The sequence below is a fragment of the Acaryochloris sp. 'Moss Beach' genome, assembly GCF_021497025.1.
GTDB lineage: Bacteria > Cyanobacteriota > Cyanobacteriia > Thermosynechococcales > Thermosynechococcaceae > Acaryochloris > Acaryochloris marina_A.
This window is the reverse complement of sequence record NZ_CP071717.1, coordinates 2,647,284-3,108,656: the sequence shown is the minus strand read 5'-3', so window position 1 is coordinate 3,108,656 and position 461,373 is coordinate 2,647,284. Positions and strand designations below refer to the sequence as shown.

Sequence of the window (461,373 nt, the reverse complement as noted above, 5' to 3'; positions counted from 1 at the left end):
TCACTCAAAATTATACTTTGAAATAAAATTGCACACTATTTATGACCTTTGAGCCTCCACAACTAGGAAAGTACTAGTTTGTGATACTCATTTTCGGTAATAAGTTCCCGAGTTGATTCAACTCGGTCAAGAAATACATAGCCCTGTAAATGGTCGCATTCATGCTGAATAATGCGTGCAACAAAGTCATGGAAAATTTCTTGCTGAGCATGACCCTTGCGATCTTGGTATTCAACAGAAATAGTAGATGCACGAGGGACTAATCCCCGAATACCCGGTACACTCAAACAGCCTTCCCAGTCCTTCACCTGCTCTGCACTGATATCGGTGAGTTGAGGATTAATCATTGCAATTGGATCCATATGAGGCGCATGAGGATATCTGAGGGTGGGGCGGGAGGCCACAATCACAACTTGCCAATCAATGCCCACTTGAGGGGCGGCAATGCCGACACCATTGGCCTGCCCCATAGTCCCAATTAAGTCATCAATGAGAGACTGAATCTCCCGAGAGGTAGGATCTTCAACAGGGCGAGCAGTCCGGCGAAGTTTAGGGTTACCGAGTTGAAGAACTTCTAGTTGCATCGCTGACATAAATGGCTATCCCCTCTGCTTAAGAGTGGTTCAATTTTAACGCTGTCGATTTGATTCTGTTGCCGTAAAGCACAACAGTAATGTTCACTTCTTTGGAGTCTTGATCGGATTCGGCTGGCCTTTGACATTGGACTCAATAATCCCTAAGTTTTGCCAAAAATCGGGCGGATATTCCAGGTCTGCTTTGCCAACCCAGCCTCTTTCTAGATTAAGAATGTAACCTTTATCTGCCTTCTGATAACTGACTGACTGAATTGCAAGCTGATCCCAATCTCCGGTATATTTCAAATCCGCCAAGGATTGGGGATAGTCTCCATAACGCACATGATGCAATTCAATTAAAGTAATGGCTGTTTTAAAGTGTTGATCGCCAAACTGGTTATCGGCTTCTTGCGAGAACTGATTAAAGGCTTCTGGTAACCCACAGGCTCCTATACCGACGGTCAGACCCAGCAGTAAGACAATTTGCGACAGTGGGTGGGTGGAAATCTGTCCCATAGGGTTAACGACCTAAATCATGCATGGAATTAATGACATCAGCACATTGCTGAGTGACATCGGCTAGTGCAGTCCGATCTCGGCTAGGAGGGGGTGGAATGGGCTCGCCAATCCGAATGGTTAACGGCACACTGCGCGGCAATTTTTGCCCCTTCGGCAAAATCTTTTCAGTCCCCCATAAAGAGACAGGCAGGATGGGAGCCTGAATTTTACTGGCAATAAGTGCCGCCCCTTGCTTGGGATTGTTAATTCGCCCATCTGCGGTACGGGTGCCTTGTAAGAATAACCCCACGGCCCATCCTTGGTCCAAAGATGCTAACGCAGCTCGAATCGCACTGCGATCTGCGGATCCGCGATTCACAGGATAGGCACCATACCACCGAATCAAAGTGGATAGGACAGGTACCTCAAAGAGTTCCTGTTTGGCCATAAATGCGACAGGGCGGCGCATACAGTTGGACAACAGTGGCGGATCAAAGTCACTCGCATGATTGCTAACCACAATTAAAGGCCCTTGTTGCGGAACCCGTTCAGCATTATGAATCCGCCCCTGGAAATAAACATGCAAAGAGGGACTCACCACCGTCCATTTGAACAGGTGGTAGAGGGCTAAGCTAATTGTGGGCTCACGCTGTTGTGGCATGGAGCGAACCTCGGCAGAGAACTCAATTAGACTGACAATATCAAATTGGTGTGAGATTGGTCGGTTAAACCTGATCTAAACTCAAACGGGTAAGCTCTCCAAGCTATTGATATTCGTTAGGGTCATCTCTTTACAGGTACGCTTGACCAAACCCGTTAAGACTTTACCCGGTCCGACTTCCATAACGGATTCAATCCCTTGATCGGCGAAAACAAGAGCCGTTTCCCGCCAGCGCACAGGACCCGTCATTTGCTGGATCAGGCGAGTTTGGAGGGTAGCTGGATCTGTAGAAGGTGTCGGTTCCACATTAGAGACAACCGGAACCTGTGCCGATTGAAAGTCGATGGAATTTAGAACTGATTCATAGTCAGCCGCAGCATCTGCCATCAAGGGAGAATGGAACGCACCGCTCACATTCAGTTCGACCGCTCGCTTGACTTTAATACTGCCTAAGACGGTATCAACGGCGGCTGGCGTCCCCGAAATGACGACTTGGCCAGCATGGTTATCATTGGCTAAAACAACACCCTCTGTACTTTCAACAGTTTGATTGAGCTGATCACGATCGAACCCCATTAGAGCCGCCATTTTGCCGTCCGAAGATTGAGACATGAGGGTTGAACGTTTTTGCACCAGCTTTAAGCCCGATTCAAAGTCAAAAACCTGGGCTGAGTATAGAGCAACATATTCTCCTAAGCTATGACCAGCAACCAAATCGGGTTTCAGTCCTTTCTCAGTCAGTAGATCGGAAAAAATAGCAGCTACTACATATAAGCAGGGCTGGGTGTAATTGGTTTGGGAAAGGCGGCTTTCATCTTCTCGGCATACCTCGGGGACAGACCATCCCAAGATGCTTTCTGCGGCTGCAAACCGCTGTTTACCGATTTCGGTATCGAGTAGGTCTAGGCCCATTCCAAGCGCCTGGGACCCTTGCCCAGGAAATACCCATGCTGTTTTGGTCATATCTTCTGATTATTGTGTCAGCTCCACCTTCCAGTCTTGCACTGAACGGTAGCGTTCATGACAATTTTTCGGGGCATCAACTCCGTTTGAACCGTTTTTGACGCCAATAGGTTGATCCTGCGACCAGTATTCCAGTCAATGCTAAAGCACCTATTAAAGGAGCAAGGTTGCCGGAATTAAGAGCTTGAACGCTAGAACTACCCAAGAGAACAAAGGGCAAAACGCTAGGAACCGTGCCTAAGATTGTACCGATCAAAAAATCACGAAAGCGGATAGAGGTGAGACCCGCCGCAAAGTTAACCAGGCCGTAGGGCATAATCGGCACTAACCGAATCGCAAACATATAGAAGAGGCCGCCCCATTTGACCTCAGCATCCATTTTTTGCCAGCGTCCTGCCAACCGTTTGGCAATGGGTTCGCGACCGATGGTGCGGCTAAAGTAAAAGGCCACAACGGCGGCAATAATGGCGGCAAGACTTGTCCAAAGGGTTCCTAGCCAAGGGCCGAACAAACCACCTCCTGTAAGGTTTAGAGCAGTAGAAGGAAGAACCAATAGGGTAGCAATCACATAGGCCAAGATGTAATAAATCGGCCCCCAAATCCCTGCACCATGAACCAGTGTTTTAATTTGAGTGGTATCGAGCTTACCCATTACCAATAGAGCAATGCCTGTTGCGATCACACACACTACAGTTAGTAGAAGAAGGCTTTTGCGGGGAGTGAAAGATTTAGCCCGTTTCATAAATCATTCAGGTTAATGGCAGATGGCCAGAGTTATTATCTGGTTTAGGGTTTTGATATGGGTACATTCTGCAAATAACGTGCAGATATGTCGGTTTTTTAGAACTGTAAGCACCTATGAATTCGTTGATTCAGATGCAGGCGGTCGTAGAGTCACCTTATTACGAAGGTGAATTTCTTTGTCCTTGGCCGATTCCAAAATTCAAGCCTTTGTCGATGATCCATTTATGCGGAGAAATGACATATCCAGAAATCGGTTTGGTGTTTGCTCAATTGGCGAAATACAACCAAATAGAACTCGAAAAGAAGAAACAAACTGTTTTGGAACAGATCCTGGAAATAGAAAGTTTAGTGTTACCAGGTGGTATACAAATCGTATCTGAAGATAAAGTTATTCCTCCAAGTTGTTGTTGTGGGCTGGAAACATGGCGCGAATGGATTGATTTTCTACAAACAGGCCATTCTCCTTGGTTAGGGCATGATCCAAGTCCATGGGTTGAGCATCAAGGCAATATTATTCGTATTTGGTCAGATGGTTATACTGAACCAACTCGAGATGCGTTTTATGTTGAGGTTTCACGACCTGATTTTGAGAAAGCATTGATATGTGTGGAGCGAGAGCTGCAAGCGTTTCTATTTTCTATCGAAAGCTGGGCGCAAGACATTAGCTTTGCAGGGTCTAATAAGTTATTTCAGAAATTTGATCATTGCTTCCAGATTTGGAAAGCAGCGTAAAAAGGCTTAAAGTTTGACAGCCATATAATCATTACGACGACTTAAATTTGCATGTAATATCGATGACAATCGCTAACCGCAACCGTTAAGCATGGGTAACTCAATAAGCAGGTTGAGACACTCTCAGAAGATGGCACAATTGTTATCCAGCAGATAGCGCTCGCTTTTGGTGCAGTTTCAGAGTGGTGTATAACTTTCCGTAGAAGATGGCTAGTGATCGATCGTCCTTGGCTATTGCTTAGGAATTAAGTCAGTCCCCCAATGCAATAGATGAATGAACACATGACATCTTCTAAAACCAATGCGTCCCAAAATGGCAGCTTGTACATTGTGGCAACGCCAATTGGGAATTTAGAAGATATGAGTTTTCGAGCGGTACGGATTTTGCAAACCGTGGCTGCGATCGCAGCTGAAGATACGCGCCACACGGGCAAACTGCTCCATCACTTTCAGGTCAAAACCCCGCAAATTAGCTATCACCAACACAACACTCAAACCCGGACTCCTGAACTGATTGAACGATTACAGACCGGACAAGATTTGGCCCTGGTTAGCGATGCCGGGATGCCAGGAATTTCCGATCCGGGAGTGGAGCTTGTACAAGCTTGTGTCGAGGCTGGGATAGAAGTGATACCGATTCCTGGTGCCAACGCTGCGATCGCAGCGTTGGTAGCATCGGGATTACCCTGCGATCGCTTTTGTTTTGAAGGGTTTCTGCCCGCGAAGGGGAAAGCACGTCAACAGCGGTTACAGGATATAGCGACGGAATCGCGCACCGTTGTCCTATATGAAGCCCCTCATCGCTTACGCCAGACCTTACAAGATTTAGCAGAGCAGGTGGAAGATGATCGACAGATTGTATTAGCGCGGGAATTAACAAAACGGTTTGAAGAGTTTTGGCGAGGGTCGGTGCAAGCTGCCATCACCCACTATCAAAGCCATGAACCAAAAGGTGAATTTACGTTGGTATTAGCGGGGGAAGTAGTGAGCAAGACCTTACCAACGGACACAGATTTACGTGCAGAATTGCAAGCGTTATTAGCTCAAGGATGGTCTAAGTCGCGGGCCAGTCGGCAATTGGCAGAGAAACACGACATGTCTCGTCGCCAAATTTACCAGCTCACCCTAGATTTGGAATAACTCGATTACCGCTGTTGAGAGCGGCTGACATATTGACCATGAACACTCACCATATAAGGCACGCAATAGGTGAGCATCGCTGAGATCCAGCGCGTACGGGTCATTTTGTTTTGGGTTAGGGCTGTGCCATGGTTGATGGCAAATAAAATAGACCCCACTATGGCCGCAACTTTTAAGGCATTGGTCCGATAGATGGGATCTATTAAAGCCGCGAGATAGCCTCGCAATACAAACATTGATCGTTATTGAAAAGTCAGCAAAGTATTTGAGAAGAACCGGAACAATCCATGTTCTCTCTCATTATCGCTCTGCGAAACTCCGATCTGCATTTGAGGTTGCAGTGGTATCTGCTTCGAAAAAGACGTTGTAGATGAAACCAGCTGCGATCGCGCCTGCAATCGGCGCGACCCAAAAAAGCCAAACTTGCTGAAATAACTGCATGTTGCCAGCTAAAGCCACAATCAAGGCGGGGCCGGTACTACGAGCAGGGTTAACGGATGTATTGGTAATCGGAATACTGATTAAATGAATCAGAGTGAGGCCTAAACCAATGGCAACGGGAGCAAACCCTTGGGGCGCACGTTTATCTGTTGCACCTAAGATGATCAGCAAGAACATCATAGTTAACAAGAATTCTGCAATCAAGCAAGCAACAAGACTATATTGCCCCGGAGAATGATTGCCATAACCATTTGTGGCTAGGGGATTTAGATTGACTGCGGGATCACCGATTAAATCAGTTCCGTTTCCACTAGCAATCACGAATAACAGTCCAGCTGCAACAATCGCACCCACCACTTGAGCAATGATGTAAGGCAACAATTCTGAGCTAGGAAAACGTTTGCCAGCCCAAAGTCCAAAAGAGACGGCTGGGTTGAAATGCCCGCCAGAAATGTGACCTACGGCATAGGCCATCGTCAAAACGGTTAAACCAAAGGCCAGGGACACCCCGGTAAAGCCAATGCCCAAAGAAAAAGGAAAGGCTTCTTTGGCTTCACCAACTTCTAAGCTGGTGGTGTATACAGCAGCAAAAATAGCACTGCCACAGCCTCCAAAGGTGAGCCAGAACGTGCCAAAAAACTCAGCAAAAACTTTTTTTGTAATTGACATAGATGAACTCCATCTTCAAGAAATGAGGAACGTAACTTTCATACCCCCCTTAGCTCTGCCACTCTTCTCAGGTTCACGAGTGTGTGCAATGAGCAAAGGTCAGTGAATCTCAGGATAGAGATAAATAAAGAGCATCAACAATTCAGAATCGTCATAAACAAACCCATCCTCGCTACCATATTCTGAAGACCAAAATGGTATTTGTAAACACATCTAAAGATTTTGACAATATTTCTAGAAGTAATTTTCTATAGAGTGCCAGTAATTCCCAGAAATATCGATCTACCAGCCCAAACCTATTAGCCCATAAGCATCTACTCTTGGCATTGACGTTCTTTCCTCTCTGCTGGCACAAATGGACTCAGCATGGAGAATGATGGCCAAACTGAAAGGGCTAGGAAGCAAACTGGCAAACGTGTTAGGCAATTACATCCACTACATTAGGATCCACATTCGTATGCCGTAGCCGACCTAACAATTGGATACTTTTTACGATAACCGCAAGGCAATCTAGTCACAGTCCATGATCACGCAAATACCTAGCCATAAAGCAACAGTTCTATGGCTAGGTTTCTAGATGGAAATAAATTTTACTGTGGCAGGTTAAGACACAAAATGTGGCATGACCTGAGCGGAAGTGAGAAGACCACACATCCCTTGTTGGTGGAGTGCAATTCCTGCTTTGAGGTAACCAAAGGCAGGTCCACAAACATTAGCGGCCATGCTAGTTTCATCCCCTAGGGTGAAGGTATGGGTGGAGATTTTACCTTCAAAGGTGCGACCCGTGAGCTGGACATTTGTGCTGAGGGGTTTCTTGGGATTACGAGTATCTACAACACCACCAACAGTGACGCGATCGCGACCACAAATCCCAGCCATTTCTAGGATGATGTCATCGGCATGTTCCATATTTTCCAAGCTGAGGATGCCGTTGGTTGTCTCCAACAGAGTCTCCACCTCAGCATCGGTCATGGCTTTAGCCGTTTCGACGGTATAACCCGGTAAATGGCCAATGTCTTCGCGAATGGTAGCCCGATAGGCTTCCCAGTTGGCAATACCGACCCCAAAGGTGATTTTGACTTGATGAATTTCCGCATAGCTTTGGGCGGCTAGGGCAGCGGCAGCGGTGAGTAAACCGGGGGTCGCGCCACAGCCTGTGACATAGGTAATGCCCGCGTTGGCTAATTCGGCCCGGAGGTCAACGAGCTGCTCCACAGCGCTGGTTCGCTTGATGGCATCGATTAAAACGCCTTTCCAACCTAGGTCAATAAACTGTTTAGCTACCGAGGCCATAAAGGTATTGGGTAAGTTCGGCAGAGCCAGGAAAAAACCGGCAACGTTCTGACTTTGCTGAATCAGATCGGCAATGCTTTGGGTACTGAGGGTGCCACCCGGATCGAGGTAACCGAGAGATCCTTGGGTTTGATAGGTTGCGATCGCACTTTGCAAATCCAAGCCTTCGGGATTGAGGGCAAAGCCTTTTTGGTCTGCAGCTGCGACCAGCTTCATTTGCTGTTTGGGCGCTAAAACCCTAGCTGCGGCCTGTCCGAGCCCGCCAAACCCTAACACACCAACGGGAATCGGCTGGTCTGATGTTTGCAGTGGATTGGCTATATTGGTCACGTGCTTTACCTCGTCTGTCAGACTATCCGTAACAACCTCAAATATTATCGGGCACCGTGGCCCTTTTTAAACTGGATCAGTTCAGCCAAGTTGGAGATAGAAACATATCGCAACTCTGGTTGTAAAACATCTTCAAGTTTGGCTGGCCATTATTCCAGGCAGCCCCTGAACCCAGATCAAAATATCGAACTCGATCGGTTAGCTTTAAAGGAAGACTGCGCGCGATTTAGAATTATGAAAAGAGTTTGGCTCTCTAGCTTATGTGTCCTGAGTCTGGGACTGATTACGGCCTGTTCTCAACTCACCGAAGAACCCGATCTGCCTCCAGAAACGCCAAGTGAATCGGTAAGCCAAAATAGCTCAACCCCCCGCACCTCCCGGAATTCCAGAACTAAATGGGGAGCCGCCTGCCGATACCCCACGACTGGAACAACAGCCTCCAGCAGCGAACCCGAGCCAACCCTTACCCGCTCAACTGCCCCCCGTCGCCAATCCTTCGAGTCAGCCTCCACCCAATCTCGACCCTGAAGACAGCGTAGTTGCCCCAGCACCAACTGTTGCCGCAAACTCCCAAAATCCACGCCAGTTCTGTGGCAATGATCATCTATTTGAGAGCATGAATACCCCTGACTATCAGATTTTTATCTGTTTGAATCAACCCAGCCAGACCGTTAAAAAATATCGCTATGTGGGCATTGAGAAAAAAACGGGGTCGAAAATTGTCTTGCCAGCCAAAACCTCCGGTGAATACTATGCCTTGTCCTATGAAGCCGCCAACGGAGATGTCACCTATAAAATTGAGACGAATCCCCAATCCCTGCGAGATGCCCGTTTAGTGGTGACCCAAGGGAACCAAGAACTACTCAGGCAACAGATTGCTCAAAGAGAGTTGATTCTGGATTAGAACTTAAGATGTTGTTCGCTTAGTCTTCGAGCGATTCCACATACTGTTTAGCGTCTTTCAGGTCATAGCCTAAGTGCAACCGCACCAATTTAACTGCCGAGATTTTGCGGTCTTGAGACAACAGCAGACGAACCTCAGCGTCTAGCTCAGCTCGACTGGGTGATGGGTTGCTTGTTTCTTCTAGTGATTCAATATAGGCTTTTGCCGCTTTGAGGCCATATCCCCATTGCTCAAGAACATAGTTGATAGCATTGATTTTTTGGTCTTTGGCCAGGAATCGCCGGACTTCAGCTTCAACCTGCGCGTAATTCTGCTGTTTGGATGAGTCGTCCACTACATCGATGGGAGGAGGGGTAGGCAAGGTATCAAGATATCGTCGAGCTTCGTCCAGCTCCATGCCCTGTTGTCGCAACTGTTTGACAGCCGTAATCTCACGTCCTTCTGCCACAAGTTGTTGGACCTGCTGGCGGAAATCATCGCTAATGACGATGGGGCCTTGCTCAGAGGAATCGTCTTTGTCGTCGCTTATCACGTTGAGGTCCAAAACAGAGGAATCAACGATAAGAGGTGAGAATTCATCGTCTGGGTGGGTCTTGTCTGCTGGCGAATCAGAGAGATGATCTACATTCGGTGGGTCTGGAGGCAGCTTGGACAAGTCTTCAGAGAAATTCCCGGTCTTTGGTGGAGGAGGGATATAGGGTGGGTCGGGCTGGTCTGGCGAGTTGGCTGCGGTTTCTCCCTGCTTGGGTTGAAAGGCCAACCAGATCACAAGGATGAAGAGTGCACACACCAGAATAATCCCAACACCCATAACGATTGATACTCTCAACTACCATTTGGGCAAGATTATACTTCAGGAGTTGGAATCCGTTGCTGTCATCAGACATTTGTTCTGGACCCAGAGGTTTAATCCATGAAACATCACACTCGGTTGGTTGTATTGCTCAGTCTTTTGATCACGACATCAGGGATGTTGGTGAGCCCCAGGGGATATGCCAACCCTCAAACTTCTGCTCCCCAGACCGCTCCCCAAACGCCGCAAGGCAAAATGCTCACCCGCTTATTTACCAGTTCCGTGGTGTTGGCCAATTGGTTTACGCCCACTTTTTTGTCACAAGTGGCGGCTCCCCAGGTCCAGACCATTATTAACAATATGAAGCAGCAACTCGGTCCTTACCAAGGGGTGCGAGAGAACGGTACTGGGTTTGTAGTGGTGTTTGAAAAAGGCATCGTCCCCACCCGCTTGGTGCTCAATCAGCAAGGGTTGATTTCTGGATTACTGTTTCAAGCACCGCGAGCGCATCCTAAGCCCTCTCAGGATCTAACTTCTGCTTTTAAGGCACTCCCCGGCAAAGTCAGCCTATTGGTGCTTGAGAATGGACAGTCCAAACTGTCCCACAACCCCGATCAGCCCCTCGCTGTTGGCTCTACTTTTAAGCTGGCTGTGCTGAATGTGCTGAAGACGCAAATTGCCGCCAAGCAACAGTCTTGGGATGCTGTGGTGAAGCTACAGCCAAAGCTAAAAAGCTTGCCATCTGGGTTCTTACACACCTGGCCCGACAATTCAGCCTTAACGGTTTATAGTCTGGCGGCTTTGATGATTTCCCAAAGTGATAACACCGCCACGGACCATTTGATTAAACTGGTGGGCAAACCCGCCTTGGAAAAACTTTCTCCTCGCAATACGCCGTTTCTGATGACGCGAGAAGCGTTTGTGCTCAAGAATCCTAGCAATGTATCACTGCGCGATCGCTATCTTGCTACCGACACCAAACAGCGTCAAGCCCTGCTCACTGACTCGGCTCCACTCCCCTCCGTTTCAGATCTAACCTCAGGAGTTCTTTCCCCAGAGATTGAGTGGTTCTATACCACGACAGAACTCTGTCAACTCATGGCAAGCGTTGCCGACTTGCCCGTCACGCAAATTAATCCCGGTTTAGCCCGTCCCCAAGATTGGCAGACCATTTCCTTCAAAGGTGGATCTGAGCCTGGAGTGCTGAATTTCACCACCCAAATGCAAAGCAAGGATGGCAAGACCTACTGTGTCTCTGCCACTTGGAACAACAACCAACCCCTTAAAGAAGCTAAGTTTACGGCGCTATATAGCGGCTTAATCGACAGCCTCAAGTCCAAACCCAAAGAGAAACCAGCAGGGACCCCCAATTAGGGCCTTTGTCCGGGTATGCGGCCTGGGTTAGGTCTACCTGTTCCGCAGGTGAGGAAAGGAATACAACCACCAATGCCAATCCTAGGACCACCGTTAGGTCTCTTGTTCTTCTCTTCCGGTAATTCTGCAACCGGTGCGCACAGTTTAGTCAGTTCAGTGGAAGAGGAGACAGCAGATTGTCTCGCCACAGCCTCCGCTGTTTCCTCCCGAATAACTAACAAGGGGGTTTGCACTTCCGTCGGTTCTAAGGTGACTAGCTGCTCTTGCCCAGGGGCTAAGACTCGACTCATCGGACAGGCTTGATAGAACCCTGGCAGGCTAAAAGATTTGACGGGGCCAACCACGTTATCTTTAATTTCTACCTGCTCACCGGCTTTCAGCCGAATTTGTCCTGCGCCATTATCGTTGGAGACGAAAATAGGCCGACCGGGTTTCTCCGTTAGGGCACTGACTATCGTTGTATTTTGGGTGGAGTCATGGCGAACCGTTAGGGCTGTGCCAAAAGCCACGATTTTGGCCGTCGGTGTAATCACCGTCGTGATTCCCTGTCCCGGCTGAATCATCGATAAGACTAATCCATGCTTGAGCTGAAAGCTCCGAGTATTCGGGACAAAAAAGAACTTGGCGTTGGCATGAATCCTAAATAAGGTGCCTTCATTAAACAGCAGCTTGGCCCAAGCACTAGACCCCGTTTTGAGAATATCCATCGGCACCATCACGTCACCGATTTTGGCAAGACGAGACTTTTGCTTAACTGACTCTAGTTGCACTTGGGAGTCAAAGTCATAGACTTTGGCACTGGTTAAATTCGTTCCTGCTAAGACAGGTTGAATGAACAGCCCACTGAGAATGCTGCCTACTGCAATGCCAGACAACCATCTCTTCCCTTGTAAGCTCATTCTTAATCCTCAAAATTCCAACAACAAATGATGTGCAGCTAAAAATATCAGCCACTGATTGATCTATCAGCCTATTGGTAGACTTCTATGTTGAGGAACCACTCCTCTCGCTGACTTCTAAATAGAGGTCTGAGTTCCAAATCTAGCCTATGCCAACCTTATTCGCTATCTGCTCATGGGCAAGCTGGCCCCTCCTTTCTAGACCGCTCACGCTCATCACCAGTCCTGATCCATCAAAATCTGATCTGATGGCATAAATCTGGAGACTGAACCCTATAAGTTGGAGAAGGCGCTTGTCCGTCCTGGGCTGACTGTAGAACAGAACTACATGCCCCTCAGCCACTCCAGCCAGGGAAAAGCGTAAAATCTACCCATCGTTATGTCACCAGTTAGCGTTAACACGAGTCGATCCACCCGAGCTTTAGAATCGGGAGAAGCCAAGCTATGGGTCGTGTTGGTGGGGGTCAATCATTATGCTGATTCACAACTGTCAAATCTGGCCTATCCGGCTTTAGACTGCCAGGGGTTGGGAGATGCCCTTGCGACTGCGACTGAGGCATTTCCGCAAAAATCCATTGTCTTGCATCACGATCATCCGCAAGCACCAAGCAACTCATCACCAGACTTAGCGAGCGTTCGCACCAGTCTGCAGCAGATTATCAATCAGGCCAAACCTCAAGACACCATTCTTGTTTATTTCTCAGGACATGGCGTCGTTGATCAGCCGACGCAGCAGACCTTTTTATGTCTAGCCAATACCCGTAAAGAACAGCTACTGCAGACGGGGCTTCCCGTGCAAGAATTGCTGGCCACCTTGGCGGATAGCGCAGCTCATCAGCAATTGGTATGGCTAGATGCTTGCCATAGCGGTGGTATGAGCATGCAGTTGGGGAGTAAAGATGAAACCCCAGAAATATTGCCCAATCCTACCCCCCAATTGATGGCTCTGCTGCGGCAGCGGGCGGCCCAGAGCAAGGGGTTTTATGCCCTGCTGTCCTGTGACCAAAACCAACAGTCTTGGGAGTTCCCAGAGCTAGAACATGGGGTGTTTACCTATTACCTGATTCAGGGACTGTTAGGAGAAGCTGCAGATGACGACGGGGTGATTGAAGCTGATGCTCTTTATAAATACGTCTACTACCAGACCCTGCGCTATATCGATAAGGTCAACCAGCAGCTCCGCCTGATCAATCAGCAGAAGCGAGGCCGAGGCGAAACCCAACTGGATGCCGAATATCCCCAACAAACGCCGAAGCGGATTGTAGAAGGGGTAGGGGAATTGGTGTTGGGCTTGCAGCCGGAATTGCCCGTCCATGCCTATCCTCGGCAGGCGCTGATGGTCGCGGGACTAGCAGATAATCCGACGGCTCTGGCATTAGGGAAAGTCTTGCGAGGGGCTGGAGCTTTTGAGCTGACCTACTTCCCCCAATCTGAGCAAACATGGCCGGAAGTGCGAGAAACGATTCAAGCCTGTTTGCAAGTGGCGGATCCAACTCAGCCTGCCCCCACGACTGTGACAACTGCACTCCTCTACTTGCGGGGCAAAACGGAGTTAACGGAAACGGGCGAAGCCAATCTGGTCTTGCCAGAAGGGGTAGCGATTAGTCGGTCCTGGTTGCGTCAAATGCTGCGACGGTCGCCTTTAGCCCAGCAGGTGGTCGTGCTGGACTGTCCTGGAGCAACGGATCTCCCAGATTGGGTTGAAGATTTGCAGACCCATTATCAGGGGCAATGTTTGTTAGCGGCAGCCGCTCCAGCCGATCAGCCAGAACAGTTTGCAGAGATATTGCATGAGACCCTGACCCAGGCCAATGCCCAGGAAGGCATGCCGGTGGCGAGCTGGATTGCTCGGTTACAGACCCAACTTGCAGGGAGTGAGATGCAGTTGCATACCTGGCTGTCCGGGGTACAGGGTGTCATTGAAGTGTTGCCCGGTGGGATGGGGGGCTCGCAGTACTACAGCAGATTTTGACTTAGGAATTTGCCCTTATATGGGTTTGCGGGCTTTTGGAGCCGATGATGCCCCGTTTTTCTTTGGTCGAGAAGTCTTGACTCAGCAACTGATTGAGGCGGTGCGAGAGCAGTCTTTTCTGGCTGTTGTGGGAGCTTCGGGGAGCGGTAAATCTTCAGTGGTGCAGGCGGGGTTGATGGCCCAACTCCAGCAGGGACAGCATATTCCTAGCAGCGACCAATGGTGGATGCGGAGCTTGCGGCCAGGGGCCAAACCAGTACAAGTATTAGTGGAACGGTTAATCGAAAGTGGGACCGCCAAAGAACAGCAGTATCAGCGGCTGCAGCTGGAAGGGATGCTCTATCAGGGCACTGAAGGGTTTGTCTACTGGTTGCGATCGCAACCTCAATCCACCATCGTCCTGGTTATCGATCAGTTTGAGGAATTGTTTACCCTGGCGGCTCCTGAAGATCGTCAGCAATTTTTAGACCTGATTTTTGGAGCCATAGATCATGCAGGTGACCGCTTCAAGCTCATCATCACCCTGCGCAGCGATTTTATTGCGCCTTGTCTGGAATATCCAGCCTTAGCTCAGCGGTTGCCCGAAGCGAATATTCTGGTGCCCCCCGCCCTGACGACGGACAGTTATCGCCACGTCATTTTGAATCCAGCAGAGCAGGTGGGACTCGCGGTTGACCCGGAACTCGTGGAGGTATTGCTGGAAGAACTCAGCAATCTAGCGGGTGATTTACCGCTGCTGGAATTTGTCCTAGAACAGCTTTGGGAACAGCGGCAGCCTGGGGTCTTGACCCTAGCCATTTATCAGCAGCAAATCGGTGGCCTAAAAGGCGCTTTAGAACGGAAAGCCCAAGACATTTACGATGGTTTTGATGCGGAGGGTCAAGCCTGTGCCCAGTGGATTTTCCTGGCTTTGACTCAATTGGGAGATGGAACGGAAGATACCCGCCGCCGAATCAAAAAATCCGATTTGGTGGTGCCTAAATATCCGGCTGCATTAGTAGAGGGCACCTTAAAAGCACTAACGGATGCCAAGTTAGTGATTGTCAGCCTGGAGCAGGACCTAGTCCCAGAAAAAATCTCAAGCAGTAAGGGAGAGGATGCATCCGATAACCCTCCCCCTGAGCCAGAGGATTGGCTGGAATGGATCAAGCAGGATGTGACTGTGGAAGTGGTCCATGAAATTTTGATTCGCCATTGGTCCACCTTGCGCTGGTGGCTAGAAGAAAACCGGGTTCGGCTACAAACGCAGCGTCAAATTGAGCAAGCTGCTGAAGATTGGCAGCAGAGTCAGCAGTCACCAGATTTCCTGTTGCGAGGGGTGCGGCTGGATGCGGCAGCAGAGCTGTATGTGAAGTATACGGACGAGCTATCGGCGGAGGTGCAAGCCTTTGTGCAAGCGGGTTTGTCGGCCCAAGCGCAGGAGCAGAAACAGGCCCAGCAACGACTGCGACGAGCGCGGATTGCAGTCGGCGTTATTAGCTTGTTGGGAGCAGCAGCGACCGGGCTGGCAGGAATGGCTTTTCTTCAACGTCAGCAAACCCAGCTGAGTGAGATTCGGGCCTTAAATGCCTTGTCGGAATCCCAGTTGCGATCGCATCAGCAACTCGAAGCTCTCCTCACCAGTACCCAAGCTGCAAGACAGTTCCAAAGCCTTTGGGGTTGGGGCATTGATGGCAACACCTTAGGAGCGATACGCACCCAAACTGCCCTGACGTTAGGAGATGCGATCGCAAAAACCCAAGAACGAAATCGCCTGGAAGACCATACCCAAAGAGTCACCTCCGTCAGCATTAGCTCATCAGGTCAGTGGATTGCGTCGGGCAGTGATGATCAAACTGTGAGGGTTTGGCAGGCAAACGGCAAGCAACTCCATACTCTGGAAATTAGCGAGAAAGTCAATGATGTTGCTTTTAGTCCTGACGATCAATCCATTGCCGTGATCACCACTCAGGGAATGGTGCAACGCTGGTCTCCCAAAACAGGAAAGCAGCTTTCCAGCTTTACTGCCTCATCTCATGGAACAGGCTTAGCCTTTCATCCCGATGGCCAACAGTTGGCAACCGCAGGGCGAGAATCCGAGATTAAAATCTGGGCTGGCAGTACAGGCAAGCTCGTGAAAACCTTGTCTGGACATCAAGGCTGGGTCAATGCAGTAGCCTTCAACGCGACTGGTACTGTGCTGGTGTCTGCCAGTGAAGATAAAACCGTACGGATTTGGGATGTGGCTCAGGGGCAAACGCTCCACACATTGCCCAAACAGGCCACCGCAGTCACAGATATTGCCATCAGTGCAGATGGTCAAACCATCGCCTCTTCTACGGAAGACGGCACAATTCAGTTATGGACCCTAACAGGCAAGCGACTGCGTACGTTTCAAACAGAGAATGTTGTTGTAACTAGCGTGGCCTTTAGCCCGGATGGCAGCACCTTAGTCTCGACCCATGCCGATCACAGTCTCCGACTTTGGCAAGTGGAAACAGGTAAGCCCTTGTCAGTGCTGCAAGGGCATGGTGCTGCAACCCTAGATGCCGCCTTTTATCCCAACGGCACAACCTTAGTCTCTGCCAGTGTCGATAAACAGGTCCGAGTTTGGTCCATACCCTCTATTTTTGAGGCTGTATCAATCATCCTGGCAATGGCCGTTAGTCCAGACCAGCAGACCTTAGCGATAGCCAGTCTAGACGGCAAGATTCAGCTCTGGCGGTCCGATCCACAAGTGGGTAAGCTACCGTTCAAAAGCTTCAACGGTGATCTAAAGCCCGTTTATGCCCTCCGGTTTAGTGCCGATAGCCAACAGCTGGTATCAGGACATGACAAAGCGATTAGGGTGTGGGATATCCATGAGGGGACGGTGCAACGCACTCTCTCCGGCCATAGGGGCAAAATCAATAGTCTCGATTTCAGTCCGAATGGCAAAACCCTAGTATCGGGCAGTGATGACCAAACCATTCGCCTATGGGATGCGGCAACAGGAAAAACCGTCAAAACGATTCAGGCCCACGATGGCCCCGTGACGAGTGTTGATTTTGGACCTCGCTATCTAGCGTCGGGTAGTGATGACGAGACGGTGAAGCTGTGGCAGCTGGACGGTACTCCAGTCAAAACGTTGACGGGCCATGGCTTGGCGATCGCTCAAGTCCAGTTCAATTCTGAAGGCGATATTTTAGCGTCTGCCAGTTGGGATAATACGATCAAGCTGTGGCAAGACGGGACGTTAGTACAAACCTTGACGGGACATCAAAATGGGGTGATGAGTCTAGCATTTCTCCCTGATCAGCCGATTTTAATCTCGGGCAGTCCGGATCAGTCTGTTAAGGCTTGGCAGGTAGATCAGGGAACGCTGCTCAAGACGCTGGATGGATTGGGTCCTGTGACGCGGGTCAATGTAAAGGATAAGCAAATATGGGTGGGCACAGGAGCGACACTCCAGAAGGCAAATATCGATCTGGACGTTTTATTAGAGAAGGGGTGTCGTCACCTCTCCAGCTATCTCATAACCACTGCTAATCTGCTGCCCTCGCAACGGCAGTGTTCCGAATGATGTTGATTGCTGGCCCAACGTTTAGGTTTAGGCACAGGACGCAACATCAAAATCCTTACAACGGCTATCTGGACAGTGTTCGATCACTACACAGGTGGGATGGGATTATCACATAAGTTAATGCAGAATAAGGCCTCTTCATCCTCTGTTTGAATAGGAAGGCCTTGCTCACTCAACCATCCAGGAACGCTTGAAATCTGATTAGAACTTAAATTCAGGCTGGTGAGTCCCTTGAAGTCCTGAAACACGGAAACATCAGAAAATCGCAAATCTAGACTAAAGAGCCCTGGGATATTTTGCAAAGCTGAGACATCAGCAACCTGGTTGGCCCCTAAATCTAGACTGAACAGTTTTGTAAGCTCCTGCAAAACTGAAATATCAGACAGCTGATTATGACTGACATTCAAACTGGTCAGTCTTGTGAGATCGTGCAGAACTGAAATATCAGAAAGCTGGTTAATACTTAAATTCAGGCTGAAGAGTCCCGTGAGTCTCTTGATAGCTGAAATGTCAGACAGCTGATTGTCACTGACATTCAGCCTATATAGGCCCTCAAGGTCTTGCAACGCTGAGATATCCGTAATCTGATTGCTATGTAAATCTAAACTGATTAGCCCCTTCAGATCTGGCAGGGCGGAAAGGTCGGTAATCTGGGTGAAACTTAAATTCAGGGTGGTGAGGTTCGTGCAGTTTTGCAGAACCGCAATATCTGATATGGGGTTGTAGCTTAAATTCAGATTAGCCAGTTGCTTGAAATCCTTTAGGACTGAAATATCAGACAGCTGGTTATAGCTTAAGTTCAGACTGGTCAGTGCTTGGAGTCCCTGTAAGTCTGAGATCTCAGCCATCTGATTGTCACTGACATCTAGGCTAGTGAGTTCTGTCAGACCTTGTAACACGGCATAATCAATCATCTCGTTTGAACTGATGTTCAGATGAGTGAGTGTCGTGAGATCCTGCAAAGCTGAAATATCAGACACTTCGTTGGAGCTGATATCCAGATGGGTCAACTCTGTGAGGTTTTGTAGGATTGCAATATCAGCAATCTCATTAGCACTAACATCCAGACTTTCAAGTCCTTGGAGGGTTGGTAAGACTGAAATATCTGCAAGCTGATTGCAACTTAAAGACAGATAGGTGAGTTGCTGTAGATCTTGCAAAACTGCAATATCTGAAATCTGGTTAGACCCTAAATCCAGGTGGGTGAGCCCTTGCAGATCTCGTAACACAGAAATATCCGAAATCCAGTGGTTGTAACTGAGATCCAGATGGGTGAGGCCTTTGAGGTTTTGTAGGAAGGAAATCCCCGTTTCCTCGCTAACGCTAATCGCTAGGTGGGTGAGGTCTTGGAGATCTCGCAACACTGAATAATCCGCTGTTGCATTAGAGCGTAAATTTAGGTTGATCAGTTTCGTCAGGTGTTTGAGTTCTGAGATATCAACAATTTTGTTAGACCCTAATCCCAGATGGGTAAGTTGCTTGAGATCCTGGACAAAGGAAATATCAGCAATCAGATTATTGCTTAAGTCGAGTTGGGTCAGGTTCTTGAGTGCCGACAAGCAGGAGTAATCAGAAATATGGGTGGCATTCAAATAAACCGTGGTGAGATTTGCTGCTTTTTGCAGATAGGAGGCAGTCTTCACATCTTGTCCCGAAAGCGCAATGGCTGAGAGTCTTTGAAGACTGTCAAACGGGACGATTGCTGGCGAGACAATATCGAATAAATACAAGGCGGAGAGATGGTGATATTGCTCGATTGATGCTGCCAATAATTCATGGCCATCCACCCCTTGCAAACTCAGCCCAACGATTTGATTTTCATCATTCAGGGCATAAGCATTGGGCTGAATCTGCAAAAGGTTATAGATGTCATCCAGACTTTTACTCAAGTCTTCAACAGAGATTTGCTTGAGTCGTTTCTGGGTTGTTTGTTCTAGGGTATGGATTAAATCTGGTGCAGACATCATGAACCAATAGAGAAACGACCCAACGACTAATCTTATGGCTCCGACCCTAGTCTTGAGTAGTCGGTATAGCCTTGAGCGAGATTTTGATCGCCTTTGCCATAAACAGTAGCAAAGTCGGGCGCATTTAAAGAGGCATCCCTGGCCAGACGGTCCGGCAGATCAGGATTAGCAATAAACAATTGACCAAAGGAGACCAATTCTGCCTGTCCACTCTCTAGAACTTGATTGCCTTTCGATTTGGTATAGCCTCCATTCGTGATCATGACCCCTTGATACGCAGAACGAAAGGTGGGTAGTACTGGATTGATCACGGCCCGCTGGGCTAAATCTTTTTCATTGGGCTCCATCAGATGGATATAGGCCAGGGGGAATGGATTTAGTTGTGCTAACACATAGCTGAAGAGGGCTTTGGGGTTAGAGTCTTGCATGCCATAAAACGTGTTACTCGGAGACAGCTTGATGCCCACGCCCTGGTTGTCTTGCCAAGCCTGACAAACCGCTGCCACCACTTCCAAGAGAAATCGGCTCCGGTTTTCGATGGAACCCCCATATTGATCGGTTCTTTGGTTGGAGCCGTCTTGCAGAAATTGATCGATTAAATAGCCAAAGGCACCATGGAGTTCTACGCCATCAAACCCAGCACGCTTAGCATTCTTGGTCCCCTGGACAAACTGCTCCACAATCACAGGAATTTCGTCTGTCTCTAAGGCACGAGGAGAGTCTAGGGTGACTTTCCCTACAGGAGTATGGAGTGTGCCCGTCGCTGGCAGTGCACTGGGTGCTACGGGTAATTCTCCCTGGAGTAACGCGGGATGGGACACCCGACCGCTATGCCAGAGCTGCAGAAAGATCCGGCCTCCTTGAGCATGAACTGCATCGGTAACCTGTCGCCAAGCGGCTACTTGTTCCTGGGTATAGATGCCTGGGCAGTTGATGTAGCCTTGACTCATGGGGGACACCATGGTGCATTCGGTGACGATTAACCCAGCAGAAGCTCGCTGGGCATAATAGTCTGCCATCAGGGGTGTGGGGATGCCATTCACGGCCCGGAGACGAGTCATGGGAGCCATGACAATGCGATTAGGCAAGGTATGATTGCCTAACTCCAGGGGCGAAAACAAATTGACGGGAGTACTCATAGGGGTTGATCGGAGACGACAAGGGTGATGCGCCTCTACACGCTAAAATAGCTGCTTTGTAAAAACAATTAGGTACCAAAAGGTGCGTGGATGGTACATCAATTTCCAGAGCCAGAAATTTTCACGTTGAATTGTCCCACCCAGCAAATTCTGGATGTGATTTCGGATAAGTGGAGTGTGATTGTGCTGTATTGTTTGGCGTTTCAACCGCGCCGCTATAACGATATTCAGCGGCGCATTGAAGGGATTTCTCAAAAGGTACTCACCCAGTCTCTCCGTCGATTGGAGCGGCATGGTTTGGTGCGGCGGACGGTTTTGTCGGAAATGCCACTGAGTGTGGAGTATTCATTGACGGAGTTAGGAGAAACGTTGATGGATCCGTTGCTTGCGATCGCAACTTGGAGAGTGTTTAGATTTTTGTGTAAGCCGTAACGTATTCAATAGTTGAATCGTGTTGGAAACAGAATAGCAAAATGGGACAGTGCCGCCTTCCAATTCAAAATTGGTCTGGTCCATCTCTTCGAGATATTCCTCATCGCCAGAAACATCAATTTGTAGACAGACTCTTCATTCGGGAAGACAGCTTTGGTCTTAATCACCTTTCGCAGTGAGCGATTGAGCGACTCAATGGCATTAGTGGTGTAGATAACCTTTCGGATGGCCATTGGGTACTTAAACAACGGAGCAATATTATCCCAATGCCGTATCCAGATTTGGCTGATGCCAGGATACGTCTGGTCCCATTTGTTGGCAAACGCATCCAAGGCAGCCTCAGATTCCTCCAAAGTGGCCGCTTGATAAATGGGCTTGAGGTCTGCAGCTACGGCTCGACTTTCCTTCCAAGGCACATGGCGCAAACTATTGCGAATGAGATGAACGATACAAACTTGAACTTGAGTATCGGGATAGACCGATTCAATCGCCTGGGGAAAGCCTTTGAGACCATCACAGCAAGCAATCAAGATATCCTGAGCGCCTCGGTTTTTAAGGTCTGTGAGCACTGAAAGCCAGAATTTTGCTCCCTCCCGCTCGGCAGCCCCTATCCATAATCCCAACAGCTCTTTGTTTCCCTCCACAGTTACCGCTAGCGCGACATAGACGGCTCGCTTGCTGACTTGGCCATTGACTTTGATGTTCACATACAGGGCATCGAGATAGACAATCGGATACACCTCATCCAATGGTCTTGAGCGCCAGTCTTTAACCTCCTCCATGACACTATTGGTGACGTCACTAATCAGACCCTCAGAGATATTGGCCCCATACAGCTCCACCAATTGAGCTCGAATATCACGAGTGGTCATGCCACGAGCATATAAGGCGATGATTTTCTCGTCGAGTCCCGCGATACGTCGCTGGCCTTTGGGCACGAGGACAGGCTCAAACTCACTGCAACGGTCGCGAGGAATCGATAGGTCCATCTCTCCTTGTTCAGTCTGGACGGTCTTTTTCGAGTAACCATTGCGACTGTTTCTAGGGCCATGAGAACGCTCATCGACGGAGGATTGATGCAGGTGATGAGTCAATTCACCTGCCAAGGCTCGTTCCACTAGGCGTTTGCTGAGTTGTTTGAGCAGTCCTGATTCGCCCAGAATATCCTCTGGCTGTGGATTCTCTCCAATGAGTTCATCCAATAGCTCATCAACTCGATTGGGTACTTGTTTCTTTCTAGACATGATGCGGTCTCCTGGTGTGTTTGGATTCTAGACCGCTTACACAAAACTCTGATCAGTCTTCAACTTGGTCTCGCACCCATTTCCCAGAAGTAGTGAATTCTCGTGATCACTATGATCAAATAACTAGTCAAGAACCATAAACTCAATCACCGGAGGTACGATGCGTTCGAGCAACGATAACGGCCATCGTCACGATTCCTGATATCACCCCCAAGCTCCACGTCTGTTGGACTTGCTCTACACTCCAGGCTTGAATATCAAGACCGGGGTAATGCAAAAGCTGTTCAGCACCGCCAGCAGCAAATATCCAATAACTGCCCATCGCAAATACACCAATCAGCGAGGCAAAAAAAGCAATGAGATCAGGGTGCAACGTCGGGGGTTCCAGATAATCATTTAAAGACAATTGATTCCGCATACAACTGATACCCACAACCATCCACGGAACCGTTGCCCAAAACAGTATATAGAGCGTCAGTTTTGCATAACTCAACTTCAGGTCAAGGGTCGCCATATCACTCCATCCTTGGAAATACAGCGTTAATCCGTTGACAACTGTGACAGCGATTAATAACGCCCAAAAGTAGCGCCCAAGCCCATGAGGTTCGCTGTTCTGATGCTCTGTGGAGATTGGTATTGCTTGAATCTGCGGAGAAATGTGACCCTCAGTATTGCTCGTAGAGTCTCTTCTTCCGATGTTGTCCATCGCCATCTTGCTAGAGATAGCGGTCAACACCGTAGACCACAATAGGCCAGACGCCACAAAATATATAGCGTAATTGCCAATAATGGAGGCTACTTCCTAAGCGTTATCAGAGCTATCGTCTCCCAGCTCGGCAATACCCAGGACTGCCACAATACCGATCACAATAGGGACAACAACTGTCACCGTATATATCGGCGCTGATAAAAATGATGTTCTAGCTGTTAGCCGACCATCGATATATTCAACTTTAATAGAGTCTCCTAAAGAGGTGAAGAATCGTTCTCGAATAACCTCTCTTTCCTTAAATTCAACAATGACAAAGCTGTAATCCATGCCGAAGGCATTGAAAGAATTGTCAGGCGTTTGGATTCCATATCCTACTGATTTGTAGTCATTACATTGCACCACTTGATAGCATTCTGGATGATGATGGGCTTGTTGCTTCGCTAATACTTTTCTGATTAGGCCACTCAGCAGTCCAATACCCAGCTCTACAGCCATCACGATCAAAAAATTGACCAGGTTGACATGAAGATCGAGAGGCATAGTGTTTGTTTGAGAGTGTCTAAATGAGTGAGCCGTTTACTTCAGGCTAATGTTCAAGCCCTGTTCCTTCATCATTAATAGCGCTTCTGCATTACCCCGTGCATCATCCACAGGGTGGTGAGTATGGGCAGTTTTCCGTAAATGCTTGAAATTCGTAAACGTGTCCTTTACCAGTCCCTTGTACAAAGAGCCAAGATTGGCAGACGTATGGCCAAACGGATTACTGCCCATGAAATGGTGGAAGTACCAATTGATAAATTGCCAGTCGAACCCATTGTTGTCAGAGATAAAGAACGGACGACCGAGACTGATCAGAGTTTTGTGTAAGCGGTCTAGAATCCAAACACACCAGGAGACCGCATCATGTCTAGAAAGAAACAAGTACCCAATCGAGTTGATGAGCTATTGGATGAACTCATTGGAGAGAATCCACAGCCAGAGGATATTCTGGGCGAATCAGGACTGCTCAAACAACTCAGCAAACGCCTAGTGGAACGAGCCTTGGCAGGTGAATTGACTCATCACCTGCATCAATCCTCCGTCGATGAGCGTTCTCATGGCCCTAGAAACAGTCGCAATGGTTACTCGAAAAAGACCGTCCAGACTGAACAAGGAGAGATGGACCTATCGATTCCTCGCGACCGTTGCAGTGAGTTTGAGCCTGTCCTCGTGCCCAAAGGCCAGCGACGTATCGCGGGACTCGACGAGAAAATCATCGCCTTATATGCTCGTGGCATGACCACTCGTGATATTCGAGTCTCAATTGGTGGAGCTGTATGGGGCCAATATCTCTGAGGGTCTGATTAGTGACGTCACCAATAGTGTCATGGAGGAGGTTAAAGACTGGCGCTCAAGACCATTGGATGAGGTGTATCCGATTGTCTATCTCGATGCCCTGTATGTGAACATCAAAGTCAATGGCCAAGTCAGCAAGCGAGCCGTCTATGTCGCGCTAGCGGTAACTGTGGAGGGAAACAAAGAGCTGTTGGGATTATGGATAGGGGCTGCCGAGCGGGAGGGAGCAAAATTCTGGCTTTCAGTGCTCACAGACCTTAAAAACCGAGGCGCTCAGGATATCTTGATTGCTTGCTGTGATGGTCTCAAAGGCTTTCCCCCAGGCGATTGAATCGGTCTATCCCGATACTCAAGTTCAAGTTTGTATCGTTCATCTCATTCGCAATAGTTTGCGCCATGTGCCTTGGAAGGAAAGTCGAGCCGTAGCTGCAGACCTCAAGCCCATTTATCAAGCGGCCACTTTGGAGGAATCTGAGGCTGCCTTGGATGCGTTTGCCAACAAATGGGACCAGACGTATCCTGGCATCAGCCAAATCTGGATACGGCATTGGGATAATATTGCTCCGTTGTTTAAGTACCCAATGGCCATCCGAAAGGTTATCTACACCACTAATGCCATTGAGTCGCTCAATCGCTCACTGCGAAAGGTGATTAAGACCAAAGCTGTCTTCCCGAATGAAGAGTCTGTCTACAAATTGATGTTTCTGGCGATGAGGAATATCTCGAAGAGATGGACCAGACCGATTTTGAATTGGAAGGCGGCGCTGTCCCATTTTGCTATTCTGTTCCCAACACGATTCAACTATTGAATACGTTACGGCTTACACAAAAATCTAAACACTCTCGACGACCTTTACTATTGGCTGCAATCCAGTCTGCAAACCCCTGCATCACAGTCGTCGGCTCCTCAAATCCAAGGGTATCTTCTCGACTGAAACCACTGACTGCTAACGCTTCTGGAACCCACTGCTCAGAAATTGGCTTTAACTGCCCATAAAACGTCTTTGACAACGTCGGCTCTACAATAATGGCCCCAAAACAAACCATCGAATAGTCACCAGGAATAGAGCCATCAGACTCCACATCGACCATCACAAAACTCATAACCTTTCCAGGATGCACTGCATCCACGCAAACCTGTCCACGATAGCCTAACTCACCTGTTGCATATCAGTCATAGGCAGGATTCAGGAAAATTTAATCTATGATTAATGAATCACAATTGATATCAAGATATATTCAACACAGATAAAAACTAATATAAATAGCAACATCCTAGGTTCTATTAAAACAAGGTGAGCATGAACACATCTCAATCTTGTGCCAACAAGCTCAAAACCTTAGCAGACGCCACTCGGCTCTCGATTCTCAAACTATTGATGAATGGCCCTCAACACGTCAATGAAATCAATGCCGTGTTGAACGTCGAGCAAAGTCTACTGTCCCACCATTTAAAGGTGTTGCGGCAGGCCGGATTTGTACAAGCCACCCGTGATGGCAAAGCCGTGCTCTATGCCCTGGTTCCCGACGTCCAAAGTCAGGCATCACAAGACGGATTAGATTTGGGTTGTTGCGAATTCTCATTTACCTCCTTTTCTATTTAGGGAATGAAAAGTGATCGATACCGAGATTTCTGCCGTCTCTTTTGGCAACATCAGCTTTTGCACTCGCCCCCTAAATCCCCCATTCTGGGGGACTTCGAGCCTATGTCTAGGCTGATAAATCTAGACAGTAAGACCTCTAGAGCTGCTGAGGTTCAACGCTGTCACAGATCCTGTTTGGATCGAGCAGACAAGTCCCCCACTAGTGGGGGATTTAGGGGGCCATCAGTAGCGTTAAGGCTGTAGAGGATAGGAAGTAGAGACGTGTTCAACTATATTTACCGGTGTTATTAAGCTCGTTATCCTAGGTCGTTACCCCACGACCAATTCAAACTTTTAAGCGGCCCTTGAACCCAGGGGTCACCGAATTTTTATGGAGTCATTAGCAGGAACAATTATGTCTGGTCGAGTCATTGCAGGCGTTTTTTTGGGTTTATCTCTGGGATTGCAAGCCTGTAGTACATTACAAGCGTCCAGCTCCGGTAACGCCCCGCAAAAACTAGTGATTACGGGATCCAGTACCGTTGCCCCCGTCGCTTCCGAAATTGCCAAACGCTATGAAGCCCAAAATCCCCAGGTGCGGATTGATGTGCAAACAGGTGGGTCTTCGCGGGGGATTGCTGATGTGCGCCAACAGGTGGCTGATATTGGCATGGTGTCCCGAGCTGCCAAGTCAGAAGACCAGGGCCTAAACTTCCACACCATCGCTAAAGATGGCGTCGTGGTGATTGTCCATCGGGATAACCCGATTCAGCGGCTCACCCGCCAGCAAATTACCGATATCTACACAGACCAGCTCAACAACTGGCAGGACGCTGGGGGGAAATCCCAGGCGATTACCGTCGTCAATAAAGCTGAAGGTCGCTCCACCCTAGAAGTCTTTACCCAGCATTTCCAGCTCAAATCCTCACAAATCAAAGCCGATGTAGTGATTGGCGATAACGAGCAGGGCATTAAAACCGTAGCAGGCAATCCCCTCGCCATTGGCTACGTCTCTGTTGGCGCAGCGAAAGTCAATGTCGAACAGGGCACCCCCATTAAAGTTCTGCCCTTAGAAGGGATTCAGGCGACGGCCCAAACCGTTCGGGATGGGTCTTTTCCCTTATCACGTCCCCTTAACTTGGTAACCCAAGGGTCTCTCAATCCTCAACAGCAAAAATTTATCGACTTTGCCCAATCGTCCCAGGTCAAGGATATTGTCCAAGAGCAGTCCCTTGTTCCGGTTCAAGAGTGAAGGACCAGGGGCCGTCCTCTTGCAACTCCTGGCCTTGGGGTCAGGGGCTATCTTACTGTTGATTTTGGGCTTTCTTGTTTGGGAAACCCTGCCAATTCTACGCACCATTTCCCTCGATCAATTTTGGCGTGATCCAGGCTGGCATCCTAGCGAACAGTCCTACAATCTCACCCCCATGATTATGGGAACCCTGGGAGTCACTGTCGGAGCGGTATCTATAGCCACGCCTCTAGGCATCTTATCGGCTGTGTTTTGCCAATACTATGCTCCGAAGGGATTAGCACAACTCTATCGACGCTTGATCGAGCTGCTGGCTGGCATTCCTTCTGTAGTCTATGGCTTGTGGGGATTGGTCGTCCTTGTGCCTTTGATTGCCAAAGTTCAGCCTCCTGGCCCTAGCCTCCTCGCCGGAATTCTGATTTTGGCCCTGATGATTTTGCCCACCATTGCCCTGGTCACTGATGCCAGCTTGGCGAGTATCCCTCCGACCTACTGGCAAGGATCAGCTGCCTTGGGACTGGGCACTTGGGCAACGGTGCAAGGGGTCTGTTTACCAGCGATTCGTTCCGGTATTTTGACGGCTATCATGCTCGCCACTGCTCGTGCCCTAGGGGAAACTATGGCTGTACTGATGGTCTGTGGCAATGTCGTGCAAGTGCCCAATTCCATCTTCGCCCCTGTCCGCACCCTGCCTGCCAATATTGCCCTAGAAATGGCCTATGCTCTGGACCTTCATCGGTCAGCCCTATTTGCCAGTGGCCTAGTCCTGATGCTGGTGGTGACCGGACTCGTGATGTTCACCGATTGGTGGACGGATGCCCCGGAGGTTTAAAATGGTCCGTCCTTGGTCTAATCGTCATCTCCGCCCTGTTGGCAAGGAGCAAGTCGCAACCCTGATGGTATGGCTCGTAGCCTTGGGCATTACCGCTCTGTTTATCTGGCTGCTCAGTGATGTGATTTGGCAAGGGGGACAAGCCATCAATGGTGCTTTTTTAACCCAAGCACCCGCTAAGGCCGGACGAGAGGGCGGCATTGCTCCCATTTTGGTGTCCACTGGTTTGGTGTTAGGGGTTTGCATGGGAGTCTCCCTACCCTTGGGACTAGGCACGGCTCTGTTCCTGACCGAATTCAGTCCCCAGCACTCCCACCGTGCTATTCGGCTCAGCTTAGATATTTTGGCTGGCGTGCCGTCTATTGTATTTGGACTGTTTGGGAATGCCTTTTTCTCCAAGGTCTTAGGTCTGGGCTTCTCCATCCTATCCGGGGGACTAACCCTCGCCTGTATGGTGTTACCGATCCTAATTCGCTCCATTCAGGTGGGGCTTGTCAATGTGCCTCGTGAGTATCGCCAAGCAGCAGCAGCGTTGGGGGTTATCTCGCTTAGGCACCCTAAAAACGCTGATTTTACCAGCGGCTTTGCCAGGAATTGCCGTGGGGGATTTTGCTGGGGATGGGGCGGGCAATCGCAGAAACTGCAGCCTTAATTTTCACCAGTGGTTATGTAGACCGGATGCCCACGTCACTATTGGATTCCGGGCGGGTCCTATCGATTCATATTTTCGACTTAGCGATGAATATTCCTGGGGGTGAACCAAACGCCTATGCCACCGCTCTAGTCCTCGTCATTCTTTTAATCTTGATCAATACCTTAATCTCTGGGTTAGCTGAACGCTTTCGCCAATCCAAGCTGCAAATTTTATGACCTCTCCCACCTTGAGTTCCCAATCGTTAAATACGGATCATCACCATCCACCCAGCATTCGGGTGGAGCAACTCAGCTTGCGCTACGGTCGCAAGGTGGCCTTTGCCAATGTAGATGCTCAGTTCCGGGCGGGACAAATCACAGCCTTAATTGGTCCCTCGGGCTGTGGCAAAACCAGCTTCTTGAGCTGTTTAAATCGCCTCCATGAACTGACGCCAAAAGCTCAACTTTCAGGCCAGGTCTATTTAAATAATTGCGATACGGCGACGATCCCCTTAACGCCCCTACGTCGCCAAGTTGGGATGCTGTTCCAAAAGCCCAATCCCTTTCCCCTATCGATTTATCGCAATTTGGCATTTCCCTTGAAAGAGCATGGGATTTGCGATCGCAACCATATCCACCACATCATCGAAACCACCCTCACGGATGTGGGCCTGTGGACAGAAGTCAAAGATCGCCTCAAAGCTCCTGCTCTATCTCTGTCTGGAGGACAGCAGCAACGCCTCTGTCTAGCGCGGGCCTTGGCACTCAAACCTCAAGTCTTACTGATGGACGAGCCCTGTAGCGCCCTCGACCCCCTCTCCAGCGAAGTGATTGAAGATTTAATTCTGCGGTTAAAAGGCACCTATACTATTCTGATCGTCACTCACAATCTGGGCCAAGCTTCCCGCATTGCCGACGATGTGGCCTTTTTCTGGGTGCAACATGATGTGGGTCAATTGGTTGAATTTGGCCCAGCCAAAGATATTTTTGCCAACCCTCAAGATCCCCTAACCGCAGCCTATGTTAGTGGTCGCCGGGGCTAAAGATTCTGGCTATTGTCCTGAAGTTCTGATGGTTGGGGGATGAGATCGCAAATCAATCCTCCAAGATCTCTCTCCCGAGAGAGTGGGCATCCTAGCAATGATCTAGATCGCTATAACGGGCTGGGCTGAGACACCCCAATTTCTGCAGCGAGTTTCTAGACTGCCAGTATCTGAAATCCTCACAACCACCATGACTTCCCTCAAACTCATCCTGTTTGCCAGTTTGCTCACCACGTTCGCCAGCCCAGCCTGGGCAGGAACAACCGCCTCTAGCAACCCCAACCCGCAGCGAGAGTCTGCTAAAGCCCTAGGGGGTGAAGTGAAGCCCTCCATTACCCTATTCTCTGAAAACAGCGAGACCTCCTCCAAGACCCCCGACCTAAATCTGCAAATGTCGGGCAAGCGCCCCTTAGAAGCCACAGCCAATCCTGATATTTGGGAATCTGAATTATTAGATGATCAACGGCGTACAGATCCAGGCTTTTTCTGGATTACCGCCGATTAAGGGCTAGCTGTAGCATAAAACCGTCGGTCGGTCGTAAGGGGACAGATCCCGCAGGCTGATGGGATAGACCTCTTCTTCATCACATAGGGTCAACATTTCAGGTTGGCAGCGGCTGACTTTGACCACAATTTCCAAGGCCTGCTCTTGAACTAAATCTTCCACATAACCTGACTGATGGGCTTCCGCCTCTTCAATACTGTCAAACGGACCAAAATAATATTGACAATCAGGAATCGTGGTTTGAATATGCACCCACCACGGTTGATGTTTGGTTGTTAAAGAGAACATAAAAACCTCATTTTTCACAAGTGATTGTAATGTTGTAGGTCTCATCTGGACTAAACGATGTCTCGATCCAATGGAAGACATCATTGAGCTGCTCTAAGGTAATCAAACCGTACTGCCAAAGGATTATGGGCAATGGCCCCTGCTGTTGCTGGCAAGACTTGAGGGCAATATTGATCGACTCCGTCGAAATCCCTACCTCTTGGGTCAAAAAGTTAATCAGTTGTTGATATCGGTTAGTAGGCATCTCCAGCACCCCAGCAGGCTTAATGCTTGGTTAGGTTAAAAAAATCGTATCTATAAACAAAAATAGTCAGGATAGTATTCAGCATTTTATTCTATCTAGAGAAAAAAAAGTATTGTATAACCGCGACTCAAACCTTCTGAGTCTCCCTAAAATCAGCCTTCATGGGACGATAGCAGCAAACTGAATCTATCCCTTGTTTAAGCAGGGTCTCGATTTGGAGACGGTAAGCAGTGGTTTGTCCGCGAGCATTCATCGTCTTGGGTGCCGCTGTAAGCACATAGGTATTGGGAATTCGACTCAGAACATAGGTCATCAGTTCCTGTTTAGCAATGGGATTCCCGAGCACATCCTGGTAAATAGGATTGGGACAATACTCTGCGAGTAACTCCGCCTCTTCATGCACAATGGCAAGGGTGAGATTAATCAGTGTTGTAGTCATTAGTGTTTTGGGGGGTCGAACGCAGTTATTCAGATTAGGACCTACTGCCATGCCAAAGCTGGCTAGTATCCTTTATGTGGAGAATACTCTCTAAACTTGGGGAAACTGTGAGGATAGCTGGGCAAGCCTGGCAATCAGGGATCAGATCGCCTGAACCATAGTCAACTGACGGTTTCCACAGCAGGCTGAGTATTTTGCTCTGCTTCACGTTTGGGGTGCAGATATAAATTCTCGATCAAGACTCCCCCTGCAGCTACCCAAGGTGGAGCAATTAACGCCCCAATAATCCCTAAGACTTGGGTGCCACCCAAGACTGCTAGCAGTTGGTAAAGTGGCGGCACATTCACCGACGGACTCACCACTAACGGATCGAGAACATAGGTTTCCAGATTTTGGATCAACACAAACAGTAAAAACACCCACGCCACTGTCCACCCCCCCTGGGCAACAGCCACCAGTAAGGCAGGAATAGCACCCAGCACCGGTCCAAAAAAGGGAATCAGGTTCGTTAGTCCTGCAATCGCACCTAGTCCCAAAGCCACTTCGGCAATCCCAATCAGCTTCAAGCCAATGCTGACCGTTGTCCCCAAGATCAGCGAGACCAACAATCTTCCTTGGATATAAGCCCCCATGCGTTGACTCACCGGATGCACTTGGTCAGCCAGTCGCTGCTCCCAGGGTTGAGGAAAAAGCGATACGAGGCCATTCAGTAATCGTTGGGAATCTGACAACATATAGGCTGACAAAATCAAGGCCAAGAGTAAATTAAAGACGCCTCCCAATAAACCTTTGGTGATATCTACAGACTGAAGAATCAGCTTTTGACTGGATCGAAAGGTCCAGGCGGTTAGGGCTTGTAGATCGAACAATTGATTGATCATGCCCAAATCTTCTGGCTTACTAATGCCCATCTGCATGATCGATTCCTCAATCAGCGTAGTGAGGGTATCTAGGTATCCGGGTAGGGCAATGAAAATTCGCTGAATTTGCTCTGTAATCGTGGGACCAATCACCAAGGTTGCCGTAATGGCCGCACCAATCAGGCTGACATACACCCCCAAAACTGCCAGCCACCGAGGGGCTCGCAACGATTCTACCTGTTGAATAATGGGAGCGAGGGTGGATGCCAAGACGATAGAAATCATCAACACCACCACTAGATTTTGGAGTTGCCACAGTAACAGCAGCCCTAAACTGATGACTCCCAAACGCAGCAAACTGGCAATCGAAAAAGTGAGAGAAGATTCAGATGGCTTCATGCGGAAAGAGAGTAAGGATCAGGCCTTTAAGAGGCTATAACTGCCAGCCTAATACATCTGCAATCTGAGCGGGAAGCTGTAAAGGATCGAAGGGTTTGGCAATGGTGGAATGCACCCCCATCTCCTGATAACGTTTTTGATCCGCTGTTTGAATTTTAGCGGTCAGTAACAGCACCGGAATGGCTTGAGTCAGGGGATTGGCCTGGAGTTTCTGAAAGGTGGTGGCCCCATCCATATCCGGCATCATCATATCCAGAAGAATGGCATCGGGACGGACTTTCTCCGCCTTCAGCAGACCTTCAGCACCTGAACTGGCGGTGACAACGCGCCAGTTTTTGATGGTCTCTAACGCAATCTGGACCACTTCTTGAATGTATAGCTCGTTATCCACTACGAGGATGCACTTTGCTGTCATGTAACCGGTCTACCTTTGTTTGCAATATCGTCTCGTTGAATGGGTAATGTGAAGGAAAAGGTACTGCCTTTACCCAGTTGACTTTCTACCCAAATGTGGCCGCCATGTTGGTGCACAATACTTTGGCAAATGGCTAGGCCTAACCCCGTACCTTCATGATCACGAGCATCTGAAGAATCAGCTTGTTGAAACCGTTCAAAGATGGTGTCAATTTTATCTGGAGGAATCCCTCTGCCTTGATCCCGGACCCATATACAAACCTGAGGCGCATCTGCCGGGGAAAGAGATAGCTCAGTGGTGGTTGAGGTCAAAGAACAGCTAGGGGGCTGTTGGGGCATGAGGTGTGCACTCATGGCAACGGTGCCCCCTGGACGGGAAAATTTGATGGCGTTGCTCAGGAGATTAGTGAGGGTTTGGACAATCCGATCGCCAGCCACATCTGTCAATACGGCTAAAGGCGTCACCGCCAATTCGACTTTCATCTGAGCAGCCATGCCCTGCATGGTATTGGTAGCTTGGGTCATTAAATCGGCAATATTATACGGGTATGTTGTCATACCGACCTCACCCGACTCAATCCGTTCTACATCTAGAATGTCATTGATCAGGCGTACCAGGCGATCCGTACTATCCACGGCAATTTGGAGGAGTCGTTGACTCTTGTCCGGGTGAGCGGTTAATAGTCCACTGGTGAGCATCCGCAGGGACCCGTGAATCGAGGTGAGGGGAGTGCGCAGTTCATGGCTAACCACGGAAATAAATTCATCCTTCATGCGTTCAACCACCTGACGATCACTCACATCTTTGAAGGTGATCACTGCCCCCATAATGATGTCGTTTTCACGAATGGGGGTACTCACATATTCCACTGGAAACATCGTGCCGTCCCATCGTTGAAATTCATCGGTAATAAACCGATGGATTGTGCCAGAAATCAACGAATCCTCAAAGGGATACAGGGCATCTAGATCCCCATCAAGGTGCTGAGGATTCGTCCCCAAGATGGTCTCTACGGGTTGACCAATCAGCTCAGGAATCGCATAGCCTAGCATGTCAGCCGCAGCGGGATTAACAAAGGTGATGTGATATTGCAGATCCACCCCACAAAGTCCTTCACCCATGGAATTGAGGATTAATTCGTTTTGGCGGGTGAGCTTAGTTAGGGAGGCTTGGGCTTCTAAGCGATCTGTAATATCTCGCAGAATGGCGGTAAAGACCTGTTCATCCCCCAGCTGTAGTTTAGAGATAGAGGCCTCTGCCGTAAAGTAGGTGCCATCTCGGCGCTGCGCTGTAATCGGACGTCGTCGTGCCCCCATCTGGTAGGTTGTCGTTGAAATGCCGTCTGTCGGAGTCTGAGCATAATTCACCAAATCATCAGGCAATAGGAGATTCAAAGGTTGGCCGAGGATATCTTGACGGCGATACCCAAACATTTTCTCTGCCCCTTGATTAAACAGCGTGATGATATGCGATGCATCCACGGAAATGATGGCGTCATCGGCAATTTCCAAAATGCCGGAGATCCGTTTTTGAGAATGTTGTAAGGCAGCTTCTGCCTGCTGGCGTGTCAGCAGTTCAGACCGTAATTGTTGGTTGGCCTGGCGTAGGGCTGCTGTTCGTTCGGCAACCCGCTGTTCTAGATTATGTTTGGCTTCTTGCAGAACGACTTCTACTTGCTCGCGTTCGGTCAATTCCGCCTGCAGCTGGCAGTACAGTTCCGATTGCTGAATTGCGATCGCAAGTTGAATCGCCAGCCGACTCAGCAACTTGATCTCTAGAGATTTCCAATGGCGCGGTTCACGACAATGATGGGCCATCAGCAGTCCCCAGACTCGATTCTCCAAAATAATGGGGACCACTAAATTGGCTTGAATCTGAAATTCCTTCAGTAGCTCTTGATGGCAGGGTGAAAGGTTAGCGGTATAGATATTATCAACAGCGCTGGCACGGATTTGCTCAGGTGCCCCACTATAGATATCGGGAAAACACGGATCGTGAATTTTAACCCCCAGAATGGAAGGCCATTGGTCCGTATCCACGGATTCCACCAAGACAATACCGTCCCAATTTCGTTCAAGGCGGAAGATCAAAACGCGATCCGTCTCTAACACTTGCCGGACTTCATCAACGGTGGTGTTGAGGATAGTGTGGAGATCTAGAGATTGGCGAATCCGAGCTGCGATCCCACTCAAAAGCTGCTCATGCTCAATTTGCTGCTGCAAGGCCAACGCCGACTGCTGCTGCTCGGTAATATCAATCCCTGTCCCAATCACAAATTGGACCGCCTGTCCCTGCTGAATCACTGAATTGGACCAGGCAATCAAATGGCGCTCGCCTGTTTTCGTCTGCCAGTGATTTTGATATTGTTTGGGGCCTTGATGGGAGAGCAATTGTTCAAAAACGGCTTGTACCCCTACTCGTTCCTCTGGCAACAGCAAATCCTGCCAAAGAAATCGCTCTTTCACCTCAGCAAAGGTATACCCAGAAACCTGCTCACAAGCCTGATTGAAGCCGACAATCCGACCTTTCGCATCCAAAATCACCACCAGCGCTGGCAAAGTATTCAACAGCGAAGTCATCCAGCTCTGTTGTTCAGGAAGAAGGTGGACTTGCTCAATCATCATCAGTCTGCCTCACGTTGCCGGCGCTGATCTGCTGCTTTGTATAGCGCAGATAAGGTTTTCCCAGCCTCGGGATATTGTACAACCCCTAAGTCAAGCTGAATCGGAACAGCATCATCCGTCTGTTGGTGAGTCTGGAGATAGTCCTGACATAGATGCTGAATATGATGCTCTGCATCATCGCTCCGGATCCCCTGGAGCCCCATCAAGAATTCATTGCTACTCCAGCGAGCAACCACATCTTCTTGCCCACAGCCTTGACATAGGGCATAGCCCACCTGACGCAAAACAGAGTCTCCGGTTTCCAAGTCAAACTCAGCATTAATGTTCCGCAGATTCGTCACCTTCACTAAACCCAAACTCAAGGGTTGCTGTGACTCTTGGGCCCGTTTCATCATCTGCTCTAGGCGAGGAATAGCGGGTTGCCGCTTATAGGCTTTTGTGAGGGTATCCACCTGCCATAACTGTTGCGATAGCTGCATCCGCTCGAGGCGATTGACCAGGCGAACGACGAGTTCGGGGCCGACGACGGGTTTACTGACAAAATCATCCGCACCCAGGACGAAAATCTGATTCACTATTTCAGCTTCCGTATGGGCCGTTAAAAAGATAATCGGCAGATTCTGCCAGTACGGATCATTGCGAACGATTTGGCAGAGTTCCATGCCGCTGACATGGGGCATTTCGACATCGAGGATTAGTAAATCAGGGGCAGCCGCGACCAAGGTTTGCCAAAACAGCCTGGAATCGGCGAGAGTACTCACTTTAAACCCCCAAGGCTCCAGTAACGGTGGCAGAAATTGCAGTAAATGCGGATCATCATCCACAATCATTACTTTGGCGGTAATGGCTTGGGACTGGTGCAGGACCCGATCAACTTCATGCAACACCTGCTTGGGAACAATGGGCTTTTCTAAATAAGCTTTGCCACCGAGGCGAGCCACTTCTAAACGGGAGTGCAATCCATTCGGGGATCCATAAAAGAGCACCGGAATCGGAGGCGTAAAATGTGTAACCTTTTCTAGGAAAGCAATCGTTTGATTTTTATGGTCAGCCACTGCTGGATCGAGCAAAACCACCTGGGGCAGATCCTGGGTCAGTGCTGTTTGGGCAGCGTCTAAATCCATCACGGCTCGCACCGTCCAGTCCCAATGGCTAGCTTGCTCCGTTAAATCCTTAATCCAGCCTCGATCCGCATCAATCACCAGTAAGGAGGGGGAGGGGAGGCAGCGACTCGCTCACATCGGCGGGGGGTGAAAGGTCCATAGGCCTCAATCGTCTGTCTGAGGGTCTCCACCTGAGCCTGGAATTGCTTGATATGCTCTATCCCTAGGGGTTGAGGCAGCCGCAGTAGCTGCTCAATCTGACGGGCAAGGTCAGTACCGGCATGAATACCAAACATCCCCAGGGCACCAGCCAAGGTATGGGCCTCTTGTTCGGCCCGCTGCTGCTGTTCAGAGTTCAGCTGGCCTTGGTGGGTTTGGAAGGCGGCACTGGCTTGTTCCAAAACCTGCACCTGACGACTAATACGGGCTTGATACCGCTGCCAAATATTAGCAATGGCTGCTTGATTCTCTTCCTGAAACGACGGTGCCTCCTTCTCTAATTCTGCTAAAGGTTTGAGGCGATAGCCAATGCCATAGACGGTTGTGATCATATCGGCGGGAGCATCGGCGTCACGCAGCTTGTGGCGGAGACCTTTAATATGAGTTCTAACGGCCTCTTCCCCTGGCATATCCTCATAGGTCCATAGATGTTCTAGCAACATACCGCAGCTATAGACCCGCCGAGGGTTACGCATGAGCAATTCTAAAAGAGCATATTCTTTGGGGGTAAGGGCTAGGAGTTGCTGACGGTAGCTCACCTGGGTGGAACTGGGATCGAGCTGGATCTGGCCCCATTCTAAGATAGGTGTTGTATAGAGATGACCCCGCCGCAGTAAGGCCCGAATGCGGGCTTCTAATTCTTCCAGGTCAAAGGGTTTGACCACATAATCATCAGCACCCGCATCGAGGCCGACTGCCTTGTCATGGCTATCACCCTTCCCCGTCAGCAGCAAAATCGGCATGGTATGGCCTTGATTGCGCAGCTGCCGACAGAGGGTGACACCGTCTATCTTCGGCAACATGACATCGAGCAAGAGTAAATCATACTCAAAAGCAGCCACCAGATCAGCAGCCGTTTCACCATCAGTCGCAGTTTCCACCGCATAGCTGCACTGGTTGAGGAGTGTAGTTAAGGTTTCAGACGTGGCCTGATCATCCTCAACAACAAGTATTTTCATCATCGGCCTCCTGACGTTGGGTCCGATTGAATCTCTGAAGGAATCGCCACTCCAATTATGGGCAAATTTTTGCGATCGCACCAGGGAGACGTCTATCGAACGGTCAGGAAAACCGGTCTTAACAGTCAATGGACTGACCTCAAGACCGGTTGTTTATTCGACTCTGAGTCAAACCATTGAAAAGCCACAACGTTAAGCAGGAGACCCATAATCAGCAGATAGCCCATCCGGCAAAGCAGATAGCTGGGAACGCCTACCAGGACATCGAAGATCAGATGGCTGCCGTTAATGGCGGTGTATAACAAGGTCAAGCCAAAATGTAGCGTTTTGTATCTTTGTCCATTCACCAAGGCCGTAGTGACGATGGCAGCCATGGCAATACCAAACAGTCCTAACATCAACCCAAAGAGGGTGTTGAGGGGTAAATAATCATGGGTATGAGAGTGGGCAACACTCAAACCGTGAAACAAAGGCATTAAAGCCAATGGGGTATGGAAAAGCATCCCTAAAAGAAATGCGGTCCATAAAGCAATGATTTTCAGACGATAATCCCCACGATACTGTTGTGTTCTCATCCTCAGACTCCTGTTCCATAGCCTCTTCCAATAGCTTATGGATGAATGTTGAGGAACTTGTGAGTCTCTAGCAGAAGAAAAGTCGGAACAGCCGGGGATGGATCCGTCCCTTAAAACTCATATCAACCATAGGTCTAGCGGCTTCGACGATGCTGCTGAAGTTTACGTATCGTTCCTTTAGCCAGAATCGTCAGGGTACAAAGACACACCATTAATGTGAAGGAAATGGCAAACACTAGCGTCAAGAATTGAAACCAGAGTGCACCCGATAGAGGGGAATGAATGAGTTTGATCAGATGGGTACCGATGGCCCGCACTTGCTCCCCCAGAATGGGAAAAACTAATATTCCCATGGGTATGCCATAGACAAACCAACTTGCGATCGCAACCCACCAAGCAACGTTGCCGTGGGATAAATGATCTAATGCTGTCCCTTCAAACTCGATAGAGTCCATGGGCGTCATCCCCGATCGCTGTCTACGGATTTGGCGATAGAGCGGACGACTAGAAATCTCAACCGTCAGGTTCGGTGTAGATCCAGCACCATAGCGATCGAACTGAGAGCTATGCTCAAAGTCTTGGGGATGAGTCATGATTGACCTCTCAACGTCAACAAGGAATACAGAAGTTTGAAGCTCAAGATTTACTCTTTTGATTCAGTGGCGAATTGAGTCAGACCACATTGCCACAAATCAAAGCTTGAATGACCAAATTATTAGTCATTGATCATGCTGATAGCCGTGATGCCGGTCTGCATAAGCAGTGATAGTTGAAGCCAAGGGATGTGATAGTCATCACTGAATAGAAAAGCTTTTCGATAAGAGGCCACTTGGAGAGAGCAATAGATATCGATGCTCTCTCCTTCCTCACACCCCTTAAAGATTGTGCCAAGTCGTATTATTCGTCTCGTTGGCTTCCTTCACAAAATTCGTAGAGTCCACATCAATGCGAAATGTCGTGTCTTTGAGAGCCACTGTTTTGGGCAAAATCTTGGCTGTGTTCAGTCTTACCCATTGGGTTTGCTGGCCTTTAATTACAGGCACTTTGATTCGGATCATCCGCCCCACTGGTGTTCCATCAATTCGACGAACCGTCAGTCGTAAGACCGTGGGCCGTGCAGCCCTTCTCCCTAAATTTGCTACCTGAATTTTGATGCGTTTTGTTCCCATGCGACTGAAACGATACTGCCGAACTTTCAAATCTGCTCTGCGAAAATGACGCAGTTTAGGGGCTTGTTGGGTAAAGCTGCCCGGTTGGCATTCAACTGCAGGACTCGGAGACAGTTCCCAACCATCAGGACATTGATCTTGGGCTGGGAGGGGTGCCGCCACCACGCTGCTTGCCGAGAGAGTGACTAAAGCTCCTAGAGCAAGTAGTCGCTGGGTTGCTAACTGAGCCAATTGAGATGGAGTACGTTGCATAGTGCTGTTCCTTCCTGTGGAATGTTTTCGAGAGAACTAACTCTCTTCATTCACTCAATAGGGTTGAACAGATGAGTTTATGCAGCCCACATCTTTATCTCGTATTTAAGATGTAAGGGATGTAAAAGTCAGCCTCCTAACGTGTTGCCACATCCCGGCCCTTTAAAGGGTTGATTCTAATGCTCAGCAGGGATATCTCGTCGCAAGTAAGTGTCAAGCAGAACACCCTGTAATTCAGACAGTCTATGGCATGATGACGGCAGGCAAAATTGTATATACCATCACTTATGCAGCTCTTTGATTGGATTATTGTCGCGGCTTACTTGGTATTTACGTTTTTCATTGGCATCTATTTATCTCAAAAAGCATCAGATAGCCTAGCTGATTTTTTTATATCAGGTCGTTCTTTCCCTTGGTGGCTAGCTGGAACCAGCATGGCCGCAACAACCTTATCCCTCGACACACCTCTGGCAGTGGCAGGTTTAGTCGCCACAAAAGGCATTGCAGGCAATTGGCTGTGGTGGAGTTTTGGCTTTGCCCATATCATCATGATCTATATTTTTGCGAGATTATGGCGACGCTCAGAAGTCATTACCGACGCAGAGCTTACAGAAATACGGTATGGCGGTAACACTGCAGCAGTACTACGAGGCACGAAAGCCTTTCTCTTTGCAGTTCCAATCAACTGTCTGGGTATTGGGAATGCCATGTTGGCCATGGTGAAAATGGTTGACACCCTAGGGGTTTGGCAGAGTATAGGAATTGAGGCCGATAGCAATCTCAAACTCTGGACAGTCGTCGCTGTCAGCATATTTGTCTTAATTTATGCCGGACTCTCCGGCTTATGGGGCGTAGTCGCCACTGATTTCTTCCAATTTTTCTTAGCTTTAATTGGGGCCTTGATCGTTGCTGTTGCAGCGGTGCGACAAATTGGAGGTATCCAATTATTGGTCGATCAGGCTCAGCAAGCCACAAATCATGATGTCTTGTCTTTCGTGCCCTTGAGCTTCGGTGGAGAAGGAGGCTGGCTGCAATGGAGTGAATCTGCCGGGATTACTATTAACGTCTTTTTCGCCTACATCTTTCTGCAATGGTGGTCTTTCCGACGCAGTGACGGGGGCGGTGAATTTGTCCAACGACTAGCCGCAGCCAAAGATGAACAAGAAGCGGAAAAGGCAGCTTGGTTATTCAACATCATGCATTATGTGGTGCGCACCTGGCCCTGGATTTTAGTGGGCCTAGCGGCAGTAGTGCTGTATCCCGATGCTCAAGATCAGGAATTAGGCTATTTTCTACTGATGAAAGACTATTTACCTCAAGGGTTGCTGGGCCTAGTGTTTGCCTCTCTAGTCGCTGCATTTATGAGTACGGTATCCACGTCAATTAATTGGGGCGCATCTTATTTAACCAATGACGTTTATCTGCGGTTTATGAAGCCCCAGGCATCTCAAGCAGAACTCATCTCGGCAGGACGAGTAGCTTCTGTTTTAGTCACCGTGGTGGGTGCTGTTGTAGCTTTCTACTCTAAAAGCGTGGTAGAGGTCCTTGAGCTGGTAATAGCCATCGGGACAGGACCAGGACTCGTCCTCATCTTGCGATGGTATTGGTGGCGAATCAATGCAACGGCTGAATTAGCCTCCATGCTAGGAGGATTCATCATCGGCCTACTCACTACTACCCTTCCAGTGATCAAAATTAATGATTTTGGTTTGCAATTGCTCGTCACAACCGCAATCACAACCGTGATTTGGGTTGCCGCAATGTTACTTACCCCACCCGAATCTGAGGCGACATTGAACAAGTTTTATGTCAAGATTCGTCCCGGTGGACCAGGGTGGGCGCGGCAGCAATCTCAAACGGGACTAGCTCCCTTACAAGACTTAGGCAAAGATATCCTGCGAGTGTTCGCGTCCAGCTTAATTCTGTTTGGTTCAATGTTTACAGTAGGCGGCTTCCTGCTACTGCAGACCTTGACAGGCTGGATCTCCTTGGTGATAGCAGTTATCGGTTGGATGTGGTTGCGTCAACTCAATAAGTCTACATCTCCACCCATGGCCAGGCCGGGCACTGAGTAACCCCTGTAATAGCAGCCCTCAACAATGGTGCTTTGCGAGTCCATCCCTCAACATGCTACTGCCAGAAGGTTAGTTCTTTGATTGAAGATGGCAATGGAGGTTTACCCAGGAGGGATATGCCATAGCCAAGGATAACGGCTAAAGGAGCCGAGATGGCTGAACGCCAAATGCCTGGGAATTGCAGGAGTTGTAGCTGACTGTCAATAGCCAGCAACGCAGCAGCTAAAAGGACACCAAAAAATGCCCCTGTTGCATTAATACGGGGAATCAGAATGCCCATTAAAAATAGACCTAGCAAAGGCCCTAAAAATAAGGCTGTATATTCAACTAAAAATTCTAATAACGATTCTTTTGTAGAGGCCACATAGAAAGCGGAAAGAATACCCAGAATGCCACAAACAACAATCCACGATTTTGCAGCTTTTAAATAATGGGCATCCGTTCTTTTCACTGTGGAATAACGTTGATAAAAATCTACAACAATGCACGTTGCAAGGGAATGAAGAGCAGAATCAATAGACGACATTGCCGCTGCAAAAATGGATGCGACCAAAAGCCCTGCCGCGACTGGAGGCACTTGATTGACAATAAAGTGAGGCAGAATTTGATCGCCTGCTACTCCTTCTGGAAGCGCCCCTGTGTTGAGGGAGTAGAAGCCAAAGAGCAATACACCTAGGAGTAACGTGACCGCAACACCTATAAACCCAGTAAACCAACCCAGCAGGATAGCCTTTCTGCCGGATGGGACATCTGCACAGGACACGTATCTTTGCACTGATTGTTGATTCGTGCCAGCCACCGCAAAGGCGAGAATACCATAAGCAAAGAGAGCAGTGGGTAGAGATCGGACTGAAGCAGGATCCCAAGACAAATCGATCACCTGCAGCTTTCCCCCTTCTCCCGCCGCTGCCCATAGGGCACCTAAGCCACCAGGGACACTAATGGAAGCAGCCCATAAGCCTGCAATGAGCCCCACAAAAATCATGACAAACTGCAGAAAATCAGTCCAAACAACCGCTGTGATGCCGCCAGTGACAGTATAAATAACGGAAGCTAAACCCACCATGATAATAGCGAGGGGCAGTGGCATCGCCGTGACGGTTGCGACAACAATGGAAGCACCATATAACAAGGCCCCAAGGCGAGCCACGACAAACAAGATGAAGCACAGGGAGCCCAAAGACCGAGTTTTAGCATCAAAACGACGCTCTAGATATTCATAGGCCGTCGTTAAATTCAGTCGAATGAAAAACGGCAAAAACAGCAGAATAACTAGACTAAATCCCAACAGGTCTCCAATCTGAAGCTGAAGGTAGAGAAATCCATGTTTGTATCCTTCACCCGGACCGCCTAGAAGTGATGCAGCCGAGAAGGAAGTAGCAATAATCGAGATACCAATCGCCCACCAAGGCAGTTGCTTTGAGCCTCGAAAATACTCATCAGTATTTTTTTGTTTTCGACTAGCTGAGAGTCCAATCCCAAAAACGATTACGGCATAAGCGACAACGATAACCCAATCGATTGGACTCATAAATCATTATCTGCAAAAACAATTTTCATAGCCTATCATCCTCAGTTCTCTAGAATGTCCCTATATAAGGAAATTTATGTTTCATTGAATAGCCTTTAAAAAATAATTTCCAGATGTAGTGTTGCTGGTAAGCTTACGACCATTGGTTAGTCACCGTTTAGGCCTCAGGCTATGAGTCAAGGACGTCCCGGTATAAGGAATGGTCTCAGTGCTCCAAAACATCGGAGGTTTTCCCCCGTCCGTTACAGAAGAGTGCTTTACCAGACATGGGCAGTCAGGCTTATATTGCTAGGCTTCATAGCCATACTTTGTGGACCGTTACTCTACGGTGCAACCATGATAGGGATAGGTTGTATAGCCATGGGATTACTGCATCGAAACCCGATCAAGATACCGTCTATGCCCAGGCCCGGCTCGAATAACTCTCAGAAATACAAATAGCATCTTGTAGAATTGGGGACGATGGCTAAACTTAAGCGCCTCTACTTCTTTCAAAATACATACGCAGAAACAGGTTCACTCTGTCCACACATTGTTGTTTGAAGACATCCGATCGACTAGAGGTTAAAAATTCTAGCTGGCTGGCGAGATCAGCCCACTCCGCCCGTTGTTGCCAATCTTCTGGTAAAGCCATGCCTCCATGTTCCAACCCGACCTTAATCTGCTGATATTGGTGGCTGGGGGTATGTCGGAGCAGATTGCCAATATCCATATAGGGCGTTCCCGAATGGCAATAGTCCCAGTCTAAAATGCCGCTGACTTGGCCGTTCTGGATCAAAATATTGGTGGGATTGAAGTCTCCATGAACCAGGTAAGTTTCTGCGTCTAATTCTTGGAGGAGGCTGGCATCTTGGCCCTGGAGTTGTTGCAATTGTTTTAGAGTCTTGAGACTCAACCAGCTCTGAACCTCAGAACGATCAAGCTGTCGCGCAATATAGCCTGAGAGTCCTCCAAAACCAAAGGGAGTGATCAAACCATCAGTCTGTAGCTGGCCAGGAGCTTTGAATTGGATCGCAGCAATATGGGCAAGCGCAGTGGCGGCCTTGTCCACATCTTCTGGGCAATCAGACAATAGCTTGCCGGGCAAAAACGATAATATTGCCCATCGTGGCCCTTGGGCCAACAGCTCAGGAACAGGGACCACATCCTTCACTAAATTAAAAATATAGGTGTCTTGCTCAGGCTTGCTTTGTGCGTACAGTCTGAGGATATAAATACTGTCATCACTCAGAGTTAATTTGTAATGGGTATTGCTTCTGCCAGTGGTGCATAGCTCGACAGTATGGATCGTGAGATGAGCACCGACGGACTGCAGAAATGGGCTGATTAATTCAGGATCAAACGATTGATAGGAGTGACGTCTATCTTCCATACTGAGTCCTGCTGCTCAATCATCCTGTCATGGGAGCCTAGGAACTCCTAACAACCCACTCATAACGGCATGATAGCAACGATAAACTTTTTTTTATATTTTGACTGCTTGAATATAGTTTAAACTGAGGTCTTGAGAAGATTACCATTCCAAAACTTGCGTGGACTTAGCCCGATGACATTATTCGCGCAACGTCGTGACGAGGAAGTTCAATCGTGAAAAAGCTAGTTCGTGGTCTACAAGAGTTTAAGCAAAGCTACGTTGCTGAGAATCAAGGCCTCTTAGAAGAACTCTCTCACGGTCAAAAACCTCGCGTCTTATTCATTTCTTGCTCTGATTCACGGGTAGATCCCAACCTCATTACCCAGACAGATGTGGGCGAGCTTTTTGTTATCCGTAATGCCGGTAATATTGTGCCTCCCTACGGCGCAGCCAATGGAGGCGAAGGTGGCACCATTGAATATGCCATTGCCGCACTGGAGATCGATCAAGTGGTGATCTGCGGCCATTCCCACTGTGGAGCCATGAAAGGGCTGATGAAGCTGAATAAGCTGCAAGCAGATATGCCCTTGGTGTACGACTGGCTGCAGCATGCCGAAACCACCCGGCGACTCGTGACCGAAAACTATCCTGAATCCGCGGGGGAAGAGCGGGTTGAAATTTTAGTCGCCGAAAATGTCCTGGTACAGATTGATAATCTGAAGACGTATCCGATTGTGCGATCGCGGATGCTGCAGGGCAAACTCCAGATTTATGGCTGGATCTATCACATCGAAACCGGTGAAGTCCTTGCCTATGATGAGGAAACCCATACTTACATCCCCCCTCAAAGCCAGCTTTTAGACCCTCCTCCCAGCTTGCCTTCTCGACTAGAGCAATACCTGATTAGTACCCATGCGCCGCCTGTGGCCTGTGAAGTGCCTGCACCTCGTCTACAGTCTGCGTCTTCGGCTCCAGCTGCTTCGCCCGTCAATGGCACTCCTGCGGCAGATCGCATTCGTTCTCAGCTCAATGCGCTCTTGAAAGCGTCGCCGGATTCCTGGGTCGACGTAGAAGACCGCATGCGGTCCATGAGCAGACTCCTAGAAGATGCCCGCCATGAAGGCATGAGCGCCAGTGAAGCCCAGAATTACCACCATCAATTCTCAGAACAAATTCCGGTATGGCTCCGGCAAATGGGATAGTTCTTGGCGATTATCTCTACTCATGGCGACCAACAATCATACCGGTGATTTTCAATAATTTGCCTGTAAAGCTTTTTCGCTCATATAACGGGTCTTCCTAGAAACAAGTGTTACACTTGGACTTCTTCTATTTCACCTCAATGTCTCTGCAGTAAGGCATTCAGCGTGGTGTAGTGACATCATTATGAGTTAAATTTCTTGCCCCTATGAGAGACCTCGATACCGCAGGGACTATTGCCCTTCTCAATCGGATTATGGAATTTGAATTGGCAGGGGTTGTTCGCTATACCCACTATGGGTTGATGGTAACGGGGCCGAATCGCTTACCCATTGTGGATTTCTTTAAGTCACAAGCTAGCGAATCCCTGATCCATGCTCAGGAAGCAGGAGAGATCATCACTGGATTAGAAGGGCATCCGAGCCAAAAGATTGCTCCCATTGAAGAGACCAATCAGCATGCGGTCAGAAACTTGCTGCAAGAAAGTTTGAACCATGAGCAAATGGCCTTGAATCTCTACAAACAGCTCTTAGATATCGTAGAAAACGCCAGCATTTACCTGGAAGAATATACCCGCACTAAAATTGGGCAAGAAGAAATGCATAATCTTGAAATCAAGAAGATGCTTCGCGATTTTAGCTGATGGTCTCTTGAGGGTTTAAGTCCCCGCAGAGAGATGTTGTGTTGAAACGTTTCAGGCCAAGCTTTCTCCTGCTGATTTGGGCGAGATTATAGACCGGCTGACGATTTTGATAGGGGCTGCTTGTCGATGGTAAGAGGGAAATGTCCTTCTCCCTTGGATTGCACACCAGGCTGCATTCTTGCCATCGACATAGGTGTAAACGGGCGTAAGCAAAGGATCGGGGATGCATGGCTCAAAGAAAAACGGGTCAAGGACAATAGATCCTGTACCCGAACCAAAAAACTATCATGCCCCTACCATCGCAATTGCTAACCGTGCTAGCCCATGACGAATTTCTAGAACAAACTGAAGCACTCAAAGTATCAACCAGCCTGAGTCAGATGGTTTATATCGTTCTGCAAATGGGCTTGTTTCTAGCTCGCTGTCTTCTGGAGGATGAACTCTCAAGGCGCGCGAAAGCAGTATTTGTATGGCCTGTATGTACTACCTGCGGAACCCGCTTACATTCGAAGGGATGGGAATCTCGTCAGATGCAGACACTGGTAGGCACTATCTCTTGAAAGCGACGGGTGGGCCGTTGTCCCAAAGGATGTCCAGGCAGTCTGTTGACTCCCCTGGATCAAGCCATTGGGATTCCCCCCTATCAGCACAGCAGCGAAGAACTGGTGCGTCTGGGCTGCTTGTTGAGTCTGTTCATGCCCTATGAACTGGCCAGTTGGATGCTGGGTCAGTGGAGTGGTCTATCCGTGAGTCCATCCAGTTTGTGGAACTGGGTGCAATCCGTGGGTAACAAAGCTCAGCAGGAATTAGAAGCTCAACTCAACGCTCAATCATCAGGGACTCAGGCCCCTTGTGAAGCGATTTCAGAGATGTTATCTGCTCTACCTTTGGCCATTGCCGCCGATGGTGTGATGGTCCCCTTTCGCCCCACCCCGAACTCACCCAAGGGAAAAATCCAGTGGCGAGAAGTCAAAGTCGCCATCTTAGCTCGCCTGGGAACACGGGTTACCCGAGCTAAAAAGGAGGTCCCCCAATTACTGCGTCGAAGACTGGTGGCAGTATTGGGCGATATCGACCAGTTCATCCCTTTACTTCAACTCGAAGCTCACAAACAAGACTTTGAATCTGCTCCAAAAGTCATCTGGCTCAGTGATGGGGGACGAGGCTTCTGGCGAGTCTATCGCACCTTGTTCTCTCATTGTGCTGTGGCAGTCCTCGACTTTTTTCATTCAGCAGGCCATCTGGCACGAGCAACTAAAGCGATGTTTGGAGATGCCCGCTCTGCTCAAGCCCAAGCCTGGTTCCGGCACTGGCGACACCAATTGCGACACGGGCAACACCTACTTGTATTACGGTCCTTGACGATATTGATTCACTCACAACTGTTAACGGGAAAGTCTTTTTCAACGTTGCTCCAGGTGCAGGCTTATTTCCAACGCCATCATCACCACATCCGTTATCGGCACTTTGAACAGCAACAGATTCCTCTCGGGTCAGGAATGGTTGAAAGTGCATGCAAGTGGTTGATTCAGCAGCGCTTTAAGGGAGTTGGCATGCGCTGGAGTGAGGATGGTTTCAACCATTTACTGATCTTGAGAATTGCCTGGGTCAATGAACGGTTTGACTCCTTATTCCCAGAGGTGACCATTCCGAAAACTAAGGCATCCCCGATCCGCTAAATACGCCCGGTGTAAACATAACCTCGAAAATCGTGAGATCACTATCTGATGATTCATCTTTGGGCACTATGTGAAAGGGGTCAGCTAGACCGATAGACTGCCTGGGCCCATCCTCCTGCCAAAGCATGGATACAGATACACTATTGCAATATCATTCCTTTACTAATGCCGATGCAAGAAGCCATGGATGCTGTAGCCCTGAAACGACACAGTATCAAGTCCCTGTCCCGGTTAATGCCTCGTTTAGAAGTTCGCTATGCGGACCAAATTGATCAAGGTGCTTGGCAAAGCTATGTTCAGCGCATTAAAACCCACTTTCCCCGTTTATTTGGCTTGCTTTACCAGCTATATGGCCATCAGTATGACTTTTTCTATCATCTAGAACAGATTTTAGACTCCACAACCCAAATGTGGATAAAACGGCCCGATGAACTGAAGGCCTTGGACGTGATGCGAGAAGCAGACCCCCACTGGTATCAGTCCCATCGGATGGTGGGGGCAATGTGTTACGTCGATCTATTTGCAGGTGACTTGAGTGGCATCCGCGATCGCATCCCGTATCTCACGGAACTCGGTATCACCTACTTGCATCTGATGCCTTTATTCAAAACCCTAGAGGGCGACAACGATGGCGGCTATGCCGTGAGTAGTTATCGCGAAGTGGATCTTTCTTTAGGCACCATGGAGGAACTGGCAAATCTCGCCACCGAACTGCGGCAACATGGCATTAGTCTGGTCCTAGACTTCGTGTTTAATCACACGTCTGATGAGCATCAATGGGCGAAGCAAGCGATGGCAGGAGATCGCGAGCATCAGGAATACTACCGGATGTATTGCGATCGCGAGCTACCCGATGAGTTTGAACAAACGGTTAATTCAGTTTTTCCCGATGAGCATCCGGGGTGTTTTACCTACCGCACCAAAATTCGCAAATGGATTTGGACAACCTTTTGTAATTACCAGTGGGATCTGAATTACGAAAACCCCACGGTGTTTAGTCATATGGCTGAGGAAATGCTGTTTCTAGCCAATGTGGGGGTCGAAGTGTTGCGGCTGGATGCCGTAGCCTTTTTATGGAAGCGGCTAGGGAGTTCTTGTGAGAATCTACCGGAAGCCCATCTCCTGATTCAAGCCTTTAATGCAGTGCTACAAATTGCGGCTCCCGCGATGGTCTTTAAATCGGAAGCGATTGTTCATCCCGATGAAGTGAGTCGCTATATCGGTGAAGAAGAATGTCCCCTTTCCTACAATCCACAGTTGATGGCTCTGTTGTGGGAAGCTCTGGCAACTCGGAATACCCAAGTGTTGCGCCACGCGATGCAGAAGCGGTTTGACTTGCCAGAAGGCTGTGCTTGGGTCAACTATATTCGGTGCCATGACGACATCGGCTGGACCTTTTCGGACAATGATGCCTGGGAACTCAATATCAATCCGTTGCACCATCGCCAGTTCTTGACGGCGTTTTACACCAATCGTTTTGAAAATAGTTTTGCCCGTGGCCTACCTTTTCAGGAAAATCCAGACACCCAACTCGCCCGTATTTCAGGGACCACGGCTTCTCTTTGTGGTCTAGAGAAAGGTCTCTATGAACAGGATTCAGCTCAGGTAGAGCTAGCAGTTCGGCGAATTTTGCTGCTGCACGGCATTTTATTAACCATTGGGGGCATTCCCCTTCTGTATTTAGGAGATGAGCTAGGCATCCTCAACGACTATGACTATGGTCAGTCACCGGAGAAGGATGGAGATAGTCGATGGGCCCATCGACTTGCGTTCGATTGGGCAAGGGCTGACTCGCGCCGTAACTCAGAAGAAGTCTGGGGGCAAATCTATTTGGGACTGCTGCGGCTCATTAATATTCGTCAGCAAAACCGGGCTTTTACGGGGTCAGAAACGGTTTTAATGGATCCAGGGAATGATCATGTGTTTGGCTATTTCCGCCATCATGATGATCAAAGTGTGTTGGTGCTCGGCAACTTTACTGAGAATGAGCAGGCCATTGTGGGGAGACGGTTACGTCTACTCGGCATGCGCAAAACCTTTACGGATATTGTGTCAGGCACCACGATTACCGCGACCCAAAAGCTAATGCTGGATCCTTATCAATTTATGATTCTGATTGGTGTTCGATAATGGGTGCCAGGTGTAGCGTCATATCGATGGCCTGTAAATCTTGAGCCTCAATGATCACCATCCGGCCTATCCAAGACCATCAGACCCAAGAAGCCAAGCAAATCGTTAAAACGATTATGCTTGACGTGCTGCAGGATCTGCTGACTGAGGCAGATTTAGACCGCTACGATCCGATGTTGGATATTGAGCAGGTTAGACAGCACTATTTTGATCATTCCGGCCTCTTTCTAGTACTGGTGGATCATGACCAGATTGTCGGTACTGGGGCCATCAGAAAGCTCGATGATCATATCTGTGAACTGAAGCGTATGTGGTTTCTCAACGCCTATCGCGGTCAAGGCTGGGGGCAGAAAATGGTCAACTATCTATTTGAGTTTGCCAGACAAGTCGGGTATCAAGCCGTGCGATTAGACCTGGCCGACGAAGAACGACAAAGGCAAGCTCTCGCCTTTTACCAACGGCTCGACTTTTATCCCATTGCCAAATATAACGACAGTTTATGTCGCATCTTTATGGAAAAGTCACTGCAATAAATGCAGCAGAGCACTCACAGATTTTGGACTATTCTTATCCCATCTATAATCTTCATGTCAATTTGGTGTTTTTTCACAGAGATATTATCTCCTGATTTACGTACCAATTGTCTGCAGTAGAATCCATTCAACAGTGGGAAGTTCATACAGAGAGCAGAAATCTTGCACCTTGATCAGCCATCAACATAAGAGGCACTGAGTATCACTCTGCTAGAAGTTTTATACAAGAGTCATATAAGGTGAAAATTTCTCTCGACCTGTCTCAAACTGAACCTCAAACCACTTGAGAAGTTCTTGCTTTTCAGCCACAAGCTTTTGTCTTTCCTGGCCGATGGGTAGGCTAGATTGCGAGTCATTTAGCATAACGTTTTGCCGACGTAACTGTACCCAATTCCGATAGACAGTATTGAGATATTCAGATATATCTACACCAAAAAGGAAATAACTTTCTCTTGTCTTTTGCAAGAAGATCAATGCATCATCATCGCTTGCTTTCGCTTCTCGCAGAATTACACTTAAGAATTGGATCAGTGCTGTGTAGATTGCGAGTCGGCGCTCATACAAATCGAGTTTGACCTTCAAACGGTTAGTTTGCAATTGTTGCCATGCGATATATGCTGCAATCACAGCAAGAACTGGCGTTGATAATCCTGCAGCTAACTCAACATAATCCATATTGACAAGGACATGAAACACAAAATTTAGGCTTCAACTTTAACAAATCTAGCTCTCCAAATGCTTACAGAGAATGACAGGACTGCTAAGTAGCTGCTCCCCAGCTATGCTTGTGCTCCCCTTTTCTATAGAGTTGCTTGTTACGATGACAGAAGTGGAGAATAACCGGTTCGCATTAAGACATTGTGATTGTTGAAAAAACCCTAGAGCTGCTGGAGTGGGAGCGATTATGCCAGCACCTGTCAACCTTTGCTGCGACCAAGTTAGGGGTTGCAGCAGCGGTCCAATTGACGATTCCTGCAGCGGTTGAGACCAGTCAAACCTTATTACAGCAGACCCAAGAAGTTTACGATTTAGAAACCCAATTGCTCACGTCCCTCACCTTTGAAGGGATTCATGATGTCAGCGCAGCTTTGGCGCGATCGCAACGCCAAGGCATCCTCAGTGGTGAAGAACTTCTGCAAGTCGCCACGACCCTATTCGGTAGCCGTAACTTACGCCGAATCATTAATCGTTATCCAGAATTAGCCAGCCTCAATCAGCTGGTGGCCGACCTGCGGACCTACCCAGAGCTGGAGCAAGAGATTCGCCACTGTATTGATGAACAAGGCGAAGTTGCCGACCGGGCCAGCGAAAAATTGCTGGGCATCCGTCAACGACAGCATCAGGTCCGTAATGAGGTGCAAACCATCTTGCAACGGCTGTTGCAGCGTAAGGGAGCAGCCTTACAAGAACGGCTGATTACCCAACGCAGCGATCGATTTGTGGTGCCCGTCAAGGCCCCCCAGAAAGATGCCGTACCAGGGATTGTCCACGATACCTCCACCAGTGGTGCCACCCTCTACATTGAACCTAGAGCGACAGTGGAGTTGAATAATCGTCTGCGGCAACTGACCCGCCAAGAGCAGGTCGAAGCCGAAGCCATTCGCCAAGCCCTAACGGCAAAAATTGCAGAGGTTCATGTCGATCTAGAAACCCTAATTCTCATTGTCACTGCCGTTGATTTAGCCACGGCTCGGGCGCGATATAGCTATTGGCTAGGGGCAAATCGACCTCGGTTTGTAGACCGCAATAATAGCGAAACCTTGACCCTACGTCGGTTGCGTCACCCCCTGTTGATCTGGCAACAGCAACATGAACAAGGGCCAGAGGTGGTGGCCATTGATGTCACCATTCAACCCCATATTCAGGTCGTGGCGATCACTGGCCCCAATACAGGGGGCAAAACCGTCACTTTAAAGACTCTAGGGTTAGCCACGATCATGGCCAAGGTGGGGTTATTTGTCCCGGCCCAAGAGCCTGTAGAACTCCCCTGGTTCGATCAGGTCTTGGCGGATATTGGGGATGAACAATCCTTGCAACAGAGCCTATCCACCTTCTCCGGTCATATTCGCCGAATTCAGGATATTATTTCGGCCTTAAGCGATCAATCTTTGGTCCTATTAGATGAAGTAGGAGCGGGCACAGATCCACTAGAAGGGAGTGCCCTAGCCATTTCCCTCCTCCGCTATTTGGCAGATCATGCTCAGCTCACCATAGCGACCACCCATTTTGGTGAACTCAAAGCGCTCAAATATACCGATGCCCGGTTTGAAAATGCTTCCGTAGAATTTGATGATGCCACCTTGCAGCCTACCTATCGGTTGCTCTGGGGGATTCCGGGGCGCTCGAATGCCTTAATTATTGCCCAACGATTGGGATTGAACGAGCAGGTAATTGCTCAAGCCCAAGCCCAGATGGATGGCGAGACGGATGATGTCAATCAGGTGATTGCAGGTTTAGAAACCGAACGTCGCCAACAGGAAACCAAAGCTCAAGCGGCTGCCAAGCTATTGCAAAGTACCGAACAGCTGCATCAACAAGTGTCTAAAAAAGCATCTGACTTGAAAGTCCGTGAACAAAAACTGCGGCAACAGCAGGAACAGGCGGTGCAAGAAGAAATTCGGCGAGCTAAGCAAGCGATCGCACAAGTGATTCGCGACCTCCAACAACAGCCCAAATCAGCCCCCGCTGCCCAGGACGCCACCCAACGCCTAGAGAAAATCGCTAACCAGCGGCTCCCCTCTCGCACCCAACCCAAAGCGCCACCCCCCCCAAAGGGTTTCACCCCCAGGTGGGGGATCGGGTTCGCATTCCCAGTATTGGCCAGAAGGCAGACGTAATTAAGGTGACGCCTACCCAGGAACTGATAGTCCAGTTTGGGATGATGAAAATGACCGTCAAGCCCACTGAGGTGGAGTCCTTAACGGGCGAGAAGGTCGCGCCACCACCCAAGCAAACTGATAGTGCACCTAAAAAAGAAGACAATACACCTAAAAATTCTGCCCCCATGGTTCGCACCTCCCAGAACACCTTAGATATCAGGGGGTCTAGAGTGGCCGATGCGGAAGTGGTGATTGAAGATGCGATCGCAAAAGCTCAAGGCCCCCTATGGATCATTCACGGGCATGGAACCGGTAAACTTCGTCTAGGTGTGCAAGCTTATCTTAAGCAACATCCCCTGGTTTCTCGTTACGAATTCGCGGAACAAGCCGATGGGGGGAAAGGTGTAACTATTGCCCATTGTGGTGTTTAAGAGGGCTGCTCTCTAGCGACTCAAACAAGAGGCTGTCATCTTTTGTAATAAGATGTTAGACCTCACAAGGATTTAGGGCAACCTAGGAAAGCATTTTCTGGGTGTTTTGTGTGAAAATTAAGCCTTTAACCTGATTCCCGGACTTGATTGGCCCCTGCTGAGGATTGCTATCTATGACCAGCCAACCTAGCACCCAGGTGAAACAACCATGGTTGAACCCTACTGCTGTGCAAGCCAGTATGGATCACCATCCTCTGGTTGTTCCCCCTCAAGCCAGTCTCAAGGAAGTGGTCTTGCTGATGAGTCTGGGGCGGGAAGGTCAAGCCAAAGGCGATAACCGCCAACGCTTCAGCTATGTCTTAGTCCAACAGCAGCAGAAATTAGTGGGCATTTTGACGGAGCGAGATATCGTTAAGCTCAGTACAACAGAGACAGACTTTAGCCAGATCAGCGCCTCAAAGGTCATGAGTCCGGAGCCATTGACCCTCCTGGACACTGAGCTACAGGATATTCTGACCCCTCTTTCTATACTCCAAACCCAAAATATCCGTCATTTACCGATCCTGAACGCAACGGGTGGATTGGTAGGGGTTATCACCACAGAGAGCATTCGTAAAGTCTTAGAACCAACCATGTTGCTGAAGTTGCGGCATGTGAGTGAGGTGATGACGCCAACCGTAGTGACGGCCCCTCCCACAGCCAGCATCCAGCAAGTGGCCCAAAGAATGGCGATGTACAAAATGAGTTGTGTGGTGATTGTCCAACAGCAGTCTCAAGGCAGCAGAATTAAGCCCTTGGGCATTGTCACCGAGCGAGATATCGTTAAATTCCAAGCCCTCAGCCTCGACCTCCGCACAACCCTGGCGGAAACGGTTATGAGTCAGCCCTTAGTTTGCCTCAACTTAGATGACAAGCTTTGGGATGCCCATCAAACCATGCAGAAAATACAGGTTCGCCGCCTCGTGGTGATGGGACAGCAGGGAGACTTAGCCGGCGTTTTAACTCAAGCCAGCATTTTGGCTGCCCTCAATGTACCCGAAGCGCATCACACCGCCGAGGTTTTGCATCAGCAGGTAGAACAAATTCAAGATGAGCGGATCTTATCGTTACAACATCAAAAAACAAATCTCGAAAAACAAGTCGAGGCCGATGCTGCCACCTTATATTTCTGCCAAGAACGCTTTCGAGTCATGTTCGAGCAAGCCGTGATTGGCATTGCCCATGTCAATCTGCAAGGGCAAGTGATGTTGGCCAACCAAAAATTCTGCGAGATATTACACCAAATACAAACCCAAGTCTGCCATCATCTCGTACATGATGTGCTTCAGATGCCCCAGGGAGCAGAGAACTGGCAGGAGAAACTACAATCCCAACAGCAAGACTCTATTCAGCTGGAACATCACTATCGGCATCCTCAAGGACATTCAGCCTGGCTGGATTTGACCATATCCTTAGCCATAACTGCCACAGGGGCTCCCGATTACTTCATTGTGATGGTGCAAGATATTAGCGATCGCAAACAGGCTGAACTGGAACGTCAACAGCTCAATCGAGAACTAGAAGCCCGGGTTTCCCTGGGTATATCTGCCTTCCGAGCGAGTGAGAAACGCTTTCGAATGTTGTTTAATGCTGCCCCTGATGCGTTATTTGTGGTTGATTTCCATGGTGTGATTCGCCGAGTCAATCAAGCGGCTATCCAACAATCAGGGTATAAAGTCTCGGAACTATTAGGTAGTTTAATCAAGACCTACTTTAACGACAGCAGCCAAGTCGAGTATGAGACCTATTTAGCTCAGTTGATTGATCAGGGTAGTTATCGTCAAACCCTTGAATTTATCTGTAAAAACGATACGACTTTAGTCATTGATTGCTCCTGTACTGTGGTAACGGATCCCACCAGTCAAGATCCCTATATCCTGATGGTCCAGCGGGACGTTAGCGATCGTGTCCAGGCAGCAACTGCCTTGCGGGAAAGTGAGCAACGGTTTCAACAAATGGCGGACTGTGCTCCTGTGCTGTTATGGATATCAGGGATAGACAAACAGTGCACGTTTTTTAATCAACAATGGCTTGAATTTACAGGACAGACCATGGCCCACGAGCTGGGCAAGGGTTGGGCTGAAGGGATACATCCTGAGGATCGACAAACATCTCTAGACATCTGTACGGCTTCCTTTGATGCCCGTGAACCCTTTTGTATGGAATATCGGCTCCGGCGGCATGATGGAGCCTATCGATGGCTGATCGATATGGGTACCCCTCGCTTTTTACCCAATGGTGACTTTGTCGGCTATATCGGTTCCTGTGTAGACATCACCGAACGAAAAGTCTTAGAGGATAAGGTCCGCTCCAGCGAAGCTCAGATTCGGGCCGTCTTTGATGGCATGACGGATATTGTGTTCGTGTTTGATACCGAGACTCAGCAAATTAATGCGATTCCCCCCTCCCTCGTCTCGCCAGATATGGTAGAGATGATCAATCAAACGGCAGAAGTATTGCTGCTCGAAAATGAGCAAGCTCAAGCCTTTCACGACCATATTCAGCAAGCGATCAACGACCAAGAAACCGTTACCTTCGAGTATCAATTGCCCTCGACCTCAGTACCGACTTGGTATGTGGCCAGTATTACGCCCCTGTCTCCCACGTCTGTCATTTGGGTGGCCCATAACATCACAGACCGCAAGTATATGGAACAAGAACTGTTCCAAGAGAAAGAACTTGCCCAAGTGACCCTGCAATCGATTGGTGATGCGGTGATTACGACGGATGCCCAGGGCCAAATTCGTCACCTCAACGCCGTGGCTGAAAAACTAACGGGGTGGTCCTGTTTTGAGGCTCAAGGACATCCTATTCATGATGTCTTTCAGGTGGTCGATGAAACGACACGCCGCCCTGATATTCAGCTGATTGATTCCGTATTGATGACGGGAGAAATTGCCATCTCTGAGCATCAAGCCCTCTTGATTGCCCAGGATGACCAAGAATATGCCATCGATCATTCGGCGGCACCGATTCGCGATCGCAACACCCATATTCTCGGTATCGTCGTAGTCTTTCGAGATGTCAGTCAATCTCGTCAGCTCTCCCAGCAAATGACCTGGCAAGCCAGCCATGACTCCCTCACCGGGTTAGTCAATCGCTATCAATTTGAACAGCTGCTCCAGAAAGCCCTACACTCTGCCCATCGCGATCAGCTACAGCATGTCCTTTGCTATCTCGATCTAGATCAGTTCAAGATTGTCAACGATACCTGTGGTCATGCCGCAGGGGATGAACTCCTCCAGCAGGTGGCAGAACTCTTCAAACACACCATTCGCAGCACCGATGTTATCGCTCGTTTAGGAGGGGATGAATTTGGGTTGCTGCTGCACCAATGCTCAATGGAACGGGCCCAAGTGATTGCAGAACAGCTCCGGCAGCGCTTACAAGCGTTCCGCTTTAGCTGGAATGAACAAACCTTTAGCATTGGCCTCAGCATTGGTCTAGTGGCCATTAATTACGATAGCCACAATCTGTCTAGCCTCATTAGCGCAGCCGATGCCGCCTGCTATGCGGCCAAGGCCCGAGGCCGTAATCGCATTCACGTCTATCAGCTCGATGATTTAGAACTCGTCCAACAGCGGGGAACCCAGCGGTGGAGTCGTCGCATCAAGCAGGCTTTAGAAGAAAATCGGTTTCGCCTCTATGGTCAGGCCATTGTCCCCACCGATCCCAATCAATCTGAGATCCACCAGTGCTGTGAGGTACTCCTCCGCATGGTGGATGAGCAAGATCAGGTAGTCAGTGCCGCCACCTTTATTCCTGCTGCTGAACGCTACAATCTCATGCCGGAAATTGATCGCTGGGTAATTAGCCAGTTTTTAGTGGATCACTTTAACCCTCCCCAAATGGCCAAAACCGGAGCGGATCAGCCTTTACCCTATATGATCAACCTCTCTGGAGCCAGTATTGGGGATGAGCAATTTTTGCAGTTTCTACAAGAGCAGTTCCAGCGTTATCCCCATGCTGCCCCTCAAATTTGTTTCGAAATTACGGAAACAGCAGCTATTTCTAATCTCAATCAAGCCATTACGTTTATTAATGAACTCAAACAGTTGGGCTGCAAATTTGCCCTGGATGATTTTGGCAGTGGATTATCGTCGTTTGCCTATTTGAAGACCTTACCGGTAGATTATCTGAAAATCGATGGTCACTTTATTGAAGATATGGCCAACGATCCTGCCACTCAGGCCATTGTGGAATCGATCAACCACATTGGCCATGTGATGGGCTTACAAACGATTGCAGAATCTGTCGGCGATCTCTCAACCCGGAAAAAGCTACAGACCATGGGCATAGACTATGTCCAGGGATATGGCATTGCCTTGCCCTGTTCCCTTACCTATGCCTCATAGCTCAGGCCAGACTCAGGGTTTAAGAGTCTCCTTCCGTTTGCACCAATTGGTCTAGCCAACCCTCAACTTTGTCTTCCCAATTCTCTCCGACGCGAAAACTGCGATTGGCTTGTTCCATCAAAATCCCTTGATCCACCAAGCGGCTGAGGGATTGCTTGAGCCGCTCATTGCTATGGGGCAGGCGACCATCTTTCTTAGCCAACCGAACATAAAAGAACAAGGACATAAAACGACCATAGGAATTATGCTCTGGATCAGTTTCCTTAAAAGCACTTTGCACCTGATCGAGGATAATTTTCCACTGTTCACGGGTGAGAGGGCCAGAATCTTGAGAGCTAAATTCAGACTCCGCTTCCGGATCTTCTTCCGGCAAAAACAGTTCTTTAAATCCTGCTAGGGTTTTAATTTGGACTTGTCCAGCCGTAGCTGCCGCATCAACAAAGGCACTGAAGTTGGTAAACGAAGCAGCATCCGGACGGGTAATCGACGCCACCCCGGCATAGGCGTATTTGACATTAGCCCGCATCAATCGATCAACCGCCCCAAACCGGGTACTTTTACCTTGATCCCGTGCCAGGTTAATGGCTGCGAGTAAGCAGGCGACGGCATCCTCATAGCTAATAGATTGGGTGAGTCGTTTGGTGGGAGTGGTCTCTTCGGTCTCTTCAGTATCCAGCTTCTCTAAATCAATAAATTCATCGGCACTGAGTAACAGCTGATTACTAGCCACTTCAGCTCGTCCAATCAGGGTCACCCGTTTTTTTAGGGTTTTTAAGGCATTCACCAAGGGTACAAAATCACGATCGCCTGTAACGATAATAAAATGTCCAACATCGGGATATTGATAAGCCGTATTTAAACAATCAACGGTCAATTTGACATCAACTGCATTTTCTTTGCCCGTTGAAACATGGATGGGCTCAAACCCTAAGCTATACAGGGCCTGAACTAAAGATTCTTTTTCCCGTCGCCAGTTGGAGTAGACGATTTTCAGCCGCGTATGGCCTTGGGATTGAGAATAATCCACTAAAGATTCAGCCAGGGGAGCCTGAATCCCTTGGGCAGCAATTTTGACATTTTCATAATCCCAAAAAACAGCGACCTCACTGGGTGCCGATTTGGACACAGGGGTTGAGGGTACAGGCGGTGAACTCGTCTGAAGCGGCATCTGAATCTGAAGGTGGCTAGCACTTGCCAGGGCTGCACGGCGGCGATCTTCAGTGGCGATCAGTCCTGTGGCATAGGTTGCAGAAAGGGCTGCCAACCCTGTAACGGAGGCCCGCCGAGTATCACGGTCTGATAGATAGGTAACCCCAAATGCGATCGCAAAGGCCAAAGGACCTAATCCTAGAATCAATCCTTGTTTACTAAGTTGAACCATTGATATCTAGATTCCATGACTTTTACCAATCACCCAGTGCCGACGGAAAAACCGAGATAAGTCCGCTTCTTCCATCGATAAATAAATCGGTCGTCCATGGGGGCAAGTACGTGGATGGCGGGTTTGTTGCCATTGATCCAACAAGTTTTGCATCTCCAACAGATTGAGGGCCATGCCATTGCGAATGGCACTCCGGCAAGCGGTGGCAGCTAAGGCTGCTTCAATACTCTCACATTGACTGAGTTCAATCAGTGCCGCTTCGCAATCAGAGCGTTCTACCAGACGTTGAGGAGCCGAGCGAATGACCCATAGCTGATGGCCAAACTCAGCAATATCAATGCCGATATCCGTGAGTTGCTCCACCTGTCCCTCGGTTAAATCCCGCAGCATCAGGGGTGGAGTCAAGGGCACTAAATGCCAGTCCTGTCCCAGCTGTTCGTAGAGCACCCGCTCATGGGCGATATGCTGCTCCACCAGCCAAACCCCCGTCGGATGTTCAGCCACAATATAGGTACAGTGCAATTGGGCAATGGCCTTGAGGATATTAAAGCCGGAGTCGCTCGCCGCTTGTTCAGGCTGGGGAGACAGTATCGATGGCTGCTGTAAGTGGTAGACCCCTTTGGCCTCCGCCACTTTCATCAACTGGCGAATTTTCTGGGTATGGCCCGAATCCCTCATATCAGCAGGAATTTGCAGCGCCTCCTGAATCGTCGTCGTAATAGCAGGTCGCCACTGGTCTAAGTGCTGAAGATAAATCTCTGTTTTAGCGGGATGTCGATGCCAATCCACATGCTGGGGGTCGGCATGGAGGTGAATAAAGCATAGGGGATGGCGATGGCGGGGTAGGGTTTGGCGAAACGCCGCTAGAATAGTTTGCTCCAAGGGATGAGACTGGCCCGCATCTTCACCACTGACTTGGACACAGCGACCATTGACCGCCACCTTCACCCAATCCGGGCGATGGCGATGGCAGCGATCGGGCAAGCCCAACACAACTTCTACAGCATTGTCTCCCGGTAGATCGGGAATTTGGAAGCGATGATGGCATAAATCCCCGGGTCGCAGGGTCGCTAGTAACTGGGGAAGAATATCCTGAGCCACCTCGGCTGGGGGCAATACTAAACCACAAGCGATTATTTTGCTGAACCTGCCAGGTGACCTGGGGGGTGGCAGAGGGCATGGTTATGGATGATGGTTTGCACCCCCCCCGCATTTGTCGCGCTGGATCGGGGAGGGCTTGTTTGCGGGTGGGCCAGTCCTGAAATAAATCGGCAACGGTGACGACGGTACCGGTTGCGATCGCAACCGTCTCTTGGGCCACCACATGGCCCTGGTGATCATACCGAACTCGGCATCCCTGGGCCGTTCCCATCGGTCGGCTGCAAATCTCTAACCGCCCCATTTGAGCCAAACTATGGAGGGCTTCACCTCGAAAACCGAGGGTATGGATATCCCACAGATCTTCTTCTCGCTGCAGTTTACTGGTGGTGTGGGGAGTGGCAGCTTGCGCTAAATCTGCAGCAGTCAAGCCTTGGCCATTATCAACCACCTGAACCCGCCAGTCTTGGGGCCAAAGGGAAATGCTGATACGATCGGCTCCAGCATCCAGGGCATTATCCAACAGCTCTCGCACCACAGCCCCCAGAGAATCAATCACCTCTCCTGCCGCAATCCGGTGAACTAAATCAGTTCCCAGGGGTTGAATCTGAAGATCGGGGGCGCACTCTACCATCTCAACAGGGTACTGGCGTTAGAAAGTGGTGGATATGCTGTAGATAGGTGGCGGTGTCTTCCAGCATGGGAAAATGCCCTGTTTGGGCCATCCTCACATAGTCAATATTAGGATTCAAAGCTGCAGCCTCTTCCCCCGAGTCAGCTGGGACAATCTGATCCTTATCCCCTGACACAATTAAGGTTCGTATTTGGAGCTGGGCAAACTCTGTAGCCATCGCCATTGCCACCGCCTCACTCACAGCAGACAATAAGGTGCCCAAAGCAGCAACCGCATCTGCACTGACATAGTCTGATACAAACCCTCGACGTTGGTCAGCAGCGATGGACCGATGGAGGAAGCGAGCCATAAATAGTCGATCTAACAGGGGCACTTGGGCCAGCCAGCGAGGCCGTAACCGCACCACCCACTCGCCCACCTGATGAAACTGACGGAATTCTTCCTCATCATATTCAAACAACCCACTACAGGCGAGAATCGCTTGCTGAACTCGCTGAGGATATTGGTTAAGGAACAAGGCACCAATCGTCGATCCCATGGAATGAGCTTGGAGAAACACCTGTGGAACATCCAAAGCATCCAACAGGGCTGCTAAATCCTCAACATAGGATTGAATCGTATAAGTCTCAACTGCTCTAGAAGCCCGAATCAAATCTTGAGACTGCCCAAATCCACGAAGGTCATAGAGTAAACAATCAAAATTGGTAGCCAGTGCTTGAGCAACTGGCCGCCAATAGCGACTTGAGCCTCCCCAGCCATGCAGAAAAACCATTACAGGCTTCTCAGATCCCAACTGACGAGGTTCCTGACTCACCCACTCATAGTAGTGATCATGACCGCGAATGAGAACCTGAGGCATGGAGTTTGACCGAAACGAACTTATGCAGATTCTGGGGTCGAAATTGCGGCAGGATGCACTAACAGCTCAGCCGTCGACCGCTGTTCCACCATAGAACGGGTGATCAAACACTGGGTTAGCTCTTTGCGAGATTGAGACGGCAGCTCATACATCACGTCCAGCATAATCTCTTCGACAATGGCTCGCAGCGCTCGAGCTCCCGTTTTGCGTCGATAGGCCTCTTGGGCGATGGCACGAATCGCATCGGGCTGAAATTCCAGCTCTACACGATCCATCCGCAATAGTTTTTGATATTGCTTTACCAAGGCATTGCGCGGCTCAGTCAAAATCTGACACAGCACATCTTCATCTAGGGCTTCAATTACAGACATCACCGGGATTCGACCTGTAAATTCAGGAATCATCCCAAACTTGACCAAGTCTTCAGCTTCTAAATCCCGCAGCATATCGGCAGTGCGCTGCTCTTTTGCTTTTGGTTCACCTTGGATGAACCCCATGGCTTTTTTACCAGTCCGCTGCTCAATAATTTTGTCAAGACCTACAAACGCCCCACCGCAGATGAACAGAATATTGGTGGTATCAATTTGAATGCAATCTTGGTATGGGTGCTTCCGCCCCCCTTGGGGAGGAACATTGGCTACCGTTCCTTCCAACATTTTTAATAGAGCTTGCTGAACCCCTTCACCGGAAACATCTCGGGTAATAGAAGGATTCTCGCTCTTGCGCGCCACCTTATCAATTTCATCGATGTAGATGATCCCTCTTTGGGCTTCATCTACATCCAGATCAGCGACCTGCAAAAGCCGTAACAAAATATTTTCAACGTCTTCGCCGACATAGCCAGCTTCCGTCAAAGTCGTGGCATCTGCCACCGCAAACGGAACATCGAGCATTTGGGCCAAGGTCTGAGCCAACAGAGTTTTGCCACATCCTGTGGGGCCAATCAACAGAATGTTAGATTTTTGTAATTCAATCGCATCATCCAACTCAGCAACAGAGTCTGCCGATGCCTGGCTAATGCTCAAACGCTTGTAATGGTTATATACGGCAACGGACAAGACTTTCTTAGCTTCGTCTTGTCCGATGACATGTTCGTCTAAATATGATTTAATATCTCGTGGCTTAGGGAGCTGGTTGAGCGACAGTGGAGCAGATTGAGACCGTTTACGCTCTGCCACAGGTGCTCTACTCGCAGCAGGCATGGTGCTTGCAGTATCAAATAGCTCTTCATCTAGAATTTCGTTGCATAAATCCACGCATTCGTCGCAGATATAGACCCCCGGCCCAGCAATTAACTTACGAACCTGTTCTTGAGATTTACCACAAAATGAACATTTGAGATGGGAGTCATATTTAGACATGGCTTTCTCTTAGTGGACTTCACTGACGGCTTCAGAGTGGTTAGGAAGATTTTGTCTAGTGAGGACTTGATCAATCAAACCATATTTTTGTGCTTCTTCTGCGGACATAAAGAAATCTCTCTCTGTATCTGCCTCAATCCGCTCAAAAGGCTGACCTGTATGGCCTGCCATGAGATGGTTGAGGTTGCTCTTAAGATACAAAATTTCTTTAGCTCGAATTTCAATATCTACAGCTTGACCTTGAGCACCGCCCAAAGGCTGATGAATCATAATTCGTGCATTTGGTAACGCCATGCGTTTGCCAGCAGTACCTGCACATAAAAGGAACGCACCCATACTAGCTGCTAAACCAAAACAAATGGTACAAACATCGGGGCGAATATGCTGAATTGTGTCGTAAATAGCCATTCCTGCCGTGATCGAACCGCCAGGTGAATTAATGTAAAGGTAAATATCTTGCTCAGGATTTTCTGATTCCAGGAAGAGGAGTTGGGCCACAATTGCATCGGCAACAGCATCATCAATGCCGCCTCCGTTGGCAGAGCCTCCTCCACCCAAAAAGACAATCCGCTCACGCAATAAGCGAGAGTAAATATCAAAAGCCCGCTCCCCTCTGCCAGACTGCTCAACAACCATCGGTACAATATTGCGAGGCGGCATATAGGTAGGACTGGACTCACCAGACAGACCAGGATAGAAGTGATCAGAAGAATGAGACAAGTTCATGGACCTCAACGTTAATCGTATCAATGGGTAGTGTTAGGGATATCTAGGTGTCGGGCTCTACAGTAACTACCCGCTCACCATATCAACCAGTTATATTATGCCTTAACTCTTTTGGAAAAAGCTGCCCTCGTAGTTAAACTGCCTGGCAACCCGTTATTCAGCATCAGAGTTTGAATCATCTTCTTTGGGCTTGGCAGATGTTTTTTTCGCCTTAGTAGACGTTTTTTTAGTTGTTTTTGCAGTTGAACGCTTAGCTTTTGTACTTGTCTTCTTGGCGGCTGATTCATCCTTGGTCTCATCGACCGCTTCCTCAGCTTCTTTAGCTGACTTAGCTTTTTTTGTAGATGTCTTTTTTGCTACCGATTTAGCAGTTTTTTTAGCTTCAGATGATTCTTCTTCAGCAATAGGAGCGTCTTCCTCTACTTTAGCTGCTGACTCCTCAGCATCCTCCTCAGGTTTTGGCTCAACCAATTCCACATCAGAATGCTCAGTTAACCAGGAAACCACCTGCTTATGTAGCAACTCATCTTCAACAACAGCTTCCAAGCGATCCCGATCAATCTCTTGTCCTTGCAGATCTTTTAAAATCTCTTGACATCGCTGTTCAATAGCATCCGCTTCAATCTTTATCGATTCCGCTTTAGCCACTTCAGCCAAAGCCAATGTTCGCTTCAAGCGAGGAATCGTATCAGACCGCATTCGCTCCTTCATCTCCCCCAACATCTCTTTAGTCACCAGCTTATTGATGTCTAAACCATTAGACTGCAAGCGACTGAGGGTCTCTCGAATCATGACATTCAGCTCATCATCGATCATGCTTTCAGGCAGATCAACATCTAGCTCTTCAATCAAGGCTTCTAGCAGGGCTGCTTCTACATTGGCATCCGTACTGTCTTGGGCCTCTTGCTGATATTGATCCTCTAAAAACTGACGCAATTCTGCTAAAGTCGCAAACTCGCTCACATCTTGGGCAAAATCATCGTCTAAAGGTGGCAACTCTTTCGCCTTGATATCCTTGAGATTGACGGTAAATTCGGCTGAGCGACCGGCCAATTCATCTTGGAAATATTCTGGAGGGAGCGTAACTGCAATATCCTTGGTTTCCCCAATTTGCATGCCGATGATGCCGTCAATCAAATCGTCGATAAACTTCCCTTTCACGAGTTCCAGTTGAAAATCTTGGACAGACTCCCCTTCGGGAGTCTCACCTTCTTCATCAGCGTCTGACTCACTAGGCAAAAAGCGGCTTTCAAAATCGACGAGGGTGACATCGTTAGCAGCTGCAGCTCGATCCTCGATGGGAACCAAGGTCGCATTGGACGATCGATGCTCTTCTAGCACTTCATCAACCTTAGCGGCCTCATACTCTATCTTTTCAGCCGTAACTTTAAAGTCTTGATACGTCTTGAGGGTGACTTCAGGAGGAACATCAACACTAACGGCAAACACAATCGACTTGCCCGGCTCAAACTGAGCGGCGAGTTCATCAAAGGACGAGCGGAACTGAACGTTACCTAACGCTTCAATATCTTCTTGCTTGACCGCAGCTTCAAAATTCTTTTGTACTAAATCTTCCAACGCAGAAGCTTTTAATTGATCTGTGCCAAACCGCTGGAGAATAACCTGCTTAGGTACTTTACCTTTGCGAAAACCAGGGATATTAGCAGATCGCATGAACTTCGTAATCACTTGTTCATACGCTTGACGCGATTGCTCAGGAGAAATTTCTATTTCCAGACTGATTTGACTGCCAGGGAGCTTTTCCTGTGTTACTTTAAGTAGCTCTTTAGTTTTAGACAAATCGATTCCCTCTCCCAGCGGACCAAAAATAATGTGTGAATAATATAACTAATCAAACAGGGTTGTTTGATATTGGTAGAGCTATTCTAATTCAAGTTGTGAGTGCAGCTAAACCTAGATTAACCAATTTTGCCTCAGTTCATGTTCTTAATGCGTTGCTAGCAAACGATATAATTAGTTCTAACTGGGAACCCTAGTGAAGTATAAGCGTCTGACCTTTCCTCACACGATCTTCTAACCACTTCGTCCAAAGTGACTCACCTAAGGGCATAAAATACATCAAAAATTTCAAAGACCGGAGGTTGATGCCCTAAACTAGAGGGAAAGGTTACTTAAGGCAAGACGCAACATCAACAGTAGCCCTTCGATTTCCCACAAGCTTCGAGCCATACTTCAAAGCGGCCCAGCTAGCATTTGTGCAACCAAGACTTTCCAAACTGAACTTTCTTTGATAACTATCCTGAACTTACACATTGAACTATTTATTTAGCCCTTTAATTACAGACGCTGGAGGAATCAAATTTGGGTCAAGCATATAGAGTAGCCATATTAGGGGCAACTGGAGCAGTAGGTGCAGAGCTTATTACCCTACTAGAAGAACGGGATTTTCCGCTATCTTCTCTCAAACTACTAGCGTCTCCTCGTTCAGCTGGGCAAACCCTTACGTTTAAAGGAGAAACCATTAAGGTTGAGGAGGTTAGTGAAGCAGCCTTTCAGAATATAGATTTAGTTCTAGCATCAGCAGGTGGTAGCGTTTCCAAAACCTGGGCGCCTAAAGCAGTGAAGGCTGGAGCAGTCGTGGTTGATAACTCTAGCGCCTATCGGATGGATCCTCAGGTTCCCTTGATTGTGCCTGAAGTCAATCCTGATGCCGTGACTCAACATCAAGGAATTATTGCCAATCCCAATTGCACCACTATTCTGATGAATGTCGTGGTGTGGCCATTACACCAGTTACAGCCTGTACAACGAATTATTGCTTCAACCTACCAGTCTGCGAGTGGTGCAGGAGCGCGAGCAATGGAAGAGGTGAAAGTTCAAGCCCAAGCAATGTTGAATGGTGATGCGCCGCCCACAGAGATCTTTCCTTATCCCTTAGCATTCAACTTATTCCCCCATAATTCTGACTTGAATGCGAATGGCTATTGCACTGAAGAGATGAAAATGGTGCAAGAAACCCGCAAGATTTTTAATGTTTCTGATTTAAGAGTATCTGTCACATGTATCCGTGTTCCAGTCCTTAGAGCCCATTCAGAAGCCATTAATCTAGAGTTTTCTCAGCCTTTTTCAGTTGAGAAAGCCCGGTCGATCCTACAGGATTCCCCAGGGGTAAAGTTGGTAGAAGATTGGCAAGCGAATTATTTTCCTATGCCGATTGATGCAAGTGGACGTGATGAAGTTCTCGTGGGTCGCATCCGTCAAGATATTTCCCATGCCAACGGCCTAGAGTTGTGGTTAAGCGGCGACCAAATCCGGAAAGGCGCAGCGTTAAATGCGGTGCAAATTGCAGAATTGCTGGTAGAACGACAACTGTTGAAACCAGCTGCTGTGGCATCTGCCTAAGCGTACCCGTGCTAGACCACTGTGTTGTGCAGAGGTAAACGCCAATTCATAGTCAAACTATACCTGCACACCATCTCTGTGGAAGGAGCAAGAGTGAGGATCATCTCACCCAGCATTCTAAAAGCATCAATACAGCTTGTTAAGCTTAATCAACCATGAAAACTGGAGTTTGCCATTTTTCGCATGAGCACATTGAACATTAATATCGGAGCGGACAGCGCGTGACCTTCTTCGGACAGATTCTGACAGCCATGGTCACCCCTTTTACTGATACTGGGGAGATGAATTTTTCTGTGGCCGAAGCGCTAGCCATACATCTTGCCGATCACGGCACAGACACCCTTTTAGTCTGCGGCACAACAGGTGAGTCACCCACCTTAACGTGGCAAGAAGAATATGAACTGTTTCAAGTGGTTCATAAAGCAGTTGCCCATAAAGCTAAAGTTATGGCGGGAACTGGTTCTAATTCCACCCAAGAGGCCATTGAAGCAACAAAACAAGCTGCAAAATTAGGACTAGATGGTGCATTGCTGGTTGTGCCATACTATAACAAGCCACCACAAGACGGCTTATACCAACATTTTCGTGCCATCGCGGAGGCGGTTCCTGATTTCCCGTTGATGTTATACAACATTCCGGGCCGTACAGGACAGAATTTGGAAGCTGAGACAGTCGCTCGATTGGCAGAAATTGGCAATATTGTGGCTATTAAAGAAGCCAGTGGCAACCTTGATCAAGTCAGTCAAATTCGTCGTTTAACACCACCTGAGTTTTCAATTTACTCTGGAGATGACTCTCTGACCTTACCTTATCTATCCGTTGGTGCTACAGGCGTAGTCAGCGTAGCCAGTCATTTGGTGGGGGAATTGCTTAAAAAGATGGTTATTGCTTTTGCGGCAGGGGAACCGCAAGTCGCAAAAGAGATTCACCTTAAATTACTCCCTCTATGTAAAGCATTGTTCGCAACCACTAATCCCATTCCAGTCAAAGCGGCGCTTCAATTACAAGGATGGCAAGTTGGGTCCACACGCTTGCCTCTCCCTAAAGCTCCTGATCAAATCATTCAAAAATTGCAAGAAACCTTAACGGATTTGGCATTGCTGTAGGAATAGAGCACCTCCACACCCAAATGCTCCACAACAAGATCAATCGCAATTAAATGCAGGCATTACAGCGTCTGCCCATTACATAACAAAAGACTTTATAGCTAAGGAACCATATGACGGAAACTGAAACGCAACAAGCCCTCAAGATTATTCCTTTGGGTGGCCTTCATGAAATTGGCAAAAATACCTGTGTTTTTGAATTTGAAGACGAAATTATCCTAGTAGATGCTGGGCTAGCATTTCCCACTGATGGCATGCACGGTGTCAATATTGTGCTGCCAGATATGACCTATTTGCGTGAAAATCGCCACAAAATCAAGGGCATGATTGTGACCCATGGTCATGAGGATCATATTGGAGGCATTGCTTTTCACTTAAAGCAAATTGACATTCCAGTCATTCATGGCCCCCGACTGGCAATGGCCTTGTTGCAACGGAAGCTAGAAGAAGCAGGTGTTGCTGGCAAGACAGAGCTAAAAACAGTTGCCCCCCGAGATATTGTGCGCTTAGGCTCTCACTTCTTTGTGGAGTTTATTCGCAATACTCACTCCATGGCGGATAGTTTCACCGTCGCTATTCATACCCCTATTGGGGTAGTGATTTTTACAGGGGATTTCAAAATCGATCACACCCCAGTAGATGGCGAGAACTTCGACTTACAAAAGTTAGCGGAACATGGAGAGCAAGGCGTATTATGCCTGATTAGTGATTCAACCAATTCAGAAGTGCCAGGTTTTACGCCCTCTGAACGCTCAGTGTATCCCAATTTGGAGCGGGTGTTTTCCCAGGCAAAAGGGCGCTTGTTGGTGACAACCTTTGCTTCGTCCGTACATCGCATCAACATGATTTTAGACATTGCCCAAAAACAGGGTAGAACAGTGTCTGTTGTCGGCCGCTCTATGTTGAATGTGATTGCCCATGCTCGAAATCTGGGTTACATCAAATGCCCCGATAGTCTGTTTGAGCCCTTAAAAGCAATTCGGAATCTTCCAGATCATAAGATTTTAATCTTAACCACAGGTTCCCAAGGGGAATCAATGGCGGCCCTATCTCGGATTGCTCGTAAGGAGCACCGTCAAATTCAAATTCGCAAAGGCGATACCGTGGTCTTTTCGGCAAACCCCATTCCAGGGAATACCATTTCGGTCGTCAACACCATTGATCAATTGATGATGCAGGGTGCCAACGTTATTTATGGTCGACATCATGGCATTCATGTCTCGGGGCATGGTTGCCAAGAGGATCAAAAGCTGATGTTGAACTTAACTCGCCCCAAATTCTTCTTGCCAGTCCATGGTGAGCATCGCATGTTAATTAAGCATTCCCAAACCGCCCAGAGTATGGGGATTCCTGAAGAAAACATGGTGATCATCAATAATGGAGATATGGTGGCGTTGACTCCAGACTCCATTCAGATTGATGGGAAGGTTCCTTCTGGGATTGAGCTCATGGACCGAGCAGGTATCTTGAAAGCTCATGTGCTGGAAGAACGTCAACGCCTAGCAGAAGATGGGCTGGTGACGGTCGCTGCCACAATCGGGCTGGATGGTCAACTCTTGACAGCACCTGAAGTTCATTTGCGAGGGGTAGTCACTACCATCGCCATTGATAAATGGCAGGCATGGGTACAAAGTGCTGTTGAATTAGCGTTGAGAAACCGCTGGGACCAGTATAATCAGGCAGATGATCATTCAATAGACTGGGATGGTCTTAAAAGCTATATTGAACGGGAGCTACAAGGCTTATTAAGGCGGGAACTCCAAACCAATGCTACTTTGCTAATGCTTTTACAACATCCACAACAGCCAGCCGGCTTGAAAGCAGATTATGCAGAGAGACGTAAAGTAACGGTTGCACGTTAAGTTTCAGATAGCCTGGCCTAGGCTGAGTCATATATATACTTTGCCTAGGCCAGTTATTTATAACGATACAGACGTTGTAACCTCTGGGTTGAGAACGGAATTTTCAATTAGGCCATTAAGGGCAACTTTTAAGTCGCTGCTAAGGCTTGCTGCCGCTTTTTTAGTTGGCCCTGGGTAGTCAGTAGCATTGAGGGGAAAGCCAATTTTGACATGGACCTCGCAGCCTTGTTTAGGAATTGAACATCCGTAGTCAAGGGCTACAGGCAAGATTTTAATAACTGGGCCAGTTTTTTGTTTTTTTTGAGCTTGAATGGCCAGGCGAGCAAACCCAGGCTTGAGGTATTGGACGTAGCGATCCCGCATGACGTCTCCCTCAGGGAAAATGACGAGCACTTGATGGGATTGTAATAAGTCAATCCCATGCCGCAGTGCAGCAATGGAAGGTTGATCTGGATCAATGGGAAATCCACCAAACTGACGAATAAACCACCCCTGAAAACCGTTCATTTCATTGACTGTGACCATGAAGCGGGGGTCTCGGCCAATCACGGGTCGACCAAAAGTATAACCAACCATGATGCCATCCCATCGAGAACGATGCGTAGGTGCAATGACAACAGGTCCTTCTTGAGGAAAATTTTCTAAACCCGAGACTTTGACGCTGCTGAAATAAGCAGGCAAAACAACCGAACGGCCAAAGAAATAGATAAATGAAGTAAAGGGATGCGAAATGGAAGATGTTATGGATGCAATATTTGCTGATGGTGACACAGCAGTATCTCAGGCCAGAATCTAACTAAAAAACGCTAAATACTTAGCAAGAAAACTCATTTGACCACAAAACGGATTTTCTTGGTATTTCATAACTGTATATAGAGATTGTAGGCCTGTGACGATAGGCAAGGACAGTTAAAGAATCGTCACAATTTTTGAAAGCATAAATAACCCCTTTCCTCACAATATCTACATTGCAATGGAAAGGGGAGAGAGATAGCTCAGCTAGGTTAACTAATACCTGAAATTAATTGCGATAAATAGAGATAATCCAGGTACCCACTGGCTTCATTAAACCGACATCTCCAGGGGAGGAAATCCGGCAGTTGAAAAAGTAGGTTCCACCGGATTTAGGATTCCTGACATTTGAAGCGACAACTTCTATGGCAGTATCAGCTGGAATGACTTCCGTAGGAATGATTTCAATGACACCACTATCTGGATCGACAGTGACAGAATCCACAGGAATATTTTTGCCCTTCTTGAGGTTAAACAATCGACTCTTAGGGGCATGGCGAAGTTCAATCTTTTTTTCTTTGAATTTGCCATCAAAGTAGTCTGGATAGGTAATGTTGATTCGATCAATCGCCACACTCTGGCGCTTGATTTTGAGCCGCCATCGATCGCTCAAATGTTTTGGGGTGCCATAGCTCAAAACATAGCCCAACTGCTGTTTTTGGGAAGGGCCATCACCCCATACAAAACTAAATCCAGGGTTTGTTTGTGCCTCACTGATTAAAGGAACTCCAACTGCTAGAGAACCTGCACAAAGGGCGATACTGGCGAAACGCCTAATGGAGTTTTTTAGGTTTGACATGGGTAGTTTAAACCAAGACTTGAGGGTGAACAAAAAGAAGACTAGTAAATAATACTTAACAAAATCTTGTCTTTTAGCATATCGTAACAGCCAACATCATGTGGCTTGGTTGAAATTGTGACAATTTAAGAGCTGGGTTAATGCAGGGGCGATACACAAGTAGTATTGCAGCCTGGATGTAAAACTGAAGACGTAGAGAATTGATCTAAAGTGCCCAAGGCAGCCCAAAGCTATGTCCAATGTTGATCAACGACAATACGCTGCTGCTTTCCAGCGCAACTGTCAGCCCATCTTGACCGTTCTTAAACAAGAGTTACCCCAACAAGGGATTGTTCTAGAAATTGCGAGTGGAACAGGGGAACATGCTGCTTTTTTTGCCTTACAGTTGCCCCATCTAGGATGGTTGCCTAGCGATCAGACTCATCCCCAACTCACCAGTATTTCGGCTTGGCGACACCAAACTGATGCTGCCAATCTTTATCAGCCGATTGCCGTAGACATCTGCCAACCCAATTGGTCTGAGATAGTCGTCCAGGCGTTGGATCACTATGGGTTAGAGCGGTCTGAGATAGTAGCCATCATCAATATCAATATGATTCATATTGCTCCTTGGCAAGCCACAGAGGGATTAATGGCAGGATCTGCTCGCCTCCTTTCTCCCCAAGGACTGTTGTATCTCTATGGACCATTTATCCAAGCAGACCAGCCTACAGCTCCCAGCAATCTAGCCTTTGATCAGTCTCTGAGAAACCGTAATCCCAAGTGGGGGATTCGGACACTGGAAGAGGTCAACCATCTTGCAGCTCAAAATGGTCTGAGCCTGAAAAAAACTGTGGCGATGCCCGCCAATAATTTATCGGTGATTTGGCAACCGCCTGCCTCAACATCTTTATCTAAACAACCCATCGGGCAAGATAAAGACTAGACAGACTAGGTGGGGGTGTAGCCTGCAGCGGAAATCGCCTGCCGAATTTCTGCATCTGAATGCTGGGATGTTACTTGAACTTGCTTATTATCCAGGTTAGTTTTAATCGTAGCTTGTGTATCTAACGCTGCGATCGCAGCTTCGATTCTCTCAACGCAAGCCCCACAGGCCATATCAGAAATAGTCAGCTGAATCATCTATCTAGACTCCAACTTGAGATTGAACGATGAGCAGATGTTAGGCACTCCTCATCATTCAAATCCTACGTGAGTTAAGCGGCTTTGTGTCGTTTCGGCAAGGCACGAATCTGCTCCACTTCTGCAACAGCCGTAAGAGGCTGCCATTGACAAACGAGCTGCCCATCAACAAGGGTCCACTCTGCCTGAACTTGAGGTTGCTCTGGGTCTTCCTGAAAACGGGCACGTTGCATCCACATAGTCTGCTCCCTGACATTTGTGATTACTGAACTTAGTTTCCAGTCAACATAGTCATAATTCAGTGATCTCAGATCATGAGGAGAGTGATGCGGATCACGCAAGTTGAATCATTGGAGCAGAGGCCTATACTAAGCCATTGGCATGGCTGCATAGTCAATTAATTCCAACACTTTCTGTCGGAGCGTATTCAAGCCCAAACGTTCCTGTGCCGAAATAAAGACCGCCTGTGGAAACTGATCTCGGGCCAGGGCCAGGGCTTCACTACTAACTTGATCCATTTTGTTAAAGGCAATCACTCCTGGCCCCGGTGTAATGGGCATGGTTGCTAGCAGATCTATCACCGAACGCAGATGATTTTCCCAATCGGGATGGGACAGATCAACGACATGCAGTAAAGCATCGGCATCCGTCACCTCTTCCAAAGTCGCTCGAAAAGCATCCATCAACGGTGGAGGTAGATTATGGATAAATCCCACAGTATCCGTTAAGACCAGACTGCGAATCTGGTGAGTTTCAGGATCTGGAATGCTGAGGCGACGGGTCGTGGGATCTAAGGTGGCGAACAGTTGATCTGCTGTATAGGCTTCGGCATTGGTCAACACGTTCAGTAAGGTCGATTTACCTGCATTGGTATAGCCCACCACCGCCACCGAGGGTACCCGCTGATGCTGACGACGTTGACGCAGACGAGAGCGATGGGCCTGTAACTGATTAACTGCCTGTTGCAACGTATTGATTCGGCGCTGAATCGCTCGGCGTTCCGTTTCTAGCTTGGTTTCTCCCGGTCCTCGGGTACCAATTCCGCCTCCCAGGCGAGACATGGCCTGCCCTCGCCCCGCCAATCGAGGCAGCATATACTCCAACTGCGCAAGTTCCACCTGCAATTTTCCAGCCTGGGACTGAGCCCGCTGAGCAAAAATATCTAAAATAACTTCAGTACGATCGACGACACGAATGCCAATTTGGGTCTCTAGATTGCGCACCTGGGAAGGAGAGAGATCCCGATTGAAGACAATCAGGGTTATACCTAAAGTCTGGGCCCTGAGAGCTATTTCCTTGACTTTACCTGCACCCACTACGGTTTGAGGATGGGGATGCGATCGCTTCTGGTGAATCGTCTCTACCACCACGCCTCCAGCACTTTCGACCAATAGTGCTACTTCTGCCAAATTCGCCTTCATCTCTTGCTGAGAGATATTTTGAGGCGTCACCCCAACCATCAAAACCTGTTCAGATGTTGCTGATGAATCGGAGGAACCTGTGGGAAGAGACCGCCCAAACTCAGACTCTAAGGCTTCAACCAGATCCATCAAATCCTGTTGAGCCAGTTGTTCAAGACTCAAGGGAGAAGAAATGGTCCAAGGAGTCGTTGGATCGGGAACCAAATGGGCAAGGTAGGTCGATCTCACATATCCCGTAGCCCCACCGCCTCGACGCTCAAAGCCCGATCCAGTCATCGTGAGCACCGCCAACGCATCTAAGCGCTGTAAGGCCATCGCTGTTAACGCAGATTCCTTGGGAACATCTTGCTTGAGAGTCGTAGCGACACAGCGTATACCACTCAAGCGGTCTGCACCATATCGAGGCAATTCTAAGGGGGGGATTTGGGTTTGACGGGGCGACCCGACCCCCACCCGAATCACCTGGCCACGACGGTTGAGATAAGTGCTAATGGGTTGATGAATATCCGTACTGATGGCAGCCAATCGCTGGGCAAAGTCAGACGTCGTGATCCGATCACTTGGAAGCCGCTGGTGGTAGAGGCGCCGCAGCTGCTTGATTTGACTAGACTTTAAGCCTTTGAGATTGCCGTAAATCGTTTCGATAAGCCCTACCTGCCTTGCGAAAGCAAGGCGACATCATTGCTCCTCAATTGTAGAGTTGCCGAAAAAAAACTGGCAATGGCCGTCAACGATCCTTAATGAGGATTATTTTTTTCTGGGACTTAAAGTAGGCTTCTAGAACTTTTAAGGCAATGGGACCTGCCGTGGATCCCCCCGCCCCCCGCCTGTATTTTCGCCAAATGCAACCACCACAATTTCTGGGTTATTAAAGGGAGCATAGGCTCCAAACCAGGTGTGAGATGAGCGAGGTGGATCTTCAGCGGTCCCACTTTTACCTGCAGCAGGAGGGATACTAGGCACATTCAACGCCTGTCCTGTACCGCTGGTGACCACTGCTCGTAAACCCGATCTGATGATGTTTAAAGTCTTAGGTTGTAAATTCAGCGAGGTCTGCCATTTGTCATCGGGTTGATCGGACTGAAATAAGTGAGGTTTGACTTTATATCCCCCATTAGCAATGGCAGCAAAAATGAGGGAGACCTGGAGGGGACTGAGTTGCACAGCACCCTGACCGATGGAGACCATAACGGTATCGGCTGGATACCAGGCGTCTTTAAACACCTCTTTTTTCCAAGCCGGATCTGGAATAAACCCAGAAGATTCTCCTGGGATATCAATGCCAGTTTTCTCACCAACCCCTAAACGTTTAGCCCATTCAATCAAAATTTTGGGACTGGTCCCTACTCCTACGCGACCAAAAAAGGTATTGCTACTCCACTGCAGTGCCGTTTGGAAACCGATGACGCCAAATCCTGCTCCATTCCAATCCCCCACACCATGCACGGATGCTGAGGTTGCCACTAGAGCATTAGGTGAATATTTTCCGGATTCTATCCCTGCGATCGCAGTTGCAATCTTGAAGGTACTAGCAGGTGGAAAGGCCTGCATAGCCCGATTGACAAAGGGGAATTTACGATTTTGTAGTTCCTGCCATTGCTTTTCCGTCACCCGTTTAGCAAACCAGTTGGGATTAAATCCCGGATAGCTCACCATGGCAATAATGGAGCCATTCTTAGGGTTGATGGCAACCACAGCGCCTTGCCGTTTCCCTAAGGCTTTTTCTGCTGCCTTTTGCACATCTAGATCCAGGGTGAGCTTCACATCCTCCCCAGCGATGGGCAATTTTTGGCCCAGAATTTGGACAATCCGGCCAGCACCATCTACCTCAATTTGGTTACCGCCCCAGGTTCCCCGTAACTTTTGTTCGTAGGAGGATTCAATCCCTAATTGACCCACCACATCTCCTAGGCGGTACGGCTGGTCCTGTTTGCGGGCTAGTTCTTCTTCGTTAATCTCACCGATATAGCCAATCACCTGGGAAGCCAATTCACCATGCGGGTAGTAGCGAATGGCTTCCTTGTCGATTTCGACCCCCACAATATCGCTCATCCGCTCGGACAACGCTACCACTTGCGGAAAGCTCAGTCCTTGAGCAACACGGACTAAGGAGGTGGAGTTATGGCCTTCTACTTCAACTCGTTCTTGAATCTCCGTTTCTGGAATTTTGAGAATAGAAGATAGAACATCTACCGTTTGAGACCACTTCTCATCTTTTTGAGCAATCGGCCAGACGAAGACGGAATAGGTATAGGTGCTGTTCGCGAGAATCCGACCTTTGCGGTCTAATATTTTTCCCCGTTCAGGGCGCTTGGGAATCAAACGAACCCGATTTTCCTCCGCTCGCTGCAGATTCAGAGACCCTTCCGTAATTTGTAAAAAACTGAGACGAGGAACAATGGCTCCAAACAATAAAAGACTGATGAAGCCACCAAAAACAAACTTACGAGGCCCCGATCCGACGCTGCGCTGAGAACGCTGACGTCGTGGTAAAGAAAAGGATTGGTTAGAAAGCGACATTGATCCTGCAGGATAGGGCATACTCGCATCAACCGCATTGAATCGGTAAGAAGCGCCTAATCTTCAAAAAAAGCTCTAGCTAAGGCTACCGCGACATTCTAGCCCATTAAACCCCAGAAGCGTACAGCGACTCTTTCCGTCAACATGCTATTTTCTATCCTAAGTGTTAAGCTTACGAACGTCCAAGCAGGCCATACCAGTGCAGCCCCATCAAGAACGGTAATGCATGACTCTGCTGGATCGCCTATGGACTCGTACAGCCTCGGTGTGGAGTGTATTGTCCAATGTCTTTTATATCTGAATTTAAACATAAAAAGCGTCACTAAAAGCGATCGCATCATTCAACCTGACAAATTGGCGCGAAAAGTGGCAGATGCAGCGAAAGATATCAACTTATTTGGGACCGATGGGATTCGGGGCCAAGTCGGGCAGCACCTAACTCCTCAGTTAGCGCTCCAGGTTGGATTTTGTGCAGGATTAGAGTTGGGAAAAAGCTCCGCTCCTCATCAGCCATTTATTTTGGGACAAGACTCTCGCAATTCCAGCGATATGCTGGCCATGGCTCTCTCTGCAGGTCTGACCGCAGCGGGTTTGGATGTTTGGTACTTAGGTTTATGCCCAACCCCCACCGTTGCTTACTTAACCCATCAAACCGATGCAGTCGGAGGGGTAATGGTTTCTGCTAGCCATAATCCACCTGCAGATAACGGCATTAAATTTTTTCAAACGGATGGTACCAAGCTACCTCCATCCGTTCAAAGCAATATTGAAAGACGTATTAAAGCCTCTAGTCCATCACCAACCAGTGCTGCATGGGGACGTCACTATTACCGACCTGAACTTGCACAAGCTTATACGGATGCGATTCAAGGTCCACTTCAGTCTCAAGTAAGTTTTCAAGGATTAAAAGTTGTCTTAGATTTAGCCTGGGGGGCTGCCACTCAGCTCGCTCCCAAGGTCTTTCAAGCTTTAGGTGCAGAGGTCATTTGTCTGCACGATCAGCCTGATGGTGATCGAATCAATGTCAATTGTGGTTCAACTCATTTAGAACCTTTGAAAGCCGCCGTTGACTTGCATGATGCCGATGTAGGATTTGCCTTTGATGGTGATGCCGATCGCGTGTTGGCGATTGACTGCCAGGGCCGAACGGTAGATGGCGACTATATTCTTTACCTTTGGGGTAAGGCACTGCAGGAGCAAAAACAGCTGCCCAATGATCTGATTGTGGCAACCGTGATGTCCAACCTAGGGTTTGAACTCGCTTGGCAACAGCAAGGGGGAACCTTAATTCGTGCAGATGTCGGCGACCAAAATGTCCATGCCGAGATGCTGAATCATGGCTCCATGCTAGGGGGCGAACAGTCCGGTCATATTTTGTGCCCTCACTATGGTGTCAGTGGCGATGGTCTGTTAACAGCCTTGCATCTAGCAACGATTATTTGCCAAAACAAAACGCGTCTATCTTGCTTGGTGGATGATAGCTTTCAAACTTACCCCCAGATCCTCAAAAATGTGCGGGTAGAAGATAGGGATCGCAGGCGGAATTGGCAGGAGTGCCAACCACTCCAAACCCTGATTGATCAAGCCACAGATGATATGGGTGATCAAGGTCGAATTTTAGTCCGAGCCTCCGGCACAGAACCCCTGATTCGCGTCATGGTGGAAGCCCGTGATATGGGAATGGTCACCCATTGGACGGACCGATTAGTCGGCGCAGTTGAAACTCATCTAGCCTAGACTATGGCCTAAAGCATCACCAGTTCGCCATTGACTTCTAGGCGTTTATAGTTGCTCAGGCATAAATAGCGGTCGGCCAAGGTATCGGCATGACTCGGTTCCAGCCAGCCTAGCTCTCGTAGCAAATGGATGGCGACGGCATATTTGGCACGCTTAGCACCATCCTTGACTTTGATGGCCAAGCCCAAGCCTTCACCGATGCGGCCCACACATTGCACACCTTCAGCCCCAGACTTACTCACCAATTCTCCAGCGGATAAGGTCATTAAGTCCGTATCAAATTGACCTTGCCCTGCCACCAAAGTAGGGTGATGAATCATTGCCCGCATGACCCGCTCAATATTTAAATTATTGCCAGCACTGAGATGGGCGTAGAGGGTTGCGATTTGCTCTAACTGCATATAGTAAGTCGGCACACCGCAGTCATCATGGGTTCGCATAAATTCTGCCGCTGGCATTTTCAACAATTCAGCCATTTGGTTGAGAATCAGTTGCTGAACCTGATGCCGGGCATCCATATAGGTGTGTAAAGACCACTGGCATTGCTGGCAAACAGCCAACATACCTGCATGTTTGCCCGAACAATTATGTTCTAAGGGGCTCTCTAGATCCTGGGGAATTGGACATTGCAATGCCGTCGGATCGATATCACAATGCCAGAGAATATTGAAGACTTGTCGAACTTGCTCAACGGTATGGTGGTGGGACCCACACATGACTGCGAGATCCCGATCGTTGAGATCGAAATGCTCCATTGCTCCACTCGTCACCACCGACAGAGCCTGTACAGGTTTTAAGGCGGAGCGAATAAAGCAAGAGGTATCTGTCTGCCCAGCGATAGAGAGCATTCTGCCCCTAGCATCACAGACAACGGCTTCAGCTTGGTGCTTGGATTCAATAATCCCTTCCCGCAGTAGATGGATCTCAAGTGCAGGGCTATGATTGCGTTTTCCCATGGTCATGCGTAAGACTCTAGCATCAGATGCCTATTGGGTAAATATATTTGTAACTGGGGGGGTTAAGCGTGGGAAAGGATCAGCCACCAAAGGCTAAATTCTCCTGCCAAAGTAAGGCCTAGTCGTAAGAGACTTCGACGCAAACGCTCTAGGATGGGCTGGACTTCATAGGTGCCAATTAACCGTTCTCGATCCAGCACATCTGCAGGCTTGGTCCAATATTGACCGTCGTACCAGCCAGTTTCTTCATAAAAGATTTTTTCGCGCAGGAGGCGATCGCAAACATAAGACCATCCCAGATAGAGCCGTAAGACCAGCAATATGAGTAAGCCTGTGGCGACAACCGTAAGGGTCAAAATAAACTGGCTCAGGGACTCGGCTAAGGCAAAGCTACTCGCAGCAAAGGGAGCCGCCATAACACTCGCAATACTGCCTAACTGAAAGCCTCTGTTGAGATATGCTGAGTCTTCTAAAGTTGCCCATCGAAAAAAACAGGATTCTTGTAGACTTTGGTACTCATTAAGAGGCTGCTGCTCAAGGGGTACAGGGCAATTAGAAATGGGAGCGTTCATCATTCACTCAACTCAAATGGGGGAAGTGTGAACCTGAGACCACTAAAATCTATATCTCGCTAAGGATCCATCCTTCAAGTCACCTATTCATCCTAGATCAACTTCCTAGAGAAACTCACAAGAGCTATCCAGAGCTTGCAAACATGGGCACATACGATAGGCTGCCCATGTCTCTTATGGGGAATGAGAAGTTAGCCTAGTCATTTCAACACTCGAAGGGATTGAAGTGATTAGGAGATTGATACCAACTTTACTAACTGAAATATTAGGTGTAAAGACACAAAAAATAGGTGCAATGTGAAATTCAGATCTCTATACCTACCTTGGTTAGTTTCCCATTAGGCTGCAGGCTTAAGCATGGCTAAACTGCTGTACAGGTGGAAGGCCTGATCCCATTTGCTATCTTCTCGGCGTAATAAATTGATGTAGGACTCAAACGCACCCAATAGCTCAAGCTGTTCAACCGCAGTATCGGCAAAAGAGGTGAAGTCTGCCCAAGTGTTTGCATGGGGCAAGTTTTGGGTCAGCAAGGTGGTCAAGCCACGCCAATTAGCCCAAGAGGTTTCCTGATCCACTTCTGTGAGTTTGATGCCTTGATTGAATTGATAGGCCGCATCATAGAATCGCAAAATACAACCTTTTTTAGGCAAGTGCAGATCGCAGAATTGGGCATGATCCTGCGTCTTTTCTTTGCGCTGTAATTTACCCCGAGGATCTCGATCCACGACTTTTTCAAAAATAGGGACTAAGCCTTCAACCCGTTGGGTCACATCAGACCACTGAAATCGAAACGAACTCGTTTGTTGCGAGTGGTGATCTGAAACCCATACTTCAGGTGAAGGTTGTGCAGCTTCAAAATAGCAGACCTGATGAACTTTGAGCTGTTGCACCTGGGCCATGGTGACCGCAAAATTAGGAATTCCTGCTGCTTGCAAGTCTTGGCCATACATCTGTAGCTCTCCAATCGGGCCAATTCGATAGAGACGCCACCCTCGGCTAGGGATTAGCATACGGGCTGTATAGGGTTCAACCTGCATGATTTTGGCAAATTTAAGGGCTGCCTCGGTTTTGGCATCAGCCGGTAAGGCTTCTAAAATCAATGCCCCTGTTTGGGTTTGTTCTGGATTGACTGTGGCTTGGCTCAGTTTTTCCTGCCGAACAGCCTGAGCATGATCTTGCAGTTGTTTGAGGCCTTCACGAGCCGCTCGGGCAATTTTGGGGCCGTAATCTTCCTGTAGTAAAGCGCGAAAGGTATGCTCTGCCTGTTCATGGTCAGATTGAGCCGCTTGCAATTGCCCCAAATAGAGCTTGCCCCATGGATCGCTCGTAGGGATGGCTTGAATCAATTGAGACGCCATCTGATAATCTTGACGGTCCAACGCTATAGCGATGTCTTGGTGCATACTTTTCCCCCTGGGTACGCAGTGTGTAGTTCTATTTGTGCGATCGCAATGGATACCGCCATATAATTTGCGGTGACCGCTCTTAAGGTTCTTTGGCCTAAAGATACCGCCTGGCATCCAGCCATTTGGGCCTGCTGCGTTTCGGTATGGGTCCATCCACCTTCGGGACCTACCATAACAGCGATACCCGTTTGATTCTCCCTCCCTAAAGTTTGGCTGAGACAGTGCAAGAAATTAGGTGCTGATGGCTCAATGGTACAAATATATCGTTGCCAGCCATCATTATTATCTTGCGTAACCCCTTCCTGAAAGGAGACCGGATCCAACACTTTAGGAATGATCTGTCGATGGGACTGCTCTGCTGCTTCTGTGGCAATTCGCCGCCAACGTTGAATCCGATTAGGGCTCGGTTTCAGCAGAGTTCGCTGACTGATGAGGGGCACAATGTGGCTGACGCCCAATTCCGTCACACTTCGAACCACTTGGTCAAAATGATTGCCTTTTGGAGGGGCCGCCAATAGCATCATTGGCATCGCCAACTCAGTCTGTTCACTTAAAGCTTTCAGCATCATTGCTTCTGTAGCATTGGGTAGCAACTCAGCCAACCACAGTTGTCCCTGTCCATTCATGGCAATAAAGCGATCGCCATGACCAAGCCGCAACACATCGTAAAGATAATGTTGTTGATCACCCGTCAAATGAATCTGATGATCTTGGAGTTGTTCAGGGGCTATTGCTAACCGCTGTAATTGGGCCGCGCTATGGTCCACAAGTTTAGGTTTGCCTAAGATATGAGAGATATCGCTATGGCAGCTATCGCTACGGGTATATAAAAACTATTAAACCCAAAAAAAGGGAGGTAGCGATCTTGCTCAATCCCAACACTGACATTCTAGTCAACTCAAAGCTACAAATTTCTAAGTCAGAACAAGGGGACCAACAGCCTTAAGAATGAAAAGATCTGGAGTCACTCGTACATTCAGCAAAGTCCCGACAAAAAGCCATGTGGGACCTCAAGAGTTGTGCTATTTTGTAAAAGCTGTATAACACTTCACACATCTGGGAATTCGGGTGTTTCTCGTCAGCAATTGCTAGCTAGAAATGCACTCAGATGGAGGTTGAAACCCGAATAGGAGAAAAATATGCCCGTTATTAGTTTGGCTCAAATGCTTGAGTCAGGAGTTCACTTCGGCCACCAAGCCCGCCGTTGGAACCCCAAAATGGACCCTTATATCTTTACAGAGCGCAACGGGGTTCACATCATTGACTTGGTGCAAACTGCCCAGTTGATGGATGAAGCTTACCACTACGTTCGGTCTGCATCTGAATCTGGCAAGAAGTTTTTGTTTGTAGGCACCAAGCGACAAGCAGCTGGAATTATTGCTCAAGAAGCAGCTCGCTGCGGCGGCTACTATGTCAACCAGCGCTGGTTGGGGGGGATGCTCACCAACTGGACCACCATTAAAACTCGAATTGAGCGTCTCAAGGATCTAGAAAGACGATACGAGAGCGGTATTTTTGACCTCTTGCCCAAGCAAGAAGCCTCAATGCTGCGCCGTGAACTGGATAAATTGCAGAAGTATCTCGGTGGTCTTAAGCAAATGCATAAGATCCCCGATGTGGTGGTGATTATCGATATCCGCCGAGAATACAACGCAGTGCAAGAGTGCCAGAAGCTGGGCTTACCCATTGTCTCCTTGTTAGACACCAACTGCGACCCAGATTGGGTGGATATTCCCATTCCCGCCAATGATGATGCAATTCGTTCCATTAAGCTCATCATCGGGAAGCTTGCCGATGCTATCTATGAAGGCAAGCATGGTCAAGTCAGTGCTGAAACCTTTGAAGATGCAGACATTCCATCTGCCATTGACTTTGAAGATGAGGCACCAGCAGAACCCGTTGCTGAAGTAGCAGACACTGAAGTCGCGGCAGCAGAGCCTGAGGTTGAAGCCGTTCCAACAGCTGAAGTTGAAGCGCCCGCTGAAGAAGCTCCTGCTGAAGCTCCTACTGCTGAAGAAGCTCCTGCTGAAGCTCCTACTGCTGAGGCAGAAGAGCCTGCAGCTGAATAGAGCCTTGCTGAACATCTAAGGGGAGCCTACTGTGTTCCCTTAGATGTCCCTTAACGTTTTAGCTTCAAGATAAACACCATCATAGATACACCGAGAAAAGACCATGGCAGCAATATCAGCAAAAGATGTTAAAGAACTGCGTGATAAAACTGGCGCAGGGATGATGGACTGCAAGAAAGCCTTGCAAGAAAACGATGGCGATCAGGAAAAGGCCATTGCCTATCTGCGGAAAAAAGGCCTCTCCCAAGCTGGCAAGAAGTCCGGTCGCGTGACAGCAGAAGGGCTAGTGGATAGTTATATTCACTTTGGTGGTCAAATTGGTGTATTGGTCGAAGTCAACTGTGAAACAGATTTTGTAGCCCGCAATGAAGCTTTCAAAGAGCTCGTACAAGACATTGCCAAGCAAATCGCAGCTTGCCCGAATGTCCAGTATGTTGATACCGATGAAATTCCTCAGGATTTTGTGGAAAAAGAGAAAGCAGTGGCCATGGGATCTGATGCCCTCAAGGGTAAGCCAGACAATATTAAAGAAAAAATTGTCCAAGGCAAGTTAGACAAGACCTTAAGAGAACTTTGTCTCTTGCATCAACCCTATATCAAAGACCAAAGCATTACGGTCCAAGAGCTACTTCAGCAAGCGATTTCTAAGCTGGGCGAGAACATGAAGGTTCGTCGCTTTACTCGCTTTGTCCTAGGCGAAGGCATTGACAAAGTGGAGTCCAACTTAGCCGAAGAAGTGGCAGCCCAAACCAAGCCACAGGCTGAGGCTAAACCTGCGGAAGAAAAACCTACGGAGAAAAAGACTTCTTCTAAGAAGAAAAAAGGCAAGAAAAAGTAAACAGCTAAAAAGGTAGACCAGTGTCTACCTTTTTAGTTTTATCAACTGTAGTGTTCAGCTCACCGCCTCATGTTTCAGGCTGCTACCGTTGTAAAAATGGTGTTATCTGGCTCCTAAACTTGAAATAATCCAGCGATTGATATCTGGTCCAAATTGAAGCTGGGTACAATTGCATAACGATGCGATCGCAACCTGCGATTCTCGTTATCTTAGTGGCTACGCGCCGATTGGTAATGATGGTCCCAGAAATTACACAAATTCAGCAAAGCCTTGATCAGCTGGCTCAAAAAACCGTTGAACTCACTCAAAAAGTTCATGAGCAGTATGGACAGTATTTGGCACTACTTGGCCCTGCAGTCTCTCAGAAACTGGTTCAAGCTAGCTATCATCTCTGTACACAGGTGAATCCAGATAGCTTTTTGAAGTTGTCTTTGAATCAACAACAAACCCTGCAACAAGAGGTACAACGACTAGGCACCCAGTTGCAGGAAGCTCTAAAAGCCGTCACTCAGCCCTTAGCAGAGTTAACTCAGGAAGAGAGCGTGGATCCTGAGCACTTATCCAACCTCTTGCAAGATATGGAGCAGGCAATTCTAGATGCCTTGCGTCAAATTTCTCAGCAGGCCAATGAATGCTTGCAAGAATATGACATTGTCAACATCAGCTCCATGGATCTACTGTTTGATATTGCCAGCAAAGCAGCTGAGCAAGGGCGACCGATCACAAGTGCCCCCCATTTAATCAAAGCGCTGATGGATGATCAAAACGACGACTCATCTGAGGACAGTTCAGATCCAGTGGTCGCGATTTTCCTGCAATTATCCGATTTAGAATTTACCGATATAGAAGTCATGAATGAGCGGCATCAACTCCGCCAGCTTTGGCAACAGCTCAAAACCATACGAGAGTCTTTTCACAAAAAACAGCGAGAAAAGACAGTCGCTGAGGCCACAGCAGCCTGGCGAGCCAGTTGGTTCCCAGCAGAAGTCAACGAATAAGCGGGGCACCTTTAGTTTCAACAAAATCGATCAGAAAGATAAATAGTTCTAGTGCTTCTCTAGCAACTCTCCCAAAAGTTTGACAGACTGGCTTTTGTGTCAGGTTTGCAAGCGTAAGGAGCGGCTCTGATGATGCGTTTCAAATCGGTGTCCATCGCACTGTTAAGTGGAACAGTAATAGTTCTAGCGGGAATACTTCCCCACAGACATAGCCAAGCTGAAACCCTGACCTATCCCAAGACGGTCCAAGTGAAACCGGGGGGTGCCAGCATTTTTGCCCAGCCCAAAAACTCTGGTGAAGTCATTGGCGAATACAAAGCCGGTGTGATTCTAAATCCAACCCTGCGCGTTTTCAGTAATGAAGGGCAAATTTGGTTAAAAGTAGGCGACCATTGGATTCCTGAAGCCTCATTACGTGTGGTAGAAGGTGCTGTTCCATCCCCTTCCCCAGCAAAGTCTCCTGCTCCAACCGCATCTCCTGCCCCACCCACGTCTTCACCTCCACCTACCGCTAAGTCACCATCTGCGCCCCCTAAACCATCAACGCCAAAAGGGAAACCCCTCGCTGCTCCGGCCATTAAAACCCCACGAACTGCAGAGGTGATTGCGAAGGACGCAGACGTTGCAATTAATGTCCGTGAGGAACCTAATACTGACTCTAAATCTTTGCTAGCTGTTAAGTCGGGGGAACAAGCTGAGATTTTAAAGCAGACCTTAGGAGAAGATTCTTATACCTGGTACAAACTGAAATTCACCCAATTGGGGGCAGAAGGATGGATGCGAGGTGACTTTGTCAAAGTCCATGCTCAAAAGAAGCCTCAGCCTCAAAGCTCTGCAGCTCCCCTTAAGAATCCAGGAGCCATCACATCACCCCCTGGTGTGTTTGTCGCCCTCCAAACGACCCCAGCTCAACAAACTGCAACTCAATATCGGGCCAGTTCTGGCCAGAACGTCGAACTTCTTAAAATGGTCAAGGGCGAAGATGGGTTTGCCTGGTACAACGTCCAGTTTATAGATAATGCCGAGGCCAAAGGGTGGGTCCGTGGTGATCAGGTGAGATGGCTTGTGAGCTATACCCAGCCCAAACTGGCTAAGCTGAGTGCCTCCCCAGGGCAAATCATTCCCTTTTATGCCAAGCCCACCGAGGAGACAGCGTTGCCCATTCGCGGTGTCTCAGGCCAAGCCGTAGAGGTGCTGAAGCAGGCCAAAGGAAACAATGGCTATGCCTGGTATTCACTCAAAGTGCAGGATAAACCGACCGCTCAAGGTTGGGTCAAAGGTGAGAATGTTCGGTTGCAGCTATAAGCGGTTTACTGTGATCGTTATAGCAAAAGGGCAGCGAGAAGAACAGCAGCCTCTAATCGTTGATCGATAACAGAACCTTTTGCGTACCCCGCTGTTGTGCCACTTCAAATGCCTTAATCCCTTGAGAGAGGGGAAAGGTGGTTTGGATCAAGGAGGTTACGTCCACCGCCGACTGGTCTAATAGATCTAAAGCCTTCGCAAAGGGACCACAGCGAGACCCCAACACCGTCAACTCATCGACCACAATAGCAGCAGCGTCAATAGTTAAATGCTCGGCATAGGTACTTTTGAGCACTAACGTTCCTCGGGGGCGCAGGGCCTTACGCGCCAAGTCAAATCCTTGAGGGTTACCTGTACATTCAACGGCGATATCAAAAGAACGAAGCTGTTGATTGAGATCGGGTTCAAATCCAGTTGCAATGTTGCGGACCGAGAGATTGTCTAATTTCTCGGCATGGCGACCCACTACAAAAAGTTGACATCCTGTAAGAGCAAGGGTTTGAGCAACCAGCTGACCCAGCTTGCCATCACCGACCACCAGCACCCGGTGGGAGGGGGAGATGGCTATTTGCTCCTGAATCTCTAAGGCCGCCGCTAGGGGTTCGGTAAACGTGACCACTTGATCCGGGAGATGATCGGGAACGGGATGGAGATTCGCAATGGGTAAGGTTAAATATTCTGCAAATGCCCCATGACGGTTGACGATACCTAAAACAGACCGTTGTTCGCAGTGGGTCGATAAATGACGACGGCAATAGTCGCAGTTGCCACAAGCTGCATTGATTTCACCAACCACCCGCTTGCCTTGCAAATGGGCCGGTCCTTGGTCAACCTGCCCCACAAATTCATGCCCCAGAATACCGGTATAGGGGTAATAGCCCTTAATTAACTCCAGATCGGTATTGCAAATGCCTGCTTGTCGAACCCGGACCAAGACTTCATCAGCTTGAGGTTGAGGCAGCGGCAGGTCAGTGCGATGCTGAAGCTGATTGTCTTCTAACCAAAGCCCTTGCATAGTCTTCTCCACAGTTATCTAATCCAGAAATGACAAGCCGTTTTCTTTGAGGGTGGTTAAAGCAATGTATCAGGCATTGTTTTAACGGATTGGGTTTGAATTTGATAGTTCTATAACTTATTTAAAGGTTTGGCGTAGTAAATTAAAGGGCAGAGAGCGGTTGGCATAAGCCTTGAAACCAGACGGTGTGATCTCAGAGGGAAGTCAGCTGTGATCTAGGTTTTGCCATACTAAGGATAGGAGTGATATACCTGAATTGTAACTCTTACGTTCAATGAGGCTTTGAAGGCATTATGAAGCGCCACCAGATCACATCTATGATTGCGTTGTCCGTCGTGGCTGGTGCAACCTTGGTTATGGGAACTCAACCTGCACAAGCCGGTGAGGCACGATTCAGTTGCGCCCTAGGCAGTGGCACCCCAACGACCATGGCCAAAACCAAGCGAGGTTATGTGCCCGTCATTCGCTGGACCTCTGAATATTTTGGCGCTTCCGGCTGGTCTCCAGAAGCTCGTTGTGCTGAGGTTTCGGATCGCTTCGACTCCTTTTATCAAAAGGACACCCTCAACTTCCTGACCACAGGGCGAATGAATCGCCAATCTGTCGTTTGTGTCGCCAACTATAAGGGCGGTCCTTGCAGTGGTTTATTATTTACCCTTAAGCCTGGCAGCAATCCTGGACGAACCTTGCAACAGCTTCTCAGTGTTCGAGTCGGTGCATCAGGCCCTCTCAATGAGTCTACGGCTCGGGTGTATATTGACATGGAAGATTTCTTGAGTAAGGCACCTGTGGAGAAAGAAGCGGGGGCAACGAAGAGCACCCCTCAACCCAAGATTGAATCAACGACTCCAAAATCTACAACCACCCCTGCTGCGACTAAGCCTTTGGGATTGTGGTAAATCCTTAAGTTCGTGACCCATGCTGGTTGGCCACGAATAGTTTAGATAACAACAAATCTGGGAACTTTGGGCTATAAATGCAGGTGAATCTGGGCAAGAGAGCTTCTCTCGCTGAGCGTTAACCTGCATTTTCCCTTATCCAGTTCCGTTAATGCTAAAGCGCACCTCTGGTGAGAGAAGTTATAAATCAGAGCCACCAGACTGTTACGAGCGATTTTTCTGAGGCTAAATCTTGATGCATCCGATGTTACGACATCGTCTTAAACCATCAACCCCTGGACGATGGCAGCTAGCCCCTGATGGCTGTCAATCTGGGTTTATGGATCAAGACGTCAAGTAACAGATGGTATGGTCCCCACGTTAAGCCTGTATTCCCTATGCACCATAGCGCTATGGTTGCCAGGCATACCGCCTAGTGCGGAACTCTGTGCTCCAGTTCTTGGGGGGCCTTTGCTCGCAGCCCCAGCGAAGACTGATCCAGCGAAGACTGATCCAGACCCCGTCTCGGTTGAACGGGTACGCCGTTATGCCCGAACCATTACGGTGACGGTGTGGGTTGATGATCGATGGAGTTCTGGGATTTTAGTGCATCGTCAAGGGCAGACCTACACGGTGATCACTAATCAGCATGTCGTTGCCTTTGGTAAACGCTATCAAGTGGAGCTGGCGGATGGGCAGCGTTATGATGCCGATCTGAGATCTTCTACGGACAAGGAGCAGAACGATTTGGCGGTACTTGAATTTCAAAGTCCTGACGTTTCCTATGCCGTCGCTAGGTTCGCCTCCTCTCTATCCCTAGTACCCGGTGTCCCTGTCTTTGCTGCCGGATTTCCTATTGCTAAAACCAGCCAACCTCAATTTCACTTTACGTCAGGACAAGTTTCTTTGATCTCTGATCGGGTATTGCAGGGTGGCTATCAGATCGGCTATACCAATCCGATTCAGAAAGGAATGAGTGGTGGCCCTGTCTTAAATCGTTGGGGGCAGGTGATTGCGATTAATGGGATGCATGCCTATCCCCTTTGGGGTGATCCTTATATTTTTGTAGATGGTTCCAAACCCCATCCCGTCGACCATCAAATCATGCGACAGTCTAGTTGGGCTATTCCTGCAGAACGATTTTTGCAGTTTATCCCCACAGCCCGCAAGGTAAAGCGAGAGCAGTTGTAGATGAGGGCTTGCCCCTAGAATAAGGCGTTGGACAAACGATGCAAGACGGCAATCCACATATCGGCTGGGTCACTGTAATACTCAATGTCATCGACTTGGTAGGTTGCACATTGATCAGGCTGCGTAATTTCAATATAGTCACCGGGTTGAATATGAGAGCCTTGAGCGGTCATAGAGTAGTAGTCCGTTCTATGCTCAATCGCGTTAATCACAAAGTTCTGGTGACTGTCATACAAGTGATAGTGATAGGTTTTGTAGGGGCATTGGAAAAACTGGAGAATTGACATACGGAATGAACAGTTGGGCGTCAAAGCACAGATTCAAGAATGATGCAAAGACTGGGATAAGCAAACTGCTGGCCAGGACGGTTATAGAGGCTCAAGATTCGTCAGACTTTTATTCAACCCAGGGCTTTGCCCATAGCAGTGGACGATAAAATGAGCCGTTGCTTAGGAAGTCGGATCAACTGTCCCTCTCGTTCTAATTCGTTCAGTAAGCGCGTGGCCGTAATTCGATTAATCCCGGTGAGCTCAGCAATCAGTTGATGGGTTAGTCCAATATCCAGGAGTTGCCCTTGCTCCACGGGTTGCCCAAACCGATGGCTCAACCAACTTAAAAAATGGAGCAGTCGCTGGGGAGCGGGTTTATAGCTATTGATGCGGAAGAGATCTTCCATGAAGCGAATATGCGATCGCAACACTAATCCCAAGTCTTGGCTTGCAACTGGAACGGCTCGAACTTGCACATCGTTCACACTTTCCATTTGAAAGGGGGCCATGCTGGTAAACCGTTGTCCAAGACAATCTCCGACCCCCCACAGTCCTAAGGTGACTAGATCACCTTCATCATCCCAGGTGACCGTACGAACAACTCCCTGCTCAATGCACCATAAATATCCTGCTGATTCATCCGGAATCACTTGTCTGGGCTTGAATTGTAAAAAATCTGGTGAAGGGCTGGGCGAAGTAGCATGCAAAGCAGTCATAGGCTTATATCTAATAAACTAACTGAGATAAGCAAGCCTTTTGGGGCTTTAGCAGTCATATTCAGGCAAATTAGACCTGCAATTCCCCCAAGGCTAGTGTTCAACATGATGATAAGCATGTCAGTCTAATACCAGCCTCAAACAAGGTCGACTTAAGGAGAATTTTGCCCCCTATAAAGTAGAAAAAAAATGGAATAATCTACCCTCAATCACTGCAATAGCAATCCTTTCGGCCTGTCCAGGTATCACATCGCCCCTATCGCTTTCTTAGCCAAACTCTCCTAGCCGAGAAAGCAGCCTAAACAAGTAGCTCTCAAGCATGGATCACGCTTGAGAGCTAGAGATGGATTAAACGGGCCTAGAGAGATTGCAAAAAGGCAATCAGTTCGGTCCGCTCAGTTTCAGATAGCTGGAGGACAGCCTCCTTCGAGGCTTGGGCTTCCCCTCCATGCCAGAGGACAGCCTCCATCAAGTCGCGAGCCCGGCCATCATGGAGGAAAAATGTATGCTTATTCACATTTTTAACTAAGCCAACTCCCCATAAAGGTGGTGTACGCCATTCTTGCCCCTCAGCTTCGAAATCTGGGCGATTATCTGCCAGACCTGCTCCCATATCATGGAGCAGCAAGTCCGTATAAGGGTGAATGACTTGATTATTGAATTCTGGATGCTCAGAGGTCTTGCCCGTCACCATCTTAGGTGTATGACAACTGGCACATTGCGCTTGGTAGAAAAGCTTTTCGCCCCGCTTCTCTGCAACACCCTCAATATTGCGTCTGGCTGGAACCGCCAGCAAACTCATATAGGTGGTGATTTTATCCAAGAATTCGTCACTGACCTCGGGCTGCTCGCCAAATTTAATTTCTTTCAAGCAATCCGGTTGGCCATCATTACAGCTGGGCTTAGGAAACAGAGAGGTGGTGAGACCAATATCACCATTAAAAGCCCCAGCAATTTGCTGTTTTAAATTGGGTTGATTGGCTTTCCAGCCTAAAATCCCCAATTGTTTGTCTTTTTTGGCAAAATCCCAAACATAGTTGGGGCGGCCGGAGATACCGTCTCCGTCTCGATCTTCAGGATCAGCTTGTTTCACAATATCTGCTTGGGGAACCGTCTCTAGCAAGCCTAGTCCGAATACTGCCGGAGCGACCCGTGGCGAGAACAAGACCTCATCTCCTAGGGGTCCATAGGCCAAATCCGTGAACCTATAGCTAGGCTGTCGCACACTAAATGGCTTGCCATCTGCGAAGGTGCCAGGTTCTTCTTCCCAGGATACCTGAGTGCGGCCTTCGGATGGGACTCCTAGTATTCCTTGTTCTTGGAGTTGTCCCCCATACAAAGGATGGGGAAGAGGACCACCTTCTTCTGTTTGCCCCGGGATACTCAGCCGAATGAGTTTGGATAACATTCGATCTTCATGGGGCAAGGGCGGCCGACCTCTGCCATCCCGTACATGGCACCCTGCACAAGAATTACGGTTAAACAGGGGTCCTAAACCATCCAAGGTCGCGACGGAACTAGGGGCCTGAACCCATTGGGTATTGAACAGGTGATCCCCAAATACAAACACCCGCCTGCGCTTCCGATCTAGATTTTTAATCGGTTGGGCAAAGGCTGTTTTGGTGGCTTTACTCACCGTTGCAGCCGAGCCACCGGAGAGTTCAGTGCGATTGTCAGGGGAGAAGGCTTCTAGAGAAGTGACTCCTCCCTGAATCATCAAAACCATCAGGGCTGTGAAGACAGCCCAGAGGATCAGGAATAGGCGTTTAAACTTCATTCTGCCAATATTTCTACAGAGGTACCGAGTACAGGCCCTAGTTCCTTAAATGCTTCTCCCTGGTTCTCTAAAGCAGTAACCACTGCTTCAACTTCAGCTCTTGGAGGGCTGCCTTGAGCTGATGCCAGAACTTGATCAAAGGGCTGATCGATTTGAGACGCGGACTCTTGGGTTGTGGTGAGGGCTGCAGTTATTTTTTGGTTCAGATCAGGATTCATTTGAGCAAGCAGCTCATCAAATCCTTTACCTTGATACCCTGCATAATCACCAAAATAGACATTACTAATGCCTTTAGCATTAAAGACAAAGTCTTGGTGGGTGGTGTCACTAAAACAAGAGTGTTCGTCTTCTTGATTACCACTATCTAAAGCAACCGTCATCCGTTCTGAAGCCATTTCAAAAGCGCTTAAGGTGGCCAGTGCCGTGAAAATTTTGCCGACGGTAGCTTTGGGATCGCTCTGCAAAAACTTAGCCCGATAATTCTCAGTATTGGGCTTCCATTCTGCTTCCAGGAAGGTTAAATCACTCACCAACTGTTGAGTCACTAGGGTTAAATATTGGCGGCGACGATCATTGTTGTTTTGGTTGGGGATAAAGTCTTCAAAGTTGCGTTGTCCTGGCCCCTCATTATTAAAGTCTTGCCCCCAGAGTAAGAACTCGATGGCATGCCATCCTGTACTGACATCTGCTTCATCGGTCACTTGATCACTTTCCAAAATTGAGGCAATCGAAATCTCAAATTTGGGGTTGTTGATCAGGCCACTGTCAGGCTTTTCTTTGACGTAATCAATAAAAGCTTCGTTCATAGGCCAAGCGTTAATCCGGCCTTCGGGGCCTTCTTCCCCAGTTTTGGCATCCACGAAGTCAATGGGGCCTTCATAGAAGCGAAAAGCCTCGGTTTGTAAATAGCTTTTGCGAGCTTGCACCCAAGCGTCTTGAGCGGCTTTGTGAGAGGTTTCATTGGGATTATTCAAAAAGGCTGTGATCGCCACTTTCATCATGGCAGCCTGAGTATGAGCGTCTTGATAATTCCGATAGACGACCTCTGCATAGTTCTCTACATAAGGCTTAAGGTCAACATCTTTAACGGCGATTTGCTGACGGCGAGTCGTGGCGTGGTGGTGAGCATTCGCGACAGCAACCGTCGAACAAGTAACGGCACAAAGCAGTACACAACTCAATGTTTTAGACAGTCTTGGAGAAATCATCATGGGCTCTGTAATGGGTACGACAATACAAATTGGATTGCAGGAAATAGGCAAAACAACTCTATATACTTGCAACAGCTCAGTATATATAAGTGAAATTCTTTTAAGATAGCTAAGAAGAAATTAAATCAAACTTACCTGTTACATCCCCCCAGAGTGTTTGATCTTGAAAGACCTAGGTGGTTATAAATTTCGATCGATACCATATCATTTATTGAGAAATAAAATCAATAAACTGCAATAAGTTTCCATGAAAACAGGCCTTGGATAGAGGCATTAATGGAACAGATAGTGGGCCAGATCGAGGTGCGATCTCATCTCTCAATACGCCCCTAAACAGGCACTGCAGCTTTTCTTCATTGCAAAACCTGTTGAAGTTGCGTACATGCCGCTTCAATTTTGCTAATACTGCCTGGGTTAACAAGACCGTAATAATCAAAGGCATAAACCCGCTTATTTTGAGTCGCCTTGAGCTTGCTCCAAAAGGGTTCTGATTCAAAAGCCACCACGGGATCTTGCTCCGGGTCTACCACTAGCACAATGTCTGGATCCGCCTCCAACACCTTTTCGGCAGAGAGGGTTACATAGCCTTCCACCGGGCTTTGGCCTTGGAGATCTGCTGCTAAATTTCGAGCCTTGAATTGTTGGAGCAGATCACCCGCCCAACTATTTTTATTGGGAGCTAAGATGGGCTGTCGACTGACTAAAACTAACGTTGAGGCCGAGTCAGTCGGAAGTTTACTGAGGCATTTTTGATAGCGGGCCAATAAAGGGGCTGGATCCGCTCCAATTTTCTCCGCAATCTCTTGGGTCAAATCAATTAAATTCTGCCAGCCCTTGACCTCTGTCGTCAGGGTGGCAATCCCCAAGTCCTTCACTTTACTGAGGGATTGATCATGAAAGCCTTGAGCACCAATGACCAAGGTTGGCTTGAGGGCGACGACTTTTTCTAAATCAGGCTGCGTGCGTCCTTGACTTACTTGGGGCAGCTCTTGAAATCGCGGATCCTGACTGATTAATCGACTCCCAGGAATGCCCACCAGTTTAGACGAATCCAGATGATGAATGATATCAGCAGTCAGGGAGGTTAAGGCCACCACCTTCACAGGCTCATCCGTTGGAGTAGCGTCTGTAACTGGCGTCTCACTCGTGGACGATGGGGGTGGGTTGGAACAGGCAAACAGTTGACTGCTCAGAAGCAGCGCTGCAATCAGCAGCCGAGAGCGGTTAAGCAAGATCATGGGCAGAAACGGTTGAAGGAATAGGAGGATCGAGGGTGTCAGTGCTGGCAGCAATGGCACAGATTTGCAGGCCCACGGGACTATCAATCAAGGCAGCGGTGATGCCAAAGACATGAGCCAGATTATGGGGGGTGAGCACTTGTTGGGGAGGCCCTAAATCAAACAGTTGTCCCTGCTTGAGAAGCGCTAAGCGAGCACTATAGCGAACTGCGAGATTGACATCATGGAGAACCGTCAGAATGGTCAGGCCCCGGTCTCGATTTAGGGATTTTAGTAGCTCCAGTAGTTCTAATTGATGGTGCAAATCTAAAAACGTGGTGGGCTCATCTAACAGCAAAACTTTAGGGTTTTGGGCCAAGGCCAGGGCTAAAAATGCCCGCTGGCGTTCACCCCCTGACAAGTGTTCCAAAGGCCGATTACGAAATGGCAGCATCCCCGTCTGGGCCAGAGCCCGCTTAATATGCTGGTGATCCGCTGGTGTCAGAGACCATTGCCACCAAGACTGATAAGGTGTCCGGCCTAAGCAAACCAGTTGGTGAACCGTAATGCCTGTCGGTAGAGTTTGGTGCTGGGGCAATACGGCCATCTGTTGGGCAACGGCCTGGGTCGATTGGTGGTGAATCGCTTTGCCATCCAGGAGAATCGTGCCCGCTTGTAAGGGCAACATCCGACTGATGAGTTTTAATAAGGTCGATTTACCTGAGCCATTGGCTCCCAGTAAACTTAGCCACTCTCCCTCCTGCAGGGTAAAAGCAACCTCTTTAACAATGCTGGTTTGGTCATAGCCACCACTAATCTGCTGGAGGTCTAGGAGCATAGTCATACCCCTAATGGAGACACGCGACGATACAGTAGCCAAATAAATAGCGGAGATCCTAAGAGGGCAGTGACAGCACCAACCGGCAGTTCAACAGATCCCAACCGAGCTAGTAGATCGGCCAAGATCAAGACCCAGGCTCCGCCTAGAGCAGACAAGGGCACCACCCAGCGATAGTCGGTGCCTACTAAGAGGCGAACACCGTGGGGCACCACTAGGCCAACAAAGCCAATTAAGCCTGCCATGCTGACGGCGCTGGCAGCTAAAAGGGTGGCGACTCCCCCGATTAAGAGGCGCGATCGCGTCAGGGATACCCCCAGTCCCACCGCTAGATCGTCTCCCAAATTGAGGATGTTGATATTGCGAGACAACAAGCAGCCCGCAATCAGCGCAGCAGTAATATAAGGCCCCGCATTGATGACTTCTGTCCAGCCCCGTCCATTCAAACTGCCAATCAGCCAATTGAGGGCCGCTTGGATACGGCCATCATCGGACAGCAATAGTAAGGTGGTCTGGACTGCTCCCAATAAAGAGCTAACGGCTACTCCACCTAAAATTAGATGTTCCACTGCAATACCGTTGGCGGTATGGCCCAAACGATAAACCAACGCCGATGTGAGAACGGCCCCCACCCAGGCGGCTACGGGTAACCAACTGAGGAAGATATTCAGTGTCAGAAGTGCGATCGCAACCAAACCAGCCCCTGCCGAAATTCCCAGAATAAACGGATCGGCCAGACCATTTCGTAGCATTCCTTGCAATAAGGCTCCCGACATACCCAAAGCAGATCCAACAAAAAGTGCGGCAGCAATCCGGGGTAGTCTCAGATCCCATAGAATCGTTTGATTCAGTTCTGGCCCTTGATGCCAAAGAGCTTGCCAGACTTCTTGCAGACTCATAGCCACAGAGCCCTGTGCTAAGGACAGCAAAATTGTAATGACGAGTCCAGCACCTAAGATGCCGATCATTGAAGCACGTTGCACAGCTTTTGATTCCACCTAAGACGCTAAGGGGTTAAGGGTGAGTTGAACATAAGGTTTCCCCTTACTCTAAAGTAGGCGGAGCAGCCGGAGCCGGGGCTGGAGCGGGCGGCGGTACGTAAGCTGGAGCGGGTGGCGGTACGTAAGCCGGGGGCCGGAGCTGGAGCAGGTGGCGGTACATAAGCCGGGACTGGAGCTGGAGCAGGTGGCGGTACATAAGCCGGGGCCGGAGCCACTGGAGCCGGAGCTGAAACTGTGGCCGGAGCGGGTGGCGGGGCTGAAACTGGGGCTGAAGCTGGGGGCTGAAACTGGGGCCGGAGCTGGAGCTGAAACTGCTGCTGGAATCGGGGCTGAAACTGATGCTGGAGCTGGAGTCGGAGCTGGAGCTGAAACTGCTGCTGGAGCCGGAGCACTCGGGGCAGTTACCGGCGTATCTGTTTGCCTAACAGGGGCCGGAGCCGACACTGGAGCTGGCGCTGTTGCCGGAACTGGAGCTTGCTGCCTCGCTCGGCGAGCCTTCGCTGCTGCCCGTTCCTGAGCTCGCTGCTGGGATAAAGCTCGATTTCTACGAGCTTGTTCTCGCTCTTTTGCCGTCAAATCATTCGATTCAAACCGAATTTTAATTGGTTTACTCCGTCTCCCTTCAGGCACAGACTTCAGCTGCTTCTTTACCTGTTTGAAGAATTTCTTCTTATCCTTATGAATGGCTTTATCTAGAGCCGGATCTCCGGTCGAGCGCTCTAGCTTCAAATCAACCAGCTTGCCATTTTCATACACGGGGAGAAACCGTTCAGCTAGGCCCGCAGTCGTTTTTGACTTCGCATCCTTCTTATATCCGATTCCTAACTTAAATCGCCCTTTTTTCTTCGCCTTTTTGGGCTTGATAGGGGCTTTCTGTTGAGTATTCGCTGCCGTTTTTTTCGGTCCCTTAGACGGTTTTGCTTTGCCCCGTCTAGGCTTAGATCGAGAAGGTTTACCCTTAGATGTCTTGCCTGTCGAAGTTCCTGATTTTTTAGAGGTCGACTTTGCCGCTGTTTTCTGCGTTGATGAGCTAGGCTCAGTTGGTTTATCTTGCCCGGTCTTTACAGGGGATGGAGCCTCTTCTTCTGAACTAGAGGACGTTGGCTCGGACTGCTCAGTTGTTTCGGCAGTCGCAGGTGATTCCTCTGTTGTTTTACTCGTTTCAGGTTCTTCAGTCGGCGTTTCAGATGGCTCAGTTTCTTCAGACGTCTCTGGTTCTTCCAGAGGCTCTGGGAGTTCTTCTGGCTGCGGAATGGGCGGCTCAGGCACTGAATTCAAGGCCATGGGTTCCGGCAGATCTGCGACTAACTCTGCAGCATCTGGGTCTTCCAACTCTTCTAACGATTCTGGTTCTTCGAGTTCCTCCAGAATTGGATCTTCTTCTTCAATTTCTTCTTCTAGAGCATCTACGACTGCAATTTCAATTGCATCTTCCTCAGCTAGATCAATCTCGTCAGAGGAAGGTAAACCGACACTAATTCCGAAGAACAAAGAGTGCAATACCAAGGATCCTGGCAGGGTAAATGCCAGAATGGTTCGTACTAAGCGCTCTTCGCTCTCTCTGTTAGTGCTAGAGAGCGGATTGAGACTCATTTAGATAACTGAGAATAGATTGTTTTAAACGATACACAATATTTTCAATAAATGAAAGTTACCTGTGAACATCCTGGGAGTAAGGGGACATTCACAAAATCTTCTACAACCTTTTCATACAAAGCTTTTTACAAATTTATATCTTGGTTTTTTATCATCGAGAAATTTTCATATTTCGACAGTATATCCATTATTACTTGACAGTATATCCATTATTACTTGACAATAGATATCATTAACTCTACAGTCTCATCTATGGCCGATTGTGCCGAAACATCAACATCATTTAGATGACTCAAAGCCCAGCAAGGGTGATTGCTGTAGCAGTGCCTCTATTGATGTACATTCGCGGTTTGATGTTTTCAGTGCCAGTGCAGTTTGCTGCGGTTTCGGTCAGAGCAATCGGTCTTCTCTATCGCAGTAGTGTGTGGAACGGTATAAATAAATGCAGTTTGGTCAAGTGATAACTGCGGGGGGAGTGGTGATGCTCCCTCTCATGGTATTTTCGTTAATTGCGATTGCCCTGATCATCGAGCGCCTCACCTTCTGGACGAGGCTAAATCGCAACCAAGTACGGATTGTCAAACAGGCTCTGAGACTCTATCGTCAGGACAATATTTACGATGCATTGGGGTATTTGCAAGAGCAGGCAAAGTTCCCGATTGCTCGCATCTTTTTGGCAGCTCTGTCCTTAGAAGATCCCACGCCAGAAGAATTTCGACTAGCACTGGAAAGTGAGGCGCAAGCTGAGTTGCCGACGTTGAAGCGATTTACGACGGTTTTCGACACGATTATCAGTATTTCACCGTTGCTCGGACTATTAGGAACGGTGTTGGGATTAATCAACTCCTTCTCATCCCTAGATATGGGCAATATCGGCGGGAGTGAAACCGCAGGAGTGACGGGAGGCATTAGTACGGCTTTAATCTCAACAGCTGCAGGATTAATTGTGGCGATCTCAACCCTCATTTTTGCCAATGCGTTTCGCAGTTTATATCAGCGCCAGTTGGCTTTTATTCAAGAGTATGGAGGCCAGTTGGAGTTGCTCTATCGCCATCGCTATGAACGAGGAGGGGTAACCCATGCGCTTACCCGATGATCCAAATCCACCGGCTCAAATCAATATTGTGCCGATGATTGATGTCATCTTTGCAATCTTGTCTTTTTTCATCATTGCCACCCTATTTCTAAATCGCAGCGATGCCCTGCCGGTCAACTTGCCCCAGGCAAAGACGGTAAAACCGCAGCTCTCAACGAAGGTGACGGTGACGATTAACGCCAAGGGAGATTTGGCCCTCAATCGAGAACCGATTCAGCTCAATGCTTTGGAGGCAGAAGTCAAAGACTTAACAGACACCACTGAAAAGGTTGTCGTGGTGATCCATGCCGATGAGCAAGTAGGCCATGGCCGCGTCGTGACGGTGATGGATCGCATCCGAGATATTGAAGGCGCGAAACTGGCCATTGCCGCCACGAAGAAACCATGAGCGTTACGACACCACCAGCGTGTCTGAGGCCAAGAAATGTGCCAAATGGTAAGCTCGCTCTTCTGTCTCTAACAGCATTTGCTCGTAGAGATAGCGGGTACCCCGATCACCCAAACTCTCTGCCTGAGAAGCTTGGCTACGGAGCAATTTAATGACAGATTGTTCGGCAACTAGGTCATGCTCAAGCATCGTTCGACCATTGTAAATACCGTCTGCTTCAGGTTCAAAGCAGCATAACTCAGCCAGCTTGCTAAAACTAGCGACTGGCACACCTCCCAAGCCATTGAGACGTTCGCCTAGATCATGGACATGGCTTTTGGTGGCATCTCCACATTCTTGGAAAAAGTTGTGGAGTTGATAAAACTCTGCGCCTTCAACGACAAAATGATGTTTCTGATATTGCAAATACAACGCCTGAAAGCTAGCCAGGGCAGTATTCATGCCTTCGCAGATAGGTTCGGTGGCGGACCGATCAATCAATACAGGGTTATCAGATATCTGGCCAAAAGTTTGCACAACAGCAGTAGACATAAAGATCCTCTCTCAGAAAATGGCAAGTTTGGGCGGACATCTTAGTTCCAGGGGGATTGGCAGGAAGATGTCTGTGTTCTTTCGGTTTCAAGTGTTGACTTAAAGGTAACTTTTTCCGTTTTCAAAAGGTTTAAATCTGCTATCTCTTAACCTCCTTGGATGACTATGACTCGAATTAATTCCCCGGCTTTTTCTCTAGCCGTAATCATTACGGGGGTAGGCATGCTCAATGCTCAGCCTGCCTTCTCCCAAGTTCAAGATAAACGTTCAGACATTACAAAACTGTCAAATAAAGAACGCTGTTTGTTGGAAGCCAATAACTGTACCCCGGATATCACTCAAACAGACTCAGAACAGAGGGTCTTATCCATCATTACTTCTGAGAAAATTCCTGATATTACAGAAATAGATCTGCCGATATCGGATGCCCAACTCTTAACTCAAGAGGTACTGGATGAGACCGATATACCTCTCAAAGAAGAGGATACTGCCCCTAGTAAAACCATCGATGAAGAGGTAGAGCTGGAAATCACCGTTACTGGAACTCGGACACCGCGAGCTATTCAACTCTCTCCAACCAACGTCACGGTGATTAAAGCGGAAGAGTTACAACGTCAGTTAGGGCAAGACATCCGAGATTTAATCCGTTATGAGCCTGGGGTGAGTGTCAATGAAGATGGGACCTATGGGGCGACGGACTACAATATCCGCGGTTTAGAACGCAACCGGATTTTGCTGCAAGTGGATGGGATTCGGCTCCCCACCTTTTTTGAATTTGGCAGCTCGATTTTGGGGCGCGATTTTGTGGATGTGGGCTCGGTGCAGACCACGGAAATTATTCGTGGACCTGCTTCTGCTCTCTATGGAAGTGATGCATTGGGGGGGGTGGTTAGCTACTTTACCCCAGACCCCAGTGACCTATTGGCATTGACGGATCGCGATTACTACATTAGCGGGTCTACTCAATTCCGAAGCTCGAATTCAGGTTTCTCCGGGACAGGGACAGTCGCCTTTCGGGCAACGGATAATCTGTCTGGTTTAGTCCGCTTTACCCATCGAGAAAATACAGAGCGGGATAACAAAGCAGAGGATCGATTCGAAGATCCTTTTTTCGGGGTGACCAACAATGTTTTGGGCAAGCTGGAATTTCAGATCGATGACTATAATTCTGTTCTGCTCACCGGCGAATATTTTAACGAGGCCGGTGACTTTAATACGGCGGTGGATAACCTTAACCTGGTCTTAGCCTTCCCGGGCACGACGATTTTGAGAGATGATACCGATACGGAAACGACGCGATCGCGCTTCAGTATCGCCTATAAATTTGATAATCCTGAAAGCGAGAGTTTTCTTCAATTTGGCCGAGTTCAGTTTTACTATCAGGAATCCGATTATCAAGAAACTCGCACTAGAAATGATATCTTCGCCAATCCCTTTGTTCCACCGCCTTTTGCCCCTCCTCCAGCCCGCCGCTTTCGGGAGTTAAATAACCTCTTCGTTGAAGATATTATCGGTGGCGATATTCAGTTGCGCAGCGATTTTCGCACTGGTAGTGTTGCCCACAAACTCACCTATGGCTTAGATATTTCTAGCACCTTCAACCAGCGGATTCGCGATGGACAGCGCATCAACTTAGACACGGGCGTTGTCTCCAATCGCGTTGGACCCGATGCTTTTCCAGTCAAAGATTTCCCGGACTCCGATACATTACGCATCGGAGTCTATCTGCAAGATGAGATTGAATTTGGAGAAGGGCGATTTACCATCATTCCGGGGCTGCGCTTTGACTATTACAGCCTGAAAACTCAGCCAGATGCCCTCTTCTTTAATAATCCCGGTGCTCAAGCGGCTGATTTGAATGACTCGGCCCTGTCTCCCAGCTTAGGCTTGGTCTACAAGGTGAGCCCTGAAATTGCCTTGGTCGGTCGATATGCCCGTGGATTCCGAGGGCCAAACTATATTGAAATCAATAGCGGTTTTTCCAATCCTGGAGGTGGGTATCGCACCATTGCCAACCCCAATTTGGATCCGGAAAAGAGCCATACCTTTGAGTTGGGGGTTAAGGGGGCTTTCCCGCGAGGAACTTTTGGGGTCACCGGGTTCTACAGCATTTATGACAACTTTATTTTTGGGGCTTCTGACGGTAGCACCGCAGGCACAGAACCCGCGGGCTGTTTCCCACCGTTTACCCCAGGCTGTGTGCAGGTATTTCAGTCTCAAAACCTTGATCAGGTCCGCATCTACGGACTGGAGGCCCAAGGTGAATATCGGTTTAGCTCTGAACCTCACGGGTTCCGTGTTTTTGGGGGTCTAGCCTGGATTATTGGCGATGATGATCAAAATAATCAGCCCTTAGCCACCGTTAATCCCTTTGAAGCCGTCGTAGGTTTAGGGTACCGTGCCCCAGAAGACCGTTGGGGAGCTGAGTTGATAGGTACCTTTGTCGGCACTGCTCGGGTAGATGAAGAACCGAATGATTTTATTCCTGGGGGCTTTGCCTTTGTAGATATGACAGGCTTTGTCAAAATCGGCTCCAATCTCAGCCTTAGAGGGGGGAATCTACAATATTTTCGATGCGGAATATGTTCGCTATGCGGATGCTCGACGCCTCAATGATTCAACGAACAACACGACCGCCGATCCTAGATTTGGTCAACGGCGGGCTCGCATTACCCAACCTGGGATTAATTTCGGACTTGGCTTGACGTTTGAATTTTAGGGATATGGCACTTTTTCTGAAGGCAGCAGAGTTCACCCAGCTTTGTCAGCAAGGTCAAATGGAGTCCTCGTCTGATCAGACTGGATTAGATCGTTCAACCCTGCTGCCCAAAAGTTTAGGCCAAGGCACCTATCGCCAGTTGCACCTGCGCGGTGGATTAACCATTGAAATCCGGGAGGGAGTTTTGCAACAAACCCTCCGGATTGAACAAATTCATGAGTCTATATTTCCGTTAACCTCTAAATTTTTTTCTGTCTGGATCTGCAAGGGTGGAGACACCAGGGATTAGAGGAATTCAACCAGACTATATTGAGCGAAAAGGGTTTAACTACCTGTATCACCTGCCAGACTTGGAAGAGATTGAAGAATGGCATGGGGGAGAAGTGATCCATCTGGTCATGATTTATGCCAACACAGATTACTTTCACTTTCTACGCGATGACCCGGCACTACCCAACCCTTTGCGCAGCATTTTTCAAGGTACAAAGTCACAGCAACGCTTTCACCAATCCTTAGGCCCTATCTCTCCCAATATGGAGCAGCTGCTGCAACAGCTCGTGGACTGTCCTTATACAGGGGCAACCCAGGCCTTATATGTCGAGAGTAAAGCATTGGAGTTGCTGACGCTGCAGCTAGAAACTTGGAAACAGCAGTATCTACAGGCACCTACCCTACGAAAAGATGACATTGAACGTTTGCATCACGCGCGGGATCTGTTGATTCAACAATCGGAGAATCCACCTCTCTTAATTGAGTTGGCCCATCAAGTGGGGTTGAACGACCGCAAATTAAAACAGGGGTTTCGCCAACTATTTGGCACTACTGTTTTTGGTTATTTACAGGACTATCGGCTGGGACAAGCTAAGCAACTTTTGGCAGATGCCAGTCTCTCCATTGCTGCAGTGGCCATGTCTGTGGGCTACCGCAATCCTGAAGCTTTTAGCACAGCATTTCGTCGTAAATTTTCTGTTAGTCCCAAAGCATATCAACTAAATATTCGAGGCTAGAACATTATTGATAAATCGTATCTTCTATTGGCAAAAAACCGTCTGTTTACTCTCTAAAATTCAGCATCAAGCTGTTCTAGGACTTGATGAGTAGAAAGTACAGAGATGCGGGCTAATCGGAAGTCTTTGGGATTGCGAGTAATGATCGCGTCTAAATTCTGTGCTGAAGTACAGAATTTAGACGGCATCTTCAAAATCAGCTAAACCAGATTTGAGAGCTGTTTCAAGAATAGAGAAATCAACTGGGCAAATATCTAAAAGAGAAAGGGTGGTGATGAGGATTTGTCTAGCTTCTTCAAGATTCTGCGTTTGTCGTCTACAGATGTAGAAAATGTCGGTAATGCTAGATGCTGTAACGAAACCTTCAACTTTTTGATCGGCAATCGCATCAAATAGCTTGAATACATCCTCAAAAAATGGCTTTCGCTCCAGAAAGAAGTCGAGAATGATGTTTGTATCCAATAACACTCTCACGCAAGATATTTCTCCACCAGTCGTTCTTCTCGCATTGACTCAAGCTCAGTATCTGAAAGTATCGACTGACCAGGCCGATTGAGACAACCTTGTAGCTGGTTAACTAGTGCATGACGGTCAATGGGAGATTTTTGTTTTACTTTCAGAGTTTGAATGAGATTTTCTAGCAATACAAATTGCTCTTCAGCCGACAATTGGTCAATGGCTTGCTGTATTTCCTTTAATGTCATGGGAGTTATATGACCAGAAGTATAAATCACAATTTTAGTCTATGCCCATAAAGCAATTTCTGCCTTCCAGGCATTCTCGAGAACTGAGTTAGCCAAGAGTGATTGTGTCATTCATCTTTATGAAACGGTTCCGATTTTAAAAAGTCCGTATCGCAAAGAAAAAAGTCCGTATCACAAAGATGTTGAGAGGACAGCTCCCCTATTATTCCTAGTTAATAATGACTCTGTGGGCGAAGCAATGATGTCGAAGTGGTGTAAAAGATTGATTCAGAAAGCGATATATTCTGAGTTTCCAGGGTCAATAGCCTATGGTCTACCGTCTGTGATCGCGACCTTTGGCCTTTTAGTTTCGCTTCCTGTTCGAGCTGAGACTGCTGCCGCAGTACCTTCATCACCAGACATAGATCTAGCAACACTATCCATACCTGAGTCATCTTCCCCTCAACCCGCCACGAGCGTGAAAGAATGGCAGGCCCAGATTGAGGCATCCATCATTGAGATTACGGCTGTGCGAGTAGAACCCAGCCCAGAAGGTCTCAATATCATTCTGGAAACGGCGACTGGACAGCTCAGTATTCCCACCCCCCACCACAGAGAGCAATCGTCTCAGTGCGGTTATTCCCAATGCGGTCTTAGCACTGCCGGAAGGTCCTAGCTTTGAACAAGCCAACCCAACGCCTGAGATTACGCAAATTAGCATCACAAACCAGACCGATGATCAGGTGCAAGTCGTGATTACGGGGGCCAAGGCTGCTCCCACCGCTACGGTGAGCAATGCCGCCCAAAGACTAACCTTCTCTATTGTCTCGGAAGCGGCACCTGATACCCTGGCCGATGATGCAGAGGTAGAAATTACGGTGACGGCCAATCCGGAAGAAGGCTATGCCCCATCCACTGCCAGCATCGGTACACGTACCGATTCACCCATTCGGGATGTTCCCCAATCCATTCAGGTCATCCCCAAGCAGATCATTGAAGATCAGCAGGCTATTGGTGTCGAAGAGGTGGTGGAAAATGTTGGCGGTGTCACCTTTTTAGGCAATAACGATGGTCGGGGACTCAATTTTTCCATTCGTGGTTTTGATAATGTGCCTGTCTTGCAAAATGGGTTTCGACTGTTTGGCGAAAATGCCGTTGAACCTGAAATTGCCAATTTAGAACGGGTAGAAGTTTTGAAAGGGCCTGCCTCGGTTTTATTTGGACAGTCAGAACCCGGTGGACTGATTAATTTGGTCCGGAAAAAACCTTTATCGGAACCGTACTATAAGCTGCAAATTCAAGGAGGGAATCGAGGTTTTGTGAGTCCAAGTGTCGATCTATCAGGTCCCTTGGATAAAGAAGGCAACTTGTTGTACCGTCTCAATGCGCTGTATCGCCGCGAAGATAGTTTTCGGGACTATACGACCAGTTTTGATCGTTTTTTCGTAGGACCTTCTTTAACCTGGAAAATTAGTGATCAAACGGATGTGACCTTTAGCCTGGAATACATCAAGGAAGACAATCCAGCGGACTTTGGAACGTTGGCTTCTGGCAATGGTATTGCGAATATCCCGGCATCGCGGGTCACGAATAACCCTGATGATACGGTGGATAACACCTTTTTGAAGGTGGGGTATAACCTGGAGCATCGGTTTAATGACAAATGGAAACTCCGCAATGAGTTTAGCTATATCTACGATAAATATGACTATGGAGTGTTGGCGCTACCTTTTGACCTAGATGAACCCACTGGAACATTGACACGGGTTTTTGCAGCTCAGTTTAATGAGAATACCTTTTTCAATCTGAATACCAGCCTGCAAGGTGAATTTGAGACAGGCTCCATTAAGCACAATGTCGTCGCCGGGGTCGATCTATCCCGTGCAGACAATAATGGGGCAACCCGGTTTTCCCCCACCCCTGATTTCCTCAGTTTTCTGGATATTTTTAATCCTGTATACGATCCAAAACCTGCATTTGATACTGTGCCAATTGCCTTTGGCAATGACAATTCGGTCAATCGGTTGGGAGTGTACCTACAAGATCAAATCTACCTGCTGGATAACCTGATCCTAGTGGGAGGTATTCGCTACGATATCGTCGACCGCTCGAATATCGGTATTGTCACAGGAATTGAAGATACACAGGTAGACGAAGCATTGAGCCCTCGGGTGGGTCTGGTCTTTCAGCCGACGGATTATCTGGCCCTTTATGCCAACTATTCCCGATCCTTTAATCCCACCTTTGAAACGGATGACTTGGGAGCACTCTTGGATGCAGAGCGAGGAGAGGGGTTTGAAGTCGGTATTAAGGCGGAGTTGATCAAAGACCGATTGTCAGCCACCCTGGCCTTCTTTGATATCACCAAATCAAACGTAGCCACCGCCGATCCGATTAACCCTTTTGCTTTCGTTACTTCAGGTGAGCAAAACAGCCGGGGGATTGATTTTGATATCTCAGGTGAAATTGTGCCGGGTTGGAATGTGATTGCATCCTATGCCTATATTGATGCCAAAATCACCCAAGACAATACCTTTCCCGTCGGCAACGACTTAATCGGCATCCCGGAGCATAGTGCCAGTCTCTGGACTACTTACGAAATCCAATCTGGGGATGTTAAAGGCTTGGGGTTTGGCTTGGGCTTTAACTTTGTAGGGGATCGGGCTGGCGATCTGGATAACAGCTTTAGGGCTGATAGCTATTTCCTTACGAATGCCGCTATTTTCTATCGGCGTGATCGCTGGAAATTTGCCGTCAATGTTGACAATCTATTCGATGTTGATTTTATCCGTTCGGTGGGGGGTACGAGAGCCAGAGGTATCTACCCAGGGGAGCCATTCACCATTCGTGGCTCTATTTCTGTGGAGTTGTAATGGCTACCGTTGTTCAGTCTCTATGGCTTGGATTACTAGTCGGTACTTTAACCTTAGCCTGCGGCTCGGCAGGTAACCGCCCCGATGTATCTGCTCCACCTGGAGACTGTGAAATGGTGGACTATGAAGGTGGTAAAACCGAGATTTGTGGTCAGCCCCAAACCATCGTCGCCATCGGCCCCAATGTCCTGGAGTTGTTATTAGCCCTAGAGGTACAGCCGATTGGCTATGCAGATTACTATACTCTGCCGTTTACAGATTTTGACCAACCGCAATCCCAAATTCCTTACCTGGGAGAACGGCTAACAGGCCCAGTCAAAAAAGTGGGTTCTTGGAATACTCCTTCCTTGGAAGCTATTTTGAAACTGAAGCCAGACCTGATTGTGGGCAGCACTCTGGCGAATCAGGGGCAGTATTCACTTTTATCCCAGGCCGCTCCCACATTGCTGTTCTCCTATGGGGTCAAAGAGAACTGGCAGACTCAGCTTCGCAGGCTGGCTAAAGTATTAGGCCGTGGTGAGAAGGCGGAGCAGGTGATTGCTGCCCATACCCAATTGGTGGCTGAGGCTCGTAAAAACTTACAGCCTGCTGTCCTGAAATATCCGCAAGTCTTGTTGTTGGCTTCTGAGCAACTCGAGCAGGAGCTAGCGGTTGAAAATAGTGACAGTCGCTGTGGTGGACTTCTAGAAAATCTGGGATTTCAGTTGCTAGCCCCTAAAAATATCGGTACAGAAGGACCAGGGCGTAACAATATTTCTCTAGAGCTATTGCCAGAGCTGAAATCTGACTGGATCTTTTTTCTAGCCTGGAATACCGATTTTAGTGATGCGGGGCCGGATCTAGAACAGCAGCAGATCTCAGCCGTTCAACAGCAGTGGCAGGAAAATGCGATCGCACAATCGTTACCGGCCAGCAAATCGAACCAAGTGTACTTCCACAGTGCCTATGTTTGTCGCGCCCTACCGGGTCCCATTGGCACAGAGCTATTGCTCAAACAATTACAAGCTGATTTACTGCCTCCAGTGTCTGATCCCACTCCATAAGCCTCATCTGTCTCATCCCCTTTAGGAAAGCTAGCGTATGGCACGACTAAGACTGAAAACGATGGGCCTGGTGATGGCCTTGGCGATAGCGGGTGGAGCCTGTAATCGTCCCTCTCCTCCCACCTCAACGGACCCTGACTGTCGAGCCATTGCCCATGATCTGGGTAAAACAGAGGTTTGTGGCCAACCGCAAAAAGTAGTAACCATTGGTCCTAATCTATTAGAACTCTTACTAGCTCTTGAGGTACAGCCGATTGCCCATGCGGAGTATTTCCCATTTCCTACACCTCAATTCGATCACCCTGAGCAGCAAATTCCCTATTTGGGAAAGTTGCTGACGGGACAGCCGAAAAATGTGGGGACCGCCGAGAGCCCGTCTTTAGAAGCGATCGCAAAATTGAAACCAGACCTGATCTTGGCAGACAGCATTAAAAATAAAGACGAGTATAAGTTGTTGTCCAAAATTGCTCCCACCTTACTGTTCGACTACAGTGGTGCAGGTTCTGCCTGGCAGCCTGATCTGCAAGCTCTCGGCCAAGCGCTGCAGAAAGCTGACAAAGCCACCGCAGTGGTAGCGGACGCTCAGCAACAGGTTGCCAAACTGAAGGCTAAGTTTCAGCCCATTGTGGCTAAAGATCCCAAAGTCTTGCTGCTGTTGTCTGAGCAACTGAGCCAGGGCGTGCGCCTAGAAACCGCGAACAGTGCCTGTGGTACCTTGCTGGAAGACGTTGGGTTTCAAGTGGTGGTCCCTGCTGCTTTGAACCAATCCCCAGAACCGAGCCATGTGATTTCGTTGGAATCTTTGACCAATCTGGATATGGATTGGATTCTGATTGAAGGCTTCTCTAGTCAAAACATTGCGAAGACCCCAAACCCGGAAGCACAGCAGGTCAAAGCCATTAAGAAAGAGTGGAATGAGAATGCGATCGCACAATCACTACCTGCGAGCAAAGCAGGCAAGGTCTATTTCACCCCTGTATACCTATGCCATGCCCTACTGGGGCCTATTGGCACTGAAATCTTCCTCAGTGACCTCTACCAACAGCTGTCACCCTCAGAAATCAAAACCAGCCATATGCCTACGCGCTTTAAGTATTGAATTTGATCTGCGAGACATCAACGAATATTTTATGTCCGACCATCTTCAACGCTTAAAGAACGATTCCCAATACTTCTGACCTCTTTTTAAGACCCTTAACTTCAATCCTGACTCCACCTGAGGGGGTCTGGCTGATCGGTTTACCTTGATATATCTCTCACCTCCCTGAAGGTTAGTCCGATCCAAATTCTGATCTACTCGTCGTTCCTATTTTTGAATGCCAGGACCTATGCGCACCTTTCTTATTATCTGGATCGGGCAATTTGCATCACTGTTGGGTTCAGAGCTGACGAACTTTGCGATTACTCTATGGGCCTGGGAAATCACCGGACAAGCTACCCCCTTGTCTTTGATTATGGTGTTTACTCAGATTCCTAAGCTACTGGTTTCCCCCTTTGCCGGACTCTGGGTAGATCGCTACTCTCGCAAGCATTTGATGCTGCTGGGGGATTTGGTTGCCGGACTGTCCACCATTGCCCTGCTAATGCTATTTCTCACTGACCAATTGCAGGTGTGGCATCTCTATATTTCTGGGGCCATTAACGGCTTATTCGGCTACATCCAAGGGTTAGCGTATTCGGCTTCTCTGACCCTAATGGTGACTGAAGAACATTATGCTCGCGCTACGGCTTTGGGTTCTGTCCAAATGTCAGGGAGCTATGTGCTCGCTCCGGCTTTAGCGGGTGCTCTCTATGCTGCCACCGGGTTAACGGGGGTTCTCAGTGTCGATCTTGCTACCTTCGCCATGGCGATGACCAGTCTAGCTCTGGTCAAAATCCCTCAGCCTCCAGAACAGCCGACTGCACAACAGATGTCTTGGTCGACCTTGACCTTTGGTCTGCAGTATCTCTGGGTTCGGCCTAGCCTGATGGCTTTACTGAGTTTTTGGATGGTGAATAGCCTGATTGGCAGTACGATATTCGCAATTTTGCCAGCTATGGTTTTAGCTCGGAGCAATAATAACCCGCTGATTTGGGGAACGCTCCTAGCCTTCTTTGGCATGGGCGGTCTCTTAGGCGGACTGACCATTAGTATTAGCGGCGGACCGAAGCGCCGTATTCATGGTGTTTTACTGGCTAGTGCCCTGTGGAAGTTCGGCATCATTGTGTTGGCTCTCGCCCAGCAAACAGTGACCAAAATTGGCACAGCGCTGGTTTGTGGGTTTTGTTCTCCTTTTCCCGAGAGTGCGAGTCAAGCGATTTGGATGTCGAAGGTGGAGCCGGAAGTGCAAGGGCGAGTGTTTGCAACGCAATTTTTCTTGACCCAGTTGAGTAGTCCGATCGGATATGCGATCGCAGGTCCGTTAGCCGATCAATTCTTTGAGCCAGCCATGCAACCCGGTGGGGCATTAGCAGGCTTCTTTGGCCCAATTTTTGGTACAGGATTAGGAGCGGGTATGGCACTACAGATTTCTATCTTTTCCACCTGTGGGATGTTGCTTGCTGTGGGTGGATATAGTGTTCGGCAACTGCGATCGGTAGAGGTACCTTCAATGGACCAGAACTGCTAATTGAGCAGTCAAAAATGAGACTACCGACAAGCTCTCACTTATCTAAGCCTGGCAACAACGGGCCAATCCTCGATATATGCTTGCTACAAAATTATTGAGAATATTTATCAATTATGTAACAATATGATTCTAGTGACTTCATCGTAAATTTAATAATCAACAGCACTCCATATGAAACTCTTTATACAAAGCGATCTAGCTAGATTCTTTTACCCGTGAATTGAAGACTGCTGTTCCAGCGCTGGCTTACGGATAAGTACCATCAATCATATTTGGATTCAGAATCTAGTGAATATACATTCAATTGATAATATTTCTGATTATTGATGAACCACTAACTTATTACAGCTCAAGACCATCCTTTGAAACAATGACCTACGATTCTCAGACCTATTCATCCTATGAACTGGGCTGGCAGCTACATAGCAAAGCTGGCAATCAAAGTTTTCAGGCGGGCATGTATGCAGAAGCTCGGCAAGCTTATCGGAAAGCCATTTCCCTAGCAGAACTAATGTTGATGACGGCTAAAAAAGAACATCATCATCCTGAGGCGATTCATGCCTATGTTATTTCTTGTCATAATTTAGCCGATAATTTGCTGAAGTCTGATGAGGTCCAAGCGGCAGAAACCACCATGCAACAGGCGTTGGATCAAGTAATTGACTTGATGTATGCCACCCAATATTCTAAGTGTCTACGATTTGAAGCGGCGAAAGCCTTAAAGATGGTCAGCCTGAAAGCCTATGAGCTTTATCAGAATTTAGGACAATCTGATAAAGCCCAGGCTGTTTTTGAGCTGGCCGCAGAACAGGCCCAAACGTTTTTCAGTCAGATGCAACCTCACTCATTAAGTACTTAAAGGCTGATGGTTTCTCACTGCTCTACTGCAGTTCTCTTGTTCTAGCCATCTTATTGGCAGGATGCAAGGCAGGGTTGTCCATTCTGTATTTAGACCATCCAGATTTCATTTCTCTTTTTCAAAAAAGGCTCAAGTAGGTTCACTCAATACACAGGAGTAAATCTCATGCATATCTTTATTGACTTACTATTAGATCCCCGTTTTTCAGTTGTTTTAGCACCGCTGGCGTTAGCGACCTATTCTACATTGTTCTTTTTAGAGTATTTTGATCGGCAATTTGATCAGTGATCAGTGTGAGTAAGAATCAGGAATTCACACCTGATTCTTGCTGGTGGCAGGCTTAATCTATAGTTGCTGCCTATGTAGATGGTCTGAAGTTACGTATTGCTGGTGCGATCGCACCATAAATGCCCCATCCCAACGATACTTGCTCCATTCTTGGCAGAGGATCAATGAGCTTTGAGCATCTTTATCTGCCACGGTTGTTCATGCATCAATAACCTATTGGTCTAACCTCACAGCCAGACCTTGTGGATGATCTGAAAAGCTATCCAGAGCGTGGGAACAATGCCCACAACAATAGCGAATAAACCTAGTAATTGTTTCTCTTGGGTTTGCGCTTGTCGCCAAATGTCAGCATACGGGACGTCAGCATCCCCCATTTGAAAAAGAGCATATCCCTTAAACCACTTGGGCAATAGCTTATGCATCAGCATGAGTGTCGATACTTTAGCCATAAATAGGGAATTCGATGCGCGTTTATTGCCGCCAAACCCAATTTCAGATAGCCTAGCCACGGCATCCGTATCGGGTTTACGGACCCTAGTGTAAGCCGGTAAAGCCAAAGATAAGTCTCCTTGTGCTTGTGCCAGCCTCTCAGCAAAAATGCGACAACTCTCAAGGGCTGCATTACACCCTTGTCCTAAGGATGGCCAAATTGAGTGGGCTGCATCTCCCAACAGCACAACGCTATCTCCGTCTTCAAACCGATTACACAGAGTGGTAAACCCTCCATGGGCGGCTTTTTGTGATAGCAGATCTTGAGCGAAGTCAGGGGGAAGCCCGGTCTGTTCTAAATTAGGAAATACAACCGGAAGCTTTGCTTTAAACAAGGCAGATATGTCTGCTTCGGTTTGAATGGTATCGAACGTTATCTCTCCTTCTTGGGGCAAAATCAACACGGCTCTGATGAAGCCATCAGCACTCGGTGGAGCGGCCATCGTTACAGGTTCAGCACCAGGCCATACATGAAAAGCATCTGCCCATCCTGCCGTTGCACCAGGCAAATTTTTGGCTAATCCTAAGTTACATATTTTGTACATCATGTTGTCAGCATGCTGTCGGACTTCAAATCCTTCCAGCTGGGAACTTATGGAATGCCTGACTGTGCTAGAGATACCATCTGCTCCAACCAATAAATCAAATTTCTCTTCATGTTGTCCGGATGCTTTCTGAAACAATGCAGACTTATCTTGAATATTGAGCTGCAATAAAGTTTGATCAAAATAATATTGAATGTTGTCAGGAAAGCGATTCTTTCCTTCCGTAATTAATGACTGAGCTAGGGTATGTCGATCTACTGAAACCGAATTTCTAGATCCTTTTCTCAAGATTGAATCTTTCTCGGTGTGCCGAATATTACCTTTGATACATACGTGCTGTTCTGGTGGTAGCTGAACACCAGCATCTTCCAGCGCTTTGAGTCCACGCCTGTTCAGTACAATATTGAATGAACGACGATTGCTAGACGCTTTAGCATCAACACTTCTCCGTTCATAGACCGATACATTCCAGTCTGCCTGAGCCAGATACAAAGCAATCAGCGTTCCGGTTGGCCCACCCCCCCACTACTACTGCTTTCCTTTTCTTGTCAGAGGGGAGAGGCTGTGCCGATGGAGAATTTACCATACTTTTATCTCAACTCTCACTCTTTTTTGTTTTACAGCATATTATTTAGTCAAACTGTCAATAGTTTATGGCAAAAACCTTATTTTTAAATATCAAAAAAATATGTTTCTCATTCAGTAAGATTAAATAATTAAGATTTATAAAAAATAGAAAAAAATACTGAACATCATGATGCTAAAAAGTGCTGTTGTGGCAGATCTCATTTGTCGTGATACATGCGAATTAAACCTAGCCTAGTTTTGAACTGGCTTGTTTTCTCGAGGGGAGTTAGGTTCAAAATTATGAGTCAGTAAGGCTGACCACAACCTATCTCCAGCAAAATAGTGCTTGTTCGGATATCTCTAACCAACCTTGATCGACAACTCAGTTCCCCCCTTTAACGCCAAGGTTGAAGAACGATAGCCATTGATGGGAGCTTGTAAAAACTCGACATAGGGGTTTAGAGCCGTTTTGAAAGTCCCCACATTATCGGAAATAACCAGGCCGCCTTGACGAATCTGAGGGTGCAACAACCTTAAAATATCCAAAGCCAGATGTGGATACCCATCCATCAACACCAAATCTATGGGGCCGTCGATATCCTGCAAGGTTTTTAATGCATCCCCTTCCCGCAAATCTACAAACTCTGCAAGACCCGCCTCTGCAATATACTTTCGGGCTTGGATCACTTTCTCCGGGATGATTTCAGTACCAATCACTTTGCCCTGGCCATTATCTCGGATCGCTGCAGCTAAATAGAGGGTGGAAACACCATAAGAGGTGCCAAATTCCACAATTGTTTGGGCATTGATGGCCCGAGCTAACAAATAGAGTAATTGGCCTTGATCACGCTCTATCGGAATGTATTTATCTCGATAAAAATGGGTCCGAGCAGGATTCCAGTGAATGCCTTGCCCCAGTAATAGTCTGGGGAGCTGAGGCAGATAATGCAGAACCAGCTGCAGGATTTGTCGATCGGCTGCATGGTGTAGGCGTTCCAGGACCGCTTCAACTTTTGGGTCACCTAGGACGATATTCTGATCACTCATTAGATATGGATAAATGGAGTGTGCAGTTGAAAACCTGAATGCCTTGGAGCATTGTCTTCCTAATGCCCTTTAGCGATCTCCTTTCGATACCGCTACTTCGGCAATATCAATAGATTCAGATCCCATAGCCTCCAATTTAGGCAAGAACGGAAGCATAAACATATACACGCCACTAACGGCCAACACCACCATCAATAACAGGCCCGGTACTTCCAAAATGGCATGGGCCCAGGGACTCCACCAGCCGAGCAGGGTTTGCTCCTCCAGGTATGGCGTCAGCTTGAAACCATACTTGAGCAAGTCTCCGGTATGGCTATCGAGATACCACTCAAAGTAGCGATCGCTATTGGCCAACCGATAAAGATCTGCCTGGGGTAAGTAGGTAATTTCGTTGATATCTTCCAGGGAGTGAATGCCTGGAGGATGTTGTTCTGCTAATCGCTGACGGGCTTCTTGTTGTGAGAGTAACGGTGCTGTACTAGTTACGGCATAAGTCGGAGGGCTACCATCGACCTTCGGTAAGCCTTCGCTATAGATGGCTGGCAACGCCACTGCTTCAGCGATGTACAGGACAACAATCAGGGCAAAGTACAGACCCACCCAGCGGTGGATTTTGCGAGACCCAGTGGCAAACCATTGTTTTAGCTTCATTGTTTTTCCCTATCCCTTACAAATGAAATCAATCTCAGGTTCAAAATCGAGTGGTCACTTGAACTCCAAAAGTTGCGGGCGCACCAGGAGTAACCAGAAAGCCGATGGGGGCAAAATCAAAGCCTTGGGCAAAGTACCCCGTATCAAAAATATTGTTGGCAAATACATAAATACCGGTTTGATCAAACTCATACCCCAGTCGCAGATTGACCGTTGCATAGGGATTTTGTTTGAGGGTGTTATCCTCAGTGAAATTGGTTGTTCCTAAACCTTGTAACGCTATACGGGCAAAGAGGCCCATAGGTGCCCGATATTGGAGGGCGATATTGTAGGTGAAACTCGGTGCAAAGGGCACGCGATTGCCATCAAAATTGCCAAATTCGGTGAATTTCGCATCCGAAATACCCAAGCCCGCAATAATATCCAAGCCATCCATAGGCGTAGCTCTCAGTTCTAGCTCACCGCCTGTGATATTCACTTCTGCATTGTCGATCCGGCCTACCGCCAAATTATCGGTTACCAGCACTTGATAGTCATTCACGTCATTATGGAAGAGCGCTAAATTCACCTTTAAGCGATCGTCCAGCCAAGATGATTTCAGTCCGATTTCATAATTCCAGGATTTTTCAGCATTAAAGGTTAGGGTTGTGGCATCGCCGCGAAAGTTGACGCCCCCCGGTCGGTATCCTCGGGTAATGCTGCCATAGATCATCAGATCAGGATTGAAACGATATTCGGCCACAAGGCGAGGGAGCAAGATATCGGTATCTTGCTGGACATCACGGGCGGAAAACGTGGTGAAGCTAGGACCGCCGGGAGGGGTGAAAACGGTGTCTAGGTTTTGGAGGGTGCTGTTAAAGGATTCAAATCGTAATCCTGCAGTCAGGGTTAACGGTGGAGCGGGACGATAGCTGACTTGGGCAAAGGCCGCTAAGATAGTTTCATCTAATTCTCCGCTCCTGAGGTTTGTCCCCACTGGAAACCCAACCGCACCTGCATCGGCACCAAAGGTAAAACCATCATTTTGATTGGAGAACTGGCTGGCTTCAAAATATCCCCCCACCAACCATTCAAATGTCTCAGCTTCTTCAGGGGATTGGAAACGAATTTCCTGACTCCAAACCGTTGCTGCAAAGTCATTGGTATTCACAATCAAGTTGAGTGGGCTACCATCTGCATCCGATCGTTGTTGGCTCTTAGAAAATCGACGGCTGGTGATGGAAGTGGCCCTGAACTGAGGATGGGTATAGGCAATTTTGAGGGCTTGGGTATTGGTGTTCCGTTTAAAGGAATTATTGACATCTGATTCAATCTCAAAGGCATTGGCAGGATTGAAGTCATTAATGGCAACTAAGTTTGTGCCGCTATCGAGATCTTCAATCGAGGCATTGAATGAGATCTCCCATTCATCTGCAGGTGTCCACAGCAGTTTGGCCCGACCATTGAGATTTCTTTGCTCATCGACATCATTATCTAGAAAAGTGTTTTTGATATATCCGTCTCGTGACAGAAAGTTACCTGATAGGCGAAAGAACAGTTCATCTTTGACGAGAGGGCCACTGACACCTGCTCGGAGGTTGACGGCATCAAAATTCCCGTAACTGGCAGTCCCATTCACTTCAACCTCGTTCGTCGGTTGGCGAGTTTTGATATTGACTACACCAGAGAGGGAATTCCGGCCATAGAGGGTGCTTTGCGGTCCTCGTAGCACTTCAACCTGGGCAATATCCGGTAGATCGGTGGTAATAAAGCCAATGCGATCATAAGGGACATCGTCAATATAAAAGGCGACTGCATCCCGAGAGAGAAAGTTAGAGTTGCCTAAGCCTCGGATGGAATAGAAGGGGCTATTGGCACCATCGCCACTAAAAAGACTGAAGTTGGGGGTATTGTCGGCAATGTCTTCAAAGGAGGTAATGTCCGCATCTTCAATTTCTTTTTCGGTCAATACCGTTAGGCTTAGGGGCACGTTTTGAACATTTTCGGGGGTCTTTTCCGCCGTGACCACAATTTCTAGCTCGTCCTCTTCAGCGCTAGCTGCTGGTTCACGGGCTGGTGCAGAATCTGTCGGTTGCTCGGCTACCGTATTAACCAACACGGTTAAACCGTCAGGATTGGTAGAAACTTGGGCTGTTTCAGCCGTGGTGACAATGGTGAGTTGGACGCGATTATTATCTAGGGATTGCAGGGTAATCTCATCCATCCCCTCGGCAGGATTTGCTTGCAGGGTGTTCTCTACCAACTGTGCATTATCAATGGTGATGATCAGGCTATCGCTAGACCGAGTGGTTGAAACCTCAGCAAGGTCAGCATTCGTGGCGACTAAAACCAGTTCAATCTCCTCTACTGTTTCGTTAATCTGAAGGTCCGTAATTTGAGCGAGGGCCTGGGCCAGCCAGTCTTTAACGGTCGTGCTGGGTTGCGATGGTCTCCGACCGGCCTTTGGCCATCGCAAAGTAGAAACGGACTTTGCACTGTCCATTCTTCCTTCTGGCTCTGCTGCTGGCACAGCCCAAACAGACGGCCCCATAAGCAGTACGACCAAACTGCTCCCCATCAGAGATCTTTGATAGCTTCTGCCTTGCATTCAATACCCTCACACCGTCATCTCAGTCAGTATTTATTAAGAACTGATCTTAATAAATGAGTCTGTGGGCATGATATGAGCGGATCGTCAGCTTTTTCTCTTCAAACAGGATTCTTTTCTCTTCAAACAGGATTTTTTCCCCGACAGGCCATTTGGAAGGCTTTGGGACTCAGGCCAAAGCGTCGTTTAAAAGCTGCCGTAAAGGAGGTGGGGCTAGCATATCCCACAGATTGAGCCACTCCCGGAATGCTTAGATCCTGTGCGGCCAGCAGTTGCCGAGCATGTTGGAGTCGTTTGGCTTGAGAATACCCAAAAACAGTGGTGCCAAACTGTTGTCTAAACCCCAGTTTGAGCTTGTAATCATTGAGTCCCACCTGCCGGGCTAAAGCCATCAGTGAAGGGGGTGCATTCAGGTTCTGGTTCAGTACATGGGAGGCCTGTTGAATCCGCTCTAGATCATCTGGCAGCAGGTGATTTATTTTGGTTTGATGCTGGTTTTCACTCCACATTGTCAACTGCAAGGTTAATAGTTCTAATGCCTTACTCTCCAGATACATTTTCTTGACCATGCCCTGATAGGGACAGCTCAAGACTTGCTGAATAATCTGGGCCATAGCGGGCGTTGTTTTGCCCAGGGGCTGGTGGAACCTGTGTAGGGTTTGCTGCTCAGCCAGCATCTGGAAGGGTTGAGGCAGGTAGTCTGAGGTGGAGGCAAAAGACCGTACATAGTCTTGACTCCATTCGAATGCCACAACCTGAAATCGTTCTTCTCCCTGGAAGGTTTCAAACTCAACAACATCAGATAGAGAACATAAATAGTGATGCCCTGCTGATTCTGTATAGTCTTCTGGGATGTCACTGGCACCGGGGGTCTGCACTCGAAAGCGGCTGGACAAACAAAATTTAGAGACTAGGGGTTCGTCAGGTCCTCTGTGGCTTTCTATGGTCGTGGTTTGGTGGAAACGTCCATCTGCAATTTTTAGGGTTACCCCGTCTCGGAGGGTGATGAGCTGATGCCGTCCACTGCCGACCTGACTCGGCGGGCAGATCAGCAGATCAGAGCCTGTTTGCTCAAAGATAGATTCCCCGTTATGTTGGGCTTCTGCAAATAGGGTTTGTAGCTCTATGTCCCTGATGGTGGTTAGCATGGCGTCAGTGATCGGCTGGGAGAATGGGCCTATAATAATTGATATTCATTCTCACTTATCTAAACTATTATTTCCGTCTGATACGCCACTAAACTTGATACAGTCTATCTTCCCTATTTCAAGGCGGATGGGCTTGTAAAACCGAGAGAGTCAGAGGTTGAGACTTAAGGTGTCGCATAGCTGGGGGTGAGGGAAAAATGAAGCGAAGATTGGGCATCCATACCCCCATCAGATTGAGCGTAATCCGATACTGATACCAATTTGCGTTTTAAATCGTAATTCTCATATGAGGAAAATTGGTCATAGAAGTCAGCCTATCGGGTAAATCCATGAGTTCTTTGAGTCCCTTGCACAAGGTATCGGATACCTCATCTAAAGAATCAAAAACCTGATTGTAGAAGTGCTTTTCTTTCACCTCCTCCCAGATATGCTCTACAGCATTGAGTTGTGGACTTCGAGGAGGCTGAACAATCAAGCGTATATTGTCTGGAATGACGAGCTTCTTTCCGGTATGGTAAGACGCTCCATCGACCTGCATCACCACAAAATAGTCTGAAAATTCATCCGCCACTTGTGCTAGGAATAAGTTCATCATCTGAGTATTGGAAAAGGGTAAGACTAAAGCACTCATCTTTCCTAACGCAGGAGCAACAGCAACATAGCCATAGAGATATTCACGGACAAGCTGCTGCCCACTTTCGGGTCGAATTCCAGGCGCACACCAAGCTCTTCTTACTTGCCCTAGACGACCAAAGCGCCCTTCGTCTGCTGCCATGATCACAATGGGACGTTGGTCTTCGGCTGAGCGATCTGCTACAGCGGTTTGGACCAGCCCCCGAAAGTTTTTTTAAAAGCCTCTCGTGCCGCTTTGTTCCCATTGGGATGGGACGGACGAGGCATGAGTTTGCGCCATCCGTGTCGGTCTAGCAAACGATAGATAGTACTGGGTGCCACTGACGTCTCCACTTGAGTCTCAAAGGCCGTTTGGATCTCTTGAACCGTTGTTAAATGACCTTGTTGAGCACGTTCAATAAACGATTCTAAAAATTCAATCTCTTCTTCGATACTCAGATAAGCACCGGGATTCTTCTTCCGTTTAGCCCTAGGAGCAATTGCTGCTGCTCCTAGGCGATTGTAAGCGGCAATCACCTGATGGACCGTTCGAAGACTAGTTGCAGTATGCGTGGCTATTTCGATAGCTGGGCGAGGATCTACCAGGGCGTTATAAATAATCATCCATTTTTGCTGACAGCGGGCAGTCGGAGCCGTGGCAATTTTGTCTTTCACCTCATCCACTGTTAGATGCGGTTTAACTGTACTAACTCGACTCATATACTTGCGGAATGAACATAGGATTAGATCCTATCTAAATTACATCTCAAAACACAAATTGGTATGAGGGGCGAGACATTTGTGCGATCGCATATCCAGTAACCCGTGAGAACCACCATCGTCCCTAAAAACAGTGGTCCTCATACCGATGGGTTTAGAGTTTTGCCCACTCATCAGGTAATAGGTTGGCTTGTAGCGTAAAACCGCCATTCCCATCTGGCGTCAACACATAGGCCATACCCTGCGGATCAGGATAAATGCCCGTCGCAGCCTCAAAAATATCATCATGGCCGACAAGCACCGTATTTTTTGCCGCTTGCTGGAGCAACCGTCAGTAACGGCATCACATTGGCCTTCATTTCCTCAACTTGCTCATCCGTATAATCTTCAAAGGGCAAGAAGTTCAGCTTAGGGTTCTTCTCATGCTGTCCAAATGCCAGATCTGCCGTTTTCCAGGCTCGGCAATACTCGCTCGTAATAACCTTATCCACTGGAATCTTCTTCTCAGTAAAGGCAGCACCAATATCTTTGGACTGTTGAATGCCCACGTCATTGAGCTTCCGCTGGGTTTCACAGTCATCAAGCTTCATCTTCGGATCCGCTTGGTCAGCATAGTCTTTCTCAGTCTGGGCATGGCGGAAGTAGATCACATGTCCCCCCTCTTGCAACGCACTCAAGAGTTCAGGGCCGCTCAATTTATCCTTAAAATCTGCATTCGCTTGTTCGCCTTCGCTATACTCTTTCCCCTCTTCCCCTCCCTCTGGAGATTCTATGGTCGGTGAATTCTCGGCGTTAGGGCTGGTAGTATCTCCATTCGTTGCAGTCTCACCTCCACAGGCAGCCAACGTAGCAGTTAGCCCAAGGGCCATCATTAGCTTAATGGCTTGGTTTGGTTGTGTCATAGGTTTGGTTATTTTTACAAGAAATTCTTATCTCCACTTAATGAGAGATATTATCATTTAAATTAAAAAAAACTGATGAATGAAGACCGCTTATAAGTTTCAAGGTACGAAAAATGCTTAAGCTCAGCGGCCAACGCCAGGATATTTGCTGCAGTGATTTGTTCTGCTACCTTCTCTTCTTCAGTTTGAACGCCACAGAATAAGGCCGGTGCTTGCCATTGTTCAGTTGCCTCTGATTTTTGGCCAGATGGTATCGCTCCTCTGATAACCTAGGCTCTTCGAAATCCACGACTTCAAACCCCGCTTTACGGAATGCTTTCCAGTAATCGGAAAGTGGCCGATGAAACCAGATGAATTCTGACGTGAAGTGCCCCCAAGGCGGTTCAATACACTTCTGCTGCTGGAAATATGGAAAATTCCACTGGTAGGTAACGGCGACGTCATTATCTGTCGCTGTGACGTACTCTTGAGGAAAGCAGGGATGGGAGAAAACAACCACCACATGCCCTCCGGGCTGCAGCACTCGGAAAAAAGCTTCCACAGTTTCGGTAAGGTCCGGGGTATCCATCAAGACATAGTTCGAAATGACGATATCAAACGATCCATCAGCCACTGTATGTAGTGTCGAACAGGAGTCCATGCGGAAGTCGATGTGGGCCGCCTTCGAACGGGCAATCCGGATCATCTCTTCTGAAAAGTCGATACCCACAACACGGGCACCACATTCATGCAGTTTGCGTGAAAGATAACCCGTTCCACAACCCGCGTCGAGGATCGAGGCACCAGACACATCGCCTGCAAACTGCCAGAGAACAGGGTCGGAATTGAGGATGCGATTGCTATCTCCATCATCACCGACTTGCTTGTCCCAGTCGGCGGCAACACGATTCCAAAACAACTGTGTTTCGTCAGAATTCTTGTTCATGCATTCTGCCCACAGAACTATTAATAAGACGGATAGTGGATTATAAACCCATTTATTGGAGTATTATCCGCTAAAAATCTGATAAATCCGAAATAATGACATGGGTAATGTCTGATGGTTTCATCATTAACTTAACGTTTGCTATCAACAGGTCTTAGTAGTCTTCAGCACCTTTCCCTTGACGGAAAGGTGCTGAAGAAACTGAGTGAGTTAACTCACCCATAAATGAGAGGTTGCTTATATCAGTTCAAAGTTGTCTGTGGACAGAGATGGAGTACCACTAAGAGTGGCAAACGCATCACCAGAACCGAGACCTTCAGCATTACCGTTCTCGTTATAGAACAAGCTCCCAGACTGAGAACTATAAACGATGATGGCAGCGCTTAAGGCAGCATCACTATCGCTGTCAACAATCTCAAATTCAGTACCCACACTAAAGCCTGCTCCTGCTTCACTAGTTAACGCTGTAAAAGTGCTAAGCCCCAGTGCAAGCTTGTCTGAGCCTGAGAAATCCATAATGGTATCAGTCCCTAGGTCTTCAATCGCAAATGCATCACCTGTATCGAAAACAAAGGTATCAGGCCCACGCCCACCAACCAAAATGTCATCTCCTGCTTGTCCTGTGAGGATATCGCTGCCTCGACCACCATTCAGGGAGTCGTCTCCAATGCCACCCAAAATGGTGTCATCTCCTCGACCGCCAAAAATTGTGTCAGCTCCATCTTCGCCACCTTCACCACCGTTGACGAAGTCATTGCCAGTACCTGCGAAGACCAAATCACCTTGATGACCTGCATCAATAATGTCATTGCCACTACCGCCATAAATGGTATTGGCCCCTTCACCAGCATCAATCACATCATCACCGGCTCCAGCATCAATGATGTCAGCAAAGCCTACTTCACCACCTTCGCCAGACTCGCCCGATTCGCCAGACTCACCAGATTCGCCAGACTCACCGGATTCGCCAGACTCACCAGCTGAGCTACTTTCACCAGGTATTCCACCCACAATGGTGTCATTCCCTGCACCACCGTAGATTTCATCAATTCCATTACCGCCAATGATGAAGTCATCACCAGAACCGCCTTTTAGGGTGTCATCTCCATCACCACCCGAAATAGTGTCGTTCCCAGAACCACCATCAATGAAGTCATTTCCATCAGCAGTACCTTCTCCAGACTCACCGGACTCGCCAGACTCACCGGACTCACCAGACTCACCGGACTCACCAGACTCACCGGACTCTCCAGATTCACCGGACTCTCCAGATTCACCGGACTCGCCAGATTCGCCAGACTCACCAGATTCGCCAGATTCGCCAGATTCTCCGCCTGTCAGAACATCATTACCACTACCACCACGAATGACATCATCGTCTTGACCACCGAAAACAGTGTCATCTCCTTGACCACCAGAAATCGTATCAGCACCATCTTCGCCGCCTTCGCCACCATTGACGAAGTCATTGCCACTGCCTGCGAAGACTAAATCACCTTGATGACCTGCATCAATAATGTCATCGCCACTACCACCATCGATGGTATAGCAAGCGCCATTTTATTCAGGACATAATAAACTAGAGATACTGTTATGTCTTTCAATGGAGGCCTAAAATCTACAGCTACGATTTACGTTGCAAAGTGATCGATGCTATTGAACTTGATGGCATGCCTCCCTCAGAAGCGAGTGACACCTTTCATATCAGTCGTAACACCATTAATCTATGGCAACGTCTCAAAGCAGAAACAGGTGATCTTCATCCCATCCCTAGACAACACCTTGGCCATAGCCACAAAATCACAGACTGGGACAAGTTTCGAGCTTTTGCTCAAGAACATCGCTATAAAACCCAAGCTCAGATGGCCGAGTTGTGGGAGGGGGCAAATCAGTGAGCGTACTATTTCAAGAGCGCTGAAGAATATTGGATTTACTCGAAAAAAAAGACCTATGGCTACCGCCAACGTGATGAGCACAAACGGGCTGAGTTCGTCCAAAAGTTAACAACAGTAGACCCAGACGATATCGTCTATGCTGACGAGTCAGGGATGGACAATCGAGATGAGTATGACTATGGCTATGGTCCCAAAGGTGAGCGGGTCTATGCTTTAAAGTCTGGTAGCAGAAGTGGACGAGTCAATATGATTGCAGCTTTGAGAGGAAAGCAGCTCATGGCCCCGTTCACGATTGAAGGGGCTTGCAATCGCACCGTATTTGAAATTTGGCTTGAGACTTGTTTGATACCGATGCTCAAACCGGGGCAGAAGTTAGTCATTGATAATGCCACCTTCCATAAGGGAGGGCGAATTGAGCAACTGGTAGAAGCCGCAGGATGTGAAGTGTGGTACTTGCCACCCTATTCTCCTGATTTGAATAAGATTGAACGGTCGTGGGCTTGGATTAAAAGTCGAATTAGACACCAATTAGAGCACTTCGGTTCACTTAGAGAAGCAATGGAACATGTGTTGTACCTAGCGTCCTAATTAGAGTGGCGAATGCTATATTAGCTCCTTCTCCGGCATCAATCACATCATCACCAGCTCCAGCATCAATGATGTCAGCAAAGCCTATTTCTCCAGACTCTCCAGATTCACCGGACTCGCCAGATTCACCGGACTCGCCAGATTCACCGGACTCGCCAGATTCGCCAGACTCGCCAGATTCGCCAGATTCTCCGGCTGAGCTACTTTCACCAGGTATTCCACCCACAATGGTGTCGTTCCCTGCACCACCGTAGATTTCATCAATGCCATTCCCTCCAATGATGAAGTCATCACCAGAACCGCCTTTTAGGGTGTCATCTCCATCTCCACCCAAAATAGTGTCGTTCCCAGAACCACCATCAATGAAGTCATTTCCATCAGCAGTACCTTCTCCAGACTCACCGGACTCGCCAGACTCACCGGACTCTCCAGATTCTCCAGATTCGCCGGACTCGCCAGATTCGCCAGACTCACCAGACTCGCCAGATTCTCCAGACTCACCAGACTCGCCAGACTCACCGGACTCTCCAGATTCTCCAGATTCGCCAGATTCTCCGCCTGTCAGAACATCATTACCACTACCACCACGAATGACATCATCGTCTTGACCACCGAAAACGGTGTCATCTCCTTGACCACCAGAAATCGTATCAGCACCATCTTCACCGCCTTCGCCACCATTAACGAAGTCATTGCCACTGCCTGCGAAGACTAAATCACCCTGATGACCTGCATCAATAATGTCATCGCCACTACCACCATCGATGGTATTAGCTCCTTCTCCGGCATCAATCACATCGTCTCCGGCTCCAGCATCAATGATGTCAGCAAAGCCTATTTCTCCAGACTCTCCAGATTCACCGGACTCGCCAGATTCTCCGGACTCGCCAGATTCTCCGGACTCGCCAGATTCGCCAGATTCTCCAGATTCTCCAGATTCTCCAGATTCTCCGGCTGAGCTACTTTCACCAGGGATTCCACCCACAATGGTGTCGTTCCCTGCACCACCGTAGATTTCATCAATGCCATTCCCTCCAATGATGAAGTCATCACCAGAACCGCCTTTTAGGGTGTCATCTCCATCTCCACCCAAAATAGTGTCGTTCCCAGAACCACCATCGATAAAGTCGTTAGTAGTACCTTCACCAGATTCTCCAGACTCACCAGATTCACCGGATTCGCCAGATTCGCCAGATTCACTAGACTCGCCGGATTCACCAGGTGGTTTATCCCCAATTAGAAGGTCATTACCTGCACGGCCAAGGATCCTATCATCACCACTCAATCCGACAATGATGTCATCACCAAATGAACCCGGCAAAATATCATCATCAGAGGTGCCTTCAATCAAATTCTCTAGATTTAGGCTGGAAACAAGTTCCTCAAAAAGTTTTTCAGCGATTTCTGCAGGGTTCTGGGTAGACATCGTTATAACACTCCAAATTTAATATTCAATAGCCAATCGATAATGCTGAAATACCAATGAAATCGCATAAGCCATTCAAGCTTATTGAGAATAATATTCAGCTGGAGTCTTTATATATATCTTTAAAGAACCTTCTTCTCAAATAAAATAGAGCATATATTTAGGCCTAATAGCTTGTAATTCATATTTAACAATAGTTTCAGGGTGCAGACTTATATTGAGCTGGAGTTAAGCTAAGTTTGAATAAATAATAATATTCTCATTAATCAAAAATAATACTTATATCAGGTATATCAAGAGTATTTTCTTCACCCTTACGCAAAAATGATGCTGTCCATGATTGCTTAACGTACTGATCTAAGTAGTTTTCAAGGGTTACTACCTGCACTTTAAATTTATTGAAAGTGATTTTCATCTAGGTCAGATTTCTGTATATAATTTTCTGCAGGTCTACAGATATAAAGTCATGTGCCCACAAGCTCTATGGCGAATGAGTAGTGCTAAAGCGCTCATCAGCAATAAAGCTATTTAGACAACCCATCATTTTTGAATCCTTGAATGCTCTTATCTATTCCCAACCTGCTCTCATCAGAGGAGTTAGATACAATCGTCTCCCCCTTGAAGCCAGAAGATTTTATCGACGGCAAGAAGACGGCTGGCTGGGCGGCAAAGCACGTTAAGCAAAACACGCAGCTCAGTACAAAAGCAGAGTATGCGCAGGACATTAAAGAGAAGATCAAAGTAACGTTAAAAGATAACCTGACCTTTCAGTCAGCAGTTAAGCCTAAAGCGATACATTCCATTCTGATTAGCCGATATGAGGCTGGTATGTCTTATGGGGCCCATGTAGATAACGCGTTAATGAGTGGGAATTCTCTCCGTTCTGATGTCTCTTTAACCCTATTTTTAAACTCACCTTCAGACTACGAAGGGGGTGAACTGGTGATTGAAGAGGTTAGTCAAAACCGTTTAATCAAATTGGAAGCGGGTTCAGTCATCATCTATCCTTCCTCTACGCTGCATCGAATTAATCCAGTCAAAAGCGGAGTCAGGTTGGTTGCTGTGGCCTGGGTTCAAAGTTTAGTGCGTGATCCCGCAAAACGAGAAATATTGTTTGACCTGGATCAAGCTCGACGATCTATTTTCGCGAAGGATAGTAAAAACACAGAATTTAACTGGATTACCAAAAGCTACACCAACTTATTACGGCGATGGACTGATTGATACTCCATTGTGCTCTTGTTCCTTCAAAAGAACTCTGGGCCGTAGTGCTGTGTGATCACTGCAGGACGGATGCCAAAAATATTGAAGTCTTGGGACAGTATGTTGTTGCCCGTCTAATGGGGTTCCTAAAGCCCAACTTGGAGACCGACTATTCGTCCTGAATTCTTGAACAGCATGATTGGCAATGATGGCAATATTTGGCTAATCAATCGCCAAACCGTTGGCAATCGCTGTAGATCATCCAAAAAGTGCTGCAGATAAAACTCTTCCCGCTTGAGGATAAAGCCTGGACCCCAACGTTCTAGATCTAGGGATTGGTTGATTCCCCATTTAAATCCAGCACTGGTTTTGGACACTGTGTCATGGGTTGAAGTACTGCGGGCAACCCGTTGACTAATGACATCGAATAAAACTTCAATGGAGCCGAATCGGGTTTGAATGTGCTGTAAGAGAGCTTGATTTTCCGCTGCTGTGAGATACATGGCTACCCCTTCATAAATAATCATCATCGGCTGTTTAGACTCACGATCAACCTCATCCATCCAGGAACAGTCCAAGATTGATTTAGCGATTAAATAGTTGTTATCACTTCCGTCTTGGCTACAGCTATCACAAGCTTCAAATACCTGTCGTCGCAGATCAATAACATCGGGAAAATCAACGTCATACCAATGGACATGGGCCGTTTGCAACCGTGAGAACCGGGTGCATAAGCCAGCCCCCAGATTGACAATCACTGCATAGGGATGAGTCTTGATAAAATTCTGAACCATTCGATCCATCTGTCCTGCTCGGATCACACATGCTAACTGCGAAGACCATCCTTGCTTAAACTTGGAAAAGTCGTAATCGAGCTGCTGGATAATTTCTACTGCCTTGGCATCGTGAAGGATAGAGTTTGTCTGCTGATTTTCAATAGCGCGAGCATAAAGAGTAATCATTAAAGTCTCAGGAACGCCTCTGAGTTGTGTTGCTCTAATAGACTGGGTAGATGGCATATGAACCTCCAGTTTGGGTGCCTCTAGTCCATGGAAAGAAACGAGAAAAGGTATTGAAGAAAGTAGTAGACGGCTGACCTATACCCTGATGGGCAATGCTCTAAAGCTGCTAAATTCGTGATGAAAAACTGTTGATTTTTCCGCTTCTATGACCGCTTTTCAAATAAATGCTCAGACATTTGAAGCTGAATTCGGAATGTATGGACACTGATTCTGACTTATTTCTCCATGCTTCACCTGACTGAAGATGATGATGCCAAAAAGTGCGGTTGCGATCGCACTCACGTATCTCTACATCAGAGAAATTCCAGAAGCCTGATTCTGCCGACACATGACTTTAGGGGTGTGTAGACTAAACTGCGATGGTCTCCGACCGGCCTTCGGCCATCGCAACTGCAGAACCTTTCCCACTACATTCTCGGACCAAGGCCACCTTGCCATAACGAGGGTCAATTTCAATGCCTTGAATTTCGAGGGTACGACAGGCCGTACTATACTCTACTGGCAGATTGTACCGAGCAGTTTCTAACGGGGCCAAAGGCAAACAGAGTTTAAAAATAGCCGATCGATAGTCCAGTGGAATAAACACATCTGCCCCCAAGGTTAGGGCTTGTTCATTATGAAATGGAATTTGGCTGACATTCGTCAAAATCCCGGCTGGAGTTGACCATTTGTCACACCACTGAAGTGCCAAAAACCATTTCGCATCTGCAAGGCGACCAAAGATTCTTGCAGATGCCGTTTGGGGCAATACTTTATAGCCACCTTCAACCGCTAAAATGGTGCCCCCCAGAAATCCAAAAATCGTATTGATAATATGGGTCATGGTAACTTCTCAACATAAAAGGTGAAACGGTGTATTGAGTCTTTCGCAGGTCATTGATATAGAAGAAAATCCCTGGGAAATGCGGTAACTCCCCAGGGAACGTAGACTGTGTTCAGAATCTGATCTGCGCAAAAAGAGGACGATTTAGACGAGAGCCAGCTCTCGCTCAACTTCAGAGCTATATTCACCCAATCGGGCAGCACTATTACATTTGGCACGATGCAACAGCCGCTGTTGAGCTTCGGTTACGCGCTGACTCTCACCTCGCCAATGTTCCAATGCCGGCTGCTGGATCGCTCTCGCATAGGAAAACGTGACCGGCCATGGACAAATCTCTGCATACCGGGCATTCATAACATTGAGATGGGCAGCAGATCGTTCAGCACTTTGGCCACCCGACAAAAAGGCCACTCCTGCAACCGAAGCAGGCACATTTTTACGAAGACAATTAATCGTTGCCTCTGCAACCTCGTCCACACTGGGCTGTTGGGGACAATCTTTGCCCACAACCACCATGCTGGGCTTCAGAATCATTTGATCAAAAGCAATCCCTTGATCATAGAGCTGACCAAACACGGTATGGAGGGTGCGATCGGTGACCTGATAACACTGTTCTAAGGTATGGTCACCGTCAATTAAGACTTCTGGCTCGACGATGGGAACTAAACCCCCTTCTTGACAGAGGGCAGCATATCGGGCCAAAGCCTGCGCATTCACATCAATGCAGGCTTGACTGGGAATGCCATTACCAATAGTGATCACACCCCGCCATTTAGCAAAACGAGCCCCCATACCGTAGTACTCAGCAATGCGATCTCGCAGGCCATCTAATCCTTCCGTTACTTTTTCACCAGGGCGAGCTGCTAAATCTTTGGCCCCGGTATCTACTTTAATCCCAGGAATCATGCCAGCTTCAGTAATCACTTGTACAAATGATTTACCGTTTCTAGTCGTCTGTCGAATGGTCTCATCAAACAGAATGGGACCACTGATGTAAGTAGAAAGTCGAGGTGTTGTTAGGATTAACTCCCGATAAGCTCTCCGATTTTCTTCGGTCGTAGGAATGCTTAGCTGAGCAAATCGCTTATTACAAGTGCCATTACTCTCATCAATTGCCAAAATGCCCTTACCTCTTGCCACCAAAGCTTTTGCAGTGGCCCTTAATTCTTGGGTATAGGTACTCATATCGAACCTCCTAGATTGGGCTGAGATGAAATAAAAAAATCTCTTTCTTATTGATATATAATGTCAATAATAATTTGAATTGTCAAGGGTTCTTTTCAGGCATTGAGTCCATCAGGAAGTAGTCTAAAGCCTTGATATATTGCTGAAATATCTGTAAAAACACGAAAAATATAAATCTAACAGTATGAAATTGAAGTGAAAATTGTCGGCAAAGATCTTTATTTCTTGAGAATTAATCTCATAAATTAGTTGGCTGGAGAAATGAGCTGTGAATGCTACTGACCATACAGAGACCTATGAGATGCTCAGCAAAATCTCTCGCATTGTCTCCCTATTCAAAGAGCAATTTCTGGATGCCCACCCAGATTTGAGTCCCTGGATCCATGACCCTGCCCTCCGATACTTGATCGATCCTCACTCGATTGATCTGTGCTTTCATTTTCCAGGTTGGCATCCCACTTGCCATAGTCACTGTGTCCTGACCCAAATCCGCTTTTCTGAGAGTCCTAAATCTGCCGACGCTCGCATCATTGGTATTGAATCAATGGGCTATACCCATACCGAACCCTATTGGCGATGCTGTTCTACAACGAATGATTGGGACTTTGATGGTAAATCGCCTCCGACATTACTGGCTAGAAAAAAGCTAGAGCAGTTTTTTCAAGATGTTTACGCCTTATTTGGACAGTCAGATAACGCTCATGAGTCGCCCTGATCGTTGGCTCAAATTATGCCTGCTGACAGCCCCTTCACCACAAGACAATGGAATGTTCATCAGCCCTTCTATGCCAGACCCAGGCTGACTTTGCCAACCAGTGGCCTGCTCCTCGCCCGCATTGGAGGCACCCAGGTTAAAAAATTCAGGCCTATATCAGGCATTCGATCACTATTTTCTACTCCAGCCATTTAAGTAATTAAGACTAATTCTCAATTATCTGCAGCAATGGTATTGTGAAGTATGACAACTTGTCGTACTTGTTTATTTCAGCTTTGGAGAAAACCAATGCGCTACCTTAACCCCTTACGTCTGGGTCTAACGACCACCTTAATGGCAGTACTGCTGGTAATCGGTGGGTTTTGGCCAGGCTCAACTGCTCTTGCTGCAACATCCACGATTCAAATGGGTTCTTCTACAGGCATGCTAGTGTTTGAACCGACTGAAGTGACGATTGCTCCAGGAGATACGGTGCATTACGAAGTGGCAGGTGTACCTCCCCATAATGTGGTGTTTGATCCGGGTAATTCTGCTGGTGATGTCGGTCCTTTGTCTCATCAGGCCTTTGCTATGTCCGGTGGATTTGATGTAACTTTCCCTGCCGATGCCACTCCAGGCAGCTATTCTTTCTACTGTGAACCCCACAGGGGCGCAGGAATGACTGGCACTATTACAGTTCAAGGCTAAATTCACATCCGTGCAGGTGATTATTGAATCATTTCAACGGTTTCAAAGCTCTTTCCCTATTCAAAAGCTTGTACCCGCAGAATCTTCTCAGTAAGATTCTGCGGGTATTCTTTTCAACCGCGAATTCGATGATTTATAGCTAAATTTGCGACTGCTGCAGAACGATAGCAACTGGAGGGTATCAATTGTGCGATGGCCAAAGGCAAGTCGGAGACCCTCGCAACCCACCACAGATCTCCCATACTCTCAACCCGTTGACTAGAACTTAATCAGCAGATTTTTAGATATAAAAAGAGAAAAAACGATACAATAGAGCTTTCAAAAGCAAATATCATCACTTAAACAAAACTATCGGTCGATTTTATCTAAATTCAAGGCTATGAGAACCCACAAACAGTCATTCTTAGGCTGGACTGGTGTTTTAATCTCGACAGTATTTATGCTGCTTGCATCAGGTTTGGCCCTTTATCCCAAGATAACCAGCGAAAACATTCTCACTGCTCTAAGGTTGAGTTCATTAACAACCGCTATTCCATTTTTGCTAGTGTTTGTAACCCAGCCCCTCACAGCCACAACGGATGAACTAGGGAAATGGCTCAAAAGCAATCGCAGCTATCTATGGCTAGCCCTGACCCTATCCCACCTCATCCATCTCTACCAAATTGTTCTGTACTACCAACTAGGGGAAACTTGCTCTTGGACAACATGGCTAGTGACCGCTCCACTCTGGGTCATTATGGTGCTGTTCTCAGTCACAGAATTGGTAAAACCCGAAATTTTTGATTATCTATATCAAGCCCATGTTCCTAAAAGACTGAGCATTTTGTATACCCTAGGGCTCTGGTATATTTGGCTCATTTTTACCTTGGCATTTGGCTTTGGGACTGCAGCACAGCACATCCCTTTCTACAATATTCCGGCATTTATGCTCTTTATCGCTGGAGCAATGTTCAATGGCATCCTGTGGTGGCGCAAAAACAGCCCTGCATAATCTTCTTCTTCAGGTACCTCTTGGAGAGTTGCTTTTATGTCTAAAGCAGCGTCAATCGTTGGAGCCGCTCCCGTAATGATTGACGGATGTTGGACAAAGGTGAGAGCGCACGCCTCAGGGATCTTTTCAAACTTTACGCCCATCGCTCGTAAGCTATGGAATAAGTGCCCTTATAGGCAGTAAAAGCCCAAATAGTAAGTAATATTGGCTAACCAAGCACGAGAACTAAATACACCATCGGCCAAGTCAGCCGTGTCCTTAAAATAAGGGGTATCGAGTTGCATTGTTCTATTCAAAAAAATGATTAATAACGATTCAACGGAAACTTTGTAGCAGGAACTGACTGAGTCACAGCACTCCTTGCTACAAATAAAAGTGGAAATCTATAGATCTTCTCTCGTTCGCACAGATTGTGAGTAAGGCTGCACGAACGAGAGAAAAGAGTCACTGACAAAATGCATAGACCAGCATCAGATATGGTTATTCCTTACTCGAACAACGCCACATCTCAATGCTGGCCCATAGGACTATTTATTCTTAAGGGCATGAAGCCTTTCGCCACGCAGGCTATGCCATAGCCCCCCGACGACCATCCAGTTCACTCCCAGAATGAGCTGGATGGAAGCGGCCCCAGACCGATCAACGCCGTAGAACTCAGGAGCAAAAGCGATATCGCAATACTGGGTAAAAATGGCAGAACTGATGGCAATAAAACCCACTGAAGCCACACTATAAGACAGAATAGCTTCGCTATTGCAAATACCAGCGCGCACCAAACCTCCATTAGGGAAGGAAAAGATTAGCCGATTTTTGAAAAAAGCCGTAGGTTTCTTATTAATGATATGAAAGGCAGCCCCTGCAATATCAACAATGGCAACCAGGAAATGTCCCCCGACTAGGTCTTCCATATTGTTAACCGCCGCCATTCCCAAAATCGTCCATTCTCCATTCGCAAATCCGAATAAGTAACCGAGCAAGGTAATCGGATTCAGGTTGGGAGTAATCTGACGAACTTCACCGACCAAGGGATCATATAAGCCATTCCCATAAGCAGCATTGCCTGCAAACAATAGACAAGCAACCCCTAAGCAAAGCAGGTGATGGCCCAAAATAGAGGAGGTGGACTCAAAATCGTCCCAATCATAATCGAATTGAGCGGCCCAGCTACCTTCAGGGTAATCTCCTAGATTCGCCTCTCCAGCAATGGTGTGAAATAGCCCACCCGCACAACAGAATGCCGCCACAAAGAAGTGCAGAACGCCAATCACAAAATAGGGATACGTACTCAGAACCTCTCCACCTGAGCCCACGGCTATACCTAAACCCGCCAGGTGAGGCATAAAGACCATACCTTGCTCCGACAATGGAATGCCGGGTTGAAAGCGAGCAGCCTCTTGAATAATAAAAGCGCCGGGAACACAGCTCATTAGAGCTGCATGGCATAAATGAGCACCCAGAAGCGTACCAGAAAAATCAGTGTTGCGGACATTGCCTGCCCACCATTCCGCTTCATAACCGCTCAGGCTTGCCGTCCCCGCAGTGAGCTGGGACCTGTCCATTTTGTCGCGTCTTGTTAAAGATGCTGTCATAAATAAAATCCTCGATAGGGAATAGTTACTAAAAATCAAAACCTTGGTGTGTTTCGAACAATTTGTCCTAAAAGTTCCAGCCAATATCGCTCACCCGGCAATGAAAGCAATAGATAGCCTAAGATCTCCATCAAGCAAGGGATCTATCCACCTCAAAAATTCGCCAGGATGGATAAGCTGGAACGACTGACTAACGCTGAACCAACGATGAGTCCAGCAAAGACGGACTCCTATAGCAGCACTAGCTAGGTGTTGGGAAATATTCCCCCGCGCCTAAACTTCGGAAGCGAATTGCTCAAAATATTTGGGGACATCTCGGAAATCGAAGCCCATCCCACGCAAGGCGTGAAAGAGATGGCCTTGAAGGCAAAAGAAAGCCCAATAGAAATGGAAATTGCAAATCCAGAAACGGGAGGTATGCATACCGTTTGCTGTATCAATGATGTCAGCAAAATACGGGGCAAATACAAACCTTAGCTCTAGGACAGGACCAAAGAACTCCGGCGGAAATGTGATTTCGTTAACAGCAGTAAAGTAACAGGCAATAAAGCCTAAAAAGGCGAGTCCACCCAAGGCATAGGCCAAGATAGCATCAGCATTTTTGCGATATAGCCGATCCGTATAGGGCCAGGGTTTGACCAAAATGTGGAAAACACCGCCCAGAGTATAGAGAAAGCCAACAAAGAGGTGGCCCATCTGCACATCTTCTAGGTTATCGACAAAGAACGGATTGAAACCCGGAACAGCCCATCCATATTTGAACAGTCTGACGATATTAAATTCAGGTACGACTGCTCTGACCTCTCCAATACTGGGATCATAGAAGCCATGAGTGGCTCCCCAACCCGTAAACAAAAAGGTTCCTAACCCCAAGAAAATGAGATGATGCCCCAGAATTCTGCCCTGGGTTTCAAAATCATCCCACTCGAAATGAAACCGTTTGACCCCAGGAAACTCGCTATCCGCAAAGTTCTTAGGTCCGGTCACAATATGGTACAAAGCCCCTGACGCAAACACGGCCGCTGCAAACAGGTGAATCATGCCAATGGCGAAGTAGATGTAAGTGTCTACGATTACCCCGCCAGCCCCTACCCCAAACCCTTCGCGAGCTAATTGTGGTAGACAAACAAAGTTTTGGCTATATAACGGCAAATCGGGATCGTAGCGAGACAGTTCATAGATAGTAAAAGTCCCAGCGAAGAAACACATCGACGCAATTTGGCCGATATGCGCAGCTAGGAACTGGGCACTAAACCCTGTATAACGAGCATTTCCCGCATACCAAGGATAGTTAACTGTGGGCTGTCCATAGGTTTGCATAAAGATTATTCTCCAGACTAATCTTGCATATTCTATTGAGACTAATTCTCAATTTATCAGGACTTGCGTTTTGTGGAAATATGAGTTGTGAAAGTCAAAGAAAAACTGCAACATCTCAATATTTATTTATATTTTCATGCAAATAAATACTGGACTAAACATATTCGTCGTACAGTTCATCAAAGATCAAAAGCAGCCTTCAAACGCCTAAAAGTCTTTAAATTAGGCTATCTCAGACAATCTATTGATAGATAACTACATCCCGCAGTAACTGGCAAATGTATGGATCAGTGATGGGTGAAAAAAATTGATCGAGAATAGAAATATCAAACTCTACTTTGCCTCAGTTCAATATCTTTCGTTAAAAAAATCAGTCGAATTTTTCTAAAAAGATTCTCAATATAGAAATCATATATCGCCTTAAACTGAGATTATTGAGAATAGATATCGTTTTTCTCTGCTAGACAATACTTCTATGGATCAACCACTCATGAACTGTCGCTATTGTGCGGATATTGCTAAAGCGAATGGTGTAGATCCTCTGGGTACAGCAGCAAAAACGGATCATTGGCTGATTACTGAGATGAAACAGCCCTGGTCCGGTTCTTTAGTTGAGAATCCTCAAGTTAAACCCTTGATTCCCCTATTCAAGAAACTGATTTTCCGTAGAGGAATTTTGATCAGACCGATTGCGATCGCAACTGATCACGACTATTCCCAAACAGGCTGGACACGGGTGCTCTACTACCATCGTCCTAGTTCTCAGTTTGCCCAGTATGCCAAGCAGGAATTTTTAATCCCAGAAACCGAAGGGCTCAACTTCACGATGGCGTTGCTGAAGTCCTTATTGAAACAACCTAATAACTTGAAGCACTATCACCAATATCAGCAGGACACTACCGATATTCGGGAGCTATTGGTCTGTACCCATACCCAAGTAGACTTGGCTTGTGGCCGGTATGGAACCCCTATTTATCGCCAACTTAAGCGAGACTATGGTCATCATCCTCAGTCTCTCAGAGTCTGGCAAGCCACTCATTTTGGCGGCCATCAGTTTGCACCGACCTTGCTAGATTTGCCAACAGGACAATTTTGGGGACATCTTGATCCAGCAATTTTGCCCTCTCTCATTGAGCGCCAAGGAGACGTGTCTAGTCTGCGCCCTTATTATCGGGGTTGGTCTGGCTTACAGAAATTTGAACAGATGGCAGAAGGAGAAATCTGGAAGCGAGAAGGATGGGCTTGGTTGGACTACCCCAAATCAGGACGGACCACCCAAAAAGGCTTGAAAGGGATAAAGCAGTTTTTATATCCTTTACTGCGGTTGATTCCGTTTCAACTGTTGCAGATGTGGTTAGAACAATGGCCCCAAGAAGCCGATTGGGTCGAGGTGCACCTCCAATTTGCCTTGCCCAAGACCACACAAATCAGTCGCTATCAGGTCCGATTGGCAGCCAAAGGCAGGGTCAAAACGGCAGTGAAATCAGCAGCAAAAGCGAATGAATCCATGCCCCTCCAAGAGCAATGGCAATACGAAGTCACACAAGTCGTGCAGTGCGACCCTTAACGCCTCCATTTGCAGCACTACCTTCTAAATTTATTTTGATAGATAGGAATTATTCTTATTAGATTAGACTGGAGGGTAGACCTAGTGATGGATGTCGCCACCATGGGTATGCCTAAAACCCTCACCAACGCAGATATTATTGCTTTTCTACAGAGCAATCGTGACTCCGATACCCTGCCCCATATCACTCAGGATGAACAATGTATTGCACTTCCGGTCCAGTTTGGCAGTGGATATATACGGCGACACCTCTTACAGCCAGGCCTAATCTTAGATATTGCTGATGTTGAACTGAACTATAACCATGTCAATCGCATTCAGGTCCATTCTCCCCAGATGCCTCTGACCGCTAGTTTTTATCTATCAGGGCAGGCAGTTGTAACCAATGAAGCTTTACCCACTCCTCAAACAGAACAGGCTGGCAACAACTATTTATACCATTTACCTCAAACTGCTGAAATTGAGGAATATCATGCAAATCAGCGGATCTATTGCTTAAAGCTCTATTTTGAGTTGGACCATTTTCCACAACTCAATCTCCAACACCTCGCTGCCCAATCATCGAATTTAAGCCAGCCCATTCACACCCCCTATCCCCTGTATTGCAAAAATCCAACGACACCTAGAATGCACTTAGTGCTTGAACAACTGGTGACTTGTCCCTTTCAAGGAATGGCCAGAAATGTTTATCTTGCAGGCAAAGCCCTTGAGCTTCTGGGGTTGCAATTGGAAGCCCTCAGCACGTCTGCACTTCCTAGCTCTCTTCATCCCACCGATGTTGAACAGATCCACAAAGCCCGTCACATCTTAATTCAGAACTACTTGCATCCTCCATCTCTGCTCGAATTAGCCCGTCAAGTGGGTATCAACGATCGCAAACTCAAGCAGGGGTTTCGCTACGTCTTTGGCACCTCTGTCTTTAACTACTTGTACCAGTACCGCATGGATAAAGCCCGCCAACTGCTCACCTCCGGTCAATGGACTGTGACGGAAACGGCCCATGCTGTGGGTTATGCCAGTCGAACCGCCTTTGTAGCCGCCTTTACGAAGCAGTTTAAGGTGAACCCCAACACCTATCGCCCTTAGGGAAAATTGCTGGCCACCTCAGCTGGAGGGGGCCGATACCAACGCCTGCTGCAACGCTCTTATTTTCTGCTTTCTACAAAATAGTCCTGCTATAAGACAGAAAAAGTCCGTTTACAAGACAGCATCCTGCCAAAAGTGGCATCCCACTCTAGTAATTTATATTGAGAAGTATTCTTAATAACTGCCCAGTAGAACCCAACCTTGAACGTGGGGCCTGGATCACCTTTGTCATCTGTCGTCTGCAGCCGTGTGGGGGAATGAGTATTAAACCATCTTTGAATATCATTTATATTTTTGTGGGTGTTATAGGGACATCTCTAGGGACTCTGGCTACTACTACCCATGCATCTCAGTCTCCATCAACTACCCTTGACTCATCCCAATTAAACTCGGGTCAATGGACAAGCAGGAGCTATAAGGTTGAACAAATAGCTCCGTCCCCAAATAAGTCTGATCACCATATCGCCCAAACTGAGTCCGTACCCATTTCCGTGATTACGCAGATTACCCTCGTCCCAACTGAAGGTGGGGTCAATATTGTGTTAAATGTTGCCAACGGTGATGCCTTGCAGGTGACGCCTTCTGGGAGCGGGTCAACATTTATCGCAGATATTGAAGCGGCCCAGCTCAATTTATCCACTGGGCAAACCTTCGAAGAAAACAACCCTATTGCAGGCATACGCTCAGTGTCTGTTATGCCCATAGACGTCAATCGTGTACGGGTGACCGTTATTGGTGATCAGACAGAATTAAGTCACCAAATTCAACCAGACTCTCAGACTCTCATATTGAGTATCAACACCCAGGAAACAGCCGAGACTTCAAACTCTACCGAAACTTCACCTGCGGAGAATCCCTCCAGCGAAGAGGATGATTTAGAAATTGTCGTCACAGCTACTCGAACGGAGGAGGCCCTGGCAGATGTTCCCCGTGCCGTCACCATCATTAGCCGTGAACAGTTAGAGCAAGAAGCCCTGTTGAGCAATGACCTGACTTCAACCCTGGGCAAGTTTGTACCTGGCTTTGGACCGCCAACAGCGGATGGTCGGACTCGGGTACAGGATTTAAGAGGTCGCCCTGCTCAAATCCTGATTGATGGCATCCCCCAAACAGGGAATGCGTCCTTTGACACAGAGTTATCCGCGATTGATCCATCCGTCATTGAGCGGATTGAAGTGGTTAGAGGACCCAGCGCTGTTTTTGGCGATGGTGCAACGGGTGGGGTCATCAATATTCTGACTCGCGCCCCAGTAGAGGAAGGCATTCAGGGACAATTAGGACTCACACTTCGCCCTGATTTTGAACACTTATCGGAGAATGGGTTTGGCTTCAAAGTGGATACTAGCCTGTCAGGTAAGCAAGGAAAATTCGATTTTCTAGTCGGGGCGGCATTTGATTTAGATGGCGCTATCTTTGATGGTGAAGGCGATCGTATTCCACCCGACGGCTTAACCTCGGATAACAACACTATTAACGTGTTCACAAAAGCAGGTATTGATATTACAGATGATCAACGCCTGCAAGTCTCCTACAACTTCTTTCAGAACGATTTTGCCAGCGATTTTATTTCCAATCCAATTGTTCTGGCAACCCCAGGAGAGCAAGATGCTGAGGCATTGCGAGTAGGGCCGATCACGTTTGATGATAGCCCGTCCCAAACTATTCAAAATCTCAATTTGACCTACCGCCATCAAAATTTATTTGGAGCTGAATTACGGACCCAGGCTTACCTTCGCAAAACTGATTTGACCCAAATCCCAGGTGATATTCGCAATCTCTTTCCCGTTGGTACACCCCCGTTCTTGCCTGCCATTACGCAAACCAATTTAGATTCCCTAGAAGTAGGGGGACGGTTTCAGCTCGATACACCCATTACAGATCGCTTCAAAATCCTCTGGGGTGCTGATCTGTCCTATGAAGAGAATGAGCAGTTTTTCAATTCTCTAGATCCAGTAGATTTTGACCTCAATCGCCGGGCCCGAGTGATCGGTACGGCAACCCAATCCCCGTTTTATACCGTACGCAGTATCGGTGCTTTTAGCCAACTAACCTGGGATGTTGTGGATCAGCTATCCCTCACTGGCGGAATTCGATACGAAAATATTCGCTTGTCCGTCGATGACTATGCTGCCAGCCCCTTTGCAAATTTTGGAGTTGCTCCACCTGCCCAAATCCAAGGAGGAGTGATCAATACCGATGATGTGGTCTTCAATGCGGGGGCGGTATTTAAAGCAACGGAGGAAGTGAACATCTATGCAAACTTTGCCCAAGGATTTTCGATTCCTGGTGTTGGGGTAACGCTAGGGCTCGCCCGATTTGGCAATAGTGTGGCTAACAGCCTCAATCTAGAACCTCAAAAAGTTAACAGCTATGAGCTGGGTGTTAAAGCCAACTTTGATACGGTTAAGCTTAGTCTGGCTGGCTTTTTGAGTACCTCTTCTCTAGGTTCTTCGCTAGTGGTTGACAATGTAGGGCTGACTTCTATTGTGCGGGCACCTCAACGGAACTATGGCATTGAATTCACCGCAGATTGGCAGCCCAGCGACACATGGACCCTAGGGACCGTTTTTACCTGGAATGAGGGCGAATCAGATCCAGACGATGATGGTATCTTTACAGCCCTTAGCTCCCTGGACGTCCAGCCCATTCACGCAACGGTCTATGTTGAGAATGAGACCCTACCCGGCTGGCGCAACCGGATTCAAGCTTTATTTGTGGGGGGACGAGATCGAGCCTTTAATGACACGATCGATCAGTTTCAAGTAGAGGGTTACACGGTTTTCGATGTCTTCAGTACTGTGAACTTAGGACCTGGAAAGCTACAGCTCGCCATCCAAAACTTATTTGATACCCAATATGTGCCCGTGAGTTCCCAAGAACGTCTGGGTATTCAGGAATTAAGACGCTTTCCCGGCCAAGGTCGGACTTATAGCATTCGCTATAGTTTTGAGTTTTAGGTAAAGGTGAGCCCGCACCCCGTTTTTTAGATCTTCAGTGTATTGGGAGTTCATGATCATGTTGCTGATATGGCTAGTGCTAGCGGCAAGTCTTGCCATAGAAATTCGTCGGTTACGCTTACCCAAACCCCAACGGATGCTATGGATCAGTGTTACTGCCTGCTTGCTCCTCAGTCTGTTAATGAGCTGTGCCTCCGATCCGTTATCCAATCTTCCCCAACAGCGCTCTCCCCTGACTACAAGCACCTCTCTATCTGTAGAACATGCCATGGGAATCAGCCAAGTTCCCCAACAAGCTCAGCGCGTGATTACAGTGGATACGGCGGCCTTAGATGCCGCTTTAGCACTCGGGATCAAACCGATTGGTTCAGTGATTTACAATCAATTCCCCACCTATTTGGGAGACCAAACCCAAGGCATTACATCCGTGGGAGAAGGCACTCAACCAAACTTAGAAACGATTCTCAGCCTGAAACCTGATTTGATATTAGGAAGTAAGATCAGCTCTGGAAAAATATACCAACACTTAGATCGGATCGCCCCAACGGTTTTAACCCAAGGGAGCGGCCGAGACGGAGAATGGCAAGACAATTTCCGTTTGTTTGCTCAAGCCCTCAATAAAGAGGCGGAAGGGCAGCAGGTCCTGGCAGGTTATCAGCGGCGGGTCAAAGCCCTCCGACAGCAGGTAGAGGACATTGACCAAACCCTTGTTTCAATCGTTGCCACAGGTCAAGGTCGAATTGGCCTATATACTTCAAACAGCTTTTCAGGATCTGTAATGAAAGATATAGGGTTTGGTCGGCCCTCAAAACAAAAGAACGCGAATGGGTATGTCGTACAAATTGCTCGGGAAGATTTGGCTAGTATGAATGGCGATCTACTCTTTTTAATCCATAATCCTCAGATATCAGGCAGCTTTGACTATCAAAGCTTTGTGACTGATCCACTATGGTCAAAGTTGAAGGCTGTGAGGAACAAGAGCATCTATGAAGTCAACAGCGAAGTGTGGACAGCAGGCCGTAATGTTCTGGCGGCAAACCAGATCTTAGACGACATTGCTCAAATATTTTCTATAGACATTGCCCAATAGTCATCTGTGATTAATGCTATTTTTCAGGTTGATTAACTCATACTTTGAGCAATGATGATAGCGACCCGCTTGGAATCTAAAACATTTTTCACCTTAAAGCCAACGGGGAGAGAGGGAGAGTTTTTCTCCGTATATTTCTGAAGAACGGTAGGAAATTCTTGAACGTCGGTACCAGGATCGCCGGCTTGGACGACGTGCCCAATATCAACCCATTGAAAGCCATGATCAGTGAACGCGGCCCATCTTTCTCCATCAGAACCAATAGAACAGACTTTGCTCATCTGTCGGGATTGGGGGAATAGCTTAGTGTCGTAGTCATAGGGTTCACAGTGGGTAATGCCTTGTTGTAGCAGTTCATAGGCATCCTTCACAGTTCCCAGGTAAAAGCCGTGTTTGGTTTTAGTAAAGGTCCTGAGCTGGACGAGTTTAAGTTTTTCATCTTCATCGACATCAGGATAATCACCCGTCCATGAAGAAGGGTCAGTGAGGGCACTGCCATCTTGGCAACAATACTGGTAGGTATAGACGGGATAGAACTGATTCACCCAGTCCACAACATCAATTTGGTATTGTCGCCCCTGAAGCCAATGGGGATAGTAAACCCGAAGTCCAAATTCTCGTTGTCCCCATCGGAAATAAGTTTGCAAAGATTCAAAGCACCATTGGCTAGAACATCCAGCAAGGCCCGTCTCCCCAGGAATAACAATTCCACGATAGATATTTGACATCGTTGTTGTTTTACATTATTTCGAATCGTTAGCGAGTGGATTACTAATTTGGTATTCCCCTACATTGAGTCTTCAACAATGAGGGAAGAGTATCGGCAATATTCAGCATATTTTGTAGATATAGTCTCTTGAAGCAAGATTTTGCCCCAAAAGTGCTTATATATAGCCACTAATCTCTATCATAAGCCAGTCTACTCTAATAAAACTGAGCTATATCTTTCAAAGTAGTCGATTCATCGCTAAAACATTGTTGAAACAATTCAAAGACAATCTGTGACTGTGGAGAGCTAGAGCAGTCAAATTTGAATCCTCCTAATGTTGGTCTTAGCATCGCCACCTGTATAAGTATGGCCAGGGCGTGCAGGAGGTATTAAAACTCATTCTCTTGCTAAATTAATTACAATTTTTTCTTATATTACGTTGAAATTAGACATAAGTTATTGATTTTGTAATATACAGATATGAAGCCATAGGCAAGCCTAAAATTCTTTTGCAACAAGCTTTTCTCTTAATTCGTAGATAGAAATCATAAGCACATCTATGCATTATTACTAATAATCGTTATCAATAATTTTAATATCGGTTGTTCCTGCTGGGCATCAGTTGCTCTAGTCCCCTGTGCCACTGAGATGGATTGATGTTGGCTGTAGGATTGTTCGCCAGTGTGAGTCTTCAGACGGTATATCAAGCCCTGAAAACATTCAATCAGTCTACGGATCAATGAATCATTCACAACTGCTTTCGTTTTTTTACAGCCGAACTAAAACTTGACCCCTAAAACCAGGTCGAGCAATCTTCCAAGCAAACTACTCAATTCTGCTTCTCCTACCTGTGAGTGCTCTCCATAATTCTGTCTTCGGCCTGAAGGAAACCACCCAGCTAACATGAATACCTTAGAAAGACTGGAGATCAGCAGACGTTAGTCACTTCAAACTTATGTGAATCTGGAAGGCGGTCATTTTTCATCCGCAAAGCTGCTAGACCCCATTTTGGTTGAGGGACATTTTAGCTGCTGGCAAAGATAATTAACCACCTATGTTGGAGGTAGTAGGTGTGGTTCTCATGGAGCCTACTCTACAAGGGCAAGGTCAGCTTACTTATGGAATATCACTCAAAGCCAGCTGGGCATGACTGAATGCTGGAATATTGCCTATGGTGACTTTCATTGCTTAGACGATCTAGATCCTGCATTCATCCGTCCATCCAAACTTTGGTGCAAAATATCCTTCACAGCCGAAATGTTGTACTGTAGTTGAGAATATTAATCAATAACCTTTGTTCATCAGCGTAAAAGCTAAACTCTAGACTACCTTTTTTATAAACGCTGACAATACTCTAGATCTCAGATAGGTGCAGGTGTGACAGGCATTATTACTGACATCAGAATGCTTTTGTTGATTTAAGTCTATGGACCCCGAGCTTGTGAGTACTTTTGATGCACTCTGGTTATGTGTTAACCCCCGCCTCAAAAAATTTGACTGGAGTTTATGCCAACAGCTCAAGCAATATGCCCATGTGAAATTTTGGAGCTACCATCAAACGGCGGATGAACCTTGCTCTATACAAACTGCCTTAGCATTACTCCACCAGGATATCCAACATCAATCACAGCCCATTCATCTGTTAGGGCATGGGCTCAGCGGTACATTGGGGTTGCTGTATGCTCGCTACAATCCCCAAGCTGTCAAATCGTTAACTTTACTATCCGTTGGGGCGAATCCATCTGTAGGTTGGCATGCCCACTACTACAAGATGAGGGAGCTTTTACCCTGTAGTCGAGAGGCAATTTTATTCCAAATGGTGACCATGCTATTCGGCGCTATGAGTACTGACCGAACGATGGCATTGGCATCACTCTTAGCCACCATCCTAGATACTGAATTGGCTCCGCACTCCTTGGCCCATCGCAATGAGTTAGCACCTGGAGGAGTAGAGCCTTCATTACTCGTGTGTCATGGCGAACATGATGCTGTGGTTGACCCGCACGCTCATGCACAATGGCAAACCTGGCTTAAAACTGGCGATCGTTTATGGAGCTGCCCCCAAGGACGGCATTTTTTCCATTATGATCATCCCAGTCGGACGAGCCAAATCATTTTAGAATTTTGGCAACAGGTCGCATCAATGCCCTCTGCATTCCTACCCTCCGACAAGGAACAGCTCATAACGACGCTGTTATGTAAGGGAATGAACAATTCTGTCCTACTGCCTGGAGACTAAAGACCTTGGATACCTACGAGTTTGATGTTGTAATTATTGGTGGTGGCCCTGCAGGCTGTACCTGTGCTCTCTATACATCGCGAGCAAATTTCAAGACCGTTATTTTAGACAAAAACCCTGCAGTTGGCGCTCTGGCAATTACCCACAAAATTGCCAATTACCCTGGCGTTGCTGGTGATGTCAGTGGTGAAGAACTACTGGCTGTAATGAGAGAGCAAGCGATTGAATTCGGCACTCACTATCAACAAGCCCAAGTTTTTGGTCTTGACATTAGTGGTGCCCAGAAAAAGGTTTACACCCCAGAAGGGACATTTGTGGGGCGATCAATTGTCCTAGCCACAGGAGCAATGGGACGTAAGGCATCTTTTGACGGAGAGGCTGACTTTTTAGGTCGGGGGGTGAGCTACTGCGCCACCTGTGATGCTGCTTTTTATCAAGATCGCCCTGTTGCAGTGGTAGGACTGAACCGAGAAGCCATAGAAGAAGCCCAAGTGCTCACTAAATTTTCATCTATGGTTCACTGGCTGACCGTGAAGACTCCTCCGGCTGAGGATGCACATGCTCAGGATTTGCTGAGTTTACCCAATGTGAAACATTGGAGCCGATCCAGACTGCTGTCCATTCAGGGGAGCGATATGGGGGTCACAGGGGTTCAAGTCAAAGTCAGAGATCAAGAAGATCCGCTGTCTTTAGAAGTTGATGGGGTGTTTGTCTATCAGAATGGGTCCAAACCCGTCACTGATTTTGTCGGCGATCAGGTTGAGTTCAATGAAGACGGCGGGGTAAAGGTTGATGAACTGATGGCAACCAGTACGGATGGTGTATGGGCGATTGGAGATATCCGTAATACCCCTTTTAAGCAAGCGGTTGTGGCAGCTGGCGATGGATGTGTGGCAGCCATGTCTATTGATCGTTATCTCAATAGTCGTAAGCTGTTTAAGCCAGATTGGGATCATTCCTAACACTGCTCACCTATAGCAGTTCACCTCCGTTTGCTCACAGAAGAGTGGCGTACTATTCTGTCAAATTAAGAGACAGAGTAATGCGCCAGATTGTGTCGCAAATAGTGGTCACACAACTCCTCTGGGTGTCCTCCAAGACTATGCAGATAATCCGAAACTTTGATTGAGGAAAGAGATCTGTCCCAAAAGTCAACGGCTCGATATTAAGTACCGCCTCGGATTTTGACGTAGGGTTCGTCTACTCTCCAAGCATCATTGGTTGATTTGAGATGCCAACGCCAGCATGTGTCTAGTGCTTGGCCACAGCGATCATAACAGGTTGCATGAGCCCAAGATTCTTTCCTAGCAAGTGTTCTATTTGCAACAAAGCTTTCGAAATCGCTGTGGGCAAGCACTAGTTTAGGAGAATATTTCAGAATCCACCGATTAATGGTGCTGTGATCTACCTCCAAACTACGCTCTAACATCATCTCCTCCAAATCGCGATAGCTGAGGGGATAGCGGCAGTACCAAGGAACATTGAGCAGGATAATCTCAGATTAAAAATGACGCCATTTGCAAAGATCAGCAGTTTTCATCTACAGGAAAGAAATAGAGCACAGCCTCTCGATTGCCCCCTGACTTTCAGCCATGACCCTATTTTTGCAACACAACCCAAATAAGTATGAAACACAGCTGGAGGGACTCTGACAACAAATTCTCTCTTTAGCTTAATTAGAATTATTCCTATAGTATGTTGAAGATAGATCCAAATTATTGCTTTTGTAATATACAGCTATGAAGTCACAGATAAACCTATAGGTCATGTAAGGCAAGCTTTTCTCATGATTTATAGATAGAAATCCTAGGCATATCCATGTAGTATTATTAAGAAGTATTATCAATAAGTATTGAAGTGTCTACTGTTCCTGCTCGGCGTCAGTTGATCCAGTCCCCTCTTCCACTAGGATTGGGCTTGGTGCTGGGCATCGGACTGCTAGGGGTTTGTTTGATGGCCAGTATAGGGCTGGGGGTCGCTGATATCAGCCCCAAAACCGTGTATCAAGCCCTAACGGCTTTTGATGGGTCGACGGATCAACTGATTATTCGAACGGTTCGAATTCCTCGCTCAATTACTGCATTACTGGTAGGCAGTTCCATTGCTGTAGCGGGGGGCCATGATGCAAGGGCTTACGCGCAATCCCCTCGCTGATCCGGGCATTTTAGGGATTAATTCCGGAGCGGCATTGGCTGTCGTCGGATCAGTGTTTTGGTTAGGCACGACTTCCCTTAAGGTTTATGCGGGATTTGCCCTGCTGGGGGCTGCAATCGCAGCCATCACAGTTTATGCTCTGGGTTCCCTAGGACGAGGTGGATTGACCCCTCTAAATCTAACGATTGCTGGGGCTGCGTTTACGGCCTTGGTGTCATCCATAACCACTGGTGTTCTCATTCTGAGTCAGCGAACCTTGGAAGAGATCCGGTTTTGGTTAGCAGGGTCGATCGCAGGCCGCGATTTAAACTTAGTGGTCCAAGTTTTACCCTATCTAGCCGTGGGAATGGTGATTGCCCTATCCCTGGGGAAACAGCTCACGACCCTAAGCTTGGGTGAGGATATTGCCCAAGGCTTAGGTCAGAACACTGCCTGGATCAAAGTGACTGCGGCGGTGAGCATTATTTTGTTGGCAGGTGGCTCCGTTGCGATCGCAGGTCCGATCGGGTTTGTGGGCCTGATTGTTCCCCATATTGTGCGGTTTTGGGTAGGGGTCGATTATCGCTGGATTTTGCCCTATGCCGCCATTGTCGGAGCTATCTTATTATTAATCGCTGATATTGGGGCACGGTTAGTGATTCAGCCTCAAGAGCTGCCAGTAGGATTAGTCATGCCCCTGTTGGGAGCACCCTTCTTTATCTACCTCACCCGCTGGCAGGTGCGGCGATGAAGCAGTGGCTAGTGGTTCGTCCTCCGCAGATCCCGATCTCGTTTCATCTCGACCGTCGGGTTCCCAGTATTTTATTGGGACTGATTCTATCAACTCTGGTCGCTATGGTCTTGAGTGTGGGACAAGGGGAATATCCGGTCCCTCCCCTAGATGTAATCAAAACCGTCTTAGGGTTGGAAACGGGTAACCCAGACTTTGGCTTTATCATTATGACCCTGCGTCTGCCACGAACGCTAGTGGCCTGGGGGGTTGGGATGGGACTTGCGATCGCAGGCACAATCACCCAAGGCATCACCCGCAATCCCTTAGCATCCCCTGGCATTATTGGCGTCAACGCTGGGGCCTCTTTAGCTGCCGTAACCTTAATTGTTCTCTATCCTGAATTACCCATTGCCCTCATTCCTCTGGCAGCTTTTGGTGGAGCGCTCCTGGTGGCTCTGCTGATTTACCTGCTGGCTTGGAAGGACGGCAGTTCTCCCGTGCGGCTGATTTTAGTGGGAGTAGGATTCAGCCTGATTGCTGGATCTTTAACCAGTTTGATGGTGACCTTTGGCAATATCTACAACGTCAGCCAAGCCCTAGTTTGGCTAGCTGGTAGTGTCTATGGCTGCAGTTGGGAGCAGTTGACGGTATTTCTACCCTGGCTCACTGGGTTTGGATTACTGAGCCTGTTAATGAGTCGGGAATTGAATGCACTCCAACTCGGCGATGAAGTAGCTCGCAGTTTAGGCAGTCGTTTAGAACTCCAGCGCAGTCTACTATTACTGAGCAGCGTAGCCCTAGCTGGCTCTGCAGTTGCGACCGCAGGCAGCATTGGTTTTGTCGGTTTAATGGCCCCTCACTTGGGACGACAAATGGTAGGCCCCTCCCATGAGGGATTACTCCCCGTGGCCGCCTTAACCGGAGGATTGGTGGTAGTGGTGGCTGATCTACTGGGTCGATTACTATTTGCTCCCATTGAACTGCCCTGTGGAATTATTACGGCTATCGTGGGAGCGCCTTATTTTCTGTATGTATTGATTCGCGATCGCAACTCATGATCCCTGCAACACCTGCCTACGCCCTCACAACCCGCAAACTCACCCTAGCCTATGAAGGCAAAGTGGTGATTGAGTCCCTCGATCTAGCGATTCCCACAGGCAAAATCACGATTTTAGTGGGACCGAACGGCTGTGGTAAATCTACCTTGCTGAAGGGCTTAGGGCGTTTACTCAAACCCAAACAGGGCATCGTCTATCTAGGGAGTGAATCCATTGCCAAACTCTCCACCAAAGCCATTGCCAAACGATTAGGGTTGCTCCCCCAAGGACCAACGGCCCCAGAAGGGTTAACCGTCAGAGATCTAGTGGCTCAAGGTCGCTACCCCCACCAAGGCTGGTTACAACAATGGTCTCAAGAAGATGAGAAGCAGGTGAACTGGGCCTTATCGATTACGCAAATGCTCGACTTTGCCCATTGTGCTCTGGATAACTTGTCCGGTGGACAGCGCCAGCGGGCCTGGATTGCTATGACTTTGGCTCAAGATACAGACATTGTGTTGCTGGATGAACCCACCACCTATCTTGATCTAGCCCACCAGATCGAAGTCTTAGATTTATTGCATGATCTCAACGAGCAGCAAGGCAAAACGATTGTGATGGTGTTGCACGATCTCAACCAAGCCTGTCGTTTCGGTGATTATTTAGTAGCCATCAAGGGGGGAGCCGTCTACGATCAGGGCCATCCAGAACAGGTAATGACTGAAACAATGGTTCAAAACGTGTTTGGCTTAGAAAGTCGAATTATCAATGATCCAGTCGCCAATACGCCTCTTTGTATCCCCATCAGTCGTAAGTCATCGGGGAAAGTCAAGGCAGGGCATGAGTCCTAGCTCGTACCTCTAACGGGGGTCTACCTTAAATTCATGTGAGTTAGTTTTCAAGGTTCTTTAGTCTGACTATTCTTTACCCCAAACAGCGGGGAACAACAATAGCCGCCAATACTCACTGTAATCAGCCCCAAAGAAGTTAAGACATACAGCAACGCCGTACCGGCACCAGATTGAGTGCCAAATATCGGTCCCATCAACCCAGCGACTCTACTGGAACGTACAAAGGGTTCAAAAATACCCTCGGCAAGGGGACCGGCCAGCAAAGTCGCTAATGTACTCACCCCCTGTAGTACCAGTGAGTTGGCAGCAAATACTCGACATTGAAGCTCTGGAGCAACGTTTTCCATCCACAGTGCTGTTTCTGAGCTATCTAACAGAGGAAAATTGAGAGAGGAACAAAATTGAGCTGGCATCCAGACCTTAAGATTTTGGCCAAATCCAAACAACGTTTTAGCGATTCCGGCCCCCATAAATCCCATAAGCAGTCCATGAATGCGCTTTTTAGGGCCACCCCAAACCGTTAATAGAATCGCTCCGGTGATGCCCCCAATACCAGCAGCAGCTCCAATCAGCCCTAAGGTCTGAGTGTTGCCGCCAGAGCGTGCCAGAATCATCGGATCGTCAATGGCACTGCCAAGATCATGAAAAAACCAAAACAACGCAGTAATCATCAGCAATCGCAGAAGGTGAGGGCTTTTCCAGATATAACGTAGACCAAAAGTGGCCTCTTGTCGCCAACGCGAAAATTTCCCTGCTTGCTGCCAAGATTCTGATTTAATTTCTGGCGGGGGCTGAGGAATATGGGAGGGTAAAAGAGTCAAGATCGCCACTCCAAAAGTGACCAAATCAATCCCCAAAATACCTTTTAGACCAATGATGGGATAGAGCAGACCTGCCACAGCGGGGGCAATGATAATCGAACCATAATGAATCATAGAGTTCATACTGTTGGCACGAGTATAGTGTTGGGCTGGAACCAAGGTCGTAATGGAAGTGGAATAGGCCAACCCTTGAATTTGACCAAAGCCCCCCATGACGGCAGAAGCCAGGTATAGATGCCAGAGCAGAAGCTGGTGAGAGAAGAGGAGCACCAGCAAAATCAGAGTGGAGAATGCTGCGATCGCATCTCCATACATCATCAAATATTTTCGATTGAAGCGATCGACAATAATGCCCGCAACCAAAGCAACCGGAATCTGGGGAAAATCATAAAAGAAATCGACTAAAACAAGAGCGGTTGTAGATTCTGTTAACTGCCATGCCCAGATTGTCAGGGCAAAACCAGTCATATAGCTACCGATATTGGAAACCAGTTGGCCCAACCAAATGATGGTGAATGTACGCACAAGAAAAAGAACGATGTGATTCGTTTCAATACAGCCAATCGTGACTGACGATTCCCTCTCAGAAATCAATAGACATCAGACGTCAGCCCAGATGAATGCCATCCAGGCAGCAACGATACGTCAATACTCTGGATTACCTAAGACTTTTTAAGTGCAAGGGTTAAGCCATCGGCAATCCCTAACATACTCAAGTCAATACGTTCATCTTGGCAGAGGGCTAGATTCAAAGCCCTCAGAGCATTTGTCTCCGGATCATCTGCGGTGGGATCTGCGACTTCACCAGACCATAGAACATTATCAATTGCCATCAATCCTCCTGGCCGAAGGAGTGCGAGGGACTTTTCATAATAGTGGTGATAGTTGACTTTATCAGCGTCAATAAACGCAAAATCAAAGGTGCCAGCCGCTCCTGTACTCAACAGATCATTTAAGGTATCCAGTGCTGGGGCAAGGTGAAGATCCACTTTGTTTTCCATGCCTGCTGCCTGCCAATACCGTTGTGCGATCGCGGTATCCTCTTTACTGATATCGCAGGTCAAGATCAAACCATCAGCAGGGAGTGATAAGGCCATCCATAGGCTGCTATAGCCTGTGAACGTGCCAATTTCGAGAATCCTTTTAACCCCCATGAGCTTAATCAGCAACGCCATAAACTGCCCTTGGTCCGGTGCAATCTGCATTTCACCATCGGGTAACTGAGCAGTTTCTTCCCGTAGTTGCGTTAACACCTGGGGTTCACGCAAGGAAACCGAGAGCAGGTAATCATAAAGATTAGATTCTATAAATCCACTCGCGTCAGTGAGTTCCGAAATTTTACTGGCCATGGAAACAGCAATTCTCATTTTGGAATTCAAGTAGAGTTAGCCCCTTCGGTGAGCATGAAATCAAACAACGCATCCCAACTAGCGAACCAAAAATAGCGAGTCAGGGTAAATAAGTCACGGAAAAAGTCCTTTCTAGTTACCAGCAGTTCTCGCAGTTGCCCATAGGTGCCGCCAAGCAACTCTAAAATTGTATGCATCAAAAATGCTAGCAAGTTGAGCGTCACCAGTAATTCAGCCAGATGCTCTTGGCCATGGCCAAAGTTGTGTTCCAAATGATAGCCCTTGGTTTTGAGCACATTATTGTTTTCATTCTCGACCTTCCACCGTGACCGTCCTGCCTCGACAATGGCCTCAATCGTCTCATGAGTGATGAGATGTTGAGTAACAAAAGTATTGAAATACACCTGCTTATTCTTGCGTTTGTCAATCACCGTAACCTCACACCAATTGACTTCTAGAGCAGGCTGCTGGGCGTTGAGGGGCACCCGATTGACATAGCGAAATTGGTAGAGCAGCGGTTTAGCCCCTTGATAGCGACAGACCTGATGGCGGTTCATTTCTCCAGCTTTTTCAAGATACTCAAGCCACTCATAGAGTTCTTCATGAGAGGTCGGAAGACACACAAAGATAAAGCCATAGCCATGTTCAAGGGCTGTTTGACACATCGGTTGACGACTGTAGAGGTCATCGCCCAGGAGAGTGACACCAACGTCAGTGTCTGCAATCGGATGGGCTTCAATCCAGCGCTTGGCTGCTGTTGTTTCACAGTCCTGTTTATCATGACCATCCTGGGGACGGATAAATTCTGGGGCTAGGTTCAGCACTTGGTTACACCCTGGCTTGACCATTACAGGGGTAACGACTTGGTGAAAATAACTCACCCGACCATTACGATGGTGGCGCTGACTACACTGAGGGCAATGAACCTCCTGCGATGAAAAGTATTCCGTGCCATCTAAGGCCACCAAATAGCCCTGTTCAAAGCATTTATAGGGGTGACGCTTGCCATTGGACTCCAGGCACTGATGGAGAGACTCAAACCCCGAACATACTGCAGATGCAGCGACTGGATCTAACAGGCTTCGGATTTGATTGTCACAGGGAATCTGCTCAATCCCAAACAGACTTTTGGCGTTGCTGCGGCCCTTTTTGGTAGCCATCTGGCGCTGATATTGCAAAAAAGAGCTTGATTGCATAAAAAACAAGCTGAAGGCGCTCATCAAGGCATCTTCAACTCGATACTGTTTATTCCTTCCCTTACGCAGGTCTCGCAGATCTGAAAAGCCCGCCAGCATTGCACTGATGAGGGCTTGAGGTCCGATGGTGGCTGATACGGTCATAGATAGCACAATGACGAAGATTACAGTTACCCTATCAAGACTCAGAATCCTTATATGAAAAGCTTTTTCTTAAAATGAGAATTGCTGCCATGGAAATGTTCTCCTAACAATAAGGGCATGTGTGCATAGTTCAAATGTCGTAAGGCAGGATGATGACCGACATTTGAACAAAAAAACTAGGTTCAAAACTGAATTTTTTAAGCTGAAGGACGATTAACTAAATATTTAAAAAGATCATCAATCATAAGATTGGCAGCGATTGGATTACCACCTCGCCAAAAATTTGCATCAACGACGTAGACTTGTCCTGATTGAACTGCCTTCAGTTGTTTCCAAAGTGGCTTCTTCTGCCATTCATCTAGCAGATGTTTGGACTCAGCATCATAGATATTCACGAATAAAATATCAGCGTCAATTTCAGGAATTCTTTCTTCTGACAAAACGAGAACACCATTCGTATTAGGACTATGATTGCGAGGTTGCTGAATGCCAATATCAGAAAAAATGCTGCCAGCAAATGAATTCCTGACGTCAACCGTCATTTGGTCACCATAGGCATAGATCGTTGATATTTCTAGATTGTCCAACCGGTCACCTAGGGCCTGCTGCAACGCATCAATCCGTTGGTAGTAATGACTCCAAGTCGATTTGGCTTCCGGTTCTTTCCCTAAGGTCTGGGCCACAAAATCAAAGTGCTCTCGCCAGGACGGAGATCCCTGCCACTCACCCATTGCCGTCGGTGCAATTTCGGCAAGCTGCTTATAAATCGGTTCACCAAAGGGAACGACTCCCAGAATTAAGTCAGGCTTCAGCATTAAAATTTTCTCAACATTAGGCTGAGTACTTTGACCCAGGGATTCAGTCCCATAGCCTTTCTTCTCCATATACTGATTCAAATAATCTAGGGGGGCTGCATCCGGTAGAGCACAGCCAACAGAAGGCACGCCAAGGATCAACGCATTAGCTAATGTTGAATCATCTAGACTAATCAACCGTTTCGGAGGTTGAGGGACGCAGGTCTTCCCCAAACCATGCTGGATAGGGTGGCAGCTTGTAGGAGCTTTAGAGTTAGAAGGCGGACGATTGGGATCACTCTGGCAGGCGACAACTAATAAGGGTTCTTCCCAGCTTTTGGTGATTCGGTTTAAACCCTTACTCAGAAAGAGATTTGCTTCTTTCTCATGAAGCCATAATTAGTCGCTTGGCGAGTAGTGTTAATCCTGCCCTGCCAAACATCTGACGCTTAAGCATTTTTAGTTTGTTGTTGAGTCCCTCCACCGGACCATTACTGACCTCCATCATCATGCTGGCTTTGACTGCAGCATAGTCATCCATGAGACCCGCAGCAAACTTTTTCAACGGTTGAATTGGACAGGTCAATGCCTTCATCAACCAACAATCAAAAGCATCGGCCTGTCGTTGTCTGAGCAACTCAAGGAACGTATGAGCTAAATCAACAAGGGTTGCTAAGTCCGGGTGTTGTTTGACCAGGTATTCCAACAACTCTTTATTTTCGGGTTCTCGATTCTCTTCTTTGAGCACAATTAGATAGGCTGCTTGACGAGGTGTAAAAGGAGGAGCTTGAGGATCAATGACAGTGGGTAAGGACTTTGTCACTGGAGCACGATATGAAGGAAGGCTCTGAGCTTCGCGGAACCCACGAAGGTAACGCTGGAGAGTGCGTTGGGAGCCTTCATAGCCATTCTGTCGGAGCAATACCATCAAGACTTTGGAGTTCGTTATTCCAGAATTCCACCAAGCCACAACCTCCTGTTTGTAGGGGTCGAGTAGGCTCCTACCCAAGGTCGGACGTCGGTTATAAGTTTCTGGAAAATCAGGTCGGGTACCATATTTGCGAACAGTACATTCACTCACTCCGACTTTGTCTGCAATAGCTGCAGTCGACCATTGTTGTTCGCGGAGAGCTTTAATTTCTTGCTGCTGTTGTACCCGAATTTGATGGTTTGCCTGTGCCCGTTCTTGAAAGGTTGCAGTGGCAGTCGATTGAGGAATTACAACAACCGTTGCAGTATGCCCTAGATTTGAGCTAGTGACTGGGTATTGCTCCCGTGAAGCGGCTTTAAGCTCAGCATGGTAGTTTTCCAATGAAAGCTCAAGCGCTTCACTCAAATTTTTGACTAGATGAAAGCGATCTGCAACTTGTCTGGCGTCTGGCGCAGCCTTATCCATGGCACTTTTGTAGGTCTTGGAACGGTCACGGGATAATACTTCTATACCTGGATGCTCTCGTAGCCAATCGACCAATGTGTCTGCTTTGCGATCTGCTAGCAGGGCAATAGGTTGATGAGTCTCTAAGTTGACTAAAATTGTGCCGTAATTATGGCCTTTTCGGAACGCAAAGTCGTCTACCCCTAACACTTTTGGAACCTCGAACTCAGGGAGGGGAAGGCGCTCTAAGTGGTTGAGTAGTGTACTGCCACAGCTAAAATAGCCCAGACACTTGCCTAGACGAGAACCAGCAGCACCGCCTAAGGCTAACCCAATCTCCTGGAGATGCTGAACCTGGCGTACGGTTTTCCTGGCCCAAGGTGCCGCCACCTCTGGAATGCGTTCGGTAAAAAATACGACGGCGACACTCTGAATTCGGACAAAAGAATTTGCAGACTAGCACGAGCAAGCTTAAGCTGAAGTGCAAGCAGGGTAAGTCGGCAAGGGTTCGTTGATATCGACTGTGCACTCGATGAGCCACGCTACCGCACAAGGGGGCATGGAGCCACCGTTTGGGTGGACATAACACTCAATTCCAAATGCTGGTGTTCTACATCCATTTCATAGTCGTTCAATTGGAGCCCGTTGGGGCTAGGTAATAAAGCTTGGAGTAATTCCATGGCCAGAATATTGCAAAGACTCTAGCTTCAATGGTTTCACAGATTTTTCATCGCATCACCAAAAGCTGGGAAGAGCCCTAATAAGACGGTTAGCAGCCCAACAAGAATTCTGTTAATTCTAGTGTTGAACATTATTTCTTCATAACCTATATTGATTTTCTAATATGTGTATTCAGACTAGATATATAGCTAGATCCTAGAGAAAACCGAGATTTCTAAACACAGCTCATCTCCGTTTGACGGATAGAACTAGAGTTCAAAGGATATTGATCCAATGACGGTAAAAGGTGCACCAAATCTCACTCGCAAATCACTTTCAACATTCTCAAAGTAATTCACATCAAATAAATTTTTGAAATTCAGGGCTGCACGAAATTTACCCCGGTTATAGAAGATTGACGCATCCGTTCTGGTATAGCTAGGAACTTCAAAGCGGGCGCTTTCGGCAGTCGTGGGAGACCTGAATTTACCTCGTTGGGACATGGGGGAATAAGGTATCAAAGCGTTGATTCACCCAATCCAATCTCAGGTGAAGGAGATGATTGAATCCATCCTCACTCCATCGCATCCTCACTCCCTTAAAGCGCTGTTGAATCAGCCACTTGCAAGCACTCTCAATCATGCCACTGCCAAGTGGACATTGGTCCTTCTCAAAATCCTGATAGCGGATATGTCGATGATGGGTTTGGAAATAAGTGTGCACCTGGATAAGTGTCTCTAAATCTTTGCCCTGCGGAATATCTGTAGTGACCAGGGCAGTCAAGGATTTAAGTACAGCGTGATGTTGCCCATGTCTGAGTAGAGACCGCCAGTTCTTGAACCAATTTTTTAGCCTCAGGGGACCGACAATCGAATAAGGCTGCAGTCGCTCGCCACAGATGTCCAGCGGCATGATAGAAATCGAGAATACCCATCGCACAATGGGCAAAGCACTGACGGTAGACCCGCCAGAATCCCCCGTCCGCCATCACTCAACCAAATGACTTGGGGAGCAGTGTCAATGGATTGTCGTTGAGCCTCCATCTGCATGAGAGGAATAAAGGTATCAATATCCCCCAAAACAGCTACTAATCGACGATGACATAATCGAGTCACTTGTTTTCCAGACCGGGTTAGATGCTGTCCTAAGCGAGCAAATAGACCGACCTTCACTTCCCGCCATCGAGTTTTACCTTTAGCGGTTTTAGGCTTCGGTCGAAAAGGCACCATCACCCCATCAGCAGCAATAGCAAGACGGAGCATGGCGGTCATCTCCTCCAAGGTGTCTGGTGACAGACATACTCCTCGGAGGAACTGCTCTAGTTGTTGCCTTAATCGGGATTGAGACTGTTGTCCATAATGCGCAACCCAAGACCACAAGGTACTCGCACTCACCGCTATTCCGGTACATTGATGCAGCATCCAACTCGATAGTTCATAGGGCATGACAATACTCATCAAGCATCCCAAACGTATCAGTTCTTCACTACTCGATTGATAAGGAGCAATACCCAACGCTTGATCTAAGGGCACACTGAGACTCACCTTACAGGTTTGATTGGGGCAACGCCCGACTCTTCGCTTTCAGGCGATCTGACCCACCAGCGTCTTCATCTGGCGAGACCGAAATCCTTTGGAGCGAATATGTCGTCCACAGACTGAACAATCTGGCCAAATCGTGGGAAATTGCGCACGAGTATTGAGTGCTTTCTCTAAGGTCAGGCGGGCAAACAGGAGTCCTAATTGCAGAGCAATGAGAACCATCGCAGACAGATTACTGGCTTGGTGCAATTGCTGGCAGTAGGATGACCAGTCTGCATGTTCTGGATATAGAGCCTCTAATTGGGGTAAAGTCATGGTGCTTTTTTGAATGGGGTCGGGATCATTATCTCGTCCCTTTTTCTTGAAGAGTACCCCTCCTACATCCTTCAAAAGCGCCCCTTCAAAGCTGTTGTCAAAATCACCCTGCCGCTTGCCCACAAAGAAAATGCCTAAGCCAAAACCTAAACCTTTCAAGTCTCCTTTTTGGAGTTCATATGTCGTTGACAGACTCAAGGCATGTTTAGGATTATTGGGGATACGATTTCCTACTGGAATATCATTGTCTTGGGTAATTTTGGCATCATTGTAGGTATAGCCACCAATCAGATTCCATCCTGGCAAAATTTCCCCTGAAGCAAATAACTCAATCCCCTTACTGCTCTGCTCTCCAGTAATGATAGAGAATGCAGGATTATCTAGATCTGAGGTGGGTACATTGGCAATTGAAATATCAAAATAGGCGACATTGACTGAGAATTTATCAGTGAGTGCCACTTTAGTACCCACCTCAAATTGAGTGCCTCTTTGAGGTGGAAAGATCTCTCCATCAATGTTCCTATCGAAAAAGTTGGGAATAAATGATCGACTATAGCTGGCATATAGAGACAGATCAGAGATGGGCTTATAGACTATCCCTAAACGCGGACTAAATTCACTTTCTGTTTGAGAATCAGATGTCCCGAATGTTATATCTTCAAACTGGGTGCCAGCGATATCAAACCTGCCGCCTAGCAGGAGAATCAAATTATCTAATACTTCAATCTTATCTTGCAGATAAATGCCTAAATTCTTATTCGTTGTTTTATCTTCCAGAGAATCTTCTTCTTCAAGAATGAGGGTATTGTTATCAGGGGTAAATAAGTCGATGGAATTGGCTATTCCAAATGAGAATGGACCTCCCCCATCTCCTTGAAATAATTCGACCCCCACTAGCATTTCATGTTTAACAGGCCCGGTATTGAAGTTACCAATAAGATACGTATCCAGAAGATAGGCATTACTATCAAACCTGGGCACATCCACATAATCTCGTTCTAAAGTGCGCTGATCATCCAGTAAATTGATGCCAGATACTGTGAATTCTGGCGCTGAACGGCGCGCAAACTGAAAGGAATTGCGAATGCGCCAATTATCACTAAAACGATGTTCAAAGTTATAACCCACTGTAATGGTGTCAATCTCCCGTTTTTCTCGGCCGGGAGCCCCAATATTTAGACTGCGATCGATGTCACCATTGATATTCTCCAGAACAGTACCTCGGGCGGGTAACCCAAAATTATTGTCAGCCGTCAGATTCGTATATTCCAGCTCAAAGGTAATATCGGTATTTTGATCAATTTCCCATGACAGGACTGGAGCGACTAATAATCGCTTTCGCCCCACTGCATCAATAAAGCTCCCTTCCGTTTCTCCTGCCACGTTCAAGCGATATTTAACGGTGCCACTTTTATTAATCGGCCCCGACAAATCAACAGCCCCACGGTAAAGATCAAAATTGCCAATCGCAGCATCAAATCGATACAGTGGCTCGTCAGTGGGTTGTTTCGTGAGGATATTCACGGTACCCCCGAATGACCCTGAACCATAAAGCACCGATGCAGGCCCTTTAAGGACTTCAATTCGCTCAATATTAGCAGTTTGTATTGCAGAACTACCCACTGTGGAATCTCTCAATCCATTGCGTCGAAAATCTGCTGAAAATCCCCGAATATTAACATTGTTGAATAGAGAAGTAGACAAGGAAGAATTAATTCCAGGAATGACCCTTAACGCATCAGTCAGGTCATTGACCTGACGCTTTTTAATCACTTCTTGGGGAATCACTTGAATGGCTTGGGGAACATCTTGGGCAGCGGTCTCAGTGCGGGTGGCCGTGACCGTAATTTCCAGCGCTTCTTCCAGGTCTTCAGAACTGGTCTTTTCTGGAGTAACCCTAACAACCACACTCCCTTTTTCAGTTTGAATATCAGCCATAGGTGGGGCCTCGGTACCTGTGATCACAATCTGCACCTGATCCCCAGGCATATTGGTGACCTGCACCTGTGCAATCCCGCTGGCTGGATCAGCTACTTCAAAAGCTTCACTGTCCGGCAAGGCTAACACTGCGTTAGGAATCTGGGCTGTCAAAACAGTTCCTTCTACCGTTGTTATGGGTGTTGCCAGGGTCTGACCATTTGTCTCTAGGATCACTTGTAAGCCTGACGCAGTCTCTTCCCACTGCACACCAGTAATTTGCACCTGTACTGCCTCTATTTGCGCCATCCAGTCTTTGACGGTGGTTGCAGGGAGTGGTTCGGGGGCCAGCTGTTTCTCTACCTCTTCAGTCTGAGGAGCAATGTCAATCCATGGGGCGGTTATTTCGGTTGGGTTAGCCCAGGCATTGGGTGCGATCGCCCATCCACCCAAAACCAATAATCCTAGCTTCCAAGTTCTGATAACATTCATTGACCACACCACTTTGCTCGAACAGATGCATAACTCACCAGGTACTGAGACCCTCTAGATAAGAGTTGTTAGCAACTAAGTCCTTATTAAGTTACAAAGTGGAGGCGATCCTTTTCTCTTCCAGTCGGACTTTTTTTCTCTTCCAGCCGGACTATTTGCTGCAGACCGCACCTCAAGGCCGCTTCCCTAACTGATATCCCTTGGGAGAGACTCCAAATTGCCGTCGAAATGAACCGCTAAATGCGGTGAACGGCGGCAGCCACTGCGGCAACGGACTGCTGTTGCTGCAACAATTGACAGGCTGTCTCCATCCGATGCTGACTCAAATAGCCAAAGACAGTGGTTCCAAACACCTGCCGAAACCCTTCTTTGAGTTTGCGATCGTTCAGTCCCACTAACCGCGCCAGTTCAAATAATGAGGGTGGATCAACGTAGCGCTGGCGCATGATGTCGCTGGCGTAATAAATGCGATCTAAATCTTCAACCGGTAACCCTGGTACAGAACATGACCGAGATTGACTGATCTGGTCTAAACCCAGAGCAATCAGTTCAGTGATTCGACTTTCCCAGTAAAGCCACCGAGTTAATCCCTCGTAGGGACAATGTAAGAGCTGGTGAATCGCGGATTGCATCGGTGCAGTGATGGTATAAACCTGCCAAAACTGTTCAGAGATAGGCTGTGAACTTTGGAGAATTTGCTGTAAAGATTGTGGAAAAGTTTGTATCTGCTCACCCACCAGTGTTTGAAATAGAGTCTTCTCAATATGAAAATCAAATTTGAAGACTCGATCCCCCGCCTGCCACAACGCGAGTTCTTCTGCAGTATCCTCTTCCCAACCGGCATCAAAAAAACTATGGTGGGCCTGGACCCCTTCGCTACGGTTGTGTCCTGAGAGCATAAAGCTCATTTCTAGCCATGCCAGTTCATCTGGGACATCTGCCCCAATCTCAACAGTCAAATCTTCTTGCAGCGTGTAATCATCAATCAAAATATCAAGACCGGGACGGAGGTTAACGCCCCAGCGAGAGCCAAAACTACGCCCAGTTGGATCTTCTAAGGGAATGATCCATGGCTGTCGTATCTCTTCAAAAAGGTCCTGATTGTCTTGCTGACTGATAAAGTCTGGAACGGAGAGCAATAGTGACATGGAAAAGGAACAAACCTTTTACGGCTAGGATCTAAAAACTTATTGAGAAATACTATCATTAAGGAGAGAAAAATTACTAGCCGAGTGATTGCCGCCTTTGTTGGTTGACATGGGAAATCACCCTTGCAAAGCCGTGTGTTTCTAAAACTTCGAAGAGTTGGTTCTCAATATTTCTAATTATTGAAATCATGGGAGCCCTGTCTGGCCTCACAGTTCTAGCTGTTCAAGCAATATTGCCTAAGTGCCGTGTTCTACAGTCAAGCAGCGAACAAGTCCAGGTCTATACATGGCGTTGCATATAGCAGCTTTTTCACACATGCTAATGAACGATCTAGATGATCTAAGGCATGACTCTCTAAAGAATGCCTGCTAATGATAAGCACAAGTTTGGCAAGACGGTTTCTCCACTTAAAAATTCTGGAGTTTGTAGAACTTCAACCTCTTGCTCTGGCCGATAAATTTCAACCTGCTGGTCTTGGGGGTTAATCAACTAGCCTAATTGCAACCCCTGAGCAAGATATTCTTGCATCTTGATTTGCAAACTACTGAGAGAGTCATTAGCAGAACGCAGTTCAATCACGAAATCAGGACAGAGGGGCAAGAACTGATTGGGATCAGGATTGAGTGCTGTTAACCGAGCTTGGCGCACCCAAGCCACATCCGGCGAGCGAATCGCACCGTTAGGCAACCGAAACCCGGTTGAGGAGTCAAACACCATTCCGGTTCCGTCTTCATCTGCCCAGTTGCCCAGCCGTTGCCCGAGCCTTAAATTCCGGTTTCCAGTCCCCCACCCCGTGGGTGGCATAATGATTAACTTTCCTGTTGCGGTTCGTTCTAGGCGCAGATCTCGATTGCCTTGGCAAAGGTGGTAAAACTGTTCATCACTGAGTTCTAAATCAGCCGGTTGCAAGTCTAATTCAATGGCCAGCATGATACCGCCCGTAGTGGATGTCTCTAGTTTATCGTCTGGCTCGAATCGCAAGAGGTCTCCACGTCTGCACCAAAGACTCTAAACTTCCGTGCCTACTCAGGCGATAAACCGAATAAACTTCTTTTTGCCCACCTGTAAAACAGTCCCGATCAGATCGTCTGGCTGGTCGTAGGTTTGATCAACCACGGTGATTTTAGTGCCATCTAATTTCACAGCTCCACCCTTAATTTGGCGACGGGCATCACTACTGCTGGAACACAAGCCGCTGGCACTCAGCAAATAGAACAGCTTGGCAGGAAAGGTAACCTCTGCCAATGAATATTCAGGAATAACATCGGTTTGGCTCATATCTCCCTGGGTCACCATCGCCGCTAGGGATTGTTGTGTTTCATTTGCGATCGCAACACTGTGATACTGGCTCACCAAGGTATGGGCCAACAGCTTCTGCTGCTCCCGAGGATTCTCGGGTAGCTCTTTGAGGGGCAAGTCTGTTAGGTGCTCGAAATACTCGGACAGCAAAGCATCAGGGGTCTTCTCCAACTTGGAGTACATACTGACCGCATCTTCGGCCAAACCTACATAGTTATTCAAAGACTTAGACATTTTTTGCCCCCCATCCGTCCCCAACAAAATGGGAGTGAGTAAACCAAACTGCGGGCGCAAACCAAAATGCCGCTGTAAATCACGACCAATGGCAATATTGAACTTCTGATCCGTTCCCCCGAGTTCCACATCCGCTTCAACAGCCACCGAGTCATAGCCCTGGAGTAGAGGATATAAAAATTCATGCAAATAAACCGGGGTACCCTGCTGATAGCGTTCGGCGAATCCTTCCTTCGCCAGCATTTGCCCCACGGTCATGGTGGTTAGTAGTTCTAAGGTCTTCGCCAAATCAATTTTGGACAACCACTCAGAGTTATAGCGAACCTCTAACCGATCGGGAGTATCAAAATCTAAAATCGGTTTAATTTGATCTAGATACGTCTGAATATTGTGCTGCACCTCTGCTTCTGTGAGCTGACGGCGGACCTCTGACTTACCCGTCGGATCACCCACACGAGCGGTAAAATCCCCAATAATCAAAACGGCTTTATGGCCTAAATCCTGAAACGCTCGCAGTTTACGAATAGGAAGGCTATGGCCTAAATGGAGATCAGTGCCTGTGGGGTCAATCCCCAACTTGATGCGCAACGGTTGATCCGCTGTTTTCAAGCGATAGACTAAATTATCATCCGCCTGCTGTGAGCCATCATTATTAGGGAAAATATCGCTAACGCCCCGCTGGAGCAACGAAGACACTGCATCTGCCATAGGTTAGGGAAAAGTAAGGATGAACAAAAGGCAATAGCCGCACATCGATCCAGCGACTCAAAAGCAACTTCTAGTATGCCATTGCAGCGTAACTCATCTTCAGAAATGCCTAGGAACCATCTTTCCTTCGCAAAATGCAAAATAACATTAATTTTTTTGCATCGAAGGAAATGGTAGTCGGTCCTTAAATAGGGATGGTAAGCTATGCTCTAACTCAAGTTTAAGCGTTTATTCCCTTAACGTCGTCTGATTGCTTTTGCACTAGCTATTCCCATGGACTGTCTAGTCTTCAGGGTCAAAATTGCTAGTATGATCCCTGAGTGGTCATTGTTTCAAACTTTCCAAAAGAGGATGTGAATCTGCTGTGTCTTTATCGCAAACTGCCAGCCCCAACAACCCCAACCGCTTTTCCAAAGGCACCAGTTTTATTGGGGGAATTGGCAAAGCAGCGGGTTCCACTATTCTGATCACGACTATGCTGGCCAGTGCTGCCGTGGCTGGTAGCTTAATGGGGGTCGCGATTAGCTTTCGCAATTTACCGGATGTACGGTCCTTAAAGGGGTATATTCCCAACGAAACCACCCATATTTACGATATTAACGGCAAAATTCTAGCGAGCCTTCACGATGAAGAAAACCGTGAAGTCGTTCCCTTAGACAATATTTCTCCCCATCTGAAGTTAGCCGTGTTAGCCATTGAAGACAGCAACTTCTATAAACATGATGGGATTAATCCCTACGGTATCCTCCGGGCTACGGTCACTAACATCCAGGCCGGAGAAACCGTCCAGGGTGCCTCCACCTTAACCATGCAGCTCGTCAAAAACTTGTTTTTGACCCCTAGGCGAGAGCTAGGTCGGAAAGTCGCAGAGGCCGTTCTGGCCATGCGGTTGGAGAAGCTGTTCAAAAAAGATGAAATTTTAGAAATGTACCTCAATCAGGTGTATTGGGGACATAACACCTACGGCGTTGAAACCGCAGCCCGCAGCTATTTCAATAAATCGTCATCCGATCTGAACTTAGCAGAATCGTCCATGATGGCGGGCATTATTCAGGCCCCTGAAAGCTTTAGCCCCTTCGATTTTGACTCCGTAACCGATGAAACCTTAGAAATTGCCAAGCAGCGGCAGGCAGTTGTTCTCAATCGGATGAAAAAGCTGACCTGGATTACCGAAGAAGAAGAGCAAGCTGCGTTAGACACCCCTCTGAAGTTTGGTAAGGTAACGTCCTTCCAAGTCAGCCGCTCTCCCTACATCACCAATACAGTGATTAAGGAATTGACCCGTCGGTTTGGCCGAGATGCCCTGAGTAAAGGGGGAATGCGGATTCAAACCACCATCGATATCAAGATGCAGGAAATTGCTGAAGATTCGGTGAAATGGGGACAACAGCGAATCTCCTATGCAGCCGATCAGATGGCTTTGGTGGCGGTTGATCCACGCACCCACTTTATCAAGGCAATTGTCGGGGGGGTCGATAGCAAAAAAAGTGAATTTAATCGAGCGACCCAATCCATTCGCCAACCGGGATCTGCCTTTAAGCCTTTTGTCTTCTATGCCGCCTTTGCATCCGGAAAATTTACCCCCAGCAGCATCATCAATGACAAAAAGGTCACCTTTAATGACGGGACCGCACGAGGCTATACGCCCCTGAACTACGACAAAACCTACGGAGGGTCCATGTCTCTACGACAAGCCCTAGCCACATCCCGGAATATTCCGGCCGTTGTTCTGGGCCAAAAGGTCGGGGTGGAGAAAGTCATTGATATTTGTCGGGTATTGGGCATTAAAAGCCCCATCCCCCCGGTGATTTCACTCCCCTTAGGATCTGTAGACTTAACCCCTCTAGAAATGGCTTCAGCCTATGCGACGTTTGCCAATAACGGCTGGCAATCCGAAACCACCGCCATTGCCCAAGTCACCGATAGCAGTGGGCGGTTGCTGTTGGATAATACCCCCCAGCCCAAATTAGTCCTAGATCCATGGGCATCTGCCTCTTTAACCCAGTCCCTCCAGGCCGTTATTAATGGCGGCACAGGAACCTCTGCCCAAATTGGCCGACCAGCGGCAGGTAAAACGGGAACCACATCTTCTGAACGAGATGTTTGGTTTGTGGGATATGTACCCCAATTAGCCACAGCAGTATGGGCCGGAAATGATAACTATTCTCCCATGGGAAGAGGGGCCTCGGGAGGCAGCTATGCGGCACCGGTCTGGCGAGATTTCATGAGTAAAGCTCTTGCGGATAAACGAGTGGAATACTTTAAGTCACCCAGCAAGTTTCCCAAGCCTGGCGGTTAATTCAAACCAGATGTCATGGGGGACAGAAGGCTGGATGGTCTGCTCTATAGTTCTATCGATTGAACGAGAAACCTGCGATGACATCCTATCAGCCCAATTTATTAGTTCCACCTGAGGTATTGTCCGTTAAAGGGTTAACGGATTATATTCAAGCACTACTCGAAGAAGATCAAACCTTAGTCCAGGTTTGGGTGGAAGGAGAGGTATCCAGCGCCGTCCGACATCGCAGTGGCTTCTTTTTTACCCTCCAGGATCAGCAGGAATCCGTCTCCATTCACTGTGTGATTTGGAATAGCTACTGTGAGCAACTCGTCATTGAACCGGAGGTGGGTGAGCAGATTCTGGCCTTAGGCCGTATTCGCTTGTACCCCCAACGGGGCCAGTATCAGCTGATGGCCTGGCAATTATTTCCCGCTGGAGAAGGGTTACGTTCCCTGCGGTACCAGCAACTCCGGGAACGCTTAACCCTTGAAGGCCTATTTGATCCGCTTCAAAAGCAAGCCCTCCCTGCTTATCCCCAAACGGTCGGGGTGGTAACCTCCCATCAAGCTGCGGCTTGGGGTGATATCAAACGCACTCTGAAGGCCCAGCATCCCGGGTTGAAGGTGCTGTTCTCACCAACTAAAGTCCAGGGCAAACAAGCACCAGAAGCGATCGTGCTGGCCATTGAACGGGTAATTAAGGACGGTAGAGCCGATGTCTTGATTGTGGCCAGAGGTGGAGGCGCAACAGAAGACTTAGTCTGTTTTAATGATGAGCGGGTGGTGCGGGCGATTGCAGAATGCCCCATTCCCGTTATTTCTGGCATTGGCCATCAGCGAGATGAGACCCTGGCCGACCTGGTGGCAGATGTTTGCGCCCATACTCCGACAGCAGCAGCTGAGTGTATTCCGCGCTTAACGGACTGGCAAAAGGACTATCGCAATTCTATTGCTCGCCTATATATCACTCTCACTCGCCAGCTCGATGTGGCCCATGAGCACTTGCTGTATCAAAAAACGCGCTTACGGCGTCTGCAGATGGATCGTCAGCTGGAACGGGAACAGGTATTGCGATCGCGATTACAAAACCATCTCCTCCACACCATCAAACAGCGGTTGGGACAGGCTCAGCAACATCAACAGCTGTTACAGCAACAGCTCACTTCTCTAGACCCAACCCAAGTTCTTAAACGGGGATATGCCCTCGTCCAAACCACGAACCATCAAATTGTCCGGAGTACAGAACATTTACAGGTCGATCAAGAACTCAAGGTAGAGTTAGCAGAAGGCCACTTTACTGCTCGTGTCACGGCGTTGCAGTCCTCACCCCAGGAATCGGATGATGCAAGGTAACAGCGATACATCGACTACTCCAAGCGGGGCTGAACTCCCCGCTGACTGGCGGTATGAAGAGACCATCCGCGAAGTCGAAACGATTATCACTGAAATTGAGACGGGGCAGTTGGATTTGGCCGATGTCTTTGAGCGCTTTGCAGCTGCCATTACTTATCTACGCCAATGTGAGGCCTTCTTAGCCGATCGACAAGGCCAAATGGAACTCCTAATCGAAGAACTGGGAGATGAAACAGAGTTTTAAGGCTTAACACTCCTGCCAATAGGTACAGTAGGCCACTCTCCAGAAGAGCTTGGATGAGATTTTGATGAGAAGTTATGGCAATGGACAAGGAGTAGGGCACAATTGGAGGTCATAGATGATCTTGCAACGCCATGAATGACCCCATATCTCCCGATTCTGGAAAATTAAGTTTCAAGACCAAGTTGGCCTATGGTGCAGGAGATATGGGGCCAGGAATTACGGCTACACTCCTGGTTTTTTCGCTACTCATCTTTCTCACCAATGTGGCTGGTCTCAATCCAGGCTTAGCAGGCACCGTCCTCTTAATTGGCAAAATCAGTGATGCCATTAACGATCCCATCATTGGGGTCTTAAGCGATCGGACAAAATCTCGGTGGGGACGCCGTCATTCTTGGATGCTATTTGGATCCATTCCCTTCGGTTTATTTTTTGTCTTGCAGTGGGTTGTGCCTCACTTTTCCGCCAATGCGGAGATCAATCAATGGGGTTTATTTATTTACTACACGCTGATTGCTGTGTTTTTTAACATCGCATTCACTGCGGTGAATTTACCCTATACAGCCCTCACACCTGAATTAACCCAGGATTATAACGAACGGACCAGTCTAAACAGCTTTCGATTTGCCTTCTCCATCGGTGGGAGTATCCTAGCTTTGGTACTAGGTATACTCATCTCTCAATGGGTCGAAGATCCCAGCCAGCAATATTTTGTCATTGGTCTAGGATGTGCAATTTTATCGGTCTTACCCATCTATTGGTGCGTGTGGGGAACGGAAGAACGCTATACCGCTGAAATACCTGAAGCCATGCCCGTTCTGGAACAGGTAAAAATAGCGTTATCTAACCGCCCATTTTTATTCGTCATTGGCATTTATATGTGTTCCTGGCTAGCCTTTCAACTTACGGCTGCCATTATTCCTTATTACGTCACGAGTTGGATGAAGCAGGATGCCTATTTTCAGGTCGCCCTGCTCGTTCAAGTCGTCGCCATCGTCATGTTGTTTGTATGGAGCAATGTCAGTGAGAGAATCGGCAAGCGAATGGTTTATTTCATGGGCATGTCCCTGTGGATTATTGCCCAAAGCGGGTTATTCTTTCTCCAACCCGGCCAGATTGTCGGTCTATATTTACTGAGTATGATGGCCGGTGTAGGGGTAGCCACCGCCTATCTGATTCCTTGGTCCATGCTGCCTGATGTGATTGAGCTAGATGAGCTGAAAACAGGCGAGCGCCGGGAAGGCATCTTTTATGCGTTTATGGTGCTACTCCAAAAAATGGGTCTGGCATTGGGCCTATTTGTCGTCGGAATCGCCTTGGAAAATACCGGATTTATTTCCTCAACGCCGGGGCAAGCACTGCCGGTACAGCCCGATTCAGCCCTACTAGCGATTCGGATTGCCATTGGCCCCCTCCCCACTTTAATTTTATTGATTGGCTTGCTGCTGGCCTATTTCTATCCCATTTCACGGGAAGTGCATGCCGAGATCTTGTTGAAATTACGAGAAAAACGCTTGGGATTAGAGACTTCTGCCGATCATGCTCCACCTCAAATGGATGTCATGGATGAGCAGTAGCTCTTGAAGCAAAATCTGATCAAAACAACCGTATATATACGGAGATTACGCAAGGCCTCTAATCGCGGACCATTGACACAGTTTTGAACTCTATTTTTTCCCCGTAGACTTCGGTATTTTTACGATGCCAAGCCTGAGTCAGAACTGCGACATTAGACCCATGGCTATCTTAAGTGATTAAACCTCACTTGCACTCAGAGATAGTCTCACTTGCACTCAGGGATAGTTGTTCTTCACTGGGGATAACTATCCTTCCCTAATTTTGCTTCAAATCAATAAGCCCTAATGATCACCTGCACCCTTGAGGAGGCTTCCGTGCTTGATACCCAGACACCATCCTGCTCAACCATTCGGAATCGCTACGTTGAACTCGCCCATGCAGCACATCAAGATCTTGGGTGTCTTTGCCTAGGGTCTACCTATGACGAGTATTATTCCATTGTGTCTTTGTATCCAGATATGGGAGAAACTCTCGACAGGGGTGTCTTAGCAGAAGCTTTAATTCAAGGCGAGTCTCCTGAACGAGCCTGTGCCCTCATTGCCCAAAGTCCCTATGTGCAGTCTCAACTCTATACGCACAATCAGGCCTTTCATGTAGTGTCTGCTTACGGCATGCCTTTAATTAATACCTACTCACAGGTCTATCGCGCTCAACACCAGCAGGCCGCTTAAATCAAGGACTACAAATTAGCGGCAATGGATCTGGGGTGTCGCGTTACCATTACAGTAGTAACCTGCATGAGACACGTAGATGTTTTTGGACGAATTAACGCCCCTATTTCAAGAATTTGTGAGTAAACCCGTCGCCTTTATGGGAGGGTTTGCTTCAGGTCTCTTCCGTCTAGACCTCAATGACGATCCCGTCAAAAGTTGGTTAGATAAAAAGGGCGGACCCCACGATTATTCTTCATCTACCGACCACTCTTCCAATCAAAATGGTGGCGGACCTCAGTCCATCACGATTGAGTAAGGGACCCTGAATGTCCCGGTCAGACCTGCGGATTATTTCTTTAATTCCGAGTGCGACGGAAATCGTGGCAGCTTTGGGATGCGGTGACTATTTGGTGGGCCGCTCCCATGAATGTGACTATCCAGAGCGGGTGCAAGATCTACCGGTTTGCACCGCAGCCAATCTGAATTCCAATCGGCCCAGTCGCGTTATCCATGATCAGGTGACGGAGCTGCTGCAGTCGGCACTAGGTATCTATCGTCTGGATTTAGATCAGCTCAAAGATCTACAACCCACGCATATTGTCACCCAAGCCCAATGTGAAGTCTGTGCGGTGAGCCTAGCCGATGTTGAGCAGGCTCTCACTCAGATCACGGATCAAACGACTCAAGTGATTTCACTGCAACCCAGCCTGTTGGCCCATGTTTGGCAAGATATGGAACGCGTTGCGATCGCACTCGGATACGACAGCCAATCCATCGTTCAGCAGCTCCAAACCCGCATCAAAAACTGTCAGCAGCAGCTTCAAGACCTTGAGCATCGACCCATCGTAGCCTGCATTGAATGGACCGATCCACTGATGATTGCGGGCAATTGGGTGCCAGAGCTGGTGGATCTAGCGGGAGGAGTCCCGTGTTTAGGAACCGTTGGTCAACATTCCAGTTGGTTAACCTGGGAGCAACTGCTCGTAGCCAATCCAGACATCATTGTTTGTATGCCCTGTGGTTTTAATCTGGAGCAAACGGCCCAGGCCACCCAAGAACTGGCCCAAAAGCCCCAATGGCAACAGTTGAAAGCCGTGCAGAACCAGCAAGTGTATCTCACGGATGGCAACCAATATTTCAATCGCCCTGGCCCCCGTTTAGTGGATTCCATGGAACTTTTAGCCGAGATATTTCATCCCCATATCTTTCCTCCCCGCTATGCTGGGCATGGATGGCTAAAGTTTTACTAACAACATGATTGGGCAAACGTTGGATGGGCGTTATCGCATCGTACAGTCTCTCGGGGAAGGAGGCTTTGGACAAACCTATATTGCTGAGGATACAAGACGCCCCGGCAATCCGTCTTGTGTCGTTAAGTTGCTACAGCCCGCTAGCAGCGATCCAGAGTTTTTGGAAGTGGCTCGTCGCCTATTCCGCAGTGAAGCGGAAACCTTAGAACAGTTAGGCCACCACCATCAAATTCCCCGGCTACTCGCCTTCTTTGAGCAAGATCAAGACTTTTTCCTCGTCCAAGAACTGATTGATGGGGCTCCCCTCACGGATGAACTGGCGGCGGGAGAACAATGGCCAGAGTCGCAGGTGCAATCGCTGCTGTCCGAAGTGCTCGAAGTCTTGGAATTTATCCATAGCCAAGGGGTGATTCATCGCGATATTAAACCTGAGAATATTATCCGTCGCCGAGCCGATCAGAAGCTGGTCTTGGTTGACTTTGGATCGGTTAAACAGGTGCGCAACCAAGGCCTAGTCACCAATCCACAAACCAATATCACCGTGGTCGTGGGTACTCCCGGATATATGGCTAGCGAACAAAGCCAAGGGAAGCCGCGTCCCAGTAGCGACCTGTATTCTCTCGGGATTATCGGTATTCAGGCCCTGACGGGCAGACCTCCCTCCCAATTTCAAGAAGATGTAGACGGCGAGCTGATTTGGCGAGATCAGGCGGTGGTGAGTGATGCATTAGCCCAGGTCCTCACCCAAATGGTGCGCCCCTATTTTAAGTTGCGCTACCAAACTGCAACGGATGCTTTACAAGCCCTTCCTCAGACCCCCCGGTCAAACCTCTGTCCAGCCCTCTCCCCAACCCTTTACACCTCCCGTAGAGCCAGCTATATCGGCCATAGAACCCACCCAAGTCGTTGCCTCACCTGCTCCAGCTCCAGCCCGACCACAGCAGCGCCCCCTCCCCCCTATCTCCAAATCTTCAGGCTGTGCCCCTTGGGTGTTTGGCTTTGGCGCGATGGCCCTGGTCATGGGTTTAGGCATAGTCGGCCTCACCTACTGGGGAGTGACGGACGAACTCTTCCCATTTCTCCAGCCGGTCGCTAATGTAGACAATGGCACAACGCTCCTAGAGCAGGCTCAGCAAGAAGCTCGGCAGTCTGGAGATCTGGATGCAGCGATTGCGATCGCAAACCAGATTCCCAGCAACAGCGACAGTGCTGAAGCCGCCCAAATCCAAGTCCAGACCTGGCAAACGACCTGGCAACAACAACAAGACCTATTCAATCGTGCCAAAACAGCCTTTGATGGTAAACGCTGGTATGTTGCCCGAGACTTAGCGTTTAAATTGCCCCAAAATCCTTACTGGGATAGGCGAGCCGATCCCATCTACTTCGCAGCCAAACGCAAAATTGCAGACTTGGAGCGCCCTGCACCCACTCCCACCCCCCACCCCCCACGGAACCACCTGAACCCACATTAGAGCCGGCCCCCCAGTCCCAGCCCAGACCCCACACAGCCAGAAGAACCAACTCTCAGCCCTAGTCCAGAGCCATCGCCGATACAATCTCCCGTTGTGATTCCGGTGCCGCCGCCTACCCCTACCGCCCCGACTCCTAGCGACGATAGTCCATAGAAATAGCATTTTTTGGGTCGTCCTAGTCCTGTACTCCATCCAACGCTATGAGTCTGGTACTAATACAATCCGATAACGTGGCTTCCCGTGACGGAGCCGGTCTATGGCTTCATTGACTTGGCTAAAGGGAAACGTTTCAATAACGGGTTCAATGCTGTGGCGTTGAGAAAAATTGAGCATTTTCTTCACGGTTGCCGGACTGCCTAACGGCGATCCTGACACCGACCGCTGTGCATCAATAATCGAAAATAAGGAGGTACTCAAAGGGGAGGGTGGAATGCCAACAAAGTGGATCTTGCCTTGAGGACGCAGGGCCTCGATATAAATGCTCCAGTCTAAATCGGCACTGACGGTAGAAAGAATCACATCAAAGGAATTGGCGACCGCTTTCAGTGCGTCAGGCTCACGTGAGTTAACAACATAATGCGCCCCCATCGCTTTTGCTTCAGCCGTTTTTTCAGGACTCGATGAAAAAGCGGTGACTTCACAGCCCCAAGCACGCAAGAACTTTAGTGCCATATGCCCCAATCCACCAATGCCAATGACCCCAACTTTGTCTGTTGGCTGTATTCCCAACTGAATAAGGGGATTAAAAACAGTAATGCCGCCACAGAATAGGGGACCTGCTTTGACCGCATCAATCCCTTCAGGGAGAGGAACAGTCCATACTTCATGGGCGCGCACCTTATCCGCAAAACCGCCATGTCGATTAACGATGGTTTCTTCTCGACTGGGGCAAAGATTGTGATTCCCAGAGAGACACCATTCACACGTCATACAAGAACTGGAAAACCATCCCAAGCCCACTTGCTGGCCAACTTGAAGAGATTTCACCGCAGAACCAATCTTAGCCACTCGTCCAATCACTTCATGTCCAGGAACAAAGGGATATTGGGTAATTCCCCATTCGTTGTCCAACATACTCAGATCGCTGTGGCAAAGGCCACAATACTCAACATCGATCTCAACATCTGTATCCTTTAGTGGATCTGGCTTGTACTCAAATGGCGTGAGATTACCGCCGACTTCGGCAGCCGCATAAGCTCTAATCATGGATGCTGTCGTCATGGGTTCTCCTATTAGAAATAGTCTTAGTTTTGGGCGTGAAAATCGTAGGCCTTACCGCTGATTTCTCGCTGGCTGCTGTGCTTGTAGAGGACAAAGAAGTCTATGAAGTGGACGCTACCCCAGTTAGTTTTTTTAGGTCGGCTTTTGAGAAAGCACATACTAAGCCGACCTGCAGATGTAGATAAATTCGCTAAAAAATGCAAACTGTCATCTACTTCTAGTTCTCAAACTAGAACCGGTTTAGAAATCTTGTACTGTTGGCCGTAAGACAAGCTCATTGATATCTACATCTGCAGGTTGTTCAATGGCATAGGCAATAGCACGTGCAACAGAGTCAGCAGGAATTGCAATTTGATAAAAATCTTTTACAAAGTCCGAGCTTTCCTGATGTGAACTACCGTGTTTTAGATCAGAATCTACAGCGCCTGGCTCAATAGTGGTTGTTCTGATCTTGCCGCCCACCTCATGCCTTAATCCTTCAGAAATTGCTCTCACAGCAAATTTGGTGCCACTGTAGACCGTACCACCGGGACTAAATACCTTCACTCCGGCAACAGAAGAAATATTGATAAAGTGTCCACTGCCCTGTCTTTCAAAGATGGGTAAGGCCGCTGCGATACCGTATAGAACGCCCTTAATGTTGATATCAATCATGCGATCCCATTCGTCAATTTTCGTCTCTGACATGGGAGCGATCGCCATCAATCCAGCATTGTTGATAATGACATCGACTTGACCGAAAGCTGCGATCGCTTTCTCAACGAGTGCGTTTAAATCGCTAGCAACCGTTACATCTGTAGTCAAAAACTCAGCCTTGCCACCCTGGTCACGAATATCTTGGGTGATGCGTTCTAATTTCTCTGTGCGCCGTGCTCCCAATACGACCTTCGCGCCTAACGAGGCTAAATGACGAGCTGTTGATTCTCCTAGGCCACTGCTGGCACCAGTAATAACAACGACTTTCCCATCAATATTTTGAGACATGATCATTCTCCAATTACATCTTCTATTCGATTGAAATTTATTGTTCGATGAATGCCTTGCTAGCGATCTTCCATTTGCCATCGTGCTTTAGCAACGTAAAGGCATCATAAAATTCATCTGTGTAGCGAAAGAGGGCAGTTGCGATCCGTCCATCGACTGTTTGAATGTGCAGAACTTCGCCGTCTCGTCCCGCACCAGGAGGATTCTCGACCGCTGCCCATGCATCTAGCAGAGCAGGCATATCGTGCCAGGCACGACGTTCGAGAGTTCCATTCTCTGATTTAATGATGCCTACCATTACGGCGAGGTCTTCATGGAAGGCAGCGCCAAGCCGATCTCGATCGGCTGTACCGTTTCCTTCAAAATAATCGAAAATTACTGTTTCAATCGCTACAGCGTCGCGATCTTTCAACCTCTTTACAGTATGGGCATTGCTCGCAGTGATGGGCAAAAGCATAGCTGCAAACAATAGGCCTGCTAGGACGAGTAGCCTGATTTTCATAGCTTTTGTACCTTCCATTTTGACCAATATAGAAAATGCCGTGCTCGTATAAGTTCAGGCAGGGTTGCAGCAGGCATTGTTAAGCTAATCATTATCCGCAAAATCCAGCACAATCTTTCCTGTTGTTCCGCCTTGTTCTAATCCTTGGATTGCTTGACTCACCTGTTGCCACGGCATGACAGAGTCAATAACCGGTTTTAGCTGTTCGCGTTCAATAAGCTGCCTTAGGGCATCTAGCTTCGCTGAATTAACTGGGTTAAAAACAAAATGGACAGATAGATTTCGGTCCCAAGCGGCGAGCAAAGATTGGGGCGTTTCAATGTCGACGATGCTAACAAGGCGACCAAAAGGGCGAAGAATATCTAAACTTCGTTGAATCGTCTTGCCGCCAATCGTATCAAACACGACATCAACGCCTTGATTGTCTGTTTCTCGCTGAATGACTTCTACATAGTCTTCAGTTGCATAGTCAATCACGCAGTCTGCGCCTAGCTTCTTAACCAAATCATGATTTCTAGGGCTGCAGGTTGTGAACACATAGGCACCCATCGCTTTCGCTAATTGGATGGCTAAAGACCCAACGCCACCTGCACCCGCATGAATTAAAACAGATTCACCCACCTGGAGATTTGCTCTAGTAAACAGGGACTCCCAAGCGGTTCCACCTGCTATGGGAAAACACGCTGCTTCAGTATGGGATAGATTTTTGGGCTTAATCGCAACCAGGCTCTCATCAACAACATTGTATTGAGCATAGCTACCCGCATCTTCAAAAATTCTAGGCGCGTAATAGACTTCATCCCCTGGCTTAAAGGCGGTTACGGTTTCTCCCACGGCCTCAACAACCCCAGACACATCCAGACCAATAACTGCTGGGAGTTGCACATAGTCTTGATAGTCACCCCGACGGGTTTGATAATCAACAGGATTGATAGACGTTGCATAGACGCGGACTAAGATCTGATTGGCTTTTGGTACAGGTTTGGGGATCTGCTGGATCTCAAACCCTTCGGGACCACCCAATGCCGTCAACACAGCTGCTTGCATATTTGCCATTGCTAATCTCTTTATTTCAGAATTAATCACGTTAGGTAGAAGGGCTACCCAACACGTTGCTAAAGCACATCCAAAAAATGCTATGGCTCAAGTCAAACAACCTGAGAGACTTGATAGGTCGGGAAGTCGGTATATCCTTCAGCCTCAAAGGAGTACCAGCCAGATGGATCGGAGTCAGCATTCAGCTCCCAGTTATGGGCAAAACGATCCACCAGATCTGGATTGCTGATATAAGAGCGGCCAAAGGCAATCAGAGCCGCATCGCCAGATACAATTGCAGACTCTGCTGAATTGCGATCGTACCCACAGTTCCCCATCAGCGTATTGCTGTAAACCTTTCTAATTTCAGCCAGTGTCATTGGCTCCCCAAGCTCATGAAAGCCAAACGCTAAACCGTCAAGGATATGCAAATAGCCTAGGTTGTAAGTATTAAGCTGCTCAGCAACATAAGTAAAGGTCTCCCGATAATCGGGTGATCCCATATCGTTGAAGACGCCATTGGGCGAGAGCCTGACTCCGACACGACTAGCAGGCCAAACGGTCAGAACCGCTTCAGTGATCTCTTTTAAGAACCGAAAGCGATTCTCTAAACTACCGCCATACAGATCTGTGCGGTGATTGGTTTTAGACTGTAGAAATTCGTCAATCAAATAGCCATTGGCCCCATGGATCTCTACGCCATCAAAGCCCGCTTGCTTAGCGTTAGCAGCTGCTTGTCGGTAGTCCTCGATCACGTTAGGGATTTCGGCAGTCTCTAATGCCCTCGGGGTCTCATAGGGTTTTGTCCCCTTGGGAGTATGTACCTCTGAGCCTTCTAATCCGATTGCTGATGGCCCAACTGGAAGTTGATTATTCTCCTGAAAGTCACGATGAGACGCTCGACCAGTATGCCAAAGCTGCAAAAAGATCAACCCATTTTGGGCATGTACCGCATCTACAACCTGTTTCCAGGCTTGGGTTTGTGCTTCTGTATAGATACCGGGAGAATTGAGCCAACCATTTGCCTGGGGTGAGATGGTAGTGCCTTCTGTAATGATGAGGCCCGCTCTAGCACGCTGAGCATAGTACTCAGCCATCAGCACGTTTGGCACTCTTTCAGCGCCAGATCGAGAACGAGTCAGTGGGGCCATCACAACCCGATTTCGAAATGTTAGATCTTTTGTTTCTAGAGAACTAAGAAGATTAGGAACGTTAGTTTGAGTCATGGGAGTCCGTGGGGTAAATAAAGGAACAAGTGATTGATTCGAGCTTGAGGTTAGAGTCAAAGCTCTAAAAGGATTAGGGGTGTCATCCGATGATTGATTAGAGCGAATTTACAGCGTGCTCAATCAGTTCGTTGTTAATTGAGTTACGGCTAGTCCACGAACCGCCGCGGGCCGTTGCCGACAGCGCTCATACCAGGTCATAACATTCGGAAAGTCTTGGTGGAGCTGCAACGATTCAGCTGCTTTGTAAGCCCAATCCAATGTGCCGACCCAAGGAAATGTCGCCATATCTGCAATGGAATACGCGTCTCCTATGAGAAAAGATTTTTCTGATAGTTGCTTATCCAGGACGGTTAACAACCGTCGAGCTTCGTTGCGATAGCGCTCAATAGCATAGGGGACTTTTTCCTTGGCAAACGTGTGGAAATGTCCAAACTGTCCAAACATGGGGCCGATACCTCCCATTTGGAAAAACAACCATTGCAAACACTCACTGCGGGCTGCCGGATCGGTGGGGAGAAATTTCCCTGACTTCTCTGCGAGATACATCAAAATGGCACCGGACTCGAAGACAGCAAAAGGTTCATTGTTGGGCCCATTCGGATCGATGATGGCTGGGATTTTGGAATTGGGGTTAATGGCAATGAACTCATCGGTGAACTGGTCATCTTTCATAATCTCAATGCGATGGACCTCATAGGGCAGGGCCATTTCTTCTAGCGCAATGGAAACTTTTTGACCGTTGGGCGTTCCAAGAGAATACAGCTGAATTCTTTCAGGGTGCTGTGCAGGCCATTTTTTAAATACGTTGTCGTAAGTCATCTTTTTTTCCTGGTTAGGTTGTTGTCGCGAGTGCGCTTGACTATTCGGAATGCTCATTTACGCGTCTGGTACCAATGCAAAGTCAATGTTATCTACGGTTTAGACTGCGCGACTTAGAGGCAGTGGATGGAGAAAACTTAGTTTTGGGTATGAGCATCGAAGACCTGGCCGCTGATTTTCCATTCTCCGTTGTGCTTGTAGAGGACAGAGAAGTCTGTAAAGCGGAAGCCGCTCCAGTTAATAAATTCAACCTTTGCAACAGCGGCAGGTCCAGAAATTTCAAAATTAATCACATGGGGTAGAAGCGCTACCCCATACTTTGCGATCGCACATCCTTAAGCGTGCGGTCTAGGATTTTTCTTTACTTTTGGGAGCCTGTTGGCGTTTGAGTTCTTGGATGATGTCAGGTGTCAGTGTGACCCCTCCGATATTCCAGTCCTCAGGCTCGGTCTCCTCAATCATGATCCAGACCTTGTCTTTGAATGTTGGGTCACCACCCCCTTCAATCTCAACCATTAAGGCGTTCAGACGCTCTTGAAGCTCTTGTTTCTGATCCTTAGTCAGCATTCCTTTAGTTGTGCGAACATTTACAAAAGGCATGATTTTTCTCCGTTGTATTGTTGGAATAGGGGAAGAGCTTTCTTTCTTTTAGACTTCAGTACCACGCACGGGGTAGTTGTTGTTCAAGACAAAGTCCATACCGCCGAGCAGTGCATCTAGGTCAGTACGACCATAGGGCGCGTTATTGACACTAGCGAAGAAGAGCACACCGTCAGGGCCAATCAAAAAGAGTCCTGGCTCATTGAAATAGGCTGGCTCATAGTCAAATGCACCCTTGGAGACATAAAGCCCCCACTGCTGCATTGCTTCACGGGTGAGGCCATAGCCCAGTGTCAAATCTTTTACGCCCCAGGTTTCAGCTGAATTCGCAGCTTTCTCACGAGTGTCACCACTAATGGCAATCACTTCAATACCGAGATCGTTAAACTGACTGAGCTTACTGTTTAGCTGCTTTAAGTACTCAGCACAGAGGGGGCAGTGCAATCCCCGATAGAAGACCACCATCGTGTAGTTGCGAGGGGTTTGAGCCGCAAGATTCCAAGCATTGCCGGATAGGGTATCAACGGTCAACGCAGGGACGTTGTTGCCAGGAACTAAACGAATAGCGGAAGTTGTTGCTGGTGTAGTTGTCGTTACAGTCATTGTGATGTCTCCAAATTGATAAATAGTGTGGTCAAGTGCTGATAAAAAATCAGCGCAGTAAATTGAAAAAGGGAATCGAACAATTGATGGTTGTCTACCCCTGCTTCGAGAATGGGGCAGTTTGAGGTCGCGGCTTGACAACAGCCTTGACTGACCTATATGTATGTCAGCAACTAAATCAAAAAAAAGTTAGCTGGCGTGAGAGGTCTCTCCACCGTTCAGCAGTACGCTTTCTTATCTGAGTAGAGACATTGCTAACGTGTTAGCTGCCGAGTCAACAATCCCTTCAGCGATAAAAGTAACGCTGTTTACCCATGCATACTCACTGGACTGAGTCACTAGCTTTACAGACATACGTACTCCTTCAGTCCCGTCAGATTTATGAACCGATACCCCATGGCCTTCAAATGAAATCAGTGCACCATCTGTGGTGGTGATTTGCCCGAACATGTTGAGTTCAAAGCGGCCGTCAGCACGCACATTAATATAGTCCGTAGCCAGCATCTTGCCTGTAATCGGGCCTGTAAGTTGCCCCTCAAGGCTTAAGTCAAAACGGGCACCCTGCGGCGGAGGCGTTGTGCCGGAAGCCAGCTCTGGCAATGTAATGCCGTAATCGACCATATTCGTAAAACCGAGTTGTCCAGATGCCACTGATTCAAAGGCTGCAGCAGTCACTGTTCTGGTCAAAGAAGTCATGTTCTTTTTCCTCTTTAGATTGGGTAATTTTTATCTTTTGAATGGTTGAAAATCTGGGTAAAAGTCAAGCCGTTTGCATGAGTTCAATGCGGTAACCATCGGGGTCAGCAATAAATGCTAACGTGTGCTTCTCACCTGTTTCGGTTGAAACCATTGGTACTTCTCCTGCGGGGCGCAAGACCTTTACACCGTTCTCTTCGAGATAAGCTGTCAATGCATAGACATCGTCTACGGCAAGAGAGAGATTTCCGTAGGCTGTACCATGCTCATAGCTACGCTTGTCCCAGTTATAGGTTATCTCTATGACCGCATCGGTTTTTCGATTTCCGTATCCCATAAAGACAGCGGTAAAGTCGGCATCGGGAAAGGTTTCACGCCCAAGCTCGGACATACCTAACATATTGTGATAGAACGCAATCGATCTATCCAGATCGCTGACCCGAAGCATTGTATAGAGAATTCTTTTGGGTGCAATTGAGGACGGTACAGACGCTGACATATTTTCCTCCTGTTTTTGAAATTCTATTTAAGACGAAACCTATACAGGCAAAGCTTGCAGTCACTTACCAGTGCCTGTATATCATGATTAATTTTGGGCGTGAGAGTCGTAGACCTTGCCGCTGATTTTCCACTGACCATCCTGCTTATAGAGGACGAAGAAATCGGTATAACGGAAACCAGCCCAATTGATAAATTCAACCTTTGCTGATGCGGCAGGTCCAGAAATATCAATCCAGGAAATGTGGGACTGAACGTCTGGGGATGCGCCTGTTTCATTGACCGCACCTTTGAACGTATCAGCATCCAAATTATAAAAAGTGCCGTTCACAGAACCCACGATATGAGCATGGTCATAAAAGGCTGTCCGGCAAAGCTCGCCATCGCCTGTTTTAGCTGACTCAATATAAGGCTGTAAAGCAGCTTCAATAGCTTTGTATTCCGCAAAGCTGTGCGCTTCGTCAGCAGCTGTTTTGGGGGTTACGTGAAGTGTAGTTTCAGTTGACATTGTTTTAGTCTCCTTGAGTTTGGGTAGGGGGTCAAAATCACGGTCTAATAAAGTATACGCCAAAACTGACCTATATGTATGTAGATAAACAAATCAAAAAAAATGTAACTCTAAAATTTGTCAGCTATTGAACCCTTTGGCTTGGGTCAAGCGCTCCAATACATCTAAGATCTTTGTTTTTGTGTCGCTTACTGTGTTGTTCGCAACACCTTCATGGCTTATCTACATGTATGTAGCCTAAGGCAAGTTTCCAAAAAATGCAAGCCAATGATTTGAAAAGTGATCCAAAAGGGAAGATTGTTAGTATCTCGGCAACTACCACTTTTCCCCAAACGGTCGAATTTCCACATCAAAAGACCAAGCTGATCTTGGTTGATGGGCCACATGAAACACCTCTTCTGCAATATCAATGGGTTGACAGAAAAAATCTTCGGGTCGCTCTTGTTGATTCAATAGTCCAATGTTGAGCCCTTCAATGGGCAAGTTTTTGGACCAGGGAGTAGCGATCGCGGCATCAATGGTCACATAGGCGACATGAACACCCCTTAGCCCCAAATCACGGGCAAGCGCTTGCGATAGTACCCGCTGTGCAGCCTTGGTCGGTGCGAATAGGGCATAGCTGGGAATGCCTCTGAAGGCAGCGGTATTTCCCGTGACCACAATTGCACCATTGCCGGCTGCAATCATAGATGGTGAGAGTTCCCGAGCCAGGTAAAGCAATGATGTTGTATTCACTCGAAAGTTGCGTTCTAAATCTTCAGGATCGGCTTCTAGAAACCTTCCGAAGGTAGCGCTAACAGCATTATGGATCAAGACAGAAGGATGTCCCATCTCTGAGCAAATTTTCTTTAGGGTGGAGAGTAATGCTTCTAAATCGCCAATATCACAAGCATAAGCTTTGGATTGCGGCAGTTCTCGTTCGAGCGCTTGGAGGCGATCGCGATTACGGGCTATCATTGCTACCCGGTATCCTTCTTGGGAAAATTTGCGAGCGATCTCACTTCCCGTCCCGTCTCCTACCCCAGTAATCAAACAAATGGGTTTTGTCACAGCGCACCTCCTCGATTTTGCCAAACACTGCCTTCAATTCCATTTAGGCCGCGACAGTTTTGCCGTTGTACTTTGGATTCGGCAGGCCAGTCTTCACAACGTTATGAATGCGTTCATTTACTTCGTAAACCCGCACCCACTCCAAATCTCCGCGCTGTTTAAGCCGGCCAGAGTGGGGGGATCTCGCCTTTTTTGTGTAAGCCACCTGGGTCATCCGGCAGGCTTGACCACCGTATCGATAAGTATATTCGGCGATCCCTTCTACAACCCAGCGCCCCTGATATAGCTTCCAGAACTGACCATCATGTTCGTAGATATCGAATGTCATCTCATAGCTACTTTCAACTTGAAAATGCCAAGCGCTACTTTCAATCTTTTTCCAGTCCGCCATCTTGCTACCATCCTCAAATTCATCACCGTGAATTCGCCATTGCAGTGTATTTTTCATGTGCAACTCCTAAATAAACAAAAATACGACTGGTCGTCTTAAAATGAAGTCAAATGTTCCCAGTATTGGCATAACTAGACTTGAGGAAATCATCCTTGTTGCTTAAACCCAGTCGCCTTGAAAAATGTTTGTGACACAACTGTCAGAGCCAAAAGTCCTAGAGTAAACCATGAAAAGACTTCTTGCTTCTGGACTCATCAACAACCTGCTGTTTGCGAATTAGGGCTTAAGCGCAACTTTGATGGTACCGGCCGGCCGTCCATCATTATGAGAATTGCCAGTATATCAAGTTGCATATTGAATTCGCTAACCCAGTCATTTACTTACTGGAAAGTAAGTAAATGACTGGGTTAGCGCCTGATGGAGCAATCCAGGTTCTGATAATGTTCCAGTTAATGGTTTCCGACTCTGGTTAATGGCTTTTGAGTGAGTGCTGTACTTAGCGCCGTGCCGCGACCCTAGTCTCTTCCCGCGCCTTCTCCAAGGCTGCACTCGCCTCGTCGTCACTGACCATCTTGTAGCGTTGATACCATACCGTAGCAACATCATCGATGCCAGCGAAGTTTAACCAGTCGGTGAAATGGGTTGATACGTGGTCAGTCCCAAATTGCTTTGATGCGTCAGAACTGTAAATGGCTGCCGAATACACTGCAGTTGCACGCTTATTCTTAAGCAGCCCGCTATAGCCAACTGCTGGATCGAAGCCGAAAAGGGTGCCGGGCATGCTCAACAGGTCGATGTAGAGCTTCAACTTCCAGGGCACACCAAAGTTCCACATTGGAACGCTGAACAAATAATCGTCAGCGGAGTTGAACTGGTTGAAAAGCCGAACCAATTCATCGTAGAGAGTCTGCTGCTTGCTGTCCATATCAGGTCCACCGAAGAAAGACATCTTCGCAGCAGCGGCATCACCGTCAAATTCAGGCAGCTTGACCTTAAAAAGGTCGATTTCCTCAATCTCTGCGTCGGGATACTTCTCTTTGTAAGCAGGTAAAAATGCCTCAGCAATTTGGGCTGTCTTGGAGCGAGTGCCTCGCGGTGAACACTTGATGTAAAGCAGTTTCTTCATGATGTAACCTCAAGTCTAAGTAAATAGGTGCGAATCCGGTTTCTGTCTGGTTTCTGCTCTCTTGCAGAGAAGTGGTGATGAAAACTGTGAGCTGACTTTTCAGAAAATTCACCTCACAGAAAAACCTGCAACGAGTAGCTCAAAACTGATCTACATATATGTAAATAGCTGACCCAAAAGTTATGTCAGCTTTCGATAATTGTTGGTTGCGAATTAGGGCTTAAGCGCAACTTTGACGGTACCAGCCGTCCGACTCATCATTAAGTCATAGCCTTTCTTAGCCTCCGCCAGTGGCAAGGTATCGGTAAAGATAACACTCGGATCAATCTGCTCACTTTCAACGAGCGGAAGTAGCGTCCGCATATAGGCGGCGACATTCACGACACCGGTATGGATGGTCAGGTTTCTAAATAGAGCATCAGAGTAGGGTGCATCTACAGGTTCATAAAGGTGCCCAAACCCAAGCACACTCAATTTACCGCCTGCATGGGCCATCGCCATGGCTTGCCCGATAGATCCCTTATTACCAACGGTGTCAATAATCGACATCGCGCCGTAACCATTAGTCACGCTCTTCACATACTCGATGGGGTCTTGGGTCTTGCCATTGACAGTATGGGTCGCACCACTTTTTTTGTTTGGAAAACGCCAGTCGGCTATCGTAACGGCCCACATGGATAACCTGCTCAGGATTAAAGAGCTTTGCGGCTGCCATCACAGCACTCTGGCCCACCGCTCCGTCACCGATAACAACAACGGTTTCGCCAGGGAGAATATTTGAGTTAAGGGCGCCATGATATCCAGTTGCAAAATTATCTGCCAGCGGTAGCGCTTTGTGGTCTTCTGAACCCGACGTAAAGCTGTCAGGCAGTTTGAATAGGGTTCCATTGGCATAGGGCACGCGCACAAATTCGGATTGGCCACCTTGAATATCACTGCCGCCGTGCTGTACGAAGAGGGGAGAACCAAACAGACCGCCATGTTCGCAGGCTGAGGGGAGATCGCGTTTGCAATGGTGGCATACACCGTCAACAAACATGGCTGAGGCAACTACACGGTCTCCGACTTTAACGGTATGAACGGCCTTCCCGACGGCTTCCACGATTCCGACAAACTCATGCCCCATCCGCATGCCCTGTGGAACACCCATTTCGGGACCGTTGTTAATAAAGTCGAAGTCGGCACCACAAATCCCTGCGAGGGTAACGCGAACGATGGCGTCTGTATCCGAGAGTATTGTTGGGTCGGGTAGATTGCCAACGCGAATGTCTGAACGCTCGTGATAGTAAGTTGCTAGCATAATTTTTTTGGGTAAAGAACCTTTTGGAACGTCGACTTGAGCAACAACTTCCTTGGTGCCAGTGCCGTGATAGCCTTGACCAGACAACAACTGAAGCCCTTTTTACAGAAGTTTTTCTCAGATGTTTTCGCTACGCTTTGGTCTTGTCATAAAACAACTATATGACCGGTCGTCTAGAATTATATGACCAGTCATCTTTAAACGTCAAATGTCTTGATTGATATGTTTATAGGGGTTAAATAAGCATCAGAATATAAAACAGCGTTAGTGCTATAACCCTCGCGGCGAATGGAATACAGACTCTAACTTTCTCTATTTTAGGTTCACTCAATGGGAGCGTAATCAAAAAGTTTCTTTAAGCAGTGATAGTTGGACTCTTGATCACGGGGCCTTTCCATCTACTTTTCCATTCATCACTGATTCTATTCATCACTGATCATGGCTGCCCTAATTCTGTAAGACATTATGAGCGCCTTCTCTTGTCTATTGCCTTTTTCCTTTTTTATCGACAATCTCACGATGATGGCGATCGATAAATTGAATATTTTCTGGTCGATAGTACATTTCTGCCAACGCTTCAAAACTCCGTTTACCTTTCTCTTGGATCGGAATATATCCACCATCGACCTGAACCGTTAATTCTGTCGTTGAAGCAGTACATTAATCAGAGGTGGGAGGATGATAATTTCCCTCTGATACAAAAATCCCTGTCTGGTTGGTGACAGCCTTTAACGGGTTAAAATTATTAACCCGACGGTGTTTGGTATTGATTCTCTCTAGCATAGTTTAGGTTCCTCAATAGCTATGTAGCGTTCCTGGTCATATACTGTCTACATGGCCAGGCCAAGACGCAATGACAACACCCGTGAAAGACTTCTAGATGAAGGACTAAAATTGTTTATTAGTCAGGGTTATCACGGTACTGGGATCAAAGAAGTTGTCGATCAGGTCAACGTTCCTAAAGGGTCTTTCTATAACTACTTTGAAAGCAAGGAGCATTTTGCAGCTGAGGTGATTCGGCACTACTCTCGGCAGTTGATTGCCTGTATGTCTGATCAGCTTAAGGAACCTGAAGACAACGCATTCATGGCGCTCAAGGATTTTTTTGAGAGAGAAGTGCAGCGGCATCAGGACTCGAAAACTGGATGCCTCATAGGCAACTTGGGGGCAGAGCTGGGAGGGAGTAGTGAGCTGTGTCGGCAGGCCATGATTGAAGGCCTAGAAGGTATGAAACAGCAGTTTTCCCAAACCCTTAAACGCGGGCAGAGTCGAAACGTCATTCGTGATGATATCTCTGCCGAGGAACTAGCTGATTTCCTGGTTAATGCCTATGAAGGCGCTTTGTTAAGAATGCAGTTAGAACAATCCGTCAAGCCAATCGAGAAGATGAGTTCATTCTTGAGTAGTTATTTGGTTTGTTCTTAAGGTATTTATCAATACTAGTTCAAGGCAACTGTAAAGACAGGAACAATGTATTTAAATTTCGGTAATGTAAGATTAAGTTGACAATCTCCCTCCATCTACCTCAGGGACTTAGGGTAGCAGGGGCATATCATTTTTCAAGCTTTTAGTTGCGGGCTAAGGTAAAGGGTATTGTCCTATGCACAGATCAATACCCCTGCTTGCTATGCAGCCTCAGACATATCTGCAGACCATTTATTTGACTGGAATGCGTCATCAATAGGGGATTGGGCAACGTGATTCGTGTAATTGGACAGGACCTTTAAGCCCGTTCCCACAATAACTTCGAGGACATTGGCCTTGCTGTAACCTGCCACAATGAACGCAGCGATATCAGCATCACTGACAACACCACGATTCTCATTGACTTTAGCCGAGAATACGCGCAGCGCTTCAAGCTTCGGATCGGTAAATGATGTGCCTTTACGTAATGTCTCAATGACATCAGCTGGAACTTTCTGCATTTTGGCAATGGTTGAATGTGCGGCCATGCAGTACGTGCAACCGTTCAGGCGGTTGTTGGTCATCAAAACAACTTGACGCTCTGCTGAGGTAAAGTCGCTTTTGTCAAAGATTCCAGAAAGCGTACCGTATGCTTCCACTGCCGCAGGGGATTCCGCCAAAGTAGCCATCAGGTTCGGCACAAATCCGTAGGCTTTCTTAGCGCCTTGCAGAATCGCTTTGCTTCCTTCGGGCGCAGTTTCTTCAGTGTGCAAAATAAAGTTCGTCATCGTGTTTCTCCTTTTTTTAGCGTTGTTTTTTTAGCGTTAGGGTTGAAGATTAGTTTTGGGCGTGAGAGTCGTAGACCTTGCCGCTGATTTTCCACTGACCATCTTGCTTATAGAGAACAAAGAAATCGGTGTAGCGGAAACCAGCCCAGTTGATAAATTCAACCTTTGCGCCGGCGGCAGGTCCAGAAATATCAATCCAGGCAATGTGGGACTGAACGTCTGGAGATGCACCAGCTTCATTGACCGCGCCTTTGAACGTGTCAGCATCCAAGTCATAGAAAGTGCCGTGTACTGAGCCAACAATATGAGCATGGTCATAAAAGGCCGTCCGGCAAAGTGCGCCGTCACCTGTTTTGGCGGACTCAATATAAGGCTGCAAAGCAGCTTCAACAGCTTTGTATTCTGCAAAGCTCTGTGCTTCGTCAGCGGCTGTTTTAGGGGTTACGTTTAGTGTGGTTGTAGTTGACATTGTTTTAGTCTCCTTTGGGGTTGGATTAGATTTTGAGTTCAACGTTTAACAGAAGAAGGATTAAAACTGACCTACATGTATGTAAATAGCTGAGTCAAAAAAATATGACCCAAAAGTTATGTCAGCTTTCGATAATTGTTGGTTGCGAATTAGGGCTTAAGCGCAACTTTGACGGTACCAGCCGTCCGACTCATCATTAAGTCATAGCCTTTCTTAGCCTCCGCCAGTGGCAAGGTATCGGTAAAGATAACACTCGGATCAATCTGCTCACTTTCAACGAGCGGAAGTAGCGTCCGCATATAGGCGGCGACATTCACGACACCGGTATGGATGGTCAGGTTTCTAAATAGAGCATCAGAGTAGGGTGCATCTACAGGTTCATAAAGGTGCCCAAACCCAAGCACACTCAATTTACCGCCTGCATGGGCCATCGCCATGGCTTGCCCGATAGATCCCTTATTACCAACGGTGTCAATAATCGACATCGCGCCGTAACCATTAGTCACGCTCTTCACATACTCGATGGGGTCTTGGGTCTTGCCATTGACAGTATGGGTCGCACCACTTTTTTGTTTGGAAAACGCCAGTCGGCTATCGTAACGGCCCACATGGATAACCTGCTCAGGATTAAAGAGCTTTGCGGCTGCCATCACAGCACTCTGGCCCACCGCTCCGTCACCGATAACAACAACGGTTTCGCCAGGGAGAATATTTGAGTTAAGGGCGCCATGATATCCAGTTGCAAAATTATCTGCCAGCGGTAGCGCTTTGTGGTCTTCTGAACCCGACGTAAAGCTGTCAGGCAGTTTGAATAGGGTTCCATTGGCATAGGGCACGCGCACAAATTCGGATTGGCCACCTTGAATATCACTGCCGCCGTGCTGTACGAAGAGGGGAGAACCAAACAGACCGCCATGTTCGCAGGCTGAGGGGAGATCGCGTTTGCAATGGTGGCATACACCGTCAACAAACATGGCTGAGGCAACTACACGGTCTCCGACTTTAACGGTATGAACGGCCTTCCCGACGGCTTCCACGATTCCGACAAACTCATGCCCCATCCGCATGCCCTGTGGAACACCCATTTCGGGACCGTTGTTAATAAAGTCGAAGTCGGCACCACAAATCCCTGCGAGGGTAACGCGAACGATGGCGTCTGTATCCGAGAGTATTGTTGGGTCGGGTAGATTGCCAACGCGAATGTCTGAACGCTCGTGATAGTAAGTTGCTAGCATAATTTTTTCGTTGAGTTGAGTACTATTGTTTTCCAGTGAAATGCGTTATCTCGTAGTTAATCAACGAGTTGCGAGCCAGAAATATTAATCCCAGCGATGTGATGTTACGTCGAGTGTAGCTACGTGTGACATTGTTCTAATCTCCTTGGGTTTTGGTAGGGGTTGAGATCACGTCTTAACAAAATATACATCAAAACTGACCTATATATATGTAGATAAATAAGCGAAAAAAAATATGGTCCAAAAAATATGTCAGCTGTGGATAAACGTTTTCAATGCTTGGCCAACAATTTTAGGATCATTCTCAAGTCTCGCCAGCAACAATGAACCTTCTGCTGTACTGACAAACCTGAGTGCTTTGTTTTGGGCATCGGGTTCTCCCATTGCCGCAAACTGCTCAGTAAGCCAGATTTGAAGGTCCTTAAAGTACGCAATCAGACGACTTCTCACTGCTGGACTAACCGATTGCAACTCTGCCGCCATCATTCCACACATACAAAACTTCTCGTCTTGGATGTAGGTTTGAAAATAGTCGACCACTGCTTGCAACCGTTGTTGTGGTGTATCGAGGTTTTTATTGAGATCTTCAAAGACAGCACTATGGCCTTCATGCAGGCGTTCTACCAAAGCCAAAGCTAGGTCGGCCTTAGCTTTGAAGTGGTAGTGTATGCTTGAGTTTTTAATGCCAATTTCATCAGCTAAATCAAGATAACTAAAGCCATTGAACCCTTTTGTTTGGGTCAAGCGCTCCGCCACATCTAAGATTTTTGTCCTCGTATTGCCCACAACGCTTTTACAACTTGTCTACATGTATGTAGTTTACGGCAGGCATCTGAAAAATGCAAGGGAATATTTTGGCAAATAATCCAATGCATCATAAAACTAAAGTCACGAGCTTACCGCTGCAAATACCCTCGCGGAGCATATTTGCCGGTTGCCACGTAGTTAAGAATACTTGCATTGATAGGGGTGCCAGCCAGATCGATCACTATTGGAAGTTCTTTTGCAATACTGTGACTGGGGTTAACCTCGATAGCTCTGATGAGTCAGATGAGAGGAGAGTCGAGTTCTATACTGAATTTACATTGCAGTCGTCAGACTACGTTCCATGTCAGATTTCCAGGTCATGTTGAGCATTTGTTGATACTGACGTAGCTCAGTCACGGTGTCAGGCCGTAATTCATTTTCGCCATGTCCAACCCCGCCTTTTCTGAGTTCTTGGGATTGAGTCACCGGCTTTAGCTTACAGATCGATTGGTTCTCAATGATCTGATCTAGATCAATATTGCTGCGGGGAATACTGCAAAAATCCAAAATATTGGCCAGCATCTGATGAGGATGCTGAAATAAGTTTTCGTATTCCACTAACAAGATGTCCTTATAGTGACGAGTCTGTTGAATATGTTTGGCCCAGCCCTCTACTGCATTCAAGCAAAACTCATCGATGGAAAGATCGGACACCCAAGGAAATTGTTGTAAGAGGCTTGGAGAATTGGCGACGAAGTGATGCCAAGAGACCAATGTATCTACAGGGTTACGAAATGCATAAACCGTCTTATGTTTCTTTGCATCCCTATGCTCATGGCTTTTAACAATGCGGTGACAGATATCATCATAATGATGCAGACAGGGTGGTTTGATACTTTGCGTATAAATTGATGGGACAACGGTTTCAAAAGGGATATCGGATTGGATAGAAGATGGGTATTGTTGAGCTTCTAAAATCGAGTTAGCCAGCAGCCGCCTCAGCCATGTATTCCCAGATCTTGGATAAGACAAAAGAACAATATCATTGGCTTCTCTATAGGGTCGATTCTCTCTCAGAAGATCATGATCTGGCTGAAGTGCATAGATATGAGAGGGATGAAAATTTCGATCAATTGTATTCAGTATATGTTTGATTTTCATGGCGTTTGAATCGAAAAAAATAATTTATTAGCTGCTTGGCTAAGATTTCATTGAAACAAAATTGCTATAAAACTCAAGATTAGCTATTCAATTAAACTAAATATAGTTAACTAATTTTCATGCAAAAAATATTTCCTAAAAACAGGATCAAAAATACGTTAATCTCCAGTTTTACAAGATTATGCAGGCCAGCATTGAATTACAGTTAGCGAGAAAACTATGCCTTTGAATATAGTAAGACTAACAGCTCAAAAAGTTTGTAACTCTAATTACTATTTTTTTTGTATCTATTAATACTTTTAAAAGTATCTGGTTAATTTAATAAACATTATTTTATATTTTTTTTATGAGTTAAATTATTGACTTAGTTTGCTAGAGTAGCCTAATCCATTGAATTTTTGGGATCATAGAGTGCAAGATTCAGTTTTTTTATATTTAAGAATAAAAAATATTCTAAAAATATAAATCATTCAAGATTGATATCCATCATGTAAGGCATAGTAGTGCGATCGCATAAGTAATCTACACACACTATTCCTACTCTCCCTCTTAATCAGGGTGAAATCGAAGATAGCCAATATCCAAATCAGGCTGTAAACAATCTAAGAATTTTAGCAATGGCGACTGCCAAGCTCTACTCCCGATGATCATTATTCTCTTAGCGTCTACTAGACTTATTACTCAATAGTCGTAGGGTTTAACGAATAAGACAACACTATTCTTTGTACATCAGGATAACGATCTATCTCAACATTCACTGGAAAATCAGAAAAAATATTTGCGATTTCTGTATCTGAGAAGAAATGCTTGATCACGGTATAGGATGCATCATTCTTCAAATGGCGTGATTGTAAATGATTTCCTTCAGAATCAAATTTTCCTGTCCAAGATTTGGATCCAGGGAGCTGATCACAAAACACCACTTGTCCCTTCATATGCAGATGCAGGTCATGCAGAAAATCACGCATTCTTGACATTGGAACATGAGCCAACCAATCTATCGCTAGGACAACATCAAAATCGTGAGGAAGATCGGAGAGCTGATAGGCATTAGCCTGCTGGAGCTGGACTTTGTGAGCGGGGAGTTGCTTAAGGGCTGCCTGCTCTAAGGTACTTTGGTTGTAATCGGTTGCTAGAAAAGAATGAGTGCAATCATAAATTTGTTCCGTCCAGAAACAAGGGCCACAGGCTATCTCTAACACCCGTTTACCCGTTACCAACTGTCTGAGATGCTCAATGACATCGGCTAGTTGAGCAACCACTTCAGGCTGGTCATAGCCCATTGAGACATCATAATCAGCAGCACGATGGTGATAGTACGTCTGCATCTCTTGAATGAGTTCAGAGGCGTTAGACATACGTTCACCCCGCGCACAGATATCAGTCCACTACTCTCGTCAGTTGAGCAGCTGAGATTAGCGATCGACGGATCCCATAATCACATCAATGCTCCCTAGAATCGCCACAATATCGGCGACCTTCATGCCTTTGAGTAACTGGGGTAAGACCTGCAAATTATTGAAATCAGGGGCGCGAATCTTCCATCGCCAAGGGAAGACATTCTCATCACCAATCAGATAGATGCCTAGCTCACCTTTACCTGTTTCGACTCTGGCATAAAGTTCACCTTCAGGAATTTTGAAGGTGGGGGCGAGCTTCTTACCCAAGAACTGATATTCAAAGGAATTCCACTCCGATTTGCGGCCTTCCATCATCCGCTTGGCTTCTAAGTTTTCGTAAGGGCCACCGGGTAGATGTTCTAGAGCTTGCTTAATAATTTTGACGGACTCCCGCATTTCACGAATCCGCAGATAATAGCGGGCGAGGCAGTCTCCTTTGGTTTCCCACTGCACTTCCCAATCGAAGTCGTCATAGCATTCATAGTGATCCACTCGACGGAGATCCCATTGAACGCCAGATCCTCGCAGCATGGGACCCGACAAGCCCCAATTAATCGCATCCTCGCGGCTAATGGTACCCACACCATCTAGGCGTCGAATAAAGATGGGGTTATTGGTGATCAGACGCTCATACTCATCGACTTTGGGGAGAAAGTAATCACAAAAGTCTAAGCACTTGGAGACCCAACCATAGGTGAGGTCAGCTGCGACCCCGCCCATCCGGAAGTAGTTGTTATTAATGAAGCGCATGCCACTCACGGCTTCAAACAAATCGTAAATCATTTCCCGTTCCCGGAAAATGTAGAAGAAGGGGGTTTGGGCTCCCACATCTGCGAGGAAGGGGCCAAGCCAAAGCAGGTGATTTGCAATTCGATTCAGCTCCAGCATAATCACTCGGATATAGCTGGCCCGCTTCGGCACCTTGATATCTGCTAAGCGTTCTGGTGCGTTGACCGTGATGGCTTCGTTGAACATGCCTGCCGCATAATCCCAGCGGCTGACATAGGGGACGAACATGATGTTGGACCGACTCTCGGCAATTTTTTCCATGCCGCGATGCAGGTAGCCAATCACCGGCTCACAATCGACGACATTCTCACCATCTAGGGTCACCATGAGTCTCAGCACCCCGTGCATAGAAGGGTGTTGAGGTCCCATGTTAAGGACCATGGGTTCGGTGCGGGTTTCAATGGTTGGCATATTGCGTAACGGTTCCTTCCGAGAAAACGACTACAACCCAAGAATGGTGGAGCCTGCTAGTTTATCACCGACATCACTCACTAGACATGGTCTAGGAGAAGTATGTCCTTACCTATGGTACAGATCTCTAATCCAGGAATTCAAATATTTTTATAGGAGAGAGCAACAACTCTGGGTTAACCCGCTGCTCAATCAACTTTCACCCATGATTTTGGGCACTTTGAAATACTCATCTTCCTGGTCCGGCGCACAAGCCACAATGGCCTCTCGATCATCATAGGGCGTTAGATCATCGGTACGAGTGACATTGCTAACGTCAATGGCTCGGGTGGTGGGCTCTACCTCTGCAACATCAAGCTCGCTCAATTGCTCAAAATAGTCGAGGATATCCCCCAACTGAGTGGTGAACTGTTCTGATTCAGTATCCGTGAGGGATAGGCGGGCCAGATGGGCAACTTTATCGACTTCTGCACGCTCCAGCATGAGAGCATCTCCTATGTAATGCTAGCTGTGACTTTTCTAGAGTGTCCCACAGCAAATGGCAGTTCACTCACTTAATCTTAGCTTGACGTGAATATAGGTGATATCAAACCCCATCCACGTCCACTGCATATACAGATACATCTGCAGGGTTCAAAAGCAGCCCTATTGTCTCAATCCTTCAGAGCGCACAGTGAATCGCCCCTCAAGATCACATCTTTTTTAGCAACGATTAGGACATTATTATATTATTTCAAGACATCTAAATTTATCGTTTTAACAGCAGTCCTCCTATAAAATCCAAACTTTTTGTCTGGTCAATTAAGGCTTAGTTAGAGCTAGCCCAGCAGTAATTAGCTTATTTATTTTAGTTTTGGGAATTAAATTATTTTTCTATGTTCGAATAGAAAGCTAAAGTGTCTACCCTAAGGATAAGACAGGCTTTTATCGACCAATTTTTGAGTATAGCAATTGCTTACTGATCACTTCTCGAATCAGGGCGCCATTTGCTATGGAGATTTATCCATTTTTCGTAGTCAGAATTACCGAGTTCTTCACTTCTCTGTGCCAAAGTTATACGCATGTTGGACAAAGGGCTTGCTTACAAAGACGCGATCGCAAACATGGACTTGCCATACTCATTTCATTAGCCAGATCGTTGCCTGTTTTTGTCTATTCCGGGGGGAATCAATTCATGCACATCAGTCAGGAGCATCAGGCGTCTCATTTATCTATTTTTAGACGTTGGGGCTGGCCTCTAAGTTTGGCCTTGGGCCTTAGCCTCGTCGCAACGCCGAGTTTATCCCAATCTCTGCAACCGTCCTCTCTAGGGACAAGTACTTTTACCTTACCGGTTCAATCCAGCAACATCGCTCAGATGGAAGCAGATGTTTTGCGACGGATTAATCTCAAACGTCAAGGCCGTGGCCTACCGGACCTACGCCTCAATCCCACTCTGTCTCTAGCGGCCCGCTCCCATAGCCAGCAGATGGCACACCATAATTTTTACAGCCATATTGATCATCAGGGCCGCAACCACCGCCGCCGAGTCGAGGCGTTGGGCCTCAGGGCATATCTTATTGGGGAAAACCTGATGAAATGTAATCGTTCGCCTGATCCCGTGAGTCTATCCGTTACCAGCTGGATGAGAAGCCCCGGCCATCGTAAAAATATTCTGCTACCAGAGATGCAAGAGACAGGCGTCGGAATTTGGCGCGATGGACAAACCTACTATGTCACTCAAATCTATATGGAACCTAAATAAAGGCGAGCGGTCACTCTTTTCATACCTATTTATTCAGCGATATCCTACCTATTATTTGATAGGTTGAAGATGATGTTTTGCGATCGCACCCTTGTCTCTCCAAGCTCTAATATTTGATGTAGACGGCACTTTGGCGGACACAGAGCGTGATGGTCACCGAGTCGCCTTTAACCAAGCCTTTACGGATGCTGGATTAGAGTGGCACTGGTCCGTCGAACAATATGGGCAGCTCCTCCAGGTCGCAGGGGGCAAGGAGCGAATTCGCCATTATATCCAGCAGTATTGTCCCCAGTGGCAGCCCCCCCAAGATTTGCAGGGCTTTATTGCAGACCTGCATGGGGCTAAAAACACACATTACCAAGCATTACTCAGGCAGGGTACGATTCCGCTGCGGCCTGGGGTGGAGCGCTTGCTACAAGAAGCGAGGGATGAAGGGATACGACTTGCGATCGCAACCACCAGCGATCTTCCCAATGTGATCGTCCTCCTAGAGCACACCTTAGGTACAGACAGCCTGCATTGGTTCGAGACCATTGCCGCCGGAGACATAGTCCCGGCCAAAAAGCCTGCTCCCGACATTTACCGCTATGCACTGAACCAACTGGCCTTAGCACCCTCTGACTGTCTGGTGTTTGAAGATTCCCAGGCGGGCTGTCAAGCCGCCTGTACCGCTGGCTGTCAGCCCATCATCACAGTCAACGACTATACCCAAACCCAAGACTTTACTGGGGCATTACTCGTCATCAATGGTTTGGGGGATCCAGACCACCCCTTGTCTCGATTAGCTGGGGCAACTGCAAACATTGAATATATAGATATGGCGTTCCTGACATCCCTGGGGGGAAAATCGGTCAGCTAACCATTAATTGAGTGACCGCTAACGGCTCTGGCTTACCAATGCCATAGCCTTGGGCATAGTCCACACCAATAATCCGTAACTGCTCTAGAATCTGCTCATTTTCCACAAATTCAGCAATCGTTTTCATCCCTCGCTTATGGGCTAACTCATTAATGAGGTAGATGATTTCGCGATCGCTCTCTACAACAGCAATATTCTTCACCAAACTGCCATCGATCTTGAGGTAGTCCACTGGTAAGCTCTTCAAATAGCTCAGGGAAGACACACCACTGCCAAAATCATCCAAAGCAAACTTTACCCCAATCTTCTTGAGGGATTCAATAAACCGCAGGGCCTGATCCAATTGAGCAATGGTGGCCGTTTCAGTAATCTCGATACAAATATTGCTGGGGGGCACATTGGACTGGGTGATCAAGGCAATGACGTCCGCCATCGCTCGCTCATCATTAATGCTGGCCCCTGACAGATTAATGGAAACAACCACATCTTTTAAGCCACATTGATAGTACTGGCGGAGGGTATTTTCTAACACCCACTTGTCAATCAGACCAATCACGCCATAGCGTTCTGCCGCCGGAATAAACAATCCAGGCCCAATAATATTGTTTTTGCCATCTCTCAACCGTAAAAGAATTTCATAATGGCGAAATAGAGCAGAAGGCTGATTAATATTCAGGATAGGCTGTTTCACTAAGAATAATCGGTCTTCTTCAATGGCTTGGGGAATATCCGCAATATGAGCCATTTGCAATTGATAATGGTCTAGCTCACGATCATTTTGATTGGCAACGTAGACTCGTCCCCGGCCAGCATCCTTGGCTTTATAGCAAGCCAGGTCTGCCCGACTTAAAAGTTCTTCTGAGGTATAGCTGGCATCTGCGAAGGCCACAATACCAACACTCACCCCCACTCTAAATTGACTGTCTTGCCACTGAAAGCGGAAGGTCTGGACTGTAGTCACCAACATTTCACAACAGGCTTGGGCTTCTGACAAAGAGCAGTCTTGCATCAGCAATCCAAATTCATCCCCCCCCAAACGTCCCAGAACATCATCGGGGCGAATCTTTTGTTTGAGGAGTTGTGCTAATTCGGTGAGCAACTGATCGCCAACCATATGGCCAGCGGTATCGTTGACCAACTTGAATTGGTCCAAATCGAGATAGCACAATACAAACTTAGTCTTGTCTTCTCTAGCCTGATCGACGGATTCTTGTAACCGATTATCAAACTCTGAACGATTCAACAGATTCGTTAAACTATCGTAGGCCGCCTGATAGGCAATCTTTTTGGTTAAGAAATACTCTTCGGTAATATCTCGCTGAATCCCTCGATACCCCTGAAATAGCTGGGCATCATCAACAATAGGCTTACCATTCAGCTTAAAGATTCGCATCTCTTGATTATCTTCTTTGGCAAAAAAGATAAAGTCTTGAATCGGTCGACGCCAATGCAGAATAGTGTCTAGACGTTTGGTATTAAACTCAAACATCTCTTCATCTGCAAACACATCCGTTAAAGACAAACCAATGGCCTGAGAAGAAATGGCTGATGTTTGATACCCCTTCCGATCAGAGACATAGGACAAATTCAGATTTATATCCAATTCCCAGAAGGTATTGGCACCCACTTCTGCCAGGTCTTTATAGCGTTTTTCATTGTCTCGCAAGGTTTTCTCAACCTGTGCTCGCCGACGCAATACCTCTATCAGCAAAGCAATCATCACTAAAGAACTGGAAAAAGCGCCGAAGACGACCCATACCAAACCCTGATGCTGGTCATAAAAGGAGGGCTCACTATAGAGCACCATGCTACCTACGGGTAAATCTCGAGGATTGATCCGAAAACGCTTTAGCTCTCTAGCATCGAACATCCACAGATTTTTGGACTCAGCAATCGGCTCCAGATCAGTCGGATTAGCCCCATCCAAAATTTGTTCAACCAAACGGACTGCCTGGTCAGCATGAACCCCCCCTTCAAGAACTTTGCCGCCTACGGCTCCTGGCCCTACCCGCATCACTGTGGCAGTAAACAGGGGATTCGGCAACTTGTCTCTGAGGATTTGGGTATCCATCTCAAAGTTAATCAACTTGCCTTTGGCATGACCTTGACGGAGCTGCCCCATAGGCAATACCGGCCATGTCGAAGGAAAGGCAGATAACCTTTGAGGTAAATCTTCAGGTGTCACATCATGGATAATCGCAATGGATTGAGGCACGTTAGGGAGCTGTTTGATCTCATTGATCCGTTTGATATTGGCTTGTCCCGTTTCCGTGGAATCATTAATCACAATCAAGCCATCTGCCCCCGTCAGTTGCTTAGCAACTTGAACAGTCTGAGCGACGCTATGTTTTTCAAATACTCCTGTTAATCCAGGAACATTGTAGAGTTCGGGTTGAACATGATTAATGCCCAAAAACACAATGGGCACTTTGGGAAAATACTGATCGCGAACTTGCAAGATTAACTGTAAACCCGGATCATCCGAAACCATTAAGGCATCCAGGGGTATCTTTTGATATTTTTCCTGAATCAACTCTAGAAAACTTTGAGAATGTTCTAGGGCAGGTAGACGTTTGCCATCTAGATATTCATGGAAAATTTTGGCCTCGGGCCGACGTTTTTGAAAAGATTGGTCAATGCCCTGTTTAACTTGGTCAGTCCAAGACAGTTCTGGATGGTAAGAATGAATAACTAGAATATTCTCTTCTGCTTTAACATCCGGTGTCCCCGTGACTAATCCAATGGCAAGGGATGGCAAAATTGCTATCTTCCACAGCCAGCCATATCTCTTCTGGCTCATCTTTCTTAGCTGATCTGCATTGGACTGGTTAAAACTGGCAACTGAGATGTCTAACGTTCTCAGGTTTAGATCAGTTCTCACCATAGGCTTAAACTTATTTTCAGCACGGGGATCATTTTTTTATTTTAACAAATATATTTATATTTACGTTGCCGATATAGCATTAGTCTCACTGAGGTGAATAAATCTATGGTGACAGCTCAGGCATTGACCTCAAGGGCGTAGGTATCAGTGTATTGTTAACTATCAACTAGAAAACTTTTTCGTTTGTTTTTGATTCATAAATATATTAAAAACCTATGAGAATCTTATTAGATATTAGCCCCATAACTTCTTAGTGTTCCCTCCTTTATCGATAGATGAACAGTGCCAGACTTGAGAAACGCTTGACCGCACTGGTCACCCAGTCAACCTTGATTTATCCTGAATTCTGAATCAACCAGTCCATGGCTCACAGCCATCCTCTGCTGTGGTAGGAGAGAGGTTTACCCGCTGCTATCGGTATGGGGGTTAGACAAGAATATCAATCCATTCGTTATGTTTGCGCTAGTTTTTGTCCATAATTAGCTCGGAGTACATCACAACATCCAACAATGCCAAAAACTGCCAATGAATATGCGGTCCACCTGTTTATCGAAGGGGGCCACAAAGAAGAGGTTCGGTTTGCAACTATTCAAGAATTTCAGCAGTGGTACAGCAACGAGCTGGTACCCAAGTCAGACTCCAAGGAATTCATTAACGTCCCCATTAAAAATATCCAGGGCGAGTATATGGTGATCCGTCCTTCTAGCATTACTGCCATTCGAGTGGAACCTGTTTTCTTATCTAGCGTCGACCGTTATTAAGTTCTAATCGTTTGACTGCATGTTTTTTCTAACTCTGCCTTTGCTTTTGGGGTGTACTGCTGCCACCACTTCTCTGACGGCTGCAACACCCCCCATGGAACCTCTTCCCTTACAGGTCATTTCTACAGACCAACTGCCCAGGGGTTTAGCAAAGGATAAACAGCTATGGAAAAAAATAAATGGCCAGAAAGGAGACTATAAAGCGCTGCTGACGGCGATTGATCACAGCTTGGAGTATTTAGGAACTGAAAAAGCCCAAAAAGATTACCAAGACTATAAAGTTCCGGGTATCACCCGCGATCGTGTCTCCCGTAGCCTCCGCCGTTTTCGGCAGTTGGTGGTGCAGGCCAAGTCGCCAAAAGCCCTAGAAAAGGCGGTCAAGCGTGAATTTCAGTTTTACCAATCTATTGGCAATGACCAAAAGGGCAATGTCGATTTTACGGGATATTACGAGGCGACCTATCCCGCTAGCCGCAAACCCACCGCAGAGTTTCGCTACCCCCTGTATCAGGCTCCCGCAGATTTGAAGGAATGGCCGAAGCCCCATCCCACCCGAGCAGAGCTAGAGGGCGCAGATGGCTTGCAAGGATCTCAAGGTCAATTGCAGGGATTAGAGTTGGTATGGCTGCGCGATCGCATCCAGGCATTCCTAGTCCAAGTGCAAGGATCGGCCCGTCTGGGTATCACTGATGGCACAGAAATGACAGTCGGTTATGCCGGAAAGACCGCACATCCCTATACCAGTATCGGTAAAGCTTTAATTGCCGATGGCAAATTCACCCTTGAGGAATTGAGTCTACCTCTTGTACTGCAGTACTTTGACGAGAATCCTCAAGATTTAGATTTATACATTCCCAAAAACAAAAGCTTTGTCTTTTTTCAAGAAACCTTTGGTTCGCCTCCCATGGGGAATCTGAATGTCCCCGTCACCGATGAGCGCTCCATTGCAACCGATAAATCGCTCATGCCCCCTGGTGCATTAGCGCTGATCCAAACCAACTTACCCTACTACAATGCCAGCCAAAAGCTAGAATTCAAAGATGTCAGTCGGTTTGTGCTAGATCACGATACGGGCAGTGCAATCAAAGGCCCAGGTCGGGTGGATGTTTTTATGGGGACTGGGGCAAAAGCGAAGGAACGAGCAGGGGTGATGACGGGATCCGGGCAGCTCTATTATTTGCTGCTCAAAGACAACTGATACCGTTAACCCAAAGACCCAGGGGTTGGCAACGTTAACCAAGTGAAGGCCACTGCCAATCCCAACCACAGCAAAAAGCAGTTGCGGGTGAGGCGAATCGCTACTTCGATATGCTTCGCTGTAATCCGTTGTAGGGGATTGCCCAGCAGCGGCTTTAGTTTAGCAACGCCACGATACCAATTTTGTCCTCCCAACTGCACGCCCAAGATGGCAGCATAAGCGCATTCACTCCAGCCCGAGTTAGGGCTAGGATCCTTGCGGGCATCTCGCCAACCAATCACCCAGACAGATTTGAGTTTGCCCGATAACAATCCAACGGTGAGTACTATCAATCGGCAGGGCAACCAGGTCAGCGCATCATCCAGACGAGCACTAAACCAACCCAGATCCGTGTAAGGGGCCGTACGATACCCAATCATCGAATCTAATGTACTGACCGCCTTATAGAACAACGCCATCGGTACGGGGCCTACCCCAGGAATGGCCAGACCCACTAAAGCATAAAACAAAGGAGCCATCACACCGTCCGTGGTATTCTCGGCAACGGTCTCTAGTAACGCCCTTAAGATATCTTGCTCTGCCAAGGTATCGGTGTCTCTACCGACATAGCGACGAAGCCGAGATCTCGCCACGGTTAGATCCGCTTTCGCTAGAGGTTTAAGAACGTCAACCGTTGCATCACGTAAACTACGACCGGCAAAACAACTGGCGAGCAAAACAACTTCTACTCCCAAGCTAATCGGCCAAGCCCACCGGTCCAACCCATAGAACAGCAGCCAGCTCCCCAAACTCACGCTACAAACCAGTGCGATCGTCAGATGTATACCCGCTATCCGCAGTTGCCAGGGTTCATTCCACCACCGAAGTGCTCCCTTGGTATAGCGTTGAATGATCCAACCCATCATTTGAACAGGATGGGGGCACCCCCAAGGGTCACCAATCGCAAAATCAAGGATTGCAGCACTGATCAGGACCACAATAGGTAAGAGCCGGTCGAAGGCCAGTGCAGAATCAGAAGTGATCACTGACTACAAACACACATAAGTATTGAGATAAATCGATAAGTGACGACAAGAGTAGCCATATTGAATCTGGCTTGAGGACTTGCTGTCCTAAGGGGTAGACAGTAGGTATGGAAAACATAGCCATAGTCTAAACTAACTGATCCTACTCCTTTGATGGAGAGCTATCAGGTGACTCGGGAGTTGATCAGGCTGTTTTCAGCCCACTGCCCATAGTACAAAAACAGGAGCCAAGCTTAGCTCCTGTTTTTGTACTATGGGATTTCAAGCGTCAAATCGACTTCCGTCTAATAGGTTACAGAGAAAAATTGGGCTGAATGGAAGGAAGAATAGGTGCAGAAGCAAACAACTGCACGGATCGACTTGAGTTGCGGTCAAAATCACGCTGGAACAATTCCTGACGCAAATAAACCGTTCGGGGCGTGAGTGGGGGTAAGTCACCCGCATCATTAAACCGCTGATCGAAATCCCAATTTCTGATCGGAGGGCTGTAAATATTGCAAGTAGTTTCATTTCTACTGCCACAAAAATCAGAATTGATCCGCCGAGGTTCACTGAGGCTTACCAAAGACCCTCGATAATTCAAAGGAATACCAGACCAATTTTCATGAAATCGCGGGAAGTTGTTGACCCCACCACTTTGGATAGTATTTAGCTGCGTTGCTGAACCGTTGGCCCCCCCAGTAATTTCAGTTCCTGAGAGAAAGGCAGCATTGATAGTAGTTTCAGTAGAATTGCGAGGACCGGCATTCCAGTTAATCGTTCCTCGATTATCTCCTCGAGGATATTGGATGTTGTTGGGATGCCCATTGCCACCAGTAGTATCAAATATCCGGCGATCAGAGTCATCGAGCAAAGATGAATTCGATAAAACATTGATGGAGTCAGCCATAATAGCTGCTGGTCTCCAAGTATCAACAGCTGGATCAGGATCTGTGTGAAGGTTATAGTCACCACGAACGTAGACTGCTTCATCAGAGATAACCGTTAATCCCTCAATGGTCGGCGCACCAGTAACTGCAGCACTAGTATTGAGAGAAGCGCCATTATAAAGACGCACGCCATAGATACTGCCAACTTGAGAGTTATTATCGCTATCAGCATCTGGATCATCACTGAGATTGGGTTTAGGGTCAGGGGTATCTACTGTGACAAACCACACTAAACCCCCATCAGTACGATCATTCAGCTGTGTGGCTCCCATTAATTGCTGATCATGAGAACAATCGAGCAGTGCCTGCACATCAACATCTACCATTCGAATAAAACGACCCTCATCACCACCCGCTACACCATGTTTTTCCCGATAGTTGTAGAAGGTGTTGGAAGTAGAGACAACAGCCTTGCGTACTGTTATTGTCCCTGGAAGGGCAGGTAGGTTAAGAGGGTTCGCAGGGTCAAAGTTAATTTCTTGGTTTAGTCTCTTCCTAAGGCGCACATCAGTGGCAGGTCGACTACTAATGACATTACTATCAACATCGACGTTGACTGAATCAGTAACATGATCACCAATCGTCACAATTCTGTTGGAATCATTTGTACCTAAATTGCTGTTATCGAGTAATTGCAGACGTGTTTTCCCTTGTTGGTATTGAGTTGGACTTGCATCTGAATCAGGCTGTAATACTGCTTCTGGCACTGGGCAACTTCTCAACAGTCGTTCAGATAAATTGTCGTTAGGGGTGCCATCCTGATTGCGAACTTCGAGTACATAACCATTACCGTTGCGATCGCTAGGGTTGCCATTCGTATCAACTTCCAGAACAATCCGCAGATCTGCTGCATCCCAATAACTACTACCAGGAGTGGGGTTATAGGCATCTGGTGATGGTACTTCTAATACATCAATCCCAGTATCAATAGCAGTTCCCCAAGTACTGATATTAGAGGGGGTCGCTGTGGTGTTGGTATAGGATGTAATGGCGTTGCCCTGGCACAGTAAATCTTGAGGATTACCATCTTGTCTACGAATCGTGACGTTGCCGCTGCACTGTTGTCCACCTCTAGCATCTTTGTTCCCTCTGTAAAGGGTGCCGGCAGTTGTCACATCACCGTTGATAGTCAGTCTCAGAGGATTAAAAGCTGAATTTAAATATAGATCGCCATTGGTATGCACCCGACCATTAATGGTCATATCAGGCGGAATACTAAAATCAGCATCATTTTCATAAAATACAGCAAATTGAAATAAGGGAATTACCCGACTCTTGAAGGTCATACCCAATACAGCAGAAGGGAGATCATTTCGTTGGGCAACAGACCATAAATCATACCGATATTCTTGAGCACTTAAGCCTGCAAACCTCTCTCCAGGTGGCACCACAATAGAGATTGGATCGGCCACACCATCCCCATCCACATCATCGGGGACACCATCCAAATTGTCATCTTGCCCTACCTCTTGAATGTAGGTAAAGACATCTTGGCCTTGAAACGTAAATGGACGACAATCAAAATCACCCGTGCCAACACTGCTACCATCTGCGCAGTTATCCCACACTTCGCCGTCATTATTGTCATCTAGGGGAGCCGTGCCTGTAGGGCGCTGAAACCCTCGAAACTGGGTTTGGATTTGTGAAGCACGCAAGTTCAGCCCAGCTTCTGCAGCATAAAAGCCATTACTACTTCTAGCAGAAGCATTGGTACTCGCTGTATCCACTTTGCTGACTACCGCAGCACTAATGAGCAGGGTAGACAAAATCAACAGCATCGCCACTGTAACGACTAAGCTATATCCTCCCTCTTTTTGCCGAGTCTGCTGAAGACGTACCAACAGTTGAAATAAGGAGTGGTGAAAGCGGCTGGAATTGTACTTCATAGCTGTAATAAGTCTCTAAGTAAGGCAAAGAATCTTGTATAGGAAGGCAAAAAAGCTACAGACCGTTAATCGTCGGACTTAGCATTACGTGGATAGAATCTAGAAGAAATCTGGCGCTGATCGGCATCCAATGCAGTTAAATCAGATTCAGATGGATCGACAGACTGCAAATCTACCTGTAGAAATTGCAAGGATGTAAAGGGGTTAGTCTGCTGGTAAGTTTGTGGATCACCACCTGGCGTAGAATTAAATGCATCTAGAGGGTTGGGATTGGTCGTCAACTGTGCTTGTACCTGAAAATCTGCAACCTGGTTGACTATCGATACGAAATTACCCCGATTCACACTTAGCTGTAATACATTGTTATTCAGCCGGTAGTGTCGCTGCTCAAGGAGATAAATCACGGGTCTATTGGCCACTTGATAGGTATTGGCGAAAGCAGCACCATCCCCAACAAATATCCGATTCAGGGTCGGATTAGGCGTCGCATCAGGTGCCTCAAATGAGTAACTAAAAAATTCACCCTCACGGTCTACAGGGTCATATATATAGGCCGTTACGCATTCGTCATCACAAGTAGTTGAGGCAAGGGCAGCTACTCGATCACATCCCGCAACATTGTCTTGTTCACAGCGTTCTCTGCTTGCCAGGGTCAGTGGATCGTTCAAATCATCATTATTACCATCCGAATAGATCGGACAGTCACCAGCACCAGGTCTCACAGCAACGGTTATGGTTGCTTGGACACCAGCATTAACATCTTCACAAACGGTCAATGTGTCAGAGATGAGTTTGCGCTGCAGAATAACTTCGTCTGGTGCTCCTGCTGCACCATCTATAACAGACACCACAGGCAAATTAATATCCGTCTCTAAAAAGTCTCCCGTATTTTTAATATCAGCACCTATGAGATCCAAACCCACCCGCAAGGTTTGATTAGATTCTGCACGAACCTGATCGGAGACAAAGCGCCTACGTTGGTTGGTAATCAGTCCCAGAGAAGAGACCAGCACTACCGAAGCAATAAGGGTTGTAACCAATAATTCAACCAGCGTAAAACCTTTATTGGAGGTTGGTGAAAACAGTTTCAGCTTGGTAAATTTCGTCGCCATTGTGGAATACCTGAAGTGTGATGTGCCGGGAGTCTGGGTTGGTGCAGAATGCTGGATTCTGGCAGTAAGTAACGATAGGGGTATAAGTCTTACCCAAGTAAGAAACATCTGTTAGGGTGTCGGAGCCAGTAGCTTGTAGAGTCGTGGTATCTACCTGGCGCAGTCCATCTAGCACTTGCTGAGCAACAGCAATACCTCCAGTGCGTCTTTCGTTGTTAATCGTAGAAATTGTGTAGTTCAAAAAAACCGGCACAATAGATGCTGCAGCCACAAAAAAGATCAGCAATGAAACCAGCGCTTCTACCAGGGTGAGACCTTTGTCGTCAGTATGTGAAGTCCGCAACATTCTGAGCAACAATGGATTGGGGGAGTGAGGTCTATGAGTTTTCATGAATTTCTCGATCTACGATACATTTCTCATTTCTAGGGAGTTACCGTTAACTGATATCAGTAAGATCAACTGTGCCTCCGCGAAAAATAGTCATGGTTCGTTGGTCACTATTTCCCGTATGCTGCATCGTTAGAGCCAGGGTTTTATCCGCTATTCCTCGAGTGTTAAAACAGATATCCCAAGTTGTAGGCGTCGCAGCCACTCCATCTTCCGTAACGGTAGTCAACTGTGCCGGTGTATCTAGACTTAAATCTTCGTAGACCATTTGCCCATCTTTTTCGACTTGGTCACTAATAATGGTCCAATTAGCAGCATTCGGTTCAGTACACCTATTCGCTCGCTCCATCACAAATTGTGTATTTGAGATCGGGCGAATCCGCACTGCAGAAGTCGAAGCCATTGCTTGAGCCCTAGCCCACTTCATACTCGCGGCAATTCGGTTAGATGAATCTCGCAGTGGATTGTTACCAAAAGTGATCGCAGGTACGGCAAAAGCAGCTAGAAATGCCGTAAGTGCAATAACAACCATGACTTCGATAAGTGAGAATCCTGCATCAGGATCTGATGGTTGCAAATATTTAATTAAGTGGTTGTAAAGTACCAAAGACAACTTGTACTGACCCATGAGATAAACTCTATTCTTAATTCCTAGGATGGACTCAACTTAAACAAAACTGATCACCATCTAATTGAGGCGTCGATCGATATTTTGCACGTCAAGAAAATCGCCATGCAAAAGCACACCAAGATCTCACAAACAAGTGACTCTTGATTAGTCTCCATGCTGGTTTCAGTAGCTCCCAAGCACCAATTCCAGAAATAGGTTCGGTAGATATTGCCTTACGATTTCGCAATCCCTGACAATAACTTTATATAAAATCTTCCTTCGTCACCTCAGTGATATCCCGGAAATCCTATAAGTCATACTTTTCAGACACTTAAATATACAATCAAGAAATATATTATCTCAGTGAAAACAATGATCTCGACTAAGAGATATGAAACAACAGAATAAGTAAACTAAAGACCAATATCAGAAAAAAATATTGCTAGATTTCTTACCCTAGCAATAGATCATTCATGAACTATAGAATCGAGCAATCTTTATAAACTGCTGATTGATATTGGTTAATTAGTAGATAGAGAAACTTATATTGGTGTGTAGAATGTGGCTGAATCAGGTATTTACAGAATCAGGCACAACCCTTTCAACCTAGACATATCAAGGTGAATGAATTATTTTCCTGAGAGTCTAGTTTAGAAATCGAAATCACTAGCTTGTGTGATTCTAGATCACTGAAAGTTATTTTTATTTGAGTGTTGACAAAATATTTTGTTATCTCAAAAAACTACAGCTAAGGCCTGATCTAAATCACATTATTGTCTGCCAGTACTGAAGCCAACTGCTAGAATGGCTATACTCGAAATCATTGATTGACGTGAGGAGAAATACTTAATTTTTTATAGAGATATTCGGTATAGTTTGTATAACAATCTGCAAGATCTGTATTAGATAGAATGCTGTACATCTGTGTTGGCGAAAACTCTCAACCATGAATAAATGGATTGTATACTCTCTGAAATACCGAAAGGGACAAGCAGGCTTTGCTTTGCCTGTCGCCATTGGGATGGGACTGATTATCCTGTTAGTCGGGTTGACGATGCTTTTGCGATCGCAAGATAGTCAGGTGAGTGCGATCGCACAAAAAGATACCGCAAAAAGCCTCAACGCCGCAGAAACCGGGGTCAACGAAATCCGTAACCTCATCAATGATTATCGTGAACTTGCTGCATTTCCTGCTTGTGAAGGGAGCTGGGACAGCAATAACCTCTGCCTTGATAACAGCTCAATCAAAAGCTGGAAAAATCCTAATAATATCGCTAATCCTTTTTTAGGATGTGCTCTGGATGATAATACTAAAATCACCAATATCGCTAAACGAACTGTTTGGCACAATGTAGGCTCTAGTGTTTCTTCTCAAGGCGAGTATCGACTATTGGATTACAACGTTTCAAATTTTGCATATAATCCAGCAACAAATGCCTTAACTGCTACTGGTACCTTGACAGTGCAAGGAAGAGTCAATACAGGTGAGCCAAGCGAGTCCATGTCGCAGTTAGAAGTAAGATTTCCAGTCCATAAACCTACTGAACCTTCTGCTACTCCAGGCTTATGGGTACAAACTTCTGCTAACACAGATGAGATTAAGGCTGATATTTTAGCTGAATGTAATAATTCAATCACAACACAAAGAATCACGGCTGTACCCACCCCCGGTTATCAAGCTAGACAGCTAGATCTTAGTGCTGCAGGTATCAGTATGCCATCAGTTCCATCCGAACCCGATGGAGTAAAGGATCTACCTCCTCCTCCAACTGGATATGATTTCACAACTTTACCTCTTAATCCGCTTGAGCTACCTGATGATGATGGTGTTTATCGGTATCGTATCAACAATCTCAACCATGGACTGAGAATCTACAACAATGACAGCAGCAAATCTCTAGTTCGTGTCGAATTATGGATTGATGGAGATATCAACCTCCAAGGACAAAGAATCCAAAATTTGTGTGGTACTCGCTCTGACTGTAATGCATTAACAGTCAAAATATATGGCCTCGGTACCAGCAAAACGATAACTCTAGATAAAGGTACAGTTGTCTGTGATACTTTCATCCTTGCTCCAGCATATCAAGTCAGCAATACCGACACAGGTTCCATAAATTCTAATGAGTGTAGTAGTGGCATAAAGAATACAGGTATTTTTTGGGTTGATAGTTGGGCTAACTCTGGCTCCATCAGAACTCCTGTCCTAGATCCTCCTAGAGAGACTTGGGCAGCTGTACTGAATGATTCTAATCTGAATGTTGCGTGGGATAATCCTAATCAACCCTATCCTCCCCAACTTGGTCCTATTCAATCTTGGACTACTCAATCTATTCAACCTTGAAACTCCTACAAAGAATGACTGCATTTCACAAAGATTATCTAAGTACGATTAGCTTGATAAATACATGACTATTGCTGACATTACCTCAAAAAACTTTTGGGATAATATCTGTAAAAGAATAAAAACTGAATTGTGACCTCTAGTGACAGTGAGTCTATTTCATGCCTATGCAGCCGAAAGTTTATAGCACCAAAGAAGCTGGCTTTACTCTTGTTGAAGTATTGGTTGGTTTAGTAGTGATCACAGGCTTTATTACTACCGCCATGCAAGCTTTTGTAGCAGCAACTGCGTTTAAAGTGAAAGGTCAAGAACTAAGTGAAGCAACCACATGGATTCAAGAAGACCTTGAAAGAGTAAAATATGAAGCCAATAAATTAGATTTTGACGGTTCTAGCTATATTTTAGGTCTTATTGCTCTCAAGAGCTGTCAGGCAACTTCCAAAGAGGAAGGCTATGCTGCCCGGCTGCAAGATAGAATTAATAGCAATGCTCCAGTAGATACAAACAAAACCAGTACCATTGGCAATCGTCCGTACATCTTTACTCGCACATCTAGTCTCCCTAGTACAGCCCCTTTCAATTTTCTAGCAGTAAAGTACGAGGTCGAATCTGCTGATGCCCTCGCTGCCGCTCTTGCTGCGAATGAGCCTCCCCCTCCTCCTATCGCTATTACTCAAGCTAAAGTTATTCCAGATGCTTCCTTGGCATGTCCATAGTTGAAGTTTCTATCAACTACTTAATGACATGCAACGACTAAAATCTATCAGAAGACATCAAGGTTTTTCTTTACCTGAAGTCTTAGCTATTGTTTTAATCATAGGAATTTTTGCCGCTCTAGGAACTCCTAGTTTTTTAAGTTGGGTCAATAAAAAAAGGGTAGAAGATGTTCTTGCGCAAGTTGAAGGTGCTTTAAAAGAAGGTCAAGCTTCAGCAATTCGAACAAGCCAACGCTGCAGTTTGACCATCACATCTTCATCGGTTGCAGCTAACCCCTCTAATTGCTTACCAACAGGGAGCCGAGATCTAACTCAAGTCAGCGGCAGAAACCAAATATCAGGAGTAACACTAGTTGCTCAAAACCCAGACACAATAGAGTTTTCTCCCAAAGGATCTACTTCTTCGAGTAACGTCTTTGTGTTTTACCATCCTGACCAATCAGGAGGAATGCGCTGCTTAGCCATTTCTGCAGGTATTGGCATCATTCGAGTAGGAGAATTTAAAGGCTCATTTCCTCCTTCTTCAGGGCAAGCAACACCCACTAACTGCCATACGTCATCTTAAGTGTGTTGCAGACCGCTTTGTCGAAATTAAAAAAACTGATTGTAAATTGGCAAGCTAATTTACTGAAATGTAATGTCTAAAGTTGATAAAATAAACTAATATTTTTCCTCTAAACTAATATATACAACTCTCTCACTATCCAGAAATCAAAGTTTCTAGCTAAATCAACTCAATTTATTAGACATTTTACTTTCAAGCACTATAAAACGTTCATTTTTTGCTATTTACACTGAACATATGTATAGACTTCCTCGCTTTCATACAACTGTGAAACCTTCAGCACAAATACAAGGATTTACTCTCCCTGAATTGCTAGTTGCTGCTGCTATTAGCTTGGGAGTTGTTTCGTTAGGTGGATTCGGCCTAGTTGCGATTTTGACATCTAGTCAAACGGCCAATGCTCAGAATGAAAGGCGCACAGAGCTGGATCGTTCTTTAGACTTCATTGCCACAGAAGTCCGCCAGGCTGAAAAATTAGAGAAAAACGTAGCGACTGCCACTAAGCCGAGTGACTTTAATACGGGGCTACCAACAGGAGCCGCACCTGTACTCATGTTGTACCCCAAAATAGGTGGAGTACCAGTCATTTATTACCTGGCTTCCTCAACAAATAACACTTGGCGAGGTCCTAAAGTTGTTTACCGTTGGGGTCCTAGCATAGATAGTGATGGAGAGTATATTGATGCAAATGTCCCCGCCAATTGGGAACATGAACCACTCATCGATCGCATAGAAGACACAGGAACATTACCCAGTTGTCCTCCAGGCTGGACAGGTACGGGCACATCTAGTTTTTTGTCATGTGTTAACGACACAGGCAGCCTTGCCAAACTTTACAAGCAAGGCAGCGTGGTTAAAGCCTTGGGTCCCAATGAAATTTATGCAGCTGATGCGACCGTTGCTACCCGACCAACCTATGCAACGGTCCCTGCTCCTTCAACATCTTCCGGCGCAACTTCCGACCGAATTTTTAGTGTTACTGATGGGACAGTAACCTTTACAAACGATGCTAATATCAGCATCAATGTTGTTGGAGGTCAGGTCACTTGTGGAGTGAGCGGTCCTGCTATTCCCACAAACGCCACAGTTAATTTTGTCTTTCCTAGCAGCACACCTGAGAGCATGACCATTAATCCAGGTGATCCAACCTATACTCGCTCAGTACCTCGAAATACAACTCTTACCATTACAGGAAATCTGTTGGATAATGCATCGGACAGTTGTGGTGACACAACACTCAGCTATTTTTCTAACTTAAATGAGTGGAATAGTGCTGCATTGAAACAGGTGATTACACTTTTCAATGGTGATACTTCACCCTCTTTCCAGCCTTACGGAGGACAAGCGTCTATTACATCATTCTTAGAAGACGCTGAAGTATTAGAAGGCCCTGACGACACAACCTTACAACTCAATGACAATCAGGTCGTCTTCTTGTATGAATTAGGAGTTGAGTATGACTCCAATTACACCAATAACTCTGCCTTTGATATGCAAGATGTCGTTGTAGAAGCTGAAATTAGTCCTATCTAATAGGGATTAGCCACATCATCAAAATCTAAACAACAAAGCTAGTCTCTGCCCCTTGTGCTGCCTGCCAACTGCGAGCATCAAAATAAAGATCTTCTAGAGAAATACTGTAGAGAGATTCCTTAAGTTTTTGGTGCAGGCGTTTCCAGAGAGTGAGGGTCACCCAATCTTCTGCTTGCTGGGTTGCTGCTGATTGTTCTGTAAACGGTTCAACCGTTTCTCCCACCGCCTCCAAAATATGCCCCAGAGAAATTTGCACTGGAGGACGGGCTAACTGATAGCCTCCCTTAGAACCCCGAACAGACCGAACCAGCCCCGCTTGTCGTAACTCCATCAGCAACTTCTCCAAATAGGGAGCCGGGAGAGACTGGCGTTTTGCAATCGCATTCACCGATGCCGGTCCGAAATTGGGCTGCAGACTCAAATCCAGCAACGCCTTCACACTATAGTGTCCCCGTGTGGTTAACTTCACCCTAGTCTCCGTTTCTTAGATCTATCTGTAGGAATTTCGCCAAAAATTCGCTTGGGGTAACGTCTCAGCCTAAACTGTTAAGTTGATGGACAACCCTGTTGATTGTTCATTCTACTGCCTAAACTTTTTTGAAATCATACATGTCCTTGCCTGAGTCCGACCGTCGTACCAAAATTGTGGCCACCGTAGGGCCAGCCATCTCCAAGCCAGATATGCTGCGGGCGGTCATAGAAGCAGGAGCCACCACTCTCCGACTCAACTTTTCCCACGGCACCCATGACGATCATCTGCGCTCCATTCGCCTGATTCGGCAACTCTCTTATGAGATGAACCAGCCCGTTGCCATCTTGCAAGACCTGCAAGGGCCCAAAATCCGCCTCGGTAAGTTCGCTGACGGCCCCATCACCCTCAAGAATGGGGATCCTTTTGCTCTCACCAGCCAGACCGTTCCAGGTACTCAAACCAGCAGCATGGTTACTTATTCCAAGCTGGCGGATGAAGTATCTGTGGGAGCCACCATTCTCCTCGACGATGGCCGAGTCGAGATGGTCGTTGAGTCCGTAGATACTTCTTCCAGAACCCTGCATTGCCGTGTGGTTGTGGGAGGAAAGCTGTCTGACTCCAAAGGCGTTAATTTCCCAGGGGTTTATTTATCCGTCAAAGCTCTGACCGATAAAGATCGAGAGGATCTACAATTTGGCCTGACTCATGGCGTTGATTGGATTGCCCTCAGCTTTGTCCGCAACCCAGCAGACGTCATCGAAATCAAAGAAATCATCGCCAATGCGGGTAAATCCATCCCCATCATTGCCAAAATCGAAAAACATGAAGCCATCACCCAAATGGAAGAGATTCTCAGTCTCTGTGATGGGGTGATGATTGCTCGGGGCGACTTGGGAGTTGAGCTGCCTGCAGAGGATGTCCCAATTCTGCAAAAGCGGTTAATTGCTACGGCTAACCGTTTGGGTATCCCTGTGATTACGGCCACGCAAATGTTGGACAGCATGGTCAACTCTCCCAGGCCGACGCGGGCAGAAGTCTCTGATGTGGCCAACGCCATTCTAGATGGCACTGATGCAGTCATGCTCTCCAATGAGGCCGCTGTTGGCAACTATCCTGTGGAAGCTGTGGCCACTATGGCCAAAATCGCAGAGCGGATTGATCACGAGAAAAACATTCACACTAGCACTGCTCTAGACACATCCGTAACAGCCATCCCTAGTGCGATTAGCCAAGCTGTGGGCCATATCGCTGCTCAGCTCAAAGCCAAAGCTATTCTCACCTTTACAAAAACTGGATCAACTGGACGCAATGTCTCCAAATATCGGCCAAATATCCCCATTTTAGCCGTGACGCCCCACGTAGAGGTTGCTCGCCAATTACAAATGGTCTGGGGCGTACAGCCGTTGCTGGTCCTCAATTTGCCCTCTATTGATGAAACGCTACAAGCTTCTCTCAATGTGGCCCAGGAAAAAGGCTTAGTGGAAGAAGGCGACTTAGTGGTGGTGACTGCAGGCACCTTACAGGGGGTCGCGGGGTCCACGGACTTTATCAAAGTCGAGATTGTCACTGCCGTTATGGGCCAGGGCATTGGCATTGGCAATGGCTCTGTCAGTGGCTTAGCCCGCGTCATTACCACTCCCAACGGTATTAAAGGCTTCCACCGGGGCGACATTTTAGTGGCGAAGGCAACCGATGCTAGCCATGTCGATGCCATTCGCAAAGCTGCCGGTATCATCACTGAAGTGGGAGGAATGGACAGTCACGCCGCCGTATTGGGTCTGCGCTTGAGAATTCCGGTGATCGTTGGCGTCGAGAATGCTACCCGCATGATTCGGGACGGCACCCACCTCACCTTAGATATGAAAAAAGGGTTGGTCTATTCTGGCACGATGGCCCCAAGTGCCAACAGCTAGGCACACCGTTACACCTAATGGGAGTTCACGTACTAGACTGGATCTTGGAGTCGCATCCTACCCATTCGGCATTTTTAGTTCATGAACACCATTGTTAGCGATCAAGCTGCCATTAATAACCAGTTATCCCAACGCTTTATTGCTTTAGATCCGGGTGGCTACTTTTTGATCTATCTCGATCGGCAAGCCCCAGCCATTTGTGCGGATCACTATGCCAATGACATTAACGACAAAGGCTTAGCCGTCGACCCTGATACGGGGGAACCCTTATCTTGCCGAGGAAAAGTGGAACGCAAACCCGATGCTAAGTTCCGCGCTAAAACGGCTAAAGAACTCTGTATTGCTATCTTTGAAGAGCCACAAACTTGCCTGGTGACCCAGCTGGATCACGCTGCTTATTTAGGTCGCGAGTTTATCCGGGCCGAAATTGCCCTGGCCCAAGACCAAGAATATATCCAAGACTAACCTCCCATGAATGACTGAGCCACTCTCTACTTCTCTCGCTAGTTCTCCATCCATCAAAATTGCTGTGATTGGGGATATTCACGACGCTTGGGATGAAGAGGATCCAAAGGCATTGGCACAACTCGGCGTCGATTTAGTCCTGTTTGTAGGGGATTTTGGCAATGAGGCGGTGGAAGTGGTGCAGGCCGTCTCCACTCTAGAACTGCCCTATGCCGCATCCTTTGGCAACCATGATGCCTGGTATACCGCCACGCCCTGGGGCACTAAAAATTGTCCCTACGATCGCAGCAAGGAAGACTGGGTCCAGCAGCAATTAGATCTATTAGCAGAGGCCCATGTGGGCTATGCCCACCGGACTTTTCCCCAACTCGACCTCAGCGTAGTGGGGGGGCGACCTTTTAGCTGGGGTGGACCCGACTGGCGCTGTGCCGGATTTTATCGAGATCGCTTTGGCGTCAAGAATTTTGAAGACTCCACCGCTCAAATTGCGAACGCTGCCGCCACAGCTCCTTCGGAAACGATTATTTTTTTGGGACATAATGGTCCCTCTGGGTTAGGGGATCAGGCGGAAGATCCCTGTGGAAAGGACTGGAAGCAGTTGGGTGGAGATTTTGGCGACCCGGATTTGCGAGATGCGATCGCAAACACCAGAACCACCGGCAAACGAGTCCCCCTCGTTACCTTCGGCCATATGCACCACAACTTGCGCCATACCAAAGCCGTCCAGCGCAAGCGACTCTGTGTGGATGAAGCCGGCACCGTCTATCTCAATGCCGCCTGTGTGCCGCGAATTATCAAAACGGAGCAAGGGCTTCAGCGCAATTTCTCTCTAGTGACGTTGCAAGATCACCAAGTCACGGATGTACAGCTCGTCTGGGTGGATGCCGCCTATGACATTGCTTCCTCAGAAACCCTATACTCCAACACCGCTCCCCCCGCTGATATCATCCCTACATTGGTACCGTCTTCTTCCGAATAGACCGGGTCGTATCGTTCTGAAATAGACAGTCATGGCAGAGTCTCAGAATAGTTCCGAACGCAATCGACGCTGGCGGCTAATCCTCGGGGGCGGCGAGGCCGATGGTATCGGTGCAGAGGGTGGGTTAACCCTCGACTCCCAGGATACGGCGATGGATCAGACCTTAGCTACCCTATACGAGGCCCAAGACAAACGATCAGGCGGATTAGGGGGCTCATCCCCCAAAGTCGCTCGCTGGCTGGGGGATATTCGCAGCTACTTTCCCAGTTCTATTGTCCGGGTGATGCAGCAAGATGCCCTCGAACGGTTGAACTTGCAGCAGATGCTGTTAGAGCCAGAAATGCTCGCCGCTGTGGAGCCGGATGTTCATCTGGTGGCCAATCTGCTGTCCCTCAGTCAGGTGATGCCCAGTAAGACCAAAGAGACAGCTCGGCTAGTAGTGCAGCGAGTGGTCGAAGACTTACTACACCAGCTTTCTAACCCCATGCAGCAGGCTGTTCAGGGCAGTCTAAATCGGTCGATTCGCAATCGCCGCCCTCGACACCACGAGATTGACTGGCACCGGACCATTCGGGCTAACCTGCGCCATTACCAACCGGAGTATCGCACGATTATTCCTGAAACTCGGATTGGCTTTGGTCGCAAGCGCTCAGCCCTCCGCGATATTGTCCTCTGTGTCGATCAAAGCGGCTCGATGGCCACTTCTGTGGTCTATGCCAGTATTTTTGCAGCGGTCCTGGCTTCCCTCCCCGCAGTCAAAACCCAGCTCGTAGTGTTCGACACCGCCATTGTCGACTTAACCGATCTGCTGCAAGATCCGGTGGATGTGTTGTTTGGCACCCAACTGGGCGGCGGCACAGATATCAACCGAGCCTTAAGCTACTGCCAGGGGTTAATTCGCAAACCAGAAGAAACGATTTTGGTGCTGATTAGCGACCTATATGAAGGGGGGAATCGCGAAGCCATGCTCAAGCGGGTTGCCTCCCTGGTCAACTCAGGGGTGCAGATGGTGACGCTATTGGCTCTCAGTGATGACGGTGCCCCTTATTTTGACCATAGCAATGCCGCTAAGTTTGCCAGTCTAGGCATTCCTGCATTTGCCTGTACACCTGATAAATTTGCCGATTTAATGGCCGCCGCAATCCAACGCCAAGATATTGGTCAATGGGCTGCGAAGGAAGAAATTGTCACCGCTTCCCAATGACCTCTGCATCTCTCTTAAGCTGCTTTCGGAGCCAGTTCGGACCTATACCGTTTGGAATTGTTCATCAAACCATACTCTGCGCCAGCGCCGCTCTAGTAAACACACCCCTAATTCTTGCTCTAGCTTTTTAATTCCCACCAACAGGGAGGGTTAGGTCACATAAAGGGTTTCCGCAGCCTTCGTGAAACTGCCATAGTTTGCGATCGCAACAAAATACTTGAGCTGAGAAAGTTCCATCTTGCCATAAACACTACCTATAGGATACAGACCAAAACCACATTGCAGGCTAATTGTAAGGCCCAGTAGGATGCTCCTAAATCTACCCGCCTTACGTTTCACAAGCTACCTGTTGCTGCCCCCATCCACACTCCTGATATGAAAACATCATTATCTTTGTTTATCTATCAAAGCAATGATGTGGGGATAGCAAGACTCAGCATACGTTCAGGCAAATCTTTCTCACTTCATCACCTGGCTTCAGCGAATTATCATCTAGGTGCGACACCAGGCGTTCATACTCAGGCTGAAGCAGATGAGCAACCATCAGTTTTGTTAGGAAAAGGGCTGACCCCACCATCGGCTCTAGTCCAGCCATGATGAATCACTCTCTACCCAAATTCGATCACTATTGAGGGCAGCATGAACGGGATCGGTCTACTCTTAGCCATAGGTTTAGCGTTTATTCATGCCTTTGTCTCCAAGCTGAATGTCTCCAAAATCATTCCTGAACATCGATGGATCTCTTTTGCCGGAGGTGTTTCCATTGGCTATGTCTTTCTAGAAATATTCCCAGAACTGAGCCATGCCCAAAAAGAATTAGAGCATTCGGCTATTCCCTTGGTCGCCTATCTAGAAAATCACGTCTATATCTTGGCGCTTTTAGGACTGCTTGTTTTCTATGGACTGGATATCTGGGCCTCCACATCTAGAACCTTAAATCAGGCTACGAACAATATTGATCGGGCCACTCCGGTTGTATTTTGGATTCATGTAGCAGCATTTGCTGTCTTGAATATCATTTTTGGCTATCTGCTCCAGGAGTTGAAAGACCACACCCTTATGGAGTGCATCTTATTTTTTATCGCCGTAGCTCTGCACTTTTTCATCATCGATCACAACTTAAGAGAGCATCATAAACACCCCTATGACCGCTATGGACGCTGGTTTTTAACAGCTGCGATTATGGGGGGTGCGGTCGCAGGTCAAGCCATCCATTTAGACAAAGCCGCCCTTTCGACGGTCTGGGCATTTTTGGCTGGGAGCATCATCCTCAATATATTGAAACGGGAATTACCGGATGAGAACAAAAGCTGTTTCTGGTCGTTTATTGGGGGAAGCACCCTCTATGCTGGGCTGCTGTTATGGAAGTGAATACTCAATCAAGGAGCAAAGACTATGCCTGAGATAATCACTGAGTGGTTTCGGGTCTTAGACCTAGACGAACTACCCGAAGGTCGCGTCAAAACCGTAGTTGCAGGTCATAAAAGTCTGGCCTTAACCCATCACCAAGGCCAATATGGTGCCCTTGATAATCGCTGTCCCCATCAAGGCGGTCCCCTAGGCGAAGGTTCTATTGAGAATGGCCTACTCCGCTGTCCCTGGCATGGGTGGGATTATTGCCCCCTAACGGGCAAGCCTCCAGGGGAGTTAGAAGTGGATGATTCCCTCGACACTTTTACGGTAGAAGTGCGAACCGATGGAGTTTATGTTGGCTTACCTGTTGAGGCACCTCACACTCGCACAGTCAGCGATGTGATGGCTGAAACCATGGTGAATTGGGGCGTCACCCATGTATTTGGCATGGTGGGTCATTCTAATTTAGGGCTGGCAGATGCCCTGCGCCGCCAGGAAGAACAGGGCAAGCTCACCTATGTTGGCATTCGCCATGAGGGAGCCGCTGCCTTTGCCGCCTCCGCCTATGCCAAGCTCACGGGCAAACCGGCTGCCTGTTTAACCATTGCTGGCCCCGGTGCCACAAATCTTCTGACCGGGATGTGGGACGCCAAAGTCGATCGCGCTCCTATTTTGGCCTTAACGGGACAGGTCAATTCTCAAGTTTTGGGCACCGGCAACTTTCAAGAATGTGATTTATCAGCCGCCTTTAGTGGGGTCGTCGCATGGAGTCAAACGGTCCTCAGTCACAGCAAACATGCTGAGTTGATGACCTTGGCCGTTAAACATGCTCTTTTAGAGCGCAATGTCTCTCACCTGATTTTTCCCGATGAAATTCAAGTTCAGTCTGCCATTGATGTGCCTGCTGCAACGCCCACCGGACGCATCACCCCACTGCAAATCGCTCCCCCTCCTGAGTCCTTACAGCAGGCAATTGAAAAACTCAAACCGTCTCGCCGTCCCGTCATCATCGTCGGCCATGGGGCCCGTTTTCATATGTCTGCCATTACGGAATTGGCTGAACTGCTGAACGCCCCCATCCTGACGACATTTAAAGGGAAAGGGCAGATTCCTGACGATCATCCCCTGGGATGCGGCGTATTGGGACGCAGCGGTACACCGATTGCCAGCTGGTTTATGAATGAAGCGGATGTGCTGCTGGTGCTGGGGGCCTCCTTCTCCAACCATACCGGTATCTATCCGGGTAAACCGATCATTCAAGTGGATTTTGATCCGCTGGCGTTAGGTAAATTTCATCCCATAGAGGTGCCCGTTTGGGGTGAAATTAGCATTGTGGTGGAGCAGCTCAAGAGCGCACTAGTAGGGCAGGTGAATACAGAAAATGTCAGATCTGAGATCTCAGAACGTTGGGGGATCTGGCGGGCTGAAAAAGCCCGTCGAGAATTAGATGACCGCGGGCAAGGACTCAACTCTGCTACTATTTTTGCCGCCATGACCCGACAAGTATCCGCCAATGCAGTCATAGCAGTGGATGTGGGCAACAACACCTATTCCTTTGGTCGCTATTTTGAATGTCAGGCCCAGTCCGTTTTAATGTCGGGGTATCTCGGGTCCATCGGGTTTGCCTTCCCGGCTGCTATGGGAGCCTGGGCTGCAGCAGGCCAGGAGCGCCCGATTGTTTCCGTTTCAGGCGATGGTGGGTTTGGCCAATATTTGGCGGAATTTACAACCGCCGTGAAATACCAGATGAATATCACCCATATCCTGCTCCATAACGATCAGTTAGGCAAAATCTCTAAAGAGCAGAGAGCAGGGGAATGGGATGTCTGGCAAACTTCATTACACAATCCTGATTTTTCTAAATACGCTCAGAATTGCGGTGGGTTCGGCATCCGCGTCACCCAACAGGAGGAACTGGATGACGCCATCGCTCAAGCCTTGGCTTACGATGGTCCTGCCCTAGTAGAAATCATGTCTGATCCAGAGTTGATTTAAACGCTTCACCTTTGCCACTCCTCCTGATCTAATCAAACATTTATCCATCAATCCAGAGGAATTATGTCTGAACAACTGACTAAACTCACTCAGCACCAATGCGAGAATGCCCCTGCTAAATATGACGATCTCAAGGCCCTATTCCTGAACTGTACTCTCAACCGAACCCCTATTTTGTCTCATACGGAAGGGGTCATTCAGATCGCCAAAAACATTTTTGAAGCCAATGGCATCCAAACCAAGGTCATTCGCCCCGTGGATTACGATATCCCGGCTGGCTTGGGCTTGGACATGTCCCAAACGGATGAATGGGATAAGGATGATTGGCCCCAGATTCAAAAAGAGGTGGATGCTACCGACATTTTGGTTCTATGTACCTCTGTGTGGCTGGGGGAGAAAAGCTCCGTTTGTAACCGAGTCCTAGAGCGCATGTATGGTTATACCCATTTACTCAACGACAAAGGTCAATATCGAGATTACGGAAAAGTAGGCGCGACCTTAATTACGGGCAATGAAGATGGCGTCAAACATTGTGCCATGAATATTTTGTTCTCCCTCTCTCATATTGGCTATACGATTCCACCCCAAGTGGATGCCGGGTGGTTAGGGGAAGTGGGTCCTGGCCCCTCTTATCTAGATCCAGGCTCGGGTGGACCCGAGAATGATTTTACGAACCGCAATACCACCTTCTTAGCTTGGAACTGTATGCATATGGCTCGGCTATTGAAGGACAGTGGCGGGATTCCAGCCCACGGGAATTTACCGGATGCTTGGGAAGCTGGGTGTAAAACGGACTTTAAGAATCCCGAGCATAAACGCTAGATATGACAATGCTTCGGAGGCAAAGATTTTGCGGTAATCAGTGGGACGCAATCTTCTTTTGCATTTCATCCAGGACTCAGTGGTCAAGCTTGTCGTGATGAAATAGATCAATCCCCTTACGGTGGTCAAGCATAGCAAGGTTTTTGGGCTTGACTACCCAAAATTTTGAGACCCTATAGACCTATTACTGGTTGTAGGAAGAGTTACGGGATTGCGATCGCTTTGCCCGTATCTTTTGATTCGCTTGCTGAGTGTCTGTGGGGGGCTGAACCTGGGAAGCAGCCCAGTTATAGGACGACACGATCATCCCCGGTCCAAGATTGGGGGCAGGAACCAAATCAGCAATCACAACTACACTTGCAAAGACAGCAGCCAGGATTTTTGGATTAATTTTAAGCGTGTCCATGAACTGGCGTCCTTATCAATGCAAACGAGGGATTATTTTTCTATCGTCACCATTAATTCAGAGAGGAGCTGTGATAAATTGCAGTTTTCGATATGACACAGATCACAGCTCCCAGATTAGAAGAGCTTAGTTGAGTAATCTAGTAGTTTTATAGAGCAAAATCCACAAAAGAGAGCGCACAATCAAGAATTTCTTAATTTAGTTCGATAATACTATCTCTCAAATTTAATTTATGTGTCTGAGAAGACCATGAATCTAGCCTAAATTCTTCGCTTTCGGCTTCAAGCATCCCTCCAAACGATGCGACTAAAATGCCGCTACCTCTATCAATCCCGCAATACTTTCCTGTCTTTCTGCCAATTCCGGTAGGTTGAAAGAGACCCTATCGAACTTCGGATCATGGCAAAGGTTGTCATTGTCGGCGCAGGCCCCACGGGTGCCTCTTTAGCACTGTTACTAGTTCAGCGTGGAATTGATGTCACATTGGTTGAAGCAGCCCATAGCTTTCGGCGAACGTTTCGGGGTGAAGGGCTGATGCCTAGCGGCTTAGCAGCTTTAGACCAAATGGGATTATTGGGGCTGATTGAAACAGTGCCCCACCAAGCCCTAACAGCTTGGGAATATATCCTAGAAGGGCGCAGGATGTTCCAAGCCCCCGAACCATTCCAGGCCAATGCCCTGGCCTGTACCTTAGTATCACAACCCGCTTTACTAGAAGCGTTAGTCGAAAAAGCTCAGCAGCATCCTTCATTTGAATGGATTCCAGGAACTGCTGTCAAAGCATTGCTGCACGAGGAGCATCGCATTAGTGGAGTCCAGCTAGGGGATGGTCGCACCTTAGAAGCGGATTTGGTGATCGGAGCAGATGGACGCAATTCCCTCGTCCGCCAGCAGGCCAACTTAGAGATGGAGCCTCTGTCCCATTCCATTGATTTACTGTGGTTCAAACTGGCAGATAGCTCCTGCCTTCCTCCCGAGAATATCTTTTATGCCATCGTTCATGGCCACCAGACGATGGGCTTATTTCGCAGTGCGGAAGGCAGCTTACAGTTGGCCTGGGCCTTGTATGACGATAATCCAACGGACTGGAAGAACACGGACTGGCCAAAAAAGATTGCCGCCGCCTCACCCACCTGGCTGGCCCAGCACCTGCAAAAACATGCCCAAGATCTAGAACGCCCGCTTTTGCTGTCTGTGGTTGTGGGTCGCTGTCCCCAGTGGTCGGTTCCAGGATTGCTGATTTTAGGAGATGCAGCTCATCCCATGTCGCCCATTCGGGCCCAGGGGATTAATATGGCCCTCCGGGATGTGATTGTAGCGGCTAATCATCTTGTACCCCTGCTCCAAGATGCTGTGAATATTGAAATTCTGGATCAAGTCTTACCCCAAATCCAAACGGAGCGAGAACCGGAAATTATCCGGGCTCAGACCTTGCAAAATGAAGAACTCGCCCAAGGCGATCGCCTCCGCCATAGCCCCTTCTTACGAACCCTCGTTAAATCGACGTTACCCTTTAGTAGTCCGATTATTCGGGCTTCCTGGCTACGACGACAACAACAGCTGCGACAGGGCGTGACCGAGGTTCGCCTCCAGGTTTAAGCAGACCTGGCACAATAGAATGACATGTCCCCCGAAGGAAATCCTATGCAGCTTCATCTCTGTACCTGGTTAGAAGTTGAAACCTATCTGCAAAGTTCCAAAGGCATTATTATGCCGATTGGATCGACAGAACAACATGGTCCCACGGGGTTGATTGGTACGGATGCTATTTGTGCTGAGGTGATTGCCAAAGGGGTGGGAGAAGCAACCCAAGCACTAGTGGGTCCGACCATCAATGTTGGCATGGCCCTGCACCACACAGAATTCCCTGGCAGCATGAGCCTGCGTCCCTCTACTCTACTTCTGGTGATTCGGGACTATTTGATTAGTTTGTCGCGAGCAGGATTTCGCCAGTTTTTCTTTATCAATGGTCATGGCGGTAATGTCGCCACATTAAAGGCTGCCTTTTCAGAAACCTACGCGACGATTGCGGACTTAAACCTACCGGAAGCGGATCAAACCCGCTGTCGCCTCAATAATTGGTATATGAATTCCCAGGTCTATCAGTTGGCGAAAGAACTCTATGGCAGTCGCGAAGGTTCCCACGCTACTCCCAGCGAAGTAGCGGTTACCCAGTTTGTCTATCCTGAAGCGATTAAAGATGCTCCCCTTAGTCCTGAAGTCGCCTCTGGACATCCCATTTATAGCGCTGCGAACTTCCGCCAACATTATCCCGATGGACGCATGGGTTCTGATCCGTCTTTAGCCACACCAGAGCATGGTCAGCGTCTCTATGAAGCAGCGGTGGAGTCGATTGCAAAGGATTACCACAAGTTTCTAGAAGCTCAATAAGACACTGGACCTGTTATTCAAGCCATAGGTTTGCTCAGACCGGTGCTGTGAGAGGAGCCCCAAACAGGTCGATACCATCCAGATTGGCATTGTACAGGTTGGCATCTAAAAGATCCGCATCGATCAGATTGGCATTGCTGAGATTCGCATCACTGAGGTTAGTCCCTCGGAAATTGGCATTGCTCAGATCGGCACCATCTAGGTTGGCATTGTTGAGGTTGGCATTGTTGAAGTTAGAGCCACGAAGGTTGGCGTTGCTAAGATTCACATGACTGAGATCGGCACCGATCAGGTTGGCATTGCTGAGGTTAGCACTGCAGAGATTGGCGCTATCCAAGTTAGTGTTGCTGAGGTTGGCACCATTGAGATCTGCACTAATTAGGGTGGCACTGCTCAGATTAGCCACAAACAGATCAGCACCGAAGAGGTCAGCGCTGCTGAGATTGGCATTGCTGAGGTTGGCACTGCGAAGATTGGCATTACTCAGGTCGGCACCATTGAGGTTGGTACTTTCCAGGATTGACAGGATAAGATTTGCATCCCTAAGAATGGCATCACTGAGGTTAGCATGGCGCAGGTCAGCCCAACTCAGATTGGCACCGCTCAGGTCAGCACCGTTGAGAGGGGACTCACTCAGGTTGGCAGCGCGGAGGTTAGCATTGCGCAGATCTTTCCGTTCTCCACCTTCCGTCACCAATTCGTGAACCAGTCTCCATTTCGGATCGATCTGCGTTTCATCCGAAAGAATGGCACCTCTGAAGTTGGCACGGGGGAGGTTGGCATTATTGAGGTTGGCCTCACTGAGATCCGTACCCCTTAGATCAGCCCCACTGAGATCAGCATCTTCCAGGATGGCAAAGATGAGGTTGATATTGCTGAGATTGGCCTTGCTAAGGCTGGCATTGCTGAGATCAGCCAGAGGTAGGTTGATCGCCTCATGGGAATTTTCATGGCGCCACTGATTCCAAACGTCAGTACCACCCAATAAAAGCTGCAGTAAATCACCATGGCTTAAACTAATCTCGATCTGAGTTTTACTCATAAATTCTCTTTTTCAGAAGAAATACATCGATATATAAGCTTATTTCCCAATTTAATTCCAACTTTATACAAGTTTGCCCTCTATTTCACTCAATAACAACCTCCTCAACCCAGCCAGCTTGAATCGCTGACCTGCTCTTTCCCATCGGATAGGTCTTCGGTGAGGTATGGCAGTCTATTTTTTGCTTTAATGCGCTTTAACCTGTAGCCACCGTTTTTTCCAAGCTTTGGTGGGCTCTAAAGGTGATGTTTTTTGCTCTTGCTGGCGTCGAGCCTGAATGGTGGTGGCAGGATCGATCAACTGAGGATCACGATAGGGTATCGCAGCCACCGTTTGCAGATGTTCTTGCTCTTGAGGGGTCAAGGTAAGAACATCTGTCAGGGTGAGTCCGGCAATTGTTCCCGTCGTTCGCCGACCGACAGGGGGACTCGCTGCGATCGCAAATCCTGCTTCAATCAATCCCGTCCGCACCGCCGCCGCGCAAGAGTAGGTGGCTAAGTGCCCTTGAGGGTGAAGACATTGACTTAACACCTGAAAAAACTCTACGGTCCACAGCTGTGGACAGTTCGGTGGAGAAAACGGATCAAGGAAAATCGCATCCGCAAGAAACTGCTGTTTCTGTACCGCCTGCAGGGTTTGCCGAGCATCACCAATCAGCAATTGTGCCTGACAATCAGGGGATTGAAGCTCTAGATCGTGAGCCAAGGTGTTTAAATAGGTCTGAACTTGAGGCGACCCGATTTGCAATACAGCATTTGCGATCGCAGCTCTCGGCACAACCGGATTGAGTTCCAAGGCATAGACTTGCACTTGGCAGTCCGGGTTAATCTGCCAAATCGTCTCCAAAGCCGCCGCAGTGTTATACCCCAACCCATAGCAAACATCTAAAAGCTTGACCTGTCCCTGCTTCGCTTTTTCCGGCAGCAAGGTGGGATAAACAAATTTCCCCATGGCTTCCTGATGTGCCCCGTGATGGCTATGGAAGGTTTCTCCAAACTCAGTTGAATAAAAGGTAAAGGACCCATCCCCTGTCAGTTTAGGGGTGAGCTGTTCTGCACTATCCATTATGCAAAAACCACTACCAATCTAGTTGTAGCGACTATTTCAAGAGGCTGGAACGAGTAAATTAGCTGTTTGCGTTTGGGTATAGACCGCATTACTTTTAGTAGTTTGTTCAATGTCTACTTGATATTGAACTTCATAACTCGGTTTTAACCAAGCACTGAAAAAAGGTTGCACATTCAAAGTGTAGACATTGTTATCTACTCTCACGCCATCACTAGACCGACCTATTGGAGGTACTCGCAACTCAATGCTATGACGGACTTGATAGTCATCCGCTTTAAGGCCACTGGCAGATTGTTTACTCAGACAGGTTACTTTCAGCTTCGTGTTTTGGAGAAGCGATCGCACATCCCCATCATCCACCAATACCAATTGCCCAACCTGCTGTTGACTGGCACTCTCATCGATACGGAAGGACTGGACTCGATTGGGTGAGAACCCGCCCGTAATGGTCATTACCGTCAGTTGATCCTGTTGCTTGAGCTGATATTCCAGGGTTCCCGGCAGATCGAAATCGAGTTGACCTTGGTTCTTTTGCACCTGAATGTTTGCACCTATTTTAGTATCGTTCACCTCTAGTTCAGTAGGTGACTTAGGTGCGTTCCAATCGATGCGGTAGTTAAGTCGAGCTGTGGAATCCAGATAGGTATAGGTATCGGGGACTTTGGAATTGGGATGGAGTTGCGATCTCAATCCACTTTTCTCAGTCCAAATATTTTTCACTAAATCCACCTGCTGCCCCATCAATTGTTCCAGTGGGGCATAGTACTGCACCTTTTCCTGGGGGATATCCTGGCGCTGAACCATCACCACCTGGCCATAGCGTCCCTCTTTACCCAACTGACCATCCTGGCCGTCCGTACCCGCTGTCCCTCCCGTACAGTGGAAATGTTCAGTCTTATAAACACCGCCATATTCCCAGCGATAGGCCCATTGAGAATTGCCCTTGTCTAAAGTCGGGTGATGATGTTTGTGATCGGTCCTCTGACTCCCCGTACAGGGATAGGTCTTGGTTTTATCTTTAATCCAGGCAGCATCGGCTACATTACGCTGTTTGCGATAGCGCTGCCACTCGCAATAGTTCACCTGCCAAGATGTATCGATACAGCGACACCCATACCCTCCAGGTGCCCCTAGTCCTGCTTGCCCCCCTTGACCACCCGAATTATTGAGGGTTAAGGCGTTGAGTTGAGCAGGTTGCGTGTAGTAAATCCAGGCTTTGCCGCCATCGCCACCCCGACCGCCATCACCACCCCGGCCACCCCGACCACCATCCGCCCCCCTTGAGATCATGGGTCGGCTGGGAAGAATGGTCACAACCATAGGCATTCTCCCCTAATCGGCCATCCTGTCCTGATATGCCCGAACTTCCAGCCACATCCACCGTCATCGGTGAACCTGTTAGGCGAATTTGGGTTGCTTGCCCAGAAGTCCCTGACTGACCGTTCGCTCCATTGCGGCCATGACGTCCATCCCCCCCCAAAGACTTGAGTCCCCCCACGCAATCAGGGGTTGCAAAGTCAGCGAAGTCGGCGAAGCAGGTGAGGAAGAATAGGCAGCACTAACCGGAGAAAAGTGACCCCATAGAAGAGCCAAGGTACAGGCACACAGACCCAGCACCCAATAGAGTTTCCGCTTCAAAAACCGCATGCTGATATTAGGAATAAAGAGGACAGATTGAGGGGAACTGGCCAACTTAAAACCCAAGGCTGCTGGTTCATTTAAAAAATCAAGGCGGGTTGGCGTTGCCGTAATTTCCTACGACTGCTGATGATACATTTAGGTTCCAGGCCAATAGCCCTAGGCCACAGCAATACAGTCGATTTCTACCAAGACATCCTTAGGTAACCGAGCCACTTCCACGCAAGCGCGAGCAGGGGCGGTGGCTTCGTCAAAATAGCGGGCATAAATGCCATTGACCGTAGCGAAATCATTCATGTCTGCCAGGAAAACCGTTGTTTTAACCACCTGAGACCAGCCCACTCCTGCTGCAGTCAGTACGGCCTCCAAATTTTTCATCACTTGCTCCGTCTGCTGGGCCACATCATCGCCACCCACCAAGGCACCAGAAGCAGGATCTAAGGCAATTTGTCCCGATGCAAATACCATCGCTCCCTGGGCACGAATGGCTTGGTTATAAGGACCGACGGGGGCAGGAGCATGGTCGGTACGAATCACATCATGGGACATAGGGCACAGCCAAATAAACACTTGCGACGATCCTGCCTGGTTGTGGAATCGTCGTCAACTGATAGCTAATGGTCTTGAATTCAGTTTCAATGAAGCAGCCCATCTTTTTGGCCGCCCCATCACCACTCATGACGGTTACGGCTCAAACGATTGAACAGGGCCACTCCAGATAATGGACAAACCCTCTCAATTTTCTGGTATCCGCCCCAATTTTTAGAAACGGTTCATGCGAGGCTGCCACTCACAACCATTTACCGATAGGACTCACTCGCCCTCGATCACATAGTCAAAATTACCTTCACCCACATTTTCGGTGAGGGTTTTCAAAATTTTCTTCGGATCATCGTAGGGGCCACAGAAATAACAGGGTTTGCCATCACGGCCACAGTCCAGTTTGCCTTGGCCACTCCATTCTCCTAAATGAACTTTAGAATTCTGAAAATCTCTATGGGGCTTAAACCCTAGCCCCTCTGCATAGTCAATCACGCTATAAACCATGGCTTGCGCTTGATCTAAGGAGATCTTTTGAGGCGGTTCATCAAATCCTTGATAAGCCTGGTCAATAAAATATTCATAGTCTTGGGTGCTGAACTTGCGAGGCCCTATCGTATCTTTGAGACCTAAGCACCAATAGTCCAGCAGGTAAGTACAAATCACAAAACGGTTGTGGCCCGCTTTCCGGGTAACCGTCACAATCGCCATTCCCTGGGATTCATCTTCTACTGTTGCAGTCGAGGGCGTTGGGGCATTGAAAAAGTGTTCTACTGCGTCTCCATTGGCCCAGCACTCGAACAATGGATCAAGGGTAGTCGTTTTGCCATGAGCAAGAGCATTTTCTTCTGCCTGAGCCCGGATCACGGCTGAGACTTCAGACACCCGCAATCCTAACTTGCGCGCAATCTGCTTTGGCGTCAAATTCAAAGCCCGCAAATTCGCAATTTCTTGTTCTCTTTCAGGTTCCATCGCTCTTCTCCAACTGAGATCAAGATCTTCTTAAGCAAGACAAAATCAAGCCGTAACAGCCTGACTTAAAACTCCCCCAAGTATGTCGTGATCTGAATATGAAATTCAGGAATCTTATGCCAAGCCCTACGGCCGTTTAATAGGGTCTCTCCAGAAGACATAGAGACCTCAAACTTAGCACCCTCTGGATCTATATAACGTCCATAATGAGGAGACACTCCACCTTTTGCAGGGCTAACTTCCCAACCACAACAGAGGAAGCGGAGGGGAGTCATGCCAAATTGTCTTTGCAGAAATTTCTCTATTTCTATAGCGTCAGCTCCCTGGACGGTATAAGAAGATGTGAGAGTACTAACCTGTGCACGTTCCCATGTTTCACATTGAATAAACTTCAATGCTGATGGTTTCTTATTCCACCTGGCTAGAAAATCACCACAACCTTGAGTCGAATAACGATCTTTATTGGGCTGCAGAGCATCTGCCTGATCAGCTACAAGACCTAGCAGCATTAAAAGCAGGAGGAGACTCGACTGCCAATATTGCCGACTGAGTCTTTTAGGCTGCATCAAAAGCATAGCCACTGGTTTATCTTTCCTAGTGAAGCGAACGATAGATCCAGCCAATGATCGGATGGATTGACTCGATGCTAGCCTAGCACTCTCGTTTCAGCAAATCTTGAGTGGGTGAGGGTTTGCGACTTTTAATAGAGACTGATCAGAGTTTTGTGTAAGCGGTCTAGAATCCAAACACACCAGGAGACCGCATCATGTCTAGAAAGAAACAAGTACCCAATCGAGTTGATGAGCTATTGGATGAACTCATTGGAGAGAATCCACAGCCAGAGGATATTCTGGGCGAATCAGGACTGCTCAAACAACTCAGCAAACGCCTAGTGGAACGAGCCTTGGCAGGTGAATTGACTCATCACCTGCATCAATCCTCCGTCGATGAGCGTTCTCATGGCCCTAGAAACAGTCGCAATGGTTACTCGAAAAAGACCGTCCAGACTGAACAAGGAGAGATGGACCTATCGATTCCTCGCGACCGTTGCAGTGAGTTTGAGCCTGTCCTCGTGCCCAAAGGCCAGCGACGTATCGCGGGACTCGACGAGAAAATCATCGCCTTATATGCTCGTGGCATGACCACTCGTGATATTCGAGTCTCAATTGGTGGAGCTGTATGGGGCCAATATCTCTGAGGGTCTGATTAGTGACGTCACCAATAGTGTCATGGAGGAGGTTAAAGACTGGCGCTCAAGACCATTGGATGAGGTGTATCCGATTGTCTATCTCGATGCCCTGTATGTGAACATCAAAGTCAATGGCCAAGTCAGCAAGCGAGCCGTCTATGTCGCGCTAGCGGTAACTGTGGAGGGAAACAAAGAGCTGTTGGGATTATGGATAGGGGCTGCCGAGCGGGAGGGAGCAAAATTCTGGCTTTCAGTGCTCACAGACCTTAAAAACCGAGGCGCTCAGGATATCTTGATTGCTTGCTGTGATGGTCTCAAAGGCTTTCCCCAGGCGATTGAATCGGTCTATCCCGATACTCAAGTTCAAGTTTGTATCGTTCATCTCATTCGCAATAGTTTGCGCCATGTGCCTTGGAAGGAAAGTCGAGCCGTAGCTGCAGACCTCAAGCCCATTTATCAAGCGGCCACTTTGGAGGAATCTGAGGCTGCCTTGGATGCGTTTGCCAACAAATGGGACCAGACGTATCCTGGCATCAGCCAAATCTGGATACGGCATTGGGATAATATTGCTCCGTTGTTTAAGTACCCAATGGCCATCCGAAAGGTTATCTACACCACTAATGCCATTGAGTCGCTCAATCGCTCACTGCGAAAGGTGATTAAGACCAAAGCTGTCTTCCCGAATGAAGAGTCTGTCTACAAATTGATGTTTCTGGCGATGAGGAATATCTCGAAGAGATGGACCAGACCGATTTTGAATTGGAAGGCGGCGCTGTCCCATTTTGCTATTCTGTTCCCAACACGATTCAACTATTGAATACGTTACGGCTTACACAAAAATCTAAACACTCTCTTTAATATTACGCAGCTGCTAGCCAAACTCGGGCTAAATCAATTTGCGATCGCTCAAACGCTTTAATTTCCGCTGGAAAAATTGCGCTGACCGCTTCTGCAACTGTTCGCATCCATTGGGCATCGGCCACCAAGGCCACATGGGTAATATCTTTGACCATATAGGCCTGCTGCAAATCTTTCCATAAGGCCATGGGGTCCATGCCTTCAAAGCTACGAATCTCTTCTAGAACTTTCACTTTTCCATGCTTGGCCAGATCCGCTTTAACTTGAGGCACAATTCGATCAAAGTCGGCAGCGGTAATGGTGCCCTCGATAATGATTTCAACGACATTGCTCTCACTGCTGCTGCGGTAGGTCATACCGGAGGCTTGGCTCGGCTCAGGGGCTGTCAGTAACCAGGTTCGGGCTGCTTCATGTTGAGAAGGAGAAAAAGCTTTGACCTGAGCCGACAGAATATTATCAGACGCCGCAGCAATGGTCCGCACCCATTCTGCTTCTGCCACAACGGCAACGTGGGAAAAGTCGTTGACATGGCTGAGGCCAAACTGAGCATCTTTCCACAAGGCAATAGGATCTATGCCCTCAAAGCTCCGAATTTCTTCCAGGAGTTTGAGCTTGCCATGCCTGGAAATATCGAGTTTCATCCGAGATATAGTTTGATCTAAGTCAGCCTCGGTAATCTTGCCTTCAACAATAAGTTCAACAACGTTACTCGTGGGGTTATTACGATACTCAATCACGGAAGAATCTCCTTTATTTGAGTGGCATTGCTTACAGGCTATCGTAGGAAGCGATGGAATGGCATGCTCTTGTCTGCTCTGCTTGCAAGTCTCTGTTAGACCCACATCAGTTTATTCTCTATTGCGATGGCAAACAGCTCAGTACATTAATACCCTGCCATTCAAGATAGCTTTCGACAGCCAGCAGACAGCTATTGCCCGTTTTCACTCGACCTGCCTCAACGTAGTGTCAGGTTCTTTTACAAGCCACTAGATATAGCGTAAGGCTTTTCATTAAAGCGATCTTATTAACGGAAAAGTATAATTTTCGATAATATAGCACAATAATTGATTCAGTATTATCGAAACCGATAACAATGATTGAAGCTTCCAGAGCAGGGCAATATATTAGACAATTGGAGGGTTATAGAGCATTCATACCCAATCCTCTGCCACCCGTGCCTGAAATTATGATGGATCAGGATATGTGGAATTTGCTATCTCAGGCAGATCGCGCGCTGGGTCGCTTAGACGGAGCAACTGATGCGCTCCCAAACCCAGATTTATTCGTATTTATGTACGTTCGTAAAGAAGCCGTTTTGTCGAGTCAAATTGAGGGTACCCAGGCATCACTGATCGATGTTTTAGAATTTGAATCTCAGGCTCTAGAGCCCGATAATCCTCAAGAGGTAGAAGAGGTCGTAAATTATATCTCTGCAATTAATTATGGTCTTGCGAGACTTCAAGAACTACCCATCTCTTTGCGATTAGTTCGAGAAATTCACCAAGAGTTAATGAAAGGAGTGAGAGGTGCTGAACGGAACCCTGGAGAGTTTCGCCGTAGTCAGAACTGGATTGGTGCAGGAGGATGTTCTTTAGCTGAAGCAACCTATGTCCCTCCACCACCCTATGAAATGCTCCAGTCTCTAAATAATTTAGAGAAATTTTTACATAGCACACTGCCCATGCCTACCTTAATCAAGGTTGGATTGGCCCACGCTCAGTTTGAAACGATTCATCCTTTTCTTGACGGTAATGGCAGAACAGGGCGACTACTCATTACCTTATTGCTATGTGAGCAGGATATCCTACAACGTCCTTTGCTTTATATTTCATACTATTTCAAGAAATATCGTGCCGAATATTATGATTGTCTCCAGGCTGTTCGAGATAATGGCAGCTGGGAAAATTGGCTCAAATTCTTTTTACAAGGTGTGTATGAGGCCGCCCAGGAAGCGACCAAGACTGCTCGCACAATAGTCAGCTTAAAAGAAGAACATCGCCAATTAGTGCTGAGCGAGATGGGACGTAGATCAGGGAATGCGATTGCCTTGCTTGAGAGCCTTTATTTTAGACCGATTTTTACTGTAGAACATGCCACGACAGTTACCAATCTTTCATATCCTAATGCCAATACTTTAGTTAAAGATCTTAGTAATATAGGTCTTTTGCAAGAAATTACTGGACAAAAACGCAATCGAGCATTTTCTTATGCACCATACTTAGCTGTCTTTCAAGATTCCTAACGGTAACCTTCATCTAACTCTTGATATTGCGGTAAACAGTTGATCCGGGAGATTTACCAATATACGGCTTGGAAGGTTAAGAACATGAGGCCTTTGTTGAGGGTGTCAAATTCTAACCGGCGCAGAACCGGCGCACAAAAGAACACATTAGGTGCCCCTTCTTTGATGGCACGCAATGCTTTTTCACGCTGATATCCATCGCCACTGCAACAGTCTAACCAAGGGAGCAAACGGCGGCTATTCAACGAGAACCGTTGTGAGTAGGATGCTAGCTCAATTTCATAACGGAAGGTTCTTTCCCAATACTCTAGTTTGGCAACAGGCAAGCCTGAGGTTACCCCGGTATATTCCGCTAGCGCTGGAGCGAATGCACGATTGCGTAAGATATTGCGTACTACTTCTAGAACCTGCTCTTCATGGACTGGCGGGTTGATGATGATCGAGACACATAATCTTGAAGGTAAGTTTTGGCGATACCCCCAACAAGGGTGTCGATGGTTGAGGGGATGTCTGGCTTAAATCGTCAACACTGCTGATGCCGTATAGCATCCTATTTAGAGTTCAATGTCAGTGACATTGAACTCTAAATAGAAACTCAACTTAATATTCTTTAGTATTCTAGAAACTAATGTAGAAATCGCAATGATTACCCATTTGATCCACTGATTCTCGGATTTTCCCATTAGCTTGTTTGTGTTGGGTAACTATAGCGTTCTGTTTCTGCTTCTGTTGCCGTTCTGTATAGTAGCTCAATGTTCCATCTTCATCAGAATATTGTGCAAGCTTACGGTTTGCTTCTGCTACTTCATCAAAAGCAGTAGCTGTGCTTTTGACTAATTTCTTAAGTTTGCTGTCTCTTATATCAAGAGTCCTTAATTTTGCAGATAACTTTACAGAATTCTCAGCTTCATCTAGTATTTCTGTTCGATTTTTATCCATTAATCGGCGTTTATTTATTGTTTCCCAAAGTGTCTCGCTGACCGTGTTACATTGACTTTTGAAGTCAGGGCCACAGCCTGTTATCAGCACTGACAACAGCAATATTAGACTCATCCATTGAACTGGTTGTGTCCCATTTCTTTTGTTGTTTGGTTTAGTCATACAGCTTTTGCAATATATCTTTCGGACAAATTGATGCTTTATCAGTTTTTACAGTACAAGTGAATATCCTGAGAGAGTCGATCCATCTGTCCTATGGAGCCGCGGCGAAACTTTTCGATTTGGTTACTCAAGACTTCATCAACTTGATTATTGGTAGGGATAAGAGCAGCAGCTTGGCTTGTTTGTTCTCCTGCATGCTGATAGGCAGCTATAAGCTCTCCCTGGATTTTTTTGAGTTTTGTATCTGAAATTTCAAGTTTAGCTATGTTTTGGGCTGAACTTATCCAACTTGATGCCATCTGTTTTTCAATGCTGTGATCATAGGTCAAGATTCCAAAAGGTCTAATGAAAATTGCTTTATCAAAACCTTTTTGGTGAGCCTCACGTAGTACTTGACACTCGATTGCTTTTAGATCAGGCCCACATCCGATAGTCAAAAGGGTAAGTGAACTTATCCCAATCAATGAAAAGAAATTCTTCCATCTATTTATTTTAAATTTCATTGTCTATATTTCAGGGAATATCTGCTTTATCTTGCCCATTTCACTACAGCAATATCAACAATTGCTACATAATGATTTCAAAGTTTTCAAGTTTGTTAGGTATTGTTTCAGTTCAAACATCAATACCTTCCAATAAATATCAGACTGTTAATCTATATTCTCGTGTTATTGAAATAGTGTAAGAAAGTTTAATTCACTTATCAGAATAGGAACTATGCTGCTATCCCAGCTTGCTTTGTTTCTAAGTTAAGGATTCATTTGTGACAATTGTTTAGCACGGTCAGACTTTTCTCAGAAAGCAAGCCTACTGGGATGACAAAATCAGGCAGAATAGCAAAGGCTAGTAAGCTGGCCTTGTGACCTGAACCCTAAGGATAGGTATGACCTCCGATCAGCAGCATTCTCTAGAAGTACATCGACAGCAATTTCCCGCTTTAGCGAACAAGCTGTACTTCAACCACGGTGGTCAAGGCCCCCTACCAACTCCTGCCTTCACTGCCATTCAGTCTGCCTATACCCAAATGCAAGAGCTTGGCCCGTTTACCGGGGGGGCACTAACTTGGATGACCGAGAAAGTTGAGGGTACTAGATGTGCGATCGCATCTCAACTCAATGTCTCTCCCAGCACGATTACCCTGACGGAATCTGTTTCCAGCGGCTGCAATATCGCCATGTGGGGGTTTAACTGGCAGCCTGGCGATCACATTTTATTGTCCGACTGTGAACATCCTGGTATCATCGCTACCGCCCAACAGCTCAAGCATCGCTATGGCGTTGAAGTGTCAACGTTCCCCTTGATGGCGACCTTGAATGAGGGTGATCCAATTGCGGTGATGGTGAAGCATTTGCGGCCCAATACCCGTTTAGCTGTGGTGAGCCATATTCTTTGGAATACGGGTCAGGTCTTACCCCTCCAAGCAATGGCAGCCGCCTGTCGACAAGCCGTACCCACCGTGGCCATTTTAGTGGACGCCGCCCAATCTGTCGGGGTGTTGCCCTTGAGTGTGGATGAGTTAGATGTAGATTTCTATGCCTTTACCGGTCATAAGTGGTTCTGCGGTCCCGATGGTTTAGGGGGGCTGTATGTTCGACCTGCCTCATTAGCACAGTTGGAACCCACTTTTATCGGCTGGCGCGGGATTGATATGGATGCCCAGGGTAAGCCCACGGGCTGGAAACCCGATGGCCGTCGGTATGAAGTGGCAACGTCTGCCTTTCCGCTATTTCCGGGATTGACCGCCGCCATTGCACTACAAGAACAGTGGGGAACACCGACAGATCGCTATCAACGCATTGTGCATCTCAGTCGAATTTTATGGGAGATGCTCAGCACCCTGCCGAAAATTACTTGTTTACGCACTACAGCACCGGAGTCCGGTTTAGTCGCTTTCCAAATTGAAGGCTTCAATAATAATCATCGTCCTTTTGTCCAACAGCTTGAAAGCCAAAAAATTATGGTGCGTCTGATTGCAGATCCTAACTGCGTCAGAGCTTGTGTCCATTATTTGACTTTGGAATCCGAATTAGAGCAGCTCGTACAGGCGATTGACCAAGCCCTAACCTAACAGCACCGATTCCAAAGCGACAGGGATAGATTACCAATCCCACATTTTGCTAGAACACTACTCCCTAGGCCAACTGAGTAATCGAGTAACAGTTTCTATCCTGAATCGTAAAATGCAGAGGCAGTAAGGATGACTCCAAAACAAACCCATAACCGAAGAGTTGCTCTGGTGACGGGTTCTACGTCAGGTATTGGTAAAGCGATCGCAACTCGTCTCGCCCAAGACAACTTCGCCGTCGCATTCCATTCCAAGTCTTCCGTGACGGTGGGCCGAGCATTAGCAGCAGAACATTCAGGTGCGACCTATGTTCAAGCCGATCTCTCGGATCAAGATCAAACTCGTCAGTTAATTACTGAGGTGCTGTCCCATTACGGTCGGCTAGATGTCTTAGTGAACAACGCTGGTATAACCGCTACGATTCCCCATGCTGACTTAAAACAAGCCTCCCCAGACATCTGGCGGGAGCTGAACGAGGTCAACGTGATTGCTCCCTGGATCTTAATTACAGAAGCTGAAGCAGCATTGCGCCAGTCTGCCAGTCAGGACTGTCCGAGCTGCATTGTCAATATTAGCTCCCATGCAGGGATTCGCCCCAAGGGAGCCTCCATTCCCTATGCCACCAGTAAAGCCGCCTTGAGTCACATGACCAAGCTGTTAGCAGTGAGCTTGGCACCATTGATTCGGGTCAATGCCATTGCCCCCGGTCTTGTCAACACGCCCATGAGCCAGCAATGGACGGCAGCCAGGGAACTGTGGCAAGAAAGAGCGCCAATGGGTCGCGGTGCAGAACCCGAAGAGATCGCCCAAGTCACTTCGATGCTGATTGCCAGTCACTACATCACAGGCGAGATTTTGCTAGCCGATGGCGGGCTCAATCTAACGTAGGGGTAATACAGGATACTGGTTCTGCCTTGCAGTGGCGAGTTAATACCTTGGACAACCAGGGTAGAATACTGAATCTCTCTGAATGGGCCATGCTCAACGTTTTAGACTAAGCATGTCTGCCTTTTCCATACCCTCCGCGAGTTACGTTAAATGTCATAAGTTGCAATGGCCAATAGCGCTCGGAGAACAGCACACCCTGCTGTGGAGTAATGAATGAGTCTACTTTCAGCCACAGTAAAAACAACCGTTCATGCAAATCTAACGTCGACTTTTGAGCATATCGTCCCTATCGACCTGACCTCCATTTTCACTGGCTATGGACCATTACCTGCAGTTGTCAGCATTCAGAAACAACTGGGCGACTGGAATACAGCAGGTGAAACACGTACCGTTTATTTATCAGATCACAGCTCTGTTCAAGAACAGCTGACGACCTATGAATATCCGTCTTACTTCAGCTACACCGTTAGCCAATTTACGAGTTCCCTAAGATTTTTGATCCATTCTGCCGAGGGGGAATGGTGGTTTAGCCCAACCCCATCAGCAGGCACGGATATCCAATGGCGCTACACTTTCATCGCTCGCTCTCCCTTGGCTTATCCTCTGCTGTGGATCATTGCGAAATTCTTGTGGCGCAACTACATGAACCAGGTCTTACAGCGCTCAAAAATACAGATTGATCAAAGCCGATAACGCCCCAACAATAGACCATTCAGCCTTGTATTCAGTGGGGCCTTGAAATTATTTCGAGCACTCCTATTAGCATTTTCGTTAGGCTAAAAACGGTTTCACCAACCCATCAGTTCACAGGATCAATTGGGAGGGAGCACGCTTTGCCAAATCAGACGATAGATTCAATTCAGACCATCTTTCAAAGCCGCTTAGCAACGCTCGAACATCTTTTGAAGACGGCGCAAACGCATTTCAGTGATGACGAATCATTCCTGCAGAAGCAGATTGCGGCTGATATGCTGCCCTTCGGCACCCAGATTGCCTTCACCTGCAATCAACCCCGCAACTTTGTCCTGTGGAGTGAAGGGAAACCTGCCAATAATCTCGATCCAGAGGTTACCGCTCTCACCCAGGCTTACGAGCACATCGCCAAGACTCAAACCATGCTGGTGGACATTAGCGTTGAAGATCAAAAACTAGCTGAAATCACGCGCATTGACCTAGGCGACAGTCTCTATCTCGAACTGTCGGGAATTGACTATATCAACGAATTTCTCATGCCAAACTTCTACTTCCATCTGGTTACGGCTTACGACATTCTCCGCATGGCGGGGGTACCCATTGGCAAACGAGATTACATGATGCACTTGGCCCCCTTCGTCAAAAAAGACTAAACCCTAACTGTATTCAAGACAGCGTAAGGGCTAGAAAAACTCATGTTAGATTCAAGGACAATATTGCTGATTGAGGCTGTAGGGCCATAATCAACCCATTGACTAGGAGAAGTAGACAATGACCTATTCAATCCAATGTAAGTGTGGGAACGTTCAAGGCAGTATCAATAAACCTGAATCGATCAATCGGTTGATTTGTTATTGTCGGGATTGTCAGGCTTTTGCTCACTTCTTAGGCAGAAGCCATGAAATCCTCGATCATCAGGGGGGTACAGAGATCGTGCAGATGCTCCCGAAGCATATCTCTTTTGCGCAAGGAACTGAGTATTTAGGCTGTATGCGCCTGACGGAAGCAGGTCTACTTCGCTGGTATACGACTTGTTGCAACACGCCCATTGGCAATACATTACCGAGCCATACGCTGTCTTTTCTGGGTATGGTTCATAATTGCTTGGAATCTGCTGATGTCAAGCTGGATGAGATCTGCGACACCAAACCCGCCTACGTGAATACAAAGGGTGCCAAAGAAGACCCTAAACCTAAACCCACTGGGCAGCTAAAAGCGATTCTGCGTAATCTGCTGATGATCCTGAAGGCGCGCCTGGATGGCAGCTATAAACAGACCCCCTTCTTTAGGGTTGACTCTGGCCTACCCATCGTTACTCCCAAAATACTGAGTTCTCAAGAATATGATGATCTGATGAATGCTGTTTAGGCCATAGGAAACAGATTAGACCTACTTATCCTATTTTGTTGAGCAAGTTCTCCCGTTAGATGCCCACAACACCCATGACGAAACGGCCCACCAACACATACGATCACTACCACGCCCATGTCTACTTCGATCAAGACTCGGTGGCGGTGGCATCGTCCATTTGTCATAAAGCAGGCGAGCTATGGGGAATCCAAGTGGGGCGCGTTCATCAAAAGTTGGTGGGGCCACATCCTCGATGGAGCTGTCAGCTTTCCTTTACCAAAGATCAGTTTGATCAACTCATCCCCTGGCTGGAAGCCAATCAGAATGAGTTGACGGTCTTTGTCCATGCCCTCACGGGGAATGATCTAGCAGATCACACCATCCATGCATCTTGGCTAGGGGAGGCTGTTCCGCTAAATCTATCGATCTTTGGTGTCGAAGAGTAGATTACAGACTTGGGAATTACGGTGAGATGGTTCACGTATATTCTGGTTTCTGGGGTTACTCAGTTGCGATCGCACCTAACTCACGATACGGCTGATCCACTAAAAATGCTTCTGCCTGCAGGACAGTCATGGGACGCGTAAATAAGAAGCCTTGAATATAGCAGCATCCCAGCTCTGTAATCACATGCAATTGCTCTAGGGTTTCTACCCCTTCAGTCACCACTTGCAGATTCAAGGCATCGGCCATAGCGATCATCGAGCGAATCAACTCTTTGCTCTCCGGGCTGTCTGCCAAATCTTTGACAAAACTCTGATCGATTTTAATGCCGTGGATGGGATACTTAGCGAGATAGCTCAGGGACGAATAGCCTGTCCCAAAATCATCAACAAAAATGCGGAATCCTAGCTTGTTCATATCATTCAGATTCTTCATCACCAGCCCCGAGTCTGCGAGCAAGTAACTCTCAGTAATTTCCAACACAATGTCATGGGGACTGAGATCGGATATATCAATGGTGCTCAGGAGAAAGGGGATGAGATCGGATCGTTCTAGCTGACCACAGGCAAGGTTCACATTAAACTTTTGATGGGGGCTGGCAATGCCATTCTCTCGCCACTGGTGAAACTGCTGACAGGTTTGCTCAAACACAATTCGGTCAATGTCTATGACCAGCCCCAACTCTTCTGCAAGGGGAATAAAGCGACCGGGCGCAATCATGCCTTTTTCAGGATGAATCCATCGCACCAAAGACTCCATCGAGAAAATGCCGGACTTGGTGGTGTCCACAATCGGCTCAAAATTGATGCAGAACTGTTGCTCACGCACAGCGATTTCTAATTCTCGTTCTAGCTCAAGTCGTTCCAAGTACTCTGTTCGCATCTCTTCGTCAAAGAGTTGATAGCAATTACCGGTTGCCTTCGCGCGATACATGGCAATATCGGCATCACGAACGACGTCGTCCGCAGACTGGTAAGATGCATCCGCTAAGACGATACCCACGCTCGCAGACAGAGGAATCTCGGTATCGCGAATTCGAATGGGTTGAGCAAACGCAGCGGTCATTTTCTGGGCGAGTTTAATCGCTTCAGCTTCCTGAAGTTGCCCCATCAGCAACACAAATTCGTCACCCCCCAAACGAGCAAAGCAGGCTGTATCGCCCACCAATGTTGATAAACGATTGGCCACCTGAATCAACACTTTGTCACCCATCAGGTGGCCGAACCGGTCATTAATTTGCTTGAAACGGTCGAAGTCGATAAAGAAAAAGCACAGCCCCAGATCTGCATCCGTAGCAAGCTTAGCCACATACCGATTCAATTCCCGCATGAGTTGGTTGCGATTGGCCAACCCCGTTAAGTCGTCGTGGGTGGCATCATACTCCAGTCTCTGATTGATTTGTTCTAGGTGGAGCTGGGCTGTTTGTAGCTCAGCAGTTCTTTCCTGCACCAAATGCTCTAGTTCCCGCTGGTGTAAGTCTGCTTGGGCCAGCCGTAAGCTGGATTCAGTTTTTAGATCTTCGTAGGCTTGCTTGAGCTTGAGTGACGTTGACTGCACCGACTGTTCTAAAAGTTCGCGATTGGCACTGAACTCTTTGATGGTTTGATCGACCGCTAAGACAAAATTGGTCCAGCCGGCAAAATCAGGAATTTTATCAACCGCTACACCTTGACGACGCATTAGTCGCTGAAGCATACGGTTGAGTAGGTTAGAGCTTTTATCAGATAAGGGTTGGGTTGGCATGGTCAGTCCCTAATACTCTCGTATTAGCCCCATGGTCAGGGTCTCATTGTGAACCTGGGGCGGCCCCGATGATGTCGTTGAGATTTCTCCGAAGGCATACATGCCGATTTGATGAATCCCATGCCCCAAACCATCGTAGGCAAGGGCCGCTTCTTCCCTTGTTTTATCTAGCAGTACCGTGCGTCGGCCCGCACAGCTCACACAAATGGCGAGAGCGTTGTTGTGGGGCAGGATTGTTTTGCTCCGCATGCGCTCGATCGCTTCGTCGACACCATCCAGAATTTCGTCTGCCGTCGTGGTCATCACTTGCACAGTCACACCTTCCGGAATATCACCTGCCAATTCAATCGCACCAGAGACTTCATCCACGGTGTTGACGTCGCGAACAATCTGCATTTCCAGGTTCGGTAGCCGAAGGGTTAAAGGGTAGCGCGTAGACGACTCGTGCAACCCGAACCCCATTTCCCTGCCCACCTGTCGCTGGTAAACATCATGGGCGGGTTCACCATCTAGTTCGAATAAGGTCCGACCTGCGGTCCGCGTCGCCTGACATTCTGTGCCGATCAAGCGCCACCCCCCTCCGGTTGCTCGCGTCAGTTCCACCCTGTTGCCAATAAAGCCCACGGCACAGGCATGAAAGCGTTTGAGTTCTCCGTCACAAAGCATCCAGGTATCGTCAAGGGTATGACCGCTGGCCAAACCGCCAGCAATAGTCACATCTGGCGGCAATCGTTCCTGCAAACCTCGCACTAACTCTGTTGCTTCTGTAGTAACGCCATCGGCAAACATCAGAACGCCTTTCAGGTCAGGATCCGTCAATTGTTCGCCAAGCTGTTGGCCCGCTGCATGAGACTCCTCAAAAGCATTGACTGATGCAGAAAAAAGTCGGATTTGGGTGTTCTCAAAACGGATGATACCGACTGCGATCGCACCTTCGAGCAACAAGCCATCACAGATCACAACTGGCGAACTACAGCCGATAATCTTCGATTCTGGAAAATAATTGCAGATTTCTAATAATGGTTCTGGTGCATCACAGTATTCATGGGCAGCGAACACAACAACCAGCGTATTTTTAGAATCTAAGCTTGGGAAAGGTTTCGACCAGCCATTAATCCGGTCATAGCTCAATGTTCCGGTAGTCTGTTCTTCATTTTCTAAGGGCGAAAAGGTTCTCATTACTGAGCATTTCTGACGTTAGCCGATCCTATAAACCAGCTTACTCCAATGACAGAGGCCATTCATCAATCTGACAAACTATTGTCATAGGAAAAGCCTCAACTATTTCTATCGTTCTTATTCTGTCAGCCACAATCGTTAAGTGTTAGGTGATTCCTGACCTTTATTTTTCCCTTGCGATTTGACTTGCTAAAGTTTGATAGATTTGTGGTAACTCAGCTATGAGTCATAACAGTCGTAGACTTCACCTATAGTGGTGGCAAATTGTTGGGCAAAGAGGGTTTGCTTAGGGTTAACTACATGGCTAACCAAGACGAGAAAATAGAAGTCGAAAATATCAATGTTCCAGGACAAGTGACTCGGGTCAATGCCGCCAAGTATGGGGCGATGAAAGGGGCATTTCTAAAAATCCTCCCCAATCAGTCACCGGGGCTGACCCAAAAAGAAATTCAGCAGCAGGTGAAACCGCATCTCCCTGATGATCTGTTTCCCCAGGGTCAAACGTCAGGATGGTGGGCTAAAACGGTGCAGTTGGATCTGGAGGCGAAAGGCAGTGTCGTTCGCGAACAGACGAAGCCCTTACGCTGGTACAAGGTATAGCTTGCATGCAATTCTGATGACCCCAAAGCTTCATGGATAAAGAAATCGTCGTGAACAATATAAAGCTTGCATTTGCTGAAGTGATGCTTGGTGCTGGTATTGGCCTCTGGGAAGCCCAAGCCATCGATGATTACGCGACAGAGGAAGAGCAGAAGAGAAATCGCGATAAGGACGAAAAGGAAGCGTGGAATCGACTGAACTGCGAGGATTTGCAGAGATGTCACAGCAGCCTTTCATTCTTTGATGCGGAGGGGATGAAATTTCATTTGCCAGCCTATATCGTGGCCAGTCTTGAAAATAATGTAGATGATCCACTGTTTCATTTAACGCAGCTAGATGAGTACGCAAAATCTAAGTTAACGGCACTCAATACTGTGCAAAGGCAAGCCATTGTTATGTATCTGGAATGGTGTCTTGAGCAAGAAGAATATGAATTTGAATACCCAGTGATTCGTAGGGCACTAGGTGAATATTGGAAGGTCTAATCGAACAAAAATCCATACTCAAGACATCTGTTGCTTCTCTTAGTCAGTAATGAACCACAACCCTATTTAGGGCACTGAGAGTACTCCGATGATTCGCGCAATGAGGCGATTCAATAATGAATCCAGATTTTGAATTTGTCATAGAGAGTCTCGGTTTACTGAACATTCTGCATGACTTTAATCCTTGCATTATTGGAACACCGCCTTTAGGTATCGACATTTCTACTAGTGATATTGATATCGCTTGCTCGGCCAAGGATCTATCTCACTTCCGCTGCTGTTCTCACCAGAATTTTGGCAAACTGAAGGACTATCGATGCTACGACTCTATCGCTCAAAATTTACCTGCAGTGATTGTCCAATTCCATTCCATGGGATGGGAACTCGAATTATTCTGTCAAACCATCCCGACCGAACAGCAGTGGGGCGTCCGCCATTTCAGAATAGAGCAACGCCTGCTTGAACTGGAGCCAAGACTTAGAATTGCAGTACAGCAGCTCAAACAAAAGGGCATCAAAACGGAACCTGCTTTTGCCCAAATCCTTGGCTTAGAGGGCGATCCCTATATCGCCATGCTGGAACTGGAACAGAGTTGCGATGGTTTCCAACCGGCCTGTGGCCATCGCAACTTAAAACATCTCATCAGCACCAAACTCCAATGATGCATCATGCAAAAGGCATTCTAGGCACCATAGCGCAAGGGCACGGGGCCGACGTTCAGAATCCCCCCAATCAACCTCGTCATATATGGCAAACTAAGCTTTCTCACCCGAAGTATCAGCCACCATCCGTATAATTATCCCTAGGTAGCAACCGAGCATAACGGGACAGCCCCTATGAATATTAAGCAGGTACTTCTTGGCAACTGGTTCGGCGACCTGGCAATGTTCTCCAGGGAGAAAATCGATTTATTACGGGCAGCGATTTCCCAGTCAGAAGCGGTAGGCACCATTGCCAATGATCAGCTGGCCGGGCGGTTGGTTTGCTCAATCTGCGACCCCAACAAAACATTTCTCGATATTGGTGCCCATATTGGCAGCGTCACCTCAGCCGTTCAAAGATACGATGCAACGGTAAATATCATTGCCGTAGAAGCCATCCCAGAGAAAGCAGAAAAGCTTCGACACAAGTTCCCACACATCCCGATATATGCCTGTGCAGTGGGAGAAGAAGAAGGTGAAATTGCGTTTTTTATCGACCTGCAGCAAACAGGCTATAGCTCTATCAACCGCCCTACCAACCTATCCCAGATCCGAGAAATCCAGGTGCCGATCCAGCGACTAGATAATCTAATCTCCAGGGATACTGAAGTTGACGTGATCAAGATCGACATCGAAGGGGCCGAGCTGGGAGCGCTTCGTGGAGCCGTGGACATTCTATCGAGAAGCAGGCCGACGGTCATGTTTGAAAGTGCCCCATCGGATGCCAGTGATGCCAAGAAAGACCTTTTTGACTATTTCGATCAGCGCCACTACGCTATCCTTGTGCCCAACCGTCTAGCCCACAACGACAATGGACTGACTAAAACGGGCTTCCTTGAGAGTCATCTCTACCCACGCCGCACAACCAACTATTTTGCGGTACATAAAGATCGCCGCCAAAAGATAAGAGATAAGGCCCGTCGAGTCTTGAGGATTAGGGTCGAATAAATCATCCGATATGCTGTACGCCATCCGCCCTGCACGAGAAGGGACTGAATATTGTGAAGTCCAAATGGAACCTGCTCTTGCTTAGACGCTGGAGCTGGAGGGTGATCCATAGCTCGTCAAGATTAAACTGGAGCATAGTTGCGATGGTTTCCAACCGGCCTGTGGCCATCGCAACCTAACACCTCTCCATCCAACACCTTGATCATGCACAACGAGCTGAAGCTCAGATACCGAAACGCACTACCGGATAAACCACGATGGGTCGAAACTCGGGACCTTTTGGCCTGGTCCGATTCTTCATGTATTGGCGACGATTGCAGGAACTTCGTCGTCTGGAGTGGAGAAGATGACTTGGGTGCTATCGTCGGTGAACCTGCCCCCACAGCGATACATGCAGCTGCCAAAGCGTGTGAGGAACTGCTAGCATTTCCAGAGCATATTCATTATGCGAGAAAACATCTACAACATTTTGACGCAGAATTAGCAACGCTTTTCAAAGCACCAACTGGATCTATACCCGAGCCTGGTCACCCTTGTCGTGTATTAACCAGAGGAGAAGTGGTTGCCTTATCGCACCTACAGTCTGAATTAAGAGATGAGCTAGCTGATGTAGAAACAGAGGGTCAGGAAATTTTGGCAGCTCTCGACGGTGACCTCCCAGTTTCTTTTGCCTATGTTGCCTCAGAAACTGAGACACTCTGGGATATATCCATTGATACAGTCGCAACTCATCGTCGCCGGGGGTTTGCATCAGCAGCAGTCTTAAGCATGATGCAAATCATGGCTCAACGTTCCCAGACAGCAGTTTGGGGGGCAGTCCAAAGTAATACCGCATCGCAGAACTTAGCTCGCAAGCTAGGCTTTATTGAAGTCGACCAGTTGTGGGTTCTCAATCGCAAGATTTCAACAATTTTGCCAAGGAATTAGAAGACAGGTAGATTTGAGGTCTGTTACATTACGAGCGCCTCGCTACTTCTGAATCAAATTCACATTAAGGAGTGGCACTCTTGAAACTTTTTAGTTTGTGGAAGAGAAATGATGTCATCCCCCATTAAAATTCTGGCTTTTGCCGGTAGTGCCCGTCTTGAATCTTTCAATAAAAAACTGGTCAAGATTGCTGCTGCGGGGGCGACGGGTGCTGGCGTTGAGGTCACCCTGATCGATCTGCTGGATTATCCCATGCCCTTATTTAATGAGGATTTGGAAGCCAAAGACGGTCTTCCAGAGTCAGTGCTGCAGTTTAAGGCACTCCTCAAAAGTCACCAGGGTTTTCTAATCTCCTGTCCTGAATACAACGGTTCCATCACACCCCTGCTCAAAAATGCCATCGATTGGGCTTCCCGCCCTGAGCCGAAGGATACACCCATGGGCCTCAATTGCTTTAAGGGTAAAGTCGCCGCACTTTTAGCAACCTCACCGGGAGCCTTAGGAGGTATGCGGGGGCTAGTCCATGTGCGTGCCATTTTAGAAGGGATTGGAGTGCTAGTGATTCCTGAACAAAAGGCGATTCCGCGTGCGTATCAAGCCTTTGATGATCAGGGCAATTTAGTCGATGAGAAACAAGTAGATGCCGTAGGTGCGATCGCAACTAAGCTTGCCACCGTAACTGCAAAACTATCCCCGTAATCCCTGCATCATCGTCACCTACATGCCCCCCTAAGGCTTTATACCTCGGGGCCTGCGGAAACTCCAGCTAGAACCAAACGCACCACTTCTTCCGTCTGCCGCTCCACCATTTCGGGACTTAACAGCTGTTGTTGGGAGTCCAGATATTTCAAGTTCTCGTGGGCGTCAAAATAAAACGAACAGACTCCCAAGATATTGATCGCCGTCAAAAACGGATCGAGCGGGCGAAACTGACCTATTGCCATCCCTTGTTCTAAGACACTCACCATCGATTGAAAGCCTGCCTGCCACCCCGTCTCTTCTCCATACCGACCTTGATTCTGGATCGCTTCCTGAAACCACAACATGCCATGCCATCGGTTTTGAGCCTCAAAGGCAATGTAGGCCCGGATCATCGACGCCAATGCTTGTGCTGGGGTTTGCATATCCCAATCTGTGGGTTGAAAGGCTGCATTAATGTCACTGACTAGCCGCTGTAATACTGACCGATAGAGGGTTTCCTTATTGGTGAAGTAGTAGCATAGCAGGGCTTTTGTGACTTGGCTTTGGGTTGCGATCGCAGCCGTGCGCGCCCCTGCTAATCCATACTTAGCAAACTCTTCCGTTGCCGCTTCCAAAATCCGAGCTTTTGTGGCTGCAGCATCCCGTTTCTGCTTCCCCTTTTGAGCAGAGTTCGGCTTTGGATCAAGACGCGCCATTCACATATCCTTCGTCACAGTCATGAGCACTAGCGTAAAACTTGACAGCTCCATTCAGCAGCGATAGCCTAACTAAACAAGTGTTTAATTAAGTCATCATCTTCTTGCTAAGGAGTTAGAGCATGTCTCACTTCGATCCTAGTCGCTTGCAAAAGCAGCCCGACCTATTTCAGCGTTTTGAGGTCATTGATGCAGGGATATCCATTGCATCCACCCGACTACCGGACACTGCTGAGCTAATTGTATTTGAACGGCAAGGTCAACGACGCGCTCTGTTATTGCAAGAAATGGCGTATCACCATCTGGCTCAAGGAACGTTGGCGGATCAGCCTTACATCGTTTCATTTTGTGGGGTTTGTCATAGCGGTGTTGGGCTAACGCCTGTAGTGGAGGGGCAACGCTATCATTTCCAGGTGGGGGGACTGTACAACGGGGTTGCTATTCTCACGGATGATGAGACGGGCACCTACTGGGACCACATTACCGGGCAAGCGGTCTATGGTCCCTTAGAAGGGACTCAGCTGGATGCTTGGAGTCTGGAAATGACCACTGTGGCGGCGGCCCGTCGGCAAGAACCCGAGTTACGGATTTTGCGATCGCATCAGCGTCCCATTTTTCGACGAGTGATGCGCTTCGGCCAGTGGACCTTCGGGCAAACAGGCTATTTACCGAAGCTGTTTACCCAAACTATGGCTGCCGAAGATCCACGATTACCCAGAATGACGATGGGTTTGGGGGTTGTAGTAGATGGGATAGCTCGTTTCTATCCCCACGTCGGGATTGAACAGCAGGTCACCGATGAATGGAATGGGCAAACGTTACAGGTATCGCTCAACCCAATAGATCGCGTTCCCCGTGCAGCCTGGACAGACGGAACTCGCCCCCTACAATACTTCCTCCGCTGGTATGGTTTTGCGCTGACATTCCCTCAATGCAGTATTTACGGTTTAGAGCAGAAGCCAGTGATCTAATGCCTTAAATTTTTCTTACTAGAAGGCCCAGACTAATATTCATGGCAGTGCCCCATTGAGTATGACCTGATGCAATGCCTTAAATGCACTGATGCTTTATCAGGCTATTGCTCTCTACTTAGAAGATCCTAAATGGATTCTATAAAAACCATGTTTGTTCAACACATGGTCCGCGTTTAGAGTAAATCACTTTCCCGATTCTTGCGGTTTTTGTATTCTTAATGATGATCCCTATATTCTTGAGAAATACGAATCGTATTTGTTGATTGATCAATAGTTTTCTCCGCGCCATGTCTTTCTAAGAGGCGATTCAGCAATCCTAGAACGGTTTTTATATCTCTCTGATATTCGAGGATCAAGGTCTTTTGATTGAGGGTGTACTCTCCTGTACGGCTTCCTTTACGACTATGAGAAGCTTTGATGCACGTCTGGTAGTTTGCACAGAATACCTGAACTTTCCACGGTAATTCTCCCCTCACAGATTTTTGTGCATACACAAATTGGTCTAACTTTGCGAGTGGCACCATATCGTTTCTTCTGTCTACTTTGCAGATTTTTTGAGATTGCAAGGACTACACAACAACTGCAGGTTATCAAGCTCGATGGCGCACTTTGGATGAGTACTAATTGGCTTGATGTGATCAATCTGAAAATACTCAATACTAGGTAGCTTCAGTCCACATTCTGGGCACTGACTATTAATCAGTTGTTCATACTGCTGCTGCTTCCAGGCTTGCCCTTCGTCAGAATCGCGCCATCGATTAAATTGAGCCCTAGGGCTATAGTATTTTTTGATGCGAGCAGCTTTTTTTCGGTGAGGACGTAGCCTTCTGGGATTGAGATCTTGAATCAGCTTTGCGGCCTGTCTCTCGATTTCACTGGACATGAGAAAGCCTCTTCCCTTTTAGCTCAGCTGCCTTCAGTTTGTGCTGAGTTGTTTTGGAATTGGTTGCTGATTTCAGTAAATGCTTTACCGCTTTCGATGTGCTGGTCTTCGATGTACCAAAAGGGATTGAAACAACATTCAAGGAGAAGGTTTGCAGAGATTGCAACAATTTTGCGAGCGTAGCCTTCGTCTTTTTGCGAGTTCTAGGTTGCTTCTGCTTAGTCTGAATCGATTTAATCACATCAACCATTTGATAAAGGTATGAACATTTTTCTTTACCGACTGGTTGTAATTCTCGGGTAAGCAAAATGGTTAAATAACGAGTTGCGCCTAAGCCAATGAGCTGATGACGAGTAATATTCATGCGGCTTCGTCCTGCCCATTTTTAGTGTATTGGGCATAAGTTGCTAGAAGGCTGTCTATCCAGTTATCTTGGTATCCAAATCTTTGAGCAATACCGTAAAGCGTTTTGAGTAACGTTACGAAGGCACTACGGTCATCTTGAATTTGTGCTTCATAATCATCAACCATATGTTCAAACTGCTGAGATAGATCCTTCACCATTTTGGCTTTTTTAGTTACTAGAGCCTTCTGGGCTGCTTGCTTTCTCTGTCTTTCTAGTAATTCTGGTCCAGCAAATCGAACTAATGCATTTAGAATAGCAATTTCATCTATAGGAAATGGAAGGTTATCAACAGCTCTTTTTGCATCAGCCTTCGTCCATCCAAGGTTGGCAGTATATTCAATGGCCTGTCCTTTATTAAAAGACTTCATAGCAGTAGGGATTTATCCAGCACTCTCTACTATTAAGGATGCCCTGAAAGGCACCTGAACGTTAATAATACTAGTTGTTTCAGGGTATTTATATGCCACCAGTCAAGATTGGTGATTTGCATAATAATCTCGAGTCCCTTTAGCTGTGACGGCTTCACCAATTCGGTTTAGGGCATGCACATAGGCTGCTGTTCTTACTGAAATCTCTTTAGTTTGGGAAACTTGCCAAATCGTCTCTGTTTCCTCCACCATCTTTTGCTGCAGCTGCTTCTGCACATCTGGCTCCGTCCAGTACAGGCCACTCCGATTTTGTACCCATTCAAAATAGCTGACCGTGACTCCCCCCGCATTCACCAAAATATCTGGGAAAACCGTCGTACCCGCCTCCACCAAAATTGCATCTGCGGCTGAAGTGACGGGACCATTGGCCACCTCGAAAATATATTTCGCCTTGATCTGCTTGGCATTATCAGCCGTAATTTGATTCTCCAACGCTGCGGGAATCAGCACATCTACCTCTAAAGCCAGCAGCTCTTCATTGGTGATCGTGTCATGCTCAATAATGCTGCAGACACTGCCATCACAATAGACCGCCTTCATGGAGCGGCTGGCTTCTTTATGCTTGCGGATACTGGCAATATCCAAACCTTGAGGCGCATAAATCCCCCCTTGTGAATCGCTAACAGCAACGACTTTATAACCCACTTGATTTAGCAGTTCAGCCACAACAGCACCAGCATTTCCAAACCCTTGGACTGCGACTGTGGTTTGCCCAGGAATCAAGCCCAACTTGGGTCCCATCGCCTCAATCACGAAAAAGGCTCCCATTCCCGTGGCCGTATTTCTGCCGACGCTGCCACCAATCGCCAGGGGTTTCCCCGTCACTACCCCTCGGCAAATCTGGCGTTTGATAATGCTGTACTGATCCATCATCCAGCCCATTATCATCGGGTTGGTATAGACATCAGGCGCCAGAATATCAACATCAGGCCCAATAAAATCGGCAATGGCATCAATATAGCCCCGGCTTAAACGCTCTAGTTCCATCCGCGAGAGAGCTTTGGGATCTACCGTAATGCCCCCCTTGCCACCTCCAAAGGGTAAGTTTAGGGCAGCACATTTAAAGGTCATCCAAAAAGCTAGGGACTGGACTTCATCAATGGAAACACCTGGATGATACCTAACTCCACCCTTAGCTGGACCGCGAGTATCGTCATAGCGGACGCGATAGCCTTGAAAGATTTTCAGTTCGCCATTATCCATGCGCACCGGAATAGAAACCCCGAGTTGAGCCTTGGGATATTTCAAAGTTTCTAAAACATCTTCGGGCAAGTCCACATGCTCTAAGGCAGTGGTTAAACGGTGAGTGGCATCGCTAAAGAGTTGATTGTCCGTACCCACGAGAACATCCTGCTGTGAAAGGCTAATTCCAGCCTACTCCCGACGTTGGGTTTGCGATTGCGATCGCAGTGTTGATTCAACAAACATAACGAAACGCAAAAATTAGCTGCTTCGAGGCCAAGGGCCAGGAGAGAGAATAAAACACGCTATTATTCTCTAAAACCAATGGAAGGGGGACGAATGCAATCACTCCGATTTGTGGCAATGGGACTGCTGAGTTTATGGCTATGGTTTGGTTGGGGCAATCCAGTCTGGGCCGTAGACAACTTAGAAGAGCAGGTTTTACAGATCCTTCGTAATCATCCTGAAGTCATTATTGAATCGGTACGAGACTGATCAGAGTTTTGTGTAAGCGGTCTAGAATCCAAACACACCAGGAGACCGCATCATGTCTAGAAAGAAACAAGTACCCAATCGAGTTGATGAGCTATTGGATGAACTCATTGGAGAGAATCCACAGCCAGAGGATATTCTGGGCGAATCAGGACTGCTCAAACAACTCAGCAAACGCCTAGTGGAACGAGCCTTGGCAGGTGAATTGACTCATCACCTGCATCAATCCTCCGTCGATGAGCGTTCTCATGGCCCTAGAAACAGTCGCAATGGTTACTCGAAAAAGACCGTCCAGACTGAACAAGGAGAGATGGACCTATCGATTCCTCGCGACCGTTGCAGTGAGTTTGAGCCTGTCCTCGTGCCCAAAGGCCAGCGACGTATCGCGGGACTCGACGAGAAAATCATCGCCTTATATGCTCGTGGCATGACCACTCGTGATATTCGAGCTCAATTGGTGGAGCTGTATGGGGCCAATATCTCTGAGGGTCTGATTAGTGACGTCACCAATAGTGTCATGGAGGAGGTTAAAGACTGGCGCTCAAGACCATTGGATGAGGTGTATCCGATTGTCTATCTCGATGCCCTGTATGTGAACATCAAAGTCAATGGCCAAGTCAGCAAGCGAGCCGTCTATGTCGCGCTAGCGGTAACTGTGGAGGGAAACAAAGAGCTGTTGGGATTATGGATAGGGGCTGCCGAGCGGGAGGGAGCAAAATTCTGGCTTTCAGTGCTCACAGACCTTAAAAACCGAGGCGCTCAGGATATCTTGATTGCTTGCTGTGATGGTCTCAAAGGCTTTCCCCAGGCGATTGAATCGGTCTATCCCGATACTCAAGTTCAAGTTTGTATCGTTCATCTCATTCGCAATAGTTTGCGCCATGTGCCTTGGAAGGAAAGTCGAGCCGTAGCTGCAGACCTCAAGCCCATTTATCAAGCGGCCACTTTGGAGGAATCTGAGGCTGCCTTGGATGCGTTTGCCAACAAATGGGACCAGACGTATCCTGGCATCAGCCAAATCTGGATACGGCATTGGGATAATATTGCTCCGTTGTTTAAGTACCCAATGGCCATCCGAAAGGTTATCTACACCACTAATGCCATTGAGTCGCTCAATCGCTCACTGCGAAAGGTGATTAAGACCAAAGCTGTCTTCCCGAATGAAGAGTCTGTCTACAAATTGATGTTTCTGGCGATGAGGAATATCTCGAAGAGATGGACCAGACCGATTTTGAATTGGAAGGCGGCGCTGTCCCATTTTGCTATTCTGTTCCCAACACGATTCAACTATTGAATACGTTACGGCTTACACAAAAATCTAAACACTCTCTCGGTACAGACCTATCAACAGAACCAAAAACAGGCCCAGCAACAAGCCCAGCAAGCAGCGCTCCAAAAGCTTAAGCCCAATGCTTTAGTGGGGACTTCACCCACCACGGGTGCTCAGAATAGCTCGAACTTTCTAGTAGAATTCTCCGATTTTCAATGCCCGTTTTGTGCCCAAGCGGCAAGTGATGTTCAGGCCTTTTTGCAACAAAATCCTGACCAGTTCACCTTTACTTATAAATTCCTTCCCCTTCAGGCCATTCATGATCAAGCCTTGCCTGCCGCTCAGGCTGCTTGGGCTGCTCAGCAACAGGGAAAGTTTTGGCCTTATCATGATGCCCTCTTTGCTCGCCAAGACGAATTGGGGGAAAAACTCTACACCGACATTGCTCAGCAGCTGCAGTTGGATCTGGTGCAGTTTGATCGCGATCGCAACAGTGTTGCCGCCACAAAAGCAATCGATGCTGACTTAGCCCTTGCCCAACAACTTGGTATCACCGGGACACCTTTCTTTGCCCTCAATGGTCAAATTCTTCAGCTCCCCTTCAATGCAGCTGCAGTCGATGCCATTTTAGCTAGAACTTGAGCAGCTCAAGCGCAAAAAAAATGCCCTCTGCTGTGCAGAGGGCAATCAAAGGAATTTATCAGTGGAACGTTTTAGACAGCTAGAGGCTCTTCAGTCTCTTGAACATGCTGCTCAGACTGCACATGGGTTTCAGGATGCACCTTAGCCAGCATTTCTCTGAGACCATCTCCCTCAATCACTTCCTTCTCCAGCAACTGCTCAGAAATCATCTCCAACAGCTCCTTATTTCCCTTCAGGATAGTAAGAGCTTCCTGATGAGCCGTCTCCACAATACCCTTAACCTCCTTATCTATCTCCTTAGCCGTCTCATCACTGACTGCACGACGAGCATTCATTCCCCCACCGAGGAAATTATTCTGCTGACCCTTGTCATAAGCTAGGGGACCTAACACCTCGCTCATGCCGTAAGAGGTCACCATCTGTTCTGCAAGATCCGTCGCTCTCTGCAAGTCATTAGAAGCACCCGTCGTGATACTACCGAAGATGACTTCCTCAGCCGCTCGTCCACCCAGTAGAGTCGCAATCTGACCTCGAAGTTCAGCCTCATTCAACAAGAACCGGTCTTCAGTAGGCACTTGCAACGTGTAACCCAAGGCAGCCATACCGCGAGGAACAATGGAAATCTTCTCCACTTGATCCGAACCTGACATCTTGGCTCCGACAAGGGCATGACCGACCTCGTGGTAAGCCACAATCTTCTTCTCTTTCTCGTTGAGCACGCGGCTCTTCTTCTCTAGACCCGCTACTACTCGCTCAATTGCTTCCGCAAAGTCTTGGGTCTCCACTACCTTGTTCCCTCGTCGGGCAGCGAGTAGTGCCGCTTCATTAACCAAGTTGGCTAAGTCAGCGCCTGCAAATCCAGGAGTACGTGTGGCCATGGCTTTGAGGTCAACATTCTCACCGAGCTTCACTTTCTTGGCGTAGATTTCCAAGATAGCTAGACGACCGGTCAGGTCAGGACGGTCTACAAGAACTTGGCGGTCAAATCGACCGGGACGTAACAGGGCTGGGTCTAAAGTCTCAGGACGGTTGGTGGCTGCTAGGACGATAACCGTGGCATCTCCTGCACCAAAGCCATCCATTTCAGTCAATAGCTGGTTAAGGGTTTGTTCCCGTTCGTCATTACCACCGACGAAACCATTTCCACCTGAACGAGATTTACCAATGGCATCCAATTCGTCAATAAAGATAATGCAAGGAGCTTTCTTTTTAGCTTGTTCAAACAAGTCACGAACCCGAGCCGCACCCGTCCCGACAAACAGTTCAACAAATTCTGAACCCGAGATACTAAAGAACGCAACCCCAGCTTCACCAGCGACAGCCTTAGCCATCAATGTTTTACCCGTTCCCGGAGGACCCACTAGAAGAACACCCTTGGGAATCTTGGCACCAATATCAGTAAAGCGCTTGGGAGACTGGAGGAACTCAACAATTTCTTCGAGTTCGGCTTTAGATTCTTCCACACCAGCGACATCATCAAAGGTGACTTTATTGTCATCGCCTTCGACATAGACCTTGGCTTTGTTCTTAGTCACAGACAGAGCACCTTGGGGACCACCGCCACCCATGCCACCACGACTAAAGAATTGGAAGATGGCGACGAAGATGACGGGAGGAATGACCCAGCTCAGTAGAGTTGTGAACCAGCGATTGCCAGCAGGAGGGGTAGCGGCGAATTCCACGCCTTTCGATTCGAGGAGTTTGGGGAGTTCTAAGTCGAAGATAGGAGTAGTTTCTTGAACTTGCCCGGAGTTTCCATCCATATCTTTCATCTGATAACGAATGATGTCTTGGCCAACGGAGACCCGAGCCACCTGCTCATCCTGAACTTGCTCGATGAAAAAGCTGTAGGGCACTTTAGAGACGCGCGGACCATTACCAAAGGTCAAGACTAAATTGACCACTATTAACACCAAAGGCAGCACCAGCAAGATCGAGCTGAGAAGGCTTGGCCGTGGGCGTCGAGGTTTATCGTTTACAGGCATGAGAATGTCCTTAGTTAAAGAATGAGCAGGATGGTTCAAGCAAGTGAGAAATCTTGAATTACCCGGAAGATGAGCCACCCAAAAGTAGAAGTTTGAACGGTTGTAGAGCTGAGTTACAGAAAGGGATGCAGCTCTTTGCAAGAATGAAGCCAGTCTGGTGATTGCGCCTCTGCTCTAGGAGGGAGATGGGCATCACGCTGACTCATCCTTTAGGCCAGCAAGCCAAGACGTTTACCGTTATCGCGTGCTAGTCGAATCCAACCCTGACGACGACTCCGATCAATACCAATCTGATTACAGACATTGGTAATCGCTTTTGAATGCAGGGCAATGGCTTTCCCCCGGAGTTTGATAAATCTGGGTTGACCGACAATGTTGCGGGCTAGCACGACGAGGGGAGCAAACATGGTGAATTCTTTTGCGTAACGTTATGTTAACCATATTAATTGTTTTGTAACAGAATGTCAACAAAAGTTGCGAGTATTTAAAACTGGTGGTACTGAATTCACCCAGGCTTAATAGATCTCAAAAAAGAAATTAAATAGGCTTATAAAGCTGTAAATCTAATCTATTTCGAGATAAAGACATATTTATATGGAAAAAAATCAATAAAAGGATGAATCAGCATAATATAGTCGGCTCTGTTTAACACTCAATCTCCCTGGTAAAACCAAAAACCTAAGGTTCCCGACTAACACCATAGACTGCCGATATGTAAATTTCTGTTACATAACCGGTCACAAAAAAAAGCTACTCTTTTAGACCGAAGAGTAGCTGATGCACAGATTGAGACTGGAACAAGGGGTTTAGCAAGCCATATATTCTTGCAGCATCACTTTTTGCGATCGCAAAACCTTAAAGGCTTCTCGCTCCACTCGGCGGACCCATTCCCGGCTGACGTTTAGACGCTCTCCCACCTTCGCTAAGGTCAAGGGGTTCTGGTCAATCAGGCCGTATCGCAACGTAATCACTTCTCGCTGCTGAGGGCTGAGATCCTGGAGTAGTTTTGCCAAATCGGACCGTAAAGAAGATGCCGTGGCATAGGTATCGGGGGATTCGTTGGGGTCTTCTAGTAACTCCCACAGTTCCGTATTTTTCTGGTCACCAATCTGCATATCCAAAGAAATGGAGCGACGAGCATAGTTGAGATAATCTTCAATTTTTTTAGGGGTAAGCTCCATCTCTGCTGCCAGCTCCGCCACGGTAGGGTCGCGGTGCAGGGTCTGAGACAGTTGGCGCTTCACTTTGCGCATCTTACTAAGCTTTTCATTGATATGGATGGGGAGGCGAATCGTTCGTTCTTGTTCTGCGATCGCACGGGTCATGGCTTGGCGAATCCACCAGTACGCATAGGTAGAGAAGCGATAGCCTTTCATAGGGTCAAATTTCTCGACACCCCGCTGCAGGCCAATCGTGCCTTCTTGGATCAAATCTAAAAATTCAACTTTGGCTTTGTTGTACTTCTTGGCAATTGAGACGACCAGACGCAAATTGGATTCCACCATCTTGCGATTGGCTTTGTTGCCGACTTTCAGTTCTTTCTGCAGTTGTGCGACAGACACCTGAGCCTTCTTCGCCCACTCTTTCTGGGTCGGCTCTCGATCGAGGTGGTCCTGCAGTTCTTGCTTCAACTCCTGCAAAGTTGTTAACCGCTGTACCTGCTTGCCAAAGATGACTTCTTGTTCGTGATTCAACAGAGGAAAGCGGCTAATCTCACGCAGATAGGTCGTGATTGAATCTTTACTAACAAATGAATTTTTCATAATGGCGATGTTTGGGTAAACACAGATAACTGAGGAATAAAGCTCCCCGGCCTAGGCCGGGGAAAAAATATTAAAGATGAAATAGAGTCGTTCTAAACCCGAAACACCGGTTTAGAAGTTTAGTAATGTAGCAACCTGACCAACAATTCCTTGACCAGTCAAAACTTCAGTCACAAGGGCGAGAAAGAATCCCATCATTGCCAAGCGACCACCAAAGGTTTCTGCAAAATCGGTGAAACCCCAAATTGGATTTTGTGTACTCATAGCGTTGGACTCCGTAAACGAGGAATGAATCTTATGTAAATAAATGTAACTTACTGTGTAACGTTTTGTCAAGAATATGAAAGGATAGCACCTTACATATGTCTCAAAAGCCTGTTTTATAAGGGTTTCGACTTCTCATATTCAGCTAACTATTTGTTACATAACCGCCAAAAGAAAACCTCAGCCATGCAGCTGAGGTCAATTTGATAATGATTTAGTAGGATTTTTGACTGGGTAAACGGCAAGCCCGTATCTGGCGAGGACTAAAGACTTTTTTGCAGTTCGTTTAACTGGCCACCCCCAGAGGAGTATTAAGCTTTTCGATGCTGAACCCGTCAGATGTCCCAAGCTTCAGGCTTCACGAGCATTGCTAGATGGCTATTCTAGATCTCTATCAATGAATTGAAGCCTGGGAATGAGGGTTGAATATTTTTAGCCATTTCATCTCTTTCAGGGTGAGCTTGGGATGATTAGCCCATCCCATCAACCATTAGGAGCGCTTACATCAAGCCCCAGAAATGCAATACACCTTTGCCAGTCACCAATTCAATAACGATGGCGGCGTAGAAACCCACCATAGCCAGGCGACCACTCCAAGCTTCAGCAAAGGGGTTGAATCCAAAAAAGTTGTTAGAGGTGTTCATGGGATTAGACTCCGATTAATTCATGTGTGTTGTTGCCTTATGTAAATAAATGTAACGCAAATGTAACAGCATGTCAAGCAATTAATAATTTGTTGTCCAAACTATGGAGTATCTAGGGTTTTGTAGGATTTAACCGTGTCGATATCCAGACCGATATTTGTCCAACCCACTGTAATCATTGAGTGGACAGCACCTATCCCATGCCAAAGGAAAGGGGGTCGTCGTCTGCCTCAAGTGGGGTCTCTTGCCCCGAAAGCTCAAACTTTGGCACAACAATGCGAATGAACCGACTACCAACTGCTAAACTCAAGTTCTAGAAGCCTCTGAGAATATGTAAAAAAAACTTCATATTCATACTTTTTTTGGGCTTGTTATTTAAGGTTCAAAGAGTACTTATCTCTTAAACGTTGTCTGTCTCTGGAATACTAAAGCAGTTTGAAAGATCAGCAGCAAACAATCCTAGTCGCTGATGATGAAGCTAGCATTCGTCGGATCCTAGAAACCCGTCTCTCCATGATGGGGTTTGTCGTCATCACTGCCGCTGATGGCGAGGAAGCCCTGCAAGTTTTTCAGCATCAAGAACCCGATTTGATTATTTTGGACGTGATGATGCCCAAACTAAACGGGTATCAGGTCTGTCAATCTCTTCGGCAAGAATCAGATGTCCCCATCATTATGTTGACTGCCCTCTCAGACGTGGCCGATCGGATTACGGGCCTGGAAATGGGGGCGGATGACTATATGGTCAAGCCTTTTTCACCCAAAGAGCTAGAGTCGCGCATTCGCTGTATTCTGCGGCGAATCACCAAATCCCACGCTTCCCACCAAACATCAGCCGGTGTCATTCAAGTGGGCCATCTCGAGATTGATACCAATAAACGGCAAGTCTACAAAGATCAAGAGCGAATTCAGCTCACTCATCTCGAATTTAATTTACTAGAGCTGCTGGTTAGCCGCCCTGGAGAACCCATCTCTAGAGTTGAATTTTTACAAAAGGTTTGGGGCTATAGTCCCGACGGCAAAATTGATACCCGTGTCGTCGATGTTCATATGTCTCGCCTACGAAACAAGCTCAAAGAGGATACTGAGGAACCCGACTTGATTCTTTCAGTACGGGGCGTAGGCTATGCCATCCAACGGGGTGAATAAGGCAAGATATAGCCCGACATTTTAAAAGCAAAAAGCTGAGGTACTGCCTCAGCTTTTTATTAATACTGTTGTTGGCAACTATGCGCCGGTCACAATCTGCACAAAGGTGAGATTGGTGGCGAGTTCAATCAACAAAATTCCGAAGAAGCCGATCATGGCTAGACGGCCACTATATCTTTCAGCATCTTTGTTGAAACCAAATACTGGCTCTGCTTTAGCTGTAGTTTTAGGCTCTACTGCAAAACGGTTGATGCGACCGCGATCGTCAGAGGTATATCCGCTAGATGTCATGTGTGTTAGTTCCGTAATTGACTATGTAAATAAATGTAACACAAGTAAATGGGTTTGTAAAGAAACATTGCGATACTCTGATCGCCCTTGAAGGTCACGGGCCATTATCCGGTTGAGCCAGCTCATACATCCGCTATATTCTGGGGACTAAGACCTGCCCCAGCTTTCTTGCTTAAAAACGTCTTACTTCCCGCTTGTGAACACCCGATCCTCCTTCCCTAAACAACCTCACTATGGGCGCTTAGCACTTATCCTCGTCAGCGTCATAGCCGGTACAGGCGTGATCGCCTCCCAATTTTTGCAGTGGCCTTTAGGGTCTTCTTCGGCCGCCCAAGTCTGTGCTCAGATCCCGGCCACTGATGTCACCCAGCGCCTAGAAAATTTGGGCTCACCTTTTACCACAGGCCAGTATGCCAAGGCTCAACCCTATGCCCGCAATGTGTGGGTAATGGTGCCATTTGAGAACCAGATCTATCTGGGCCATGGTGATAGCAATGCCAATCAAGGACCGATTCCCTTATGGTTTTTCGACCCCAGCTCCCAACAGTTTCAGTTCAACTTCGTCGCTCCAGAAGAAGAAATTCGCAGCTTTCACACCATTGACTCGGCTTTGTATACACCTGGAATTGATGCCCGAGAAAGCTGGGACTTGGGCAATATCTACCGTCTCCAGCAGGATTGGCAAAAAATTCGCACTTTGCCAGGGGGAGTGCATGTCTGGTCCATTGAAGGATTCGCAGGCCAATTATGGTCGGTGATTCGCAGACCCGATAACCAGGGCTATTTAATCGCCTCTGGGGATAAAGGACAAACCTGGCAGGATATCCAAACCCTAAACACGAGTCCTGCCCATCTGGCACGGTTTGAAGATTCCCTCTACATCTTTGCAGGCGGGCGTCCTTGGCAGCTTGGGAAAACCCTCCAACCGATTCAGCGGCAAGATTTAGATCGAACCACCCTATTCCCCAATCACCCTCAAGCCACCCAGGTAAAAAAAACGGCGGTTTTCCAATCCCAGCTGGCCTATGTGAGTCAAGGATCACGCTATATCTCTCACACCGCTCAAGGAACCAAAGTTCTCAACAGTGAAGATCCCCATATCCAACCCCCTGGATTATTTGTCGCCAACTCCTTAGCCCCCAACAACACCCAGGTGCAGCGCATCCAGCTCAAGCCCCAGGAAGTTCCTTGGGATGTGTTGACTACCCCCAAAGGTCTGTTTATCCTGACCAGTGAGCGCCAGTGGATCGCTGGCAAACTCCGGTTTATTAATCGCGTTAGACAAGCGACGAACCCACGGCACTGGTGTGAAATTCTCCGGTTTGAATCCGATACGTTTGCGCGATCCCTCACCCAATACCAAGGACAGTGGTATTTCGGCTTAGGCACCGATTACGGCGCTGAGTATGGCCTTAAGTCCTATACCCCCACAGCCCATCCCCTCTCAGGCACCATCCTGCGAACGCAGTTATAGAGCTATCCCATTTCCAGGGTGGTCACCCCATAAATTTCATTTAACGGCAGCTCAGGAAATACCCCTTTATACATGCGGCAATTACTAAACAGGGGAATAGCCTGAAATTGCTTCATCAGCTGATTTGCCTGTTCATTACTATGGGGCACATCCATATAAACGGGCTGATCGGCAGGCGGAACCTGTAACAAAGCGCCCAAGAGATGCTGAGCGACATCAGCCGTATCGGCAAAGAGTGGTCCGATGCGATACCCTATATCCGCAGGACGAATCAGACCATATCCCAGGAGTTGATCTCCCTGAACAACTGCCCAGCCCTTCATTTCAGGGCTTGCTAGCCAATGATGCAGGAAATGCGATCGCATCCCCACAAAATGACGCGTATCGTAGTCCAGCACCTGCTCAAACGGGACGGAATGAATCGCCTGCAGCGACGCTGATACCGGATCACCCGTGCCAGACTGAAGTTGATGGCGAACATGCAAACAGGATTTGATAAACCCATGACGGAGATAGGTATCCTGCAGCGCCACCGCCCCTTCTAAGCCAATACAGCGGGCTGGAAGTGAAGAAATCGCCTTTTCCCACAGGAATCGACCATAACCATGGCCTCGATGACGATGATCCACCAAATAACAGCCTAAAAATCCAAAGTCTGCATCATACGAGGCCGCAGAAATACAGCCAACGGGTTGATCCGCCAACCACCCCACCAGCAAACTATTTTGTTGCCAATACACCTCCAAGTCATACCGGCCAGGATTCCAGGACTCTTGTGCAGCCCAAGCCCAAATATTAGAGAGATCTGTTTTTTGAGCCGGTCGGATTTGGAAGTCCATTCATTGCCTCAGAGATGATTAGGGGTAGGCTTCCCGATCATAAAAGTGAATATGCAATAGATCCCTGACATCCCCACATCTTTTACAATTTGATCACAGTAACTGAAGGTCTATCCATGACCGAGTTAAATAATGCCGTTGTGCTCTTAACCGGAGCAACCGGAGGATTTGGCCATGAACTCACTCAGCTTTTATTGGAGGCAGGCAGTCGAGTAATCCGCACGGACATCAATGCCGCCTTGCTGGAACAACAGGCCGAGCAACTCAACCCAGACAGCCACCCAGGAGAACTACTGCCTAGCTTTGTCACCAACTTGGGCACCGTGGACGGGTGTGAGTCTCTCTATCAGAACGTTCAAGCCCTCAATCATCCCGTCGACATTTTAATCAACAATGCTGGCATTGCCCTCTATGGGCGCATGGATGAGACCCCCACTGAACGGTGGGAGTTAATGATGCAGCTCAATCTCCTTGCCCCCATGCGCTTGAGTAACCGGTTTGTGGCAGATATGATTACCCGTCGCCAGGGCCATATCGTTAATATTTCGTCCGTTGCTGGCTGGATCGCCCCAACCGGGTTAACCGGCTACGCCGCCAGTAAATTTGGGTTACGGGGGTATAGTGATGGCGTTCGCAACGAGGTCAAGGACTTCAACGTCCAGGTCACCACTGTCTATCCCTTTTTTAGTCGGACACCGATTCTCAACTCAGATAGCTTTGGATCCCTCGCTGAAGGGAAAGCGGATCTGCCTCACTGGATGACCACGGATCCCCATAAAATCATGCAAGCCACCCTTCAGGGCATTCAGCAGAACAAACCAGAGGTCTTTCCTGATCTGCCCTCCCGAGTCCTGACCCGAATCAAACGGTATTTTCCTGGCCTACTCCAATGGACCACGACTCAAATCAAACAGCAATACCAAAAACCGTCTTAACGCAGTTCATTCACTAGGCAAGTCGTGCAAAAAACCTCTGAGAAATATCTGATTATTGGTGCTGGCTACGCAGGCTTGGGAATGGCTCAAGCCCTCAAAGAGGCAGGGATTCCCTACGACCAGGTGGATGCCAGCGATAATATTGGCGGAAATTGGTATCATGGCGTTTACGAAACCGCACATATTATTTCTTCCCGCAGAATTACTCAGTTTACAAACTTCCCCATGCCGGAAACGTATCCTGATTTTCCCAGCGCCCAAAACATGCGGGATTACATTAACGCGTTTACCGATCATTTCGACTTACGAGACGCCATTGAGCTGAACCGCGAAATCACATTTGTCCGCCCCGTCGAAGATAATCTCTGGGAAGTCAGCTTCGCCAATCAAGAACAGCGACTGTATCAAGGGGTACTACTCTGCAATGGCCATCACTGGTGCAAGCGGATGCCTCAATTTGAGGGAAGCTTTAACGGAGAAATCATTCACTCCAAAGACTACAAGCGTCCTCAACAGCTCATTGGCAAACGCGTTTTAGTCATCGGTTCTGGCAATTCAGCCTGTGATTTAGCTGCCGAAGCCGCTCGTGTGGGAGCTAAATGTGTTTTGAGTATGCGGGATACGCCTTGGTTTATTCCCAAAACCTTTGCAGGCATTCCGGTTGCTGACCTCAGCAAGAACAGCACAAGCCCCAGCCCCCTCTGGTATCAACGGCTGATGGTTTACCTGTTGATCCGGCTGACATTTGGCAAACATGAAAGTTATGGTCTGCCTAAACCAAAGCATCGAATTTTTGAGAAACATCCCACCATCAATAGTGAAGTCCCTTACTACATCAAGCATGGCCGTATTATTTCCAAACCCGGCGTTCAAGCTTTAGATGGAGAGTCAGTCATCTTTGAGGATGGTAGCCGAGAAGACTTCGACCTCATCGTTTGTGCCACGGGCTTCTATGTGGCGTACCCGTTCTTAGCACCAGAGCTTCAGCGCGTGCAAGGTTCAGTTGTCAAATGCTATGACGGTGCTTTTCTAGAAGACTATAAGGGTCTCTATTTTATAGGGTGGTATCAACCTCGGGGAGGGATTGGGTCGGTCATTAGTGCATTTGCCCCAGTCTTGGCTCGCTATCTCAAGCTGCAAGCAGATATCAATGTGCCTGTAGGTTTAGTGCTCAAAGAACTGGGTAAAAAACTCCCAAATACCCATTTGGTCGATCCACAGCAGATGTTTAAGGAATTAGAATCGACGGACCGTCACTTTGACTCGATTAGCCAAAAAGCACATCAAGTTGACGCTCAGCATCCTAATTTCAGAAATCAACCCCTTCCTGCAAGAGAACGAGAAAGCCTTGAACCCACCGTCTCAACTTAGGGCGACAGGCTAGCGGGGAATGGGTGATGCCCCATAGCTCGTAAAGATAAGGTTATAGTCAAAAAAAAGCCTTTCTCATCCATAGACATGACCTCTAACGCCACAACACCTACCGCCAACACGTCGAATTTAAACGCATCCTCGTCGGCTTCATCCTGGCAAATAAAGCTGCTCTACGATGGCGCTTGCCCCCTCTGTCTCAGAGAAGTGAATTTTTTACAGAAACGGGATGCAGGCCAGGGCTTAGTGGCGTTTGTGGATATTGCAGCATTGGATTATGCACCGGAAGATAATGGCAATATCGACTTTGAAACCGCTATGGGAAGCATTCATGCTGTATTACCCGATGGCACAGCGATGGTTGGTGTGCGCGTGTTTCGGAAAGTGTATGAAGTTTTGGGAATGGGATGGGTTTATGCCATCACGAAACTGCCGATTGTCGGCCCCATTGCCGATTTTATCTATGACCTTTGGGCCGATTGGCGGTTGAAATTAACCGGAAGAGCGGATTTAGCGACCATCCTGGCGGAAAGGCAACAGCAAATCGAAACCTGCACAACGGATCGGTGCCAAGTGCCTGCTGAAGAGCATTAATCCTGTGGCGAAGCATCCGGTTCTGGAGACTTCGCTGACAGAAGTTCCTGAGCGTATTGATAGAGTTCGGGTTCAGTCTGTTGTTTAAGCAGGCGATCTTTTAAATCCATTAGCCCCGAGGAGAGTGATTCTGCTTGATCACGGTAATGGGCATTGGCGGCCAAAAGATCGGTAAAGACTAGCCGCTCAATGTCATGGCGAGAAGGCAGTTCTTCTTGGTCGCTGATATAGCTGTGGTACTCGACACCAGTGACTTCATATTTAATCAGCATGATTAAGGCTTTGCTGAGGGTATGGAGTTGCGATCGCAACTCCTTCACATTCAAGTCAGAACGCTCAAACCCAATCGTGCCCTGAATTTTTAGCTCTACAATAGCGTCTTCCGTTTTACCTTTTTTATAGGCCATTTTAATCGTAGTAATCGCCGCCTCTTCCAACTCTGCAGCCGTTTGTTTTGGATCCGCTTTGAGGTTCAACCGCTCAATATGGCGTTGATCGTAATCAGATTTAAGTTCGGCTTTGATGCCTTGGTTAGTGAGATTAACCAGGAAAACCCCCCGAGGATTCTGATCCTGGTTTTCAATCACGCTATTGGCTTCGGTAGAGCCGGGGTTAAAAATCCAGCTTTCGGCGGTGTAGCTGCGGTGAATATGGCCGAGGGCTAGATAATCTACGCCTGCCGTTAGCAAGGGGGCAAAATCTTGATAGCGCAAGGCACCACTGTAGCGAGAGACATGACCTTCTAAACCATGGTGGAACATCATCACCGTATGGTCAGGGCCAGGGGGGAGTTGTTCTATGAGAGGGGCTAAGGACTGAATCGCTTGCGGTGCAGCAGCGCCATACCAACGAGACCCAATCACCCGCACACCACAGTCGAGATCGATATAGCCTCCCCGTCTGACTTCAGGATCCCATGGTTCTAATTCTTCTTCGGCATTGGGTTCCAATAGCATCAGGCGTCCCCAATCAGATAGATACCGCAACCAGCTCGTACTGGTGCCATAGAGTCTATAGTCGTGATTCCCTTCAATCGCTAACACAGGAATACCCGCTGCTTGCAGCCGATCCAAACAGAGTTGAGCTTGATTGAGGACCGCAGGCAGTACCTGGCGATGCTCAAATAAATCCCCGACAATCAGCACAAAATCGACTTGGGGTTCGATAGCATAGCGTTCTAAGGCATCGCTAAAAGCTCGATAAAAATCTTTGGTGCGCTCAGGTGAATCGTATTTGGTATAGCCCAAATGCACATCAGCAACATGAAGAAAGCGGGGCATCGTGCTCTAACTCATAACGGCAAATTCTAGCGGGTCAGCTTAGACTTCTCTTCAGACTATAACGGACATTCACAAACCAGCTTCAACCCGAACAGACAAGCTCAAAGATCACGAGTGGGAAGTGATCCAAGTCTTAGTCCCGTAAAATTAAGTCGCTAAGATTAAAACAGATGCTTGTTTTTATTCATCAGAATAAAACCTTGTCTAACCCAAATCCGGGTTGGGGTATCCTCGATTCAGAGTCATACGCCAACTGAGTACACCCTTCAAGCATCGATTTATATGCCATTGGCATATTTATAGGACACTGCATGAACATTCCCCAAAAATTTTCCACCCTGCTCTTGGGAACGGTTGCCGCCATCGTTTTGGCACCACAAATTGCCCTCGCCCTCAGTCCCGCCGAAATCAACAAAGTGGCCAAACAGATCACCGTGCGGGTCGACAGCCAAGCCCCCGGATCCGGCGTGATCATCAAACGCAATGGCAATCGTTACACGGTGTTGACTGCCGCTCATGTTGTCGCCACCGTCGATGAATATATCGTCATTACCGATGATGGCCAAGAATATCCGGTCAATGTACAGACAATCACCAAATTTCCGGGTGTTGATTTAGCCATGCTGGAGTTCACCAGTGACCGTGCCTATACCGTGGTCAAAATTGGTAACTCTCAAAAACTCTCAGAAGGGAGTGAGAGCTACGTTGCTGGTTTTCCCAGTCGAACTCAAGCCCTCACAGATATTATCTATAACTTCACGACCGGAACAATTACGGCCAATGCCACCCGTCCCCTGACAGATGGCTATGCTCTGGTCTATACCAACAACACCCTACCCGGCATGAGCGGTGGCCCGGTGCTAGACAAAGACGGCAAACTGCTCGGCATTCATGGCCGCGCCGACACCACCACCACCGTTCAGAATCAAAATATCAACCCCGATATCTTTATCAAAACGGGGTTTAACCTCGGGATTCCGATTCATACTTTCCTGAAAATGGCCCCAGCCAATACCGTCACCACTCCAATTAAACCCATTGCCTCTGTTCCTTCAGCGCCGTCTAGTGCTTCTGATTTTTACCTGCAAGCCTTAGATCAATATCGTCTGGGGAATATGGCAGGAGCATTGCGCAATACCACCCAAGCCATCGGCCAAAATTCAAAATTTGCCCCAGCTTATGCCTTACGAGGCAGTATCCGCCTTGTCAAACAGGATCAGACTGGCGCCTTACAGGATTTCAATCAGGCGATTCAGTTGGACCAAAACCTGCTGCAAGCCTATATTGGTCGGGCTTTGGTGCAATCGTCTTTGGGTGATGCCGGTGGTGCGATCGCAGATTACTCCCAAGCCATCCAGCTCCAAGGAGACCATGCCATTCTCTACTACAATCGGGGGATTGTTTACCTCAACCAAGGTCAACAAGGAGAAGCCCTCACTGATTTACGCACCGCCGCCGATCTCGCTCTCAAGAACAACAACCAAGCCGACTACCAACGGGCTTTAGAAGCGATCAATATTGCCTCTAAAAATTGTCGACAGTCTATTCGGACCATCTGCGATCGCTAAACTTTTTTCTTCGTTTAGATTCTATCTAGCAAGATCAGGAAACTGAATCTTCCTCACTACCGTCACAACCTTTAAGGATTTACTGGACGCTACTTTCATGAAACACACCGTTTTACCTATTGCTAAACTTTCTATTGCCCTCACAGTCCTCACGGCTTTTTGCGTTCCGGGTTCCGTCTATGCCAACCCCTCAGCAACACCAGGCATTGGTGTCGAGACCATTAAACCTAAAGAAAGCCGACGTATTGCTGTTTTAGACTTCGACATGGCCAGCGTTAGCAAAACAGGTCTCAGTTACGGGTTATATGGCAACAATGGGGCATCTAAAGGCATCAGCAACTTGCTCACTAATGAACTAGTGAAAGATGGCACCTATGTCATGGTTGAGCGCAGCAAAATTGAGGCTATCCTAGCAGAGCAGAATTTTGGACAGTCTGGTCGTATTGAACCCACAACTGCAGTTCAAATTGGCCGAGTATTAGGTGTAGATGCAGTGCTCGTCGGTTCAATTACCCAGTTCAATGTTGAAGAGCAATCCAAAGGTGGCTCTGTTGGCGGCTTTTTCGGCATCGGCGGAAAGAAAAAGAAACAGTTGGCCACTGTTCAACTTTCTACCCGGTTAGTGAGCACCGCTACCGGAGAAATTCTCACGGCAGCAGAAGGGAAAGGCCAAGCCGATAAAAGTGAAGGAACGGGTCGTGTTTTTGGTATTGGCGTCGATACTGACTCTGATAGCAGTGACAGACTCCTGGGTGAAGCGTCTAGTCAAGCCGTCAATAATATCGTGACCCAACTCACCGCTGTTGCCCCCCAATTATCTGCACTACCATCGGTACTACCCGTAGAAGAGATGGTGGTCGCCGACATCACTGGTAACCAAATTACTCTGAATAAAGGGGGTGCCCATGGATTTCGACCCGGCATGGTGATGTCTGTGGAACGCGTGATCAAAGATATTAAGGACCCCACCACTGGCAAACTACTTAAACGCCAAACGGAATCCATGGGCCGCATTCAGTTGACAGAAGTCGATGCTCAATCCTCTGTCGGCAAGATTCTGACCGGCACAGGTTTTAAGGTTGGAGACGTAGCTAAAGCCGTTGAATAGATCTACAGCTTTCTACCATCTAGGGCAGTTTTAGCAATTACTTCTCAGGCGCATTACAGATCCAGTCACCCATCCCCCCAAAAGGCCAGCCTTTTGGGGGGATATTTAATGGAGCTGATCAATCTGTTTTATAAGCCCTAAGACCATATAGATAGTGAATAAATATCCCGAAGCAATCGTCAGAATAAGCAGCGAAGGATTGAGGGTAATCATGGAAAACGCAAATGCGAATTTTGCCAGATTAGACCATAAAAAAAGTGATTGAACAAGCCTCAAATCTTATAGAAACCCATACAAATATGTGGTTTTGTGCCTTTTATGTAACATCCCCCACCTTTATTGTTCCTGCAGATCGCTTCTAGGCAAAGGATTGGAGTACGTATCATGTCTCTGGGTAACAGGTTAAGTTTCACCATAGACAGCCAAAATAGCCTGAAAGAGCTATAAAATTTCTGTATCAAAAGATACGGATTTTAGCTTAGTGATGAATATTCCTACGAAAAAGCCTCAACAACCCATAGCAGCATCACCCTCATCAGAGGTTTTCGTTCCTAAGGCACATCAATGGGTACAGCTCCGCAATTCCCTGTCTGAATACAGCGAAGATACCGCTTTACTGCTTTGCCCTGGTGTTCAAGACCGCTGGATTGCATGGATTCCTGGCTTTGGGCAAGCGACCTTAGAGCGTTCACAATTATTGAAAGCGATAGATTAGATTAGCCTGATTAGCGTCAGTCCCCCATAAGCCATTAGTTTGCTTGAGGATCTGTTCAGAGGATTATATTTTGTTCGCTAATGTCTGCTAGCCTATCAATCACAAAAATGCCCTCGATTAGCTCAATCGAGGGCATTGCTTTTAGTAACTTGTACTAGCGGATCAGCGTTAATTCAACTGATGCTGCTCTTGCTCTAGCATTTGAACTAACCCCTGATCACCCTTGCGTTTGGCAACAGCAAGACGATGCTCTAAGGTCTGGCGAATAAAGGTGTTATGAACCTTCTCTAAGTCAGAGACATCCCGAAGACCCAGACGTCCTGATGGTCTGGCATAATTCATGGCTGCACCCACAGCAATGGATTGAGGGACAACATCGGGGATTTGGGGTGTTGGAGAAAAGACGGGCTCTCGACGGGTCGTAGAGTTGTTCACTTCTTGACCATACTCAACACCACGATAAGTCATAACGTGAGTGGGTTGATGAAGATCCGTAGTTGCATACTGCCGGCGGCGGCAGGGAGTGCCACGATAGTGGCCGATAATTTCAGTTTCTGTGACTTCTACTGAGGGAGAAACACGGGTGTACTCGACACCACGATAGGAATATTTCACGGTTGGCCTCCGACCGAATATATGGGATGAGGCGCGTTCCTTCAGGTAAATGCCTTACTTCCGTCTTGCTGACTTACCCTTGATCAGGAATCAAACAGATCAGTAATGCAAGATGAACGATTCATTTCTGTATCTAATAATACCCTTTTCAAATTAAAGATCCACTAACGAAACCCTATTAAAAGCTTAAAATTTACTTAAGTACAACTTTTCTGTAGTGTTTGATACTTTTTTGGCCTAGGAATATAAAAAACCTTTGCACTCTTCATTGTGCATGACCCGACTCATGACTGTTGCCCCAAAGCGACCTGATCGTATATATCCTTCGCCCCAGGCTCTCTGGGAATCCAACATCAACACATCAAAAAAACAGCCTGCATCACTACAGGCTGTTTTGGAAGACTTAGACCGGTATTAGGTCGGCAAGATTCTACATCATGCCCATGCCGCCCATGCCGCCCATGCCACCCATGCCACCCATGCCACCCATGCCGCCCATGCCGCCCATGTCGGGCGCAGCAGCACCTGCAGGCTCAGGCTTATCAACCACTAGGGCTTCGGTCGTGAGCACCATACCGGCAATCGAACCCGCATTCTGGAGGCCCGAACGGACTACCTTGGCAGGATCAATTACTCCAGCAGCAATCATATCTTCGTAGGTATCAGTCATGGCGTTATAGCCATAGCTGAAGTCTGCATCACGGACTTTCTCCACGACGACAGCACCTTCCTTACCTGCATTATCTGCAATTTGAGTAAGGGGGGCTTCTAAAGCAATGCGGACGATGTCAGCACCGACTTTTTCTTCATTCTTAAGTTGAGCTTTGACACTCTCAATGGTTTTGGTGAGATGAATCAGAGTAGTGCCACCACCAGGAACAATGCCCTCGGCCACGGCTGCTTTAGTCGCATTCAGAGCGTCTTCGATGCGCAATTTACGATCCTTAAGCTCGGTCTCTGTTGCAGCACCCACTTTGATGACGGCAACGCCACCTGCAAGCTTAGCGATCCGCTCTTGGAGCTTTTCTTTGTCGTATTCAGAATCAGTTTCATCTAGCTGACGACGAAGTTGATCTACTCGCTTGCCAACATCACCTGCATTTGCAGCTTCCGACACAATCGTGGTGTTGTCTTTGCTGATGGTGACCTTGCGGGCAGTCCCCAGCATGTCTAAATCAACTTTGTCGAGGGTTAGGCCCACATCTTCAGAGATCACCTGTCCACCTGTGAGGACGGCAATGTCTTGAAGCATGGATTGACGACGCTCTCCAAAACCAGGGGCTTTGATGGCGACCACATTGAGGACACCCCGAAGCTTATTCACCACCAATGTGGCTAGGGCTTCACCTTCAAGATCTTCAGCAATAATCAGGAGAGGCTGTCCAGCTCGGGCAACTTGCTCAAGGATACCGACGAGGTCCTGAAGAGAATTGATTTTTTTGTTGACAATCAACAAGCGGGCATTTTCGATCTCAGCAACCATGCGCTCAGCATCGGTTACAAAGTAGGGGGAAATATAACCCCGATCGATTTGCATCCCTTCCACAGTTTCCATTTCCGTGGCGAGGGACTTGGATTCTTCTACGGTGATGACGCCATCTTTGCCCACTTTGTCCATGGCTTGGGCAATCATTTGGCCGACTTCTGTATCGTTCCCTGCAGAGATGGTTGCGACTTGTGCGATCGCATCTCCGGTAACAGGCTTCGACTTGGCTTCAATTTCTTTGACCAAGGCATCAATCGTCTTATCAATACCCTTGCGAATCGCAACTGGGTTGGCCCCAGCAGCCACATTCTTCAAACCTTCGCGAATCAACGCTTGGGCCAAAACCGTGGCGGTCGTGGTCCCGTCACCAGCCACATCATTGGTTTTGGAAGCCACTTCACGCATAAGCTGGGCACCCGCATTTTCTAACGGATCTTCCAGCTCAACTTCCTTCGCAATGGTCACCCCATCATTAACAATTTGAGGTGCTCCGAATTTCTTTTCTAGAACCACATTGCGACCTTTAGGCCCCAAGGTGATGCGTACGGCATCTGCCAGAGAATTCACACCGCGCTCAAGAGCGCGCCGAGATTCTTCATCAAATACTACATGTTTGGCCATTACAAGCGTCCTCTCGTTTGCGCTTTCTCAGTGAATTACAGACAACGTTTCATGTTTGTCAGTAAACTAGCACTCTCAAGAGGAGAGTGCCAAAGCTAATCTATTGTAGCCCCAAGGCCCGAACTAAAATATCGGGTTATTGTCCAGATAACCGAACTTCTCTAGATAGGCAAATCCAACCCTGAAGATCAATAACTCACAATGGATTTTGACCTGCAATGATGTCTGGAGCCATGCAAATTAATAGTTCAATCGAGGGAATCAGTCACTCCTCCAAATCTAGAGCAATATTCTTTCGGGAAGTGTATATCATAAAATCAGTCCTGAAAATTATCGACCAACCCTTTTAATACTTGAAAATGCTCGATTAAGCTTACATTTCAGCCATAATCAGACACATTTTTTGATTTCAGGACCAGCGATTAGCCGCACACGTCTGTTTCCATGAAAATGGGGCAATCTCCTGGAAGCGCTTAGAAGATTACCCCATCTAGGTACAAGAGACTCGGGCGAACACTATTCACATGAAAAGGATTGAGAAAGAATTTGGGATAAGCTGTTGCAGTCCAGATTTTTAGAACAGTCATCCCCCATCCTGTCATTAACTGAGGGGAGCATACCCAAAAGTGACGTTAAACTGTTTGCACCATAGAGCAACTGATGCATAATCCGCTAAATCAATGTCGCTAGGAATTTCATAGAGTTGCTTACCCTGAAACTGTTGTAGAGGAGCCAGGGTTATATAAGTTCCTTCCTCAATGGAGCCGGGAACCTGGGATTGGCGGGACAAGACTACTTTTACATCAGGGCCTTTACCCGTACTAAAATCAGTGCTCAATTCCAAATAGCGCTTACCGCCTTTAGAAATAATTTGAGCAGAACCCGTGGACTGTTTTTTAACGGTGACAAACTGTCCAGATGAGATGACCGATTTCTTAGCAACGAGAAAAGACGATCCATTCGCATTACCTTGAACAACAGACTCTAAGGCTAAGCTGGGTTGAATGACGCTAGTAGCTAGCAGAAAAGCGGATAAGGTTCCAAAAGCAAGACGTTTCATAACTATTTCCCTGTAAGACTGAACTTATCTCTAATAATGCCTGGACATTTTGAGAGGGATTTGATCTGCTCCTGAGAGGTTCATAAATAAACTTGAGGATTTGCTGAGAGCAGAACGCCAGCCCAACCGATGGGTCACCATCTAGGTCTAAGAATCCATGACTAATTAAAGATCGTCGCCAGAATCACTACCAAAAACAGCATATATAGGACAAATACTCCTGTGAGAATCAGACCAGCGGTTGACCGGGGTTCCTGATTCGGCGTTCCTATGGGCTTTAAGAGGCGGTTGAGGATGTAGCGAAATTTGACATAGTAGATAAATCCCCATAGAGGCGTCTTTGTGATCAGATAGGCTTGTCCGTCCTGATCTGAGGCAGCGGGCACATAAAACTGGGCAAAGCGAATTTTAGTTTTTCGCTGACACAGTTGGCGGGCTTCCAAATCCACTTGGTCGGCAATGTAGGCCACTAAAACCGCATTGCCGGATTGAAATCCTCTAGGCAAGGGCGACTGATTGGCCTGCTGAGCCTTCTGCATTAAGGTCTGTTGATCGGCTTCCATGACCTGAGCATTGAGGAGGGGAACACGACGAACAAAGACGGTGTAGTTGACCCACGTCAACAGGCATTCCCAATTAAAGGTCCGCCGAGCCGCAATGATCGAGTCTGGCGTCACTTCCAGAATACGAAAGTCGAGGCAGCTTAGCTCTTGTTGTTGAGCTGATAAAGGATGGTCAGCAGTCATGAATTTGGTTACCAAGGATTTACTCAGACCGCAAGACATCAGGGAATAAAGATGTTGCTGGTCTTGATGCTGGTTATCTTAGAACAGCCTGGTATCGTCTACCAGCTATCAGTCATGCAGTATCCCCCTAACCCAGATTCTTGCACTGCAACCATATAGTGTTAGCGAAACTAAAGTGAATCTCCTGCTCAAGCAGGGAAAACTGATGATAGAGAGGGGGTATATCACTTCACCCTAAAGTCTGAGTAGGTAATTGATTTATAGGCTTTTTGATGTACAAAATTATCCGATTTACACCTGCCTCACAACGGTATTATCCAAAATCCTTGAACTGTAGTAGTTACATGAAGGAAGACGATATAGATCACACCTCTGTTGATTTTGCTCTGGGTGCCTCTCGTATTGGTGGCCCAATTGTGGACCTACCAGAATCATTGGATTATCCAAAGAATATGTTTTTCACGGCTCAATTAGACCTGAAGAAATTTTCTGCTTTTGATCCCTTAGATTTTCTACCCAAAACAGGATTCTTATATTTTTTTTATCAGTAACAGTGGCGATCATGGAAAGGTTCTGTATGCAAATGTTGAAGCGAACCAATTGACTCGCATTATTCAGGAACATGGCCGCTGGTTTTTTTATGGTTGTCTAGTAAACGATATTTTTAATGAAAAAGAAGATTTCAGTTCTAGATATCGTTACTGTGAGGCAGGGGAAGACTTAGATGGATATGACGAAGGAGACATGCTGTGGGATCCCTATGCTGGAAATAAGAAATCCAAAATCTATGGCATCTACACCCATTGCCAAAAGCATGAAGAAACTATTAGAGCTATCACTCAGGAAGCAGATGTTCTGTTACTCCAAATTGGCGAGGATTTTACAGGAGCAGGAGTTTGGAGTGTTCAGATTGATCTTGTGTCTTTGATCCATAGACGGTTTCAAAATTGCAGATTCGAATTTGGAGTGTCTTAATACCAATTGCTTGCCCTAATCAGGTTACTGCTGCTGCAGTTTTTGGTTTACCAATGTTCGAAAATTTTGTTCAGCCTCAATCTCATCCTGCTGGGCTTGTTCTAGAAACTGGTATAGGTCTTCTTTTTTGACCCAATCGAAGGTGGGGCTGCGATCTAATTCCTGATACGCTTCACCCTGCAATTGAAAGATGCGCCACACTTGACCGTTGTAGCGCCAAAACTCTGGTACTCCCATTGATGCATACAGCCGATCTTTGGCAATATCCGTATGGGTGATATCTACTTCTACTACTAGATCGGGGGGTGGATCTTGGGATAAATCGACTTTTCGGCCAGCTACTTGGGCTTGGTGTTGAATGTAATAGGCATTGTCAGGTTCAGCACTGCGATCTAAATCAGGACGGTCCAAAGTCGTTGACCGCAAAGATTTTAGCTTTAGCCCCATTGCCCCCACCAGAATTCGGATGAATAAACCAATTAATTCACTAGCATATTCATGTTCTTCCAGAGGCATAGTAATTTCGAGGGTGCCGTGGTCATAGGTTAAGCGAGTCGAGCGCCCTTCGGGTAAAGCATGCAAAATCTGCTGATAAGCTGCCCACGTCAAGCCGCTAACACTGACGCGTTTTTCTCCAAGGGCTTGATGCTCAACTGGTACGACTGTTCTAACCATCCTGGTGACCCATGAGTCTTAACTCATTTTAGCCGACGGTTTTAGCAAGCTTGAGAGAGTTAGCCTAGAATTCCTTGCCAAATATTGGATAGATAAATGCAAACGGTTACATTGACCGAGCCGTCGCCACGTATTGATGAGACTCCAAACGATCAGTTGTAACGGCTCCGATTCAATGCATAGTTATGCATCTTCTTGAGCACCCTAGACTACGCGAAAACTGTGAAAGTAAAACCAATAAACATCGTCATTGACATATTCAGGACGTTCGTACAGCGACCAGGTTTCCACACACGCGTTGATGTCGGCCACAATGGATTCATAGTTACCGGGAAATACGCTGCGCGCTGGTAATTCGCTAGAGACAGCATCGGATATGTCTTCAATTCTGTTGATATCTGCGGCAATAATGATCGAAGTACATACCTCACCGTCTGGGCATTCGCGTACGGTTACCTGCGGAGTGACACTTTGCTGAATGCGAAGACAATCACCATGCACATATTCGTCGATTTCACAGATGAGGCCGTTTATTTCAGTGTAGTAGCAGCTTTTGGACTCATCCCACCACGATGTTCTGCGTTTGAAGCCTGGAACCGAGAAAATACGTTCCGTGACTTTTGCTGCATTGATGTAGCAGTCAATTTCAGCAATTTTGTCTCGGTACCAGCGTTTGTTGGCAAAAGAAAAAAATGACGTTTGTTTCAGGCTTTGCTTCTGCTCATCACGGTAGCAGACCATCGTGTTGATTTCGTCAGGTGTGGCAGCAACTATTTTCATCGATTGATGCATGATTAGGCTGAGGAGGAAATTGCTTCCTAACACGAAAAAACTTGTAGCTTTTCTACCTCTCAACACTAATCTAGGGCTACATTAGCATCTCTGAATTCTAGAGCAGCTTTACGGAGATTTTTCGATATACACACATGCCGTTGATCATCTGGAAACAATCCAGCACGACGCCTACAATAATCCCCGATACCGTATAAATACTAAGATGACGGCCCACGAACCCAAGGCAACCTTAATCGCTACCAACACATTGAGAATAGGAATCACACCCCCACTAACCAAAGCACCGAGTTCACCATGAGGTAATTCAAAACCGGCTAATGTTATCGCGGCCAAAACCAAAAACACCAGAACTGAGATTTTCTCCCACATGGCTGCTCGCCAGCGCTGATAGATACCCTGCATCCACTTAGACGAAGAGGTAATCGCGATTAGGCCAATCGCTGTACCGCCTGCCACACCTGCCGCAAACCCACCGCCCGGACTCAAATGGCCGCGAATCGCTAACTCGATACTCACCAACGAGGCAATGGTTGCCCCTAGTCTGGCTAGGACAATAGAAGGTTTGTCCGTAAATCGATGTACCTTTTTTGAGGGCTGCTCATCCGAGAGTAGAAACCGGACACCCATAATTGCGATGGTAAACACCACCACCTCGAAAATGGTGTCGTAGAGACGATTTCTGAAAATAATGCCCGCTAAGGCATTGGGAACACCGCTATCATCAACGACAGCCTGGACGATGGACAAATCAGCCACATCCAATTCTGGATTGGGCATGACCAAAATTTTGACATACAGGGCAAGGCCCGCAATGATATAAAGCCACTTCATACCTTTGCCTCCGCTAAATCAGCCACCGCCACATAGGTGAGGGTTGTTTCCGGTGACGTTAATTCTGCCTGCATGATTTCATATAGTCGGGGGATACGGATCAGAGCCTGATCCTGCACTGTTTCTGCGGCATGGTGCTGGGGTCAGGTAAATCGCATGCACTTCTTTTTCATTCAGAGCTTGATGGAGATCTTGGTCATTAGGATAATCAACCAGTTCTAAGCGCATATAGTGCTTAGAAAATATGGCCCGACAGCCTTCGACCCAAGCTTGAAACCCCTGAGGTTCTGCTGCCTGGAGCACACCCAAGCGCACCACCAGGGAGGATCGGACCGCTACTGCATAGAGGGTAATCGCCAGCATAGTGCCCACCAGTGCTTCAGTTAAGGCCACGTCTGCCGCTCCCAAAACGGCATAGACAAGGGCCGCCACTGCCCCCAAAATTCCGCGAATAATCAGGGCATGGTAAGGATTGACCTGAAACACCACCATCGCTGCGGTTAAGGGCAGCAGGGCAGTAATGATATACACATAGCTATCAGTCATCACGTCCCCGTTTCCTTAGTATCACTAGAACAATAGGCCAACACATATCCCAGCACGGTATTCCAGATCGCTAGGGAGAGAATGGCCAGAACCAGCAGGGGCCATTCCCGTGGAATTTTCAGAAGCAAACCAACAACAATTAACATCGACCCCAAAGTATCGGCCACAGAGAGGCTATGAAGTTTGTAGAGCACCGAGCGGTGACCAACTAAGGGCCAAGTCCCCCAAAACCAAAAGAAAATCCCAATGCCCATCAAGACATAACTAATCGCGTTAATCATCCGTCACTGATCCGTTTAATAATCTGGGCCAAAAGCATTAAGGCCGCATTGCCAACACTGAGGATTAGCACCCCCACGACGCCAATCATCCAGTCATCCCGTAGGACAGAAATCACCAGAATCATAATCGATGTTTTGCTGGCGATACTGGCAAAGGCCAGCATTTTCTGCCACACATCCTCATCCTGGCAGGCTTCATAAATGGGAATCGCCAGGGCCAAAATCATGGCAATTAGGATGATATTCATGACTTTTTCCTTCGTTCGATACGGTGGACTTCGTACAACCCTTCCTCGTGGTACTTCAGCACAATGGTTTTGGGGGTAAAGGTAATCACAAAAATATCGAGAAAAATCAGACCAGGGGTGCGTTGCGGTTTGACATGTTCCATCGTGATCGCTTCATAGCGGTGAGGACGGACCATAATTTCAATCGCCTCAAAAAAGGCCTGGGGAATGGCAATGATAATTTCCCCGATCGCATGCAGCCAATCTTTTAAGGACCCCAGACTGGCGCGGCGCGGCAAGAGCAAGGCCACACAGACGCCAATAATGATATTGGCAATGCCAAAATCAGCGGTCAGCAAAAACCAGATGGCTAAGCGCAGCAGAATATTCAGATATCCAGTCATGCCAACACCATCCAGAACAATAGAACCAACATTAAGCTCATGCCCCCAATTAAATGTTCGAGTTGCTCTTGGACCCGAGGCAATTTCAGCACCACGCGGCGGATGACCAGCCAATAGACCAACCAGCCCAACCCTACCTTGGCCAAGGCTTTGCCGATATTGGCAACGGTATAGGCCTGGTAATAAATACCATTGGCCGCTAGCAAGACCCCTAAAAGTAAGAGAACAGCTACCCAAAACCCAGTTCGAACTGGCTTCGCTTCGCTCTGATGAGGTACAAAGATAAATTTGGCAAAGGTAGCAATGGTACCCACTGTGGCGATATTGAGGGCAATCATTTGCCAGGGCAATACACTTTTCAGCGTTAACGCTTTGGACGCAAACCCAGACCATAGAGGAATACCGGAGATGGAGCAACTGGCCATCACCAATACCAGCCATAAAGACCGCGGTATAGGCTGCTTATGCAGCTCCTGAAAATCTCGGCTAGGCAATGTCCCAGCGGTTAAAAATAGGGTGGCTTTGACTAGACCATGGGTCAAGGCATAGAACCCACCGACGGCAGGGGCAGCCAAGATAAACCCAAGCTGTGAAATGGTACTCTGGGCCAAAAGCCGCTTTGTATCTTGCTCGAAGAGGGCCAGACTAATACCCAAAAAGGCTGTACCCACCCCAAATAGGGTGATGATGGGAGCGACTTCCTCCACCATTAAGGCCATGCGAGCCAGGGGGAAAACTCCCGTTTTGACAACAACGCCTGAGAGTAAGGCCGAAACCGGAGTCTCAGACTCAGAGTGGGTTAAGGGTAACCACAAACCGGAAACAAAGACGCCTCCTTTGGTCAGCAGACCCATAAAAATCAAGGCGAGGGCTTCTGGCGGTGCTCCTTTTAAGCCGGTATAGGCAAAGGAGTGGTTGGCCTGATACACCAACACAGCGCCCACCAAATAAAACAGCATGGCCGTGTTGCTGATAAATAAGTAGCGCAAGGCCACCCAAATCGCCCGATTCGTACGCGGGTAAGACACCAGCAAGAAAGCGGCAATCCCAATGACCTCTAAGGCCACATATAAGCTAATGAAGTCAGCACAGATAAAGACAGCATTGACGCTGCCATGCAAAATGATGGTTTGGGTATAGAAAAAAAGCGGATTTTCCCGTACCCCAGCAATAGCAAATGACGGCAGCTGTCACCAAGGCATTGGTCAAGATAAAGTAGCCACTGAGACTATCAATCCTGAGGGTGACCCCAAAGCTGTCCATCAGCTGAATGGTCAGCGGGTCTGGCTCCATCAACACCCGAGCCGCATAACTGGCAGACACCAAGGTCATAGCCAATGCTAAGTATCGATCCAGTTTAGGGATCAGATATCCTACAAACCCGACAAAAAACGGCAGGGCAATCCAAACGATCGTAAGGGTATTCATGGTGTGTAAGTCTTTTCAATCTCGCGGCTTTCCAAGGTGGGATTGTCGCGCGAGAGCTTCATCACTCCCACCAACATCAAGGCCTGCACTGAAAAGCCAATCACAATTGCTGTCAAAATCACGGCTTGGGGAACGGGATCGGCATAGGCTCCCTGATGGGTATCTGTGATGATCGGGGTGAATAACCCTTGACGAGCGGAGATCTTGACGTAATAGGCGATCACGCCTGTACTCATCACATCCATGGCAATAATTTTCATCATCAGATTTTCTTTGAGGATGATGCCAAAAAAGCCACAGAGAATCGTCGCAAATATAAACGCTTCTAACATGGTGATTTAAAAAGGATTAGTAAAAAAGAGGGTCCGAGGATTTATGAGAGAGAGTTGCGATGGCCACAGGCCGGTCGGAGACCATCGCAGCCATCCTCATCAATTAGTTGTTCGTTGCCGGAGACTCAATGGCAATGGCACCGCTTTTAAACGCCACCCGTAACAACGGTGGGGCCACAAAGGTGGTCAGAATTACCATGGTAATAATCGCAGCTTCCAAGGGCTTATCCAAAACACCACTCGCTGAACCAATGCCAGCAAAGACCAAGCCCACTTCTCCTCGGGGAATCATGCCGACGCCAATTGCAAATCGATTAATGCCAGGTTGCCCCACAACGGTCCAGCCAGTGATGAGCTTACCGATCATTGCCACCACAATTAAGAAGGCGGCAATCACGAGACCTTCTCGATTCTCAGGAATGGCAGGATTCAAAACGCTTAAGTCTGCTTTTGCCCCCACGGTGACAAAGAAAATCGGGACGAAAATATCGGCAATGGGAATCACCTGTTGATCTAGCTCTTTGCGCTTATCGGTTTCATCTAGCACCAAGCCAGCGGCAAAGGCACCCAGAATCGCTTCTAGATGAATCGCATTGGCAAGGAAAGCCATGATAAAAGCAAAACTCAGGGCAGGAATCACTAGCTTTCCGCGGGTCTGCAGCTGATCGGCAATGGTCACAAAGGCTTGATTGAAGAATCGGCCTAAGAAGATGGAACCCACGAGAAACAGGGTGGCACTACCAATCAAATACAGAACATTAACAACATCCACTTCGCCTGTTTTAGCCAAGCTGGCGACCACAGCCAGGACGATAATGCCTAACACATCATCAATAATGGCAGCCCCAACAATGATTTGGCCTTCCTTAGACTTGAGATAACCTAATTCAGACAAGACTTTAGAGGTAATCCCAATGCTGGTTGCCGTTAACGCTGCCCCGGCAAAGATCGCTGGAATCGTCGGCATATGAAACAGGAAAATCAATCCGGCTGTCCCGGCAGTAAAGGGGGCAACAACGCCCACAATCGCCACCAAAACGGCCTGATACCCTACTTCTGTTAACTCTCTAAGATCAGACTCCAAGCCAATCTCAAATAATAGAATAATCACCCCCAGCTCAGATAAAATCTCAATGATTTCGCTCTGGCTTTCAAAAATTGAGGTAATCGATTCAGCACTGAGATTGCCACCGATAAACTGCAGAATGGGCATCAAGGCCGAATCAGCGGCAACGGTTCCATTTTCAGCAAAGACCAACAGGTGAAGAGCCGAGGCCCCAATGGCCACGCCTCCGACTAGTTCTCCTAAAACAGGAGGTAGATTTAAAAGCTGAGATAGCTCACCGCCCAGCTTACTGGCCAGATAAATGACCACCAGAGTGAGCAGGACACCTGAGAGAATCAGGGGAGCTTCATCTGCATTAGCCGTTGCGATTAGCCAGGGCTGAGAGATGCCCCCTTGGAGGAGCGGTGACATTGATAAAGCATCGATGAATGTATTCATAGCCAAAATTGAGTTAGAACTAATCTGTCAAATTCGAAAGACATCCTTGATAAAGCACCCAGATATTAAGGGTGAACTACCCTCAACTAGAGGTGGCATAGTGATCAAGACCCGCTACGCTTTTGCGCAACGCTTCAACTCGATCTGCCAATAAATTCTCAGGGGGGATGCGTTCCCAAATCCCTAATTTGCCTAGACGGCGTTTAGTTTGGCCAGCAGCCCCAACCACAAACACAGAACAGCCTTTGTCGAGGGCCTCTTCAATGGCATTTTCAATGGTCAAGGAAGAGGTCACCCCCATATGAGGTACATCACTCAAGTCTAGAACCAAAGCCTCACAGTATTTCAGCGCTTTTTGTTCACGAGAGATGGCTTTAGCTACACCGAAAATCATGGGACCACTTAAATGAAAGAGCAACATACGTCCTTGTCCTTGATCTAAGAGCTGCTTTTCTTCCGCCGTTAGCTGGATTTCATCATCAGCATCGGTAATGGCTTTCACTGACTTAGATTGCAGGGTACTTAAGCGATCAATCGTGACGATGTTAGCAATAAACACCCCAATACCAACGGCCACCATCAGGTCAACAAAGACCGTCAGAGCAATGACGCCATACATAATGGCAGTGCCTTTCCAAGACACTTGATGGGCCCGCTTTAGGAAATCCCAGTCAATAATGTCAATTCCGACCTTGAGGGCAATCCCCGCCAATACGGCTAGGGGAATATTTTGGGTTAAAGGTGCAGCCCAGAGGACAACAATCAACAAGATAAAAGCGCGAGTCAAACCAGAGAGGGCTGTGCGACCCCCTGCTTGAATATTGACCACGGTGCCCATCGTCGCTCCAGCTCCGGCAATACCCCCACATAATCCAGAAACTAGGTTGCCAATTCCTTGACCAATCAGTTCCTTATTAGAGTTATGCTCCGTGCGGGTCAAACTATCGGCAACAACAGAGGTTAGCAAAGCATCAATACAACCCAAAACAGCCAATATGATTGCATCAACAACCATCAGTTGTAATTCACTTTGGGTAAAAACAGGCATTCGTAGGGTTGGCAACCCGGCCTCAAACGGTGCAATCCGATCAACGATGGCACCTGGGAACAACCACATGGCAACGAAGGTACCCACTAATAATGCAACCAATTGAGGGGGGAACCACTTCTTGAGTTGAGTCGGCACAATGATGGGAATCAAGACAATGGTGGCAACAGTTAACAGACTCAGAAACAACGCTGAGCTATTAATCCCAGATAAAAGATTCGGTAACTCTCCGAGAGTACCGAGAACGCCACCCTTCGGTGCTTTTTCACCTAAAAAGGGTCCCAACTGCAGGATCACCAAAATGATGCCAATCCCTGACATAAAACCCGACACAACGGTATAGGGCATCAGGGTGACATATTTCCCTAAGCGCAGAAGACCAAACAGAATTTGAAAAATCCCCGCCATCATCACCACTGTAAAGGCCATGGCTAAGCCTTTTTCGGGATCATCCGTTGCTGCAGTGAGGTTCGTAATCACCGCTGTCATAATCACGGTCATGGGACCCGTGGGTTCAGAGATGAGGGTAGGGGTACCACCGAACAAAGCCGCAAAGAAGCCCACCAGTATGGCACCGTAGAGGCCCGCCGCAGGACCTGCGCCAGACGCAACACCAAAGGTAAGGGCCATGGGTAAGGCAATAACAGCAGCGGTGATCCCCCCAAACAGGTCACCGCTTAAATTTCGGAAGTTAATTCGGTTCGTTATCTGCATAGCTCAGAATTTATAGTTGATTTTAATCAATGCTAATTAAATAGTGCATTGTATTAAGTCTATACTAAAACGTCTGCAGAACATCTCAGTTTTTGATGCCTAATGGAAACTAAAACTCCAGCTTATGAATAGGGAGCATACTGGGGATCATTTCTGAATAAGGCATCACTCCCTTGCAGATTGTTGAGAAACGCAGCAATTCATCGGTGAAGGGATGGTTGTAGGCTATGCTTTGTATGAAAATTTGTTGATTTTTTTTGCAAATTTTGGAAATGTTCTTGCTAAGTGTTACTTAGTTCTGCACAGGGCCATGAGTTCACCCCATCCAACTTCAACCCATGGACAGTCAACTAGAGTTGCACTGATTTCTGTCCATGGTGATCCTGCAGTTGAGATCGGTGCTGAAGAAGCAGGAGGCCAAAACGTTTATGTCCGCCAAGTGGGTGAAGCGCTAGCCCACTTAGGCTGGCAGGTGGATATGTTCACCCGGAAAGCACATGCCCAACAAGCTGAGCAGGTCCAACATTGTTCCGGTTGTCGCACCATTCGCCTAACTGCAGGTCCTACGGAATTTGTCAGTCGAGATGACATCTTTGGCTATTTACCCCAATTTGTTGATGAGGTTTTAGGATTCCAACGGCAAGAAGCCATTCAATATCCTTTGGTACACACCAATTATTGGCTTTCTAGCTGGGTCGGTATGGAGCTGAAAAAGCACCAACCACTAGCCCAAATGCATACTTACCATTCCTTGGGAGCCATCAAGTATGCCAATGTTCCCAATATTCCTGCCATCGCGACAACTCGGCTCGACATTGAAAAGAAGTGCTTAGAAGCAGCGGACTGTATTGTGGCTACCAGTCCCCAGGAAAAAGCGCATATGCGATCGCATCTTTCATCCCTGGGCAATATCCAGGTTATTCCCTGCGGCACCGACATTGATCGCTATGGAGCGATGACGCGAGCAGAAGCACGCCAGAAGTTGGGTATTCCTCCCGATGCGAAAGTCGTGTTCTACATTGGTCGTTTTGACCCCCGCAAAGGCATTGAAACCCTCGTCCGAGCCGTGGCGCAATCCCAATTTAGAGAGAATGACACCTTACACCTGATTATTGGGGGCGGGAGTCGACCCGGAGAAAAAGATGGTTTAGAACGCGATCGCATCGAGGGTATCGCTCAGGACCTCGATCTGGCAAACCATACACAATTCCCTGGGCGAATTAGCAATGACGAATTGCCCTACTACTATGCTGCAGCCGATGTCAGCGTAGTGCCGAGTCACTATGAACCCTTTGGCCTAGTAGCCATTGAATCAATGGCGAGTCGAACACCTGTCATTGCCAGTGATGTAGGCGGGCTCCAGTTCACCGTTCTACCTAATGAAACCGGCTTACTAGTCCCCGCCAAAGATAATGCTGGATTTGCCCAAGCCATTGACCAAATTTTGGCAGATCCAGCCCTGAGTAAACAATGGGGACTAGACGCCCGCAAACGCGTAGAAACGACCTTTAGCTGGCAAGGTGTGGCACAACAGTTAAGTCAACTCTACCAACAGCATATTTTATCAATCACAACCTAAACCGATTGCGGTTGAAGCGATAAACACCCGTTTTTTTGCCTCTTAGCAATTGTTATACAAAAGTTATACCTATTTTTATCTGACGAAAACATGTTTGCAAACATGGGACTGCCATAGTAGATGAGTTGGCCTACAGTAAGTATTTTTTACTGAGCGCCAAATACGATTCACTGGACCGATTAGCCATGTCTTACGCCACATTACTCAAAGAACATGTTTCCACTTCTATTAAAACTAGTTCTGTTGCTCGCCAAAGCTATCAGCCTTACATATTAGTGATGCCTGAGTATGTGACACAAAGCCAACAACAATACATGGAAAATTTGTTTCAAGTTATTTGTGAAGCGATCACTTCCAATAAATATATTGTTCTAGATTTTAAGAACACTCGCTTGATCGATAGCTATGGCGCACAAGTGCTTGCAGAACTCTTTCAAACAGCCTACAACTTCACAGTTGGACTAGGTTACATCCATTTGTCAACTCAACTGGAGTGCCGTCATTCTATTACTGGCTATTCTCCATTAGCTTCATTTTAAACTAATAGATTCAATCTGAACTTAATCTATTTTCTAATTTTATAGATCCAAAAATTTAAGCTTCAGAATCAATGAGTTGCATAAAATTTTATGCAACTCATTTCTATTAAAAAACATAAGAAATACTAATCAATTAATCTCTTGACATTACAACTAAGCAGAGAGAATAAGCTAGGAGAATAAGACACAAAAGTACATCTTTCAAGACACATAGAACACACAAAAGGTATTTGTTAATGAGAACTATAAAATCGTTTTTTTTGAGTGATGGAGATGATATTTGGGGTGGCTGGGAAGATCTAGTCGACTATATTGTTTACGGCAAAAAAGGTAACGATAAACTCTACGGTTATAACGGCAACGATACCCTCTTTGGTGACGAAGGTAATGATGAGATATACGGCAGCTTAGGAGACGATTCCCTGGATGGTGGCGATGGCGATGACACCCTAAATGGCGGTGCTGGAGACGATACCATCAGCGGCCAAGGCGGCAATGACCTCATCTTTGGAGACGTCAGTGACGATTTCCTCTATGGCAATGACGGTAATGACCTCATCTACGGGTTCGAAGGCATCGATTTCCTAGATGGCGGCGCAGGCAAAGACTCTCTCTATGGCGAAAACGATAACGATACCCTCTATGGCCGGGGGGGAGCCGACCTTCTGGATGGCGGTGCAGGAGATGATGTTCTCTACGGTAATGGCGGTAAAGATGTTCTCTATGGATACACGGGTGAGGACACCCTAGAAGGAGGCAATGGCCATGACACCCTCGATGGCGGCATTAGCAACGACAAACTTTGGGGTGGAAAAGGCAACGACTCCCTGAATGGAGGTGCTCAAGATGATGTGCTCGACGGTGTGCGATCATCCAACAACAGCCACACAGGCGTCAACACCATCGATACCTTATTAGGCGGTGAAGGAGCCGACACCTTTGTCCTCGGAGATTCCATCTCGGCCTATTACGATGATGGGAATGCCACCACAGCTGGCGACAGCGATTATGCCGTTATTCAAGACCTCAATCGTCTTCAAGACAGCATTCAACTCCATGGCAGTGCCAGTGACTATGTAGTCTCCGATATTCCCACCAGCCTGCAATCTCAATTTTCTGGCGACAATGCCGGCATCTATCTAGACACCAATAGCAACGGCACCTGGGATAACACCGACGAACTGATCGCCGTCGTCGAAAACGTCAAAGCCGACAGCCTCGTACTCTCTGCCAACTACTTTGACTATACCGATAACCCTAATGCCACTGACTGGCATCCGGCTAATGATTCCAATTGGGAACTGGTCTTTCAAGATGAGTTTGATGGTACATCCTTAGATGATTCTTTCTGGAATACTCGCTATACCCACCATAATCACTACAATGGTCGGACCAACCTCTGGAACAACGAAGCCCAATACTATGTAGGGGACAACGAAGTCATTGATGGCGTCACCTATGACGGTATGGACATCGAGAACGGTACTCTCAAACTCCTCGGCCAAAAACTGGACCAAGGCATTGCCGCTGACATCATCGACCCCCTCGCCGGTTACGCCAATACTCAAACCTTCGACTACACCTCCGGGATGATCTCCAGCCACAACAAGCAAGCCTTTACCCACGGCTATATGGAGATTCGGGCTCAAGTTCCCAGTGGTGAAGCTTTATGGCCCGCCTTTTGGATGCTGCCCACCGATGGCGGCTGGCCTCCTGAAATTGATGTGATGGAAGTCCTCGGTGACCAAACGGATCGCATCTTCACCTCCCTGCACTACGTCGATGGTCAGTCCAATATTTCCTCGGAAAGTGGGGAGCAGGTATTTAGCAATATTGACTTCAGTGCTGACTTTCACACCTTTGGTGCCCAGTGGGATGCCGATAAGATCACCTGGTTTGTAGATGGGCAAGCCCTGTATGAAATCACCCATGATATTCCCGATGTGCCCATGTACCTGATATCCAATCTGGCGATTGGTGGAGATTGGCCTGGGCAACCCACTGCCAACACCCCCGACCAAAGTGCTCTCAATATTGACTATGTGCGGGTCTACCAAGATGCCTCTGGCATTCTCCATGGTGGAGTAGCCGATGATATTTTGAGTAAGGATTTAGGCGACCTGGCCGGAGAAGCAGGAGATGACATCTTGACCGGTGGAACGGGGGACAATCACCTAGATGGTGGCATCGGGGACGATACGCTCTGGGGCAGTGAAGGTCTAGACACCATGATGGGTGGTCTCGGTCTGGATCAATTCATCTTGGGAGATGCCAGCAGTTTGTTCTATGACGATGGCGATGTCAACATCAGCGGTATGGCGGACTATGCCAATATCCTCGATTTTGCCCTCAGTGATGATGTAATCCAATTGCAAGGGAATGCCACAGATTATGTGCTGGGAATGGCTCAAGATGGAGTCTCCACAGAAATCTGGCATAAGCAATCAACAGATGAGTTGGTTGCAGTGGTTGCCGATGTTACTCTCAGTGACTTTAGTCAAGGATTTGCCTTTGTCTAATGAACAGGCATCTACTTGAATGATCCTAAAAAAGACCCCAGCAATGCTGGGGTCTTAAAGCGCGAACTATTCTACTCAAACTATGGGGCTTAGTCAGCAGCCTCAGACTAGAAGCTCATCAAAGCTGCAATTTGACCTACAATCCCTTGTCCAGTTAGGACTTCAGTGACCACGGCCAAGGAAAAACCAACCATTGCAAGACGACCACTTAGGGTCTCTGCAAAGCTGGTGAATCCAAAAGTTTCATTCTGTGTGCTCATGACATGTGACTCCGTAATTGCTAGGCGTTTTGCCTGATGGATACGATTGTAACGACAATACAAAGAAATAACAATGTTTATTTGACAATGTTGATCATTTATATTCTCTATGTATCGATAGCTACGAAATCAGACATAAGTGTGCTCAAATCCTTTCTCTAAGGAAAGTATGAGTTTCAATCTAAACTTCAGATCTCAAGCCTCACCGTCTCCATCAGAAATCCATCCTTCTGCTATCCATCCCCAAGTAGCTTTATATTGAGATGTTTGTAACGGCATATGTAAATTTGCTTTTACACATACCTGATTCCCAGTTTGATCAAATTCTTGGAGCAACGATTCTGTCGCAATGCGGTTCCCAATGCGGTATCTAAACCTCAGTCAGTCGTTCAGCCTCAGCAGGCTGTGTCCCCACGTCACTCGACTGAGCCAAGTAGACCCCCAATAAGACAACGAAAAAGGCTGTCCATTTAAATAGCGTCAAGCTCTCTGCAAACAGCACCCAAGCCGTCAGGGCTGCTAAGACTGGATCAAGGAGCAGCAAGATGCCAACAAGTCCTGATGACAGCCGCTTCAAACTAAAGGCTTGTAGTCCTTGACCTAACACTTGGCAAACAATGGCGAGACCAATCACTGATAGCCAACCCGAAGCTGAGATCGGAAATAAGCGGTCTTCGGTGAGTAACACCACCGGTAAGGTCCAGATTGCCCCCAACAGACAGCACCACTGGAGGATGGTATTGACCGAAAACTTAGTCCTCAGTCGCTCAATAATCATCAAATTGGCGGCAGAAAAGACTGCTGATAAGAGGGAGGCCAGATCGCCTGTTAAATGGGAGGTGGAAACCTGGAGATCGCCCACTCCCAAAGCAACAGCCCCTGTCATAGCCACCACTAGCCCTAAAACAAAGCGGCGATCGAACCGCTGCTGTAACAGTAACCATCCGCCCAGGGTGGTGAATAAAGGGGTGAGATTATGCAGCAGCGTTGAGTTGGCCACTTCTGTACGAGTCAGAGACCAAGCCCACAAGGCAATGCACCCCCAAAACATCAGGGCAGCAGCGACGAGTAATCCTTGATCCCGTCGGGTATATTCGATCTCTTCTATGGCGTCTGTAGGTCCTCGGAGACTCTCCCATTCATGCCAAACCCAAAGGACAATATAGGCCACCCAAAAGCGATTAAAGATGGTCGCGAAGGGTCCCAGTTCTCGTTCGCTTAATTTGATAAAAATAGCGGCCAAGGATAAGGCCACAATCGCCCCTAGCATGGCTAACAACGGGAACAGTTCTGCTGAGAATCTCCAAGGCTGCTTGATCTGCAATAGTTTGGGTGTCATAGGGTGCACCTTTGCTTCAACGCACAAACTGAGACTCCCTAAATTGTTTTAGGGATATTTTTGATGAGAAGCGAGTTAAAACGCTAACGAATCTAAAAAATACTTTGGCTAGAGCATTAATCGCCCTATTTGCTTACAATTGTCTCACCCTCTTGCAGCCTTAAAAATTTCGATTTGAGCATTCAAGGTAAGATGCAGCCAGCGTCAGGGGAGATCACGCCAGGTTATAAGGCAGGTGGTTAGGGATAAAGCTTGCCAATCAAGGGTTTAGAGGTTTACGGCACCCTACACTAAAATGATGTAAACCGATAAAAAAACTATTCAACAAACACTTTAATTTCATTGATTTTTGCTACATCTAAACGCAGAAGCCATATAAATGCGATATCTACATAGAAGCTTGTAAATCCATCATCCACCTACTCCCCTTCGGTTGCTTATATGTGTTTGTTACCGGTCAGCTCAATATGAACATCTCTGTAGATGCCCAAATCCCATTCCCCAGATCCCTTGTATTTGCAACTTACCGGGACAAGCTACAAGAACTCTTGCCCTATATGGACAATGTGCATCATATTGAGCCCAAGACCTATCGCCAGGAAGATCAACGGGTGATTTGTACTAATGAGTGGCATGGGGGCGGTGATATTCCCACCATTGCTAAGGCGTTTATCGACGAGCAAATGCTGTCTTGGACCGAACATAATATTTGGAATGAAGCAGATTTTTCATTGGAGTGGCGGATTACCACCCATGCTTTCACCGAGGCGGTGTCTTGTTCCGGCAAAAATCTGTTTCGAGAGCAGGGAGACACCACCATTGTCGAAAACAGGGGAGAGCTAATCATCTACCCCCAGAAAATTGATGGCATTCCCGACTTTTTACGGAGTCAAGTAGCGGGGTTTGTGGAAGAGTTGCTGAGTCAGAAGATTGGCCCTAATCTCACCCAAATGGGGATAGGGGTTCGCCGATATCTAGAAAAAACGACCCCTTAGCTAGACTGGATAACGCGATCGCTGCAAAGGTTCAGCAGAATTTTGCAGTCGGTACCACCAAAGCTAGAACACTGCTTGCGAGCTTCTTGCTCAGCCACCTGAATGTCTTCACTCCACGCCCAACCATAGGCTCCAGATGTGGCGCGAACTACGCTCCCACAGGCATTTTTAAACCAAAACAAGGCTTGGCAATCTTTGGCAGGGGCACGCTGGTTACATTCTTGTAAGGCCCGTTTTTCAGCTTCAGCTTGTGATGGATAACGCAACCCATATCCATAGGTACCTGTGGGGATGGAATAGGCGATGGCAGCAAATTGCGACTCAACAGGTGGAGAAGTTTCTGGCGTCGGACTAGGTGTGATGTCTGGCGTCGGCGATATCTCAGGCGTTTCACTAGGCGATACGCCAGGGCTAATTTCGGTGGGATCAGGCTCCTCAGTACGACCCGCCAAAAGTCCAGCCATTACTGGCCATAGCTGTTGAACTGCTACAAAACTCACCACAGCAGACGCGAGTGCGATCGCACTCAGTATCCCTACTTTTTTCGGGGTAAATCCGGGCGATGGCTCTAGAAGAGACTGAGTTGGAGCTGCGATATCCGTCGGCTGCACATCCGGCGGAGGAGTAGGTTGAGGTGTGGAATAGACGGGCGCGGGTGGAGGAGGCGGAACGGCCGCATCAGCCACCGTCTTCATACTGCTATCTCGCAGTGCTTGTAAAAAGTCAGGCGCTGAGGCGTAACGATCACGGGCAGCCAAGTTGATGGAGCGATCAAGAACTGTGGCAAGCCCCGGTGACACGTTCAGCACCGATTGATGCCAGCGTAACTGGCTGGTCTGGGGATCGATATTCAGCTCATGGGGAAATTTACCCGTGAGCAAATAAATCGCAGTCAACCCCAAACTATAGAGATCGCTCGCATAGGTGGGAAATCCTCGGGATTGCTCCGTAGACATAAATCCAGGAGTACCAATTACCACCGAACTTGTCGGCTGCCCCTGGGCATTTACCACTGTCCCGAGGGTTTCTTTCACCGCCCCAAAGTCAATCAAGACGGGTTTACCATCCTGGCTGCGCAAAATAATATTTTCTGGCTTAATATCCCGATGAATAATGCCCCGCTGATGAATGAGATCAATAATCGGCAGCAACCGCATCAAAATATCGAGTACAGTCGCCTCACTCAGGGCACTTTGGGTCTGAATCACTTCTGCTAGCGTGCGGCCTTCAATCAGCTCTTGGACTAAATAGTATTGATGGGCTTCCGTAAAGTAGGCATACAGCCGGGGAATTTGATCTGACACATCTCCCAAAGTTTCCAGGATGGCTGCTTCTCGCTGAAACCGCTCTTGAACCAGGGTTTGAATCGATGGGTCAACACTCACGGGCTTGAGCTGCTTCAAGACACAACGACGCCGGGAAGGCATATGGGTGTCTTCCACCAAAAATGTGGTGCTAAAACCACCGCCCCCCAAAACATCCAGAACTTGATAACGGTTATTTAAGAGTTTGGTCATAACAGCTCAGTCTCAACCCGTCTCTCAGTCATAACTTGAGTCTGACCTCAAGCGCCATTTGTATATGTGTCAGTCTGCCCCCATCACCGCAAAAACTTGCGAGTTCGTGGCTTGCCCAGAGAATCACCCGTTGCCAAAACGGTAACCCTCCTTTTATTGTGATTGAGCTTACTTATTGTGTAAATAACTCAGACGACACCCAGGGCAGGAGCCGACCCAAAACTCACCCATTATTGGGAGTTCTTGAATTTAGACATTAATATAGTGTTTAACTTCCCCTTATTTAGCGATTGGCAACCGTTAAACTATCTCTAAAGTTGTGATCAAGACTCGTTACCCACGACAGGAGTGCATGTGCCGTACTTAGTGGCTCCCCCTAATGCACCAAATCCCAAATCCTACACTTTGGTTACAGGATCCAATTCGATTGGCCGGGGATTAGATAATCATATTGTGTTGATGCACCCGAGCTTATCGCGTCACCATGCTGAGCTCAAGGTCCAAGAAAATGGTCAAGCCGTTCTCAAGGATCTAGATAGCCTCAACCATACCTATGTCAACGATCAGCCGATTCAGCAATGCCAGCTCAAAGATGGTGATCGGGTCCGGTTTGGGACCATTGATATGCAAATCACCTGGAACTTGACGGCTACCATTCCTGAGCCGACTTCCCCCAATCCACCACCGGATCAGTCCCTGTCCATCATTAGTCGCTTTGCCCCTGAAAATACTCGAATTGAACTGCAAGATTTACTAGAACCCGAAGCCCCCGGCGAATCCGGCGTGGGTTTGAAGCTCAAACAACAGGACGATCAAACCCGCTCGGTTGATAAGCTCAAAATTTTGCTAGAAGTCAGTCAACAGCTATCGTCTCCCAAAGAGCTGGAAGAACTGCTCGATAAAATTCTGGATTTGCTGTTCGAGATTATGACCGTCGATCGCGGTTTAATTCTCTTGGTCAATCCTCAAACCCAAGAGCTAGAACAAAAAGCGATCAAATTCCGCAGTGGCATTCCCACCGGACTCCGCTTTTACAGCACTACCATCACGAATTTTGTCTATGAGTCGGGAGAAGGGATCCTAACGGATGATGCCGCCCGCGATCGCAGGTTCCATGAATCGCGATCCATCGTCCAGCAGGCGATTCATGCCGCCATGTGCGTCCCCCTCAAACCCAGAGATGAAGTGATTGGAGTCTTATACACGGACAATCTCTCCGTCCGTGCCCTCTACTCTGGAGAGGATTTGGAATTTTTGGCTGGATTAGCGAATCAGGCTGCGATCGCAATCGACAATGCCCATCTCTACAAAAAAATTCAAACGGAAGCCGTTCTACGCACCAAACTAGAACGCTTTTTCCCGCAAAACGTCTGGCGAAAATTGAGTGAGGAAAGCCAATTAGAGGTGATTGACACCAAAGTCACCGTCGTCTTTGCTGACATCAGTCGGTTTACAGAGCTATCCTCTCGCCTCGAACCCCGCCAAGTCATCACCATGCTAAATGAATACTTTAGCGTCATGGTTGAGGGCATCGTCTTTCGATTCGAAGGCACCTTAGAACAATATATCGGAGATGCCCTCTTGGCCGTCTGGGGAGCCCCCTATCAACATCCCAACGACGCGGAGCGGGCAGTCAAAGCCGCCATCGCCATGCAAAACGCCGTCTCCAAACTCAATCAACGTTGGGCTAAACGGTGGAACTTTAACATTCAGATTCATATTGGTGTTAACACCGGCGTCGTTGCTGCCGGCAATATTGGTTCTGAACAACTCTTCCAGTACGGCACCATTGGCAATACCACCAACATCAGTAGCCGTATTTGTGACGTGGCCCGCGCCGGTGAAATCCTGATCTCCCAAAGCACTTTAAATGAGCTGCATCAATGTGACGCACCTCTCCAACAGTTGACTCCAGTTCAAGTTAAAGGCATCCAAGACCCCATTCAACTGTATCGTCTGCTCTGGAACCAGAAAAACCCTCCTGCCCAAGGGCAAGCTGTAATGGCTAGCAAGCCTTAAAATCTTCTGGTGCAGTCCTAGCACTAGCCATCCCACGGCTACCAGTACGACTCCCACTTATCTATTAAGCATTCACAAACATCGTTTGAGATGTATATCTTTCTGTCTAATTTGTATAGGCAAAAAAAACATATTGCTTGAGTTTTATATATCTCCGATAGAAATTAAATCCAACTATCAGCTTATGACATAAATACTCCATGATTTTCAAGTTAGATAGCATTCCTTTTTGGGCAATATTGGAATATCCAATCTGAATGAAGAGTCATTCTTTTTCTGCTTTCGTACTCACGACAAATAGAAAACTTACTCTTTCTTAGCAAAGATATTCTATAAAAGAATACTCCGCAAACACCAGATTGAGCACATCAAATTGACCAATGTCTAGGAGTCTGTCATGAGAATGGAATTCAAAGGTTTTCATCCCAAAGATGCAAACAGTGATGTCACTATAACCCTTACAGAAAGCGGAATTGAATACTCTAACCCCAGCACTCGGGCTTTTCAATTTATCGCCTATACACAGGTGGCTGGCTTCTCAGGCTGGTTACCCACCTATGGCTCATTACACATCTATAGCAGCAATCCTAATCTCACCATCCATCTCAACTTTCCTCAAGAAGTTGCCGAAGATTATCTGCGTCAAATCCAAGATATCCTCAAAGAAAAGGTTGGACCAAAAACTACGAATCATTTAGTTGCTGCTATGGCTTAATTAATAGTCAAATCTAAACTATTTTCAATAAACCTTACATCTATCTGAGGCAATTTTTGCTGGAGTTTGTCGTCTTTACTCCGCTCAATTGCCTTTTTATTTGGGCATCCTAAGAATAACTGATAAAAAAGCTGGATTTTCAATCCCTGATAACAAAATGACGACTGGACTGCTCATTGGCCAATTAGCCAGTAAATTTGGTGTCTCTCCCCAAGCGATTCGCTATTATGAGCAACTCGGGCTACTCAAACAACCTGAACGGAATCGATCCGGTTATCGACTCTACACCATAGCAGCCCAAGAGAGATTACAAATTATTCGCAGTGCCCAAAACTTTGGCCTTTCCCTCCATGAAATTAAAGAACTGCTGGACATCGGCGAACAGTCCAAAGATGCTCAACAGCGCATGCAGCAGATGGTGGCCTGCCATATCGAAGACTTAGATCAACAACTCACAGAACTCAACCAAACCCGACAGCAGCTCGGACGCCGGTTTGAACAATTACAGCAGCTTAGCACCGTCGGCCCCCAATCCCAATCTCTCTTAAAACTGCTGCAAACGATTGAAGACCAAAGTCTGACAGTCCTTGAGGGAGACGAAGATATCAGCAGAGGCATGCTGGCAAAATATGCCGCAGGCGAACGCCATTTTGCGGGCCTGAAGTTGATTGGTGCTAAATTAAGCGGCACCCTACTCAGCCATGCCAATTTCAATCGGGCTGAGCTGATGCTAGCGAGTTTGAATGAAGCCGCCCTAGAGCAATGCACATTTCGAGAAGCCTATCTCAGCGGAGCCGATATGATCGGAGCCTATCTCAAACAAGCTGACTTATCCCATGCAGTTCTCATTGGCACAGATTTAAGTGAAGCCACCCTCACCGAAACCAGTTTAATTGGCAGCAACTTGGGTGGTGCCTGTCTATGTGAAGCCGACCTGCGAGGTGCCAACCTCAGCGAAGCCATTCTCATGGGAGCCAATTTGCAGGGAGCAGATTTACGAGGGGTTAACCTCTTTGGCAGCAATTTAATCGATGCCAATCTTGAAGACGTAATTGTGGATGAACCCATCGTGGTTGATAACTCAACCGTTAGCTATCCACAACCTGTTCCTTAATCCATATCTCAACCATCGTTTCTGATCTACCGGACTTCACCTATTCATGGAGTCCACAAACTGTCCTATCTATTCGTGTCAATTACATAAGTTTTTTTTATAGCTTGATCTATTGACACTCCAGTTAACTTGAACAATTAGCGTTAAGAAGAATTACAAACCAGGGGGAAACCATGCAAGTATTTGGTACTGAAAACAGCGAAGCACTATTTGGCTCAGAAGCAGATGACATCGTCGTCGGCAATGAAGGCGACGATACCATTATCGGTGGCGAAGGCGATGATATGTGGCTTTCGGGTAACGAAGGTGATGATGTCGTTAAAGGTGGCACGGGCAACGATACGCTCTCTGGCAGCCAAGGCAACGACTGGATGCATGGTGATGAAGGCGGTACCCAAAACTGGCAACAAGATGCCAATGGCAACTATATCTATAGCGGTCCAGTAGATGAGAGTGGTGCGGGTTTCGCTGATCCCAATGCTATTAGCGGCACCCAAAACGACGACCTCTTACTAGGTGGCGTTGGTAATGATGTCCTCATCGGTGGCTTAGGTAAAGACGCCATCATGGGCGATCAAGGCGCAGACATGATCATTGGTGGTCAAGGAGATGACTACTGGCTAGCCGGTGAAGCTGGCGACGACACCCTGCATGGAGACGCAGGCAACGATATTCTCAGTGGCGGCGAAGGCAATGATTTTGTCACCGGTGGCACAGGCAATGACAACCTCCTTGGCAATGAAGGCCAAGATACTTTATTAGCGGGTTCTGGTACAGATTATATCGACGGCGGTACTGGCGCTGACTTACTAGATGGCGGTGCGGGTGCCGACACCCTTAAGGGCGGTCTGGGAGATGACAAAATCCTAGGGCAATCCGGCAACGACATCCTCATGGGAGAAGCCGGCAACGATGAGCTGATAGGGGGTGCGGGTGACGACTATTGGATGTCTGGCGGCGAAGGCAACGATGCCCTCTACGGCGAGGAAGGTAACGACATCATGGATGGGGGTGAAGGCAACGATACCCTCTATGGCGGTGCCAATGATGACACCCTCACCGGGGGAGCAGGCGACGATGCCCTGTTCGGCGGCGAACAGGTGGACCATATGGATGGGGGTACTGGTACAGATACCTTATCCGGGGGTCAAGGCGATGACAATATTCACGGTGGCGAAGGCGACGACCTTATTACTGGCGAAGGTGACCAAGACGTTCTTTACGGAGATGCGGGACAAGACACCATCAGCGGTGGTGCTGGTCATGACTTTGTTAGTGGTGGATTAGGCGATGACCTGCTCTCTGGAGATGAGGGTATGGATGCCATCGAAGGTGGCCAGGGCAATGACACCATAGACGGTGGCGCGGGTAACGATGGTTGGCTCTCCGGTGGCGAAGGCGCTGATTTAATCGATGGCGGGGCTGGCGAAGATGTGATGTCCGGTGGTGAAGGTGCAGATATCCTCCTCGGCAACACGGGTAATGATGTCCTAATGGGCGATGCGGGTAATGATTACCTGAATGCTGGAGAAGGCAACGACTACTGGGTTGACGGTGGTGCAGGCAATGACCTCGTTGAAGGCGGCCTCGGCAATGATGTCGTTGCGGGTGGGGCAGACCAAGATACTGTTAGTGGTGGCGACGGCAATGACACCGTCCTCGGTAATGCAGGCGATGACGTTCTCACAGGTGATGCCGGCAATGACATCGTCGATGGGGGCGAAGGCCAGGACCAGCTCAGTGGTGGTCTCGGCAGTGACACTCTCAGCGGTGGTCTCGGCAATGATGTCTTAGAAGGAGATGCCGGAAACGATGTCCTCAAAGGCGATGCTGGCGATGACATTCTTAAAGGGGGCGAAGGAGATGACTTTTGGGTCGACGGTGGTGCTGGCAATGACCTCGTAGAAGGCGGTCTCGGCAGCGACATCGTTTCTGGGGGCGAAGGAAATGATACCGTTTCTGGGGGTGAAGCCGATGATACAGTCCTCGGCGGTGCCGGTGATGACCTACTGACCGGTGACGCTGGCAATGACATTCTCCAAGGCGATGCTGGACTTGATACGCTATACGGCGGTGCTGGCAACGACTCCTTGGGTGGCGGCGATAATGCCGATCTCCTGAAAGGAGAAGCTGGCTTAGACATTCTGGAAGGGGGCGCTGGCAACGATACCCTCTTCGGTGGAGAAGAAAAAGACGTCCTTATGGGTGATGCCGGAGATGATGTCCTCTCAGGTGATGCAGGCAACGACTACTTGAGCGGCGGTGAAGGCGCTGACCAACTCAGTGGTGGCGACGGCCAAGATGTCATTGAAGGGGGCGAAGGCGCTGACGTCATTTCGGGTAATGCAGGTAATGACGAATGGCTCTCCGGTAATGCTGGAGATGATTTTATCGATGGGGGCAGCGGCAATGATGCCATTAGTGGCGGTGCAGGCGCAGATACTCTCTTAGGTGGCGATGGCAATGACGTTGTGTTCATTGATGCTGCTGACACCCAAATCCTGGGTGGTGAAGGCTATGACATCGCCATGGTGGAATCGGCTGAAGGTGTCGTCTTTGATGCAGGTGCTAACAGCTTTAATGAAGCCCACGGCAATAGTGGGGATGATATTTTCACTAATACGAATGGTGCTGGTACTCCAGCTTCTACGACGGTTGCTTTGTTCGGTAACGGTGGTAATGACCAGTTATCCGGTGGCTCAGCTAATGACTATCTAGAAGGCGGCACTGGCGACGATACCCTAGCTGGTGGAGCGGGTGAAGATGCTGCGATCGCAGGTGAAGGCAACGACCTGATTTCCGGTGGGGCAGGCCATGACTACCTTGAAGGTAATGCTGGGGATGACATCCTCGAAGGTGGCACTGAGAATGACATGTTGGTCGGTGGCGACGGAGCAGATGAACTGTATGGGGGCGAAGGCTCTGACACATTGCTGTTCGATGCGGATGATACCGTAGTCGATGGTGGCGACGGTTACGACATCGCTCGTGCTCAAGGCAATCAGCCCGTCACCCTAGATCTAGGCGCTAGCCAAATTGAATTGGCCTACGGTTCTGGCGGCGATGATGTCTTTACCAATTCCGGGACCGAGAATGTTGAAATTCATGGTGAAGCTGGAGATGACAGCATCACTGGAGGCACCGGCCATGACAATCTCGATGGGGGAATCGGTAATGACACCATTCTTGCTGGGGCAGGCAATGACATTCTCTCGGGTGGTACGGGAGATGACCTCCTAGAAGGTCAAGAGGGCAACGATGTTCTCTCAGGCAATGCTGGGGCCGATACTTTATTGGGCGGCGCAGGTAACGATACCATTAACTTCGATGGTGACGATACCTTTGACGGTGGCGACGGTACAGATGTTGCCAAACTCCAAAGTAGCGATGGTCTAACTCTCAATATTGATGATGTCAGCATTGAAGAAATTCACGGTAATGCTGGGAACGACCAGTTCACCTCTAGCAATGGCACCAACATTAAAATGTATGGTCTGGCTGGCGATGACACCCTCACTAGCAGCAGCGGCAACGATCGTTTAGACGGTGGCAGTGGTAACGATGTCTTATCTTCTAGCGGTGGTAACAATGCCCTATTCGGTGGCGACGGCAACGATAGCTTGACTACCGCCGGGGGCAAAGACACCTTAGACGGTGGGTCTGGAAATGATACCCTCAGCGCTGATAGTGGAAACGACAGTCTGCTTGGCGGCAGTGGCGATGACCTCTTAGATGCCGGGTCTGGAAACGACATCCTGAAAGGGGATGCAGGTGCAGACCAACTCATCGGGGGCGCGGGCAACGATAAACTCTACTTCGATGTTGACGATACCGTTGTTGAAGGTGGTACAGGTACAGATACGGCTTACTTCCAAAGCACCTCTGACCTGAACATGAATATCGATGCCGTTGGTATCGAAACCCTTTCTGCCAACAGTGGTAATGACCAAATTACATCCACTAATGGTGCCAAAGTGAAGCTCTATGGCCAGGGTGGAAATGACACCCTCTCTAGTGGCAGCGGCAGTGACCGTTTAGATGGAGGTGCCGGGGATGATGTCTTGACCACGACGGGTGGCAACAACAACCTCAAAGGTGGATCAGGCAATGACACCCTCACCAGTGGCGACGGTAAAGACACCCTAGACGGCGGCAGTAATGACGATATCCTTAGTGCGGGTGCGGGTGCAGACCACCTCAAAGGTGGTAGCGGTAATGATGTGCTCGAAGGGGGCAGTGGCAATGACCAGCTCTTCGGTGGGTCTGGTATTGACACACTTCTAGGAGGAGAAGGAAATGATTCCCTTTATGCCGATACGGGCAATGACTTATTAGATGGTGGCGTTGGCAATGATGTTCTGTTTGGCAGCACTGGAAATAACCAACTGCTAGGTGGTGACGGGACCGATGCCCTCTATGCTGGCGCTGGCAACGATATGCTGGAAGGCGGTGCTAACAACGACACCTTAATCGGCCACGAAGGTAATGACACCCTTCTGGGTGGGAGTGGTGCTGATGTCTTAGTCGGTGCCAACAGCGACACCCTCAAAGGCAGTGGTTCCATTGACTATCTGACTGGAGATGAAGGTGCAGACTATTTCGTCCTCGGTGGTGATGTTGCCTACTACAACGACGGCGATGATACATCTGCAGGTCTGAATGACTTTGCTGTCATTACCGACTTCAATGGAGGTGAGGATATGATCCAACTCAGTGGCTCCGCATCCGACTATGTCTTAGGCGCTTCAGCACCTGGCATGGGCGGCACCGGAATCTATTTGGATTCTAATGGTGGTGCTGATGAGCTGATTGCTAATGTTATGAGTGACTCTGTTTTCAGCTTGGAAGACAGCTCTTTCATCTATATCTAGGGGCTCCTAATTCTGAAGTCGTAAAGCGGCCAAGACCCCGTAAAACTCCTTAGACTTTAAAGCGAAAACTGCTCTGGTGCTGCCAGAGCAGTTTTTTTGAGACTGATCAGAGTTTTGTGTAAGCGGTCTAGAATCCAAACACACCAGGAGACCGCATCATGTCTAGAAAGAAACAAGTACCCAATCGAGTTGATGAGCTATTGGATGAACTCATTGGAGAGAATCCACAGCCAGAGGATATTCTGGGCGAATCAGGACTGCTCAAACAACTCAGCAAACGCCTAGTGGAACGAGCCTTGGCAGGTGAATTGACTCATCACCTGCATCAATCCTCCGTCGATGAGCGTTCTCATGGCCCTAGAAACAGTCGCAATGGTTACTCGAAAAAGACCGTCCAGACTGAACAAGGAGAGATGGACCTATCGATTCCTCGCGACCGTTGCAGTGAGTTTGAGCCTGTCCTCGTGCCCAAAGGCCAGCGACGTATCGCGGGACTCGACGAGAAAATCATCGCCTTATATGCTCGTGGCATGACCACTCGTGATATTCGAGTCTCAATTGGTGGAGCTGTATGGGGCCAATATCTCTGAGGGTCTGATTAGTGACGTCACCAATAGTGTCATGGAGGAGGTTAAAGACTGGCGCTCAAGACCATTGGATGAGGTGTATCCGATTGTCTATCTCGATGCCCTGTATGTGAACATCAAAGTCAATGGCCAAGTCAGCAAGCGAGCCGTCTATGTCGCGCTAGCGGTAACTGTGGAGGGAAACAAAGAGCTGTTGGGATTATGGATAGGGGCTGCCGAGCGGGAGGGAGCAAAATTCTGGCTTTCAGTGCTCACAGACCTTAAAAACCGAGGCGCTCAGGATATCTTGATTGCTTGCTGTGATGGTCTCAAAGGCTTTCCCCAGGCGATTGAATCGGTCTATCCCGATACTCAAGTTCAAGTTTGTATCGTTCATCTCATTCGCAATAGTTTGCGCCATGTGCCTTGGAAGGAAAGTCGAGCCGTAGCTGCAGACCTCAAGCCCATTTATCAAGCGGCCACTTTGGAGGAATCTGAGGCTGCCTTGGATGCGTTTGCCAACAAATGGGACCAGACGTATCCTGGCATCAGCCAAATCTGGATACGGCATTGGGATAATATTGCTCCGTTGTTTAAGTACCCAATGGCCATCCGAAAGGTTATCTACACCACTAATGCCATTGAGTCGCTCAATCGCTCACTGCGAAAGGTGATTAAGACCAAAGCTGTCTTCCCGAATGAAGAGTCTGTCTACAAATTGATGTTTCTGGCGATGAGGAATATCTCGAAGAGATGGACCAGACCAATTTTGAATTGGAAGGCGGCGCTGTCCCATTTTGCTATTCTGTTCCCAACACGATTCAACTATTGAATACGTTACGGCTTACACAAAAATCTAAACACTCTCGTTTTTTTGTCTGCAAAATGTATATCCACAAAAAAACATTAGTCATACGTAAAGTCTTTCTATATATGGCTTTTAAGCCATCAGGTATATGGAAGAAACGCCAAGTATAATTTATTCTTATACAAATTTCTCTTGACTCTCAAGCTTACTGTAATGGTTAGTCTATATCTATAAGCAACCAACCCCGACTACCCCAATGACTCAGACCTCTCAGATAGCACTTCTCCAAAACATTCAAACCATGACTCTTCTCAACACCTTAAGCACAACTGCCTCCTATACTGAGCAGTCTCTCTTTTTATCTGACGCAGAAATTAAAAGTTTCATGCTGATCGATTTAGATGTAGAAAGTATGAATGAAGGGCTTGGAATTGAAGGAGAGTTGGCACATCTCTAGGCGAATGACCTAGCCTTACACCACATATCCAATATTGATCCCTTTGCCTTTCAGACAGCACTCCCCCAGACGCTTACAACCATGACTCTCCACAACACTTTAAGCACAACTATCTCCCCTATTGAGCAGTCTCTCTTTTTATCTGATACAGAGATTAAAAGTTTTATGCTGCTCGATTTAGATGTAGAAAGTATGAACGAGTCAGAGTGATTCCGAAGAAATAGCACATCTCTAGGCGAATGATCCAGCGCTCATGTCACATACCTGATGATGCTGCCCTGACGACATTTCGTCAGGGCTTTTTTGAACCAAGCTGCTGAGCTGAAAGCACATGCCACTAAGTCAGGGCTTTTACGACTTAGCGTAAATGCTTAATGCCATCGGCTTCCTTGGAAAAGCGATCGGTAATCAAACTAATGATAGGTCGCTTGCGTACTTTGATATTGACACTGACAGACATCCCAGACTGCAAATCTAGATTACGCCCCTTAGCCTCTAATGTTTGTGAATCTAACTGCACCATGGCTGGAAAGCTGTAAAACTGGCGCACCTCCGTTGGCGGTAAAGCATCAGAGCCAATGGACTCAATGGTTCCTTCAATATCGCCAAATTCACTAAAGTTAAACGAATCGACTCGTACATCGACAGGCATTCCTGTTTGAATAAAGCCAATATCTTTATTGGTGATGTAGACTTTGGCCTTTAGACTATCAGACGGCACAATTTTCAAAATCGGCTCACTCGCATTCACCACAAAGCCAGGTCCACTAGGCTGGAGATCAAACACCAACCCATCCACAGGTGCTTTCAACACTTGATACTCGCGAGTTAGTTGGGCTTGTGTCAAACGACTGTTTAAATCTGCAATTGCTCTTTTATTATCAACGACCGCTTTGGTGAGCTGGCTATCGATTTCCGTGATCTGTTTTTCATTTGCGGCAATCCGATCCAACAAATCTCGCTGGTTGGTGGCTACTGTATTGAGAGCTTGTGCTTGAGACTGTACCTTCTCTTGACCAATTTGCTCCATTTGACGTAACAAGCGAATTTGCTCTTGCTGCAGACGAGAGACTTCTGCTTGACCAGACTGCACTTCATCTTCTTGACGTTTAAATTGGACCCGGGCAATTGCCCCTTTCTTGTGGGCCTCTTCAATATCTTTAACAATCTCTTGATTCAGAGACAAGGTCTGTTGAGCACTAGCTAATTGAATTTTGGTCTGCTCTAGCTGCACTTCAATTTGGCGCAGCTGTTTTTCACCTTGCATCACTCGGGCTTGAGCAGCCGCTACACTAGACGAGCCTTGCAACAACCCAGACTTCAAGCGCTGTTGCTCTTCCGGTGAAAAGGCTTTAGCGTTTTTCGCTCCATTCAGTTGGGCTCTGAATAGTTTATTCTCAGCGACGAGGGCCCGCCGATCACGCGTCGCATTAATCAACTCGACATTAATCACATCTGGAAGCGGGGCAGCACTATTTCCTTCTAGCTGCTGGCGGTAATATTTGTTGACTTCACGGAGTTGGTCAAGTTGATCTTCTAGGGACTTGATCTCAGAGTTCGTGCCTTTTGCGTTCAGAAAAATCAATGGATCGCCGGCTTTAACCAACTGTCCTTCGTCAACTTTGATCTCTGTCACAACACCTGTAACCGGAGATTGGATGGGTTTGACTGCTCCCTGGGGTTCTAGCTGGCCAGTTGCAGGAATCGCTTCTTCAATTTGAAACAAACAGGCCCATGCCAATGCTGCCGAAGCAGCGCCCACAATCCCCCAAATGATCGCTCTAGACCAAATCGGAGATTGCTGGAGAATGACTGGCCGATCAAACGGCTTCTCTTTTGTGGGACGGCCCTTTGTTAGAGGTAATACATTTTGCTCTGGTTCAGTCGAAGGTCTTTGGGGGTCGCCAGCGAAATCTTGAGTAATGGTCATGATTGAGTCTCCTGTTGCTGGTAAAGCCAGTAATATCGACCTTTTTGCTGCATCAATTCTGCATGGGTGCCTTGTTCTACTAGATTGCCCTGATCCATCATCAGAATCATATCTGCTGATTCCAAAGTTTTGAGGCGGTGGGTAACAAAGAAAACGGTGCGATCACCAAAGGCTTCTGCCAGATTAAGACAGACTTGCCGTTCGGCGTTGTAATCTAGTGCACTCGTGGCTTCATCGAGAATGATGAGCTGGGGATTTTGCAGTACCATTCTTGCGATCGCAATCCGTTGCCGTTGTCCCCCAGACAAAGACGAGCCCCGCTCACCGACTCGGGAGTTATAGCCTTGGGGCAGCTCCATAATGAAATCATGGGCATAGGCTATTCTGGCGGCCTCCACAATTTCTTCCGCCGTTGCATCTGGTGCCGAAAGAGCAATATTCTCTTGCACCGTGCCATCAAACAGCAAACTGTCCTGCAGCACCATGCCAATTTGACGCCGGAGAGAGTATAGCTCGACCTTGCTAATGTCGTACTGGTCGACTACGATTCGTCCTCCATTCGCGTTGTAAAGTCGCATCAGCAGCTTCATCAAGGTACTCTTACCGGAACCACTCTGACCGACAATCCCCACAAAGGTTTGAGCTGGCACTTCGAGAGACACCTGCTGAAGCTGCATCGGTCCACTATCCTTAAACCGGAAAGACAGATCCTCAAACTTGACGGCCCCCTCCATTAGCGGCATGGGGATTAAATCTCGATCTGCTTCAGTCACTTCTTGGGGATAGTCGAGAATATCGCTCAATCGTTCTAGGGACAGTGCTGTTTCTTGGAAGTTCTGCCATAGCTGCACTAACCGGAGCAAGGGGCCAGTGGTATAACCAGCAATAATACGAAAGGCAATCAATTCACCCACGGTCAACTGCCCTTCAATAAATAGATAGGCTCCCACCCACAGCAAGAGCAGACTAGATAACTTATTCAAAAAGCCACTCATGGAGCCAGCTGTTGTAGATGCCACAACCGCCTTAAATCCAGCGCTGACATACCGGGCATAGCGATCTTGCCATTGCCATCGGGATTTCAGCTCAATATTTTGAGCTTTGACCGTTTGTATTCCCGATACCACCTCCACCAAGTACGACTGGGTCTTGGCGTTCTCCTCAGCCTTAGTCCGGGCAAGGCGGCGAATAATCGGCGCAAAAATAAAGGTTAGCAAGGCAAATAACGGTACCGTACCCAGGGCAATAATCGTCAGCAGCCAGCTGTAGAACACCATGACGACGATGTACACCACGGAGAAAACCGCATCCAACACCACCGTCAAAGCCGTTCCCGTCAAAAACTTACGGATGTTTTCGAGTTCATTCACTCGGGTGGCGAGTTCACCCACAGGCCGCTTATCAAAATAGCGTAGGGGTAATCGGACTAAGTGATCGATCACCTCCGCTCCTAGGGACATATCAATCCGATTCGTGGTATCCACAAACAGATAGGTCCGAAAACTGGTGAGCAAGGCTTCAAAAACAGCCACACCAACCAACAACATACCGAGGACATTCAGGGTCCCCAAAGCCCCTTGGGATAAAACTTTATCAATAATGACCTGGGTAATAAGCGGATTCGCTAAACCAAATAACTGCACAAAGAAAGAGGCAATCAGCACCTCAATCAAAACCTTACGGTGCTTCTTAATCGAAGGCCAAAACCAGCTCAGGTTAAATCGACTTTGGGGCGTATCATGGGTGCGCTCTAGCAGCAGCACTTGCACCTTGTCATCAAAGGCTTCCAAAAATTCATCGGGGTGCTGACGCAGCAAGGTTTGCTCAGGCACCGCAAATACGATTTCTTTAGCACTGGTTTCATACACCAGTGCAATACGATCTTGCCAATTGATTAAGGCAGGAGCAGGAAGACGAGAAAACGCAGAAGCAGGGGTTTCCACTAACTGGGCTCGTAATCCCATCGACTCTGAGATCGCACCATACACCGGCAGGGAAATTCCTGGACCATTGCGCTCCGCTTGGTTTTTGAGAATGCGCCGCAGAACATCCTTGCGAAACGGCAAATTGAGATACAGCGCCAGCATTTGGAAACAAGCCAGCGGGGCATCAATAGGGCCCCGACCAGACTTAAAGGGATATTTGCCATGTTTCACCGGGGCATCATCGACCGCAGGCAGCAAAGTTGGTGCTTCGGGGATATCCTCCCAAGTATCTGCTTGGGGAATAGAAGCCACTGGCTCAATCGATAGCTGCTGGGCCTTGATCGGTGATAACCCAATCAACCGGAGTGTTTCTGAACGAGAGACCGTGCCATTGAGCTGCTCTAGACAGGTTTCCAAGGGTTGACCAATTTCCAAGTCAGGAATGGACCCTCCACTCACAAACCATTCCAAATTGGGCTGTAATTGATCAATAGAGATATCTCGGATGGGGCACTTTTGAATCAGACTTGCTGGTAAAGCTCTTTCTGCCAAAAATTTCAGGTCAGTCGAGCCATCTGCCCGGATCAATAACTGTTGGCCCAGAACATCAAACGCTTCGAGAATATTAGCCTGCTGCTCATACACTTGAGCCAGGCTCGATTCATGTTCCAGCAGCTCTAAAAAAGTCGCAGCAGGCAACTTTAATCCCACTGTTTCCACCGAAGCAATGGCCGTCTCACAGGGAATTTGGCGCACCAGGCTAATCCACCCGACTGCAGCACCCGGTCCCAACAGACTGAGGGTCACTGGAGTATCGGTGCGAGGATCGTAACCTAATAGGCGCACCTGCCCTTGATAGATCAGGGTAAAGTCTTGGGGCATGGCCCGATTAGACACAAGGGGGCGGCCCATGGGATAGCGCAATGGTTGAAATTCTTTCGCCACCGAAGATAAAACCGCTTCTGAAAGCTGGTTAAAACCGGGTAGATCCTTCAAAAAGGATTCCAGGGCAAGGATGGCTGAAGTCATGGTGTTCGCGCCGAAACAGCAATAGAGTCATCAGAAATTGCAGCCGATTTCAGCTGCAATTGAAGCCACTCATTAAAACGCTGCTCCAGCAATTGTTGTCGCAGCGGGGCATCGAGTTGAGCCGAGATCAATTTTTGCAAACTGACAATCACAAACCATTCACCTAAGCGAATAGGAGGGCGTACTTGCCCAGGTTGAGCACTCGTCAGAATTTGCACTAACGTGGGATGTAGATTGGCTGCAGTAACAGGACCAATCAATCCCCCTGTTTGTGCTTCAGGACCTTGAGAATATTTGGTTGCCAAATCTGCAAACGCTTGTTCACCGGCCTGCAGTCGGAAATATAATTCTTGAGCCACTTCGGCACTGGCCACTCGGATCAAAGAATAAACATATTGATCAAACTGCCCTTTTTGCTGGAGAAAATCAGACTCTACCTGGTTATTCCAGGTTTGGAGTTTAAATTTATGCAGTTTCAACTGCCGTTGGGCTTGCGCAGCCAACTGCTGAGGCGTCATCCGATAATGCTTTAGCCAAGCCTCACGTCTAGCTTCCTCACCGATTTGATGCTGACGATAGAACTGCTCTACTGCTTGTACAACTTCTTCTGGGCCTAATTGAACGTCTTGAATAGCTTGGTCAATAATCAGTTCTTTCAGCAACTGAGGAAGCAGCTGATATTGCCCAAGCAAAGGAATTAAATCAGAGGGTTGAACAGTTTTATCCACAATCGGTAGGGCAGAGATCATATCAAAAATACTCTTAATAGAGAGGGTTATTCAAGTCTAAAGATCAATTTAGAGACAACATGAATAAAACAGATGAAGGTAAGGGTGAAAGGAAAGTATTGTTACCATACCCTGCTGACTAGGAAGATGTAACTCTCATGGCGTCGTTTCAGTCAGCAATAGGATCTCGCTGTGTCATCATCCCTCGGAATCTTAACCCATATATTTACAACTGATAGATCAGCACCAACTAGAAACGTTAACATCTAGTAAAATTATTTTTCCAAGGCAAATAATTCTTTCATGTTTTGCAATCTACGTAAAATTGTATTATCAATGACCATCAGTTTTAGACTGCTATAGCTATATTCCTGACTCTTCATAATAAGCAACTGAAAGAAACCACAGCCTTCTCGTTATTCTTTCTAGAATTATTACTATCTTGGCTAAATAATTTAAGTGATATTAGTTATCCAAGATTTACACTCAGTCATAAACTACCTTTTCTAATCAGAACTAATGTTGCTTGATACCAGTGGTTGAGGCAGCCAACTATTTATCAGTTAGTGAGTGAATATTTATGCATCCACTTCCCAGGCCATAAAGGCAGAATCGTTAGCTCATTAGCTAGGCAAGCTCGGCGAGTAGATATAGCGGAATAGGGCTGGGAATTTTGCTTTGCTACAGCTATCCAATTAGCAGTGACCGACCTATTAGCAAATGGGTTGAGTCATAGCCTTGCTGTTGAATGGGAACCCATCAGAGTAATCCTGCCCAAACCGATGGCAATTTGACGCAACCACGGACGACCAAAGCGGCAGGCTTGGAGCCTGCCGCTATCTGGCTTAAACGATAAAGTTATCCACTGTTAGGTCATTCACACTGACATTTGATAGGAGTACCGAATCATCATTTCCTAAATCAATCAAGGTATTAGCGCCCACCTGAGTGGCAGCACCGTCAACACCCAAAATCTCACTGATATCACTAAAGACAGCACTGACATCAAGCACATCAATCTCGCCAGACGTTGCAAAGTCTGTGACGACATCAATCCCTGAATTTGCTGCAAATACAAATGTATCCTGGCCCAAACCGCCGGTTAGGAAATCGTCTTGACGGCTCCCAATCAAACGGTCGTTGCCTCCACCGCCATTAATTGCCCCATTCACCGTGCCTTCAGCACCGTTAAAGATATCGTCAAAATTGCTCAGGATGACATCGCCATTGATCTCCCCTTGGTTATTAACGGTAACGCCAGCAGTGGCTGCACTCGCATCAATAGCAGCGACTCCACCGGTAATGGTGCCTTGGTTATTCAATTCACCATTAAGCGCTCCACTAATATTGACCCCAATCTCATCTGCGGCAATCAAACCTGAGTTATTAATGTCGCCATCTAGCGTTACCCCGGTTTGAATATCGATGCCATCATCCGTACCAAAGATTTGACCTCGATTATCCAAATCCCCCGCAAAGGTTGTGGATCCAGCCACACTCGTAAACAGACGAACACCGTCGCCAGCCTGATTACCTACGCCATCTCCACGGCCTCGGATTAAACCGTCATTGCGGAGTGAGGCTTCGACGATATCACCATCTTCATCGCCTGTCTGCAAGGAAACACCAGCACCGTTATTGCCTTCACCGGCGTCAATCAACCCTGAACGTCCATTGAAAATGAAGTAGTCTTCTGCAGTTGAGTCGGCATAAACTGTACCGTTACGTTGATCATCTGTCCCCAAAATTTGACCAAAGTTACGCAAATCAACACCAGAACCATCAATGTTGACAGCTCGGCTGCCGCTTTGAATGGTGCCACGATTAATCACCGTTGCATCATGGTCAGCATCGCCAAAATACAAGCCATTTTGAGCACCATCAATGAGTCCTCCTCTGGCGTTGGTCAATGTCCCTTCATAGGCCAGGCCATTGGAAAATCGAACTGCAGCAGTCGGACCTTGCAAACTTTCGGAAAGAATTCGACCCTGGTTAAAAATGTTGCCACGATAGACGGTTCCTCCACCATCGACACCAGAAAAAATTCGTAGACCATCACCTGCTAAACCTAAGTTAGCAGCAGCCTGACCTCGACCCTGTATCGTGCCAAAGTTAGTTAACGTCGAATTAACAACATCTCCTGCAATATCACCCGTCTGCAGGGCAATTCCTGCTCCTTGGTTACCAACTCCTGCATCAATGACGCCCGAACGGCCATTAAAAATTCGGTAGTTATCTGCTGTGGCATCTGAGTAAACAGTGCCATTACGCTGATTGCCGGTACCCGTGATGGTGCCATAGTTCAGTAAATCTACACCTGTGCCGTCGATATTGACCGCCCGACTCCCAGACTCGATGCGACCAAAGTTGCGAATCGTTAGATCATGGTCTGCATTACCAATATAAAGACCATTCCGAGGCCCTTCAATCAGACCATTACGGCCATTGACAATCTGCCCATCAAAACCCACGCCATCTTCCACGACCAAGCCGCCGAGAAAGCCCACATTCACTTCGGCGGTAATCGTACCGTTATTAATCACAGATCCACTGACAGCAGTCTCGGGCTGACCTGAGCCATTAAAGAATCGAAGGCCGCTTGACCCATTAGGGGCGACTCGGGCACCGTTGGCAAAAACCTCTGGGCCATCGCCCCGGCCTTGGAATAAACCATTGTTGACAATATTGATACCCTCGCTGGTGGGATCATCTGTAGCACCCACCTGTACCGAAACGGCATCTCCAAGATTGCCATCTCCCGCATCAATAACGCCCGAGCGTTGATTGAGAAGCCGGAAGTTATCGACGGTGCCATCGACATATAAAGTCCCGTTTCGCTGATCGTCTGTGCCAATAATCGAACCAGAATTGATGACAATGCTGCCATCCCCATCGCTGATATCCACCGCTCGGCTGTCAGACGCAATAGTGCCCCGGTTAAACAAGCGGAAACGATTGCCCGTCGCACTGACACCATTCACACCTCCAGCAATGGTGCCCTGGTTAAAGATGATGCTGGCTAAACCATTGGCTTCCACAGCCGTGTCATTGCTCTCAATCGCAGCATTGTCTTCTACTACAACTGTGTTGAGGACGTCTTCCGTCACCACGCTATTTTGATCGCCCGTTTGTAAGTTTTGACCCGAGCGGACGCGCAAAGATTCGCGGAATTCATCTAGCACAACAGGACCATTTTCTAGATCGCCATCATTGAGTGAATTGAAATTAGGCATAGTTGCATCTCCAGATTTTTTCTAGACAAATTGTTTGCATGTGGTCGTAACTCGGGCTATTGCCCATCGTCAACAGGGGAAGCAAGATCAACAGATGAACTGCACAAACAGCACGATTCACCGGCCGCAAGGCAAGAAATGCCTGCGGTACGTGTCAAAGCTATTTTGGAGAACTCAACAAATAGGAGGAGCACTCCCCAGATTTGAGAAAGATGTCAACTCACAAGCCATGAGGTCAGACTTGGAGCGTTATGCAAACCCAATTGATTTCAATGACCTTACTGTTTTGACAATAAAAGATCTGCACAGCAAAAAAGCCTCACTTTTTGCCTCACTTTTTCTCCAGCAATCAAAGAGTAGATGTCCTGAAAAATTCTTCTCATATAGCTTTCAGCTTTCTCAGATTTCTTTCATGCCAGCTTTAGGTTTCCTTCAGCCCTATTCAGAAATGAATCAGCTAAAATTTTATTTGTTTAAATTAAAATACTAACGGACACTTATTTAGATGTTTTTACTCCAAACCTAAAGTGAAAATGCCTCACTTTTTGCCTCAGTTGTTCCAGAAATCTAAGTCGCTGATTTGATATCGAGAAGACATTCTTATACAATCCTTTCCCTGAGAATATTTCAGCCTTCTGCGCTACCTTTACTCTCCTCAAAAATGCCCTTATTCGTCAGTATCTGAGGGCAAGGCTATAGTGGTAAGCATGTGTTCTCTCCCCTGAACAGCGCCCTTAACCATGGTCTTCCAGACCTCCAGGTGCGCTGGCCAAGCCAGATTTCTTATACCTATAAATAGAACTATGAGTACACAGCTAAAGATAAAAGATTCAGATGACAGAACCGTTGAGCAAATTACCGAGCATTACCACATCGAAAAACAGCTCGCTGATCAGCTCCGGCACTCCACCCAATCCGAGCGCATAGAAGGGTCACTTTACACCCAACTCTACGATGCCCTATTCACGAAAGTGACTCATCATTCCCATCACTCTCGCCCAGCCGATACCAGTGCTAACAAACTCATTCAGCAACGCATCGACTTTTTGCAGCACTTTATGTCAGACGACTCAACATTTCTGGAAATCGGACCTGGCAACTGTCACCTCTGCCGCGAAATTGCCCCCCATGTCCAGCAAGTCTATGCCGTGGATGTCGCCACCGAAATTACCAAAGACTTGGCCTTACCCAAAAACGTTGACTTAATTATTTCCGATGGCTGTAGTATTCCCACGGAACCTAGCAGTATCGATTTAGCCTATAGCCACCAGCTGATGGAGCATTTGCATCCCGAAGATGCCTACGACCAGCTTAAGAATATTTGCACTGCCCTCAAACCAGGCGGCACTTATGTCTGCGTCACGCCCCATCGATTATCTGGCCCCCACGACATCTCCAAGTATTTTGATGAAGTTGCCACAGGGTTCCATCTCAAGGAATATTCGATTGTTGAACTAGCCCAGCTCTTTAAACGGGCAGGGTTCTCCAAAATTCGGATGTATAAGGTCTTCAAAAATCGAATACTGTCTTTACCCATTGTTTTCCCGATCTCTCTGTTCATCCTTGCCCTTGAAAAGGGAGTGGGACTCCTCCCCTTTGCTCTAAGACGCACCTGCGCTGAAAAGTCTCTGATTTTCAGGACGATCACCATCGCTGGGGTCAAATAATCGGGCCTGCCATCTATAACTGCTGCTGGATCCAGCGATGCAGCTCAGCATTGATGACTTCTGGACGCTCATCATGGGGACAGTGTCCTGCATCGACTAAGACTAAATCAGCCGCAGGGTAGAACTGTTGAAATTTCTCTGCTTTCTGGGGCGTCATCCATGGATCTGCTGATCCCCAGAGTAGGAAAAGAGGGCAGCCCAAGCTTTGTAGCAAGTCATCGAGCTTGCGGCCAGGCGGTGACTTAAACACACCTGCAAAAACGCCCCGCGCTCCCTTATCTAGGGAGGGCTGATAGATTTCTTCAACTAAGCGATCCGTTACGGCCGATTGATCTTTATACACCTGGGACAAAGCTTTGCGGATATTTTCTGGCTTCCGCATGCGGTTAAACAAGAAGTAGCTCATGACGTTGATCACAGGACGCGATCGCATCACGGTTTTGCGCCGCTCTTGCAACTGTTGTCGCCAAGCCGACAGCTCAGGTTTAGGCTCAACTTCTGCAAAAGATCCAGCACAGTTGAGCAATATGACCCCTCGCGTCCATCGTGGACAATCTACCGCGAAACAGAGACTGGCATAGCCACCCAGAGAATTTCCAGCAATAAACACAGGCTCTTGAATCACCTCTTCACAAAAAGCCTGCATTTGAGTCCGCCATAAATCCCCGGTATAGTCCATATCCGGTTTCTCAGAGCGGCCAAATCCCAACATATCGACTGCCCATACCCGGTAATACTGGGAGAGCTCTTCAATATTTTTGCGCCAGTGGTCTGTAGAAGCACCAAAGCCATGGAGCAGGACCACACAGGGACCTTGCTCACCTTTCTGTACATAATGAATCCGCCATCCCTGCCACTGCCAATACTGGGCGGTTGGAGTCTGTTCTAATGCAACTGTCACAATTAGGTCCTTGAAAAATGCTGAGTGAATAGGGGATTCGCTATTGCACAAGCAGACCGAACATTTTGGACATAGCGGTCCATGATCGTAGCAATATTGATATGAATCCCCCTTTTTTTATGAATACACTAAATTTTTAGTCTTGTGGTTTTATAGACCTCAAAAAATAAGTGATCTCGTCCTTGGTATCAGAGGCTGCATCTTTGATCCCCGAACTGATCCCATACGGAAAGTCAAGTTGCCATTTAAGCTGGGAATGATTAGATTATTAAAAACCAATCCTTGAGAATCCATTTAAGTACAACTCTGAGATTCCTCATTTTTGTACAATAGAAGTGTTTAAGAGAATGTTAGCGCTCAAGTTCGAACCATCATCATGCTGTCTCCAGACGAATTAATTGGCCAAAAAGTATGGGTGAAGGTTGAGCGGGATCCTAATTATCCTGATCTTGATCCCTATCGTGTTCAAGCTGAAATCACTCAACCCACCACTCCACCCTGGTTCTTCGCCCGCTATCAGAATCCTCCCAGACGGATCCATGAAGCAGGAAAATGGTTAACCCTATATGAAGTCCAACAAGCTGTTCTTACAGATCCTGTAATCGAATACGATGACTGGGATGATGAAGACGATCTAGATGAACTGTCGCCAGACAGATTTGAGCGTCTTTAGCCAGCTGACAACCATCCATCACCACTCTTGAGAAGAAGGCATGCGTTTGCGAATCTGGCCAACGATGCCTGTCAATATGGAACCTGCCATCACCAACCCAATTGCAGGTTGGATAACGTTGGGCCAAAGGGAATACCACACATCAAATCCCAGAGGGATTCCTAGCTGTCGTCCTAGGAGCCCTACTAAAAACCAGATAAAACAGAAGATTACGAAAAATACGTCGAGCATCAGGACAGTGTTAATGCCATTGATGAGTTTTTCAAACATAACTCTCTCCTACTTTTCTGGCTTCAACTACAAAAGACATCAGTTGGCGAACTGATGTCTTTCTCATTTTTTCATATTGAGAGCAACTATCCCTCAAAAACCCAAGCCTGCACCCGCTCTAAGCTGGCCCAATCTGGCTTGCGCTTCAAGCCATCGTCAAAACTTTCTTGCAGCTCATCTCGCAATTCAGGCACTGCCATTGCAATTTGCTGAACAATTTCGATATGCTTGCGAACGCCTTTTTGTCCTGTTTCCAGCATGGCAACCACTAGATTAACTCGCGCTTGCGGATCTTGAGGATTCAGCTTGACCGCTTTTTGGGCTGCTTTATAAGCTGAGTTATGCTTGTCCGCTAGCAAATAGAGCCAGGCTAAGCAAGTCCAAGCGGGACTGCTCTTACGGGCATGATCGCAAATGTCTTTAAATACTGGAATCAAATCTTCAGCAGGCTCACCTGCTTGATAGCGATCTAAAGCTTCCTTAAAGACATCGTCAAGGGTAGTGTCAGTCATTCCCAAATAATCCTAGGCAGAGAAAGACGTTCCACAACCGCAGGTCTGCGTCGCATTAGGGTTAGTGAATTGAAACCCACCCCCAATCAAGGCATCGCTGTAGTCGAGAACCAAACCATAAATATACAGCATACTCTTGGGATCGGACACGACTTTAAAACTGTCATAATCAAATACTTCATCCGAGCCCTGAATATTCTTAGGATCCTCAAAGTCCATGGTGTAAGACATACCAGAACAGCCACCGCCCCGAACACCTACTCGTAAGCACAGATCTGTTCCCTGCTTCTCTCGCAATTCCAGAACGTGCTTCAGGGCATTGTCAGTCATCATAATGCCACGTTGTTGAGACTGAGTTGCTTGTACCATGGGTTCACCTATTCCTTCTGCAAATCAATATAAACAACTGCTTCTAACGTTTATTCTATCTCAGGGCTTTTACATAAGCTGCCTTCACGCCGGGCGACGGCGCAAATATAGCAATAATCCCCATAACAAACTCAGACCTGCAACATACTTAACAGGCGCAGGGACTCCCGGAGAAGGTGAGAAAAATCCTTCAATGCCCCCAGCAATAATCAGCATCGGCACTACTCCAAACATCAGCTGTATCGCTTGGGCACCGTACAACTTTAAGGCGACTAGCCGTTTGTATCGTCCTGGGAAAACCACTGCCCTCGCCAGTAACAACCCAGCTCCTCCGGCCAAAAAAATCGCGGGCAGTTCCAAAGCACCGTGGGGAAAAACAAAAGCCCAAAAAGGATAGGCTAATTTATTCTGACCGACTAGAGTTGCGATCGCAGCAATGCTTAGCCCATTAATCCACAGAATATAGAGGGTCCCCAACCCCGCCAGCATCCCTCCGGCAAACGTCGAGAAGGTGACACTGATATTATTTTGCATAATATCGCTCGAAGCTAGGGGTTCACTACCCACAATCGACCCCATCCATAGTTGCCCGTCTTCTTGGACAATATCGATAATCCGTTGAGGAATCACCAAATTCATAAACACTGGATCACGCCAGGTAAACCACCAGCCAATCAAGCCTCCCACTAAAAATACCGCCGTAGCCAGCACCGTAAACACCCAGGTTTCTTGCACCACAGCCGGAAAGTCCCAACAAACAAACTCCCACACCGAGCGCCAAGCCGACCGGCGCCCCCCTTGATAAATTTGGGAATACCCACGCAAGGTCAGTTGCTTCAGCTTATCCGTTACCCCTGTTCCTAATTGTCGAGCTCGTGCCCGTGCTAAATCTGCAGCCACCATCCGGTAAAGCCCACTCAGATCTTGCACTTCTCGACCAGTCAATTTCTTCAGGCCTCTTTTTTCAGCCTTTTGTAGCAAGCTTTCATATCGCCGCCACTGGGGTTCTTGACGTGCCAGCCACCGCTGTCCATCCATAATTGTTTAAACTTTCTACAACTTCCAGTTTTCCAGCTTTAACCGTCATCTTGACATAGGTCTCCTATATCTCAATCCATGATGCTGTGGCTTTTGTCTCTAACCACAAGACAATAGCCTTCTCCATTGAGAGCATCATAGACAGGGATAAGGGTGGCCCATATATTGCCCTCATTCAACCCCAATCTATGGCATCCCTCAAAAAGTTGGTCATTCGTGGCACCCTCTGGACTCTAATCGGGTATGGCGGCAGTCAAGGTCTGCGATTCGGTGGCAATCTTATTCTGACCCGGTTGCTATACCCAGAACTATTTGGGTTGATGGCCCTCACCAATATTTTTATTATTGGTCTCCAACTCTTTTCAGATCTGGGAACCAGCTGGAGTGTAGTCCAAAATAAGCGAGGCGACGATCCGGTCTTTCTCAATACAGCCTGGACCGTTGACGTCATTCGTGGGTTCGTTCTCTGGTTCGGCTGCCTGGTGATTGCCTGGCCCATTGCCACCCTGTACCAGCATCCTGAGTTGCTCTGGCTGATTCCTATAGTCGGCATCACCACGATTTTTTCGGGGTTTGAATCCACCGCAATTGCCCAGCTTGAACGACATCTTGATGTGCAGAAACAAGTGGTGTTCGAGTTATCGACTCAAGCTGTAGGCATAATCATCATGATTATATGGGCAGCAATTGCGCCTAGCATCTGGGCCTTAGTCGCTGGGGGGTTGGCCTCTACATTTTTGAAAATGGTTTGGAGTCACTTTCTTTTTCCCGGTTCCAGCAACCAATTTGCTTGGGAAAAGGATGCTTTAAAAGACTTGCTTACCCTAGGCCAATGGATTTTTATCAATACAGCTCTAACCTTTTTAGCAGAACAAGCTGATCGGCTGATACTTGGGGACCTTTTTTCACTCAGTTTATTGGGTGTGTACGGAATTGCCTTTACCCTCAGCGATATGCCCTACAAAGTGGTGATGAGCATCAGCAATAAAGTGATTTTTCCTGCCATCAGCAAAAGCATTGACCAGCCCCGAGACATCCTTGTCCCCAAGATTCTCAAAAACCGTCGCCCGTTCCTCTTGGCCTCTCTGCTCTTAGTGGTCGTTTTAGCAGGGTTTGGTGATTTGCTGATCACAACTCTGTATGACCCCCGCTACCTCGATGCCTCCTGGATGCTCCCCATATTGGCTTTAGGCATTTGGCCTCGCTTACTCTCCCAAACGAATGAACCCTATTTATTCGCCATGGGCAAATTTCAATACACCACCTGCGGCAACATCTTGCGCCTTGCCTGCACCATCATTGGTATTTGGATGGGCTTCCAATATTTTGGCAATGCAGGAGCAATTATGGGAGTCGCCCTCAATGATCTGTTTTATTATCTGGCTGTCAATTACGGTCTGCTGAGAGAAGGCCTGAATGGCTTGATGCAAGATTTACTAGCAACATTCCTGTTACTAGGGTGTTTAGCGCTGATTATTGCAGTTCGTCTTTATTTTAATCTCGACCTACCGATTCATTCACTCTTATCACAGCCAGCCTAATGCTAATTATCAAGCCCGACAAAGTTATGTTTTTTTGGAATTGGCCTATTTTAGGGCGTCCTGATTCGCGTATTGGTAGGTACCATGTGGGGACAGTAAGTAGCATCCCCATCACTGGCTCGGCAATAGTCTGCGATCAGCGTTCGGCGATTACGTAATTGATATCCAGCCATCCCTCATCTCACTCACTATCGCTGCACTGAGCGGTTGTGGGACGAAACTCAAAAACTCGGCATCAAAAATGGGGTTGATTTTTTTAGGACGATTCCCCCACAGCCACGTCATAGTTAAGCAATACCCAAAACTTAGGAGCAATGCCATAATCGTCTTCGCTAAAATAAAAATTCGACGAACCTAGCTCACCATCGGTGACGGAGCCTGGGCATCTTGACGGGCATCCGTAATGAGCCAATCCAAAGATGCAGCTCGGACATCCAACGAAGCACCGGTTTTATCCACACAATAGCGTCCAAAAACCAGCTTATCGACAAGGCGCACTTCAGACCCTAAGCGTGAATATTCAAAAATAACGCTGTTATCTACGGTTGCGCCAGTACAAATATGACAGTTGGGACCAATCATAGTGGGGCCAATAATCTTAACCCCTTCATCAATGCGTGTCATACCACCGATATAAACGGGACCTTGAACATCAACCTTATCCCAGTCGATATCAACGTTCAGCCCAGTATAGACACCGGGTTTCACTTCATGACCTGGAATCGCCACATTTTTGACATCGCCCATCAATACACTACGAATGGCATGCCAATAATCAGGGACTTTACCAATGTCTACCCATTGGAAATCCATGGCAATGCCATAAAAAGGCATGTTCATCGACACCAGTTTGGGAAAGAGGTCACCACCAATATCAAACTCTTGACCCGAGGGAATCAGATCGAGAACTTCAGGTTCAAAAATATAGATGCCAGTATTAATAGTGTTGCTAAGTGCTTCATCGACACTGGGTTTTTCTTGGAAAGACTTTACTCGCCCTTCTTCATCCGTAACAACAACACCATAGCTAGAGACATCGTTCGGATCGACTGTTTTCATGACAATAGTGGCAATCGAGCCTTTTTGCCGATGCCATTCCACTGCTGCCGTCAGGTCCAGGTCAATCAGAGCATCCCCACATAAGACAATAAACGTATCGTCAAAGAAAGGTGAAAAATCTTGAATGCGGCGCATGCCACCTGCAGAACCTACTGCATCTCCAATCAGGTTGCCATCTTCAATCCGACCTTCAAAAGAGTAAGCAATATCTACACCAAAACGCTGCCCATCTCGGAAGTAGTTCTCGATCTCGTCTGCTAAATGACTGACATTCACCATAATTTCGTCAAAGCCATGCTGACGAAGGAGCTCCACTAAGAACTCCATCACAGGCTTCTGCATGATAGGAATCATGGGCTTAGGGATAGTGAATGTTATTGGGCGAACGCGGGTGCCTTTACCCGCCGCCAAAATCATCGCTTTCATATCAAATTTCTTGCTTATAAAGAATTAGCAACTAACTGTAGTACTTATATTCTGACTCTCAGAGTTTATGTAGGTGTATATCACGCTACCTGTCTAGGCATCATAGCTCATAACTTAGATTGCCCTAGGCCTTAAAAAAAGCGTCATAGAGAATAAACATGGCCATTGATTAGCAAGCGTGTGATTCCTTTCGCTAGTAATTGAGGGCATGTCTTTTTCAAGACATTACTGTTGGGAACTTTCACAATTCTTTGGGTGCGATGGGAAAAACGACGCGCAATCCGATGATTGTCAAAAATGGGTAAGGTTTTTGCGTCCACTTCTTGTTCTGGAATCGTGCCTAATTCTCCAAACGCTTGTAGCGGACGCGTAATCAGTTCCGACGACCGATCCACCACTAAGTAACAGGTTTTGGGAAACTTTGCTTCTGAAAAGGGCAACACTTGAATGAGTTCAACGGCTTCTAGGTTGATCCCCAACCCATCATCTGCATCTAAGCCATCTTCTAGATCAGCATCATCTGTATCAAAATCATCTATATCGGTATCTTCCTCTGCATCAACTGCAGGTAGATCATGCAGATCATGCTCAATGTCAGCAATGATTTCGGCAAGATCTTCCTGGCCATCGAGCTGTGCAACGGCCAACTTCGACGGTGTTTCTACCTCTGCTACAACAGCTGATTCTTCTGTTTGCTTACGCTTTTTAATAGGCGCTGGCCGTACTGGTGCGTCGATGACCTTCACAGGCTTAGGCTCTTCAGCTACCTCTGCCTTTGCAGCAAGGACAGGAGACTGCTTTCGAGAAGATTTAGGGCCTCGCTTCTCTTGCTTCGTAGCAATTAGCGCATCGTATTCTTGATCAGGTAGCTGATTTTTAATAATGCGCCGAATCGTTGAACTACTGACCTCAAAGCGAGTTGCCAGTTGGGCAATGGTCTCTTCAGACTCGCGAAAGAGTTGAGTAATGGTTTGCTTATCGGAATCTGAGAGCTTGCTACGCGTCATAAAATTGGTTCTAGGGCGAGGTCATCAACACTATGAGTGAGAAATAATGGAGAAGCGTTTCCCCCCCATATCCTAGTATGTTGTGGGTTGAACATTGATCGTGCTCTGCCAGAGTGATCTCCAATCTAATGGGTGTAGGCAGCAAACATCGTCCTTAAGGTAACAAACTCAAGTCAGATATGTTGGTCTATTCTAGGATGGGAGCGCATTAGATCATTTCTATACGATATGCAATCGAGATTTTGAGGCACCCTATTTGTAAGCACTTGGCCACTGCATCATTACTATTGATGCCCTTTTCATGAAATCACACCTTACTCGCAGCCAAAATACCGTTCTCAAACTTTTAAAAAAGTTGAACCGGGAGATTTCTGCTCAAGAACTCTATCTTGAGTTACGTAAAGCTCAATTAACCCTGGGGCTAGCCACGGTCTATCGGGCATTAGATACCCTCAAACTCAGTGGTATTATTCAGGCCAGACTGCTGAACAATGGCGAAACCCTTTATACCGCTGCTCAACAAGATAAACATCATGTCACTTGTCTACAATGTGGCGTTTCTATTCCCATCCAAGAGGAAGAATGCCCTGTTCATGAATTGGAAAATCAGCTCAGAAAATCATCAAAGTTCGAGATTTTCTACCATACGCTAGAATTTTTCGGTATTTGCACACCATGTCAGCTTGAACAGTCTCATTCAAAGTCTTAGACATCTAAATCAGCTAATTCACGACCTAAATTTGATATTTCAGCCTATTGAACCGCATAAGAGTTAAGATTTTTGTGGGTTTATTAAGGATTTGATGTCATAGTGATATGAACCTTCACGTTTACTGCTACCTCCAAAGATTGCAGCCCTAAAGTCTGCGATTTCGGCATCTCCATCACCTATGGTCATTGACGTTTTTCCATTTCAGTTTCAGATCGAAGCTCTACCCATTGCCGGGGGGAGTCTATGGGCCACAGGTCTATACATCGGATTTAATCCATTGAGTCAGTGGATCACAACTCAGCTCTGCCGATGGCTTAACTTCGTTGACCGCTCCTTATATCTATCGGCAGAAGAATTTGAGAAATCTCGCCCTGCTCGTGAAGCCCGCAATTTAGTCTGTGCATCCCTTATTAGTATTTTGCCGTTTTTAATAGTAGGTAGCCTCTGTTATTGCGCGAGTACCTGGGGTTTTGGAGGCCGTAGCTGGGGTGTCAGTTTAGGAATGATTTGCTTGCTGATCGGTGGCGTCTACGAATTGGGCCGTCGCGATAGCCAATCCCAAGATTATTAAGGTGAATTCTAGGTCATACGATCTTCAGAAAGCATCTCTTTTGCCAAGGTTGCTGATACTAGTTGGGCAAAGCGAGAAACAGCACCCACTTCACCCCGAACAGCTCTCAGAGACAATTGGATGGCTTGCAGACGGGATGGAGAAGCTAATACAGTTTGCAAGTATTGAGCAACGGATTTAGGAGATAAAGGCCCAACCCACTCCGGCACAATCTCTTGATCTGCCCAAATATTAGGCCAAGCCTTAAACCCTGGCAGCAGAATATAGCGGTTAATCACTTCTCCGACAAATGGTAGGCGAGCCATTAGACCCAGCAAACCATCCCCAATAGGTGCCCCAGCCAGATGCTGGGTTGGCAGAATCACCATCATCGGCACCATTAAAGCCGTTAGTTCAGCTGTGTTGGCACCCACAGTGGTCAGGCAAATTTGGCAATGCACTAGCAAATCATAGGCAGGATTGGGCAGCCACAGCCAGACTTTAGTGCCCTGAGGCGTGGAGAGATAGGGAAGCCCCTGGTCTGGTTGAACGAAGGTGGCAGAGTTTCCTAAATAGTTCGAAATCCAAGGGTTATCGCTGGAGTCGGCATAGCGAGCTAGAGTCGCCAAGGAAAGACCGGGAGCAACGGGAATAATGAATTGTGCTTGGGGTCGATGTTGCTGAAGATGATCTGCAACTCCCAGGCAGAAAGGCACCCCTACCCGTAATTTGGCAGGCTTTGAGCCTGGCAATAGCCCGACTATTTCCGTTCCTAGAGACCACCCTAACTGATCTAAAAAAGAGGCAGAATCGGCCCTCGGTTGAATATCGGTCATCAAATTACCCACCACCGTTACCTTGGAGCAATACCGACGCGGGACCTTTTTTAGAATTTGAGACTGAGCCACCCCACAGTGGTCAATCCAAGGTAACCAGCGAGGAGTCCATTCAGCATAGGTAACGATTCGATAGCCTAACCGCTTGCCAATCGCCACGGCATAGAACTGATCGCCTCCCAAGAAAACCACCACTCCTTGTCGATGCCACTTCCATGCATCGGGCGTTTTTCCCCAGAGTAGAAAAGGAAAGAACTGTTCTGGTCCTAACACCCGATCAACCCCTGGGAAAGTTGCTGCAACAATCTGCTCATTGCCTCCAGCATGAGGACAGGGAGAGAGCAAGATAGACACTCGACTAAACTGAGGTCGCATCATTAACCCTTGCAGTACGGGTCGAACCCAAGTAGAAAGTTCACCAGGGCCATTGGTGAGAATGACAAGATCGGCCAAGACTTCGGCCATCAGATAAACCTGCGGAAGTGCAGTAGAAATGTCACAATAAAGGAATGATTAAGCAATATTAAAAAAAATTTACGAATTGGCATGGCGGCGTCTTCTGAGCAACCGATCTTATTAGTAGACGGTTACAACATCCTTGGTGTTTGGTCACAACACCAGAACGGTCACGCTTCTGCTGAGATCTTTGAAAATATCCCAGAACTGGAAACCGCCAGACTTCACCTTGCGGATGCCCTTGCCAACTACAGCGCGTTTCAAGGATATCAGGCACGACTGGTTTTTGATGCCCAGAATCGGCAAGAGAAAGGAATCTGCGAACCTTTTACGGAATCCCTGGATCTCTACTACACCGACTATGGCCAAACAGCAGATACCTATATTGAGATGTACTGTGCCAAAGCTCGCTCTCGACTGGCTCGGATCATTGTGGCAACATCTGATCGAGCGCAACAGCTGACGGTGATGGGATATGGTGCGGAGTGGATGTCAGCCCTACAGCTCGTCAAGGAAATGGCGGCCACCACCACCAAAATTCGCTCTAAGCAAAATGCGAAGAAACGCTCACCCAGCCGCTTACTCGCTCACTCTCTGGACCCAGAAGCCAAACGTAAATTAGAACAATTGCGCTGGAGCTGAGTCAGTTGTAACCCTCCACTTCTCATTAACCCTTCATGTTCTACGAGAGGAGTTGTGAAAAAAGCGACCAAAATGTAAACGAGCCTCGTAGACTAGGTAACTGACACCCATCTACAAACAGGTCAAGCGCTGTGAATTTTCAATCCGTTATTGCCAAACTCCACGAATTTTGGAGCGATCGCGGTTGTCTAATCGTCCAGCCCTATGACATAGAAAAAGGGGCAGGCACCAAAAGCCCCCATACTTTTTTGCGATCCTTGGGGCCAGAACCCTGGGCCGTGGCCTACGTCGAACCCTGCCGTCGCCCCGCCGATGGTCGCTATGGCGAAAACCCCAATCGCTATCAGTACTACTATCAATACCAAGTCCTGGTCAAACCCTCCCCCGATGATATCCAAGATATTTATCTCGACTCCCTGCGAGTCCTAGGCATTCAGCCCGAAGATCACGACATTCGCTTTGTTGAAGATAACTGGGAAGATGCCGCCGTTGGTGCTTGGGGTGTCGGCTGGGAAGTCTGGCTCGACGGAATGGAAGTCACCCAGTTTACCTACTTCCAACAGTGCGGCGGGCTAGATTGCCGTCCCGTTTCCATTGAGCTGACCTATGGCCTCGAACGACTGACCATGTATTTGCAGGAAACCGATGCCATTGCCAAAATTGATTGGAACGGCACCCTCACCTATGGTGATGTCCATCTGCAAGGGGAAATTGAGCAATCCACCTATAACTTCGAAGCCTCTAACCCAGAACTACTGTTTCAGCTCTTTAGTTTGTACGAGCAAGAAGCCTTGCAACTTATAGAGAGAAAATTGGTATTACCAGGGTTAGACTACGTACTCAAATGCTCCCATACCTTTAACCTTTTAGATGCCAGGGGCGTTATTTCCGTGACGGAGCGGACCCGTTATATTGGCCGCATTCGGCAAATGGCCCGCCAAGTCGCCCAACTCTACCTCCAGCAACGTGAAGAATTAGGATTCCCTTTACTGAAAACGCAATCCGTCTCCTAAAATTCGGTAAGCGTGAGGGGAGTCTTCCCTGCCAATTAGTGATATCGATATTGGAGGCAGATTTTGAGTCTAGGGAAATGGATTGGCTTAGTCGTCTTCTTGGTGTCTCTCTACATTCTGTGGGAAATTCGCCAAGTCTTGCTGTTAGGGTTTACGGCGGTAGTGCTCGCCTCTGCTCTGAATGGCCTAGTTCGCCAGCTGACAAAGCGGGGACTAAGCCGGGGGCTAGCCGTCGCCTTAGCGATTTTTTCCATTATGGGTGTGGCCGGTTTGATTGGCCTTTTAGTGATCCCACCTTTTGTGACCCAAGCCCAAGAATTACTGGACCGCGTACCCGATAGCCTCACCCGAATCGAAGAACTGATTGGGGAAGCGCAAGAAACCGGCTTAGCCTTTGGCATGCCCAGCGCTGGCATAGAAATTCCGATTGATTCACTGATCGACAATCTCCGGGAAAAGATTCCTGCCGTTGCCGAAAGCGTCGTCAATAACTTTTTTGCCTTATTTTCCAACTCTCTTTTGGTAGCCCTGAATATTCTGCTGGTTCTGGTGTTAACCATTATGTTCTTGGTCGATCCCGACCAATATCGCCGCATTTTTATCCGTTTGTTTCCTTCCTTTTATCGGCGACGCGTCGATTACATTCTGGGGTTATGTGATTCTGCCCTAGATAGCTGGATTGTAGGCATTTTGTTCAATATGACGGTGATTGCCGTCTTTAGCGGTCTGGGGCTGTGGGTGTTAGGGGTTGATCTAGTGCTGGCCAATGCCCTGATTGCCGGACTGCTAGAAGCGATTCCCAACATTGGTCCGACCCTAAGTTTGATGCCACCCATGGCCATTGCTCTGCTAGATGCCCCCTGGAAAGCCGTTGCAGTACTACTCCTTTATATTCTGATTCAGCAGTTGGAGCAATATTTGCTGGTGCCTGCAGTGATGGCCAAACAGCTCTCCCTAGCGCCCGCTGTCACCTTACTGTCTCAAATTGTGTTTGCCATTTTCTTTGGCTTTTTGGGGCTGCTTTTGGCCCTGCCGCTCATGGTGATCGGCCAAATTTGGGTGAAAGAAGTACTGGTCAAAGATATTTTGGATCGCTGGGGAGAAGACAATCGCTCCGATCCCTATCCAAGCTTTACACCAGATATCGTCGCCTTGGCTGATGGCCCCTCTGATTTACCAACTGTAATGCGGGATGAGGAAGAATCCAGCTAGAATCGATCAGCATTATGGCCATCTTGGCTAAGTTACGTCTAGGAAATCCAACCATGAGTTTAAATTTAGTTAGCCTAGTGGGTCGTGCAGGCATGGACCCAGACGTTAAATATTTTGAGTCCGGCAGCGTTGTCTGCAATGTCACCCTAGCTGTCAATCGACGCTCTCGGGATGATCAGCCTGACTGGTTTAGTTTAGAAATTTGGGGCAAAACAGCAGAAATCGCTGCAAGTTATGTCCGTAAAGGCAGTCTAATTGGTGTCTCTGGAGCGCTCAAATTTGACCGTTGGCAGGACCGCAATACAGGTGCGGAGCGCTCACGCCCCGTCATTCGCGTCGATCGCTTAGACCTATTGGGATCAAAGCGAGATAGTGACCCCAGTGCAGTCAACACCTATGAAGATGAATTTTAAGGCGCAAGCCTGTGACCGATTCATCCCCATCTGAGCCATGATCCCTAAAGTTGGGATCACGAATTGTAATATTTCTATTTAAAAAATCGGCTTTTTCGCGATTTTATGCGACCTTGCTCGGCTCTACAGTATGATGATTTACTGCAGGGCCGAGTACATTTATGTTGGGAACCACATTAGCCGACCGCTACAAAGTGATCAAAGCGCTCGGAAGTGGTGGATTTAGTAAAACCTATTTAGCGACGGATACACAGCGCTCTGATAAACGTCGCTGTATCGTCAAAAAACTGCAGACCGAGTCCGATGACTTATTCACGGTAAAAACGTCTCGCCGCCTATTTGCGACTGAGGTTAAAGTTCTGAAGCGCCTGGGTGACTATGACCAAATTCCTCAGTTTTTTGATGACTTTGAAGAAGATGAAGACTTTTTTCTAATCGAGCAATACATCGAAGGGAAAAACCTTAAGCAAGAGTTTGGCTGGCGACGCTGGTCAGAAGCGAAGGTGATTGATTTCCTGCAAGATGTACTGACGACCCTTACCTATGTCCATCAGCGCCGAGTCATTCATCGGGATATCAAGCCTGCCAATCTCATTCGGCGCAAGAAAGATAAGAAAATTGTCTTAATTGATTTTGGCTCCGTTAAAAATAAGCGCCGGATTGCTCAAACCGTCGTCATCGGCACTGATGGCTATATGCCTAGCGAACAGTCTATTGGTCGCCCCAACTTTAGTAGTGATGTCTATGCCGTCGGTATTATTGCCATTCAAGCTTTAACAGGCATGGATCCGACCAAAGGCAAGATCACATTTGATCCGAAAACCGGTGAGATTGCTTGGCGACGATATATCTCCATTAACCCTGTACTAGGGGACATTATCGATAAGATGGTCCGGTATGATTTCCGCCAACGCTATCCCTCTGCCATTGAAGCTTTAGCAGAGGTCAACGAGCTGATTACAGAAGTGCCCTCTATTGAACGGCGTCAAATGCTGCAAACCGCAGCATCCTGGGGAGTTGGCATGTTAGGGGTTGGGTTAGCCTATGGTGCCTTTACCCAAAAATGGCTGTTCCCCAGTGCCAATACGTTTATCAAGCAGCTATTTGGGCAGGCTGACTTGAATTCTGAAGAAAAATCCTAAGGTTTTGAGGCACCACCGATAAGCTGACTGAAGTGCCAATGGGTAAAGCATCTACAAAATTTGAGCGGGCATGTAGCTCTCGGCCCGACTGGGTTTTAAGGCAATACCGATATTCCCGACCTAAAAATTGGCGATCGCGAATGATGGTTGAGGCGGCCTGATCGGGCTGAAGAATTAAGTCTTCCTGGCGAATCATTACCACGGCTTGATTATCTTCAGCAGTCAGATCACCCCCCTCGCTCGGTGTAAAAGCCCCGACTTCTGTTTGCCACGCATTGCCGTATCGTTGAGCTTCCAAAAAGTTGGCTTGGGTGACAAATTCCGCCACAAATTGAGACTGGGGACGTTGGTAAATCTCTTCTGGGGTACCGATTTGCTCCAAACAACCCTGACGCATCACCGCTACTTGATCTGCGATCGCAAGGGCTTCTTCCTGGTCATGGGTCACAAACACCGCCGTCATACCAGCCGTTTTGAGAATATCTCGCAGCTCCTGTCTTAAGCGCAGTCTAACTTGTACGTCTAAATTACTCAGGGGTTCATCCAAAAGCACCAATTGAGGTTGGGGGGCTAGAGCACGAGCCAAGGCCACCCGTTGCTGCTGACCTCCAGACAGTTCATGGGGGTATCGGTTTTCCATGCCCAACAATCCCACTAATCGCAATACATCCGTCTGGCGCTGTTGTTGCACCTCAGTCGAGATCTTCTTTGTTTGCTTCAAGCCAAAGGTGACATTATCCGCAACCGTTAGATGAGGGAACAAGGCAAAATCTTGAAACACCATACCAATCATGCGCTGTTCAGGAGACGTCCATTGCCGGACCCCAGCAACCACTTGACCATTCAATAACAATTGCCCGGCGTCTGCCTGCTCAAATCCAGCAATTAATCGCAATAACGTTGTTTTTCCACAACCCGATGGTCCTAACAACCCTAAGATCTCTCCTTGCTTCAGTTGTAGAGAAATTTGATTGACTGCAGCAGGCGCGTGAGCGGTATAACACTTGATGATGTTATCTAGCTGCAAAATAACGGGATTAACCATGAAAGACACAACACGGGAAAAGGTATGGACACAGACCCTAATGATCAATCCAAAAATGGAAGAATGGTTCAGCTCACCTTCACAGCTTCTAGGAAAGATAGGTCATGTTAATTCTTTTCATTGTCTCTGCAGTGGGATAGTTTCTGCAACATATTCTTATTAAGTGGCCGATAGAAACCCAAAATCTAAATCGCTAAAGCTAGTCACAGAATGACATAGACGTTCATGGGGTAACTTTAACCATTGTCATCATATGTCTACTGATTTGACAGTATTTGCCAGAAATCTATTCGCCTTTGATCTCGCCTGCACAAACCTGCCGCCAAGGAAAATTGCCGGATCGGTCATCAGCATTCTAAAATTTCAAGCATCATCCTACTGGCCATACTGTGCACAGTTCAGGCCCCAGGCTTCTGGGAGCCATAATTTACTTTAGTAGCCTGGCATACAAATTTTCTTTTGTGAAAATGATGATATTTCCATAAAGTTCGTTCGTTAATCTCAGATTATTCATTACATTAATCTTGTGCTAACAGTTTGGAGCAAAGACGTTGAAAAAAGTTGAAGCCATTATTCGCCCATTTAAACTCGATGAAGTCAAAATTGCATTGGTCAATGCAGGCGTAGTCGGCATGACCGTCTCCGAAGTCCGAGGCTTTGGTCGACAGAAGGGACAAACTGAGCGCTATCGGGGGTCTGAATACACCGTTGAGTTTCTCCAAAAGCTGAAAGTAGAAATCGTGGTCGAAGATCACCAAGCAGACATGGTAGTCGACAAGATTGTCAATGCTGCCCGCACGGGTGAAATTGGCGACGGCAAAATCTTTATCAGCCCTGTAGATCAGATTGTACGAATTCGTACTGGCGAAAAGGATTTCGAAGCCGTCTAGCCTCCTAGAAGCGCCCTTAAAGCGCCTTCAATTCAAGATCCAATTCATAGCGGTTGCCAAGACATGGTTCAGATTACGGGTGCCACAAAATTGCTGGGCGTCATGGGTCATCCCGTGGAACATTCTTTATCCCCAGTGATTCACAATGCTGCTCTCAAAGCATTAGCGACCCAGCATCACCATTTTCTGGAGTATGTCTACATCCCTTTTCCGGTTACCGCCAATGCCCTCCCTGCTGTGGTCTCAAGCTTAAGGGAGCTGGGATGCTGTGGTTTTAATATCACCATCCCCCACAAGCAAGCGATTATGCCCTTGCTGACGGAAACAACAGCCATCGCCAAAGCCGTAGGTGCCGTCAATACCGTTTGGCCCACCGATACAGGTTGGGCAGGCACCAACACGGATGTGGAAGGATTCTTATCACCTTTACAGCCGCTAGATCGAGATTGGTCTACTGTCACCCCCTGCATCCTAGGGTGTGGTGGCGCTGCCCGAGCGGTGTTAGCGGGTTGTGCTCAGCTGGGCTGCCCACAAGTTCATATCATTGGTCGCCAAAGTGCCAAATTAGAACAACTGCGGACCACCTGTGCCGCGACCCTGTCTATTGATATTCAAATTCATCTTTGGGAGAATCTGCCCCGTCTATTGCCCCTAGCAGCTTTGCTGATCAACACCACCCCTGTAGGGATGTCTCCCCATACCCAAGCATCTCCCCTCTCCACAGCAGATATAGATCAGCTGCCCCAGGATGCCATTGTCTATGATTTGATTTACACCCCCAATCCCACTTTATTGCTGGAAAAGACTCAATCCAGTGGCCGCATCGCCATTACAGGCGTAGAAATGCTGGTTCAGCAGGGAGCTGCCGCCCTATCCCTGTGGATCGACCAACCGGCTCCCGTAGACATTATGCGAGAGGCACTGCTGGCCTGTTTTACTTAAGCCTGGTTGAAGACTCAAGGCTGTCTATTTAATTCTCTAAGCAGAAAAATAGGCTAATTTAGCCTTTATTCACGAAAAAATAAGCGAATTCTTTAATTAAAGTTGCTCAATCTCGACGATAGATGGGCAAACTAACCTAAATAGTTAGTTATGACAACCTCATGCAGACTGCATGAGGTTATTTCCTATGCTTGCTAATTAAGAGTTTGTTGGGGGATTCAAAATTGATGAAAGCATTGTTAACATTAGGACTCTTCGCCTTACCGACATTGGCGTTAATACCGACGGGGGCAATTGCTCAATTTGGCTTACCTGTAGAGGTTCCTAAGGCACCAGAGGCCAATCAGTTCAAGCCTCGCGGCTTACCCGTTCCCACTGCTGACGATTTAATTAACCCATCCCCCCCGATTACAACATCCTTAGCCAAAGCCTATCCTGAAGTCGTGCTGTTCGATGATTGGCAGCCTAAGGACATGCAGCCCCTGACAGATCTTTCGCAAGATGCCAACGGTAATTTCCAGCTCAAGCCCGGCCTTTATACCCTAGAAGTCGAAAGTTACAGCCTCCAGGTGGGCTCCTATAGCCCTGGTAAACGCAATGGGTATCTATCGGCCTCCTTGGTGGAGAATAATCAAGCACTCATTGGTCGCATGCTACAACAGGCTGCAACGTTGCCCGATATCCCTCAATCCCAAATCCAGACGTTAATTTGGGCCATCCTCTCGCGTGCAGAAATCAAAGGCCTGTCTAAAGAATTGCAGGCCACTGCAAAACAACTCCTTACTGCTGAAGAGATTAAAACCCTGAATCAGCAAGCCTTGGGCCTGATTCCAGCCGATCAAAAAGAAGCGATTTTTACCAATGTGCCCGCAGACGCCCTCACCACTGTAGAGGCCGAAGCTAGCATGCGAGCAGCCCTCGCCCAAAAGAAAAGCTATGGCGATCTAGCAAAAATTGCGGTTCAATCCGGCAACCCTAAGGCGGATGCCAAAGATCGAAAAGTGCCCCAAGGGCGATGGTCCTATCACCCCAATGGATTTTTTATTCGGTATTTACCCTCCGGCTATAGCCGCACCGAGATCCAGATTGCCGTCCCAGAAAAATATCAGGTGAAGCGCGATACCATGGGTCGCATTGTTGCGATCGCAGATACCGCAGGCAACCGTATTGAAACGGATTACGACGATACCGCCACCCCCTTAGCCATTCCCGATGATCCCACTCTCGTTGGCTATGCGTTTTCAGAAATTCGCTTTATCCGGACGACCTCCAAAACATCCCCTCCAGAAAAGGTCACCCTCGCCAAAATGGGCTGGACCTTAATGCAGAAGACCAGCAGTCAAAGTTTCTCGCTACCCACCCAGCCCACGCAGATGGCCAGCCTTGGCCAACCTTTTATGACTCAAACGTCTCCAACAGAAGAAACCGATCCCAAAAAAGCAATAGACCTCACAGAGACCGCCCAAAACTTCAAGGGGTGGAAAAAACGGTATAAGCAAACAGAAGACTATCAGAACGTGATCGCCGAGTATCTAAAGCGCTGGCAAACAGCCAATTCACAAGCCCAACCCAAAGTTCAGCAGCTGGCAGATCTATATCATTACGCAGATGCTATTGCCGCCGCCACGGACGACAAGGAGTGGAGTCAATATAAATGGCTGAAAGAGCATCAAACCGCCATCTTAAAAGCATTGCAGTCAGAAACGGCCTTACTAGAAGCCAGGGGTCAATCACCAACCCTCACCTTCAACCCCGTTCAGACCACCGCAGTAGCTGCCCAGAAGGATAGACAAATCCTCGGTTTATCCAATCGTCCTTACAAACCCTAGCTGTTTAGACAGAGAACTCTAGGCAAAGCTCTGGCCGAGCATCACCGGATCGTGAACCGTGATCTTTTTCTTGTGAATGGAAATTTTTTCCTGATCTCGAAGATCCCCTAATAAGCGGGTCACCGTCACTCGGGTGGAGCCAATCGCTTCTGCGATCGCTTGGTGAGACAATTTTAGGTCTACTGTAATCCCACTACCATTGGGAATTCCAAAATCACGGCAGAGAATCAGCAGAAAACTGATTAACCGAGATTCCATATCCCGGTGGGCCAAGGTTTCAATCATCATCTCAGTTTGAATAATCCGAGAGGACAAACCCCGCAGCAACACCATGGGTAAATCGGGATCACTTTGCAGCGCTTTTTCCACCTGCTCAATAGGAACAGAGAGGAGTTCAACGGGGGTAAAGGCAACTGCATGGTAGAAGCGATCAGAACGCTGCTTCGTCAGTAGCGATAACACGCCAAAAACACTATTTTCTCGGAGCAGCGCTACGGTGATTTCTTCACCAGCTTCATACACGCGGGAAAGCTTAACCGCTCCTTTAATTAAAAAATAAACGCGCTCGGCTGGATCACCTGGGAAAAAAATCGTTTTCCCTCGATCAAAGGTTTCAGTGACGGGGGGGAATAGTCCACTTCCCATCTGCCGAAAAACGGCTGCAAGGGGATTTTCGGGAGTTAATCGATTAGCTGGAGGCGAGGCCATTAACATACTCATACCCTGACTAGATACAAAAGATGTTTAGGAAGAGACAAGCAAAAAAAATCAATGTTTGATTTTGAAATAAAATGATGAAATTAAAGTCACTCCTACAACCTTAGGATTTTTTATCAAAGTCAGATTTATCAAAAAGTGTGGTTTACATAAATTAAGCGGACTGATGGGTTTCTTTATGTATCAAAATATACATATATAAAAACTGCCTTCATAAAAAGCCCTCAATTGCAAAGATATCAGTTTTGCTCACAACTCGTTCTAAGCTAGAACTGGAGTCAAGGTTCAGGCTTTTGTTGACCGCATCCTTCCCCTGGCTTGTCATACTTCTATTCAACTGATCTTCATGCTTGATTTAACTGGAAAAAACGCCCTGGTCACTGGAATTGCCAATAACCGGTCCATTGCTTGGGGCATTGCCCAACAACTCCACAGTGCGGGGGCCAATCTGGGGATTACTTATCTACCCGATGAGAAGGGACGGAACGAGTCAAAAGTTAAAAAACTGGTTGCCCCCCTTTCCCCTAGCTTGTTTTTACCTTGTAATGTCCAAGATCAAGCTCAAGTAGACGCCACGTTTAATTCCATTCAGCAACAGTGGGGCAAGTTAGATATCCTGATTCACTGTTTGGCCTTTGCCAACCGAGACGATTTAGGAGGTGATTTTAGTGCTGTCCAACAAGACAATTTCAATCTGGCATTGGATGTCAGCGCCTACTCTCTTGTGCAATTGAGCGCAGCCGCCAAACCTCTAATGACAGACGGCGGCAGCATTGTCACGTTGACTTACTTGGGAGGAGCTAGAGTCGTTCCCAATTACAACGTTATGGGAATTGCCAAAGCAGCGTTAGAAATGAATGTTCGCTATTTAGCTGCAGAAATGGGCCCCCAAAATATCCGCGTCAATGGGATTTCAGCAGGACCGATCAGAACCTTAGCCTCCTCTGCTGTGGGTGGAATTTTAGATATGATTCACCATGTGGAAGAAATCGCCCCCCTCAAGCGAACCGTTACCCAAACAGAAGTCGGCAACACTGCGGCCTTCCTCTGTAGTGATTTATCGACGGGCATGACCGGACAGATTCTCTACGTCGATTCAGGCTATTCGATCATGGGCATGTAAGGTCTGGGGCATCCATTTGATACGTCACTTCTTACAAGCCTGGACTAGACTAGAACTCTACCCAGAGCTGGCTAGCCGTCTGATCTCAACCCTATGAAGCACCGGCCTCACCCCCTTGATCGTGTTGCCATTGCCGTGATGGTAATTCTCACAGCCCTAATCAGTTTCATCATCCTGGGGGGTGACCATACTGTGCCAATGGTTCGAGACTTTAATTGGCAAGATAAACAGGTTGGTATTGAAGATACAGCCTTTATCTTGTCGTTTAATCGCACCATGGATTGGTCGAGTGTTGAAGAACACCTCACCTTAACGCCCAATCTACCGGGAAAAGTGAGCTGGTCCGGTCGACGACTCGCCTATACCCTGACCGAGCCCATCCCCTATGGCACTAAATTCCAAGTGCAGCTGAACCAAGTGGAAGAAGCTCGCCGGAGCCCCAATGCCCAACCCAAAGTGATGCAGCCGTTTTCGGGGACGTTTCGAAGTCGAGATCGCGCCTATGTATACATCGGTGTTAATGGGGAAGAGTCAGGGCGGTTGATTCTCAATAATTTAACCCAAGACCAAAAAGCTATTCTTACGCCTGCCGACCTAGTCGTCACAGAATTTAAGCCGTATCCCTATGGCGATCGCATTTTATTCTCCGCCACTGCCAAAAGTATTGCATCCGGAGGAGAGTTTGACCCCAAACTCTACACTGTCACTACAGGGTTATATGCCAATCCTCCCGATCTAGACAGCGGTCCTCAAAAACCTGCAGGCGAAATTGAACAAGTCTTGGACAACCAGCAATATCAAATCCTCAAATTTGACCTTGCTGCAGACGGCAGTCGAATTGTTGTCCAACGAGTTCCAAAAAATGGAGCAACTCCAGGCCAGGTCAGTCTTTGGCAGCTTCCCACAGGCAAATCAATCCAACTATTAGAGAATGTCCAAGGGGGCGATTTCATGATTGCCCCTGATAGTCGCTCGCTAGTGATTGCCCAAGGACAAGGACTGGCAATTTTACCCCTAGAGGGCAGTGTAAATGATCAGCCCTTGGAGTTTCTGCCTAAATTTGGGATGGTTTTAAGTTTTGCTAGCGACGGATCAGCCGCTACGATGCTCAAATTCAACCCCGATTTCACGAAGTCTTTGTTTTTAGTCACGACTCAGGGCCAGCAAACCGAACTGCTCAAGACAACCGGCTCAGTTATTAGAGCCATCTTTAGCCCTAAAAAACAGTTGCTTTACTGCTTGCTCACTCAGGTTGGCAATGGCGAGGAGTATGTAGAAACCCCATATCTTGCAACGATCGACTTAGCCACCCAAAAAGAAACTAGGCTTTTAAATCTACCCAAGCGTGATACCAGTATGGATCTTGCTCCAGATAGTTCAGCATTGCTATTCGACCAAGCCATTGAAGCCAGCCCTGACAGTGCCAAGATTGATCAGACCAATTCAGTCAACACAAGTAATCTCTGGATTTTACCGTTAATGACTGGTGGCAGTCAGCAGCCCTACTCCGTTGGATCTGGCATCAATCCACAATGGTTGCCATAAATCAAACGTTCTTTTCAGCCAAACCATGAATAATCTCGAAAACTTAGAACAGAAGTTTCAAGAGTATGCTGGTGATGATCTTAGACTCACGATTGAAGAGTTCCAAATCGCGTTTGAGTTGACAAATAAGTATTTATGCGAGCGTCTCTTTCATATTTTTGACATTGATCAAACTCAAGGTATTACTTTTCAAGAATTCCAGAAAGGCATCCATAAAGCTCAGGAAAACCCACTCGAATTTGCCTTTCAACTCCATGATGGAAATGATGATGGCTGCATCGATAAGCCAGAACTCACAAAATTTATTCGAAGTAGCTTGAGAGAGGGAAACTTTGATCTCTCAACTGCGAAATTGCAGCAAGTCAGAGATATTCTATTTGAGAAAGCAGATACTAATCAAAACCAAGAAATATCGTTACCAGAATTTCAGGACTTACTAAGTCAATCTCCGCGACTGAAAGACATTTTATCTGTGAGTCCAGCACAATGGTTACAGCCCACTTCTGACAGCTCCAATCCACAAAGTCATCCAGAATATTGGCTACAACGATGGCATTATATTCAAAATAATTGGATTAAGATTCTATTTCTAACGCTGTATTTTGGTATCAATATTGCTCTATTTTTTCACGCCTACCATTTGACCCAGTATAGGCTCAATACTGTTTGGTATCGAATTGCTCGGGGCTGTGGATTAGCACTTAATTTTAATGGTGCATTGATCCTAGTCCCCATCATGCGGCGTTGGATGACATGGCTCAGAAAAACTAAGCTTAATGACTATTTGCCTATTGATGAACATCTGGCCTTCCATAAGCTGGTTGGCCAAATGATTTTTGCTTTAGGTCTTGTCCATACCGTGGCTCATCTCAATAATCACTCTATAGACACAGCAGCCTTTCAGATTGATTATCCTGTTCATCTCTTCTTATTCTACGGTTCAGGATGGACCGGCTTATTGCTGATGCTATTGCTGTTGTTAATGTGGTTTACTGCCCTACCCTTCATTCGAGAGAAAGGAAAATTTAATCTCTTTTTCACCATGCATTTAGCGTATATCCCTTGGATAGTGCTGATGTTCCTACATGGCCCTCATTTTTATAAGTGGGCGGCTGTATCCATTGGCGCTTTTCTGGTTGAGCAAGTTATTCGGTATCGTCGGAGCACACAACAAACCCATGTCGTGAATGCTCAAGTTTTACCTAGTCAAGTCTTAGGGTTAGAAATTGCCCGCCCCCACGACTTCACGTTCAAAGCGTCTGACTATCTCTATTTACGATGTCCCCAGATTTCAACCGATGAATGGCATCCTTTTACGATTAGCAGTCCACCTGAACGAGAAGACGCATTATCTTTACATATACGAGCCCTAGGGAGCTGGACAGGTACTCTATATATACTGCCAACGGCTGAGGGTTTAACATTTTAGATTGAGCTACAACTCTTTCTAACAAGGGATTTGAAGCTCATGAAAAAAGTAAACTTTCAACTCGTTCGGAGTATAGTCAATTTCGAGATTTCACAGAAAAACGGAATGGCCAGACTACTTTGCCAAAAATCCCAGTCTATTTAGATGGCCCTTATCACAGTCCTAGTAGCCATATCTATCAATCAGAATATGCTGTTTTAATTGCTGGAGGTATTGGAGTGACTCCCTATGCCTCTTTACTACAAAGTATCTTGCATCAGCGTCAGGCTGAGTCATCTCTTCTTCAGCTCAAGAAGGTCCACTTCTATTGGTTTAATCGCACTCAAGATTCGTTTGAATGGTTATTGGAGATGCTGCAAAGACTGGAAGCCGAAGATAGTTTTGATTTATTTGATCTCAATTTGTATTTAACCGGTGCACCCAAAGACACCAATATGCAGTTTATAACTGCATACGCCGCCTTTGACTTACTCCATCAAGAGCATCAGGTTGATTTAATTACGGGTTTAAAGAATCAAACTCAAGCGGGTCGACCCAATTGGGATCAAATTTTTACCCAATTAAAGGAGAAATATCCAACCGAACCTGTCGATGTTTACTATTGCGGCCCCAGAGGATTATCTGGGACCTTAAGACGCAAATGCTATCACCATAAATTTTCTTACCGAAAAGAGAATTTCTAGGGTGGCACTTTGACTGCTACTTCCTAATGCGTATAGCTATTGACCCATCAAAGTCGCTTATTTAGACGAGTCATTAAAATTGAACAGGAATGGTGCATTCGCTTGTTCAGCACTACCTGTTACTAGAACTTCTGGCATTTGAGACCCTCCTTCTTGCCAAGCTGAGATTGCTTCTTTTTGCAGGACTAGATTGCCACCTTGGGCTTTGAGGGTTTCGGCTAATAATCTTTGGGCTTCAGCCTTGCCTTTGGCGCGATTAATATCTGCCTGGGCTTGTTGCTCAGCTTCTTGGGCAACGAAAACTGCTCTTTTCGACCGTTGTTCTGCGACCTGCTTATCTTCCACAGACTTGGCAAATTCAGGTGAAAATTCTAAGTCAATGACGCTGGTATCGAGCACCATAATGCCGTATTTCTCTAAACGCTTCTCCAATACATCATCAAAATCTCGCTTGAGTTCTGCTCTTTGGGTAATGGATTCTTCAACTGTTCTTCTTGCAGCTGTGATCTTAAAGGATTCTTGAGTTTGAGGGGCAATGATTTTAGAGACGATGTTCGCGAGGGTGCCTTGAGTACGGCGAATTTCAACGACTTGCATCGGGTCAAGACGGAAATTAATGGCAAAGCGAGCATTGAGATCTTGCAGATCTTTGGTCGAACTTTGAGCTGGAACTTCAAATTTCTGAACTGTGAGGTCATAGACATCGACAGCTGAAATGACAGGGGGCTTGAGGTGAATTCCTTCTAAGAAAGCAGTATCTCTAGCTTTTCCTAAAATGCTGACGACCCCCGCTTGGCCAGGGTTAATCACAAAAAAACTACTGAAGACGACGACGACTAAAATTAAGGCAACGCTAGCAAACGTGATCAAATTATTATTGCGACTATCTTGCATATGGAATTTGTGCCTTACCGCTTGTTCAACCAACCGTTTATCAGTATACCGATCTTGCTGGAGGAGGGTGGGATAGCTGAAGTCGATTTGCCAAGGCTTACGAGGATTTTGCCGATGAGCTTATGTTATTTGAGAGGGTCTTTAGGCTTGTTGGATGGCTTCCTGTACAGTTAAGCCGACTTCCTGACCATAGGATAATTCTAAGGTGTGACCATCGGGATCCTGTAGAAAGGCCCAATAACCAACGGGATAGCCGGCATCTTGGGGACCATCTAAAAGAATTCCTTTTTGTTTAGCTTGATCACAGAGTTGATCCAATTCTTCTCGACTTGAGCAACCAACTCCCAAATGGGCCAATGGAGACAACACCGGATGCACCACTTCTTTTTGAATTAACACAATTACAAAAGGTCGGATACCATCCGATAACCACACCACTGGAATACCTGATGCTCCGTCTAGGCGTTTGTGAACCACCTGCATCTGAGCATAGGTGGCATAAAACTCAATACTGCGATGAATATCTGCCACCGGGAGGGCAATATGGGTGAGTCCGATGTCTTTCATGATGTTTGAAGACGAATAGTCCGATGAGGGTTGCTTCAACAACTTGAGTGGACTACAACCCTTTCCTTTGAAATGCTCATGTGACTCACCATACAACATCAACTGGGACAGATCGCACATGATGGGCACATGCAAAGGGTTAAGTCTTTTGTCTACACTACAGACCCACCGTTGAACTGGGTACCTTATGGGCAGAGCCGGGGGCAGTTAGGAATAGGTTCATGCATCGGTACTTCAAATTTTTTATTCGCTGGGGAATATTAGGGGCAACCCTCATTTTTTTGACTAAGACTCTGCTGAGTCATTGGCAGGATGTCAAAGCCCTGGAATTACAGCAACAGGCTTGGTTATATGGGGGTATGGCATTTGCGATCGCATTCCTAGCACAACTCTGGTTAGGCATATTATGGTGCTGGATTTTAGCCGCCTTTAAGCATCCACTCCCCAAACGATGGGCCATCATCACCTTCTTAAGACATACACCCGCTAAATATATTCCAGGCAGTGTATGGCACTTATACGGTCAGGTCAAAGCCGCTCAGAAAAAAGGATTAGGGCTAGAGTTAGCAACCTTGAGTGTTTTACTGGAGCCACTCTTCGTCATTGCTGCTGCCATAGGGCTGGCGTTATGGAACACGTCCTATGGTCTTTTGCTTGGGGCATTGCTAGGCGTTATTTTGCTAGTCCTCCATCCCCGAGTTCTCAATTTTTTGTGGCAGCACGTCCGTAAGCTCAAAGGCAAGCAAGCGAGTAGCGTCAAGATGCAATACTACCCGCTGCGAGTTTTACTAGGCGCAATCTTTTTCATGGTGTTACGAGGGCTCATGTTTATCCTGATTGTCTTAGCCTTCACACCTATTAATTGGTCAGCCCTCAGTCCATTGATGAGTGGTTTTAGTATGGCTTGGCTACTGAGTTTAGTCATTCCCACTCCAGCAGGTATGGGAGTATTTGAAGCGTCAGCCATTGATATCTTGCATCCATATCTGTCTCCTGGGCTGTTGTTAGCAGCAGTCGCCATTTATCGATTTGTCAATGTTGGGGCTGAGATGATGGGTGCAGGGTGTGCCTATTTGTTGAAGGAAGGCTAATGTCGAATTTCTCTCTTTCAGCAAAAAAACATTGACTGATCGAGAAGGGACCATCTGTGTCTATCCTCTTAATATTCAGTTTTATACAGTGGCCCATGTACACACGTACCGTTCGTCTCCAAGATACCGATGCTGCGGGGGTAGTCTATTTCACCAGTGCACTTGATATCTGCCATGAGGCCTTTGAAGATTCACTCATGGGATCAGGAGTTGATATCCGCACATTCTTTAGCAACCCGGATACGGCAACACCGATCATCCATGCAGATATTGATTTCCTTAAACCCAGTTTTTGTGGCGATCAGTTAACGCTTCAATTGAGTACTCATCAAATAGCAGAGGATGAATTTGAGGTTCGCTACAACATTACGGCAGTGAATAAAGGGGAACGCCTGATTGCCAAGGCTACGATTCGGCATGTGTGCATTAATCCTATTAATCGCCAGCGCCAACCCCTACCCGAAGAATTGGTGACCTGGATTCAGCGGTGGAGTTTAGCGATGAGCTAAGGGCAGAGCAGTAGAGAAGGTCAGCGTCGCAGGCTGAAAACTCGTCAATACTGCGGGTGTACTGGCTCTATTGTTTGCACCAACAGGGGTCTGGTAACCACACACATATTCACGGAGATAAGGCAAAAGTCGAAAACCATCCTCCTGGTTACAGAGTAAGGAGCGACTCTGAAGAGATTGCAATGCAGGTAAAAGATCGGTAGTTGAAACGAGATCTTTTAGAACTAATGCTTCATGCAGTTGATCTAAGGTGATGCTGCCTGTTTCTGAAGCAATAAAGTTAACAATCTGCTGCTCGGTAGGTGCTAGCCGTTGGAGCTGCTGTTTTAAGAGTTGCTGAATGGTTCCAAATACAAAGTTGCCTTGTTTTATCCATTCAGCAACTTGGCAGTGAAACAAAGATGTGACATTAGTTGCTGCAACTTTAAGTGCATAGGGATTGCCCCCATAGTAGGCATATAAGGTTTCAGCATCGGTTTGGGTTGCCTCTACCTCCTGATGGTTTAAGAGAGTATAGGTTTCTGACAATGACAGTCCTTGTAAATACAGGGTTTGAACGGTGGGTTGATTACGCAAGTTAACGCCAACAGGTTGTTCTCGACTAGTGAGTAGAACACAACTTTGGTGAGGGGAATCCATCATGTGGCGAAGGAGTTGACCATATGCTTGATGATTCAGTCGATAGCTTCCTCCCATTTGCCCTGGTTGCAAGATGGTTTCAAAGTTATCTAAAACCAATAAGCACCGATGCTGAAGGAAATAGTGCATCAAAATTTCAATTTGGGCATCGATGGATGTGGGCCATTGTGAGGTTGCTTGCTCATCAGTATTAACTATATTGGCAAAGGTTTCAGTGAAGGTTGGAGCATTGCGAAGGGAACACCAAATGATCCTTTGAAATCGATCTTGTACCTGGTGAATAACTTTTTGAACTAGGGAGGTTTTGCCAATTCCTGCCATGCCTAGAAGACTAATGAGTTGAACAGGACGCGTTTGGTCTTGTCCCGAACGAGTTAGCCACTGACATAGAGTTTGCTGTTCTTGTTGGCGGCCTACAAAAAGCTGACTATGGTTGGGATAGAGACGGTTGGGTGAATCAGACCATAGAAGTGGGTAGATTGTTTGATCTGAGACGAGTTCAACTTTAGTGGGATATGCATTGATATTGCTTTTAGCATATTGAGGAGTGAGAACAAGACTGGCAATCTCTTTTACGTCATTACTTAAGATTCGGCTTTGTTGTTCTAAGCGACGGAAGACAACTTGTAAGTTCCTTTTAGTCACTTTTTGTGCCAAGGCTTGAGAGAGGTTTTGCCAAAGTTGATAGCCAACATGTCTGACGTAATCGGTATCATAGCCACAGGTTTCAGCTATTTCTTGATAGGATTTGCCTTGCCAGGATAAGCGAAAGATATCTTGGTGGAGGTTCTTGAAGCAAGAAGGATCAAGGGCTGTATCTATTAAGGCTAAGGCATCCTCAATGGTCATTATGATTATCTGCACTCAGTAGAGTATTCCAACAAAACAGAATGTAATGTAAATCACATCCTTCTGTACTAACTGTCAGTTTTTCGGGTATGAATTATGCAAGCTTGACAGTATTTTTGATGGTCAATTGAAATTTCAACCTCACAGTTGATAGCTAGGCTTGCAAAGCATTCAGCCATTTTTCAGAAAAGCACTTCTAAATAATTCTTCATATTAGAAGAGTCACTATTGAGCACCTTTTAACCTGACTGCCTGACATAAGTACCTCAAAGCCTTTAGATACGTAGCTTTTGGATGCTGAATAGCAGGGTGTATAAGGCTAGCTTTTGGCATTGTTCACACGTCAAACGCAACCTAAACGTATTACCAACTCTCTTGCCTTAGGGGCAGCGTTGCTATTCTTACAGTGCAAACCCTTACGAAGAAAAGGCTTTCAGAGATGTGTCAGGCAGTCAGCCTTTTAACACTGACTTAAATACAAAGCTATCTATATAGTCACAACATACGATACTTCAAAAGCACTACCGATAGTGTGAATCTCTACTACTAGATACTTTTGAAAGTAAAAAATGTTTAGAAATTTTATGATGAGTTGTATATCTACTGATTTTGAATTTATTAGAATAACTATTTTTTGCATTAGGCAATCTCCCACAATCAGCTACTTAAGTTAAAAAATTCTTGGCTAAGCAAACTTATTAATCGGTGATTAAGATAAAAAAGTCAAGTAATTAGAATGACACTATAGGGCTGTTTCGAGTTTGTAAGAGGTAATTCAAAAGAACTTAAAGTTTCTAAATCTCTAAAGCATTATGTAGGATCTAATGATGTAATAATCTAATTTCAATATTTTCTCTTAAAAATTTTTAACAGCTCTGCACCAAAAACAATATATATTCTCACTTTAGACTTATTGATCAACTAATTCATGTAATCGAAATGAAAAAATCGTCTCAGAAAAAAAAATACTAAAAGAAAAAATATATCCCTCATTTTTTTCTTGTCACTTAATTTAATGTTTTTCTTGATACTATTTGTATGTCCAAATGGATTGCTTGCACAGAGCAACGAAGAGTTAAAGCAGCAAGAAGAGGAACTGAAAGTTGAAAAGAGTAGACTAGACAATGAGAAATTAAAAAATTGATATTGAAAAATTAAAAGTAGATATTGAAAAAGGAAAGATTGACAACGATAGTGGTAGAATTACTAATAGAAGTGATGAATTAAAAACAATAAGAGAAAATCTTTTGGATTTAGATAAAATAAAAAAATCCAACGATTACAATACCAGAAGACAGCAAATTTGAGATTGAAGGACAAACTCTTGCAGCTGAAGCATTAGGTGAATTAGTCACTGATTTATATCAATCACTCAAGTCTAGTCAATCTTTAACGACTATTGACTACCTCATCATGGCAGGCCAAGATGATATATCCATCCAATCACTTAAGTATTACAATGATTTTAATGGGCAAATTGCTTTGTTTGAGCAAGCATATAACTTTGTTTTAGGTCCTGACCAAACAGATACCCCTAATCCTCAAAACCTTGAACCCGAAGTCTTCACTGCAGCAGCAGCTCCCCTAGTATTACAGGGTGTTCTTCAAGCTATTTCAGCATTTAGAACTGACGTTACGTTACGAAGTATAGATGTCGAATTAGATGATTCTATACTTGTTGCACAACTAGCAGCTTTATTTGAAAAGGATCAAAATAAGATGGTAACCATTGATCCTGGAATACCCAATCCTGAGACCTCTAATCGTACAATTTCTAATCCTGGAATATCGAATCCTGAGACCTCTGATCGTACAGCATCTAATCCTAGTTGTATACCCCCTAAAACAGGTAAAACTCGTATCTTCTACCCAAACTTATTCCCTATCTATTTATCTCAGGGCGAGGGGCAAGATCAATGTGAAAAAATCATTACCAAAAAGCTTGAAAATATATCTAACAGAGCTTTACAAGGAAAATTAATTATTCAAGAACTTGAGTCTAAGCAAAAAGAACTCAAAAAAGATGGTTCTGATTTAGATGAAGAAGATAAAAAAAAAGCTAACCAATTTATCTATGCTAGATGAAAAGTTTAATGAATTACTGAGTAGTATTTATGTATTAAATTCTCAAGGAACAAGTAATCTATCTTTATTGAAAACTGGTCTTAAGATTAAGCAGATGCTTGCTACTTCAGGGGGTTATCTAATGCTTTTTTCAGATGACAACGGGAGGATCTGTTCGTACGACAAGCAATATATTCGGAACCAAAGTACGTTATTCGGGAGGAGCATCTGTTAGTTTCTTCTTTTTTGATGACGACTCGTCAATCATATTTTCTGATGCTCCACAACATCATACTGGATTTAAAAAGCTAGATAGGGGAAGAACGACTTCAGTACGTTCTCCAGAAAGTTAGATTCATCGTACTACTAACGATAGTAAGTCTCTAATCAAAATTGATGAAGGTTGCTGTTTTTGAAAAAATCTTCAAGATCCTATCTCGCAAACAAAATTATATAGGGGATAAATACTGATGTCAGAAACTATTTGTAATCCAAATCCAGCGATTCCCTCTTCTCTTCATGAGCTAGATATTCCAAGCATTACTGCAAACCCTGGAAGTGTTAGTTCACAGCCTTATTTATCTTCTGAAAAGCTACTTGTTCCTAATCAGAGTCAACTTCCTGACCTAATCAATAATTCACGAAGTTTCACAGGGATCAGGCCTGAATATGCTGATAGCCTTTTACCAGAAAGTGTAATCGGGAATGATGATAGAGTTCGCATACTTGATACCCACAATTATCCTTGGAGAGCAATATGCTCACTAGAGATCCAAGGTCCCCGAGGTTTTGGGATGGGAACTGGTTGGTTTATTGCTCCAAATTTAGTTGTAACTGCAGGTCATAATATCTATCATGAGAGACGCTTAGGAGGGTGGGCGGAAACAATTACAGTTTATCCTGGGCGTGATGGAAGTCACATACCATACCCTCAAGGTACTAGCTTTAATAAACCTATAAGGTCTAGCCAATTCCGGGTTGTCAGGCCTTGGGTAGATAGTAAAGGTGAAAATCCTGATTTCGATTATGGCGGCATCGTATTAGATCAGAACGCTGGGAATGAAACGGGTTGGTTTGCCGTAGCAGCAGAAACCAATGACAATATTGCAGGTTCCATTGTGCATATGTCTGGGTATCCAGGAGACACAAAAGGGGGGAGTGGGAAATATCAGCTATTTGGTAAGGACAGAGTAGAAAATAGCAGCATTACACCAACACGTTTCTTTTATAGTGCAGATACATACAGAGGTACCAGTGGTGCACCAGTATGGCTAGAAACCTCTTCTGGTAGGTTTGTCGTAGGTATACACACTTATGGGATCAGGGGAGGTTTTACACTAAATTCAGCGACCCGCATAAACAGAGAGGTTTTACAAGATTTACGTAGTTGGATGTAAAACTTTCTCATTGTCCACCACATGGAGGGACAGAGGTGTTTGAGTCAATCAGAATCTACAATGCCAACCCCTCCCTGCCCTAGCTGTGGTTCCCTGACAGTTGTCAAAAATGGTCGCATTTAGAATGGTAAGCAAAGCCATAAGTGCTAAGACTGTGGTCGCCAGTTGTTTGAAGACCCTCAGCAAAAGCTGATTGACCAAAACACTCAAGCCCTCATTGATAAGCTGTTGCTGAAGAAAATACCTTTGGCATGTATTGCCAGAGTATGTGATGTTTCAGAAAGCTGGCTATGAGAATACATGAACTACAAATATGCAACAGTGCTTCAAACCGTGACGGTCTCTTCAAACACAAGGCCGATTCACCCTTCAATGTGATGAAATGTGGTCGTTTGTGAATGGTAAAGGAAATAAACAGTGGATCTGGCTAGCACTGGATGTCGCCACGCGTGAGATTGTCGGAGTATGCGTTGAAGCACGCTCTAAGTACGGAGCCTGCCAGTTATGGCAATCATTACCCGGGATATGCCAGCTTATACCGATTTCTGGGGTCTTATGGCTGTGTATTGCCTAAGAAGCATCACGGACCAGTGGAGAAGGAAACAGGTAAAACCTCACATATTGAGCGGTTCAACTGTACTCTGTGTCAGAGAGTGTCTTGTCTAGTCCGTAAGGCGTTGCCGTTTTCCAAAAAGCTCGATAACCATATCGAGAGTGTTTAGATTTTTGTGTAAGCCGTAACGTATTCAATAGTTGAATCGTGTTGGGAACAGAATAGCAAAATGGGACAGCGCCGCCTTCCAATTCAAAATCGGTCTGGTCCATCTCTTCGAGATATTCCTCATCGCCAGAAACATCAATTTGTAGACAGACTCTTCATTCGGGAAGACAGCTTTGGTCTTAATCACCTTTCGCAGTGAGCGATTGAGCGACTCAATGGCATTAGTGGTGTAGATAACCTTTCGGATGGCCATTGGGTACTTAAACAACGGAGCAATATTATCCCAATGCCGTATCCAGATTTGGCTGATGCCAGGATACGTCTGGTCCCATTTGTTGGCAAACGCATCCAAGGCAGCCTCAGATTCCTCCAAAGTGGCCGCTTGATAAATGGGCTTGAGGTCTGCAGCTACGGCTCGACTTTCCTTCCAAGGCACATGGCGCAAACTATTGCGAATGAGATGAACGATACAAACTTGAACTTGAGTATCGGGATAGACCGATTCAATCGCCTGGGGAAAGCCTTTGAGACCATCACAGCAAGCAATCAAGATATCCTGAGCGCCTCGGTTTTTAAGGTCTGTGAGCACTGAAAGCCAGAATTTTGCTCCCTCCCGCTCGGCAGCCCCTATCCATAATCCCAACAGCTCTTTGTTTCCCTCCACAGTTACCGCTAGCGCGACATAGACGGCTCGCTTGCTGACTTGGCCATTGACTTTGATGTTCACATACAGGGCATCGAGATAGACAATCGGATACACCTCATCCAATGGTCTTGAGCGCCAGTCTTTAACCTCCTCCATGACACTATTGGTGACGTCACTAATCAGACCCTCAGAGATATTGGCCCCATACAGCTCCACCAATTGAGAACTCGAATATCACGAGTGGTCATGCCACGAGCATATAAGGCGATGATTTTCTCGTCGAGTCCCGCGATACGTCGCTGGCCTTTGGGCACGAGGACAGGCTCAAACTCACTGCAACGGTCGCGAGGAATCGATAGGTCCATCTCTCCTTGTTCAGTCTGGACGGTCTTTTTCGAGTAACCATTGCGACTGTTTCTAGGGCCATGAGAACGCTCATCGACGGAGGATTGATGCAGGTGATGAGTCAATTCACCTGCCAAGGCTCGTTCCACTAGGCGTTTGCTGAGTTGTTTGAGCAGTCCTGATTCGCCCAGAATATCCTCTGGCTGTGGATTCTCTCCAATGAGTTCATCCAATAGCTCATCAACTCGATTGGGTACTTGTTTCTTTCTAGACATGATGCGGTCTCCTGGTGTGTTTGGATTCTAGACCGCTTACACAAAACTCTGATCAGTCTCATCTTCTCGATTGGGTACTTGTTTCTTTCTAGACATGATGCGGTCTCCTGGTGTGTTTGGATTCTAGACCGCTTACACAAAACTCTGATCAGTCTCCCATATCGGAACGATTTGGATGTTTGTTCACCACTACAATTCATTTTCATTGAACTAGGACGACCAGATAGATTAACATTCAAACTCAACTCTAATCAGTCACAGCTCCAACGCTACTAGAAGAAACTAACTTGGCATACTTCGCCAATACCCCTTTGGCATATCTGGGCTTCGGTTTTTCCCACTGGGCTTTCCGTGCCTGTAATTCTTGATCTGACACATGTACCTCTAACTTCCGAGCGTGGGCATCAATCGTAATCTGATCGCCCTCTTGCACTAGAGCAATCGTGCCACCCACGGCAGCTTCCGGGGCTACATGTCCCACCACCATGCCGTAAGTCCCCCCCGAAAATCGACCATCCGTAATTAACCCTACTGAGTCACCCAAACCTGCCCCAATAATTGCAGACGTGGGAGCCAACATCTCTCGCATCCCAGGTCCACCTTTCGGGCCTTCATAGCGAACTACAATCACATCATTCGGCTGAATCTTGCCCGCTAAAATTGCCTTTAAGCAAGCTTCTTCCGATTCGAACACCCGAGCTGGACCCGTAATTTGAGGATTTTTAATTCCCGTTATTTTGGCAACCGCTCCTTCAGTCGCCAGGTTGCCTCGGAGGATGGCGAGATGGCCTTGTTTATACATAGGATTATCCCAAGGCCGGATTACATCTTGATCGGGGGAAGGTTCAGACGGGATATCGGCCAACTGCTCAGCAATGGTTTTACCCGTAATAGTCAGAGCATCACCATGGAGCAGACCATGTTCCAACAGCATTTTCATCACCAATGGGATTCCACCTGCTTTGTGGAGATCCGTGGCAACGTAGCGACCCGAGGGTTTGAGATCGCAGATTACGGGAACTTTGGCTCGGATGGTTTCAAAGTCATCTAGGGTGAGGGGATCTCCGGCTGCGCGGGAAATAGCCAACAGATGCAGAACAGCATTAGTGGATCCACCGACAGCCATAATCACAGAAATGGCATTTTCAAAGGCTTTGCGGGTCAGAATATCACGAGGCAAGATTTGCTGGCGAATCGCTTCCACTAAAACTGCAGCAGACTGTTCCGCACTGACGGCTTTTTCCTCATCTTCCGCCGCCATCGTCGAGGAATACATCAGGCTCATGCCCATGGCTTCAAAGGCAGATGACATCGTGTTGGCTGTAAACATGCCCCCACAGGATCCAGCACCAGGACAAGCATGTTTCTCTACTTCGGTTAACTCGGCTTCACTAATCCGTCCGGCACTATGCTGGCCCACGGCTTCAAAGGCACTGACAACGGTTAAGTCTTCACCATTTAGATGACCGGGTTTAATCGTACCGCCGTAAACAAAGATGGCAGGAATATTCATCCGGGCCATGGCTAGCATGGCCCCGGGCATATTTTTATCACAACCGCCAATGGCTAATACCCCATCCATGCTTTGGCCCATGCAAGCCGTTTCGATGGAGTCAGCAATCACTTCGCGGGAAACCAAGGAATATTTCATCCCTTCGGTGCCCATGGAAATGCCGTCACTGATGGTGATGGTGCCAAATTTTTGGGGCATGGCTCCTGCAGTTTTCAGACTGGCCTCTGCCCGTGTGGCTAGAGAGTCTATGCCCATATTGCAGGGGGTAATCGTGCTGAAGCCATTCGCTAACCCGACAATCGGCTTCTTAAAATCGTCATCTCCAAAGCCCACAGCCCTTAACATGGCTCGGTTAGGGGCTCGTTGAACACCTTGAGTGACGACTTGGCTATTTCGATTGTCAGACATACGACTTTTTTCTGTTCACGACGCAAAGGCAAAAGCAGGCTAGGGTTACAACCCATGAGTGGCAGAACTCAGTTTGGAACCAATGACCTTACTCAACTGTCTATTGTCCCAGAATCAATGACCGAGTGGGAAGCTGAACGGCAACTCAATTGGTGCTTTTCTAAACAGGTGCTAACCTATCCATTCTCATTCCTCCTTGGGAACGATAGGGTAAGTGCTAAGCCTGAGTCATGCCAATGCCCACGCCTCCAGCTATGCCGAAAAAGTCATTTTTTTTCTCTATACAAGTGGGATGGCGAGAAGCAGCCAAAACGGTGGGACTCAGCTTGTTGTTGGCATTTGGCATTCGGTCCTTTGTGGCAGAAGCCCGCTTCATCCCTTCAGGGTCGATGGAGCCAACCTTACAGATTCACGATCGCTTGATTATCGATAAGGTCACTTACCAATTTAATCCCCCTCAACGAGGAGATATTATTGTCTTCCATCCTCCCCAATCCTTGCGACAGCAAGTAGATCAACAGAATGACCCACTGCCCATGGATACGATTATTAAACGATTGATTGGTATACCGGGAGATCAATTAGAGCTTAAAGATGGGGCTGTTTATCGCAATCAGGTCAAAATTCAGGAACAATACGTCGCTCATAAGGCCAAAACATCTGTTCAAGTCTGTCCAGCTTCCCTATCTCAATCCTTCCTTGCCTTACCCCAGGTGGTGCCTGCAGATCACTATCTTGTCTTAGGTGATAATCGTCTCAACAGCTACGATGGCCGCTGTTGGGGATTGGTGTCTCGATCGGATTTGTTGGGTCGAGCGGTTTTTCGCTATTGGCCGGTTCACCGAATCGGAAATTTAGAGTAGGACGGCTGTGATCAGGCACAAACGCTGACCAGACAGGATTGTGTTATAAATCAACTTACTGGGAAAACTGATTTGTAAGGTGTAACCCATCCCTATCGTTCACAGCCTGTACCGTTCAATTTATATATGACGCAACCCCAACCCCCTGATCTGAAACCAACGGAACAACCAGAAGAATCTTGGTGGGTGGAAGCAGCCAAGACGGTCGGGTTAAGTTTACTTTTGGCCTTTGGAATTCGCACTTTTGTGGCGGAAGCCCGCTTTATTCCATCCGGGTCGATGGAGCCAACGTTGCAAATTCATGATCGTTTGATTATTGATAAAGTGACATTCCGCTTTCGCGATCCCGAGCAGGGCGATGTGGTGGTGTTTAATCCCACCGAATCTTTAAAGCGCGCCAATTTCAAAGAAGCGTTTATTAAACGGGTGGTTGGGGTGCCGGGTGACCGCATTGAGATCAAAAATGGGGTTGTTTGGGTCAACAATCAGCCGATTAAAGAAAATTACACCGCCGAAGGCGTCACTACTGGGCCGAGTGCGGATCATTGTCGCAATAATTATGTCACTTCAGATATAGATAGCCAGCCCATCGAACCTCCCGTTCCCATCTTTTTAGAAAAGCCTCAAACCATCCCAGACAAGCATTACCTCGTTTTGGGCGATAACCGAGGCAATAGCTACGATGGCCGCTGTTGGGGATTAGTTGCCCATGCGGATCTCGTGGGACGAGCTGTTTTTCGTTTTCTCCCCTTTGATCGCATTGGCACTTTACCTCCGGCTGAAGTGACCGCTGCTGAATAAGAGTTAGGACACAAGCTGACTATCTTGGCGTAGGCGAAACAGTAAGAACTGAGTCGATTCATCCGGCTCAAAATTGTTGTCGCTAACGACGACGAGAGATTGGCTGCCATCGGCCAATAGAGGTCCCCACATCATGCCTTCTAAATTTCTGCCGGGAATTTTGAGCTGTTTCAAATCCAGCAGAGGCTGTTTTTGAATTGGCGTAATGCCTGTGAGGTCGCTCGGTAAAGAATCGATTTTGGAGGTATCCCGAGCGACGGCAGTCGTGATTTGAAAGATTTCGGCACTGAACCCTGTAAATGGACTGTAGGATCGCTCAAGGCTGAGAAAATGTCCGGCGCTGTCCACGGTCAAGAGTTCTGTAAGACCGTTTAGCCCTTTGAGTAGATCAGCTGACTTCAGGGGGTAGAGATAGTTGGCTAAGAATTCGGGCTGAGGTTCGCCAATCCAGTAGTGGAGGAGGCGATTGTAATGCTGGGTTTCTCCTTCAGCATCGGCGTCTGGATAATCTTGCTGTAAGGGGGCTTCAATGGCTACGAAGATGCGATCGCCTTCTGGATTCAGAGTCAACGCTTCAAATCCGCGATTATCGTCAATACCGTGGGGCGGTGGGTCAGGATTCTCGTCCGTGGCGGGGATAGGAAAAAACTGTTGAGGCAAGGTTAGCTGTTGTTGCCACTGACCTTGCAGATCAAATTCGATCAGGGCAGGGGGACTCTGCAAACGGGATACGCCTTCACTACTCACCCACAACGTATCTTGAGGGGTCAGGGCTATTCCTTCTGGATCAATCCGATCGATTTTATAGGGTTGTGCTTCTTCGTTTTGGAAGAAGGTGACATCTTCTATTTCCAAAGTTTTAATCTGGGGGCGATTGGGTTTCTCTTGATCCAATTGCAAGTTCAGGGTGTAGAAGCGAGGTTGCGCCCGATCATCGGACAAAGCATAGAAGCGATTGCGATTGCGATCATAAGTAATCGCAGAAATTCCACCCACACGAGTCCCGTCAAACTCCGTGTCAGCGAGCTGATACCCATCCAAATAATCCACAGATAGATTTAAAAAGATGCGGGCCTCTGCGGTCACCTGGGGCAGATCACAGCCCGTCAGCAGCAACACACAGCACAACAGCGGCAAGCAATACCGCAGGAATTTGGTCACGTCTACACACCTAAGTCCTGGAGAGCGAGGCGAATTTGCTCCATCCGTCGGCGGTTAACGCTGAGATCCGACTCGCCAACCCGGGAGGCGGAACGCATCTGAATAATGTTGTCTTCGGCGGGAAAATAAAATTCACCATCATCGACAAATCCCAACAACCGACTGCTGGATTCAAATCGAATGTACTCGTTGGTCTGCTCCACCACTCGGGTGCGAGGCACAACCGTCAACACTTTCAACAGGGTTTCGCGAGCCGTGTTGCGATCACTGGTGTAAGACAGGGGTGGAATTTCATGATCCGCATCTGCGTTTTGACTGACCACGCAATTGGGTGAATCAGGACAGGGCGAAAGTTGCCCCTCACGCACTCCCAGCTCAGGAGCGTTGCCTGCAAGCAAGCTCGAAGCCCCAGGCAAAGCCCCTAAGGTCGTAGCATGAGCAGAAGCCGAAGGACCAATGAGAAGGGCAATAGAAACCAAGCTTGCCCAAGCTAAGGCAGTCAATCGATGCAGCATATTTTTTAGGAAGTTCCTCAAAACTTGAAAAGGGGGTGAGCCCGTCCTTTAAGTAAGACCACCCATAAGCATTGTAGACAGCCACAAGAAAACAGGGTAGGACAGGATCCGTTTATTTTGATGGATCGAGAGTGTTTAGATTTTTGTGTAAGCCGTAACGTATTCAATAGTTGAATCGTGTTGGAAACAGAATAGCAAAATGGGACAGCGCCGCCTTCCAATTCAAAATCGGTCTGGTCCATCTCTTCGAGATATTCCTCATCGCCAGAAACATCAATTTGTAGACAGACTCTTCATTCGGGAAGACAGCTTTGGTCTTAATCACCTTTCGCAGTGAGCGATTGAGCGACTCAATGGCATTAGTGGTGTAGATAACCTTTCGGATGGCCATTGGGTACTTAAACAACGGAGCAATATTATCCCAATGCCGTATCCAGATTTGGCTGATGCCAGGATACGTCTGGTCCCATTTGTTGGCAAACGCATCCAAGGCAGCCTCAGATTCCTCCAAAGTGGCCGCTTGATAAATGGGCTTGAGGTCTGCAGCTACGGCTCGACTTTCCTTCCAAGGCACATGGCGCAAACTATTGCGAATGAGATGAACGATACAAACTTGAACTTGAGTATCGGGATAGACCGATTCAATCGCCTGGGGAAAGCCTTTGAGACCATCACAGCAAGCAATCAAGATATCCTGAGCGCCTCGGTTTTTAAGGTCTGTGAGCACTGAAAGCCAGAATTTTGCTCCCTCCCGCTCGGCAGCCCCTATCCATAATCCCAACAGCTCTTTGTTTCCCTCCACAGTTACCGCTAGCGCGACATAGACGGCTCGCTTGCTGACTTGGCCATTGACTTTGATGTTCACATACAGGGCATCGAGATAGACAATCGGATACACCTCATCCAATGGTCTTGAGCGCCAGTCTTTAACCTCCTCCATGGCACTATTGGTGACGTCACTAATCAGACCCTCAGAGATATTGGCCCCATACAGCTCCACCAATTGAGCTCGAATATCACGAGTGGTCATGCCACGAGCATATAAGGCGATGATTTTCTCGTCGAGTCCCGCGATACGTCGCTGGCCTTTGGGCACGAGGACAGGCTCAAACTCACTGCAACGGTCGCGAGGAATCGATAGGTCCATCTCTCCTTGTTCAGTCTGGACGGTCTTTTTCGAGTAACCATTGCGACTGTTTCTAGGGCCATGAGAACGCTCATCGACGGAGGATTGATGCAGGTGATGAGTCAATTCACCTGCCAAGGCTCGTTCCACTAGGCGTTTGCTGAGTTGTTTGAGCAGTCCTGATTCGCCCAGAATATCCTCTGGCTGTGGATTCTCTCCAATGAGTTCATCCAATAGCTCATCAACTCGATTGGGTACTTGTTTCTTTCTAGACATGATGCGGTCTCCTGGTGTGTTTGGATTCTAGACCGCTTACACAAAACTCTGATCAGTCTCATGGATGGGGGAGCACAGGCGCACCAGCCTTCTCCCTTAGACAATCTGTAAATGTATTCCCATTTAAATGACCGGCTTTGCGACGCCCCCCCCAATGATAGTTAGCATCAAAACAAGACTGAAAATGCTGTTCAACCGCGCCTATACATTGACTCTCTTCGGCACAGGCTGATAGAAAGATTGCTCTGACAGTTGCCGCCGTACTGAACTTGTTATAGAACTTCCAACCCACAACCAACCCCACTGCTACGGCAATACCGCCAATGGCTCTAACCCACTTCATACCTTAAAATCCTCACCACAAAATCTCTACATGGCGAGGAAACCCACCACAATAATCATAGCCTTCTTCATCAGGATCCCCCATGCGACTCAATCTCTCTCAAATTCCCATCCGCACTGGCTCTAACTACCCTTCAATTTTTAAGGCTCAAGTGGCGGGTCGCAGTAAACAGCGGCTGGGCGATGCAGCAAATCTCAAGAACTTTGGCGTCAACTTAGTCCGGCTAGCACCCGGCAGTCGTTCTGCACTCCGCCATTGGCATAGCTGCCAAGATGAATTGATCTATGTAGTCGAAGGTGAACTCGTTCTGGAAACCAATGCAGGCAAGGAAAATCTCACAGTAGGGATGGCAGCAGGTTTTCCCGCTGGGGAAGCGGATGGTCACCATTTATGCAATGAGTCTGATGCGGATGCAGTGTATCTAGAAATTGGCGATCGCATCCCTGATGATCGGGTGGAATATCCCGATGAGGATTTAGTCGCTCAATGGGTTGACACGGGCTGGCAATTCACCCATAAGGACGGTAGACCTTACCCCAATCAAGGCAGTTGAGGTCTCGCCAAGCGGTAAACCACCCCCATATTCACATCATGACTACCACCATAGAATGGGCTCAAGCTCATGGCGTATGCATCGAAGCAACCGTTCCCTTCAAGAAGCAGGTGGGGGAGCCATGCCCACGTTCAGTCGAAGAAATTGCAATTCGATCCATCATTCTGCATACCGTTGCAGCTGTTGGATACAGCGTGGATTCTAAATGCTTAGTGGACTGGCTCAAAGATCAGCAGATCTGGGATGATGTCTCACCCCTAGAAAAAACTTGGTTCACCACCACGGAAATAACCAATGAAGAACGCAGGCGTTTATGTTGGCGCGTAGAAGCAGAATGGACCTTGCTGTGGGCTATCTCTAAAGTCCAATCTCTGGGATTGCCTACCCAAACCTGTCATACAGCAACCCTAGTAGATGACATTATGCCCAAACTGGGTGATCCGATTGCCACCTTTATCGCTTCAGCTAAGCTAAGGTCATCGGGTGCCCTATGGGTCGAAGATAATCGGGTCTACAATTTGCACTGCTACGCTCGGCAAGCGTTCAAAAGCAACACTGTTCCAGACGACTTAATCTATGACGTGCTAGTCCAACGTCATTATGCTTTTGAGTGGCTGCATAGTCGTGATGAATGGGACGATATCCGCCTTGATACCTAAGGATCCAACTTTTATGTCAGTTGCCAGCTAATGTTCAGGTTTGTTGACTACACTGAGAGCATTAAGCTCCATAACAGTCTTGCTTGTCGATGGACCTGTTGCCTCTTCCTTCCGAATTAGTTGAAGTCTTTACGGAAAACGCATCGCTTATTAGGGTCACAAACGATAAAATTGCCCAATTTATTTCCACAGCTGAGGATTTTGATCCAGATCGGTCAGAATTACTCCGGCGTCTAGCAATCTCTCTCGAACACAAGAGGTTTGAAGATGGCTGGTCCGGATTAAAACGAATTTATACGGCTGCTGAACAGGCAGATCCTAACAACATCGAGGTCTTGATATCTTTAGCCATATCTGCCTTGGATTGGGTTGAAGAATGGCACACTCCCAAACATCAAACACGGCTTCAGATTGCACTTGATGCGGAACAAGCTTTGAACAGGGCAGCAGTCATAGCCCCTGATGATGCAGACATTTTCTTCAGGCAAGGGCTACTGTACTACAACCACCCTGCTCGGCATGAGCCTCAATCTCCATACCAAAGGAAAGCATTAAGATGCTTTGAACATGCCCATGCTCTACAACCTGAACATCAGATGGCAATTCTATATCAAGCCCATTGCTATCATGACCTGGGGGTTTGGCAATCGGCCTATCAGGCTTATCTCGCCGTTGATATGGACAGCCTCTTGTCACAACACCCTGCATGGTTATGGCGAAAGCTCAAACGCGATGAACAATTAGCCCTTTGCGCTGCCAAACTGGGTAACACGCAAGAATCAACTCAGCGGCTTGAAAACTTGTTTGATGAAATCGAGGCTTTGGACAATGAGCAGGCAACCTATGATGTCGTTAATCTTGACGAAGCGGTTGAGATACTTGGCACCTGCATCGATAATTCTCAACTCACGCAGCGACTGATGCAGCTATTAAAGCGGTTGGATTTTACAACAAGGTACGAGCAAAAAATCCACGAAATGACCCGAAAGATGTCTCATTCAGGCTTGTGAGACTATTTAGACTGCAAATTCAGCCAATTTAGATTGGCTCGGTCAATATTACCAGCGGTGTCTTCTTGCCACTGTTTTTGAATAGCGATACTGTAATTCAAATAAAGCTTGCCATCAACAATAGACCAAGCATCTGGCATCGTCGACACCAACGCACCATAACTCAATCCATAAGCACAAAACCCTCCATATTGAGGCGCATAGGCTGTTGGATCATTGGCAAACAAGTCTCGATGTTCAGCACTGGCAAATAGCCACGTTGCGCCTTTCCATTCATAAGCAAACTCTTGACGTCCTGGGACTGGCTTGCCTACCGTAAAATATGCCACTGGATCCGTACCTCGAATCGCAACACCATCTTCCGTAAAAATAGTGGTCGAGGTAGAAGTGTTGGAAATTGGCTGAGCATTTGCCATCACCCTCCAATTCCTCAGAATCAGTGAGGCTGTTGTTCCCATTAGCGTAGCCGTCAGCATAGCCATGAATGAGGAGAGAGTCTTAGTTTGAGACTTCATAAGCTGTTATTAAAAGCGGCTAAATTAAAAAGCGTAACTTTAAACTCCAGAATACAGAGAGTACTTGACTGCATCATTCTAGATCTCTATCTAAGCCAATATTTTTTATTCTGAAAAATACTTAAGCACCTGATCAACAATCTCATACTATTTTGAGTTAACAAATCTAATTTTATACAATCATACAAAAATATTTTTTATAGTGGATGATGGCTCGCCTAAAAAGCAGAGAAATATTCATCCTACTCTGACTCGATCACTAGAGCATATGATGTGGAAGAATTGCCAATTGCATGTATATCTCACCATGCCCTCTATCAAAACTACCGTTTCTATTCCTATTGCTCTCAGCCTGTTCTTCAGCGGGTGCAGCAACTCAGACGTCAAGCCATCTGCAACACCTTTACCCAAGCCAACCACCAGTACCCCTGCAGCACTTCCACCTCTGAAGCTAGGACTTGCGGATCCGACAACTATTGCTAATCCTCAGATCGAGGAATACTTATCCCAATTAGGAGCACCTATTGTTAGTCAAGGAGTATGGATTCAAACTCAAGATACCTTACTCGCCAATCATCAAGGCACCATTCCTTTACCAGCTGCTTCTGTGACTAAAGTTGCTACTTCCTTAGCAGTGTTAAAGAAACTAGGACCTGACCATCGATTTGAAACCAAAATTGGCTATGTTGGCACGATTCAGAACGGTGAACTGCAAGGAGATTTAGTCATTGAGGGAGGGGCTGATCCGTTTTTTGTGTGGGAAGATGCGATCGCACTCGGTAACCTCCTCAACCAAAACGGTATTCGCAGCGTCAGCGGCAATTTAATCGTGGTCGGTCCGTTTTATATGAACTATGAGTCCGACCCTGTTACGTCAGGAACGCTATTACAGCAGGGACTCGATCACACCCGCTGGCCTGCAGAAGCCCAAACGCAATACCAAACTTTGCCAGGTGATACGCCAAAGCCTGAAGTTGCGATCGCAGGGAGTATTCAAACCACAGCCACACGCCCAGATCTAGTCAAGCCAATCATTCAGCACCGCTCCCTCCCCGTAGCTGAACTGCTCAAAAAAATGAACCAATACAGCAATAACGCCATGTCCGAGATGCTGGCAGAGTACGTGGGTGGCGCTCCACAGGTGGCCCAAATTGCCGCCCAGGAAGCCGGGGTTCCTGCTCAAGAAATTCAATTGATCAATGGTTCGGGGTTAGGGGTCGATAACCGCATTTCACCCCGAGCAGCCTGTGGCATGTTTCAAGCCATTGCTCGCCTACTGCATCCAAAAGAAATGACGATTGCAGATATTTTTGCCGTCATCGGGACTGACCCAGGGGTCCATAACGAGCGACCCCTCCCGCAAAAATCAGTGATTAAGTCAGGAACTTTGAACAGTGTCAGTTCCTTAGCAGGAGCCTTACCAACCGAAAATCAAGGAATAATCTGGTTTGCAGTTATTAACAGTGAAGACGATGTGAATCACTTTAGAGCTAGACAAGAAACTTTACTGCAAACCTTGATGCAATTCTGGGGTACCACCACTAAAAGGTTTGTTCTAATTACCGCCAACCCATCTCGGCAAGACTTGAGTGCTATTAGTCAGGCTATACCCTTCGATTAAGCTTGGATATAGATACATTTATTTTTTCATCTTGTTGAAACTCACTGAAGTTTAATAAATGCTTTAAATTCTTGACTAGAGAAAAGCTTCTTAGCAATTAACTTTGCTCCGCTTTTTGTTAGATGAACTGTATCAAAACTAATTAAGTCTCCGCGATCATCAGTGTAAGGAATTCTACCTTGATTATCACGGAGAAGTCCTGTAATATTTAAGAACATATAATTATTATTTTTTCATTTTAATTGTCTTTTCTGAAGCTAGTTTATTATCTATATCAGTAAAAAACTGATAGTATTTTTTTTGCTCTTTTAGAGTCATCTTTTATATGCATTATTGGCGTTAAGTTATAACCAAGTCGTGGACGTGGTGTTAACCATATAAAAGATGATTCAATAGTGAGACCAATATTTTTCTCTAACTCTTTTTTTTCTTTGCATGCTAATAACGATATTAGCATCTTTAATTATTTTTTCTTGCAAGGCTTACTTCTGTTTCGATTTTCTCAAGATAAGAAATTTCTAAATTATCTAAATAGCCTGATTCATGAATTATGTTAATAAAGTCTCTAGCTTGACTATTACCAATTACTACAACTCGATTTTTTATTTGTCTTAAAAAATATATTTTTTGTATAGACTTCTTGCTCGATCTACGTACTTACTTCCACCTTGTATTCCTTCTTGAGGTTTTCCATTAATGAGTAAATGTGGAAAGCGAAATTCATACCAACCACCCTGTTGTGAAGCATAGAGAGAAAAGCTAAAAAAGACATGCAGAACTGACTGTTATAAGAGTAGTTGCCATCATAGGATAAATTTTTTATTATTGAAGAAGTAAGTCTTTTTTTCTATCATCTCATACGAGATTATTCCTATTAAAAAATGAAATAGCTATAAGAAACAAATACTTATTGGTACTAATTTCATATTCAGAAGTACTTCTATAAAAAAGCCAATATTGGTTGATGATATAGATATATAGAATAGCTAGCTAATCCAATATATGCAATAATTTTATTCTCCAGAATATATGCAGATATACCTCTAGATTTAGATAAACAAATAACTGATACTGCTAATAAAGGTATTAGCATTATAGGCGCAGGCGAAAACTGAGACTTGATACTTACAATCCCTAATAAAAAAACTATAATCAGAAAAAAAACTAAGATCAAAAATAATTGTTTTGATCTTAGTTTTTTTTCTGATTAAATATTTTTTCTCTGATAGAAGTGCAGCTATTATGCCAATAACAAACTCCCAAGCTCTTGAGAAAGGCAATAAATAGTTACCGCCAAATTCTTTGTAATACCAAAATATAGACAATGAATAACTGACTATAAAAAATACTTATCAAAACTAAAAAAAAACTGCCATGTATTTCTATTGAAATCAGTGATTGATCTATTTGCAACAATTAACAAACTGAAAATAAGAGGATAAAAAAGATAAAATTGTCCATCTACACCTAAATACCAAGTATGAAATAGAGGTTTTAAATCATTTGCAAAATTCCAATAGCCTCCAGTAATGTAAAGCAAAATATTATTTAGCCCTACTAAACTAGCTACAGAAGACTGGAAAAAGTTTTCTAAATGATCGGGTTGAAAAATACACACAGCAGCTATGCTGCAAAGTGAAATACATATTATCAAAGGAGGATATATTCTAAGTATTCTCTTAACAAAGAAGCTTCGTATACTAAATAATCCTTTTTTATAACGATTTAAGCAACTAAGCGTTACAGAAAAACCACTGACAACAAAAAAATATATCAACACCTAAGAAACCATTTGAGAATTTCTCAGGAAATGCATGGAAAAGAATAACAAAAAATAACTGAAATTCCTCTTAAGCCATCAATCGACTTAATTCTTTTTGTATTCATAAATAATTAAGATTTCAATACTTTTTCAAGCATTACCGTATCTCAAAAAAACTAAGATAATCAAGAACTTAAGCGTTGACCAGGGCAAACGCGTACTCATTCAAAAAAGGCTATGATGCTTGTCTCATATTGATTACAGACTGTAGTTTCAATAAATAATCGTTAAATTCTTTATGATTAGTTTTTCTAGCACATCTCTCAAACCGTTATCAATAAATCTGTAATGCTGAAAGCTCTGTCAGATATTTGATTAAACAATTTAGTTGTGTATGCGTTTGCCCTGGCGTTGATAGAGGTGGCACCCTACCCTTTATCGGTAAGTCTCCACAATATTTTGCCAATTTTTAGCTCCCTTAAAAATTGGTTGAAGTCAATTTCCCACATAGCCTATGCTGTTTGGAACTTTCATGATTTCGTAGAGCACTCACGTTTGTACTCAGCTATTGGAAAAAAAGCGCTACAAACAAGTCTTTAATTATTTGCTATAAGTACTAATGCTGCAAACATATTCTAGCAATCGCTTTTTAAGTGAGCAGCGATCAAAAGACTAAGTCAATTTGAAACAGCATGATATTCCACAGCCAATTGAATCAGCCGATCCACTAATTCGGGGAATTCCACCCCGGAAGCTCCCCAGAGCATGGGATACATACTAGTTGACGTAAACCCAGGTAAGGTATTGATTTCATTGATCAATACTTCTCTCGTAGATTCCACATAAAAGAAATCTACCCGCGATAAGCCCGCTGCATCAACCGCAATAAAAGCGTTAATCGCCATCTCTTGAATTTTTTCGGTGATGTCCACTGGCAAGGGGGCCGGAATTTGGAGACTCGCCCGTCCTTCCGTATATTTCGTTTCGTAGTCGTAGAAATCGCTATCGAAGCTAATTTCTCCTACCACCGATGCCCGAGGTTTGCCATTGCCGAGAACAGCACATTCCACTTCCCGAGCTACCACACCTGCCTCTACAACAATACGGCGATCAAAGGAAGCGGCACTATCTAACGCTGCTTCTAGTTCCAGCCGAGATCTGACCTTAGAAATACCGACGGAAGATCCTAGATTGGCGGGTTTGACAAAGTTGGGATAGCCAATGGTTTCATCAATGCGATCGCACACCTGCTTAAACACACAAGGATCGGACCAAACCTGTTCTCGGGTTACGGGCACATACTTCACTTGAGGCAATCCCGCCGCTGCAAACACAGTTTTCATGGCGATCTTGTCCATGCCAGCCGCCGAGCCCAACACTCCAGAACCGACATAAGGCACTTGCATCAACTGTAACAGCCCTTGAATGGTCCCATCTTCTCCATTCGGGCCATGCAGGATTGGAAACCATACATCAACAGAGGCTGCGGCATCGGGAAACTGCCATCGATTGCCTTCTTCTGCTTGATCTTGAGGTTTTCCCGTTTCTAAAACGTGATTCGCCACTTCACCGGCTTGCCAACACCCATTTTTATGGATGTAAAAAGGAACAACCTCATATTTATCAGGGTTAGGTGCCGTTAGGAGCGCACCGCGAACGGCTTTCGCTGAGGTGATTGATACTTCATGTTCTCCCGAACATCCCCCAAACACTAAACCGACTCGCAATTTCTCCACAGTTAACTCCCAGGCACACGTCAATCCAGATAGACTATCACAACAGCATCGAGATTACGGCACCGTCAGTTCAGTAGACACCGCTACTGCTCTAGCAATCATCAGTTCTGATGACGAGGGGGAAATTGTTCAGAATACAAGCCGCTTAGGTTGGCAAACAATCAGCCCGAAATTGATTCCACTCCGTAATAGAATTCACGCCTTCGGTCGAAGGCGCATAGGTAGACCGTACCTGAGAGCGATCAAAAAAGAGGCCCTGCATTCCTAATTCTTGAGGTGCCAACACATCATTCAGTAGATGATCACCCACAAACAAAATCTTGTGGCGATCCGCCTGAGTGACTTTTGCTACATCGCAGGCCAGTTCATAGATATGTGGTCCCGGTTTTCGCCAACCACAGGCTGCACTATCCACCACAAAATCAAAATAAGACCGTAACCCAAAACTCTCTAATAGCTCTGTGGGCCAACCTTGAATATAAAAATTGGAAACCACACCCAACCGCACCCGTCCATGCCAAAACTGCAGCATTTCTTGGACGCCATCCGGTAAACGCAAAGACTGTTGATACCCCACCCGAAACCGATCCACCATTTCTGATGCCATCTTTTCCAGCTCTGGCACGGGTATAGATGGAAATTTTTCTTGCAGAACAGCCTGATAACGATCGCCCATCTCAATTTCACGATGTTCAGACTGCCATTGGCGATTTCGCCAAGCATGATAATCTCGCCGAAATTCAGCTGCAGAAGCATATAAACCGACCTCAGCAGGCAATGAATAGACTGGAAGCAGTGCTAACTCTTCCCCCGTTTGATCAAAATCATCAATGAGGGTATTAAAGCAATCAAAAAAGATCCAATCAAAGGTCACAGCTGCGCGAATCCCTATCCCTGCCGAGCCAGTGTATCAGAAGACCCATTGTGAATAAAGCGTATTTGTCAACTATCTGAATCCAATCAATCTACAAATTTGAATTCCCCAAGATTCCCTCTATTTGTGAGGAATGACTCATATCCAGATCATAGGGATTCAAACTTCTTGAAAAGCCATCCAAAACTCAGTTTTTCTAGCTAGTTTCTAAGGCATCCAGCAATTGCATCACGTTATCCGTTTCTAATTGATCACCCACCAGTCGTCGGACTGGCTCGGGCCAAACTTTTACCAACGTCGGAGTCGCTGCAATTTGATCTGCTTCTGCGCGCTCAGGATGTTTCGCCACATCAATCACCTTTAACGTATAAGGCACATCTAACACTTGATCGAGCAGCTGATGTAGGTTTTCTAAAATACTTTTCGTACGGATATTATGGCTAGCGACAAACAGACGCAATACATAACCTTGAGACATATCCGCATCAGAGCCATGGGCTTGAGCCTCCACCGGATTCGGCTCGACTTTATCTGCTGGTAAAGCATCCAGAGAATCAGGGGTAGGGCTAGAACTCATAGACACTTGATCTAAACGAATCACTAAATTGTGATTTTTCCACAGCTGTGGAAACTGCTGTTTATAGCTATTGAGGACCACTGCATCACAAGTGTCGACTGGGGTAGACATCATGCGCCAATGCTCTGCCGACAACCCAAATAGCACATTCAGCAAACTGCGATACCGCCAGACACGAGGATAAGCTTCAGCTGAAATTTGCAGCTGTTGGGTCTGAGGATGTAACCACCGATCTAAGGTTGCCGTATAGCAAGGGACGAGAAAAAGGGGCGGTTCTGGCAAATGCAGCAACGTTTGCAGTGCTTGACAGAGCTGGAAGTGCCAGTGGTCTTGCTTGCTTGGATCGACACAATAAATAAGGTCTCCCCCCGGTGTAAATAGGGCGAGACCTTTATATAAGAAGGGAAGAGGTTGCGATCGCAAGGTAGTCACAAAGTTGATTCAGCAGTCAATGTTAGACCAGAGACCTATCAGATACCTTATAACAGACCTCTCCAGGGCTGACTAGATCCGTCCCCTTAGGATTTGAGCCATTTCATTGGGCTTGGGAGACATTTCTAGAGCCGTTTCTTCATCAATGCGGCCTTCCTCGTAGAGGTTATGCAGACACTGGTTCATCGTCACCATGCCGTCATAACTACATTGTGGAATCATCGCCTCGACTTCTTCGATCGCCCCTCGGAGAATGTAGTCCTTAATGGCGTCGGTGTTAATCATGATTTCATGAATCGCAGCTCGCTTGCCATCGGTGGTTCGCACGAGAGACTGTGCAATCACAGCCACCAAGGATTCTGCCACCTGAACCCGCATGGGTTCTTGTTCTTCCGGCTTATACAGGTTGAGAATTCTCTCAATCGTTTTGACAGCACTGTTGGTGTGTAGGGTTCCAAAGACCAAGTGACCGGTCTGGGCGGCTTTGAGGGCTGTATTCACCGTTTCGCGATCCCGCATTTCCCCAATTAGAATCACATCAGGGTCTTCTCGCAAGGACGCTTTCAGGGCGTTATCAAATTTTTGGGTGTGAATCCCTACTTCTCGCTGGCGAATCATCGCCTTGCGACTTTGGTGCACAAATTCAATTGGATCTTCAATCGAGATAATATGTTTCGGCATTTCTGTGTTGATGTAATCAACCATTGCCGCCATCGTTGTCGATTTACCAGATCCGGTGGGTCCTGTTACCAAAACCAAGCCCTTGTGGTAGTGACACAAATCCTGAAAGACAAGAGGTAGATTGAGATCTTCTAAAGTCAGAATTTTTAAGGGGATCAGTCGCATGACCATCGATGGCCCTTTCAGACTGACAAAAATATTGATTCGAACCCGGGCCATGCCGTCATATTGGGTGGCGCCATCATATTCTTGATTGGCATGAAACCGCTGAATTTCTTCAGGGGTCAAAATTTCTTCTAACCAATATTCAAAGGTCGTATCATCCGTCACAGGATGACGAGACAGTTCTAGGCGACCGCGATCTCGGAAACGAGGCGCTTCACCTACACCCAGGTGAATATCCGAAAAATTATTCTCAAAGGCTTCACGAACCAGTTGCTCCAAGGTAACGCCAGTTCCAGGCGGTCGACCTCGCATCTGTAAGGTCGATTGAGTCGGCTCACCATTATCAACTGCTGTCTGCCCATACCCAGCATAGGGCTGCGTTTGAGGAAAAGCTGTGGGTTCCTCAGGAGCTGGAGGCGGTGTACTCACCACTTGTGTCGGCACCACTTTTGTGGGGGGTGGCAATCATTTCTGTATCCATCGCGTCTCCTTCCGAGCGGTGATCGCGATGAGGGGGAGGTGGAACTGCGGGCAATGGTGCGGGTGGGGGGTGGAAAGGGTGGACGCTGATAATCTGTCATAGCAATACTTATCTCAAGCGATGGACATACTGGTTTAAATACTCTTCAGTGCTCAACGATGAAGCCAAAAAGGGCGATCTTGCTTGATTTGCAACTGATGGTTTGTTAAAGAGTGTTCACCATCAACGCCAAAAATTTAACGTTTTGTCTGGAATTGCCAAGACGTAGGTCTCAATCACTGACTGAATATCATGGGTAATGGGAGGAAAAATCAGACTCCATCATCATAGAGCAGCTCATATAAATGCTCCCACCTGATGGATGGAGTCTGATTTTTCACATCTACATAGCACATAGAATCAGCTACCGAGTAGCCCTCTCATCCTTCAATGCAGGGCCGTTCAGAGTCGTTCAATGCTGTTGTCCGTGACTTATAGCGTTGGCGAATAAACGATAGCTATCCAAACAACCCATCAGAATGTTCAAAAATTCTTGATGGGTTAGTAGTTATTTATACGCATGTATTTATACTCATCTAATCTTTCTTCTACTTCAAAATAGACATCACCGATTACCAAGGGTTTGAGGTCTTTGAAGCAAAAACTCAGCATTCATCACCATTCAGAAGGATAAAAAATCTTGTTGCTTGAAGCCAGCTATACCAAGAATTCATAGGAGAAAACTGAGAGAAAGAGAGGGATATATAAACTAAGTTAATGATGGGGATCAATGGGGCAGTTTTCATACATCAACTTATCTTGTCTTAATTCGAACCTGCATATTCACCTGAGACCTTTTATTCAAAAGGATTTCACAGATTCAAAAACACGCTAATCAGCATCAGATTTCAGGATATTAGAGATTAATATTGTCTTAACATTTTCGCTTTAATGTAAATAATGTTGAACAATCAACCAGTTTTGCTACTTTCATTCTTTATACTAAGAAAACTTGAATTAAGACTTTGACGACAATATATTTTTTTAGTCGCTGTTGGTTGGCGGGAGGAATTAAAAATGACATTGGCTGAAGCTTCTCACTTAAAGCAACCTAGCTTTGTGTTTATCGCTAAGAGTTTTTTGATCTGGACTTTTACATTGACCGTTTGTTGGCTCGTGGTGGGTTTCCCCCTGGTAGTCTTGATGGCTACTGGCGGAGCATTAGCTGCCGTTGCACTCCAGGCAGTATTGCCCATGAGCGCTGTTGCTTTGGTAGCAGGCGGTATTTTGGCTGCTAACGCCTTGGCAATTATAGTGGGCGCTGCAATGCTGACCTTCAAAGGCATTCACCCCCATGAAGTGCGTTGGTTACGTTGGCTCAATGGCAAAGCCAATCCCATCAGCAGCACCATCTATGCTGCTTGTCCTTTGACTTGCGATCGCAACTAGTTGCCTCATCAATACTAAAAAACAAAATATAAAAAAAGAGGTGCAGTGATTGATTACTGCGCCTCTCTTTTGCGGTAAACATGAGTTATCTTGAAGCTTGAGCCCGGTTATGAACCGGGTTTTTCAACCGGGTTTTTCAGTAGTATGGTCTTTATGCATTTCTAGCGCCAGCATGCCAAATTCTCCCCATCCGATCTGTATCGTCTTAGGGACGCGTCCAGAAGCCATTAAACTTGCACCTGTGATTCAAGCCTTCCGGTCTGATGCTCGATTCGCCACCCAAGTCTTACTGACAGGGCAACATAAAGAAATGGTCGACCAAGTGATGCAGATCTTCGATCTCGAAGCTGACCATAACTTAGACATCATGAAGGCCAAACAAACTCTGGCTGACATCACTTGCCGGAGTTTGCAAGGATTACAGACACTCTTGCAAGAACTGCAGCCCAAAGCCGTTCTGGTACAAGGAGATACAACCACAGCCTTTGCTGCAGCCCTAGCCGCGTTTTACCAGCAAATTCCTGTAGGACATGTCGAAGCAGGCTTACGCACCGATAATATCTACAACCCTTATCCAGAAGAAGCCAACCGTCGATTGATCTCCCAAATCACCCAACTCCACTTTGCACCGACTACTAAAGCAGTAGAAAATCTAGAAGCTTCTGGAGTCACGGGAACGATCCACCACACCGGCAACACCGTTATTGATGCCCTCCTGACCGTCGCCGACAAAAAACCATCCTGCAATATTCCCAACCTAGATTGGAGCCAATACCGAACCATTCTGGCAACCGTTCACCGCCGGGAAAATTGGGGAGAACCCTTACAAGATATTGCTCAGGGTTTCCTTCAAGTTTTAGACAAATTTCCCGATACCGCATTAATCCTGCCGCTGCACCGCAACCCTACAGTCAGAGAGCCCTTAACCGCAATCTTGGGTCAACATCCTCGCATTTTCTTGACGGAGCCCCTAGACTATACCGATTTAGTTGGAGCGATTCAACGCTGTCATCTTTTACTGACAGACTCTGGAGGATTACAAGAAGAAGCCCCCAGTCTTGGCAAACCTGTATTGGTGTTAAGAGAAACCACCGAAAGACCTGAAGCCGTAACAGCCGGTACCGCCAAACTAATTGGCACCAGTACCCAAAAGATCTTGGCCGAAGCCAGCCTTCTCTTAGAAAATAAAGAAGCCTACAACACTATGGCCAAAGCGATTAACCCCTTTGGAGATGGACAAGCTTCCGAACGAATCGTGGCTGCTATTCAAGATTTTTTGCAGCTTTAATTTCAGGAATTCTAGATTTCAATACGTTCTTCATCAATGCATTTAGGTAAAGAGCCCTCCAACCCTAGAGAGATAACCACCCCAAATGCCATAATGATGACAATGGTTGAGCAAAAGATTAGTCTAGACTGAAAAAAGTCTAACGCGCGAAACAAGTTAAGGAGACTTCATGTATGGCCGCTCAGACCCAAGCTCGTGATTTATTTCGTGCAGCTTATGAGAATCGCTATACCTGGGATAGTGATTTCCCCGGCTATGTCGCTGACGTTGAACTGAGACAAGGGGATGAAGTTCACACCGGTAAAATCCGAGTCGCTTCCGACCTGAAAGTCGAGATTATGGATATTGCAGACGAAACGATCCAGGAATCTCTATATACACAAATGCGAGATGTGATTACCCATCGCAAACACACTCCTTTTGACAAAGCCCACGGTTCTAGCACCTTTACCCTAGGAAAACTCGATCCATCTGGCTCCCAAGAAATCATTGTTGAAGGGGATGCAATGGGGTCTAACTACAGCGTTCGCAACAAGCAGATCGCTTTGGTTAGCCGAGTAATGGGGCGCATGGCTTTTATCATTCATCATAAACAAAGCCTTGAGACTGGAGCAGGTTATATCTCTTCTGACTATTCAGCCGTTTTCCGTAATCCCAAAACCAACGAGATCATTCGGCAAATGGAATTCGTGGATACCTATGAGCCTGTGGGTAGCTACTACGTAATGACACGACAAATCGTCCGTACCCATGAACAAGGCGAAACATCCCTCACAGATATCCAGTTCTCCAATGTCAAGCTGTTACAACCTGCAGCCGTTTAGAAGTTCATATCTTCAGGACTATCAAAATTACTCTGACAAAACGGAAGATAGTCTTTCAGAAAGCCAGCAGCATTCCTAAAAAGGATGTAACCCTTGCAGCAGAAGTCTGTGCATGACAGTATTGCATGCCCAAATCTAGTAATTCAGAGTCAGATAATACAGCCTTCAGAGATCGATCAGATTAAAGGGATACATTCGTTAGACCACACAGATAAGCCCTCAAAGTATGGCTTCCAGATAGGCTTCAGCACAATTCCCCATATGTGCTTTGAGGTTATCTAACAGCACTGGTTCAGTTTGCAGGTAGATTGTGGCCTCATCAGCTACCAACCGGAGCGGAAAGTCTGCAAACTTAGACTGCTGCTTGCAAGTAATGTAGAGCTTTCCTAATTGCTGAAAATGAAATCGCGCATGAAATGCTCCGCCAGCATACTCTGGACCAAACTCTCCAAGACAGACATCGAAGACACCTTAAACTCTCGGCTGATGAGCTGTCTCACATCACATTCTTTATCAACCCCAATATCTCCATATGGATATGGGGGCAAACCAGGCAATCGCTGATCGATGGTGAGAACAGGGTCCGTCACTCAATACTGGTCATAATTCACCGCAAAATCTGAAAAAAGATTATTTTTTCTATAACGATGTCATTACTCTACCTAGCCTCAAAAAAATAGTTGTAGTTAGCAAAATCTACAGACAAGACCATTCAGTATTTACAGATTTCTAGTAAATTACTTTATTTGTCAGAATTGATTATGGCAGCGATCTTTGAAAGCGTGACTAGGAGCAAACTTTATGAACTATCGCCAACGCTGCGAATACAGCCGTCAAGCATCAAAATATGATAGAATAACTGCTGTAATCGGGGGGTAAATAGCTTAATTTTTTAATGATATTAATTGTAAGTCGTTATTGATCAAGCTATTTCTCAACTAAGCATCTTTTTAGGAGTTTTTCAAACCATATGACCTTCTCCTCTGATCCAGCACAGGAACGCATTATTCTCACAGATCTACGGGATGAGATGTCGCGCTCCTACCTGGAATACGCCATGAGCGTCATTGTTGGTCGGGCCTTGCCAGATGCTAGAGATGGCCTCAAACCCGTGCATCGACGCATCTTATACGCCATGTATGAGTTGGGTTTAACCCCCGATCGCCCCTTTCGAAAATGTGCTCGTGTGGTTGGGGAAGTATTAGGTAAATATCATCCCCACGGTGATACAGCGGTATATGACGCCTTAGTGCGGATGGCGCAGGACTTCTCCATGCGCATGCCTCTCATCAACGGCCATGGCAACTTTGGGTCGATTGATAACGATCCACCTGCTGCGATGCGATATACAGAATGTCGCTTACAAGCACTCAGTACGGATTCGCTTCTACCCGATATTGAGCAAGAAACCGTTGATTTTGGCGATAACTTTGATGGGTCACAGCAAGAACCCCTCGTTCTGCCTGCTCGCGTTCCCCAGCTATTGATCAATGGCTCCTCAGGGATTGCAGTGGGGATGGCGACCAATATTCCTCCCCATAATCTGGGGGAAGTGATTGATGGTCTAGTTGCCCTTATTCATAATCCTGAGATTACCGATCTGGAGTTGATGAAGTTAATTCCAGGTCCCGATTTTCCCACAGGGGGACGGATTTTGGGAACGGCTGGCATTCGTGAAGCTTTTACAACGGGCCGTGGCTCTATTACTATGCGCGGGGTTGCCGAGATCGAAACCCTAGAACAATCAGGGCGTCCTGATCGTGAAGCCATTATCATCACAGAGTTGCCGTTCCAAACCAATAAAGCTGCCCTGATTGAGCGCATTGCTGAAAACGTCAATGACAAGCGCCTAGAAGGTATTTCTGATATTCGCGATGAGAGTGATCGCGACGGGATGCGGATTGTAATCGAACTCAAGCGGGATGCCTATCCTCAGGTCGTTCTCAACAATCTCTACAAACAAACCCCCATCCAAACCAATTTTGGGGCCAATATGTTGGCGTTAGTGGGAGGCGATCCTCAACTTCTCACCCTGAGACAGTTCCTGAGCGTCTTTTTGGAATTCCGGGAAGACGCGATCTTGCGTCGCACCCGCTTCCAGCTCCGAAAAGCCCAAGAGCGTGATCATCTCTTGCAGGGATTACTGATTGCTTTAGAAAATCTGGACGCGGTGATTCAGCTGATTCGCCAAGCTGCGGATGCTGCTATTGCTCGCCAAGAGTTAATGGATGGCTATGGATTATCCGACACCCAAGCCGATGCCATTCTACAGATGCAGCTGCGCCGACTCACCGCTTTAGAAGCTGAAAAGATTGAGCGAGAGCACCAGGATTTACAAGAGCGAATTGCAGATCTAGAGGATATTCTGGCCCGTCGTGAACGGGTGCTAGAAATTATCGAAACGGAAGTGGCTGAACTTAAAGCCAAATTTGCTAGTCCTCGTCGGACCTTGATTGAAGCTAATCTCGCAGATCTAGACGATATTGATCTGATTGCCAATGATCAAGCCGTGATTTTGGTGACAGAGCAGGGCTACGTGAAGCGAATGCCTGTTGATACTTTCAACGCCCAAAGCCGAGCCACCCGGGGCAGAGCAGGAGCAAAAATAAAAGAAAATGATGCAGTTGAGCATTTCTTTGGCTGCTGTGACCATGACAGCGTGTTATTTTTTAGCGATCGCGGCGTCGTATACTGCCTGCGTGCCTATCAAATCCCCGTCAGTTCCCGCACAGCTCGGGGCGTGCCTTTAGTCCAGCTCTTACCAATTCCCCGAGAAGAAAAAATCACTTCTGTCATTCCCGTCAGCGAGTTTAGCGAAGACGAATACCTGGTGATGATGACCGTGGGTGGATTCATCAAAAAAACGGCCTTAGCTGCTTTCAGCAGTATCCGTGCTAATGGCTTAATTGCCATCTCTCTAGAAGAAGGCGATCTGCTGCGGTGGGTGAGATTGACTCGGGCCGAAGACAGTATTGTGATTGGATCTCGCCGCGGCATGTCCATTCATTTTCGGGCCAATCATAAACAGCTGCGTCCTTTGGGTCGAGCCACACGGGGTGTGCGGGCTATGCGCTTACGAGAAGGGGATGAATTTATCGGTATGGATATCTTACCCAGCAGCGTTGTTGAAACCTTAGGGAATGCAACGGACATGGAAGAAGATGAAACGGATGATCCAGATGTTTTAGTTGAAGATGATGGTAACGAAGAAGAGTCCGAAACCATTGAACAGCCAGGTCCTTGGGTCTTAGTGATCACGACCTATGGGTATGGTAAGCGAGTTCCTGTAGCCCAATTTAGACTCCAAAATCGAGCAGGTAAAGGGGTAACCGCAACTAAGTTCAAAAAGCTCAAGACTCCCGATCAGTTAGCCGCACTGCGAATCGTCAATGTCGAAGATGAGTTGATGTTGGTGACTAGCCGAGGCATTGTTATCCGACAATCAGTGACAGATATTTCATCCCAATCACGGGCAGCAACAGGAGTCAGAGTCCAAAGATTGGATGAAGATGACTATATCGCTGCAGTAGCTTTAGTGCCGCCAGAGGATCTTTCTGATGATGATGAAGCTGAAACTGAGTTAGAGTAGCTAGCTCTCAATGAAAAAATCATTGCAGTCTACAGACTTGCAACTCATACTTGTCGATCCCATTCCTGACCTATGTGAGCAATGGCAGCTCAAATTTGAAGGGCAATCCAATATTGAAATCGTCAATGGTCAGTTTGAGGATTTACCAAATTATGATTGCATGGTCAGCGCTGGCAACTCATTTGGCCTGATGGATGGTGGTGTCGATGGAGCGATTACTCGTTACTTTGGGTTGGATCTAATGGACCGGGTACAAACCCATATCCTTCAGCAGTTTCGGGGTGAGCAGCCCGTCGGTACTTCGGTTATTATCGAGACTCATCATCCCCAGCATCCGTTCCTGGCCCATACACCGACGATGCGTGTACCCATGTCATTGCCACCACGGATAACGTGTACCAAGCCATGTGGGCAATGCTGTTAGCAATCTGGCATCACAATCAATCACACCTTCAACCTATTCGCAGTGTTGCCTGTCCAGGCTTAGGAACTGCAACGGGGCAAGTGCCTTTTGAACGGGCTGCCAAACAAATGGCTCTTGCCTATAAAAATTTCTGGCATCCTCCAGACTTGATTAGCTGGCCCTATGCCATTACTCGCCAAAACGCGATTGGGGCTGGGGGAGATTAGATTAACTAATGGCCTAACCCGTCACAATCCGCTTAATTTGATTTAAGCCTTTGATCGTATAGGGCGCATAACGCCAACCTAGATCTAACCAGAAGGCCCGTTTTAAAACGCTTTTCTGGTGGGAAAACGTGTCGAAGCTGGCTTTGCCATGATAGCTACCCATACCACTTGGACCTACTCCTCCAAACGGTAAGGTGCCTACCCCGACATGCAAAACCGTTTCATTGATACAAACCCCTCCTGATGAAGTTGAGGTCAGCACTTTCTGCTGTTTTTCCTCATTTTTTGAGAAGAAATAGAGAGCCAAGGGTTTAGGGCGGGCATTCACTTGAGCAATCGCTTCATCTAAGTTGTTGTAGGCCAAAATCGGCAAAATAGGACCGAAAATCTCTTCTTGCATAATCGGATCTTCCCAAGTGATCTGATCGATCAGCGTCGGTGCGATATAGCGAGCTTCTGGGTCGGTTTGGCCGCCAACAATGATTTCACCGTTGTCCAAAAACTGAGTGAGTCGATTGAAATGACGCTGATGGATTAACCGGCCAAAGTCAGGGCTATTGGCCGGATTTTCACCATAGAAGTTGTGCACCGCTTGCTTAAGATAGGTGACAAACTCATCTTTGATGGTGCGGTCAATTAGCAAATAATCGGGGGCTACACAGGTTTGACCCGCGTTAATAAACTTGCCCCAGATGATCCGCTTCGCGGCATGCTCAAAGTGAATCTCTGAGTCGACAATACAAGGGCTTTTACCCCCTAGTTCTAAGGTAACTGGGGTGAGGTTTTCCGCCGCTGCTTTCATGACTTCTCGACCAATGGCGGTGCCTCCGGTGAAGAAAATATGGTCAAACTTCTCGGCTAATAACTGTTTGCTGGTTTCTGCTTCCCCTTCTACAACCGCGATATAGTTCTCAGGAAAGGTGTCGCCAATTAAGTTAGACACGACCTGAGCTGTATGAGGAGCATGTTCTGAGGGTTTGAGAATAGAGCAGTTCCCGGCTGCGATCGCACCCACTAACGGATTAATCAGTAGAGAAAAGGGATAGTTCCACGGCGCAATCACCAGCACCACACCTAGAGGGTCAGGCTGAATCCAAGCTGACCCAGGAAAGACATCCATCCCTGTTGCAACGCGCTGCGGCTTCATCCAAGTTTTCAGCTTTTTGATGGCGATCTTGATTTCTCCTAAGGCCGCAATTTCAAAGTAAGCCTCAAAAGCTGGTCGTCCCAAATCAGCTTTCGCAGCAGCAACAATGTCATCTTGGCGCTCGATGATTACCTGCCTCAGCTTTTGGAGTTGGGCTAACCGAAATTCATAGGATTGAGTCTGCCCACTCTCAAAATAGACTCTTTGAGCTGCAACCAGTTTCTGGATGGGAGAGGTGGTGAGTTGAGCAGTCATGGATTGGGTCTCCAATGAAGGGCGTCCATCTTCAGGATAATCAGTTTTATTACTCTTTACTGAGGTTTTTCAGTTAAGCCGTCCATGCAGGTGCTGTGCCTTGGCCCCAAAATCCATCAAATTTGGTAACGGTTATATCGCCTAAAACTTTGGTTTGACAAGCCAGTCGCAGATCACGCTGGGGAACATGAGGGGGTAATGATCGACGGATGAGATCGCGTCGGTTCACTTCTGACACTTCTCCAGAAATTGCCACGGCACAAGTTCCGCAGGTACCAATACCATGACAGTTGATCAACCGAGCTTGACCATTGTAGAGATCCACGCCGTTCTCCAGTAGAACCTGGCGCAAATTCGCACCAACTGGGCAAGAAAACGTTTTCCCTTGAGCTATAACTTGAGGCATAGGTGGAGATTAGTTTTGAGACACTACTCTTAACTGTACTGAGAAGTCAATTTCTAGACTGCAAGCAAGACCAAAAACTTTTGACCTGTAATAGAACGGACTTCTGTAGGAAACGCGCTCTAATCTTTAGTCTGTATGAGTACTGATTATTCTTGGCTTATATGCCATCCATCCAAACGAGATGAGAAAATTTTGCAACCCTTATTTGAGGAAGCTGTAAAATCAGCGATTCTACTTCCTCAATCACAAGCTGTTCTCCAACAGTGGCAACAGAATCCCGATCACCTTTTCCAAGACTGGAAAACAGAAACAGGTTGTGACACTTACAATCACTTCGTCTTAGCCTTCGTGATCGAGAGTATCCAAAAATTATGGCATTCTCTGGCTACCCCAGAAGGTAAAAATGGCTTCCACTTTAGTCCTGACAACTGTACTGACATTCTCAGTGTCAACAGATGCTCAATTGGCGCAATTCTTGCCTATGGCTTAGGTCCCCAAGGCTTTGCCCAACTTCCGGGCTTTATGGGAAACATCTTTTAACCCATGATGAGATAACTGCAAGCATCCAGACCGTTAATCGAACGCTGGAGACTGTTAATGTTTCAGTTTTATCTGAACGGCTTCAACAATTTTGCCCAAGTGATAGCACATACAGCCAAGCCTTAGACATCTTCCAAGCTCTCCCTAGAGAATTACAGAGAGCACAGGAATCGCACAGAGGTTTTATGACGATTGGCATGCTGATGTCTCAGGAAAAAATAAGATGTTAATTTTCGACACTTCCATAACGTGTCGAAAAACACTTGGCTGATATGTCAGCAGCAATGACATAAGAACAATCAAAAGTCAGTATCTGAAAGTCTTTTTTCTCTTCAACCCATCCTCTATGACTGTCATACCATTGTGGTAAGGCAGAGACGTAAGTAGAGTAGCCTATCTCCATTTCATCCAAAATTGTTTGATAGTCCAAGATCAGAGTTTCTGAAGCTTGGGTAATGACATCACCACCTCTCAACAACTCATATCTACTGATATTGAAAGGCATCCAAGTCCCTACTCGTTCTTGATGGATGCAATACCAACGACCAAGCAGGCCGTTTACTTCAGCCTCTTCTAGAGGATTAGGAATCACCACAGACTTTATGGGTTGCTGATAACGCCACAAAAGACAATGCTCTTGCGAAAGATGGATCTTTCGTGAATATCCCAATGAGATTGAATTAGCTTGAACTTGTTCTAAATCCAAGCGCCAATACTCAGTCATTTCTACCCCTGGCTCTGACAGAATAGCCATTTGTAGCCTCAGCACTATGCTCAGATGCCCTCGATTTTTTCGCTGTTTCACAGACAAGATCTCTATAAATCCTGTTTCATCAAAGTCTTGCGTATTGATGGTGTCGACAAACGTTTCTAGCATTTCCACTCACATTGCAGACTAACCTTTACGGTCATAAGAAATGTTATTCAAGCTGAAGGATAGGAATTTCAAGGGACTCTCTAACTAACTGTTCCACTTTGTTGTTTAGAACTATCCTTTCGCTCATGAAGCTTGTAACTTTGATATCAAATGCTTTTTAACAAGATTGCTCATCCATCTCACAAGATATAGGCTGTAACGATATGCGAAACAGGCAAGTATTGATCACAGGTGGTACAGGCGGATTAGGACTAGGCGTGACGCCCAAAGTTTTAGCCACAGGGGCAGAAGTGACGCTACCTTACATTGCTGAATCAGAAGTAGAGCGCTTGAAACATATCCTCTCTCCCGCAGAATTAGTCAGAACTCATTTTGTGCCCACAGATCTAGGACAAGAAGCCTCGGTCGCAGAACTTGTGGAAGGCATGGATCGAGTGGATGCCCTCATTCACCTAGTTGGGGGATTTTCCATGGGTAAAACCCATGAATATGCCTTTGAAGACTGGCAGCGAGATTTGAATCTGAACCTGAATACCACATTTTTGGTTTGCAAACATAGCCTTAAACGGATGTTGCAGCATAGCTATGGCCGGATTGTTACTGTGGGATCCAGAGGAGCAGTAGATCCGGGAGGACAATTAGCCGCCTACTGTGCTGCTAAAGCAGGGGTGGTGGCATTGACGAAAGCGATCGCAGATGAAACCAAAGGCACCAACATCACTGCCAACACCGTATTGCCTAGCATTATTGATACCCCCACAAATCGAGAAGCCATGGGTGAAGCCAACGCCGACCAATGGGTTAAACCCAAATCCTTGGCAGACGTGATCTGCTTTCTAGCCTCCGATGCTGCACAGGATCTTCGCGGCGCTGCGATTCCCGTATATGGAAATGCTTAATCTCATTGCCAGCCATCGAAAAGGTTATTACACCTATAAATTCTCTTTTCATACCTATAAAAAGTGGAGCGTATTGCTAACCGCGCTCTTAGTATCCGGCTGCGGCAGCAGTCCGACATCTGCGAATACCCCAGAAGAAATGTTTGCTGCAGTTCTCCAAAAGCCCATTCCAGCCAGCATCACCCAATTACAAGGTGTAGGAGATACCTGGCAAGGCTATCAGTTATTTTTACGGTTTCAGGCTGCGGAGGCTAATATCCAATCTCTTCTGCAGTCAGGATATAAATCGGTGGATTGTGATGCGATCGCATCCAATTTTCGCCTCCCTGATCCAAGCTATGACCGATTCGATCCACCCTGGCAACCTCAAGTAAGTTCTAAAAACGAATGCTGGACTGCAAACCCAGTCAGTAACTCATGGACTGGTTTTGGCACTCACTATTTACTCATAGATCGCCAAAACAATCAGATCTATTTCACAGGCACAGGAGCTTAATGCGATCCCAACCATAAGTCATAGTGGCTGTTGGATAAAACCAGCTTGAGAAAAATGTTTATCAAACGTGAACGCAATGCTTAGATCAAGCTGCTCCATCACAATAAAGGAGATACAGTCGGTTAATGAGTAAGCTTTATCCTGGAACTGTTGAAAATATTGCCATCCCTGCTCAAATAACTCTTGATCAACATGGATAAACTGAACAAGCGAACTGTGTAAGAGACTATTACCAATTTTCTTGGCTCTTGCATGGTATCCCCGACTATTGAAAAAAGTGACTGTTTCATCAAAGACGTATGAAGTTGTCACTAATCGAGGTACATTGGGCTGCAGTTCTTTCCAGTGGCGAGACGCAATCAAATGGTTTTGGTCTTTTGTCAATTCTAGAGCCAGCAAATAGCTCGTATCGATAAATACAGTTGTCATCAACGATGAAGATATCGATCATGATTGATGGAAGCGTCACTAATATCATCATCAATTGGATGTTGCCCCAGCTCTAGAATGGGGTCTGTTGAACTGACTGGCGCAACGACTATGTGATTTTGTTCTTTGCGAATTTCAACTTCATCAACATCTCCTAACAACTGCTTAGGAATAAGAACACCTTGCTGAGTAACTTTGGCTTTCATCATGCTTTTCGGTTGTGATTCACTTATACCCTAACGTAGCGGAGTCAACACATTGTCATACTGATAGCTTCTGGCAAATTTTTTCTCAGCTACAAACGCAACACTCAGTAACGTAATTACGAAATTAGTTATGAGTCACGCAGGCCCACTGTTCATCCGCTTTTCTAAACCCATAGAACTTTGTCGATTTTTGGTCTGCTTGAGAGGGTTTACCCGGCACCCATAAAGTATGCACTGCAGCTTGTAGATGTCTTTTGGTTCGCGTAGGCAGAGCAGCCCTGAATAAAAATCTTCGCTTTTCTTGAAATTTTTCTGCAGGTAACCAAATTCGTTGTTCCACCTTCCACAACATCAAGATAGACCAATCAAACTCTGGTAACCCTAACCTTGAATATCCACTGCTTCCATAACCGGTTGGCCTAGCAAATCCTCCAGCAGCTTTCCAGCGTGTTTGGTGAGGGCGTAACCAGTGAGAACAAGCACCCAGCTGAGCATAAACAGGTCTCTTAGTCAGACAAGAGTCTAACTCTGCTTCCAAGTCTTGCAATAGGGTTGCGATCTCAATCTTCCAAAATTCAGGATCATCGTCTGACTGCAAACCATTCAGCAACTGCTCTGGATAGCCCACTACTGTTGTCATTAATACCAAAAGTGCAGAATACTCTTTCCTCAATCTGGCACATCAAGTCAGCACCATCAACATAAAGTCCCACAAAATTGAAGCAAGCTTTTTGAGTGACTTGATTCAACCTAGTTGAGAATTACCAAAGATCCTGACAGAGGAATCAACCTAGGAAATCAGGGTATGATACAAACATTGATATTTGTAAATTATTATCAATGTTTGTATCTCAGTCGAGACTCGACTCAGTGCGCGATTTCCTAAAAGAAAACGTCTTTTACGGTCAAGATCCCACACCTGAGCTGCTGGCCATATTGATGGTCTATTTTGTTCAGGGAATTTTGGGATTAGCTCGGTTAGCCGTCAGTTTTTTCCTGAAGGATGACCTCGGTTTAACCCCGGCTCAAGTAGCCGCCATGATGGGAATTGCCGCTCTCCCTTGGGTGATTAAGCCAGTCTTTGGGTTTATTTCCGATAGCGTGCCTATCTTTGGCTATCGTCGCCGGTCTTATCTCGTCTTATCAGGGATACTAGGATGTCTAGCCTGGGTGGGAATGGCCAGCATCGTCCACACTTCCCTAGCAGCTACCATTGCCATTGTTCTCAGTTCCTTTTCCGTGGCCATCAGCGATGTAATCGTTGATTCCCTCGTCGTTGAGCGCGTTCGGCAAGAATCTCAAAGTGATGCGGGTTCCCTCCAATCTCTCTGCTGGTCTGCCACCGCTCTGGGCGGGATTATGACTGCCTACTTTAGCGGTTGGCTGTTGTCCCACATGAGTACCCAAAGGGTTTTCCTGATTACGGCCACCTTCCCGTTGCTCGTTTCTGCCGTTGCCGGACTGATTGCCGACCCTAAAGTTAAGACCCAAATCAACTTAGATTCAACCAAGCATCAGGTGAGGCAACTCTGGCAAGCCATCACCCAAAAACAAATTTTGCTGCCCGTTATCTTCGTCTTTCTCTGGCAAGCTACCCCCAGCTCTGAAGCCGCCTTTTTCTTCTTTACCACTAATGATTTAGGCTTTGACCCGGAATTCCTAGGTCGGGTGCGCCTGGTGACTAGTCTGGCCGCATTGCTAGGCATCTGGGTATTTCAGCGCTATCTCAAAGCCGTTCCTGTACGCCGCATCTTTTTATGGAGCACTTTAATTGCTGCAGCCCTCGGCATGACCACCTTACTTTTAGTGACCCATGCCAATCGAGCCTTAGGCATCAATGACCAATGGTTTAGCTTGGGCGACAGTCTGATTCTGACGGTGATGGGACAAATTGCCTATATGCCCGTGTTGGTATTGGCCGCTCGCCTCTGTCCTCCTGGCATCGAGGCCACCATGTTTGCCCTGTTGATGTCTGTAAGTAACCTAGCAGGCCTGCTCTCCCACGAATCAGGAGCGCTGATCATGCATTGGCTGGGCATTACTGAAACGAATTTCCAGCAATTGTGGCTGCTGGTCACGATCGCCAATCTCAGCACTCTCTTACCCCTGCCACTCCTCAACTGGCTGCCTGCCCAAGGTACCGATGTCCTGCATCAAGACCTGGCTTTAGATATCACTCCATCCGTCGAGCCTCTTTTATCTGAGTCTCTCGCTGTTGAACTTATTACCGAACCTCGTAATTGAATCCCTATGACCGTTTCTGCCTCCACCCGCAACACCTACCTCGACCATAACTGGCAGGGAGGTCACCAATCTCTCAAGGATGAATACGACTATGAGATCGCAGACATAGACGGTGAAATACCTGCCGACTTAAGGGGCACCCTATTTCGCAACGGTCCGGGACTATTGGATGTCAACGGTACGCCACTCCAACATCCTTTTGACGGGGACGGGATGATTTGTTCGATTCAGTTCGATCAAGGTAAAGCCCATTTCCGCAATCGCTTCGTCCGCACGGAAGGCTACCTGGCAGAACAAAAAGCGGGCAAGATTCTTTACCGTGGAGTATTTGGCACCCCTAAACCTGGCGGTCTACTGGCCAATGCCTTTGATATCAACTTCAAAAATATTGCCAACACTCACATCATCTATTGGGCAGGTAAACTCTTAGCCCTCTGGGAAGCCGATCAGCCCTATCGTCTCGATCCAGCTACCTTAGACACTCTAGGTTTAGAAGACTTTTCCGGTCTCCTCAATCCGGGGGATCCATTTTCTGCCCATCCCCGAATTTTGCCCCATGCTGACGACGATCGTCTCGTCAACTTTGCCATTAAGCCTGGTCTATCTAGCCAAGTAAAACTCTTCGAATTTGACCAGGCAGGCGAAGTGGTTCATCAGCAGCAGTTTGTCATTCCAGGATTTGCCTTTATCCACGATTTTGCCGTTACCCCCAACTACTACATCTTTTTCCAAAATCCCGTTATCCTCAACCCCATTCCCTTCCTATTTGGCCTCAAGGGAGCCGGGGAATGCATCTCCTTTAAGCCTGGCAATCCCACTAAAATCTGGCTCGTGCGGCGCGGCGATAATAATACAATCCCCCAGCAGTTAGACACCGAGGCCTGCTTTGTCTTCCATCATGCCAACGCCTATGAGGCAGATGGTCAGGTGATTGTGGACTCCATCTGCTACGACACTTTTCCTGGCTTAGAATCGGGGATTGATTTCCGCAATATTGATTTTGACTCGGTTCCTCCCGGCACCCTCTGGCGATTCCAGATGAACCCTGAGACCGCCACCGTCGAGAAAACACCGTTAATCAAACGGAGCTGCGAGTTTCCCACCCTGAACCCAGCTAATGCAGGCCATGACTATCGTTATGTTTATATTGGCGCTACCGATGCCAGCACTGGCAATGCTCCCCTGCAAGCCATTCTCAAACAGGACGTCAAAACGGGAGACGAACAAGTCTGGAGTGCGGCCCCCCAAGGCTTTATGGGTGAACCCGTATTTATCCCCAAACCCAACGCCACTCAAGAAGATCAAGGCTGGTTAGTGGCCCTCGTCTACGATGGTGTTCAGGATCGATCCGATGTGGTGATTCTAGATGCTGAGCAGGTGAAGCAGGGACCCATTGCCCGCTTGCACTTAAAGCACCATATCCCCTACGGTTTACATGGCAGTTTTACGTCAACGCTGTTCTAACCCACCATCCGCACCCCAACCCCAATGCCCCAAAAGCTATTATTTGTGTGCCTAGGCAATATTTGCCGTTCACCTTCCGCAGAAGGGATTATGAATCACCTGCTGCAACAAGAACAGCTCACCCATGCCTATCAATGTGACTCGGCGGGTACCAGTAGCTATCATATTGGTGCTTCCCCAGACCGGAGAATGGCAGCGGCTGGCTTGCGGCAAAACATTGTGCTGACCGGCAACAGTCGGCAAGTACAGCTCGAAGATTTTGCCGACTTTGACATCATTCTGGCTATGGATCGCCAAAATTATCGCGATTTGATGGAGATGAATCCAGACGAGCAATATGCCAGCAAAATCCACATGATGTGTGATTTTTGTACTAACTTTGCCGATAAAGAAGTACCCGATCCCTATTACGGGGGACCTTCAGGATTTGATTATGTAATTGATCTACTGCTAGATGCCTGCAGTGGTTTATTAGAGGATCTGCAAAAGACCGGTTAGTGATCGTCGTCGATGGCTCCTAGCAAATGATGTTCCATCGCAAACCGCACGATCTCTGCTCGGTTACTCGTTTCTGTTTTTTGCAGCAGTTTACTGACATACTTTTCCACAGTGCGAGGGCTGAGATGGAGTTGTTCGCCAATTTGGGCATTGGATAGCCCCTCCGTCAGCAATAGCAAAACTTGCTGTTCTCGCTGGGTCAGATTTAGAGCATTAACAAACGCGGTATCCACCGAATCACGGCTGGGAGTAGCCTGAGAAACCGCCTGGATCTCCGTTTGTACAATTTGCACTCGGTCTAAAAGGCTACGAATCACGACTGCCAATTCTTCCAAGTTAAACGGCTTGGCCAAGAAGGCATCACAGCCCAATTTATACCCTCGAATCCGCTCTTGAGTTTGGAAGCATTCCGTTAAATAGATGACGGGGAGCAATCGAAATGCGGGTTGTTGCCGCACCAGTTTCACTAACTCATAGCCATCCATCTGTGGCATTCTAATATCAGTCACTAGCAGATGGGGGCGGTACTGTTGGACTAGCTGCCACGCTTGTTTGCCCGTTGCGGCTGCAATTACGGTATATCCCACTGCTTCCAGATAGTCAGTGACCGCTAATCGAATACCCGGTTCATCATCCACGATCAACACGGTTAAAGGCATAGAATATCGAGTGCGCTTTGCAGGTATAGTCTCTTTTGTTTAGTTATAACAATCCCTTGACGCCATTCAGTCTCCCTTCATCAATTGCAAGCAATTCGGATCAAACAGGTAATGTAACGTATTCTTTCGTTATTCCGATTTACAACGAAGAAGACAATATTGCTGAACTGTATCGACGCTTGCAGGCCTTAATCACAACCCTGGATGGTCCTTCAGAACTGATTTTGGTGGATGATGGCAGTTGCGATCGCACCCTCGCTTTACTACGCCAACTGCACCAAGATGATCCGTCCGTTCGTTATATCAGCTTAGCCCGCAACTTCGGCCATCAAATCGCCTTGACTGCCGGTCTACAGTTTGCCGCTGGCCAAGCCATTATCGTCATGGATGCCGACCTCCAAGATCCACCCGAAGTCGTTCCGGATCTGATTCAACAATGGCAGCAAGGCTACCAGGTCGTTTACGCTCAGCGAATCTCACGACAGCGAGAAGGCCTCATCAAACGCTGTACCGCCTACCTGTTTTATCGATTTCTCCAGCAGCTCTCCAATATCCACATTCCCACCGACACCGGTGACTTTTGCCTCATGGATCGGCAAGTCGTGGATTTACTCAATAAAATGCCCGAGCGCAACCGCTATATCCGAGGTCTTCGAGCTTGGGTGGGCTTCCGGCAAACTGCCATTACCCTCCATCGCCCCCCTCGATTTGCTGGAGACGTCAAATATACCTTCCGCAAATCTCTCACCCTGGCCCTCAGCAGCATTATGGCTTTCTCCAAAGTGCCTTTACGCTTAGCCACATACCTGGGGTTATTTGCATCCGCCCTCGCTGTCTTTATGATGTTCTTAACCCTCTACTGGCGATTTTTCAATCCTTCCAGCCAGTTGATCGGCTACACCATGATTACCATGGCGATCTTTTTCCTCGGGGCTGTCCAGCTCATTTGCCTCGGTATTTTAGGGGAGTATGTCGGCCAAATTTACGAAGAAATTAAAGGTCGTCCCCTCTATACAGTCAAAGAAATAGGCAACATCCCCACCCCGCAAACCGCCTACTCTCAGTCATCATCAATACCTCACGCCCACTGAGTTTGCTCCTACATATTCGCGCCCCATGGCTCTTCAATCTCCACACAAGAGCATTTCTTGGATTTGATAGGCTTGGACAAGAAGACCAATCGTATTCCTGCGTTGGGAGCCGAGCCATATGTCTGTTCAATCATCCTCTAAGGTTCAAAAAAATCTGGTTATGGGGGAAAAAATTTTCCCCCCATCCACTACGGCAGTTTTTAGGCTTATTATGCTTGTCTTTCTTGCTGTCCTTAGCCTGCACACCAGCAGCATCTAATCGGTCTGCACCACCGGACAATCCAAATGTCGCAGCCCCCCCTCCGACCCTAGCGGCCACTCCCATCAATCGCCCAGCAATTGTTTTCCCTAACGATGCAGGCATTATTAATATCACCGGCTTTGGGGCTATTCCTAACGATGGCCAAGATGATACCGCTGCCATCCAAGCTGCCATTTCAGCTCATCCGACTAAAAATCATATTTTTTACTTTCCCAACGGAACCTACGACATCAGCGACATGCTGACTTTGGCAGGCAGCCAAAAGCGGAATATTTTTCAAGGGGAGAGTGAGCAAGGGACCGTTCTGCGCCTGATGGACAATGTACCTTCCACCTATGCCAAAGCAATTCTCAATTTTGGCCCAGCCCCAGCCCAGCGCTTTCGGAACGCCATCCGTGACATGACTGTCAATGTCGGTCGCAATCATCCCACAAGTATTGGCGTTCAATTTAATGCCAGCAATCAGGGCACAGCTCAGAATGTGACCATCCTCTCTGAAGACAGAAAAGGAAATATTGGTCTCGACATGAGCTATACGGACGAAATTGGCCCGTTATTGATCAAAACAGTCACCGTTAACGGCTTTGACTATGGCATAAAAACCCGTTGGCCCACCGCTAGCCAAACCTTTGAAAATATTACTTTGCTCAACCAAAACATCTGTGGATGGCGGAACACCAATTCTCAGAAAGTGTTTGCCCGGAAAGTTCGCAGCCAAAATACAGTATCGGCCATTATCAACGATGGAGAAGCAGGCTTTGTTCTACTGGATTCCACCTTAACCGGATCTGGCGCTGCAGCCTCTGAGCCTGCCATTAGCAATCAGAAATCCATGTATATTGATCGGACCCAGACCACAGGATATAAGCTAGCGGTCAAAAGTAACGTCAATTGGGGCCGTGGCAATGGCAATATTCCTAACGGCAAAATTACAAATTATCTAGCCAATGGCTTTGGTAAAAACAGAAAAGGAGGACCTGTCACTCTTTTTCCCTCTGCCAACCAAATGTTAGGACTTCCGATTAAAGAAACACCAGACATTCCTTGGGAAACCGATCTGAGCAAATGGGATGGTCCCCATAAACATCTTCTCGGCACCAGCGGTCTTCCAGATGATGATTTAGATGACACACCTTCTATTCAGGCAGCCATCGACTCTGGGGCAACGACCGTTTACCTCCCTAGAGGCACATGGACCATCAATCAATCTCTAGAACTTCGGAATAATGTCCGCCGGTTGATGGGCACAGAAGCCAAAGTCAAAATGGCGAAGAATGCGGTGATTCGAGTGGGCCCCGGTAAGGCTCCCAGTATCACGATTGAGCGACTAGAGAAGGTAGAAACCATTGAACATACCTCTCAGCGCACGTTGGTGCTGAACAATTTACTAGGATTCCACTATGTCCCTAAAACCCCAACACCTGGAGATGTTTTTATTAATGACTGTGTAGGCTCTTCAGTCATCTTTAAAAATCAAAATGTCTGGGCGCGACAGCTCAATCTAGAAAGTAATACCCAATCTCAACCCAACATTACCGCCAAAGTGCTGAATGACAATGCCCGGGTGTGGATTCTGGGCTATAAAACAGAAGATGAGGGCACAACCATCAAAACGATCAACGGTGGCAAAACGGAATTGTTTGGTGCGGCTCATGTAGGGAGTGGTGTCTCGAATCCTGATAATCCCCGGTTCATCACGGAAGACTCATCTTTTTCAGTAGCCGGTATTTACGGTAAAGGCTTCTCCATCATCGCCAGGGAAACCCGCAAGGGGAAAACCCAGACGACTGATGATTTAAAGAATGCCGATGCCTATATTGCCTATCCCCAATAAGGTATCCACAAAATTTCCCCCTGAACAGTCGTGTTCAGGGGGAATTGATTAAGAGGTAATTTTTGAGCTTAATCGCGGCAACCAGGCCAATGTTCTTCATCTTCGGGAGGCTGGTCAGCAACGATGGGTGTTAACGCACAATCATTTTCTGAATCGATCAGAGCAGGCTCAGCCGTATCTGTAGCAGCGAGAAATGAACGCATAGCGTTGGCAGTGCTGGCAAAGACACTCACCAAGCTCACGGACAACACCAAAATTACGATTTCTTTCATTCTCTTAACCCTTTAGACAGTTGGCTGAAGGATGGGCTTGTATGGTCTGGATACTCAAATTCTGAAGATCTTCTCTTAAAGAATTCAATCTATCTACAAACTTAACCCAGATTCTCCATCAGCAATATTAACAGTTGATAGTCTACTCACTAATGCTGTAGACCGTAGGTCAATTTAAATAGTTCCCCATATTACTTAAGATACCCGTTATTGATCGGCTATGCTAACCCCGAATTTGAATGGGCATAATTAAATATGTGATTTGACGTCCCGAGATGGGAGATAAAACTGCTGGCATCGTCGCTGAATTCATTTGCAGCTGAACTTCCTGACTATCAAGGGCTTTTAATCCGTCACTCAAATATTTCACATTAAACGCGATGTCTAAATCCTCACCTGAGATTTGTGCTGGCAAACGTTCTTCTCCCATACCCAACTCAGGAGCTTCTGCAGACAGAGCCACTTGCTGCTCAGTGCTATCTACCTTCAAGCGAATAATATTGTTTTTACGAGCAGCTAACACCGCAATGCGCTCAACACTACTGAGCAGCAGTTGCCGCTCAACCGTCACTTGCCGCTCAAATTGCTTAGGAACGAGTTGAGGATAGGCTGGATATTGACCTTCCAGCAATCGGCAGCTGAGCTGCTCTGTTCCTTGCTCTCCAGTTAGCTCAAAAATAGCCTGATTGGTATCAAACCTGAGAGCGACATCGGCATTCACCCGACCTAACATCCGCTCTAGTTCCCGCAAGGCTTTAGCAGGCATGGTCATGGTCATGGGTTCAGGGGTTACTAGATCGGGGAAATTTGCGATCGCAAGTCGATGCCCATCCGTTGTGGCAAATTCAAACCCTGACTCTGAGGTGTTGAGATGCAGCCCCGTTAGAATTTGTTTACTTTCATCGGTACTGGCTGCAAACAGCGTGGCTTGCAATCCCTCTAAAAAAACATCTGTAGGGAGATCTAGTGCTGGTATATCATCCAAGCTGGGAAGTCCAGGAAATTCCTCTGCCACTAACCCCTGCATTTGGTAATGACCCGAATCACAGGTCAACGTCACAGCTGTGTCATCGGTTTCAACTTCAATATCGCAATTGGGTAAGCGAGACACAATATCGTTGAGAAACCTTGCTGGCAAAGTCAAAGCGCCTGTTTCTTCTACTTCTGCAGCAATCCAAACTTGAATTCCTAAACTCAAGTCAAACACGGTCAAGCCAAGGCGTTCAGTTTGAGCTGTTAATAAAACATTAGCCAGAACTGGGTGCGTCGGATTCGAGGGTACGACTCGGCTGAGGAGTGACAGTTTGGAATTTAGATCACTTTGCTGACAGACCAACTTCATAACGCTTCTAAGGACTTCAACACTTTCTAAACTCTGGGAGCAACATCGTAACATCATTGCCCTGTCCCACAAAGTTGAAAGGAATATTGCTCAAAAATTGAGCCTATCTATATTCTCCTCTTTTTAAATTTAAATAATAGTAGTAATAGTAGGGCCTGTGGAAAATGTGGAAAAAGTAGAAAACTTTATTGATAACAAGGCTTTAGTGGATCACTTACCTGTGGAAAACTTGTGGAAAAGATCGGGGGGTTTTCCACAGGGTGTGAATTAATATTTTTTTCTCCACAAGATACCCTAGTTTTCCACAAAAGTTTCACCAGTGTTTTCCACAGAAAAATGGCAGTTTTCCACAGGGGTGAATTGGAGGTTTAGAATTCTTAATAAAAGATTTAATATTTTGTGTTTATTTTTTCTATAATCCTTATTCAGTAAAGCTTTGATGGAATGATTGGGGGGCACTGAAGAAAATTGGATATCAAGGGGTTAGGAGTACGTTAATAATCCATAGATATTGTGCAAAATCTATAGTGCGGTTTTCTTACACATAACAAGATGTTGCCAGAGTTCAACATATCTGGATCGACGCACTCTGACCTTTCCCTATGGCAGAAGCCATCATCTTGATGGGCTAGCCTTAGGGTTGATTGGCAAGCTTAATCCGATCGCCTAACTGCCGTAGTGACTGTGAGAGTTCTGGATTCTTTTTTTGTAGGTCTGAAATTTTGTCACAGCTATACATGACGGTGGTGTGGTCTTTGCCACCGAATTCATCGCCAATTTTAGGCAGGCTGAGGTCTGTATGTTGACGCATTAAGTACATCCCAATTTGTCGAGCCAGGCTAATTTCTCGGCGGCGGGAATTGCCTTTGAGATCATCAATAGAGATCCCATAAGTATCAGCGACAGCATTAATGATGCTTTCTGGCGAAGCTGAGATTTTTGCAGTGGGTGGGTTTAGAACTGGAGCGATGTTTTCCACATTCATGGGAAGTCCAGAAATAGAAATGTAGGCTACCGCTCTGATCAGAGCACCTTCTAATTCTCGAATGTTGGAAGTGTAGCTAGAGGCAATATATTCAATGACTTCTCTAGGGAGGCGGATATTTTCATATTCTGCTTTCTTCTGCAGAATTGCCATTCGAGTTTCTAAGTCAGGGGGCTGAATATCCGCAATCAAGCCCATCGAAAATCGTGAGCAGAGTCGCTCTTGTAATCTTGGAATTTGACTTGGGGGACGATCAGAGGCCAAAACGACTTGTTTACCCGCTTCATGCAGGGTATTGAAGGTATGAAAAAACTCTTCTTGGGTGTATTCTTTGCCTTCAATAAATTGAATGTCATCGACTAACATCACATCCACAGCACGGTAATGTTCTCGAAACTTTTGCATGCCATCTTTGCGAATGGCGGCAATCAAGTCATTCGTAAATTGTTCAGTGGAGATGTAGAAAATGCGTGAGTTGGGAGAAATCTCCAGTCGGTAGTGGCCGATCGCTTGCATCAGGTGAGTTTTTCCCAAGCCAACGCCACCACAGAGAAACAGGGGGTTAAATTCTCGCCCTGGAGATTCGGCAACTGCTAAACAGGCCGCATGGGCCATGCGATTATTGGGGCCTACCACATAGCGAGAAAACACATATTTTGGATTGAGACTGGCTTGTTTTCGTTGGGAGCTGTTGGTTTTTTCAGCAGGGCTAGAGGCGGGGAGTGGAGAGGCAACCTCAGGAGCAGAAATCGTGGCGCTGGAATCCCCCTGGGCAATTTCAATTTGAATTTCGACGGGATGACCTAAAATCTCATGGACTACATCTCGAATGGTTTTGACATAGTACTTTTGCAACCAATTCCGGGCAAACGGGTTGGGAGTGCGAATCACCAGGCGATGCTCGTCTAGCTGTTCAGCACTGGCGGTTTTAATCCAGGTTTCGAAAGTGGGGCGGCTGAGCTGCAGCTGCAAACGCTCCAAAACTTGGCTCCAAAGAGTTTCAAGAGAAGTTTCCATGGATTACCTCGACAGCAAGCTGAGCAACATTGAGCGTAAGGGGTTTCATCGGGTCTGGCAAGAGTGGGTGATAAGATTGTAAACTATGGATTCTGGGTCAAACGCTCGACCTAAATGCCTTGACCTTGTAAAATCTTTTGACTGAATAAATTATGACTAAACGAACCTTGGGCGGAACCTGCCGCAAGCGCAAAAGAACGTCTGGATTTAGAGCTCGGATGCGCTCTCAGAGTGGCCAAAATGTAATTGGATCTCGACGACGCAAAGGCCGTAAGCGTTTATCCGTGTAGAGCAAAGTCAGTGAGTTTAAGGCCGCCTAAACGTTTTAAACCCATGCTGATGACTCAGGCTGAATGTTAGCAACCCCGCATCGCTTGAAAAAAAACCGAGATTTTGGTGCTGTGTACCGTAAAGGTAGCCGCCAAAGCACTAAATACTTGGTTTTAAGAACCCATCGATCTGGAGTGAATGCAACAAAAATCCCGATTCGAATTGGGTTTTCGATTAGCCAAAAAGTGAGTAAACGAGCCGTTGTTCGTAATCGAATCAAGCGGCAGCTAAGAGCGGCGTGTCACCAGCTTCTGCCTGAATTACAGCCAGGTTGGGATGTGGTAATCGTTGTTCGGACAGCTGCCGTTCAGTGCGATTACTTTCAATTTCTGCAACAATTAAGACAGTTATTTGCAGACGCGGAGATCCTAAATGGGTATTAAAGAAGAGGTCTACTACGAAGGAGGACCTCATATTGGTGATTTACTTTTAAATTCTGTTTTAGCTTTAACTATATTTTTTTATTCCGCTGACAATTGGTGCTCTGGTCAGAGCGCTTTGGCTACGATTTCGGATTACCAGTCGGCGTGTAACAGTCAATGGTGGCTGGTTTGGTCGTACCCGGACAGATGTGGTCTATTCAGAAATTTCTGAAGTGTCTGTGATCCCCAGAGGGTTAGGCTTTTGGGGAGACATGCTGATTATTTTAAACGATGGTAGCCGCATCGAGTTGAAATCTTTGCCGAAATTCAGAGATATTGCTGCTTATATTGAAGAAAAAGTGGAAGCGAAGTCTCAGGCAAAATCCACTGTTGTGAGTGGTTCTGCATCTTAAGAATTTGGGTTGGGCAACCTGAGAATTCAACATTTGTTGCTCAGATGAGTATGATGGAAAGGATTGTCTCAGTTTGTGTTCAATCTTAAAATAATGTTGGGATTGGCTGGCTATTTGCTCACAGTATGCGTTACCCGTAAAATCATGCTTGTTAAAGAGTAGATGCTCTTCAATGTTCTGAAAACAGTGAGAGGCTCAGTCAACTCTGTATTTTGCTAATTTCCGCCCTTAGGTCAGCTATACACGAATGAACTTTATTGGATTTATCTCGGACAACATTATGTTGCCGATCCTGGATTTTTTCTACGGGGTCGTGCCTAGTTATGGATTAGCCATCGTTGCCCTAACGTTGGTGATTCGTTCTGTTTTGTATCCGGTAAGTGCGGGCCAAATTCGCAACATGCGGCGAATGAAGGTCTCACAGCCTGTGATGCAAAAGCGCCAAAAAGAGCTACAAGAACGATACAAAGACGATCCAGCTAAGCTGCAAGAGGAGCAAACCAAGCTGTTTAAAGAGTTTGGTAATCCCCTGGCCGGATGTTTTCCGCTGTTAATCCAAATGCCGATTCTATTTGCGTTGTTTGCAACCCTGAGAGGATCGCCCTTTGCCAACGTTAACTACACTGCGAACTTAAAAATTCTCCCCCAAGATAAGATTGCAGAAGTTCAGCCTGAGACGTTCACCACAAAGTCGCAGAATATTTTTGTCGCTGAGCAAACTCACTATCCAGTGGTTGGTATTCTGCCTTCCGGTAAAGAGTTAGGGGTTGGGCAGTCCACTGATTTTCAATTTCAGACGATTGGCGGTAAGCCGCTTCAAGATATTATTCCTGAGTCTGAAGCTGGCAATATCGTTCCCACCTGGACCGTGACAAAGGGTGAGGATCGAGTAAGTATTGACGAAAACGGCCATATTATTGCCCTACAGCCTGGTGATGTCACTATTCAAGGTACCTTGACCGGCATTGCTGCAGAAAAAGGATTCTTATTTATTAAAGCTCTAGGCCGCGTGGGTGCAGTCGAAGGCGAAATCTTTACCACTACAGACGACGGGGCTCAGTTTAATGCGAATGCGATCCATTGGGATATTTTACTGATGGTGATCGGCTTTGGCGTGTCTTTATACGTCAACCAGTTATTGTCAGGACAGGGAGGGAATGATGATTCTGGGTCCCAGCAACAGGCGATGACTAAGTACATGCCGGTGATGTTTTCGGGCATGTTTTTATTCTTTCCCCTGCCCGCAGGTGTACTGTTGTACATGCTGCTAGCCAACATTTTTCAGACCGTTCAAAGCTATTTCTTGTCAAAAGAGCCTTTGCCTGAGAACCTCCAAAAAATTGTGGATGAGCAGGAGAGAAAAAAGGCTAAAGAAGAGCGAGCATCGAAAGTGGTGGCTGAAGATGGTGAGCGGGGTGCACTTCCCTTTGAACCTGAGTATTCTAAAAAGAAAGCATCGAGTTAATGCCCATGAGTGAGTCGAATGTTCAGCAAGGACAAGAATGGTTGTCCCATTTGCTAGGCCATTTGGGAATTGAGACCCCTGTCAGTAGTGATAAGCCGGATATTGCCCAAACCAAATTTAAGGATTTTGGTGGTTTCTGGCTCACCATTGATGATAGTGGCTTGTCCCCTGAACAGGTTGACTTACTGATTGGTCATGATGGTCGGATGTTAGATGCGATTCAATATTTGATCAACTCCACGCTCAATCTGGGTAAGGATAAGGAAGATCGGACTGCCTATACGATTGAGATGGCGGATGTTCGGGTTAAGCGCTATGAAGAGTTGAGTCAATTAGCTATTCAGGCTGCTCAATCTGTTCGAGAAACAGAGCAAGAGTACGTTCTGCCTCCCATTAATTCAGCGGAACGGCGATTAGTCCATACGATGTTGTTTGATGAGTCAGACTTAGAGACGGTTAGTCGTGGTCAAGAGCCAGATCGCCGTTTGGTGGTGATGTTGGCGACAGGTGAGTCTGCTGAAGAAGATTAAGTAGACAAGGGATGGAGAAAGGTTTCTCGCGATGGACAAGGTTTACATCCCAGATATAGAAAATGCTCTCCGGCAGACGATTGTTTTAGAGGTTGATGAGTTTTTATCAGAACTCACTTCCTTAACGGCTGTGCAGGGGCATGTCACCTTAGTTCACCAGGGAAATTACCTGCAGGTGAGCACGCAAGCGAAAACGATTGTGACCCTGAACTGCGATCGCTGTTTGCAGCAATATAATCATCGGTTGGCTGTGGATGCCTCAGAGATGATTTGGCTTTCAGCAGAAGTGCCAGAAGCTGAGCCTGGCTTAGAAATTGAAGTTACCCTCGATGACCCCGTGGAAATTCTATTTCCCCAGGGAGATTTTAGTCCTGAAGACTGGCTGTATCAGCAGCTCAGTCTGCAACTTCCCCATCGACAGCTTTGCGATCAGAATTGTGAAGGCTTGCTAGAAGAGGCAGAGAAAATTGAGCAGCCTATTGACCGACGTTGGGCTGCATTAGAGTCTTTAAAAGAGCAAATGCAAGGGAACTAAGGCTTTTCTTGTTCACAGGCCCCAATATTGACCCAACTGCTAGAGCCATCGGCCCAGTGTTCTTTTTTCCAAATGGGAGCATTGTGTTTGAGGGTATCAATGGCGTACTGACAGGCGGAAAAGGCTTCAGATCGGTGAGGACAGCCAATTGCTACGAGGACACTAATCTCGCTAATTTTTAGATGGCCAGTGCGGTGGTGGATGGCAATCCGGTTGACCTCTGGCCAGCGCTGGCGAATCTCAGTAGCGATGGTTTGGAAGACTTTGAGAGCCATGGGTTCATAGGCTTGATACTCAAGGGAGAGAACCTCTTGGCCGTCTGTTTGATCACGGACAGTACCGCTCATCACTACAATGGCTCCGTTATGAGGGTGATCGGCGTGGCGATAGAGGTCTTCGAGGCTGAGAGGGGCAAAGGTAATCAAAAAGTGATCGTCAGTTTGAGAAGTGGAGCTAGGGGCCATAGATAAGGGCATTGCTGGAGAAGGAAGCTGCCTTTCTATCATGACTGATTAATTGGAGGATGGAGCATGACTAGAGAAGGGCACAGGACCCTCTGGTACTAGAGCAAGATCAAACACTTGGGCAAACTGATGGAGTAAGGTTGCAGTAACCTCTACACTGTCGAGATTGGGAATAAATTGAGTTAAGCTGCCGACGGCCCGATTTTGGATGCCGCAAGGAACAATTTGGTCAAAGCCAGACAAATCAGGGTTGATATTGAGGGAAAAGCCATGCATGGTAATCCAGCGACTGACTTTAATGCCGATGGCTGCGACTTTGCAATTGTTTAGCCACACCCCAGTCAACCCAGGAATTCGCTCTGCTGCCAATCCATAGATATCTAGAGTGCGGATAATCACTTCTTCTAGCTGCCGCAGATACCAATGCAAATCGGGTTGATGGTGCTTGAGGTTGAGGATGGGATAGCCCACAAGCTGTCCGGGACAATGGTAGGTCACTTCTCCGCCCCGTTCGATGCGGTGGAGAGCATGATCCGATTGATCAGGATTGAATTTGAGAAAGTCTAGGCTGGCTCCTTGCCCGAGAGTATAGACGGGGGGATGCTCTAGCAGGATCAGTGTATCGGGAAGTTGAGGATTGTGAATGCGATCGCACACCAGTTGCCGCTGCCAATCCCAAGCTTGTTGGTAGTCCACCAGACCCAGTTGGTACAGCCAACAAGGACGGAGAGATGAGTCAGACGCCATAACCGATGGATGTGATGAAATCAAGGGTGTTTTCCAGTAATCCTAGGTTGGCAGCATTTAAGAATTATCACGGGATGCGAAGCAAGTTGAAGACAGAGCAGAACAGTCCCCCCTTGCAGAATACAAAATGTTAGGGTGAGGTTAACACTGACCATTAGGGGAGGCAACCCTATGAAGCTTGTTATTCATGGCAAGAATATTGAGATCACCGATGCAATTCGTGAGTACGTCCACCAAAAGATCGAAAAGGCTGCCAGTCATTATCAGAATTTAACTACAGAAATCGATGTACATTTGTCGGTTGCTCGTAATCCTAGAATAACGACCAAGCAAACAGCGGAAGTTACCCTATTTGTAAATGGTTCTGTCATTCGGGCAGAAGAGAGTTCAGAAAATCTATACGCCAGCATTGACCTGGTCGCTGACAAAATTGCTCGCCAGCTCCGTAAGTACAAAGAGAAGCGGCAGACGAAAGGGCCTAATAAAGGTTCTAATCGTTCAAAAGCTGTTGCTCTCCAAATTACAGAAGAGCAGCCACTGATTGGGGATTTGACCAGCGATCGCGCTCCGGAATTACCCGAAGAAGTGGTGCGGTGCAAATACTTTGCTATTGCGCCCATGTCGATTCATGACGCCCTTGAACAGTTGGACTTGGTTGACCATGATTTCTACGTGTTTGAAAATGCAGACACGGGTCAGCTGAATGTAATTTACGAACGGAATCATGGTGGATATGGGGTGATTCAGCCTCGCCAGGGTAATCCCAGCACCAACGGTCAAGCGAAACAAACTGATTTTCAAACCGTATAACGTTTGCTAAGTCTGACAATATAAACCCCTGCTTTGTCAGGGGTTTAGTGCTATTTATGGACTATCTTGAGGGCCTTGATTGAGAGGATAATTTCGGCAAAGCCCCCTAGTTGAGTACAATATTGCGGTTGCTTGAGTTGTGTCTTGCCCTGGGACTGGGCAGTCTATGAGTACCTTCCCTCGCAGTCCAACCGATTACATCACCATGCGGATTTATGCAGACTTCTGACCCCCAACCCTCTAACGGTGGATTTCGTTCCCTGATGGATAATCGGGCCTTTGTGGTCCTGTGGGCGGGACAGATTATTTCACAGTTAGCGGACAAGTTTTTTTTTGTACTGCTAATTACCTTGGTAGGCGACTACCAACCCCCAGAAAATATTGAGAACTCCATGCGGTCATCGGTGATGATTGCCAATACATTGCCAGCAGTGTTCTTTGGATCTGCAGCGGGCATTTTTGTCGATCGATGGTCGAAGAAGCAGATTTTATGGACCACAACCTTGATGCGGGGCTTGTTGACCTTAGTCATTATCGTGTTGCCCAAGTCTCTACCTTTCTTTCCACTGCTGCTAACGGTCGCGTTTTTGGAATCGATCTTGACCCAGTTCTTTGCTCCAGCTGAGCAGGCGGCCATCCCCGTGTTGGTTAAGCCCCGTAACCTAATGCCCGCGAATGCGCTATTTACGACGACGATGATGGGCTCTTTAGTCGTTGGCTTTGCCGTCGGAGATCCCCTGCTAAGCTGGTCACAAAATTGGGGCGGTGTGAATGGTCGAGAATTGTTGGTGGGCGGATTGTACGTGCTGTCGGCGATTGTCCTGGGGATCATGCTGCCCTTGCGCGAGAAAAAGCATAACGAAGCGGTGGCCTTACATCCCTTTAGCGACTTGAAATTAGGTTTCGCCTACCTGCGTAAAAATCGGTTGATTAGTAATGCAATGGTGCAGCTGACGATGCTGTATTGCGTTTTTGCAGCTCTGTCGGTTCTATCGATTGGTTTAGCAGAAAAAGTGGGCTTTGAAAAACCCAGCCAGTTTGGCTTCTTGCTAGCAGCGGCTGGGGTGGGCCTGGTGATTGGAGCGGGTGTCTTGGGCCAATGGGGAGACCGATTTCACCATTTACCCTTGCCCCTATTTGGGTTTATCAGCATGGGCGTGGTGCTGATGCTGTTTTCGTTTATCCATAAAGACTGGTTGGGGGTTGACCTCAGTATTGCGTTGAGCCTGAGCTTGAGCATGTTCTTAGGGATAGGGGCCGCGATGATTGGGGTGCCAATGCAGACTCTGATTCAGGTCAAGACACCGCCAGATATGCGGGGTAAAGTGTTTGGATTCCAGAACAATGTGGTCAATATTGCTTTAAGCGTGCCTTTGGCAGTTGCCGGTATTTTGGCAGATGTTTTAGGGCTGCGGCGAGTGTTGATTGCTATGGGGATCACCGTCGTAGTGGCGGGTTTCTTGGTTTGGCGTAGTACCCGGAAAGTCTTGCAGGACGTGATTTAACGTCTCTTGTTGTAAACTCTTCTGCAATTTCTCTCGACAGGTTGAAGTCACTCCGCTTAAACTATATAGATCTATACAATTGTCACTTCTCAACGGACGATAAATACTCTTTTTGCAATTGGATCTGAATGTGAGGTTCTCCTGTGCGTGCGACCGGAGCTTTTGCTTTACTCGATAGTCTAAAAAATCACGGCGTCAAACATATTTTTGGCTATCCTGGTGGTGCGATTTTGCCAATTTATGATGAGGTCTATAAGGCCGAACAGCGTGGCGATCTGAAGCATATTTTGGTTCGCCATGAGCAAGGGGCATCCCATGCTGCCGATGGTTATGCCAGAGCAACGGGACAGGTTGGCGTGTGTTTTGGCACCTCCGGTCCGGGGGCGACCAACTTGGTCACTGGAATTGCTACGGCCCATATGGATTCAATTCCGATGGTGGTGATTACGGGACAGGTGAATCGACCCGCGATTGGCAGTGATGCCTTTCAAGAGACCGATATCTTCGGGATTACCCTCCCCATCGTTAAGCATTCTTATGTGGTCCGGGATCCTGCTGATATGGCTCGGATTGTGGCGGAAGCCTTCCATATTGCCGGAACTGGCAGACCGGGACCCGTCTTGATTGATGTGCCCAAAGATGTGGGTCAGCAGGAATTTGACTATACCCCTGTGCAGCCCGGGACGGTTAGCTTGAAAGGCTATCGCCCTACGGTCAAAGGTAACCCTCGCCAAATTAAACAAGCCCTTGAACTGATTCGAGCAGCTAAATCACCTCTCTTATACGTGGGGGGTGGGGCTATTTCGTCAGGTGCCCATGGGGAGCTGAAAGAGCTAGCAGAGTGGTTCCAAATTCCAGTGACGACTACTTTGATGGGGAAAGGCTCCTTTGATGAGACCCACCCATTGTCTGTCGGCATGTTGGGAATGCATGGCACGGCCTATGCCAATTTTGCCGTGAGTGAATGCGACTTGCTGATTGCAGTGGGTGCCCGCTTTGATGATCGGGTGACAGGCAAACTGGATGAATTTGCCTCTAGGGCGAAGGTGGTTCATATCGATATTGACCCAGCAGAAGTGGGCAAAAATCGTCCCCCTACTGTCCCGATTGTGGGAAGTGTGAAGCCAGTCTTAATAGAAATGCTGAAGTTGGCAAAACAGGCTTCGCCTGCTGATCCAGTCCAGACTCAAGAATGGCGATCGCGAGTAGAGCGTTGGCAGCGAGATTATCCGCTCACCGTACCCAGACCGGCAGAGAAGTTATCTCCGCAAGAAGTGATTTTTGAGCTGAGGAAGCAAGCTCCCCATGCCTACTACACGACAGATGTGGGCCAACATCAAATGTGGGCGGCTCAGTTTTTGCAAAATGGTCCTCGACAGTGGGCTACTAGTGGTGGCTTAGGAACGATGGGCTATGGTTTGCCTGCGGCAATGGGGGTGCAGGTAGCCTTACCCAATGATCAAGTCATCTGTATTAGTGGCGATGCCAGTTTCCAGATGAATTTGCAGGAATTGGCTACCCTGGCCCAGTATGGCATCAAGGTGAAAACGGTCATTATCAACAATTTCTGGCAGGGAATGGTGCGCCAGTGGCAGCAAGCCTTTTTTGGCGAGCGCTATTCCAATTCCAATATGGAAGCGGGGATGCCCAATTTTGAAAAATTGGCAGAGGCGTTTGGTGTTAAAGGTGGAATCCTGAGAGAACGCGACGATTTGGAAAGTGCAATTGCTGAGATGTTGGCGTTCGATGGTCCCTACCTGTTAGATGCTCAGGTAACACGGGATGAAAACTGCTATCCGATGGTGGCTCCAGGTAAGAGCAATGCTCAAATGCTAGGATTACCGGATCAAAAGAAGTTGGAAAAGGCGGCAGAGCTAATTTATTGCAGTAGCTGTGGAGCCAAAAACACGTCATCGAATAGCTTTTGCCCTGAATGTGGGACGAAGTTATAAGCATGGATTTGCAGCCCCAGGTGCAAACACTGATTGATGAGGCTCCACAAGAGGGAGGGATGCCTGCTGCGATTCGGATTATTGCCCCGTTGCTTAAAGAGTTGGCGGAGCAGCATTTGAAGTTTGAGCAGTACTATATTCTGCAAAATTTGCAGGGGAATTGGCAGTTAACGACGTTGCAGCATCGGCAAAAGCCAGGGCTGGAGAAAACGGTGGTGTATGGGTTTGCTAATTTGCAAGATGCGACTCGGTCGAGTCGGTCAGCGGATTTGGTAGCATTGCCAGTGCCGGTGATTCCGTTGCTGTTTCAGCTGTTGGCGTTGGAGCCTGTGGATAGCATTCTCTTTTTGGAGACGGCGGGTGATTTGGATACAGGAGAAGAAATTACTCGTCAAGAATTACAACAGTTGGTTCAGAAGGCACTCAAACAACAACAGCCTTCTCCACCCATAGATATTGCTTAAACTGTGATGAATGGAGCTTGATCAGCATTCACTACAGTTACCCTATTTCACCAAAAAGCTCTTTGAGAACCGATTCTTGTGCTAAAGGCATTTGCCCATAACTAAACCCATAGGGAATTTCAGCAGAAAGCTGTGCTTGAAATTGAGTTAAGGCATAGGGACTGCCGTAAACGGCTAAGGCCTGTAACTGCCCAGATTTCAGCAAGAACTCAAACCAAGCTTCGGCCTTACGACTTAACTGGGCGCTGCCTCTAAACGGATTACCCCGGATAAACAGTTGCAAAAACGTCGGCTGAGCCTCTTTATCTAAAAGTATCTCAGGCGTATTACCATCCACAATCTGTACCTGATAGCTCAACTTACGAGGCAGATCAATTGCTGGAGCCTTACGACTCAGAAACTCACAATCCAACAAATCATCCACAATAATCAACGTGCGAGCATGAGCAGGCACCGAAGTGATCCGCCCCTGCACCACCTTTGAACCTTGCAGAATTGTGGCAGTCGCCTCTATCGCCTCAGTTGTTCCCAATCGGTCTAAGTCGATCTGCAGAGGCGTATGGGTTTCCCAAGCATGTTGATAGCTCGTATCCTCCACTTCATAGCTCGTAATTTTCTGCTTCGCCCGCCAAATCCGCTCCACTGATGCTTCAATTTGCTCTAACGGAATGCGCCCCTGCTCCACTGCTGCACACACCGCAGAAATGGCACCCGGTGGATCCGCAGGCATCATTAAAATATCGGCTCCAGCAGCCACTGCTAACACTGCTGCTTCATTGTCTCCATATTGATTGGCAATTGCTCCCATCACCAAAGCATCCGTGACAATCAGACCATCAAATCCCAGAGCTTGCCGAAGTTCCCCCGTTAGAATTTTGGGAGAAAGGGTAGCGGGATATTCCGGGTCTAAAGCGGGTATCAATAAATGAGCGCTCATTACCCCATCCACGTTCGCTGCGATCGCAGCCTGAAACGGAGGGTATTCGAGACTGCGAATCCGATTTAAATCATGGGGGATGACCGGTAAATCCAAATGAGAATCTGTAGCTGTATCGCCATGGCCAGGGAAATGCTTAGCTGTTGTCAAAACGGGATAGGGTTGAGCGCCCTGAATAAATGCTGTTGCCAATTGGCTGACCAGCTCTGGTGTTTCGCCAAAGGCTCGCACATTAATGACTGGATTTTGGGGATTGTTATTGACATCCACTACTGGCGCTAAAACCCAATTTAAGCCAATGGCTAAAGCTTCTTGTGCTGTCCATGCCCCCATGGCCTGGGCAGACTGCTGAACTTGCTCTATAGCAGTTCCAGATTGAACCATGCCTGCTAGGGCTAAAGGTGGGGGAAACCAGGCTGCTCCAGAAAATCGTTGTCCGACGCCTTCTTCAATATCGGCCGCTATAAATAGGGGAATTGCGGCCCATTCTTGCAGTTGCTGACAGCGACAGGCAATCTCTCCTGCACTGCCTCCCAGCAAAATCACCCCACCCATTCCCAGGTCCGTCAGCCAATGGCGGAGTACGTCCGCTTTGGGCTCCCAACTGGGGTATTGAATTTGATGATCGAATAGGTAGCCGGAGGCTCGGACGACCAACATTTGAGCAACCTGCTCTGGCAAAGACAGGGAATCTGGCTCTGGTAATAAATGAGTCAAAAGTTCATCCCATTAGAAATCAGCTTCGACGGATCCCACAGGGGGCTTTTCAGTTGGGTCAGCAGGTTTACTCTGGCGCTCATGATCGAGTTTATGGAGCAATGACAACACCTGATTGCCGTCTTCAAAGGAACGATCTTCGCAAAAAATGACTTCTGGCGTGCGGCGAAGGTGGATGCGATGCCCCAGTTGTTTGCGAACATAACCCGTGGCTGATTCTAAACCAGCCATCGTTTCTGCTCTGGCCTCTTCTGTGCCGTAAATACTGACAAAAATCTTGGCATGCTGAAGATCACCCGATAGATCTACCGCCGTAACGCTAATCATGCCGGACCCAACTCGATCATCCTTGATGCCATGTAACAGCATGAGGCTGACTTCGCGTTTGATCAGTTCGGCAACGCGAGAAACCCGTCGTCCTGTAGCCATCAGATTTTACTCCTCCATCTTCAATGAGATGAAACCGCTAATAGATTAATATTGTCTCCCCAACGCCTAGTTTAATGGAGTCAGCCCCATCATGGCACTGAGAGTGAAGCTGAGGAAAGCAAAGCCACCGACGATGATTCCCAGGGCAGCGATGCCAGTGACTGGATTCTTGGTAAACCCTTGCAGAGGCTTGATGAAAGTCCAAAATACCCCAACGACAATCGCCAAAAAGAGTTTGGGATACGAGGAGAGTTTCTTAAAAAAGTCACCCATAGTTATTGAGTCGATCTATATTATTGATTTCTCGGATTCATAGGACTGATCTTAACCCAAAGCTTTAACCTTCTATATTGTGAGGTTGCCTGTTCATGTCTAGCCCATTGCCGACTCAAGCGCGATCTTCCGCCCGTCCGTTTCTCAAATGGGCAGGGGGAAAAGGTCGATTAATCGCTCAGTACACTCCTCATTTCCCTCAATACTTTGGCTCTTACTATGAGCCTTTCTTGGGAGGGGGCGCCATCTTTTTCCATTTACAGCCGGAGCAGGCGGTCCTATCCGATGTGAATCCTGAATTGGTCAATGTCTATACTTGCGTTCGTGATCAGATTGATGACGTACTGAAGTCTCTAGAAACCCATGCTTGCCAGCATGGCCACGACTACTACTACCGAATTCGTGCCCTTAGTCCACCCACGCCAGCTGAGCGTGCTGCTCGATTTATTTATCTCAATCGCACCTGTTTCAATGGCCTGTATCGGGAGAATTCCAAAGGGCAATTCAATGTGCCGATGGGACGATATAAAAAACCGAAAATTTGTGACACTGTTCTGCTTAAGGCTGTTTCAGAAGTTCTCCAAGCTGTTCAGATCCGTCAACAGCCCTTTGAATCGATTTTGAAGGTTGCTCAGTCGGCCCAAGATTTTGTCTATTTTGATCCGCCTTATCACCCCATCAGTGCTACGAGCGATTTCACGGCCTATTCAAAAGGTGCGTTTACGGCGGAGGATCAAACAAAATTGGCTCAGGTATTTACTGAATTAGTGAATCGAGGGGTGCAGGTGATGCTATCTAATTCGGATTGCCCTTTTATCCGCGATCTTTACCAGGGGTTCAACATTTACTCGATTCAAGCGTCTCGGGCTATCAACTCCAATCCCCAAAAGCGCGGCAAGATTACTGAGATATTAGTGACATCCTGGTGAAGTGATTCAGGACTATGGGAGATTGAGTAGACCACTCAGATTTCTCATAAATCCCTTATCGCCTCTTCAGCAAATTACAGGAACTCACCCAGACAATCATCATTCCAGCTTCAGATACTCCCCGTACATTGAAGTCATTGAAGTTGGAGAGACAAATATGACACGCAATAATCAAGTCGCTATCTTAGCTGGTTTAACCGTCTTGGGTCTGGGCTTTATTTCCCCTGCTACTGCTGAAACGATTACTGTTACCCGTGGCCCTCATGGTGCAGCCCGCCAAGTCAAAGTAGATCGCATTCCTCAAGATGCTCAAGTTCGACCTAGCAGCTCTGCCAAAGGATTCCCAAATATTGTCACTCGTGGTTCTCATGGTGCGGCTCAGATTGCTCAACCTAGGGAAATTCGCCAAAATACTGCTCAATCTCCAAAAAATCTACAGGTGATTAAGCGGGGGCCTAATGGTGCCCCCCATATTCGCTAACTGAGATAACAAAACGCTAAACACACATACCTCACACACTTTAGAGCTGATTGTCAGGGCATCTTTTCCTGCAGTCAGCTCTTTTTTTTGTTGATCACCCGTTTCCTGCGGATCTTGATTGATTTCGAGTGTTTACTGCATACGACTAATGGATGAGTTGGAGTATTTATGCGGTAGCCCCTTTAAGACTCTCTCGAAGTGCGTTTCTAGAGACATTGTTCCGTGATTGACAACTCGAAACTCTCTACCTATGCTGAATTGGAATGAGTATCATTATCATTTTAATTTCATGGTTCATCCCAAGATCACTTCTTTCAAATGGCCTATTTACTTAGTGGTAATGGCTTTGGTGAGTAACAGTTGTGGTTCTTCTGCCCCTGACTCCAAAGACTCTTCAAATCTCCCTAAAGTTGTCGCCACTAGTTCCGTACTGTGTGATCTAACCCAACAAATTGCTGAGCAAACGATTGACCTCACCTGTCTGATCAAACCAGGAGTAGACCCCCATGCCTATGCGCTTTCATCACGCGATCGCAAAGCCATAGAACAGGCTCAACTTGTTCTCTATAACGGGTATGGTCTAGAGCCCAATCTGGAAAAAGCGATCCAAGCGACTTCAGCGGACATGATTAAAGTGGCAGTGGCTGAAGAAGCAGTTCCGCAGCCACTATTGGGTGCCAGCCATGATCATGGTGCTGAAGAAGATGACCATGCAGGAGAAGATGATCACGGGCATGCAGAGGAAGATCATGATGATGAAAAACATGAAGAAAATGCCCAAAAAGATGATCTAACGCCTGACCCTCATGTGTGGCATAGCCCTAAGCAAGGTGTTGAGATAGTGACAGTGTTGGAAGAAAGTTTAACTCAGCTTGTCCCTGATCAAGCGGATACCTATGCTCAAAACTCAAAAGCAATGGTCACTGAATTAGGGGAAATAGACACTTGGATTCAGGCACAAATTCAGACTATCCCGGAGCAGCAGCGCAAACTGTTTACCACCCATGAAGCCTTAGCTTACTTCGCCAACGCCTATGGACTCACTTTGGAAGGAGCATTACAGGGATTCAGTACAGAAGAAAAACCGGCTGCGGCCCGAGTTAAGGATGTAGTGGAAGATATCAAAACGGCCAAAGTTCCGGTCATTTTTGTAGAATCCGGTGAAACCCCCAAACTCATGCAAACGGTTGCTAAAGAAGCGGGTGTTCAAATCGCATCCGCTGAGTTATTTGCGGATTCGTTGGGAGAAGAAAACAGCCGGGGCAGCACCTATCAAACCATGTTGATCGCCAACACCGAAACCATCGTCAAAGGCTTGGGAGGACAATATACTGCCTATCGTAATTGAACGGTCCCTGTAAACAGGTGAGAAACCGAGGTCAAATCCCCTAGGACTATCTCGTTATCCCTCTCCTCTCATGGCTCTGATTAATCAGCAAGATAGGAATTATCGCCGCTGTGTAGAAACAATCTCAGATTTAGAACAGCCCTTGCTTTGTTTTACCGAAGCCATTGACTGGCTTGGAGAGTGGGCTGGCATCGTTCAGCAAGCCTTTGGATGTTCTGCCAGCGGAGAGTGCTGGTTCTATATCCCTTCAATGCTCAATAGTTGAATTAGGTTGAAGCTCTCATGACCCAATATAGAGATGTACCGATGAACTTTGGCGATGCTTCCTTAGTCGTTGCTGCTAGAAACCCTCAACATTTTCATAACTCACAATCTAACTTCTGTGAAGCGCAATTGAGCGCTGTATCACTCCCTCCTCTCACCCCATCTCTTAGGGGTATTTAAAATTCAGGAATACTGATTGGTAAAGTCCTCAACTCAAGGATGTAGAGATTCAATGCATATTCAAACCCTTGATCATTGGCAACATTCTCACGACTTCTCGGTTAATCAGAATCAAGCGGAGAAAAATACCAAGATCGTGATGCTTATAACTGCAGCCACGATGATTGCAGAGATTGTAGCGGGTACTATTTTGGGTTCTATGGCCCTGTTGGCAGATGGCTGGCATATGGCTACTCACCTAGCAGCATTCGGTATCACAGTGTTTGCGTATCGCTATGCTCGCCAACATGCAAATGATGACAGATATACCTTCGGTACCGGCAAAGTCAGTGTACTAGGTGGGTTTGCCAGTGCTGTTGCTCTGGCGGTCATTGCGTTTGTTATGGCATTTGAATCAGTCGGTCGGTTTTTTCAACCCCAAGCTATTCAGTTTAATGGAGAGTGTTTAGATTTTTGTGTAAGCCGTAACGTATTCAATAGTTGAATCGTGTTGGGAACAGAATAGCAAAATGGGACAGCGCCGCCTTCCAATTCAAAATTGGTCTGGTCCATCTCTTCGAGATATTCCTCATCGCCAGAAACATCAATTTGTAGACAGACTCTTCATTCGGGAAGACAGCTTTGGTCTTAATCACCTTTCGCAGTGAGCGATTGAGCGACTCAATGGCATTAGTGGTGTAGATAACCTTTCGGATGGCCATTGGGTACTTAAACAACGGAGCAATATTATCCCAATGCCGTATCCAGATTTGGCTGATGCCAGGATACGTCTGGTCCCATTTGTTGGCAAACGCATCCAAGGCAGCCTCAGATTCCTCCAAAGTGGCCGCTTGATAAATGGGCTTGAGGTCTGCAGCTACGGCTCGACTTTCCTTCCAAGGCACATGGCGCAAACTATTGCGAATGAGATGAACGATACAAACTTGAACTTGAGTATCGGGATAGACCGATTCAATCGCCTGGGGAAAGCCTTTGAGACCATCACAGCAAGCAATCAAGATATCCTGAGCGCCTCGGTTTTTAAGGTCTGTGAGCACTGAAAGCCAGAATTTTGCTCCCTCCCGCTCGGCAGCCCCTATCCATAATCCCAACAGCTCTTTGTTTCCCTCCACAGTTACCGCTAGCGCGACATAGACGGCTCGCTTGCTGACTTGGCCATTGACTTTGATGTTCACATACAGGGCATCGAGATAGACAATCGGATACACCTCATCCAATGGTCTTGAGCGCCAGTCTTTAACCTCCTCCATGACACTATTGGTGACGTCACTAATCAGACCCTCAGAGATATTGGCCCCATACAGCTCCACCAATTGAGCTCGAATATCACGAGTGGTCATGCCACGAGCATATAAGGCGATGATTTTCTCGTCGAGTCCCGCGATACGTCGCTGGCCTTTGGGCACGAGGACAGGCTCAAACTCACTGCAACGGTCGCGAGGAATCGATAGGTCCATCTCTCCTTGTTCAGTCTGGACGGTCTTTTTCGAGTAACCATTGCGACTGTTTCTAGGGCCATGAGAACGCTCATCGACGGAGGATTGATGCAGGTGATGAGTCAATTCACCTGCCAAGGCTCGTTCCACTAGGCGTTTGCTGAGTTGTTTGAGCAGTCCTGATTCGCCCAGAATATCCTCTGGCTGTGGATTCTCTCCAATGAGTTCATCCAATAGCTCATCAACTCGATTGGGTACTTGTTTCTTTCTAGACATGATGCGGTCTCCTGGTGTGTTTGGATTCTAGACCGCTTACACAAAACTCTGATCAGTCTCGTTTAATGAGGCCATTGGAGTGGCCATTCTTGGATTAATCGTCAATTTAGTGAGTGCTTGGTTACTCCAAGGTGAGCACGGCCACAGCCATGATCATCATCATGGGACTCATGGTCATTCTCATCATGCGGATCACAATCTGCGGGCTGCCTATGTTCACGTTTTAGCAGATGCCCTCACCTCTGTTTTGGCCATCATTGCCTTATTTGCTGGGAAGTTTCTAGGTTGGATCTGGCTAGATGCTGCAATGGGGTTAGTCGGTGCCGGAGTCATCACTAAATGGGCCTACCATTTGGTGAGTGACACAGGCTCAATCTTGCTAGATGGCGGCATTGATCAACATATCAAGCTGGATATTTTGCACATCATTGAAGACGATGCGGATAATTGTGTGGTCGATCTGCATGTCTGGCGTGTCAGCCAACAGCATCTGTCTGCAACTGTTTCCCTAGTAACCCACTATCCACAAGCACCGGAGTATTACAAGAACCTCCTCAGTCATATTCCCTCTCTCTCGCATGTACTCATTGAAGTTAATCCCTGTCATGGTGAGCCTTGTTTGGACATCGACCATAGACACAACCCAGTCTCGGTCCCACTAGGGTGATCCAGGAGAGATGAAGGGCCAGCGGGGCAACTGAACTGCACTAAGCCACGGCTTTATAGAGTTGAGGGTAAATCATCGCCCCCATAAAAATTCCTAATTGGGCCATGACAATGCTGGGTCCCGACGGTAAATTTAACGCTGCTGACAACAGCATTCCCATGACCGCACTGATCGCTCCCAAGCAGGCCGAGAGGATCGCATGATGGCTAAATTGGCGACAGAGTAATCGCGATGCACAGGCTGGAATCACGACAAAAGCGCTAATCAAGAGTACTCCGATAGCTTTAATGGAAATTCCCACGACTAGAGCCAGGAGAACAATAAAGGTTGTTCGATGGAATGAGATGGATACACCGCGTGCGATCGCAAGGGGTTCATTCAGGGTGATCAGCATCTGTGTCCGAAACGTCAACCCTATATACAGAGCACAGGCCAGCAGTAATGCCCCACAAAAAATTAAATCAGCCGTGTGCACCGCTAAAATATCACCAAACAACAGTTGATGAATCCCTCCCTTATAGGTCCCCGTTAAGCTGAGAACAATAACAGCGAGGGCCAAGGAGGACGAGTAGACAATATTTAGTAGTGCATCGGTCCATAGGTGTGTTCGTTCGAGTAGATAGGTCACGCCCAAGGCAAACAAGACCGCAAACGGGAGGACAATTGCCGTAGGGTTCCAGCCCAATAGCACTCCAAAGCTGAGACCCAACAGGGTAGAGTGCCCTAGAGCATCGCTAAAAAATGAGAGTTGTCGCAGAATCGTGAAGCTGCCAAGCATCCCGCCTGCTAGTCCAGTCAGGACGCCGCTGATGACCGCCCGCTGCATAAACGGAAACTGAAACAGGTCGATAATTCGAGTGATTTCGCTGGTCAAAGACATGGGATGGGGCCGCTAAACTTACAACGCACAGGAATGATGATAGCGGGCAAATTCGGGGCCATAGACCGTGCTTAAGCTTTCTTTGGAGAGGGCTATCTCAGGAACCCCTTCGCAGAGTAACTGGCGGTTAATACACAACACATGATCACACTGGCGCTGCACCATATTCAGATCATGGGAAACTTGTAAAATGGCCCATCCTTGCTGTTGTTTGAGCTGGTTCAGCAATTGGTAGAATTCTGCTTCTGCCCGCAGATCTAGGCCCGCAGGAGCCTCATCTAAGATCAACAGACGACGCGGCCTGACCAGACAATAGGCCAGCAGAACTCGTTTGGTTTCGCCCCCTGATAGATCGCTAATTCGTTTCCGTTTCAAATGGAGTGCTTCTACCTGGGCGAGGGCTTGACGAACCGCAAGTTGCCTCGCTCTGTGCCCGGCCCAAGGCCATTGGAGGCCGAGGGTATGCCAGCCTAAGCCCACTACTTCTTCGACGGTCATGGGAATCCGGCGATCGAAGCTAAAATTTTGCGGCAGATATGCGATCGCATCCCGAATCTTCGCAGGCAATCGTCCTTGGGGACTGAGGTGATGACCCAATACCTCCACCTGTCCCACTTGACGTGGCAGTACCCCCAAGATTGCCTGGATCAGGCTACTCTTCCCCGCGCCATTAGGACCAACGATGGCGACATTGGTCCCTGCCTGCACGACAAACGATACCTCTTCTACCGCAACATGTTTGTCGCGGACAACCGTTAGTCCTGAAACCTGCAGAATGGACTCTCGCAAGCTTAACCCTCCTAAAATTTAACCTGAACCCACTGAGGCAAGGTCGCGACGGTCCGTTGTTTGGGCTGCGCTGGCATCCATGTCTGGGGCTGACTGCCAAAGGCGGTGGTCAAACTTTTAAGATTGGCCCGCATGGCTGATAAGTAATAGTCTGCCTCTAATGCATCTGTTCCGCCAGTTTCTAAGGGATCAAATGTACCCACCTGCACCTTTAGATCTTGAGCCAGTGCTGTAAATGGGTTACTTGAAGCTTGGGGCTCTGACAATAGAGTCTTTAGATTCGAGGATTTCGCTGCATTAATGACTCGCTTTACATCTTCGGGTGATGCATTCTCGTCGGGAATGCCCACTAGATACTCCACCTTTAAGTCATAACTGCGGGCAAAGTAGTCTGCAAAATCGTGATAGGTGACGAAGGTTTTGCCCGCATAGGGTTTTAGTTGCTCCGTAAATTCCGTATCGAGTTGTTTTAGTTGATCAATATAGGCAGCGGCATTGGCTTCATAGGTAGACTTCCCGTCTGGGTCCGCTTTAATCAAACCATCGCGAATGTTTTCAACCTGCTGAATGGCTCGCTTCGGATCTAGCCAAATGTGGGGGTTATTTTCGCCATGGTCATGGCCACCTTCAGCATGGTCTTTCTTCTCGTCATGGTCCTCGTCTTCAGCATGGTCCTCGTCTCCATGGTCATCCCCCTCAGCATGCTCTTCACCTTCATGGTCTTCGTCTTCATGATCCTCGTGATCATGGTCATCCCCCTCCTTTTCGCCTTTATGTTCATCCCCATGCTCTTCTTCGTTGGGGATAACGGCAACGCCTTCGCTGGAGTCAACCATGGCTAACTCACTGTTGCCCGCATTTTTGACCATGTCCTCTAGAAAGGCTTCCATTTCTAGACCATTCATGACTAGAATGTCGGCCTTGGCCAGCTTCTGGATATCCTCGGGTTTCGCTTGGTAGTCATGGGGACCAATATTGTTGGGTAAAAGCTGCGTCACTTGGGCACGATCGCCTGCTACAGCTTTTGTAAAGTTGGTGATTGGCAAAAAGGTCGTTGTTACCTGGAGCTTCGAGTCATCTTGGGTAGAATTGGTTTCTCCTGAGGGAGACGAGGCACAGCTACCAAGAGCCAGTGCCGAAAGCAAAGCGATGGAGAGTTGGCACTGTTGTAACCGGGAGAGACGAGAAGGGTTAGGGGTCATGTCAACATTCCTATTGATTGAGAAAAAGACAAAGGCAGGGCAATTATGACTGCCAGGCCAAGGCAAGCTGCTTGGCAAAATAGGTCAAAATTAAATCGGCTCCCGCTCGTTTCATGCTGGTCAACGTTTCCAGCACCATGGATGACTCATCAATCCAACCTCGTTCTGCGGCGGCTTTAATCATGGCGTATTCACCACTGACGTTGTAGGCGACCACAGGCAGCGTGGTGGTTTGCTTAATCTGGCTAATAATATCCAGGTAGGCGAGGGCGGGTTTTACCATCACTAGATCTGCGCCTTCCCTCACGTCTAAAGCCACTTCCTTGAGAGCTTCGCGGGTATTAGCGGGGTCCATTTGATAGGTTTTCTTGTCCCCAAACTGGGGGGCGGAGTCCAGGGCATCGCGAAAGGGACCATAATAGGCCGAGGCATACTTAGCGGAATAGGCTAAAATTCCCACCTGGTCCCACCCGGCAGCATCCAAAGCTTGGCGCATCGCGCCCACTCGACCATCCATCATGTCTGAAGGGCAGACAAAATCAGCACCCGCTTCTGCCTGACAGAGGGCTTGTTGAACCAGTACGTCTACGGTTTCATCGTTGAGAATGATGCCATCTTGCACAATCCCGTCATGGCCGGCGCTGCTGTAGGGGTCAAGGGCCACGTCAGTCAAAACCAGCAGCTCAGGGAATTGGGTCTTGATCGCTTTCACGGTGCGCGGCACTAAACCATCGGGGTTATAACTTTCTGTGCCAGCATTATCTTTCTGCTCAGGAGGAATGAGGGGGAATAGGGCAATGGCTTTAATCCCTAGCTGTGACACCTCTGCCAATTCCTTGAGCAACACATCCAGGGAGTATCGATAAATCCCGGGCATGGATGGAATTTCCTCTTCAAGCTCCGTTCCCTCTCGTACAAACACCGGATAGATCAGATCGTCGAGGGTTAGCTGAGTTTCGCGCACCAATCGCCGCATGGCTTCAGTGCGCCGTAACCGCCGAGGTCGAAAGCGGATAGCAGTGGAGCTAACGGACGAATCGCCTGTAGGCTCCTGAGACTTAGGTTGAGAAAGGACCATGAGCATCCAACAGAATGATAATCATTATCATATCTCAGGAAAGTGGACAACGGAGAGACTTCAGAAAATATTTTTCTTTGGTGAGGCTATTTTGGCACTGAGAGCTGGGTCGTTCTTGGGTTCTGACGATGCTCAACTGTCTGGCCTCTTTGGCTGCAGTTGTTTTGAGCCTAAGCTCTCCTTGGGCTATAGATGTGAACGAGATCGGCTAGGACGTTAAACAGCCTCGAAGCTGGTGCTGTAGTTTTGGGGCATCTAACTCGCGACCAATCAGGACGAGCTGTGTCTTGGGTGCTGCAGGCCACTGGTCCGTGTCTAAGGTGTAGCGTTTGCCGCTGAGCTGGAAGATATAGCGTGGCGCAACTGTACCAAACCATAGGAATCCCTTTGCTCGGAAGACGTTTTCTGAAAGATCATCGGCGAGCCAATCTTGAAATTTGTCCAAATCAAACGGACGATCACTCTCAAATGCCACCGATATAAACCCATCATTGACGAGATGGTTGGAGTGATGGTGGTGATCATGCGTCGCCTTAGTCATTGTCTTGGCTTCTGCGGCATAGCGCTCTGGCTGAAAGAGATTTGTATCTAAAATCAAGGGGAGGGGGATGTTGCTGTTTTGCGATCGCAAAATCCGTGCCCCCCATTTTTGCTCTCGAACCCATGCCTCCAAGGCGTCTACCTGTTGAGGGGCGGCTAAGTCCGTTTTATTGAGCATAATGATGTCGGCATAGGACACTTGGTTGAGGGCGGCTTCACTCTCAAAATGCTGGGGAGAAAAGGCTTCTGCATCCACTAGCGTGACGATGGAATCCAGTTGGGTTAAATTCCGCAGGGGCGGCATCGCAAAGGTGAGTGCGATGGGCAATGGATCGGCCACCCCCGTTGTTTCGATCACCAAGTGATCCACCTTCTCATTCCGCTCTAAAATGCTGTAGACCGCTTCCACCAAATCGTCGTTGATCGTGCAGCAGATACAGCCATTGCTGAGCTGCACCATATCTTCTTCAACAGAAACCAAGAGCTGACTATCAATATCGATATCGCCAAACTCATTGACCAACACCGCCACTTTCAGATCCTGGCAGTCTTGGAGAATATGATTGAGCAATGTGGTCTTCCCACTACCGAGAAAGCCCGTAATGATCGTCACGGGCAACCCCCGTTTGGGGAGTTTTAGTCCGGTTTGAGGTACGGCTTGTTGAACAGGGGATTGAATCATGAGTGAACTCCGGCTGAGGTGAGTTGGCTCTGGCGTCACCGTCGACATAGGTGCATAGGGAGAGAAGGATCGTAATTAGAATGATAATCATTATCATTGGCTACATCAAGCGGTGTCATCATAACGATCTCCAGAATCAGTTATTGATGCATAAACTTAAAGCAAGACTATTAATAATGAAGAGATATGCTGCAAACACTTTGGGCTACGATTCGCGAAGGAAAAATTGAACTTCTGGAATCAACAGAGCTTCCCGAAGGAACCAAGGTGCTAGTCATGCTGCTTCCTGATGATGAAACTGGGTTTTGGCTACAAGCCAGTCAAACGTCATTAGATGCTGTGTGGGATAACACTGAGAATGATGTGTATGCCCAGCTACTCTAAGTCTGACATGGTGGAGTTATCCAGTGCTGACTTGATAATGTCCCTATCTCGGATTTATATGGTAGTTGGCTGATAATACCCTCAACGTCGGAATTATCAGCCAACTATCATATAGCTAATAGTTATGTGTCTTTCTGAGGAGATGGCTTGGCGAAAAAGAGAGCATATCACTTTGACCATGTACTCGTAATCGGTAACGGATTTGATCTCGACTTGGGACTTGCCACGGACTACGGCAGCTTTCTTGAATCGGAGAGTGTTTAGATTTTTGTGTAAGCCGTAACGTATTCAATAGTTGAATCGTGTTGGGAACAGAATAGCAAAATGGGACAGCGCCGCCTTCCAATTCAAAATCGGTCTGGTCCATCTCTTCGAGATATTCCTCATCGCCAGAAACATCAATTTGTAGACAGACTCTTCATTCGGGAAGACAGCTTTGGTCTTAATCACCTTTCGCAGTGAGCGATTGAGCGACTCAATGGCATTAGTGGTGTAGATAACCTTTCGGATGGCCATTGGGTACTTAAACAACGGAGCAATATTATCCCAATGCCGTATCCAGATTTGGCTGATGCCAGGATACGTCTGGTCCCATTTGTTGGCAAACGCATCCAAGGCAGCCTCAGATTCCTCCAAAGTGGCCGCTTGATAAATGGGCTTGAGGTCTGCAGCTACGGCTCGACTTTCCTTCCAAGGCACATGGCGCAAACTATTGCGAATGAGATGAACGATACAAACTTGAACTTGAGTATCGGGATAGACCGATTCAATCGCCTGGGGAAAGCCTTTGAGACCATCACAGCAAGCAATCAAGATATCCTGAGCGCCTCGGTTTTTAAGGTCTGTGAGCACTGAAAGCCAGAATTTTGCTCCCTCCCGCTCGGCAGCCCCTATCCATAATCCCAACAGCTCTTTGTTTCCCTCCACAGTTACCGCTAGCGCGACATAGACGGCTCGCTTGCTGACTTGGCCATTGACTTTGATGTTCACATACAGGGCATCGAGATAGACAATCGGATACACCTCATCCAATGGTCTTGAGCGCCAGTCTTTAACCTCCTCCATGACACTATTGGTGACGTCACTAATCAGACCCTCAGAGATATTGGCCCCATACAGCTCCACCAATTGAGCTCGAATATCACGAGTGGTCATGCCACGAGCATATAAGGCGATGATTTTCTCGTCGAGTCCCGCGATACGTCGCTGGCCTTTGGGCACGAGGACAGGCTCAAACTCACTGCAACGGTCGCGAGGAATCGATAGGTCCATCTCTCCTTGTTCAGTCTGGACGGTCTTTTTCGAGTAACCATTGCGACTGTTTCTAGGGCCATGAGAACGCTCATCGACGGAGGATTGATGCAGGTGATGAGTCAATTCACCTGCCAAGGCTCGTTCCACTAGGCGTTTGCTGAGTTGTTTGAGCAGTCCTGATTCGCCCAGAATATCCTCTGGCTGTGGATTCTCTCCAATGAGTTCATCCAATAGCTCATCAACTCGATTGGGTACTTGTTTCTTTCTAGACATGATGCGGTCTCCTGGTGTGTTTGGATTCTAGACCGCTTACACAAAACTCTGATCAGTCTCTGAATCGGCCTTTTTTCGTGACCTAGACGACAGCAATCAACTCGCTGCACATCTCATAACTACACAAAACAAAAACAGATGGGTTGATATAGAACAAGAAATGGCGAGTTGGTCACAAAAAGTGACTGGTAAATCAAACGAGTTTCGGGGTGAGTACTTTGCCCTTTGTAATGCGTTAACAAATTACATAAATCAACTCGACTATTCTGATTTGAGCCATTCTAGCAGAACAGCAAAACTGCTCAGACGGTTAGCAAAAACAAACAATCTCTGCGTTGTAAATTTCAACTACTCTGAAACAATCTCTCATTTGCTTGCGTCGGAAGATTACGATGTTAAACATATTCAAGTTCACGGGTCAGCAATCAGCAAAAAACGGAAATATAGTTTTCGGCGTCCAGGATAGCGCCAAAATCCGCTCTGAACATGTATTTCTCCGCAAGGCTGTGGCAAAAGGATTTTTCGTTGATTGTCTAGTTGGGACAATAATGAACAATGCAAGAAAGACTGTCACAATTTTCGGCCACTCGCTTGGGGAATCCGATCACACGCAGTTTTTACCATTTTTTGGTCCCGAAGGCGCTCAGAAGTCATCGAACATCGATATCTACTACAATTCAGAGAACGGCTACTACAATTTGTATCAACAGATTGAAACAATGACTCACCGCCGCCTCCAAGCATTTCGTACAATACATAACCTGCGAATGCTAGGACCAGATGACCCCGAGTAGCGATACATAACTCGGTTATCGCACACTTTATCTGTAAGCGTTCAAAGCAGTAAGCAATCGTACATACATTGCTTTCCCATAACGCTTTTAGGGGTGCTGCAAAGCAAAACCCTTAGCTTTGCTATATTTCACGGTTTTGAAGGTGATTTAATTGTTGGCAGGACTATAAAGGGTATAGGTCGCCTGTCCGGGCTGACGTCCAACATTGCCTACACCGATGATGCGTCGGGGCGTGTAACTTTGCGTTGGGGTCGTCTGAGTGCTATCCAGGGTCATGATCGTGGAGCGTAGATCTCCTGGCTCAACCCAACATTCAAACGCTAGTCCTGAGCGACCACAGAAGAGATGGTTGGCATCGGCTCGAATGATGCGATGCACTCAGATTCTCGGTCAATACTTCGGCGTAATCATTTTTATCTCTACTCGCGCCTGTGACTGCAACCAATTGGGCCTCCTACAAATACTGAAAATTTAATATCGCGTAGTTCAGTTATATGTCTCTTGCCGTTTAACGTGGTGCGTCATAAAATAAATGCACAGCATGGGCCTGTTAGTGGATGATCCAAACCTTTAAGGAGAAGGAAACTCAAAAAGTCTTTGAACGTAAGCGTTCTCGCAAATTACCTTCAGACATTCAGCAAGTGGCATTACGGAAACTTCGGATGCTAAATCGAGCAGAAACCCTTCAAGATCTTCGTGTCCCACCAGCTAATCGATTGGAGCGCCTCGTCGGTGATAGAAAAGGTCAGTACAGCATTCGGATTAATGATCAATGGCGAATTTGCTTTGTATGGCAAGACGGTGATGCTTTAGACGTAGAGATCGTTGATTATCATTGAGGTGGAAGTATGAATGAAGATAGGCTGATGCCAGTGCATCCTGGTGAGGTTCTTTTAGAAGAGTTTCTAAAGCCAATGAATCTCAGTCAAAATCAGATGGCTTTGGCACTTCGAGTTCCTGCACGACGGATTAACGAAATTGTTCATGGAAAGCGACGTATTACAGCGGATACAGCCCTTCGTTTAGCCCGTTATTTCAATATGTCGCCACGGTTTTGGTTGGGGTTGCAAATGGATTACGACTTGGATGTGGCTGAGGATGAAGTAGGGGAGCGACTGAATAAGGAAGTAGTTGTCCTAGTGAGTGAATGTCCACCGCAATAAGAGCACATACATCAATTGCCCATAGCGCCCCTATGGACGTTGCAAGGCAAAGCCTTTGGCCTTGCTGTATTTCACAGTTTTGAAGGTGATTTGATTGTTGGCGGGATTATAAAGGGTATAGGTCGCCTGTCCGGGCTGGCGTCCAACATTGCCCACACCGATGATGCGCCGAGGCGTGTAGCTTGGCGCTGTGGTCGTCTGAGTGTCATCCAGGGTCATGACCGTGGAGCGTAGTTCTTTTGGTTCAATCCAACATTCAAACGCGAGTCCTGAGCGACCGCAGAAGAGATGGTTGGCATCTGCTTGAATCATGCGATCGCACAGTTGTATCGCGGGCGTATCCGGTGTGAGTTCATCCGCATAGCCCACTGAACTCCCGTGGATCAGCAGGCAGTCCAATTCGTGAAACCCGAAGTGGAGGGATCGCATCCACTGCGCTGACTTCCGAGATACCGATTCCCAGAGATGCTGCACAGCATCGGCCCCTTCTTGTTCTATTAACTCTGGGGCATCAGGCAAGCCGCCCCAGCCATATAGATTAAAGCACTGCTCCTCCCACCAGCCGATACAAATTTGGGGCTCTAATTCCCCAGTACTAGGAGACTGTAGCCGCCGGATCACAGCTTCATTGTCTCCCTTGAGTCCAACAAAATCGCCTAAGACATACAGATCTGACACCGGAAAGCGCTGTCGGCGGATATCTGCCAGTACCGCTTCATAAGCACTGAGATTACCTTCTATTCCGCTTAAAATAGCCCACTGTTCCATTCTTCACCTCCTAAATCGAGGCCAGCTACCGCTGACATACATGACTGGGATCATCGGCTCGCTCTGCAAATTCCATCCCCCGGGCCAAGCGCCAGGCAAAAATGGGCGGCAAACCCTTATCAATAATGGCTGTACAAGTCTTCTCGTAGTCATAGGGCACCTCCTGGAGCGTCACCTGGGCCGTATCCGTGTCATAGAGAACGTAGGTTGCATGGGGACGTCCGTGGCGGGGTTCTCCCACGGATCCGGCATTGATAATTCGCTTCAGGGACGCCGTGAACTGGTGCTGCTGGTCGTCTTGTCCCGTTTGGTGAACGCGCACGGAGAGTTTGCCATCTTCTAACTCCCGCACATAGGGAACATGGGTATGGCCACAGAATAAAACATCTGCTCCGGTGGAGACCACTCGCTCTAGGGCGGCAAATCCATCCATGCTGGGCAGTAGATATTCATGCTGACTGTTGGGGCTACCGTGGACAAAGGCCAGATTCTCAGTCTGTAGGGTCATGGGGAGTTGGGCCAGATAGTCCCTCACCTCTGGATGGATGACTTGGTTTGTCCATTCATGGGCCTGTTTGCCCCGTTTCTCTGCTATCAGAGAAGGATAGCTACATTCACAGGCATTGAGACCTTCGACAATATCTTCATCCCAGCAGCCCTGACAGGTCGGAATATCGAGGGAACGAATCATCTCGACCACAGCATTAGGATGGGGACCGTAACCCACCAGATCACCCAAACAGTAAATCTGGTCGGCTTTATGGCGATCAATATCAGAGAGCACGGCATTCAGGGCCTCATAATTGCCATGAATACAGGAAATCACCGCAAGTTTCATACTGAACTAACCTTTTAAACGGGGCTTAAGGCTTGGTATTGCTGCTGATAATAGGCAATGACTTCATCGGCTAGGCATCCATCCAATAGGGTTTGGGAGATGATTTTGGGCTGGAGGTTGTTGCCCATCACTTCCATGCCACTCCAGCGATCGGGGCGTCCCTCTAGCCAACGGGGAATACTAAGTTCGGTATATTCAACCCCCTCCAGCCCTGCCACAAAATCAATGTAAAGGGCTTGGCCATCGGGCATCTCAAAGATGCCCTTTACTCGATGGATATCACCATAGGCGCCTTCCATCAGTTCCGTCAGCACCACTTCTAAGCTGGCAGGATCAAAGACTTGACCTTGCAAAGGGGCGTGCCATCGCTCAGGTGGCTTGGCCGCATCTGGAATGGCAATATCGTTCCCCGGAATAATCTGATCTGCCCATTGATGCCAGGCAGAATCTTGCAGATGAGGCGGAATTACAGCCACTTGATGACAGAAACGCACCTTCGGTAGAAGAGGTTTGAAGAGTTCAGGAAAGTCTAGCTCCACATAGATAATTGCTCCATCTGGTAGAGAGGAGAACACCTGGGGAGCCGGGAGATCAGACATGACCTGTACCGAGGGGAAACAATAACCAATCCGCATTAGGTCAACGGGGTTCCTGCCTAGTCCCGAATAGAAATACGAGAGTGGAGCCGTTGCATCTTTTAAAGACTGGTTGATCCAGGTGGTTTTACCACTGCCACAGGGGCCAGCGACGGCAATAACAGCAGGACTACTCATGGGGCAAGACACTGATGGAGCTGATGTTGTAATTGTTCTGAATCTAAGTTGCGGCCAATGCACACCAGTTGGTTCTTAGGGGAGTCCAACCACGACTCATCCTGCAGTTGGCTCCGTTTACCACTCAGTTGAAACAGATGCCTGCGGGGACTTTCGTCAAACCAGAGAACCCCTTTGGCCCGAAAGACTTCTGAGGGCAGATGATAGTCCAGAAATTGCTGGAATTTTCTCAGATTAAAGGGGCGATCACTTTCAAAGGGTACCGCTACAAACCCATCATCCTTGAGATGCTGGGTTTCTGAGGGTAGGCCGGTTGCCATTTCCTCGGCATAGAGATCCACATCTAAAACGCTGGATAGAGGAACTTGGCCATAGGTCATCGGTAGGATCTTGGCCTGGGGCTTGAGGCGCTGAATCTCAGTCTCAACGGACTTGAGCTGTTCTTGATTGATTAGATCGGTTTTATTCAGCAGGATAATGTCGCCATGTTGAATTTGGGCAAGGGCGGTCTGACTTTGGAAATGTTCAGCGGTAAAGGTCTCAGCATCCACAACGGTCAGGATTGCATCCAAACGGGTCAGGCTCCAGAGTTCGGTGGCTCTAAAGGTGAGCATTAGAGGATAGGGATCGGCTACTCCGGATGTTTCCAAGAAAATGGCATCTAGCCCCCGTTTCCCGGCGGACGTTTGCATTTGGTTATAGGCCAAGACCCGTCGGAAGGCCATGAGAAAATCATCCCTGATTTGGCAACAGATACAGCCGTTAGACAAAGCCACTAGATCTTCATCCACGGTCACTAGAATTTGGCTATCAATGTCAATCGCTCCAAATTCATTGACAAAAACGGCCGCTCGTCGATCCCCCAGATTGCGCATGAGATGGTTCAGCAGAGTGGTTTTACCACTTCCCAAAAAGCCCGTAATCAGAGTAACAGGCAAGCGATATTCAAATAGTCCAGGGACAGGGAGCATAGTGCAAATCGACCTCAACCGTAACTATCCTTCTTAAGCCTCCGGTTTTACCGGAGGTGTTTGTCTAGCGCATTGCTGGTGAATGGGCGATCAGGTTAAAAAATTCTTGGCGGGTGCGAGCATCACTGGAAAATACGCCTCGCATGGCGCTGGTTGAGGTCCAGGATCCAGGTTTTTGTACCCCACGCATCACCATGCACATATGGCTTGCCTCTACCACCACAGCCACGCCTTGAGGCTTAAGGAGGCCCTGCAATGCATCAGCAATTTGAGCTGTTAACCGTTCTTGTACCTGGAGTCGGCGAGCATACATATTGCAGATGCGGGCAATTTTCGATAGGCCAATCACTTTGCCGTTGGGAACATAGGCCACATGGGCTTTGCCAATGATGGGGAGGATGTGATGTTCGCAGGAACTAAAGAGGTCAATATCGCGCACCAAGACCATTTCATCCAGGTCTTCAGAAAAGATGGCCCCATTTAGCAATTCATCGAGGGACTGTTGATAACCCGAGGACAGAAATTTCAAGGATTTCACCACTCGCTTAGGGGTATCTCGGAGTCCTTCTCGATCGGGATCTTCACCCATACCCAGCAACAACGTACGGACGGCAGCCTGCATTTCGGCCTCCGAGACAATGGGCTGAGATTCGGTGACGATCTCTTCAGGATTGAAGGTCGTTATGGAAGGCAAGGTCATAGAAACTCCTAACGCGGAAAGGGATAAGGGTCACTTCGAGATCCAGTCGGCTTCAATCCAAAAGCAAACTAGGTCTTAACAAATATAATGATAATCATTATCATATGGTTAAGCAACCCTTCGCCCTTCTCTGCAAGCCTCTATGTCTACTGCTTCTTCTACGCTATCAGCGCCCAATTCCGCCGAACAATTGCAGCGACTCCGCCACACCTGTGCCCATGTGATGGCCATGGCGGTGCAGCATCTGTTTCCTGAAACAAAGGTGACGATTGGTCCCACGACTGAGACAGGTTTCTACTATGACTTTGACCGTGCCCAGGCATTTACACCAGACGATTTAGATGCCATATCCACTCAGATGCGGCGGATTATCAAAGCCAAGTTGCCCATCATCTGCGAACAAGTGGATCGCGATCAGATGCAGGCCGAACTGGAGCAGTTGCAAGAACCCTACAAATTAGAAATATTGGCCCAGATCCCTATGGGGGAAACCATTACCCGTTATTTTATTGGCAGTCCTGACACGGGGCGCACTCAACATCCCGAAGCGGAAGCCTCACTGATTGAGCCCTTGCCAGTGGCCCCCAATGAATTTTGGTGGGATCTGTGCTCGGGTCCCCATCTCAACAGTACGGGTGAGCTAAACCCCAAAGCCTTTAGGCTCGAAAGCGTCGCTGGAGCCTACTGGCGCGGCGATGAAACCCAAGCGCAACTGCAGCGGATCTATGGAACCGCCTGGGAAACACCGAAGCAGTTAAAAGTGTACCTGCACCAAAAAGAAGAAGCCCAACGTCGAGACCACCGCCTGTTGGGAAAAAAACTAAAGCTTTTTAGCATTGAAGACAATGCGGGGGGAGGACTGGTCTTTTGGCATCCACGGGGGGCTCGAATTCGCCAGGTCATTGAAGCGTACTGGCGACAAGCGCACATACAGGGGGGATATGAGTTACTCTACACCCCCCATATGGCCAATCTGGAGCTGTGGAAAACCTCGGGTCATTTCGAATTTTATCGGGACAGCATGTTTGATCAAATGGAGGTGGAGACCCAGGCCTATCAGATCAAACCCATGAACTGTCCCTTTCATGTGCTCACCTATCAGCACGATCTTCATTCCTATCGAGAGTTTCCTCTGCGGTGGGCTGAGCTGGGGACAGTCTATCGGTACGAACGCTCTGGGACCCTGCATGGACTGATGCGGGTTCGGGGCTTTACCCAAGACGATGCCCATATTTTCTGTCTACCGGATCAGGTGGCCGACGAGATTTTGGCGGTTCTGGATTTGACCGAGACGATTTTGTCAGACTTTGGCTTTCGAGAGTATGAAGTGAATCTCTCAACCCGGCCTGGTAAATCAGTGGGCAGCGATGATATTTGGGATTTGGCTACCCAGGCCTTGCGCACAGCCCTAGAACGTAAAGGTTGGGATTACCTCACGGATGAAGGTGGTGGTGCCTTTTATGGACCCAAGATCGATCTGAAGATACGGGATGCCATTGGACGGCTGTGGCAATGCTCCACGATTCAGGTGGACTTTAATTTGCCTGAGCGCTTCAAGATGGAATATGTCGCCGCAGATGGATCGCGGCAGCGCCCGATTATGATTCATCGGGCCATTTTCGGGTCTTTGGAGCGATTCTTCGGCATTTTGATCGAGAATTATGCGGGGGATTTCCCCCTGTGGCTAGCCCCTGTACAGATGCGGCTACTCGTCGTCAGTGATGCCCAACGACCCTATGCTCTTGAAGTCTTAGAGCAGCTTCAGCAGAGAGGTTTTCGGGCTGAAGTCGATCAGACGGGAGAGCGTTTAGGAAAACAAATTCGTCAGTCCGCCCTGGACAAAATTCCGGTGGTTGCTGTGGTGGGAAAAAAAGAAGTTGAAACCCAGACCCTCACTATTCGCACTCGGCATTCAGAAGAGCAGGAGCTATTGAAGCTCCCCGAACTGTGCGACAAAATGCAGACCGCCATTGATGCCAAACAACAAATTTAGATTAGGAAAAATGATGAACGCTGCCTATCAACCCGCTCAGCCCTGCAGCTCAGATCAGCCTCAGCAGAGAACGTTTCTCAGAATCAAGAATGCGATGGGAATGCTTTTGGGCTGCTGCTTACTATTGAGTCTTGTTTGTACACCCGTTCTCGCTGAAACTCGCTGCCCAACCGTGGCCCCCGCAGAGATTGCCGATTTGTTTGAGCAATGGGATCAATCCCTGCAAACGGGTCAACCCAGTGAAGTCGTCAAAACCTATGCCCCTGATGCCATTCTGGTGCCCACGGTTTCCAACCGAGTTCGACATACCCCTGCTGAAATTGAAGATTACTTCCAAGGCTTCCTGGCCTTGAAGCCGGATGGTCGTATCGTCGAGCAAAATATCCAGGTTTTTTGTGATCTGGCTGTTAATTCTGGCCTCTATGCCTTTGCAGTGGTCAAAGAGGGGCGACCTTCAGAGCTGATGGCGAGATTTACCTTTGTCTATCGCAAAATTGGCGATCGCTGGCTGATTGTCGATCACCACTCTTCGGGTATGCCCGAACAAAACATCTAGGAATAGCTATTAGCTGTTTTACCCATCGTTGTCTCTGAGGTTTACCATGACCCTCTCATTCGCTCAGCGTACCTCTGTCGAAGCAGTCGAAGAAGGATCGTTGCTTTCCCCCAAGTTTGATCAAGACGGTTTAATGCCTGTGGTAACCACTGATGCCCAGACAGGCGAACTGCTTATGCATGCCTATATGAATCAGACAGCTTTGATGAAAACAATTGAAACTGGAGAGGCCCATTATTACAGTCGTAGCCGTCAGACCCTCTGGCACAAAGGTGCAACCAGTGGCTTGATCCAATATGTCCAACAATTACTGATTGATGATGATCAAGACTGCCTGTGGATGCGGGTGACCGTTGCGGGGTCTGGAGCCAGTTGCCATGTGGGCTATCGTTCATGTTTTTATCGTCAAATTCCCTTGGGGACGGAAGCAGTGGACGGCCCCTCTCCCATTGCCTTGACTTTCACCGAAGCGGCCAAAACCTTTGACCCTCAACGGGTCTATGGGGATTACCCCAATCCGACGCAGCTTTGATGGGCTCAGTCGACTTTAAACCAATGGAGTATTAAAGATGCCTCTACGTCAGCAACCTTCACCTCCGACCCCTTGGGATCAAGGGTTGGATCAACCTCAAATTAGCGAGTCGGCCTATGTGCATTCCTCAACGAGCTTGATCGGAGATGTTCGTCTGGGACACCAGGTCTTAATCGCACCTGGCACGTCCATTCGAGCAGATGAGGGTATGCCCTTTTACATTGGTGCAAATACTAATATTCAGGATGGTGTGGTCATACATGGCTTAGAACGAGGCCGAGTCACCGGAGATGATGGTGAGTCTTACTCGGTCTGGATTGGTGAACATACCTGCATTACCCATATGGCTTTGATTCACGGACCTGCTTATATTGGCGATGATTGTTTCATCGGCTTTCGATCAACGGTGTTTAATTCCAAGGTAGGGCACCGCTGTATTGTGATGATGCATGCGCTGATCCAGGATGTGGAAATTCCACCTGGAAAATATGTTGGATCAGGGGTTGTGATTACCCACCAAAGCGAGGCCGACCGACTACCGGATGCCAAGACAACTGATCATCGTTTTTCTCATCATGTGGTGGAGATCAATCGAGCTTTACTGGCGGGCTATCGCTGTGCAGACGATATTGCCTGTGCTGCACCGTTGAACAATGGCCATCGCTCTGAGATAGCTCGACCTCAGAATGAAAAGCTTCAAGAACAGCTGAGCGCTGAAGTGCTGGAACAGATTCTGGGGCAACTTCGGTTGGGGAATCAAATTGGCATTGAACAGGCCGATGCCAGACATTTCAAAGTGGGGTCTTGGCAAAGCTGTCCACCCCTTGAGGGGACAAACCCACAGCAAGTTCTGAACAGTCTCAATCGCAGAATGACGGAATATCAAGGTAACGCAGTGCGAGTCTTCAGCATCGACTCCCATAAGCAACGGGTGATGGAGTGGCTCTTGCAAAGGCCTATGCCTTCTTAGTGCGTTTCTCAGTAGAAGAGCCAAGCTAAGCGCGATGGCCGAAGGCCGGTCGGAGACCATCGCAAATCTCAAACTCTTGCATCTTCAATGAGGAGACAAGCTGGGTACCCGCTTCGCTTTCAAACTTAGAGACCAATCCTTTTGCCATCAAGTTACGAAAGCCAGAATGTCAGGTTGCACAAAGCAATGATAATGATTATCATTCTTACTATTGTCTTATGCAAGCCGTTCAATCTATTCTGGGTAGCTCATCTCACTAACGATTACTCATGACGTTTTGGTATGGCATCGCCCATCATGACTCAACATGCTCTATTCGTCTGTCGGTCCTGTGCCTTCTCGCCGACCCAACGGGATTACAGGGGTCAACGCGGCGGCCATCACCTACTTAGCCATTTATCGCGGCTTCAGGAGCAATCGCCCCTCCCTCCTGAGTTCAAGATCGAAGCGGTGGACTGTTTTAGCGCCTGCAATCGTCCCTGCACCATTGCCTTAGCAGCGGCAGGGAAAAACACACTAATGTTTGGTGACCAATTGCCCCTAGATAGTGCCGCCGCAGTTTTTCAATTGGCCCGCCAATATTATTCCAGTTCAGATGGCATCGTTCCCCGTCAGCGTCGTCCAAAGTCGCTACAAAAAGGGATTCTAGCAAGGATTCCCTACCCTAGCCTGTAACCGCATCCGAACTATGTTCCATGACTCAATGGGTTGACCCTCTACCTTGCATCCCACAGGAGATTATTTTATGTAGATATGTCAAGTTAACTTGCTCTGCGCAGATCCCTCGTCTGAACTAATCATTCTGGAAATGACATTGAGAAAGCTCTGTTTCCGGTCGATTTTCTAATATTGAGCGCCGATCCAGACACCTATCTAGAGATTGATACCCCCGAAATAGCGCATTGTTAGCTGAGCGAATCTGGTGTCCTCAGCTCCGAGTTGTTTCTTCAGCACAGCCTTAAATCTAGGTCTTTATGCATCATGCTCATGTCCTCACTGATTACACCCACATACGCCACGACTCATCAACAAGAGACTAGCCCTGTCGTTCGGACGTTTAAGCGGCGGGAATGTTTGCCCATGATTCAAAACCAAAACCTTCTCTGGAAAATTGAGACGGGTATGGTTCGCAGCATTACTCTACATGAAGACGGTGATATTACTACCCTGGGACTTTGGGGAGCGGGAGATATTATTGGGCATCCGTTCGCTGGCATTGAACCTTTCCATGCTGAATGCCTGAGCAATGTTCGAGTCCATCGACTACAGATCGATGACTACCAGGCATTGGAGGAGGCCATGTGGTGTCACATTCAACAAAGTCAAGCCTTGCTCACCATGCATCATGGTTCAGTTCAAACGCGCTTTAGTACGTTTCTCAACTGGCTAGCTGACAGATTTGGCCAACGGTCTGGAGACGAATACTTTATTCCGCTTCCCCTCACCCATCAAGATATTGCTGAGGTGATTGGTTCCAGCCGAGTCACGGTTACGCGATTAATCGGGGAATTTGAGAGAGAAAATACGCTGTCCTGGTCTAGGAAGGGCTGCGTCTTACGTCATCATTCTGGCTCCAAAACAAAGCTTGCCGAGCATCACTTTAGAAGTCGTCGTCACTGACGATGGAATGTTTTATGCAGTTACCGCTGTCCACCCATTCACCCTCACTACTTAGCCATCTTCGATGCCCCTTCTTAAGCCCCTGGCAGAACTGAGTCGCCATCATCAGCTATCGGATTACATTACTGCGATCTCCTGGTCGCCCGTTGGCAATACTCTGGCCGTAACTTCGGGGGCAGGAGAGGTTCTTTTGCTGCACAACGATAGTGATCTATTGCTTCAAGATGGCAGTAGTTCATCCATCGATAGCATTGCCTTCTCCGCTGATGGCCAGTGGTTAGCAGCCGGTGGTCAAGCAGGGCAGATCCACCTCTGGCTCATGGCGACAGAGAAAGCCCTAGCTCCAAAGACCCTAATGGGCGACTCTGCCTGGATTGACCGGCTCCAGTGGCATCCCCACCGCAACTTACTCGCCTTCAACCGAGGGAAGAAGGTGCAAATCTGGGATGTTGATAGGGCCGAAATGCTGACCTCTCTTGAACTTGGGCATCAAGTTCAAGATATTGGCTGGTCGCCCGATGGGCAACATATTGCGGTGGTAGCCAATACCCTAATCCACATCTGGCAGATCCCCCAGTGGCATCAATCCCTCTATCAATGGGAACTGATAGCTCCAGCAATGTCTCTATCCTGGTCGCCGGGCGGGGCTTATCTAGCTACAGCAAATCAAGACCAAAGCGTCAGTATTCTAACGTGGTCAAAAGTATCTCTTGTCAATCAGGTGCCCACTGCAGAAGATGACTTACCGACCCTCATCCGAGGTTTTCCTGGTAAGATTCGCCAACTGGCTTGGGCCGATGTACCCGATTCGGAGCGCTCCCCCATATTAGCGGCTGCAACCCGTGAATATGTGGCGATGTCGACGCTATTACCCAACGCAGACTGGCAAAGTTGGATTTTAGAGAGTCACACTGCAAGTGTTTTAGATATTGCGTTTCAGCACCAAACGGGTTTGCTCGCCTCTCTATCTGAAGATGGTTGGGTCATTTTGTGGCAGGCAGCTATTGAAGCTGCTCAGATGCTCAATGGCGCGAAGGACGGATTTTCGTGTTTGGCTTGGCACTCCACTGGAAAGTATCTAGCTGCAGGTGGTCAACAGGGTGAAGTTTTAGTTTGGTCTGTTGGTTTAGAGAATGAAAACGACGAAGGGGGGCATGACTGAGCGTGACCCTCTCTGTGTTAGATTGGCCCATTTTTGGCATCAATATTCGCTGTCCGATTTGTTGCCAACAGAGTCCGGCCCTTTTGCTAACCGAGGCGTATCTTTGCCCTCGTCATGGGGTCTTTGAAGCTGATCCCGTAACGGGCGGTCTCGTCCACCCAGCTTCGGAGCGATGTTGGCATCACTGGCAGGGCAACTGGTATCAGCAGCATCGCGACCCGGAAGGGCTAAAGATAGAAGTTAGCCAAGCACTTGATCACTTGCATTACCAGGGCCGTCGAGCGATTAGACTTACCCTTGCTCACCGATATGAAGCGCTAGTCCAGCCCCATTTAGAATCCCAATCTGACTGGTGGCGACAGATTTACTATGCCAAACCCCGGCTCTATGGACTGCCCTTAGAATTTAGCTTCGCCATCGATGCTGACTCTCGCTGGCAGGTCATCAATTTTGAATTCTCTACAGAATTTGGCCCACCAGCTTATGCTTACCCGTTCTGCACCCGATGGGATGAGGGCGTTGGCAAGTCAATATAAGGGGCGGTGGGACGGGTATCGAGTCCGTTGATGCAGCGTTGGCTGATTCTAAAAACTATGACCATCATTCTATTAAAATCCTGCTGGCAGCAAGTCTATCCATGAAACAGACAAATTCTTCCTATGACGTAGTGATAGTCGGTGCTGGCCCTGCTGGGGTGGGTTGTGCGGTCGCGCTTCAGGAGCTAGGCATGGAAAACTTTATCCTGCTGGATCGGCTGCAGGTGGGGGCGTCTTTTCTCCGCTGGCCAGCAGAGATGAACTTGATTACCCCCTCGTTTCCGAGTCATGGTTTTGGCCTACTCGATCTCAATGCCATTACCTTGAAAACGTCTCCAGCGATCGCCTTTCGACGAGAACATATCAATGGCCAGCAGTATGCACTCTATTTGAAAACGGTGGTCGATCACTTCCATTTGCCTGTGAAGACAGAAACGGATGTTTTGGCAATTGAGCCCCTTTCTCAGTGTCGTGGCTTTATCCTCAAGACGTCTGGCGGAGACGTCAAAACCCAGTTTGTGATCTGGGCTGCTGGAGAATTCCAATACCCAAGGTTAAATCCATTTTTGGGGGCAGACCATTGCATTCACAATTCTCAGATTCGCTCGTGGAACAATTTGCCAGGGGATGAATTTACGATCATCGGCGGCTATGAAAGTGGTATGGATGCCGCCACCCACTTAGTCGCCTTAGGGAAGAGCGTCAGGGTTTTAGATCGGACTGGGGTGTGGGGGAACCAGGAGACGGATCCGAGTATTTCCTTGTCACCCTATACGCTTCAGCGCGTGATGTTGGCCCATCAAACGGGTCGTCTCGAACTGATCGGCAATGTCTCCATTGAGGAAGTCAAAAAAGTGTCGGGGGGCTATGCCGTCTTCAGCGAATACCAGAAATGGCTGACGGTTCATCCCCCGATTCTCTGTACTGGTTTTGAGACCAGCTTGCAGCAGATTGCGTCGTTGTTCTTTTGGACAGAGGGGCATGCCATTTTGAATGATCAAGATGAGTCTACTCTGACGCCAGGGCTGTTTGTGGTTGGCCCCTCCGTCCGTCATCACGGTCTTATTTTTTGCTTTATCTATAAATTTCGGCAGCGGTTTGCAGTTGTGGCTGATGCGATCGCACGCCGTTTAGACCTTGACCCTGCGCCTTTAGAAACCTACCGCCAGCAAGGCATGTTTCTAGATGACCTGTCTTGTTGCGACAACGACTGTATCTGTTAGCCACTAGACCTCTTGCATGAATCTTACCTGAAGCTGCTCTTACCCTTTATGGATTGCACTAGCCCCTCTCAGTCCCCTAATTCTGATACTGCTGGCGAAATTCACGTCCAGTTATATGGGGCGATTATGTCGATGGATTTCACCCTTGCACTCGCCCCCTAAATCCCCCACCAGTGGGGGACTTTACCTATTTCTGCAAATCAGATTGGAGAGAACAATGCTTGAGATTTTCGGTCCTATTATCCAGCTTAGCTATAGGCTTAAAGTCCCCCAGAATGGGGGATTTAGGGGGCTGCAAAAAGCTTTGTCATGTAAACAAATGCTGATTTCGCCAGTGGCTCTACTACTGGGGAGAGAGCAACGTTATCTTGTCCGATTCTGTTAATGATCCGCTATGCCCCTACTTATCCCACCAGCCCAGCGCTCTATCGTCGTGATCGGTAAAGAAAATACGGGCAAATCTCAACTGGTTGCTTCGCTCACGGGATGTTTGCCTTACAGCATTAACTTCCGTGGCTCTACGATTGCCTGTGACACCTATGTCGGAGACGGACTGACTGTTGTGGATATCCCCGGTATTTTGTACCGATCGGATCGGGTCACCACGCAAGCTGCACTGGCGCAATTAAAAACCCATGACACTGTGTTGTTGGTGATCAAAGCAACCCATGTTGATGAAGATCTAGCGGATTTATGGCCCTTGGTAGTGGGGAAGCGGGGTATTGTTGTGGTCACGTTTTGGGACAAAGTGTCTCACGCTGGGTTTACCCAGCAGATTGTCCAATGCTGGGAACAAACCTCTAATCTGGCGTTTATCCCCATTGATGCGAGACATCTGACCCTAGGACAGCATCACGAAATTCGGGCAGCTTTGCAAGATCCGGCTGTATTTCCACAACGGCAACCCATTCCGGCTGGATGGCGGATTGAACCTCGACCAACGGTGTTAGAACATCCACAGTTTGGATGGCTGGTGGCGCTCATTCTCCTACTACTGCCTACCCTACTTGCGGTTTGGTTTGCCAATAGCTTTGCGGCCGTTGCTGATCCCCTTGTGCAAACGCTGATCAAACCCCTGATAGATGTTCTGGCTGATATACCCCTGTCTCTGCCCAAAGCAATGCTGATTGGGCGTTATGGCTTGCTGACGATGGGACCCTTGCTATGGGTCTGGGCTGTGCCAACCGTTATTCTCTATGCTCTATGTCTGGGAACTTACAAGGCTAGCGGTTTGGTAGAGCGGATCACGGTTGCCCTACATCCACTGTTGCGTCCTTTTGGTTTATCTGGACGGGATCTGGTGCGGGTCGTGATGGGATTTGGCTGTAATGTGCCAGCAGTGATCAGTACCCGTGCCTGTTCTAGTTGCGCTCGAAAAACTTGTATTTCGGCGATTGCCTTTGGTTCCGCCTGTTCATACCAATTCGGTGCCACGCTGGCGGTGTTTAGTGCAGCCCATTGGCCTAGCTTGGTGATTCCCTACTTGGGTTATCTAACTTTAACAACGCTGATCTACACTCGCTTGATTGCCCCTAAGTCGGCTCGTTCTCTCCACAACCCGTTGATGATTGAACACCGCACGTTTTTGGAAAGACCCCGCTTGGCTACCATCTGGCGAGAAACTCAGGGTACGCTTCATCAGTTTTTGACCAATGCCATTCCCATTTTTGTGGCTATTACCTTGATCGCATCGATTTTAGACGAGCTGAGTCTTCTGACTGCTGCTGCATCCATTATTCATCCCCTGATGCGGATCTTTCGCCTCCCTCCAGAAGCAGCTTTGCCCATGATCCTGGCTTCTATTCGCAAAGATGGTTTGCTGCTCTTTGCTGAAACTGAGACTCTCTCCACTCTCACACCGCTGCAGATTCTCACAGGGGTCTACCTGGCAGGTGTCTTGTTGCCTTGTTTGGTCACGGCACTGACGATTGCCCAAGAACAGTCTCTCCGATTTGCGCTGGCGTTAATGGGTCGTCAGGCAATAGCGGCAACTTGCTTCTCCTTGATCTTGGCCTGGGGAGGGTACTGGTGCTCGGGTGCATTCGCCAGTGAGGTGTTCCCTTCAACAGCATCCTCTGACCTGAGTCAACTCCATGCCAGGACTGAACTGTCTCGTCTACGAGGTAGAACGGAAACTGACGCAAATACAGAAATTGCAAGTTTTTTACCGCACAAATTCTTGGGTCTGCGCCAGAACTGCATTGCAGTGGGTTGGTCGGCCTGAAGGCAGGTGATTAAGCGGTTTCTGCCTGGTCTGAAAATGCCCCTAACCACCCAAACGACATGTTTTTGAAGCCTTAATTGTCAGCGTTTCCATATACAGCCCTATGAAGCACCGGATTTACCCCCTGGATCGTATTGCCATCACGATGATGGCCGCTCTCACATTCCTGATCGGCTTTATCATCATGGGGGGAGACCATACGGTGCCGATTGTCCGCAACTTTAATTGGCAAGAGAAACGAGTTGGCATGGAAGATACGGCCTTTATCTTGTCGTTCAATCGGACGATGGATTGGCCCAAGGTTGAAGAAAACCTGACTTTAACCCCTGAGTTGCCGGGAAAACTGAGTTGGTCAGGCCGACGACTGGCCTATACGTTGACTGAGCCTATCCCTTACGGGACTGAATTCAAAGTCCAGCTGAGCCAAGTGGAGGAAGTTGGCCTGAGTCCCAATGTCCAACCCAAGGTGATGCAGCCGTTTTCGGGGACGTTTCGGAGTCGCGATCGCGCTTATGTATACATAGGTGTAAATGGGGAAGAATCAGGGCGGTTAATTCTCAATAACTTAACCCAAGACCAAAAAACTGTTCTTACACCTGCCGACCTAGTTGTCACTGAATTTAAGCTGTATCCCTATGGCGATCGCATTTTATTCTCTGCCACAGAACGTAAAAGTGTCTCTGCAGGAAATTTTGACCCCAAACTCTACACCGTCACGACAGGGTTACAGGCCAATCCTCCTGATCAAGATAGCGGCTCTCAAAAACTCGCAGGCGAAATGGAACAGGTCTTGGATAACCGGCAATATCAAATTCTCAAATTCGACCTCGCTGCGGACGGCAGTCGAATAGTTGTCCAACGGGCACTTAAAGAAGGAACAGGCCTAGGTCAGGTCAGTCTTTGGCAACTCCCCCCAGGCAAATCGATCCAATTACTAGAGAAGGTCGAAGGAGGGAATTTCTTGATTGCCCCTGATAGTCGATCGTTAGTGATTGCCCAAGGACAAGGATTGGCAATCTTACCCCTAGAAGGCAGTGAGAATGATCAGCCCTTGGAGTTTCTCCCTAAATTTGGGATGGTTTTAAGCTTCGCACGAGATGGATCAGCCGCTACGATGCTCAAGTTCAATCCCGATTTCACCAAGTCTTTGTTTTTAGTCACGACTCAGGGCCAGCAAACTGAACTGCTCAAAACAAGCGGCTCAATTCTCAGAGCGACCTTTGACCCCAAAAAACAGTTACTTTACTGTTTGCTCACTCAGGTAGGCTCTGGCGAAGAATATGTAGAAATTCCTTACTTTGCAACGATTGACTTAGCCACCCAAACAGAAACGAGGCTCTTGAATCTAACCAATCAGCGTGATACGAATATGGCCCTCGCTCCAGATGGTTCAGCGTTGCTATTTGACCAAGCGATTGAAGCGAGTCCTGACAATCCAGAGATTGTGCAGACGGATCAGGGCGGTTCAGTAACCACCAGTAATCTCTGGATTTTACCCTTAGAAAGTAGTAAGCAGCAGCCTTATTCCGTTGGCTCTGGTATCGATCCACAATGGTTACCGTAAATCACGCTTACTCGTTCAACACCGTATCAAGATCTATCTGCTGGTTCCCCCAAAGGCAACATCTCTCTACCCCTCTTTTGTCACGTTTGATAGATGAAAAATCAGGATGCTTGAGCAATGTATGCACTAGAAGAGAGTAAACATACTCCATCCTATTTTCTCTGGGAAGAAGCTGGAGGATGCGATCACATCACGTTTGGGTCACCATTGATCCTCTGTCATCGCCTGTAGTAAATGCGTTCCCAAGGTTGTTAACCCGAAGAGACTTCCCAGAGGTTAGGGTTGAATCGTAATATTGACGGTCTATTAGGCAGGGCTGTTATCATAAAATGAGAATGATAATCATGTCCGATAGTCTTTTGATTTGTCAAAAAAAGGTTCTCGTTCCAGGTGCAGTAAGGAGTTGAGTATGCCAGAGAAACTAACCCCTCATCAGCGGCGCGTGTTGGAAGTCCTCTTTTCCACTCCCCAAGAATTTTCTGCTCAAGATCTGCATCAAGAATTTAAAAAGCAGCAACAAAGAGTGGGGTTGGCAACGATTTACCGTGCCCTTAAGGTTCTCCAGCAGCGTGGCAAAGTGCAAACACGTTCTTTACCCAATGGTGAAGCGGTTTATAGTATTGCCTCCGCTCATCGACATCATCTGACCTGTGTAAACTGTGGCAGGTCCATGCCATTAATGAACTGCCCAGTCCACGAGTTAGAACAAGAACTCTCACAAACACAGAAATTTCAAGTCTTTTACCACACTCTAGAATTCTTTGGTCTATGTCAGAACTGCGTTGAAGTGGAGATTTTAGCCTGAATCGAAGGACTTAGGTGGGCATAGGCGCTAAAAGAGCTGGGTGTAAGATTCTAACCCCTAAAACTGCGGTAAATCCAGGGTAAAACCTGGCAATATCTCTTCCCCTGATAATTGAGTCGGCAGCGAGCGCACTTCTGTATCTTGCTCTGGTTGATAAATTTCTACTTGCTGGTCTTGGGAATTGATCAGCCAACCGAGCCGCACGCCATTGTCTGCATATTCCTGCATTTTCGCTTGCAGCACAGCTAGGTCATCGGTCCGAGACCTTAACTCAATCACAAAATCGGGAGCTAGGGGTGGGAATCGTTCTTGCGCTTCTCTTGTGAGGGTATCCCAGCGACTTTGTTCGACCCAGGCAACATCTGGTGATCGTTTCGCACCGTTGGGCAATTGAAACACTGTTGAAGAACTAAATACCTGACCTCAGCCAGAGGCATCATTCCAGTTCCATACCTTTGCACCCAGCGACATTTCGCGATCGCCACTTAAACCGCCAACTGGAGGCATAACGATTAGATCCCCCTGTGCGGTCATCTCAAAGCGCAATTCTTCATTTTGACGACAAATATTGTAAAACTGCGCTTCAGTTAATGCTGCTTTTGAAGCATTGATGGTTAGCGTTTCCATAACCGTTACCTAACCTAATCGGCAGTTTACAAAGTTGCTCGTGTCCTGATTCTAATTGAGAAGTGTTGGAGATCGCGACTGTGCCTCGTGAGCAAAGTAACCCATCCCCCCATTGCATTTAGGGGCTTCACCGATCGCTTCAAACTACATCCGTTTCAGTAATTCATCGTACTCATCATGCGTGCCAATCCAGTACCAGTAGATATGATCAGATTCCAACAAACCCAAGACACGGTAGTTGAGGCTGACACGAGCAGAATAAATCAGTTGCTTCTGACTAACACGTTTGAACTGAAGACTTGGATGATAGGGGTCTTCCTGCCAAAGGGCATAGGCTTTATCGGCTTGCTCCTGAACGGATACAGGAAGATTGTTCAACCGCTTTCGAAATGACTTGGTGACACTCGATTTCACTGTTGTGTTGGGAATACCTCACCCAGTGGAACTGTTTCTCCTGCTGCGATCTCTTGCCGCACCATTGCTGCCATCTGATCCCATTGATCGTCTGTTGTAGCAGCAAAACGGGTTTCCCATTGTTGCTCGTCTTGCAACTCTGCCAAAAATCGAGATGCGATCGCATCTTGCTGGTGGGGTGGGAGTTTTTGGATTTGGGAGATCGCCTGTTGAAGGAGTTCAGTCATGATTTTGTCGTGGCAAAAACCACAATCGCACATCGTTTATCGATTTTAGCTGATGCTCAGAGACATTGCTTTCTGTCAGCCTCGGCGAATGGCTGAAGTCTCATGGTGCAAGTGTTAAGACGAGATGCTTCTGATCGAGAGATATATATCCAGCCGACTCAGCAGTTCACAACGTCGCTTGTGTCCTGACTCTAATTGAGAAACGTCAGCGATCGCGACTATGTCCCTAGAGCAAGGTAACCTATCACTGAGATTTTTCACCCGCCCTAGATTAGAATGCCTTTAGCCTTCTTTCTGCGTAGCTTACAGGGAATTCTTTCAAACAACACTCTGTATTTTGGTTGAGCTTCGATACCGTTAAAATCTAACGTTGGAGTTCCGCGGACGGTGATTATGTTTGTGTTAAAGCTGATCTCTTAAGCTTCCGTTCCGTTGCAAGCGCTTGTTAGATTTTATAGTATGAAATTAAGACTTTTTTGCCTCAGCAAAAAGCTTCTTCATCTCATCTCTTGCAGTAACGAGAAGGCTGATCGCAAACGAAAGACAAAGTGATGTGTAGCCCTCTTCTACTTCGCTGTAAACTCCCCGACCTCTTGTTTGACTAGCCATGCGGTAGAAAGACATTGGAAGTCCATGAACATGGCTTGAAAGTAGCTTATAAAGCCAACGGAAAGTTTGCCGATCAACCCCGGCTCTTTGCCCAATTTCTTCAAGTGGGAAGAGGTAAGCATCGCCACCTTTAAGAAACTTTTTTATCTGTTTCTCAGGCATATTCATAAAGTATGTATTTGCCTTGAGGCGTGAACGGAGTTCACCTGCCTGTTCTTCAAAGCCTTCAATGTCTTGTTTTTCATGAGTCATTTCCTCGAATAAACGAATTCGACTTTTGCAGTCATGAAGATTGAAAATATTCCAGCGACATTCCCATTCCTCACGAGAACACTCGTCGATGCACAAATAGAAGAACGTTAGACGAATTTCAAGTATTGACCTCACCATTCCTGCAATTGAAGCATAATCCCAATGCTCTACAATTTTTTCTGACCATGAACTATATGGAGCGAGAATTGCAAGACTTACGCTACGCGAACACAAGGACGTAAATAAGACAGAAGCATAGAAATGTGACCCCGTCGGAGAAGGTATCCCTGCAAATCGCTGCGATACTTCAATGCAATGGTGTACGACATTGTTTAGTGCATCAATTTGCTCCTTGTAGTTCTCGGAAGGAACATTTGTCATCAAGGATATCTAACTCCATTACCATTCAGGGTATCTAACTATGGTTATACGTCAGGCTGTTGCATAACACACCTATAAATAATATTAGACGCCACCTATCATATAACACCGTATTTTAGTGGATTAGACATCAGGTGCTGGATAACATACCGAAACAATGATTTATTGCGAGACTGTGTCGTATAACACCCTCCTTGCTGCCTCAATTGCGATAACTCACTGAATCAAGGTTGAGGATCATCAACACAGAACAGATTGAGTGGGTGAGTCAAAAACGGCTACCGCTTTGCGATTAAATTAGCTGATGTTGCTCACTCATTCAGTTTGTTGGCATCGGTTGGTGAGAAATCCAGGATCAACCCCATCGCCCTGAAAAGCTAAAGCTAAGGTAAAGTCACCCAACTGATGTCGAAATACTTATAGAATGATTATCATTATCTAAACCATTCTCCGATGAGGTTATCATCATGGTTACCGCTGCAACAGGTACTGTCCCCGTCACCGTTCTAACTGGCTATCTGGGAGCGGGGAAAACAACATTACTCAACCGCATTCTCACCCACGAACATGGCAAGAAAGTGGCCGTGATTGTGAATGAATTTGGTGAGGTAGGTATTGATAATCAGCTGGTGATCGACGCCGATGAAGAAATCTTTGAAATGAACAATGGCTGTATCTGTTGCACGGTGCGTGGCGATCTGATTCGGATTATTGGCAACCTGATGCGACGACGAGATAAGTTCGACCATATGGTGATTGAGACCACAGGGCTAGCGGATCCGGCCCCGGTGATCCAGACCTTCTTTGTGGATGAAGATATGCAAACCCAGCTCAATCTGGATGCAGTGGTGACGGTTGTAGACGCTAAGCATATTCACCAACATTGGGATGCAGATGAAGCCCAAGAGCAAATCGCTTTTGCGGATGTGGTTTTACTGAATAAAACCGATTTAGTCAGTGAAGCCGATTTAGTGGATCTAGAAAATCGAATCCGCTCCATGAATGCCATGGCCAAAATTTACCGCACTCAGGATGCATCAGTGGAGATGGACTCTATTTTGGGGGTGAGTGCCTTTGATCTGGACCGAGCTTTGGAGATCGACCCTGAGTTTTTAGGAGAAGATGCCCATGAACATGACGAAACCGTGGGGTCGGTGGCCTTAACAGAATCGGGGGAAATCGATGGCGAACGACTCAATAGTTGGCTAGGAAATCTGTTGCAAACCAGAGGGCCAGATATCTTTCGCATGAAAGGGATTTTGAACATTGCGGGGGCAGATCAGCGTTTTGTATTTCAGGGCGTCCACATGCTGTTTGATGGCCGTGCAGATCGCCCTTGGAAAGCTAATGAAACCCGCAAGAATGAGCTGGTGTTTATTGGCCGTAATTTAGATGAAACTCAGTTAAAACAGGAGTTCCAAGCTTGCCTCGTGTAGCTCAGCCTCACCTCGGACGTCAATGGCGTGGGCGTTTAGATGATTACGTGACGGCCATTGCCTGGTCACCCAATAGCCAGCAGGTGGCTGCCTGTGATGGAGCGGGCACGGTTCAGTGTCTGAATCGGATGACCCAGCAAACCCATTGCCTGCAAACGGGCACCGGACAGTCCGTGGATGCCTTGGCTTACTCTGCTGATGGCCATTTTCTGGCAGCAGGGGGGCAAGATGGCCGTGTTTTTATTTGGGAGATGAGCGGAGACCCACCAACCCTAGTTACTTGTCTAGAGAATCCTCGCGCCTGGGTGGATCAACTAGCCTGGCATCCCCGGCGTCAAGAATTGGTGTTTAGTTTGGGGCGCTATGCCCAGGTCTGGGAAGCTGAGACTCAACAAGTCCTGACCACTCTCGCTTTTGAAAGCTCTTCCGTTTTAGATTTAGCCTGGCATCCTCAGCAGGATTGGCTGGCGGTGGGGGGCCATCAAGGGGTCAAAATTTGGCAGGATTGGGACCAAGATCCGGAAATTCGAGAGATTTCAGGATCGAGTCTCTGTGTCTCTTGGTCACCCGACGGGCAATATTTAGCCTCAGGAAATTTAGATCCCACCTTAGTGGTCTGGCCTTCGGATAAAACAACCCCCTGGCGCATGACGGGTTTCCCAGGCAAAGTTCGGCAGTTGGCCTGGTCCGTGGTGGATGCTACTCATCTTCTGTCTGCAGCCAGTGGTAGCTGCGTCACTACCTGGCAACGTGAAGGGGATGGCTGGGAAGCCGAACTGTTAGATAAGCATACGCAGGCGGTCAATGCCATTGCCTTTCAGCCCAATAGCACCCTTTTGGTATCTGCAGCGGCGGATGACTATCTCTGTCTGTGGCAAGGTGGATACAAGCTAATACAAGCGCAAAAAGGCATCAGCGGTTCAGCGCTGGCTTGGAGTCCAGATGGCCAGACCTTAGCCCTAGGGGGTCAGCAAGGAGAATGGCAGCTTTGGACCCAAAGTTCACGGGGGCAAGGATTTCGCTAGTTATTTAGTGGAGAGTATTTCCAATGGATTTGTTTAAAACATCTACGCCTAAAGCGGATCCAGAACAGATTGAACAACTGAAAGCCTGGGTTTATGAAGCCTTTACCATTCCTGCTGATATCCCGGTGTCAATTAGTCAGTTGGCCTGTCATGAGCCTTGTTGCCCACCCATAGAAACGGTGATTGCGATCATGACCCATCCCCCCTCAGCAATATAAGCTCCATCGAGCCGCCAGTGAGATTGCCAAGCAAGATATTGATGCACTCTGTGAATCTCTTCGTTAGGGGCTAAGGGTTAGGCATTAGATAAACAATGGAAACAATGGCTTGTCTTAATTCCAATCATTTACCCTGAAGCTACCCTCTGTGGCGCTCCTGATTATATTTGCAGGTCTACATCCGCTAGCCTGAGTTGTTCGTACTATTAATGTGGGCAAATTTTCATGTATTAGATTGTCTACCTCAACGAACTAAATCTCTTGAAGGCTATTTACCATTATGAAGACAACGACCAAAGCCGTTGCCGTTACCACCGCTTTATCCAGTGTGCTTGCCCTCGGTCTAGTTGCGACTCGATCTGACAATGCAGTTGCCGGTAAGCCTGGGTTTGAAAAATGTGCGGGTATCGTCAAGACTGGCCTCAATGACTGTGGCACGAGCAAGCATGACTGCTCTGGTAAAGCGACAGTCGATAATGACCCAGAAGAGTGGATTTATGTGCCTGCTGGAACCTGTGAAAAGATTGTTGGATCAACCTTGAAGGAGGCTGCTCCCCCTGCGGAAGCTGTTGAAGAAGACAAGAAGCAGGGGTAAGTCACTTCACCCTGCAAAGTTGGAGTGCCTGCTTGTCAATAGCAGGCACTTTGCGTTTTGGAGTATTTATGGCTTCAATGACTTCAAGTCAGGGGGCTGAACTGAGATTAGTTGGCACTAAAGGGTAGTGATGAATGGTGCAGATTAATCTTTAAGTTGCCATTGTCGTCTTTAACGTAACCAAGGGTAAACTCCACTTTTATTTCTTCACCATCTGTTTTAGTGAAGAAGTAATTCCCCATTGCTACGGCTGAGTCATCGTCAACGATGATGCCTTCATTTTCCCAACGAACTTTAGTGTAGGGTGCAAGGGCAAATCCCTTGTCTTCTTTCAAATTTTGGCCAATGAAATAAGATAAGGCTTCTTGTTTGGTCCCTCGAAATTGATCCTCAGATGCTAAGGTCGGTTTGAACAAAACAGAACCCATATCAAACCCATAAAACTTATCAATATGGGCGATGGCTGCTTGTTTAGGATCTTCAGCTTTGCCTATTTCTACAATGCCATTTCCCCATGCGTCTTGTGCTGCTTCAACTTCTTCAGTGGTGATGTCGGAAGCGTAAGCGCTCGTAGCAAGAAGGGTACTAGCTAATGCGAGAGTTAATGCTTGTTTCTTCACTTTTATCTCCAAATAAATAAAAAAAACAAAGCCTGTGCCGATTTTTTTTAGACAGACTTTAAATATATGAACGTAACCAATTTTATAAGATTTAAGGAAAATTTTATATTTAACCTATGGTGTCATCGGCAGGAAAACAGATTTTTTATTCTTAAACCCGTTGTCGTAGCTGCTGACGGTAAGGTTGCGATGGCCGTTGCTTTCTGTCCACAGAACATAGGCCGGTCGGAGACTATTGCAATTCTCCAAATTCTCTATAGGCAATGCACTTAGGTGCAAACGATGACAAAATCGAAAACTCCACATCCAAAGGAAGGATTGGTTCGTATTTAAATGGAAGCAGCAGCCAGCCTACTCTGCTCAACGAATGCAAACTGCTAAAGGAAATTCACCATCATGAAAACGACGACCAAAGCCATTGCTGTTACCACCGCTTTATCAGGTGTGCTTGCCCTCGGCCTAGTGGCAACGCGATCGGATGATGCAGTCGCCGGTAAGCCCGGTTTTGAAAAATGTGCCGGTATCGTCAAGACTGGCCTCAATGACTGTGGTACTAGCAAGCATGACTGCTCTGGTAAAGCCACCGTCGATAATGATCCAGAAGAGTGGATTTATGTGCCTGCTGGTACCTGCGAAAAGATTGTCGGATCAACCTTGAAAGAGGCTGCACCTCCTGCTGAAGAAGGCAAGGAGAAGGGTTAAGTTAATTGACCCAACGAAGTTTGAGTGCCTGCTGTGAATCGGCAGGCACCCTTACGTTTTGGAGTATTTATGGTTGCTATGACAACGATTCAAGGAGTTGGGATTGGGTTGCGATCGCAACACTACAACCACATCCTTACTCATCAACCCGCCATACCCTGGCTAGAAGCCCTCTCCGACAATTATTTGGGGGGTGGTTTGCCTTTGTATCACCTCGAACAAATTCGAGCACAGTATCCGATCGCATTGCATGGCGTCAGTCTGTCTCTAGGGTCAGCGGATCCCCTCAATCAGGATTACTTAACCCAGCTCAAACAGCTTGCGGATCGAATTGAGCCAGTTCATGTCTCTGATCATTTGGCCTGGGTGTCCGTCAACGGCCATTATTTCAATGACTTAGCACCGCTGCCCTATACAGAATCGGTTCTCCATTACGTTGCCGATCGGATTTCGCAGGTGCAGGACTTCCTCGGTCGCCAGATTCTGATTGAAAATCTATCGCCCTATCTCCAGTTTCGCCACAATAGCTTGACTGAATGGCAGTTTCTGGCCGCCCTCTTAGTTGAAGCCGATTGTCATCTGCTCTTAGATATCAACAATGTCTATGTCAATGCGACTAATCATGGCTTTGACCCCTTGGACTATCTGGACGCGCTTCCTATTGATCGGATTAAAGAGATCCATCTGGCAGGTTACGAAGAGCAGGACCACTTTTTATTTGATACCCATGGCTATCCGGTCCAGCCTGGAGTCTGGACGCTTTATCAGCAGGCCCTTCAGCGGTTTGGTCCGGTGCCGACGCTGATTGAATGGGATACGGATATTCCTAGCTTTGATGTTTTGATGACCGAAGCCCAGCAGGCTGACACCTACCTATGTCAACACCACCCCCAGAACTAAGGGAGTTGCAGCGGTTGTTTTACGATGCGATCGCAACAAAAGACGCCGACAGCATCCAGCAGCTCCAACCCCAAATGTGCAGCACAGAACACCTCTCTTTTGAACGAGGCTTATCCGCTTACCAAGGCAGCGTCGTCGGTAAATTAAGCCGCGCCCTCGAAGATATTTATCCTGTCTGTTGTCGGTTGGTGGGTGTCCAATTTTTCACCGCCATGGCTCGGCAATATATCCGTCGACATCCCTCCCAATCCCCCGACCTCGGAGAGTATGGGGAACAGCTCCCTGTATTTATAGCCCAGTTTGAACCGGCAGCATCGTTACCCTACCTATCTGATGTGGCCCGTTTAGAGTGGTATTGGCACCGCATCTTTAACAGTGCAGACCAACCGGGATTAGATTTGGCCGCCTTGGGTCAAGTGCCACCTGACCGTTGGCCTGAACTGGTGCTCCAGCTTCCCGACAATAGTGTGTTAATGACCTCCCCCTATCCCGTTCACCGAATTTGGCAAGTGAATCAGGCCGATGCCTCTAGTACCGAGACCATCGATCTGAACGAGGGCGATGTGAATCTGTTTCTCTGGCGAGACCAGTATGAAACCCGGATTGACTTACCCAGTGCTGCTGAGTGGCAGCTCCTACAAGCCTTTGCTTCCGGTGACCCATTTGGAGAGATTTGCGCCCAGCTTGAGGACAACCCAGATATTGACGTCACCGCTCTGCTCCCTCTCTGGGTTCAGCGAGGATGGGTTACAGGATTTACCCTCGGCTTGGACGAATCGCTTTAACGTTCGCACTCACCGGATACAGATAACCTTTGCAACTAGCCGCTGACTAGTTCCGGGTGCAGTGCAGTTGTTCTACCGCTGGCAAAAGAATGTCAATCAGATGTAGCATGAGCGACTTCACCTAATGCTTCCTCAATTACCGCATCGCTCACACCGCGACGTTTCAAACTGTTCACTAATGCGGTCACTGTCTCACTTTCAAGCCGCTCTAAATCAACTCGCAACCCTTGACCAACATAGGCGCGAATCAGAGGCTGATAGCCTGAAAATCCCAATAATGGCGCAACTCTCTTCAGGTCTTCTATGACATCTTCAGGCATCCGAATGGTCACACTGGTCATAGGACGGTTGCGATCGAGGCGCTTCTTTAGGGCTTCAATTTTCATAGTCGGCTCTCTCCTGGTGAGTTGCTTTGCGTGCTGAGATAATTCGTATACCTTTTGCTTCTTGCTCGATGTGGACGACATACAGCAGATTCCATCGAGTATCTAGCCCAATTACAGCATCTCGCGCTTCATCATTACGACTTGCATCAACAAGCACAAGGAAGGGGTCAAAAAAAGCCTCAGCCGCTTATTGAAAGGTAATGCCATCGTGATTGAGTGGATTGATTCGCGCTTTTTCATCATTCCAAGAAAAGGTAATGCCATGCAGGACAAAGTACACGTTCATATTCTTCATTATTACGCAGAACGTATGTACGATGTAAATACGATTTTAATGGCAGTCGGCTATTCTCCTGTAGTTCACCGTGTTCAGAAGACCAAATCTGGGAATCTTAAGTTTGCAAAGCCTTGTGCTATAAACGGCGTGCACCAGATACTAGATGTGAAGCTCTAGGCGACGGTTCGGACAATGCTGGCCTTGGTTAATGCAGGGACAATGCGATTGCAATCTGTGATCTCAACTCTTAAGAAGACACTAGGCTGAGACATTGAGTGAGCTTCCATCACAAAGAACCGTTAGAATTAAGGTGTATGTAAGGTTTTGCCCCCCTCAGAGCTGTGACCAAGCCCAAGGATATTTGCCAAGTTCGTTGTTTTAATGAGGACTTGGTTACCCAAGCGAATGAAGCACTACCGGGAGAAGATTTACTGGTGGAGGCTCAAGTGTTGTTCAGTGCCTTAGCTGATCGGTCCCGGTTAAAGATTTTGTGTGCCCTGAGCAGGGGGACAGAACTCTGTGTTTGTGATGTGGCATCTTTGCTAGAAATGAAGATCGCAACAGCGTCCCATCATCTACGAAAGCTACGAGATCTTAAAATTCTTAAGTATCGAAATGATGGCAAATTAGCTTACTACTCCCTCAAGGATCAGCGCGTCGCCGAAATTCTTCATCATGCACTGAATCAACTGGTTGAATAAGTCATTCTAATGTTGGCTTGAATGTTTGATTTGGGTGCAGTAACATTCTAATACTGCTTTGAATGTTAGAACGTGGAGAGTTGCTATGAGCGATCATTGCTGCCAAGCTAAAGCCAAGGCATTGTCAAAGCTGAGAAAGCAGCAGGCAAAAGTGCTTTGGATCGTTCTGCTGATCAATCTATTGATGTTTTTCGTTGAATTTGGAGCGGGGATTCGGGCAGAGTCCCTCTCCCTCACAGGAGATTCCTTGGATATGCTCGGGGATGCATTGGTCTATGCCAGCAGTCTGTATGTCCTTAACAAGAGCATTAAAGCCCAGGCCGGAGCCGCTTTTCTCAAGGGTCTAATTATGTTCCTGTTGGCAATTGGTGTCTTTGCCAGGGCAAGCTATCAACTGTTTAGCGGCGCGAGTCCAGCAGCTTCAACGATGGGCATCGTGGGTATGGTGGCCTTGTTAGCCAATTTGCTCTGTCTCTTACTCCTGACCCGGCATCGGCAAGATAACCTGAATATGTCTTCCGTGTGGTTATGCTCTCGCAACGACATTATCGCCAATACCTCCGTTTTAGTGGCAGCCGGATTAGTCTCGCTGACCCGTTCTATCCTGCCGGATTTAGCGGTGGGTTTGCTGCTAACGGTCGTTTTTACCCAGTCAGCTGCAAAAGTCTTGTCGCAAGCTTGGCGACAGATGCAACAAGCCTAATCGCTGTATTCACTGCGTCATAGAATCCGGGCAAGTTTGGGCGAAGTCAGGGCCTAGGGGGCCAAACAATTTTTTAGCAGTTGCTGTAGCTGTGCTGTGTCAATATTGCGGCCAATAAAGACCAACTGATTTTTCGGGGCATCAGGCCACTGATCGGTATCCATCGTATATCGCTTGCCACTGAGCTGAAAAATATAGCGGGATGTATTTTTTTCAAACCACATGAAGCCTTTTGCTCTGAAAACTTCTTCCGGTAGCTGATCGGTGACGAAATCCTGCATTTTTTCTAAGATAAAGGGCCGATCGCTTTCAAAGACCATCGATGAGAAGCCATCTACGGTGAGGTGATCTGAATGGTGGTGGTCATGATCGTGGTGGTCATGATCGTGAGGGTCATGATCGTGATCGCCATGATGGTGATGATCATGATCGTCATGGTGATGATGCGCCTCCTGCTCTGCAAAGGCTTTGGCTTCCGCTTCATAAGCCTTTGGATCAAAGAGGGCTGTATCTAGAATCAACGGGAGGGGGACTTGGCCCTGTTGCGATCGCAATAACCGTGCCCCCCATTTGTGATCGCGAATCCAATGCTCTAGTTCCTCAACCTTTTGATCGGTTGCCAGATCGGTTTTGTTGAGAACGACAATATCGCCAAAGGTGATTTGATTCAGGGCTGCCTCACTCTGAAAACATTCCGGGGTAAAGGTTTCTGAATCCACCAAAGTGATGATCGAATCTAACTGGGTGACATCCCGCAGTTGGGAACCGACGAAAGTGAGAATAATCGGCAGCGGATCGGCTACACCCGTGGTTTCGATGACGACATGATCAATTTTTTCCTCTTGTTCGAGGACTGAATAGACTGCCTCTACCAAGTCGTCATTGATGGTGCAGCAGATGCAGCCATTGGTCAGCTGAACCATATTTTCATCAATGGTGGTCAACAACTGACTGTCAATATCGATATCTCCAAATTCATTGACCAGTACAGCTACCTTCAGGTCTTGGCAGGTATTGAGAATATGGTTGAGGAGTGTGGTTTTACCACTTCCCAGAAACCCCGTGATAATCGTAACCGGCATGCCTTTTTTAGGCAGTGTTATATCGACGGATTGGGATGTTTGAACGCTTGCAGATAAATTAGTCAAAAGTATCCTCCAATTACTGTGTGTGGAAAGGGTCTGAAGATGATGACGATGCAGTTGAGAGGGTGAGCGCCAGTCGCTGCAAGGTGGTGAAGATGTTATAAAACCCATTGGCTCGAGACGGCGTCAAGCTCACATTGAGTCCTGTTTGTTGGATAAAATCAGGCGTGACCCGAGCGATTTGTTCTGGGGAGAGCCCATCCAACCCTTTAATCAGCAATCCCACTAACCCTTTAGTCATTTGGGCATCAGAGTCACCCTGGAAATGAACGATGCCATCCTCCAAAGTTGCTGTGACATAGACCTGGGACACGCAGCCCACTACTTTATTGGCAGGCTGCTTATCCGCCTCTGGAAAGGGAGGGAGTTGTTTGGCAAACCACAGTAAATACTCATACCGACGCTTGGTATCCGTAATGGTCTGGAAGCGCTGGACAATTTTGGCAAGGGCAGGAGGTAGGGATAGATCAGTAGACATAATGGAGGACTGTGAAAAGGCGACATCAACCATAAGAATAAGCGGAGATGATTATCTGGGGGAATGAATCACAGTCCGGGCCAGACTGGCTTTGGTTAATGCTGGGACAATGCGATCGCAGGCCATTTTGCCGCCGTGCAAATTCCGGGCGACGGGACCCACTTGTAATGCAGCCCATGGCCCCATCAAAAACAGGTCACATCCTGGCCAGCGCAAATGCTCATCTAGCACCGGCAAGCCGTTAACAATCTGATTGGGATAGCGTGCCAATACTTCTTCCATTAAGGGATGAGTCGTGATATCCGTGGCGGTGCCCGTGGCTAACCAGATTCGATTAATCTGCTGATGTGCCAGACAATCATGAGTGCTAGCCACATTACACTGCACCTGCCAGGTTTCATGTTGCCAAAGGGCACGAGACACCTGGCACTGTTCATACAAGCTGACTAGCCGCCGTAACTGGGTCAGCAATTCGGGGGCGATGGATCCACCATTGCGGGCTGCTTGAATCATTTGCCACCGCACCTGCCAATCGGGTTCGACCTGAAACCCCTTCAGATACTTGGGCCCCAACCATCCTGGTTCTGCATCAAATATTTTTTCATTGAGGTTCCGTCGGGCCATCATCAAGACTTTGGCTCCGCGCTTAATTGCCCCCAAGGCCAAATGGGCGCTGGTCTGACCACTGCCAATAATCAGAACTGTCTCACCGCTCAGATCCGGCAAATCGGGCAGATTAATGTCCTGGCTATGGCACAACCGTCCGGGTGGATGTGGATTCACCTCGGCAGTCCAGTCAGGTATCTGGGCAGCTCCCCCACCCGTTGCCAACACCACTCGCCGCGCTACAACCTGCTCCCCCGTATCGAGCTGAAGTTGAAAGCCACTAGTCAATGGCGCCAGCTGAACCACCTGGGCGGCGGTCACCTGCTTGCGCAACTGCCATCGATCAATGACGGTTTCACAGAAATCCTGAAACAGTTTTGTCCCAGGGCGATTGTAAGGGTAATACAACTCCTCCTGGCGATGGTCCGCAAAGTTGAAAAGGGTTTCCTTTGTATCGGGGTGATGGACACCAGGCGATCGCAAATAAGGAATTTCCTGAGCTGCAAATTGTTGCCGCCACTGGACCATCCAGGTGCCGCTGGGGTCAAAGATCTGGAGGCGATTCCTGAGAGCAGGCTTTTTCTGCAGTAAGTGGGTGACTAGCGTCAGTGCCTGGGGACCTGCCCCAATAATGGCAATATCAATCTGATGGTTCACAAATAATGAGAAGGATGAGGTTTGGTATTGTGATAATGATTATCATTTTATAATATGCGTTCCAAGACTGACCAGCCCATAAAATCTTGATCGGCGATGGAGGATTGGATGTCATCAGCACATCTTCAACAGCACACCTACACCTGGCAATGGCAGAATTACACCCTAAAGGTTGCCACTGAAACCTTCGGCTCCGGTCCCTCTGTATTACTATTGCCAGCCTTGAGTACGGTTTCCACTCGAGCAGAACTGTCAACCTTGGCTCAGGCTTTAGCGCCTTACTTTCAAGTTACGCTTCTAGACTGGCCGGGGTTCGGCGATTCCGACCGTCCTTCACTCCCGTACCAGCCAGATGTCTATCGTCAATTTCTGCGGGCATTTGTTCGGGACACCTTGCCGCAAGAGGTGGCTGTTGTGGCGGCAGGCCATGCTGCTGGGTATGCGCTTGACCTCCAATCTTGGTCGCGCATGGTATTAATTGCACCGACCTGGCGCGGTCCACTGGCGGTGATGGGTGCGCCAGTGGCACTGCGTCGGGGGATTCGCCAGCTCGTGCGCTCACCTGTGATCGGCCCAGCACTATATGGGCTGAATACTCGTCCTGGGTTTTTGAAATGGATGTATCGTCGCCATGTCTTTGTCGATGAAACCCAGTTGACGGATGAATATATTTCCCAACGTTATCAAAATGCTCAGAAACCGGGTGCTCGGTATGCACCGGTAGCCTTTGTTACAGGTGGCTTAGATCCAGTGGATGAGCGAGAAGAATTCTTAGCGGGTTTAGCGCGACAACCTGGGCCAGTAATGGTGATCGTGGCGGAGCAGGCCCCACCTGGCTCTAAAGCTGAAATGGAAGCGATGGCCGAATTACCGAATGTCCAGGCTGCTTACTTACCTGGAAGTCTGGGCATGGCAGAAGAGTTTGGCGATGCAATTGCGCCAGCAATCTTCCCCTTTCTACAGGGAAACACTGCACTAACCTAATGGGTGACCCTAGGAAAACTAAAGTCTAATATAGCTGGATTTACAGCCCTGTTTCGATAGGCGCTCTTTGGCAGATGGCACAACCACAACCCGTGGCATCCTCTATGGAATCGCTTTGGGAGATTGCTGCAGTGGGAAAACTCTGCTCAGCCTCGATCTGATCTTGGAGATTGGTAGTTGCCGAGGCAGGGTGGGGCAACGCTAAAGCTAGCAATAGAGAGCCTGAGCACCCTAATGTAGTCAGAATATTTTTTTGATCGATCATTCTTGAAGCCTGGTGATGAAGGTTTAATCCAGTATAGCCAGTATGTAAACGGCATAACCCTGGTGCGCTTGCTATTCCAAAGAGAGTTGGCAGGCATCCGCTCAGGTTGTAATCAGTATGCCCCAGGGATGGCATGGCTTTTCAGCCTTGGATATCCAAACTAGCGAGTGGTTTAGGAGATCCAGCCCCAAGCGGACTGTTTGAGTAAAGGATGGGCTGCTTGCTTTTGAGCTTCAGGTTCTTGGATCTCATACAAAATCTTGATCACCCGATCTGCATTGGGATTCGTTCCTAAGCGATCGGCAATATTCAGCATTCCCTCGCCCACAATCGTATTGGCTTCATCCACATTGGTGACGCCTTCTAACCGTTGATAAACAGCCGTAAATTCTTCTCGCAGAATGGCTGCATCCGCAGAATCGGGCAACCGCTCGATCATAGTTGCAAGGTCAGCTCGTACCTGAGTGGCACTAACTTGAGGTTGAACCTGCATGACTTTGGCTGCTGGGGAATCAATTAAGGGAACCGCTGTAGCAGGTGGCGCTTCAGGCCCCGGCGATATCAACGTCATAATTGGCATGGCATAGCATCCAACACACATAATCTATCCCCTTAATCCAGTGATAATAAGTGTACTCATGGGTCTTCACTACAGACGGCAGATATATCCCAAAAGTTGCCCCTAGCTTATCAGAAACATCAGGTCATTGCTGTTGCCTCCCTTGCAGAAGCGTAGATGTCAATGTTATGACATACCCTAGTCTGGCAAAGCCTTCTGGCCAAAACCAGTCCGTAGAGATAGGGATGGAGAAACCTATGGCAGGTGAGGATAATTTGAAACAGCCGTTGATGGGGTTAGCCGTTTGGTCCAAATCGCATCCCTTAGATCGAGTGGCGATTGTAGCTATCCTGTTGTTGAGCCTGTTGATTGGAGGAATTATCTGGAGCGGAGACCATACTTTTCCCAAGGTCCGAGGGTTTAGCTGGCAAGATCAGCAGATTGGGGTAGAAGATACGGCTTTTATTCTCTCCTTTAATCGAGCGATGGATTGGCAATCGGTCACTGATAATCTGAAGATTCAGCCCTCCATTCCTGGCAAACTCAGCTGGTCTGGCCGTCGATTAGCCTATACTCTCAACCAGCCTGCTCCTTACGGTCAATCGTTTCAAGTGACCCTCGACCAAGCGACAGATGCGACTCCCGGCTCTGCAGAGGAGTCGGTGAAAATGCAGCCCTTTACGGGACAGTTTCGGAGTCGCGATCGTGCCTTGATGTATCTCGGGATTGATGGCCAAGAAAATGGCCGATTGGTGCTGCATAATCTCACCCAAAACACCCATCAGATCCTAACGCCAGAGACTTTGACCGTGCAGGATTTTAAGGCGGATCTTAAACGCGATCGCATTTTGTTTACCGCTGTCGAACGCGATGAATCGAACCAAGATTTATTTGAGCAAAAGCTATATACCGTCCCTTTATCATCCCCGGCAGCTCAACCGAGCTATCAACTCCTATTGGAAAATCAAGACTATCAACTCCTAGATTTTGAGATCACTCCCAATGGAGAAGTGCTCATCGTTCAGCAGTTTAGCCGCCAAGAAAATGAACCCGTTAGCCTTTGGGAATTAACCGACTCAGAGCCCCCTCGTCAGCTTCAACATAATGCAGATGGTCAATTTTTAATTACGCCAGATGGCCAAACCTTGGTTATTTCTCAGAATCAAGGCGTTGCGATGGTGCCACTCTATGGGGATGCCAACAGCAAACCCGTTGATTTTTGGCCCAAGTTTGACCAAATTTTGAGTTTTGCCAGAGATGGTTCTGCAGCCCTCATGGCCCAAAACAATCCCGACTCTACTCGTTCGCTTTATCTATTGTCCAATCAGGGCCAAGAACAAAAATTACTCACGGTAGGAGGGTATCTCTTGGATGCAGAGATTAATCCCAGTACGCAAACCGTCTATTGTCTATACACGACCTTTAATCAGAGCCAAACGGCCAGCTTTGATCTACACATCACCGCTATTGATTTAGACACGGGCAAAAAACAGCGCTTGATCACTATCCCCAAACAGTCGAGCGGTAGCCTTAGCCTGGCCCCGGATGGTTCGGCATTGCTTTATGAAGAAGTGACGATTACAGATAAACCCAGTCAGAGTGTTGTTCGAGATACTGTGGGCCAAACGGTCAGCGATAGTTCTGTATGGTTATATCCCTTGCCGCTAGAGAACACGGTGTCTTCAAGGGATGGCAAACCGCAGAAACTACTCTCAGGTATTCACCCCCTCTGGTTACCGTAAGTAGAGCAACTTATCTTGAGCAACCTCTAACCCCATCTCTTAGCCCCCTGAGTTGCGGTGGGCGTTCTACAGAATGTACTTGCTGCTGCCCTTTCATAGATGGCTACAAAGTTTCCAAAAATAAACCTGTGTCATTTCCATCAGAATAAAAGCCTACGACTAAGGAGTATTTCCCTTAGCCGTAAGGGATCTGTTGGAGAAAAACGAAAGGCTGATACGGAGAAAAGAGCTGATGATAGGGGGGTAAAATCAGCTCCAGTATGTGGTGAATACTTCCGTATCAGCTTGGATCAATTGGCCTAATTCGCAATATGGGCCGCACCATTCGGTCCGCGCTGAACTACTTGCAGGTTGCCAGAAGATTGAGCAGCGACTGGGCTGGTCTCGGTTTTAGAAATCTGAGGAGCACCATTAGGCCCTTTCTTACTCACCTCTGGCACGGAAGTCGCGGGGGTGTTGGGCTGGACCTGAGCATCTTGAGGAATGCGGTCTATTTTGACTGGGTGGGAAGCGCCATTGGGACCGCGAGTGACGGTAATGGTTTCAGCTAGAGCTGAGGAAGCTACACCAACGCTGAGAACGGTAAAGCTTGTGACGACTGAAAAAGCGACTTGATGAATGCGTGTCATGTTTGTTCTCCAACTTCAATGTCTTCAATGTACGAGGAGTACCTGAAGCTGGAATGATGGCGATCTGGGTGAGTCCCTATAATTTGCTGAATGGTGGATAAAGGAACAATGAGAATTCTGAGAGGACAACAGAAACAGAATCCTCAGCTGACACTGATGTCAGCTAAACAATAGAAAGCCTCTGTATGGTCCTGGTAGAGGCGTTTCTAGTTTTTTAATCATGCTCTAGCGATCTTCTAGACCCGGCATGGGTGGCTCTGCTTCCACAAAAGCCGGAGCATTTGGACTGACTGATTTTGCCTGATTGATTTGGCTAAACCGTTGGACCAGGCTTGTAAAGTAGCGATTATTAAAACTTCGAGGATCTCGACGACTGCCGGAGCGATCGACCCCTTTGTGAGTGGTAACCCGAGATGTAGGAATCTGACTATTCGCCACTAGATAGGCCAGGGATTTGTATTGGGCTTGGGTATAGCCGCTATGACGGTTGCCATTATGCCGGCCATCCGGTGGGGATTCTAGGGAAATGTGATAGGCAAAATTATTGACCGACGCGGAATAGATCTTATGGGTTTTGACACTTTCGGGGCCGTTGGGGCCTCTAAATGTAGAATTGCCTGCACCAAATGCACGATTCTCCCTAGAAACGAGATGCACAATCGTGCCATTGCGAATGACTAAGTCATGGTAGCTCGCTTGCTCGGATTCATTGTAATGGGGCGTCTGAAAGAAGCGGATGGTAGAGGCTCCTGAACTGACCGTTTCGTGGAGGACCACAATAGGCTGATTATTCACGGGCCGCCCATAAATATCCTTGGGGTACCGTTTGCCAAAATTGGTCTTATGGGCGGGCCGCCAGACCGTTACGGGTCGGAAGTTGGCTAACTCCGAGTGAACGGTTTGACTATTAACGGCATTGACATGAAGGGCAAGGATGCAGAAAAAGGCGCCAATAAATAAGACTAGACCTTTAAGGAGAGAGGATTTCGACGTGAACCTACGCATAGTGGGGGTGGGAGAGGAGGAAACGATAATTTTGGCCAGAGTATAGCATTGCTGCTTTTTAGAGTGATTCCATCAGCATATTTTTTTATGATGCTGGGGGTAAAACGACCTTGGGCTTGAGCAGCCCGTCGATGATTTCACCCATCCCTAAAAAATGATCGCAAGTATCATGCACCTGCATCATGCCATTGCCCCGATCTTGAGGAAGTTTTTGCCCCCAGCAAAAACGCTGAGCCTCCAGCAGAGGCAAATGAAGAATCGGTTGTTGTAGGGAAAAAGATGGCTCAAGGGGAGTAAATGTTCCTGCCTGGACCTGATCTTCTAGCGTCTCGAAGGTCAAACTGTCCGGGAGGGCGAAGCCACAACTGAGGGTTCGCGTCAGTTGGGACAAGGTTGCTCCGGTTCCCAGAACTTCACCTAAATCCCTGGCAATAGAGCGAATATAGGTGCCGGGACCACATGCGATCGCAACCTCCAATTCCGCATGTTCACCCACCTGCCAATCCAGTACCTGAATGTCGAACACCTCCACCGTGCGCAGCGGAGCCGTCACATCTTTCCCTTGGCGAGCCAAATCATATAAACGCTGACCCTGCACTTGAATGGCACTGTAGGCCGGTGGCCGTTGTTCAATGGAGCCTAGAAACTTCGGTAATTCTGCCTCAATTGCTTCTGTTGTGAGATGTTCAGCAGCCTGTTGGGACAGAATATCTCCTGCTAAGTCATCGGTTGTGGTGGTGATACCAAAGCGAATCGTTGCTTGATAGGCTTTCTGTTCTGGCAGATAGGGCAGAAGACGGGTTACGGGGCCAAGAGCAATCGGTAAAACCCCTGTTGCTAATGGATCAAGGGTGCCGCCATGACCCACTCGCTTAAGGCCACAGATCCGCCGAACTTTCCCCACACAGTCATGAGAGGTCATGCCGGTGGGCTTATGCAAATTCAAAAAACCGAGCATCAAGAGTCCTGCTTGGCTGGGGCTGCGGGGAAAGTCAGGGTCGGTGTCAGATGCAAGGTTAAAGGTTCACGACTGAGATTGGCAGCATAGCTGGAAGTTAGAAACGGGGCGAACTGTTCCTGACCCTGAACATAGCGGCCAAAGAACGCCGTACTCAGAGCTTTGGTATAGTAGCGGCCTAATGGACTCGGACCATCTCCCGTCCCTAAGGCAGACAAGACATCAGGGGAACTGGCAGATGTATTACCCGTAGAGTAATGGGAGCCATTATTAATCAAGACCAACTGTTTTTCAGGGGTCGTTAACCACTGAAAGGGTTGGATTTGTTCCGGTAGTACCGGTGCGATTGTATCTGCACTTCCGGCCACTATCATCACAGGAACCTGGATCGTTTGATAGCCGGATTTTCCAAATAAACTGCTGCCAATGGGGCTAATGGCCACTACGGATTGAATTCTCGAATCCTTCAAATCCACGGTTTTATCTGCTGTTTGCAGGGCTTGACACTGCAAGGCGAGGGAAATGTTGAGGGATGACTCTAAGCCGGTTTGGCAAGCCTGCTGTAATTGTTTGTAATTAGGCGTAGCTCCCGCTAGGGCGAAACCCGTATATCCCCCATAGGAATGACCTAGAATGCCAACCTGCTCTAAATTGAGGCTGCCTTTGAATCGTGGATCTGGAATGGATGTCTGGGCCAGTTGATCGAGGAGATAGCTGACATCTAAAGGGCGATCAATGAATTCAGTGGGATCGGTGACGTCTTGCGCTCGCCCTTGCAGGAGGTCAACGATTTGCTGACCGTTACTGCCAGAATGTTCCGGCATGACGATGACATACCCATGGGAGGCTAAATGCTGTGCTAGGTAAGCATAGGTGGTGCGGTCGGAGTTAAATCCATGAGAAATCACCAGCACCGGATAGGGGGTGTCTGAAGCTGTGGTTGGAAAATACAGATCAGCAGCAAAGTCACGGGCCGTGCCAGTGTACTTCAAGCGCTTTTCACTATCATCCTTTAAGTTCTCTAAGGTGATGCGCTCCCAATCGTAAAGACCCGACTGAGATAAAGACCAGCCTGCTAGGCTATCGGCTTGAGGATCCGCTTTAGATTGCTGAATCACTGCGTTAACGGTGGCATTAGTGGTTTTGACTGCCGTTTGCACTTGATTGAGTAGTTCAAGGGCCGTATTGACATCTACTTGGACGCCAGCATTGGGGAAATGGCGCAAAACGCTCAGGGCCGTTAATCCTTCAGGATCTTTAGCGGCCAAAATTAAAGCAGAGCGGAGGGCAAAAAAACTGCCTTGTCCAGACTTGGTCCGCACTACCTGTTGGATGCGGTTGAGTAAGGCTTCGCCAACGGGAGTGTATAGAAACTGGGCAACGGCTACTGCGTTGAGGGGGAGACGCTCTTGTAAGCTGGCTCGCAGTTGAGTTTGTTGCTCTGGTTTAAAGTAGCCTAAATAAGGGGCCAACGCTTTGCTCTTACGACCTTCCTTGGCATAGAGTTCCAGATCACGAATGGGAATAGAACGCTCTAAGAATAGAAAGGATAAAAAGATACGCTCAGCCGCTAGCATTGGCCCAGCTTGCAGCAAAGCCACGGACAACGCCACACTCAGCAAGCGGCTATATCGACGGAAATTGAAGTACGGTCGTCTCATCACTGTTTTCCGAACGTTTTGAATATTGGCTCAACCCGATTGACGGGCAACGGTCACCCATCGGTAGGGAATCGCTGCAATGGCAGCATAGCCCTACGTTTGCCAGCCTACTGTGTTTCTCTGGGGAGTTGCCACTCTTTTTTTGGAATTGAGTCTTTTTTCTCAAAAAAGAGCTTCTGGTAAGTTTAATAGAAGATTTTGGAGATTAAGCCATGATATACATCGACTATTCTCATATTGCTACCAAAGACAAGAAAATTCTGATGTCCCTAACCGACTCGTTGTAAAAGTCAGACAAAACTCCACAAATTCTTGGAAAACTTAAACAAAATTGCAGAGATGGGTCTTGCCCGTCAATGCTAGGATCTGTGTCAGCTAGGGGTGCTGTATAACGGCTGAGATCAAACCCTTAGAACCTGAGACCGGCTAGCACCGGCGGAGGGAAGCTGTTCATCCGAGGAACTTAATATGCGTCATCAATGGGTTGCTAACCGTCATGGGCAGAGCAATGTCAGTCAGATGCACTATGCGCGACAGGGCCAAATCACTGAAGAAATGGACCATGTTGCCAAACGTGAGAATCTTCCGGCTGATTTGATTCGGGAAGAAGTGGCTCGGGGACGAATGATCATCCCCGCCAACGTCAATCACGTCAATTTGGAACCGATGGCCATTGGCATTGCCTCCAAATGTAAGGTGAACGCCAATATTGGGGCTTCTCCCAATTCTTCCAATATGGAAGAAGAACTCGACAAGCTGCGTTTAGCGGTCAAGTACGGCGCCGATACCGTGATGGATTTGTCGACGGGGGGCGGTAACTTAGATGAAATTCGCACCGCCATTATCAATGAATCTTCTGTCCCCATTGGCACGGTCCCCATTTATCAAGCCTTAGAAAGCGTCCATGGCAATATTGAGAATCTAACAGCCGATGACTTTCTGAATATCATTGACAAGCATGCCCACCAAGGTGTGGACTACCAAACGATTCATGCAGGCATCTTGATTGAGCATTTGCCCTTGGTGCGCGATCGCATCACCGGTATCGTCTCTCGGGGCGGTGGGATTCTGGCTCGGTGGATGCTCCATCATCACAAGCAAAACCCTCTCTATACCCACTTCGACGACATCATCGAAATCTTCAAAAAGCATGATGTGTCCTTTAGCCTGGGTGATTCCCTACGACCGGGCTGTACCCATGATGCCTCTGATGATGCTCAACTTGCAGAGCTAAAAACCCTAGGCCAGCTCACCCGTCGAGCTTGGGAACATGATGTCCAGGTAATGGTGGAAGGTCCAGGTCATGTGCCCATGGACCAAATTGAATTCAACGTCCGCAAGCAAATGGAGGAATGCTCTGAAGCTCCTTTCTATGTGCTGGGACCGTTGGTGACCGATATTGCACCGGGGTATGACCACATCACGTCTGCGATTGGGGCCGCTATGGCGGGTTGGTATGGCACTGCCATGCTCTGCTATGTGACGCCTAAAGAGCATCTAGGATTGCCGGATGCAGAAGATGTGCGTAATGGCTTGATTGCCTACAAGATTGCAGCCCATGCAGCAGATATTGCTCGCCATCGTCCTGGCGCTCGCGATCGGGATGATCAGCTCTCTGAAGCTCGCTACAACTTTGACTGGAATCGCCAGTTTGACCTGTCCCTCGATCCTGAGCGGGCCCGGGAGTACCATGATGAGACGCTACCCGCCGATATCTACAAAACGGCTGAGTTCTGCTCTATGTGTGGACCGAAGTTCTGTCCTATGCAAACTAAAGTCGATGCCGATGCCTTAACGGAGCTGGAGAAGTTCTTGGCTAAGGATCAGGTCGGCTCTGCGCGTTAGGAGAAAAGGATGTGAACGGTAAAGATTGGCGGCCTTACAGAGTGAAAGGGTGGGGTATCTGTCTTGCACTATTGCTCTGCTGCTGGTCTTTACCAGGGCTGGCTAGTCCGTTAACGGAACGGCTAGCGGCCTTTCCAGAATGGCAAGGGAAACCGGTACTTAAGCCTGCATCTGGGGACTTGGTCTATCCCGACTGGTTTTTAGGCGATTGGCAAGTCACCAGTACCCTAGTGGATCTGGCGGCTCCCCTCGCGCCCAAATTAGTTACCCCTGGTTATGCCGATAACGAGAATTTGGTAGATCAGCCTGTGACCTTTGCGGTGCGTTTTGTAGAAGAACGGACGCCCTTAAAGGCAAAAGTGCTAGCCAATGCTTCTCCGTGGGAATTGTT

General features: G+C 47.5%; 433 protein-coding genes, 32 pseudogenes and 2 riboswitches (1 of these 467 cut by a window edge). Of the genes and pseudogenes, 214 read left to right on the top strand and 251 right to left on the bottom strand.

Annotated elements, in window-relative coordinates; all coding sequences use genetic code 11:
* Positions 1–62: 62 nt before the first annotated feature.
* The 5 genes from def to HRE53_RS14665 form a co-directional block, all read right to left on the bottom strand.
* Entirely contained in the window at positions 63–593 is a 531-nt protein-coding gene (gene def, locus HRE53_RS14685) for a peptide deformylase (protein WP_235106985.1), read from the bottom strand.
* A gap of 84 nt (positions 594–677) precedes the next feature.
* The gene (locus HRE53_RS14680) at positions 678–1,091 is read right to left on the bottom strand and encodes a hypothetical protein (protein WP_235106984.1); all 414 of its coding nucleotides are present in this window, start codon (positions 1,089–1,091) and stop codon (positions 678–680) included.
* A 4-nt stretch (positions 1,092–1,095) separates the two neighbouring features.
* Entirely contained in the window at positions 1,096–1,734 is a 639-nt protein-coding gene (locus HRE53_RS14675; RefSeq protein WP_235106983.1) for a 1-acyl-sn-glycerol-3-phosphate acyltransferase, read from the bottom strand.
* A gap of 81 nt (positions 1,735–1,815) precedes the next feature.
* Complete coding sequence (fabD, locus tag HRE53_RS14670; protein ID WP_235106982.1) at positions 1,816–2,697, bottom strand: ACP S-malonyltransferase; 882 nt, start codon at positions 2,695–2,697, stop codon at positions 1,816–1,818.
* A 76-nt stretch (positions 2,698–2,773) separates the two neighbouring features.
* Entirely contained in the window at positions 2,774–3,439 is a 666-nt protein-coding gene (locus HRE53_RS14665; RefSeq protein WP_235106981.1) for a TVP38/TMEM64 family protein, read from the bottom strand.
* 116 nt (positions 3,440–3,555) lie between these two features.
* On the opposite strand from HRE53_RS14665, the gene HRE53_RS14660 reads away from it, so the two are divergent.
* On the top strand, positions 3,556–4,173 hold the full coding sequence (locus tag HRE53_RS14660; RefSeq protein ID WP_235106980.1) for a hypothetical protein: 618 nt from the start codon (positions 3,556–3,558) through the stop codon (positions 4,171–4,173).
* Between the two features lie 282 nt (positions 4,174–4,455).
* The gene (gene rsmI, locus HRE53_RS14655; RefSeq protein WP_235106979.1) at positions 4,456–5,313 is read left to right on the top strand and encodes a 16S rRNA (cytidine(1402)-2'-O)-methyltransferase; all 858 of its coding nucleotides are present in this window, start codon (positions 4,456–4,458) and stop codon (positions 5,311–5,313) included.
* A gap of 5 nt (positions 5,314–5,318) precedes the next feature.
* On the opposite strand, the gene nrtS is transcribed toward rsmI, so the two are convergent.
* The 4 genes from nrtS to HRE53_RS14635 form a co-directional block, all read right to left on the bottom strand.
* Positions 5,319–5,549, bottom strand: a complete 231-nt coding sequence (gene nrtS, locus HRE53_RS14650) for a nitrate/nitrite transporter NrtS (RefSeq protein ID WP_235106978.1) — start codon at positions 5,547–5,549, stop codon at positions 5,319–5,321.
* Positions 5,550–5,613: 64 nt separating this feature from the next.
* Positions 5,614–6,423 carry an aquaporin Z gene (gene aqpZ / locus HRE53_RS14645; RefSeq protein ID WP_212664080.1) on the bottom strand — a complete coding sequence of 270 codons (810 nt, stop codon included), beginning with the start codon at positions 6,421–6,423 and terminating at the stop codon, positions 5,614–5,616.
* A gap of 603 nt (positions 6,424–7,026) precedes the next feature.
* Positions 7,027–8,046 carry a saccharopine dehydrogenase-like oxidoreductase gene (locus HRE53_RS14640; RefSeq protein ID WP_212664079.1) on the bottom strand — a complete coding sequence of 340 codons (1,020 nt, stop codon included), beginning with the start codon at positions 8,044–8,046 and terminating at the stop codon, positions 7,027–7,029.
* A 296-nt stretch (positions 8,047–8,342) separates the two neighbouring features.
* Positions 8,343–8,627 (bottom strand): hypothetical protein, encoded by a 285-nt coding sequence (locus tag HRE53_RS14635; RefSeq protein WP_235106977.1) that lies wholly within the window; start codon positions 8,625–8,627, stop codon positions 8,343–8,345.
* 35 nt (positions 8,628–8,662) lie between these two features.
* On the opposite strand from HRE53_RS14635, the gene HRE53_RS14630 reads away from it, so the two are divergent.
* Positions 8,663–8,950: a hypothetical protein gene (locus tag HRE53_RS14630; protein ID WP_235106976.1), complete on the top strand. Its 288-nt coding sequence runs from the start codon at positions 8,663–8,665 to the stop codon at positions 8,948–8,950.
* 19 nt (positions 8,951–8,969) lie between these two features.
* Here the strand turns inward: HRE53_RS14630 and HRE53_RS14625 are convergent, their stop codons facing one another.
* Positions 8,970–9,761, bottom strand: coding sequence for a hypothetical protein (locus HRE53_RS14625; RefSeq protein ID WP_235106975.1), 792 nt, complete (start codon positions 9,759–9,761; stop codon positions 8,970–8,972).
* Positions 9,762–9,863: 102 nt separating this feature from the next.
* Between HRE53_RS14625 and HRE53_RS14620 the strand changes: the two genes are divergently transcribed.
* Entirely contained in the window at positions 9,864–11,117 is a 1,254-nt protein-coding gene (locus tag HRE53_RS14620; RefSeq protein WP_235106974.1) for a serine hydrolase, read from the top strand.
* Here HRE53_RS14620 and HRE53_RS14615 read toward each other — a convergent pair.
* Positions 11,114–12,016 carry a FecR family protein gene (locus HRE53_RS14615; protein WP_235106973.1) on the bottom strand — a complete coding sequence of 301 codons (903 nt, stop codon included), beginning with the start codon at positions 12,014–12,016 and terminating at the stop codon, positions 11,114–11,116. The two genes, HRE53_RS14620 and HRE53_RS14615, sit on opposite strands and share 4 nt — an antisense overlap.
* A gap of 379 nt (positions 12,017–12,395) precedes the next feature.
* Between HRE53_RS14615 and HRE53_RS14610 the strand changes: the two genes are divergently transcribed.
* A complete protein-coding gene (locus HRE53_RS14610; RefSeq protein ID WP_235106972.1) occupies positions 12,396–13,988 on the top strand; it encodes a caspase family protein in 1,593 nt (530 codons plus the stop codon).
* Complete coding sequence (locus tag HRE53_RS14605) at positions 13,951–17,529, top strand: WD40 repeat domain-containing protein (RefSeq protein WP_235106971.1); 3,579 nt, start codon at positions 13,951–13,953, stop codon at positions 17,527–17,529. Before HRE53_RS14610 ends, HRE53_RS14605 begins: the two co-directional genes overlap by 38 nt.
* Positions 17,530–17,615: 86 nt before the next feature.
* Here the strand turns inward: HRE53_RS14605 and HRE53_RS14600 are convergent, their stop codons facing one another.
* Entirely contained in the window at positions 17,616–19,496 is a 1,881-nt protein-coding gene (locus tag HRE53_RS14600; protein ID WP_235106970.1) for a leucine-rich repeat domain-containing protein, read from the bottom strand.
* A 32-nt stretch (positions 19,497–19,528) separates the two neighbouring features.
* A complete protein-coding gene (locus tag HRE53_RS14595; RefSeq protein ID WP_235106969.1) occupies positions 19,529–20,635 on the bottom strand; it encodes an alkene reductase in 1,107 nt (368 codons plus the stop codon).
* Positions 20,636–20,725: 90 nt separating this feature from the next.
* On the opposite strand from HRE53_RS14595, the gene HRE53_RS14590 reads away from it, so the two are divergent.
* Positions 20,726–21,067, top strand: a complete 342-nt coding sequence (locus tag HRE53_RS14590) for a helix-turn-helix domain-containing protein (protein WP_235106968.1) — start codon at positions 20,726–20,728, stop codon at positions 21,065–21,067.
* A 5-nt stretch (positions 21,068–21,072) separates the two neighbouring features.
* On the opposite strand, the gene HRE53_RS14585 is transcribed toward HRE53_RS14590, so the two are convergent.
* The 4 genes and pseudogenes from HRE53_RS14585 to HRE53_RS14570 form a co-directional block, all read right to left on the bottom strand.
* Positions 21,073–22,311: an IS256 family transposase gene (locus HRE53_RS14585; protein ID WP_235106803.1), complete on the bottom strand. Its 1,239-nt coding sequence runs from the start codon at positions 22,309–22,311 to the stop codon at positions 21,073–21,075.
* 142 nt (positions 22,312–22,453) lie between these two features.
* The gene (locus HRE53_RS14580; protein WP_235106967.1) at positions 22,454–23,074 is read right to left on the bottom strand and encodes a hypothetical protein; all 621 of its coding nucleotides are present in this window, start codon (positions 23,072–23,074) and stop codon (positions 22,454–22,456) included.
* A 39-nt stretch (positions 23,075–23,113) separates the two neighbouring features.
* Positions 23,114–23,563, bottom strand: coding sequence for a hypothetical protein (locus HRE53_RS14575; protein ID WP_235106966.1), 450 nt, complete (start codon positions 23,561–23,563; stop codon positions 23,114–23,116).
* 36 nt (positions 23,564–23,599) lie between these two features.
* Positions 23,600–23,872: pseudogene (locus tag HRE53_RS14570) on the bottom strand (exonuclease); the annotation flags it as partial.
* Between the two features lie 54 nt (positions 23,873–23,926).
* Between HRE53_RS14570 and HRE53_RS14565 the strand changes: the two are divergent.
* Positions 23,927–25,167 (top strand): annotated as a pseudogene (locus HRE53_RS14565) (IS256 family transposase).
* Positions 25,168–25,204: 37 nt separating this feature from the next.
* Here the strand turns inward: HRE53_RS14565 and HRE53_RS14560 are convergent.
* Positions 25,205–25,462, bottom strand: a pseudogene (locus HRE53_RS14560) (exonuclease); the annotation flags it as partial.
* 197 nt (positions 25,463–25,659) lie between these two features.
* On the opposite strand from HRE53_RS14560, the gene HRE53_RS14555 reads away from it, so the two are divergent.
* From HRE53_RS14555 to HRE53_RS14525, 6 genes and pseudogenes are all read left to right on the top strand, one after another.
* Entirely contained in the window at positions 25,660–25,962 is a 303-nt protein-coding gene (locus HRE53_RS14555) for a helix-turn-helix transcriptional regulator (RefSeq protein ID WP_212664072.1), read from the top strand.
* 394 nt (positions 25,963–26,356) lie between these two features.
* On the top strand, positions 26,357–27,193 hold the full coding sequence (locus HRE53_RS14550; RefSeq protein ID WP_235106963.1) for a phosphate ABC transporter substrate-binding protein: 837 nt from the start codon (positions 26,357–26,359) through the stop codon (positions 27,191–27,193).
* Positions 27,174–28,025: a phosphate ABC transporter permease subunit PstC gene (gene pstC, locus HRE53_RS14545; RefSeq protein WP_235106962.1), complete on the top strand. Its 852-nt coding sequence runs from the start codon at positions 27,174–27,176 to the stop codon at positions 28,023–28,025. The genes HRE53_RS14550 and pstC overlap by 20 nt, the downstream gene beginning before the upstream one ends.
* 1 nt (position 28,026) lies before the next feature.
* A pseudogene (gene pstA, locus HRE53_RS14540) lies at positions 28,027–28,895 on the top strand (phosphate ABC transporter permease PstA).
* On the top strand, positions 28,892–29,701 hold the full coding sequence (locus tag HRE53_RS14530) for a phosphate ABC transporter ATP-binding protein (protein WP_235106959.1): 810 nt from the start codon (positions 28,892–28,894) through the stop codon (positions 29,699–29,701). Before pstA ends, HRE53_RS14530 begins: the two are co-directional and overlap by 4 nt.
* Positions 29,702–29,891: 190 nt before the next feature.
* Positions 29,892–30,206: a hypothetical protein gene (locus HRE53_RS14525; RefSeq protein WP_212664067.1), complete on the top strand. Its 315-nt coding sequence runs from the start codon at positions 29,892–29,894 to the stop codon at positions 30,204–30,206.
* A 3-nt stretch (positions 30,207–30,209) separates the two neighbouring features.
* Here the strand turns inward: HRE53_RS14525 and HRE53_RS14520 are convergent, their stop codons facing one another.
* From HRE53_RS14520 to HRE53_RS14470, 11 genes are all read right to left on the bottom strand, one after another.
* Positions 30,210–30,494, bottom strand: coding sequence for a DUF1816 domain-containing protein (locus HRE53_RS14520; RefSeq protein WP_212664066.1), 285 nt, complete (start codon positions 30,492–30,494; stop codon positions 30,210–30,212).
* A gap of 7 nt (positions 30,495–30,501) precedes the next feature.
* Entirely contained in the window at positions 30,502–30,738 is a 237-nt protein-coding gene (locus HRE53_RS14515; RefSeq protein WP_212664065.1) for a DUF2949 domain-containing protein, read from the bottom strand.
* Positions 30,739–30,865: 127 nt separating this feature from the next.
* Positions 30,866–31,177, bottom strand: coding sequence for a hypothetical protein (locus HRE53_RS14510; protein ID WP_212664064.1), 312 nt, complete (start codon positions 31,175–31,177; stop codon positions 30,866–30,868).
* A 161-nt stretch (positions 31,178–31,338) separates the two neighbouring features.
* Positions 31,339–32,436, bottom strand: coding sequence for an AI-2E family transporter (locus HRE53_RS14505; protein ID WP_235106958.1), 1,098 nt, complete (start codon positions 32,434–32,436; stop codon positions 31,339–31,341).
* A 34-nt stretch (positions 32,437–32,470) separates the two neighbouring features.
* Positions 32,471–32,851: a response regulator gene (locus HRE53_RS14500; RefSeq protein ID WP_212664062.1), complete on the bottom strand. Its 381-nt coding sequence runs from the start codon at positions 32,849–32,851 to the stop codon at positions 32,471–32,473.
* Entirely contained in the window at positions 32,848–35,475 is a 2,628-nt protein-coding gene (locus tag HRE53_RS14495) for a PAS domain S-box protein (protein WP_235106957.1), read from the bottom strand. Before HRE53_RS14495 ends, HRE53_RS14500 begins: the two co-directional genes overlap by 4 nt.
* Positions 35,475–36,677 carry a response regulator gene (locus tag HRE53_RS14490; RefSeq protein WP_235106956.1) on the bottom strand — a complete coding sequence of 401 codons (1,203 nt, stop codon included), beginning with the start codon at positions 36,675–36,677 and terminating at the stop codon, positions 35,475–35,477. Before HRE53_RS14490 ends, HRE53_RS14495 begins: the two co-directional genes overlap by 1 nt.
* Positions 36,674–37,885: a response regulator gene (locus HRE53_RS14485; protein ID WP_235106955.1), complete on the bottom strand. Its 1,212-nt coding sequence runs from the start codon at positions 37,883–37,885 to the stop codon at positions 36,674–36,676. The genes HRE53_RS14490 and HRE53_RS14485 overlap by 4 nt, the downstream gene beginning before the upstream one ends.
* Positions 37,882–38,331 (bottom strand): hypothetical protein, encoded by a 450-nt coding sequence (locus tag HRE53_RS14480; protein WP_212664059.1) that lies wholly within the window; start codon positions 38,329–38,331, stop codon positions 37,882–37,884. The genes HRE53_RS14485 and HRE53_RS14480 overlap by 4 nt, the downstream gene beginning before the upstream one ends.
* 134 nt (positions 38,332–38,465) lie before the next feature.
* Positions 38,466–38,924, bottom strand: coding sequence for a hypothetical protein (locus HRE53_RS14475; RefSeq protein WP_235106954.1), 459 nt, complete (start codon positions 38,922–38,924; stop codon positions 38,466–38,468).
* A 282-nt stretch (positions 38,925–39,206) separates the two neighbouring features.
* Positions 39,207–39,752, bottom strand: coding sequence for a CARDB domain-containing protein (locus HRE53_RS14470; RefSeq protein ID WP_212664057.1), 546 nt, complete (start codon positions 39,750–39,752; stop codon positions 39,207–39,209).
* A gap of 287 nt (positions 39,753–40,039) precedes the next feature.
* Here HRE53_RS14470 and HRE53_RS14465 point away from each other — a divergent pair, with 287 nt between their 5' ends.
* Positions 40,040–41,827: a sodium:solute symporter family protein gene (locus tag HRE53_RS14465; RefSeq protein WP_235106953.1), complete on the top strand. Its 1,788-nt coding sequence runs from the start codon at positions 40,040–40,042 to the stop codon at positions 41,825–41,827.
* A 55-nt stretch (positions 41,828–41,882) separates the two neighbouring features.
* Here HRE53_RS14465 and HRE53_RS14460 read toward each other — a convergent pair whose 3' ends face one another.
* On the bottom strand, positions 41,883–43,358 hold the full coding sequence (locus HRE53_RS14460; protein ID WP_235106952.1) for a sodium:solute symporter family transporter: 1,476 nt from the start codon (positions 43,356–43,358) through the stop codon (positions 41,883–41,885).
* A gap of 472 nt (positions 43,359–43,830) precedes the next feature.
* Positions 43,831–44,730, bottom strand: coding sequence for an aminoglycoside phosphotransferase family protein (locus tag HRE53_RS14455; RefSeq protein WP_235106951.1), 900 nt, complete (start codon positions 44,728–44,730; stop codon positions 43,831–43,833).
* Positions 44,731–44,945: 215 nt separating this feature from the next.
* Between HRE53_RS14455 and HRE53_RS14450 the strand changes: the two genes are divergently transcribed.
* The 5 genes and pseudogenes from HRE53_RS14450 to HRE53_RS14425 all read left to right on the top strand — a co-directional run bounded on the left by HRE53_RS14450 (position 44,946) and on the right by HRE53_RS14425 (position 50,897).
* Positions 44,946–45,914: a carbonic anhydrase gene (locus tag HRE53_RS14450; protein WP_212664054.1), complete on the top strand. Its 969-nt coding sequence runs from the start codon at positions 44,946–44,948 to the stop codon at positions 45,912–45,914.
* Between the two features lie 206 nt (positions 45,915–46,120).
* Positions 46,121–46,555 carry a bacterioferritin gene (locus tag HRE53_RS14445; RefSeq protein ID WP_235106950.1) on the top strand — a complete coding sequence of 145 codons (435 nt, stop codon included), beginning with the start codon at positions 46,121–46,123 and terminating at the stop codon, positions 46,553–46,555.
* A 287-nt stretch (positions 46,556–46,842) separates the two neighbouring features.
* Positions 46,843–48,234, top strand: a pseudogene (locus HRE53_RS14435) (ISKra4 family transposase).
* A gap of 165 nt (positions 48,235–48,399) precedes the next feature.
* Positions 48,400–50,364, top strand: a complete 1,965-nt coding sequence (locus HRE53_RS14430; protein ID WP_235106949.1) for an amylosucrase — start codon at positions 48,400–48,402, stop codon at positions 50,362–50,364.
* A 50-nt stretch (positions 50,365–50,414) separates the two neighbouring features.
* Positions 50,415–50,897 carry a GNAT family N-acetyltransferase gene (locus tag HRE53_RS14425; RefSeq protein WP_235106948.1) on the top strand — a complete coding sequence of 161 codons (483 nt, stop codon included), beginning with the start codon at positions 50,415–50,417 and terminating at the stop codon, positions 50,895–50,897.
* 219 nt (positions 50,898–51,116) lie between these two features.
* Here the strand turns inward: HRE53_RS14425 and HRE53_RS14420 are convergent, their stop codons facing one another.
* Positions 51,117–51,572, bottom strand: a complete 456-nt coding sequence (locus HRE53_RS14420; RefSeq protein ID WP_235106947.1) for a hypothetical protein — start codon at positions 51,570–51,572, stop codon at positions 51,117–51,119.
* 185 nt (positions 51,573–51,757) lie between these two features.
* Between HRE53_RS14420 and HRE53_RS14415 the strand changes: the two are divergent.
* Together HRE53_RS14415 and HRE53_RS14410 are read left to right on the top strand one after the other, a co-directional pair.
* Positions 51,758–54,147: pseudogene (locus HRE53_RS14415) on the top strand (endonuclease MutS2).
* A 173-nt stretch (positions 54,148–54,320) separates the two neighbouring features.
* The gene (locus tag HRE53_RS14410; RefSeq protein WP_235106946.1) at positions 54,321–58,541 is read left to right on the top strand and encodes a PAS domain S-box protein; all 4,221 of its coding nucleotides are present in this window, start codon (positions 54,321–54,323) and stop codon (positions 58,539–58,541) included.
* A 19-nt stretch (positions 58,542–58,560) separates the two neighbouring features.
* On the opposite strand, the gene HRE53_RS14405 is transcribed toward HRE53_RS14410, so the two are convergent.
* The 7 genes and pseudogenes from HRE53_RS14405 to tig all read right to left on the bottom strand — a co-directional run bounded on the left by HRE53_RS14405 (position 58,561) and on the right by tig (position 66,400).
* Positions 58,561–59,922 (bottom strand): NYN domain-containing protein, encoded by a 1,362-nt coding sequence (locus tag HRE53_RS14405; RefSeq protein WP_212664050.1) that lies wholly within the window; start codon positions 59,920–59,922, stop codon positions 58,561–58,563.
* Positions 59,923–59,928: 6 nt separating this feature from the next.
* Positions 59,929–61,038 (bottom strand): DNA mismatch repair endonuclease MutL, encoded by a 1,110-nt coding sequence (gene mutL / locus HRE53_RS35185; protein WP_235106945.1) that lies wholly within the window; start codon positions 61,036–61,038, stop codon positions 59,929–59,931.
* A 49-nt stretch (positions 61,039–61,087) separates the two neighbouring features.
* A pseudogene (mutL, locus tag HRE53_RS35180) lies at positions 61,088–61,654 on the bottom strand (DNA mismatch repair endonuclease MutL); the annotation flags it as partial.
* Position 61,655: 1 nt separating this feature from the next.
* On the bottom strand, positions 61,656–62,513 hold the full coding sequence (locus tag HRE53_RS14390) for an alpha/beta fold hydrolase (protein ID WP_212664048.1): 858 nt from the start codon (positions 62,511–62,513) through the stop codon (positions 61,656–61,658).
* A gap of 20 nt (positions 62,514–62,533) precedes the next feature.
* The gene (gene clpX, locus HRE53_RS14385; protein ID WP_212664047.1) at positions 62,534–63,874 is read right to left on the bottom strand and encodes an ATP-dependent protease ATP-binding subunit ClpX; all 1,341 of its coding nucleotides are present in this window, start codon (positions 63,872–63,874) and stop codon (positions 62,534–62,536) included.
* Between the two features lie 9 nt (positions 63,875–63,883).
* Positions 63,884–64,600 (bottom strand): ATP-dependent Clp endopeptidase proteolytic subunit ClpP, encoded by a 717-nt coding sequence (clpP, locus tag HRE53_RS14380; RefSeq protein ID WP_315874856.1) that lies wholly within the window; start codon positions 64,598–64,600, stop codon positions 63,884–63,886.
* A gap of 153 nt (positions 64,601–64,753) precedes the next feature.
* Complete coding sequence (gene tig / locus HRE53_RS14375) at positions 64,754–66,400, bottom strand: trigger factor (RefSeq protein WP_235106944.1); 1,647 nt, start codon at positions 66,398–66,400, stop codon at positions 64,754–64,756.
* Between the two features lie 522 nt (positions 66,401–66,922).
* Between tig and HRE53_RS14370 the strand changes: the two genes are divergently transcribed.
* The 3 genes from HRE53_RS14370 (at position 66,923) to HRE53_RS14360 (ending at position 70,931) form a co-directional block, all read left to right on the top strand.
* The gene (locus HRE53_RS14370; RefSeq protein WP_235106943.1) at positions 66,923–67,963 is read left to right on the top strand and encodes an aspartate-semialdehyde dehydrogenase; all 1,041 of its coding nucleotides are present in this window, start codon (positions 66,923–66,925) and stop codon (positions 67,961–67,963) included.
* 221 nt (positions 67,964–68,184) lie between these two features.
* Positions 68,185–69,069, top strand: a complete 885-nt coding sequence (gene dapA, locus HRE53_RS14365; protein WP_212664044.1) for a 4-hydroxy-tetrahydrodipicolinate synthase — start codon at positions 68,185–68,187, stop codon at positions 69,067–69,069.
* 113 nt (positions 69,070–69,182) lie between these two features.
* Positions 69,183–70,931 (top strand): ribonuclease J, encoded by a 1,749-nt coding sequence (locus HRE53_RS14360; RefSeq protein ID WP_212664043.1) that lies wholly within the window; start codon positions 69,183–69,185, stop codon positions 70,929–70,931.
* Positions 70,932–70,988: 57 nt separating this feature from the next.
* Here the strand turns inward: HRE53_RS14360 and HRE53_RS14355 are convergent, their stop codons facing one another.
* Entirely contained in the window at positions 70,989–71,702 is a 714-nt protein-coding gene (locus HRE53_RS14355; RefSeq protein ID WP_212664042.1) for a 1-acyl-sn-glycerol-3-phosphate acyltransferase, read from the bottom strand.
* Between the two features lie 250 nt (positions 71,703–71,952).
* Positions 71,953–72,522 (bottom strand): DUF2808 domain-containing protein, encoded by a 570-nt coding sequence (locus tag HRE53_RS14350; protein WP_212664041.1) that lies wholly within the window; start codon positions 72,520–72,522, stop codon positions 71,953–71,955.
* Positions 72,523–72,754: 232 nt separating this feature from the next.
* Here HRE53_RS14350 and HRE53_RS14345 point away from each other — a divergent pair, with 232 nt between their 5' ends.
* On the top strand, positions 72,755–73,447 hold the full coding sequence (locus tag HRE53_RS14345) for a DUF938 domain-containing protein (protein ID WP_235106942.1): 693 nt from the start codon (positions 72,755–72,757) through the stop codon (positions 73,445–73,447).
* Positions 73,448–73,452: 5 nt separating this feature from the next.
* Here HRE53_RS14345 and HRE53_RS14340 read toward each other — a convergent pair whose 3' ends face one another.
* The 4 genes and pseudogenes from HRE53_RS14340 to mrdA form a co-directional block, all read right to left on the bottom strand.
* The gene (locus HRE53_RS14340) at positions 73,453–73,644 is read right to left on the bottom strand and encodes a heavy-metal-associated domain-containing protein (protein ID WP_212664039.1); all 192 of its coding nucleotides are present in this window, start codon (positions 73,642–73,644) and stop codon (positions 73,453–73,455) included.
* Between the two features lie 74 nt (positions 73,645–73,718).
* Entirely contained in the window at positions 73,719–73,883 is a 165-nt protein-coding gene (locus HRE53_RS14335) for a hypothetical protein (protein ID WP_212664038.1), read from the bottom strand.
* 129 nt (positions 73,884–74,012) lie between these two features.
* Positions 74,013–75,710, bottom strand: coding sequence for a GTPase HflX (gene hflX, locus HRE53_RS14330; RefSeq protein WP_212666092.1), 1,698 nt, complete (start codon positions 75,708–75,710; stop codon positions 74,013–74,015).
* Positions 75,711–75,792: 82 nt separating this feature from the next.
* Positions 75,793–77,585: pseudogene (gene mrdA, locus HRE53_RS14325) on the bottom strand (penicillin-binding protein 2).
* 246 nt (positions 77,586–77,831) lie between these two features.
* On the opposite strand from mrdA, the gene glmM reads away from it, so the two are divergent.
* On the top strand, positions 77,832–79,322 hold the full coding sequence (gene glmM / locus HRE53_RS14320) for a phosphoglucosamine mutase (protein WP_235106939.1): 1,491 nt from the start codon (positions 77,832–77,834) through the stop codon (positions 79,320–79,322).
* A gap of 8 nt (positions 79,323–79,330) precedes the next feature.
* Here glmM and HRE53_RS14315 read toward each other — a convergent pair whose 3' ends face one another.
* From HRE53_RS14315 to HRE53_RS14300, 4 genes are all read right to left on the bottom strand, one after another.
* A complete protein-coding gene (locus HRE53_RS14315; RefSeq protein WP_235106938.1) occupies positions 79,331–80,284 on the bottom strand; it encodes an asparaginase in 954 nt (317 codons plus the stop codon).
* Between the two features lie 56 nt (positions 80,285–80,340).
* Complete coding sequence (locus HRE53_RS14310) at positions 80,341–80,853, bottom strand: CGLD27 family protein (protein ID WP_235106937.1); 513 nt, start codon at positions 80,851–80,853, stop codon at positions 80,341–80,343.
* A gap of 335 nt (positions 80,854–81,188) precedes the next feature.
* Positions 81,189–82,253, bottom strand: coding sequence for a hypothetical protein (locus HRE53_RS14305; RefSeq protein ID WP_235106936.1), 1,065 nt, complete (start codon positions 82,251–82,253; stop codon positions 81,189–81,191).
* The gene (locus tag HRE53_RS14300; RefSeq protein WP_212664033.1) at positions 82,232–83,023 is read right to left on the bottom strand and encodes a 16S rRNA (uracil(1498)-N(3))-methyltransferase; all 792 of its coding nucleotides are present in this window, start codon (positions 83,021–83,023) and stop codon (positions 82,232–82,234) included. Before HRE53_RS14300 ends, HRE53_RS14305 begins: the two co-directional genes overlap by 22 nt.
* A gap of 372 nt (positions 83,024–83,395) precedes the next feature.
* On the opposite strand from HRE53_RS14300, the gene rpsB reads away from it, so the two are divergent.
* The 4 genes from rpsB (at position 83,396) to HRE53_RS14280 (ending at position 87,466) form a co-directional block, all read left to right on the top strand.
* A complete protein-coding gene (gene rpsB, locus HRE53_RS14295; protein WP_212664032.1) occupies positions 83,396–84,325 on the top strand; it encodes a 30S ribosomal protein S2 in 930 nt (309 codons plus the stop codon).
* 103 nt (positions 84,326–84,428) lie between these two features.
* Positions 84,429–85,163, top strand: a complete 735-nt coding sequence (tsf, locus tag HRE53_RS14290; protein WP_212664031.1) for a translation elongation factor Ts — start codon at positions 84,429–84,431, stop codon at positions 85,161–85,163.
* 179 nt (positions 85,164–85,342) lie between these two features.
* Positions 85,343–86,161: a hypothetical protein gene (locus HRE53_RS14285; RefSeq protein WP_235106935.1), complete on the top strand. Its 819-nt coding sequence runs from the start codon at positions 85,343–85,345 to the stop codon at positions 86,159–86,161.
* Positions 86,162–86,290: 129 nt separating this feature from the next.
* Entirely contained in the window at positions 86,291–87,466 is a 1,176-nt protein-coding gene (locus tag HRE53_RS14280; protein ID WP_235106934.1) for an SH3 domain-containing protein, read from the top strand.
* A gap of 52 nt (positions 87,467–87,518) precedes the next feature.
* On the opposite strand, the gene HRE53_RS14275 is transcribed toward HRE53_RS14280, so the two are convergent.
* Positions 87,519–88,481, bottom strand: a complete 963-nt coding sequence (locus tag HRE53_RS14275) for an alcohol dehydrogenase catalytic domain-containing protein (protein ID WP_235106933.1) — start codon at positions 88,479–88,481, stop codon at positions 87,519–87,521.
* 293 nt (positions 88,482–88,774) lie between these two features.
* Here HRE53_RS14275 and HRE53_RS14270 point away from each other — a divergent pair, with 293 nt between their 5' ends.
* Positions 88,775–89,380, top strand: coding sequence for a COP23 domain-containing protein (locus HRE53_RS14270; protein WP_212664028.1), 606 nt, complete (start codon positions 88,775–88,777; stop codon positions 89,378–89,380).
* Between the two features lie 348 nt (positions 89,381–89,728).
* Positions 89,729–90,550, top strand: coding sequence for a serine protease (locus HRE53_RS14265; protein WP_235106932.1), 822 nt, complete (start codon positions 89,729–89,731; stop codon positions 90,548–90,550).
* Positions 90,551–90,564: 14 nt separating this feature from the next.
* Here HRE53_RS14265 and HRE53_RS14260 read toward each other — a convergent pair whose 3' ends face one another.
* The 8 genes from HRE53_RS14260 to HRE53_RS34795 all read right to left on the bottom strand — a co-directional run bounded on the left by HRE53_RS14260 (position 90,565) and on the right by HRE53_RS34795 (position 99,172).
* Positions 90,565–90,837, bottom strand: coding sequence for a hypothetical protein (locus HRE53_RS14260; RefSeq protein ID WP_212664026.1), 273 nt, complete (start codon positions 90,835–90,837; stop codon positions 90,565–90,567).
* A 113-nt stretch (positions 90,838–90,950) separates the two neighbouring features.
* The gene (locus HRE53_RS14255) at positions 90,951–91,535 is read right to left on the bottom strand and encodes a Crp/Fnr family transcriptional regulator (RefSeq protein ID WP_235106931.1); all 585 of its coding nucleotides are present in this window, start codon (positions 91,533–91,535) and stop codon (positions 90,951–90,953) included.
* Between the two features lie 358 nt (positions 91,536–91,893).
* A complete protein-coding gene (locus tag HRE53_RS14250) occupies positions 91,894–93,312 on the bottom strand; it encodes a di-heme oxidoredictase family protein (RefSeq protein WP_235106930.1) in 1,419 nt (472 codons plus the stop codon).
* Positions 93,309–94,523, bottom strand: a complete 1,215-nt coding sequence (locus HRE53_RS14245) for an imelysin family protein (RefSeq protein ID WP_235106929.1) — start codon at positions 94,521–94,523, stop codon at positions 93,309–93,311. Before HRE53_RS14245 ends, HRE53_RS14250 begins: the two co-directional genes overlap by 4 nt.
* A 353-nt stretch (positions 94,524–94,876) precedes the next feature.
* Positions 94,877–95,755, bottom strand: coding sequence for an ABC transporter substrate-binding protein (locus HRE53_RS14240; RefSeq protein ID WP_315876604.1), 879 nt, complete (start codon positions 95,753–95,755; stop codon positions 94,877–94,879).
* Entirely contained in the window at positions 95,748–96,578 is an 831-nt protein-coding gene (locus HRE53_RS14235) for an ABC transporter ATP-binding protein (protein WP_315876602.1), read from the bottom strand. Before HRE53_RS14235 ends, HRE53_RS14240 begins: the two co-directional genes overlap by 8 nt.
* A gap of 2 nt (positions 96,579–96,580) precedes the next feature.
* The gene (locus HRE53_RS14230) at positions 96,581–97,546 is read right to left on the bottom strand and encodes an iron ABC transporter permease (protein ID WP_315876600.1); all 966 of its coding nucleotides are present in this window, start codon (positions 97,544–97,546) and stop codon (positions 96,581–96,583) included.
* Between the two features lie 81 nt (positions 97,547–97,627).
* Positions 97,628–99,172 carry a hypothetical protein gene (locus HRE53_RS34795; protein WP_304518386.1) on the bottom strand — a complete coding sequence of 515 codons (1,545 nt, stop codon included), beginning with the start codon at positions 99,170–99,172 and terminating at the stop codon, positions 97,628–97,630.
* 290 nt (positions 99,173–99,462) lie between these two features.
* Here HRE53_RS34795 and HRE53_RS14215 point away from each other — a divergent pair, with 290 nt between their 5' ends.
* From HRE53_RS14215 to HRE53_RS14205, 3 genes are read left to right on the top strand one after another with little or no spacing between them, the layout of a single operon-like run.
* Entirely contained in the window at positions 99,463–99,636 is a 174-nt protein-coding gene (locus HRE53_RS14215; RefSeq protein ID WP_235106923.1) for a hypothetical protein, read from the top strand.
* Positions 99,618–100,271, top strand: a complete 654-nt coding sequence (locus HRE53_RS14210) for a MotA/TolQ/ExbB proton channel family protein (RefSeq protein WP_235106922.1) — start codon at positions 99,618–99,620, stop codon at positions 100,269–100,271. The genes HRE53_RS14215 and HRE53_RS14210 overlap by 19 nt, the downstream gene beginning before the upstream one ends.
* Positions 100,255–100,659 (top strand): biopolymer transporter ExbD, encoded by a 405-nt coding sequence (locus tag HRE53_RS14205; RefSeq protein ID WP_212664019.1) that lies wholly within the window; start codon positions 100,255–100,257, stop codon positions 100,657–100,659. Before HRE53_RS14210 ends, HRE53_RS14205 begins: the two co-directional genes overlap by 17 nt.
* Positions 100,660–100,662: 3 nt before the next feature.
* Here the strand turns inward: HRE53_RS14205 and HRE53_RS14200 are convergent, their stop codons facing one another.
* A complete protein-coding gene (locus HRE53_RS14200) occupies positions 100,663–101,190 on the bottom strand; it encodes a Dps family protein (protein ID WP_235106921.1) in 528 nt (175 codons plus the stop codon).
* A gap of 165 nt (positions 101,191–101,355) precedes the next feature.
* Here HRE53_RS14200 and HRE53_RS14195 point away from each other — a divergent pair, with 165 nt between their 5' ends.
* The 3 genes from HRE53_RS14195 (at position 101,356) to HRE53_RS14185 (ending at position 104,916) form a co-directional block, all read left to right on the top strand.
* Positions 101,356–103,806, top strand: coding sequence for a TonB-dependent hemoglobin/transferrin/lactoferrin family receptor (locus HRE53_RS14195; protein ID WP_235106920.1), 2,451 nt, complete (start codon positions 101,356–101,358; stop codon positions 103,804–103,806).
* A gap of 107 nt (positions 103,807–103,913) precedes the next feature.
* Complete coding sequence (locus HRE53_RS14190; RefSeq protein WP_235106919.1) at positions 103,914–104,198, top strand: hypothetical protein; 285 nt, start codon at positions 103,914–103,916, stop codon at positions 104,196–104,198.
* Complete coding sequence (locus tag HRE53_RS14185; RefSeq protein ID WP_235106918.1) at positions 104,179–104,916, top strand: AraC family transcriptional regulator; 738 nt, start codon at positions 104,179–104,181, stop codon at positions 104,914–104,916. Before HRE53_RS14190 ends, HRE53_RS14185 begins: the two co-directional genes overlap by 20 nt.
* A gap of 53 nt (positions 104,917–104,969) precedes the next feature.
* Here HRE53_RS14185 and HRE53_RS34375 read toward each other — a convergent pair whose 3' ends face one another.
* From HRE53_RS34375 to HRE53_RS14175, 3 genes are read right to left on the bottom strand one after another with little or no spacing between them, the layout of a single operon-like run.
* Positions 104,970–105,104, bottom strand: a complete 135-nt coding sequence (locus tag HRE53_RS34375) for a hypothetical protein (protein WP_255800712.1) — start codon at positions 105,102–105,104, stop codon at positions 104,970–104,972.
* On the bottom strand, positions 105,094–105,378 hold the full coding sequence (locus HRE53_RS14180; protein WP_235106917.1) for a PIN domain-containing protein: 285 nt from the start codon (positions 105,376–105,378) through the stop codon (positions 105,094–105,096). The genes HRE53_RS34375 and HRE53_RS14180 overlap by 11 nt, the downstream gene beginning before the upstream one ends.
* An 8-nt stretch (positions 105,379–105,386) precedes the next feature.
* Positions 105,387–105,620, bottom strand: coding sequence for a hypothetical protein (locus HRE53_RS14175; RefSeq protein ID WP_235106916.1), 234 nt, complete (start codon positions 105,618–105,620; stop codon positions 105,387–105,389).
* Positions 105,621–105,858: 238 nt separating this feature from the next.
* On the opposite strand from HRE53_RS14175, the gene HRE53_RS14170 reads away from it, so the two are divergent.
* From HRE53_RS14170 to HRE53_RS14145, 7 genes and pseudogenes are all read left to right on the top strand, one after another.
* Positions 105,859–106,275 carry a hypothetical protein gene (locus HRE53_RS14170; protein ID WP_235106915.1) on the top strand — a complete coding sequence of 139 codons (417 nt, stop codon included), beginning with the start codon at positions 105,859–105,861 and terminating at the stop codon, positions 106,273–106,275.
* Positions 106,238–106,342 (top strand): annotated as a pseudogene (locus tag HRE53_RS35175) (hypothetical protein); the annotation flags it as partial. The gene HRE53_RS14170 and the pseudogene HRE53_RS35175, both read left to right, overlap by 38 nt.
* Entirely contained in the window at positions 106,343–108,472 is a 2,130-nt protein-coding gene (locus HRE53_RS14165) for a TonB-dependent siderophore receptor (protein ID WP_396133384.1), read from the top strand.
* The gene (locus HRE53_RS14160) at positions 108,472–109,515 is read left to right on the top strand and encodes an iron-siderophore ABC transporter substrate-binding protein (protein ID WP_235106914.1); all 1,044 of its coding nucleotides are present in this window, start codon (positions 108,472–108,474) and stop codon (positions 109,513–109,515) included. The genes HRE53_RS14165 and HRE53_RS14160 overlap by 1 nt, the downstream gene beginning before the upstream one ends.
* Before the next feature lie 37 nt (positions 109,516–109,552).
* On the top strand, positions 109,553–110,614 hold the full coding sequence (locus HRE53_RS14155; protein WP_235106913.1) for an iron-siderophore ABC transporter substrate-binding protein: 1,062 nt from the start codon (positions 109,553–109,555) through the stop codon (positions 110,612–110,614).
* 229 nt (positions 110,615–110,843) lie between these two features.
* Complete coding sequence (locus HRE53_RS14150; protein WP_235106912.1) at positions 110,844–112,124, top strand: MFS transporter; 1,281 nt, start codon at positions 110,844–110,846, stop codon at positions 112,122–112,124.
* A gap of 370 nt (positions 112,125–112,494) precedes the next feature.
* On the top strand, positions 112,495–112,983 hold the full coding sequence (locus HRE53_RS14145; RefSeq protein WP_235106911.1) for a hypothetical protein: 489 nt from the start codon (positions 112,495–112,497) through the stop codon (positions 112,981–112,983).
* A gap of 345 nt (positions 112,984–113,328) precedes the next feature.
* Here HRE53_RS14145 and HRE53_RS34370 read toward each other — a convergent pair whose 3' ends face one another.
* The 12 genes and pseudogenes from HRE53_RS34370 to HRE53_RS35170 all read right to left on the bottom strand — a co-directional run.
* Positions 113,329–113,463 carry a hypothetical protein gene (locus tag HRE53_RS34370; protein ID WP_255800711.1) on the bottom strand — a complete coding sequence of 45 codons (135 nt, stop codon included), beginning with the start codon at positions 113,461–113,463 and terminating at the stop codon, positions 113,329–113,331.
* A gap of 35 nt (positions 113,464–113,498) precedes the next feature.
* Entirely contained in the window at positions 113,499–114,797 is a 1,299-nt protein-coding gene (locus HRE53_RS14140; protein WP_235106910.1) for an NAD(P)/FAD-dependent oxidoreductase, read from the bottom strand.
* Between the two features lie 435 nt (positions 114,798–115,232).
* Positions 115,233–115,919, bottom strand: coding sequence for an O-methyltransferase (locus HRE53_RS14135; protein WP_235106909.1), 687 nt, complete (start codon positions 115,917–115,919; stop codon positions 115,233–115,235).
* 69 nt (positions 115,920–115,988) lie between these two features.
* Positions 115,989–116,570, bottom strand: a complete 582-nt coding sequence (locus HRE53_RS14130) for a hypothetical protein (protein ID WP_235106908.1) — start codon at positions 116,568–116,570, stop codon at positions 115,989–115,991.
* Positions 116,571–116,610: 40 nt separating this feature from the next.
* Positions 116,611–119,100: a TonB-dependent receptor domain-containing protein gene (locus HRE53_RS14125; RefSeq protein WP_235106907.1), complete on the bottom strand. Its 2,490-nt coding sequence runs from the start codon at positions 119,098–119,100 to the stop codon at positions 116,611–116,613.
* Positions 119,101–119,279: 179 nt separating this feature from the next.
* Positions 119,280–120,305, bottom strand: coding sequence for an AraC family transcriptional regulator (locus HRE53_RS14120; RefSeq protein WP_235106906.1), 1,026 nt, complete (start codon positions 120,303–120,305; stop codon positions 119,280–119,282).
* A 268-nt stretch (positions 120,306–120,573) separates the two neighbouring features.
* Positions 120,574–121,137, bottom strand: coding sequence for an IS630 family transposase (locus tag HRE53_RS14115; RefSeq protein ID WP_255801485.1), 564 nt, complete (start codon positions 121,135–121,137; stop codon positions 120,574–120,576).
* On the bottom strand, positions 121,119–121,637 hold the full coding sequence (locus tag HRE53_RS14110; protein ID WP_235106905.1) for a winged helix-turn-helix domain-containing protein: 519 nt from the start codon (positions 121,635–121,637) through the stop codon (positions 121,119–121,121). The genes HRE53_RS14115 and HRE53_RS14110 overlap by 19 nt, the downstream gene beginning before the upstream one ends.
* A 154-nt stretch (positions 121,638–121,791) precedes the next feature.
* Positions 121,792–122,539, bottom strand: a pseudogene (locus tag HRE53_RS14100) (histidine phosphatase family protein).
* A gap of 166 nt (positions 122,540–122,705) precedes the next feature.
* A complete protein-coding gene (locus HRE53_RS14095; RefSeq protein WP_235106902.1) occupies positions 122,706–123,464 on the bottom strand; it encodes a class I SAM-dependent methyltransferase in 759 nt (252 codons plus the stop codon).
* A gap of 237 nt (positions 123,465–123,701) precedes the next feature.
* Positions 123,702–124,475, bottom strand: coding sequence for a calcium-binding protein (locus HRE53_RS14090; protein ID WP_235106901.1), 774 nt, complete (start codon positions 124,473–124,475; stop codon positions 123,702–123,704).
* A gap of 3 nt (positions 124,476–124,478) precedes the next feature.
* Positions 124,479–124,979 (bottom strand): annotated as a pseudogene (locus tag HRE53_RS35170) (calcium-binding protein); the annotation flags it as partial.
* A gap of 101 nt (positions 124,980–125,080) precedes the next feature.
* Between HRE53_RS35170 and HRE53_RS14080 the strand changes: the two are divergent.
* Positions 125,081–125,947 (top strand): annotated as a pseudogene (locus HRE53_RS14080) (IS630 family transposase).
* Here the strand turns inward: HRE53_RS14080 and HRE53_RS14075 are convergent.
* The gene (locus tag HRE53_RS14075; RefSeq protein ID WP_235106899.1) at positions 125,907–127,373 is read right to left on the bottom strand and encodes a calcium-binding protein; all 1,467 of its coding nucleotides are present in this window, start codon (positions 127,371–127,373) and stop codon (positions 125,907–125,909) included. The pseudogene HRE53_RS14080 and the gene HRE53_RS14075 sit on opposite strands and share 41 nt — an antisense overlap.
* Before the next feature lie 558 nt (positions 127,374–127,931).
* On the opposite strand from HRE53_RS14075, the gene HRE53_RS14070 reads away from it, so the two are divergent.
* Positions 127,932–128,597 carry a Fe2+-dependent dioxygenase gene (locus HRE53_RS14070; RefSeq protein ID WP_235106898.1) on the top strand — a complete coding sequence of 222 codons (666 nt, stop codon included), beginning with the start codon at positions 127,932–127,934 and terminating at the stop codon, positions 128,595–128,597.
* A gap of 125 nt (positions 128,598–128,722) precedes the next feature.
* Here the strand turns inward: HRE53_RS14070 and HRE53_RS14065 are convergent, their stop codons facing one another.
* The 3 genes from HRE53_RS14065 to HRE53_RS14055 form a co-directional block, all read right to left on the bottom strand.
* Positions 128,723–129,595: a class I SAM-dependent methyltransferase gene (locus tag HRE53_RS14065; protein WP_235106897.1), complete on the bottom strand. Its 873-nt coding sequence runs from the start codon at positions 129,593–129,595 to the stop codon at positions 128,723–128,725.
* A 352-nt stretch (positions 129,596–129,947) separates the two neighbouring features.
* Positions 129,948–130,421, bottom strand: a complete 474-nt coding sequence (locus HRE53_RS14060; protein ID WP_212663994.1) for a hypothetical protein — start codon at positions 130,419–130,421, stop codon at positions 129,948–129,950.
* A 144-nt stretch (positions 130,422–130,565) separates the two neighbouring features.
* Positions 130,566–131,606, bottom strand: coding sequence for a class I fructose-bisphosphate aldolase (locus tag HRE53_RS14055; protein WP_235106896.1), 1,041 nt, complete (start codon positions 131,604–131,606; stop codon positions 130,566–130,568).
* 268 nt (positions 131,607–131,874) lie between these two features.
* Between HRE53_RS14055 and HRE53_RS14050 the strand changes: the two genes are divergently transcribed.
* The 3 genes from HRE53_RS14050 to HRE53_RS14040 all read left to right on the top strand — a co-directional run bounded on the left by HRE53_RS14050 (position 131,875) and on the right by HRE53_RS14040 (position 133,999).
* Positions 131,875–132,321, top strand: a complete 447-nt coding sequence (locus HRE53_RS14050; protein WP_212663992.1) for a hypothetical protein — start codon at positions 131,875–131,877, stop codon at positions 132,319–132,321.
* Positions 132,322–132,609: 288 nt separating this feature from the next.
* On the top strand, positions 132,610–133,008 hold the full coding sequence (gene petE / locus HRE53_RS14045; RefSeq protein WP_212663991.1) for a plastocyanin: 399 nt from the start codon (positions 132,610–132,612) through the stop codon (positions 133,006–133,008).
* A 439-nt stretch (positions 133,009–133,447) separates the two neighbouring features.
* Positions 133,448–133,999 carry a hypothetical protein gene (locus tag HRE53_RS14040; protein ID WP_235106895.1) on the top strand — a complete coding sequence of 184 codons (552 nt, stop codon included), beginning with the start codon at positions 133,448–133,450 and terminating at the stop codon, positions 133,997–133,999.
* Here the strand turns inward: HRE53_RS14040 and HRE53_RS14035 are convergent.
* The 3 genes and pseudogenes from HRE53_RS14035 to HRE53_RS14025 form a co-directional block, all read right to left on the bottom strand.
* Positions 133,915–134,268: pseudogene (locus HRE53_RS14035) on the bottom strand (hypothetical protein); the annotation flags it as partial. The gene HRE53_RS14040 and the pseudogene HRE53_RS14035 sit on opposite strands and share 85 nt — an antisense overlap.
* Before the next feature lie 258 nt (positions 134,269–134,526).
* A complete protein-coding gene (locus HRE53_RS14030; RefSeq protein WP_235106894.1) occupies positions 134,527–135,558 on the bottom strand; it encodes a high light inducible protein in 1,032 nt (343 codons plus the stop codon).
* A gap of 303 nt (positions 135,559–135,861) precedes the next feature.
* Positions 135,862–136,908, bottom strand: a complete 1,047-nt coding sequence (locus HRE53_RS14025; protein WP_212663988.1) for a chlorophyll a/b binding light-harvesting protein — start codon at positions 136,906–136,908, stop codon at positions 135,862–135,864.
* 475 nt (positions 136,909–137,383) lie between these two features.
* Here HRE53_RS14025 and HRE53_RS14020 point away from each other — a divergent pair, with 475 nt between their 5' ends.
* The 4 genes from HRE53_RS14020 (at position 137,384) to HRE53_RS14005 (ending at position 143,608) form a co-directional block, all read left to right on the top strand.
* Positions 137,384–138,475 (top strand): sucrase ferredoxin, encoded by a 1,092-nt coding sequence (locus tag HRE53_RS14020; RefSeq protein ID WP_235106893.1) that lies wholly within the window; start codon positions 137,384–137,386, stop codon positions 138,473–138,475.
* 87 nt (positions 138,476–138,562) lie between these two features.
* Positions 138,563–139,561, top strand: coding sequence for an AraC family transcriptional regulator (locus tag HRE53_RS14015; protein ID WP_235106892.1), 999 nt, complete (start codon positions 138,563–138,565; stop codon positions 139,559–139,561).
* Positions 139,562–140,052: 491 nt separating this feature from the next.
* Entirely contained in the window at positions 140,053–142,518 is a 2,466-nt protein-coding gene (locus HRE53_RS14010; protein WP_235106891.1) for a TonB-dependent receptor domain-containing protein, read from the top strand.
* Between the two features lie 58 nt (positions 142,519–142,576).
* Positions 142,577–143,608, top strand: a complete 1,032-nt coding sequence (locus HRE53_RS14005) for an ABC transporter substrate-binding protein (RefSeq protein WP_235106890.1) — start codon at positions 142,577–142,579, stop codon at positions 143,606–143,608.
* Positions 143,609–143,640: 32 nt separating this feature from the next.
* On the opposite strand, the gene HRE53_RS14000 is transcribed toward HRE53_RS14005, so the two are convergent.
* Positions 143,641–144,336, bottom strand: coding sequence for a hypothetical protein (locus HRE53_RS14000; protein WP_235106889.1), 696 nt, complete (start codon positions 144,334–144,336; stop codon positions 143,641–143,643).
* A 1,407-nt stretch (positions 144,337–145,743) separates the two neighbouring features.
* Between HRE53_RS14000 and HRE53_RS13995 the strand changes: the two genes are divergently transcribed.
* Both HRE53_RS13995 and HRE53_RS13990 read left to right on the top strand, forming a co-directional pair.
* Entirely contained in the window at positions 145,744–146,556 is an 813-nt protein-coding gene (locus tag HRE53_RS13995; RefSeq protein WP_235106888.1) for an alpha/beta fold hydrolase, read from the top strand.
* 5 nt (positions 146,557–146,561) lie between these two features.
* Complete coding sequence (locus HRE53_RS13990) at positions 146,562–147,518, top strand: NAD(P)/FAD-dependent oxidoreductase (RefSeq protein ID WP_235106887.1); 957 nt, start codon at positions 146,562–146,564, stop codon at positions 147,516–147,518.
* Between the two features lie 398 nt (positions 147,519–147,916).
* Here the strand turns inward: HRE53_RS13990 and HRE53_RS13985 are convergent.
* Positions 147,917–148,051: pseudogene (locus HRE53_RS13985) on the bottom strand (IS6 family transposase); the annotation flags it as partial.
* A gap of 362 nt (positions 148,052–148,413) precedes the next feature.
* Here HRE53_RS13985 and HRE53_RS13980 point away from each other — a divergent pair.
* From HRE53_RS13980 to HRE53_RS13970, 3 genes and pseudogenes are all read left to right on the top strand, one after another.
* Positions 148,414–149,440, top strand: a pseudogene (locus HRE53_RS13980) (FecCD family ABC transporter permease).
* On the top strand, positions 149,437–150,480 hold the full coding sequence (locus tag HRE53_RS13975; protein WP_235106886.1) for an iron ABC transporter permease: 1,044 nt from the start codon (positions 149,437–149,439) through the stop codon (positions 150,478–150,480). The pseudogene HRE53_RS13980 and the gene HRE53_RS13975 overlap by 4 nt, the downstream one beginning before the upstream one ends.
* On the top strand, positions 150,477–151,310 hold the full coding sequence (locus HRE53_RS13970) for an ABC transporter ATP-binding protein (RefSeq protein ID WP_212663978.1): 834 nt from the start codon (positions 150,477–150,479) through the stop codon (positions 151,308–151,310). Before HRE53_RS13975 ends, HRE53_RS13970 begins: the two co-directional genes overlap by 4 nt.
* Positions 151,311–151,357: 47 nt before the next feature.
* Here HRE53_RS13970 and HRE53_RS13965 read toward each other — a convergent pair whose 3' ends face one another.
* From HRE53_RS13965 to tyrS, 12 genes and pseudogenes are all read right to left on the bottom strand, one after another.
* Entirely contained in the window at positions 151,358–152,656 is a 1,299-nt protein-coding gene (locus HRE53_RS13965; protein WP_235106885.1) for an MFS transporter, read from the bottom strand.
* Positions 152,657–152,793: 137 nt separating this feature from the next.
* Complete coding sequence (locus HRE53_RS13960; RefSeq protein ID WP_235106884.1) at positions 152,794–153,480, bottom strand: class I SAM-dependent methyltransferase; 687 nt, start codon at positions 153,478–153,480, stop codon at positions 152,794–152,796.
* Between the two features lie 26 nt (positions 153,481–153,506).
* Positions 153,507–154,820 (bottom strand): ISNCY family transposase, encoded by a 1,314-nt coding sequence (locus HRE53_RS13955; protein ID WP_396133383.1) that lies wholly within the window; start codon positions 154,818–154,820, stop codon positions 153,507–153,509.
* A gap of 197 nt (positions 154,821–155,017) precedes the next feature.
* On the bottom strand, positions 155,018–155,812 hold the full coding sequence (locus HRE53_RS13950) for an iron-siderophore ABC transporter substrate-binding protein (RefSeq protein WP_235106883.1): 795 nt from the start codon (positions 155,810–155,812) through the stop codon (positions 155,018–155,020).
* A gap of 187 nt (positions 155,813–155,999) precedes the next feature.
* Positions 156,000–157,379 carry an ISL3 family transposase gene (locus tag HRE53_RS13945; protein WP_235106882.1) on the bottom strand — a complete coding sequence of 460 codons (1,380 nt, stop codon included), beginning with the start codon at positions 157,377–157,379 and terminating at the stop codon, positions 156,000–156,002.
* Between the two features lie 152 nt (positions 157,380–157,531).
* The gene (locus HRE53_RS13935; protein ID WP_235111299.1) at positions 157,532–157,669 is read right to left on the bottom strand and encodes a hypothetical protein; all 138 of its coding nucleotides are present in this window, start codon (positions 157,667–157,669) and stop codon (positions 157,532–157,534) included.
* 249 nt (positions 157,670–157,918) lie between these two features.
* Positions 157,919–158,152, bottom strand: coding sequence for a TonB-dependent receptor (locus HRE53_RS13930; RefSeq protein WP_235106881.1), 234 nt, complete (start codon positions 158,150–158,152; stop codon positions 157,919–157,921).
* Positions 158,136–159,505: pseudogene (locus tag HRE53_RS13925) on the bottom strand (ISKra4 family transposase). Before HRE53_RS13925 ends, HRE53_RS13930 begins: the two are co-directional and overlap by 17 nt.
* Before the next feature lie 99 nt (positions 159,506–159,604).
* Positions 159,605–161,731, bottom strand: a pseudogene (locus HRE53_RS13920) (TonB-dependent siderophore receptor); the annotation flags it as partial.
* 419 nt (positions 161,732–162,150) lie between these two features.
* The gene (locus HRE53_RS13915) at positions 162,151–163,062 is read right to left on the bottom strand and encodes a helix-turn-helix domain-containing protein (protein WP_235106880.1); all 912 of its coding nucleotides are present in this window, start codon (positions 163,060–163,062) and stop codon (positions 162,151–162,153) included.
* A 355-nt stretch (positions 163,063–163,417) separates the two neighbouring features.
* A pseudogene (locus HRE53_RS13910) lies at positions 163,418–163,993 on the bottom strand (Uma2 family endonuclease).
* A 96-nt stretch (positions 163,994–164,089) separates the two neighbouring features.
* Positions 164,090–165,304: a tyrosine--tRNA ligase gene (gene tyrS, locus HRE53_RS13905; RefSeq protein ID WP_235106879.1), complete on the bottom strand. Its 1,215-nt coding sequence runs from the start codon at positions 165,302–165,304 to the stop codon at positions 164,090–164,092.
* A 364-nt stretch (positions 165,305–165,668) separates the two neighbouring features.
* On the opposite strand from tyrS, the gene HRE53_RS13900 reads away from it, so the two are divergent.
* The 9 genes from HRE53_RS13900 (at position 165,669) to HRE53_RS13860 (ending at position 174,131) form a co-directional block, all read left to right on the top strand.
* A complete protein-coding gene (locus HRE53_RS13900) occupies positions 165,669–167,603 on the top strand; it encodes a transglycosylase domain-containing protein (RefSeq protein ID WP_212666082.1) in 1,935 nt (644 codons plus the stop codon).
* 77 nt (positions 167,604–167,680) lie between these two features.
* Complete coding sequence (gene xseA, locus HRE53_RS13895; RefSeq protein ID WP_235106878.1) at positions 167,681–168,937, top strand: exodeoxyribonuclease VII large subunit; 1,257 nt, start codon at positions 167,681–167,683, stop codon at positions 168,935–168,937.
* Positions 168,927–169,181 carry an exodeoxyribonuclease VII small subunit gene (gene xseB, locus HRE53_RS13890; protein WP_212666081.1) on the top strand — a complete coding sequence of 85 codons (255 nt, stop codon included), beginning with the start codon at positions 168,927–168,929 and terminating at the stop codon, positions 169,179–169,181. Before xseA ends, xseB begins: the two co-directional genes overlap by 11 nt.
* A 131-nt stretch (positions 169,182–169,312) precedes the next feature.
* Positions 169,313–170,755 (top strand): MFS transporter, encoded by a 1,443-nt coding sequence (locus HRE53_RS13885; protein ID WP_212663970.1) that lies wholly within the window; start codon positions 169,313–169,315, stop codon positions 170,753–170,755.
* Positions 170,756–171,070: 315 nt separating this feature from the next.
* Positions 171,071–171,427, top strand: coding sequence for a hypothetical protein (locus HRE53_RS13880; RefSeq protein ID WP_212663969.1), 357 nt, complete (start codon positions 171,071–171,073; stop codon positions 171,425–171,427).
* A gap of 79 nt (positions 171,428–171,506) precedes the next feature.
* Positions 171,507–171,725: a hypothetical protein gene (locus tag HRE53_RS13875; RefSeq protein WP_212663968.1), complete on the top strand. Its 219-nt coding sequence runs from the start codon at positions 171,507–171,509 to the stop codon at positions 171,723–171,725.
* A 10-nt stretch (positions 171,726–171,735) separates the two neighbouring features.
* Positions 171,736–172,659, top strand: a complete 924-nt coding sequence (locus tag HRE53_RS13870) for a cobalamin-binding protein (protein ID WP_235106876.1) — start codon at positions 171,736–171,738, stop codon at positions 172,657–172,659.
* Between the two features lie 4 nt (positions 172,660–172,663).
* On the top strand, positions 172,664–173,755 hold the full coding sequence (locus HRE53_RS13865; RefSeq protein WP_235106875.1) for a serine/threonine-protein kinase: 1,092 nt from the start codon (positions 172,664–172,666) through the stop codon (positions 173,753–173,755).
* Positions 173,715–174,131, top strand: a complete 417-nt coding sequence (locus HRE53_RS13860) for a hypothetical protein (protein WP_235106874.1) — start codon at positions 173,715–173,717, stop codon at positions 174,129–174,131. Before HRE53_RS13865 ends, HRE53_RS13860 begins: the two co-directional genes overlap by 41 nt.
* 198 nt (positions 174,132–174,329) lie before the next feature.
* On the opposite strand, the gene HRE53_RS13855 is transcribed toward HRE53_RS13860, so the two are convergent.
* The 17 genes from HRE53_RS13855 to HRE53_RS13780 form a co-directional block, all read right to left on the bottom strand.
* Positions 174,330–175,337, bottom strand: coding sequence for an NAD(P)-dependent alcohol dehydrogenase (locus HRE53_RS13855; protein ID WP_235111108.1), 1,008 nt, complete (start codon positions 175,335–175,337; stop codon positions 174,330–174,332).
* A 255-nt stretch (positions 175,338–175,592) separates the two neighbouring features.
* A complete protein-coding gene (locus HRE53_RS13850; RefSeq protein WP_235106873.1) occupies positions 175,593–176,336 on the bottom strand; it encodes an SDR family oxidoreductase in 744 nt (247 codons plus the stop codon).
* A gap of 37 nt (positions 176,337–176,373) precedes the next feature.
* On the bottom strand, positions 176,374–176,838 hold the full coding sequence (locus HRE53_RS13845) for a nuclear transport factor 2 family protein (RefSeq protein WP_235106872.1): 465 nt from the start codon (positions 176,836–176,838) through the stop codon (positions 176,374–176,376).
* A gap of 84 nt (positions 176,839–176,922) precedes the next feature.
* The gene (locus HRE53_RS13840; protein ID WP_235106871.1) at positions 176,923–177,894 is read right to left on the bottom strand and encodes a zinc-dependent alcohol dehydrogenase family protein; all 972 of its coding nucleotides are present in this window, start codon (positions 177,892–177,894) and stop codon (positions 176,923–176,925) included.
* Between the two features lie 92 nt (positions 177,895–177,986).
* A complete protein-coding gene (locus tag HRE53_RS13835; protein ID WP_235106870.1) occupies positions 177,987–179,099 on the bottom strand; it encodes an alkene reductase in 1,113 nt (370 codons plus the stop codon).
* Positions 179,100–179,222: 123 nt separating this feature from the next.
* Positions 179,223–179,921, bottom strand: a complete 699-nt coding sequence (locus HRE53_RS13830; RefSeq protein WP_235106869.1) for a glutathione binding-like protein — start codon at positions 179,919–179,921, stop codon at positions 179,223–179,225.
* A gap of 137 nt (positions 179,922–180,058) precedes the next feature.
* Positions 180,059–180,214 carry a nuclear transport factor 2 family protein gene (locus HRE53_RS35165; RefSeq protein WP_396133382.1) on the bottom strand — a complete coding sequence of 52 codons (156 nt, stop codon included), beginning with the start codon at positions 180,212–180,214 and terminating at the stop codon, positions 180,059–180,061.
* A 55-nt stretch (positions 180,215–180,269) separates the two neighbouring features.
* Positions 180,270–180,521, bottom strand: a complete 252-nt coding sequence (locus HRE53_RS13825) for a tautomerase family protein (RefSeq protein ID WP_235106868.1) — start codon at positions 180,519–180,521, stop codon at positions 180,270–180,272.
* A gap of 48 nt (positions 180,522–180,569) precedes the next feature.
* On the bottom strand, positions 180,570–181,124 hold the full coding sequence (locus tag HRE53_RS13820; protein WP_235106867.1) for a peroxiredoxin-like family protein: 555 nt from the start codon (positions 181,122–181,124) through the stop codon (positions 180,570–180,572).
* Between the two features lie 234 nt (positions 181,125–181,358).
* Entirely contained in the window at positions 181,359–181,820 is a 462-nt protein-coding gene (locus HRE53_RS13815) for a DUF3237 family protein (protein WP_235106866.1), read from the bottom strand.
* Between the two features lie 64 nt (positions 181,821–181,884).
* Positions 181,885–182,319, bottom strand: coding sequence for a VOC family protein (locus HRE53_RS13810; RefSeq protein WP_235106865.1), 435 nt, complete (start codon positions 182,317–182,319; stop codon positions 181,885–181,887).
* An 87-nt stretch (positions 182,320–182,406) separates the two neighbouring features.
* A complete protein-coding gene (locus HRE53_RS13805; protein ID WP_235106864.1) occupies positions 182,407–182,826 on the bottom strand; it encodes a nuclear transport factor 2 family protein in 420 nt (139 codons plus the stop codon).
* A gap of 315 nt (positions 182,827–183,141) precedes the next feature.
* On the bottom strand, positions 183,142–183,876 hold the full coding sequence (locus HRE53_RS13800) for an SDR family NAD(P)-dependent oxidoreductase (protein ID WP_235106863.1): 735 nt from the start codon (positions 183,874–183,876) through the stop codon (positions 183,142–183,144).
* A 43-nt stretch (positions 183,877–183,919) separates the two neighbouring features.
* Positions 183,920–184,324 (bottom strand): hypothetical protein, encoded by a 405-nt coding sequence (locus tag HRE53_RS13795; RefSeq protein WP_235106862.1) that lies wholly within the window; start codon positions 184,322–184,324, stop codon positions 183,920–183,922.
* A gap of 439 nt (positions 184,325–184,763) precedes the next feature.
* Positions 184,764–185,393, bottom strand: coding sequence for an FMN-dependent NADH-azoreductase (locus tag HRE53_RS13790; protein WP_235106861.1), 630 nt, complete (start codon positions 185,391–185,393; stop codon positions 184,764–184,766).
* A gap of 213 nt (positions 185,394–185,606) precedes the next feature.
* The gene (locus HRE53_RS13785; RefSeq protein WP_235106860.1) at positions 185,607–186,068 is read right to left on the bottom strand and encodes a zinc-binding dehydrogenase; all 462 of its coding nucleotides are present in this window, start codon (positions 186,066–186,068) and stop codon (positions 185,607–185,609) included.
* Complete coding sequence (locus HRE53_RS13780; RefSeq protein ID WP_235106859.1) at positions 185,956–186,783, bottom strand: alcohol dehydrogenase catalytic domain-containing protein; 828 nt, start codon at positions 186,781–186,783, stop codon at positions 185,956–185,958. Before HRE53_RS13780 ends, HRE53_RS13785 begins: the two co-directional genes overlap by 113 nt.
* A 744-nt stretch (positions 186,784–187,527) precedes the next feature.
* Between HRE53_RS13780 and HRE53_RS13775 the strand changes: the two genes are divergently transcribed.
* Positions 187,528–188,118 (top strand): TetR/AcrR family transcriptional regulator, encoded by a 591-nt coding sequence (locus tag HRE53_RS13775; RefSeq protein WP_235106858.1) that lies wholly within the window; start codon positions 187,528–187,530, stop codon positions 188,116–188,118.
* A gap of 200 nt (positions 188,119–188,318) precedes the next feature.
* Here HRE53_RS13775 and HRE53_RS13770 read toward each other — a convergent pair whose 3' ends face one another.
* From HRE53_RS13770 to gatC, 8 genes are all read right to left on the bottom strand, one after another.
* Entirely contained in the window at positions 188,319–188,885 is a 567-nt protein-coding gene (locus tag HRE53_RS13770) for a carboxymuconolactone decarboxylase family protein (RefSeq protein WP_235106857.1), read from the bottom strand.
* A 49-nt stretch (positions 188,886–188,934) separates the two neighbouring features.
* Entirely contained in the window at positions 188,935–189,354 is a 420-nt protein-coding gene (locus tag HRE53_RS13765; RefSeq protein ID WP_235106856.1) for a nuclear transport factor 2 family protein, read from the bottom strand.
* A gap of 149 nt (positions 189,355–189,503) precedes the next feature.
* Complete coding sequence (locus tag HRE53_RS13760) at positions 189,504–190,589, bottom strand: zinc-binding dehydrogenase (protein ID WP_235106855.1); 1,086 nt, start codon at positions 190,587–190,589, stop codon at positions 189,504–189,506.
* Positions 190,590–190,841: 252 nt separating this feature from the next.
* Positions 190,842–191,345: a TetR/AcrR family transcriptional regulator gene (locus tag HRE53_RS13755; protein WP_255801484.1), complete on the bottom strand. Its 504-nt coding sequence runs from the start codon at positions 191,343–191,345 to the stop codon at positions 190,842–190,844.
* A gap of 324 nt (positions 191,346–191,669) precedes the next feature.
* Positions 191,670–192,497, bottom strand: a complete 828-nt coding sequence (locus HRE53_RS13750; RefSeq protein ID WP_235106853.1) for a sulfotransferase domain-containing protein — start codon at positions 192,495–192,497, stop codon at positions 191,670–191,672.
* Between the two features lie 677 nt (positions 192,498–193,174).
* The gene (locus HRE53_RS13745) at positions 193,175–193,855 is read right to left on the bottom strand and encodes a bifunctional 2-polyprenyl-6-hydroxyphenol methylase/3-demethylubiquinol 3-O-methyltransferase UbiG (RefSeq protein WP_235106852.1); all 681 of its coding nucleotides are present in this window, start codon (positions 193,853–193,855) and stop codon (positions 193,175–193,177) included.
* Between the two features lie 57 nt (positions 193,856–193,912).
* On the bottom strand, positions 193,913–195,097 hold the full coding sequence (locus HRE53_RS13740; RefSeq protein ID WP_212663944.1) for an NAD(P)H-quinone oxidoreductase subunit H: 1,185 nt from the start codon (positions 195,095–195,097) through the stop codon (positions 193,913–193,915).
* A gap of 192 nt (positions 195,098–195,289) precedes the next feature.
* Complete coding sequence (gatC, locus tag HRE53_RS13735; RefSeq protein ID WP_212663943.1) at positions 195,290–195,580, bottom strand: Asp-tRNA(Asn)/Glu-tRNA(Gln) amidotransferase subunit GatC; 291 nt, start codon at positions 195,578–195,580, stop codon at positions 195,290–195,292.
* A 691-nt stretch (positions 195,581–196,271) separates the two neighbouring features.
* On the opposite strand from gatC, the gene HRE53_RS13730 reads away from it, so the two are divergent.
* Together HRE53_RS13730 and HRE53_RS13725 are read left to right on the top strand one after the other, a co-directional pair.
* The gene (locus tag HRE53_RS13730; RefSeq protein ID WP_235106851.1) at positions 196,272–196,841 is read left to right on the top strand and encodes a CAP domain-containing protein; all 570 of its coding nucleotides are present in this window, start codon (positions 196,272–196,274) and stop codon (positions 196,839–196,841) included.
* Between the two features lie 91 nt (positions 196,842–196,932).
* Positions 196,933–197,700: an HAD family hydrolase gene (locus HRE53_RS13725; protein ID WP_235106850.1), complete on the top strand. Its 768-nt coding sequence runs from the start codon at positions 196,933–196,935 to the stop codon at positions 197,698–197,700.
* Here HRE53_RS13725 and HRE53_RS13720 read toward each other — a convergent pair.
* Complete coding sequence (locus HRE53_RS13720) at positions 197,693–200,584, bottom strand: EAL domain-containing protein (protein WP_235106849.1); 2,892 nt, start codon at positions 200,582–200,584, stop codon at positions 197,693–197,695. The two genes, HRE53_RS13725 and HRE53_RS13720, sit on opposite strands and share 8 nt — an antisense overlap.
* 509 nt (positions 200,585–201,093) lie before the next feature.
* On the opposite strand from HRE53_RS13720, the gene HRE53_RS13715 reads away from it, so the two are divergent.
* Positions 201,094–201,345, top strand: coding sequence for a hypothetical protein (locus HRE53_RS13715; protein WP_212663939.1), 252 nt, complete (start codon positions 201,094–201,096; stop codon positions 201,343–201,345).
* A gap of 19 nt (positions 201,346–201,364) precedes the next feature.
* Positions 201,365–202,543 (top strand): murein transglycosylase A, encoded by a 1,179-nt coding sequence (locus tag HRE53_RS13710; protein ID WP_212663938.1) that lies wholly within the window; start codon positions 201,365–201,367, stop codon positions 202,541–202,543.
* A gap of 5 nt (positions 202,544–202,548) precedes the next feature.
* Here the strand turns inward: HRE53_RS13710 and cbiB are convergent, their stop codons facing one another.
* The 5 genes from cbiB to HRE53_RS13685 form a co-directional block, all read right to left on the bottom strand.
* Positions 202,549–203,568, bottom strand: a complete 1,020-nt coding sequence (gene cbiB, locus HRE53_RS13705; protein ID WP_235106848.1) for an adenosylcobinamide-phosphate synthase CbiB — start codon at positions 203,566–203,568, stop codon at positions 202,549–202,551.
* Between the two features lie 292 nt (positions 203,569–203,860).
* Positions 203,861–206,383 carry a hypothetical protein gene (locus HRE53_RS13700; RefSeq protein ID WP_235106847.1) on the bottom strand — a complete coding sequence of 841 codons (2,523 nt, stop codon included), beginning with the start codon at positions 206,381–206,383 and terminating at the stop codon, positions 203,861–203,863.
* 65 nt (positions 206,384–206,448) lie between these two features.
* Positions 206,449–207,495: a PilW family protein gene (locus tag HRE53_RS13695; RefSeq protein ID WP_235106846.1), complete on the bottom strand. Its 1,047-nt coding sequence runs from the start codon at positions 207,493–207,495 to the stop codon at positions 206,449–206,451.
* The gene (locus HRE53_RS13690) at positions 207,446–207,886 is read right to left on the bottom strand and encodes a type II secretion system GspH family protein (protein ID WP_212663934.1); all 441 of its coding nucleotides are present in this window, start codon (positions 207,884–207,886) and stop codon (positions 207,446–207,448) included. The genes HRE53_RS13695 and HRE53_RS13690 overlap by 50 nt, the downstream gene beginning before the upstream one ends.
* Before the next feature lie 46 nt (positions 207,887–207,932).
* On the bottom strand, positions 207,933–208,511 hold the full coding sequence (locus HRE53_RS13685) for a GspH/FimT family protein (RefSeq protein ID WP_212663933.1): 579 nt from the start codon (positions 208,509–208,511) through the stop codon (positions 207,933–207,935).
* 1,036 nt (positions 208,512–209,547) lie between these two features.
* Between HRE53_RS13685 and HRE53_RS13680 the strand changes: the two genes are divergently transcribed.
* From HRE53_RS13680 to HRE53_RS13665, 4 genes are all read left to right on the top strand, one after another.
* Positions 209,548–210,837, top strand: a complete 1,290-nt coding sequence (locus HRE53_RS13680) for a hypothetical protein (RefSeq protein ID WP_235106845.1) — start codon at positions 209,548–209,550, stop codon at positions 210,835–210,837.
* A 167-nt stretch (positions 210,838–211,004) separates the two neighbouring features.
* Entirely contained in the window at positions 211,005–211,553 is a 549-nt protein-coding gene (locus HRE53_RS13675) for a prepilin-type N-terminal cleavage/methylation domain-containing protein (protein ID WP_235106844.1), read from the top strand.
* A gap of 28 nt (positions 211,554–211,581) precedes the next feature.
* Positions 211,582–212,118 (top strand): prepilin-type N-terminal cleavage/methylation domain-containing protein, encoded by a 537-nt coding sequence (locus tag HRE53_RS13670; RefSeq protein WP_235106843.1) that lies wholly within the window; start codon positions 211,582–211,584, stop codon positions 212,116–212,118.
* Positions 212,119–212,385: 267 nt separating this feature from the next.
* Complete coding sequence (locus HRE53_RS13665; protein ID WP_235106842.1) at positions 212,386–213,651, top strand: type II secretion system protein J; 1,266 nt, start codon at positions 212,386–212,388, stop codon at positions 213,649–213,651.
* A gap of 25 nt (positions 213,652–213,676) precedes the next feature.
* Here HRE53_RS13665 and HRE53_RS13660 read toward each other — a convergent pair whose 3' ends face one another.
* Complete coding sequence (locus HRE53_RS13660) at positions 213,677–214,120, bottom strand: RrF2 family transcriptional regulator (RefSeq protein WP_212663928.1); 444 nt, start codon at positions 214,118–214,120, stop codon at positions 213,677–213,679.
* Between the two features lie 140 nt (positions 214,121–214,260).
* Between HRE53_RS13660 and pyk the strand changes: the two genes are divergently transcribed.
* The 4 genes from pyk to HRE53_RS13640 all read left to right on the top strand — a co-directional run bounded on the left by pyk (position 214,261) and on the right by HRE53_RS13640 (position 218,684).
* A complete protein-coding gene (gene pyk, locus HRE53_RS13655) occupies positions 214,261–216,036 on the top strand; it encodes a pyruvate kinase (protein ID WP_235106841.1) in 1,776 nt (591 codons plus the stop codon).
* Between the two features lie 81 nt (positions 216,037–216,117).
* Entirely contained in the window at positions 216,118–216,501 is a 384-nt protein-coding gene (locus tag HRE53_RS13650; RefSeq protein WP_235106840.1) for a DUF4346 domain-containing protein, read from the top strand.
* A 10-nt stretch (positions 216,502–216,511) separates the two neighbouring features.
* Positions 216,512–217,480 (top strand): TIGR04168 family protein, encoded by a 969-nt coding sequence (locus tag HRE53_RS13645; RefSeq protein WP_212663925.1) that lies wholly within the window; start codon positions 216,512–216,514, stop codon positions 217,478–217,480.
* A 31-nt stretch (positions 217,481–217,511) separates the two neighbouring features.
* Positions 217,512–218,684, top strand: coding sequence for a VWA domain-containing protein (locus HRE53_RS13640; protein WP_235106839.1), 1,173 nt, complete (start codon positions 217,512–217,514; stop codon positions 218,682–218,684).
* 75 nt (positions 218,685–218,759) lie between these two features.
* Here HRE53_RS13640 and HRE53_RS35160 read toward each other — a convergent pair.
* Positions 218,760–218,921: pseudogene (locus HRE53_RS35160) on the bottom strand (LysR family transcriptional regulator); the annotation flags it as partial.
* A 402-nt stretch (positions 218,922–219,323) separates the two neighbouring features.
* Here HRE53_RS35160 and HRE53_RS13630 point away from each other — a divergent pair.
* The 3 genes from HRE53_RS13630 (at position 219,324) to HRE53_RS13620 (ending at position 222,854) form a co-directional block, all read left to right on the top strand.
* On the top strand, positions 219,324–220,055 hold the full coding sequence (locus tag HRE53_RS13630) for a hypothetical protein (RefSeq protein WP_235106837.1): 732 nt from the start codon (positions 219,324–219,326) through the stop codon (positions 220,053–220,055).
* 24 nt (positions 220,056–220,079) lie between these two features.
* A complete protein-coding gene (locus HRE53_RS13625) occupies positions 220,080–222,032 on the top strand; it encodes a thiamine pyrophosphate-binding protein (protein ID WP_235106836.1) in 1,953 nt (650 codons plus the stop codon).
* 63 nt (positions 222,033–222,095) lie between these two features.
* Positions 222,096–222,854 (top strand): flavodoxin family protein, encoded by a 759-nt coding sequence (locus tag HRE53_RS13620; RefSeq protein WP_212663921.1) that lies wholly within the window; start codon positions 222,096–222,098, stop codon positions 222,852–222,854.
* Between the two features lie 184 nt (positions 222,855–223,038).
* On the opposite strand, the gene HRE53_RS13615 is transcribed toward HRE53_RS13620, so the two are convergent.
* On the bottom strand, positions 223,039–223,260 hold the full coding sequence (locus HRE53_RS13615) for a hypothetical protein (protein ID WP_235106835.1): 222 nt from the start codon (positions 223,258–223,260) through the stop codon (positions 223,039–223,041).
* Positions 223,261–223,659: 399 nt separating this feature from the next.
* Here HRE53_RS13615 and HRE53_RS13610 point away from each other — a divergent pair, with 399 nt between their 5' ends.
* Together HRE53_RS13610 and HRE53_RS13605 are read left to right on the top strand one after the other, a co-directional pair.
* Entirely contained in the window at positions 223,660–224,859 is a 1,200-nt protein-coding gene (locus HRE53_RS13610; protein ID WP_235106834.1) for an FAD-dependent oxidoreductase, read from the top strand.
* 45 nt (positions 224,860–224,904) lie between these two features.
* A complete protein-coding gene (locus HRE53_RS13605; protein WP_235106833.1) occupies positions 224,905–225,651 on the top strand; it encodes a creatininase family protein in 747 nt (248 codons plus the stop codon).
* Positions 225,652–225,685: 34 nt separating this feature from the next.
* Here HRE53_RS13605 and HRE53_RS13600 read toward each other — a convergent pair whose 3' ends face one another.
* The 8 genes and pseudogenes from HRE53_RS13600 to HRE53_RS13565 form a co-directional block, all read right to left on the bottom strand.
* The gene (locus tag HRE53_RS13600; RefSeq protein WP_235106832.1) at positions 225,686–226,693 is read right to left on the bottom strand and encodes a pentapeptide repeat-containing protein; all 1,008 of its coding nucleotides are present in this window, start codon (positions 226,691–226,693) and stop codon (positions 225,686–225,688) included.
* Between the two features lie 186 nt (positions 226,694–226,879).
* On the bottom strand, positions 226,880–227,758 hold the full coding sequence (locus tag HRE53_RS13595; RefSeq protein ID WP_212663916.1) for a tRNA (5-methylaminomethyl-2-thiouridine)(34)-methyltransferase MnmD: 879 nt from the start codon (positions 227,756–227,758) through the stop codon (positions 226,880–226,882).
* Between the two features lie 39 nt (positions 227,759–227,797).
* On the bottom strand, positions 227,798–229,081 hold the full coding sequence (locus HRE53_RS13590; protein WP_235106831.1) for a hypothetical protein: 1,284 nt from the start codon (positions 229,079–229,081) through the stop codon (positions 227,798–227,800).
* On the bottom strand, positions 229,005–229,259 hold the full coding sequence (locus HRE53_RS13585; RefSeq protein ID WP_235106830.1) for a hypothetical protein: 255 nt from the start codon (positions 229,257–229,259) through the stop codon (positions 229,005–229,007). The genes HRE53_RS13590 and HRE53_RS13585 overlap by 77 nt, the downstream gene beginning before the upstream one ends.
* 299 nt (positions 229,260–229,558) lie before the next feature.
* Positions 229,559–229,948 (bottom strand): RidA family protein, encoded by a 390-nt coding sequence (locus HRE53_RS13580; protein WP_212663914.1) that lies wholly within the window; start codon positions 229,946–229,948, stop codon positions 229,559–229,561.
* A 264-nt stretch (positions 229,949–230,212) separates the two neighbouring features.
* Complete coding sequence (locus HRE53_RS13575; RefSeq protein WP_235106829.1) at positions 230,213–230,911, bottom strand: DNA-binding response regulator; 699 nt, start codon at positions 230,909–230,911, stop codon at positions 230,213–230,215.
* A 65-nt stretch (positions 230,912–230,976) separates the two neighbouring features.
* On the bottom strand, positions 230,977–231,186 hold the full coding sequence (locus HRE53_RS13570) for a hypothetical protein (protein WP_235111297.1): 210 nt from the start codon (positions 231,184–231,186) through the stop codon (positions 230,977–230,979).
* Positions 231,187–231,213: 27 nt separating this feature from the next.
* Positions 231,214–231,306 (bottom strand): annotated as a pseudogene (locus HRE53_RS13565) (DUF4952 domain-containing protein); the annotation flags it as partial.
* Between HRE53_RS13565 and HRE53_RS13560 the strand changes: the two are divergent.
* On the top strand, positions 231,306–231,461 hold the full coding sequence (locus HRE53_RS13560; protein ID WP_235111295.1) for a hypothetical protein: 156 nt from the start codon (positions 231,306–231,308) through the stop codon (positions 231,459–231,461). The pseudogene HRE53_RS13565 and the gene HRE53_RS13560 sit on opposite strands and share 1 nt — an antisense overlap.
* A 216-nt stretch (positions 231,462–231,677) precedes the next feature.
* Positions 231,678–232,917 (top strand): annotated as a pseudogene (locus HRE53_RS13555) (IS256 family transposase).
* A 43-nt stretch (positions 232,918–232,960) separates the two neighbouring features.
* Here HRE53_RS13555 and HRE53_RS13550 read toward each other — a convergent pair.
* Positions 232,961–233,695 carry an STAS/SEC14 domain-containing protein gene (locus tag HRE53_RS13550; protein ID WP_212663911.1) on the bottom strand — a complete coding sequence of 245 codons (735 nt, stop codon included), beginning with the start codon at positions 233,693–233,695 and terminating at the stop codon, positions 232,961–232,963.
* A gap of 356 nt (positions 233,696–234,051) precedes the next feature.
* Between HRE53_RS13550 and HRE53_RS13545 the strand changes: the two genes are divergently transcribed.
* Positions 234,052–235,200 (top strand): Fic family protein, encoded by a 1,149-nt coding sequence (locus HRE53_RS13545; RefSeq protein WP_235106828.1) that lies wholly within the window; start codon positions 234,052–234,054, stop codon positions 235,198–235,200.
* Positions 235,201–235,253: 53 nt separating this feature from the next.
* Here the strand turns inward: HRE53_RS13545 and HRE53_RS13540 are convergent, their stop codons facing one another.
* From HRE53_RS13540 to HRE53_RS13530, 3 genes are all read right to left on the bottom strand, one after another.
* Positions 235,254–235,526 (bottom strand): hypothetical protein, encoded by a 273-nt coding sequence (locus HRE53_RS13540; protein WP_235106827.1) that lies wholly within the window; start codon positions 235,524–235,526, stop codon positions 235,254–235,256.
* Positions 235,527–235,818: 292 nt separating this feature from the next.
* Positions 235,819–236,301 (bottom strand): hypothetical protein, encoded by a 483-nt coding sequence (locus HRE53_RS13535; protein WP_235106826.1) that lies wholly within the window; start codon positions 236,299–236,301, stop codon positions 235,819–235,821.
* 41 nt (positions 236,302–236,342) lie between these two features.
* Entirely contained in the window at positions 236,343–236,804 is a 462-nt protein-coding gene (locus tag HRE53_RS13530; protein ID WP_235106825.1) for a hypothetical protein, read from the bottom strand.
* 380 nt (positions 236,805–237,184) lie between these two features.
* On the opposite strand from HRE53_RS13530, the gene HRE53_RS13525 reads away from it, so the two are divergent.
* From HRE53_RS13525 to HRE53_RS13500, 6 genes are all read left to right on the top strand, one after another.
* Positions 237,185–238,369, top strand: a complete 1,185-nt coding sequence (locus HRE53_RS13525) for an aminotransferase class V-fold PLP-dependent enzyme (RefSeq protein WP_235106824.1) — start codon at positions 237,185–237,187, stop codon at positions 238,367–238,369.
* 129 nt (positions 238,370–238,498) lie between these two features.
* On the top strand, positions 238,499–239,254 hold the full coding sequence (locus HRE53_RS13520; protein ID WP_235106823.1) for an SDR family NAD(P)-dependent oxidoreductase: 756 nt from the start codon (positions 238,499–238,501) through the stop codon (positions 239,252–239,254).
* Positions 239,255–239,467: 213 nt separating this feature from the next.
* Positions 239,468–239,947: an SRPBCC family protein gene (locus HRE53_RS13515; protein ID WP_235106822.1), complete on the top strand. Its 480-nt coding sequence runs from the start codon at positions 239,468–239,470 to the stop codon at positions 239,945–239,947.
* Between the two features lie 140 nt (positions 239,948–240,087).
* On the top strand, positions 240,088–240,600 hold the full coding sequence (locus HRE53_RS13510; protein WP_235106821.1) for a DUF1993 domain-containing protein: 513 nt from the start codon (positions 240,088–240,090) through the stop codon (positions 240,598–240,600).
* A gap of 118 nt (positions 240,601–240,718) precedes the next feature.
* Entirely contained in the window at positions 240,719–241,315 is a 597-nt protein-coding gene (locus HRE53_RS13505) for a DUF6151 family protein (RefSeq protein ID WP_235106820.1), read from the top strand.
* A 59-nt stretch (positions 241,316–241,374) separates the two neighbouring features.
* The gene (locus HRE53_RS13500; protein ID WP_315875714.1) at positions 241,375–241,743 is read left to right on the top strand and encodes a DOPA 4,5-dioxygenase family protein; all 369 of its coding nucleotides are present in this window, start codon (positions 241,375–241,377) and stop codon (positions 241,741–241,743) included.
* 55 nt (positions 241,744–241,798) lie between these two features.
* Here the strand turns inward: HRE53_RS13500 and HRE53_RS13495 are convergent, their stop codons facing one another.
* Both HRE53_RS13495 and HRE53_RS13490 read right to left on the bottom strand, forming a co-directional pair.
* Positions 241,799–243,484, bottom strand: a complete 1,686-nt coding sequence (locus tag HRE53_RS13495) for a bifunctional diguanylate cyclase/phosphodiesterase (RefSeq protein ID WP_235106818.1) — start codon at positions 243,482–243,484, stop codon at positions 241,799–241,801.
* Between the two features lie 9 nt (positions 243,485–243,493).
* Entirely contained in the window at positions 243,494–244,663 is a 1,170-nt protein-coding gene (locus HRE53_RS13490) for an FIST signal transduction protein (protein ID WP_235106817.1), read from the bottom strand.
* Between the two features lie 300 nt (positions 244,664–244,963).
* Between HRE53_RS13490 and HRE53_RS13485 the strand changes: the two genes are divergently transcribed.
* The 6 genes from HRE53_RS13485 to HRE53_RS13460 all read left to right on the top strand — a co-directional run bounded on the left by HRE53_RS13485 (position 244,964) and on the right by HRE53_RS13460 (position 249,023).
* A complete protein-coding gene (locus HRE53_RS13485) occupies positions 244,964–245,263 on the top strand; it encodes a DUF6958 family protein (RefSeq protein WP_212663897.1) in 300 nt (99 codons plus the stop codon).
* Positions 245,264–245,295: 32 nt separating this feature from the next.
* Positions 245,296–245,748, top strand: coding sequence for a DUF6714 family protein (locus tag HRE53_RS13480; RefSeq protein WP_235106816.1), 453 nt, complete (start codon positions 245,296–245,298; stop codon positions 245,746–245,748).
* A 116-nt stretch (positions 245,749–245,864) separates the two neighbouring features.
* Positions 245,865–246,410: a DUF4269 domain-containing protein gene (locus HRE53_RS13475; RefSeq protein ID WP_235106815.1), complete on the top strand. Its 546-nt coding sequence runs from the start codon at positions 245,865–245,867 to the stop codon at positions 246,408–246,410.
* Between the two features lie 174 nt (positions 246,411–246,584).
* Complete coding sequence (locus tag HRE53_RS13470) at positions 246,585–247,397, top strand: FkbM family methyltransferase (RefSeq protein ID WP_235106814.1); 813 nt, start codon at positions 246,585–246,587, stop codon at positions 247,395–247,397.
* A 138-nt stretch (positions 247,398–247,535) separates the two neighbouring features.
* Positions 247,536–248,324 (top strand): GNAT family N-acetyltransferase, encoded by a 789-nt coding sequence (locus HRE53_RS13465; RefSeq protein WP_235106813.1) that lies wholly within the window; start codon positions 247,536–247,538, stop codon positions 248,322–248,324.
* A gap of 111 nt (positions 248,325–248,435) precedes the next feature.
* Positions 248,436–249,023, top strand: a complete 588-nt coding sequence (locus tag HRE53_RS13460) for an NADPH-dependent FMN reductase (protein WP_315876595.1) — start codon at positions 248,436–248,438, stop codon at positions 249,021–249,023.
* Between the two features lie 38 nt (positions 249,024–249,061).
* On the opposite strand, the gene HRE53_RS13455 is transcribed toward HRE53_RS13460, so the two are convergent.
* Positions 249,062–249,721, bottom strand: coding sequence for a TetR/AcrR family transcriptional regulator (locus tag HRE53_RS13455; RefSeq protein WP_235106811.1), 660 nt, complete (start codon positions 249,719–249,721; stop codon positions 249,062–249,064).
* Positions 249,722–249,843: 122 nt separating this feature from the next.
* Between HRE53_RS13455 and HRE53_RS13450 the strand changes: the two genes are divergently transcribed.
* Positions 249,844–250,692: a DUF3179 domain-containing (seleno)protein gene (locus tag HRE53_RS13450; protein ID WP_235106810.1), complete on the top strand. Its 849-nt coding sequence runs from the start codon at positions 249,844–249,846 to the stop codon at positions 250,690–250,692.
* A gap of 218 nt (positions 250,693–250,910) precedes the next feature.
* Here the strand turns inward: HRE53_RS13450 and HRE53_RS13445 are convergent, their stop codons facing one another.
* The 5 genes from HRE53_RS13445 to HRE53_RS13425 form a co-directional block, all read right to left on the bottom strand.
* Positions 250,911–251,219 carry a hypothetical protein gene (locus tag HRE53_RS13445; protein WP_235106809.1) on the bottom strand — a complete coding sequence of 103 codons (309 nt, stop codon included), beginning with the start codon at positions 251,217–251,219 and terminating at the stop codon, positions 250,911–250,913.
* 14 nt (positions 251,220–251,233) lie between these two features.
* Positions 251,234–251,578, bottom strand: coding sequence for an HNH endonuclease signature motif containing protein (locus HRE53_RS13440; protein ID WP_235106808.1), 345 nt, complete (start codon positions 251,576–251,578; stop codon positions 251,234–251,236).
* Positions 251,568–251,942, bottom strand: a complete 375-nt coding sequence (locus HRE53_RS13435) for a hypothetical protein (protein ID WP_235106807.1) — start codon at positions 251,940–251,942, stop codon at positions 251,568–251,570. Before HRE53_RS13435 ends, HRE53_RS13440 begins: the two co-directional genes overlap by 11 nt.
* A complete protein-coding gene (locus HRE53_RS13430; RefSeq protein WP_235106806.1) occupies positions 251,939–252,352 on the bottom strand; it encodes a hypothetical protein in 414 nt (137 codons plus the stop codon). The genes HRE53_RS13435 and HRE53_RS13430 overlap by 4 nt, the downstream gene beginning before the upstream one ends.
* A gap of 102 nt (positions 252,353–252,454) precedes the next feature.
* A complete protein-coding gene (locus HRE53_RS13425; protein ID WP_235106805.1) occupies positions 252,455–253,753 on the bottom strand; it encodes a Glu/Leu/Phe/Val dehydrogenase in 1,299 nt (432 codons plus the stop codon).
* Positions 253,754–253,933: 180 nt separating this feature from the next.
* Between HRE53_RS13425 and HRE53_RS13420 the strand changes: the two genes are divergently transcribed.
* The 3 genes from HRE53_RS13420 (at position 253,934) to HRE53_RS13410 (ending at position 255,998) form a co-directional block, all read left to right on the top strand.
* Complete coding sequence (locus tag HRE53_RS13420) at positions 253,934–254,089, top strand: hypothetical protein (RefSeq protein WP_235106804.1); 156 nt, start codon at positions 253,934–253,936, stop codon at positions 254,087–254,089.
* Positions 254,090–254,141: 52 nt separating this feature from the next.
* Positions 254,142–255,380, top strand: coding sequence for an IS256 family transposase (locus HRE53_RS13415; RefSeq protein WP_235106803.1), 1,239 nt, complete (start codon positions 254,142–254,144; stop codon positions 255,378–255,380).
* Between the two features lie 123 nt (positions 255,381–255,503).
* Complete coding sequence (locus HRE53_RS13410) at positions 255,504–255,998, top strand: DsbA family protein (protein ID WP_235106802.1); 495 nt, start codon at positions 255,504–255,506, stop codon at positions 255,996–255,998.
* A 71-nt stretch (positions 255,999–256,069) separates the two neighbouring features.
* Here the strand turns inward: HRE53_RS13410 and ftsH4 are convergent, their stop codons facing one another.
* The 5 genes from ftsH4 to HRE53_RS13385 all read right to left on the bottom strand — a co-directional run bounded on the left by ftsH4 (position 256,070) and on the right by HRE53_RS13385 (position 260,654).
* Entirely contained in the window at positions 256,070–257,983 is a 1,914-nt protein-coding gene (ftsH4, locus tag HRE53_RS13405) for an ATP-dependent zinc metalloprotease FtsH4 (protein ID WP_212663879.1), read from the bottom strand.
* A 209-nt stretch (positions 257,984–258,192) separates the two neighbouring features.
* Positions 258,193–258,390: an electron transporter gene (locus tag HRE53_RS13400; RefSeq protein WP_212663878.1), complete on the bottom strand. Its 198-nt coding sequence runs from the start codon at positions 258,388–258,390 to the stop codon at positions 258,193–258,195.
* A gap of 399 nt (positions 258,391–258,789) precedes the next feature.
* The gene (locus HRE53_RS13395) at positions 258,790–259,746 is read right to left on the bottom strand and encodes an RNA polymerase sigma factor, RpoD/SigA family (protein ID WP_212663877.1); all 957 of its coding nucleotides are present in this window, start codon (positions 259,744–259,746) and stop codon (positions 258,790–258,792) included.
* Between the two features lie 111 nt (positions 259,747–259,857).
* Positions 259,858–260,010 carry a high light inducible protein gene (locus HRE53_RS13390; RefSeq protein ID WP_235111013.1) on the bottom strand — a complete coding sequence of 51 codons (153 nt, stop codon included), beginning with the start codon at positions 260,008–260,010 and terminating at the stop codon, positions 259,858–259,860.
* 500 nt (positions 260,011–260,510) lie between these two features.
* Positions 260,511–260,654, bottom strand: a complete 144-nt coding sequence (locus HRE53_RS13385) for a hypothetical protein (protein WP_010470165.1) — start codon at positions 260,652–260,654, stop codon at positions 260,511–260,513.
* Positions 260,655–260,789: 135 nt separating this feature from the next.
* On the opposite strand from HRE53_RS13385, the gene HRE53_RS13380 reads away from it, so the two are divergent.
* Both HRE53_RS13380 and rpaB read left to right on the top strand, forming a co-directional pair.
* Positions 260,790–260,939, top strand: a complete 150-nt coding sequence (locus tag HRE53_RS13380) for a hypothetical protein (protein WP_235111012.1) — start codon at positions 260,790–260,792, stop codon at positions 260,937–260,939.
* A gap of 150 nt (positions 260,940–261,089) precedes the next feature.
* Positions 261,090–261,803 carry a response regulator transcription factor RpaB gene (rpaB, locus tag HRE53_RS13375; protein WP_212663875.1) on the top strand — a complete coding sequence of 238 codons (714 nt, stop codon included), beginning with the start codon at positions 261,090–261,092 and terminating at the stop codon, positions 261,801–261,803.
* Between the two features lie 78 nt (positions 261,804–261,881).
* On the opposite strand, the gene HRE53_RS13370 is transcribed toward rpaB, so the two are convergent.
* Entirely contained in the window at positions 261,882–262,094 is a 213-nt protein-coding gene (locus HRE53_RS13370) for a chlorophyll a/b-binding protein (RefSeq protein ID WP_212663874.1), read from the bottom strand.
* Between the two features lie 196 nt (positions 262,095–262,290).
* On the opposite strand from HRE53_RS13370, the gene HRE53_RS13365 reads away from it, so the two are divergent.
* Positions 262,291–263,568 carry a hypothetical protein gene (locus tag HRE53_RS13365; RefSeq protein WP_235111011.1) on the top strand — a complete coding sequence of 426 codons (1,278 nt, stop codon included), beginning with the start codon at positions 262,291–262,293 and terminating at the stop codon, positions 263,566–263,568.
* A gap of 2 nt (positions 263,569–263,570) precedes the next feature.
* Here the strand turns inward: HRE53_RS13365 and HRE53_RS13360 are convergent, their stop codons facing one another.
* Entirely contained in the window at positions 263,571–264,407 is an 837-nt protein-coding gene (locus tag HRE53_RS13360; RefSeq protein ID WP_235111010.1) for a GNAT family N-acetyltransferase, read from the bottom strand.
* A gap of 116 nt (positions 264,408–264,523) precedes the next feature.
* On the opposite strand from HRE53_RS13360, the gene HRE53_RS13355 reads away from it, so the two are divergent.
* The 3 genes from HRE53_RS13355 to HRE53_RS13345 all read left to right on the top strand — a co-directional run bounded on the left by HRE53_RS13355 (position 264,524) and on the right by HRE53_RS13345 (position 267,307).
* The gene (locus HRE53_RS13355) at positions 264,524–265,342 is read left to right on the top strand and encodes an SDR family oxidoreductase (RefSeq protein WP_212663871.1); all 819 of its coding nucleotides are present in this window, start codon (positions 264,524–264,526) and stop codon (positions 265,340–265,342) included.
* Between the two features lie 24 nt (positions 265,343–265,366).
* Positions 265,367–266,713, top strand: a complete 1,347-nt coding sequence (locus HRE53_RS13350; protein WP_235111008.1) for an NAD(P)/FAD-dependent oxidoreductase — start codon at positions 265,367–265,369, stop codon at positions 266,711–266,713.
* 87 nt (positions 266,714–266,800) lie between these two features.
* Positions 266,801–267,307: a thiol-disulfide oxidoreductase DCC family protein gene (locus HRE53_RS13345; protein WP_235111007.1), complete on the top strand. Its 507-nt coding sequence runs from the start codon at positions 266,801–266,803 to the stop codon at positions 267,305–267,307.
* On the opposite strand, the gene HRE53_RS13340 is transcribed toward HRE53_RS13345, so the two are convergent.
* Positions 267,304–268,587, bottom strand: coding sequence for a DNA repair exonuclease (locus tag HRE53_RS13340; protein ID WP_235111005.1), 1,284 nt, complete (start codon positions 268,585–268,587; stop codon positions 267,304–267,306). The two genes, HRE53_RS13345 and HRE53_RS13340, sit on opposite strands and share 4 nt — an antisense overlap.
* A 311-nt stretch (positions 268,588–268,898) precedes the next feature.
* Here HRE53_RS13340 and HRE53_RS13335 point away from each other — a divergent pair, with 311 nt between their 5' ends.
* The 3 genes from HRE53_RS13335 (at position 268,899) to HRE53_RS13325 (ending at position 271,978) form a co-directional block, all read left to right on the top strand.
* Positions 268,899–270,155 carry a serine protease gene (locus HRE53_RS13335; RefSeq protein ID WP_235111003.1) on the top strand — a complete coding sequence of 419 codons (1,257 nt, stop codon included), beginning with the start codon at positions 268,899–268,901 and terminating at the stop codon, positions 270,153–270,155.
* 97 nt (positions 270,156–270,252) lie between these two features.
* Positions 270,253–271,263 (top strand): CsgG/HfaB family protein, encoded by a 1,011-nt coding sequence (locus tag HRE53_RS13330; RefSeq protein ID WP_235111001.1) that lies wholly within the window; start codon positions 270,253–270,255, stop codon positions 271,261–271,263.
* A 484-nt stretch (positions 271,264–271,747) separates the two neighbouring features.
* Complete coding sequence (locus HRE53_RS13325) at positions 271,748–271,978, top strand: hypothetical protein (protein ID WP_235110999.1); 231 nt, start codon at positions 271,748–271,750, stop codon at positions 271,976–271,978.
* 168 nt (positions 271,979–272,146) lie between these two features.
* Here HRE53_RS13325 and HRE53_RS13320 read toward each other — a convergent pair whose 3' ends face one another.
* From HRE53_RS13320 to HRE53_RS13305, 4 genes are all read right to left on the bottom strand, one after another.
* Positions 272,147–272,593: a DUF4278 domain-containing protein gene (locus HRE53_RS13320; protein ID WP_212663864.1), complete on the bottom strand. Its 447-nt coding sequence runs from the start codon at positions 272,591–272,593 to the stop codon at positions 272,147–272,149.
* A 30-nt stretch (positions 272,594–272,623) separates the two neighbouring features.
* A riboswitch (Glutamine riboswitch) is annotated at positions 272,624–272,714 on the bottom strand.
* Positions 272,715–273,023: 309 nt separating this feature from the next.
* Entirely contained in the window at positions 273,024–274,700 is a 1,677-nt protein-coding gene (groL, locus tag HRE53_RS13315) for a chaperonin GroEL (protein WP_235110997.1), read from the bottom strand.
* A gap of 601 nt (positions 274,701–275,301) precedes the next feature.
* The gene (locus HRE53_RS13310) at positions 275,302–275,760 is read right to left on the bottom strand and encodes a DM13 domain-containing protein (protein ID WP_212663862.1); all 459 of its coding nucleotides are present in this window, start codon (positions 275,758–275,760) and stop codon (positions 275,302–275,304) included.
* 161 nt (positions 275,761–275,921) lie between these two features.
* Positions 275,922–276,506: a hypothetical protein gene (locus HRE53_RS13305; RefSeq protein WP_235110995.1), complete on the bottom strand. Its 585-nt coding sequence runs from the start codon at positions 276,504–276,506 to the stop codon at positions 275,922–275,924.
* A gap of 344 nt (positions 276,507–276,850) precedes the next feature.
* Here HRE53_RS13305 and HRE53_RS13300 point away from each other — a divergent pair, with 344 nt between their 5' ends.
* Entirely contained in the window at positions 276,851–277,057 is a 207-nt protein-coding gene (locus HRE53_RS13300; RefSeq protein WP_235110994.1) for a DUF1963 domain-containing protein, read from the top strand.
* Positions 277,058–277,106: 49 nt separating this feature from the next.
* Entirely contained in the window at positions 277,107–277,481 is a 375-nt protein-coding gene (locus HRE53_RS13295) for a hypothetical protein (protein WP_235110991.1), read from the top strand.
* Between the two features lie 24 nt (positions 277,482–277,505).
* Here the strand turns inward: HRE53_RS13295 and HRE53_RS13290 are convergent, their stop codons facing one another.
* From HRE53_RS13290 to HRE53_RS13240, 11 genes and pseudogenes are all read right to left on the bottom strand, one after another.
* Positions 277,506–278,156: a Uma2 family endonuclease gene (locus HRE53_RS13290; RefSeq protein ID WP_235110989.1), complete on the bottom strand. Its 651-nt coding sequence runs from the start codon at positions 278,154–278,156 to the stop codon at positions 277,506–277,508.
* A 204-nt stretch (positions 278,157–278,360) separates the two neighbouring features.
* Positions 278,361–278,936 (bottom strand): hypothetical protein, encoded by a 576-nt coding sequence (locus HRE53_RS13285; protein WP_235110987.1) that lies wholly within the window; start codon positions 278,934–278,936, stop codon positions 278,361–278,363.
* 183 nt (positions 278,937–279,119) lie between these two features.
* Positions 279,120–279,782, bottom strand: coding sequence for a Na(+)/H(+) antiporter subunit B (locus HRE53_RS13280; protein WP_235110986.1), 663 nt, complete (start codon positions 279,780–279,782; stop codon positions 279,120–279,122).
* A pseudogene (locus HRE53_RS13275) lies at positions 279,779–280,328 on the bottom strand (DUF4040 domain-containing protein). Before HRE53_RS13275 ends, HRE53_RS13280 begins: the two are co-directional and overlap by 4 nt.
* A complete protein-coding gene (locus tag HRE53_RS13270) occupies positions 280,328–280,609 on the bottom strand; it encodes a monovalent cation/H(+) antiporter subunit G (RefSeq protein ID WP_212663855.1) in 282 nt (93 codons plus the stop codon). Before HRE53_RS13270 ends, HRE53_RS13275 begins: the two are co-directional and overlap by 1 nt.
* Positions 280,606–280,857 (bottom strand): hypothetical protein, encoded by a 252-nt coding sequence (locus tag HRE53_RS13265; RefSeq protein WP_235110984.1) that lies wholly within the window; start codon positions 280,855–280,857, stop codon positions 280,606–280,608. The genes HRE53_RS13270 and HRE53_RS13265 overlap by 4 nt, the downstream gene beginning before the upstream one ends.
* The gene (locus tag HRE53_RS13260; protein ID WP_235110983.1) at positions 280,854–281,240 is read right to left on the bottom strand and encodes a Na+/H+ antiporter subunit E; all 387 of its coding nucleotides are present in this window, start codon (positions 281,238–281,240) and stop codon (positions 280,854–280,856) included. Before HRE53_RS13260 ends, HRE53_RS13265 begins: the two co-directional genes overlap by 4 nt.
* Positions 281,237–282,668 (bottom strand): annotated as a pseudogene (locus HRE53_RS13255) (cation:proton antiporter). Before HRE53_RS13255 ends, HRE53_RS13260 begins: the two are co-directional and overlap by 4 nt.
* A complete protein-coding gene (locus tag HRE53_RS13250) occupies positions 282,665–283,000 on the bottom strand; it encodes a cation:proton antiporter subunit C (protein WP_212663851.1) in 336 nt (111 codons plus the stop codon). Before HRE53_RS13250 ends, HRE53_RS13255 begins: the two are co-directional and overlap by 4 nt.
* Before the next feature lie 103 nt (positions 283,001–283,103).
* Positions 283,104–284,504, bottom strand: coding sequence for a cation:proton antiporter (locus tag HRE53_RS13245; protein ID WP_396133437.1), 1,401 nt, complete (start codon positions 284,502–284,504; stop codon positions 283,104–283,106).
* Positions 284,505–284,586: 82 nt separating this feature from the next.
* On the bottom strand, positions 284,587–286,266 hold the full coding sequence (locus tag HRE53_RS13240; RefSeq protein ID WP_212663850.1) for a SulP family inorganic anion transporter: 1,680 nt from the start codon (positions 286,264–286,266) through the stop codon (positions 284,587–284,589).
* A 310-nt stretch (positions 286,267–286,576) separates the two neighbouring features.
* Here HRE53_RS13240 and HRE53_RS13235 point away from each other — a divergent pair, with 310 nt between their 5' ends.
* The 3 genes from HRE53_RS13235 (at position 286,577) to HRE53_RS13225 (ending at position 290,903) form a co-directional block, all read left to right on the top strand.
* A complete protein-coding gene (locus tag HRE53_RS13235) occupies positions 286,577–287,845 on the top strand; it encodes a glycosyltransferase (RefSeq protein WP_212663849.1) in 1,269 nt (422 codons plus the stop codon).
* Positions 287,846–288,030: 185 nt separating this feature from the next.
* Entirely contained in the window at positions 288,031–288,384 is a 354-nt protein-coding gene (locus tag HRE53_RS13230) for an anti-sigma factor antagonist (protein WP_212663848.1), read from the top strand.
* 236 nt (positions 288,385–288,620) lie between these two features.
* Entirely contained in the window at positions 288,621–290,903 is a 2,283-nt protein-coding gene (locus HRE53_RS13225; RefSeq protein ID WP_235110981.1) for a family 16 glycosylhydrolase, read from the top strand.
* A 107-nt stretch (positions 290,904–291,010) separates the two neighbouring features.
* On the opposite strand, the gene HRE53_RS13220 is transcribed toward HRE53_RS13225, so the two are convergent.
* Both HRE53_RS13220 and HRE53_RS13215 read right to left on the bottom strand, forming a co-directional pair.
* On the bottom strand, positions 291,011–291,163 hold the full coding sequence (locus HRE53_RS13220) for a chlorophyll a/b-binding protein (RefSeq protein ID WP_212663846.1): 153 nt from the start codon (positions 291,161–291,163) through the stop codon (positions 291,011–291,013).
* Positions 291,164–291,533: 370 nt separating this feature from the next.
* Positions 291,534–292,502 (bottom strand): DMT family transporter, encoded by a 969-nt coding sequence (locus HRE53_RS13215; protein ID WP_235110980.1) that lies wholly within the window; start codon positions 292,500–292,502, stop codon positions 291,534–291,536.
* Between the two features lie 467 nt (positions 292,503–292,969).
* Between HRE53_RS13215 and HRE53_RS13210 the strand changes: the two genes are divergently transcribed.
* Positions 292,970–293,497 carry a hypothetical protein gene (locus HRE53_RS13210; RefSeq protein WP_235110979.1) on the top strand — a complete coding sequence of 176 codons (528 nt, stop codon included), beginning with the start codon at positions 292,970–292,972 and terminating at the stop codon, positions 293,495–293,497.
* Here HRE53_RS13210 and HRE53_RS13205 read toward each other — a convergent pair.
* Complete coding sequence (locus tag HRE53_RS13205) at positions 293,494–295,014, bottom strand: protein kinase domain-containing protein (RefSeq protein ID WP_235110978.1); 1,521 nt, start codon at positions 295,012–295,014, stop codon at positions 293,494–293,496. The two genes, HRE53_RS13210 and HRE53_RS13205, sit on opposite strands and share 4 nt — an antisense overlap.
* A 354-nt stretch (positions 295,015–295,368) precedes the next feature.
* Here HRE53_RS13205 and HRE53_RS13200 point away from each other — a divergent pair, with 354 nt between their 5' ends.
* From HRE53_RS13200 to HRE53_RS13175, 6 genes and pseudogenes are all read left to right on the top strand, one after another.
* On the top strand, positions 295,369–297,033 hold the full coding sequence (locus HRE53_RS13200; RefSeq protein WP_212663843.1) for an adenylate/guanylate cyclase domain-containing protein: 1,665 nt from the start codon (positions 295,369–295,371) through the stop codon (positions 297,031–297,033).
* A 403-nt stretch (positions 297,034–297,436) separates the two neighbouring features.
* On the top strand, positions 297,437–297,748 hold the full coding sequence (locus HRE53_RS13195) for a hypothetical protein (protein ID WP_212666454.1): 312 nt from the start codon (positions 297,437–297,439) through the stop codon (positions 297,746–297,748).
* Positions 297,749–297,905: 157 nt separating this feature from the next.
* A complete protein-coding gene (locus HRE53_RS13190) occupies positions 297,906–298,862 on the top strand; it encodes a pentapeptide repeat-containing protein (protein ID WP_212663842.1) in 957 nt (318 codons plus the stop codon).
* Positions 298,863–299,035: 173 nt separating this feature from the next.
* On the top strand, positions 299,036–303,733 hold the full coding sequence (locus HRE53_RS13185) for a calcium-binding protein (protein WP_235110969.1): 4,698 nt from the start codon (positions 299,036–299,038) through the stop codon (positions 303,731–303,733).
* A 158-nt stretch (positions 303,734–303,891) separates the two neighbouring features.
* Positions 303,892–305,131, top strand: a pseudogene (locus HRE53_RS13180) (IS256 family transposase).
* Between the two features lie 232 nt (positions 305,132–305,363).
* Complete coding sequence (locus HRE53_RS13175) at positions 305,364–305,564, top strand: hypothetical protein (RefSeq protein WP_212663840.1); 201 nt, start codon at positions 305,364–305,366, stop codon at positions 305,562–305,564.
* A 358-nt stretch (positions 305,565–305,922) separates the two neighbouring features.
* On the opposite strand, the gene HRE53_RS13170 is transcribed toward HRE53_RS13175, so the two are convergent.
* The 4 genes from HRE53_RS13170 to HRE53_RS13155 form a co-directional block, all read right to left on the bottom strand.
* On the bottom strand, positions 305,923–307,494 hold the full coding sequence (locus HRE53_RS13170) for an HlyD family efflux transporter periplasmic adaptor subunit (RefSeq protein WP_235110968.1): 1,572 nt from the start codon (positions 307,492–307,494) through the stop codon (positions 305,923–305,925).
* On the bottom strand, positions 307,491–310,448 hold the full coding sequence (locus HRE53_RS13165) for a peptidase domain-containing ABC transporter (protein ID WP_212663838.1): 2,958 nt from the start codon (positions 310,446–310,448) through the stop codon (positions 307,491–307,493). Before HRE53_RS13165 ends, HRE53_RS13170 begins: the two co-directional genes overlap by 4 nt.
* Positions 310,445–311,197, bottom strand: a complete 753-nt coding sequence (locus HRE53_RS13160; RefSeq protein ID WP_212663837.1) for a peptidylprolyl isomerase — start codon at positions 311,195–311,197, stop codon at positions 310,445–310,447. Before HRE53_RS13160 ends, HRE53_RS13165 begins: the two co-directional genes overlap by 4 nt.
* Positions 311,198–312,021: 824 nt before the next feature.
* Positions 312,022–314,409 carry a calcium-binding protein gene (locus HRE53_RS13155; protein WP_235110967.1) on the bottom strand — a complete coding sequence of 796 codons (2,388 nt, stop codon included), beginning with the start codon at positions 314,407–314,409 and terminating at the stop codon, positions 312,022–312,024.
* A 151-nt stretch (positions 314,410–314,560) separates the two neighbouring features.
* On the opposite strand from HRE53_RS13155, the gene HRE53_RS13150 reads away from it, so the two are divergent.
* Positions 314,561–314,899, top strand: a complete 339-nt coding sequence (locus HRE53_RS13150; RefSeq protein ID WP_235110966.1) for a hypothetical protein — start codon at positions 314,561–314,563, stop codon at positions 314,897–314,899.
* A gap of 313 nt (positions 314,900–315,212) precedes the next feature.
* Positions 315,213–316,076, top strand: a complete 864-nt coding sequence (locus HRE53_RS13145; protein WP_235110965.1) for a bifunctional 2-polyprenyl-6-hydroxyphenol methylase/3-demethylubiquinol 3-O-methyltransferase UbiG — start codon at positions 315,213–315,215, stop codon at positions 316,074–316,076.
* 13 nt (positions 316,077–316,089) lie between these two features.
* Here the strand turns inward: HRE53_RS13145 and HRE53_RS13140 are convergent, their stop codons facing one another.
* On the bottom strand, positions 316,090–316,977 hold the full coding sequence (locus tag HRE53_RS13140) for an alpha/beta fold hydrolase (protein ID WP_235110964.1): 888 nt from the start codon (positions 316,975–316,977) through the stop codon (positions 316,090–316,092).
* Between the two features lie 376 nt (positions 316,978–317,353).
* Here HRE53_RS13140 and HRE53_RS13135 point away from each other — a divergent pair, with 376 nt between their 5' ends.
* Positions 317,354–317,650, top strand: coding sequence for a hypothetical protein (locus HRE53_RS13135; protein WP_212663832.1), 297 nt, complete (start codon positions 317,354–317,356; stop codon positions 317,648–317,650).
* 18 nt (positions 317,651–317,668) lie between these two features.
* Here the strand turns inward: HRE53_RS13135 and HRE53_RS13130 are convergent, their stop codons facing one another.
* From HRE53_RS13130 to HRE53_RS13115, 4 genes are all read right to left on the bottom strand, one after another.
* Positions 317,669–317,920 carry a hypothetical protein gene (locus tag HRE53_RS13130; protein ID WP_212663831.1) on the bottom strand — a complete coding sequence of 84 codons (252 nt, stop codon included), beginning with the start codon at positions 317,918–317,920 and terminating at the stop codon, positions 317,669–317,671.
* An 86-nt stretch (positions 317,921–318,006) separates the two neighbouring features.
* Positions 318,007–318,432: a tetratricopeptide repeat protein gene (locus HRE53_RS13125; RefSeq protein WP_212663830.1), complete on the bottom strand. Its 426-nt coding sequence runs from the start codon at positions 318,430–318,432 to the stop codon at positions 318,007–318,009.
* A gap of 12 nt (positions 318,433–318,444) precedes the next feature.
* Entirely contained in the window at positions 318,445–318,801 is a 357-nt protein-coding gene (locus tag HRE53_RS13120) for an iron-sulfur cluster assembly accessory protein (RefSeq protein WP_212663829.1), read from the bottom strand.
* An 84-nt stretch (positions 318,802–318,885) separates the two neighbouring features.
* Entirely contained in the window at positions 318,886–319,839 is a 954-nt protein-coding gene (locus HRE53_RS13115) for a stage II sporulation protein M (protein ID WP_212663828.1), read from the bottom strand.
* Between the two features lie 188 nt (positions 319,840–320,027).
* On the opposite strand from HRE53_RS13115, the gene HRE53_RS13110 reads away from it, so the two are divergent.
* Positions 320,028–321,380 carry an oligosaccharide flippase family protein gene (locus HRE53_RS13110; protein ID WP_235110962.1) on the top strand — a complete coding sequence of 451 codons (1,353 nt, stop codon included), beginning with the start codon at positions 320,028–320,030 and terminating at the stop codon, positions 321,378–321,380.
* Between the two features lie 354 nt (positions 321,381–321,734).
* Here the strand turns inward: HRE53_RS13110 and HRE53_RS13105 are convergent, their stop codons facing one another.
* The gene (locus HRE53_RS13105) at positions 321,735–322,865 is read right to left on the bottom strand and encodes a sugar phosphate nucleotidyltransferase (RefSeq protein ID WP_212663826.1); all 1,131 of its coding nucleotides are present in this window, start codon (positions 322,863–322,865) and stop codon (positions 321,735–321,737) included.
* A gap of 143 nt (positions 322,866–323,008) precedes the next feature.
* Positions 323,009–323,872 (bottom strand): helix-turn-helix domain-containing protein, encoded by an 864-nt coding sequence (locus HRE53_RS13100; RefSeq protein ID WP_235110960.1) that lies wholly within the window; start codon positions 323,870–323,872, stop codon positions 323,009–323,011.
* Positions 323,873–324,173: 301 nt separating this feature from the next.
* Here HRE53_RS13100 and HRE53_RS13095 point away from each other — a divergent pair, with 301 nt between their 5' ends.
* Complete coding sequence (locus HRE53_RS13095; protein WP_235110958.1) at positions 324,174–324,581, top strand: transcriptional repressor; 408 nt, start codon at positions 324,174–324,176, stop codon at positions 324,579–324,581.
* 181 nt (positions 324,582–324,762) lie between these two features.
* Positions 324,763–325,155 (top strand): hypothetical protein, encoded by a 393-nt coding sequence (locus HRE53_RS13090; protein ID WP_212663823.1) that lies wholly within the window; start codon positions 324,763–324,765, stop codon positions 325,153–325,155.
* 8 nt (positions 325,156–325,163) lie between these two features.
* Here HRE53_RS13090 and HRE53_RS13085 read toward each other — a convergent pair whose 3' ends face one another.
* Entirely contained in the window at positions 325,164–326,435 is a 1,272-nt protein-coding gene (locus HRE53_RS13085) for a lipid-A-disaccharide synthase (RefSeq protein ID WP_235110956.1), read from the bottom strand.
* Positions 326,436–326,516: 81 nt separating this feature from the next.
* On the opposite strand from HRE53_RS13085, the gene HRE53_RS13080 reads away from it, so the two are divergent.
* The 5 genes from HRE53_RS13080 to HRE53_RS13060 all read left to right on the top strand — a co-directional run bounded on the left by HRE53_RS13080 (position 326,517) and on the right by HRE53_RS13060 (position 330,848).
* Positions 326,517–327,068 (top strand): NYN domain-containing protein, encoded by a 552-nt coding sequence (locus tag HRE53_RS13080; protein WP_235110954.1) that lies wholly within the window; start codon positions 326,517–326,519, stop codon positions 327,066–327,068.
* A gap of 131 nt (positions 327,069–327,199) precedes the next feature.
* A complete protein-coding gene (gene glyQ / locus HRE53_RS13075) occupies positions 327,200–328,081 on the top strand; it encodes a glycine--tRNA ligase subunit alpha (protein ID WP_235110952.1) in 882 nt (293 codons plus the stop codon).
* A 63-nt stretch (positions 328,082–328,144) separates the two neighbouring features.
* Positions 328,145–329,293, top strand: a complete 1,149-nt coding sequence (locus tag HRE53_RS13070; protein WP_235110950.1) for an AI-2E family transporter — start codon at positions 328,145–328,147, stop codon at positions 329,291–329,293.
* Between the two features lie 53 nt (positions 329,294–329,346).
* Complete coding sequence (locus tag HRE53_RS13065) at positions 329,347–329,706, top strand: single-stranded DNA-binding protein (protein ID WP_235110949.1); 360 nt, start codon at positions 329,347–329,349, stop codon at positions 329,704–329,706.
* Positions 329,707–329,867: 161 nt separating this feature from the next.
* A complete protein-coding gene (locus HRE53_RS13060; protein ID WP_212663817.1) occupies positions 329,868–330,848 on the top strand; it encodes a serine/threonine-protein kinase in 981 nt (326 codons plus the stop codon).
* Here HRE53_RS13060 and HRE53_RS13055 read toward each other — a convergent pair.
* A complete protein-coding gene (locus HRE53_RS13055) occupies positions 330,799–331,893 on the bottom strand; it encodes an ABC transporter ATP-binding protein (protein WP_212663816.1) in 1,095 nt (364 codons plus the stop codon). The genes HRE53_RS13060 and HRE53_RS13055 overlap by 50 nt on opposite strands.
* 551 nt (positions 331,894–332,444) lie before the next feature.
* Here HRE53_RS13055 and HRE53_RS13050 point away from each other — a divergent pair.
* The 3 genes from HRE53_RS13050 to HRE53_RS13040 all read left to right on the top strand — a co-directional run bounded on the left by HRE53_RS13050 (position 332,445) and on the right by HRE53_RS13040 (position 335,554).
* A complete protein-coding gene (locus HRE53_RS13050; RefSeq protein WP_010468720.1) occupies positions 332,445–332,783 on the top strand; it encodes a P-II family nitrogen regulator in 339 nt (112 codons plus the stop codon).
* Positions 332,784–332,846: 63 nt separating this feature from the next.
* Complete coding sequence (locus HRE53_RS13045; RefSeq protein WP_235110947.1) at positions 332,847–333,725, top strand: shikimate dehydrogenase; 879 nt, start codon at positions 332,847–332,849, stop codon at positions 333,723–333,725.
* Between the two features lie 227 nt (positions 333,726–333,952).
* Complete coding sequence (locus tag HRE53_RS13040; protein ID WP_235110946.1) at positions 333,953–335,554, top strand: hypothetical protein; 1,602 nt, start codon at positions 333,953–333,955, stop codon at positions 335,552–335,554.
* Positions 335,555–335,572: 18 nt separating this feature from the next.
* Here the strand turns inward: HRE53_RS13040 and ntcA are convergent, their stop codons facing one another.
* Complete coding sequence (ntcA, locus tag HRE53_RS13035) at positions 335,573–336,262, bottom strand: global nitrogen regulator NtcA (protein WP_212663813.1); 690 nt, start codon at positions 336,260–336,262, stop codon at positions 335,573–335,575.
* A gap of 355 nt (positions 336,263–336,617) precedes the next feature.
* On the opposite strand from ntcA, the gene fabI reads away from it, so the two are divergent.
* The 4 genes from fabI to HRE53_RS13015 all read left to right on the top strand — a co-directional run bounded on the left by fabI (position 336,618) and on the right by HRE53_RS13015 (position 341,051).
* On the top strand, positions 336,618–337,394 hold the full coding sequence (gene fabI, locus HRE53_RS13030) for an enoyl-ACP reductase FabI (protein WP_235110944.1): 777 nt from the start codon (positions 336,618–336,620) through the stop codon (positions 337,392–337,394).
* A gap of 93 nt (positions 337,395–337,487) precedes the next feature.
* Positions 337,488–338,939, top strand: a complete 1,452-nt coding sequence (locus tag HRE53_RS13025; RefSeq protein WP_235110942.1) for a hypothetical protein — start codon at positions 337,488–337,490, stop codon at positions 338,937–338,939.
* A gap of 25 nt (positions 338,940–338,964) precedes the next feature.
* The gene (locus HRE53_RS13020; protein ID WP_235110939.1) at positions 338,965–340,368 is read left to right on the top strand and encodes an EF-hand domain-containing protein; all 1,404 of its coding nucleotides are present in this window, start codon (positions 338,965–338,967) and stop codon (positions 340,366–340,368) included.
* A gap of 119 nt (positions 340,369–340,487) precedes the next feature.
* On the top strand, positions 340,488–341,051 hold the full coding sequence (locus tag HRE53_RS13015; RefSeq protein WP_235110936.1) for a hypothetical protein: 564 nt from the start codon (positions 340,488–340,490) through the stop codon (positions 341,049–341,051).
* Positions 341,052–341,108: 57 nt separating this feature from the next.
* On the opposite strand, the gene HRE53_RS13010 is transcribed toward HRE53_RS13015, so the two are convergent.
* Both HRE53_RS13010 and HRE53_RS13005 read right to left on the bottom strand, forming a co-directional pair.
* Positions 341,109–341,945, bottom strand: a complete 837-nt coding sequence (locus HRE53_RS13010) for a prohibitin family protein (RefSeq protein WP_235110934.1) — start codon at positions 341,943–341,945, stop codon at positions 341,109–341,111.
* Between the two features lie 141 nt (positions 341,946–342,086).
* Positions 342,087–342,512 (bottom strand): VOC family protein, encoded by a 426-nt coding sequence (locus HRE53_RS13005; protein ID WP_212663808.1) that lies wholly within the window; start codon positions 342,510–342,512, stop codon positions 342,087–342,089.
* Between the two features lie 221 nt (positions 342,513–342,733).
* On the opposite strand from HRE53_RS13005, the gene HRE53_RS13000 reads away from it, so the two are divergent.
* Both HRE53_RS13000 and HRE53_RS12995 read left to right on the top strand, forming a co-directional pair.
* A complete protein-coding gene (locus HRE53_RS13000) occupies positions 342,734–343,603 on the top strand; it encodes a hypothetical protein (RefSeq protein ID WP_235110933.1) in 870 nt (289 codons plus the stop codon).
* A 95-nt stretch (positions 343,604–343,698) separates the two neighbouring features.
* The gene (locus HRE53_RS12995) at positions 343,699–344,112 is read left to right on the top strand and encodes a thioesterase family protein (protein WP_212663806.1); all 414 of its coding nucleotides are present in this window, start codon (positions 343,699–343,701) and stop codon (positions 344,110–344,112) included.
* Here the strand turns inward: HRE53_RS12995 and HRE53_RS12990 are convergent.
* Entirely contained in the window at positions 344,098–345,600 is a 1,503-nt protein-coding gene (locus tag HRE53_RS12990; protein WP_235110932.1) for an NB-ARC domain-containing protein, read from the bottom strand. The two genes, HRE53_RS12995 and HRE53_RS12990, sit on opposite strands and share 15 nt — an antisense overlap.
* Positions 345,601–347,013: 1,413 nt before the next feature.
* Here HRE53_RS12990 and HRE53_RS12985 point away from each other — a divergent pair.
* The 3 genes and pseudogenes from HRE53_RS12985 (at position 347,014) to HRE53_RS12975 (ending at position 349,783) form a co-directional block, all read left to right on the top strand.
* Positions 347,014–347,685: a hypothetical protein gene (locus HRE53_RS12985; RefSeq protein ID WP_235110931.1), complete on the top strand. Its 672-nt coding sequence runs from the start codon at positions 347,014–347,016 to the stop codon at positions 347,683–347,685.
* A gap of 449 nt (positions 347,686–348,134) precedes the next feature.
* Complete coding sequence (locus tag HRE53_RS12980; RefSeq protein ID WP_235110930.1) at positions 348,135–349,061, top strand: serine protease; 927 nt, start codon at positions 348,135–348,137, stop codon at positions 349,059–349,061.
* A 60-nt stretch (positions 349,062–349,121) separates the two neighbouring features.
* Positions 349,122–349,783: pseudogene (locus HRE53_RS12975) on the top strand (IS1 family transposase).
* Between the two features lie 24 nt (positions 349,784–349,807).
* Here the strand turns inward: HRE53_RS12975 and HRE53_RS12970 are convergent.
* Both HRE53_RS12970 and ilvD read right to left on the bottom strand, forming a co-directional pair.
* Positions 349,808–351,048: pseudogene (locus tag HRE53_RS12970) on the bottom strand (IS256 family transposase).
* Between the two features lie 247 nt (positions 351,049–351,295).
* The gene (ilvD, locus tag HRE53_RS12965; RefSeq protein ID WP_235110925.1) at positions 351,296–352,969 is read right to left on the bottom strand and encodes a dihydroxy-acid dehydratase; all 1,674 of its coding nucleotides are present in this window, start codon (positions 352,967–352,969) and stop codon (positions 351,296–351,298) included.
* 230 nt (positions 352,970–353,199) lie between these two features.
* On the opposite strand from ilvD, the gene lepB (HRE53_RS12960) reads away from it, so the two are divergent.
* Both lepB (HRE53_RS12960) and lepB (HRE53_RS12955) read left to right on the top strand, forming a co-directional pair.
* Entirely contained in the window at positions 353,200–353,832 is a 633-nt protein-coding gene (lepB, locus tag HRE53_RS12960) for a signal peptidase I (protein ID WP_396133436.1), read from the top strand.
* A gap of 126 nt (positions 353,833–353,958) precedes the next feature.
* Positions 353,959–354,633 carry a signal peptidase I gene (lepB, locus tag HRE53_RS12955; protein WP_235110922.1) on the top strand — a complete coding sequence of 225 codons (675 nt, stop codon included), beginning with the start codon at positions 353,959–353,961 and terminating at the stop codon, positions 354,631–354,633.
* A 3-nt stretch (positions 354,634–354,636) separates the two neighbouring features.
* On the opposite strand, the gene HRE53_RS12950 is transcribed toward lepB (HRE53_RS12955), so the two are convergent.
* The 4 genes from HRE53_RS12950 to HRE53_RS12935 form a co-directional block, all read right to left on the bottom strand.
* Positions 354,637–355,794, bottom strand: coding sequence for an esterase-like activity of phytase family protein (locus HRE53_RS12950; protein WP_235110919.1), 1,158 nt, complete (start codon positions 355,792–355,794; stop codon positions 354,637–354,639).
* A gap of 2 nt (positions 355,795–355,796) precedes the next feature.
* The gene (locus HRE53_RS12945; protein ID WP_235110918.1) at positions 355,797–356,309 is read right to left on the bottom strand and encodes a DUF1499 domain-containing protein; all 513 of its coding nucleotides are present in this window, start codon (positions 356,307–356,309) and stop codon (positions 355,797–355,799) included.
* Positions 356,310–356,472: 163 nt separating this feature from the next.
* Positions 356,473–357,711 (bottom strand): IS256 family transposase, encoded by a 1,239-nt coding sequence (locus HRE53_RS12940; protein WP_235110917.1) that lies wholly within the window; start codon positions 357,709–357,711, stop codon positions 356,473–356,475.
* Positions 357,712–357,769: 58 nt separating this feature from the next.
* Complete coding sequence (locus tag HRE53_RS12935) at positions 357,770–358,054, bottom strand: hypothetical protein (protein WP_235110916.1); 285 nt, start codon at positions 358,052–358,054, stop codon at positions 357,770–357,772.
* 82 nt (positions 358,055–358,136) lie between these two features.
* Here HRE53_RS12935 and HRE53_RS12930 point away from each other — a divergent pair, with 82 nt between their 5' ends.
* From HRE53_RS12930 to HRE53_RS12920, 3 genes are all read left to right on the top strand, one after another.
* Positions 358,137–358,607, top strand: a complete 471-nt coding sequence (locus tag HRE53_RS12930) for a cupin domain-containing protein (RefSeq protein WP_235110915.1) — start codon at positions 358,137–358,139, stop codon at positions 358,605–358,607.
* A gap of 38 nt (positions 358,608–358,645) precedes the next feature.
* On the top strand, positions 358,646–359,266 hold the full coding sequence (locus HRE53_RS12925) for a DUF4272 domain-containing protein (protein WP_235110914.1): 621 nt from the start codon (positions 358,646–358,648) through the stop codon (positions 359,264–359,266).
* Between the two features lie 89 nt (positions 359,267–359,355).
* The gene (locus tag HRE53_RS12920) at positions 359,356–360,276 is read left to right on the top strand and encodes a hypothetical protein (RefSeq protein ID WP_235110913.1); all 921 of its coding nucleotides are present in this window, start codon (positions 359,356–359,358) and stop codon (positions 360,274–360,276) included.
* Positions 360,277–360,278: 2 nt separating this feature from the next.
* Here the strand turns inward: HRE53_RS12920 and HRE53_RS12915 are convergent, their stop codons facing one another.
* On the bottom strand, positions 360,279–360,692 hold the full coding sequence (locus tag HRE53_RS12915; protein WP_235110911.1) for a YHS domain-containing (seleno)protein: 414 nt from the start codon (positions 360,690–360,692) through the stop codon (positions 360,279–360,281).
* A 406-nt stretch (positions 360,693–361,098) separates the two neighbouring features.
* On the opposite strand from HRE53_RS12915, the gene HRE53_RS12910 reads away from it, so the two are divergent.
* On the top strand, positions 361,099–362,412 hold the full coding sequence (locus tag HRE53_RS12910; protein ID WP_235110910.1) for a D-alanyl-D-alanine carboxypeptidase: 1,314 nt from the start codon (positions 361,099–361,101) through the stop codon (positions 362,410–362,412).
* A gap of 1,336 nt (positions 362,413–363,748) precedes the next feature.
* Here the strand turns inward: HRE53_RS12910 and HRE53_RS12905 are convergent.
* The 6 genes from HRE53_RS12905 to HRE53_RS34360 form a co-directional block, all read right to left on the bottom strand.
* Positions 363,749–364,192: an acyltransferase gene (locus HRE53_RS12905; RefSeq protein WP_235110908.1), complete on the bottom strand. Its 444-nt coding sequence runs from the start codon at positions 364,190–364,192 to the stop codon at positions 363,749–363,751.
* Positions 364,193–364,851: 659 nt separating this feature from the next.
* Positions 364,852–365,910, bottom strand: a complete 1,059-nt coding sequence (locus HRE53_RS12900; protein ID WP_235110906.1) for a D-alanine--D-alanine ligase family protein — start codon at positions 365,908–365,910, stop codon at positions 364,852–364,854.
* 145 nt (positions 365,911–366,055) lie between these two features.
* Complete coding sequence (locus HRE53_RS12895; RefSeq protein ID WP_235110904.1) at positions 366,056–366,784, bottom strand: HAD family hydrolase; 729 nt, start codon at positions 366,782–366,784, stop codon at positions 366,056–366,058.
* Positions 366,785–366,980: 196 nt separating this feature from the next.
* A complete protein-coding gene (locus HRE53_RS12890) occupies positions 366,981–367,793 on the bottom strand; it encodes a circadian clock KaiB family protein (protein ID WP_235110902.1) in 813 nt (270 codons plus the stop codon).
* A 72-nt stretch (positions 367,794–367,865) separates the two neighbouring features.
* A complete protein-coding gene (locus HRE53_RS12885) occupies positions 367,866–369,083 on the bottom strand; it encodes a type IV pilus twitching motility protein PilT (RefSeq protein ID WP_235110901.1) in 1,218 nt (405 codons plus the stop codon).
* Positions 369,043–369,174, bottom strand: a complete 132-nt coding sequence (locus tag HRE53_RS34360) for a hypothetical protein (protein WP_255801441.1) — start codon at positions 369,172–369,174, stop codon at positions 369,043–369,045. The genes HRE53_RS12885 and HRE53_RS34360 overlap by 41 nt, the downstream gene beginning before the upstream one ends.
* A 1,002-nt stretch (positions 369,175–370,176) precedes the next feature.
* On the opposite strand from HRE53_RS34360, the gene HRE53_RS12880 reads away from it, so the two are divergent.
* From HRE53_RS12880 to HRE53_RS12870, 3 genes are all read left to right on the top strand, one after another.
* Entirely contained in the window at positions 370,177–370,548 is a 372-nt protein-coding gene (locus HRE53_RS12880) for a hypothetical protein (RefSeq protein ID WP_212663789.1), read from the top strand.
* Between the two features lie 172 nt (positions 370,549–370,720).
* Positions 370,721–371,836: a non-hydrolyzing UDP-N-acetylglucosamine 2-epimerase gene (gene wecB, locus HRE53_RS12875; protein ID WP_235110898.1), complete on the top strand. Its 1,116-nt coding sequence runs from the start codon at positions 370,721–370,723 to the stop codon at positions 371,834–371,836.
* A gap of 173 nt (positions 371,837–372,009) precedes the next feature.
* Positions 372,010–372,660 (top strand): DUF3386 domain-containing protein, encoded by a 651-nt coding sequence (locus tag HRE53_RS12870; protein ID WP_235110896.1) that lies wholly within the window; start codon positions 372,010–372,012, stop codon positions 372,658–372,660.
* Between the two features lie 386 nt (positions 372,661–373,046).
* On the opposite strand, the gene HRE53_RS12865 is transcribed toward HRE53_RS12870, so the two are convergent.
* Positions 373,047–373,250: a hypothetical protein gene (locus HRE53_RS12865; protein WP_212663786.1), complete on the bottom strand. Its 204-nt coding sequence runs from the start codon at positions 373,248–373,250 to the stop codon at positions 373,047–373,049.
* Between the two features lie 380 nt (positions 373,251–373,630).
* Between HRE53_RS12865 and gyrA the strand changes: the two genes are divergently transcribed.
* Both gyrA and HRE53_RS12855 read left to right on the top strand, forming a co-directional pair.
* Complete coding sequence (gyrA, locus tag HRE53_RS12860) at positions 373,631–376,249, top strand: DNA gyrase subunit A (protein WP_255801439.1); 2,619 nt, start codon at positions 373,631–373,633, stop codon at positions 376,247–376,249.
* Positions 376,250–376,259: 10 nt separating this feature from the next.
* Positions 376,260–376,879, top strand: a pseudogene (locus HRE53_RS12855) (macro domain-containing protein).
* A 13-nt stretch (positions 376,880–376,892) separates the two neighbouring features.
* Here HRE53_RS12855 and HRE53_RS12845 read toward each other — a convergent pair.
* Positions 376,893–378,281: an aldehyde dehydrogenase gene (locus HRE53_RS12845; protein ID WP_235110888.1), complete on the bottom strand. Its 1,389-nt coding sequence runs from the start codon at positions 378,279–378,281 to the stop codon at positions 376,893–376,895.
* Between the two features lie 73 nt (positions 378,282–378,354).
* Complete coding sequence (locus HRE53_RS12840) at positions 378,355–378,687, bottom strand: 2Fe-2S iron-sulfur cluster-binding protein (RefSeq protein WP_235110887.1); 333 nt, start codon at positions 378,685–378,687, stop codon at positions 378,355–378,357.
* A 135-nt stretch (positions 378,688–378,822) separates the two neighbouring features.
* Here HRE53_RS12840 and HRE53_RS12835 point away from each other — a divergent pair, with 135 nt between their 5' ends.
* The gene (locus HRE53_RS12835; RefSeq protein ID WP_235110882.1) at positions 378,823–379,227 is read left to right on the top strand and encodes a hypothetical protein; all 405 of its coding nucleotides are present in this window, start codon (positions 378,823–378,825) and stop codon (positions 379,225–379,227) included.
* 226 nt (positions 379,228–379,453) lie between these two features.
* On the opposite strand, the gene HRE53_RS12830 is transcribed toward HRE53_RS12835, so the two are convergent.
* A complete protein-coding gene (locus HRE53_RS12830) occupies positions 379,454–379,951 on the bottom strand; it encodes a hypothetical protein (protein ID WP_235110881.1) in 498 nt (165 codons plus the stop codon).
* Positions 379,952–380,307: 356 nt separating this feature from the next.
* On the opposite strand from HRE53_RS12830, the gene fabG reads away from it, so the two are divergent.
* Both fabG and HRE53_RS12820 read left to right on the top strand, forming a co-directional pair.
* On the top strand, positions 380,308–381,003 hold the full coding sequence (fabG, locus tag HRE53_RS12825) for a 3-oxoacyl-ACP reductase FabG (protein ID WP_235110879.1): 696 nt from the start codon (positions 380,308–380,310) through the stop codon (positions 381,001–381,003).
* A complete protein-coding gene (locus HRE53_RS12820) occupies positions 380,996–381,499 on the top strand; it encodes a hypothetical protein (protein WP_235110876.1) in 504 nt (167 codons plus the stop codon). The genes fabG and HRE53_RS12820 overlap by 8 nt, the downstream gene beginning before the upstream one ends.
* Positions 381,500–381,517: 18 nt before the next feature.
* Here HRE53_RS12820 and HRE53_RS12815 read toward each other — a convergent pair whose 3' ends face one another.
* The 3 genes from HRE53_RS12815 to HRE53_RS12805 form a co-directional block, all read right to left on the bottom strand.
* On the bottom strand, positions 381,518–381,928 hold the full coding sequence (locus tag HRE53_RS12815) for a type II toxin-antitoxin system VapC family toxin (protein ID WP_235110874.1): 411 nt from the start codon (positions 381,926–381,928) through the stop codon (positions 381,518–381,520).
* Positions 381,928–382,137: a hypothetical protein gene (locus tag HRE53_RS12810; protein WP_235110872.1), complete on the bottom strand. Its 210-nt coding sequence runs from the start codon at positions 382,135–382,137 to the stop codon at positions 381,928–381,930. The genes HRE53_RS12815 and HRE53_RS12810 overlap by 1 nt, the downstream gene beginning before the upstream one ends.
* A 121-nt stretch (positions 382,138–382,258) precedes the next feature.
* Positions 382,259–382,774: a hypothetical protein gene (locus tag HRE53_RS12805; RefSeq protein WP_235110870.1), complete on the bottom strand. Its 516-nt coding sequence runs from the start codon at positions 382,772–382,774 to the stop codon at positions 382,259–382,261.
* A gap of 200 nt (positions 382,775–382,974) precedes the next feature.
* Here HRE53_RS12805 and HRE53_RS12800 point away from each other — a divergent pair, with 200 nt between their 5' ends.
* The 3 genes from HRE53_RS12800 to HRE53_RS12790 are packed head-to-tail and all read left to right on the top strand — an operon-like array spanning position 382,975 to position 386,340.
* Positions 382,975–384,378 (top strand): folate/biopterin family MFS transporter, encoded by a 1,404-nt coding sequence (locus tag HRE53_RS12800; protein WP_235110868.1) that lies wholly within the window; start codon positions 382,975–382,977, stop codon positions 384,376–384,378.
* 6 nt (positions 384,379–384,384) lie between these two features.
* Entirely contained in the window at positions 384,385–385,842 is a 1,458-nt protein-coding gene (locus tag HRE53_RS12795; RefSeq protein ID WP_235110867.1) for a carotenoid oxygenase family protein, read from the top strand.
* 24 nt (positions 385,843–385,866) lie between these two features.
* Positions 385,867–386,340: a low molecular weight protein-tyrosine-phosphatase gene (locus tag HRE53_RS12790; protein WP_235110866.1), complete on the top strand. Its 474-nt coding sequence runs from the start codon at positions 385,867–385,869 to the stop codon at positions 386,338–386,340.
* Here the strand turns inward: HRE53_RS12790 and HRE53_RS12785 are convergent.
* On the bottom strand, positions 386,337–386,999 hold the full coding sequence (locus HRE53_RS12785; RefSeq protein WP_212663777.1) for a response regulator transcription factor: 663 nt from the start codon (positions 386,997–386,999) through the stop codon (positions 386,337–386,339). The two genes, HRE53_RS12790 and HRE53_RS12785, sit on opposite strands and share 4 nt — an antisense overlap.
* Positions 387,000–387,082: 83 nt before the next feature.
* Between HRE53_RS12785 and HRE53_RS12780 the strand changes: the two genes are divergently transcribed.
* Both HRE53_RS12780 and HRE53_RS12775 read left to right on the top strand, forming a co-directional pair.
* Positions 387,083–388,090, top strand: a complete 1,008-nt coding sequence (locus tag HRE53_RS12780; protein WP_315876591.1) for a glycosyltransferase family 2 protein — start codon at positions 387,083–387,085, stop codon at positions 388,088–388,090.
* A gap of 215 nt (positions 388,091–388,305) precedes the next feature.
* Positions 388,306–390,186: a glycoside hydrolase family 55 protein gene (locus tag HRE53_RS12775; RefSeq protein ID WP_235110864.1), complete on the top strand. Its 1,881-nt coding sequence runs from the start codon at positions 388,306–388,308 to the stop codon at positions 390,184–390,186.
* A gap of 68 nt (positions 390,187–390,254) precedes the next feature.
* Here HRE53_RS12775 and HRE53_RS12770 read toward each other — a convergent pair whose 3' ends face one another.
* From HRE53_RS12770 to dnaA, 3 genes are all read right to left on the bottom strand, one after another.
* On the bottom strand, positions 390,255–390,458 hold the full coding sequence (locus HRE53_RS12770) for a hypothetical protein (protein ID WP_235110863.1): 204 nt from the start codon (positions 390,456–390,458) through the stop codon (positions 390,255–390,257).
* Positions 390,459–390,681: 223 nt separating this feature from the next.
* Positions 390,682–391,800 carry a DNA polymerase III subunit beta gene (gene dnaN / locus HRE53_RS12765; protein WP_212666450.1) on the bottom strand — a complete coding sequence of 373 codons (1,119 nt, stop codon included), beginning with the start codon at positions 391,798–391,800 and terminating at the stop codon, positions 390,682–390,684.
* Positions 391,801–392,434: 634 nt separating this feature from the next.
* Entirely contained in the window at positions 392,435–393,802 is a 1,368-nt protein-coding gene (gene dnaA, locus HRE53_RS12760) for a chromosomal replication initiator protein DnaA (RefSeq protein WP_212663769.1), read from the bottom strand.
* A gap of 152 nt (positions 393,803–393,954) precedes the next feature.
* On the opposite strand from dnaA, the gene rpmH reads away from it, so the two are divergent.
* From rpmH to HRE53_RS12730, 6 genes and pseudogenes are all read left to right on the top strand, one after another.
* On the top strand, positions 393,955–394,092 hold the full coding sequence (rpmH, locus tag HRE53_RS12755; protein WP_212663768.1) for a 50S ribosomal protein L34: 138 nt from the start codon (positions 393,955–393,957) through the stop codon (positions 394,090–394,092).
* 63 nt (positions 394,093–394,155) lie between these two features.
* Entirely contained in the window at positions 394,156–394,515 is a 360-nt protein-coding gene (gene rnpA / locus HRE53_RS12750) for a ribonuclease P protein component (RefSeq protein ID WP_212663767.1), read from the top strand.
* Positions 394,505–394,907: pseudogene (locus HRE53_RS12745) on the top strand (PH domain-containing protein). Before rnpA ends, HRE53_RS12745 begins: the two are co-directional and overlap by 11 nt.
* 247 nt (positions 394,908–395,154) lie before the next feature.
* Positions 395,155–396,372 carry a membrane protein insertase YidC gene (gene yidC, locus HRE53_RS12740; protein WP_235110862.1) on the top strand — a complete coding sequence of 406 codons (1,218 nt, stop codon included), beginning with the start codon at positions 395,155–395,157 and terminating at the stop codon, positions 396,370–396,372.
* 5 nt (positions 396,373–396,377) lie between these two features.
* On the top strand, positions 396,378–396,902 hold the full coding sequence (locus HRE53_RS12735) for a R3H domain-containing nucleic acid-binding protein (protein ID WP_212663764.1): 525 nt from the start codon (positions 396,378–396,380) through the stop codon (positions 396,900–396,902).
* A 31-nt stretch (positions 396,903–396,933) separates the two neighbouring features.
* Positions 396,934–397,437, top strand: a complete 504-nt coding sequence (locus HRE53_RS12730) for a DUF177 domain-containing protein (protein ID WP_235110860.1) — start codon at positions 396,934–396,936, stop codon at positions 397,435–397,437.
* On the opposite strand, the gene HRE53_RS12725 is transcribed toward HRE53_RS12730, so the two are convergent.
* Positions 397,434–397,913 (bottom strand): molybdenum cofactor biosynthesis protein MoaE, encoded by a 480-nt coding sequence (locus HRE53_RS12725; protein ID WP_235110858.1) that lies wholly within the window; start codon positions 397,911–397,913, stop codon positions 397,434–397,436. The genes HRE53_RS12730 and HRE53_RS12725 overlap by 4 nt on opposite strands.
* Before the next feature lie 36 nt (positions 397,914–397,949).
* A complete protein-coding gene (gene lipB, locus HRE53_RS12720) occupies positions 397,950–398,672 on the bottom strand; it encodes a lipoyl(octanoyl) transferase LipB (protein WP_315876494.1) in 723 nt (240 codons plus the stop codon).
* A 147-nt stretch (positions 398,673–398,819) separates the two neighbouring features.
* On the opposite strand from lipB, the gene hpf reads away from it, so the two are divergent.
* The 4 genes from hpf to HRE53_RS12700 all read left to right on the top strand — a co-directional run bounded on the left by hpf (position 398,820) and on the right by HRE53_RS12700 (position 403,379).
* Positions 398,820–399,458 (top strand): ribosome hibernation-promoting factor, HPF/YfiA family, encoded by a 639-nt coding sequence (gene hpf, locus HRE53_RS12715; protein WP_212663760.1) that lies wholly within the window; start codon positions 398,820–398,822, stop codon positions 399,456–399,458.
* A 215-nt stretch (positions 399,459–399,673) separates the two neighbouring features.
* Positions 399,674–400,963: an MFS transporter gene (locus HRE53_RS12710; RefSeq protein ID WP_212663759.1), complete on the top strand. Its 1,290-nt coding sequence runs from the start codon at positions 399,674–399,676 to the stop codon at positions 400,961–400,963.
* A gap of 143 nt (positions 400,964–401,106) precedes the next feature.
* Positions 401,107–402,915: a biosynthetic-type acetolactate synthase large subunit gene (gene ilvB, locus HRE53_RS12705; protein WP_235110856.1), complete on the top strand. Its 1,809-nt coding sequence runs from the start codon at positions 401,107–401,109 to the stop codon at positions 402,913–402,915.
* Between the two features lie 2 nt (positions 402,916–402,917).
* Positions 402,918–403,379: a hypothetical protein gene (locus HRE53_RS12700; RefSeq protein ID WP_212663757.1), complete on the top strand. Its 462-nt coding sequence runs from the start codon at positions 402,918–402,920 to the stop codon at positions 403,377–403,379.
* Positions 403,380–403,416: 37 nt separating this feature from the next.
* Here HRE53_RS12700 and HRE53_RS12695 read toward each other — a convergent pair whose 3' ends face one another.
* The 3 genes from HRE53_RS12695 to HRE53_RS12685 form a co-directional block, all read right to left on the bottom strand.
* Positions 403,417–405,033, bottom strand: coding sequence for a glycoside hydrolase family 3 N-terminal domain-containing protein (locus HRE53_RS12695; RefSeq protein ID WP_235110854.1), 1,617 nt, complete (start codon positions 405,031–405,033; stop codon positions 403,417–403,419).
* 12 nt (positions 405,034–405,045) lie between these two features.
* Positions 405,046–405,462, bottom strand: coding sequence for a 30S ribosome-binding factor RbfA (gene rbfA / locus HRE53_RS12690; RefSeq protein ID WP_235110852.1), 417 nt, complete (start codon positions 405,460–405,462; stop codon positions 405,046–405,048).
* 66 nt (positions 405,463–405,528) lie between these two features.
* Positions 405,529–405,735 (bottom strand): DUF751 family protein, encoded by a 207-nt coding sequence (locus tag HRE53_RS12685; RefSeq protein ID WP_212663754.1) that lies wholly within the window; start codon positions 405,733–405,735, stop codon positions 405,529–405,531.
* A 95-nt stretch (positions 405,736–405,830) separates the two neighbouring features.
* Here HRE53_RS12685 and HRE53_RS12680 point away from each other — a divergent pair, with 95 nt between their 5' ends.
* The 5 genes and pseudogenes from HRE53_RS12680 to HRE53_RS12660 all read left to right on the top strand — a co-directional run.
* Positions 405,831–406,664 (top strand): DNA adenine methylase, encoded by an 834-nt coding sequence (locus tag HRE53_RS12680; RefSeq protein WP_235110851.1) that lies wholly within the window; start codon positions 405,831–405,833, stop codon positions 406,662–406,664.
* A 157-nt stretch (positions 406,665–406,821) separates the two neighbouring features.
* Positions 406,822–407,145, top strand: a complete 324-nt coding sequence (locus HRE53_RS12675) for a hypothetical protein (protein ID WP_235110849.1) — start codon at positions 406,822–406,824, stop codon at positions 407,143–407,145.
* A 289-nt stretch (positions 407,146–407,434) separates the two neighbouring features.
* Positions 407,435–408,493, top strand: a complete 1,059-nt coding sequence (locus HRE53_RS12670) for a metal ABC transporter solute-binding protein, Zn/Mn family (RefSeq protein ID WP_235110847.1) — start codon at positions 407,435–407,437, stop codon at positions 408,491–408,493.
* A gap of 70 nt (positions 408,494–408,563) precedes the next feature.
* The gene (locus HRE53_RS12665; RefSeq protein WP_235110845.1) at positions 408,564–408,758 is read left to right on the top strand and encodes a hypothetical protein; all 195 of its coding nucleotides are present in this window, start codon (positions 408,564–408,566) and stop codon (positions 408,756–408,758) included.
* Between the two features lie 231 nt (positions 408,759–408,989).
* A pseudogene (locus tag HRE53_RS12660) lies at positions 408,990–409,373 on the top strand (cation diffusion facilitator family transporter); the annotation flags it as partial.
* A gap of 37 nt (positions 409,374–409,410) precedes the next feature.
* Here the strand turns inward: HRE53_RS12660 and HRE53_RS12655 are convergent.
* Positions 409,411–410,649, bottom strand: a complete 1,239-nt coding sequence (locus HRE53_RS12655) for an IS256 family transposase (protein WP_235106803.1) — start codon at positions 410,647–410,649, stop codon at positions 409,411–409,413.
* A gap of 52 nt (positions 410,650–410,701) precedes the next feature.
* On the opposite strand from HRE53_RS12655, the pseudogene HRE53_RS12650 reads away from it, so the two are divergent.
* Positions 410,702–411,316 (top strand): annotated as a pseudogene (locus HRE53_RS12650) (cation diffusion facilitator family transporter); the annotation flags it as partial.
* 40 nt (positions 411,317–411,356) lie between these two features.
* Here the strand turns inward: HRE53_RS12650 and HRE53_RS12645 are convergent.
* The 5 genes from HRE53_RS12645 to HRE53_RS12625 form a co-directional block, all read right to left on the bottom strand.
* Positions 411,357–412,196 (bottom strand): metal ABC transporter permease, encoded by an 840-nt coding sequence (locus HRE53_RS12645; protein ID WP_212663749.1) that lies wholly within the window; start codon positions 412,194–412,196, stop codon positions 411,357–411,359.
* An 18-nt stretch (positions 412,197–412,214) separates the two neighbouring features.
* On the bottom strand, positions 412,215–412,985 hold the full coding sequence (locus HRE53_RS12640) for a metal ABC transporter ATP-binding protein (RefSeq protein WP_235110839.1): 771 nt from the start codon (positions 412,983–412,985) through the stop codon (positions 412,215–412,217).
* 11 nt (positions 412,986–412,996) lie between these two features.
* A complete protein-coding gene (locus tag HRE53_RS12635) occupies positions 412,997–414,187 on the bottom strand; it encodes a metal ABC transporter solute-binding protein, Zn/Mn family (protein ID WP_235110837.1) in 1,191 nt (396 codons plus the stop codon).
* Between the two features lie 43 nt (positions 414,188–414,230).
* Entirely contained in the window at positions 414,231–415,265 is a 1,035-nt protein-coding gene (gene hemB / locus HRE53_RS12630; RefSeq protein WP_235110836.1) for a porphobilinogen synthase, read from the bottom strand.
* Positions 415,266–415,473: 208 nt separating this feature from the next.
* Positions 415,474–416,487: a GTP-binding protein gene (locus HRE53_RS12625; RefSeq protein WP_235111101.1), complete on the bottom strand. Its 1,014-nt coding sequence runs from the start codon at positions 416,485–416,487 to the stop codon at positions 415,474–415,476.
* Positions 416,488–416,673: 186 nt separating this feature from the next.
* On the opposite strand from HRE53_RS12625, the gene HRE53_RS12620 reads away from it, so the two are divergent.
* A complete protein-coding gene (locus HRE53_RS12620; RefSeq protein ID WP_235110835.1) occupies positions 416,674–416,871 on the top strand; it encodes a hypothetical protein in 198 nt (65 codons plus the stop codon).
* A 288-nt stretch (positions 416,872–417,159) separates the two neighbouring features.
* Here HRE53_RS12620 and HRE53_RS12615 read toward each other — a convergent pair whose 3' ends face one another.
* Positions 417,160–418,398 (bottom strand): IS256 family transposase, encoded by a 1,239-nt coding sequence (locus HRE53_RS12615; RefSeq protein WP_235106803.1) that lies wholly within the window; start codon positions 418,396–418,398, stop codon positions 417,160–417,162.
* 941 nt (positions 418,399–419,339) lie between these two features.
* Positions 419,340–419,570 carry a hypothetical protein gene (locus tag HRE53_RS12610; RefSeq protein WP_235110834.1) on the bottom strand — a complete coding sequence of 77 codons (231 nt, stop codon included), beginning with the start codon at positions 419,568–419,570 and terminating at the stop codon, positions 419,340–419,342.
* A gap of 179 nt (positions 419,571–419,749) precedes the next feature.
* On the opposite strand from HRE53_RS12610, the gene HRE53_RS12605 reads away from it, so the two are divergent.
* Together HRE53_RS12605 and HRE53_RS12600 are read left to right on the top strand one after the other, a co-directional pair.
* A complete protein-coding gene (locus HRE53_RS12605) occupies positions 419,750–420,031 on the top strand; it encodes a type II toxin-antitoxin system RelE/ParE family toxin (protein WP_235110833.1) in 282 nt (93 codons plus the stop codon).
* Between the two features lie 9 nt (positions 420,032–420,040).
* Positions 420,041–420,355 (top strand): HigA family addiction module antitoxin, encoded by a 315-nt coding sequence (locus tag HRE53_RS12600; RefSeq protein ID WP_235110832.1) that lies wholly within the window; start codon positions 420,041–420,043, stop codon positions 420,353–420,355.
* Between the two features lie 30 nt (positions 420,356–420,385).
* On the opposite strand, the gene HRE53_RS12595 is transcribed toward HRE53_RS12600, so the two are convergent.
* From HRE53_RS12595 to folE, 5 genes are all read right to left on the bottom strand, one after another.
* The gene (locus HRE53_RS12595) at positions 420,386–421,123 is read right to left on the bottom strand and encodes a metallophosphoesterase (protein WP_235110831.1); all 738 of its coding nucleotides are present in this window, start codon (positions 421,121–421,123) and stop codon (positions 420,386–420,388) included.
* Between the two features lie 25 nt (positions 421,124–421,148).
* On the bottom strand, positions 421,149–421,961 hold the full coding sequence (locus HRE53_RS12590) for a metallophosphoesterase (protein WP_235110830.1): 813 nt from the start codon (positions 421,959–421,961) through the stop codon (positions 421,149–421,151).
* Between the two features lie 14 nt (positions 421,962–421,975).
* The gene (locus tag HRE53_RS12585; RefSeq protein ID WP_235110829.1) at positions 421,976–422,734 is read right to left on the bottom strand and encodes a GTP-binding protein; all 759 of its coding nucleotides are present in this window, start codon (positions 422,732–422,734) and stop codon (positions 421,976–421,978) included.
* Entirely contained in the window at positions 422,731–423,705 is a 975-nt protein-coding gene (locus HRE53_RS12580; protein WP_235110827.1) for a GTP-binding protein, read from the bottom strand. The genes HRE53_RS12585 and HRE53_RS12580 overlap by 4 nt, the downstream gene beginning before the upstream one ends.
* Positions 423,706–423,769: 64 nt before the next feature.
* Positions 423,770–424,405 (bottom strand): GTP cyclohydrolase I FolE, encoded by a 636-nt coding sequence (gene folE / locus HRE53_RS12575; protein ID WP_235110825.1) that lies wholly within the window; start codon positions 424,403–424,405, stop codon positions 423,770–423,772.
* 142 nt (positions 424,406–424,547) lie between these two features.
* Here folE and thrS point away from each other — a divergent pair, with 142 nt between their 5' ends.
* Genes thrS through HRE53_RS12555 form a run of 4 tightly spaced genes read left to right on the top strand, consistent with a single transcriptional unit; the run spans position 424,548 to position 428,456 of the window.
* Positions 424,548–426,398, top strand: a complete 1,851-nt coding sequence (gene thrS / locus HRE53_RS12570) for a threonine--tRNA ligase (RefSeq protein ID WP_235110823.1) — start codon at positions 424,548–424,550, stop codon at positions 426,396–426,398.
* Positions 426,399–426,408: 10 nt separating this feature from the next.
* Positions 426,409–426,954, top strand: coding sequence for an SgcJ/EcaC family oxidoreductase (locus HRE53_RS12565; protein ID WP_235110821.1), 546 nt, complete (start codon positions 426,409–426,411; stop codon positions 426,952–426,954).
* A gap of 46 nt (positions 426,955–427,000) precedes the next feature.
* Positions 427,001–427,486, top strand: a complete 486-nt coding sequence (gene hisI, locus HRE53_RS12560; protein ID WP_235110818.1) for a phosphoribosyl-AMP cyclohydrolase — start codon at positions 427,001–427,003, stop codon at positions 427,484–427,486.
* A 37-nt stretch (positions 427,487–427,523) separates the two neighbouring features.
* Positions 427,524–428,456, top strand: coding sequence for a ribulose bisphosphate carboxylase small subunit (locus HRE53_RS12555; protein ID WP_235110817.1), 933 nt, complete (start codon positions 427,524–427,526; stop codon positions 428,454–428,456).
* Between the two features lie 25 nt (positions 428,457–428,481).
* Here HRE53_RS12555 and HRE53_RS34355 read toward each other — a convergent pair whose 3' ends face one another.
* Positions 428,482–428,604, bottom strand: a complete 123-nt coding sequence (locus tag HRE53_RS34355) for a hypothetical protein (RefSeq protein ID WP_255801425.1) — start codon at positions 428,602–428,604, stop codon at positions 428,482–428,484.
* A gap of 134 nt (positions 428,605–428,738) precedes the next feature.
* Between HRE53_RS34355 and HRE53_RS12550 the strand changes: the two genes are divergently transcribed.
* The 8 genes from HRE53_RS12550 (at position 428,739) to HRE53_RS12515 (ending at position 437,590) form a co-directional block, all read left to right on the top strand.
* Positions 428,739–429,131: a DUF1636 domain-containing protein gene (locus tag HRE53_RS12550; protein WP_212663729.1), complete on the top strand. Its 393-nt coding sequence runs from the start codon at positions 428,739–428,741 to the stop codon at positions 429,129–429,131.
* 306 nt (positions 429,132–429,437) lie between these two features.
* Entirely contained in the window at positions 429,438–430,076 is a 639-nt protein-coding gene (locus HRE53_RS12545) for a Crp/Fnr family transcriptional regulator (RefSeq protein ID WP_235110815.1), read from the top strand.
* 64 nt (positions 430,077–430,140) lie between these two features.
* Positions 430,141–431,238, top strand: a complete 1,098-nt coding sequence (locus HRE53_RS12540) for a WD40 repeat domain-containing protein (RefSeq protein ID WP_235110814.1) — start codon at positions 430,141–430,143, stop codon at positions 431,236–431,238.
* 2 nt (positions 431,239–431,240) lie between these two features.
* The gene (locus HRE53_RS12535) at positions 431,241–431,774 is read left to right on the top strand and encodes a TIGR02652 family protein (RefSeq protein ID WP_235110812.1); all 534 of its coding nucleotides are present in this window, start codon (positions 431,241–431,243) and stop codon (positions 431,772–431,774) included.
* Positions 431,775–431,875: 101 nt separating this feature from the next.
* A complete protein-coding gene (locus HRE53_RS12530; protein WP_235110810.1) occupies positions 431,876–432,997 on the top strand; it encodes an NAD(P)/FAD-dependent oxidoreductase in 1,122 nt (373 codons plus the stop codon).
* Between the two features lie 394 nt (positions 432,998–433,391).
* Positions 433,392–435,221 carry a nucleoside recognition domain-containing protein gene (locus tag HRE53_RS12525; RefSeq protein ID WP_235110808.1) on the top strand — a complete coding sequence of 610 codons (1,830 nt, stop codon included), beginning with the start codon at positions 433,392–433,394 and terminating at the stop codon, positions 435,219–435,221.
* A 103-nt stretch (positions 435,222–435,324) separates the two neighbouring features.
* Positions 435,325–436,785: a hypothetical protein gene (locus HRE53_RS12520; RefSeq protein ID WP_235110806.1), complete on the top strand. Its 1,461-nt coding sequence runs from the start codon at positions 435,325–435,327 to the stop codon at positions 436,783–436,785.
* A gap of 409 nt (positions 436,786–437,194) precedes the next feature.
* Complete coding sequence (locus HRE53_RS12515) at positions 437,195–437,590, top strand: Fur family transcriptional regulator (protein WP_235110804.1); 396 nt, start codon at positions 437,195–437,197, stop codon at positions 437,588–437,590.
* Positions 437,591–437,647: 57 nt separating this feature from the next.
* Here the strand turns inward: HRE53_RS12515 and HRE53_RS12510 are convergent.
* From HRE53_RS12510 to HRE53_RS12495, 4 genes and pseudogenes are all read right to left on the bottom strand, one after another.
* Positions 437,648–438,217 (bottom strand): annotated as a pseudogene (locus tag HRE53_RS12510) (Uma2 family endonuclease).
* A gap of 144 nt (positions 438,218–438,361) precedes the next feature.
* Positions 438,362–438,631 carry a hypothetical protein gene (locus HRE53_RS12505; protein WP_212663720.1) on the bottom strand — a complete coding sequence of 90 codons (270 nt, stop codon included), beginning with the start codon at positions 438,629–438,631 and terminating at the stop codon, positions 438,362–438,364.
* Complete coding sequence (locus tag HRE53_RS12500) at positions 438,628–438,858, bottom strand: hypothetical protein (protein ID WP_212663719.1); 231 nt, start codon at positions 438,856–438,858, stop codon at positions 438,628–438,630. The genes HRE53_RS12505 and HRE53_RS12500 overlap by 4 nt, the downstream gene beginning before the upstream one ends.
* Positions 438,859–439,323: 465 nt before the next feature.
* Positions 439,324–440,100 (bottom strand): DUF5677 domain-containing protein, encoded by a 777-nt coding sequence (locus tag HRE53_RS12495; RefSeq protein WP_235110799.1) that lies wholly within the window; start codon positions 440,098–440,100, stop codon positions 439,324–439,326.
* 467 nt (positions 440,101–440,567) lie between these two features.
* On the opposite strand from HRE53_RS12495, the gene HRE53_RS12490 reads away from it, so the two are divergent.
* From HRE53_RS12490 to HRE53_RS12475, 4 genes are all read left to right on the top strand, one after another.
* Positions 440,568–441,536 (top strand): GTP-binding protein, encoded by a 969-nt coding sequence (locus HRE53_RS12490; RefSeq protein ID WP_235110797.1) that lies wholly within the window; start codon positions 440,568–440,570, stop codon positions 441,534–441,536.
* Positions 441,524–442,561: a WD40 repeat domain-containing protein gene (locus HRE53_RS12485; protein ID WP_235110795.1), complete on the top strand. Its 1,038-nt coding sequence runs from the start codon at positions 441,524–441,526 to the stop codon at positions 442,559–442,561. Before HRE53_RS12490 ends, HRE53_RS12485 begins: the two co-directional genes overlap by 13 nt.
* Before the next feature lie 23 nt (positions 442,562–442,584).
* Complete coding sequence (locus HRE53_RS12480; protein ID WP_235110794.1) at positions 442,585–442,779, top strand: hypothetical protein; 195 nt, start codon at positions 442,585–442,587, stop codon at positions 442,777–442,779.
* A 280-nt stretch (positions 442,780–443,059) separates the two neighbouring features.
* On the top strand, positions 443,060–443,374 hold the full coding sequence (locus HRE53_RS12475; protein ID WP_212663713.1) for a DUF2282 domain-containing protein: 315 nt from the start codon (positions 443,060–443,062) through the stop codon (positions 443,372–443,374).
* A 107-nt stretch (positions 443,375–443,481) separates the two neighbouring features.
* Here the strand turns inward: HRE53_RS12475 and HRE53_RS12470 are convergent, their stop codons facing one another.
* A complete protein-coding gene (locus tag HRE53_RS12470; protein WP_212663712.1) occupies positions 443,482–443,994 on the bottom strand; it encodes a hypothetical protein in 513 nt (170 codons plus the stop codon).
* A 396-nt stretch (positions 443,995–444,390) separates the two neighbouring features.
* Between HRE53_RS12470 and HRE53_RS12465 the strand changes: the two genes are divergently transcribed.
* The 3 genes from HRE53_RS12465 to HRE53_RS12455 all read left to right on the top strand — a co-directional run bounded on the left by HRE53_RS12465 (position 444,391) and on the right by HRE53_RS12455 (position 446,381).
* Positions 444,391–444,696, top strand: a complete 306-nt coding sequence (locus HRE53_RS12465; RefSeq protein WP_212663711.1) for a DUF2282 domain-containing protein — start codon at positions 444,391–444,393, stop codon at positions 444,694–444,696.
* Positions 444,697–444,765: 69 nt separating this feature from the next.
* Positions 444,766–445,596, top strand: a complete 831-nt coding sequence (locus HRE53_RS12460; protein WP_235110792.1) for a DUF692 domain-containing protein — start codon at positions 444,766–444,768, stop codon at positions 445,594–445,596.
* Positions 445,572–446,381 carry a DUF2063 domain-containing protein gene (locus HRE53_RS12455; protein ID WP_235110790.1) on the top strand — a complete coding sequence of 270 codons (810 nt, stop codon included), beginning with the start codon at positions 445,572–445,574 and terminating at the stop codon, positions 446,379–446,381. Before HRE53_RS12460 ends, HRE53_RS12455 begins: the two co-directional genes overlap by 25 nt.
* Before the next feature lie 92 nt (positions 446,382–446,473).
* On the opposite strand, the gene HRE53_RS12450 is transcribed toward HRE53_RS12455, so the two are convergent.
* The gene (locus HRE53_RS12450; protein ID WP_235110788.1) at positions 446,474–446,767 is read right to left on the bottom strand and encodes a hypothetical protein; all 294 of its coding nucleotides are present in this window, start codon (positions 446,765–446,767) and stop codon (positions 446,474–446,476) included.
* Positions 446,757–447,053 (bottom strand): annotated as a pseudogene (locus HRE53_RS34885) (BrnT family toxin). Before HRE53_RS34885 ends, HRE53_RS12450 begins: the two are co-directional and overlap by 11 nt.
* On the opposite strand from HRE53_RS34885, the gene HRE53_RS12440 reads away from it, so the two are divergent.
* From HRE53_RS12440 to HRE53_RS12430, 3 genes are all read left to right on the top strand, one after another.
* Positions 446,976–447,221, top strand: a complete 246-nt coding sequence (locus HRE53_RS12440; protein WP_235110786.1) for a hypothetical protein — start codon at positions 446,976–446,978, stop codon at positions 447,219–447,221. The pseudogene HRE53_RS34885 and the gene HRE53_RS12440 overlap by 78 nt on opposite strands.
* Positions 447,222–447,385: 164 nt before the next feature.
* Positions 447,386–447,745: a metalloregulator ArsR/SmtB family transcription factor gene (locus HRE53_RS12435; RefSeq protein WP_212663707.1), complete on the top strand. Its 360-nt coding sequence runs from the start codon at positions 447,386–447,388 to the stop codon at positions 447,743–447,745.
* Between the two features lie 85 nt (positions 447,746–447,830).
* On the top strand, positions 447,831–448,448 hold the full coding sequence (locus tag HRE53_RS12430) for a cation transporter (protein ID WP_235110785.1): 618 nt from the start codon (positions 447,831–447,833) through the stop codon (positions 448,446–448,448).
* 53 nt (positions 448,449–448,501) lie between these two features.
* Here the strand turns inward: HRE53_RS12430 and HRE53_RS12425 are convergent, their stop codons facing one another.
* Genes HRE53_RS12425 through HRE53_RS12415 form a run of 3 tightly spaced genes read right to left on the bottom strand, consistent with a single transcriptional unit; the run spans position 448,502 to position 451,334 of the window.
* Complete coding sequence (locus tag HRE53_RS12425; RefSeq protein WP_235110784.1) at positions 448,502–449,596, bottom strand: GTP-binding protein; 1,095 nt, start codon at positions 449,594–449,596, stop codon at positions 448,502–448,504.
* 13 nt (positions 449,597–449,609) lie between these two features.
* Positions 449,610–450,071, bottom strand: a complete 462-nt coding sequence (locus tag HRE53_RS12420; protein WP_235110783.1) for a SufE family protein — start codon at positions 450,069–450,071, stop codon at positions 449,610–449,612.
* 51 nt (positions 450,072–450,122) lie between these two features.
* Positions 450,123–451,334: an FAD/NAD(P)-binding protein gene (locus HRE53_RS12415; protein ID WP_235110781.1), complete on the bottom strand. Its 1,212-nt coding sequence runs from the start codon at positions 451,332–451,334 to the stop codon at positions 450,123–450,125.
* 108 nt (positions 451,335–451,442) lie between these two features.
* Here HRE53_RS12415 and HRE53_RS12410 point away from each other — a divergent pair, with 108 nt between their 5' ends.
* On the top strand, positions 451,443–452,318 hold the full coding sequence (locus HRE53_RS12410; protein ID WP_235110779.1) for an alpha/beta fold hydrolase: 876 nt from the start codon (positions 451,443–451,445) through the stop codon (positions 452,316–452,318).
* Between the two features lie 40 nt (positions 452,319–452,358).
* Here HRE53_RS12410 and HRE53_RS12405 read toward each other — a convergent pair whose 3' ends face one another.
* Together HRE53_RS12405 and HRE53_RS12400 are read right to left on the bottom strand one after the other, a co-directional pair.
* A complete protein-coding gene (locus HRE53_RS12405; RefSeq protein WP_235110778.1) occupies positions 452,359–452,583 on the bottom strand; it encodes a hypothetical protein in 225 nt (74 codons plus the stop codon).
* Between the two features lie 172 nt (positions 452,584–452,755).
* Entirely contained in the window at positions 452,756–453,163 is a 408-nt protein-coding gene (locus tag HRE53_RS12400; RefSeq protein WP_235110776.1) for a hypothetical protein, read from the bottom strand.
* A gap of 167 nt (positions 453,164–453,330) precedes the next feature.
* On the opposite strand from HRE53_RS12400, the gene HRE53_RS12395 reads away from it, so the two are divergent.
* On the top strand, positions 453,331–454,884 hold the full coding sequence (locus HRE53_RS12395; RefSeq protein WP_235110774.1) for an Ig-like domain-containing protein: 1,554 nt from the start codon (positions 453,331–453,333) through the stop codon (positions 454,882–454,884).
* A gap of 299 nt (positions 454,885–455,183) precedes the next feature.
* Here the strand turns inward: HRE53_RS12395 and HRE53_RS12390 are convergent, their stop codons facing one another.
* From HRE53_RS12390 to HRE53_RS12375, 4 genes are all read right to left on the bottom strand, one after another.
* Entirely contained in the window at positions 455,184–455,513 is a 330-nt protein-coding gene (locus HRE53_RS12390; protein WP_235110773.1) for a hypothetical protein, read from the bottom strand.
* 225 nt (positions 455,514–455,738) lie between these two features.
* Positions 455,739–456,518, bottom strand: a complete 780-nt coding sequence (locus HRE53_RS12385) for a peptidoglycan recognition family protein (protein ID WP_235110771.1) — start codon at positions 456,516–456,518, stop codon at positions 455,739–455,741.
* Between the two features lie 85 nt (positions 456,519–456,603).
* On the bottom strand, positions 456,604–457,476 hold the full coding sequence (gene truB, locus HRE53_RS12380) for a tRNA pseudouridine(55) synthase TruB (protein WP_235110769.1): 873 nt from the start codon (positions 457,474–457,476) through the stop codon (positions 456,604–456,606).
* Positions 457,476–459,137, bottom strand: a complete 1,662-nt coding sequence (locus tag HRE53_RS12375) for an alpha/beta hydrolase (protein ID WP_235110767.1) — start codon at positions 459,135–459,137, stop codon at positions 457,476–457,478. The genes truB and HRE53_RS12375 overlap by 1 nt, the downstream gene beginning before the upstream one ends.
* A 367-nt stretch (positions 459,138–459,504) precedes the next feature.
* Positions 459,505–459,598: riboswitch (TPP riboswitch) on the top strand.
* A gap of 7 nt (positions 459,599–459,605) precedes the next feature.
* On the opposite strand from HRE53_RS12375, the gene thiC reads away from it, so the two are divergent.
* Both thiC and HRE53_RS12365 read left to right on the top strand, forming a co-directional pair.
* Entirely contained in the window at positions 459,606–460,982 is a 1,377-nt protein-coding gene (gene thiC / locus HRE53_RS12370; protein WP_235110765.1) for a phosphomethylpyrimidine synthase ThiC, read from the top strand.
* An 11-nt stretch (positions 460,983–460,993) separates the two neighbouring features.
* Positions 460,994–461,373 carry the start of a DUF6816 family protein gene (locus HRE53_RS12365; protein WP_212663697.1) on the top strand. It continues 430 nt past the right edge of the window, so the window shows 380 of its 810 coding nt (coding positions 1–380); it begins with the start codon at positions 460,994–460,996; the stop codon falls past the right edge of the window.

Bases quoted from the DNA above. Each gene is read 5' to 3' on its own strand.
- def (WP_235106985.1), bottom strand. From the start codon at position 593: ATGTCAGCGATGCAACTAGAAGTTCTTCAACTCGGTAACCCTAAACTT.
- HRE53_RS14680 (WP_235106984.1), bottom strand. From the start codon at position 1,091: ATGGGACAGATTTCCACCCACCCACTGTCGCAAATTGTCTTACTGCTG.
- HRE53_RS14675 (WP_235106983.1), bottom strand. From the start codon at position 1,734: ATGCCACAACAGCGTGAGCCCACAATTAGCTTAGCCCTCTACCACCTG.
- fabD (WP_235106982.1), bottom strand. From the start codon at position 2,697: ATGACCAAAACAGCATGGGTATTTCCTGGGCAAGGGTCCCAGGCGCTT.
- HRE53_RS14665 (WP_235106981.1), bottom strand. From the start codon at position 3,439: ATGAAACGGGCTAAATCTTTCACTCCCCGCAAAAGCCTTCTTCTACTA.
- HRE53_RS14660 (WP_235106980.1), top strand. From the start codon at position 3,556: ATGAATTCGTTGATTCAGATGCAGGCGGTCGTAGAGTCACCTTATTAC.
- rsmI (WP_235106979.1), top strand. From the start codon at position 4,456: ATGACATCTTCTAAAACCAATGCGTCCCAAAATGGCAGCTTGTACATT.
- nrtS (WP_235106978.1), bottom strand. From the start codon at position 5,549: ATGTTTGTATTGCGAGGCTATCTCGCGGCTTTAATAGATCCCATCTAT.
- aqpZ (WP_212664080.1), bottom strand. From the start codon at position 6,423: ATGTCAATTACAAAAAAAGTTTTTGCTGAGTTTTTTGGCACGTTCTGG.
- HRE53_RS14630 (WP_235106976.1), top strand. From the start codon at position 8,663: ATGAATACCCCTGACTATCAGATTTTTATCTGTTTGAATCAACCCAGC.
- HRE53_RS14625 (WP_235106975.1), bottom strand. From the start codon at position 9,761: ATGGGTGTTGGGATTATTCTGGTGTGTGCACTCTTCATCCTTGTGATC.
- HRE53_RS14620 (WP_235106974.1), top strand. From the start codon at position 9,864: ATGAAACATCACACTCGGTTGGTTGTATTGCTCAGTCTTTTGATCACG.
- HRE53_RS14615 (WP_235106973.1), bottom strand. From the start codon at position 12,016: ATGAGCTTACAAGGGAAGAGATGGTTGTCTGGCATTGCAGTAGGCAGC.
- HRE53_RS14610 (WP_235106972.1), top strand. From the start codon at position 12,396: ATGTCACCAGTTAGCGTTAACACGAGTCGATCCACCCGAGCTTTAGAA.
- HRE53_RS14600 (WP_235106970.1), bottom strand. From the start codon at position 19,496: ATGATGTCTGCACCAGATTTAATCCATACCCTAGAACAAACAACCCAG.
- HRE53_RS14595 (WP_235106969.1), bottom strand. From the start codon at position 20,635: ATGAGTACTCCCGTCAATTTGTTTTCGCCCCTGGAGTTAGGCAATCAT.
- HRE53_RS14590 (WP_235106968.1), top strand. From the start codon at position 20,726: ATGGTACATCAATTTCCAGAGCCAGAAATTTTCACGTTGAATTGTCCC.
- HRE53_RS14585 (WP_235106803.1), bottom strand. From the start codon at position 22,311: ATGTCTAGAAAGAAACAAGTACCCAATCGAGTTGATGAGCTATTGGAT.
- HRE53_RS14575 (WP_235106966.1), bottom strand. From the start codon at position 23,563: ATGCCTCTCGATCTTCATGTCAACCTGGTCAATTTTTTGATCGTGATG.
- HRE53_RS14555 (WP_212664072.1), top strand. From the start codon at position 25,660: ATGAACACATCTCAATCTTGTGCCAACAAGCTCAAAACCTTAGCAGAC.
- HRE53_RS14550 (WP_235106963.1), top strand. From the start codon at position 26,357: ATGTCTGGTCGAGTCATTGCAGGCGTTTTTTTGGGTTTATCTCTGGGA.
- HRE53_RS14530 (WP_235106959.1), top strand. From the start codon at position 28,892: ATGACCTCTCCCACCTTGAGTTCCCAATCGTTAAATACGGATCATCAC.
- HRE53_RS14525 (WP_212664067.1), top strand. From the start codon at position 29,892: ATGACTTCCCTCAAACTCATCCTGTTTGCCAGTTTGCTCACCACGTTC.
- HRE53_RS14520 (WP_212664066.1), bottom strand. From the start codon at position 30,494: ATGTTCTCTTTAACAACCAAACATCAACCGTGGTGGGTGCATATTCAA.
- HRE53_RS14515 (WP_212664065.1), bottom strand. From the start codon at position 30,738: ATGCCTACTAACCGATATCAACAACTGATTAACTTTTTGACCCAAGAG.
- HRE53_RS14510 (WP_212664064.1), bottom strand. From the start codon at position 31,177: ATGACTACAACACTGATTAATCTCACCCTTGCCATTGTGCATGAAGAG.
- HRE53_RS14505 (WP_235106958.1), bottom strand. From the start codon at position 32,436: ATGAAGCCATCTGAATCTTCTCTCACTTTTTCGATTGCCAGTTTGCTG.
- HRE53_RS14500 (WP_212664062.1), bottom strand. From the start codon at position 32,851: ATGACAGCAAAGTGCATCCTCGTAGTGGATAACGAGCTATACATTCAA.
- HRE53_RS14495 (WP_235106957.1), bottom strand. From the start codon at position 35,475: ATGATGATTGAGCAAGTCCACCTTCTTCCTGAACAACAGAGCTGGATG.
- HRE53_RS14480 (WP_212664059.1), bottom strand. From the start codon at position 38,331: ATGAGAACACAACAGTATCGTGGGGATTATCGTCTGAAAATCATTGCT.
- HRE53_RS14475 (WP_235106954.1), bottom strand. From the start codon at position 38,924: ATGACTCATCCCCAAGACTTTGAGCATAGCTCTCAGTTCGATCGCTAT.
- HRE53_RS14470 (WP_212664057.1), bottom strand. From the start codon at position 39,752: ATGCAACGTACTCCATCTCAATTGGCTCAGTTAGCAACCCAGCGACTA.
- HRE53_RS14465 (WP_235106953.1), top strand. From the start codon at position 40,040: ATGCAGCTCTTTGATTGGATTATTGTCGCGGCTTACTTGGTATTTACG.
- HRE53_RS14460 (WP_235106952.1), bottom strand. From the start codon at position 43,358: ATGAGTCCAATCGATTGGGTTATCGTTGTCGCTTATGCCGTAATCGTT.
- HRE53_RS14455 (WP_235106951.1), bottom strand. From the start codon at position 44,730: ATGGAAGATAGACGTCACTCCTATCAATCGTTTGATCCTGAATTAATC.
- HRE53_RS14445 (WP_235106950.1), top strand. From the start codon at position 46,121: ATGAGAGACCTCGATACCGCAGGGACTATTGCCCTTCTCAATCGGATT.
- HRE53_RS14430 (WP_235106949.1), top strand. From the start codon at position 48,400: ATGCCGATGCAAGAAGCCATGGATGCTGTAGCCCTGAAACGACACAGT.
- HRE53_RS14425 (WP_235106948.1), top strand. From the start codon at position 50,415: ATGATCACCATCCGGCCTATCCAAGACCATCAGACCCAAGAAGCCAAG.
- HRE53_RS14420 (WP_235106947.1), bottom strand. From the start codon at position 51,572: ATGGATTATGTTGAGTTAGCTGCAGGATTATCAACGCCAGTTCTTGCT.
- HRE53_RS14410 (WP_235106946.1), top strand. From the start codon at position 54,321: ATGACCAGCCAACCTAGCACCCAGGTGAAACAACCATGGTTGAACCCT.
- HRE53_RS14405 (WP_212664050.1), bottom strand. From the start codon at position 59,922: ATGGTTCAACTTAGTAAACAAGGATTGATTCTAGGATTAGGTCCTTTG.
- HRE53_RS14390 (WP_212664048.1), bottom strand. From the start codon at position 62,513: ATGCCTCAGGTTCTCATTCGCGGTCATGATCACTACTATGAGTGGGTG.
- clpX (WP_212664047.1), bottom strand. From the start codon at position 63,874: ATGTCTAAATATGACTCCCATCTCAAATGTTCATTTTGTGGTAAATCT.
- clpP (WP_315874856.1), bottom strand. From the start codon at position 64,600: ATGAACTTGTCTCATTCTTCTGATCACTTCTATCCTGGTCTGTCTGGT.
- HRE53_RS14360 (WP_212664043.1), top strand. From the start codon at position 69,183: ATGACGGAAACTGAAACGCAACAAGCCCTCAAGATTATTCCTTTGGGT.
- HRE53_RS14350 (WP_212664041.1), bottom strand. From the start codon at position 72,522: ATGTCAAACCTAAAAAACTCCATTAGGCGTTTCGCCAGTATCGCCCTT.
- HRE53_RS14345 (WP_235106942.1), top strand. From the start codon at position 72,755: ATGTCCAATGTTGATCAACGACAATACGCTGCTGCTTTCCAGCGCAAC.
- HRE53_RS14340 (WP_212664039.1), bottom strand. From the start codon at position 73,644: ATGATTCAGCTGACTATTTCTGATATGGCCTGTGGGGCTTGCGTTGAG.
- HRE53_RS14335 (WP_212664038.1), bottom strand. From the start codon at position 73,883: ATGTGGATGCAACGTGCCCGTTTTCAGGAAGACCCAGAGCAACCTCAA.
- glmM (WP_235106939.1), top strand. From the start codon at position 77,832: ATGGACTCGTACAGCCTCGGTGTGGAGTGTATTGTCCAATGTCTTTTA.
- HRE53_RS14315 (WP_235106938.1), bottom strand. From the start codon at position 80,284: ATGACCATGGGAAAACGCAATCATAGCCCTGCACTTGAGATCCATCTA.
- HRE53_RS14310 (WP_235106937.1), bottom strand. From the start codon at position 80,853: ATGATGAACGCTCCCATTTCTAATTGCCCTGTACCCCTTGAGCAGCAG.
- HRE53_RS14305 (WP_235106936.1), bottom strand. From the start codon at position 82,253: ATGCACCAAGACATCGCTATAGCGTTGGACCGTCAAGATTATCAGATG.
- rpsB (WP_212664032.1), top strand. From the start codon at position 83,396: ATGCCCGTTATTAGTTTGGCTCAAATGCTTGAGTCAGGAGTTCACTTC.
- tsf (WP_212664031.1), top strand. From the start codon at position 84,429: ATGGCAGCAATATCAGCAAAAGATGTTAAAGAACTGCGTGATAAAACT.
- HRE53_RS14285 (WP_235106935.1), top strand. From the start codon at position 85,343: ATGCGATCGCAACCTGCGATTCTCGTTATCTTAGTGGCTACGCGCCGA.
- HRE53_RS14280 (WP_235106934.1), top strand. From the start codon at position 86,291: ATGATGCGTTTCAAATCGGTGTCCATCGCACTGTTAAGTGGAACAGTA.
- HRE53_RS14275 (WP_235106933.1), bottom strand. From the start codon at position 88,481: ATGCAAGGGCTTTGGTTAGAAGACAATCAGCTTCAGCATCGCACTGAC.
- HRE53_RS14270 (WP_212664028.1), top strand. From the start codon at position 88,775: ATGAAGCGCCACCAGATCACATCTATGATTGCGTTGTCCGTCGTGGCT.
- HRE53_RS14265 (WP_235106932.1), top strand. From the start codon at position 89,729: ATGGTCCCCACGTTAAGCCTGTATTCCCTATGCACCATAGCGCTATGG.
- HRE53_RS14260 (WP_212664026.1), bottom strand. From the start codon at position 90,837: ATGTCAATTCTCCAGTTTTTCCAATGCCCCTACAAAACCTATCACTAT.
- HRE53_RS14255 (WP_235106931.1), bottom strand. From the start codon at position 91,535: ATGACTGCTTTGCATGCTACTTCGCCCAGCCCTTCACCAGATTTTTTA.
- HRE53_RS14250 (WP_235106930.1), bottom strand. From the start codon at position 93,312: ATGAAGTTTAAACGCCTATTCCTGATCCTCTGGGCTGTCTTCACAGCC.
- HRE53_RS14245 (WP_235106929.1), bottom strand. From the start codon at position 94,523: ATGATGATTTCTCCAAGACTGTCTAAAACATTGAGTTGTGTACTGCTT.
- HRE53_RS14235 (WP_315876602.1), bottom strand. From the start codon at position 96,578: ATGCTCCTAGACCTCCAGCAGATTAGTGGTGGCTATGACCAAACCAGC.
- HRE53_RS14230 (WP_315876600.1), bottom strand. From the start codon at position 97,546: ATGATCGGCATCTTAGGTGCTGGACTCGTCATTACAATTTTGCTGTCC.
- HRE53_RS34795 (WP_304518386.1), bottom strand. From the start codon at position 99,172: ATGAGTCTCAATCCGCTCTCTAGCACTAACAGAGAGAGCGAAGAGCGC.
- HRE53_RS14215 (WP_235106923.1), top strand. From the start codon at position 99,463: ATGACTCAAAGCCCAGCAAGGGTGATTGCTGTAGCAGTGCCTCTATTG.
- HRE53_RS14210 (WP_235106922.1), top strand. From the start codon at position 99,618: ATGCAGTTTGGTCAAGTGATAACTGCGGGGGGAGTGGTGATGCTCCCT.
- HRE53_RS14205 (WP_212664019.1), top strand. From the start codon at position 100,255: ATGCGCTTACCCGATGATCCAAATCCACCGGCTCAAATCAATATTGTG.
- HRE53_RS14200 (WP_235106921.1), bottom strand. From the start codon at position 101,190: ATGTCTACTGCTGTTGTGCAAACTTTTGGCCAGATATCTGATAACCCT.
- HRE53_RS14195 (WP_235106920.1), top strand. From the start codon at position 101,356: ATGACTCGAATTAATTCCCCGGCTTTTTCTCTAGCCGTAATCATTACG.
- HRE53_RS14190 (WP_235106919.1), top strand. From the start codon at position 103,914: ATGGCACTTTTTCTGAAGGCAGCAGAGTTCACCCAGCTTTGTCAGCAA.
- HRE53_RS34375 (WP_255800712.1), bottom strand. From the start codon at position 105,104: ATGCCGTCTAAATTCTGTACTTCAGCACAGAATTTAGACGCGATCATT.
- HRE53_RS14175 (WP_235106916.1), bottom strand. From the start codon at position 105,620: ATGACATTAAAGGAAATACAGCAAGCCATTGACCAATTGTCGGCTGAA.
- HRE53_RS14170 (WP_235106915.1), top strand. From the start codon at position 105,859: ATGATGTCGAAGTGGTGTAAAAGATTGATTCAGAAAGCGATATATTCT.
- HRE53_RS14160 (WP_235106914.1), top strand. From the start codon at position 108,472: ATGGCTACCGTTGTTCAGTCTCTATGGCTTGGATTACTAGTCGGTACT.
- HRE53_RS14155 (WP_235106913.1), top strand. From the start codon at position 109,553: ATGGCACGACTAAGACTGAAAACGATGGGCCTGGTGATGGCCTTGGCG.
- HRE53_RS14150 (WP_235106912.1), top strand. From the start codon at position 110,844: ATGCGCACCTTTCTTATTATCTGGATCGGGCAATTTGCATCACTGTTG.
- HRE53_RS14145 (WP_235106911.1), top strand. From the start codon at position 112,495: ATGACCTACGATTCTCAGACCTATTCATCCTATGAACTGGGCTGGCAG.
- HRE53_RS14135 (WP_235106909.1), bottom strand. From the start codon at position 115,919: ATGAGTGATCAGAATATCGTCCTAGGTGACCCAAAAGTTGAAGCGGTC.
- HRE53_RS14130 (WP_235106908.1), bottom strand. From the start codon at position 116,570: ATGAAGCTAAAACAATGGTTTGCCACTGGGTCTCGCAAAATCCACCGC.
- HRE53_RS14125 (WP_235106907.1), bottom strand. From the start codon at position 119,100: ATGGGGCCGTCTGTTTGGGCTGTGCCAGCAGCAGAGCCAGAAGGAAGA.
- HRE53_RS14120 (WP_235106906.1), bottom strand. From the start codon at position 120,305: ATGCTAACCACCATCAGGGACATAGAGCTACAAACCCTATTTGCAGAA.
- HRE53_RS14110 (WP_235106905.1), bottom strand. From the start codon at position 121,637: ATGAGTCGAGTTAGTACAGTTAAACCGCATCTAACAGTGGATGAGGTG.
- HRE53_RS14095 (WP_235106902.1), bottom strand. From the start codon at position 123,464: ATGAACAAGAATTCTGACGAAACACAGTTGTTTTGGAATCGTGTTGCC.
- HRE53_RS14075 (WP_235106899.1), bottom strand. From the start codon at position 127,373: ATGTCTACCCAGAACCCTGCAGAAATCGCTGAAAAACTTTTTGAGGAA.
- HRE53_RS14070 (WP_235106898.1), top strand. From the start codon at position 127,932: ATGCTCTTATCTATTCCCAACCTGCTCTCATCAGAGGAGTTAGATACA.
- HRE53_RS14065 (WP_235106897.1), bottom strand. From the start codon at position 129,595: ATGCCATCTACCCAGTCTATTAGAGCAACACAACTCAGAGGCGTTCCT.
- HRE53_RS14060 (WP_212663994.1), bottom strand. From the start codon at position 130,421: ATGACCCATATTATCAATACGATTTTTGGATTTCTGGGGGGCACCATT.
- HRE53_RS14055 (WP_235106896.1), bottom strand. From the start codon at position 131,606: ATGAGTACCTATACCCAAGAATTAAGGGCCACTGCAAAAGCTTTGGTG.
- petE (WP_212663991.1), top strand. From the start codon at position 132,610: ATGCGCTACCTTAACCCCTTACGTCTGGGTCTAACGACCACCTTAATG.
- HRE53_RS14040 (WP_235106895.1), top strand. From the start codon at position 133,448: ATGCTGCTTGCATCAGGTTTGGCCCTTTATCCCAAGATAACCAGCGAA.
- HRE53_RS14030 (WP_235106894.1), bottom strand. From the start codon at position 135,558: ATGGACAGGTCCCAGCTCACTGCGGGGACGGCAAGCCTGAGCGGTTAT.
- HRE53_RS14025 (WP_212663988.1), bottom strand. From the start codon at position 136,908: ATGCAAACCTATGGACAGCCCACAGTTAACTATCCTTGGTATGCGGGA.
- HRE53_RS14020 (WP_235106893.1), top strand. From the start codon at position 137,384: ATGGATCAACCACTCATGAACTGTCGCTATTGTGCGGATATTGCTAAA.
- HRE53_RS14015 (WP_235106892.1), top strand. From the start codon at position 138,563: ATGGATGTCGCCACCATGGGTATGCCTAAAACCCTCACCAACGCAGAT.
- HRE53_RS14005 (WP_235106890.1), top strand. From the start codon at position 142,577: ATGTTGCTGATATGGCTAGTGCTAGCGGCAAGTCTTGCCATAGAAATT.
- HRE53_RS14000 (WP_235106889.1), bottom strand. From the start codon at position 144,336: ATGTCAAATATCTATCGTGGAATTGTTATTCCTGGGGAGACGGGCCTT.
- HRE53_RS13995 (WP_235106888.1), top strand. From the start codon at position 145,744: ATGGACCCCGAGCTTGTGAGTACTTTTGATGCACTCTGGTTATGTGTT.
- HRE53_RS13975 (WP_235106886.1), top strand. From the start codon at position 149,437: ATGAAGCAGTGGCTAGTGGTTCGTCCTCCGCAGATCCCGATCTCGTTT.
- HRE53_RS13970 (WP_212663978.1), top strand. From the start codon at position 150,477: ATGATCCCTGCAACACCTGCCTACGCCCTCACAACCCGCAAACTCACC.
- HRE53_RS13960 (WP_235106884.1), bottom strand. From the start codon at position 153,480: ATGGCCAGTAAAATTTCGGAACTCACTGACGCGAGTGGATTTATAGAA.
- HRE53_RS13955 (WP_396133383.1), bottom strand. From the start codon at position 154,820: ATGACCGTATCAGCCACCATCGGACCTCAAGCCCTCATCAGTGCAATG.
- HRE53_RS13935 (WP_235111299.1), bottom strand. From the start codon at position 157,669: ATGGAATTACTCCAAGCTTTATTACCTAGCCCCAACGGGCTCCAATTG.
- HRE53_RS13930 (WP_235106881.1), bottom strand. From the start codon at position 158,152: ATGTCCCAACGAGGTAAATTCAGGTCTCCCACGACTGCCGAAAGCGCC.
- HRE53_RS13915 (WP_235106880.1), bottom strand. From the start codon at position 163,062: ATGTCACTATTGCTCTCCGTTCCAGACTTTATCAGTCAGCAAGACAAT.
- tyrS (WP_235106879.1), bottom strand. From the start codon at position 165,304: ATGGCAGATGCAGTGTCTTCGTTGCTCCAGCGGGGCGTTAGCGATATT.
- xseA (WP_235106878.1), top strand. From the start codon at position 167,681: ATGACATCCTATCAGCCCAATTTATTAGTTCCACCTGAGGTATTGTCC.
- xseB (WP_212666081.1), top strand. From the start codon at position 168,927: ATGCAAGGTAACAGCGATACATCGACTACTCCAAGCGGGGCTGAACTC.
- HRE53_RS13885 (WP_212663970.1), top strand. From the start codon at position 169,313: ATGAATGACCCCATATCTCCCGATTCTGGAAAATTAAGTTTCAAGACC.
- HRE53_RS13875 (WP_212663968.1), top strand. From the start codon at position 171,507: ATGTTTTTGGACGAATTAACGCCCCTATTTCAAGAATTTGTGAGTAAA.
- HRE53_RS13870 (WP_235106876.1), top strand. From the start codon at position 171,736: ATGTCCCGGTCAGACCTGCGGATTATTTCTTTAATTCCGAGTGCGACG.
- HRE53_RS13865 (WP_235106875.1), top strand. From the start codon at position 172,664: ATGATTGGGCAAACGTTGGATGGGCGTTATCGCATCGTACAGTCTCTC.
- HRE53_RS13855 (WP_235111108.1), bottom strand. From the start codon at position 175,337: ATGATTAGAGCTTATGCGGCTGCCGAAGTCGGCGGTAATCTCACGCCA.
- HRE53_RS13850 (WP_235106873.1), bottom strand. From the start codon at position 176,336: ATGTCTCAAAATATTGATGGGAAAGTCGTTGTTATTACTGGTGCCAGC.
- HRE53_RS13845 (WP_235106872.1), bottom strand. From the start codon at position 176,838: ATGAAAATCAGGCTACTCGTCCTAGCAGGCCTATTGTTTGCAGCTATG.
- HRE53_RS13840 (WP_235106871.1), bottom strand. From the start codon at position 177,894: ATGGCAAATATGCAAGCAGCTGTGTTGACGGCATTGGGTGGTCCCGAA.
- HRE53_RS13835 (WP_235106870.1), bottom strand. From the start codon at position 179,099: ATGACTCAAACTAACGTTCCTAATCTTCTTAGTTCTCTAGAAACAAAA.
- HRE53_RS13830 (WP_235106869.1), bottom strand. From the start codon at position 179,921: ATGACTTACGACAACGTATTTAAAAAATGGCCTGCACAGCACCCTGAA.
- HRE53_RS13825 (WP_235106868.1), bottom strand. From the start codon at position 180,521: ATGCCTTTTGTAAATGTTCGCACAACTAAAGGAATGCTGACTAAGGAT.
- HRE53_RS13820 (WP_235106867.1), bottom strand. From the start codon at position 181,124: ATGACTGTAACGACAACTACACCAGCAACAACTTCCGCTATTCGTTTA.
- HRE53_RS13815 (WP_235106866.1), bottom strand. From the start codon at position 181,820: ATGACTTCTTTGACCAGAACAGTGACTGCTGCAGCCTTTGAATCAGTG.
- HRE53_RS13810 (WP_235106865.1), bottom strand. From the start codon at position 182,319: ATGTCAGCGTCTGTACCGTCCTCAATTGCACCCAAAAGAATTCTCTAT.
- HRE53_RS13805 (WP_235106864.1), bottom strand. From the start codon at position 182,826: ATGTCAACTGAAACTACACTTCACGTAACCCCCAAAACAGCTGCTGAC.
- HRE53_RS13795 (WP_235106862.1), bottom strand. From the start codon at position 184,324: ATGAAAAATACACTGCAATGGCGAATTCACGGTGATGAATTTGAGGAT.
- HRE53_RS13790 (WP_235106861.1), bottom strand. From the start codon at position 185,393: ATGAAGAAACTGCTTTACATCAAGTGTTCACCGCGAGGCACTCGCTCC.
- HRE53_RS13785 (WP_235106860.1), bottom strand. From the start codon at position 186,068: ATGTGGGCCGTTACGATAGCCGACTGGCGTTTTCCAAACAAAAAAAGT.
- HRE53_RS13775 (WP_235106858.1), top strand. From the start codon at position 187,528: ATGGCCAGGCCAAGACGCAATGACAACACCCGTGAAAGACTTCTAGAT.
- HRE53_RS13770 (WP_235106857.1), bottom strand. From the start codon at position 188,885: ATGACGAACTTTATTTTGCACACTGAAGAAACTGCGCCCGAAGGAAGC.
- HRE53_RS13765 (WP_235106856.1), bottom strand. From the start codon at position 189,354: ATGTCAACTACAACCACACTAAACGTAACCCCTAAAACAGCCGCTGAC.
- HRE53_RS13760 (WP_235106855.1), bottom strand. From the start codon at position 190,589: ATGCTAGCAACTTACTATCACGAGCGTTCAGACATTCGCGTTGGCAAT.
- HRE53_RS13750 (WP_235106853.1), bottom strand. From the start codon at position 192,497: ATGAAAATCAAACATATACTGAATACAATTGATCGAAATTTTCATCCC.
- HRE53_RS13745 (WP_235106852.1), bottom strand. From the start codon at position 193,855: ATGTCTAACGCCTCTGAACTCATTCAAGAGATGCAGACGTACTATCAC.
- HRE53_RS13740 (WP_212663944.1), bottom strand. From the start codon at position 195,097: ATGCCAACCATTGAAACCCGCACCGAACCCATGGTCCTTAACATGGGA.
- gatC (WP_212663943.1), bottom strand. From the start codon at position 195,580: ATGCTGGAGCGTGCAGAAGTCGATAAAGTTGCCCATCTGGCCCGCCTA.
- HRE53_RS13730 (WP_235106851.1), top strand. From the start codon at position 196,272: ATGCACATCAGTCAGGAGCATCAGGCGTCTCATTTATCTATTTTTAGA.
- HRE53_RS13720 (WP_235106849.1), bottom strand. From the start codon at position 200,584: ATGGTGAGAACTGATCTAAACCTGAGAACGTTAGACATCTCAGTTGCC.
- HRE53_RS13715 (WP_212663939.1), top strand. From the start codon at position 201,094: ATGCCAAAAACTGCCAATGAATATGCGGTCCACCTGTTTATCGAAGGG.
- HRE53_RS13710 (WP_212663938.1), top strand. From the start codon at position 201,365: ATGTTTTTTCTAACTCTGCCTTTGCTTTTGGGGTGTACTGCTGCCACC.
- HRE53_RS13700 (WP_235106847.1), bottom strand. From the start codon at position 206,383: ATGAAGTACAATTCCAGCCGCTTTCACCACTCCTTATTTCAACTGTTG.
- HRE53_RS13695 (WP_235106846.1), bottom strand. From the start codon at position 207,495: ATGGCGACGAAATTTACCAAGCTGAAACTGTTTTCACCAACCTCCAAT.
- HRE53_RS13690 (WP_212663934.1), bottom strand. From the start codon at position 207,886: ATGAAAACTCATAGACCTCACTCCCCCAATCCATTGTTGCTCAGAATG.
- HRE53_RS13685 (WP_212663933.1), bottom strand. From the start codon at position 208,511: ATGGGTCAGTACAAGTTGTCTTTGGTACTTTACAACCACTTAATTAAA.
- HRE53_RS13680 (WP_235106845.1), top strand. From the start codon at position 209,548: ATGCTTTTGCGATCGCAAGATAGTCAGGTGAGTGCGATCGCACAAAAA.
- HRE53_RS13675 (WP_235106844.1), top strand. From the start codon at position 211,005: ATGCAGCCGAAAGTTTATAGCACCAAAGAAGCTGGCTTTACTCTTGTT.
- HRE53_RS13670 (WP_235106843.1), top strand. From the start codon at position 211,582: ATGCAACGACTAAAATCTATCAGAAGACATCAAGGTTTTTCTTTACCT.
- pyk (WP_235106841.1), top strand. From the start codon at position 214,261: ATGTCCTTGCCTGAGTCCGACCGTCGTACCAAAATTGTGGCCACCGTA.
- HRE53_RS13650 (WP_235106840.1), top strand. From the start codon at position 216,118: ATGAACACCATTGTTAGCGATCAAGCTGCCATTAATAACCAGTTATCC.
- HRE53_RS13645 (WP_212663925.1), top strand. From the start codon at position 216,512: ATGACTGAGCCACTCTCTACTTCTCTCGCTAGTTCTCCATCCATCAAA.
- HRE53_RS13640 (WP_235106839.1), top strand. From the start codon at position 217,512: ATGGCAGAGTCTCAGAATAGTTCCGAACGCAATCGACGCTGGCGGCTA.
- HRE53_RS13630 (WP_235106837.1), top strand. From the start codon at position 219,324: ATGAACGGGATCGGTCTACTCTTAGCCATAGGTTTAGCGTTTATTCAT.
- HRE53_RS13625 (WP_235106836.1), top strand. From the start codon at position 220,080: ATGCCTGAGATAATCACTGAGTGGTTTCGGGTCTTAGACCTAGACGAA.
- HRE53_RS13620 (WP_212663921.1), top strand. From the start codon at position 222,096: ATGTCTGAACAACTGACTAAACTCACTCAGCACCAATGCGAGAATGCC.
- HRE53_RS13615 (WP_235106835.1), bottom strand. From the start codon at position 223,260: ATGGACACGCTTAAAATTAATCCAAAAATCCTGGCTGCTGTCTTTGCA.
- HRE53_RS13610 (WP_235106834.1), top strand. From the start codon at position 223,660: ATGGCAAAGGTTGTCATTGTCGGCGCAGGCCCCACGGGTGCCTCTTTA.
- HRE53_RS13605 (WP_235106833.1), top strand. From the start codon at position 224,905: ATGCAGCTTCATCTCTGTACCTGGTTAGAAGTTGAAACCTATCTGCAA.
- HRE53_RS13600 (WP_235106832.1), bottom strand. From the start codon at position 226,693: ATGAGTAAAACTCAGATCGAGATTAGTTTAAGCCATGGTGATTTACTG.
- HRE53_RS13595 (WP_212663916.1), bottom strand. From the start codon at position 227,758: ATGGATAGTGCAGAACAGCTCACCCCTAAACTGACAGGGGATGGGTCC.
- HRE53_RS13590 (WP_235106831.1), bottom strand. From the start codon at position 229,081: ATGGTTGTGACCATTCTTCCCAGCCGACCCATGATCTCAAGGGGGGCG.
- HRE53_RS13580 (WP_212663914.1), bottom strand. From the start codon at position 229,948: ATGTCCCATGATGTGATTCGTACCGACCATGCTCCTGCCCCCGTCGGT.
- HRE53_RS13575 (WP_235106829.1), bottom strand. From the start codon at position 230,911: ATGGAACCTGAAAGAGAACAAGAAATTGCGAATTTGCGGGCTTTGAAT.
- HRE53_RS13570 (WP_235111297.1), bottom strand. From the start codon at position 231,186: ATGACTCCCCTCCGCTTCCTCTGTTGTGGTTGGGAAGTTAGCCCTGCA.
- HRE53_RS13560 (WP_235111295.1), top strand. From the start codon at position 231,306: ATGCTGATGGTTTCTTATTCCACCTGGCTAGAAAATCACCACAACCTT.
- HRE53_RS13545 (WP_235106828.1), top strand. From the start codon at position 234,052: ATGATTGAAGCTTCCAGAGCAGGGCAATATATTAGACAATTGGAGGGT.
- HRE53_RS13535 (WP_235106826.1), bottom strand. From the start codon at position 236,301: ATGACTAAACCAAACAACAAAAGAAATGGGACACAACCAGTTCAATGG.
- HRE53_RS13530 (WP_235106825.1), bottom strand. From the start codon at position 236,804: ATGAAATTTAAAATAAATAGATGGAAGAATTTCTTTTCATTGATTGGG.
- HRE53_RS13525 (WP_235106824.1), top strand. From the start codon at position 237,185: ATGACCTCCGATCAGCAGCATTCTCTAGAAGTACATCGACAGCAATTT.
- HRE53_RS13520 (WP_235106823.1), top strand. From the start codon at position 238,499: ATGACTCCAAAACAAACCCATAACCGAAGAGTTGCTCTGGTGACGGGT.
- HRE53_RS13515 (WP_235106822.1), top strand. From the start codon at position 239,468: ATGAGTCTACTTTCAGCCACAGTAAAAACAACCGTTCATGCAAATCTA.
- HRE53_RS13505 (WP_235106820.1), top strand. From the start codon at position 240,719: ATGACCTATTCAATCCAATGTAAGTGTGGGAACGTTCAAGGCAGTATC.
- HRE53_RS13500 (WP_315875714.1), top strand. From the start codon at position 241,375: ATGCCCACAACACCCATGACGAAACGGCCCACCAACACATACGATCAC.
- HRE53_RS13495 (WP_235106818.1), bottom strand. From the start codon at position 243,484: ATGCCAACCCAACCCTTATCTGATAAAAGCTCTAACCTACTCAACCGT.
- HRE53_RS13490 (WP_235106817.1), bottom strand. From the start codon at position 244,663: ATGAGAACCTTTTCGCCCTTAGAAAATGAAGAACAGACTACCGGAACA.
- HRE53_RS13485 (WP_212663897.1), top strand. From the start codon at position 244,964: ATGGCTAACCAAGACGAGAAAATAGAAGTCGAAAATATCAATGTTCCA.
- HRE53_RS13480 (WP_235106816.1), top strand. From the start codon at position 245,296: ATGGATAAAGAAATCGTCGTGAACAATATAAAGCTTGCATTTGCTGAA.
- HRE53_RS13475 (WP_235106815.1), top strand. From the start codon at position 245,865: ATGAATCCAGATTTTGAATTTGTCATAGAGAGTCTCGGTTTACTGAAC.
- HRE53_RS13470 (WP_235106814.1), top strand. From the start codon at position 246,585: ATGAATATTAAGCAGGTACTTCTTGGCAACTGGTTCGGCGACCTGGCA.
- HRE53_RS13460 (WP_315876595.1), top strand. From the start codon at position 248,436: ATGTCATCCCCCATTAAAATTCTGGCTTTTGCCGGTAGTGCCCGTCTT.
- HRE53_RS13455 (WP_235106811.1), bottom strand. From the start codon at position 249,721: ATGGCGCGTCTTGATCCAAAGCCGAACTCTGCTCAAAAGGGGAAGCAG.
- HRE53_RS13450 (WP_235106810.1), top strand. From the start codon at position 249,844: ATGTCTCACTTCGATCCTAGTCGCTTGCAAAAGCAGCCCGACCTATTT.
- HRE53_RS13445 (WP_235106809.1), bottom strand. From the start codon at position 251,219: ATGGTGCCACTCGCAAAGTTAGACCAATTTGTGTATGCACAAAAATCT.
- HRE53_RS13440 (WP_235106808.1), bottom strand. From the start codon at position 251,578: ATGTCCAGTGAAATCGAGAGACAGGCCGCAAAGCTGATTCAAGATCTC.
- HRE53_RS13435 (WP_235106807.1), bottom strand. From the start codon at position 251,942: ATGAATATTACTCGTCATCAGCTCATTGGCTTAGGCGCAACTCGTTAT.
- HRE53_RS13430 (WP_235106806.1), bottom strand. From the start codon at position 252,352: ATGAAGTCTTTTAATAAAGGACAGGCCATTGAATATACTGCCAACCTT.
- HRE53_RS13420 (WP_235106804.1), top strand. From the start codon at position 253,934: ATGCAATCACTCCGATTTGTGGCAATGGGACTGCTGAGTTTATGGCTA.
- HRE53_RS13415 (WP_235106803.1), top strand. From the start codon at position 254,142: ATGTCTAGAAAGAAACAAGTACCCAATCGAGTTGATGAGCTATTGGAT.
- ftsH4 (WP_212663879.1), bottom strand. From the start codon at position 257,983: ATGCCTGTAAACGATAAACCTCGACGCCCACGGCCAAGCCTTCTCAGC.
- HRE53_RS13400 (WP_212663878.1), bottom strand. From the start codon at position 258,390: ATGTTTGCTCCCCTCGTCGTGCTAGCCCGCAACATTGTCGGTCAACCC.
- HRE53_RS13395 (WP_212663877.1), bottom strand. From the start codon at position 259,746: ATGAAAAATTCATTTGTTAGTAAAGATTCAATCACGACCTATCTGCGT.
- HRE53_RS13390 (WP_235111013.1), bottom strand. From the start codon at position 260,010: ATGAGTACACAAAATCCAATTTGGGGTTTCACCGATTTTGCAGAAACC.
- HRE53_RS13385 (WP_010470165.1), bottom strand. From the start codon at position 260,654: ATGAACACCTCTAACAACTTTTTTGGATTCAACCCCTTTGCTGAAGCT.
- HRE53_RS13370 (WP_212663874.1), bottom strand. From the start codon at position 262,094: ATGACATCTAGCGGATATACCTCTGACGATCGCGGTCGCATCAACCGT.
- HRE53_RS13360 (WP_235111010.1), bottom strand. From the start codon at position 264,407: ATGGACTTCCAAATCCGACCGGCTCAAAAAACAGATCTCTCTAATATT.
- HRE53_RS13355 (WP_212663871.1), top strand. From the start codon at position 264,524: ATGACCGAGTTAAATAATGCCGTTGTGCTCTTAACCGGAGCAACCGGA.
- HRE53_RS13345 (WP_235111007.1), top strand. From the start codon at position 266,801: ATGACCTCTAACGCCACAACACCTACCGCCAACACGTCGAATTTAAAC.
- HRE53_RS13340 (WP_235111005.1), bottom strand. From the start codon at position 268,587: ATGCCCCGCTTTCTTCATGTTGCTGATGTGCATTTGGGCTATACCAAA.
- HRE53_RS13335 (WP_235111003.1), top strand. From the start codon at position 268,899: ATGAACATTCCCCAAAAATTTTCCACCCTGCTCTTGGGAACGGTTGCC.
- HRE53_RS13330 (WP_235111001.1), top strand. From the start codon at position 270,253: ATGAAACACACCGTTTTACCTATTGCTAAACTTTCTATTGCCCTCACA.
- HRE53_RS13325 (WP_235110999.1), top strand. From the start codon at position 271,748: ATGAATATTCCTACGAAAAAGCCTCAACAACCCATAGCAGCATCACCC.
- groL (WP_235110997.1), bottom strand. From the start codon at position 274,700: ATGGCCAAACATGTAGTATTTGATGAAGAATCTCGGCGCGCTCTTGAG.
- HRE53_RS13310 (WP_212663862.1), bottom strand. From the start codon at position 275,760: ATGAAACGTCTTGCTTTTGGAACCTTATCCGCTTTTCTGCTAGCTACT.
- HRE53_RS13305 (WP_235110995.1), bottom strand. From the start codon at position 276,506: ATGACTGCTGACCATCCTTTATCAGCTCAACAACAAGAGCTAAGCTGC.
- HRE53_RS13300 (WP_235110994.1), top strand. From the start codon at position 276,851: ATGAAGGAAGACGATATAGATCACACCTCTGTTGATTTTGCTCTGGGT.
- HRE53_RS13290 (WP_235110989.1), bottom strand. From the start codon at position 278,156: ATGGTTAGAACAGTCGTACCAGTTGAGCATCAAGCCCTTGGAGAAAAA.
- HRE53_RS13285 (WP_235110987.1), bottom strand. From the start codon at position 278,936: ATGAAAATAGTTGCTGCCACACCTGACGAAATCAACACGATGGTCTGC.
- HRE53_RS13280 (WP_235110986.1), bottom strand. From the start codon at position 279,782: ATGAAGTGGCTTTATATCATTGCGGGCCTTGCCCTGTATGTCAAAATT.
- HRE53_RS13270 (WP_212663855.1), bottom strand. From the start codon at position 280,609: ATGATTAACGCGATTAGTTATGTCTTGATGGGCATTGGGATTTTCTTT.
- HRE53_RS13265 (WP_235110984.1), bottom strand. From the start codon at position 280,857: ATGAATATCATCCTAATTGCCATGATTTTGGCCCTGGCGATTCCCATT.
- HRE53_RS13260 (WP_235110983.1), bottom strand. From the start codon at position 281,240: ATGACTGGATATCTGAATATTCTGCTGCGCTTAGCCATCTGGTTTTTG.
- HRE53_RS13250 (WP_212663851.1), bottom strand. From the start codon at position 283,000: ATGTTAGAAGCGTTTATATTTGCGACGATTCTCTGTGGCTTTTTTGGC.
- HRE53_RS13245 (WP_396133437.1), bottom strand. From the start codon at position 284,504: ATGAATACATTCATCGATGCTTTATCAATGTCACCGCTCCTCCAAGGG.
- HRE53_RS13240 (WP_212663850.1), bottom strand. From the start codon at position 286,266: ATGCAGATAACGAACCGAATTAACTTCCGAAATTTAAGCGGTGACCTG.
- HRE53_RS13235 (WP_212663849.1), top strand. From the start codon at position 286,577: ATGAGTTCACCCCATCCAACTTCAACCCATGGACAGTCAACTAGAGTT.
- HRE53_RS13230 (WP_212663848.1), top strand. From the start codon at position 288,031: ATGTCTTACGCCACATTACTCAAAGAACATGTTTCCACTTCTATTAAA.
- HRE53_RS13225 (WP_235110981.1), top strand. From the start codon at position 288,621: ATGAGAACTATAAAATCGTTTTTTTTGAGTGATGGAGATGATATTTGG.
- HRE53_RS13220 (WP_212663846.1), bottom strand. From the start codon at position 291,163: ATGAGCACACAGAATGAAACTTTTGGATTCACCAGCTTTGCAGAGACC.
- HRE53_RS13215 (WP_235110980.1), bottom strand. From the start codon at position 292,502: ATGACACCCAAACTATTGCAGATCAAGCAGCCTTGGAGATTCTCAGCA.
- HRE53_RS13210 (WP_235110979.1), top strand. From the start codon at position 292,970: ATGAACATCTCTGTAGATGCCCAAATCCCATTCCCCAGATCCCTTGTA.
- HRE53_RS13205 (WP_235110978.1), bottom strand. From the start codon at position 295,014: ATGACCAAACTCTTAAATAACCGTTATCAAGTTCTGGATGTTTTGGGG.
- HRE53_RS13195 (WP_212666454.1), top strand. From the start codon at position 297,437: ATGGAATTCAAAGGTTTTCATCCCAAAGATGCAAACAGTGATGTCACT.
- HRE53_RS13190 (WP_212663842.1), top strand. From the start codon at position 297,906: ATGACGACTGGACTGCTCATTGGCCAATTAGCCAGTAAATTTGGTGTC.
- HRE53_RS13185 (WP_235110969.1), top strand. From the start codon at position 299,036: ATGCAAGTATTTGGTACTGAAAACAGCGAAGCACTATTTGGCTCAGAA.
- HRE53_RS13175 (WP_212663840.1), top strand. From the start codon at position 305,364: ATGACTCAGACCTCTCAGATAGCACTTCTCCAAAACATTCAAACCATG.
- HRE53_RS13170 (WP_235110968.1), bottom strand. From the start codon at position 307,494: ATGACCATTACTCAAGATTTCGCTGGCGACCCCCAAAGACCTTCGACT.
- HRE53_RS13165 (WP_212663838.1), bottom strand. From the start codon at position 310,448: ATGACTTCAGCCATCCTTGCCCTGGAATCCTTTTTGAAGGATCTACCC.
- HRE53_RS13160 (WP_212663837.1), bottom strand. From the start codon at position 311,197: ATGATCTCTGCCCTACCGATTGTGGATAAAACTGTTCAACCCTCTGAT.
- HRE53_RS13155 (WP_235110967.1), bottom strand. From the start codon at position 314,409: ATGCCTAATTTCAATTCACTCAATGATGGCGATCTAGAAAATGGTCCT.
- HRE53_RS13145 (WP_235110965.1), top strand. From the start codon at position 315,213: ATGAGTACACAGCTAAAGATAAAAGATTCAGATGACAGAACCGTTGAG.
- HRE53_RS13135 (WP_212663832.1), top strand. From the start codon at position 317,354: ATGCTGTCTCCAGACGAATTAATTGGCCAAAAAGTATGGGTGAAGGTT.
- HRE53_RS13130 (WP_212663831.1), bottom strand. From the start codon at position 317,920: ATGTTTGAAAAACTCATCAATGGCATTAACACTGTCCTGATGCTCGAC.
- HRE53_RS13125 (WP_212663830.1), bottom strand. From the start codon at position 318,432: ATGACTGACACTACCCTTGACGATGTCTTTAAGGAAGCTTTAGATCGC.
- HRE53_RS13120 (WP_212663829.1), bottom strand. From the start codon at position 318,801: ATGGTACAAGCAACTCAGTCTCAACAACGTGGCATTATGATGACTGAC.
- HRE53_RS13115 (WP_212663828.1), bottom strand. From the start codon at position 319,839: ATGGATGGACAGCGGTGGCTGGCACGTCAAGAACCCCAGTGGCGGCGA.
- HRE53_RS13110 (WP_235110962.1), top strand. From the start codon at position 320,028: ATGGCATCCCTCAAAAAGTTGGTCATTCGTGGCACCCTCTGGACTCTA.
- HRE53_RS13105 (WP_212663826.1), bottom strand. From the start codon at position 322,865: ATGAAAGCGATGATTTTGGCGGCGGGTAAAGGCACCCGCGTTCGCCCA.
- HRE53_RS13100 (WP_235110960.1), bottom strand. From the start codon at position 323,872: ATGACGCGTAGCAAGCTCTCAGATTCCGATAAGCAAACCATTACTCAA.
- HRE53_RS13095 (WP_235110958.1), top strand. From the start codon at position 324,174: ATGAAATCACACCTTACTCGCAGCCAAAATACCGTTCTCAAACTTTTA.
- HRE53_RS13090 (WP_212663823.1), top strand. From the start codon at position 324,763: ATGGTCATTGACGTTTTTCCATTTCAGTTTCAGATCGAAGCTCTACCC.
- HRE53_RS13085 (WP_235110956.1), bottom strand. From the start codon at position 326,435: ATGGCCGAAGTCTTGGCCGATCTTGTCATTCTCACCAATGGCCCTGGT.
- HRE53_RS13080 (WP_235110954.1), top strand. From the start codon at position 326,517: ATGGCGGCGTCTTCTGAGCAACCGATCTTATTAGTAGACGGTTACAAC.
- HRE53_RS13065 (WP_235110949.1), top strand. From the start codon at position 329,347: ATGAGTTTAAATTTAGTTAGCCTAGTGGGTCGTGCAGGCATGGACCCA.
- HRE53_RS13060 (WP_212663817.1), top strand. From the start codon at position 329,868: ATGTTGGGAACCACATTAGCCGACCGCTACAAAGTGATCAAAGCGCTC.
- HRE53_RS13055 (WP_212663816.1), bottom strand. From the start codon at position 331,893: ATGGTTAATCCCGTTATTTTGCAGCTAGATAACATCATCAAGTGTTAT.
- HRE53_RS13045 (WP_235110947.1), top strand. From the start codon at position 332,847: ATGGTTCAGATTACGGGTGCCACAAAATTGCTGGGCGTCATGGGTCAT.
- HRE53_RS13040 (WP_235110946.1), top strand. From the start codon at position 333,953: ATGAAAGCATTGTTAACATTAGGACTCTTCGCCTTACCGACATTGGCG.
- ntcA (WP_212663813.1), bottom strand. From the start codon at position 336,262: ATGGCCTCGCCTCCAGCTAATCGATTAACTCCCGAAAATCCCCTTGCA.
- fabI (WP_235110944.1), top strand. From the start codon at position 336,618: ATGCTTGATTTAACTGGAAAAAACGCCCTGGTCACTGGAATTGCCAAT.
- HRE53_RS13025 (WP_235110942.1), top strand. From the start codon at position 337,488: ATGAAGCACCGGCCTCACCCCCTTGATCGTGTTGCCATTGCCGTGATG.
- HRE53_RS13020 (WP_235110939.1), top strand. From the start codon at position 338,965: ATGAATAATCTCGAAAACTTAGAACAGAAGTTTCAAGAGTATGCTGGT.
- HRE53_RS13010 (WP_235110934.1), bottom strand. From the start codon at position 341,945: ATGCAAGATAGTCGCAATAATAATTTGATCACGTTTGCTAGCGTTGCC.
- HRE53_RS13005 (WP_212663808.1), bottom strand. From the start codon at position 342,512: ATGAAAGACATCGGACTCACCCATATTGCCCTCCCGGTGGCAGATATT.
- HRE53_RS13000 (WP_235110933.1), top strand. From the start codon at position 342,734: ATGCATCGGTACTTCAAATTTTTTATTCGCTGGGGAATATTAGGGGCA.
- HRE53_RS12995 (WP_212663806.1), top strand. From the start codon at position 343,699: ATGTACACACGTACCGTTCGTCTCCAAGATACCGATGCTGCGGGGGTA.
- HRE53_RS12990 (WP_235110932.1), bottom strand. From the start codon at position 345,600: ATGACCATTGAGGATGCCTTAGCCTTAATAGATACAGCCCTTGATCCT.
- HRE53_RS12985 (WP_235110931.1), top strand. From the start codon at position 347,014: ATGGCAGGCCAAGATGATATATCCATCCAATCACTTAAGTATTACAAT.
- HRE53_RS12980 (WP_235110930.1), top strand. From the start codon at position 348,135: ATGTCAGAAACTATTTGTAATCCAAATCCAGCGATTCCCTCTTCTCTT.
- ilvD (WP_235110925.1), bottom strand. From the start codon at position 352,969: ATGTCTGACAATCGAAATAGCCAAGTCGTCACTCAAGGTGTTCAACGA.
- lepB (WP_396133436.1), top strand. From the start codon at position 353,200: ATGCCAATGCCCACGCCTCCAGCTATGCCGAAAAAGTCATTTTTTTTC.
- lepB (WP_235110922.1), top strand. From the start codon at position 353,959: ATGACGCAACCCCAACCCCCTGATCTGAAACCAACGGAACAACCAGAA.
- HRE53_RS12945 (WP_235110918.1), bottom strand. From the start codon at position 356,309: ATGCTGCATCGATTGACTGCCTTAGCTTGGGCAAGCTTGGTTTCTATT.
- HRE53_RS12940 (WP_235110917.1), bottom strand. From the start codon at position 357,711: ATGTCTAGAAAGAAACAAGTACCCAATCGAGTTGATGAGCTATTGGAT.
- HRE53_RS12935 (WP_235110916.1), bottom strand. From the start codon at position 358,054: ATGAAGTGGGTTAGAGCCATTGGCGGTATTGCCGTAGCAGTGGGGTTG.
- HRE53_RS12930 (WP_235110915.1), top strand. From the start codon at position 358,137: ATGCGACTCAATCTCTCTCAAATTCCCATCCGCACTGGCTCTAACTAC.
- HRE53_RS12925 (WP_235110914.1), top strand. From the start codon at position 358,646: ATGACTACCACCATAGAATGGGCTCAAGCTCATGGCGTATGCATCGAA.
- HRE53_RS12920 (WP_235110913.1), top strand. From the start codon at position 359,356: ATGGACCTGTTGCCTCTTCCTTCCGAATTAGTTGAAGTCTTTACGGAA.
- HRE53_RS12915 (WP_235110911.1), bottom strand. From the start codon at position 360,692: ATGGCAAATGCTCAGCCAATTTCCAACACTTCTACCTCGACCACTATT.
- HRE53_RS12910 (WP_235110910.1), top strand. From the start codon at position 361,099: ATGCCCTCTATCAAAACTACCGTTTCTATTCCTATTGCTCTCAGCCTG.
- HRE53_RS12880 (WP_212663789.1), top strand. From the start codon at position 370,177: ATGACATTGGCTGAAGCTTCTCACTTAAAGCAACCTAGCTTTGTGTTT.
- wecB (WP_235110898.1), top strand. From the start codon at position 370,721: ATGCCAAATTCTCCCCATCCGATCTGTATCGTCTTAGGGACGCGTCCA.
- HRE53_RS12870 (WP_235110896.1), top strand. From the start codon at position 372,010: ATGGCCGCTCAGACCCAAGCTCGTGATTTATTTCGTGCAGCTTATGAG.
- gyrA (WP_255801439.1), top strand. From the start codon at position 373,631: ATGACCTTCTCCTCTGATCCAGCACAGGAACGCATTATTCTCACAGAT.
- HRE53_RS12845 (WP_235110888.1), bottom strand. From the start codon at position 378,281: ATGACTGCTCAACTCACCACCTCTCCCATCCAGAAACTGGTTGCAGCT.
- HRE53_RS12840 (WP_235110887.1), bottom strand. From the start codon at position 378,687: ATGCCTCAAGTTATAGCTCAAGGGAAAACGTTTTCTTGCCCAGTTGGT.
- HRE53_RS12835 (WP_235110882.1), top strand. From the start codon at position 378,823: ATGAGTACTGATTATTCTTGGCTTATATGCCATCCATCCAAACGAGAT.
- HRE53_RS12830 (WP_235110881.1), bottom strand. From the start codon at position 379,951: ATGACTGAGTATTGGCGCTTGGATTTAGAACAAGTTCAAGCTAATTCA.
- fabG (WP_235110879.1), top strand. From the start codon at position 380,308: ATGCGAAACAGGCAAGTATTGATCACAGGTGGTACAGGCGGATTAGGA.
- HRE53_RS12820 (WP_235110876.1), top strand. From the start codon at position 380,996: ATGCTTAATCTCATTGCCAGCCATCGAAAAGGTTATTACACCTATAAA.
- HRE53_RS12815 (WP_235110874.1), bottom strand. From the start codon at position 381,928: ATGACAACTGTATTTATCGATACGAGCTATTTGCTGGCTCTAGAATTG.
- HRE53_RS12810 (WP_235110872.1), bottom strand. From the start codon at position 382,137: ATGATGAAAGCCAAAGTTACTCAGCAAGGTGTTCTTATTCCTAAGCAG.
- HRE53_RS12805 (WP_235110870.1), bottom strand. From the start codon at position 382,774: ATGACAACAGTAGTGGGCTATCCAGAGCAGTTGCTGAATGGTTTGCAG.
- HRE53_RS12800 (WP_235110868.1), top strand. From the start codon at position 382,975: ATGTTTGTATCTCAGTCGAGACTCGACTCAGTGCGCGATTTCCTAAAA.
- HRE53_RS12795 (WP_235110867.1), top strand. From the start codon at position 384,385: ATGACCGTTTCTGCCTCCACCCGCAACACCTACCTCGACCATAACTGG.
- HRE53_RS12790 (WP_235110866.1), top strand. From the start codon at position 385,867: ATGCCCCAAAAGCTATTATTTGTGTGCCTAGGCAATATTTGCCGTTCA.
- HRE53_RS12785 (WP_212663777.1), bottom strand. From the start codon at position 386,999: ATGCCTTTAACCGTGTTGATCGTGGATGATGAACCGGGTATTCGATTA.
- HRE53_RS12770 (WP_235110863.1), bottom strand. From the start codon at position 390,458: ATGAAAGAAATCGTAATTTTGGTGTTGTCCGTGAGCTTGGTGAGTGTC.
- dnaN (WP_212666450.1), bottom strand. From the start codon at position 391,800: ATGAAGTTGGTCTGTCAGCAAAGTGATCTAAATTCCAAACTGTCACTC.
- dnaA (WP_212663769.1), bottom strand. From the start codon at position 393,802: ATGGAAACTTCTCTTGAAACTCTTTGGAGCCAAGTTTTGGAGCGTTTG.
- rpmH (WP_212663768.1), top strand. From the start codon at position 393,955: ATGACTAAACGAACCTTGGGCGGAACCTGCCGCAAGCGCAAAAGAACG.
- rnpA (WP_212663767.1), top strand. From the start codon at position 394,156: ATGTTAGCAACCCCGCATCGCTTGAAAAAAAACCGAGATTTTGGTGCT.
- yidC (WP_235110862.1), top strand. From the start codon at position 395,155: ATGAACTTTATTGGATTTATCTCGGACAACATTATGTTGCCGATCCTG.
- HRE53_RS12735 (WP_212663764.1), top strand. From the start codon at position 396,378: ATGAGTGAGTCGAATGTTCAGCAAGGACAAGAATGGTTGTCCCATTTG.
- HRE53_RS12730 (WP_235110860.1), top strand. From the start codon at position 396,934: ATGGACAAGGTTTACATCCCAGATATAGAAAATGCTCTCCGGCAGACG.
- HRE53_RS12725 (WP_235110858.1), bottom strand. From the start codon at position 397,913: ATGCCCTTATCTATGGCCCCTAGCTCCACTTCTCAAACTGACGATCAC.
- hpf (WP_212663760.1), top strand. From the start codon at position 398,820: ATGAAGCTTGTTATTCATGGCAAGAATATTGAGATCACCGATGCAATT.
- HRE53_RS12710 (WP_212663759.1), top strand. From the start codon at position 399,674: ATGCAGACTTCTGACCCCCAACCCTCTAACGGTGGATTTCGTTCCCTG.
- HRE53_RS12700 (WP_212663757.1), top strand. From the start codon at position 402,918: ATGGATTTGCAGCCCCAGGTGCAAACACTGATTGATGAGGCTCCACAA.
- rbfA (WP_235110852.1), bottom strand. From the start codon at position 405,462: ATGGCTACAGGACGACGGGTTTCTCGCGTTGCCGAACTGATCAAACGC.
- HRE53_RS12685 (WP_212663754.1), bottom strand. From the start codon at position 405,735: ATGGGTGACTTTTTTAAGAAACTCTCCTCGTATCCCAAACTCTTTTTG.
- HRE53_RS12680 (WP_235110851.1), top strand. From the start codon at position 405,831: ATGTCTAGCCCATTGCCGACTCAAGCGCGATCTTCCGCCCGTCCGTTT.
- HRE53_RS12675 (WP_235110849.1), top strand. From the start codon at position 406,822: ATGACACGCAATAATCAAGTCGCTATCTTAGCTGGTTTAACCGTCTTG.
- HRE53_RS12670 (WP_235110847.1), top strand. From the start codon at position 407,435: ATGGTTCATCCCAAGATCACTTCTTTCAAATGGCCTATTTACTTAGTG.
- HRE53_RS12665 (WP_235110845.1), top strand. From the start codon at position 408,564: ATGGCTCTGATTAATCAGCAAGATAGGAATTATCGCCGCTGTGTAGAA.
- HRE53_RS12655 (WP_235106803.1), bottom strand. From the start codon at position 410,649: ATGTCTAGAAAGAAACAAGTACCCAATCGAGTTGATGAGCTATTGGAT.
- HRE53_RS12645 (WP_212663749.1), bottom strand. From the start codon at position 412,196: ATGTCTTTGACCAGCGAAATCACTCGAATTATCGACCTGTTTCAGTTT.
- HRE53_RS12635 (WP_235110837.1), bottom strand. From the start codon at position 414,187: ATGACCCCTAACCCTTCTCGTCTCTCCCGGTTACAACAGTGCCAACTC.
- hemB (WP_235110836.1), bottom strand. From the start codon at position 415,265: ATGGTCCTTTCTCAACCTAAGTCTCAGGAGCCTACAGGCGATTCGTCC.
- HRE53_RS12625 (WP_235111101.1), bottom strand. From the start codon at position 416,487: ATGATTCAATCCCCTGTTCAACAAGCCGTACCTCAAACCGGACTAAAA.
- HRE53_RS12620 (WP_235110835.1), top strand. From the start codon at position 416,674: ATGCTGCAAACACTTTGGGCTACGATTCGCGAAGGAAAAATTGAACTT.
- HRE53_RS12615 (WP_235106803.1), bottom strand. From the start codon at position 418,398: ATGTCTAGAAAGAAACAAGTACCCAATCGAGTTGATGAGCTATTGGAT.
- HRE53_RS12605 (WP_235110833.1), top strand. From the start codon at position 419,750: ATGATCCAAACCTTTAAGGAGAAGGAAACTCAAAAAGTCTTTGAACGT.
- HRE53_RS12600 (WP_235110832.1), top strand. From the start codon at position 420,041: ATGAATGAAGATAGGCTGATGCCAGTGCATCCTGGTGAGGTTCTTTTA.
- HRE53_RS12595 (WP_235110831.1), bottom strand. From the start codon at position 421,123: ATGGAACAGTGGGCTATTTTAAGCGGAATAGAAGGTAATCTCAGTGCT.
- HRE53_RS12590 (WP_235110830.1), bottom strand. From the start codon at position 421,961: ATGAAACTTGCGGTGATTTCCTGTATTCATGGCAATTATGAGGCCCTG.
- HRE53_RS12585 (WP_235110829.1), bottom strand. From the start codon at position 422,734: ATGAGTAGTCCTGCTGTTATTGCCGTCGCTGGCCCCTGTGGCAGTGGT.
- HRE53_RS12580 (WP_235110827.1), bottom strand. From the start codon at position 423,705: ATGCTCCCTGTCCCTGGACTATTTGAATATCGCTTGCCTGTTACTCTG.
- folE (WP_235110825.1), bottom strand. From the start codon at position 424,405: ATGACCTTGCCTTCCATAACGACCTTCAATCCTGAAGAGATCGTCACC.
- thrS (WP_235110823.1), top strand. From the start codon at position 424,548: ATGTCTACTGCTTCTTCTACGCTATCAGCGCCCAATTCCGCCGAACAA.
- HRE53_RS12565 (WP_235110821.1), top strand. From the start codon at position 426,409: ATGATGAACGCTGCCTATCAACCCGCTCAGCCCTGCAGCTCAGATCAG.
- hisI (WP_235110818.1), top strand. From the start codon at position 427,001: ATGACCCTCTCATTCGCTCAGCGTACCTCTGTCGAAGCAGTCGAAGAA.
- HRE53_RS12555 (WP_235110817.1), top strand. From the start codon at position 427,524: ATGCCTCTACGTCAGCAACCTTCACCTCCGACCCCTTGGGATCAAGGG.
- HRE53_RS34355 (WP_255801425.1), bottom strand. From the start codon at position 428,604: ATGGCAAAAGGATTGGTCTCTAAGTTTGAAAGCGAAGCGGGTACCCAG.
- HRE53_RS12550 (WP_212663729.1), top strand. From the start codon at position 428,739: ATGGCATCGCCCATCATGACTCAACATGCTCTATTCGTCTGTCGGTCC.
- HRE53_RS12545 (WP_235110815.1), top strand. From the start codon at position 429,438: ATGCTCATGTCCTCACTGATTACACCCACATACGCCACGACTCATCAA.
- HRE53_RS12540 (WP_235110814.1), top strand. From the start codon at position 430,141: ATGCCCCTTCTTAAGCCCCTGGCAGAACTGAGTCGCCATCATCAGCTA.
- HRE53_RS12530 (WP_235110810.1), top strand. From the start codon at position 431,876: ATGAAACAGACAAATTCTTCCTATGACGTAGTGATAGTCGGTGCTGGC.
- HRE53_RS12525 (WP_235110808.1), top strand. From the start codon at position 433,392: ATGCCCCTACTTATCCCACCAGCCCAGCGCTCTATCGTCGTGATCGGT.
- HRE53_RS12520 (WP_235110806.1), top strand. From the start codon at position 435,325: ATGAAGCACCGGATTTACCCCCTGGATCGTATTGCCATCACGATGATG.
- HRE53_RS12515 (WP_235110804.1), top strand. From the start codon at position 437,195: ATGCCAGAGAAACTAACCCCTCATCAGCGGCGCGTGTTGGAAGTCCTC.
- HRE53_RS12500 (WP_212663719.1), bottom strand. From the start codon at position 438,858: ATGACTGAACTCCTTCAACAGGCGATCTCCCAAATCCAAAAACTCCCA.
- HRE53_RS12495 (WP_235110799.1), bottom strand. From the start codon at position 440,100: ATGACAAATGTTCCTTCCGAGAACTACAAGGAGCAAATTGATGCACTA.
- HRE53_RS12490 (WP_235110797.1), top strand. From the start codon at position 440,568: ATGGTTACCGCTGCAACAGGTACTGTCCCCGTCACCGTTCTAACTGGC.
- HRE53_RS12480 (WP_235110794.1), top strand. From the start codon at position 442,585: ATGGATTTGTTTAAAACATCTACGCCTAAAGCGGATCCAGAACAGATT.
- HRE53_RS12475 (WP_212663713.1), top strand. From the start codon at position 443,060: ATGAAGACAACGACCAAAGCCGTTGCCGTTACCACCGCTTTATCCAGT.
- HRE53_RS12465 (WP_212663711.1), top strand. From the start codon at position 444,391: ATGAAAACGACGACCAAAGCCATTGCTGTTACCACCGCTTTATCAGGT.
- HRE53_RS12460 (WP_235110792.1), top strand. From the start codon at position 444,766: ATGGTTGCTATGACAACGATTCAAGGAGTTGGGATTGGGTTGCGATCG.
- HRE53_RS12455 (WP_235110790.1), top strand. From the start codon at position 445,572: ATGTCAACACCACCCCCAGAACTAAGGGAGTTGCAGCGGTTGTTTTAC.
- HRE53_RS12450 (WP_235110788.1), bottom strand. From the start codon at position 446,767: ATGAAAATTGAAGCCCTAAAGAAGCGCCTCGATCGCAACCGTCCTATG.
- HRE53_RS12430 (WP_235110785.1), top strand. From the start codon at position 447,831: ATGAGCGATCATTGCTGCCAAGCTAAAGCCAAGGCATTGTCAAAGCTG.
- HRE53_RS12420 (WP_235110783.1), bottom strand. From the start codon at position 450,071: ATGTCTACTGATCTATCCCTACCTCCTGCCCTTGCCAAAATTGTCCAG.
- HRE53_RS12410 (WP_235110779.1), top strand. From the start codon at position 451,443: ATGTCATCAGCACATCTTCAACAGCACACCTACACCTGGCAATGGCAG.
- HRE53_RS12405 (WP_235110778.1), bottom strand. From the start codon at position 452,583: ATGATCGATCAAAAAAATATTCTGACTACATTAGGGTGCTCAGGCTCT.
- HRE53_RS12400 (WP_235110776.1), bottom strand. From the start codon at position 453,163: ATGCCAATTATGACGTTGATATCGCCGGGGCCTGAAGCGCCACCTGCT.
- HRE53_RS12395 (WP_235110774.1), top strand. From the start codon at position 453,331: ATGACATACCCTAGTCTGGCAAAGCCTTCTGGCCAAAACCAGTCCGTA.
- HRE53_RS12390 (WP_235110773.1), bottom strand. From the start codon at position 455,513: ATGACACGCATTCATCAAGTCGCTTTTTCAGTCGTCACAAGCTTTACC.
- HRE53_RS12385 (WP_235110771.1), bottom strand. From the start codon at position 456,518: ATGCGTAGGTTCACGTCGAAATCCTCTCTCCTTAAAGGTCTAGTCTTA.
- truB (WP_235110769.1), bottom strand. From the start codon at position 457,476: ATGCTCGGTTTTTTGAATTTGCATAAGCCCACCGGCATGACCTCTCAT.
- HRE53_RS12375 (WP_235110767.1), bottom strand. From the start codon at position 459,137: ATGAGACGACCGTACTTCAATTTCCGTCGATATAGCCGCTTGCTGAGT.
- thiC (WP_235110765.1), top strand. From the start codon at position 459,606: ATGCGTCATCAATGGGTTGCTAACCGTCATGGGCAGAGCAATGTCAGT.